The organism is Streptomyces sp. A 4/2 (genome assembly GCF_940670765.1).
Classification (GTDB): domain Bacteria; phylum Actinomycetota; class Actinomycetes; order Streptomycetales; family Streptomycetaceae; genus Streptomyces.
Map to the genome: position 1 here is coordinate 1 of NZ_CALNVW010000031.1, position 390,752 is coordinate 390,752.

Sequence of the window (390,752 nt, forward strand, 5' to 3'; positions counted from 1 at the left end):
GTTCCCAGGCCACGAACGGTCGTGCCGGCGGAACTTGTTTCACTTACTTAATTGAAGAGTGTGCTTGTTCGCTAGAGCCCAAATAGGGTTTCGGTGGTCATAGCGTTAGGGAAACGCCCGGTTACATTCCGAACCCGGAAGCTAAGCCTTTCAGCGCCGATGGTACTGCAGGGGGGACCCTGTGGGAGAGTAGGACGCCGCCGAACAATCTTTGAAGGACCTTTGGTCCCAGCGTTCACGCTGGGACCAAAGGTCCTTTTTTTTATTTCCCGAAGCGCGTCGGATCGCCGATTGCGTGAGAATGACTGCGGTACCCGAAGACAGGAGTCACACCGATGTCCACCAACTCCCCCGACGACCGTCCGGAGCGCGAGCCGCGTCGCCGGGACGGCGGTGACCAGGGCGGATTCCGCGGTGGTCGTGACGACCGTTCCAGTGGGCCCCGCAGGGACAACGACCGCGGCGGCTTCCGCCGCGACGACAGCCGCGGAGACAGCCGCGGCGGTACCGGGTTCCGTGGCGGTCGTGACGACCGCTCCTCCGGTGGCCCGCGCCGTGATGACCGCGGTGGCCGTCCGGTCGGCACAGGCGGAGGGTTCCGTGGCGGTCGCGATGACCGTCCCAGCGGCCCGCGTCGTGACGATGACCGTGGTGGCCGTCCGAGCAGCGGCGGTGGCTACCGCGGCGGGCAGCGCGACGACCGTGGTGGCCGTCCGGCGTCCAGCGGTGGTGGCTTCCGCGGTGGTCGTGACGACCGTTCCTCGAATTCCTCGGGTGGTTCGTACGGCCGTCGTGATGACGAGCGTGGTGGGCGTCCGAGCAGCGGTGGTGGGTTTGCCCGTCGCGATGACCGTCCGCCTTTCCGCCGTGACGACCGCCGTGACGACCGGCGCGATGACCGCCGTGACGACAACCGTGGTGGCCGTCCCAGTGGTGGTGGCTTCGAGCGGCGCGACGACCGTGGTGGCCGTCCCGCGTCCACCAGCGGTGGGTACCGCGGCGGTCGCGACGACCGCCCCTCCAGTTCCTCGGGCGGTTCGTACGGCCGACGTGACGACCGCGGTGGCGACCGTGGCGGCTTCCGCCGTGACGACAGCCGTGGCGACCGTGGCACCGGCGGTGGCTACCGCGGTGGACAGCGCGACGACCGGTCGAGCGGTCCGCGTCGTGATGACGAGCGTGGTGGGCGTCCGAGCAGCGGTGGTGGGTTTGCCCGTCGCGATGACCGTCCGCCTTTCCGCCGTGACGACCGACGCGATGACCGACGCGATGACCGGCGCGATGACCGCCGTGACGACAACCGTGGTGGCCGTCCCAGTGGTGGTGGCTTCGAGCGGCGCGACGACCGTGGTGGCCGTCCCGCGTCCACCAGCGGTGGGTACCGCGGCGGTCGCGACGACCGCCCCTCCAGCGGCCCGCGTCGTGACGACGAGCGGGGCGGCGGTTTCCGTCGCGACGACCGTCCCAGCGGGGGCAGCTACGGCCGACGTGACGACCGTGGAAGCGAGCGACGTGACGACCGCGGTGGCGACCGTGGCGGCTTCCGCCGTGACGACAGCCGCGGGGACAGCCGGGACCGTGGCACCGGCGGTGGCTACCACGGTGGACAGCGCGACGACCGGGACCGCGGTGGCTACCGTGGCGGGCAGCGCGACGACCGTGGCAGCGGTGGTGGCTTCCAGCGCGACGACCGGGACCGCGACCGCGAGCCCGTCAAGCGGCTGCCGATCCCCGAGGACGTCACCGGTCAGGAGATCGACAAGGACGTGCGGCAGGAGCTGATGAGCCTGCCGAAGACCCTCGCCGAGGATGTCGCGAAGAACCTGGTGATGGTCGCCCGGCTCATCGACGAGGACCCGGAGGAGGCCTACGCGTACGCGCGCATCGCGCTCCGCCTGGCCTCGCGGGTGGCCGCCGTGCGTGAGGCGGCCGGCTTCGCCGCGTACGCCACACAGAAGTACACGGAGGCCCTCGCCGAGTTCCGTGCCACCCGCCGGATGACCGGCACCGTCGACCTGTGGCCCGTCATGGCGGACTGCGAGCGTGGACTGGGGCGGCCCGAGCGTGCGATGGCGATGGCCGGCGAGCCCGAGGTGGCGAAGCTCGACAAGGCGGGCCAGGTCGAGATGCGACTGGTCGCCGCCGGCGCGCGCCGGGACATGGGGCAGATCGACGCGGCGATCGTGACGTTGCAGAGCCCCGAACTGGCGTCGAACTCGGTACAGCCGTGGACCGCTCGGCTGCGGTACGCGTACGCCGACGCGCTGCTCGCGGCCGGGCGCGAGGACGAGGCGCGCGAGTGGTTCGCCAAGACCATCGAGTCCGACAAGGACGGCGCCACGGATGCCTCGGACCGGCTTGCCGAGCTGGAGGGCGTGGAGTTCGTCGACGTCGAGCACGAGTCGGGCGACGACCCCGATGAGCTGCTGGACGACGCGCTGTCGGACGACGAGGAGTCCGGTGCGGAGGCCGACGACGACCGTCCCGGCCGCGCCAAGGGCGACGACCAGGACTGAGTCCGTCTGAGCAGAGCAGCAGAGCAAGTGAGAAGGGCCGCACCCCGGTCACCGGGGTGCGGCCCTTCGCTGTTTTCCCGATGAGTTCCCGGTGTCATCCCGGCCGATCAGCCGCTCAGTCGATGGTGAGGCTGCGCAGGACCAGGCCCGTCGCCGGTTTCGGGCCGAACGAAGTCGACTTGCGAGGCATCGTCACGCCCTGGCGGGCCAGATCCCGGACGACCTCCTCGCGTACCGGATGCATGAGGACAGCCGTCCCCCCGCGCCGTTCCGCCTGCTCGACCGCCGCGTCCGTGGCGTGGATGTACGCGATGTGCTCCGGCGTGTCAGGAATCCGCCAGACCTCGTCCAGCAGCGTGTGGTGCAGGACGGTCGCGTCCAGCGTGCGCCAGGCCGGCGGGTGGTCCGTGGGGACCGTACGGGCCAGCAGCTCCGCGGAAGGCCGGTCGACGAGGTGGAAGGCGCCGTCCCCCGCCAGCAGAAAGGCGTTGCCCTCGGCAGCCGCCGCGCCGAGAGCGTCCAGCGCCTGCGGGAGGCCCCCCACCGTGCGGACCCGGAAGGTGTCCGCCACCGCCGCCAGGGCCTCGGCGACCGGCAGCCGGTGCAGCAGCCGGTGGATGGCGCGGACCCGGAGCGGATAGCGGACGGTGTCGATGAGGAGCACCAGGCCGTAGTTCCAGGGGCCGGGCCCCGGATGCTCGTCGCGCAGCCGCAGATACGTCGCCCAACGGTGGTGTCCGTCGGCGATCAGGGCCTGGCGTCCCGCGAGATCGGACCGGGCCGCCGTGATCTCCGCCGGATCGGTCAGCGACCAGAGCCGGTGGCTGAATCCGTCCTCGGTGGTCGTCGCGAGCAGCGGCGGCCGGGCGATGGCGCGGTCGATGACAGCGGTGGCGCCGGTCGCGCTGCCGTCGCTGCGGTACGTCAGGAGCAGCGGTTCGAAATTGACGGCCGTCGTCCGCATCAGCGCCGCCCGGTCCTCGACGATGTCCGCCATCACGTCCTCGTGGGGGAGGACGATCCCCTCCTCGGGGGTGGACAGGGCCAGCGCGCCGATCAGGCCGCGCTGGAGCACATCGCCGTGGCGCTGCTCGTACACGTACAGCGCGGGCTCGGCGTCGGGGGCGAGGATGCCGTCCGCGAGCCAGTGGGCGAGCGTCGCGGCGGCCTTCTCGTTGCGGGCGGCGGGGGTGTCGGCCTGCGGCAGGATCAGCCGGACGATGTTGTGCGGGTCGGCGGACTCCAGGTGCAGCAGGCCGTCCGGCCTGACCACGACGTCGTACGGCGGCGAGGTGACGGCCGCGAGGCTGCCCACCCGCTCGGGGACGTAGCGCAGTCCGCGGAAGGGGAACAGGTGCAATCCGTTGTCCGCGTGCCGACCACTTGAAGTCATTGCTGCATGGTAAGTGCGGTTCCGTGATGCGGGATGATCGGGGGAGAAGCAGCGAACGAGGAGTGAGATGACCCGGCAGAGCAGGACCAGGCCCGACGGCAGCAGGACTGCGCTGAACGATGCGTACGACACCGCTCTGCTCGATCTGGACGGGGTGGTGTACGCGGGCGGCGAGGCCATCGGCCATGCCGTCGAGTCTCTCGGCGCCGCCCGGAACGGCGGTATGCACCTGGCGTACGTCACCAACAACGCGCTGCGCACGCCGACGGCCGTGGCACAGCACCTGACCGAGCTGGGCGTGCCCGCGGAGGCCGCCGATGTCATCACCTCGGCGCAGGCGGTGTCCCGGCTGATCGCCGATCAGGTCCCGGCGGGCGCGAAGGTGTTGGTGATCGGTGGCGAAGGGCTCCGGGTCGCGCTGCGCGAGCGCGGTCTGGAGCCGGTGGACTCGGCGGACGACTCGCCGCTCGCGGTGGCGCAGGGGTACGGCGGGCCCGACCTGGCATGGTCCCGGTTCGCGGAAGCGGCGTACGCGATCAACAGCGGTGTGCCGTGGTTCGCGTCCAACACGGACCTGACCATCCCCAGCGCGCGCGGGATCGCGCCGGGCAACGGGGCCGCGGTCGAGGTCGTACGGATCGCCACCGGCGCCGAGCCGCAGGTGGCGGGGAAGCCGCTGCCCCCGATGCACCGGGAGACGGTGCTGCGGACCGGCGCCGAACGGCCGCTGGTGGTCGGCGACCGGCTGGACACCGACATCGAGGGCGCGTTCAACGGCGGCGTGGACTCGCTGCTCGTCCTGACCGGGGTGACCGACGGGGCGCAACTGCTGGCCGCCCGTCCCGAGCACCGGCCGACCTACGTGGACGCCGACCTGCGGGGGCTGCTGACCGGTCAGCCCGAAGTGACCGGGGACGGCGGCCGGTTCAGCTGTGGGGGCTGGACCGCTTCGGTGCGCGACGACGCGCTGGCCGTCGACGGTGCGGGTGATGCGCTGGACGGGCTGCGGGCGCTGTGCGCCGCGGCCTGGACGTACGCGGGAGACGGCTCCTGCGCTCTCGACGGGGGCAAGGCGCTGTCCCGCGTCGGGCTCTGAGAGGTTCCCCCGGCGGACCCCCTCGAAGATTGAAGCGAGGGTAGGCTAACCTAACTGCGTGTTGGTCGACAGTCCCCCCAGTCAGCGCGCGGAGCCTGCCCCCGCGCCCCCTCGGCGCTCCGTGGCGCGCGCCGCCGGGCTGCTGCTGTCCCTGGCCGTGCTGCTCCTGGTCGCCGTCGCGAGCATCGCGATCGGAGCCAAGGCAGTGCCGATGGGCGATGTGTGGCACGGCCTGGTGCACGCCTCGGGGCAGGGCAACGACGTACTCGTCCGTGAGGTACGGGTCCCTCGCACCCTGCTGGGGCTGCTCGTCGGTTCCGCCCTCGGGGTCGCCGGAGCGGTCATGCAGGCCCTCACCCGCAACCCCCTCGCCGAGCCGGGCGTCCTCGGCGTCAACGCGGGGGCCTCGGCGGCGGTGGTCTCCGCGATGAGCTTCTTCGGCGTCAGCTCCTTCACCGGCTATGTGTGGTTCGCGTTCGCGGGCGCCGCCGTCGTCTCGGTGCTCGTGTACGTCCTGAGCGGGAGCCGCGGTGCCACCCCGGTACGGCTGGCGCTCGCCGGTACCGCTGTCACCGCCGCCCTCTACGGCTACGTCAACGCCGTACAGCTGCTGGACTCGGCCACGCTCGACAAACTGCGCTTCTGGACCGTCGGTTCGCTGGCGACGGCCACCACCGGCACCGTCTCCCAGGTGTGGCCGTTCGTGGTGGCCGGGCTGCTCGTCGCGCTGTCCATCGCCCGGCCCCTCAACGCCATGGCGCTGGGCGACGACACCGCGAGAGCGCTGGGCGCGCATCTCACCCGTACCAGGGTGCTCGCGATGATCGCCGTCACCCTGCTCTGCGGGGCCGCGACCGCCGCCTGCGGGCCGATCGTCTTCATCGGGCTGATGGTTCCGCACCTCGTCCGGGCCGTCACCGGACCCGACATGCGCTGGTCCCTGCCGTACGCGGCGGTGCTCTCCCCGGTGCTGCTGCTGGGCGCCGACGTGATCGGCAGGGTCGTCGCCCGCCCGGCCGAACTCCAGGTCGGCATCGTGACCGCGCTCATCGGCGGTCCCGTCTTCATCTTTCTCGTACGCCGCCGGAGGATGGCCCAGCTGTGAAAGCCGTACACGCGATACGCACCCGGGGAGGGCTCTCCGTCCGGGTCGATGTCAGGTCCGCCGTCGTCGTCCTGCTGCTGGCCGTCGTGGCGCTGGCGGCCGGCGTCGTCCTCATCGGCAGCGGCGACTACCCGATGGCGCCCGGCGACGTCGTCCGTACGCTGCTGGGCGGCGGCACCACCGCCCAGGAGTTCATCGTCGACGACCTCAGGCTCCCCAGGGTCCTCGTCGCCCTGCTGGTGGGGGCCGCGCTGGGCATCGCGGGCGCGGTGTTCCAGTCCATCTCCCGCAATCCGCTGGGCAGTCCGGACGTGATCGGCTTCGGGCAGGGCGCGAGCGTCGGGGCGCTCACCGTGATCGTGCTCTTCCACGGGGGAGCCGCCGCGGTGTCCGGCGGGGCGATCGTGGGCGGCCTGGTGACGGGCGTGGTCGTGTACCTGCTGGCGTGGAAGCGGGGCGTGCACGGCTACCGGCTGGTGCTCGTCGGCATCGGCGCCGCCGCCATGCTCACCGCCTGCAACAGCTATCTGCTCACCAAGGCCGATCTGGTCGACGCGACCCGCGCCGTCGTCTGGATGACCGGCTCGCTCGACGGGCGGGACTGGTCGCAGGTCTGGCCGCTCCTGGTGACCTGCGCGGTCCTGGTACCGCTGGTCCTCGGGTACGGGCGCAACCTCAGGATGCTGGAGATGGGCGACGACGCGGCATACGCGCTGGGGGTGCGGGTCGAGCGGACCCGGCTGGTGCTGATGCTGGCCGCGGTGCTGCTCACCGCGGTGGCCACCGCCGCCGCAGGACCGATCGTCTTCGTGGCGCTCAGCGCGCCCCAGCTCGCCCGGCGGCTGACCCGCGCGCCCGGCGCCAATCTCCTTCCCTCCGCCCTCATGGGCGCCGCCCTGCTGGTGGTGGCCGACTGGACCGCCCAACGGGCCTTCGGCGACCGCCAGTTGCCGGTAGGCGTGGTGACCGCGGTGCTCGGCGGGTGCTATCTGCTGTGGCTGCTGGTCTCCGAACGCAAGGCAGGACGGATCTGATGACTTCCAGGAGTACGCGCATGTCCAGGAGCAAGAGCGCGCCCAGGGGCAACGGCGTTGCCGGGAGCCCGAGTACGCAGCGGCTCACCGCCGAATCGGTCACCCTCGGCTACGAGCAGCGGACCATCGCCGAGAACCTCTCGGTCGAGATCCCCGACCACTCCTTCACCGTGATCGTCGGCCCCAACGCCTGCGGCAAGTCGACATTGCTGCGAGCCCTTTCGCGCATGTTGAAGCCGGTACGGGGTCAGGTGCTCCTCGACGGGCAGGCGATCGGCTCGCTGCCCGCCAAGCAGGTGGCCAGGACGCTCGGTCTGCTCCCGCAGTCCTCGATCGCGCCGGACGGCATCACGGTCGCCGACCTGGTGGCGCGCGGGCGCTATCCGCACCAGGGGCTGCTGCGGCAGTGGTCGCCCGACGACGAGCGGATTGTCGAGGAATCGATGGCGGCGACCCGCATCGGTGACCTCGCCGATCGCTATGTCGACGAACTCTCCGGCGGGCAGCGCCAGCGCGTGTGGATCGCGATGGCGCTGGCCCAGCAGACCCCGCTGCTGCTGCTCGACGAGCCGACCACCTATCTCGACATCCAGCACCAGATCGACGTGCTGGACCTCTGCGCCGAACTGCACGAGACACAGGGGCGCACGCTGGTGGCCGTACTGCACGACCTGAACCACGCGGCGCGCTACGCCAGCCACCTCATCGCCATGCGGGACGGCGAGATCGTCGCCGCCGGGCCGCCCTCCCAGGTGGTCACGGCCGAACTGGTGGAGAAGGTCTTCGGGCTGCCCTGCCAGATCATCGACGACCCGCAGACGGGGACCCCGCTGGTGGTGCCCGCCGGACGCGGGGCCCGCACCGGACGGACGGTTACAGCAGCGTCCTGAGGCGCAGCAGATCGCGGAAGCCCGCTTCGAGCCGGACCCGGCCCGAGCCCCACGCCTTCGCGAAGTTCAGCTCGCCGCCCACCAGCGCCACCAGGTCGTCGCCCTTCATGGCGAGCCGGATCTCCGCCCGGTCGGGGGGAGGGCCCTGGAGTGTGTCGAGCACCTGGATGCGGCCGTCCACCAGCCGTCCGGTGAAGCTGACATCGAGATCCGTGATGTGGCAGCTGAGCGAGCGGTCGAGCGCCGCCGCACTGCGTACCTGGCTGTTCGCCTGGGCCATGTTGTCCGAGAGCCTGTCGAGGGCGCTGCGGCACTCTTCTGTCGTCGCCATCGTGATCGACGGTACCTCAGGGCTTCGCGGTAGCGTCTGGGCATGAGTGACGCGATGCCGGAGCCCTCCGGGGCCGAGCCCGGGACCCGGCCCGGTGCGGAGTACGACCCGGCGGCCCCGGCCCCGCTGGGTGTGGTGCGTACGCCCACCGGGAACGAACGGGTGGACGGCGTACTCGACCGTCTGGCCGATGCCGACCACCTCGCCGCCGACGGACATGTCGGGGTGTACGAGGATGTACACCGGGGACTGCGCGCGGCGCTCGACGCGCTGGACGCACACCCGGGACCGCCGGTCCCGGCCCGTGGTCCCCTTCCTCACGACAGCAGGAGCTGAACCGAACGTGGCAGGAGTGGCACGCCGACGCCTGGACGCCGAGCTGGTCCGCCGGAGCCTCGCACGCTCGCGGGAGCACGCGAGCCAGCTGATCGCGGCAGGGCGGGTGACGGTCGGCGGCGCCACCGCGACGAAGGCCGCCACCCAGGTCGAGACGAGCGCGGCCGTGGTCGTACGCAAGGACGACAGCGACCCGGACTACGTCTCGCGAGGCGGTCACAAGCTCGCGGGTGCCTTCGCGGCGTTCGTACCGCTCGGCCTGCGGGTCGAGGGACGCCGGGCGCTCGACGCGGGGGCGTCGACCGGCGGATTCACCGACGTACTGCTGCGGTCCGGCGCCGCGCAGGTCGTCGCGGTGGATGTCGGGTACGGGCAGCTCGCCTGGTCGCTGCAGAGCGACGACCGGGTCACCGTCAAGGACCGCACGAACGTACGCGAGTTGACGCTGGAGGCGATCGGCGGGGAAGCCGTCGACCTCGTCGTCGGCGATCTCTCGTTCATCGCGCTGGGACTGGTGCTGCCCGCCCTGGTGCGGTGCGCGGGGCCCGACGCCGACCTGGTGCTGATGGTGAAACCGCAGTTCGAGATCGGCAAGGACCGGCTGGGCAGCGGCGGAGTCGTCCGCAGCCCGGAACTGCGGGCGGAGACCGTCAGGACCGTGGCACGACAGGCCGCGGAGCTCGGACTCGGAGTACGGGGGGTCACCGCGAGCCCGCTGCCCGGCCCTTCGGGAAATGTCGAGTACTTTCTGTGGCTGCGGGCGGATGCGCCCGCGCTCGATCCGGCGGATGTGGAGCGTGCAGTGGCGGAGGGGCCGCAGTGACGGATGCAGCATCACTTTCAGCACTACCAGAACCAGCAGATTCACGCACAGTCTTCCTGCTCGCCCACACCGGGAGGCCCGCGGCGATCCGCAGCGCCGAGCTGGTGGTGGAGGGCCTGCTGAAGTCCGGGCTGCGGGTCCGGGTCCTCGCGACGGAGGCAGCGGATCTGCCGCTGCCGCACTCGGTCGAACTCGTCACCGAGGCCACACCCGCGGCACTGGACGGCTGCGAGCTCCTGATCGTCCTCGGCGGTGACGGCACCCTGCTGCGTGGGGCCGAGTTCGCGCGCGCCTCGGGTGTGCCGATGCTCGGCGTCAACCTCGGCCGGGTCGGATTCCTCGCCGAGGCCGAGCGCGACGACCTCGACAAGGTCGTGGACCGGGTGGTCACCCGGTCGTACGAGGTCGAGGAGCGGATGACCGTCGACGTCGTCGTGCACAACAACGGTGACGTGGTGCACCGGGACTGGGCACTCAACGAGGCCGCCGTCCAGAAGACGGAACCCGAGCGGATGCTGGAGGTCGTCCTGGAGATCGACGGGCGGCCGGTGACCGGCTTCGGCTGCGACGGCATCGTCTGCGCCACCCCGACCGGTTCGACGGCGTACGCCTTCTCGGCGGGCGGGCCCGTCGTGTGGCCCGAGGTGGAGGCGCTGCTGATGGTGCCCATCGGGGCGCACGCGCTGTTCGCCAAGCCGCTGGTGACCTCCCCGGCCTCGGTCCTGGCGGTCGAGGTGCAGCCGCACACCCCGCACGGTGTCCTGTGGTGCGACGGACGCCGTTCGATCGGACTGCCGGCCGGTGCCCGGGTGGAGGTACGGCGGGGAGCGGTACCCGTACGGCTGGCACGGCTGCACCACGCCTCGTTCACGGACCGGCTGGTGGCCAAGTTCGCCCTGCCGGTGGCGGGCTGGCGCGGGGCGCCGAACTAGGTGTTCCCGCGCCGGACCGACCGGTGCACGGGAGGGTGACGGTACGGGGCCCGTCGCACACCGGGCCCCGGACCTCGTAAGGTCGTGTCCGTGTTGGAGGAGATGCGGATACGGTCGCTCGGAGTCATCGACGACGCCGTGGTGGAGCTTTCACCCGGCTTCACCGCGGTGACCGGTGAGACCGGCGCGGGCAAGACCATGGTCGTGACCAGCCTCGGGCTGCTGCTCGGCGGGCGCGCCGACGCCGCGCTGGTGCGGCTCGGTGCCAAGTCGGCGGTGGTCGAGGGGCGGATCACCATGGCCGCGGACGCGCCTGCCGCCGTACGCGCCGAGGAAGCGGGCGCCGAGCTGGACGACGGGGCGCTGCTGGTCAGCCGGACGATCTCGGCGGAAGGGCGCTCCCGGGCGCACATCGGCGGGCGCTCCGTACCCGTCGGGCTCCTCGCCGAGCTCGCCGACGAACTGGTCGCCGTGCACGGTCAGACCGACCAGCAGGGGCTGCTGCGCCCGGCCAGGCAGCGCCAGGCGCTGGACCGGTACGCGGGCGAGGCCGTCGCGAAGCCGCACCTCACGTACGCGGCCGCCTACCGGCGACTGCGCGAGGTGGTCGTGGAGTTGGACGAACTCACCACCCGGGCACGCGAGCGGGCCCAGGAGGCGGATCTGCTGCGCTTCGGGCTCGACGAGGTCGCCGCGGTGGAGCCGCTGCCGGGTGAGGACGCCGAACTCGCCGCCGAGGCCGAGCGCCTCGGTCACGCCGAAGCGCTCGCCTCGGCCGCGTCCACCGCGCACACCGCGCTCGTCGGCAACCCGGAGGACCCGGAGAGCCTCGACGCGACGACCCTGGTCGCCGGGTCCGGGCGGGCGCTCGACGCCGTACGCTCCCACGACCCGGCGCTGGCCGCGCTCGCCGAACGCATCGGGGAGATCGGCATCCTGCTCGCCGACGTCTCGGGCGAACTGGCGGGATACGCGGACAATCTGGACGCCGACCCGCTGCGGCTCGCCGCGGTGGAGGAGCGGCGGGCGGCGCTGACCCAGCTCACCCGCAAGTACGGCGCGGACATCGCCGCCGTGCTGGCCTGGGCCGAGGAGGGCGCCGCGCGCCTCACCGAACTGGAGGGCGACGACGACCGGATCGGTGAACTGACAGTGGAGCGCGACACGCTGCGCGCCGAACTGTCCGGCCTCGCCCAGGCGCTCACCGACGCCCGTACGGAGGCGGCGCACCGGTTCGCCGACGCCGTCACCGCCGAACTCGCCTCGCTCGCCATGCCGCACGCCCGGGTGTCGATCGACCTCCGCCAGACCGAGGACCCGCAGGGCATCGAGGTCGGCGGCCGGCTCGTCGCCTACGGACCGCTGGGCGTCGACGAGGTCGAGCTGCTGCTCGCCCCGCACCCCGGTGCGGCGGCACGGCCGATCTCCAAGGGGGCGTCGGGCGGTGAGCTCTCGCGGGTCATGCTGGCCGTCGAGGTCGTCTTCGCCGGTTCCGACCCCGTACCGACGTACCTCTTCGACGAGGTCGACGCCGGAGTGGGCGGCAAGGCAGCCGTGGAGGTCGGGCGGCGGCTGGCCCGGCTGGCGAAGTCCGCCCAGGTGGTGGTCGTCACGCATCTGCCGCAGGTCGCCGCCTTCGCCGACCGGCAGCTGCTGGTCGAGAAGACCAACGACGGCTCGGTGACCAGCAGTGGGGTCACGATCCTGGAGGGCGAGGACCGGGTGCGGGAGCTCTCACGGATGCTCGCGGGCCAGGAGGACTCGGAAACGGCACGGGCGCACGCGGAGGAACTGCTGGCGACGGCGCGCGCGGACGGCTGACGGGGCGCCCCCGGCGAGCCCGAGTTTCGGAGGGGTGAGGGGGAGTGATGGGGTGCGGCCCGCCGGGCGCCGGAGCGCGCCCCCTAGGCTGGGCCGCATGAGCAGACACGGCGCCCGAACAGCCGCACTCCTGGCCGCCTTCGGCGCCACCCGCGCCGTCGCCACCGGGCTGCGCCGCCGCACCCCGGGCGGCCCTGCCCGCTGGGAGCGCACGAACTACGCCGGGCGCACCGTTGACCTCTGCGCGGGCCCCGCCACCACCGTGGGCGCGACCCTCGGCGCGGCCGTCGGCACGTTCCCGCCCCGGGCCCGTGGCGCAGCCGCTCTCTCCGTCCTCGTGGCCGGGGCCTGCGGGGCCTACGACGATGTCGCCGGTGCCGGGGACCCGCGCCGCGGATTCCGCGCGCACCTCGGGGCGCTGCGGCAGGGCGAGATCACCAGCGGCGCCGTGAAGCTCTTCGGGATCGGCGCGGCCGGTCTCGCCGCGGGCGTGCTGTTGAAGGACCGGCCCGTCGACCGGCTGCTCGCCGGGGTCGTCGTCGCCGGTACCGCGCACTTCGTCAACCTGGTGGACGTGCACCCCGGCCGGGCCACCGTCGCCGTGCTCGGGCTCGCGGCCCCCGGACTGCTCCGCCGCGGCCCCGCCGGAGCGCTGGCCGCGGCCCCGCTGGGAGCGGCAGCCGCGGTCGTCGTCGACGACCTGGCCGAGCAGACCATGCTCGGGGACGCGGGCGCTCACGCGCTCGGAGCCGCCCTCGGGGTGGCGATCGTCGCGGGCAACGGACGGGCCGGACTCGCCGCGCACGCGGCAGCCGTGCTCGCCGCCGCCGCGTACGGTGACAAGGTGAGCCGCGCGGCCATGGGTTGAGCCGGCGCTCACCCGTGTGAGTGACAGCCCAGGCGCGTTGACGCGACCGCACAGGGGCTCGCCCGCCAGGAGGGTGCCGGAACGTTCGTACGGGCTGGCATCCTGGAGCGCACCCCCGCCCGACGCCGACTCAGGAGCTCCGGTCAGTGAGCAGCACCCAGGTCCCGCCGTACGGCCGTTCACCTCTGCGCGCCGTCCACGTGCTCGGTGGCGGCTCCGCTGGCAGCAGCGCACATGTCCGGTCCGTCGCCGGTGGACTGGTCGAGAGGGGCGTGCACGTCACCGTGTGCGCCCCCGCCGAGTTGGAGGAGGCGTACGGCTTCAGCGAGGTGGGCGCGCGCTTCGTGCCCGTACCCCGGCGCAGTGATCCGGCGGCGGTCGCCGCCCTGCGCGCCGCCTGTCTGCCCGCCGACGTGGTGCACGCGCACGGTCTGAACGCCGCCGTACGGGCCTCGTTGGCGCTCAGCGGGCTGCGGTTGCCGCTGGTCGTGACCCTGCACACCCGCTCCCACGCCGAGGGCGCGCGGCGACGGCTGGCGCGGCTGATGGAGCGAAGGGCCGTCAGGGCGGCGGCCGTTGTGCTCGGTACGTCGTCCGAACTGGTCGACAGGGCGCGCCGCCGGGGGGCGCGCGACGCGCGGCTCGCGCCGGTCACTGTCCCCGCACCCCGACCGGCCGCGGGCGGGACGGAGAGCAAGGCGCGCGCCGAACTCGGCGCGGTCGAGCGGCCGTTGCTGATGGCCGTGGGCAACCTGGCCGCGCACCGCGGCTACGGGGCCCTGCTGGACGCCGCCCGGCTCTGGCAGCACCTCGATCCCGTACCGCTGCTGGTGATCGCGGGCGAGGGCCCGGAGCGGGCCGAACTCCAGCGCCGCATCGAGACCGAGTCGCTGGCGGTCCAGCTCATCGGCAGCCGGGACGACGTCACGGAACTGCTCGCGGCGGCCGATGTCGCTGTTCTGCCCAGCCGTTGGGAGGCGCGGTCGCTGCTGGCGCAGGAGGCGCTGCGGCTGGGTGTGCCGCTGGTCGCCACCGCGGTCGGCGGGGTGCCCGAGCTGGTCGGTGACGCCGCCGAACTCGTGCCGTACGGCGACCCCGAGGCGCTGGCCGCGCGGGTGACCGGACTGCTCGCCGACCCGGCCCGCCGCCTGCTGCTCGCCGAAGCGGGGCGCGCCCAGGCGCGGAGCTGGCCGACCGAGGACGACACGGTGGCCCAAGTGCTCAGCATCTACGACGAGTTGACCGAGACGGTCCGTATCCGCTGAGGCCGTCGACAGGCACCCGGCCGCATCAGGGCGTGTGCCGGCGGGCCCGGAGCGCCAGGCCGAGGGCCAGCACCGCCTGCGGGTCGTCCAGATCGGTGCCCAGGAGTTCGGCGATCCGGGCGAGGCGGTTGTACAGCGTCTGGCGGTTGAGATGCAGCTCGCGCGCCGTCTCCGCCTTGCGCCCCGCGTGCGCCAGATAGGTTTCGAGGGTGGGCAGCAACGCCGGCCGCGAGGTGCGGTCGTGCGCGCGCAGCGGCCCGATCGCCCGGTCCACGAAGGCCGCGAGGTCCGGCTGGTCCCGCAGTCGCCACAGCAGCAGATCGATGTCGAGGCGCCGGGCGTCGTACCAGGGGCGGTCGGAGAGGCCCTGCGCGGCAGTGGCCGTCTCCGCCGCGTGCCGCAGCCCGGCCGAGGCGGCGGCCCAGCCGCCCGCCACGCCCACCACCACGATCGGCGGATGCGCACCGGCCCGCTCCAGCCCGGCGCGCGCCACACCCGCCCGCAGCGCCACGGCGACCCGGTCGGCCACCGCGGTGCGCTCCGACTCCGTCCGCAGCCCCAGCAGCAGCGGCACCCGGCCCTCGACGGGCCGGACGCCGAGCAGGACCGGAACGCCCACCGCGCTCAGCTCCTCCAGGACGGCGCGGGCCAGCACGGCCCAGTTGCCCGAGGGAGACAGCTCGGCGGCCAGCCGCATCACCACGGGCAGCAGAGGGCCGTCGCCGGGCTTGAAACCCAGCACCCGGGCCTGCGCGGGGGCGTCCTGGGCCGAGACGCGGCCCTCGGCGAGGTCGGTCAGGAAGTCGCCCCGCCCCCGTGCGGCCAGCTCCTCCTCCTGCCGGGCCTGCATCAGTACGACGGCCAGGATCCCGGCCGCCCGCTCGGCCGCCATCCGGTGCACCGGAGCCAGCGGGGCCGCCACCGGGAGGAGGGCCAGCCTGGCCCGGACCGAACCGGTGCCGGACCCGCCGCCCGGTACGTCCACCAGGACGGCGCCCGTGGGCCGGTGCCCGCGCAGCCCCTCCCACACCTGGAGCGGCTCACCGTCCCCCGCGGCGTACAGCAACTGCCCGTCGGAGGTCTCCAGGAACACCGGATTGGCGGTGAACTCGGCGAGGACGGAGAGCACTTGGGGCACTCCGCCGCCGCCGAGCAGCGCCTGGGTGCACCGCCGGTGCACCTCGTCGGCGCGCTGTATCAGCGCGTAGTGACCGTTGACGATCTCGGTGTGGATCTCTTCGGTCACCGACACGAAGGGCACCTCACGGTGCAGCTGGACCAGGGGCAGTCCGGCTGCCCGCGCGGTCTCCACCAGCGTCGTGGGAAGTGTGCCGAAGCGCGGGCCCAGCTCCACCACGAGCGCGGCGATCCCGCGGTCGGCCAGCCTGCGGACGAACGCCCGCTGCTCGGCGGGCCGGGTGCCGAGTCCCAGCCCGGTGGTGAGCAGTAGTTCGCCGCCCTTGAGCAGCGAGGCGATGTTCGGCACCTCACCGGCGTGCACCCAGCGCACCGTGCGGCCGAGGCGGTCGGCGCCCGCCACGACCTCGGGCAGCCCACTGCGCAGTCCCGGCAGCTCAAGCGCCCGCTGCACCGTGATCCCGCCCTGGTTCTCCATGGGCCGGACGCTACCCGAAGCCGCCCGGCCGCAGGTCAGCCCCCGTACGCACCCGAAGCGGTGAGCCGCAGCGCGGTGTCGATCAGCGGCACGTGGCTGAACGCCTGGGGGAAGTTCCCCACCTGGCGCTGGAGCCTGGGGTCCCACTCCTCGGCGAGCAGCCCCAGGTCGTTCCGGAGACCCAGCAACTTGTCGAAGAGCTGCCGGGCCTCGTCGACCCGGCCGATCATCGCCAGGTCGTCCGCGAGCCAGAAGGAACAGGCGAGGAAGGCGCCCTCGTCCCCTTCCAGCCCGTCGACGCCCGCCGAGCCGCCGGCCGTCGGATAGCGCAGGACGAACCCGTCAGGCGTGGACAGCTCGCGCTGGATGGCCTCGACGGTGCCGATGACCCGCTTGTCGTCCGGTGGCAGGAAGCCCATCTGCGGGATGAGCAGCAGGGAGGCGTCCAGCTCCTTCGACCCGTAGGACTGGGTGAAGGTGTTGCGCTCCTTGTCGTAGCCCTTCTCGCAGACATCACGGTGGATGTCGTCGCGCAGCTCGCGCCAGCGCTCGACCGGGCCGTCGACGTCGCCGGACTCGATCAGCTTGATGGTGCGGTCGACGGCGACCCAGGCCATCACCTTGGAGTGCACGAAGTGGCGGCGGGGGCCGCGCACCTCCCAGATGCCCTCGTCCGGCTGGTCCCAGTGGTCCTCCAGGTACTGGATCAGCTTGATCTGGAGCAGCGAGGCGTAGTCGCTGCGGGCCAGGCCCGTCATGTGCGCGAGGTGCAGGGCCTCGGTCACTTCGCCGTACACGTCCAGCTGGAGCTGACCGGCCGCGCCGTTGCCCACCCGGACCGGGCCCGAGTTCTCGTACCCGGGCAGCCAGTCGAGTTCGGCCTCGCCCAGCTCACGCTCACCGGCGATCCCGTACATGATCTGCAGGTTCTCCGGGTCACCGGCGACCGCGCGCAGCAGCCATTCACGCCAGGCGCGGGCTTCCTCGCGGTAGCCGGTGCGCAGCAGCGACGACAGGGTGATCGCGGCGTCACGCAGCCAGGTGTAGCGGTAGTCCCAGTTCCTGGACCCGCCGATGTCCTCGGGGAGCGAGGTGGTCGGCGCGGCGACGATGCCGCCGGTGGGCGCGTAGGTGAGGGCCTTGAGCGTGATCAGCGAGCGGACCACCGCTTCACGGTAAGGGCCGTGATAGGTGCACTGATCGACCCATTCGCGCCAGAAGTCCTCCGTCGCCACCAGCGAGTTCTCCGGCTCGGGAAGCGCGGGCGGGGCCTTGTGCGAGGGCTCCCAGCTGATGGTGAAGGCGATCCGGTCGCCGGGTCCCACGGTGAAGTCGGAGTACGTCGTGAGGTCCTCGCCGAAGGTCTCGGCGGTGGTGTCCAGCCAGACCGAATCGGGTCCGGCGACCGCGACCGTACGCCCGTCCACCTTGTGGACCCAGGGCGTCACCCGTCCGTAGCTGAACCGCATCCGGAGCGCGGAGCGCATCGGGACGCGCCCGGTGACCCCCTCCACGATGCGGATCAGCTGGGGTGCGCCGTCACGCGGTGGCATGAAATCCGTCACACGGACCGTGCCGCGTGGTGTGTCCCACTCCGATTCGAGGATCAGTGAATCCCCGCGGTAGCGGCGCCGGTCGGCGACCGGCGGGCATGCCGAAGGGGCATGTGCGGGTCCCAGTCGCCAGAAACCGTTCTCCTCGGTTCCCAGCAGTCCGGCAAAGACGGCGTGCGAGTCGAAGCGGGGAAGGCACAGCCAGTCGGCTGTACCGTCCCGGCAGACCAGGGCGGCGGTCTGCATGTCTCCGATGAGTGCGTAATCCTCGATGCGCCCGGCCACGTGCAATCTCCAGTCGAACGGCCACATCGCCCCTCGGGGCGCCTGTGTTGCAGTCAAGGGCTCTTTGGACAAGCGCCTGCGAGCGCTGACAAGCGCTGACGAGCGCTTGTGCCGGAGAACGGGCGGGGGTGGTGCCGTTCCGGCCGTCTCGGCAGCGAGTGTCCGAGCAGGATACGACGCACGTCGGTGATCCGCATGACGTGCCCGGCAACCTGGCTGAGCCGAACGAGTGAGCGTTGGGTGAGTGAAATGTGACCCCACGGTGAAGGTGCGCTGTACGTGGTGGAGACGCTGCTGTGCGTGGCCGGAAGCACCCTCCCGCTGGCGCTGATACCCTGGTAGCCCGTGGACCGGTGGTCACTGCGCCCCCGAACCCGCAGCGACGGCACCCCCGGAAATCTCCGGGGCCTCGTGCCGGTACGCATTCCAGATCGCGACCACGGGAGCCCCCTCTTGGCCATGCAGGCCCGCAACTCGACATCCGCGACGACCAAGCACATCTTCGTCACCGGGGGTGTCGCCTCTTCCCTCGGTAAGGGTCTGACGGCTTCCAGCCTCGGTGCGCTCCTCAAGGCCCGCGGCCTGCGGGTCACGATGCAGAAGCTCGACCCGTACCTGAACGTCGACCCCGGGACGATGAACCCGTTCCAGCACGGTGAGGTGTTCGTCACCAACGACGGCGCCGAGACCGACCTGGACATCGGCCACTACGAGCGCTTCCTCGACGTGGACCTCGACGGTTCGGCCAACGTCACCACCGGCCAGGTCTACTCCACGGTCATCGCCAAGGAGCGGCGCGGCGAGTACCTCGGTGACACCGTGCAGGTCATCCCGCACATCACCAACGAGATCAAGCACCGCATCCGCCGGATGGCCACCGACGACGTCGACGTCGTCATCACTGAGGTCGGCGGCACGGTCGGCGACATCGAGTCGCTGCCGTTCCTGGAGACCGTCCGCCAGGTCCGCCACGAGGTAGGCCGGGACAACGTCTTCGTCGTGCACATCTCGCTGCTGCCCTACATCGGCCCCTCCGGCGAGCTCAAGACCAAGCCCACCCAGCACTCCGTCGCCGCCCTGCGCAACATCGGCATCCAGCCGGACGCCATCGTGCTGCGCGCGGACCGCGACGTACCGACCGCCATCAAGCGCAAGATCTCGCTGATGTGCGATGTCGACGAGGACGCCGTGGTGGCCTGTGTCGACGCCAAGTCGATCTACGACATCCCCAAGGTCCTGCACACCGAGGGCCTCGACGCCTACGTCGTCCGCAAGCTGGACCTGCCGTTCCGCGATGTCGACTGGTCGACCTGGGACGACCTGCTGGACCGGGTCCACAACCCCGACCACGAGGTCACCGTCGCCCTGGTCGGCAAGTACATCGACCTGCCCGACGCCTACCTCTCGGTCACCGAGGCCATTCGCGCCGGCGGCTTCGCCAACAAGGCCCGCGTCAAGGTCAAGTGGGTCACGTCCGACGACTGCAGGACCCAGGCCGCGGCCAAGAAGCAGCTCGGCGACGTCGATGCCATCTGCATCCCCGGCGGCTTCGGCGAGCGCGGCGTGAACGGCAAGGTCGGCGCGATCCAGTACGCCCGTGAGAACCGGATCCCGCTGCTCGGTCTCTGCCTGGGGCTCCAGTGCATCGTCATCGAGGCCGCCCGGAACGTCGCGGGCATCGTCGACGCCAACTCCACCGAGTTCGACGCGACCACCGCCCACCCGGTGATCTCCACGATGGAGGAGCAGCTGGCGTACGTCGAGGGGGCGGGCGACCTGGGCGGCACCATGCGGCTCGGCCTCTACCCGGCGAAGCTCGCCGAGGGCTCGGTCGTCCGTGAGGCCTACGCGGACCAGCCGTACATCGAGGAGCGCCACCGCCACCGCTACGAGGTCAACAACGCCTACCGCGCGGAGCTGGAGCAGAAGGCCGGACTGGTCTTCTCCGGGACGTCCCCCGACAACAAGCTCGTCGAGTACGTCGAGTACCCGCGTGAGGTGCACCCCTACCTCGTCGCCACCCAGGCCCACCCGGAGCTGCGCTCCCGGCCCACCCGGCCGCACCCGCTCTTCGCCGGCCTGGTGAAGGCGGCCGTGGAGCGCAAGACGGGCAAGTAGTCCGCAGGAGCCGGGGCGATACGGTTGACCGGGGCAGGGGCCGCATGAGGCGCTTGCCCCGGTTTCTGTCTTTTCGAGAGGACGCTTCCATGGCCATCCAGGACACCGCCGAAGAGTGGCAGGTCACCGCGACCACGACCCCCTTCACCGGCAACAAGACCAGCGTCCGCACCGACGACGTGGTGATGCCGGACGGCACGGTCGTGCACCGTGACTACCAGGTCCACCCCGGATCGGTGGCGGTGCTCGCGCTGGACGGTGAGGGCCGGGTGATCGTGCTGCGGCAGTACCGGCACCCGGTACGCCAGAAGCTCTGGGAGATCCCGGCCGGTCTGCTCGACATCCCCGGCGAGAACCCGCTGCACGCGGCGCAGCGCGAGCTCTACGAGGAGGCGCACGTCAAGGCCGACGACTGGCGGGTGCTGACGGACGTCTACCCCACGCCCGGCGGCTGCGACGAGGCCGTACGGATCTTCCTCGCCCGGGAGGTCTCCGAGGCCGAGGGCGAGCGCTACGAGGTCTCCGAGGAGGAGGCCGACATGGAGCACGCCCGGGTGGCGCCCGCGGAGCTGGTACGGGGTGTACTCGCCGGTGAACTGCACAACACCTGCCTGGTCGTGGGCGTGCTGGCCCTCACCGCCGCGCTGCAGCAGGAGGGCGGCCTCGACGCGCTCCGCCCGGCCGACGCCCCCTGGCCCGCCCGCCCCTTCGAGGCGTAGGGAGCCGCGTACCCGACCGGATCCAGTCAATCGGATGATCTGCTGATCCAATCAGGGGATGTGCCCGCCCCGCTCCACCTGGTTCGTCTCGGTACGTGAACTACGCTCGGCACCGTCCCGTCCGGGCCCCCGGCGGGCTGGTGCGCAGGCGGACGGAGCGAGGCCCGTGACGGATCAGGCGGTGGATTCGGTCGACCGGGTCACGGTGGCGAAGGCCTCCCGGACGGCCGGTCAGTTCTTCGGGAGGCAGCGGGAGTTGAAGTCCCTGCGCGCCGACATCGGGCGGGCCGGACTCGACACCATGGCCGGCCGCAAGGGGACCCGCCCCCGGGTACTGCTGATCGCCGGAAGGCCCGGATCCGGGCGCAGCGCGCTCGCCGGTGAACTGGTCGGACAGCTCGCCGGCGACTACCCGGACGGCGTGCTGCGTGCCCGGCTGACGACTCCCGGCGGCGGGCGCGTCCCCGTCGAGCGGACCGCCCGCGAACTGCTCGGCGCTCTCGGCGTCCCGGCGCCCGCGGGCGCCGGGGAGGACGAACTCACCGAGCTGGTGCGCGAGGCACTCGCCGGACGCCGGACGCTGCTGTTCCTGGACGACGCGGTCGACGCCGAACAGGTCGATCCACTGCTGCCGGACATCTCCGAGTGCCTGGTCGTGGCCACTTCCACCGGCCCGCTGACCGGCATCCCCGACGTCCGGCCGTGCACCCTCGGCGGACTGGACACCGGTTCGGCCGTCGAGCTGCTGGGCCGCTTCGCGGGCGCCGTACGGATCACCGTCGACCCGCGGACTGCCGAGACGCTCGCCGAGGAGTGCGGCGGGCAGCCGGCCGCACTGGTCCTGCTGGGCGGCTGGCTCGCCGCCAGGCCCATGCTGTCGGTCGCCGACGTCACCCAGCAGTTGCGGAACCTGCCCGACGAAGCGGAAGAGACCGAGGCGGTCCGTCCGCTGGCCCGTGCCTTCCGGTTCGTCTACGGCACGCTTCCGCAGCCTGCCGCCCGGATACTGCGACTGCTGGCCCTCGCGCCTGCCGGTCTCGCCGACGCGCACACCGCGTCCGCGCTGGCCGGCTGTTCCGTCTCCGCGGCCCGGTCCACGCTGGAGGACTTCGTGGCGCTCGGGCTGCTGCGCACACGCGGTGAGCTGTTCGAGGTGCCCGGCTGCCTGGCGCCGCTGCTGCGGGCCCTGATGGAGTCCCAGGACCGGGCCGCCGAGGTGCAGCTGGCCCGCGCGCGGATGCTGGAGCGGACCGTACGGCTGCTCCAGTCGTGCCGGGCGATCACCGATCCGGAGGGCTCGGCGGCCCGCCGGAAGCTGGCCGGGCTGCCCCGTACCCTGCGGTTCCCGAACGCCCCGGCCGCCGCCGAGTGGCTGCGGCTGCGGGAGCCCGTGCTGCTGGCGTCCGCCCGGCTGGCCGTCGAGGACGGCGAGCTCGACACCCTCGCCAGGCGACTGGTCGCCGCACTCGTCAGGGCGCTCTCCACGCACCGCGGCGCCGAGGCCGCCGCTCCCGAGCTGTACGGGCTCCACCAGCTGGTCCTCGGTGTCGCCGAGCGCCGGGGACTGCACCGGGAGCGGGCGGCGGCGCTGCTGAACCTGGCCGATCTGGACGCACGGACCGGCCGCACCCGGGATGCGCTGACCCGGTACCGGGCCGCACTGGACGCGGGACGTGCCGCGAACGACCCGTACGCGACCGGGCGGGCGACGGAATCCGTCGGGGGTGCCTACCAGGAGCTGGGGGACTGGCAGCGGGCCTGCGACTGGTACGGGCGGGCGCTGTCCCAGCGGCAGGCCCGGGGCGAACTGGCGGACGAGTCCCGGCTGTACGGACGGCTCGGCTCCGTGCACACCTACGCGGGGCGCTACGGCGAAGCGCTGCGCAGCTGGCGGGCCGCGGTGGCCGGCTACCGGCGGCTCGGTGACCTGCCGGGCCAGGCCAGGGCGCTCAGCGAGGTGGCCAGGGTGCAGGAGTACGCGGGGCGGCCGGAGGAGTCGCTCCGTACCTGCACGGAGGCGGTGGAGTGGGCGCGGCGGGCCGGCGACGAGCGGCTCCAGGCGGCACTGCACCTGCGGCTGGCCGACACCCTGGAGCGGCTCGGGGACTCCGCGGCGGCCCGACTGCACCGGGGTTCGGCTGAGAGATTGTTGGCTGATTCGCGATCTGCCTACGAAATCCGTGGTGTCTCGGCGGAAGATTGATGCTTTGAAAGGCTAGACAGGGAGAAGCCCTTCATTAAACTGGTTTCGTCGCGTGTATCCGTGGTGCCTCCAGCTGTGCTGTGCATGTCCGGATATGTATGGCATCGCCAGAGATATCCCCCCTGATTCAAGGACCGTGATCGACGTGAAGGTCGGCATCCCCCGCGAGGTCAAGAACAACGAGTTCCGGGTGGCCATCACCCCCGCCGGTGTGCACGAGTTGGTGCGGCACGGTCATCAGGTGGTCATCGAGGAGAGCGCCGGAGTCGGCTCGGCCATCACGGACGAGGAGTACGTGGCGGCCGGGGCGCAGATCCTCCCCACCGCCGACGAGGTCTGGGCCACCGCTGATCTGCTGCTGAAGGTCAAGGAGCCGATCGCCGAGGAGTACCACCGCCTCCGCAAGGACCAGACGCTCTTCACGTACCTGCACCTCGCCGCCTCCCGTGAGTGCACGGACGCCCTGCTGGAGTCGGGCACCACGGCGATCGCGTACGAGACGGTCGAGACCGCCGGCCGTCAGCTGCCGCTGCTGGCCCCGATGTCCGAGGTCGCGGGCCGGCTCGCCCCGCAGGTCGGCGCCTACCACCTGATGCGTTCGGCGGGCGGTCGCGGTGTGCTGCCCGGCGGTGTTCCCGGTACGGCTGCGGGCGAGGCGGTCGTCATCGGCGGCGGCGTCTCCGGCTGGAACGCCACGCAGATCGCCATCGGCATGGGCTTCCACGTCACGCTGCTCGACAAGGACATCAACAAGCTCCGCGAGGCGGACAAGATCTTCGGCACCAAGGTGCAGACGATCGTCTCCAACGCCTTCGAGCTGGAGAAGGCGGTCGTCGCGGCGGACCTCGTCATCGGCGCGGTCCTGATCCCCGGCGCCAAGGCTCCGAAGCTCGTCACGAACGAGCTCGTCGCCAAGATGAAGCCCGGAAGTGTACTTGTCGACATTGCGATTGATCAGGGTGGCTGCTTCGAGGACTCGCATCCGACCACGCACGCCGACCCGACCTTCCAGGTCCACGATTCGGTGTTCTACTGTGTGGCGAATATGCCGGGTGCAGTGCCGCGTACGTCGACTTATGCCCTGACCAACGCCACGCTGCCGTACATCGTGGAGCTGGCGAACCGTGGCTGGGCCGACGCGCTGCGCCGGGACTCCGCGCTCGCGCTGGGGCTCAACACGCATGACGGGCAGGTCGTTTACGCCTCGGTGGCCGAGGCGCTCGGCCTTCCGCACACCGAACTGAGCACGCTGCTCGGCTGACGCGTCAACACGCGTCGTCAATCTCACGCAACCGGCCGGACCTTGCCCGCGAAGGTCCGGCCGGACGTGCGTCCGCCCCCTTTGTGTGCCTCGTTCAACTAGCCTTGAACGTAACCCTTTAGCCGTTTCGTACACCCTCGAAACTTCCCGAGTGATCCCTGTGCGCCCTTGACATCGGGGTGTTGGGTTGCCGACACATCGGGCCGGGTCCGGCGGATTGTGTTGCTGCGGAGCGGTGACACGCCATAGAGTCGCCAACCGTCGGCATGGTGCCACGCTGACCTATCGATAAAGTTTCCTGGTCACGTCCAAGGAGGTAAGACGACTTGTGAATGAGTCGACATTTACTCCCGGGGGTGGTCAGCCAGGAATGCCTGTTCGGGGCCATGGCCCAGCGGGGCGCGAGGCTGTCGGCTCCGTCGCTGTCCGCGCCTTCGCGAGCCACCAGACCCACCAGCACATGACGACAGCCCACCAGAGTATGGACGGCCAACACGTGAACGCCAGGGCCGGCGACCGGAGTGGCGATACGACCACCCATCTCGCCGTCTACAACGAGGTACCCGAGGGTCACTTCTACGACCCCGACGCCGAGTACGAGCCCGACCCGGAGTACGCGGCCACGCTCGCCCCCGACGCTGCCCGCCAGCGCCGCGAGCGGATCGGCCCGACCGGACGGCCGCTGCCGTACTTCCCGATCCCGGGACCGCTGACCGACCACGGTCCCGCCAAGATCATCGCGATGTGCAACCAGAAGGGCGGCGTGGGCAAGACCACGTCGACCATCAATCTGGGCGCCGCTCTCGCCGAGTACGGACGAAGGGTGCTGCTGGTCGACTTCGACCCGCAGGGCGCGCTGTCCGTCGGTCTCGGCGTGAACCCGATGGAGCTCGACCTCACCGTCTACAACCTGCTCATGGAGCGGGGCATGGCGGCGGACGAGGTCCTGCTCAAGACCGCAGTGCCCAACATGGACCTGCTGCCGAGCAACATCGACCTGTCGGCCGCCGAGGTGCAGCTCGTCAGCGAGGTGGCCCGTGAGTCCACGCTCCAGCGGGCGCTCAAGCCGCTGATGCAGGACTACGACTACATCGTGATCGACTGCCAGCCGTCACTCGGTCTGCTGACCGTGAACGCGCTGACGGCCGCTCACAAGGTGATCGTGCCGCTGGAGTGCGAGTTCTTCGCGCTGCGTGGCGTCGCGCTGCTGACCGAGACCATCGAGAAGGTCCAGGAACGGCTCAACCCGGAGCTGGAACTCGACGGGATCCTCGCCACGATGTACGACTCCCGAACGGTGCACAGCCGTGAGGTGCTCGCGCGCGTCGTCGAAGCCTTCGACAACCACGTGTACCACACAGTGATCGGACGGACGGTGCGCTTCCCGGAGACCACGGTCGCCGGTGAGCCCATCACGACGTACGCCTCCAACTCGGTCGGCGCCGCCGCTTACCGTCAGCTCGCCAGGGAGGTGCTCGCCCGGTGTCACGCCGAGTGAGTCTGCCGGGGGCCGACGAACTGTTCCGTACGACCGGAGGGATGGCGCTTCAGTCGTCGTCCCCCCGGCGGCCGGTCAACGGCGAGCCCCGGGTGCCGGGTCCGGCGGGCGAGAGCGATTCAGCCGCTTCCGCCGCCGAACGGACCGAGCCCGCGGCGGCGGAGCACGCCACCGCCGTGGCGGAACCGGCGGAGCCCCGCAGCCGTACGGCCGAAGCGGAGGCGGCGACCAGCCGCAGACCGCAGGAGGTGCGCCCGATGAGCGCGCCCGTCGCGCCGGCGGCCCAGCAGCGCCGCCGGGGCGGCGGCAGGGGAGCCAACCGGCGCCCCACCGGGCGGGAGCGGCACGACGAGAAGATCACGGTCTACGTCTCGGCCGAGGAACTGATGGATCTGGAACACGCACGGCTGGTGCTGCGCGGGGAACACGGCCTCGCCGTGGACCGCGGGCGCATCGTCCGGGAGGCGGTCGCCGTCGTGCTCGCGGACCTGGAGTCCCGCGGCGACGCGAGCATTCTCGTACGGCGGCTGCGCGGACGCTGAACGGCTGCGCGCCGGTAGCCTTCCCGCGCCCGCACTTCCGTACCCTGGACCGCGATGCCCACCGACGACTCCGCCCAGCCGCGCCGCCGCGCCCTGGGCCGCGGGCCGGGTACCGGGGCCGGGAGTGCGGGGGCGCCCGAGCCGGAGACACGGCCCGCGCCGCCACCTCACGGCAGCGCGAACGAACCGCCCCGAACCACGGAACCGGCCCCGGCTCCGCCCGTTCCGCCCGAACCGGCTCCGCCCGTACCTGCCTCGCACGAACCTGTGCCCGCCCCCGCCCCGGAGGGCCCCGCCGAGCCCGACGACGGCCGGTTCCGGGTCCGGCTGGCGAATTTCGAGGGGCCCTTCGACCTGCTGCTCCAGCTGATCTCCAAGCACAAGCTGGACGTCACCGAGATCGCCCTGTCCAAGGTCACCGACGAGTTCATGGCACACATCCGGGCCATGGGCGCCGCATGGGACCTGGACCAGACCACGGAGTTCCTGGTGGTCGCCGCCACCCTGCTCGACCTCAAGGCGGCGCGGCTGCTGCCCGCGGCCGAGATCGAGGACGAGGCCGACCTGGCGCTGCTGGAGGCGCGCGACCTGCTCTTCGCGCGGCTGCTCCAGTACCGCGCGTACAAGCAGATCGCGGACATCTTCAGTGAGCGGCTGGAAGCGGAGGGCAGGCGGTATCCGCGGACCGTGGGCCTGGAACCGCACCATGCCGAACTGCTGCCCGAGGTCGTCATCAGCATCGGTGCCGAGGGGTTCGCCCGGCTCGCGGCGAAGGCGATGCAGCCGCGGGCCGCACCACAGATCTACGTGGACCACATCCACGCGCCGCTGGTCTCCGTGCAGGAGCAGGCGGAGATCGTGATCGCCCGGCTGCGGGCCGGCGGAGACGTGAGTTTCCGCACGCTCACCGAGGACGCGGCGGACACCCTCACCGTGGTGGCCCGCTTCCTCGCCCTGCTGGAGCTCTACCGCGAGAAGGCGGTCGCGCTGGACCAGGAGGAGGCACTCGGCGAGCTGCTGGTGCGCTGGACCGGCGCTGACGGCGCGGAGCCCGTGGTCACCGACGAGTTCGACCAGTCCGACCCGTCCGAGCAAGTTGCCGAGGAGAAGGCGTGAGTGATCTCAAGCCCGCGCTCGAAGCGGTCCTGATGGTCGTCGACGAACCGGCCACCGAGGAACACCTGGCCAAGGTGCTCGACCGGCCCCGGCGTGAGATCGCCGACGCGCTGCGGGAACTGTCCGACGAGTACACGGTCCAGGGGCGGGGGTTCGACCTGCGGCTGGTCGCGGGCGGCTGGCGGTTCTACACCCGGCCCGAGTACGCCGAAGCAGTCGAGAGCTTCGTTCTGGACGGGCAGCAGGCCCGGCTCACCCAGGCCGCCCTGGAGACGCTCGCGGTGGTCGCCTACCGGCAGCCGGTGAGCCGTTCACGGGTCTCCGCGGTCCGCGGAGTGAACTGTGACGGGGTCATGCGGACCCTCCTCCAGCGCGGTCTGGTGGAGGAGGCGGGCGCGGAACCCGAAACAGGTGCGATCCTGTACAGGACGACGAACTACTTTCTGGAGCGGATGGGCCTGCGAGGCCTGGACGAGCTCCCGGAGCTCGCGCCCTTCCTTCCGGAGGCGGATGCGATCGAGGCCGAGACACAAGAAGGTGTGCCGTCGTTCGATCCGGATGCACCGTACGGTCCGGACACCGACGCAGACGACAAGACGGAACTTTGATGCGAAGCAACGGCAGGAACAGCGGAAGCGGCAACCGGGACAACCGGGGTGCGGGCGGAAAGCCGCCCCGTCCGAAGGCCGGGGGTGCCGGCGGAGCGCGCGGCGACAAGCAGGAGGAGCGTCCGCGCCGGCCCCGTCCCGAGGAGCGCCGTTACGACGTCGGCACGAGTTCCTCCGACGAGCAGGGCCGCAGGCCCAGCGGTGGCGGCGGCCGGGCCGGTGGCGGCGGCGGTCGCGGTCCGTCCGCGGCCGGTGGCAAGACGTCCGGCAGCCGGGGGGCCGCCGCGCGCGGTGGTGCCAAGGGCGGACCGAAGAAGAGCCCGACGAGCGGGGCGGCCCCGCGCCGCGGCCCGCACGGCCAGCGCGAGCCCTCCCGTCCGCGTGAGCTCGACGCCAAGATCGAGGAGCGCAACCGGGAACGGCACAACAAGCCGCAGGTGAAGACCCCCAAGACCTTCCCCGGCGCCGAGGAGGAGGGCGAGCGCCTGCAGAAGGTACTGGCCAGGGCCGGAATGGGCTCGCGGCGTGCCTGCGAGGAGCTGATCGACCAGGCCAGGGTCGAGATCAACGGCGAGATCGTGATGGAGCAGGGCCGGCGGGTCCTGCCGAAGGACGAGATCAAGGTGGACGGCCTGACGGTCGCCACCCAGTCGTACCTCTTCTTCGCGCTGAACAAGCCGGCCGGTGTCGTCTCCTCGATGGAGGACCCGGACGGCCGCCAGAACCTGGGTGACTACGTGAACAACCGCGAGACGCGGCTGTTCCACGTGGGCCGTCTCGACACGGAGACCGAGGGCATCATCCTGCTCACCAACCACGGCGAGCTGGCCCACCGGCTGACCCACCCCCGGTACGGCGTCAAGAAGACCTACCTCGCCGCGATCCAGGGCCCCCTGCCGCGCGACCTCGGCAAGCGCCTCAAGGACGGCATCGAGCTGGAGGACGGGTACGCCCGCGCCGACCACTTCCGGGTCGTCGAGAACACCGGCAAGAACTACCTGGTCGAGGTGACCCTCCACGAGGGCCGCAAGCACATCGTCCGCCGCATGCTGGCCGAGGCCGGGTTCCCGGTCGAGAAGCTCGTACGGGTCAGCTTCGGTCCGATCCCGCTGGGCGACCAGAAGTCCGGCTGGCTGCGCCGCCTCACCAACACGGAGGTCGGCATGCTGATGAAGGAAGTCGGCCTCTAGGCCCGTCAGGCACTGCTGCCGTAGTCGTATCCGGCAACGGAGAACCCGGTCCCCGCTCTTGCGGGGGCCGGGTTCTTGCTTGTCGTGCCGCACCTTCCCCCTTTATAGTCAGAGTGACGATTAAGGGAGGCCGGTCCGGAGGTGCGGGCATGGGTCCGTACGCCTGCCACCGCTCCGCACCCGCCGCCACCCACTGCTGCCGCGTCCGGAAGGACGGTCCGACATGAGCCGTACGAGCACTGCTACCGAACGGGCCGCGACCGGCTCCCTGACAGGTCTCGCGCTCGGGGACGCGCTCGGCTTCCCGACCGAGTTCAACGACGTACCCGCGATCCTCGCCAAGTGCGGGCCGTGGCGCGAGATGGAGCTGCCCCGGCCCGCGTTCGTCACCGACGACACCCAGATGACGCTCGCGCTCGGGCGCGGGCTGCGGAAGGCGATGGACGGTGGGCCGCTGACCGCGGCGCGGATGGCTCCGCCGGTACGCGAGGAGTTCGTGGCCTGGTACCACTCGCCGGAGAACAACCGGGCACCCGGCAACACGTGCCTGACGGCCTGCGAGTTGCTGGACAGCGACCTGCCCTGGCAGCAGGCGAGCCGGATCGGCTCCAAGGGATGCGGGGCCAACATGCGGGTCGCGCCGATCGGCCTCGTACCCGGGCTGAGCGCGGAAGAGCGCGCGGGCGCCGCCCAGTTGCAGTCCGCGCTCACCCACGGCCACCCGACGGCGCTGGCCGCGAGCGATCTGACGGCGCGTGCCGTGTTCCTGCTGGCCCGGGGCGCCGAGCCGACGGGCCTGGTGGGGCAGCTGCGTTCGTACGCCATCGAGAACCGCACCCGCTACCACGAGCAGTGGCTCGGTGACCTGTGGACCTACGCCACTGTGGACGCGACCCCCGAACGCTTCATGGCGCGCGGCTGGGACGACTGCCTGGCCGCCCTCGACCGGCTCGTCGACGCCCTCAGGACGCCCTCGCCGGAGACGGACCCCTGCCTGGCCACGGGCGAGGGCTGGATCGCGGAGGAAGCCCTCGCCACCGGGCTGCTCTGCTTCCTGCTCTTCCCCGACGAGCCGGTCCTCGCACTGCGGCGGGCCGCCTGCACCGCGGGCGACTCGGACTCGATCGCCTGTCTGGCGGGAGCCTTCGCCGGAGCCCACCTGGGTCCGGACGCGTGGCCCGCGGAATGGGCGGAGCGGATCGAGTACCGGAGCGAGCTGCTGGCGCTGGGCGCGCTCTGGGACGCCTGAACAGAGGCGCGGTGGCGGCGGGCCCCGTCAGGCGGGACCGGTACGCCCCGTACCCGCGAGGCCGTCGTACGGACCCGGCCGGAGCGCTGACCGCTGGCGGGCCCGGAACAGGAAGTCCTCGACCCGCGCCCGGTCCGGTTCCGGCGGCAGCGGGGTGTGCGCGGCGGCCTCGTCGCACTCGGCGGCGAGCCGGGTCATGCGCCGCTCGATCTCCGGCCACGCCACCTCGCCCCGCTTCACCGCGAGCAGCGGCTCCCGCGCGTCACCCACGTCGATCACCAGCTCGCCGGTGCGCAGCAGATCACGGCAGGACGCCATGAGGCGGAGCAGGTGCATGGCGTGCTTTCCGCGCGGGGCGCCGAGCTGCCGTACATCGGCGTCCAGCTTCCTGCGCTGTCCCAGCGCGTACCGGGTGAAGGTGGTGTGGGCGCCGCGGGAGAGGAACGCACCGCGCAGCGCCAGCAGTTCGCGGCCCGTGGCGTCGGCCTGCTCCACGAGCGGGGAGTGCAGACACTCCAGGGCATTGGGGTCGGCGCGCAGGGCCAGCTCGCAGAAGCGCTCCAGTTCCCAGGAGAACTGTTCGTCCGCGGGACCTTCCACATGCGTCGGAGGCTTGTCGAAGCCCCAGAACAGCGGGGTCGGCGCGAGGAAGACACCGCGCCGGTCCGTATCGCTGGCGTCGGTGGCCAGACCGAAGGCGCGCGAGCCCATCACACAGGCGTAGACGGTGTGGTCGCGCACCAGCGCCTCGGGGGTCAGCTGCATGCGCGAGAGAGTACGCCGGACGACCCGGCCGCCCAGGATCTTTTCGGCCGGGCGTCCCGCGTCTCGGTGGACGGGCGCGGAAGCCGGGTCCGGTACGGCTGACTACTCTGAACGGAGCGGGCGGAGCAGAGGCACGGAGCAAGGAGCACGACGTGGCAGTACGAGCGGTCCGGGGCGCGGTCCAGCTGGAGCGGGACGAGGCCGGGCATCTGGAGGAGCAGGTCGGCGCGCTGCTCACAGCAGTTCTGGAGCGCAACGGCCTCACCGCCGACGACCTGATCAGTATCTGGTTCACGGCCACTCCCGATCTGCACAGCGCCTTCCCGGCAGCGGCGGCGCGCGGACTCGGCATCGTCGACGTCCCGCTGATCTGTGCCCAGGAACTGGACATCGCCGGAGCCATGCCGCGCGTCGTACGGATACTCGCGCACATCGAGAGCGACCTGCCGAGGACCGGGATCAGCCACGTCTACCTCGGCGCCGCCGGGGCCCTGCGCAAGGACATCGCCCAGTGAGAACCGCCCTTGTCATCGGAACCGGCCTGGTCGGCACCTCCGCGGCGCTCGCCCTGGCCGGACGGGGTGTCACCGTCCACCTCGCCGACCACGACGCGGGCCAGGCCCGGACGGCGGCGGCGCTCGGCGCGGGCACGGACGACCCGCTCGAAGGACGGGCCGACCTCGCGATCATCGCCGTACCGCCCGCACATGTGGCGAGCACGCTGGCCGACGCGATGCGTGGCGGCGTCGCCCGCGCCTACCTCGACGTGGCCAGCGTCAAGGGCGGGCCGCGCCGCGAGCTGGAGGCCATGGGCTGCGACCTGGCCGCGTACATCGGTACGCACCCGATGGCCGGCAAGGAGCGTTCGGGCCCGCTGGCCGCGACGGGGGACCTCTTCGAGGGGCGCCCCTGGGTGCTGACCCCGACCCGGGACACCGAGACCGAGGTGCTCAACCTGGCGCTGGAGCTCGTGGCGCTCTGCCGGGCGGTGCCGGTGGTGATGGACGCCGACGCGCACGACCGGGCCGTGGCGCTCGTCTCGCACACCCCGCAGCTGATCTCGTCCATGGTCGCGGCCCGGTTGCGGGACGCCGACGAGACGGCCGTACGCCTGTGCGGCCAGGGCATCAGGGACGTCACCAGGATCGCCGCCTCCGACCCGCGGATGTGGATCGAGATCCTCTCGGCCAACCCCGGGCCGGTGGCGGACGTCCTGACCGGGATCGCCGACGACCTCGACGAGACGGTCCGGGCCCTGCGGGCGCTCCAGTCCGCCGACGAGGAGAAACGGCACACCGGCGCGGCGGGCATCGAGGACGTACTGAAGCGCGGCAATGCCGGACGGGTGCGGGTACCCGGAAAGCACGGGGCCGCACCGGCCTCGTACGAGATCGTGGCCGTCCTCATCAGCGACCAGCCGGGCGAACTGGCCCGGATCTTCGCGGACGCCGGCCGGGCGGGGGTCAACATCGAGGACGTACGGATCGAGCACGCGACGGGGCAGCAGGCCGGCCTGGTGCAGCTCATGGTGGAGCCGAGCGCGGCGCCCGCGCTGGCGGCGTCGCTGCGCGAGCGGGGCTGGTCGCTGCGCCAGTAGCGGACCGGGCGCGGGGCGGGCTCCGGGCGGACGGCGTAACAGGGTGGTCGGCCCAGCCAGTAACCTTGTCCGGGGCGCACCGGCGTCCCGTACATACGCCCCGTGAAGCAGGAAGGTGCCCGCCACCGTGGAAACCGCCGCCAGGACCGCACCGGCAGCAGTGATTGTCGCCATCGACGGCCCCTCCGGCACGGGCAAGTCCAGCACGTCGAAGGCGGTCGCGGCCAAGCTCGGCCTGAGCTACCTGGACACCGGCGCCCAGTACCGGGCGATCACCTGGTGGATGATCAGCAACGGTGTCGACGTCCAGGACGCCGTGGCCGTGGCGACCGCGTCGGCCAAGCCCGCGATCGTCTCGGGCACCGACCCGTCGGCCCCGACCATCACGGTCGACGGCGCGGACGCCTCGGGTCCGATCCGTACGCAGGAGGTCACCGCCAAGGTCAGCGCGGTCAGCGCGGTCCCCGAGGTGCGGACCCGGATCACCGAACTGCAGCGGGCCATCGCCGCCTCGGCCGGCCGGGGGATCGTGGTCGAGGGCCGTGACATAGGGACCACGGTCCTGCCGGACGCCGACCTGAAGGTCTTCCTGACCGCCTCTCCGGAGGCCCGTGCCGCCCGCCGCAGCGGGGAGCTCAAGGGCAAGGAGGCCACCGACCTGGCCGCCACCAAGGACGCCCTGATCAAGCGGGACACGGCCGACTCCAGCCGTAAGACCTCGCCGCTGGCCAAGGCGGACGACGCGGTCGAGGTGGACACCACCGAGCTGACCCTTCAGCAGGTCATCGAGTGCGTCGTCACCCTCATCGAGGAGAAGCAGGCCGCCAAGTGACGGCACCCGCGCCCCGAGGTGCCGCGGTCGGCAGGGGCATCGGCATCGGCCTGATGTACGGGCTGTGGAAGCCCCGCGTCCTCGGCGCCTGGCGGGTCCCCGCGAGCGGCCCGGTCGTCCTGGCCGTGAACCACTCGCACAACATCGACGGGCCCATGCTGATGGGGACCGCGCCCCGGCCGGTGCACTTCCTGATCAAGAAGGAGGCGTTCGTCGGCCCCCTCGATCCGTTCCTGCGCGGGATCGGGCAGCTGAAGGTCGACCGTTCGACCGCCGACAGGGCAGCCGTCACGGACGCCCTGGGGGTGCTCGCCGACGGGGGAGTCCTCGGGATATTCCCCGAGGGCACCAGGGGCGAGGGTGACTTCGCCTCGCTGCGCTCCGGGCTCGCGTACTTCGCGGTGCGCTCCGGGGCACCCATCGTGCCGGTCGCCGTGCTCGGGAGTACCGAGCGCCGCGGGCGGCTGGTGCCGGCCCTGCCGCCGCTGCGCAGCCGGGTCGATGTGGTGTTCGGCGACGCCTTCGAGGCAGGCGACGGGAGCGGACGGCGCACGCGCAAGGCGCTGGACGAGGCCACCGTGAGGATCCAGGAGCGGCTGACCGCCCACCTGGAAAGTGCCAGGCGTCTCACCGGGCGCTGAGCGAGACTTGAGTAGTGGACCGCGCAACCGCGGTCCATCGATGACGTAACACAGAGGAACGGACTTCATGAACGACCAGCACGACCACGGAGCACTCGGCGATGCCGAGTACGCGGAGTTCATGGAGCTCGCCGCGGAAGAGGGCTTCGATGTCGAAGACGTCGAGAACGCCCTTGATGAGGCCTCGCACGGCCCGCTGCCCGTCCTCGCCGTCGTCGGCCGACCGAATGTCGGCAAGTCGACCCTGGTGAACCGCATCATCGGACGCCGTGAGGCCGTCGTCCAGGACAAGCCGGGCGTCACCCGCGACCGCGTGAGTTACGAGGCGGAGTGGGCGGGCCGCCGGTTCAAGGTCGTCGACACCGGCGGCTGGGAGCAGGACGTCCTGGGCCTCGACGCCTCGGTCGCCGCGCAGGCCGAGTACGCGATCGAGACCGCCGACGCGGTCGTCTTCGTCGTCGACTCGACGGTCGGCGCGACCGACACCGACGAGGCCGTCGTCAAGCTGCTGCGCCGGGCGGGCAAGCCCGTCGTGCTCTGCGCCAACAAGGTCGACGGCCAGAGCGGCGAGGCGGACGCCAGCACGCTCTGGTCGCTCGGCCTCGGCCAGCCGCACCCCGTCTCCTCGCTGCACGGCCGCGGCACCGGCGACATGCTCGACGCCGTCCTCGAAGCGCTCCCCGAGGCCCCGGCCCAGACCTTCGGCACCAAGGTCGGCGGTCCGCGCCGGATCGCGCTCATCGGCCGTCCGAACGTCGGCAAGTCCTCGCTGCTCAACAAGGTCGCGAAAGAGGACCGTGTGGTCGTCAACGCGATGGCCGGCACCACCCGCGACCCGGTCGACGAGCTGATCGAGCTCGGCGGAGTCGTCTGGAAGTTCATCGACACGGCCGGTATCCGCCGCCGGGTGCACCTCCAGGAAGGCGCGGACTACTACGCCTCGCTGCGCACCGCCGCCGCCCTGGAGAAGGCCGAGGTCGCCGTCGTACTGATCGACTCGACCGAGTCCATCAGCGTCCAGGACCAGCGCATCGTGACGATGGCCGTGGAGGCCGGACGCGCGCTCGTGATCGCGTACAACAAGTGGGACAACCTCGACGAGGAGCGCCGCTACTACCTGGAGCGGGAGATCGAGACCGAGTTCGGCCAGATCGCCTGGGCGCCCCGGGTGAACGTGTCCGCGGTCACCGGCCGGCACATGGAGAAGCTCGTCCCGGCGATCGAGACGGCCATCGAGGGCTGGGAGACCAGGATCCCGACCGGGCGGCTCAACGCCTTCCTCGGTGAGATCGTGGCCGCCCACCCGCACCCGGTCCGCGGCGGCAAGCAGCCGCGGATCCTCTTCGGGACGCAGGCAGGGACCATGCCGCCGCGGTTCGTCCTCTTCGCGTCCGGCTTCCTGGAGGCGGGCTACCGGCGCTTCATCGAGCGCCGGCTGCGCGAGGAGTTCGGCTTCGAGGGCACGCCGATCCACATCTCGGTGCGCGTGCGCGAGAAGCGCGGCCGCAAGAAGTAGTCAGAAGTAGCTGGTGCCTTTCCCGGCAGTCTGCCGGGAAAGGCCCTAGATGCCCCTGCGGGGGCCGGGCGGCAGCGCTGCCGGGAGATGGCCCCCGGTGGGCTGCCGCTGCCAGAACCCGTTGCTCTCCTGCGGCCGGTGGGCGCCGCGGCCGTTGCTGTGCAGGCCGGTGCCGAACGCGGTGAACCCGGTGTTCTCCTCGTTGTTGCGGTCACCGGGCAGCGTTCGGAAGGATCTGCGGTACTCGGCGTACAGCGCGTCGTAGATCGGCGTGGCCGAACGGTTCCTCGACGGTTCCTGCGAGGGACGCATGGCGGGGATCGGGTACGGCTGGCGGCTCGGCTCGTATGGGTGCACGTAGGTGCCAACGACCGGGCGGCCTGTCGGATGCGGGCGGAACGTAAAGGTTTTTTCCGTACGAATATGTCCGTAACCCCCGAAACCGGAATCGGTCGGGGGTTACGGACATGCAGGGCCTGTCAGGTGCCGGCCAGCGGGAGCGCGGCGGCCACCAGCGCGCCCCGCATCGCCGCCCTCTCCAGAGCGTCGCGCAGCAGGTCCTCGCGCCCCTGGTGACCGATCGAGCCCACCGGTGCGGCGTACACCAGCACGGTGTGCGACTTGTTGGCCGCCGTACGCCAGCCTTCGGTGACATGGAGCGGCTGGTGGGCCTGCCACCAGGAGACAGGGCCACCGCCCCCGGCGCCCGGCTGCAGGATGGCGTGCAGCTGGCCCATGGCGAGCAGTACGGACCAGCCGGGCAGCGCGCCGGGCAGCCGGTTCAGATCGCCCACGGGCTGGAACCCCTGCTCGACGAGGAGCTGGAGGAAGCCGTCCTCGGTGCCGGTGGACCCGGGGCGGACGACCGGAGCGGTCGGCTCGACGACGAGCGCGGGCCTCAGATCGCCCTCGATCAGCACGAGACCGCTGGTGATGCCGAGCACGGCCTGCTCCGGGGCGGCCGCGACCGGCTGCTGTACCTGCGGCGCCGCGCCCTCGCCGGTGATGCTCCGCACGGCGCCCTGGAGCTGCGTCTCGGAGACCTTGACGACCTGCGAGGGGATGCAGGTGGCGTGCGCGAAGGCGAGTACGGCGGTCTCGTCGCCGACGAACAGCACGGTACTGGTGCGCTCCTGCTCGGAGTCCCCGGGGGTTCGGCAGGAGGTGCAGTCGTAGCTGCCCGGGGCGTTGTCCCCGGCGAGCAGGAGATCGGCTTCTTCGTCGCCGATCTCGGCACGTACGTCCTGGCTGACGTCGAGCATGCGCGGCACGGGTGGCTCCTCGAACTCGGTTCGTGCGCCGGGAAGTTCCCGGCCGACAAGAGAACAACGGGCGACCTGCGGCCGGGGTCACGCGTAAAAGCGAACGGAATCGAACCGGGTCCCGGACCGGCCCGGCCGGACGGCCCGTTGATCCGACCCCCGTGCTGCGCCCCCGCGATCAGCCGCCGTACAGTCCAGTCACAGAAGTGGCACAGGGGAGTACGGGGGACGACGACCGCGACATGCACATTTCATTCATGCTCCACAACGCCTACGGCATAGGCGGCACGATCCGGACCACGTTCACGCTGGCCGGGACGCTCGCCGAACAGCACGACGTCGAGATCGTCTCGGTCTTCCGCCATCTCGACCGGCCGACCCTGGGCGCGCCCGACGGTGTGCGGATGAGGCATCTCGTCGATCTGCGCAAGGACAGCGGGGGCCCGGCCGCCGACGATCCGGACCGAGCCGGACCAGCCACCGTGTTCCCCCGCGGGGATCACCGGTACCGGCAGTACAGCCGTCTCACCGACACCCGGATCGGTGACTTCCTGAAGTCGCTGGAGGCCGATGTCGTCGTCGGTACCCGGCCGGGGCTGAACGTGCAGATCGCCCGTCAGGCCCGGCCGGGGCCGGTCCGGATCGGCCAGGAACATCTGACGCTGGACAGCCACAACGAACTGCTGCGCCGCGAGATCCGCTACCGCTACGGCCTGCTGGACGCCGTCACCACGGTCTCCGAGGCGGACGCCCGCGCGTACCGCGAGCTGGGTCTGCCCGGTCTGCGGATCGAGGCCGTCCCCAACAGCGTTCCCGAGCCCCGGCTGCCGGTCGCCGACTCCACGGCCCGCTGGGTGGTGGCAGCCGGCCGGCTCACCGAGACCAAGCGGTTCGACCTGTTGGTCCGGGCCTTCGCCCAGGTGGTGGCGGTCCGCCCGGACTGGCGGCTGCGGATCTACGGCAGCGGTGACTCCAGCGGCAACGAGAAGGACGCCCTGCGCGCCCTCATCGGTGAACTCGGCCTGTACAACCATGTGTTCCTGATGGGCCCGGCCAACCCCATCGAGGCCGAATGGGTCAAGGGGTCGGTGGCCGCGGTCACTTCGCGTCTGGAGTCGTTCGGCATGTCCATCGTCGAGGCGATGCGCTCGGGGCTGCCGGTCGTCTCCACCGACTGCCCGCACGGCCCTCGTGAGATCATCGACGACGGCGTCGACGGACTGCTGGTCCCCGTCGGCGACACCGGCGCGATCGCCGCGGCGCTTCTCCGGCTGATCGAGAACGACGGTCTGCGGCGTGACATGGGCCGCGCGGCGCGGAACAGCTCGGCCCGTTTCGATCCCGCCGAGATCGCCGGACGGCACGAGGCGCTCTTCACCCAACTGGCCACCGGGCGCGGGGAAGACCGACCCCGTACCGCGCTGGGTGACGGACTGCTCCGTACCCGCGGCACAGTCAACAGCCGGGCGTACGCGCTGAGGCACCGGATCGCCGGTGCGGTGCGCAGGAGGAGGGCCGCATGACGGAGACCGGCACAGGAACGCCGCCGTGCGTCGACTGCACGGCCGACGCCGACGGAACGCTCACGTTCGACCTCGCGGCGGCCGGGGCGACCGCCCTCGTACTGAAGCGGCGCAAGGCGGACGACCGGGTCGCTCTGGCGCTCACGGCGGCGCCGGGGGACCGGCTGCGCGCCGTGCTGCGCGCGGACGCGGTGCTGGCCGAGGGCCGCTGGGACGCCTTCACCGACGGCGGCCCGGCGGGTGAACAGCGGGCCGAACCCGGGCTCAGGGACCTGCGGAAGCTCGTCGACCGTACGCCGGAGCCCGAGGCCACCGGGGTCGTCGCGCACCTTCCGTACCGGACGGCCGACGGGCGGCTCGCCATCCGCAGCTGGACCCGCTCACCGCATGCCGAAGCGGGCGACCTGACCGTGGGCGGGGGAGCGTTGACCCTCGAAGGACGGCTGTACGGGGCGGAGCTCGGCCCGGAATCCACCGTCGAGGCGCGGCTGCGCGGGACGCGAGGACAGGCGTACCGGGAGCCCGTGACGGACGGCGGGGACGGCCGGTTCCGCTGCACACTGCCGTACGGTCCGCTGGCCGCGGACGGTACCGAGGGGACGCGGGTGTGGGACCTGTGGCTGTTGCCCACGGGCGCACCGGACGCCACGCGCGCCGCGGGCACGGCGGTGCGCATCGGCCGGATCCTCGACGACATCGCCGACCGCAAGTCCGTCCACGTCTATCCGGCCGCGTCGCTCGGCGGCGACAGCGAGGAGCCCGATGCTCGCGCGACGCCGTACTACACGGTCGACAACGACCTGAGCGTGCGGCTGGAGCGGGCGAAGGGCTGAGGCCCTGGCCCTGGCGCCGTCCGGGGGCCTGCGCATACGGGAATCGCTGTGTGATGCGGCGTGCAAGCGTGCGGATTTCGTGGGGAACCCGTGAATTATCGACGCTCCGCAGATTTATGCGGATGTTACTCGCCGGGTAATTCGGAGCAGGCCCGGAGAGCTGGTCCGGATGAATTCGGGCAGCCGAATTGGCCCGCAGTTCATCGTTTGTGCAATTGCAGTTCTACCCGCGCGTAACACCCCGTTCGAGTGACGACGAAGGGGCCGAACGGCTGTGGTGATCCTGTGACACGAGCGGTACGCACGAGAGCCGGGACACTGCTCCGCACCGGCGGGCTCCTGGCCTTCCTTCGCCCAGCCCAGGGGCCTACGGTGGGTGTCATGGCACCCATTCCGACCCCTCCCGTACAGCCCGACGACGCCCCGGAAAGTTACCTGGGCCTCGATGCCGAGCGCGCCGGACAACTGGCCCGTGCGCGCGGCTGGTCCACGGTCAGAGCGCTTCCGACGGGCGCGGTCATCACCATGGAGTTCCAGTCGGGACGGCTCAACTTCGAGGTCGACGGCGGGAAGGTCGTCCGCTGCTGGCTGGGCTGACGCCGGCGTGCGGCGCACGCGCACGTGCCCGTGCAGGGCCGACAGCGCGGAGCCCCGGCCGGGAGAACTCCTGGCCGGGGCTCCGCGCTGTGCGGTGAGGTGTGCCGTCCCGCTGCCCCTAGCTGGAACCGCCCGGTACCGGCCGTGCCTGGCCGGTACCGCGAGGGGCGCGGTCGGCGTGCGGCGGACGACGGCTGCCTGCCGGGGCGGCCGGTGTGCGATCCGAGCGCGGACCGTGCGCCCGCTGGAGCGAGGTGGGGTGCGTGGCGACCCTGGTGGCCCCCGTGGCGCGTGCCGCGAAGCCCACCGGCTCCAGCTGGCTGTCCTCGCCGCCGCCGGACGGCCGGGAGTGCTCCGGGGGGAAGAGGGCAGGGGTGACGCCCACCGGGACGGGCGTGCGTGCGGCGTTCCTGCGGCGGGCGGCACGGAGCTTCTCGCGCACCGCGAACACCACGGCCTCGGTACGGCCGATCAGCGGCTCGAACCAGGGGAGCGCCAGCAGGACCAGCAGCCCGGCGGCCCAGCCGAGGAGAACGTCGCTCAGCCAGTGCGTACCGAGATAGACGGTGGTCGCGCCGACACCCAGGGCCAGCGCCGACGAGGCGACCGAGAGCCAGCGCCTGGCCAGTGGTGTGGTCGCCAGATAGGCGAGGATTCCCCAGGTCACGACGGCGTTGGCGGTGTGTCCGGAAGGAAATATATCGCCGCCGGCAAAGAGCTCGGCCGAGCCGATCTGGGTCGCGTAGTGCGGGCCGAGCCGGCCGAGGCCGAGCTTGACCGCACCCACTGTCATGTTCAGCAGCAGCAGCGCGACGCCCAGGGTCAGGAGCGGTCTCAGGGTGTGCTGACGCCAGGAACGCCAGCCCAGCCAGGCCGCGACCATCACCGCGGTGGGGCCGCGCTGGCCGAGCACCACGAAGTAGTCCAGGAACGCGTGCAGCTGAGGCCACTGCTGATAGGGCCGGAACAGCATGACCCGCCAGTCCAGCTCCACGAGCCAGGACGTGGACAGCACGGCGAAGACGATGACGAGATAGAACGCCAGCGTCGAGCCGAGCAGAGCCGCCCGGGTCCGGCTCATCCGAGGGATCTCTAGCCTCGGCGGTTCCGGCTCCCGGTCCAGGCGGGCGAAGATTCGGTCGGTACGCACTCAATCGACGTTACAGCGAGTGAACGACAAGGCTGGCCGATCTGGTCTCTTTGTGATGACGATGTGATGTGGACTATGTCTCAGGGAGTCGTTTATTCCAACGCAATGTCGAATAGCGTCTCGCGGATCGCGTTATATGCAAGAGGGTCCTTACGCTCGTGTTATTGGCTCTCTGGTAAAGAGATATGCGGGTACGCGATCGGTATATTCCGGTCGGCCGCCGGTCGCTGCGGCGCCTCCTCAAGATCATTGAGTCGGCGCGGAACGTGGCGCACGGCACAGGTCCGGCTGTCCCGGGTTGAGAGATGGGCCACGTGACACGGGCGAGGTCTCGCGTACGCTGACGGCTCACTCGCCCGTCGAAGCCGGACCCCGAGGACCACAGTCGTCCCCGCAGGCCCACCGAGCGCGAGGGACACACTGTGGGAGGTACGTGCATGACAGGGACGTCCACGGTCGGCAGGCGCCCGCGCACCGCCGTTCAGGGCGGTGCCAACCGCTGGGTCGTCCTTGTCGTTCTCTGCGTCAGTCTGCTGCTGGTCGCACTGGACGCGACCGTCCTGCACGTGGCGGTGCCTTCGCTCACCGAGGACATGCGCCCCGGCCCCGTCCAACTGCTCTGGATAGTCGACGCCTATCCGCTGGTCTGTGCCGCGCTGCTGATTCTCTTCGGCACGCTGGGCGACCGGGTGGGGCGCCGACGCATTCTGCTGATCGGATACGGCCTCTTCGGCGCGGCCTCGGCCGTCGCCGCGTTCTCGGCCACCCCGGAGATCCTCATCGGGGCCCGTGCGCTGCTCGGCATCGGCGGGGCGATGATCATGCCCGCGACGCTGTCGATACTCCGCGCGGTCTTCCCCGACCGCCGTGAGCGTGCTGTCGCGATCGGTGTCTGGACCGCGGTGGCCGCGGTGGGCGCCGCCATCGGTCCGGTGCTCGGCGGCTTCCTCGTCGAGCACTTCTGGTGGGGCTCCGTCTTCCTTATCAACCTCCCGCTGATGGCGGTCCTGCTGCCGCTCGCCCGGTGGATGCTGCCCGAGTCGAGAGGCAGCGCGGATGGCCCGTGGGACGTGCTCGGTGCGCTGATGGCCGCGGCCGGGGTCCTCGGAGTGGTCTTCGGGGTCAAGCGGATCGGCGCCGGGGAGGGCGTGTTCGGTGTCGGGACGCTCCTTCCGCTGGCTGTGGGAGCGGTGCTGCTGGTGCTGTTCGTACGGCGGCAGCAGAGTCGCAGGCATCCGCTCATCGACATCCGTATGTTCTCCAGGCCCACCTTCAGCACGGCTGTCGGCTGCATCGTGGTCGCCATGCTGGCCCTGGTCGGCCTGGAGCTGATAGCGGTCCAGTACCTCCAGCTGGTCCTCGGTCTCAGCCCCCTCGCGACCGGCCTGCGGCTGCTGCCGCTCACCTTCGCCGCGATAACCGCCGGCGCCGCCGGCTCCTGCGTCCTGCGCCGCTTCGGCCCGCGCCGGATGGTCAGCTGCGGCTTCGTGCTCACCGCGGTCGCGGTGCTCTGCCTGGTGAAGATGGGGACCCACGACGATCCCCTGCTGCTGACGGCCGCCTTCGTCATGCTCGGGTTCGGACTCCAGGCCACGCTCTTCGGGGCGTACGAGTCCATGCTCAGCGAAGCGCCGGCGGACCGGGCCGGCGGCGCGGCGGCGATCGGCGAGACCTCGTACCAGCTGGGTGCCGGCATGGGGATAGCGCTGCTCGGCAGTGTCATGAACGCGGCCTACGGGCCCGCGCTCTCCTCGGTGCCGGGCGTGCCCGCGTCGGCCAGCGACCAGGCCGCCAACTCGCTGGGCGAGGCGTACCAGGTGGCCCGGCAGTTGGGCGGCCCCGCCGGGGAGGCTCTGCGCAACGCCGCCCGTGATGCCTTCGTCCACGGGCTGCACGTCACCCTGCTGGTCAGCGCGGGGCTGTTGTTGCTCGGCGCGCTGGCCGCGCTGCGGCTGCCGCGCGTGATGGACTGCGAGGCCGTGTGCGAGACCGCCGAGGTCCCTCCTCTGCAGTCCGGGCTTCCGGGCCCCTCCGAGGAGCGGGTGAATTCCTCCGCGCCGGTTCCGGCGCGCCCCTCGCCGGTCGAGGTGGCCGGGTCTGGACGAGCCGGACGCTGAGCCGTAACGTCGACCGGACGCCGTAACTACCACTGCTAGTTTTGCCGCGCGAGCCGCCGGAGGCCTTCTCATGTCCACATCTTCGAAGCTGCCGCCCTTCGACCCCGCCGATCCCATCGGCCTGGACGACCTGCTCGGCGAAGAGGACCTCGCGATCCGCGGCACGGTCCGCGCCTGGGCCGCCGACCGGGTGCTCCCGCACATCGCCGAGTGGTACGAGAAGGGCGAACTGCCCGGCATCCGCGAGCTGGCCCGTGAGCTGGGTTCGCTCGGCGCGCTGGGCATGTCCCTGGAGGGGTACGGCTGCGCGGGTGCGACCGCGGTCCAGTACGGGCTCGCCTGCCTGGAACTGGAGGCCGCCGACTCCGGCATCCGCTCCCTGGTGTCCGTGCAGGGATCGCTCGCCATGTACGCGATCCACCGCTTCGGCTCCGAGGACCAGAAGCAGCGGTGGCTGCCCGGCATGGCGGCGGGCGAGATCATCGGCTGTTTCGGGCTCACCGAGCCCGATCACGGGTCCGATCCGGCCGGGATGCGGACGTACGCCAGGCGGAGCGGCGACGACTGGGTGCTCACCGGCCGCAAGATGTGGATCACCAACGGCTCGGTCTCGGGGGTGGCCGTCGTCTGGGCGCAGACCGACGAGGGCATCCGCGGCTTCGTCGTCCCCACGGACGCCGCGGGCTTCTCCGCCCCCGAGATCAAGCACAAGTGGTCGCTGCGCGCCTCGGTCACCAGTGAACTGGTCATGGACGAGGTCCGGCTCCCGGCCGACGCGGTACTTCCCGGGGTCACCGGCCTCAAGGGCCCGCTCAGCTGTCTGAGCCACGCCCGCTACGGCATCGTCTGGGGAGCGATGGGCGCCGCCCGCGCCAGCTTCGAGGCCGCCGTCGACTACGCGAAGACGCGGGAACAGTTCGGCAGGCCGATCGGCGGCTTCCAGCTCACCCAGGCCAAGCTCGCCGACATGGCGGTGGAACTGCACAAGGGCATCCTGCTCGCGCACCACCTGGGGCGGCGGCTGGACGCGGGGAAGCTCCGTCCGGAGCAGGTCAGCTTCGGGAAGCTCAACAACGTGCGGGAGGCGATCGAGATCTGCCGCACGTCGCGCACCGTCCTCGGAGCCAACGGGATCTCGCTGGAGTACCCCGTGATGCGGCACGCCACCAACCTGGAGTCGGTGCTCACCTACGAGGGCACCGTGGAGATGCACCAACTGGTGCTGGGCAAGGCGCTCACCGGTCTCGACGCGTTCCGGTAGGCCGGACACACCGGCGAGCGCCCCGCGGGGCCGCAGCTGCTCCGTCACCCGGAGGGCGGCTCCCGGCGCCCGGTGCCACCTCCGGCTCAGCTCTGGTTGAAGAAGCCGCCCTCGGTGGACCGGCCCGCGGCCTCCCCGCTGACGATCTTCGTATCGGCGGGCGTCAACAGGAAGACCCGGGTCGCCACCCGGTCGATCGAACCGCGCAGCCCGAAGATCAGTCCGGCGGCGAAGTCGACCACGCGCTTGGCGTCGGCGGGCTCCATGGACGTGAGGTTGACGATCACCGGGACACCGTCGCGGAACATCTCACCGATGCCGCGCGCGTCCCGGAAGCTGTCGGGGGTGATGGTGGCGATCCGGCGGCTCTTCTCCTGAGCCGCCTCGGAGGCCACCCGGACCCGCGGGTCGGTCACCCATGCCTCGGCGGGGGCCGGGGATCCGGCTCCCTCTGCGTACTCGTCGTCGTAGTAGCGGTCGTCGTCGTTGTCCTCGACGAGCCCCAGCCAGGCACTCGCCTTGCGTACCGATCCCATGGACGCCTCCTTTCGCCGCGGTTCTTCTGCGTTCCGCATCCCTATGGTCGTCCATGATGCGGATGGTGCGCCAAGTGGATAGTCGGCGTGTAGGGCATTCGTGACGGTACTGGTGCAGAAGATATGGTGATTCGTCAGGGTTCTTCCTACGTACGACTGCTGACAGAATGAAAATAGGACCCCTCGGGCCGTACGAGTGATGGAGGGGTCGTACGGGTGAACGGGCCCCTCGGTACGATGCCGGAGGCACCGGTGACCCCATCGAACCGGGCAGGCGGACGAGGCTCGGGGGAGCACGGTGTTCGGAATGGTCAGGCCCTGCACGCACCGTCTCTCCGACGGGCTCAGGGCCGAGTGGACGGCCCATCTCTGCGGCCTCTGTCTGGCGCTGCGGGGCGACCACGGGCAGTTCGCCCGGATCGCCACCAACTACGACGGCCTGATCGTCTCGGTCCTGACGGAGGCTCAGGCCGGCCGTTCCGCCGCGGGGCGCCGTACCGCGGGTCCCTGCCCGCTGCGTGGGATGCGTACCGCGCCCGTGGCCCGTGGTGAGGGAGCCCGGCTCGCGGCTGCCGTCTCCCTGGTGCTGGCCTCGGCGAAGGTACGGGACCACGTCGCCGACCGGGACGGGCTGTTGGCGCGCAGGCCGGTGGCCGCTGCGGCCCGCCGGGTCGCCGCGCGCTGGGACCGCGCCGGCGCACGCACCGGCGCCGAGCTGGGCTTCGACACCGCGCTCCTGGTCGACTCCGTGGACCGGCAGGCCGGGATCGAGGCGCTGGCCGGCCCCGGCACCCCGCTGCTCACCGTCACCGAGCCGACCGAGACGGCCACCGCGGCGGCCTTCGCGCACACCGCCGTACTCGCGGGCCGCCCGCAGAACATGGCGCCGCTCGCCGAGGCGGGCAGGCTCTTCGGGCGGCTGGCCCATCTCCTGGACGCCGTGGAGGACAAGGAAGCTGACGCGGTGTCGGGTGCCTGGAACCCGCTCGCCGCCACCGGTACCCCGCGGGCCGAGGCCCGCAGGCTGTGCGACGACGCGTTGCACGGGATACGCCTGGCGCTGCGGGACGCCGAGTTCACGGACGACAAGCTGGCGCACGTCCTGCTCGCCCATGAACTGAGGCGCTCGGTGGACCGGGCGTTCGGTGCCACGTGCGCGCATCAGGCGCCGGGGCCGTTCGGGCCGCCGCCGCCCGGATTCGACCCCCATCCCCCGGAGCCCGACGAGCGCGACGGGTACCGCGACAGCCATGACGGCCGTCGTCCACGCAGCTTCCTCGCGGGCTGCGCCCTGGCCGTCGGACTCTGCTGCACCTGTCGGGCCTGCTGTGCCTCCGAGTTCGAGGGCCCCTGGTCGGGCAAGAAGCGCGAGGGCTGGTGCAACAACTGCGACTGTGACTGCGGCGGATGTGACTGCAACTGCGACGGGTGCTGCTGCGACGGCTGCGACGGGTGCGACTGCTGTTGCCCCTGCGACGGCTGCTGACCGCCGCACCGATTCCCGGTCGGTGATCCGCGCTGATCCCGTGACGCGCTACGTGAGTTCCGGCGGGGAGATCCTCGACTCCTTGATCCCGGACGGAACCGTGCCCCACTTCTTCAGGATGCGTGCGTACGTGCCGTTCTTGATGAGCTGATTCACCGCGGCCCGGAACGCGGGCGCCAGCGCGGTGCCCTTCCTGAAGGCGAATCCCACGTCGAGACGGTGGAATTCATTGAGGAACTTCAGCCCCTGCTGCTGATTCACCGCGAAGCGCAGTCCGTTGATCGTCGACATCACCACATCGCTGCGGCCCTGCTGGAGCGAGATCCAGATCGCGGCCGGGTCCGCGTACGTCTGGACCTTGTAGTCCTTCTTTCCCGCGGCCCCGCAACGCTTTCTCTCCTTCTCCAGCGTCGCCTCGAACGTCGTGCCCGCACCTGTCGCCACATTCAGACCGCACAGCTGGGTCAGATCGGTTACCTTTCCCAGCTTGCTGTCCTTGCGCACGGCGAAACCCTGGCCGTCGTTGATGTAGGTGACGAAGTCGATGACCTTGCGCCGCTCGTCCGTGACGCCGAAATTCCCGACGCCCAGATCGTATTTTCCGCTGTCCAGCGCCGGGAGAATCGTCTCGAAACTCGCGGCCTCCCGTCTGACCTTCAGCCCGAGTGTCTTCGCCACCGCTCCGGCGAAGTCGATGTCCTGCCCGACGACGGTCCTTCCGTCCGGCAGATAGGTGGTGCCCGGTGGGGTGCCGCCGACGGCGGTGGCCATCGTGAGCGTGCCTTGCTTCCGCACGTCCGCGGGCAACAGGGCGGCAGCCGCCCGGTTCTCGCGGACGGCCGACACCACGTCCGTGGTGGGGATCCCGGCGGTCGCGGCAGCCGGTCCGGCGTCCTCGCCCGTGGCCGACGGGTCGCCCGAGCCGCAGGCCGTGAGAGTCAGGGCCGCTGCGGCGACCAGGGCGGAAGCAGCGCCGATTCGGGTCTTGCTCATGGCTTCGGGGTCTCCAGACGATTCGGACCGGCCGCCCTCCTATTGCCGTTCGGTCTTATGGCAGCACGGGGCAACGCAGGGGAGCGGGAACAACGAGGGGAGGAGAAAGCAGCGCCGTATACGTGAAGGCGTAGAAGATCGCCGCGAGAGCGCAGCGCAATGCGCGGAAGAGGAGAACGCGCGGAAGAGGCGCGGGGAAAACGCGCAGCGTGAACGTGCGGAGAGTCAGCTCAACAGGAAGAGGACCACACTCGACCGAAGTCGATGTGGGAGCGCGTGACCAGCCACTGCTGCGGATGCATGGGCTCAGTGGAACAGGCATCCGTTTCCCCGTCAACTGCCGTAAGACATCGCGCTCACAGTGTGGACAGGCATTGACAATGCGCGGAACGGGCGCCGTATTCTCAGGGCCGGACCGTGCTGAGGGGCTCGGTCCGCGCTGTCATTCCCGTGAAGGCACCACCGTGTTCGATCTCTGCATCCACGGAGCCTTCTCATGTCTGCGTCGTCAGATACCCTCCCCCAACTCTCCGCACCCCCGGCCGGGCGCGAAACCGCGGTGCCGCGCATCGTGCCGGTCCGCCGGACCGGCCAGTGGGTGGCGGCAGGCGTGGTCCTGCTGCTGCTGGCCGGCGCGGTCAGCTCCGTCGTGCGCAACGACGCCTTCCAATGGGGCGTCGTCGGCGACTACTTCGCCACCACCGCCGTCCTGCGCGGTCTCGGACTGACGCTCTGGCTCACCGCCGCCGTCATGGTCCTGGGCTTCGCGCTCGGTACCCTGCTCGCCGTGGCCCGGCTGTCGGCCAACCCCGTGCTGCGCGGAGTCAGTTGGGGCTACGTCTGGCTGTTCAGATCGACACCGATCCTGGTGCAGCTGCTCTTCTGGTTCAACATAGGCGCGCTGTACCCGCAGATCCTGGGGGTCCGGACGGTGAACCTGCTGGGACCGGTCACCGTCGCCATCATCGGCCTGACCCTGCACGAGGCCGCCTACGCCGCCGAAGTCGTACGCGGCGGCATCCTCTCCGTGGAGCGCGGGCAGATCGAGGCCGCCGAGTCGCTGGGGCTCGGCCGGTGGCGCAGGCTGCGACGGATCGTCCTTCCGCAGGCCATGCGCGCGATCGTGCCGCCCGCGGGCAACATGCTGATCGGTACGCTCAAGGGCACCTCGATCGTCTCCGTCATCGCCGTGCAGGACCTGCTCTACTCCGTACAGCTCGTCTACCACCGCACCTACCAGGTCATCCCGCTGCTGCTGGTCGCCACCCTCTGGTACACCGTGGTGACCTCGGTGCTCAGCGCCGGGCAGTACTACATCGAGCGGCACTACGCGCGCGGTGCCCGGTGACGCCGTCCGTGGTCGTCGTCGGAGCCGGCCCGCGGGGCACCGGATTCCTGGAACGGCTCGCCGCCAACGCCCCTTCCCTGTACGGGAACCAGCCGCTGGACGTCCATGTGGTCGACCCGTTCCCGCCGGGCGGCGGCCGGATCTGGCGTCAGGAGCAGTCCCCGCTGCTGTGGATGAACTCCATGGCCGCGGACGTCACCATGTTCACCGATGACTCCGTGCACCCCCTGGAGGGGCCGGTCCGCCCCGGACCGACCCTCGCCGAGTGGGCCGGGATCGACCCGCAGTCCTTCCCCAGCAGACGGGCCCAGGGGGAGTATCTGCGCTGGGTGTACCGGGAAGCCGTGGCCGCTCTGCCGCCGGGTACCACCGTGCACGAGCACCGGACCCGGGCCGTGCGGATCAGCGGCCCCGCACACGGACACCAGCGGGTACGGCTGGAAGGGCGGGGCGAGCCGCTCGTCGCCGATCTGGTGGTGCTGACCGTCGGGCATCTCGACGCCCGGCCGGACAAGGAACAGGCGGGGCTGTCGGACTTCGCCGCCCGGCACGGGCTCACGCATCTGCCGCCCGGCTTCACCGCTGACTCCGACCTGAGCGTGCTCAGGGCCGGTGAACCGGTCATCGTCCGCGGCTTCGGGCTGGCCTTCATCGACCTGATGGTGCTCCTGACCGAGGGACGCGGCGGCCGGTACGACGCGGCAGGGGAGTATCTGCCGTCCGGGCGGGAGCCGCTGCTGTACGTCGGTTCGCGGCGCGGTGTGCCGTACCACTCCAAGATCGGCTACCCCCTGACCGGTGAACGGCCGCCGCTGCCCCGCTTCTTCGGCCCCGGACAGGTCGACGCGCTGCTCGCCCGGCCGGGCCCGCTCGACTTCCGGCGCGATGTCCGGCCGCTCGTCGAGCGGGAGCTCGGCTTCGCCCACTACCACCGGCTGTTCACCGCACACCCCGAGCGCACCGCGGTCGACTGGGCGGACTTCGAGGCGACGTACGCGGCGGCCGGGGCCGGCAGCGCCGAGCTGGCCGCGCTGATCGAGACCTCGGTCCCCGACCCCGCCGACCGCCTCGACCTCGAAGCACTGGACCACCCACTGGACGGCGTACGCCATGCCTCCCACGACGCGCTCCAGAACGGCCTGCGGGCCTACATCACCGAGGATCTGGCCCGCCGCCACGACCCCTCGCACAGTGCGGATCTGGGATTCTTCCTCGGACTGCTCTCCGTCTACGGCCAGTTGGCCCGGCTCGGCGACACCGGGAAGGGCGGCGCGCGGTGGCACAGCTTCTTCAGCCATCTGGCGTCGGGACCACCGGGGCCGCGGCTGCGCAGCCTCCTCGCGCTCTCCCGCGCAGGTCTGGTGCGCTTCATCGGCGCGGGCATCACCGTCGAGACCGACGAGACGGACGGGGTGTTCCGCGCGGGCGGCGCCGGCGCGCCCGGGGAACGGATCGAGGCCCGCGCCCTCGTCGAGGCGCGGCTGCCGGAGCCCTCGCTGGAACGCACCCGCAGCCCGCTGCTGACCGCCCTGTACGAGGACGGGGCGCGGACCACCTCCGGGGGTCTGCTCGTCGTGGATCCGGTCGACGGCCGCATCGTCGAACGCGGTACGGGCCCGCACCCGCGCCGTTTCGCGCTGGGCCCGTACACCACCGCCCGCTCGGCGGGCGCCTTCGCCAGGCCGCACACGAACGCCCCGGCCTTCCGGCAGAACGACGTCACCGCGCGCACCGCGCTCACCCTGCTCAAGGAGTCCACGTCATGACCGCGCGCACCACAGCCGCCGCTTCCACAGCCGCCGGTCCCACCGGGGGCACGGCCTCCGCCATGGTGGAGATCCGTTCCGTGCACAAGAGCTTCGGCGCCCTGGAAGTACTGCGGGGCATCGACCTCACGGTCCGGGCGGGTGAGGTCACCGTCGTGCTCGGCCCGTCCGGTTCCGGGAAGTCCACCCTGCTGCGGACCATCAATCATCTGGAGAAGGTGGACAGCGGCTGGGTCAGCGTGGACGGCGTGCTGGTCGGCTACCGCCGCTCCGGCGACAGACTGTACGAACTGCGTGAGCGCGAGGTGCTCGAACAGCGCACCCGGATCGGCTTCGTCTTCCAGAACTTCCACCTCTTCCCCCATCTGACCGTGCTGGAGAACATCGTCGAAGCGCCGGTCGCGGCGCTCGGCAGGCCCAGGAGGGAGGCCGTCTCGGCGGGCGAGAAGCTGCTCGCCCGCGTCGGGCTCGCCGACAAGGCCACCGCGTACCCCGAGCAGCTCTCCGGCGGCCAGCAGCAGCGGGTCGCCATCGCCCGCGCGCTCGCCCTGGAGCCCCGGCTGCTCCTCTTCGACGAGCCCACCTCGGCTCTCGACCCCGAGCTGGTCGGTGAAGTCCTGGACGTCATCAAGGACTTGGCCGCGCGGGGCACCACGATGATCGTCGTGACGCATGAGATCGGCTTCGCCCGTGAGGTGGCCGACACGGTGGTGTTCATGGACGGGGGCCGGATCGTGGAGCAGGGCACACCGGCCGACGTGCTCGACCGTCCGGAGCACGAGCGCACCCGCGCGTTCCTCTCCAAGGTTCTGTGAAAGGGCTCCTGACCCACCGTTGATCCGTCCGGCTGTGCCGCCGGGGCGGGCCGGGCCGATATGGAAAGGTTGATCACATGACCACAAGAACGGGCAGTACGGGTGGCGCGGACAGTACGGGCGGCGCGGGCGATGACTGGGAGAACTGGCACGAAGGGCGTACCGAGACGGTCTCGGCGCCGTACGGTCCGCTCGCCCTCACCGGCACCCATTGGCTCGATGACGCACCGGAAGGACTAATTCCGGCCGTTGCGGGCCACTGGCGGGCGACCGACGAAGGGGTGGTGCTGACCGCCACGGCCGAGGACGGGCTGACCCTTGACGGGAAGCCGTTCACCGGCCGGGTCACGCTCCGGGCCGACCACACCCCGGCGGAGGACGCGCGCCTCGCGCAGGGGGAGCGGCGGCTGGTCGTGGTGCGACGGGAGGGGCTCTGGGCGGTGCGCGTCTGGGATCCGGGATCCGCGAACCGGCGGGCCTTCGCGGGCATCGAGGCCACCCCGTACGACGCGGACTGGGTGCTGCCCGGCCTCTACCGTCCGTACGGTGAGAGCCGCACCGTTCGGGTCCCCAACGCCGACGGCCGCGACCGGGGCCTCGGTCTCGCAGGTGAGCTCGCCTTCCACCTGGCGGGCGACGAGCACACCCTGCAGGTCGCCCAGGAGGAGGACGGCTCCCTGTGGGCCGTCTTCGCCGATGCGACGAGCGGAACGAGCAGCTACCGGTTCCGCTTCCTGCGGCCCTCCGCGCCCGCGGCCGACGGCGGGGTGACGGTCGACTTCAACCGTGCGCTGCTGCCGCCCTGCGCCTTCGCCGAACACTTCATCTGCCCCTTCCCGCCGCCCGGGAACACGCTTCCGATCGCGGTCGACGCGGGGGAGCGCGCGGCGCGCACCCGGTGATCCCCCACCACTCCGGGGTCCGTCGCGAGCCCGGCCGAAAGGCGCCCTTGCGCCGGATGGCCGGTTCGCGTTGTACTCCCGGCAGCGCTTGTCAGGAACACGACGGAAATCGAACCGTCGTGGCTCCTGCCTGTGTGTCATGGGCCCCCCACCCCGATGGGTCTGCGGATTCTCTTCTGGAGGAACTGACGTGACGATCAAGAACACCACCCCCCACAACGGCCCGGCGAGACGCGCCCGGCTGATCGCGGTCGCATCCGGCATGCTGGTCGCGGCAGCACTGACCATCCCCACCGCCCACGCCGACCAGGCCCCCACGTTCGACGCCCATCAGCTGACAGCGGCGGCCGACGCCGTGAACAGCGCGGATGTGGCGGGCACGGCCTGGTACGTCGACAAGTCGACCAACACCCTTGTCGTCACGGCGGACAGCACGGTGACCCAGGCCCAGATCTCCCGGATCAAGTCGCGGGCCGGAGCGAACGCGGGCGCGGTACGCGTCGAGCGCACCGCCGGCACGTTCAGCAAGCTCCTCAAGGGCGGTGACGCCATCTACACCTCGCAGTGGCGCTGCTCCGTCGGCTTCAACGTCCGCAGTGGCTCCACCTATTACTTCCTCACCGCAGGGCACTGCACCGAGGGTTCACCGGCCTGGTACACCAACTCCTCCGGCACCACGAGCATCGGCCCGACGGCCGGCACCAGTTTCCCCGGTAACGACTACGGCATCGTGAAGTACACCAACACGTCCGTCCCCCACGACGGCACGGTCGGCAGCCAGGACATCACCAGCGCGGGCAACGCGACGGTGGGCCAGACCGTGACCCGTACCGGCTCCACCAGTGGTACCCACAGCGGCAAGGTCACCGCGCTGAACGCCACCGTCAACTACGGCAACGGCGAGGTCGTGTCCGGGCTCATCCAGACGACGGTCTGCGCCGAGCCGGGTGACAGCGGCGGCCCGCTCTACTCGGGCTCCACGGCCCTGGGCCTCACCTCGGGCGGCAGCGGCGACTGCACCTCGGGCGGTACGACCTTCTTCCAGCCCGTCACCGAAGCGCTGAGCGCCTACGGAGTAAGCGTCTACTGACCCTCCGTCATCGCTACTGGTTCTGCTGGCAGTCGAGCCCCCGCCCGTGCGCACGGGCGGGGGCTCTTGCGTACTTTTGAGAGGATGTCGCAGGAGCGGGGGCTCACAGGAGGCGGGGGCTTATGAAGCGCATCGGAGTGACCGGACACCGCAACATCCCGCTGGAGGCCGCCGTCCATGTGCGGGACTCCCTGCACACCCTGTTCCGTGGTCAGACCGGCGCCCTGCGGGCCCTGTCCAGCCTGGCGGCCGGGGCCGATCAGCTCTTCGCGGGCATCGCTCTCGAACACGGCGCGGAGCTGACGGCGGTCATCCCCAGCGGCGACTACGAACTGGGCTTCGACGACACGGACGAACTCGCCCGCTACCACTGGCTCAGGGGCCGGGCGACCCAGGAGATCCGGATGGACTTCCCGCACTCCACGGACGACGCCTACTACGCGGCGGGCACCTACATCGCCGACAACTGCGACCAGCTGGTGGCCGTCTGGGACGGCAGGCCGGCCCGGGGCCTCGGCGGCACCGGCGACATCGTGAACTACGCCCTGAAAGTGGGCAAACCGGTGACGGTCATCTGGCGCGACGGCGTGGAGCGCGACTGAGCCGCGCCGCGCCGACGGGTCCGGATCGTCAACTCCTGCCGGGGTGGCGGTCCGGCTCGTCAGCTCCTGCCGGAGCGACGTTCCGGCTCGTCAACTCCCGTGCCGGGCAAGCCAGTCGGTGTACTGGGGTGAGACGACCCGCTCGGTCTCGTAGACCACGGACGACCACTGCTTCTCGGAGAGGCGGCTCTCCATCTCCAGGTGCAGCGCCTTGAGTTTCTCCTCCACCAGCGCATGGGCCGATATCAGCGGCTGGTGCCTGCGGAACTCGCTCCAGGCCACCCCCGAGGCCGCGGCGGCCGAGGCCACCGCGGCGACCTCGGTGTTCTCCGTGACCGACAGGGCGCGCAGTACGCAGAGGACCAGGGCGACCAGGGTGAGCAGCGCGAAGGCGCTGGACCAGAGCAGGGTGGCGAGCCGTGAGACCTCCTGCTTGCGCCGGTACCAGTTGCGCTGCTCGATCAGCCTGTCCCGTACGTAGGTCTCCTTGCGGACCTCGAACGACTTGGCCCGCAGCTCCCGCATCTGCCGGGTGATCAGGCTCGCGCCCGGTGGCTCCTGGTCCCAGCCCACGGTCCGCAGCTCCTGCAGCTGTTCCTCGACCCGTGTGGTGAACAGCGTGTCCACGTCGGGGGATTCGGCGTCGAAGGGTGCACCGTGGACGGCGTAGCGCCAGCACATCGACTTGATGAAGTCCGCTGCGGAGCGGTTGAGTTGCCACTGGGACTTGGCCTTGCGGCGGGAGGTGCTGAAAGTCAGCAGCAGTACTCCGGCGTACGCCAGCGCGCTCAGTACACCGACGGCCTGGAACCCGCCCCCGAGCTCCGCCCGCCAGGGGAGTGCGGCCACGGCGGCGCCCACCACCAGGAGGACGAGTTGAGCGCGGGTGGACCCGACGGCCTCTCCCTGTCTGGCGATGGCCTGGGCATCGGCGCTGTGGAACAACTCGGGCAGATCAGCATTCCGGAAGACCATGCTCCGTTCCGGACCGGGAAACCCCGTCACGTGAACCCCCGTCTGCGACTTCAGTCTTCACTCTTTAGATGGAATGGCGCATTCCATTTCACTGGAACACACTCTGTGCGACGTTCTTGTTGCGGCCGGTCGCGCTCAGTTGCCAGCAGTGTGCATGAGAGTAAAGTCGACCCGCCGACACTGCAACGGTGCAAGTCTCGGCATTCCTGTCCATGTCCAGAAAACATCCCTCAAGGGCGGCCTCATCATGTCCGTAACTTCAGCCTCCTCCGCCGCTGCCAAGAAGCCGCGTGTCCCTCTGGCCGAGATCGACGTTCGCGGTACCGAGGCTGTCAAGCAGCTCGGCCGGGTGCTCCCGACGTCAACCGGCCGTTCGATGCGGGCATCCACCTTCAATTCAGCGCTCTAGACTGGCGGAATGACAGGACCCCTGGTCCCATTCCGCGAGATCGTCCTCAAGGTTCACAGCAGATGCGATCTTGCCTGTGACCACTGTTATGTCTACGAACATGCTGATCAGAGCTGGCGTACTCGGCCGAAGGCGATCTCTGACCAGGCGATTCACTGGACGGCTCTGCGACTGGCGGAGCACGCCAGGACCCATGCCCTGCCCTCCGTGTCAGTGATCCTGCACGGAGGGGAGCCACTGCTGGCGGGTCCCGCACGACTGCGCCGTATCTGTGAGGAGCTCACCGGGGCCCTGGAAGGGACCGCCGAGCTCGACCTCCGGATCCACACCAACGGCCTTCAGCTCAGCCCCCGCTACCTGGATCTCTTCGATGAATTCCGGGTCCGGGTCGGCATCTCCCTCGACGGGGACCAGACGTCCAACGACCGGCACCGGCGCTTCGCCGACGGACGCAGCAGCCACCCCCTGGTGCTCCGGGCCGTGGAACTCCTGCGCCAGGAGCGGTACGCGCACCTCGACCTCGGCCTGCTCTGCACCATCGACGTGCTGAACGACCCCGTCGCCGTGTACGACGCGCTGACCGCCCTCGGTCCGCCACGCATCGACTTCCTGCTGCCGCACGCGACCTGGGACGCTCCTCCGCACCGGCCCGACGGTTCACCGACCGCCTACGCCGACTGGATCCTGGCGGCCTTCGACCGCTGGGACGGCCAGGGGCGGCAGATTCCGGTACGGCTCTTCGAGTCGGTCCTCTCCACGCTCAACGGCGGTCCGAGCCTCACCGAATCGCTCGGCCTCGCCCCCACCGACCTCGTCGTCGTGGAGACCGACGGCACCCTGGAACAGGTCGACTCGCTCAAGAGTGCCTACGAGGGCGCCGCGTTCACGGGATTCGACGTGTTCACCCACGCCTTCGACGAGGTCGCGGCGCACCCCGGGGTGCGCGCCAGACAGCTGGGCCTCGCGGGCGTCGGTGACAAGTGCCGCGCGTGCCCGGTCGTGCGCTCCTGCGGCGGCGGCCTCTACACCCACCGCTACCGCGCGGGCTCCTTCGACCAGGAGAGCGTCTACTGCGCCGACCTGGAGGCGCTGGTGCGCGGCATCGAGGCCCGTACCGCGGCCGCGACCACGTCCGCCGCGCTCACCGACCCGGAGGAGCTGACGGCCGGACAGCAGGAACTGACCCGCACCCTGCTGGCCACCCTGCACGCCGACCTGGACGGCCGGGGCGGCGAGGAGTGGGCGCGGGCCTGGGAGCTCGCCGGCGCCGTCGAGCAGCGCTCCGACGGGCTCGACACCGTGCTGGACCAGCCCTACGCCCGCAGTTGGCTCCTCGGCGCCCTGGACGCCGTGCAGGAGGGGCGTATCCGGCCCGCGGACATTGCCGGGCTGGCCGGATACGCCGCGGCCGGTGCGCTGCGCGGCGGCCTGGACCTGCCCGTCACCGTCGCCTACACCGACGGTTTGCTGCACCTGCCCACCTACGGCGCCCTGCGGCTGGCGGGCGCCGGGGAGAGCGGCCGTGCCGAGGTCCGCCGCGCCGAGAAGGGCTTCCTCGTACGGGGCGCGGGCGCCGAGCGGCGGATCGTCCGCCCGGAGGAGGAGACCGCCGACTGGCAGCCGCTGCGCAGGATCGACTGCGACGGCGCACCCGATCTGGTGCTGGACGACCTCGATCCGTACCGCGACTGCTTCGGTACGCCCGTCGGGCCGCGCCTCGGTCTGGCCGAGGCCGCCGACTGGAGCGCCCACTTCGCCCGTGCCTGGTCCGCGCTGCGGACGGCCGTCCCCGGGCGGGCCGCGGCAGCGGCGGACCGGCTCACCACGGTCACGCCGCTGATCGCCGGCGCGCCCAGGGCCGGACGGCACGGGTACGGGGCGCTGGGCGTCGCGGCGGCGGACCTCACCCCGCAGGCCCTGCTGCGCGCGGTGCGCCGGGCGGAACTGCGGGCGCTCCTCGAGGTCGCCGACCTCTACGCCGAGGACGGAGCCTGGCTCCACCGGGTGCCCTGGGCGCGGGATCCGCTGCCGGTCTCCGGGGTGCTGGCCGCGGCCCACGAAGGCGTCGCGCTCGCCGCGTACGGGAAAGACCGTGCGCGCACCCTGGCGCAGACCCGGCAGGCGCTGGAAGCTCTGGAGGGGGCGGCCGAACTGACCGTCAGCGGCAAGAGCCTGGTCGCCGCCCTGTGGGACGAGTGGGAAGAGGCGGCCCATGGCTGAAGGCGCCCGACTGGCCGGGGAGCTGAGCGTGCTCGGTGTGACGCGTGGGGCGACCCTGCTGGTGCACGCCTCGCTCGGCGGCACCGGGCTGCGGGCCCGGACGCTGCGGGACGCGTTGCTGGCCGTACTGGGCGAGGAGGGCACCCTGGTGGTCCCGGCCTTCACCCCGGAGAACTCCACGACGTCGACGGCCCACCTGCGCCAGGTGGAAGGGCTCGGCGCGAGCCGCAAGGCGGACTTCCTGGCCGCGATGCCGGCCTTCGATCCGACGCGCACACCGTGTCCCGGCATGGGCCGGCTGGCTGAATGTGTCCGGCTCTCCGAGGGCGCCGTTCGCAGCGATCATCCGCAGACCTCCTTCGCCGCGGTGGGCGCGCGCGCCCGGGAACTGGTAAAAGGCCATCCGGCCGATTGCCATCTGGGCGAGGAATCACCGCTGGGAAAGCTGTTCGAGGCCGATGCCCAGGAATTGATGATCAATGTGGGATTCGAGGTGTGCACCTCGTTCCACCTCGCCGAATACCGGATTCCGGATACCCCGCCGAAGACGTACCGCTGTGTGGTGAACGCCGGGGGGAAGCGTGCGTGGTTCACGTACGAGGACATCGCACTCGACGACAGTGATTTCGAACTGATCGGTGCGGACTTTCCCCGAACGGGGCTGCGGGAAGGGAAGCTGGGGAACGCGGCGGCAATGCTGTTCCCGATCAAGGACGCGGTGGGCCACGCGGTGAAGTGGATGACTGAAAAGCGGCGTTGATTGACCGAACGTCGACGGGGTGGAGCCTGTCCGCTCCGGAATGATGTCTTCATGGAGGACGGGGGGCGAGTTGGCAGCGTCGGAACAGCCGAGAGCGGCGAACCACAGGCCGTATTTTTTTCTCAGCTATGCGCATACGCCGAAGCACGGCGCGGTGGGTCCGGACCCGGACATGTGGGTCGAGCGTCTCTTCCGCGATCTCTGTGCCCATGTGATGGCCATGACGGACCTCCCGGCCGGAGCACCGGCGGGCTTCATCGACCGGGAGTTGCGGTCGGGTGAGGGCTGGTCGGAGCGGCTCGGTGAAGTCCTCGCCACCTGCCGGGTCTTCGTCCCGCTCTTCTCCCCGCGATATTTCGGCAGCGAGATGTGCGGGAAGGAGTGGTACGCCTTCGCGCAGCGCGCCATCCAGCACCAGGCCCGCAGCAACCGCACGGCGGAGGCGATAGTCCCCGCCCTCTGGGTTCCCGTCCCGCCCCATCAACTCCCGGGCCCCGCCGAGCGGTTGCAGTTCAATCACCGCGCCTTCGGGGACCGCTACGTGACGGACGGGCTCTACGGGCTGATCAAACTCCGGATATTCGCCGAGGAGTACGAGCGGGCCGTCTACGAACTGGCCAAACGGATCGTGAGCGTCGCCGACGCGTCGGCCGTCGGGCCCGGCCGCCCCGTCGACTACCGGGTCACCCCCAGCGCCTTCGGCCCGCCCAGCGGCGGACCGCGTCCCATGCAGCTGACCGTCGCCGCGCCCGCCCGCGACGACCTGCCCGATGGACGGCACCCCGAGTACTACGGGGACACCCCGCTGGACTGGAATCCTTACCACCCCGACTCCGCCCAGCCGCTGGCCAGACTGGCCGAGGACCTGGTGCGCTCGCTCAACTACCAGGCGACCGTGACCTCCTTCGACGAGGAGGTGCTCCATCTCGACGGGAAGCAGCCGCCGTCCCGTCCGGAGGTGCTGCTCGTCGACCGCTGGGCACTGCACGACGAGGAACGGCGCGAGCGGCTCGCCGCCTTCGACTCCGAGCACCGCCCCTGGGCGAGCGTGGTGGTCCCGTGGAACCGCGACGACCACCAGAGCAGAGCCTCCGAGGCGGAACTCACCGGACGGCTGGAGGACACCATGCCGTCCAAGATGCGCCAGGGGCGCGCGACCTCACGGGCCGCCGCCAAGGGCGTACCGAGCATGGAGGCCTTCGGGCAGATCCTGCCCCAGGTGGTGGAGGCCGCTGCCCAGCAGTACCTGAAACACGCCACGGTCTACCCGCCGGCCGGCGGCGGACACCACGAACGGCCCCGGCTCATCGGCCCGATGGCCACCGAGCAGGCCACCACCCGCTTCATACCCGGTACGCAGGACCACGCGCTCGATGCGGAGGACACGGATGACGGCAGGTCGTGACGGACGCATCGTCACCTTCTACTCGTACAAGGGAGGTACCGGCCGGACCATGGCCCTGGCCAACACGGCCTGGATCCTGGCCGCCAACGGCAAACGCGTCCTCGCGGTCGACTGGGACCTGGAAGCGCCCGGCCTCTACCGGTTCTTCCACCCCTTCCTCGACCCCTCCACACTCGGCGCCACCACCGGGATCATCGACCTGATCACCGAGTACGCCTGGGCCGCGACCAGTCCCGTACCGCGCCCCGACGACTGGCACCGCGGCTACGCGCGCATCCAGCAGCACGCGGTCTCGCTGACCCCGGAGACGCTCGGCTGGGAGTTCCCCGACGGCGGTACGCTCGACTTCGTCTCGGCCGGGCGGCAGAACCGCGAGTACTCCGCCACCGTCTCCACCTTCGACTGGGACAACTTCTACGACCGGCTCGGCGGCGGTCACTTCTTCGATGCCCTGCGCGACGACATGAAGGCCAACTACGACTACGTCCTCATCGACAGCCGCACCGGCCTGAGCGACATCGCCGACATCTGCACCGTCCATCTGCCGGACGCGCTCGTCGACTGCTTCACCCTCAGCGACCAGTCCATCGACGGAGCCGCCGCGGTGGCCCGCCAGATCGACAAGCACGACAGCGGCCGGGGCATCCAGATCCTGCCCGTCCCCATGCGGATCGATGAGGGCGAGAAGGAGAAGGCGGACGCCGGCCGGGCGCTGGCCAGGCTGCGGTTCGACGGGCTGCCGCGCGGACTCACCGGTGAGGAACTCACCGCCTACTGGGGCGCGGTCGAGATCCCGTACCGCCCCTACTACGCGTACGAGGAGACCCTGGCGACCTTCGGTGACGAGGCCGGGCTCAGCAACTCCCTGCTCTCCGCCTTCGAACGGCTCGCCGCTGTCGTCACCGACCAGCAGGTCACCTCGATGCCGCAGATCCCCGAGGAGACCAGGCTGCGCATCAGGGACGCCTTCACCCGCCGCCGCCCCGCGCTCCCCGCCGACCTGCTCCTCAGCTACGTGGCGGAGAACCGGATGTGGGCCGACTGGATCGAGTCGGTGCTCACCCGGGCCGGATTCCGGGTGGTGCCGCGCGATGTGTCGGCGGAGCCGGCACCCGGCAGTACGGGTGAGACCGCGACGGCCGAGGGCGCCGCCCGTACCGTCGTCGTGCTCTCCAGCGCCTACCTCAAGTCGGTCCGTGCCGTGGAGGTCTGGCGGCGTTCGGCGGCCGAGGACCCCTCGGGCACCCGGCGGCACCTGCTGCCGCTGCGGGTCGGTGACGTCCGGCTGACCACGCCGTACATCGACCGCAACCCGACCGACCTGTTCCGGCTCGACGAAGTGCACGCCACGGCCGCGCTGTTGCGGGCGGTGGACCGGCCCGTCCAGCTCACGGACGGGGTGGCACCGGGGCCGCGCTTCCCCGGGACCGTACCGAAGATCTGGAACGCACCGGCCCGCAACTCCGGCTTCACCGGCCGGTCCCTGGTGCTGGAGCGGATGCGTGACCAGCTCGGCGGCGGAATGGCCGTGGTGCTGCCACAGCCCCAGACGCTCTACGGACTCGGTGGCGTCGGCAAGACCCAGGTCGCTCTCGAATACGTGCACCGCTTCATGGCCGACTACGACCTGGTGTGGTGGATCTCCGCCGAACAGACCGACGACGTGGTGTCCGGTCTCGCCGAACTCGCCGTCCGGCTGGGCACCCAGGGCGCCGACGACATGGCGGCGGCCTCCCAGGAGGCCATCGATCTGCTGCGCCGCGGCGTGCCCACCGCACGCTGGCTGCTGGTCTTCGACAACGCCGACGATCCCGAGCAGCTCAAGCGGTTCTTCCCGCCGGGCGGCCCCGGCCACGTCCTGGTGACCTCGCGCAACCAGACGTGGTCGCAGTACGGGGACGCCCTGCCCGTCGACGTCTTCCTGCGGGAGGAGTCCGTCGAGCACCTCCAGCGCCGGGCGCCCGGACTCTCCGCCGTGGACGCCGCGAGGGTCGCGGAAGCGGTCGGCGACCTGCCGCTGGCGGTCGAGCAGGCAGCCGCCTGGATCGCGGAGACCGCCACCCCCGTCGACACCTACCTGGAGCAACTGGCGCAGGAGGCCGAGAGCGTCCTCGGGCTCAACCAGCCCGTCGGCTACCCCGAACCGGTGGCCGCCACCTGGAACGTGTCCATCGCCCGGCTCAAGGAACGCTCGCCCGCCGCGGTCCGGCTGCTCCAGCTCTGCGCCTTCTTCGCCCCCGAGCCGATCTCGGCGAAGCTGCTCTACAGCAAGGAGATGATCGACGCGCTCAAGCCGTACGACGCGACCCTCCAGGAGAAGCTGGTGCTCGGCCGGGTCATCCGGGAGATCGGCCGGTTCGCACTCGCCAAGGTGGACCAGGTGGGCGGCTCCATCCAGGTGCACCGGCTGGTGCAGGCCGTCATCAAGGCCCAGCTCACCCAGGAGGAGCAGAACGACGCACGGCACGCCGTCCACATGATCCTCGCGGGCGCCAGGCCCGACGGTGACGAGCCCATAGACAATCCGGACACCTGGCCCGACTTCGCCCCCATCTGGCCACACCTGGGGCCCTCGGAGGCCCGGCTCTGCAAGGACCCGGAGACCCGTCGGCTGATGATCGACCGGGTGCGCTACCTCTGGAAGCGCGGCGACTTCGCCACGGCACTGGCACTCGCGAACGACCTGCGCGAGGTCTGGCGCGAAGAGCTCGGCAGCAACGACCTCCAGTACCTCTACCTCCGCTTCCACCTCTCCAACATCCTTCGCTCGCGCGGCCGTTACGTGGAGGCCATGGAGCTGGACGAGGAGACCCTGCGACGCCAGCGCGAACAGCTCCCGGAGCTCGGCCCCTCGCATCCGCACACGTACATGACCACCAGCGCGCTGGCCATGGACCTCGGCGCGCTCGGCGAGTACAGCAGGGCCATGACGCTGGCCATCGAGGCGTACGAGGGGTTCAAGGAGATCTTCGACGAGTCCCACCCGAGGACCCTGGCGGCAGCCAACAACCTGGCGCTGAACCTGCGGATCGCGGGGCAGTACGCCCGCGCCCGGGAGATGGACCAGGACGTCTACGACCGGCGCACCGAGGTGCTCGGCCCCGAGCATCCGTACACCCTCTCCTCCGCCCAGAACCTGGCGCGCGACCTGCGCGAGGTCGGCAGGTACGAGGACTCCGTCGCGCTGCTCTCGCGTACCTACGAGATCTTCAAGGCGCAGCTGGGGAAGGCATTCCCCGGCACCCTCGCCGCGGCCAAGAGCCTCGCGGTCTCGCTGCGCAGGGCGGGCCGTCTGGAGGACGCGCGGCGGCTGACCACGGCCACCCGCGACCGGTACCGCCTCAAATACACCATGGCCAATCCCGACTGGCTGGCCTGCGACCTGAACTACGCGGCCGATCTGTTCGCGGCCGGGGACGCGGCGGGGGCGCGGGACGCCGCCCAGGCGGTGGTGGACCAGTACCTGCAGGGGCCGGGGGAGCGGCACCCGTACACCCTCACCGCCATGAACAACCTGGGCATCTACCAGTGGGCCAGCGGATCGCTGGACACCGCGGAGTCACTGCTCACCAGCACGATCACGACGATGGGCGAGGTGCTGAACGCCCGGCACCCGCACGTGCTGTTCGCGACGGTCAATCTCGCCAACGTCACGGCCGACCTGGGGGACGCGCACAAGGCGCTGGAGATCGAGCGCCGGGTCGTCACGGCGCTGCGCGAGGTCGTCGGCGCGCACCATCCGGAGACCCTGGCCTGTGCGTCCAACATGTCGGTGACGCTGGACGTGCTGGGCCGCAAGGAAGAGGCGCAGCTGTTGCGGACGGAGACCGTCTCCGAGCTGCAACGGCAGCTCGGGGACGACCACACCTATGTGGGGATCGCGAGCGACGCCCGGCGGTTCAACCGGGACCTGGAGCCGCTCGTCGTGTAGGGCCTCTCGGAGTACCTGGCAGTCCCTCAGGTGTCCAGCAGCCAGTTGAGGACGCGCGGGAGTGCGTGCAGGGCGTCGAAGTGCGCGGCGGCCGGTTCGAGTACGGCCGTCGCGCCCGGGATCTGCCCGGCCAGCCAGCGGGAGTGGCCCACCGGTGAGAAGACGTCCTTCACCCCGTGCCACAGCATGATCGGGCTGCGGATGCCGGCGGGGTCGAAGCCCCAGGGACGGGAGAAGGCAAGCGCGTCGTCGATCCAGCCGTACGGTGAAGTGCGCAGCGCCTCCTGGTAGTTGCGCAGCAGCATGGCCCGTACGCCCGCGTCGTTGACGACCCTGCGGTCCGAGTCGGTGAGATCGCTGAACAGCTGGTCGAGCAGGCGGACCGGGTTTCTTCTGATCTCCGCCGAGCGCGGGACGAGCCGGGCCACGAGAGCGTCCGGATCGTCCGAGGCGGACGTGTACTCCCGGACGTTGGACGCGGCCATGCCCTCGAACCAGTCGAGCCCCACCGCGTCCCGGGGCGCGAGCGTCACCAGGGCCGCGGCTCTGGTGACCCGGTCGGGCAGCAGGGCCGCGCAGGCGAGCGCGTGGGGCGCGCCGCCCGACCGTCCCACGACGGCGAACTTGTCGAGGCCCAGCGCGTCGGCTATCGCCCGGACGTCCTGGGCGACATCGGCGACACTGCGGCCCGGTAGCCGGTCGCTGCCTCCGTATCCGGGGCGGTCGAAGGCGATGAGCTGCATTCTGCGCTGGTAGAGCACCATGCCGCGGGGAGCGGGCCCGAGCCTGCTGCCCGGTGTGCCGTGCAGCAGGAACACCGGCCTGCCGCGCGGGTCGCCGAGGCGCTCCACTGTCAGATGTCGTCCGTCCGTCGCGCGTACCCGTCCACGCAGCGCCGATTCTTCTGTGCCGTATGCATGCATCGTGTGCACTGGCATCCCCCTTCGTTCCGATGATTACCCATCAGGGGGCCTCACCGGCACTCCCCAGGGGCAGGAAAGCCGGTCCGTGGGCGGAGTTTCGACCGGGCGGGCGCCGGAATTCGGTCCCGGTCGGATGCATAACGGACGATCTGGCGCTCATCTGCTGTGGATATACGGGAGTTCACGGCTTTTGTACCGATGAGGGACCGTGCGGGATCCCCGTTCGTGAAAGGAGTGCGGGTGCCGTGTCGTTGTCGTGTGCCCGTACGGAGACCGGCCACACAGGTGCACGGCGGTACGGTCACCGGGCTCGACGCCACCGTCAACTACGGCTGCCTTCGGGGCGTCGATCGGCTGACGTTCCGTACCCGCTCCACGGCCCGGCCCGTCCGCGTGACGGGCCGGGCCCGCGTGTCTCAGGCCCGCGGTGCTTCCCGGGCCTCGGGGACGGTGGGTGTCCTCCTGCGGAACACGGACAGGGCGAGCGTGATCACCGTGCCGGCCACCGCCCAGCCGGAGAGCACCAGCAGCGGTCCGGTGACGGAGTTGCCCTTGAAGTACGCCAGGGAGCGCGCCACCCAGGTACCGGCACCCGGTGGCAGCCAGGGGCCGATCGCGTGCCAGAAGGGCGGCAGCATCGGCAGCGGGAAGGCGCCACCCGCACTCGGGTTGCCCGCGATCACGATCAGCAGGACGGCCAGGCCGATCCCCACGATGCCGGTGAGCGCCTGCAGGGCGAGCGTGATCGCGCCCACCCCGAAGACGACCAGGGCGCCGAGGCCCCACAGACCCAGGACGCTGCCGGGCAGAGCGCCGAGCACCGGGCCGACGATGACCGCGCCGCCGAGCCCGCCCAGGACCGAGTAGAGCGCCATGCTCATCAGCCGGAGCGCCGCGCGCGTGCCGTTGGCGGCCCGGGAACCCGCGCTGATCGCCAGGATCGAGGCGCAGAGATAGCCGCCGACGCACCATCCGACGACCAGGTAGAAGGCGGAGAGGCCGTCGAAGTCCTGGGCGGAAGCGGGTGCCACGTCCACGGTCCGCACGGTGCGCCGCTGGGTCTTCTCCACCTCGGTGACCAGCCGGTCGAGGGCCGAGGACAGCACGGTCCCGCCGCCGGACGCGACCAGGAGAGTGTCCTTGGTGCCGGTGGGGCTGACGATCAGTACGCCGTCGAGATCGCGGTTCAGCATCTTCCGGCGGGCTTCGGCCGCGCTGCTGACCGTACGCGGGTCCAGCGGTCTGCCGGGGATCGCCCCGAGTCTGCTGACGAGCTGCGGGGCGACCTGTGCGGGAGCGACCACGCCGAACGGGACGTCCTTCGGCCTGGGGTTGTGCAGGGCCCCCACGTAGGACGCGATGAACAGCAGCTGCAGTACGAGCGTGCCGACGACCAGGAGGGCGGCCCGGGGAGTGACAGCGGTCTTCATCTCGTCGGCGAAAGTCATGGCCCCACGGTCCGGGAGGACCGGTGTTTACGCAGGTGGGGCGGGTCTGAATGGCTGACCCACGCGTAATCGTACGAACGTTCGAAATGGTCTATGGTGGTGAAGGGGAGGCGGTATCGGACTGGATCATCGGAGCAGGAGGTGTGGCGGATGCCCGGTTTCACGCACCTGCACACCGTCTCGGGTTTCTCCCTGCGGTACGGGGCCTCGCACCCGGAACGCCTCGCCGAGCGGGCTGTCGAACGGGGCATGGACGCCATCGCGCTGACCGACCGGGACACCCTCGCGGGCGCGGTCCGCTTCGCCAAGGCATGTGCCGGGGCCGGGGTGCGCCCGCTGTTCGGGGCGCGGCTCGCCATCGGTGAACGGGCCCGCGCGGAGGGCCCCACCCACCGGGCGCGCACCCCGGTGCGCGGCGGGGCGTTCGTCGACGAGTCGGTGCCCCGCGTGACCTTCCTCGCCCGTGACGGCGCGGCAGGCTGGGCCGCGCTGTGCCGGCTGATCACCGCCGCCCACGCGGGCGAAGGGCGGCCCCTGCTGCCCTGGGCCGGGAACCACGGCGAAGGGCTGGCCGTCCTGCTCGGCCCGGACTCGGACATCGGCCGGGCGCTCGCCGCGGGCCGCCCCGACCGGGCCGCCGTCCTGCTCGCGCCCTGGCGGGAGCTCTACGGCGACGCGCTCCGCCTCGAAGCCGTCCACCACGGACTGAGCGGTACCGGCCCCGGCTCGCTCAGGCTCGCCGCCCGCACCGTCGGCTTCGCCGCGGACCAGGGCGTACGGCCCGTGCTGAGCAACGCCGTCCGCTACGCCGACCCCGGCCAGGGCCCCGTCGCCGACGTCCTCGACGCCGCCCGCCGACTGGTGCCGGTCGATCCGCGCAAGGGGCTCGACAGCGGCGAGCGCTGGCTCAAGGGGACCGGCGAGATGCTGCGCGGCGCCGAACGGATCGTCGAGGCGGCGGGCTTCCGCAGGGACACCGCGCACCGGCTGCTGGACGAGACCCAGGCGCTGGCCGACTCGTGCGTCGTCGACCCCGAGGACGACCTCGGCATCCGCACCACCGTCCACTTCCCCGAACCGCACCTCGTCGGCGCCGCGCACCGCACCGCCCAGCGCGTCCTCGCCTCCCGCAGCGCCGCGGGCATGGTGCTGCGCGGTTACGACCGCAGACGCGCGTACTGGGAGCGGATGCACCACGAGCTGGACATCATCGCTTTCCACGGCCACGCCTCGTACTTCCTCACCGTCGCCCAGGTCGTGGACGACGTGAAGGCGATGGGCATCCGGGTCGCGGCCCGCGGCTCCGGCGCGGGCTCCCTCGTCAACCATCTGCTGGGCATCGCCAACGCGGACCCCGTCGAGCACGGACTGCTGATGGAGCGCTTCCTGTCCGAACGCCGGCTGGCGCTGCCCGACATCGACATCGACGTCGAGTCGGCCCGCAGGCTCGACGTCTACCGCGCGATCATCGACCGGTTCGGCGCCGAGCGGGTCGCCACCGTCGCCATGCCCGAGACCTACCGGGTGCGCCACGCGATACGGGACGTGGGCGCGGCCCTGTCCATGGACCCGGCGGAGACCGACCGGCTCGCCAAGGCCTTCCCGCACATCCGTGCCCGCGACGCCCGCGCCGCGCTGGCCGAACTGCCCGAACTGCGCGCCGTGGCGGCGGAGTCGCAACGGGAGGAGAAGAAGTACGGACGCCTGTGGGACCTGGTCGAGTCCCTGGACGCACTGCCGCGCGGGATTGCCATGCACCCGTGCGGGGTGCTGCTCTCCGACGCCTCGCTGCTACGGCGTACGCCGGTGATGCCGACCAGCGGCGAAGGGTTCCCCATGTCCCAGTTCGACAAGGAGGACGTGGAGGACCTCGGGCTGCTCAAGCTCGATGTGCTGGGGGTGCGGATGCAGTCCGCGATGGCGCACGCGGTCGGCGAGATCGGACGGGCCACGGGGGAGCGCCTCGACCTTGACGATCCCGCGCAGGTGCCCGCGGGCGACCCCGCGACGTACGAACTCATCCGCTCCACCGAGACGCTGGGCTGCTTCCAGATCGAATCGCCGGGCCAGCGCGATCTGGTGGGGCGGCTCCAGCCCGCCTCCTTCGACGATCTGGTCGTCGACATCTCGCTCTTCAGGCCGGGGCCCGTCGCCGCCGACATGGTGCGGCCCTTCATCGAGGCCCGGCACGGCCGCGCGCCCGTCCGCTACCCGCACCCCGATCTGGCCCCGGCGCTGAGCGGGACGTACGGGGTCGTCGTCTTCCACGAGCAGATCATCGAGATCCTGCGGATCATGACGGGCTGCGACCGCGGCGAGGCGGACCAGGCGCGCCGTCAGCTGTCCGACCCCGAGCGGCAGGGGCGGATCCGCGCCTGGTTCACGGAGACGACCGGACGGCGGGGCTACACGCCCGAAGTGACCGCGCGTACCTGGGAGATCGTCGAGGCCTTCGGCGCCTACGGCTTCTGCAAGGCCCACGCCGTCGCCTTCGCCGTGCCGACGTACCAGTCCGCCTGGCTGAAGGCGCACCACCCCGCGGCCTTCTACGCGGGACTGCTCACCCACGACCCCGGGATGTATCCGAAGCGGCTGCTGCTGGCGGACGCGCGGCGGCGCGGGGTTCCGGTGCTGCCGCTGGACGTGAACCGGTCCGCGGTCGCTCACCATATCGAACTGGTGTCCGGTAAATGGGGGGTGCGCCTCGCGCTCTCCGACGTCCACGGCATCAGCGAGGCCGAGACCGAACGGATCGCGGCCGGACAGCCCTACTCCTCGCTGCTGGACTTCTGGCAGCGCGCCCGACCGGGAAAACCGGTCGCGCAGCGGCTCGCCCAGGTCGGCGCGCTGGATGCGTTCGGCGCCAACCGCCGCGATCTGCTGCTGCACGTCTCCGAACTGCACGCGGGCCGGCGCGGCTCCGCGCACAGCGGTCAACTCGCCCTGGGCGAGGGGCGGAAGACGGCTCCGGCCGGTCTGCCCGACCTCAGCGACGCGGAACGCCTCAGCGCCGAACTGGGCGTCCTCGGCATGGACTCCTCCCGCCACCTGATGGAGGACCACTACGCCTTCCTGAAGGAGCTGGGCGTGCTCTCCGCCCAGCGGCTGCGCTCCGCCGGACACGGGCAGAGCGTCCTGGTCGCCGGAGCCAAGGCCGCCACCCAGACCCCGCCCGTACGCTCGGGGCGCCGGGTCATCTTCACCACCCTGGACGACGGCACGGGCCTGGTCGACCTGGCCTTCTTCGACGACAGCCATGACGCGTGCGCGCACACCGTCTTCCACTCCTGGCTGCTGCTGGTGCGCGGGGTGGTGCAGCGGCGTGGGCCGCGCAGCCTCAGCGTGGTCGGCTCGGCCGCCTGGAACCTGGCCGAGCTGGTGGAACTGCGGCGCACCGGCGGCCTCGAAGCGGTCGCCGGTGCGCTGGCCGCGCCCCCGCCGACGACCGGATCCGGGCAGTCCGCGGACGGTGACGGCCGCCGCATCCAGCTCTCCACCGGCTACGAGATGAACCCCTGGGCGGACCTCCGCCCCGCCGGTGACCAGACCGCCACCGGACGCAAGCTCTGGCACTCCAGCCCGGGGAGCGCGGGATGATCCTGTACGTACGGTTCGCACCCGAGGCCCTGCCGCTCGCCCTGACCGAGGACCTCACCCCGGTCGTCCAGGCGTTCCCGCCCGACGCCGTACTCCTCGATGTGCGCGGCGCGCAGCGGTACTTCGGGCGGAGCGCCACCGAACTCGCCGCGCTGCTGCGGGTACGGGCACTCGCGCACCACGGGCTCGGCTGCACGATCGGGATCGGCCCCAATCCGCTGCTGGCCACGATGGCCGCGCGTGAGGCGCGACCGGGGACGACCCTGGTGGCGGACGGCGCGCGGACGTTCCTCGCCGGCAAGCCGGTCGGCGCGCTTCCGGGCGTCGGGCCGAAGGCGGCCCGCACCCTCTGTTCGTACGGCCTCGACTCCATCGGCAGGGTCGCCGGCGCGCCCCTGGCCACCCTTCAGCGGATCGTCGGCGCGCGCGCCGGGCGTGAACTCCAGGAACGGGCACGCGGTATCGACCGCACCCGGGTCGTGCCGAACGCCGCGGCCCGCTCGGCCGCCGGGGAACGGACCTTCCCCCGCGACGAGCTGGACCGGGACCGGCAGCGCAGGGCCCTGCTCTCGCTCTCCGGGGAACTGGGCATCCGGATGCGCGGTGAGGGACAGGTGTGCCGCTCGCTGACCCTCACCGTGCGGTACGCCGACCGGTCCACCACCACCCGCAGCCGCACCCTGCGCGAGCCGACCGCACACTCGGCGGCGCTCACCGAGGCGGCGTACGCGATCCATGACGCGCTCGGTCTCCAGCGGGCCAGGGTGCGGGGGATCGGGCTGCGTGCCGAGGGGCTGACGCCGGTGGCGCACTCCGCCCATCAGCTGACGTTCGACCCTGCGGACGACAAGGCGCGCAGGATCGAGGCCGTCGCCGACCGGGCGCGGGCGAGGTTCGGTCCGGGCGCGATCGTGCCGGGGACACTCGCCGCCTGATCCGGTCCACCGGGCCGGACGGCGTATACCGTGGCCCGCGAAGATCAGCCCCTGATCCTCCATCAGTTCTTTACCGACGCGTAACTTCCCCCGCTACCTTACTCACGCGTAATTTGGCGTGAGCAGAACACTCTGGTGGTCCGGGCCGCAGGGCGAACAGCCGTCGCAACTCCCCTGAGTCTCAAGGAGAACACTCGATGCTGCCCTGGAAACGTGCGCTCGGACCCCTCTCCGCGCTGGCCCTGGCGGTCACGGCCGCCGTGGTTCCCGCCGCCACCACAGCGCAGGCCGCCTCCGCCCCCAGCAGCGGCTGGAACAACTACTCCTGCAAGCCGTCCGCGGCCCACCCCCGCCCCGTCGTCCTGGTCCCGGGAACCCTCGGCAACGCGACCGACAACTTCCTCGCGCTCGCCCCGTACCTGGTCGACCGCGGCTACTGCGTCTTCTCCCTCGACTACGGGCAACTCCCGGGCGAGACCCTCTTCGACGGGCTCGGCCCGATCGACAAGTCGGCCGAACAGCTCTCCGGCTTCGTCGACAAGGTGCTCGCGGCGACCGGTGCGCCGAAGGCCGACCTCGTCGGCCACTCGCAGGGCGGCATGATGCCGAACTACTACATCAAGTTCCTCGGCGGTGCGGCCGAGGTGAACTCCCTGACCGGCATCGCGCCCGACAACCACGGCACGACCCTGTCGGGTCTCACCAAACTCCTGCCGTACTTCCCGGGCGCAGCCGACATCCTCCAGAAGGGCGCACCGGGACTCGCCGACCAGGTCGCGGGCTCGCCCTTCATCAGCAAGCTGAACTCGGTGCCCGACACGGTTCCGGGGGTGCACTACACCGTCATCGCCACCAAGTACGACGAGGTGGTCACCCCGTACCGGACCCAGTTCCTGGACGGACCCGACGTCGACAACGTCCTGCTCCAGGACAAGTGCGCCGCCGACCTCTCCGAACACGTCGTCATCGGGCTCACCGACCGGATCGCCTACCACGAGGTCGCCAACGCCCTCGACCCCGCCCACGCCACCCCCACTACCTGCGCCTCCGCCATCGGCTGAGCGCGCCCGCACGACCGGCCCGACCGGCGCGGCGTTCCCAGGTCAGGAGGGGCGCCGCGCGTTCGCCGACGCGGGATCAGCCGGATTGTCAGTGGTACCTGAGAGCATCGGCGCATGACGATCAACTGGGATACCGTTGCCGACACTTTCGACGAGGGCGCCGACCACGGCCTGCGTGACCCCGGTGTGCGGGAGGCCTGGGCGGGGCGGATGAAGCGCTGGCTGCCGGGGGAGCGGGCCGAGATCCTCGACGTCGGCTGCGGTACGGGCAGCCTGGCCCTCCTTGCCACCGGACAGGGCCACCGGGTCACCGCGGTGGACCTCTCGCCCCGGATGGCCGACCAGGCGCGGGCCAAGCTGGCCGGCACCGATGCCGAGGTGCTGGTGGGGGACGCCGCCCTGCCGCCGGTCGGTGAGCGCAGCTTCGACGTGGTGCTGGCCCGCCACGTGGTCTGGCTGCTGCCCGACCACGAGGCCGCGCTCAAGCACTGGTGCTCCCTGCTGAACCCGGGCGGCCGGCTCGTACTCGTCGAAGGGGTGTGGGGCGGAGTGGGGCTCTCCGCGGGCCAGCTGATGGCCGCCCTCGACCCGCTCACCGAGTCCGTCCACCACGAACTGCTCTCGGCCGACCCGGCGTTGTGGGGGCACGAGGTCGACGACGAGCGGTACGTACTGGTGGCCAAGGCCTGAGACGGACCGGCGGGCCGGGACGACGCGCCGGGCCGGGCCGTCGCGGCTCCTGGACGGGGGCTTCCCGGGCCGTACCGCCTTCCTGGGGGCGTCGTGGGACATCACACCGAACGGGTGCTCAGCTACGGGCGATCCGGTCAGGAGTGCGGCAACTGCCCGCGTTCGGCGAGGAGTTCCAGCTCGTCCAGGGCCTGCACGGCACGGCTCGCCGCTTCCGGGTCGCGCGCGGCGAGACCGCTCGCCTCGAATTCGTCCTCGTCCAGCCGGAGGATGTCGGCCCCGTCCGCCGACACCCACAGGTCGAGGTCCAGATCCTCGACCACCAGCTCACCGTCACCGACCACGGCCGGGCGGGTCACGTCGCAGTACCAGCCCTTCAGTTCACCCGTCCCGGCGCGCACCTCCTTCACCGCGTACCACCGGTCGCGCCAGTAGTGCTCGGTGAAGACATCGCCGGGCTCGAAGCGGACGAACCCGAAGTCCCGTACGCCGTTCCCGGCCCACTCCGCCCGTACGGTCACCCGGGTGCCGTCGTCCGAGAGCACCGTCGCCGGATAGGCGATCTTCGTCCGTCCCGCCTTCGTCAGCACCACGCCGACCTCGGCCGAGTTCTCGGGCATGCCGTACCTCCGTCGCACAGATCTCGTACCGGACCGCTTGTCGTCAGGGGAGAGTAGGCGGGCGCCATGACCGGGCGCCTCCCCATTATTTCTCCGCCGCAGGGCGCGGAGCGGGGACCGGAATGGGGGAGAATCGGAGGGTGACTCTGAAGATCGCCATTGATACGGATTCCGCCACCGCCCCGTACGAGCAACTGCGGGCCCGGATCGCCGAACAGGCGCGCTCGGGCAGACTCCCGGTGGGGTACCGGCTGCCGACGGTTCGCGGCCTGGCCGGGGAGTTGGGGCTCGCCGCGAACACGGTCGCCAAGGCCTACCGGGCGCTGGAGACCGACGGCGTGATCGAGACGCGGGGGCGCAACGGCACCTTTGTCGCTGCCGCCGGGGACGCGGCGGAGCGGGAGGCGGCGGAGGCGGCGCGGGTCTTCGCCGAGCGGGCGGTACGGCTGGGGCTCGGGCAGCAGGCGGCGCGGGCCGCCGTCGATGACGCGCTGCGGGCCGCGTACGCGAAGTAACCGGCCGGGGAAGGGACTTGGCCCGGTCCCGGCCGCGTTCACCTCAAGGGTTCACGCGCGGCGATTCCGGCGCCGACCGGTCCGGGCCCGCTCCGGACCCGGGCCCGCGTCACAGGTACAGCCCCGCGTCGACGCCCCGCTCCTGCGCCGGTACGGACGCCGGTCCCGCCCCGCGCCGCAGCGCGTACAGCTCCGCCAGCGTCGTGCCCTCCCGCCCGAGCCCCACTTCCGTACCGAGCCAGGCCGCCGACTCCTTGCGGGTCAGCGGGCCGACCTCGATACGTGCGAGGCAGCGGCCCGGACGGACCACCGCGGGGTGCAGGCGCTCCAGATCCTCGTTGGTGGTGACGCCGACCAGGACGTTCCGGCCCTGCCCGAGGAGTCCGTCCGTGAGGTTCAGCAGACGGGACAGTGCCTGGCCCGCCGTGTGCTTGGCCTCGCCGCGGATGAGTTCGTCGCAGTCCTCCAGCAACAGCAGCCGCCAACGGCCCTTCGCCGAACCGTCGTCCTCGCCGATCGCGATGTCCATCAGATAGCCGACGTCGTTGAACAGCCGCTCCGGGTCGAGTACGCAGTCGACCTGGCACCAGTCGCGCCAGGAACGGGCCAGGGTCCGCAGCGCGGACGTCTTGCCGGTGCCGGGCGGGCCGTGCAGCAGAAGCAGCCGGCCCGAGATGTCGTCGGGTGTGACCTTCATGAGGCCGTCCAGCGCCTCGGCCACCGGCATCGTGTAGTTGACGCGCACGTCCTCCCAGGTGCCGGCCGCGATCTGCCGGGTCGTGCGGTGCGGGCCGCGGCGCGGGGAGACGTACCAGAAGCCCATGGTGACGTTCTCGGGCTGCGGTTCGGGCTCGTCCTGCGCGCCGTCCGTGGACTGGGCGAGGACCTTCGCCGCCAGTTCCTCGCTGACCGCGGTCACCGTGACATCGGCGCCCCGGTTCCAGCGGGAGACCAGCAGGGTCCAGCCCTCGCCCTCGGCGAGCGTCGCGCTGCGGTCGTCGTCACGCGCCGCGCGCAGCACGGTCGCTCCTGGCGGCACCAGGGTGAGCCCCTTCTTGACGCGGTCGATCGTCGAACTGTGCGAGTACGGCTGCTCGCCCGTGGCGAAGCGGCCGAGGAACAGCGCATCGACGACATCGGACGGCGAATCGCTGTCGTCGACGTTGAGCCGGATCGGCAGGGATGCCTCAGGGTTTGCGGACATGGCGCCCATGATCCGGCACACGGGCGACCGGCGCACGCCCTTTGTGGTAGGTGGCGCGGGCGGGCGCGTGCGGCGCGTGTGCTGACGAACTGTCATCGATCGGGTGGTTGAACGGAGTTTCCCCCCGAAGGGCCGAATGCCGGGCTTCAATGGCGATGAGATGACTCCGGGCCGTCGAAGCTTCGAATAATTGGCATGGACACTTCCAGTTCATGGGCGTGGCCTGGTACGACAGACGTGGCGGAAATCCTGCTAAGGGAGGTTCCATGAAACTGTCCAGATTTGCGACTCTCTCGTCCTCGGTCCTGCTCGCCGTCGGACTCGCCCTCACCGGGGCGGGGGCGGCACAGGGTGCTCAACAGGCCGCATCCACCAGCTATGTGGCCCTCGGTGACTCGTACTCGGCGGGCGTCGGATCGGGCAGCTACGACAGTGCCAGCGGGGACTGCAAGCGCAGCACCCTCGCGTATCCGAAGCTCTGGGCGGCTGCCCACGCGCCCTCGTCGTTCGCCTTCGTGGCATGTTCGGGCGCCCGTACGGGTGATGTCCTGTCCAGCCAGCTCTCGGCTCTCACCTCGTCGACCAGCCTGGTCTCCCTCACCATCGGCGGCAACGACGCCGGTTTCGCGAGCACCATGACCGACTGCGTACTGCACTCCGAGTCCACCTGCCTCGCGAGTCTCGCCACGGCCAACAGCTACATCGACTCGACCCTCCCGGGTCTGCTCGACAAGGTGTACTCGGCGATCAGCGCCAAGTCCCCTTCGGCGCACGTGGTCGTGCTCGGCTACCCGCGCTTCTACCAGCTGAACGGCAGCTGCATCGTCGGACTGAGCGAGACCGAGCGCGCCGCGATCAACGCGGCGTCCGACCACCTCAACTCCGTCACCGCCAAGCGGGCCGCCGACCACGGCTTCGCCTTCGGTGACATCGCCTCCGCCTTCACCGGGCACGAGATCTGCTCCTCGAACAGTTGGCTGCACAGCGTCAACCTGCTCGATCTGACCGAGTCGTACCACCCCACGGCAGCCGGTCAGTCCGGTGGCTATCTGCCGGTGCTCAACGCCCAGGACTGACACGCGTCGGCCAGGGAGGGGGCCCCGCCGGCCGGGGCCCCCGTACGCCAGGACCCCCGGAGCGGCCGGTCCGGCCGGCAGGACGCAACTCGCCCTGGAATCAGACGCATTCGGAGAGTCACGTCAACCTCCGTACGGGGCCGGTGAATCCGGCGCCCGGGATACACGGGTGTGGCCGAGGGGCGATAGGGTTACTGTGCGCCGGGCCGGATGCCCTTGTACGGGTGGGGAGTGACATGGAACAGATAACAGTGCGCAGCAGGCCACGAGTGCCTGCGATCACCTGCGGAAGCGGCGCGACCAGTTCGCGTCTCGACCGCCATCTCTCGGTGCTGGGCGGCCCTGTCGTCCCTCAGCGGGAGTCGGCAGAAGCGACGTCCCTGATGCGTGAGCTCACCTCGCGTGACGTCGCACACTCCAGCACGAGCAGGGGTGCACGCGTCAAGCTCTTCGCGCCCCTGCGGCGGCTGCGCCGCTCGCTCTTCGGCAGCCGCGGCTGAAGTCTCCGAACCGGAACGACCGATCCACGATCGAGCGACCACACCGTCCCGGTGCGGCGCTGCTCACGTCCCGCCCGTCATTCCCGGGGCGCGCAGTGGCGCTTCGGTGTGTTCGCCGGTCCGCGGGGCCTGACCTTCCGTGAGCCCGGTCCGGCAGGCTCTCTTCCGTTCGCGAGTCCGGTCCGTCCCGCGAGTCCTCCCCAGCTCGCAGGCCGACCGGTTGCGGACCTGGCCCCACCACCCCTCGGACGAGGGTATTTTCCGTCTACTTCCCGCCGTGGGCGTACCGGCGGACCGTGAGCGGAACGAACACCGCGAGCAGCACCAGCGACCACAGCAGCGAGCCCGCGACCGGATGGAGCAGCGGCCAGGCGGCATCCGCCGCGGGTCGCGCGTTGCCGCACAGCTCGCGCACCGCCGTGGCCACCGCGCTGATGGGATTCCACTCCGTCACCGTCCGCAGCCATCCCGGCATTCCGTCCGTCGGGATGTAGGCGCCGGAGAGCAGCGGAAGGATGAAGGTGGCGCTGCCCAGCTGGCCCGCGGCCTCTTCGTTGTGGATGAGCAGTCCGAGCCAGCAGCCGACCCAGCTGGTCGCGAGGCGGAAGAGCAGCAGGACACCGAAGGCCGCGAGCGCGTGCAACGGGCCGCCCTCGATGCGCCACCCCACCGCGAGCCCCACCAGGGCCAGCGGCACCATTCCGGCCGCTGTGAGGAGAGTGTCCGCCGCGGTCTGCCCCAGCGGTACCGCGGCGCGGCTGACCGGCATGGTGCGGAAGCGGTCCATCACGCCCCGGTGCGAGTCCTGGGCCGCCTGGAACATCCCGGTCATGATGCCGTTGGACGCGGTCGCCGCGAGCAGGCCCGGCAGCAGGTACGCGCGGTACTGCCCGCCGGGCATCGCGAGCGCGCTGCCGAAGACGTAGCCGAAGAAGAGCAGCATCGTGATCGGCATGGTCTGGGTCAGGACCGGCACGCCCGGGGCGCGGCGGATCCGCCGGAGATGGCGGCCGAGCATGGCCGTTCCGTCGTGGACGAGGGCGCTCATGCCATGGCCTCCGTCCGGTCGGTGAGCCGGATGAAGACCTCGTCGAGGGTCGGCGGCCGCAGACTCGCGTCGAGGACCGGTACACCGGCGGCGTCGAGTTCGCGGACGATGCGCGGCAGGGTGAGCGACGGGTCGACCACCGTCACCCCGACCGTGTGCCGTTCGTGGTCCAGCCGGGGCTCGGCGCCGGTCAGCTGGTCGAGTACACCGGCCGCGGCGGCCATCGCCGACTCGTGGGCGACCATCACCTCCGCGTAACTGCCGATGCGGGCCTTCAGCTCGGCCGGCGTGCCGGTGACCGTGACCCGGCCCCGGTCCACCAGCACGATGTCGTCGGCCAGTTGATCGGCCTCCTCCAGGTACTGCGTGGTCAGCAGTACGGTCGTGCCGCTCCCCGCCAGCTCGCGCACCGCGTCCTGGATCCGGCCGCGACTCTGCGGGTCGAGGCCCGTCGTCGGCTCGTCGAGGAAGAGGACGGCGGGCCGGGAGACCAGGCTGGAGGCCAGATCCAGCCGTCGGCGCATCCCGCCCGAGTAGGTGCGGGCGGGGCGGTCGGCGACCTCGGTGAGGCCGAACCGCGCCAGGAGCTCACCGGCGCGCGCCCGGCCCGCCGCACCCCTGATGCCGAGCAGCCCGGCGAAGAGCCGCAGGTTCTCCCGGCCCGTCAGTTCGCCGTCGACCGAGGCGTACTGGCCGGCCACCCCGATGGCGCCGCGGACGCCGCCCGGGTCGCGGCGGAGGTCGTGCCCGGCGACGGTGGCGCTGCCCGCGTCGGCGGTCGTCAGTGTGGTGAGGACGCGCAAGGCGGTCGTCTTGCCCGCCCCGTTGGGTCCGAGCATCCCGCAGACCGTGCCCTCGGCGACGGCCAGATCGAGCCCCCGCAGGGCACGCACCGTGCCGAACCGCTTCTCCAGACCCTCACTAAGTACAGCGTACGTAGTTGTCATGCGGGAACCATAGCGCACTACGTACGGTGTACGTAACTAAGATGGTGGGCGAGGTGATGATCCATGGCGGGGCGACCTGCTGAACCCGAAGTGATCTGGGCCCGTCCCGAGCGGGCCGGGCGCGGCCCCCGTCCCGCGTACAGCCGGGCCGACATCGCGGCCGAAGCCGTACGCATCGCCGACGCGGAAGGGATGGCGGCCGTCTCCATGCGCCGGGTGGCGGCCGGACTCGGCTGCGGAACGATGTCGCTGTACAACTACGTCCCCCACAAGGAGGACCTGTACGAGTTGATGTTCGACGCGGCGGCCGGTGAGCACGACCTGACCGGTGAACCGTCGGGCGACTGGCGGGCCGACACGCTGGACCTCGCGCGCCGGGCCCGCGCGATCATGCGCAGACACCCGTGGATGGCGCAGGTGATGGCGCCGAACCGCGGCTTCACGCCGAACGGGCTGCGCTTCATCGACCACAGCCTGGCCTGCCTGGAGCCGCTCGATGTGTCCTACGGCGAGAAGATGGAGCTGATCGCGATGGTCAGCGGGCTGGTCCTCACGTATGTCGCCAACGAGGTCCAGACCGCCGAGCGGACCCGGGCCCTGCCGTGGTCCGCCGAGCAGGAGCAGGCGGTCCGAACGGCCTATCTGGTGCGGGAGATCGGCTCGGGCCGCTATCCGCATCTGGCGGCGGCGTTCACGGATGCGGCGCCGCCGCCGGACATGGACGCCTACTTCGACCGGGCGGTGACCCGGGTGCTCGACTCGTTCGTGCCCACGGACGGGTGACGACCGGGTCACACCAGGGCGAACTGACCTTCAGGGCCCTCCTCGTGATGGTCGAGCACCGAAGCGGGGAGGCGCGCCGCCGCGGGTACCGGAAGGACGCCCGCCGCCTCCAGCTCGGCCCGCCCGATACGCGGGCCCGACGCCAGCTCCCGCCGTAACTCCCGCTGATCGCACCGGAGTCCGGCCAGCAGGGCCAGCACGGTGATCAGCTCCAGCAGTTCGGAGTTCCACTCGGGGAGCCAGCCGCCCGGCCGCAGTGCCTCCAGCGTGCCGGGCTCCGCGGGAGCGGTCCTGCGCGCGAACCACAGGTCGAGCACCCGGACCCCGCCCGCCGTGAAGTCCCAGGCCCCGGCGGGCACCGGCGAGATGCGCCCGGTGCCGAGCAGCAGAGCCTCCTCGCCGGGGTCGTACGTGAGCGCCTCGGGCCGGGGCGGGACGGCGGCCCGCACGTAGGGCCGGCGGCCCCCGGGCAGCCGGGGCCGGTCACCGCCGCGCGCCCCGCGCAGCTGGATCCGCAGCAACTGCTCTCCCAGTTCGGCCCCGGACGACCAGAGCCGCGGGTCCGCGGTCAGTGGTACACCGCACCCGCCGGGCACCGGCCCGGCCGCGGCCACCGCCCAGGCGAGTATCTGCTCGGCGGTGACCTCCTGCCGGTAGCGCGCGGTGAGCAGATCCGCCAGCCCCGGAGCGATATTGGGCTCGGCCCCGCCGGGCCTGCGGTGCAGCGGCCTGATCCGGCCGGACCGGCCCGCCGGGGAACGGCCGTCCGGGAGTACCGCCGAGACCAGCAGCGCCGGGCCCGGGTCTCCCGCCGCGCCGTCTCCCGCCGTGCCGGGCTGTTCGACGGCGAAGAGCTGGTGCTCGTCGGCGACCCGCCACAGCTCCGGGCGTGCGGCGTCCAGCAGCCGGTGATCGGGGATCAGCCACTGCTCGTCGAACGGGCCGAGGCCGAACCGTACCGGTGCGGGACACGGGCCCGACTCCCGGCTGAAGCGGCCCGTCCCGGTGGGCTGTCCCGGCAGCGCGGACACGGAACTCTCCGGCGTCCTGGCCCTGGTGGGGCGGAACAGCCGTTCCCGCTCGGGCCCTTCGGCCCGTACCAGCGTGTCCCAACGGGCCTTGAGCGAACGGGCGTCGGGCGCCACCACCCAGTCGCGCCCCAGCCGTGGGGACCTCACCGACCAGGGCATCAGATCGTCGAGCAGGGGAACGTCATCCGTCACGGTCCGCATGCTAGGGCCTCTCGTGCCGCAGCCCGCAAGGTTCGACGGGGCACCGTGCGTTCCCCGACACACGAAAGGGGGGCGCCGGCCAACCTGCCCAGCGCCCCCCTTCCCGAACCGGCTCTACTTTCTGACCACCAGGAGGACGATCACCGCGATGACGGCGAGGGCAGCCACCACCGTGGCGGCGATCTTGCCCTTGCTGTACGGGCGTTCGCCGATCACCTCGGCGGTGCGGGCGTTGACCATGACCTGCCAGCTCTTGCCCGCGTACAGGTAGGTCAGGAACCACACGGGCAGCAGCATCAGCTTGAAGGTGAGCCCCGAGTACCGGGTGTCCACCGAGTGCACCCGCTGCTCGTCACCGCCGATGTCCTTGCGGCAGTCGGACCTGATGACCTTGGCCATCCGCTCCTTGGCCGTCTCCAGCCCGTCCTCGGGCTCCACGTCGTACCGCACGGTCCGGAACCCCGCCAGGTACTCGGGCTGGAACGGCTTGGCCTCCTCCAGCGGCCACGGCGTCAGCTTGTCCAGCTGTTCGTGGGCGACATGGGTGGTCCCGGCGACCAGTACGTCGTCGAAGTCACGGTCGACCGTCCCGGAGGCCGGATACCAGCGGGTGCGGCGCACCTCGCGGGTCTTGGTGACGGTCTCGCCGTTCTCGGTGGTGGTGTACGTCTCGGTCACGTAGTAGTACACGCCACGCTGGCCGCGGTAGTCGGAGACCGTCTCCGCGTCGTACGTCCAGTGCGGCAGGTAGCTGCCCCTGAACGTCTCGGCCTCACTGACCTTCTTCAGGCTGGAGGGCGCGAACCAGCGGGACGACGTCCACTTGCGCAACGCCGTACGGGCCTCGTCGTGGCCCAGGCCGAACGGGACCACCGCCTCCGGTGCCACCCGCTCGGTGGCGTCCGGTTCGGCGACCAGCGCGGTGGCGCAGAACTGGCAGCGTGCGGAGAGGTCGTCGCTCTCGGTGTGGGCGCCGCAGCCCGGACAGACGTACGTCCGGACGCCCTCCGCCGTGGTGCCCAGCGGTTTGGCGGGCAGCGTGGCCAGTTCGTCGAAACTGTGCTCACGGACCTGGCGCGGGACCGCGGTGACCGCCTGCTCATGGCCGCAGTACGGGCAGCGCAGGGCGTCGGAGCCGGGCGCGAACTCCACGGTGGCGCCGCACGCCTGGCACGGGTAGGAACGCGAGACCGCGCCGGGCGCGGCCGAGTTCTGCTCGTCGGTGCTCATCGTCCTGCCGCTCTCAGGCCTGTGGCGGGAGCGGCGGCGGGACGGCGCCGAAGAGTCTGCCCACATCGGGCACCTGGTCGGCGGCCAGCCAGCCGGGCATCCCGTCCTTCCAGACGAGCGACGCCCGGGTCAGGGTGCCCGCGCTCACCAGACCGGCCAGCGCGGCGCTGTCGTACGGCCCCTGCTGGGCGCCGTTGACACCGACGAACCACTGGTCCTGGGCGGGCAGCGGCGGCGGGCCCGCCGCAGGGGCGGGGGCAGCGGCGGGCGCCGGAGCGGCAGCCCCGGGCTGGGGGGTGAGCCCGGCGGCCATCCGCTGTCCGGCGGCCATGCCGAGTCCCAGGCCCATGCCTTCGCCGACCCCGCTGCCGGGGGTGCGGGCACCGGCGGCGAGCGCGTCGGCGGCCTGGAACTGGCTGTACTGGTCGAGGTTGCCCGCGATCCCCATCCGGGAACGGGTGTCGATGGCCTCCTCGACCTCGGGCGGCAGCGAGATGTTCTCGATGATGAACTTGGGGACGGCGATACCGACCGGCTTCAGTTCCTCGGTGAGCACCCCCGCCAGCCTGGTGCCGATCTCGTCCTGCCGGGTCGCCAGATCCAGCATCGGTACGCCCGAGGTGGCGAGCGCGCTGCCCAGCTTGCCGACGATCAGCTGGCGCAGGTACTCCTGCACTTCCTCGGTGCGGAACTGCGGGTCGGTGCCCGCCAGTTCACGCAGCAGCGCGGCCGGGTCCACCACCCGCGCGGCGTAGGCGCCGAAGGCCCGCAGCCGTACCATCCCGAACTCGGGGTCACGGACGATGACGGGGTTCTGCGTGCCCCACTTCATGTCGGTGAACTGACGGGTGGTGACGAAGTACACCTCGGCCTTGAAAGGCGAGTTGAAGCCGTACTTCCAGCCCTTCAGGGTGGCGAGCACCGGAAGGTTCTGTGTCTCCAGGGTGTACGTACCCGGCTCGAAGACGTCGGCTATCCGGCCCTCGTTGACGAAGACCGCGGTCTGCGACTCGCGTACGACGAGCCGGGCGCCCATCTTGATCTCGTTGTCGTGCCGCGGGAACCGCCACACGATGGTGTCCCGGCTGTCGTCGGTCCATTCGACGATGTCAATGAATTCCCCGCGGATGCTGTCGAACAGCCCCATGGAACCTCCCCCGCTCGCTGTGGTGTCCCTCTCCGGAACCCGCCACGAAACGATAGCAACCTGCGGTGATACCGGAACGGGCCCGTCCGGCAGGGGGCCTCAGTGCGCTGCGGATCCGGTGTCCGGCCCGCCCTCGGTGTTCACGTGCGGCAGGATCCGGTCCAGCCGGCGCGGCGTCCACCAGGCCGCTCTGCCGAGCAGGGTCATCGCCGCCGGAACCAGCAGCAGCCGCACCACCGTCGCGTCGATCAGCACGCTCACGGCCAGGCCGAGACCCAGCATCTTCACCACGATGTTGTCGCTGATCACGAAGGCGGCGAACACGCTCACCATGATGAGCGCGGCGCAGGTGATGACCAGCGCGGTGATCTCCAGGGCGTGCGCGACGCTCGCCTTCGGGTCGCCGGTGCGCAGCCATGCCTCGTGGACCCGGGTGAGCAGGAAGATCTCGTAGTCCATGCTCAGGCCGAAGACGATCGCGAACATCATCATCGGGACGTAACTCTCGACGGGCACCTTGCCCGACACCCCCAGCGCCGGACCGCCCCACCCCCACTGGAAGACGGCCACCACGACCCCGTACGAGGCGGCGATGGACAGGACGTTCAGCACGGCGGCCTTGACCGCGACGAGCAGCCCGCGGAAGACGGCCAGCACGATGAGGAAGGCCAGGGCGACCACCACCGCGATGATCAGCGGCAGCCGGCTGGAGACGATGTCCAGGAAGTCCACCTGGGCGGCGGTCGTTCCCGTCACATAGCCGTGCGCCTTCGTGCCCGAGACGGCGGCGGGCAGCGTGTCGTGGACCAGCCGGTCGGTCAGCCGGGTGGTGGTCTCGTCCTGCGGGGCCTGCTCCGAGTAGGCGGTGCCGACCAGTACGTCCCCGTCCTGGGTGGGCGTCAGCGGGGTGACGGTCGCGGCTCCGGGGACGTCCGTCAGCGCCTTCTGCGCCTGTGAGGCGAGCGCGGAACGGTCCGACGACGGCACCGAGGTCTGGTCGATGACCAGGGTCAGCGGCCCGTTCGAGCCGGGGCCGAAGGCGTGCGTCATCAGGTCGTACGCCCGGCGGTCGGTGAACGACTTCGGGTCGGCGCCGTCCCCGATGTGACCGAGCTGGATGAAGAAGACCGGGACGGCGAGCACCGCGATCACGACCACCCCGCCGGCCAGGAACCACCACGGGCGGCGCTCCACCCGCTGCGCGTACCGGTGCCAGGTGCCGTGAGCCTCCTCGCCGGGCGCGGCGTCCGACTCGGCGACCGGCTTGCGGACCCGGTACTTGTCGATCCGCGGGCCGAGCAGCCCCAGCAGCGCGGGCACCAGGGTGAGCGCTCCGAGGACCGCGGTGACCACGGTGACAGCGGCGGCGACGCCGAGTTTGGAGATGAAGCTGATGCCGGAGACGGACAGCCCGGCCAGGGCGATGACGACCGTGCAGCCGGACACCAGGACCGCGCGCCCGCTGGTGGACACCGCCCGGCCCGCGGCCGTCACCGCTCCGGCGCCGTTCATCAGGCCCTGCCGGTGGCGGGTGATCAGGAACAGCGCGTAGTCGATGCCGACACCGAGGCCGATCATGGTGGCCAGGGTGGGGGCGACCGTGGCGAAGGCGAACGCGGAGGCGAGCAGCCCGAGACAGGCGAGCCCGCAGACGACACCGATCAGCGCGGTCAGCAGGGGCACACCCGCCGCGAGCACGCTGCCGAAGCCGATCACCAGGACCAGGATCGCCACCCCGAAGCCGATGAGTTCGCTGATCCTGTCGTTGGGCTGCGGGCGGGCCAGTTCGCCCAGCGGGCCGCCGTACTCGACGTCGACCCCGGCGGAGCGCAGCGGCTGGACGGCCCGGTCCACGCCGTCGAGGTAGGACGGATCCAGGGTGGAGGGCTGCACATCGAAGCGGACCGTGATGTAGCCGGTCGATCCGTCCGTGGACAGCGGCCCGACGTTCGGGCCCGACTGCGGAGGCGGAGTCGAGCCGTCGGACGGCAGCGGACTCTGCGCGGAGAGCACGTGCGGAAGCTTCTGAAGGCTGCCGATCACCGTGTTCATCTGCGAGCCGAAGTCCGTGAGCGGCTTCGACGTGTCGTGCAGCACGATCTGGCTGCCGTACCCGCCGAGGGCCGGATCGTGCTTCTTCAGGACGTTCTGGCCCTTCTGCGCCTGGGACCCGGGCAGGGAGAAATTGTCGGAGTAGTCACCGCCGTACGTGTGGCTCAGGCCCTGGAGCGCCGCGAGGGCGACCAGCCAGCCCACGATCACCGTCACCCAGTGGCGGGCACACCACTCACCGAGCCCGCGCAGCGCGTCCTTCTTCCCGGGCGCCGCCCGGTGGGACCCCGGGCCGTGCGGCGGCTGAGCCAGCGGCATGCGTCTCTCCCAACGGGAACCGGCGCACGCGGGCCGCCGAGATCTGGAGGAGCCTTCCCGCGCGCTGCTCCGGAACGGGGCACCGTGCGACATGAAGAATTAAAGGCTCAAAACGCTGCTGAGGCATGTGCGGACCGCCGCCGCGACGGGGCGCCTACGGGGGCCAGGGTCCGAAGGGTCCGACGGGCCCTACGGGGCCTCCACGGTGACCGAGAAGGAGAACCGGTCCCCCCGGTAGCGGATCCGGGCCACGTCGACGACCTGTCCCTCCTCGTCGTACGTCACCCCGGTGTAGTGCAGGATCGGCGAGAGCAGCGGGACCTGGAGCAGGTCGGCCGTCACCGGGTCCGCGAGCCGTGCCTCGACCGTGTCGGTGATCCGGCTGATCCGCACCCCCACCCCGTCCCGCAGCACCTTGGTCATCGGCCAGCGCTCCAGGTCGCCGACGTCGACCCGGGCGGCGATCTCCGGGCGGAGCGCGTTCTCCGCCCAGTTGGTGGGCTCCCCGCTGTCGCCGTCGCAGCGCAGCCGGGTGTAGTCGACGATCTCCTCCAGGCCGGGGAAGTACTCGGCGAGCTCACCGGGCACCGGAACCGCGCCGTGCCCCAGTACCGTCGTGCGTTCGCCCGACTGCTGGGCGACGATCGCGTCGATCGACCCCAGCAGCCGGCGCGGAGCGCTCGGGCGGGCGCCGGGGTCGATGAAGGTGCCGCGCCGCCGGTGCCTGGTGATCAGCCCCTCGGTCTCCAGCTCCTTGAGGGCCTGACGCATGGTGAGCACACTGACGCGGTAGTGCCCGGCGAGCTGTTCCTCGGTGGGCAGCCGCAGCGGGTCCTGCGGACGGCGGCCCAGTATCGAGGCGCGCAACGACTGCGAGACCTGGTACCAGAGCGGCAGTCTGCGGTTCAGGACCAGCGAGTCGGGCGCGAAGGCGGTCACCTGGGTCTCCGTACGTACATACGACCGGCTGTCGTTTCCGGTGGAGTATCCCTCAGGCCTTCCAGTGACGTTGCAGCCCCTGCCACACGTCGTCGTACCGGGGCTGGAGGTGTCCCGCGGTCGCCGCCTGCCCGGTCGCCGTCACCGGCCAGCGCGTCTCGAACATGAAGGCCAGCCCGTCGTCGACCTTCTGCGGCTTCAACTCGGCCGCGCTGGCGCGCTCGAAGGTCTCCCGGTCGGGCCCGTGCGCGGACATCATGTTGTGCAGGGAGCCGCCGCCGGGCACGAAGCCGCCCTTGCCCGCGGTCTTCGCGTCGTACGCGCCCTCGATCAGGCCCATGTACTCGCTCATCACATTGCGGTGGAAGTACGGCGGCCGGAAGGTGTCCTCGCCGACCAGCCAGCGCGGCGCGAAGACCACGAAGTCCACACCGGCGAGCCCCGCGGTGTCCGACGGGGAGGTCAGCACCGTGAAGATCGACGGGTCCGGGTGGTCGTAGCTGATGGACCCCAGCACGTTGAACCGGTGCAGGTCGTAGACGTACGGCACGTGGTTGCCGTGCCAGGCGACCACGTCCAGCGGCGAGTGGTCGTAGGTCGCCGACCAGAGGTTCCCGCAGAACTTGTTGATCACCTGCACCGGGCGCTCCGCGGCCTCCCCGTCCTCGTACGCGGCGACCGGGGCCAGGAAGTCCCGTGCGTGCGCGAGGCCGTTGGCGCCGATCGGGCCCAGGTCGGGGAGCTGGAAGGGGCGGCCGTAGTTCTCGCAGACGTACCCGCGGACCGTGTCGTCGAGCGGCTCGACGCGGAACCGCACCCCGCGCGGGATCAGCGCGATCTGTCCGGGCCCGGCGCTCAGAAGCCCCAGTTCGGTACGGATCAGGAGCCCGCCGCGCTCGGGAACGATCAGCAGCTCGCCGTCGGCGTCGCTGAACACCCGGTCGGTCATGGGGGAGTTGGCGTGGTAGAGGTGCACGGCCATCCCGGTGCGCTGCGCCGCGTCGCCGTTGCCGCCCAGGGTCCACAGGCCGGCGAGGAAGTCCGTGCCCGGCGCGGGCTCGGGCAGCGGGTCCCAGCGCAGCCGGTTGGGGTCGGGGACCGTCTCGGTGAACGGCGCCCCGCGCACCGTGCCGTTGTCGATCCGTACGAAGGGCGGGTGCGCGGCCGACGGCCTGATCCGGTAGAGCCAGGAGCGCCGGTTGTGGGCGCGGGGCTCGGTGAAGGCGGAGCCGCTGAGCTGTTCCGCGTACAGGCCGAGCGGTGCGCGCTGCGGGGAGTTCCGCCCGTGCGGCAGGGCGCCGGGCGCCGCCTCCGTGCTGTGTTCGTTGCCGAAGCCGGAGGCGTAGGTCAGTGCCCCGGCCGTCTTCCTGGCCTGCTCGATGCCGCTCATCGCCCGCTCCTGTGCCGAAGGAATCCTATGCTCAACAGTAGGATTGCGGTTACCGCCCGTCAACGGGAGACTTCCCGGGCGGCCGGAGCGCGGCAGGCATCATGGAGCCCATGCCCGATCCGAACGCGCTCCGTCGCGTCCCCGTCCAGCAGCGCAGTGCCGAGCGGCTGACCCGGATACTCGACGCCTGCGCGGAGATCCTCGACGAGGGCGGGTACGAGCAGCTGACCACCCGTGCCGTCGCCGCGCGGGCCGCCGTCCCCATCGGCTCCGTCTACCGTTTCTTCGGCAACAAGCGCGCCATGGCCGACGCCCTGGCCCAGCGCAATCTGGACGGCTACGCGGACCGGGTCGCCGACCGGCTGAGCGCCGTCCCGCCGGCGGACTGGCGTGGTGTGATCGACACCGTGCTGGACGAGTACCTCGGTATGCGGCGTACCGTCCCCGGCTTCGCGTTCGTCGACTTCGGCGGACCAGGGGCCGTGGACGAACCCAATCCGAAGGTCGCCGACCGCCTTTCGGAACTGCTCGCCGCCCACCTCGGCCGCGCGGCGGACGGCAGGCTGCGCCGCAAGGTTCTCGTGGGCGTCGAGGCCACCGACGCCCTGCTCCAACTCGCCTTCCGCGCCCAGCCGTCGGGGGACACCGAGCTGATCGGGGAGACCCGGGAACTGCTGTACGCATACCTCGCGCCGGTGCTGGACTGAGACCGGCCCCGCACCGGGGGCGGGCGCGCGTCCCCGGATCCGGCCCGATCCCTCCCGTACATGCCTACCGGTCGGTATGCTCGGGGCGCCCGTGTGCCACCGCTGTCGCCCCGGGAGGGCCCGTGCTCGCACCTGACGAGGTACCCGCCACCAGCGCGGTCCGTACCGCTCCGCGTATCTGCCCGCTCTGCGAAGCCACCTGCGGACTCACCCTCACCATCGAGGGGACCAGCGTCACCGGGGCCCGCGGTGACCGCGACGACGTCTTCAGCCGCGGCTTCATCTGCCCCAAGGGCGCCTCGTTCGGCGAGCTCGACGCCGACCCCGACCGGCTGCGCGCCCCGCTGATCCGTCAGGGCGGCGCCCTCCGGCAGGCGGGCTGGCAGGAGGCCTTCGACCTGATCGCCGAGCGGATGCGGCCGTTGATCCAGGAGCACGGTCCGCACGCCGTGGGCGTCGTCCTCGGCAACCCGAACGTCCACACCGTCGCCGGGGCCCTCTACCCGCCCGCCCTGCTCGCCGCGCTGGGCACCCACAGCCTCTTCACCGCGAGCACCCTCGACCAGATGCCGAAACACGTGTCCAGCGGACTGCTCTTCGGCGATCCGCTCGCCATCGCGGTGCCCGACCTGGACCGTACGGACCACCTGCTGCTCCTCGGCGCCAACCCCCTGGAGTCCAACGGCAGTCTGTGCACCGCCGGGGACTTCCCCGGCAGACTCAAGGCGCTCCGCCGCCGCGGCGGCACCCTCACCGTCGTCGACCCCCGCCGGACGCGCACGGCGAAAATGGCGGACCGGCATCTCGCCATCCGGCCCGGCGCCGACGCCCTGCTGCTCGCCGCCCTCGTCCACACCCTCTTCGACGAGAAGCTCACCGCCCTCGGAGCGCTCACCGACCACGTCCAGGACCTGGACGAAGTCGAGCAAGCCGTACGGGACTTCACCCCCGAAGCCGTCGCCGGGCCCTGCGACCTGGACGCCGTCACGATCCGTACCCTCGCCCGCGACCTCGCCGCCGCTCCCACGGCCGCCGTCTACGGCCGGGTCGGCAGCAGCACCGTCGAGTTCGGCACCCTGGCCAACTGGCTGGTCGACGTGCTCAACATCCTCACCGGCAACCTCGACCGGCCGGGCGGCGTCCTCTTCCCGCTCTCCGCCACCGGCCGGGCACCGCGCCCCGCGGCCCCCGGCAAGGGCTTCGAACTCGGCCGCTGGCGGAGCAGGGTGAGCGGACACCCCGAGGCCAAGGGCGAACTGCCCATGACCGCGCTGGCCGAGGAGATCGAGACACCCGGCGAGGGGCAGATCCGCGCCCTGATCTCCATCGCCGCGAATCCGGTGCTCTCCGCACCCGACGGGGAGCGCCTCGACCGGGCTCTGGCCGGGCTCGACTTCATGGTGAGCATCGACCCGTACCTCAACGAGACCTCGCGCCACGCGGATGTGGTGCTGCCCCCGCCGCCGCCCTCGCAGAGTGCCCACTTCGACTTCGTCTTCAACGCGCTGGCCGTGCGCAACCAGGTCCGCTACTCACGGCCCGCCGTGCCCCTCGACCCGGGGCTGCTCGACGAGAGCGAGATCCACGCCCGGCTGATCCTGGCCCTGGGGGAGATGCACGGCAGCGACCCCGCCCAGGTCGACGCCGCGATCATCGGCCGGACGCTCAGCAGGGCGGGCGCACCCGCGGAACTGGCCGGGCAGCTCACCGGGCGAACCGGGCCCGAACGGCGCCTCGATCTGATGCTGCGCCTGGGCCCGTACGGCCTCACCCTCGACCAGCTCGTGGACCAGCCGCACGGAATCGATCTGGGACCGCTGCGGCCACGCGTACCGGAGGTGCTCAGGACCCGCAGCGGGCGCATCGAACTCCTCCCGGCCCCCCTCGCGGCCGATCTGCCCCGGCTGCGCCGCTCGCTGACCGCGCGGCCCGCGCCGCTGGTCCTCGTCGGCCGCCGTCATCTGCGCTCCAACAACAGCTGGATGCACAACCTTCCGGCCCTCAACGGCGGCTCCAACGTCTGCACCCTCCAGATCGCTCCGCAGGACGCCGCCCGGCTCGGGCTCACCGACGGCGACCGGGCCAGGGTCCGTTCGGCGGGCGGCGAACTCGATGTACCGGTGGAGGTGACCGACGCGGTCAGGGCCGGAGTGGTGAGCCTGCCGCACGGCTGGGGGCACGACAGGAAGGGCACCCGGACGGCCGTCGCAGCCGCCCGCCCCGGGGTCAATGTGAACCAGTTGCTCGACGGTTCCCTGATCGATCCGCTTTCCGGGACCGCTGTGCTGAACGGATTCCCGGTCGAGGTGGAAAGGTCCGTTCAGGCCATTCCCAACCCCTCGGTATGCGGTTAGTTTGCGGACCGGTCGTCACATCAGTTCACAGCCGTCGCGCTGATCGCCCCGAGCGGAATTCCATGTCTCGCGCCATCTCTCTTCGCAGCGTCTCCAAGTCCTACGACCGTGGCGTCCGCGCCGTGGACCGTGTCTCCCTCGACGTGGAACCGGGCGAGTTCCTGGTGCTGCTGGGCCCCTCGGGATGCGGGAAGTCGACCGTCCTGCGCATGGTGGCCGGGCTGGAGGACATCACCGAGGGCGAGCTGCTGCTCGACGGCGCGTACGCCAACCACCTGCCGCCGGGAGAGCGCGGGATGGCCATGGTCTTCCAGAACTTCGCCCTCTACCCGAGCATGACCAGCCGCGACAACATCGGTTTCCCGCTCCGCTTCGAGGCACCCGGGGAGGACTCCGGCCCGCGGGTCGAGGCGACCGCCCGGATGCTCGGCATCGAGGACATCCTGGACCGCTACCCCGGCCAGCTCTCCGGCGGCGAACGGCAGCGCGTCGCCATGGGGCGGGCGATCTCGCGGCGCCCGTCGGTCTTCCTGATGGACGAGCCGCTGTCGAACCTCGACGCCAAGCTGCGCAACCATCTGCGGGCCGAGATCGCGCACCTCACCCGCGAGTTGGGTGTCACGACCGTGTACGTCACCCACGACCAGTCCGAGGCGATGTCACTCGGGGACCGGGTCGCGGTCATGCGCGGCGGGGTGCTCCAGCAGGTCAGTCGGCCACGTGAGGCGTACGGACTGCCGGAGAACGTCTTCGTCGCCGCGTTCATCGGCACCCCGCGCATCAATCTGCTGCAGGCCGTCGTGCACGCGCCGCTGGAGGGCGCGATGTCGATCGATCTCGGCCGGCAGCGGCTGCGGCTGCCCGAACCGCTCAGTACCGACCACCAGTTGCTCCGGATCCAGCAGGGCAGACAGCTCATCGTGGGCCTGCGCTCGGAGGCCGTACGGATCGCTCCGCCCAGCCAGGCCCGCCCCGGCGAGGTCCCGATCAGCGGTCTGGTCGAGCACCTGGAGTACCAGGGGCACGAGGCGCTGGTGCACCTCGACACCGGCTCGCGGCCCGCCGTCGTACCCGACCTGGAGTCGCCCCGCGCAGCCCCGCCGTCGCGGCGCCGCAGGAACCCCCCGCCGGGCGTACTGAACCGGATCAAGGCGCGTGCCGAGCGGCACGTCTCGGGACCCGTCGTGGTCCTCGACGAGCCCCAGGCCCCCCGCCCGGTGCACGCCCCGGACCGGCCCACGCTCGGGGGAAGCGACCTGGTGGTGCGCACCAGCCCCGATCTCCGGGTGCGGACCGGCGCGCAGGTGCCGCTCCTCGTCGACCTCGCCCACCTGTACGTCTTCGACCACTACGGGCGCAGGATCTGCCCGGCGCCGGCGGACCTGCCCGGACTCGACGTCTGATCCGTGGCGGGGCGTGTCCTGGCGCCGGAAAACTAACGGCGCTAGTTTGGGTGCTGGACGACTCACGCGGACGGCCTACGTGAACGGCTCATGGGGTCACGTCGCGTGTACGACGCGGCGGTACCTCGCCGGAGGCTCTGGAGGAGTGCGATGAAGGCCCACGACGGGATGTACATCGGCGGCGAGTGGCGGGCCGCCGCGGGCCAGGACACCATCGCGGTGGTGAATCCCGCGGACGAGCAGGTCATCGGCCGGGTCCCGGCCGGTACGCCGCAGGACGTGGACACCGCGGTGCGGGCCGCCCGCGCGGCTCTGCCAGGCTGGGCCGCGACCCCGCCCGCCGAGCGGGCCGCGCGGATCGCCGCCCTGCGGGACGCCCTCGTCGCCCGCAAGGACGAGATCGCCGAGACCGTCACCGCGGAACTCGGCTCACCGCTGCCGTTCTCGCAGACGGTGCACGCGGGCCTGCCGGCCCTGGTCGCGGGGTCGTACGCCGAACTGGCCGCCACCTACCCCTTCGAGGAGAAGGTCGGCAACTCCACCGTCCTCTCCGAACCGGTCGGCGTCGTCGGCGCGATCACCCCCTGGAACTACCCGCTGCACCAGATCGTGGCCAAGGTGGCCCCGGCGCTCGCCGCGGGCTGCACGGTCGTACTGAAACCGGCCGAGGACACCCCGCTGACGGCCCAGCTGTTCGCCGAGGCCACCGGCGAAGCGGGCCTGCCCGCCGGGGTGTTCAACCTCGTCACCGGGACCGGTCCCGTCGCGGGCCAGGCCCTGGCCGGTCACGACGGCGTCGACCTGGTCTCCTTCACCGGGTCCACCGCCGTGGGCCGGCAGATCGGCGCGGTCGCGGGCGCGGCCATCAAGCGGGTCGCCCTGGAACTCGGCGGCAAGTCCGCCAACGTGATCCTCCCGAGCGCCGACCTGGCCAAGGCCGTCCATGTCGGGATCGCCAACGTCATGGGCAACTCCGGCCAGACGTGCAGTGCCTGGACGCGGATGCTGGTCCACCGCGACCAGTACGAGGAGGCGGTGGCCCTCGCCGCCGCCGCGATCGGCAAGTACGTACCGGGCGAGCGGGTCGGGCCACTGGTCAACGCCAAGCAGCAGGCCCGCGTGCGCGGCTACATAGCGAAGGGCGTCGAGGAGGGCGCCCGGCTCGTGGCGGGCGGCCCCGAGGCGCCGCTGGACCGGGGCTACTACGTCAGCCCGACCCTCTTCGCCGATGTCACCCCGGAGATGACCATCGCGCAGGAGGAGATCTTCGGCCCGGTCGTCTCGATCCTCCGGTACGAGGACGAGGAGGACGCCCTGCGGATCGCGAACGCAACCGTCTACGGCCTCGCGGGCGCCGTCTGGGCCGCGGACGAGGCGGAGGCCGTCGCCTTCGCCCGGCGGATGGACACCGGCCAGGTCGACATCAACGGCGGCCGGTTCAACCCGCGTGCCCCCTTCGGCGGTTACAAGCAGTCCGGCGTCGGCCGTGAACTCGGCTCGCACGGCCTCGCCGAGTACCTCCAGACCAAGTCGCTCCAGTTCTGACCCGGCCTTCCGGTTCCGCCCCGGCTCTTCACCTCCGGCCCGGTTCTCCGGTTCCGGGCCGCAAGCCCTCCCGTCCGAGCAAGGAGTACGTGAACGTGGTCCGCGCCGCCGTCCTGCCCGCTGTCGGTTCTCCCCTGGAGATCACCGACATCGAACTCCCCGAGCCCGGCCCCGGCCAGGTGCGGGTCCGTCTCGCCGCCGCCGGGGTCTGCCACTCCGACCTCTCCCTCACCAACGGCACCATGCGGGTGCCCACCCCCGCCGTCCTCGGCCACGAGGGCGCGGGCACCGTCGTCTCTGTCGGTGAAGGCGTCACCCATGTCGCGCCCGGCACCGGCGTGGTGCTCAACTGGGCACCTTCCTGCGGAAGTTGCCCCCCGTGCAGGCTGGGCGAGGTGTGGCTCTGCGTCAACGCGCTCGCGGGCGCGGGCCGTGTCCACGCCCGCACGGCCGACGGTACGGAGCTGCACCCGGGCCTGAACGTCGCGGCGTTCGCCGAGGAGACGGTCGTCGCCGCCGACTGTGTCCTCCCGGTGCCGGACGGCATCCCGCTCACCGATGCGGCGCTCCTCGGCTGCGCGGTCCTCACCGGGTACGGCGCGATCCACCACTCCGCGCGGGTCCGTGCGGGCGAGACGGTCGCGGTCCTCGGTGCCGGCGGTGTCGGGCTCGCCACGCTCCAGTCCGCCCGGATCGCCGGGGCGTCGGTGATCGTCGCGGTCGATGTCTCGCCGGAGAAGGAGGAGTTGGCGCGGGCGGCCGGAGCCACCGAGTTCGTGGTCGCGTCCGGCACGACGGCCAAGGACATCCGGAAGCTCACCGGCGGGTCCGGGGTGGATGTCGCCGTCGAGTGCGTCGGCCGCGCGGTGACGATCCGTACGGCCTGGGAGTCGACGCGGCGCGGTGGCCGCACCACGGTGGTCGGCATCGGCGGCAAGGACCAGCAGGTCACGTTCAACGCACTGGAGATCTTCCACTGGGGGCGCACCCTCTCCGGCTGCGTCTACGGGAACTGCGACCCGGCGGTGGACCTACCGGTGCTGGCCGGGCATGTGCGGGCGGGGCGCCTCGACCTGGCCGCGCTGGTCACCGAACGCATCGCGCTCGACGGGATTCCGGCCGCCTTCGAGAACATGATCGCGGGCAGGGGAGGCCGGGCGCTGGTGGTGTTCTGAGGGTGGTCGAGCGCACCAGGGCCGAGCTCCGCAGGACCGCTCAGGGCCTCTCGTCCGGATCAGGGTCGGGCGGCGGCAGAGGGGGCACGTTCTCCGGTGGCCGTGCCTCCAGGGTGCGTCAGTGAACCTTAGGCGCGGGCCGAACGGTCTCGTACTGCAGCGCCAGGCCGTCCACCAGCGCCCTGAGCCCCGTCTCGAAGGCGCCCTCGTCGACCTTCTGCTGCCGGTCGGCGAGCAGATGGGCCTGCCCGAGGTGCGGGTAGTCCGCCGGGTCGTACGCCGTCTCGTCGTCGACGAAGCCGCGGGCGAACGAGCCGAGCGCCGAGCCGGTGACGAAGTACCGCATCAGCGCCCCGATGTAGGTCGCCTGAGCGGGCGGCCAGCCCGCCCGGACCATCGCGCCGAACACCGCGTCGGCCACCCGCAGCCCCGCGGGGCGGCGGCCGGGGCCCCGTGCCAGTACCGGCACCACGTTGGGGTGCTCGGTGAGGGCCGCCCGGTAGGAGACGGCCCAGTCGTGCAGCGCCGTCCGCCAGTCGCGGGTGTCGTCCTCGTCGAACATCGACAGGTCGATCTGCGCGGAGAGGGCGTCGGCGACCGCTTCGAGGATCTCGTCCTTGGTGCGGAAGTGGTTGTAGAGCGAGGGCCCGCTGACCCCCAGTTCGGCGGCGAGCCGACGGGTGGAGACGGCCCCGAGCCCCTCGGAGTCCACGAGGGCGCTCGCGGTCGCGACGATGCGCTCCCTGCTGAGGAGGGGCTTGCGTGGGCGGGCCATGGCGCACATAGTAGGGCCTGCCAGCTGAAAACTAGCAGTGCTAATTAAAACGAGGTGCCCCCATGAACCTGGAGCTCAGTGAGGAGCAGTCCGCCGTACAGCAGCTCGCCCAGGACTTCGTACGGCGCGAGATCAGCCCGTACGTCGTCGAGTGGGACCGCGCCGAGAGCGTCGACCGCTCCCTGGTGCGCAAGCTCGGCGAGGTGGGCTTCCTCGGGCTGACGGTCCCCGAGGAGTACGGGGGCTCCGGCGGCGACCACCTCTCGTACTGCCTCGTCACCGAGGAACTGGGCCGTGGCGACTCCTCGGTGCGCGGCATCGTCTCGGTCTCGCTGGGGCTGGTGGCCAAGACCGTCGCGCACTGGGGCAGCGAGGAGCAGAAGCGGCGCTGGCTGCCCGGCCTGACCTCCGGCGAACTGATCGGCTGCTTCGGCCTCACCGAGCCGGGCACCGGATCCGACGCCGGGAACCTCACCACACGGGCCGTCCGGGACGGCGGCGACTACGTCGTCAACGGCTCCAAGATGTTCATCACCAACGGCACCTGGGCCGATGTGGTGCTCCTCTTCGCACGCTCCACGGACGCCCCGGGCCACCGCGGGGTGTCCGCGTTCCTGGTCCCCACCGACACTCCGGGACTCACCCGCCGCACCGTCCACGGCAAGCTCGGGCTGCGCGGCCAGGCCACCGCCGAGCTGACCTTCGAGGACGTACGGATCCCGGCCGCCGCGATGCTGGCCCCCGAGGGCAAGGGCTTCTCGGTCGCGATGTCCGCGCTGGCGAAGGGGCGGATGTCGGTGGCCGCGGGCTGTGTGGGCATCGCGCAGGCGGCGCTCGACTGCGCGGTGGCGTACGCGACCGAACGCGAGCAGTTCGGCAGGACCATCGCCCACCACCAACTCGTCCAGGAGCTGATCACCGACATCGCGGTGGATGTGGACGCCGCCCGACTGCTGACCTGGCGGGTCGCCGATCTGATCGACCGGGGGGAGCCGTTCGCCACCGAGTCGTCCAAGGCGAAACTCTTCGCTTCGGAGGCCGCCGTACGGGCCGCGAACAACGCCCTCCAGGTCTTCGGCGGTTACGGCTACATCGACGAGTACCCGGTGGGCAAGCTGCTGCGCGACGCCCGGGTGATGACGCTGTACGAGGGCACCAGCCAGATCCAGAAGCTCGTCATCGGCCGTGCGCTGACCGGGGTTTCCGCGTTCTGACCACCAGGGCTGATCATCAGGGCTGACCGCCAGGCCTGACCGCCAGGCCTGAGTACGCGGCCTGAGTATCCGGGCGGATGTGGCACCGGGCGCGTCCGCCGATGCTGGCGGTATGAGTGACACACCGGTCAAGCCGCAGAACACCGCCGCGTACTTCGGGCAGGCCGTCGCCTCCTTCGGGATCGCGCTGGCCGCGATGGCCCTGGGGATCCTGAACCTGGACGTCGATGTCTGGGTGCGGGCCTTCCTCGGTCTCGGGCTGCTCTATCTCACGACGTCCGCCTTCACCCTCGCCAAGATCATCAGGGACCGGCAGGAGGCCGGGCAGATCGTGACCCGCGTCGACCAGGCCCGGCTGGAGAAGCTGCTGGCCGAGCACGACCCGTTCCAGAAGCTCTGACGCCTGTTTCTAAGCGCTTGCTCACCCTCGGGGTAGGGTGTGGATCCTGCACCGGAGCTGTACCAGCGGTGCGCCGGACTGCGTCACGGGTGGAGGAGCGAGCAATGAGCACGGCGGAGGAGACGGCCCGCGGCGACGATCAGCCGTGGGCCGAGGTCGGTCCCGAAGCTGCCAGGCGGCTGCTCGTCGCCGCCGTCGAGGCCTTCGCCGAACGCGGCTACCACGCGACGACCACACGTGACATCGCGGGCCGGGCCGGGATGAGCCCGGCCGCGCTCTACATCCACTACAAGACCAAGGAAGAGCTGCTCCACCGGATCAGCCGGATCGGCCACGAGAAGGCGCTGGAGATCCTGGAGACGGCGGCGGACGGCGACGGCACCCCCAGCGAGCGGCTAGCCGCGGCCGTCCGCTCCTTCGTCCGGTGGCACGCCGGGCACCACATGACGGCGCGCGTCGTGCAGTACGAGCTCGACGCGCTGGGTGACGAGCACCGCACGGAGATCGTCGGACTGCGCAGGCGCAGCGACGACGCGGTGCGCCGGATCATCGACGACGGGGTGCGGACAGGGGAGTTCGACGTGCCCTACGTCCCCGGCACCGCGCTGGCCGTGCTCTCGCTCTGCATCGATGTGGCGCGCTGGTTCAACGTCGAAGGACGCAGCACGCCCGACGAGGTCGGCGTGTTCTACGCCGACCTCGTCCTGCGCATGGTCACGGCCCCGGACCGGGCCCGGAAGTAGCCCTGGCCCAGTAGCAGTGCGGACACAGGAGCAGTCCCGGTTCAGAAGTAGTAGCGGGACACCGACTCCGCCACGCACACCGGCTTCTCGCTGCCCTCGCGCTCGACCGTGACGGCTGCGGTCACCTGCACGCCCCCGCCCGCCTCGGACACATCGGTGAGGACCGCGGTCGCCCGCAGCCGTGAACCGACCGGCACGGTGGCCGGGAAGCGCACCTTGTTGGTGCCGTAGTTGATGCCCATCTTCATGCCCTCGACCCGGAGGATCTGCGGAACGAAGGTGGGCAGCAGCGACAGCGTGAGGTACCCGTGCGCGATCGTCGTCCCGAACGGACCGTCCGCGGCCTTCACCGGATCCACGTGGATCCACTGGTGGTCCCCGGTGGCGTCGGCGAAGAGGTCGATCCGCTTCTGGTCGATCTGCAGCCACTCGCTCTGCCCCAACTGCTCGCCGACCCCGGCGCGCAGTTCCTCGGCGGATGTGAAGATCCTCGGCTCTGCCATGTTCGTGGTCCTGCCTTCCCGACGGAGTGTCCAAGCGCTTGCTCAGCATCGTCGGGTGCGCCGGTTCCTGTCAACGACCGGCCGTTTGGCCGCGGGCAGTAGGGTTCGATGAGTGCCGCAGATTCCAGAGAAGATCCATGAACTCACGGTCGGCCAGCTCTCCGCGCGCAGCGGGGCCGCCGTCTCCGCCCTGCACTTCTACGAGACCAAGGGCCTGATCAGCAGCCGCAGGACGAGCGGCAACCAGCGCCGCTACAGCCGTGACGCGCTGCGCCGGGTCGCCTTCGTACGCGCGGCACAGCGTGTCGGTATCCCGCTCGCCACGATCAGGAAGGCGCTCGCGGAACTGCCCGACGAGCGCACCCCCACCCGTGAGGACTGGGCGCGGCTCTCCGCCGCCTGGCGCTCCGAACTCGACCAGCGCATCGATCAGCTCGGCCGGCTCCGCGACCACCTCACGGACTGCATCGGCTGCGGCTGTCTGTCGCTGGAGAACTGTGTGCTGTCCAACCCGGACGACGTCGTCGGCGACCGGATCGTCGGATCGAGGCTGCTCCCCGGGGTGTCCGCGAAGCCCTGACCGCCCGTAGCCCCTGACCGCCGTAGCCCCTGACCACCCGTAGATCCGGACGCCCCGGAAGCCGCGGACCGCCCGGAAGTCCCTGGCCGCCCGGGTGTTCAGGCCGCCGAGGCGAGTTCCGTGTGCCGGTTCTTCCTGGCGCGGGCCAGTGCGACCGGGGTGAGGACCGGCTGGGGCACCAGGATCCCGCAGCGGGTGCAGACCGGGCCGGTCCACGGCTGCCTGGCGGACCCCGGGGTCCAGGTGATCGTTTTCTCGGCGCACACCGGGCAGGCCGTCGCGGGTTCCCCCCGGAGGGCGGAAATCAGCCGCCGCAATACCTCCGCCAGCGGCCGGGAAGGGTGCACCGCGGGGTCCCCGCACCAGGCGACACCGCACCCGCCCCAGGTCTGCCGGTGCCAGTCGTCGAAGGCGCCGGGACTGCGCAGGCCGTCGTGCTTCTCCCGCTTGCGGCGCTCCGCGAACTCCGCCTCGTAGGCGAGCCAGACGGCCCGTGCCTCCTCCAGTTCGTCGAGTGCGGCCATCAGCCGCGCCGGGTCGGGTGCCCGGTCCTCGGGCTCGATCCGGTGCCTGGCACACAGATGGTCCCAGGTCGCCCGGTGTCCGTAAGGGGCAAACCTCTCCAGGCACTTGCGCAGCGAATACCTCCGCAGGGCCAGATCGTGGTGCGGGTCGCGCACCTGTCTCGCGAGACTCCGGAAACCGGCCATCGCACTGCCACCTCCGTCGCTGATACATCGGCGTCATGTAGTGGACGTACGACTACCCGATTCGGCTCCATCGAATTTCCGATGACTGTCCTCGGTCGATGCGCCTTCCCTGGAACCCGTGTGGTGATTCGGAAAAGGTGACGCATGTTCACCTTACTGGCGGGTCACTTCGCCAGTAACGTCCGTCGAATCCGCTTCCCCTTCAGGAGCATGCATGCGACGTCGTACCGGAAAACTCAGAACTGCCATCGCTGTAGCGGTGTTCGCACTGGGCGCGGGCCTGATGACACCGCTGCCGCAGGCGACCGCCGCGGCCGCGGACCCCGTCACCGACTACTGCAACAACCAGTGCAACGACATCATGCCGCCCGGCGAGAACGGCAACGCCACCCTCGCCGACATCCTCGGCAACCGTGCGTTCGGCACCCGCCCGGACCACAGCGCCGACCAGCTCGGACCGTACGACGCGCTGCCCGCGGGCGCCCCGTCCCTCACGGACGCGACGCTCAGCAACTTCTTCAACGACGCCTCGTTCGGGGTGCCCGCCGATCAGGTCGCCTCGGTCACCGCACCGCGCAACGACGTCACCATCACCCGGGACAAGAAGACCGGGGTGCCCCACATCAAGGGCACCACGCGGTACGGAACCGAGTTCGGCGCCGGCTACGCGGCCGGGCAGGACCGGCTCTGGCTGATGGACCTCTTCCGGCACATCGGGCGCGGCGAACTCACCTCGTTCGCCGGTGGTGCGCCCGCCAACCAGGGCCTGGAGCAGGAGTTCTGGCCGCAGGCCCCGTACACCGAGCAGGACCTCCAGGACCAGGCCGACCGCATCGCCGCCGGGAGTGCGCGCGGCAAGCAGGCCATGGAGGACGCCCAGGCGTACGTGGACGGCATCAACGACTACCGGCAGAAGGCCAAGGACGGCCGCTACTTCCCCGGTGAGTACGTCCTCACCGGGAAGATCGACGCCATCACCAACGCCGGTGAGATCGAGCCGTTCAAGATCACCGACATGATCGCGCTCGCCTCGGTCGTCGGCGGACTCTTCGGCGGTGGCGGGGGCGGCGAGGTCCAGGCCGCGCTCTCGCTGCTCTCCGCGCAGCAGAAGTACGGCGTCACCGAGGGCAGCAAGGTCTGGGAGTCCTTCCGGGAGCGCAACGACCCGGAGGCGACCCTCACCGTCCACGACGGCACCAGCTTCCCCTACGCGGAGAAGCCGGCCGACCCGAAGGGCACGGCCATGCCGGACCCGGGCTCGGTCAAGTCCGAACCGCTGATCTACGACCAGGTGGGCGGCGCCAAGACCGACGCCAAGACCCCGGTGAACGCCCCGAAGAAGCTCAAGCCGGTCCAGGGCATGTACGACGACGGAGTGCTGCCCGCCCATCTGTTCAGCAGCAAGAAGGGCATGTCCAACGCCCTCGTGGTCTCCGGTCAGCACACCGCGAGCGGGAACCCCATCGCCGTGTTCGGCCCGCAGACCGGGTACTTCCTGCCGCAGCTGCTGATGCTCCAGGAGATCCAGGGTCCCGGGATCAGTGCCCGCGGTGCCTCGTTCGCCGGTGTCGGCATGTACGTCCAGCTGGGCCGCGGCCAGGACTACGCCTGGAGCGCCACCTCGGCGGGTCAGGACATCACCGACACCTTCGCCGTCGAGCTGTGCCAGGACGACACCCACTACCTCTACCACGGCGTCTGCACGCCGATGGAGAAGATGGAGCGGACCAACTCCTGGTCGCCCACGGTCGCCGACTCCACGGCGGCGGGCTCGTACCGGATGCAGGTCTACCGGACCAAGTACGGCATCGTGACGCACCGGGCCACCGTGGGCGGCAAACCCGTCGCCTACACCTCGCTGCGCAGCACGTACCAGCACGAGGCCGACTCGGTCGTCGGCTTCCAGATGATGAACGACCCGTCGTACGTGAAGGACGCGAAGACCTTCCAGGAGGCCGCCGACCACGTCGGCTACACCTTCAACTGGTTCTACGCGGACTCCCGTCAGGCCGCGTACTTCAACAGCGGCATGAACCCGGTGCGCGCCGCCGGTGTGGACGCCTCGCTGCCCGTGCTGGCCGAACCGGCCTACGAGTGGAAGGGTTTCGACCCCGACAAGCACACCACCGACGTGACCCCGGCCGCCGAGCACCCGCAGTCCGTCGGCCAGGACTACTACGTCTCCTGGAACAACAAGCAGGCCAAGGACTTCACGTCCGCCGGGTTCGGCAACGGCTCGGTGCACCGGGTCGACCTGCTCGGTGACCGGGTGGCGAAACTCGTCGCCAAGGGCGGCGTGACCCGTGCCGATCTGACCCGCGCCATGGGTACGGCGGCCGTCACCGATCTGCGCGGCGAGGACGTCCTGCCCGAACTGCTGGACGTCGTACGGAGCAAGCCGGTCACCGACCCGGCGCAGGCCAAGGCCGTCGAGCAGCTGGAAGCCTGGGTGTCCGACGGGAGCCAGCGCAAGGAGAACGCCCAGAGTTCGCACGTCTACACCCACCCGGACGCGGTGCGGATCATGGACGCCTGGTGGCCGCTGCTCGTCGAGGCCGAGTTCAAGCCGGGCCTCGGTGACGATCTCTACTCGGCGCTCACCGCCAACCTCAGCACCGACGAGTCCCCCTCGGCCGGACACGGGCCCACCGGGGCGCACGCCGGATCGGCCTTCCAGTACGGCTGGTGGAGCTATGTCGACAAGGACATCCGCACGGTGCTGGGCCGTCCGGTCAAGGGCGGACTGGCCAAGACGTACTGCGGGGGAGGCGACCTGAGCGGGTGCCGCGACATCCTGCTCGACACCCTCACCCAGGCCGCGGCCAAGACCCCGGCCCAGGTCTACCCCGGCGACGCCAGTTGCTCCGCCGGTGACCAGTGGTGCTCGGACGCGATCATCCAGCGTCCGCTGGGCGGGCTCCAGTTCTGGCCGATCACCTGGCAGAACCGGCCCACGTACCAGCAGGTCGTGGAGTTCCCCTCGCACCGCTAGGGGAGTCCGGGAACAGTAGTCCGCGGGCCGGGCCGGGAACTCCGGTCCGGCCCGCGGCAGTTCGCCGGTGTGGGGGGCCGGTCAGCGGTACGTCAGGTACCTCTTCCGTACGGCGCGGAAGGCGGCCAGCTCGCCCTGCCAGGCTCCCACCACCTCGTCGGTGGACGCGCCCGCGTCGATCATCGTGCGGACCGCGGTGGAGCCCGTGAGGGTGTCGATCCAGTTGTCGGGCCGCCAGGCGAACCCGTCCCAGACCTTCTTCGCCGTCACCAGCAGGCCGATCGCCGTACGCACCGGGTCGAACAACTCGCGGTCCTGCACGTGGAGTTGGACGCCACCGACGGTCTTGCCCGCGAACTTCGAGAACGTCGGCGCGAAGTACGCCTCACGGAAGGTGACCCCGGGCAGCTCCAGCGCCCGCGCCGCCTCCGCCCACCGGCGGTCGATGCCCTCGGCGCCCAGCAGTTCGAACGGCCGGGTGGTACCCCGCCCCTCGGAGAGGTTCGTGCCCTCGAAGAGACAGGTCCCCGAGTACACCAGGGCGGTGTCGGGTGTCGGCATGTTGGGGCTCGGCGGCACCCAGGGCAGTCCCGTCGCGTCGAAGAAGTCGCCGCGCCGCCAGCCCGACATGGACACGGTCTCCAGCCGCACCGGCTCGGCCAGGAACTCACCGTTGAACAGCCGGGCCAGCTCCGTCACCGTCATGCCGTGGGCCTGGGAGATGGGCTTGCGCCCGACGAACGTCGCGAACTCCTTGTGCAGCACGGGGCCGAGGGCCGCCCGGCCGGTGACCGGGTTCGGACGGTCGAGCACCACGAACCGCTTGCCCGCGAGCGCCGCCGCCTCCATGCAGTCGTACAGCGTCCAGATGTACGTGTAGAAGCGGGCGCCCGCGTCCTGGATGTCGAAGACGACCGTGTCCACGCCCGACGCGGTGAAGATGTCCGCGAGGGCGCTGCCGCTCCTGGTGTACGTGTCGTAGACCGGCAAGCCGGTCGCCGGGTCGTCGTAGCGCCCCTCGGAGCCGCCGGCCTGGGCCGTGCCGCGGAACCCGTGCTCCGGACCGAAGACGGCGGTCAGCTTCACCCGCTTGTCGGCGTGCATGACATCGACGATGTGCCGGACGTCGTGGGTGATCCCGGTCGGGTTGGTGACGATGCCGACCCGCTGCCCGTCGAGCAGGCCGTAGCCGTCGGCGGCCAGCCGGTCGAAACCGGTACGCACCCGGCCGCGCGCGGGGTCGGCCGAGGCCGCCCCCGGCGTGGCCGCCACCATCCCCACGGCGCCGCCCGCGGCCAGCAGTCCCCGCCTGGACAAGTTCATCGCGCTACCTCCATGATCTCGCCGACTGTCATGGGCACGCAGGCTAGCCCGCACCCCTTCCCCTGTGACATACCGACTGGTTAGTCTGCTGGTGCATTCAACGGAGAGGCAGGTCCCGATGGGTACGGTCGACGGCGCGGGTGTCGTGGTGACGGGAGCGGGCGGCGGTATCGGCGCCGCGCTGGCCCGCAGATTCACCGCGGAGGGAGCCAGGGTCGTGGTCAACGACCTGGATGCCGGGAAGGCCGCAGCGGTGGCCGCCGAACTCGGCGCCACGGCCGTTCCCGGCGATGCCTCGACGGTGGTGGAGGCCGCCCGTGCCGCACTCGGCGGCCGGGTCGACATCTACTGCGCCAACGCGGGCCTCGGCTCACCCGGCGACCCCTTCGCCGACGAGTCCGTGTGGGCCTCGGCCTGGGACGTCAATGTCATGGCCCATGTCCGGGCAGCCCGCGCGCTGTTGCCCGACTGGCTGGAGCGCGGTGAGGGCCGGTTCGTCTCCACGGTGTCCGCCGCCGGGCTGCTGACGATGATCGGGGCGGCCCCGTACAGCGTCACCAAGCACGGCGCGCTCGCCTTCGCCGAATGGCTCTCCCTCACCTACCGCCACCGCGGTCTGAAGGTCCACGCGATCTGCCCGCAGGGGGTGCGCACCGACATGCTGACCTCGGCCGGATCGGCGGGCGAACTGGTGCTGGCGCCGACGGCGATCGAGCCCGCCGAGGTCGCCGACGCGCTCTTCGACGCCATCGCCGAGGACCGCTTCCTGGTACTGCCGCACCCCGAGGTCGCCGAGTACTACCAGGCGCGGGCCGCCGACCCCGACCGGTGGATCGGCGGGATGAACCACCTCCAGCAGAAGTGGGAGGCCGGGCAGTGAACGCCTCCGGGTACGCGGCCCGACCCTGGCTCGCGCAGCTCAGCGAGGCCCAGCGGCGCCCCGTGCACCCGGCGGCCAGTGTGGTGCACGCCTTCCGCGCCAGTGCGGCCCGCGCGCCGGGCCACCCGGCCCTCGCCTACTTCGACGGACGGCTGACCTACCGCGAGACCGACCGGCTCTCCGACTCGGTCGCCGGGCATCTCGTGGCGAAGGGCCTGCGCCGCGGCGACCGGGTCGCGATCATGCTGCAGAACACCCCACACTTCGTGCTCGCGCTGCTCGGCGCCTGGAAGGCCGGCGCGGTCGTCGTCCCGCTCAACCCGATGTACAAGTCCGGCGAGGTCGCTCACGTCCTGCGGGACGCCGGGGTCACCGCGCTGATCTGCTCCGACCGCGCCTGGGAGGGGTACCTCAGGGAGACCGCGGCGGCCTCCGCGCTCCGGTTCGCGCTCACCGCCTGCGAGCGCGACCTGCAGACCCGCGACGACGAACGTGTCCTGGGCTTCGAGCGGCTGCCGCGGCCCGCGGACACCGACGACCTGGTGGCGGTCGCCCGCGCCGGCGCCGCGGCCCCCGCCGACCGCGATCCGCTCACCACCGACACCGCGCTGATCAGCTACACCTCGGGTACCAGCGGCGCCCCCAAGGGCGCCATGAACACCCACGCCAACATCATGGTCAACGCCGAGCGCCAGCGCACCGGCCACCCCGTCGCGGAGGGCTCGGCCTACTTCGCGCTCGCGCCGCTCTTCCACATCACCGGCATGGTCTGCGAACTCGCCGCGTGCCTCACCAACGCGGGCACCCTGGTCCTCGCCTACCGCTTCCACCCCGGCGTGGTGCTCGACGCCTTCGCCGAACACCGGCCCGCGTACACCGTCGGCCCGTCGACGGCCTTCATGGCGCTCGCCGCCGACCCGGCGGCCACCCCTGACCACTTCGCCTCCTTCGCCGTCATCTCGTCGGGCGGCGCCCCGCTGCCGCCCGCACTGGTGGAGAAGTTCCGCGAGCGCTTCGGCCCGTACCTCCGCAACGGCTACGGACTCACCGAGTGCACCGCCCCCTGCGCCTCGGTCCCGCCCGAGAAGGAGGCCCCGGTCGACCCGGTCTCCGGCACCCTGTCGGTGGGTGTCCCCGGACCGGACACGGTCGTACGGATCGTCGACGCGCAGGGCGGCGAGGTCCCCTTCGGCGAGCAGGGCGAGATCGTGGTGCGCGGCCCGCAGGTGGTCCCCGGCTACTGGGGTCGCCCCGAGGCCACCGCCGAGGCGTTCCCGGACGGGGAACTGCGCACCGGCGACATCGGTTTCATGGACGGCGACGGCTGGCTCTACGTCGTGGACCGCAAGAAGGACATGATCAACGCATCCGGCTTCAAGGTCTGGCCGCGCGAGGTCGAGGACGTGCTCTACACGCACCCGGCCGTGCGCGAGGCGGCCGTCGTGGGCGTCCCCGACGCCTACCGCGGGGAATCGGTCAAGGCCTACGTGAGCCTGCGGCCGGGCGCGACCGTGGCGCCCGAGGACCTCGGCGCGTACTGCGAGGAGCGGCTCGCCGCGTACAAGTACCCCCGGGAGGTCGAGATCCTGCCGGAGCTGCCGAAGACCACGAGTGGGAAGATCCTCAGGCGGGAACTGCGTTCCCGGCACTGACGAGGCTCACGGTCGCGCGGGGCTCACCGCACGACCAGCACCAGCACAGGCACGACAGCACAGGCACGACAGCACAGGCACAGAAGGAAGGTGGCGGCCATGGCAGCCAGGACGACCGACGGGAACGGCACCCCCGTCCCCCAGAGGCTGCTGGCCGCCGCCACCCGGCTCTTCGCCGAGCGCGGGTACGACCGGACGTCCGTCCAGGAGATCGTGGAGGCAGCCGGCGTCACCAAGGGCGCCCTCTACCACTACTTCGGCTCCAAGGAGGACCTGCTCCAGGAGGTCTACGCCCGGGTGCTGCGGCTCCAGCAGGAGCGGCTCGACGCCTTCGCCGACGCGGACGCCCCGGTCGAGCAGCGGCTGCGCGAAGCGGCGGCCGACGTCGTCGTGACGACCATCGACAACCTGGACGACGCGGCGATCTTCTTCCGCTCGATGCACCATCTGAGCCCGGAGAAGAACAAGCAGGTCCGGGTGGAACGGCGCCGCTACCACGAGCGGTTCCGCGCGCTGGTCGAGGAGGGCCAGCGCACCGGGGTCTTCTCGACCGGTATCTCCGCGGACCTGGTCGTGGACTACCACTTCGGGTCGGTCCACCACCTGTCGACGTGGTACCGGCCGGACGGGCCGCTCACGCCGCAGCAGCTGGCGGACCAGCTGGCCGATCTGCTGCTGCGGGCGCTGCGGCCGTGACGCGCGGGGGCACCCGGCCGTAGCGCCCCCGCCGCGCCGCTACAGGTACTTCTTGAGTTCCCGCCGGGCCAGCGAGCGCTGGTGCACCTCGTCGGGGCCGTCCGCCAGCCTCAACGTCCGTGCTCCCGCCCACAGTTCGGCCAGCGGGAAGTCCTGGCTCACGCCGCCCGCCCCGTACAGCTGTACCGCGTTGTCGATGATGTCGATGACCGCCCGCGGTGTGGCGATCTTGATGGACTGGATCTCGGTGTGCGCGCCGCGGTTGCCCACGGTGTCCATCAGCCAGGCCGTCTTCAGCACCAGGAGGCGCAGCTGCTCGACCGTGACGCGCGCGTCCGCGATCCAGTTCTGCACGACGCCCTGCTGGGCCAGCGGCTTGCCGAACGCCGTACGGGACACCGCGCGGCGGCACATCAGCTCGATGGCCCGCTCGGCCATGCCGATCAGCCGCATGCAGTGGTGGATCCGGCCGGGGCCCAGCCGGGCCTGGGCGATGGCGAAGCCGCCGCCCTCCTCGCCGATCAGATGCGACGCGGGGACCCGTACGTCGTGGAGGACCACCTCGGCATGGCCGCCGTGGGAGTGGTCCTCGTAGCCGTACACCTGCATGGCGCGGCGGACTTCGAGCCCCGGGGTGTCGCGCGGCACCAGGATCATCGACTGCTGACGGCGGACGTCCGCGCTGTCCGGGTCGGTCTTGCCCATCACGATGAAGATCTTGCAGTCCGGGTTCATCGCCCCGGAGATGTACCACTTGCGGCCGTTGATGACGTAGTCGTCGCCGTCCCGCACGATGCGCGTCTCGATGTTCGTCGCGTCCGACGAGGCCACCTCGGGCTCGGTCATCGCGAAGGCCGAACGGATCTCACCGGCCAGCAGCGGTTCCAGCCACTGCTTCTTCTGCTGCTCGGTGGCGAACTGGGCCAGCACCTCCATGTTGCCGGTGTCGGGGGCCGCGCAGTTCAGCGCGGTGGGCGCCAAGTGCGGGGAGCGGCCGGTGATTTCGGCGAGCGGGGCGTACTGGAGGTTGGTGAGCCCCGCGCCGTACCGCTCGTCCGGCAGGAAGAGGTTCCACAGGCCCTGCCTGCGCGCCTCCGCCTTCAACTCCTCCACCACGGCCGGGGTGTCCCAGGGCGACGTGAGGAGCTGCCGCTGCTCGTGGGCGACGGCCTCGGCGGGCAGGACGTGCTCGTCCATGAAGGCGAGGAGCCTGGCGCGCAGCTCTTCGGTGCGCGCGTCGAATGCGAAGTCCATGGGGTGTTCAGCCTTCCTGGAGGGTGATGAGGCCGTGCTGGATGAAGGCCGGGACCAGGTCGCCGATCCGGTCGAAGCCGGCGCCGACGGTCTGCCCGAGGGTGTACCGGTAGTGGATGCCCTCCAGGATCACGGCGAGCTTGAACCAGGCGAACGCCGTGTACCAGGCGATGGCGGAGGTGTCCCGGCCGGAGCGGGCCGCGTAGCGCTCGACGAGCTCGGCGGGGGAGGGGTGGCCGGGGGCGCCACTCGTGGTGGAGACGGGGGAATCCGGGATGCCCAGGTCGGAGCTGTACATCACCAGCAGGCCGAGGTCGGTGAGCGGATCGCCGAGCGTCGACATCTCCCAGTCAAGGATCGCGTTGATCCGGTCGTCGTCACCGAGCAGGACGTTGTCCAGCCGGTAGTCGCCGTGCACCACGGTGGGGGCGGGGGAGCGCGGCAGCTCGCGTCCGAGCGCGGCGTGCAGCTCGTCGATGCCCGCGAGTTCACGGTTGCGCGAGGCGTCGAGCTGCTTGCCCCAGCGGCGCAGCTGCCGGTCGAGGAAGCCGTCGGGGCGGCCGAAGTCGCCCAGGCCCACGGCCCGGGGATCGACGGCGTGCAGATCGACGAGCGTGTCGACCAGTCCGAGGACCGCCGCCCGGGTGCGCTCGGCGCCGAGGGGGGCGAGCTGGTCGGCGCTGCGGTACGGGGTTCCTTCGACGAACTCCATGACGTAGAAAGGCGATCCGATGACCGACTCGTCCTCGCACAGCAGCACCGGCTCCGGCACCGGCACACCGGTCGGGTGCAGCGCGCTGATCACCCGGTGCTCGCGCCGCATGTCGTGGGCGGTGGCCAGTACGTGCCCCAGCGGCGGCCTGCGCACGACCCAGCGGCCGGAGCCGTCCGTGACCGCATAGGTCAGATTGGACCGGCCGCCCTCGATCAGCCGGGCACTGAGCGGTCCGCGCACCAGTCCGGGCCGCTCGCGGTCGAGGTGACCGCGCAGCGCCTCGGGGTCGATTCCTGGTGGGTGGACTGTGCTCATGGTGCACCTCCGTGCGTAGGGGCGGAACGGCCCGCGCGACCGTTCGCCGAACCGTCCCGCCCCATCATGCCGACCAGTCGGTATGTCGTCCACCCCCGGGTCGGTCCTATGCGTGGCAGGCCACCGGCACACCGCCGTTCATCGCCGTCATGTCGCCGAAGACGAGCAGCGGGTCGAGCGGCGAACCCTCGGGCAGTCCGTCCAGCTCGGCGTAGGCGCGGTGCAGATTCGCGACCAGTCGCTCGCGCTCCCGCAGCCCCGCGAACTCCCCCAGATCCGTCTGCCGGGCGGTCTCCAGCGGGCTGATCCCCTTGGCGTGTCCCTCCTCGGCGATCCCGGAGACGAAACGCAGATAGCGCTCCGTCGCGTCGAAGGCGGACGGATCGGTGACCGGGCCGTGGCCGGGGACGACCGTCTCCGCGCCGAGACCGCGCAGCACGTCCAGGGCGCGCAGCGAACCGCTGACCGAGCCCATCGCGAGGAACGGCGTGCCGCCCTGGAAGATCAGGTCGCCGGTGAAGACGATCCGCTGCCCGGGAAGGTGCACGATCGTGTCCCCGATGGTGTGCGCCACCCCCGGATGGATCAGCCGGACCTCGACCCCGCCCACCTGGACGGTCAGCCGGTCGCCGTAGGTCAGCTCGGGCGGGGTGATCTCGACCTCGCCGAAATCGGTCCCCGGCCACACCACGTGCAACTGGCGCCCGGCGGCGAGCACTTCACTGCGGCAGGCGTCGTGCCCGATCAGCACGGCGTCCGGCCGGAAGACACTGTTGCCGTAGGTGTGGTCCCCGTGATGGTGGGTGTTGACGACGGTACGGGGGAGCGGCGCCCCGGCTGCGAGCACGGCCGCGCGCAGCGCGTGCGCCCGCGGCAGCGTCGCCGCCGTGTCGACGAGGAGGGTGGAGTCGCCGTCGGTGACGAACCCCGCGTTGTTCAGGCACCAGCCGCCGTCCGGCTGGACGTAGGCGTGGACGCCCGGCGCGAGCCGGACGGTGTACGGATCGGTGGCGGTCATGCAGGCCCCCAGGGTCTTTCGTCGTGGAGATCAGGCCGGGCTCGCGGAGTCTGGCACGACACTTCGCCGGTCGGAGGGACCCGGGGGGAAAACCGGTCCGTGGACGTCCCGGTTCCGACGGCCGCCGACCCGGTTGCGGTCCCGCTGCTGTCCCCGCTGCCGTCCCGGTTGCGCGAGGACAGGCCCGGCCAGAGGCTCGTAGGTATGAAGGCGATCAGCTACAGCCGTTACGGCGGCCCCGAGGTCCTGCAGTACGGCGACCGGCCCGACCCCAAGCTGGGGCCCGACTCCGTCCTGGTGAAGGTGCGGGCCGCGGCCGTCAACCCCGTCGATGTGCTCGCCCGCGAGGGCCACCTCGACAGCGCCCTGGACGTGGTCTTCCCGGTCGTGCCCGGCTGGGACGTCTCCGGGGTCGTCGTGCAGCCGGGTGCCGCGGTGACGGAGTTCGCGGTGGGCGACGAGGTGATGGGGTACGTACGCGAGGACTTCCTCTCGCGCGGCACCTTCGCCGAGTACGTGGCCGCGCCGGTCCGTACGCTCGCCCGCAAGCCGCTGCGGCTGAGCTTCGAGGAGGCCGCCGGACTGCCGCTGGCCGGACTCACCGCGTACCAGGTGCTCAGGGCGCTGGAGATCCGCTCCGACGACACGGTTCTCGTCCACGCGGCGGCGGGCGGGGTCGGCTCGATGGCCGTCCAGCTCGCCCTGCACTCCGGTGCGCGGGTCATCGGTACCGCGAGCGAACGCAACCACGCCCATCTGCGGGCGCTGGGTGCGGAGCCGGTGGCGTACGGGGACGGGCTCGCCGACCGCGTCAGGGCGCTGGCCCCCGAGGGCGTCGACGCGGTCTTCGACACCGTCGGCGGTGACACCCTGAAGATGTCGGCGAATCTCCTCGCCCCCGAGGGGCGGCTCGCGTCCATCGTCGACGGCGAGGTCATCGAGCTCGGTGGCCGCTATGTCTACGTACGGCCCGACGCGCTCGATCTGCACGTGCTCGGTGAGCTGGCCGACCAGGGGGTCGTCTCCGTCCATGTGGACCGGGTCCTGCCGCTGGAACAGGCCGCGGAGGCGCAGCGGCTGTGCGCGGAACGGCACACCCGGGGCAAGATCGTGGTCACCGTCGCCTGGGATCCCGTACCGCCGATCGACGCGCCGCTCTAGCAAGTCGATCACCGCCGGGCGGTAGCGTCCGGCGGTGACCGCCCGCCTCACCGACTACAGCGGCCGGCGCGCGGTCAGCCTGCGGTACGCGGCGAGCCCGTCCGGCACCCACTCCCACTCGGTGAGGCGGCGCTCCAGTTCGCCGGGGGTGAGGAAGTCGTGCCAGGCGACCTCCTCCACCTGCGGGTTCACCGGCAGTTCGCAGCGCACCTCGTACACCCTGGACCACCAGCCCTGCCCCGCGCCCTCGTACAGGAACGTGAACAGCGGTACGGGCGCGGGCAGTCCCGGGACACCCAGCTCCTCCTCGGCCTCCCGCAGCGCGGCGGCGTCGTAGGACTCGCCGGAGCCGACCACGCCGCCGACGAACATGTCGTACAGCGAGGGGAAGACCAGCTTCACCGGGGTGCGCCGGTGGACGAAGATCCGGTCCTCGGCGTCGCGGGCGAGCACGAAGACGCAGCGGTGCAGCAGCCCCTTCGCGTACACCTCGCCCCGGCGCGCCCGGCCGATCACCTGGTCGGACGCGTCGACGACATCGAGCATCTCGTCGGCCGGGGAAGCCGTAGAAGCCGCAGAATCCGGGGAATCCGCAGAATCCGGGACGTCGGGGGAGGCCGGGGAGCGTGGGGTGCCGGGGGTCGGAGCGGTCATGCGGCCATCTTCTCGCGGGTCGCTCGCGCCGTCCCCGGCGGCATCGCCGGATGTCGTCCCAGCAGTACGATCCCCAGCACGACCGCCGCCAGACCCGCCGCCTCCCAGGCCAGGGCCCCGGTGTCGGTGCGCAGTTGGTCCCCCAGGAAGCCGACGCCGCAGACGATGCCCGCGAGCGGCTGCGCGGCCGTCAGCGCCGGGAGGGACATCCGCAGCGGCGCCGTCTCGAAGGCGCTCTGCACGAGGACCAGACCGCTCACCCCGATCACCACCACGACGTACGGCTGCCACGTGGCGGCGAGCCCCGCCAAGCCGCTGTGCCCCAGCACCTGCCCGCTGACCCGGGTCAGGGCGTCCTGGAGTCCGTACAGCAGACCGGCCGCGAGCGCGAGGAGCGCGGGGCCGATGCTCAGCCTGGTGCGCTTGGCGCAGACCGTGACGAGCAGCGCCGTACCCGCGACCACGCCGATGATCAGCCAGTGCCGCAGCGGATTCACCGAGGCCGCGCCGGGATGCGGCTGGCCCGCCAGGATGAAGGTGGCGACGCCGCCCGCGAGCAGTGCGAGGCCGCCCCAGCCCTGTCGGCCCAGCGGCTGTCCGGTCTGGCGGCGCGACAGCGCCATGGCGAAGAGCAGGTTCGTCGCGAGCAGCGGCTCGACCAGCGAGATCTCGCCATGACCGAGCGCGAGCGCGCCCAGCACCATCCCGCACACCATCAGCGCGATGCCGCCGAGCCAGCGCGGCACCCGCACGAGGTCGAGCAGCAGTCGCAGGGAGAGGAAGTCGCCCAGCGGGGCGTGCTGGGCGGCGTTCTGCTGGAGCACGAAACCGAAGCCGAGACAGCAGGCCGCACTCACCGAGAGCGCGAGGACCAGTACCGACACGTGATCTACCTCAAGACCGGCCAGAAGGGGCGGGTTCCACGCGACGATAACGCCTGTGCGGGTACCCGCACCCGTCGAGTGAACCGAACGGGACGGTTGACGCGGCATCGGTACGAACTGAAGATGTGACCGACAAGTAACCTGGCAGGGGACGGAGCCCATGGCGGACGACGCTGACGTGATCGTGATCGGGGCCGGGCTCGCGGGCCTGGTGGCCACCGCCGAGCTGGTCGACGCGGGGAAGAAGGTGATCCTCGTCGACCAGGAGCCCGAGCAGTCGATCGGCGGTCAGGCGCACTGGTCCTTCGGCGGACTCTTCTTCGTCGACTCGCCGGAACAGCGGCGCTTCCGGATCAAGGACAGCCACGCGCTGGCGATGCAGGACTGGCTGGGTACGGCCGGTTTCGACCGCCCGGAGGACCACTGGCCGCGCCGGTGGGCCGAGGCGTACGTCGACTTCGCGTCGGGCGAGAAGCGGGCCTGGCTGCACGCGCAGGGGATGCGGTTCTTCCCGGTCGTCGGCTGGGCGGAGCGCGGCGGGTACGACGCCACCGGGCACGGCAACTCCGTACCCCGCTTCCACATCACCTGGGGCACCGGTCCGGGCGTCGTCGCGCCCTTCGAGCGGCGGGTGCGGGCGGGTGTCGCGCGCGGGCTGGTGCAGCTGCGGTTCCGCCACCGGGTCACGGGGCTCTCCCGCAGCGGTGGCGCCGTGGACACCGTGACGGGCGAGGTACTGGCGCCGAGCGGCGCCGAGCGGGGCACCGCCAGCAGCCGTGAGGTCGCCGGGGAGTTCTCCCTCAAGGCGCAGGCGGTGATCGTCACCTCCGGCGGCATCGGCGGCAACCACGATCTCGTCCGGGCCCAGTGGCCGGAGCGCCTGGGAACCCCGCCCGCCCATCTGCTCTCCGGCGTCCCCGCGCACGTGGACGGGCTGATGCTGGGCGTCGCGGAAGCGGCGGGCGCGCATCAGATCAACCGTGACCGGATGTGGCACTACACCGAAGGCATCCAGAACTGGAACCCGATCTGGGCGAAGCACGCCATCCGCATCCTGCCGGGCCCTTCGTCGCTCTGGTTCGACGCGCGCGGCAAACGGCTGCCCGTGCCGCTCTTCCCCGGCTTCGACACCCTCGGCACCCTCGACCACATCATGAAGTCCGGGTACGACTACACCTGGTTCGTCCTCGATCAGCGCATCATCGGCAAGGAGTTCGCGCTGTCGGGCTCGGAACAGAACCCGGACCTGACGGGAAAGTCGGTCCGGGGCGTGATCGGGCGGGCGCGCGCCGACGTTCCGGCGCCGGTGAAGGCGTTCATGGACAACGGCGCGGACTTCGTCGTCGAGAAGGATCTGGCCTCGCTGGTGCGCGGAATGAACGCGCTCACCGAGGAGCCGCTGATCGACGAGGCGGAACTGCGCCGCGAGATCGTCGCCCGCGACCGGGAGATCGACAACCCCTTCACCAAGGACCTCCAGGTGATGTCGATCCGCGGCGCCCGCAACTACCTCGGGGACAAGCTCATCCGGACGGCGGCCCCGCACCGGATCCTGGACCCGGCGGCGGGCCCGCTGATCGCGGTGAAACTGCACATCCTGACCCGCAAGTCGCTGGGCGGTCTGGAGACCGATCTCTCCGCGCGGGTCCTCGCCGAGGGCGGCGACCCGGCGCCGGACTCCGGTTCGCCCAGGGGGAACCCCGTCCCGGGGCTGTACGCGGCGGGCGAGGCGGCGGGCTTCGGGGGTGGCGGGGTGCACGGGTACCGGTCGCTGGAGGGGACGTTCCTCGGCGGGTGCATCTTCTCGGGGCGTACGGCGGGCCGGGCGGCGGCCGAAGCGGTGGATTAGGGTCTTTCGTTCCGGCCGGGCGGACCGGGTGGAAGGGGCCGGGGGTCGGACCGGGCGGGGCGGACCGGCGACCCGTCCGTCCGGGAGGCGTCCGCGCGTGCCGGGCGCCTCCCGGCGGGCGGCAGTTCGAGGACAGGCCCTACAGCCGCTCGACGACCCGGAACCTCTCGGCGACGATCATCGTCTCGTCGTCGACCGTGAAGTCCTCGTCGCCCAGCGCCTCCCGCATCTCCTCCCCGTTCCAGTACCGCTCGTGCCCCGCGCGCCATTCCGCGACCGATGTGTACCCCTCACCCTCGTCCAGCGCGTGCTGAAGGTCGACATCCCCCAGCCGCAGTACCCGAACCTCCGTCACCTCGATCACCGCGACCTCGCGCCCGTCCGAATCGATCAGGGCCGAACGCTCGCCGACGGGCGGGAGTTCCTCCTTCTCGGCTTCGAACTCGGCGAGAAGCCCGCTGGTCGAGACCTTTTCGCCGCTGAGAACGGCCTGCACCAGCTGGTCGCGCAGCGGGCCGGGAAACGCGAGCAGATACGGCTTCAGAGGTTCACGGTTCGTCATCCGGCCAGCCTACGCACCCGGTAAAACTAGGCGGTGCAAGGGGAGTTGAGGGCGCCGTGCGGACCGTCCGGCCTTGACGGGGAGCCGTCACTACCGCTTTGCTGTGCGTGATCATTGCCCCCGGCGCCCTTGAGGAACCCCGCGGATGCCCCCTCTCCTCGGCCGCTCCCGAAGACGGGGCGGCCCGCTCGCCGACCCGGCTCTCGACGACGTCGAACTCTCCGAAGTACGGACGCAGTTGGCGCAGGGGCGCTGGGTCAGAGTCAGCTCGCTGCTGGCCGCCACCGCCGACGACTGGGACCGCCGCGGTCACCGGCTCGTCGTGCTCGCAGAGGGCTCCGGATCGGCCGCGTGGGCGCGGGACTGGCTGCTCGCCGAGCCGGAGAGCGCGGACGCCGCGACCCTGCTGGCCTGTGCCACGGTCCTGCGCGCGCTGCGCGGCAAGGATCCGGAGGACCAGGCCCGTGAGGCGTGCCGCGCCGCTGCCCGGATGGCGCCCTCGGACCCGACTCCCTGGCTCGGCCTGCTGATCCTCGCCCGCTCCCGCGGCACCGAGGAGGAGGTCAGCCGGCTCTTCGACGAGGTCCGTTCGCGCCACCCCGAGCACCACCACGCCCACCATCTGATGGCGGCGCGGCTCGCGGAACGCCACCCGGACGCGGGCCAGGACCCGCTCCACGAGGTGTACGACTTCGCGGCCTGGGCCGCCGAACAGGCCCCCGCCGACTCGCCGCTCGCGGTACTGCCGGTGGTCGCCCACGCCGAGCGCTACCGGGTCCTCGCCACCGCCGGGAGCGAGCCGGACGATCCCGCGCTCTCCACGCACTGGACGGGCCGCCGCGCCCGCCAGGTGATGAAGGCCGCCTTCGACTGGTGGCTGGAGTGGGAGCGGGAGGACCATCCGCGCAACCGCATCGACCTCAACTTCCTGGCTCACGCGAAGTTCTGCGAGGGCCGTCCGGCCGAGGCCGCCGCGCTCTTCCACCGCATCGGTGAGCATGTCACCGCAGCTCCCTGGTCCTACCCGGACCGGGACCCGTACCGGGCATTCAAGGCCGCGCGCGGCGCCGCGCTCGGCACCGTGTAACTCCTCACCGAAAGGACCGACCCGCCATGCCGTCGGGCAGTTCGAGCACGAGCGAGATCAACGAGATCAGAACGTTCAAGGGCCAGGACCAGGCACTGCGGGCCGGCCGGCTGGGGACGGCGGGGCTGCTGCTCTCCGTACTCGCGGCGAGCGCCCCCCTGATGGTGGTCGCAGGTGTCATGCCCACGATCTTCGGGCTGATGGGGATCGTCGGCCAGCCGCTGATCTACGTCATCCTGGCCGTCGTGCTGGCGCTCTTCAGCGTCGGGTACGCGGAGATGAGCAGGCACGTCCACAACGCCGGAGCGTTCTACGCGTACATCGCCCGCGGCCTCGGCGCCACCGCGGGGGCCGGCGCCTCCTTCGTCGCCCTGGTCGCCTACAGCGCCATGCAGGTCGGCATCTACGGCATCTTCGGCTTCGAGGTGTCCGGCCTCTTCTCCACCTACCTGGACATCGAACTGGTCTGGTGGGTACCGGCGTTGGCGGCCGTCCTGATCGTCGGTGTGCTGTCCTGGCTGAAGATCGACCTCAATGCCAAGGTGCTCGGCGTCCTGCTGCTCATCGAGTGCGCACTCGTGGTGATCTTCGATGTGGCCGCCGTCGCGAACCCGGCGAAGGAAGGCCTCTCGCTGCACGCCTTCAACCCCGACACCCTCACCGGTGCGGGCTTCGGCACCGCGCTCTGCTTCTGCATCGCGGCGTTCGTCGGCTTCGAACAGGCGCCGGTGTACGCCGAGGAGACCAGCCGCCCGCAGGTCGTCGTGCGCCGGGTGATGTTCCTCGCCGTCGGGTTCGTCGCGCTCTTCTTCGCCGTCAGCTCCTGGGCGCTGACCGTCGCCGCGGGACCGTCGACGATCGCCTCCCAGGCCGGGAAGCTCGGCCCCGGGCTCCTCTTCGGCCTCAGCGAGGGAACACTGGGCAAGTCCTTCACCGACGTCCTGCACGTGCTCTTCGTCACCGGAATGTTCGCCGCGATGCTCAGCTTCCACAACGTGGTCGCCCGCTACGCGTTCGCGATGGGCCGCGAGGGCCTGCTGCCCGCCACCTTCGGCCGTACGAACAAGAGCAGCGGCGCACCCGGCATCGGTTCCCTGCTGCAGACCGTGATCTCCCTGGTCGTCGTCATCGCCTTCGCGGTGACCGACAGCAAGCCCACCGGTGACCCGACGGCTCCCGTCCTGCATCTCTTCACCTGGATGGGGAACATCGGCGCGCTCGGCATCATCCTGCTGATGGCCGCCGCCTCCGTCGCCGTCATCGCCTTCTTCGTGCAGCGCGGCGCGGCCGGAGCGCAGATCTGGCGGCTGGTGGCCGCCGGGCTGGCCTGCCTGGCCCTGCTGGCCATCGCGTTCATGACGGTCAAGGACTTCGACGTACTGGTCAGTGCCGGTCCCGGTTCCGTACTGAGCTGGCTGCTCCCCGCCATCATCGGCCTGGCGCTGGCCGGAGGTCTTGTCTACGGTCTGGTGCTCCGCTCGCGGAAGCCGGAGGTGCACGCCCGCATCGGGCTCGGCAACGAGGCGTTCCAGCTCGACAAGGTGGCGGAGGCGGAAGCCGCCCACGTATGACCGGCGGCTGACGCACGACGTACGCGCGACCGCCGGCTTCCGGCAGTCGCGCGTACGTCCTCGAACCCCGTTCTCGAACCCTTCGGGGCCTCCTCAGGCTCCGAAGTCCACCAGCACCTTGCACGACCGGCTGCGGTCCGCCGCGAGCGCGAACGCCTCCGCCGCCTGCTCCACCGGAACGACCGCACTCACCAGCGCGTCGAACGACGCCTCCCGCGCCAGCAGCGCGATCGCCTCGTCGAACTCCGTGTCGAAGCGGAACGCCCCGCGGAGCTCGATCTCCCGGCTCACCACCAGGTTCCCGGCGAACGGGCTCATCCCCGGCGGGAGCATCCCCAGCTGTACGACGGTGCCGCCCCGCCGCACCCGCCGCAGACAGGTGTCCAGACCGGCCGCCACCCCGGACGCCTCGATCGCCGTGTCCACCTCGTCGGGCCAGCCGGGATCGGCCGGATCGTCGGCCCGCACCAGGGTCGTCGCGCCCGCGGCGGCGGCGAACTCCAGGGCGCGCGGCAGGAGATCGGTGACCGTGACGGCCGCCGCACCGGCGGCCTTCAGCGCCGCGACCACCAGGCAGCCGATCGGCCCGGCGCCGGTGACCAGGACGTGCTTGCCCTCGACCGACCCCGCCCGGCGCACCGCGTGCAGCGCCACCGACAGCGGCTCGGCCAGTACGGCCCTGCGCAGTCCGAGACCGTCGGGCAGCGCCCGCAACTGGTCCGCGGGCACCACGACCAGGGCCGCGAACCCGCCCTGCACATGCGGCATGCGGGCCGCGCTGCCCAGGTAGCGGGTGTCCCGGCAGACATGGGCCCGGCCGTCCAGGCACTCGGGGCACGCCCCGCACGGGGTCGCCGGGTGCACGGCGACGGCCGTACCGACCGCGGGGCTCCCGACCGCCGGGACGCCCTCGCCGTACGCGACCACGGTGCCGACGACCTCGTGACCGAGCACCATCGGCTCGCGGAGCAGGAAGTCACCGACGCCGCCGTGGCGCCAGTAGTGCAGATCGGAGCCGCACACCCCGCCGTACCGCACCGCGACGACCGCCTGTCCGGGTCCGGCCACCGGCTCGGGCAGCTCGTCGACCCGGAGGTCACCGGCCCCGTGGATCACACATCCGCGCATCACAGCACACTCGTCATTCCGCCGTCGACGTACAGGATCTGGCCGCTGACGAAGTCCGCGGCCGGGGAGGCCAGGTAGAGCACCCCGCCCACCAGGTCCTCGGTCCGTCCCCAGCGCCCCGCCGGGGTCCGGCCGCGCACCCAGGAGCTGAACTCCTCGTCGTCGACCAGCGGCCGGGTCAGCTCGGTCTCGATGTAGCCGGGGCCGAGACCGTTGACCTGGATGCCGTACGGGCCCCAGTCGGCGCACATGCCCTTGGTGAGCATCTTCAGCGCGCCCTTGGTGGCGGCGTACGGCGCGATACCGGGGCGGACCACCTCGCTCTGCAGCGAGCAGACGTTGATGATCTTTCCGTAGCCGCGCTCCGTCATCCGCCGGGCCGCCTCGCGGCCCACCAGGAAGGCGCTGGTGAGGTTGGTGTCCACGATGCGGTGCCAGTCGGAGTCGGTGAACTCCAGCAGGGGTGCGCGCAGTTGCATGCCCGCGTTGTTGACCAGGATGTCGAGCGGTCCGGCCTGCTCCTCGATCCCGGCGATCCCGGCCGCGACCGAGGGGCCGTCGGTGACGTCGAAGGCGGCGGTGAGCACCGTGCCCCCGGTGTCCGAGAGCTCCTCTGCCGCGGCCTTCAGCCGGTCCTCGTCCCGGCCGTTGATCACCACGGTGCAGCCCGCTTCGAGCAGCCCACGGGCGAGTGCGTGGCCGATGCCCCGGCTCGACCCGGTGACCAGGGCGGTACGGCCGCTGATCTCGAACAGTGGATGTGCCATGACGTGTCTTTCCTCCGGAGTGCGGCAGGCGTACGGGGTGTCGCGCTCCGCGCTAGATGACGATCGAAAGCAGCAGGACGAAGATCAGCGAGACCACCGAGATGAGGGTCTCCATCACCGACCAGGTCTTGACCGTCTGGCCGACGTCCATGCCGAAGTACTCCTTCACCAGCCAGAAGCCCGCATCGTTGACATGGCTGAAGAAGAGCGATCCCGCACCGATCGCGAGCACCAGCAGCGACACGTGCGCGCTGGACATGTCGGCGGCGAGCGGGGCGATCAGCCCCGCGGCGGAGACGGTAGCGACCGTCGCGGAGCCGGTCGCCAGGCGGATCACCACGGCGATCAGCCAGGCCAGCAGCAGCGCCGGGATCGACCAGTCCTTGGAGATGTCCAGGACCATCTGCCCCACACCGGAGTCGATCAGGGTCTGCTTGAACCCACCGCCCGCGCCCACGATCAGCACCACACCGGCGATCGGGGCGAGCGACTTCTCGACGGTCGTCGAGAGCCGGTCCCGGGTGAATCCGGCCGCGCGGCCCAGCGTGAACATGGCCACGAGCACCGCGGCCAGCAGGGCGATCAGCGGCGAACCGGCGACGTCGAAGACGCGCTGGACGGTGTTCGCGGGGTCGTCGATCACGATGTCGACGAGCGCCTTGGCGAGCATCAGGACGACGGGCAGCAGCACGGTGCACACCGTGGCGCCGAAGCTCGGCAGCTTCTTGACGTCGGCCGAGGGGCGCTCGGGAACCATGCCGTCCGGCACCTGGATGTCGACCCAGCGGGCCGCGTAGCGGGAGAACACCGGACCCGCGATGATCACGGTCGGGATGGCGACGACCACCCCGAGTGCGAGCGTGAGACCCAGGTTGGCGTGCACGGCGTCCACGGCCACCAGCGGGCCGGGGTGCGGCGGAATGAGGCCGTGCATCACGGACAGACCGGCCAGCGCCGGGATGCCGATGCGCATCAGGGAGAAGTTGCCGCGCTTGGCGACCAGCAGCACCACCGGGATCAGCAGCACGATGCCGATCTCGAAGAAGAGCGGCAGACCGACTATGGCCGCGATGAGCACCATCGCCCAGGGCATGCTGCGCCTGCTCGCCTTCGCGAGGATGGTGTCGACGATCTGGTCGGCGCCGCCGGAGTCCGCGAGGAGCTTGCCGAGGATGGCACCGAGCGCGATCAGCACACCGACGCTCGCGGTCGTGGAGCCGAGCCCCCCGGTGAAGCTGAGGATGACCTTGTCGAGCGGGGCGCCCGCGACCGCTCCCAGCACGAGCGAGCCGATGGTCAGCGACAGGAACGCGTGGAGCTTGAACTTCGTGATGAGCAGAACGATGACGGCGATGCCCGCGAGGACGGCTATCCCCAACTGGGCGTGACCGGCCGAGGATATCGGCGCTACGTCCGCTGCCAGCATCTCGACGCTGAGACTGGACACGTGGATTCCTTCGAGTTCGTACGGTGGGTAGAGGGTGCTACTGACCGAGGCGGCGCAGCGCTGCCACGGCCCGCTCGGTGATGTCCTCAGGCGTGCCTGAGATGTCGACGGCGACGCCGGTCTCGTCCGGCTCCAGCGGCTGGAGCGCGGCGAACTGCGAGTCCAGGAGCGCGGTGGGCATGAAGTGGCCCTTGCGCTCCGCCATCCGCTCCTCGATCAGGGCGCGGTCGCCGGTCAGATGCAGGAAGACGATGCCCGGCGCCTCGGCGCGCAGGCGGTCCCGGTAGGAACGCTTGAGCGCCGAGCTGCTGACCACCCCGCCGAGCCCCGCCCGGCCGTGTGCCCACTGGCCTATCGCATCGAGCCAGGGCCACCGGTCCGCGTCCTGGAGGGGTGTGCCGGCGGCCATCTTGGCGATGTTCGCCGGCGGGTGGAAGTCGTCGCCCTCGGCGTACGGAACGCCCAGTGCGGCGGAGAGCAGCGGACCGATCGTGGTCTTGCCGGTCCCTGCCACGCCCATCAGGACGACGACTTTCGGGGTGCTCATCGGTGGTGCCTCGTCTTCTTCGACATGGGTCCGTCGCGATACTGAAACCCATTAGGTACGACTTATTCAAGAGGTTGTGACCTAAAAGTCATACGTAATGTGAACGCGATGCGCATCGTAGGGTGAGCCCATGACCAATCAGGGCCCGGGGCTGCACGCCCATGTGCTGGGCAATCTCGGTCCCTCGATCACCTCGGGGGAGTACCCGCCGGGCAGCGTGCTGCGGACCGACGAGCTCGCCCAGCGCTTCGAGGTCTCCCGCACGGTGATCCGCGAGGCGGTCCGCGTCCTGGAGTCGATGCGGCTCGTGGAGTCCCGGCGCCGGGTCGGGGTGACCGTCCGGCCCACCGAGGAGTGGAACGTCTACGACCCGCAGGTCATCCGGTGGCGGCTGGCCGGGGCCGACCGGCCGCGCCAGCTCCGCTCGCTGACCGTCCTGCGGTACTCCGTGGAACCGGTCGCGGCCGGGCTCGCCGCCCGGCACGCCACACCGGAGCAGTGCGCCGCCCTGACCGAGCAGGCGCTCGGCATGGTCGCCACCTCCCGCGGCCAGCAGCTGCCCGCGTACCTCGTCCACGACATCGCCTTCCACCGCCTGGTGCTGCACGGTTCGGGCAACGAGATGTTCGCGCGGCTCGGTGACGTGGTCGCCGAGGTCCTCGCCGGACGCACCGAGCACCAGGTGATGTTCGACGACCCCGACCCCGCCGCGGTGACCCTGCACGTACAGGTCGCGGAGGCGGTACGGGAGGGCGACGCGGACCGCGCCGAGGACCTCACGAGAGAGATCGCGGTCGGCGCCCTGAAGGAACTCGACGTCCTGGCGCCCTGACCGCGCGCGGTTTCAAACATTCTGTGAAAAAGACGGCAATCGGTTCCCGGGCCACGGACGGCCCTTCTACGCTGACGCCCTGATCAGCCGGTCCTCCCCCATCCCACCGGCAGTCCAGTCCCCCCACGTAAGGCGACGCACCACATGAGTGACCGCACCATCACTGCGGAAGCAGTCGTTCCCTCTCCGCACGTCGATGCCGGAGACGAGGGCTACAGCAAAGACCTGAAGTCCCGCCACATCAACATGATCGCCATCGGTGGCGCCATCGGCACCGGTCTCTTCCTCGGCGCGGGCGGCCGGATGGCAGGCGCGGGCCCCTCGCTGGCCATCGCCTACGCGATCTGCGGCGCGTTCGCCTTCTTCGTCGTACGGGCGCTCGGCGAGCTCGTGCTCTACCGCCCGTCCTCCGGCGCGTTCGTCAGCTACGCCCGTGAGTTCATGGGCGAGAAGGGTGCCTACACCGCGGGCTGGCTGTACTTCCTCAACTGGTCGACCACCGCGGTCGCCGACATCACGGCCGCCGCGACCTACGCCCACTTCTGGGCGATGTTCAGCTCGGTCCCGCAGTGGGTCTGCGCCCTGGTCGCGCTGGCCGTGGTGCTCACCGCCAACCTCATCTCGGTCCGCTACTTCGGCGAGATGGAGTTCTGGTTCGCGATTATCAAGGTCGCGGCGCTGGTCGCCTTCATGTGCATCGGCATCTACCTGGTGGTCACCCAGCACCAGGTCGACGGGCACACCCCCGGGATCGCCACCATCGGCGACAACGGGGGCATCTTCCCCAAGGGCATGATGCCGATGCTGCTGGTCATCCAGGGCGTCGTCTTCGCCTACGCCTCCGTCGAACTGTGCGGCGTGGCCGCGGGCGAGACGGAGAACCCCGCGAAGATCATCCCCAAGGCCATCAACTCGATCATGTGGCGGGTCGGCATCTTCTACGTCGGCTCCGTGGTGCTCCTGGCGCTGCTGCTCCCGTACACCGCGTACTCCGACGGCGAGAGCCCCTTCGTGACCGTGCTCGCCAAGATCGGCGTACCGGGGGCGGCCGGGGTGATGAACCTGGTCGTGCTGACCGCCGCGCTCTCCAGCCTCAACTCCGGCCTGTACTCCACCGGCCGCATCCTGCGCTCGATGGCGCTCGCCGGGTCCGCGCCCCGGTTCACCGGCCGGATGAACAAGGGGCAGGTGCCCTACGGCGGCATCCTGCTCACCGCGGGCTTCGGTGTGCTGGGTGTCGTGCTCAACTACCTCGTCCCCGGCAAGGCGTTCGAGATCGTCCTCAACTTCGCCTCGATCGGCATCCTGGGCACCTGGGGCATGGTCATGCTCTGCTCGCTGCTCTTCTGGCAGCGTTCGCGGGAGGGCCGGGTCAGCCGTCCGGCGTACCGGCTGCCGTGGGCCCCGTACACCCAGATCGTCACCCTCTGTTTCCTGGTCGTCGTGGCGTTCCTGATGTGGTGGGGCGGGGGAGTGGGCCGTACGACCGTGGAGTGCCTGCCGCTGATCGCCGCGGCGCTGGTCGGCGGCTGGTTCCTGGTGCGCGGCCGGGTCGCCGCCGTCGCCGCGGAGCGTCAGGGCCTGGGAGACTGAACCGACATACCGCTCGGTGACACGGAAGGCTGTTGACGGCATGACGCAGCAGGTCCAAGGGGTTGTGGCCCCAGGCAAGAACGAACCTCTCCGCGTGGAGACGATCCTGGTCCCGGACCCGGGCCCCGGCGAGGCCGTGGTCAAGGTCCAGGCCTGCGGCGTCTGCCACACGGACCTCCACTACCAGCAGGGCGGGATCAACGACGACTTCCCGTTCCTGCTCGGGCACGAGGCGGCGGGGATCGTCGAGTCGGTGGGCGCGGGCGTCACCGACGTGGCCCCCGGCGACTTCGTGATCCTCAACTGGCGTGCGGTGTGCGGCCAGTGCCGGGCCTGTCTGCGCGGCCGGCCGCAGTACTGCTTCGACACGCACAACGCGAAGCAGAAGATGACCCTCACCGACGGAACGGTGCTCACCCCGGCGCTGGGCATCGGCGCCTTCGCCGAGAAGACGCTCGTCGCGTCCGGCCAGTGCACCAAGGTCGACCCGGCCGTGTCCCCGGCCGTCGCCGGGCTCCTCGGCTGCGGGGTGATGGCCGGCATCGGCGCCGCCATCAACACCGGACAGGTCGGACGCGGCGACTCGGTGGCGGTCATCGGCTGCGGCGGCGTCGGTGACGCGGCCGTCGTCGGCGCCCGGCTCGCCGGAGCGGCCCGGATCATCGCCGTCGACATCGACGACAAGAAGCTCGCGACCGCCGTGAAGATGGGAGCCACGCACACCGTCAACTCCCGTACGACGGACCCGGTCGAGGCGATCCGCGAACTCACCGGCGGCTTCGGCGCGGACGTCGTGATCGAGGCGGTCGGCCGCCCCGAGACGTACCAGCAGGCCTTCTACGCCCGTGACCTGGCGGGGACGGTCGTCCTGGTGGGCGTCCCGACGCCGGAGATGCGGCTGGAACTCCCGCTCATCGACGTCTTCGGACGCGGCGGCGCGCTCAAGTCCTCCTGGTACGGGGACTGCCTGCCGTCCCGTGACTTCCCGATGCTCGTCGACCTGCACCAGCAGGGCCGGATCGACCTCGGCGCCTTCGTCACCGAGACCATCCGGCTCGACGAGGTGGAGAACGCCTTCGCGCGGATGCACGAGGGCGATGTGCTGCGCTCGGTGGTGGAGTTCTGATGGCGGCCCGCATCGACCGTCTCGTCACCTCCGGGACCTTCTCGCTCGACGGCGGCACCTGGGACGTCGACAACAACGTCTGGATCGTCGGCGACGACCGGGAGGCGGTCGTCATCGACGCCGCCCACGACGCCGCCGCCATCGAGGACGCGCTCGGCGGCCGTACGCTGCGCGCCATCATCTGCACGCACGCGCACAACGACCACATCGACGCGGCGCCCGCACTCGCCGCCGCGACCGGGGCACCGATCCTGCTGCACCCGGACGATCTGCCGCTGTGGAAGATGACGCACCCGGACCGGCTCCCCGACGGTGAACTCACCGACGGACAGACCCTCTCCGTCGCGGGCACCGGGCTGACGGTGCTGCACACACCGGGTCACGCACCGGGTGCGGTCTGTCTGTACGCCCCCGAGCTGGCCACCGTCTTCACCGGGGACACGCTCTTCCAGGGCGGGCCCGGCGCGACGGGACGTTCGTTCTCGGACTACCCGACGATCGTCGCGTCCATCCGCGACCGGCTGCTGGCACTGGACGGCGACACGGTGGTGTGCACCGGCCACGGTGACTCCACCACGATCGGCGCGGAGGCCCCGAGCCTGCCGGAATGGCTGGCGCGGGGCCACTGAGAAGGTGCCGGACGGCCTCTGAGGCTGCGGGAAGCCCGGCAGGTCAGCGCTTGCGGGCGACGCCCACCCAACCGGGGATCGGGTCGTCGCCCGCGACCGGCACGGGCTCACCGAGCTCCGGCCGCCACTCGGCGGCCAGCGAGACCCCCGGCTCGATCAGCTCGAAGTCCGCGAAGAACCGGGCCGTCTCCTCGCGCGAACGGGGCCGCAGGGTCAGGCCCCTGGCGCGGTACATCGCCGCGGCCTTCGCCGAACCCTCCGGGTCGAAGTCACCCGTGACGTGCGAGAGCACGAGACAACTGCCGGACGCCAGCGGCTCCATCAGCCGGTTCACCAGGTCGTACGCGTCCTCGTCGGCCACGAAGTGCAGCAGGGCCACCAGGGAGAGCGCGATCGGCCGGTCGAAGTCGAGGATCTTCCCGGCCGCTTCGATGATGGTGGCGGGTTCACGCGCGTCCGCCTGGATGTAGTCGGTCGCCCCCTCGGGGGAGGAGTGCAGCAGCGCCGCGGCGTGCGCCAGCACGATCGGGTCGTTGTCGCAGTAGACGATCCGGGCGTCCGGCGCGGACCGCTGGGCGATCTGGTGGAGATTGGGCTCGGTCGGTATGCCGGTGCCGACGTCCAGGAACTGACGCATGCCGCTCTCCGCGAGACAGCGGGTCGCGCGGTGCATGAACGCCCGGTTGACCCGCGCCATCTCCCTGCCCCGCGAATCCAGGGCGAGCAGTTGCTCGGCCATCTCCTGATCGACCGGGTAGTTGTCCTTGCCGCCCAGGAACCAGTCGTACATCCGCGCGGGATGGGGCTTGCTGGTGTCGATGTGGACGGATGCGGGCTCTGCTCCGGTCATGTGACGCTCCAGAAGTGGAAGGCGATACGGACAAAAGGTGCAGTAGTCAGGTGAGGAGGAAGTCGGCCTGGCCGGACTTGGCCCCCTGGATGAACGCGGCGATCTCGCCGGTGGAGTAGATGAGCGCGGGGCCTTCAGGGTCGGTCGACTGGCGTACGGCGACCCTGCCGTCGGCCAGTTTCATGGCCTCCACGCAGTTGCCGCCGTTGCCGCCGCTCCATGGCTTGTGCCAGCCCTCGGCACCGAGGTCCGCGGCGGGCATGCCGTTGTATATGCGATCCATTACAGCTCCTTGCGGAAATCCTTGAGGATCTCCTTCGTGCGTTGTGCAGTCGCGGCCTGAGCCGCCATGCGGTCCATGACCTCCAGGTGGGCCGCCACCTCCGGACGTGAGTCGAGGTAGACGGCGCCGGTCAGGTACTCGCTGTAGACCATGTCGGGCAGTTCGGGAACGGCGAACCGGAACAGCACGAAGGGGCCGTAGGTCCCCGGGTGGTGTCCGCTCGCGAATTCCGCGATCTGCAGGGTGACATGAGGCAGTTCGGCGACCTGCAGCAGCTTGTCGACCTGCCCCCGCATGACGTCGGGGCCGCCCGCGTGACGCCGGAGCACCGTTTCGTCCATCACGACCCACAGTGTCGGAGCATCCGGCCGCGTCAGCAGCGACTGCCGCTCCATGCGCAGCGCGACGTGCCGCTCGATGTCCTCCGGCCGGGTCTCGCCGACCGCGCCGCTCATCATGACGGCGCGCGCGTACCCCTCCGTCTGGAGCAGGCCGGGAACGAAGTGCGGCTCGTACTGCCTGATGAGCGCCGCGGCGCCCTCCAGGCTGACGTACATGCTGAACCAGTCGGGCAGGATCCCGTGGAACCGCTGCCACCAGCCGGGCTGGTTGGCCTCTTCGGCGAGCTCGACGAACGCGTCGGTCTCGGCCTCGTTGTTCCCGTACGCCTTCAGCAGTAACTGCACATAGGGGATCTTCAGCGCCACCTCGGCGGTCTCCATCCGACGGATGGTGGCCGGGGCGACCCGGAGTACCTTGGCAGCCTGTTCGCGACTCAAGTCGGCTTGCTCGCGCAGTACTTGCAGGCGCTTGCCGAGCACGACCTGGCCGACGGTCGGGGCGGACCGCGGCTCACTCAACTGAGACCTCCACATGGGCAGTTGTCCAGCAGTCTGCCATGCCCGTCCCGTCCATGAAACGCCACTCTGAACATTTCAAAGTGCCTCTTGCCAAGGTGTCCGATACGGAGGAGAGTAGACGGGCGAAGCAGTTCACGCGACTGGCGTGCGCCCATGGGGGATGGCGCGGCAGTCGCGGTACCCCCCACCGTGAGGATTTCGGCTGTGGCTCCAGGCACCGCGCTCATCCCCCAGCTCATCGACCGGTGCCCCGGGAGTGACGTACGGCGCTACGCATTCGAATTACCAGCACGTACCGACTCCGTCGCCCGCGCCCGTCGCCTGGCACGGAATCGGCTCGCCTGCTGGGACTTCTCCGAGGATGCCAGCGATACCGCGCTGTTGATCATCTCGGAACTGGTCACCAACGCGGTCGTGCACACGGCGGGTGATCACATCGCCTGTGAACTCCGTGACAACGGCGGCCAGTTGCGCATCGCGATACAGGACCAGGGGCACGCCTCCGCCGGTCCGCAGCTCTGCCGCACCCCCGAGGGGGAGCACGGCAGGGGTCTGCTGCTGGTCGACGCCGTGAGCAGCTCCTGGGGGGTGCGCGAGGCGGTGCACGGCCCCGGCAGGCTGGTCTGGGCGGAGCTGGAGCGCGACGCGGGGCGGCCGTGCTGAGGAACGCGCTCGCGCGCGTCCCGGCGCTCTCCACCCCGCTCGGCTGCGACGCGGTGGGCGTGCCCGACCACCACGGATTCCGGCTGCTGGCGCGGCTTCCCAACCCGGGCTGCGTGTTCGCCGACGACGACTGGTGGTGGTGGATCGTCCCCGCCGGGTCCGACCTCGAACTCGCCTGGCCTTCGCAGGTGCGCTACGCCCCCGGCGCCTACGCCCCGGCGTCACGTCCCCGCCTGCTCCACTGGCCGGAGGACTCCCTGCCCTACACGCCGCCGATCCCGCTCTACCTCATGGTGTGCCAGCTCGTGGGCGCGGTGCCCGACTGGGGCGGACCACTGACACCCGCCTGACCGGCCGGGTCCGGCGCGGGCGGGCGGACCGGCCCCGCCGGGTTGCCCTCGGGGCTGTCCGGCTCGCCATCCGCTGCCTTCCTTCCTGTTTCACCCGACCCCGTACACCCATGGATTCAAACATGGGATGTTAGGTTGATGGGAGTTATTCAATCTGGAGGTGGACATGCCGCTGCGCGCGACGGAGCGCTCCAGCCTGGTCGGACGGGTGATCGACCAGCTGCAGACCCTGATCGAATCCCGGGAGTGGCCGGTCGGTACGAAGATTCCCGCCGAGCCGGTCCTGGTGGAACTGCTCGGTGTCGGGCGCAACACCGTGCGCGAGGCCGTACGCGCACTCGTCCACAGCGGCATGCTGGAGCCGCGCCAGGGGGACGGGACCTATGTACGCGCCGCCGACGATCTCGGTGCCGCGCTGCTGCGGCGGCTGCGCCGGGCGAGCCATCTGGAGGCGCTGGAGGTCCGTGCCGGACTGGAGCGCGACGCCGCCCGGCTGGCGGCCGAACGCCGTACCCCCGAGGACGTGACCGCGCTGCGTGCCGCCCTGCGCCGGCGTGACGAGGCCCGGCAGGACCCCGATACCGGGACGTTCGTCGACGCGGACGTCACCTTCCACCAGGCGGTCGTCGCCGCCGCGCACAACGGCATGCTCGCCGATCTGTACGGCCATCTCACCGAGGGGCTGCGCGCCGCGGTCACCTCCGTCGCCCATGCCCCGCTGCCGGACGGGCCGCGCTTCCAACTGGACTCGCACGCCGCCCTCGTGGACGCGATCGAAGCGGGCGACGCCGACCGGGCCATCGGCTGTGTCGAGAACTACATCAACGAGACCATCGCCTCCGTACGGACCCTGCAGGACGCGGATCCGCTGCCCGGCGAGAACACCGGAGCCGGCTCATGAAGAATGCCCGCACGCAGCAGGCCGCGACGCACCGGCAGCAGGAGCGCATACCGTCCGCACCGGCCTCCGGCGTACGGCCCGGCGGGCTCCTCGCCTTCGGCGTGATCGTCCTGGCCCTGAATCTGCGCCCGGCCCTGGTCGCCGCCTCCCCGCTGCTCGACACCATCCGCACCGACACCGGCATGTCCGCCACCGCCGTCGGGCTGCTGACCACCCTGCCGCTGCTCTGCTTCGGACTGCTGGCCCCCTTCGCACCACGGCTGGGACGCAGGTTCGGCATGGAACCCGCCCTCCTCGGCACCATGGTGCTGATCTGCGCCGGAACCGCGCTGCGGCTGATCCCGTCGATGGCCGCGCTGCTCGGCGGCACCGTGATCGTCGGTGCGGGCATCGCCGTCGCCAACGTCCTGCTGCCCGGAGTCATCAAGCGCGACTTCCCCGACCGGGTCGGCCTGATGACGGGCCTCTACTCGATGTCGCTGTTCGGCGGAGCCGCACTGGCGGCCGGCATCACCGTTCCCGTCGAGCACGCCGCCCACCTGGACTGGCGCACCACGCTCGCCCTGTGGGGGCTGCTGGCGGTACTGGCGGTGCTCGTCTGGGCCCCGCAGCTCCGGCGCCACAGCCGCCCCACCGCGGCCGAGGCGAGCGGCGCCGCGCACCCGGTCCGGGGGCTCTGGCGCCACCCGGTCGCCTGGCTGGTCGCGGGCTACATGGGCCTGCAGTCCCTCTCGTACTACGCCGCCGCCGCATGGCTGCCGACCATTCTGAGCAGTGCGGGAATGGCGGAGGGCACCGCCGGGTGGATGCTCTCCTTCTCCAGCTTGCTGGGGATCGCCGGGGCGTTCTTCACCCCGGTCCTCGCCTCGCGCGGGGTGCGTCCCGGACTGCTGGCCACGGTCGGCGCCGTGCTGACCGTGGCCGGTTTCGCCGGGCTGATCGTCGCTCCGGTGGGCGCGGCGTACCTCTGGATGGTGCTGCTCGGGCTCGGCCAGGGCGCGGCCATCTCGCTGGCCATGCTGTTCATCGTGGAGCGGGCACCGGACGGCCGGCACGCCGCCCAGCTGTCGAGCATGGCGCAGTGCTGCGGCTATCTGCTGGCCGCGGCCGGGCCGCTCGCCCTGGGCGCCGTGCACCAGGTGAGCGACAGCTGGACGGTGCCGCTGGTGCTGCTCATCGTGCTGCTGGTGCCGCAGGCGGTCATCGGTGTCGGCGCCGCCCGCGACCGGCACGCGGCGCCGGACCAGGGACCGCGGACACAGGACTGACGAACCGGGTCCGGCGGGCGCGGGCCCGCCGGACCCGGGCTCACTGCTGTGACGCGGACTTCAGCAGGATGTCGTGGTGCATCTCGCCCGCCGCGAGCTCCACCGTGAGGAACTCGGCGCGCGGGGCGTGCGACGAACCGGCGGCGATGAGCGTGTAGGTGCCGGGCTCCAGACCGGTGATCCGGTAGCGCCCGGCGACCGCGCGTACCCCTGCCCGGCGCTTGCCGCGGGCGCCGACCACCGTGATCCACGCGTCGCAGTCGGCGGGGTGGTCCGGGCACCGCAGGGAACCGCTGACCGTGACCGGACCTCCTGCGCCGCGCGTCCGTTCCCGTCCGGCGTTCTCCGTACGCGCGATGGCCACCGCGCCCGGTCCGGCATCCGGCGAAGAGACCAATGTGTCCGTCGCCACCGGGGGCGCGGCGTCGGCCGCGCCCGGTCCGCGGGCTTCCGGCGCCCGGTCCGGCTTCCGCTCGTCGGCCCGCCGGGTGTGCACCGCCCAGGCCGCCAGGACCTCCTGGGTACGGCGTTCCTGCGGCGTGGCGGCCGGTACCCGGGGAACTTCGGCGGGTGCCGGCCGCCGGTCGGCGGACGCGGCGACGGCCCGCAGCCCGAGGCCCTCGGCGAATCCCGCCAGCACCTCGTCCAGCGCCGCCAGTTCCCTGAGCGCGGTGTGCAGCCGGTCGGCGCGCGGCCCGGCCGGGGCCCGCAGTTGCGCTTCGAGCTCCCGCACCAGCGGGCTCACCCGCACCCAGGTGCCGCCCGGTTCACCGGTCGAGAAGTGCCGGTCGAGCGCGTGCAGGGACTCCAGGAAGGTCCGGGTGATCCGTTCGGCGTGACCGGTGAGCCGGGGCCCGAGGTCGATGTCGACGTCGGCCGCCGCGGCGAGCGCCCGCGCGTGCGCGGTGGCCGTGGCGAGGAGCGCGAGCCGGTTCTCGGCACCACGCCCCCGTACGCCCAGCGGCATCCGGACCAGCGGCCGGGCCACACCGCGGACCTGGAACAGCGCCGCGTCGACCCCGCGGGCCGCGCCGCGCAGCCGGACCGGGGCCTCCGGGTCCGCCCACCGCTGCTGGATCTGGGACACCAGGTGCTCCAGCGCCGCGACATAGCCCCGGTCGGCCTCCTGGGCGATCTTCCGGGTGCTGAGCGGGAAGATCAGCGCCGCGCAGGCGGTGGCGACGAGGATGCCGAGCCCGTTGTCCAGCAGACGCTCGGCCAGCAGATGGTCCATGCCGCTGTACGGGGTGGACATGCCGTACAGCTGGACGAGAGCCGTGACGAGCCCCACGACCCAGTAGGCGTACTGGCGTTGCATGCCCCAGGCGCCGAGGGTCAGCCCCGCCACGATGACCAGCAGCGTCCAGTAGAGGTGTCCGGGGCCGATCAGCCGGAGCAGCCAGATGCCGATCACCGCGCCGGCCACCGTGCCGGCCATCCGGTGGGCGAGCTTGCGCAGGCGTTCGTGCGTGGTGTTGGTCCCGAACAGCGTGATCATGACGCCGACCAGGCCCCAGTAGAAGCGCCGGGGGTCGATGGCGTCGGTGATCGGGCAGACGATGGCGCAGGCCACCGCCGCGTGCAGCGGCACCCGTACGTACGGGACGACTCGTCGCCATCCCGTCAGTTCCTGGGCCGCCGCGATCCGCCGGGCGACGGCGCCGGTTCCGGCCGGGCGGTTCTGTTCCAGCGCGACCGTGGGCCGGAAGGGGACCTTCGCCCGCGCCCGCGGCGCGTTCCAGCCGAGGTCGAGCCAGTGCGCGAGGGCGTCGGCGAGTGAATCCAGCAGATGGCCGACGCGACGGGCCAGTACCGCGGCCTCGGCGTCCTCGGAGCCGCAGTCCGGGTCGGCGAGGACGTCACCGGCCTGCTGCTGGATGAGCCGGGCCGCCGGGTGCAGCGCGTCGGCCCGGCCGAGCGGGGTGTCGCGGGCGACGACCAGTGCCACGACCAGCGCCTCGCGCAGATGCGGGGGGACGGACAGCCGGGCCAGCCGCTGCACCGCCTGGCCGATGCCCTGCAGGGCGAGTTCGGCGTCGAAGAGGTACTGGTGGAGCAGTTCGGCGGTGTGCGGGTCGGCGGCGACCTCGGGCTGGGCGAGGCGGCCGTCGATGGTGACGGTGGTGATGTTGAGACGGCGCAGGCTCCGCCGCATCCGCTTGACCGCGGCGTCCGGGGCGGCGGGGCCGGCGTCGGGGTCCAGCGCGGCGATGGCCGCGTCGCCCACCCTGCGGGCCTCGACGACGAACGCGCGCTGGGTACGGAGCAGATCCTCCCGCGGCATCGGACAGCAGAGCAGCAGCCGGGCGGCGAGGACGGCCGCCGAGGTCACCAGGGCCACGACGAAGAGCTTCCCGCACAGGTTCAGCGGGATGTCCGCCATCACGCCGACCATGAAGGAGTTGAAGAGCATCATGCCGGTGAGCAGCGCCAGCGACCCGAACCGCGCGAGGAAGAAGGTCAGCGCGAGCGCCACCACCATCAGGGTGAGTTCCAGCGCACGGTCGTCGTGCAGCCACGCGGTGAGCGGCAGCACGGCGGAGTAGGGGAACGGCATCCACAGGATGGAGCGGGTCAGCCGGAGCGGGGTGTTCTCGGCTATGGCGAACGCGCTCATCAGCCCCATCATGCCGCCGACCATCATGCCGAGCATGGCCGGCAGGGTCAGCAGGACGGACATCCCGTACCCGACCGCGAGGCCGGTGGTGATCGAGACCAACGAGCGCCAGCCGGCCTGCAGTTGGCCCAGACCGGGGTCGGCTGCCAGTACCCCGTCCCACCAGCGTCTCGGCCCGCCGACCCGGCGGGGTGCGACGGCACCTCCCGTACGGGGTGGGCGGCCCGCCTCCTGTCCGGTGGCGGGGTCCAGGGCTTCGGTGGCTGAGGTGGTCAACTGACCTCCGGTTCGACGGCGTGCAGAAGGGTGGACACCGCATCCCGGGCCAGGCCCACGGACCGCTCCGGATCGTCGACGGCAGCGGATGACCGCAGCCCTTCGAGGAGGGCGGCGGCCATCCGCTGCCGCGCCCGCTCCAGCAGCTCTGCGCCCGCGGGCGTGAGCGACGCCTCCACGACGCGCCGGTCCCGGGAGCAGCGCTCCCGCTCGATGAGCCCGCGCTCCTCCAGCTCCTGGAGGACGACGGTCACCCGGGGCTGGGCGATGCCGGTGTAGGCGGCGATCCCGGTGACCCGGCGCGCCTCCGGCTCCAGGGCGTCGAGTACGGCGACATGGCTGCGCGGCAGCCCGAACTCCCCGGACCGGAAGAGCGCTTGGGAGAGCCGCCCGATGCCTCGCAGGAGCCCTCGGGCGGCGTCCTCGATCCGCTGCTCGTCGGGGACCGGAGATAGATGCATAGCGCAATTATATGTTGCCGCCGTACCGCCCGGTGCACCGCCTCCCTCAGGGCGGCGCACCGGGTCACCGCCGGTCCCGCACACGTCACGGCCGCAGCGTGACCTCCCGGCCCGCCTTCAGCTGGACCGTGCGGTGCCAGCTCCCGGCCCGCACCTCGGTGGTCGTGCTCACCGAACTGCGCAGGACGGCCTGGGTGACCTTCCCCGCGCTCCACTGCAGATCCACGGTGATCCCGCCACGGGCACCGACACCGGTGATCCGGCCCGCCGCGGCCCAGGCGTCGGGCAGCGCGGGAAGCAGCTCGACCACCCCGGGCCGGGAGTAGACCAGCATCTCGATCATCGCGGTCGGGGCGCCGAAGTTCGCGTCGATCTGGAGGGTGGCCCGGGAGCCGAGGTCGTACATGTCGAAGAGGTTCGGCGAGGTGCCGTTGCTGCCGCCGGTGGACGGCTTCATGACCGTACGCACCAGCTGGTACGCCTTGTCCGCGTCCTTGAGCCGCGCCCAGCTGGCCGCGCGCCAGGCGCAGCCCCAGCCGAAGCTCTCCATCCCGCGCGCCGTGAGCAGATTCCGTACGCCGGTGACCAGCGCCGCCGGGCTGTCCTGGGGGGTGATCCGGTCCCCGGGGAACAGCCCGATCAGCGGCGAGAGGTGGCGGTGCGCCGTCTCACCGAGGTTCGCCGGGGTCATCCACTCCTCCAGCCAGCCGGTCTCCGGGCTGACCTGCGGCATGTACAGCTGGGACTGGAGAGTGGCGATGGTCTTCGCGTAGGCGGCGTCCTTGGAGAGCAGCCCGGCCGCGGTGCGGTAGCTCGCGAAGAGGTCACGGACCAGTTCCTGGGCGTAGGTGATGCCCTTGGCGTCGGTCGGGCCCTGCTCCGGCGACCAGTCGCTGTCGTCGATGAGGACCTGGCGGGAGGCGCCGGTGTCCGGGTCGGTGACGGTCGTGGTGATCAGCCGCGCCTCCCAGAACTCGCAGGCGCCCTTGAGCAGGGGGTAGATCTTCTTGAGTTCCTCGCGGTCCTGGGTGTACTCGTAGTGCTGCCACAGCGAGTTGCACAGCCAGGCGTTCCCGGCCGGGTGCCACCACCAGCCCATGCCGCCGTAGACATTGGTGGAGATGGCGGTCGTCCAGCCGGCGATCTTCCCGCTGGAGTTGCGGAACCCGTTGCGCGGGTCGTTGAACGTCTTCTGCGTGGTCACCGTCCAGGACGGCACCTGGGTGACGCAGTAGTCGAGGAACGCGTCGAAACAGTCGGACAGGCCCGCGCGGTCGGCCAGCCAGTAGTTCATCTGGACATTGATGTCCGTGTGGTAGTCGCCCATCCAGTCCGGGTCCGTGCGGTCGATCCACAGCCCCTGGAGGTTGAGCGGCACGCTGTCGCGCGAGCCGCTGATCATCAGATAGCGGCCGAACTGCAGGTAGGCGGCCTCCAGTTCCGGGTCGGCGGGCGCGCCGGTGGCGCCCAGCGCGCTGAGCCGGGCCGCGGTGTCGAGGGAGCGCTGCGCATCGGTGGAGGTACCCAGGTCGACCGTCATCCGGTTGAACAGCGGCTGGTAGTCGGCGAGATGCGTGCGCAGCAGCGCGGGGCCACCGGCCTTCGCGGCGGCCCGCAGCCTGCTCGCGGCGATGGCTCCCGGGTCGGCCGCCGGGTCCTTGTGGCCGGTGGAGGCGTCGCGGGAGTAGTTCGTGCCGCCGGTGAGGAGGACGAGTACCTCGTCGCAGCCGGTGAAGGTGACCCGGGCGCCGTCCACGGCCACCGTGCCGGTCGCGCTCGTGGCGCTCGCCGTCGCCGCGTAGGCCAGGCCGTTGGCGAACTTGCCGGTGAACGACGCGGCCTTCCCGGCGGCGTCACCCGTGGTCGTCTCGCCGTGCCACCCGCCGAGGGTGAGCGACCCCGTGTACGTGCCCCCGCCGCTCTGCGTCAGGCGGACGACGACGACGTCGTCGGGGTGGCTCGCGTACACCTCGCGCCGGTAGTCGACACCGCCCAGCGTGTAGGTGACCGTACTGAGGCCGTTGCTGAGATCGAGGGTGCGGCGGTAGCCGGTGACCTTGGACAGGTCATGGCCGGGCAGCTGGAGCGTGGCCTTGGCCAGCAGCGTGAAACTGCCGAAGTTGTCGGCGTCGTACGGGAACTGGCCGTCGCCCTGGAGGCTGTCGTTCAGCCCGCCGGTCCACAGGGTGGCATCGGTCAGGTAGAGCACGTCGTTCGCGGGGTCGCCGGTCAGCAGCGCGCCGATCCGGCCGTTCCCGATCGGCAGCCCCTGCTGGATGATCACGTTCTCGGCCGCGGGCGCCGGGTAACGCAGCACGGTGGCGGCGGCTTCGGCCACCAGGTGTGTTCCGTGGCCGGCGTGCCCGGCGTGGTGGCGGGGCGTGGCGGCGGCAGCGGTGAACGGCCGGAGACCGCCGAGCGCGAAGCCCGCGGCGAGAGTGCCGCCCGCCACCCCCAGAACGCTGCGACGCGAGGGGGCTGGCCGGTCCGGGGTGTTGCTCATCTGTCGGTCCCTTCGATGGGGTGGGTGGATCCGGGGTGTCGAAAGCTGCGGGCGGTCAGGTCCGCGCGGCGCTGCCCCGCGCCGCGGGCTGCGTGGGGGCGGAAGCGGTGACGCTTCCGCCGCGGGTCACCACCGTCAGCCGCGACGGGGGGACACCGGCGGGTGCGGTGGCGACCAGGAAGCCGGGCGAGAGCACGGTGACCTTCGTGGCGGGGACGTCCCCGAAGCTCACGCGGGCGTGCGCGTCGAAGCCGGTGCCCGCCACGAGTACGTCGGTGGGGGCGGAAGCGGATCCGCCCGGCGTGCTCTGCAGGTATCCGACGGTCGGCGCTTCCGTGGCGGCCGGATGCTGGAGGCGGCCGGCCGGTCCGGCCGAGGCCAGGGTGTCGAGCGGCAGGTCGGCGGGGCCGGGACGGGCCGGGAGCGTGCGGTTGTCGGCGAACCGGGTGTCGACCGGCGCGGGCGGCGAGCAGGCGAACTGGCCGATCGGATCGGCGGAGGCGTTACCGGTGTAGTCGAGGTGCCCGGTGGTCTCGCAGCCGCCCTGGCCGAGGGCGCCGCCCCATTCGACATTGCCGGTCCAGGCCAGCCACTGGGCGCCCGCGTCGTCGTACCAGGTGAAGTTGGAGTTGCCCTGGTCGTAGGCGACGTTGTCGGCGACCGTGAGCCCGTGCGCGATGCTCGCGGCCCGGTCGACGGAGCCGTCGGCGGCGGTGAGCGTCTGCCCCTGGTGGCCTTCCACGTACACCGCGCCGCCGTCCTTGAGGACCTGCATGAAGCGGTGGATCAGGTTGTGGCTGATGGTGTTGTCGCTGTTGATGTTGGTGGAGTTCTCCGGGTGCGCGGCATTGTCGACATGGCCCTGGATCACTCCGGCGGTGATGGCGGTGTACGGCAGGTCCCGCAGTTCGTTGTGCACGACGCTCGTGTGCTGGGTGAAGAACAGGGTGATTCCCGCCGCACTGGGGTAGTCGGCGCCGACGTGGTGGATCAGATTGCCGACGACGGTGTTGTACGCGCTGATCTCCCGGTCGTCGGCGCCCACGTCGGACGGGTGCGGATCCGTGGTGTCGCCGAGAATGATCCCGTTCCCGGAGATGTCCGCGAAGGTATTGCCCTCGACGGTGTTGTCCCGGCTCCCGTACTCCAGGACCAGCCCCGCGGCGCCGAGATGGCTGAAGGTGTTGCCCGCGAAGGTGATGCCGTGCGCGGCGGTGAACCCGACATTGCCCGGCTCCCGGGTCAGCGCCCCGAACGGGCAGGTGCCGGGCGGGGTGCCGAAGGTACAGGTGGCCTGCGGGTGGGCCGGATCGTCACCGGTCAGGCGGAGGTTGTCCTGCACATCGGCGAATCCGGCGCGGCTGCTCGGGTCCAGCCAGGTGGCGTACGAGAACTGGAGGCCGGAGAAGGTGATGTTCCGCACCGGCCGGTCCGGGGTACCGGTGCCCGTCACCAGCGAGCTGAGGCGCGGGACCTCGACATCGGTGGCCGACAGGTCCTGGCCCGCGGCGGGAACGTAGTCGAGGACGGCGCGCTCGCGGTCCAGGAACCACTGCCCGGTGTGCAGGAACGGATAGGCGTTCTCGATCCGGGTGGGCGCGGTGCCCGCCGCCATCGACGGCAGGCCGCCCGACGCCTGGGTGAAGACCGGGCGTTTGATGACATTGCCCCAACAGGGCTGCTGCATGAGGACGTTCGGACCGTCGGTGGGGGCGATCCGGCAACGCGACTGGGTCCAGGGGCCGTTACCACCCTGGTAGACGAACTCCACCCCGGACAGCGCGGCCGTACCGATCCGGCTCCGCAGGTCCTGGCCCCAGGACGCCGGGGTGGTGGTGTAGCCGCCGTCGGCAGCGGCGAAGGTGAGCTTCTGCTCGGCGGGCGTCGTCTGCGCGATCGGCGCCCGCACCCCGTCGACGTACACCTGCCGGGTGTCCAGGCCCTTCGGCACCGGAGCCTCCCAGATGCCCCGGTCCGCGTCGTGCAGCTTCCAGCCGGTGACTCGTACGGCTCCGCTCAGCACGGGATGCGCCCCCGGAGCGGCCGTCCAGTTCACCCGGTGCCCGCCGCGGCCGGAGTCCTGGGGGCCGAACCGCAGCGGCTTCGAGAGCCGGTACGTGCCGTCGCTCAGCTCGACGGACAGGTCCGCCGACCTTCCCGCTCCGGCGCCGAGCAGCTGTGCGACCCGCTGTTGGGCACCGGGGAGGGAGCACGGCCGGTGCTCGGTGCACGCGCTGCCGGTGCCGTCCGGAGCGGCGTGGAGGACCTTCGCCGGAGGCCCGGCGTGCGCGACGGCGGCCGGCGCCGCCTCACGTGCGCTGCCGGCCGCCGCTGGGGGAGCGGCAACTGCCGTACCCGGTAACGAGGAACCACCGGCCGCCGTGGCGACGACGACCATGGAGACGACCCATCGTCCGACTGCGCGAAACACCCGCCCACCCCCGAAATTGCTGGTTTAGACCACTTCGGATGGCAGCGGACTCTACTGGCGCCCAGCGGTCGGCGCCAGAGTTCGCGCACGCTGAATCGCCTTATAGATCCGATCAATTGAGTCGAGCGGCCTGGAAGAACCGGTGGAGTGTCACGGTATCGACCGGTTCGGCGACTGGCGGTGCGGATACATGGGACGTTAGCCGGGTCGGAGAGGCGGAGCCCGAAACGAACGAAGCCCGCTCCTGGCCAAAGCCGGGAACGGGCATCGAAAGCTGCTGGCGAAAAGAGCCAACGTGTATGAAAAGTGTCCGAGGGGGGACTTGAACCCCCACGCCCGATAAAGGGCACTAGCACCTCAAGCTAGCGCGTCTGCCATTCCGCCACCCGGACAAGGTGTCTGTCTCGCGGCCCTGGGCCGTTCCGACGTGGAAAACCATAGCAAACATTGGGAGGTGCTCGATCACCCGCCGGCCGGCGTGAACCCCGTATGACAACGGGCGGCCGGGCTTGGGTACGAGAGGGCGGCGCGGGAGGATGGGACGGCGGACCACCAGCAGTGACAGTGGGAGGAAACAGCGTGAGCGAGTCGAACAGGATGGACAAGGCGCAGCCCGTCTCCGGCGAGGACGAGGTCGTGGACCTCTGTCGCGATCTGATCCGGATCGACACCAGCAACTACGGCGACCACTCGGGGCCGGGGGAACGTGCCGCCGCGGAGTACGTGGCGGAGAAGCTCGCCGAGGTCGGTCTCGAACCGCAGATCTTCGAGTCCCACCCCGGACGCGCCTCGACCGTGGCCCGGATCGAGGGTGAGGACCGGTCGAGGCCCGCGCTCCTCATCCACGGCCACACCGATGTCGTACCGGCCAACGCCCAGGACTGGCAGCACCACCCCTTCGCCGGGGAGGTCGCGGACGACTGCGTGTGGGGCCGGGGCGCGGTCGACATGAAGGACATGGACGCGATGACCCTCGCGGTCGTCCGCGACCGGATGCGCAGCGGCCGTAAGCCCCCGCGCGACATCGTCCTGGCCTTCCTCGCCGACGAGGAGGCGGGCGGTACGTACGGCGCGCGGTACCTCGTGGACAAGCACCCGGGTCTCTTCGAGGGCGTCACCGAGGCCATCGGTGAGGTCGGCGGCTTCTCCTTCACCGTGAACGAGAACCTCCGGCTGTACCTCGTGGAGACCGCGCAGAAGGGCATGCACTGGATGCGGCTCACCGTCGACGGCACCGCGGGCCACGGTTCGATGACCAACAACGACAACGCCATCACCGAACTGTGCGAGGCAGTGGGGCGGCTCGGCCGGCACGAGTGGCCGGTGCGGGTCACCAAGACCGTGCGGTCCTTCCTCGACGAGCTGTCCGACGCGCTCGGCACGCCGCTCGACCCCGAGGACATGCAGGCCACGCTCGCCAAGCTCGGCGGCATCGCGAAGATGGTGGGCGCCACCCTGCGCAACTCCGCGGCGCCCACCATGCTCGGCTCCGGCTACAAGGTGAACGTCATCCCCGGACAGGCGACCGCCCACGTCGACGGCCGGTTCCTGCCCGGCTACGAGGAGGAGTTCCTGGCCGACCTCGACAAGCTGCTCGGCCCGCGGGTGCGGCGCGAGGACGTCCACGGCGACAAGGCGCTGGAGACCACCTTCGACGGCGATCTGGTGGACGCCATGCAGGTGGCGCTCAAGGCCGAGGACCCGATCGCGCGGGCCGTGCCGTACATGCTCTCCGGTGGCACCGACGCCAAGTCCTTCGACGACCTGGGAATCCGTTGCTTCGGCTTCGCGCCGCTGAAGCTGCCCCCCGAGCTGGACTTCGCCGGGATGTTCCACGGTGTCGACGAGCGGGTGCCGGTCGACGGCCTGAAGTTCGGTGTGCGCGTGCTCGACCGGTTCCTGGACAAGTGCTGAACCGGTTCCTGGGCAAGTGCTGAACCCGTTTCTGGGCAAGCGCTGAACTTGTCGTCTTCGACCGGGGAGGGGCACCGAATAATCGGCTGTACGTGCGCAACAGACCGGAAAGAGTGAATGGTCCGACCGGGTCGTAGCCCCGCCGGATTCTCCTCGTTACAGGTGATGCGGTCCGCAGTCTGGGGCCGCATTGCCAACTAGGAGGAAAACCAATGATCAAGAAGGTCGTCGCCGTTGCGGCTGCCACCGGTGGTCTGGTGCTCGCAGGTGCGGGCATGGCCATCGCGGACTCGGGCGCTCAGGGTGCTGCCGTGCACTCCCCCGGCGTGATCTCGGGCAACGTCGTCCAGGTACCGATTCACATTCCGGTGAACCTGTGCGGCAACACGATCTCCGTGATCGGGCTGCTCAACCCCGCCTTCGGCAACACGTGTGTCAACGCCTGACGTTGTTCCTCCGACCCGCAAGGGTCTGAGCCTCACCGGCCTCGGAGCGCGCGCCATGCGCTCCGGGGCCGGAGAGGCATTCGGCCCCTGGGCAATGAAGTCCGCGGGCTTTTCCGGAAGGTAGAAGGCAGGAAACGAAACCTATGCGACAGGTCACGAAGAAAGGCCTGATCACGGTGGCGGCTGCAGGCGGGGTGCTCGCCATGACTGGCGGCTACGCGCACGCCGACTCCGCGGCTGACGGCAGTGTCTCGAATTCGCCCGGTGTGCTGTCGGGCAACTCGATCCAGGCCCCGGTGAACGTGCCGGTGAACGTCTGTGGCAACACCGTCGATGTCATCGGACTGCTCAACCCGGCGTTCGGCAACAAGTGCGTCAACGCGTCGTCGGCCACGCCCGGCCCTGGGAAGTCCCACACCGGGAACCAGAACGCCGGGGGTCAGAACGCCGGTGGCCAGAACCAGGGCAGCGGCCACCACCGCACCCCCGCCCACGGCACCAGCGGCCACGGCGGCGGAGCGACGGCCGTGGGTCACACCAGTGGCTCGCCCGGCGTTCTCTCCGGCAACAGCGTGCAGCTGCCGGTCGACGTCCCCGTGAACGCCTGCGGCAACAGCGTCTCCGTCGTCGGACTGCTCAACCCGGCGTTCGGCAACGACTGCGCCAACCACGAGAGCGTCGCGCCGCCGGTCGGTGTTCCGCATCACCCCACCGAGCCGGGCACCCCGCGCGGCCACGGGCCGCACACCCCGCCGAAGCCCGCGACGCCGCACGCGCCGGTCACTCAGACGGTCTCGGTGCCCGAGGGCCCCGCGCAGCTCGCGCACACCGGATCCGCCCCGCTCGGGCTGATCATCCCGGCGAGTGCCGGAATGATGCTCGGGGGGATCATCCTGTACCGGCGCTCCAGGGCAGCCGCGTAACAGATCGCTGAACCGCTCGCGTACGTACGGAAAGGAGCGGGTCCCGCAGCCGCGGGGCCCGCTCCTTCTTCACCATGTGGCGCGTATCTGGCGAATGATCCGCCGGCGCAACCGCACTCTGCGGCTGCCGTCCCGGTGCAGACTCAGTCGGTCCAACTCCCAGTGTCCGTACTCGGCATGGTCGGTGAGCAGACGCGTCGTATCCGTGCGGGAGACCCCGCGCGGTACGTACACGTCGACAAATTCGTATTCCGGCATCGCATCTATTGTGCGGGCAGAGGCTCTGTACGGATAGCGTCTGCTCTATGTCTGATGCTGCGCAGCCCACGGCTGCCGAGGTACGCGCCGCCGCCGAGGCGGTCAAAGCCGCGCTGGACCGTCACCTCGACGCGGTCGAAGCCCGTACGGGAGAGGACGACCCGGCCGTCTACAACGCGTTCAACGCGCTGGCCGCCGCCGCCGAGGCCTACGACGAGAAGCTCTACGACCGCTACGACGAGGTCACTCCCTTCGAGATTCCCGGTGCGGACGACTCGCTGCCGCCGTACGCGGGTCCCGACGAGCCCCATGCGCTGAGTGTGCTGATCCGCCGTGACTACGCGGTGGTCGAGCCGCAGCGGCTGCTCGCTCAGGCACAGCGCATCGTGGACCTCGACCCGGAGGCGGACTCCGGCAGTGGGGTCAACGCGGTCGTCGGCAGCAGTGTGCATGCTGCTCTGGGGGTGCTGTTCGGCGAGTACGAACCGGACGAGGTCGCCTCGCGGCACCAGGAGTTCGGTCTGGAGGAGGGGGACTCCACGCTCTGGGTCTCCGCTTCGGACGAACTGCCCGAGCCGGGGGAGTGGCTGGAAGCGCCCTTCGAAGGCGCCGACCCGCAGCAGATCGTGTGCCGCTTCGACGTCAGCTCCGTCTTCGACGACGAGGACCTGCTCGACGACGGGGACGACGAAGGCGACGAGGCGGACAGCGAGCTGGACGCCGAGCTGGAGGACGACCGGGCCTGACCTCGTTCGTCTACGTCGATGGCCGGGACCCCGGGTCCCGGCCATCGGCTGTGTCCGTGTCTACCCGGCCGCGGGCCGCAGCAGCGTACGCAGCCGGGTGGTGCGCTCCTGGGCGGGGACCTCCGCCACCGCCCGCGGCAACGCCTGGTCCACTCCGTGCACCACCGACAGATGACGCTCGCCGCGGCTGAAGGCGGTGTACACCCAGGGGCGGCTCAGCCCCTGGGCCGCGTCGCCCGGCAGCACGACCACCACGGCCGGCCAGCGCAGCCCGGCGGCCTGGTGCGCGGTGACCGCCCAGCCGTGCCGCACCGACCGGTCCACCTGGTCCTTCGGTACGACGACAGGCGCACCCGCACAGTCCAGACGCAGCCCGTCCCCGTCCGCCGAGACGACCGTGCCGGTCACTGTCCTGCCGGGTACCGGCGCATACGCGACCCGGTCGCCGGGGTCGAAGCCGCCGAAGCGCCCGGGGCCGGGGTTGAGGCGCTCCTTGAGCGCCGCGTTGAGCGCACGGGTGCCCGCCGAGCCGCCGTGGCCCGGCGTGATGACCTGGGTGTCGGCCGGCGGCACACCGATGGCCCTGGGCACCGAGTCGGCCACCAGCTGAACGGTCCGGTGCACCGCCTCCCCGGCGTCCCGCACGGGAACGATCACCACTTCCTTGCCGGGCGCCGCCACCTGGTTCAGCTCGCCCACCCCGATGCCCGACACCAGCTCGCCGATGGGCCCGGGGTCCGGGGTCCGGGAGACGACCTGGGGGCACGCGCGGGCGGCCAGTACATCGGCGAACACCTGCCCGGCGCCCGCCGAGCAGAGCACCCCCGGATCTCCGCCGAGGACCAGCCGAGTGCCGTCGGCGAGCGATTCGATCAGCGCCGCCGCGCTCTCGACGTCCAGCTGCGGCGCATCCGGCACGGCCAGCAGATCGAGCGCCAGAGCCCCCTCGGCATCCCTTCCCGGCCCTTCCGAACCGGTGAGCAGCCCGGAGACGGTGACGGCCGCCGACGGGTCGTCGAGCACTGCCGCCAGCCTGCGCCGGCCGTCGGGGGTGTGGGCCGCCGCGTAGGCCCGCAGCCCGAGCGCGCGAGCCGCCGTGACCAGCGCGGCCGGTTCGCCGCGGGCGGCCTCGCCGCCGGTGTGGGTCACCAGTCCGTGGGCCGCGGCTGCCCGGATCAGCTCGGCGGCCGACGGGGACGCCGCGTCCGTGGCGGCCGATTCCCAGTCGGGCTCCCCGTCGGCCGGGGCGAGGGCGCTCGCGTTCACCAGCCGGGCGAGGCCGTCGGCCAGGCTCTCCTCCGCGAGTGCGTACCGGTCCAGGCCCAACAGGACCCGTACGGGCTGCTCCTCGCCCTCGTCGTCCTCCCCGTCCGGGGCGGGTACGGGCGCAGTCGCGGGGCCGGTCTCCAGCGCGTCCTGGAAGACCAGCACCACGCCCTCCGCGATCGCGCTCTGCAGCGCCTCGTCCGGGTCGGGGACGGAACGCCGGGCGAGCTCGGCCCGGACGGTGTCGGACTCCAGCGCCGTGTGCCCCTGGAGCGCGGCCCGCTCCAGCAGCCAGCCGACCAGGGCGGCGGCCCGTCGCTCGTCGCCAGGCCCGCACTCCGCGCCGAGCAGGGCGCGGGCGAAGCCGTCGGCCTGCTCGGGCCGCACCCCGGGCACGGACAGCAGCTGCCAGGGGTCCGCACGCAGCGCGTCCGCCGCCTGCTCGCCCAGCGTCTCGGCGGCCCGGACCGCCAGCGCCTCCGGCGCACCGCCCTCGGTGAGGACGGCCCGCACCGCCGATACGGTCCCGGGCGCGGCCCCGGCAGCCGGTGGCGCCGCCCGGAGTGCCGCGGCCACCGGCGTGGTGACCGCGGCCGGTGCGGGACGGCGCGGCTCGGCGGGCGGCGGGAGGAAGGAGGCGGTGGACGGCTTCTCGCCGCTCTCCACCGCCCGTACCGCGGCGAGGAGATCGGCGGCCCGTCCGCTCAGCTTGGTGCCGGCCTCGACGGGGCCGTCCTTCTCGGCCTTGCGCTGCTCGATCCTGGCCCGCAGTTCGCGTTGCGCGGCCAGCTCGGCCTCGGCCTCCGACAGGGCGGGAGCCGCCTCGGGCGTCGCCGCGTCCCCGGCCGTCTCCGTCCGGCTCTCCGCCTCCGTCCCCGCTTCGTCCGCCGCGTCAGGTGCCGCGGCCGACTCCGTGCTCCCGCCGTCCTCGGGGATACCGGCGGCCACGGTGTCCCCACCGGCCCCGGCGGTCCCGGATGCGGTCCCGGGAACGGCTTCGGCGTCGGCCTCGGTGCTGGCCTCGGTGGCGAGGCGGTCCGTACTCACAGCTCGGTCCAGTCCTGATCGGGATATCGGTGAACGGGCGCCGACACATCGTCGAGCGCCCGGCAGATCTCGTCAGGAAGACTAAGCGTCTCCACTGACAATGCCGCCGTGAGCTGCTGCGCGTTGCGCGCCCCGATGATCGGGGCGACCACTCCGGGCCGGTCGCGGACCCAGGCGAGCGCCACCTCCAGGGGTGTGGTGGCCAGCCCGTCGGCGGCCGTGGCCACCGCGTCGACGATGCGGCTCGCCGCCTCGTCCAGATACGGCGCGACGAAGGGCGCCAGCTGCTCCGAGGCCCCGCGCGAACCCGCCGGTGTGGCTCGGCGGTACTTGGCGGTGAGTACCCCGCGGCCGAGCGGTGACGAGGGCAGCAGCCCGACACCCAGGTCCACGGCGGCCGGCAGCACCTCCCGCTCCACGCCGCGCTGGAGCAGCGAGTACTCCATCTGCGTGCTGGCGATCCGGGTGCGGACGCCGGGAGCGGCCAGCTGCCAGGTCGCCGCCTTGGCGAGCTGCCAGCCGGAGAAGTTGGACAGTCCCGCATAGCGGGCCCGGCCGCTGGCGACCGCGATGTCCAGGGCCTGCAGCGTCTCGTCCAGCGGCGTCTCCGGGTCGAAGGCGTGCACCTGCCACAGATCCACGTAGTCGGTCCCGAGCCGCTCCAGGGAGGCGTCCAGCGCGTCCAGCAGGTGCCCCCGGGAGCCGTCGAAGCGGCGGTAGGGGTCGGGCACGCTGCCCGCCTTGGTCGCGATGACCAGGTCACGGCGCGGCACGAGCCGTTCGCAGAGCTGCCCGAGCAGGTATTCGGCGTCCCCGTCACCGTAGACGTCCGCCGTGTCGACGAGTGTGCCGCCCGCCTCCCAGAAGCCCTTCAACAGATCCGCGGCGTCGTGCTCATCGGTGCTCCTTCCCCAGGTGAGCGTGCCGAGCCCGATCCGGGATACGCGCAGGCCCGTGCGGCCGAGATGCCTCTGCTCCATGGGCGCTGAGGGTACTGGGCACAGGGCCACCCGGTGTGAGCCTGTGGACAACACGGTCCTGACGGATCCCGCCGAGCGCGCTAGAGTCCCCCGGAACAGAGACGTTACTCATCGGTAAGGGAGCGGTCATGCGGCTCGGAATCAACCTCGGCTACTGGGGCGCGGGGATGGACGGCGACAACCTCGCCGTCGCGCAGGAGGCCGACCGGCTCGGCTACGACGTCTGCTGGGCGGCCGAGGCGTACGGCTCCGACGGACCCACCGTGCTCTCCTGGGTCGCCGCCCAGACCGAACGCATCGACGTCGGCTCCGCGATCTTCCAGATCCCGGCCCGTACGCCCGCGATGACGGCGATGACCGCGGCCACCCTCGACTCGCTCTCGGGCGGCCGGTTCCGGCTGGGTCTCGGGGTCTCGGGCCCGCAGGTCTCCGAAGGCTGGTACGGAGTCAAGTTCGACAAGCCGCTCTCCCGCACCCGCGAGTACGTCGACATCGTCCGCAAGGCGATGTCCCGTGAGCGGCTCTCCTACGAAGGGCAGCACTGGACGCTCCCGCTTCCCGGCGGTCCGGGCAAGCCGATCAAGCTCACCGTGCACCCGCAGCGCGAACACATCCCGCTCTACATCGCGGCGATCGGCCCCAAGAACCTGGAGCAGACCGGTGAGATCGCCGACGGGGCGCTGCTGATCTTCCCGTCCGCCGATCACCTGGAGGACACCGCGCTCCGTCACCTGCGCGCGGGCCGGGCGAAGGCGGGGCTGACGATGGACGGCTTCGACGTCTGCCCGACGGTGCCGCTCGCCCTCGGCGACGACGTGAACGCGCTGGCCGACATGTTCCGTCCGTACACCGCGCTGTACGTCGGCGGCATGGGCAGCCGCAAGCAGAACTTCTACAACCAGCTCGCCCAGCGCATGGGGTACGAGAAGGAAGCGGCCGAGATCCAGGACAAGTACCTGGCGGGCGACAAGGCCGGCGCGGCCGGTGCCGTACCGCACCAGCTGATCGACCAGACGACGCTGCTGGGGTCGGTGGACCGGATCGCCGAGGGGATGCAGCGGTACGCGTCGGCCGGGGTCACCACGCTGACGCTGGCTCCCGCGGGGTTCACGCTCGACGAGCGGGTGGCCGCGCTGCGGGCGGGCACGGAGGCGCTGGAGCGGGCCGGGCTGGCCTGACGGGCGGACGCGTCGGTGGCGGGGAGAGGTCCGCGGCCGTGGTGGGGGCTCGGGGGTCTTCCCCGCCACGGCCGTCGCGCTGAACAACGTCCCCGCCGCGATCCGGTTACGCGTCGGCGGCGGCCGGGCGCCCCGCTCCTTTCGGCGGAACTGCCCCGCGTACGTATTGCCGGTCACCTGATATCGCATTTGACTCAGTTGTGTCAGATGTCCGTATGGAGGTGGCAGTGGTGCTTTCGGCCCGAAGTATTTTCCAGGAGATCATCGAGAACGACGATGCCTTCCGGCTGTTCTGCTCCATCGCCGCTGCCGGGGAGAGCCAGGGCGGCTGGGAGAACGGACGCATCGCCGCGCTCGTCCCCGGGAGCATGAGCGACCTCGCCCCCAAGATCGCCCGGCACGGCGCCGACGAGGACAAACACGGCAGGATCTTCAACGCGCTGCTCAAGAAGCGCGGCCTCGAACCCGTCGGCGTACCGCCGGAGTGCGACTACACGATGCTGCTGGAACAGCGCGGTATCGGCCTGAGCCACGAGAAGCTGCGCGGCAGTGCGCCGCTGACCGAGCGGGACGTCGTCGTCTATCTCGCGCACAGCAGGGTCACCGAGCAGCGGGCCGCCGAGCAGATGAACACCCTGGTCCGGTACGTCGGGGAGCAGGCCGGGATCGGCCGGGCCGTGCGGATGATCTGCCACGACGAGGACAACCACCTGGCCTACTGCCACGAGGAACTGCTGCGGCTCGCCGCGCAGGGGCACGCCCGCACCATCCACGCCGTGCTGCGGGAGAGCGCGCTGGCGGAGATCCGGGTGTACCGGGAGGTGGGTCTCGCCGTGCTGGGCCACATGGGCCGCCTCCTGCACTGGCCGAAGGCGAAGACGTCCCTGCTGGCCGCCGGGGCCAACGGCCTCCACGGGTACGAACGGCTGGGCGGCTGGCACCGCATGGTGAGCCTGAGCATGCCCGAACGGCGCAACGCACTCGGCGGACCCGCGCCCGCCGCGGCCGAATACGCCTGAACCCGGCCGGCCGGGCCGCCCGGCGGCAGCAGCTCAGAGCCAGCCGCGCCGTTTGAACTGCCGGTAGAGGCCGAAGACGACCCCGGCCATCAGCGCGATCACCGCCGGGTAGGCCCAGACCCACTTCAGCTCCGGCATGTGCTCGAAGTTCATCCCGTAGATGCCCGCGACCATGGTCGGTACCGCGGCCATCGCCGCCCAGGCGGAGATCTTCCGCATGTCGTCGTTCTGCCGCACGCCCATCTGCGCCAGATGCGCGGCCAGGATGTCGGACAGCAGCCTGTCCAGCCCCTCCACCTGCTCGTTGGCGCGGGTGAGGTGGTCGCTGACGTCCCGGAAGAACGGCCGCGAATGTTCCCGCACGAACGGCACCGCCGCCCCCGAGAGCCGGTTCATGGGATCCTTCAACGGCCCGCCGGCCCGCCGGAATTCGAGGACCTGGCGCTTGAAGGTGTAGATCCGTGACGCGGTGTTCTTCGACGCGCTGCCGTCGGGCGCGAAGACCTCGGCCTCCAGCTCCTCCAGGTCGGTCTGGAGCTCGGCGGCCACGCTGATGTAGTGGTCGACGACCGCGTCACTGACCGCGTACAGAACAGCGGTGGGGCCGTGCTTGAGGACGTCGTGCTCCTCCTCCAGCCGCTTGCGCACGGCGGCGAGCGGGGCGCCCTGTCCGTGCCGCACCGTCACCACGAAGGAGTCACCGACGAAGATCATCAGCTCGTCCGTGGTCACGGAGTCGCTGTCCGTGTCGTACACCACCGGCTTCAGCACCATGAAGAGCGAGTCGTCGTACACCTCCAGCTTCGGTCGCTGATGGGCCCGCAGGGAGTCCTCCACCGCCAGCGAGTGCAACCCGAAGTCACTGCTGACCAGGTCGAACTCCTCCCGCGACGGCTCGTGCAGCCCGACCCAGAGGAAGGCGTCCCCGTCGGCCCGTGCCTCGGCGAGGGCCGCGGAGAAGTCCGAAGGTCCCTCGATGCGGCAGCCGTCCCGGTAAATGGCGCAATCGACAATCACGGCGCGCATTCTTCCCTGACCGGCTCCGGAGCGCATGCCTGGGGGTGGCGGGACACGTATTCGGCACGGCCTAGGCTGGCAGCCATGGCCACGCTGATTCTCGTACGGCACGGACGTTCCACCGCCAACACCTCCGGCGTGCTCGCGGGGCGGACGCCGGGTGTCTCCCTCGACGAGCGCGGTGCCGCCCAGGCCGCCGCGCTGCCCGACCGGCTGGCCGGGCTGCCGCTGGCCGCCGTCGTCACCAGTCCGCTGCAGCGCTGCCGGGAGACGCTCGAACCGCTGCTGGCGGCCCGGCCCGGACTGGTGCCGCAGGCCGAGGACCGGATCAGCGAGTGCGACTACGGCGACTGGTCGGGACGCAAGCTCGCCGAGCTCGGCGAAGAGCCGCTGATGAAGGTCGTGCAGCAGCACCCCTCGTCCGCCGCGTTCCCCGGCGGCGAGTCGATGCGCGCGATGCAGGCCCGCGCGGTGGACGCGGTGCGCGACTGGAACGCGCGCATCGACGCCGAGCACGGTGGTGACGCGGTCTACCTGATGTGTTCGCACGGCGACATCATCAAGTCCGTGATCGCCGACGCACTCGGGATGCACCTCGACCTCTTCCAGCGGATCCACGTCGACCCGTGTTCCCTCACGGCCATCCGTTACACCGAGGTGCGGCCGTTCGTCCTGCGGCTCGGCGACACCGGGGAGTTCGGCTCGCTGGCGCCGCACGGGAGCGGTTCCGGATCGGACGCCGCAGTCGGTGGTGGCGCGGGCGCACCGTGATCGCTCCGCGCAGTAGGGTGGGCGGGCCGTAATCCGGCCCACACCGCAGCCGAACCCCCATGGAGATCTGGACGTGTCCCGACAGGTGTACTTCTACGACCCGCCGGACCGCTTCGTTGCCGGTACGGTCGGGCTGCCTGGGCGCCGTACGTTCTTCCTCCAGGCCTCGTCCGGGCCCCGTGTCACCAGCGTGGCGCTGGAGAAGACCCAGGTGGCCGCGCTCGCCGAGCGCATCGACGAACTGCTCGACGAGGTGGTGCGCAGGACCGGGGGCAATTCCCCGGTCCCGGCCGTCGCTCCGACCGAGGCCGGTGACACCGCGCCGCTGGACGCCCCCGTCGAGGAGGAGTTCCGCGTCGGCACGATGGCCCTGGCGTGGGACGGCGACGAACAACGCATGATCATCGAGGCCCAGGCGCTGGTCGAGCTGGACGCGGACAACGACGAAGATCTCGCGGAGGCCGAGGAACGGCTCCTCCAGGACGACGAGAACGGCCCGCCGATGCTCCGCGTCCGGCTGACCGGGGCACAGGCCAGGGCCTTCGCCAAGCGCGCCCTCGACGTCGTCAACGCGGGCCGCCCGCCGTGCCCGCTGTGCAGTCTGCCGCTCGATCCGGAGGGACACGTATGCCCGCGCCAGAACGGATACCGCAGGGGAGCGTGACGGCCACCGAACTCCTCCTGAAGGGGGAGCTGACGGTACGCGGCCGGGTGCGTGAGGCGTCCAACGCGGTGCTGTACTGCTCGGTCTCGTACGAGGGGCGCGAAGCGGCCTGTGTGTACAAGCCCGTCGCCGGTGAGCGCCCGCTGTGGGACTTCCCCGACGGGACGCTCGCCCGGCGCGAGGTCGCCGCGTACGAGATCTCCGAGGCGACCGGCTGGGGATTCGTCCCGCCGACCGTGCTGCGCGAGGGTCCGTACGGCGAGGGCATGTGCCAGCTGTGGATCGAGTCCGCCGCCGAGCCGTCGCTGCTGGCCCTCGTCGAGGAGGAGGAACCGGGCGAGGGCTGGAAGGCCATCGCCTTCGCCGAGGTGGGCGAGGGGCGCACGGCGCTGCTGGTGCACGCCGACGACGAGCGGCTGCGGCGGCTGTCGGTGCTGGACGCGGTGATCAACAACGGCGACCGCAAGGGCGGCCACCTGCTGCCGACGGACGAGGGGCGGCTGTACGGCATCGACCACGGCGTCACCTTCAACGCCGAGGACAAGCTGCGGACCCTGCTGTGGGGGTGGGCCGGTGAGCCGCTGACGGCCGAGGCCGTGACGGTACTGGACCGGCTGGCCGGTGACCTGGCCGCGGGCACCGCACTGGCCGCCCGGCTGGGTGAACTGATCACCGGGGCCGAGGTGGAGGCGCTGCGCGGCCGGGTGGCGGCGCTGAGGGCCGGCGGGCGGCATCCGGAGCCGAGCGGGGACTGGCCGGCGATTCCCTGGCCGCCGGTGTAGCGGGAGCGGAGGCGGGCGGCTCCGCCGCGATCCGCGTACGCGGCCTCCGCACGCCGTCCGCACACAGGATCCGGACAAGCGCAAGAGTGCCGATTCGGCCATTGTCCCCACTCCGGTTCGTTCCTTGAACTGGCGTCCGGTTACGCTCAAGACATGCATGCCTGGCCCGCTTCTGAGGTTCCCGCCCTGCCCGGTGAGGGCGCCGACCTCCAGATCCACGACACAGCGACCGGCGGTCGGATCACTCTCGACCCCGGTCCCGTCGCCCGTATCTACGTCTGCGGCATCACGCCGTACGACGCGACCCACATCGGTCACGCGGCGACCTACAACGCGTTCGACCTCGTGCAGCGCGTGTGGCTCGACACCAAGCGGCAGGTTCACTATGTCCAGAACGTCACCGACGTGGACGATCCGCTGCTGGAGCGGGCCGTGCGCGACGGCGAGGACTGGACCGCGCTCGCGGAGCGCGAGACAGCACTCTTCCGCGAGGACATGACCGCGCTCCGGATGCTCCCGCCGAAGCACTACGTCGGTGCCGTCGAGGCCATACCCGGCATCGTGCCGCTCGTCGAGCGGCTCCGGGACTCGGGTGCGGCGTACGACCTCGACGGCGACGTGTACTTCTCCGTGGAGAGCGACGCGCACTTCGGCGAGGTGTCCCACCTGGACGCCGAGGCGATGCGGCTGCTCTCGGCCGAGCGCGGCGGTGACCCCGACCGCCCCGGCAAGAAGAACCCCCTGGACCCGATGCTCTGGATGGCCGCCCGTGAGGGCGAGCCGAGCTGGGACGGCGGCTCCCTGGGCCGTGGCCGGCCCGGCTGGCACATCGAGTGCGTGGCCATCGCCCTCGACCACCTCGGGATGGGCTTCGACGTCCAGGGCGGCGGGTCCGACCTCGCCTTCCCGCACCACGAGATGGGCGCCTCGCACGCCCAGGTGCTCACCGGTGAGCACCCCTTCGCCCAGGCGTACGTCCACGCCGGGATGGTCGCGCTGGACGGCGAGAAGATGTCCAAGTCCAAGGGCAATCTGGTCTTCGTGTCCAAGCTGCGCCACGACGGTGTGGACCCGGCCGCGATCCGGCTCGCCCTGCTCGCGCACCACTACCGCTCCGACTGGGAGTGGACGGACCAGGTCCTCCAGGACGCCGTCGAGCGGCTCGGCCGCTGGCGGGCGGCCGTCTCCCGGCCCGACGGACCGTCCGCGGACGCCCTCGTGACGGAGATCAGGCAGGCGCTCGCCGACGATCTCGACGCGCCCGCAGCGCTGCTCGCCGTCGACCGCTGGGCCGCGCTCCAGCAGTCCGGCGGCGGTACGGACGAGGGCGCGCCGGGCCTGGTCTCGCGCGCGGCCGACGCGCTGCTCGGCGTCGCCCTGTAGGGCCGGTCCGGGGCGGCCCGGCCGTCCCGCTCTCCCTTCTGCCCCTTCCGTCCCTTCCGCCCCCGGACTCGCATCAGAGTCCGGGGGCGGATTTCGTATTTCCCCTAGCCCCGTGCTCGTTTCTGCGCTAAATACGCTCTATGCAATCAACAATACGCATGAGAGCGGCGGCAGTTGGCGCACTGCTCGGCCTTGCCGCGGTCTTCGCGGGGTCGGGCAGCGCACAGGCCGGACCGCCGGGCGCCACCGCGGGCGACAGCGCGGCAGCCGACACGACCGTCGGCAACGTCACCGGCTTCTCCGCGGACGGGTCCGTCTACCACCTGAACGCGGGAGCGGCCGAGGCCCGCGTCAGTTTTGTTTCCACCGAGACCTTCCGCATCGAGCTGGCGCCGGACGGGAAGTTCACCGACCCGACGGGCAGCGACATCGTCCTGCCGCAGGGCAAGGCACCCAAGACCCACTGGAAGGAGAAGAGCGACCGCTACGAGCTGAGCACCGGCAAGGTCACCCTGCGCGCGTACAAGGCCCCGCTGCGCTTCGCGCTGTACGGCGCGGGCGGACACCGCATCTGGTCCGAGACCCGCGGGATCAGCTGGACCGGTGACACCACCACCCAGACCCTGGCCCGCGGCGCCGACGAGCAGTACTACGGCGCCGGTATGCAGAACGGCCGGGGCAACACCTCGCACCGCGGCCAGACCGTCGAGGTCGGCGTCGACGGCAACTGGGACGACGGCGGTCACCCCAACTCCGTCCCGTTCTACCTCTCTTCGGCCGGGTACGGCGTCTACCGCAACACCTACGCCCCCAACACCTACGCGTTCGACGACCCGGTGACGGCCAGCGCCAAGGAACAGCGCTTCGACGCCTACTACTTCGCGGGCAGCGGCGCCAAGGATGTCATCGGGCAGTACACCAAGCTCACCGGCAAGCCCTTCATGCCGCCGATCTACGGCCTGGAGAACGGCGACGCCGACTGTTATCTGCACAACGCCAACCGCGGCGAGCGGCACACTCTCGACGCCCTCAAGGTCGCCGACGGTTTCGTGGCGAACGACATGCCCAACGGCTGGATGCTCGTCAACGACGGCTACGGCTGCGGCTACGAGAACCTCGCGGAGACCGCCAAGGGCCTCCAGGCACACGACACCCAGCTGGGTCTGTGGACCCAGGACGGCATCGCCGACCTCGCCCAGCAGGTCAAGGACGGCCAGCGGGTCGCCAAGCTGGACGTGGCCTGGGTCGGCGCCGGGTACAAGTTCGCGCTCGACGGCTGCAAGGACGCCTACAAGGGCATCGAGGACAACAGCGACGCCCGCGGCCTGACCTGGGCGCCGGAGAGCTGGGCCGGTGCGCAGCGCTGCGGCGTGCAGTGGTCCGGCGACCAGACCGGCAGCTGGGACTTCATCCGCTGGCAGATCCCGACCTACGCCGGGGCCACCATGTCCGGACTCGCCTACACGACGAGCGACGTGGACGGCATCTTCGGCGGCAGCCCCCAGACGTACACCCGTGACCTGGAGTGGAAGTCCTTCCTGCCCGCGATGATCACGATGGACGGGTGGGCGGCGAGCGACAAGCAGCCCTTCCGCCAGGGCGAGCCGTACACCTCCATCAACCGTAAGTACCTCAAGCTCAAGGAGTCGCTGCTGCCGTACATGTACTCGTACGCGCACGAGGCGAACGAGACCGGTGTGGGCCCCGTCAGGCCGCTCGCGCTGGAGTACCCGGACGACCCGGAGGCGGCCACCGACGCCGCCAAGTACGAGTTCCTGACCGGCGAGGACTTCCTGGTCGCACCGGTCTACAAGGACACCGGCACCCGGGACGGGATCTACCTCCCGAAGGGCACCTGGACCGACTACTGGACCGGCCGCACCTACCAGGGCCCGACCACGGTCAACGGGTACAGCGCCCCGCTCGACACCCTGCCGCTGTTCGTCAAGGGCGGTGCCGCCGTGCCGATGTGGCCGGGCATCAGGTCGTACGCCGACCGGAAGTCCGACTCCCCGCTGGCCTGGGACATCTACCCGCAGGGCAAGTCGTCCTTCGACCTGTACGAGGACGACGGCGTCACCCGGCAGAACCGCGCCGGGAAGTACGCCACCCAGCGCGCCGAGGTCGACGCGCCGCGTGCGGGCGGCGGCGACGTGTCCGTGCACATCGGCGCGAGCAAGGGCGAGTTCAAGGGCAAGCAGACCTCGCGTCCGTACCAGTTCACCCTGCACACCGGTGACGCGCCGAGCGATGTCCAGCTGTCCGGTCACAAGCTGCCGCAGCTGACGTCGGCCGCCGCGTACGCCAAGGCCGCCCAGGGCTGGTGGTACGACCGCGACGACCGCGGCGGTGTGGTCAAGGTCAAGACGGCCTCGCTCCGCACCGACAAGGCGTTCTCGCTGAAGCTGAAGAACACCAGCGCGATCGGCGGCGCCCGGCCGGGCGCCACGGCCGTGGTCGCCGCGGCACCGGGCCAGGAGCTCGGCGCGGGCGCAGCGGGCAAGGTCACCGTCGACGTGACGGCGGGCAACCAGGACGCCACGGGCGTCACCGTCGGCGTGGACGCTCCGGCGGGCTGGAAGACCACCACGGCGACGACGGTCGCCAGGATCCCGGCGGGCACCACCAAGCACGTCGAGGTGGCCGTCACCCCGGCCGGGGACACCAAGGCGGGCGCCACCACGCTCACCGCCACCGCGCGTTACGGTTCGGCGGGCCAGGACCGTACAGCCGTGCAGCCGTTCGGGGTCTCGGTCATGCCGGCGCCACCGGGCGGTGACGTCTGGGCGAGCGACATGGAGTGGCTGACGTCCACCAACGGGTACGGACCGGCCGAACGCGACCGCAGCAACGGCGAGTCGGGCGCGGACGACGGGCACACCCTGACGCTGGACGGCAAGACGTACGAGAAGGGAATCGGTACCCACGCCGACTCCGACATCGAGGTCTACCTCGGCGGGCAGTGCTCGAAGCTCACCGCCGACGTGGGCATCGACGACGAGATCAACGGCTACGGCGAGGTGGCCTTCTCGGTCGAGGCGGACGGCAAGGTCCTCTGGACCTCGCCGAAGGTGACGGGGGCCTCGGCCACCGTGCCGGTGGACGTCGACCTCTCCGGTGCGCGCCATGTGCACCTGAAGGCGACCGCCACCAGCAACACCCACACCGGTGACCACGCGGACTGGGCCGCCGCGCACTTCACCTGTACCTGATCCCGCACGGCGGAGAGGGGCGGTGCGTGCTGCACCGCCCCTCTCCGCCGGACCGGGTGTCACTCCCCGGAGGACTCCTCCGGGCCGTTGTCCTCGTCGCTCGGCCCGCCGGAGTCCGGGTCGGGCCGCTGCGGCTTCGGCGGTCTGGTCCGGCCGCCGGAGGTGTCCCGCAGATAGCTGCTCGCGTCGCCGCCGTCCGTGGCATGGCCGCCGGGCTGCCCCGGCCCGCCGTCGCGCCGCCGCAGATACCGCTCGAACTCGCGGGCGATGGCTTCGCCGGACGCCTCGGGGAGCTCCGCGGTGTCGCGTGCCTCCTCCAGCGTCTGGACGTACTCGGCCACTTCGCTGTCCTCGGCGGCCAGTTGATCGACACCGACCTGCCAGGCCCGTGCGTCCTCGGGCAGTTCACCCAGCGGGATGCGCAGATCGATGAGGTCTTCCAGCCGGTTCAGCAGAGCCAGTGTCGCCTTCGGGTTGGGCGGCTGCGACACGTAGTGCGGCACCGCGGCCCACAGACTCACCGCGGGCACCCCCGCGTGCGTGCACGCCTCCTGGAGGATGCCGACGATGCCCGTGGGGCCCTCGTAGCGCGTCTCCTCCAGATCCATCGTGCGCGCCAGATCGGCGTCCGAGGTGACTCCGCTCACCGGGACCGGCCGGGTGTGCGGGGTGTCGCCGAGCAGCGCGCCCAGGATCACCACCATCTCGACGCCGAGTTCATGGGCGAAGCCGAGTATCTCGTTGCAGAACGAGCGCCAGCGCATGGAGGGTTCGATCCCGCGGACCAGCACCAGGTCGCGGGGTTTGTCACCGCCGATGCGGACCACCGAGAGCCGGGTCGTGGGCCAGGTGACCTTGCGCACCCCGTCGTCCAGCCACACCGTGGGCCGGTTGACCTGGAAGTCGTAGTAGTCCTCGGCGTCGAGCGCGGCGAAGACCTCACCCTTCCACTCCCGGTCCAGGTGGGCGACCGCGGTGGAGGCTGCGTCGCCGGCGTCGTTCCAGCCCTCGAACGCGGCCACCATGACCGGGTCGATCAGCTCGGGAACTCCCTCGAGCTCGATCACCCAGTGCCTCCTTCCGAAGTTCTTCCCGTACGGACCAACCTTACGGCTTCCCGGGGTGCCGGCCGCAGGCCTCGTACGGGCCAGGACAGGCCCGTACGGACTCGGCGGCACGGGGAAGCCGTTCAAGCAGCCTTCCCATATCGCACCGATTCATCCGAGCTGTACAGGCAAATTTCGTTCCACCCCTGGACGCGTAGGCATGTCCGGCGCTATACATCGGATGACCAATTAAAGGTCCGATGTTCTTACCGACGTCTTACCAGGGAGTGTGGATGAGTCCGACCGTCACGGGGTTCGAGGTCTACGACATCCGATTCCCCACCTCGGAACAGCTCGACGGCTCGGACGCCATGAACCCGGATCCCGACTACTCGGCGGCCTATGTGGTGCTCAGCACCGACATGCCGGGTGGGGTCGCGGGACATGGCTTCTGTTTCACCATCGGGCGCGGCAACGACGTCACCGCTGCCGCCATCGAAGCGCTGCGGCCCTACGTGGTGGGGCGGCCCGCTCCGCTCACCCCGGAGGGGCTCGCGGCGCTCCACCACGATCTCACCCACGACTCGCAGTTGCGCTGGCTCGGTCCGGAGAAGGGGGTGATGCACATGGCCGCGGGCGCGGTCGTCAACGCCGCCTGGGACCTGGCGGCGACCGTCGCGGGCAAACCCGTGTGGGAGTTCCTGGCGGACATGTCGCCCGAGGAGCTCGTCTCGCTCGTCGACTTCCGTTATCTCAGCGACGCCCTCACCCCGGACGAGGCCCTTGCCATCCTGCGGGCCGCGGAGCCCGGCCGCGCCGAACGCGCCGCCCGGCTGCGCGCCGAGGGATACCCCGCGTACACCACGTCGCCCGGCTGGCTCGGTTACTCCGACGAGAAGCTGGTCCGGCTGGCCCACGAGGCCGTCGACGCAGGTTTCGCCCAGATCAAGCTCAAGGTCGGCGCCGATCTCGACGACGACGTCCGCAGGATGAAGCTCGCGCGCGCGGCCGTCGGCCCCGGCATCCGGATCGCCGTGGACGCCAACCAGCGCTGGGACGTGGCGGACGCGGTGCGCTGGATGGAGGCGCTGGCCCCCTACGATCCGCACTGGATCGAGGAGCCGACCAGCCCGGACGACATCCTCGGCCACGCGGCCGTGCGCGCCGGGCAGCCCGTGAAGGTCGCCACCGGCGAGCACGTCGCCAACCGCGTCGTCTTCAAGCAGCTGCTCCAGGCGGGCGCCGTCGACTTCGTACAGATCGACGCCGCGCGGGTCGCGGGGGTCAACGAGAACCTCGCCATCCTGCTGCTCGCCGCCAAGTTCGGCGTGCCCGTCTGCCCGCACGCGGGCGGTGTGGGCCTGTGCGAACTCGTCCAGCATCTGGCCATGTTCGACTTCGTGGCCGTCTCGGGCAGCGTGGAGGACCGCGTCATCGAGTACGTGGACCACCTCCACGAGCACTTCACCGACCCCGTGGTGATCGAGCGGGGCCGCTACCTGGCACCTTCGGCGCCGGGCTTCTCCGCCCGTATGCTTCCCGCTTCGATCGCCGACCACCGTTATCCCGACGGCCCTGTCTGGCAGGCCCGCCGCACCACCGAGGAGATCAACTCGTGACCACTGCAAGCGATTTCGAAGGCCTCTCCGCCCTGGTCACCGGCGGTGCCTCCGGCATCGGGGCGGCCATCGCCACCGAACTGCTCGCCCGCGGCGCCCGCGTCGCCGTGCTCGACCGGGAGACCGCGGGGGCACCGGAGGGCAGCTTCGCGGTCAAGGCCGACGTCACCGACGACGCGGCGGTACGCGCGGCGGTCGACGCCGCTGCCGCCGAACTCGGCGGTCTGCACACGGTGGTGTCCAACGCGGGCATCGGCGCCGTCGGCACGGTCGCCGACAACCCGGACGACGAGTGGCACCGCGTCCTGGACATCAATGTCCTCGGCATGGTCCGCACCGCCCGTCACGCGCTGCCGCACCTGCGGCGCGCGGCGGAGGAGCGCCCCGGCTGCGTGTCGATCACCCACACCTGCTCGATCGCCGCGACCGCCGGTCTGCCGCAGCGCGCCCTCTACAGCGCGAGCAAGGGCGCGGTACTCTCCCTGACCCTCGCCATGGCGGCCGATCACGTCCGCGAGGGGATCCGGGTCAACTGCGTCAACCCCGGTACCGCGGACACCCCGTGGGTCGGGCGCCTCCTCGGCCAGGCCGACGACCCGTCGGCCGAGCGCGCCGCGCTCAACGCCCGCCAGCCCACCGGGCGGCTGGTCACCGCCGAAGAGGTGGCGGCAGCGGTCGTCTACCTCGCGAGCCCCGCCGCGGCTGCCGTGACAGGGACGGCACTCGCGGTCGACGGCGGTATGCAGGGCCTGCGCCTGCGCCCCGCCGCCGACTAGTCGCCGCGACCGACCCGTTGCCGCGACCGGCAACAGACGGACGTACATCCGGCCGCCCCGGCCGACAGAGCATCAAGCGCCACTCGAACAAGGACGGGACACCAATGAGAGTGCGTACAACGAGTGCTGCGGCCTGCGTCGTACTGCTGGCCGTGACCGCGCTCGCGGGCTGCAACCGTGACTCGGGCAGCAGCTCCGACGACAAGAAGGTCGGCATCGACCTGCCGCGCAGCGACAGCGACTTCTGGAACTCCTACCAGCAGTACATCAAGAAGGGCGTGGACGCCGGGGAGGTCAAGGCGCTGCCGCTGACCAACTCGCAGAACGACATCGGCAAGCTCGTCGCCAACGTCCAGACGTTCAGCGACCAGGGAGCCAAGGCCGTCGTCATGGCCCCCCAGGACACCGGCGCCATCGCCTCGACGCTGGCGAACCTGAACCAGAAGAAGATCCCGGTCATCAGCGTCGACACCCGGCCCGACAAGGGCGATGTCTACATGGTGGTGCGCGCCGACAACCGCGCGTACGGCGAGAACGCCTGCAAGTACCTCGGCCAGCAGCTCAAGGGCCAGGGCAAGGTCGTCGAGTTCCAGGGCGACCTCTCCTCGATCAACGGCCGGGACCGCTCCCAGGCGTTCAAGTCGTGCATGACGAAGGAGTTCCCGAAGATCAAGGTGTTCGAGCTGGCCACCGACTGGAAGGGCGACGTCGCGTCGGCCAAGCTCCAGTCCACGCTGGCCGCGAACCCCGACATCAACGGCATCTACATGCAGGCGGGCGGCGTCTTCCTGCAGCCCACGCTCGCGCTCCTGGAGCAGAAGAAGCTGCTGAAGCCGGCCGGTACCAAGGGCCACATCACGATCATCTCCAACGACGGCATACCGGAGGAGTTCGACGCGATCAAGGCCGGGAAGATCGACGCGACCATCTCCCAGCCCGCCGACCTCTACGCGAAGTACGCGCTGTACTACGCCAAGGCGGCCGTCGACGGCAAGACGTTCAAGGTGGGCCCGACCGACCACGACTCGCACATCATCAAGATCCCGAACGGCTACGAGGACCAGCTCCCCGCGCCGCTCGTGACCAAGGCCAATGTGAACGACCCGAAGCTGTGGGCCAATCAGCTGGGGAAGAAGAACTGACCATGCCCGATGCACCAGCGGTTCATGCGGAAGGCATCGTCAAGCGCTTCGGTCCCACCGTCGCGCTCGACGATGTCCGCCTGACAGTCCAGCCCGGTGAGTCGCACGCCCTCGTCGGGCGCAACGGCGCCGGAAAGTCCACGCTCGTCAGCGTCATCACCGGGCTCCACAAGCCGGACGCCGGCACGGTCGCCTTCAACGGCGAGCCCGCGCCGGCCTTCGGGGACACCATGGCCTGGCAGTCCAGGGTCGCCTGTGTCTACCAGAAGTCCATGGCCGTGCCCGATCTCACCGTGGCCGAGAACCTCTTCCTGAACAATTACGGACTCGACCGCGGGGAGAAGGGTGGCCGCTGGATCAGCTGGGGACGGCTGCGCAAGCGGGCCGAGGCGCTGCTCGCCGAGTACGGGGTCAATGTCGACCCCAACACCCGGGCGAAGGACCTCTCCGTCGAGCAGGTCCAGTTCGTGGAGATCGCACGGGCGCTGTCGTTCGGCGCCCGTCTGATCATCCTGGACGAGCCGACCGCCCAGCTCGACGCACGCGGTATCCAGAGCCTCTTCACCAAGCTGCGGGACCTGCAGAGCCAGGGGGTGGCGTTCCTCTTCATCTCGCACCACCTCCAGGAGGTGTACGAACTGTGCACTGCCGTCACGGTCTACCGGGACGCCCGGCACGTCCTCACGGCGCCCGTCGCCGAGCTGGACAAGGCGGATCTGGTCGCGGCGATGACCGGCGAGACCGCGACCGGGCCGGTGGCCTGGCACGCGGCTCCCGGTACACCGCGGGCCGGATCCGCGGGCACCGGCCGGGCCGAGCCCGTGCTGCGGACCGAAGGGCTCAGCCTGGAGGGCGAGTTCGAACCGCTGGACATCGAGGTCAGGCCCGGTGAGGTGCTCGGTATCGCGGGCGCCGCGGCCAGCGGCAACACGGCGCTGGGCGAAACCCTGGTCGGCATGCGCAAGGCCACCGCGGGGCGCGTCTCGGTCCGCGGCCGGGACGTCAAGCCCGGCAGTGTGCCGCACGCCCTGGACGCGGGTATCGGGTACATCCCGGAGGACCGCCACCGGCAGGGGCTGGTCCTGGAGCGCAGCATCGCGGAGAACGCCACGCTCACGGTCGCCGACCAGCTCGGGCCGTGGGGGACCGTACTGCCCTCCCGCACCCGGGAGTTCGCGCGGAACATGATCTCCTCGCTGGACATCAAGACGACCGGGCCCGAGCAGAAGGTCTCCGGGCTCTCCGGAGGCAATCAGCAGAAGGTCGTGGTCGCCCGCGCGCTCGCCCGTAAGCCGAGCACGCTGGTGGCGGTGCGGCCGACGGCGGGTGTGGACATCAAGTCCAAGGACTCGCTCCTGGGCGTGGTCAGGCGGGTTGCCGAGGAGGGCAACGCCGCTGTGATCATCTCCGACGAACTCGACGACCTGCGGGTGTGCGACCGGGTGGTCGCGCTCTTCCACGGACGGGTCGTCGCCGAATACGACAGTGGGTGGACGGACGGGGAACTGGTCGCCGCCATGGAAGGTGTGGGGGAGCGGTCATGACCGACACGATCGGGCCGGTGGCGGCCGAGGAGACGAAGGTACAGGTCAGCCCGTTGCGGGGCAGGCTGGCGCTGATCCGCTGGAGCGACTTCTCGCTCGTGCCGGTGATCCTGGTGCTGATGGTGATCGGGTTCATCGTCTCGCCGGTGTTCCTGACGTCCGAGAATCTGATCAACGTCATCCAGCAGTCGTCCGAACTCAGTCTGCTGGTGCTCGCCCAGGCCTTCATCCTGATCTGCGGACGGATGGACCTGTCGCTGGAGTCGACGATCGGCATCGCGCCGGTCCTCGCGCTCTGGCTGGTCCTGCCGTCGGAGGGCGACCGGTTCACCGGGCTCGGGCTGTTCCCGTCCTGGATGGCGATCCCGCTCTGCCTGCTGGCCGGGCTCGCGATCGGTGCGTTCAACGGCTTCCTGATGCTGAAGCTGAGGGTCAACGGCTTCATCGCGACCCTCGGCATGCTGATGATGCTCCGCGGGCTCCACATCGGGATCACCGAGGGCAAGTCGATCATCGAGGTGCCGGCTTCCTTCAGCTACCTGGGACGGGCCTCCTGGCTCGGCGCCCCGGCCGCCGTCTGGATCTGCCTGGCACTGTTCGCCGTCGGCGGGGCCGCGCTGGCCTGGACCCGGCACGGGCGCTCGCTGTACGCGATCGGCGGCAACCCGGAGGCGGCGCGGGCCGCAGGTATCCGCGTCGACCGGGTCACCTGGATCGTCCTGGCCATCGGCGGGCTGCTCGCGGCCTTCGCCGGAATCCTCTACACCGGCCACTACGGATCGGTCGGTGCCGCACAGGGCAAGGACATGATCTTCCAGGTCATGGCCGCCGCGGTGATCGGCGGGATCGGGCTGAAGGGCGGCCGGGGCACCATCTTCGGCGCGCTCACCGGTGTGCTCGCCCTTCAGCTGGTGGTGAATGTGATGACGCTCGCCGGGGTGCCCGGACAGTGGGAGACCTTCCTCAACGGCGCCATCATCATCATCGCCCTGATCGCCTCGCGCTTCGCCAGCGGTGAGGAGCAGGACTGACCGCTCCCCCCGCCGGCCGCACTCAGAGCGTCGAACGCAGCCACTGCTCGACGCTGGCGATGTGCACCGTCGCCCAGGACCGGGCCGCTTCGGCGTCCCGGTCCCTGAGCGCTGTCAGGATGGCGCGGTGCTCGTGGAGCGTACGGCTGACCGCGTCCTCCTGGGTCAGCCCGCGCCACACCCGCGCCCTGGTGGTCGGCCCGGAGAGGCTGTCCAGCAGTGAGCAGAGCACCGAGTTGCCCGAACTCTGCACGATGCCCCGGTGGAACTCCAGGTCGCCGGCGACGAGTTCCTCCACCGAGGGCTGCGGGCCCAGCGCGTCCAGCTGGGCGCTGAGCGCCTCCAACTCCTCCTGGCTGATCCGGTGCGCGGCCATCGCGGTCGCGGCCGGCTCCAGGATGCGCCGTACGGCCAGGAATTCCAGCACCGTGTCGTCCCGGTGGAAGTCCACGACGAAGCTCATCGCTTCGAGCAGCAACTGGGGATCGAGACTGGTGACGTAGGTGCCGTCGCCCTGGCGCACATCGAGGATGCGGATCAGCGACAGCGCGCGCACCGCCTCGCGCAGCGAGTTGCGGGACAGGCCGAGTTCGGCGGCGAGTTCACTCTCCTTGGGCAGCCGGTCACCTGGCCGCAGTGCACCCGAGACGATCATTTCCTTGATCTTCTCGATGGCCTCGTCGGTCACAGCCATGGGGAACCTCGCCTCAGCAGACATCCGATGTATCTCCCGATTATGGCTCCTGTTCGGGCGCTCGCGCACACAGTCCCCGGAACTGCACGGGATCGGCTGTCGGGACACCCCCGGAGGGGCGTCCGGAGACGGCGCTGCGGAGCCACCCCGAAGGGGTCCCGCCATGACACGCCACGAGCGACCGCGCCGTCCGGCCACGGGACACGGGTGAGGGGCGGCCCCGGCCGGGAGCCGCCCCTCACCCGAACTGTCCCTACTTCCGACCGCCGCTGCTTCTCACTGTCCCTGCTTCTTGCCGAGGACGTCCTCGACCTTCGCCACGACGTCGTCCGTCGCCAGGCCGCGGATCGTCAGCGTCGTACGGCGGCGCAGCACGTCGTCCGCGGTCTCGGCCCACTCGTGGTCGCGGGCGTACACGACCTGCGCCCAGATCTCCGGGGCGTCCGGGTGGACCCGCTCGGCCAGCGACGGGTCCTCGTTCGCCAGCCGGGCGATGTCGAAGGAGAGCGAGCCGTAGTGCGTGGCCAGATGGCGAGCGGTGTCCGCCGCCATCCGCGGACCGGGCGTACCGCCGTCCACCAGCAGCCGGTGCGCGACCGCGTTCGGGTTGGCCATCCCGGGCAGCGGCTGCTTCTTCGGCAGCCGCGAGACCGGCTCCATGTCCTCACCGAGGGGGTGCCCCGGCAGATCGGCCAGCTTGTTCATGACCGTCCGGCCGATGTGCCGGAAGGTCGTCCACTTCCCGCCGGCCACCGAGAGCATCCCGCCGCGTCCCTCGGTGACGACCGTCTCCCGCTTGGCCTTCGAGGTGTCGCCGGGGCCACCGGGCAGCACCCGCAGGCCCGCGAAGGAGTAGGTGATCAGATCACGCGACAGCTGCTGGTCACGGACCGAGAAGGCGGCCTCGTCCAGGATCTGCGCGATGTCCTTCTCGGTGACCCGTACATCGGCGGGGTCGCCCTCGTACTCCTCGTCGGTCGTACCGAGCAGCAGCTGGTCCTCCCACGGGAGGGCGAAGGTGATCCGGTACTTGTCGATCGGCGTCGCCAGCGCGGCGCGCCACGGTGAGGTGCGCTTGAGCACCAGGTGGGCGCCCTTGGACAGCCGGATGGACGGGGCCGCGTTCGGGTCCTCCAGCTTGCGCAGGTGGTCGACCCAGGGGCCGGTGGCGTTCAGTACGAGCCGGGCACCGACGCCGAACTCGCTGCCGTCGAGGCTGTCCCGCAGCTCCGCGCCCGTCACCCGGCCCCGGGTGAAGCGCAGCCCGGTGACCTCGGCGTGGTTGAGCACGGTGGCGCCGGCCTCGACCGCCGCGCGCACCGTCATCAGGGCCATGCGCGAGTCGTTCATCTGGTCGTCGCCGTAGACCGCGACGGCCTTGAGGTTGTCCGTACGCAGCTCCGGCACGTCCCGCTGGGCCCGCGCCGGGGAGATCACGTGCCCGACACCGTCGCCGAAGGCGGAGAGCGCCGAGTAGGCGAAGACCCCGGCCCCGAGCTTGGCGGCGCCGTGCGGGCCGCCCTTGTAGACGGGCAGGTAGAACGTCAGCGGGTTCGCCAGGTGGGGCGCGACGTCGCGGGAGACGGCCCGGCGCTCGAAGTGGTTCTCGGCGACCAGCTTCACGGCCCCGGTCTGGAGGTAACGGAGTCCGCCGTGGAGCAGTTTGGAGGAGGCGGACGATGTGGCGCCGGCGAAGTCACCGGCGTCCACCAGGGCCACCCGCAGCCCGGACTGCGCGGCGTGCCAGGCGGTGGAGATGCCCAGGATTCCGCCGCCGATCACCAGGAGGTCGTACGTTGCCTTGGAAAGCTGCTCCCGAGTCTCGGCGCGGCTCGGAAGGGAGCCGGAGGCCGGGTGCGTCCCGAGTGCGGGGACGCTCTGCAGGGTGGTCATATCTGGTTACTCCTCGTCTTCGAGCCAGCCCATGGTCCGCTGGACGGCCTTGAGCCAGTTCTTGTACTCGCGGTCACGGGTGGCCGCGTCCATGCGGGGTGTCCACTCGGCGGCCCTGCGCCAGTTGGCGCGCAGCGCGTCGGTGTCCGGCCAGAAGCCGACGGCGAGACCGGCGGCGTAGGCGGCGCCGAGGCAGGTCGTCTCGGCGACCATCGGGCGCACCACCGGTGCGTCCAGGAAGTCCGAGAGCGTCTGCATCAGCAGGTTGTTGGAGGTCATTCCGCCGTCGACCTTGAGCGCGGCCAGTTCGACGCCGGAGTCCTTGGTCATGGCGTCGCTGATCTCGCGGGTCTGCCAGGCGGTGGCTTCGAGCACGGCGCGCGCGATGTGCGCCTTGGTGACGTAGCGGGTCAGGCCGGTGATCACGCCGCGCGCGTCGGGGCGCCAGTACGGGGCGAACAGGCCGGAGAACGCGGGCACGATGTACGCGCCGCCGTTGTCGTCGACCGAGGAAGCCAGGGTCTCGACCTCGGCCGCGCTGTTGATCATCCCCATCTGGTCGCGCAGCCACTGCACGAGCGAACCGGTGACGGCGATCGAACCTTCGAGGGCGTACACCGCCTTCTGGTCGCCGATCCGGTATCCGACGGTCGTCAGCAGGCCGTTGTACGAATTGACGGGCGTCTCACCGGTGTTCATCAGCATGAAGGTGCCGGTGCCGTACGTCGACTTCGCCTCGCCCTCGGCGAAACAGGTCTGGCCGAACAGCGCCGCCTGCTGGTCGCCGAGCGCGGAGGCGACGGGGACACCGGCCAGGGCGCCGCCCTTGGCGGTTCCGTACACCTCGGCGGAGGAGCGGATCTCCGGCAGCACGGCCGCCGGGATGCCGATGGAGGCGAGGATCTTCGGGTCCCACTCCATCCGGTGCAGGTTCATGAGGAGCGTGCGGGACGCGTTGGTGACGTCGGTGACGTGGACGCCGCCGTTCACCCCGCCCGTCAGGTTCCAGATGACCCAGGAGTCCATGGTGCCGAAGAGGATGTCGCCGGCCTCGGCGCGCTCGCGCAGGCCGTCGACGTTGTCCAGCAGCCAGCGGATCTTCGGGCCGGCGAAGTACGAGGCGAGCGGCAGCCCGGTCTCGCGGCGGAAGCGGTCCTGGCCGACGTTGCGGCCGAGCTCCCGGCAGAGCGCGTCGGTGCGGGTGTCCTGCCAGACGATGGCGTTGTGGACGGGCTCACCGGTGTTCTTGTCCCAGAGCAGCGTGGTCTCGCGCTGGTTGGTGATGCCGATGGCCTTGACGTCGGCGGCGGTGATCCCGGCCTTGTGGACGGCGCTGGCCACGACTTCCTGGACGTTCGTCCAGATCTCGGCGGCGTCGTGCTCGACCCAGCCCGGCTTCGGGAAGATCTGCTCGTGTTCCTTCTGGTCGACGGCGACGATCCGGCCGTCCTTGTCGAAGACGATGCAGCGGCTGGAGGTGGTGCCCTGGTCGATGGCCGCGATGAACGGTCCGGTGGTGTGAGCGTCAGTGGTCACGGTGTGCTCCGAAAGTCCGAAGGGGGTGGTCGTCAGTACCGGGGGCTCACGCGAAGGCGAGGTTGTAGAGACCGCCTGCGAGAGCGCCGCCTATGAGCGGTCCGACGACGGGTATCCACGCGTACGTCCAGTCGGAGCTGCCCTTGTTGGGCAGCGGCAGCAGCGCGTGGACGATGCGCGGGCCGAGGTCGCGGACCGGGTTGATGGCATATCCGGTCGGGCCGCCGAGCGAGAGGCCGATGGAGACCACGACGAGTGCGGTGATGAGCGCGCCGAGGGTGCCCAGCCCGTTGCCGTTGTTGTTCAGCCCCTGGGTGAGGATCGCCAGGACCAGCACCACGGTGCCGATGATCTCGGTCGCCAGGTTCTGTACGACGTGACGGATCTCCGGTGCGGTGAAGAAGACACCGCCCACGGGGCCGGGGCCGGGCTCCGCCTTCGTGACGCGCTTCGCCTGCGCGGCGATCTCGGGGTCCCGCAGGTGCGCCTGGAAGTGTCCGTAGTACGCGACCCAGACGAGCACCGCGCCGATCATGGCGCCGAGCAGCTGCGAGCCGAGGTACAGCGGCACATCGCTCCACTTGGTGCCGCCCTCGATGGCGAGGCCGATGGTGACCGCCGGGTTGAGGTGGGCACCGGAGACGCCGCCGGCCAGGTAGGCGCCGGTCAGTACGGCGAAGCCCCAGCCGAACGTGATGGCGAGCCAGCCCGCGTCCTTGGCCTTCGAGCGCTTGAGCGTGACCGCGGCGCACACACCGGCGCCGAGCAGTATGAGTACGGCGGTACCGATGGTCTCGCCGATGAAGATGTCGGAGCTGGACACCCGCGACTCCTTTGTCCTTCGTCCAGGGGAAGCCGGACACCGGTTTCCTCCGGTCGTCCGCGCCCTCAGGTGAGGGCGTTGCCGGCCCTTGGCGCTGTCACACCTTAACGCGTATTTCCGGTAAGTGTTCGACAATGCCGACCGATGAACGGCAGTTTTCTCCTCCGAGTCGACAAAGGTCAAGAGGCTGTGACGGGAAACTCGAACACAGCTCCGGAAAGGTTCCTCCGGTACGCCGAGGGGGGAGCGCTCAGAAGCGGCTGGCGCCCAGATCGCGGGAGACGGAGCGGGCGCAGTCGCGCACCGCGGCGATGAGTTCGGGGCGCAGTTCCCCGTCGGTGCAGACCCGCTCGACGGCGCCGGTGACGGCTATGGCGCCGACCGGCATCCTGCGCCGGTCGTGGATGGGGGCGGCCACCGAGGCCACGCCCTCCCAGGTCTCCTCGATGTCGGATCCCCAGCCGCGTGCTCTCGTCAGGTCCAGTACGGACTCGAACTCCGTGAGGTCGCTGACGGTCCGTGGGGTGAAGCTCTTGCGTTCGGTCTCCAGGACCTCGCTGTGTGCCACCGGGTCGAACGCCGAGAGCACCTTGCCCAGCGCGCTGGAGTGCAGCGGCTGCATGGCCCCGACCTCCAGGACCTGGCGGCTGTCGTCGGGGCGGAAGACGTGGTGGACGACGAGGACGCCGTGCTGGTGCAGCACGCCCAGGTAGACGCTCTCGCCGCTGGAGCGGGCCAGGTCGTCGGTCCATACGAGCGCGCGGGCCCGCAGCTCGTGCACGTCCAGATAGCTGTTGCCCAGCCGCAGCAGCTCGGCCCCCAGCTGGTAGCGGCCGGACGCCGCGTCCTGCTCCACGAAGCCCTCGTGCTGGAGTGTGCGCAGGATGCCGTGGGCGGTGCCCTTGGCGAGGTCGAGCGAGGAGGCGATGTCGGACAGGCCGAGTCTCCGCTCGCCGCCGGCGAGCAGCCTCAGCATCGCAGCCGCCCGCTCCAGGGACTGAATGTTCTTCGCCATTGCTCGGCCACCCTCCACACTGTTCGGCAATGCTGAACACTATCGGTCGATGTCGACCCAGTGTCACCCGGAGCAGGGCCGGCCGGTAGCTGACCGGTTCCGCGCTACCCGGGCGGGGGAAGCCGTCCGCCCCGTGGGACACCGCACCGGCCGAGCGCGGTCCCCGTTACCCTGGCCAGGTGCGCCATCCTGCCGGAGGGCGCAAAGCCGACAGCCGTCGCATCCCAGGGAGTACATTCCATGGCCTCGTTGCCGACCCCTTCCGCTGACAGCCGGACCCGGGCAGACGCCCTCCGTGAGGCACTCGCCACCCGTGTGGTGGTGGCGGACGGTGCCATGGGCACCATGCTCCAGGCACAGGATCCCACCCTTGAGGATTTCCAGGATCTGGAAGGCTGCAACGAGATCCTCAACGTGACCAGGCCGGACATCGTCCGCTCGGTCCACGAGGAGTACTTCGCGGTCGGCGTGGACTGCGTGGAGACGAACACCTTCGGCGCGAACCACTCGGCGGCGAACGAGTACGAGATCGCCGACCGGATCGTCGAGCTGTCCGAGGCGGGCGCCCGCATCGCCCGCGAGGTCGCCGACGAGTTCGGTGCCAAGGACGGCCGGCAGCGCTGGGTCCTCGGCTCGGTCGGCCCCGGCACCAAGCTCCCGTCGCTCGGGCACATCACGTACGACGTGCTGCGGGACGGTTACCAGCAGAACGCCGAGGGCCTCCTCGCCGGTGGCGCGGACGCCCTGATCGTGGAGACCACACAGGACCTGCTGCAGACCAAGTCCAGCCTCATCGGCGCACGCCGGGCGATGGACGCCCTGGGCATCGACGTGCCGCTGATCTGCTCGCTCGCCTTCGAGACGACCGGCGTGATGCTGCTCGGCTCCGAGATCGGCGCCGCGCTGACCGCCCTGGAGCCGCTGGGCATCGACCTGATCGGCCTGAACTGCTCGACCGGACCGGCCGAGATGAGCGAGCACCTGCGCTATCTGGCCCGCCACTCGCGTACGCCGCTGATGTGCATGCCGAACGCCGGCCTGCCCGTGCTGACCAAGGACGGCGCACACTTCCCCCTCGGCCCCGAGGGCCTGGCGGACGCGCAGGAAGCGTTCGTGACCGACTACGGCCTGTCCCTGATCGGCGGCTGCTGCGGTACGACGCCCGAGCACCTGCGCCAGGTCGTCGAGCGGGCCCGCGCGCTGACCCCCACCCCCCGCGACCCGCGTCCCGAGCCGGGCGCCGCCTCCCTGTACCAGACCGTGCCGTTCCGTCAGGACACGGCGTACATGGCCATCGGTGAGCGCACCAACGCCAACGGCAGCAAGAAGTTCCGCGAGGCCATGCTGGAGGCCCGCTGGGACGACTGCGTGGAGATGGCCCGCGACCAGATCCGCGAGGGCGCGCACATGCTCGACCTCTGCGTCGACTACGTGGGCCGCGACGGCGTGGCCGACATGTCCGAGCTGGCCGGCCGCTTCGCCACCGCATCGACCCTGCCGATCGTGCTGGACTCCACCGAACTCCCCGTCCTGCGGGCCGGGCTGGAGAAGCTGGGCGGCCGGGCCGTCCTCAACTCGGTCAACTACGAGGACGGCGACGGCCCCGAGTCCCGCTTCGCCAAGGTCACCGAGCTGGCGGTCGAGCACGGCGCCGCGCTGATCGCGCTGACCATCGACGAGGAGGGCCAGGCCCGCACCGTCGAGCACAAGGTCGCCATCGCCGAGCGGCTGATCGAGGACCTGACCGGCAACTGGTCGGTACGCGAGTCGGACATCCTCATCGACACCCTGACCTTCACCATCTGCACCGGGCAGGAGGAGTCGAGGGGCGACGGCGTCGCCACCATCGAGGCCATCCGCGAACTCAAGCGCCGCCACCCGGACGTCCAGACCACGCTGGGCCTCTCCAACATCTCCTTCGGCCTCAACCCGGCCGCCCGCGTCGTCCTCAACTCCGTCTTCCTCGACGAGTGCGTGAAGGCGGGCCTGGACTCGGCGATCGTGCACGCGTCCAAGATCCTGCCGATCGCCCGCCTGGAGGAGGAGCAGGTCGAGGTCGCCCTCGACCTGATCTACGACCGCCGCGCCGAGGGCTACGACCCCCTGCAGAAGCTCATGGAGCTCTTCGAGGGCGTCAACATGAAGTCGATGAAGCAGGGCAGGGCCGAGGAGCTCATGGCGCTCCCGCTGGACGAGCGCCTCCAGCGCCGCATCATCGACGGCGAGAAGAACGGCTTGGAGGCCGACCTCGACGAAGCGCTCCAGGACCGTCCGGCCCTGGACATCGTCAACGACACCCTCCTGGAGGGCATGAAGGTCGTCGGCGAGCTCTTCGGCTCCGGCCAGATGCAGCTGCCGTTCGTGCTCCAGTCCGCCGAGGTCATGAAGACCGCGGTGGCCCATCTGGAGCCGCACATGGAGAAGACGGACGACGACGGCAAGGGCACCATCGTGCTGGCCACCGTCCGCGGCGACGTCCACGACATCGGCAAGAACCTCGTCGACATCATCTTGACCAACAACGGCTACAACGTCGTCAACCTCGGCATCAAGCAGCCCGTCTCCGCGATCCTGGAAGCCGCAGAGGAGCACAAGGCCGACGTCATCGGCATGTCCGGCCTCCTCGTCAAGTCCACGGTGATCATGAAGGAGAACCTGCAGGAGCTCAACCAGCGCAAGATGGCGGCCGACTTCCCCGTCATCCTCGGCGGCGCCGCACTGACCAGGGCGTACGTCGAGCAGGACCTGCACGAGATCTACGAGGGCGAAGTCCGTTACGCCCGCGACGCCTTCGAGGGCCTGCGCCTGATGGACGCCCTGATCGGCGTCAAGCGGGGTGTCCCCGGCGCCGTACTGCCCGAGCTCAAGCAGCGCCGGGTGCCCAAGCGCGACACCGCCGCCGTACTGGAGGTCCAGGAGCCCGAAGGCCCCGTCCGCTCGGACGTCTCCACCGACAACCCGGTCCCGGAACCGCCGTTCTGGGGTACCCGCGTCGTCAAGGGGATCCAGCTCAAGGAGTACGCCTCCTGGCTGGACGAGGGCGCGCTCTTCAAGGGGCAGTGGGGGCTCAAGGAGGCCCGCAAGGGCGAAGGCCCCACCTACGAGGAGCTGGTGGAGAGCGAGGGCCGCCCGCACCTGCGCGGCTGGCTGGACCAGCTGCACACCAAGAACATGCTGGAGGCCGCCGTCGTCTACGGCTACTTCCCCTGTGTGTCCAAGGGCGAGGACCTGATCCTCCTCAACGAGGACGGCAGTGAGCGCACCCGCTTCACCTTCCCGCGCCAGCGCCGCGGCCGTCGGCTCTGCCTGGCGGACTTCTTCCGCCCCGAGGAGTCCGGCGAGAGGGATGTGATCGGCCTTCAGGTGGTCACCGTCGGTTCGAGGATCGGCGAGGCCACGGCCGAGCTGTTCGAGGCCAACGCCTACCGCGACTACCTCGAACTGCACGGTCTCTCCGTGCAGTTGGCGGAGGCGCTCGCCGAGTACTGGCACGCCCGGGTGCGCTCCGAACTCGGCTACGCCGGTGAGGACCCCTCGGACGTCCAGGACATGTTCGCGCTGAAGTACCGCGGTGCGCGCTTCTCGCTCGGCTACGGCGCCTGCCCCGATCTGGAGGACCGGGCGAAGATCGCCGAACTGCTCCAGCCCGAGCGGATCGGCGTGCACCTCTCCGAGGAGTTCCAGCTGCACCCCGAACAGTCCACCGACGCGATCGTGATCCACCACCCCGAGGCGAAGTACTTCAACGCCCGGTAGGGATCCCGCCCGGATGGTGCCGGACCCGTACCGCGCGGTGCGGCCGGGCGCCGGTGTCGGGACCGATGGCGGGGCGCGCCCGGCCTTCCGGACGTACACTGGTCGGTCCAGTGCGGGCCGGTCCTCTCCCCGGCAGGGGGAGGGGGACCGGCCCTCATGTCCCTCCAGGAGGTGTGCCCGGATGACCAGTACGGTCCCTGCGCTCAGTACCCGTATGGCCGAGGACTCCGTCCTGCAGGCCGTCTTCCTCGACATGGACGGCACCCTGGTGGACACCGAGAGGTTCTGGTGGGAGGCCGAGGTCGAGGTCTTCGCCGGTCTCGGGCACCAGCTCGACGAGGGCTGGCAGCATGTCGTGGTGGGCGGGCCGATGACCCGCAGCGCGGGATACCTCATCGAGGCCACCGGCGCGGACATCACCCTTCCCGAGCTCACCGTGCTGCTCAACGACGGCTTCGAGGCGCGTATCTCGCGCGGCGTCCAGCTGATGCCGGGAGCCATGCGACTGCTCACCGAGCTGGCCGCCCACCGCGTGCCCACCGCCCTGGTCTCCGCCTCGCACCGGCGCATCATCGACCGGATCCTGATGTCGCTCGGCCCGGACAACTTCTCGCTGACGATCGCGGGTGACGAGGTCACGCGTACGAAGCCGCACCCGGAGCCCTACCTCGCCGCCGCAGCCGCTCTCGGGGCCGATCCCGCGCGCTGCGCCGTCATCGAGGACACCGCGACCGGGGTGGCGGCGGCCGAAGCCGCGGGCTGCCGGGTGGTGGCGGTGCCCTCGGTCGCACCGATCGCCGCCGCGGACGGCCGGATGGTCGTGGGATCGCTGGAAGAAGTCGATCTGGAATTCCTCAAGGCCCTGGTCAACGGAATGCACCGGGACGGATACTGACCGTGTTTCTTTCGCTTTGACGTGAATCGGTGCCCGTCGACCTTGTGTTTTTCATGTGCGCGCGAGAGCAGTTGGCGCTTTGCGAAAGACCGGGCGGGAGTGACGTTCGTCACCTGGCGAGGCGTCGACACGGACTCATGCGCGTGCTGTCGCGCCGGAGCTCCGCTCTGCACATGCCCATGTGTCCCGATTGGTGAAGCGGTGCGTGAATCATTTCGGTGGTCGAATATGGACGCTCCGCTATTCGTGAAGATGATGTGGATACGGCTCAAGTCGCCCCCGTTCCAGGTTTCCTGACGTTCCCCACTAATCTCGTGGCGAGAACTTCGCCGTACACTTCCGTGCCCCCTGCGCCCGCAAAGCTGACGGGAACACTGGACCGATCGCTCTGTACCCGGCCCGATCGCCCCGCCCCGAACGGGCGGCAGCGGCGGAGTGTCTGTACATCGCTGTATCCCAGTGCCGGATGAGGAGAACGTCCAGAATGAACCGCAAGACTCTGGTGCTGCCGGCCATAGCGGGCCTGCTCACTCCGGTACTCGCCGCGTGCGGCAGCACGGACAGCGGTGGCGGAGGCGGCAAGCCCATCGTCGTGGGCATCACGGACTCCTTCGTGGCCACCAAGAAGGCTCCGGCGCCGCTCGACCCCGCTTACACCTATGACACGGGCGCCTGGAACATCCTGCGCCCCACTCTCCAGTCACTGATGCAGATGCCGCGCGGCGGCGGCCTGCCCATCCCGGACGCCGCCTCCGGCTGCCGGTTCACGGACAGCGAGAACGAGAGCTACCGCTGCAAGCTGCGCAGCGGCCTGGAGTTCTCGAACGGCCACCGCCTCACGGCCGCCGACGTGAAGTACTCCCTGGACCGCGTCACCCACATCCACGACCCGAACGGGCCGGCCGGTCTCTTCGACAACATCGACACCATCGAGCCGGTGAGCGATCGGGAACTGGTCTTCCACCTGAAGACCCCGGACGCCACTTTCCCGTACAAGCTGGCGACCCCGGCCGCGGGCATCGTGGAGAAGGCCGCCTACGCGCCGAACAAGCTGCGCAACGGCTTCGAGATCGACGGCTCCGGCCCGTACACCTTCAAGGCGGAGGTCAGGAACAACCGCCTGGAGAAAGCGGTCTTCACCAAGAACCCCCGGTACAAGGGGGCGTTGAAGCTGCAGAACGACAAGGTCGAGATCCGGTCCTTCACCGGCGCCGCGGCCATGGGCGCGGCGCTGAAGTCGGGGAAGGTCGACATGATGACCCGCGCCATCTCCCCTGAGCAGATCAAGGAGTTCTCCGCCGGATCGTCGCCGGACATCAACTTCGTCGAGAGCCAGGGTCTGGAGATCCGCTACCTCGGCTTCAACACCAATGACCCGTCGGTGAAGAACAAGGCGGTCCGCCAGGCGATGGCCGCACTCGTCGACCGCGGCCAGATCGCCAGCCAGGTGTACGGCGCGACGGCCGAGCCGCTCTACTCGCTGATCCCCACCAGCGTCGGCGGGCACACGAATTCGTTCTTCAACAAGTACGGCGATCCGAGCAGGGCCGAAGCCACCCGGATCCTGCGCAACGCCGGGATCACCGACAAGGTGCGGCTGACGCTGCATTACACGAACGACCACTACGGCCCGAATACGGCGAAGGAGTTCGCGCTGCTCAAGAAGCAGCTGAACGCGTCCGGGCTCTTCGACATCACGATCCAGGGCACCCAGTGGGATCAGTTCCGTCCCGCGGAACTGCACGGTGACTACGCGGTCTACGGCATGGGCTGGTTCCCGGACTTCCCCGACGCGGACAACTTCATCTCGCCGTTCCTCAGCAAGGGCAACTTCCTCAACCTGCCCTACGCGAACAGCACCATCCGCGACAAGTACATCCTGGATTCCCGGCGGGCCTCCGACCGCACCACGGCCGTGATCCCCCTCCAGAAGATCCAGGACATCGTCGCGGACGACGTCCCTGTGCTGCCGCTCTGGCAGGGCAAGCAGTACGTCGCCGCCCGCGACGACCTGACCGGGGTGGAGTGGGCGCTCAGCAACTCGTCCGCCCTGCAGATCTGGGAACTCGGCCGGGGCATCAGCTGACCTGTCCGGCCCCGGACGCCGACGGGTGTCCGGGGCCCCTCACAGGCCGGAACTCACGGACCGGACCTCACGCCTGGGCGCCGCCGGGTGTCACTGCTGGGCGCCGGGGCGCACCAGCCCGCTCTCGTACGCGTACACCGCGGCCTGGACCCGGTCGCGCAGCCCCAGCTTCGTCAGCACATGCCCCACATGGGTCTTCACCGTGGTCTCGCTGACGAACAGGTCGGCGGCGATCTCCGCGTTCGACAGGCCGCGCGCGACCAGCTTCAGCACCTCGACCTCACGCTCGGTCAGCGTGTGCAGGGTGTTGGGCACGGGATCCTCGCCGGACGGCAGGTGGTCCGCGTACTTGTCGAGCAGCCGGCGGGTGATGCTCGGCGCCAGCATCGCCTCGCCCCCGGCGACCACCCGGATCGCCTGGACGAGTTCGTTGGCGGGGGCGTCCTTCAGGAGGAAGCCGCTCGCACCGGCGCGCAGCGCCTCCACGACGTACTCGTCGAGGTCGAAGGTGGTCAGTACGAGAACCTTCGCGGGGCCGTCCCGGCCGGGGCCGGTGATCTGACGGGTCGCCTCGACCCCGTCCATCCGGGGCATCCGGATGTCCATCAGTACGACATCGGGCTGAAGCGCCCGGACCTGGTCGAGGGCCTGCAGACCGTCCCCGGCCTCGCCGACCACCGCGAGGTCCTGCTCTGCCTCCAGGATCATCCGGAAGCCGGTGCGCAGCAGCGGCTGGTCGTCGACCAGTAGGACGCGGATCGCCACGGGATCTCCTTCGATAGACCAGCCCCATTCTGCCCTGAGCGGCCCGCCCGGACTCCTGCGGGGCGTATCGCCGGACGGCCGGGGAACGGCCCGGCTCAGGCGGGCTCGGCCGCCCGGACTACCGTCAGGGGGTACACCGGAGGCGTACCGCCGAATTCGGGACAGACCGCCTGGTGGTCGCACCAGCCGCACAGCTTGGTCGGCCGCGGCTGCCAGTCGCCCGTCTCGGTGGCCTTCTTGATCGCGTCCCACAGTGCGAGCAGCTTGCGCTCGACCCGCTCCAGATCGGCCTCGACCGGGTCGTACGTCACCACCTCGCCGTTCCCCAGGTACACCAGATGGAGCCGGCGCGGCACGATCCCCTTCAGCCGCCAGACGACCAGCGCGTAGAACTTCATCTGGAACAGCGCGCCCTCCGCGTACTGCGGACGCGGCGCCTTCCCCGTCTTGTAGTCGACGATCCGCACCTCGCCGGTCGGTGCCACATCCACCCGGTCGATGATGCCGCGCAGCCGCAGCCCCGACTCCAGCTCCGTCTCGACGAACAGCTCGCGCTCGGCCGGTTCGAGACGGGTCGGGTCCTCCAGCGTGAACCACCGCTCGACCAGCGACTCGGCCTCCGAGAGCCACTGGGCCAGCTGCTCGCCCCCGGCGTCCTGCGCGAACAGCTCGGCCAGCTCCGGCTTGGCGGCGAGAAGCCGGTCCCACTGGCCGGGAACCATCGCTCTGGCACGCGGAACCGTCCGGTCCGCAGCCGGGTCGTCGAACATCCGCTCAAGCACCGCGTGCACCAGGGTGCCGCGCGTCGCCGCCGGGCTGGGCTTCTCCGGCAGCTTGTCGATCACCCGGAACCTGTACAGCAGAGGGCACTGCATGAAGTCGCTCGCCCGCGACGGCGAGAGAGACGTGGGCTGCTGGGCGGTAGTCATGCTCCAGACCCTACGACCCGCCACTGACACAGAGCCGCATACCATCGACGGTAGGCCCCCTCGCACTGCATGATCAGGACATCGCGGTAAGCAGCGATGGAGAATGGTCCGAGGGACACGAAGGATACGAAGGGACATCGTGGACGAGAGCGGCGACAGCGGGCGCCCGCAGTCCGGCGCGGACGGGCCCGGCCCCGGCTCCGCGCCCGAGGGCGGCAAGCCGCAGCGCCGGGACGCGCCGGGCGGCGGGATCCTGATGGGCCGCCCCTTCGGGGTCCCGGTGTACGTCGCACCCAGCTGGTTCCTGGTGGCCGCGCTCATCACCTGGGTCTTCGGCGGCCAGCTCGACCGCGTCCTGCCCGAACTGGGCAATCTCCGGTACCTGGTCTCGCTCTTCTTCGCGGTCGCCTTCTACGCCTCCGTACTCGTCCATGAACTGGCACACACCGTGGCGGCCCTGCGCTTCAAGCTCCCGGTGCGCCGCATCCAGCTGCAGTTCTTCGGCGGCGTCTCGGAGATCGAGAAGGAGTCGGACACCCCGGGACGGGAGTTCGTCCTCGCGTTCGTCGGACCGCTGCTCTCCCTCGTGCTCTCCGGTGTCTTCTACCTCGGCATGAAGGCCGTGGAGCCCGGCACGGTGCCGGGTGTGCTGCTCGCGGGACTGATGATCTCCAACCTCATCGTGGCGATCTTCAACCTGCTGCCCGGCCTGCCGCTGGACGGTGGCCGGATGCTGCGCGCGGTCGTCTGGAAGATCACCGGCAACCCGATGAGCGGCACCGTCGCCGCCGCCTGGTTCGGCCGGGCGCTCGCCGTCTCCGTACTCATCGGCCTCCCGCTGCTCACCCACACCGGCTCCGACGCCGACGTGGGCGGTATGGAGACCGTGATGGACGCGCTGCTCGCCGCGATCCTCGCGGCCATCATCTGGACCGGTGCGGGCAACAGCCTGCGGATGGCCCGGCTGCGCGAACACCTCCCCGAGCTCCGCGCCCGCACGCTCACCAGGCGCGCCGTCCCCGTCGAGACCGGCACACCGCTCTCCGAGGCGCTGCGCCGGGCCAACGAGGCCGGAGCGCGCGCACTGGTCGTGGTGGACAGCCACGGCGATCCGACAGCCCTGGTCAGGGAAGCGGCCATCGTCGGCGTCCCCGAGCACCGGCGCCCCTGGGTCGCCGTGAGCGGGCTCGCCCAGGACCTCACCGAGGGCATGAAGGTCCCGGCCGAACTGGCCGGCGAGGCGCTCCTCGACAGGCTGCGGGCCAGCCCGGCCACCGAGTACCTGGTGGTCGAGGAGAGCGGCGCGATCTACGGAGTCCTCTCCACCGCCGATGTCGAACGTGCCTTCGTCCAGGCGATGGCGCGACCGGGTTCCTGAGGCCGGTAGGCTGCTCGTATGTCCGAACCGACCGGTGCCGCCCGCCGACGTGGGCCCTTCAAAGTCGGGGACCAGGTCCAGCTCACCGACCCCAAGGGACGCCACTACACCTTCACGCTCGAAGCAGGAAAGAATTTCCACACCCACAAGGGTTCTTTCCCGCACGACGAGCTGATCGGTGCCCCCGAGGGCAGTGTTGTCCGTACCACGGGGAACGTCGCCTATCTCGCGCTGCGCCCCCTGCTCCCCGACTTCGTCCTGTCCATGCCCCGCGGCGCTGCCGTGGTCTATCCCAAGGACGCGGGCCAGATCCTGGCCTTCGGCGACATCTTCCCCGGCGCACGGGTCGTCGAGGCGGGAGTGGGCTCCGGCGCACTCAGCAGCTTCCTGCTCCGCGCCATCGGCGAGCAGGGCATGCTGCACTCGTACGAGCGCCGTGAGGACTTCGCCGAGATCGCCACCCAGAACGTGGAGCGCTACTTCGGTGGCCCGCACCCGGCCTGGCAGCTGACCGTCGGCGACCTCCAGGACAATCTGTCCGACACGGACGTCGACCGTGTGGTGCTGGACATGCTGGCTCCCTGGGAATGCCTGGAGGTCGTCTCCAAGGCACTCGTCCCCGGCGGCATCCTCTGCTGCTACGTCGCCACCACCACCCAGCTCTCGCGCACCGTCGAGTCCATCAGGGAGATCGGCTGCTTCGCCGAGCCGCAGCCCTGGGAATCGATGGTCCGCAACTGGCACGTCGAAGGCCTGGCCGTCCGTCCCGACCACCGGATGATCGGCCACACCGGCTTCCTGGTCACCGCCCGGCGCCTCGCCGACGGTGTGGAGGCCCCGCTGCGCCGCCGCCGCCCGTCCAAGGGTTCGTACGGCGATGACTACTCCGGACCAGGAGCGACCGCCTCCCGGGCGAAGTCCGGTGCGGAATCCGGGGGAGAAGCCGACCCCGTGACCGAAGCCTGACCGGTACAACGCACGGACGCCGCCGCCGAGTTCCCTCCGCACGAAGGGGAACTCGGCGGCGGCTTCTTTATGTTGGCCGTACGGACCCCGCCGTTCCGAACTCCTGTGACGTGTGGCACCATTCTGGCCACCCCCTCCGGTACTGCCCCACAGGAGACCTCCCGCGTGCAGCCCTCCGCGCTCCCGGACCTTGCGCTCCCGGACCTCGCGCACACCCGGACCAGTCCGGTCCACTGGCTGGCCACGGCCACCGCGATGGCCGCCGTCGTCGCCGTGGCGGGCGTGCTCACGCCCGGCCCGGCCACCGCCTCCCAGCCCGATCCGAAACCGGCCACCGCGGCGGCGCCCGACGCGGCAGCCGCCACCTTCCCGCTGGACTGCGGAAGTGTGGGAACGGTCGTCACGAAGAAGGCGGTGGGCGACCTCGACCGCGACGGGAACCCCGAAACGGTGGCCGCCGTGCGCTGCGACGCGGGATCGGGGACGCCGCCGAGCGGGATCTACGTCCTCACCCGGTCGAAGGCCGGGAACGGCCCGCCACGGGTCGTCGCGACGCTGGTCGCCCCGTCCGAGCAGCAACAGGTCGGTGCTCTCGCCGTGGAGGGAGGCGCGGTGACCGCGACGCTTCTCGGCTACTCCTCGCCCGACGTGCCGCGCTGGAAGCCCGATGTGCGGCAGCAGGCCAAGTGGCGCTGGCAGGGCGGGAAGTTCGTACGCTCGGCGCCGTCCCAGGCGCGGAGCGTATGACGCGTCACCCGGCAGCGGGGCCGTAGACCTCGACGCTGTCCGAAACGCGGCGCACATGAATGCAGTCGCCCGGACACTCCTTGGCGGAGTCCACGACGTCCTGGAGGAGCGGCAGCGGCACGGGCGTTGTGGCTCCGGTCTCCTGCAGCAGCTCGTCGTCGGCGCTCTTCACGTACGCCAGGCCGTCGATGTCGAGCTCGAAGACCTCGGGCGCGTACTGGGCGCAGATACCGTCGCCGGTACAGAGGTCCTGGTCGATCCAGACCTCTAGCGCCTGTGCGGCGTCACCGGTGGGAGCCTCGTCCTGCACGGTCATTTCTCCTGCCGTTCCTGCGCGGTTGAACCAATTGAAGCCAGCCCTGACGGGTGTTGAACACTTCGACGATACAACCGGCCGCTTTCCGATGTTGATGGGTGGGTATTCCCAAGGCGTGAGGGAGTACGCAAGGGTGAAGATCAGACACACCCCGACGGTCTTTGTGATCTAGGGGTTTCAATCACCAGCCGCCCAGGTAGGGTCAGGAAGCGTCCAGCTCCCCTTGGAGGAGGTGAGGACCGTGGCAGCCCACGACGATGACATCAACCGCGGCATCCGGCCCGCGCGAGGGTCTGAGGACCCCGCCGGCCAGGTTGCCTATCTCGAGCAGGAAATCGCCGTCCTGCGCCGCAAGCTCGCCGACTCTCCGCGTCACACGAGGAATCTCGAAGAGCGGATCGTCGAGCTGCAGACCAACCTGGCAGGCGTGTCCGCGCAGAACGAGCGGCTCGCCAATACGCTCCGCGAGGCCCGCGACCAGATCGTGGCTCTCAAGGAGGAGGTCGACCGGCTCGCACAGCCGCCGGCCGGCTTCGGTGTCTTTCTGCAGTCCAACGAGGACGGGACGTGCGACATCTTCACCGGGGGCCGCAAGCTCCGGGTGAATGTCAGTCCCAGCGTCGAGCTCGAAGAGCTCAGGCGCGGCCAGGAAGTCATGCTCAACGAAGCGCTCAACGTGGTCGAGGCCATGGAATTCGAGCGCGCCGGGGACATCGTCACCCTCAAGGAAGTACTTGAGGACGGCGAGCGCGCCCTGGTGGTCGGGCACACCGACGAGGAACGGGTGGTGCGGCTCGCCGAGCCTCTGCTGGACATCACCATCCGCCCCGGCGACGCCCTGCTGCTCGACTCCAGGTCCGGTTACGTCTATGAAGTGGTGCCGAAGAGCGAGGTCGAGGAGCTCGTCCTCGAAGAGGTCCCGGACATCGACTACGACAAGATCGGCGGTCTGGGCGACCAGATCGAGTTGATCCGCGACGCGGTCGAGCTGCCCTACCTCCACCCCGATCTGTTCAAGGAACACGAGCTGCGGCCGCCGAAGGGCATCCTGCTCTACGGCCCGCCCGGCTGCGGCAAGACACTCATTGCCAAGGCCGTCGCCAACTCCCTTGCCAAGAAGGTGGCCGAGGTCACCGGCCAGCCCGCGGGGAAGAGCTACTTCCTCAACATCAAGGGCCCCGAGCTCCTCAACAAGTACGTCGGTGAGACCGAGCGGCACATCCGCCTGGTCTTCCAGCGCGCCCGGGAGAAGGCGAGTGAGGGTACCCCCGTCATCGTCTTCTTCGACGAGATGGAATCCCTCTTCCGCACCCGTGGGTCAGGCGTCAGCTCGGACGTGGAGAACACCATCGTCCCGCAGCTCCTCGCCGAGATCGACGGGGTGGAGGGCCTGGAGAACGTCATCGTCATCGGTGCCTCCAACCGTGAGGACATGATCGACCCCGCGATCCTGCGGCCGGGCCGGCTCGACGTCAAGATCAAGATCGAGCGTCCGGACGCGGAGGCCGCGAAGGACATCTTCGCCAAGTACCTGCGGTCCTCGCTGCCGCTGCACACGGACGATCTGGCCGAGCACCGGGAGAACCCGGAAGACACGGTGAGCGGCATGATCCAGTCCGTCGTGGAGCGGATGTACACGGAGTCCGAGGAGAACCGGTTCCTCGAGGTCACGTACGCCAACGGCGACAAGGAAGTTCTGTACTTCAAGGACTTCAACTCCGGCGCGATGATCCAGAACATCGTCGACCGGGCCAAGAAGATGGCCATCAAGGCCTTCCTGGACCAGGGACAGAAGGGTCTCCGGGTCTCCCATCTCCTCCAGGCGTGTGTGGACGAGTTCAAGGAGAACGAGGACCTGCCGAACACCACCAACCCGGACGACTGGGCCCGAATCTCCGGCAAGAAGGGCGAGCGGATCGTCTTCATCCGCACCCTCGTCACCGGAAAGCAGGGCGCGGACACCGGGCGTTCCATCGACACGGTGGCCAACACCGGTCAGTACCTGTAAATGGCAGGGCGGCTGCGGGGCTCCTCGACGGGTCCCGCAGCCGCCGTGTTTTCCGGCCTTCGGCCGCAGGAACAGCAATGCCTGTAATGATCTCCCCACCGGCGCAACGGCGTTCTAAGGTCTTCGGTACCACCGGGTCGCGCAGCGCGGGGAGGGGTGACCGCGCACGCACCGGAGAACCAGCGGTACTTGAGCGACGTCCCCGCAAGGGGCGCTGCCGGGCAAGGAGGGCCGCATGACCGTACGGCGAGTAATGGGCATCGAGACGGAGTACGGCATCTCCGTCCCGGGTCACCCGAACGCCAATGCCATGCTCACCTCGTCCCAGATCGTCAACGCCTACGCGGCGGCGATGCACCGGGCGCGCCGCGCCCGCTGGGACTTCGAGGAGGAGAATCCGCTGCGGGACGCGCGAGGGTTCGACCTCGCCCGGGAGACCGCGGACAGCAGCCAGCTGACGGACGAGGACATCGGCCTGGCCAATGTCATCCTCACCAACGGCGCCCGGCTCTACGTCGACCACGCGCACCCCGAGTACAGCTCGCCCGAGATCACCAACCCGCTCGACGCCGTGCTCTGGGACAAGGCCGGCGAGCGCGTCATGGCGGAGGCCGCGGAACGCGCGGGCGAGGTACCCGGTGCGCAGCCGATCCATCTGTACAAGAACAACACCGACAACAAGGGCGCCTCGTACGGGACGCACGAGAACTACCTGATGAAGAGGGAGACCCCCTTCTCGGACATCGTGCGCCATCTGACACCGTTCTTCGTCTCCCGCCAGGTGGTGACCGGCGCGGGACGGGTCGGAATCGGCCAGGACGGCCGTGAGCACGGCTTCCAGATCAGCCAGCGCGCGGACTACTTCGAGGTCGAGGTCGGCCTGGAGACCACGCTCAAGCGGCCCATCATCAACACCCGTGACGAGCCGCACTCGGACGCCGAGAAGTACCGCAGGCTCCATGTGATCATCGGTGACGCCAACCTCGCGGAGATCTCGACGTATCTCAAACTGGGGACGACGTCCCTGGTGCTCGCGATGATCGAGGACGGCTTCATCAATGTCGACCTCGCGGTCGACCAGCCGGTGCGCACCCTGCACCAGGTCTCGCACGATCCGACCCTGCGGCAGCTCATCACGCTGCGCAGCGGGCGCACCCTCACCGCGGTACAGCTCCAGATGGAGTATTTCGAGCTGGCGCGGAAGTACGTCGAGGAGCGCTACGGCGTGGACGCCGACGAGCAGACCAAGGACGTCCTCGGCCGGTGGGAGGACGTGCTGAACCGGCTGGAGAACAACCCCATGAGCCTCTCCGGGGAGCTCGACTGGATCACCAAGCGGGAGATCCTGGAGGGCTACCGCCGCCGGGACGGTGTCGACTGGGACGCGGCCAGGCTCCACCTGGTGGACCTCCAGTACGCGGACGTACGGCCCGAGAAGGGGCTGTACAACCGTCTGGTGGCCCGCGGGAAGATGAAACGGCTCCTGGACGAGCCGGCCGTCGCACGGGCCCGGACGAGCCCGCCCGAGGACACCAGGGCGTATTTCCGCGGTCGCTGTCTGGAGCAGTACGCCGACGACGTGGCCGCCGCCTCCTGGGACTCGGTCATCTTCGATCTGCCGGGTCATGACTCTCTGCAACGGGTGCCCACCCTGGAACCCCTGCGGGGGACCCGTAACCACGTCAAGGAGCTGCTGGACCGCTGTCGTACGGCAGAAGACCTGGTCCGGGTGCTCTCCGGAGGCTGAAAGGGCCCGCACTGGGGAATCATCGGGGTAGGCCCCGGACGTTGTGGAAAGTACGGGGCCGATGTCGGACCCCGCTTGTAGGGTCTGATCAAGAGGGCCTGAACCAGTACATCGAACCGAGCGGGGTGAGGTAGATGGCGACCAAGGACACCGGCGGCGGACAGCAGAAGGCGACGCGCTCGACCGAGGAGACCGAGGAGCAGGCGCCCGAGGCGCAGGGCTCGGAGGACCTCAAGGAGCGCCAGGAGAAGCTGTCCGACGACGTGGACGACGTTCTGGACGAGATCGACGACGTCCTGGAGGCCAACGCCGAGGACTTCGTGCGCTCGTTCGTTCAAAAGGGCGGCGAGTAACGGCTGTTGTCCGTGAGCCGGTGCGGTCGGCGGAAGCCGACCGCACCGGGGCGGATGACCCGTGCGGGCACGGGTAAGGTCCGTGCACAGTCGCAAGATCGGCCCGGCCCCAGAAGGGGGGCCGCCGCCTATCCGGAAGGAAACGCGTGGAAGCCAACCCTCGTAGCACCGGGCGTCTGCCGGCCGCCTTCCTGACGCCGGGATCCTCTTCGTTCATGGACTTCCTGTCCGACCACTCGCCGGAGATCCTGCCGGGCAGGCGTCCGCTGCCGCCCACCCAGGGGCCGATCGAGGCGCCGCACGGGACGACCATCGTCGCTGCGACCTTTCCCGGCGGGGTCGTCCTCGCCGGTGACCGGCGCGCGACCATGGGGAACATGATCGCGCAGCGCGACATCGAAAAGGTCTTCCCGGCCGATGAGTACTCGGCGGTCGGGATCGCGGGCACGGCCGGTCTCGCCGTCGAGATGGTCAAGCTCTTCCAGCTGGAACTGGAACACTTCGAGAAGGTCGAGGGCACCACCCTCTCGCTGGAGGGCAAGGCGAACCGGCTCTCCACGATGATCCGCGGCAATCTCTCCATGGCCATGCAGGGCCTCGCCGTGGTCCCGCTGTTCGCCGGTTACGACGTCGACCGCGAGAAGGGCCGGATCTTCTCGTACGACGTCACGGGCGGGCGCTCGGAGGAGCACGGCTACGCCTCCACCGGCTCCGGTTCGATCTTCGCGCGCGGCTCGATGAAGAAGCTCTACCGCGACGACCTGACGGAGCAGCAGGCCACCACCCTGGTCGTACAGGCCCTGTACGACGCGGCCGACGACGACTCGGCGACCGGGGGGCCCGACGTGGCCCGCCGTATCTACCCGATCGTCACGGTCATCACCGACGAAGGCTGTCGCAGGCTGACCGAGGCGGAGGGGTCCGAGCTCGCCCGCGCGATCCTGGAGCGGCGTCTCGAACAGCCCGACGGTCCGCGCGCCGAGCTGCTCTGAGGCCCTTCCGATGCACTCGTCACTGACAGAAAGGGACGGATAGCCGGTGTCGACGCCGTTCTATGTCTCACCCCAGCAGGCCATGGCCGACCGGGCGGAATACGCCCGGAAGGGCATCGCCCGTGGTCGCAGCCTGGTTGTGCTGCAGTACGCCGACGGCATCGTGTTCGTCGGCGAGAACCCGTCCCGTGCGCTGCACAAGTTCAGCGAGATCTACGACCGGATCGGCTTCGCCGCCGCCGGTAAGTACAACGAGTACGAGAACCTGCGGATCGGCGGGGTGCGCTACGCGGATCTGCGTGGATACACCTACGACCGCGACGATGTGACGGCCCGTGGCCTGGCGAACGTCTACGCGCAGACGCTGGGCACGATCTTCTCCAGCGCGGCCGAGAAGCCGTACGAGGTGGAGCTGGTCGTCGCCGAGGTCGGTGCCGAGCCGGACGGGGACCAGATCTACCGGCTGCCGCACGACGGATCGATCGTGGACGAGCACGGTTCGGTCGCGGTCGGCGGTAATGCCGAGACGATCAGTACCTTCCTCGATCAGCGGCACCGCGAGGGGATGACCCTCGCCGAGGCGCTGAAACTGGCGGTCCAGGCCCTTTCCAGGGACACCAACGGAAGCGAGCGGGAGATTCCCGCCGAGCGTCTCGAAGTGGCCGTCCTGGACCGCACACGGCCGCAGAAGCGGAAGTTCAAGCGCGTCGTCGGCCGTCAGCTCTCCAGGCTGCTCGCCGCGGACGACGCTGCGACGGCGAAGACGGACGCGCCGTCCGACGAGGACGAGGACGAGTAGCCCAGCAGACTCCGTCCGTGCCCGGACGAGTGCCCCGGACCGCAGTGGCGGTCCGGGGCACTCGCCGTTACGGGCCGGTGGCCGCGGACTCCGGTACCTGGCGGGACGCCGTCCTCATTCCGCCGCCCGCGCGGTCGATCCGCGGACGAGCAGCTTCACCGGCAGGTCGTCGCTCTCGTACCGGCGGCCGTCCAGCACGGCGAGGAGCGCCGTCATGCCGCGCCGGCCGATCTGTTCGGCGGGGAGCGCCACCGTGGTGAGTTCCGGCTCGACGGCGGTCGCCAGCGCCAGGTCGTCGAAGCCGGTCACGGACAGATCCTCGGGAATCCGCAGCCCCAGTCGCCGGGCCGCCTTGCAGGCACCCGCGGCCAGGATGTCGTCGTCGCAGATCACGGCGGTCGGCCGGGGGCCGGCGCAGGTGAGTGCCGCTTCGGTGGCCTGCCGTGCGGCATCCACGTTCAACGGGGCGGTGACGCCGCGGACCTCGGTACCGCGCAGCGCGGTCCGCAGCGCGTCCGCACGCACGTCGAAGGTCCAGGAGTCGATCGCCGGTGCGAGGTGGACGAACCTGCGGTGGCCGAGGGCGAGCAGATGGTCCGTCACCTGTCGCATGCCGTCGCCGATGGCCAGGTTCACATGCGCGGATGCGCCCTCCTGGGCCGGATCGCTGTCCAGCATCACCAGGGGCAGATCGGATCCCTGGATGGCGGCCAGTGCGCCGACGGCCATGGAGGAGGCGATGACCCCGTCCAGCGCGGTCCGCGCCGAGGCGAAGGGATCCCTTGCCGGCCCCACTCCGTCGGGTGACGGGTACAGCACCACACCGAAACCGTGTTCGGCGGCGGTGGCCTGCGCGCCCGTGTAGACGCGGGCGAAGAATTCGGTGGTCAGCGCGGGGACGACCAGCAGTGCGGTGCGGGTACTGCCCAGCCGGAGATTGCGGGCTGCGAGATTGGGGCGGTACCCCAGCTGTCCGGCCGCTTCGCGCACCACGCCCGCAGTGCGTTCGGAGACCCGGCCACGCCATTTGCCGCCGAGCACCAGCGAGACCGTGGCCTGCGAGACACCGGCCGCGCGAGCCACGTCACGACTGGTCGGGCGGGCCGGAACCACCGGTTCCCCGCCCGTCGCTCGGGCGTCCGCCGGGACTTCCGCCGGGACCTCCACTGGGACCTCCACTCGGGCCGGGGTGCGGCCGGTTCCTGCTGCGGCCGTCTGGACCCGCGGTCTGCGCACATGGTACGTATAACCCGGACGTTATACGTAACACTCCAGCGGTACCGGGAACCACCGGATGCCGGCCGGAAGACAAGGGGCGGATCATGGCCGCGGGCTACGCGGAACTCTTCGGCACCAGACACGTGACGCGCCTGCTCACCGGAACGCTCGTCGGGCGGCTGCCGAACGCGACAGCCGCCATCGCCGTGGTGCTCTTCGTCCGCGCGGAAGGCGGCAGCTACTCGCTCGCCGGCGCGCTCTCCGCCGTCTACGGGCTGGCCACCGCGGTCGGCCAGCCGCTGCTGGGCCGGGCCGTCGACCTGTACGGGCAGCCGCGCGTGCTGCTCCCGTCCGCGGTCGTCTCCGCGCTCGGGATGGTGCTCTTCGCCCTCGTCGGCACCGATCCCCTCCCGCCGGCCGTCGTCGCGATGCTGATCGCGGGCCTGTTCACGCCACCCCTGGAGGGCGGCCTGCGCGCCCTGTGGCCCAGCGTCCTGAAGGGTGAGGACCGGGTGCATGCCGCCTACGCGATGGACGCCGTGGCCCAGGAGGTGATGTTCACCGTCGGCCCGCTGCTGATCACCCTGGCGGTGTCGCTGTGGTCCGAGGCGACCGCTCTGATCGCGGTCAACGCCCTCGGCGCACTGGGGGCGCTCTCGGTCGTCGTGTCCGAGCCCTCCCGTACCTGGCGCTCCGCGCCCCGCGAGGCCCACTGGCTGGGCGCCCTCCGCTCACGCGGACTGCTCGCACTGCTCGGCGCCTTCTTCTTCGTCGGTCTGGCTCTGGGCTCGATCACGGTGGCCGCGGTCGCCTACGCCGACGCGCACGGCGGTGACGCGACGTACGGCGTGCTGATGGCCGCGATCGGTCTCGGCGCACTCGTCGGCGGGCTGCTGTACGGCGCGCGCCAGTGGCCCGGTACGGCGGAGAAACGGCTGCGGGTCATCGTGGGCTGCCTGGCGCTCGGGTATCTGCCGCTGATGCTGGTGCCCGGGGTGACCGCGATGGCCGTCCTGATGACGGTGGCCGGAGTCTCCCTGGCGCCCGCCATCGCCTGCGCGTTCATCGTCGTCGACCGGCACGCCCCGCGCGGCACCGTGACCGAGGCGTTCTCCTGGCTGGTGACCACGTTCGGCGTCGGCGCCGCGCTGGGAACGGCCGTTGCCGGACCGGCCGTGGAGAGCGGCGTGGCCGCAGGGTTCGCGGCGGCGGGCGCCGGAGGGATCGCCGCTCTGCTCGTCCTGCTCCTCACGCAGCGGGTCCTCGCAGTTCCCGGCGGTCCGGGCTCCGCCGTGGCTGCTTCCGAAAATGATCGAAACGGGGCCGTCGAACCCGGTTTCAGGACAGGCCATCAGGCGTAATGTTCAGTCATGGACCGCCGCATTTTCGGGCTGGAGAACGAGTACGGCGTCACGTGCACATTCAGGGGACAGCGCCGACTGTCACCTGACGAAGTGGCGCGCTACCTCTTCCGCCGTGTTGTGTCATGGGGCCGCAGCAGCAATGTCTTTCTGCGGAACGGCGCCCGCCTCTACCTCGACGTGGGATCGCATCCGGAATACGCAACTCCCGAGTGCGACAACGTGGCTGAGCTGGTCACCCACGACAAGGCAGGCGAGCGCATTCTCGAAGGCCTGCTCGTCGACGCCGAACGCCGCCTGCACGAGGAGGGAATCGCGGGCGACGTCTATCTCTTCAAGAACAACACCGACTCGGCAGGAAACTCCTACGGCTGCCACGAGAACTACCTCGTCGCCCGCCACGGAGAGTTCTCCCGGCTCGCGGACATTCTCATTCCCTTCCTCGTCACCCGCCAATTGATCTGCGGTGCGGGCAAGGTGCTCCAGACTCCGCGCGGAGCGGTCTTCTGCGTGAGCCAGCGGGCGGAGCACATCTGGGAGGGTGTCAGTTCGGCCACCACCCGCTCCCGTCCGATCATCAACACCCGCGACGAGCCGCACGCGGACGCCGAGCGCTACCGCAGGCTGCACGTCATCGTCGGCGACTCGAACATGTCCGAGACGACCATGCTGCTGAAGGTCGGCGCCACCGACCTCGTACTGCGCATGATCGAAGCGGGCACGGTGATGCGCGATCTGACCCTGGAGAACCCGATCAGGGCCATCCGCGAGGTCAGCCACGACATCACCGGCCAGCGCAAGGTGCGTCTGGCCAGTGGCCGTGAGGCCTCGGCGCTCGAAGTCCAGCGCGAGTACTACGAGAAGGCCGTGGACTTCGTGGACCGCCGCGGGATCCGTACCGGCCAGGTGGCGCAGGTCCTGGAGCTCTGGGGCCGCACCCTCGACGCGGTCGAGGCCGAGGACCTCGACCGGATCGGCACCGAGATCGACTGGGTGATGAAGTACAAACTCATCGAGCGGTACCGGGCGAAGCACAACATGACCATGTCGAACCCGCGGGTCGCCCAGATAGACCTCGCCTACCACGACATCCACCGGCGCCGCGGGCTCTACTACCTGCTGGAGAAGCGCGGACAGGCCGCCCGTATCTGCGACGACCTGAAGATCTTCGAGGGCAAGTCCGTGCCCCCGCAGACCACCAGGGCGCGGCTGCGCGGGGACTTCATCCGCCGGGCCCAGGAGCAGCGCCGGGACTTCACCGTCGACTGGGTGCATCTCAAGCTCAACGACCAGGCGCAGCGCACCGTGCTGTGCAAAGACCCCTTCCGGTCCGTCGACGACCGGGTGGAGAAGCTCATCGCCGGAATGTGACCGTCGCCCTTCGGCTGCGTGAGGGCCCCGCACAGATCGCTGTGCGGGGCCCTCACGCATGCCGCGAGCCCGGACCGGAGGCGCAGGGTCGTAGAGTGGCGGCCGATGATGACCATCCCAGCTACCCCGAGGACCACTGTGCGACGCCGTCTTGCAGCCTTGCTCATCGTGCCGGCCCTGGTGCTGACCGCCTGCGGAGGTGAGGACTCCAAGAAGAAGGACGACTCGGCTTCGTCCACCGCCCAGCCCTCTTCGACGGCCGTGCCCAAGCCTGTCGATTCGGCGTCCCCGCTTCCCACGGTCAGTGGTGACGCGGGCAAGAAGGCGACCATCACCATCCCCAAGAAGGATCCGAGCGGCAAGTTCGTCGTGCACGTCGTCAAGCAGGGCAGCGGCGCCGTGGTCAAGAAGGACGACCTGGTGCTGGCGAACTTCACCGGCAAGATCTGGAAGAGCGGGAAGGACCTCGGCAGCTCGTTCGACAAGGGCGGAGCGCCGCAGCTCATCACCGCTGGTTCCAAGACCATCATCCCGGCTTTCGCCGACGCCGTCACCGGTCAGAAGATCGGCAGCCGCGTGCTGGTCGTCGCTCCGCCGAGCGCCGCCTTCGGCAGTGCGGGCCAGCAGCAGCTCGGTGTCACGGGCACCGACACCCTGGTCTTCGCGCTCGACATCGACAAGGTGATCCCGAAGAAGGCGGAGGGCACCCAGTCCGCCGTTCCGTCGGACCTCCCGCAGATCAAGGCCGACCAGGAAGCGCCCGCCACCATTGCGGTGCCGAAGAGCGACCCGCCGAAGAAGCTGGTCGACAAGGTGCTGATCGAGGGCAAGGGCGCCACGGTCAAGAGCGGCCAGACCGTGTACATGCAGTACAGCGGCGCCGCGTGGAAGGCCAACGAGGGCAAGTCCTCCGCCACGCTGTTCGACTCCTCCTGGAAGTCCGGCCAGCCGTTCCAGACGGTGATCGGCAAGGGTGCGGTCATCAAGGGCTGGGACCAGGGCCTCGTGGGCAAGAAGGTCGGCAGCCGGGTCCTGCTGGTCATTCCGCCGGACCTGGCGTACGGCGACAAGGCGCAGAGCGCGGACCTGCCTGCCAAGTCGACGCTGGTCTTCGTCGTCGACATTCTGGCGGCAATGTAAGACTGTCCCGGTTGCCCAGTACCAAGAAGTAGGAGCAATTACGTGAGCATCGAGAAGCCCGAGATCGACTTCCCGGGCGGCGAACCGCCGGCCGACCTGGAGATCAAGGACATCTGGGAGGGCGACGGCGCCGTCGCCAAGGCCGGTGACAAGGTCAGCGTTCACTACGTGGGCGTGGCCTTCTCCTCCGGTGAGGAGTTCGACGCGAGCTGGAACCGCGGCACCCCGCTCCAGTTCCAGCTGGGCGTCGGCCAGGTCATCTCCGGCTGGGACCAGGGCGTGCAGGGCATGAAGGTCGGCGGCCGTCGCCAGCTGACCATCCCCGCGCACCTCGCGTACGGCGACAGCGGCGCCGGTGCCCGGATCAAGCCGGGCGAGACGCTGATCTTCGTCTGCGACCTGATCGCTGTCTGAGCGGAACTGATCGTTTCTGAGGGCCCGTGCCGGTCGGCACGGGCCCTCGGCTTTTGCCACGACACCACGGAGCGGTACGGTCGACGGTCGAAGCGTGCTGCATTCTTCCGGGTGAACCGCCCGGGAAGACACGCCCGGACCTCAGAGAGGGCGTCGATGGCGATTGCCAAGGCCGAGCGGCTGATGAACCTGGCGCTGTGCCTGCTCGGAACCCGGCGCCCGCTCAGCAAGCGCGAGCTGAGGGGCTCCATCGAGGCCTACCTCGAAGCGGGGTCCGACGACTCCTTCAACCGGATGTTCGAGCGCGACAAGGACGATCTGCGCGAACTCGGGCTGGTCATCGAGACGGTCGAGAGCCTGGACGGTGATGCGGGCTATCTGGCCCGCCGCGACAGCAACAGGCTCCCGCCGGTCGCCCTCGACGCAGAGGAAGCGGCGGCTCTCGGCCTGGCCGCGAAGGTGTGGCAGCAGGCCCGGCTGGCCGGCGCGGCCAGCGGCGCGCTGCAGAAGCTCCGTGCGGCCGGGATGCCCGAGGCCGAGGACCCGTACGCCGTGCAGCACGGCGCGCTGGAGCCGCGGATTCCGGTGCACGAGGCCGCTTTCGAGCCGCTGATGCTGGCCTGCCGGGACCGCCGCCCGGTCGCCTTCGACTACCGCAAGGCCAACGCCGCCCGCCCGGAGCCCCGTCAGGTCGAGCCCTGGACCCTGGAGTGCTGGCGCGGTCACTGGTATCTGGCGGGCTGGGACCGGGACCGGGGCGCGGAGCGGGTGTTCCGGCTCTCCCGGATCGCGGGCCGGGTCCGGTCCAGGGCGGGGGCCTTCACCGCCGAGGTGCCGGACGTGGTGACCGTGCGCGAGACCGTGGAGACCTGGGCGGGGGAGACCGCGACCCGCACCGCGCTGATCCGGCTGCGCGCGGGAGCCGGGTACCCCCTGCGCTCACGCGCCACGTCCAGCCGGGAACTCGGCGGCGGGTGGGACGAGTTGGAGATTCCGTACGGCCACGGGCTGGACGCCTGGCTCGTCGAGTTCGGTCCCGATGTGATCGTGCTGGAGCCCGCGGATCTGCGGGCCGATGTGGTCGACCGGCTGCGTGCCGTGGCCAAGGACTGAGGAGCACGTGGCTACGAACGCGATCGACCAGACCCGCCGGATGCTGTCGTTGGTGACCTATCTGCGCGAGCGCCCCGGCGCGCGCGTCGCGGACGTCGCGCGCGCCTTCGGTATCACCGAGGACGAACTGATCTCCGACCTCGACGTGCTTCCCATGTGCGGTACGAGCTTCCGGGGCGGGGACCTCCTCGACATCGACACCGACGGCGAGTCCATCTGGTGGCACAACGCCGACGACGTCGCCGAGCCGCTGCGGCTGGCCGCCGACGAGGCCACGGCCCTGCTGGTGGCCGCGCGCGCCGTGGCGACCCTTCCCGGGCTGCGTGAGGGCGACCGGCAGGCCCTGCTGCGGGCCACGGCCAAGCTGGAGGCCGCGGCGGGCGAGGTGGCGGGCGCCAGCTCCCGGCTGTCGGTGACCTTCGAGTCCGAGGGCGGTGTCTTCGCCGACGTCGACCGGGCCATCTCGGAGCGGCGCAGGCTCTGGCTGCGGTACTACTCGCCCGCCCGTGACGAGCTCACCGAGCGAGAGGTCGACCCGATCCGGCTCTTCGCCGTCGGTCATACGTACATGGAGGCCTGGTGCTATCTCTCCGAGGCCAGGCGCACCTTCCGGCTGGACCGGGTGGCGGAGATCAGGCTGCTCGACGAGGCTTCCGCGCCGCCCGAGCTGGAACTGCGTGATCTGTCCGAAGGGCTCGTCCAGCCCGCCGCCGAGGACCCCGAGGTCGTCGTGGAGGTGGGTCCCGGCGGGCGCTGGGTCGCCGAGTACTACCCGCACGACAGCGCGGAGGAGCTGGCCGACGGCGGCCTGCGGATCACGCTGCGTACCCCCGACCCCGCGTCGCTGCGCCGGCTCGCCCTGCGGCTGGGCCGGGAGGGGCGCATCGTCTCGCCGCAGGGCCTGGCGGCCAGTGCGCAGCTCGCGGCCCGCGAGGCGCTCGCCGCCTATGACGGGCAGGAATAAAGGGAGTTGCGGAATATGTCTGTAATGCCCGGTTTCTCGGCCCAGGTGGGTCCGGTCGTCTTCAAGGCGGCCTGCCCGGACTGCCGGGGCCGTTTCGAGCTGGCCGCGAGCGCCTTCAGGCTGGCGATCGGCGCCAGCCGCCGTACGACCTTCTACTCCTTCACCTGCCCCGAGTGCGGGTCGTCGGTGCGTAAGCCGGCCGGTGAGCGGATCGTTGAACTCCTCACCGGCGGGGGCGTGCGGACGCTGCGCCTCCACTCGACTGTCTAGGGTGGGTACATGTTCTGGCCGATGACCGCCATCGCTCTCGGGTTCCTCGGGATCGCCGTGCTCGGCGTGCTCGCCGTGCGGGTCTTCGTCGAGGCCCGGCGCCTCGGCGGCCAAGTGGCCCGCGCCACGGAGCAGATCAATACCGCGGCCGAAGGGCTGGAGCGCGCCGCCACGGGCCTGGCCCGGAGTGGCGAAAGTTTGGGATAGAACGGCTGCGGTCTGCTACAGGGCCGTTTCGAGCGGTACGCTGCTGGTCGCGGCCCCGGGAGCGAGGCGCGGGCCGCAATCGCGAGTCTGCACAGGCATTGCCCTGCGTTTACTCCCGCGGGTTACGATCGCTGCCAGTACGACGGCCGGACACCTGTCCGATCGGTCGGCAGCCCACCCCAGCCGCCTCGGTGAGAAGGTACAGCTTATGTTCGGAAGGCTCGGCGCCCCCGAGATCATCCTGATCCTCGTCGTCATCGTCCTGCTGTTCGGTGCGAAGAAGCTTCCGGACATGGCCCGTTCGCTGGGCAAGTCCGCCCGCATCCTCAAGAGCGAGGCCAAGGCGATGAAGTCGGACGGCCACCAGAGTGCCCCCGCCGACCCGCCCCAGGACACCAACGCGCAGACCGACGTCCCGCGTACGATCCAGGCTTCCCCGGGAGACGTCACCAGCGCTCGCCCCGTGACCGAGCCTTCGGACTCGACCAAGCGCTGACAACCGGGCCGGAGCGGGCGCCGCGGTCAGCGGCTGCCCGCCGCACAAGATGAGGACGTGGGTTGCTCGTGTCTGCCCGCAAAGAGGCCAAGGACTCCGAGGGGCGTATGCCCCTTGTGGAGCACCTGCGTGAGCTGCGTAACAGGCTGGCGAAGGGGCTGCTGGGGATCGTCGTCGTCACGATCGCCGCTGCCTTCTTCTACAGGGACATCATTGAATTCTTCACCAACCCGGTGTTGCACGCGGTCGGTTGCCATTCGACCTTCGCGGAGCTCTCGCAGAAGAAGGACGGCACCTGCGCCCGTATCGTCCTGAACGGTCTGCTGACTCCGTTCACCCTGGCGCTCAAGGTCTCCTTGATGTCCGGTGTGGTGCTCTCCTCGCCGATCTGGCTCTACCAGCTGTGGGCCTTCGTCGCGCCAGGTCTGCACAAGCACGAGCGCAAGTACACGATCGGCTTCGTGGCTGCGGGCTTCCCGCTCTTCCTCGCGGGTGGCTTCTTCGCGTACAAGACGCTCCCCACGATGGCGAAGGTCCTCCTCGACTTCTCGCCCGCCGGGCTCGACAACCAGCTGCCACTCGACGATCTGCTCGATCTGATCACCCGCATGGTGGTGGTCTTCGGGCTCTCCTTCGAGCTGCCGCTGCTGCTCGTCATGCTCAACTTCGTCGGCATCATCACGGGTAAGCGGATGGCCGGCTGGTGGCGCGGCATGATCATGGGCATCACGGTCTTCGCCGCGGTCGCGACTCCCAGTACCGACCCGCTGACCATGCTGGCGCTGGCCGGGCCGATCTGGGTGCTGTACGGCGTCGCCACGGTCATCTCGCTGATGAACGACCGGCGCAAGAAGCTCCGCGCCGCGGAGGGCCCCGACGACGACGAGGCCTCCGATCTCGACCTCACACCCGAGGACGTGGGCGAGGTGGAGACCGTTCCGGCCTCCCGGATGCCCGAGCAGGCCGGAGGCGAAGCGGATGCTTCCAGGCCGTCCGGTCTCAACGGTTACGACGACATCACCTGACCTTGTAAGGTCCGGCGGGTGACCAGCGAGATCACCCTTTTCGTCAATCCCACCGCAGGACGCGGCCGGGGCGCGCACGCCGCGCAGCCGGCCGCTTCCGCGTTGCGGGACGCAGGTTTTTCCGTACGCACCGTGCTCGGCGCCGACGCGGACGACGCGCTGCACCGGGCGCGCGAGGCGGTGGCGGGCGGGACCGGCGCGCTCATAGCCGTCGGCGGGGACGGCATGATCAACCTCGCCCTGCAGGCCGTCGCGGGCACCCGCACCCCCCTGGGAGTGGTGGCCGTAGGTACCGGCAACGACTTCGCCCGCGAGCTGGGGGTGCCCGTACGGAACCCGGCCGCCGCCGGACGTTCGGTGGCCACCGCGCTCAAGGCCGGGAACATCAGGGACATCGACCTGGGCCGGGTGGGGGAGCGGTGGTTCGGCACGGTGCTCGCCTCCGGATTCGACTCCCGGGTCAACGACCGCGGCAACCGGATGCGCTGGCCGGCCGGGCGCTTCAAGTACGACCTGGCGATGGTCGCCGAGCTCGCCGCCTTCCGCCCGGTCCCGTACCGCCTCGTCCTCGACGACGGTCCGGCCCTGGAGATCGAGGCGACGCTGGTCGCCGTCGGCAACGGTTCGTCGTACGGCGGCGGGATGCGGATCTGTGCCGGTGCCGAGCTGGACGACGGGCTGTTCGACGTCACCGTGGTCGGCGACTGCTCCCGTACGACGCTGGTCAAGGTCTTCCCGAAGGTCTACCGGGGCACCCACCTCGGCCACCCCGTGGTCACGTCGTACCGGGCGCGCAGCGTCCGGCTGGAGGCCGCCGGGATCACGGCGTACGCGGACGGGGAGCCGCTGGGAGCGCTGCCGCTGACCGTGGAGTGCGTGCCGGGAGCGGCCCGGGTCATCGGCTGTTGAAATGCTGAAATAAAGATCGGGCTGACTGTCGGAGGCGGCGGGTAGGCTCGATCACAAGATGACCGAGGACCTTTCGCCCGCTGAGCGATACGCAGCCGCCCGCGTCCGAGCTGCCGAGGAGGCCACTTCGCTGGCCCCCTTCCGTGGCATGTACGACTTCGAGCTCGACCCCTTCCAGATCGAGGCGTGCCAGGCCCTGGAGGCGGGCAAGGGCGTGCTCGTCGCGGCGCCCACCGGCTCCGGCAAGACGATCGTCGGCGAGTTCGCCGTGCACCTGGCCCTGGAGCAGGGCCGCAAGTGCTTCTACACCACGCCGATCAAGGCGCTCTCCAACCAGAAGTACGCGGATCTGGCCAAGCGTTACGGCGCGGACAAGGTCGGCCTGCTGACCGGCGACAACAGCGTGAACGCGGACGCCCCGGTGGTCGTCATGACCACCGAGGTCCTGCGGAACATGCTGTACGCGGGCTCGCAGGCGCTCCTCGGGCTCGGCCATGTGGTGATGGACGAGGTGCACTACCTCTCCGACCGCTTCCGCGGCGCGGTGTGGGAGGAAGTGATCATCCACCTCCCGGAGTCCGTGACCCTGGTCTCGCTCTCGGCGACCGTCTCCAACGCCGAGGAGTTCGGTGACTGGCTGGACACCGTCCGCGGCGACACCGAGGTGATCGTCTCCGAGCACCGGCCCGTGCCGCTCTGGCAGCACGTGCTGGCCGGGCGCCGGATGTACGACCTCTTCGAGGAGTCGACCGACCACGGCGGCCGGGGCGGCGCCAAGCGCGAGGTCAACCCGGATCTGCTGCGGATGGCCCGGCAGGAGAACCAGCGCACCTACAACCCGCGCGACCGCCGCCGCGGCAAGATGGTGCGCGAGGCGGACCGGGAGCGCGAGCGGCGCTCCCGCAGCCGGATCTGGACCCCGAGCAGGGCCGAGGTCATCGCACGGCTGGACGCCGAGGGGCTGCTGCCCGCGATCACCTTCATCTTCAGCCGGGCCGGCTGCGAGGCCGCCGTACAGCAGTGTCTGTACGCGGGACTGCGGCTCAACAGCGAGGAGGCGCGCACGACCGTGCGCGAGCTCGTCGAGGAGCGCACCGCCTCGATCCCCCGCGAGGACCTGCACGTCCTCGGCTACTACGAGTGGCTGGAGGGTCTGGAGCGGGGCATCGCCGCACACCACGCCGGGATGCTGCCGACCTTCAAGGAGGTCGTCGAGGAGCTCTTCGTACGCGGCCTGGTCAAGGCCGTGTTCGCGACGGAGACCCTGGCACTCGGCATCAACATGCCGGCCCGTTCGGTGGTGCTGGAGAAGCTGGTCAAATGGAACGGCGAGCAGCACGCCGACATCACCCCCGGTGAGTACACCCAGCTCACCGGCCGGGCCGGGCGGCGCGGCATCGATGTCGAGGGGCACGCGCTGGTGCTGTGGCAGCGCGGCATGGACCCGGGCGCGCTCGCGGGCCTGGCCGGTACCCGTACGTACCCGCTGCGCTCCAGCTTCCGGCCCTCCTACAACATGGCCGTGAACCTGGTGCAGCAGTTCGGACGGCACCGCTCGCGCGAACTGCTCGAAACCTCCTTCGCCCAGTTCCAGGCCGACAAGTCGGTCGTCGGCATCTCCAAGCAGGTGCAGAAGAACGAGGAGGGCATCGCGGGCTACCGCGAGGGCATGACCTGCCACCTCGGCGACTTCGAGGAGTACGCGCGGCTGCGCCGTGAGCTCAAGGACCGCGAGACCGAGCTGGCCAAGCAGGGCGCCGTGCAGCGCCGGGCCGCCGCCGCGGACTCGCTGGAGAAGCTGAAGCCCGGCGATGTGATCCATGTGCCGACCGGCAAGTTCGCGGGTCTCGCCCTCGTCCTCGACCCGGGACTGCCGGCCGGGCGGGCCAACGGGCACCGCGGCTTCGAGACGTTCGACGGGCCGAGGCCGCTGGTACTCACCGCCGAGCGGCAGGTCAAGCGGCTGGCCCCGATGGACTTCCCGGTTCCGGTCGAGTCGCTGGAGCGGATGCGCATCCCGAAGTCGTTCAACGCCAGGTCGCCCCAGTCCCGGCGGGATCTGGCGTCGGCGCTGCGTACCAAGGCCGGGCACATCGTGCCCGAGCGGCACCGCAAGCAGCGTGCCGCGGCGGCCGACGACCGGGAGATCGCCCGGCTGCGGTCCGAGCTGCGCGCGCACCCCTGCCACGGCTGCGACGAGCGCGAGGACCACGCCCGCTGGGCCGAGCGCTACCACCGGCTCCGGCGCGACACCCAGCAGCTGGAGCGCCGGATCGAGGGCCGGACGAACACCATCGCCCGTACCTTCGACCGGATCTACGCGTTGCTGACCGAGCTGGACTATCTGCGCGGCGACGAGGCGACGGTGCACGGCAAGCGGCTCGCCAGGCTCTACGGAGAGCTGGACCTGCTGGCCTCGGAGTGCCTGCGGGCCGGTGTCTGGGAGGGGCTCAGCCCCGCGGAACTGGCCGCGTGCGCCTCGGCGTTGGTCTTCGAGGCCCGCCAGTCCGACGACGCGGTCGCGCCCAAGGTGCCGTCGGGGGCGGCGAAGACCGCGCTGGGCGAGATGGTCCACATCTGGGGCAGGCTCGATGCCCTGGAGGAGGACTTCAAGATCAACCAGACGGAGGGCGTCGGCCAGCGCGAGCCCGACCTCGGCTTCGCCTGGGCCGCCTACCAGTGGGCGTCCGGCAAGGGACTCGACGAGGTGCTGCGCGACGCCGAGATGCCCGCAGGCGACTTCGTGCGCTGGTGCAAGCAGGTCATCGACGTCCTGGGGCAGATCGCGGCAGCGGCGCCGGGCGAGGGCAGCACGGTCTCGCGGAACGCCCGCAAGGCGGTCGACGCGGTGCGCCGGGGCGTGGTGGCGTACAGCTCGGTGGGCTGACCGCCCGGGTGAGCGGTGAGTGTGCGGCCCCCGCCGGGAATTCCCGGCGGGGGCCGCTCTCCTGTCAGGGGCGGCCCGCGGCCCACTCCTCGTACGACGTCCAGGCCAGCAGCGTGCGACCGCTCTCGAAGCGGTGCTCCTTCCCGGTCACCGGATCGGTGAACTCCAGTACCCGCGAGAGCAGTTGGAGGGGGCGGGTGAAGTCGTCCGGCGGGGGATCGGTGACCACCGGGTAGAACGGGTCTCCGAGCAGCGGAACACCCAGCGCGTTCATGTGGACCCGCAGCTGGTGTGTCCGGCCGGTGACCGGGGTGAGACGGTAGCGCCCGAGTCCCCCGGTGTGCGCCAGGAGTTCCACCCGGGTCTCGCTGTTGGGCTCGCCGGGTGTCTCGAAGGCGGCGACGATCCCCGGTACCTTCTCGATCCGGCTGCGCGAGGTGTGCGGCAGGACCAGCGCGGGCCGGTAGGGCGCGACCGCCTCGTACTCCTTGCGTACCTTCCGGTCCCGGAACAGCGTCTGGTACGCGCCGCGTTCCCCTGGCCGTACACAGAACAGCACCAGCCCCGCGGTCAGCCGGTCCAGCCGGTGGGCGGGGCTGAGCGCGGGCAGCCCGAGGTCGTGGCGGAGCCGGGCCAGCGCGGTCTGGGTGACATGGCTGCCCCGGGGGGTGGTGGCGAGGAAGTGCGGCTTGTCGGCGACGAGGATGTGGTCGTCCCGGTAGCGGACGTCGATGGGGTACGGGACGGGCACCTCGTCGGGGAAGTCCCGGTGGAACCAGACCGAGGTGCCGGGCGCGTACGGGGTGGCCGCGCCGACCGGCCCGTCGGCGCCGACGAACGCACCCTCGCGCAGCATCGCGTCGACCGCCGCGGCCCCGCCCGGCAGCCGCTCCACCAGATGGTCACGCACGGTCGCCCACGCGCCGTCGAGCGGGAGCCTCAGCCGGACCGGATCGATTCCCTCGCGCTGCGGCAGCGGCGCCGGGGGCCGGGATGTCTTGCGTCTCATCGTGCTCAAGGGTACGAGGGGGCGACCGCCGGCCGGACCGGTTCTCTGCCGTAACGCCTGATCGCCGTACCGGGTGCGCGCGGGCCGCCGCACGGGAAGCGCGGCGGCCCGGAGCGTTCGGTGCACGGCACCCGAAGGATCAGGTCGGATCAGGTGTTACTTCGGCATCAGCACCGTGTCGACGATGTAGACGGTGGCGTTGGACGTCGGGACGTTGCCGCAGACGACGCTCGAGGTGTCGTTGACCTTGTACGACACACCGGAGCCCGCCGTGGTGAGCGTGCCCTTCTCCAGGGTGGGGTACGAGCCGTTCTCCAGCTGCTTCGGCGCGAGCTTCTGACCCACCACGTGGTAGGTGAGGATCTTGGTCAGCATCGCCTTGTCAGCCAGCACCTTGTCCAGCTGGGCCTTCGGGATCTTGTTGAAGGCATCGTTGGTCGGCGCGAACACGGTGATGTTCTGGGCGTTGTTGAGCGTGTCGACCAGACCGGCCTTCTTGACGGCGGTCACCAGGGTGGACAGCGCCGGGTTGTGCGAAGCGGCGGTCGCGACCGGGTCCTGGGCCATGCCGTTGAAGCTGCCCGCACCGCTCTTCGGCACGGTGGCACAGCCCGGCCCGAAGGGCTTGCTGGTGTCCATGGCGTCGGACTTGGGCGCCGAAGCCGAACTGGCGGGCTTGCTGTCCGACTTGTCCTTGGAGCTGTCCTTCGAGCTGTCGCTGGAACAGGCGGACAGCGCCAGCGGCAGCACGACCGCACCCGCGACGACGAGGGCGACACGGGGGAAGCGGAAGGTGTTCATGAAGGTCTCCTTGAAGGGGTTTACGTACAGCGGCCGAAGGGATCGGGGCACCACGGCGTGAGCCGCCGCGACGCGGGGCGTCGCGCGACCGGTGATCTGTCCGCCCGGGGCGGCCTCAGCTCTCCGAAGTGCACTCACGACGGCTATTCGGGGCCGGTGTGCCCGCGGATTGGTCCGGACGGGCCCCTCATCCGATCGAGTGAGGGACCAATCCCCAGGGGCAGTGGCCCCGAATGCCTGGTGAGGGGCGGTGCCCGAAATGACTTCCGGAGGGAGCGGCATGGCGGACCAGAGGCGTCGGACGGCAGTGGTGGGAAGCGGAATCGCGGGGCTGACCGCCGCGCACGTCCTGCGGCGCGCACACGAGGTCTCGCTGTACGAGGCGGACGACCGGCTCGGCGGTCACGCCCACACCCACGACCTGGCATCGGCCGACGGCCGGATGTACCAGGTCGACTCCGGGTTCATCGTCCACAACGAGCGCACCTACCCGCTGCTGCTCCGGCTCTTCGCCGAACTCGGCGTCACCACCCAGGAGTCGGAGATGAGCATGTCCGTACGGTGCGAGGGGTGCGGACTCGAATACGCCGGTGCGCGCGGCCTGCCGGGCCTCCTCGCCCAGCCGCGCAACCTCTTCCGCGCCCGCTATCTGCGGATGCTCGCCGAGGTGCCCCGCTTCCACCGCAGGGCCCGGCAGGTGCTCGCCGCGCCCGGCAGCGCCGGGCGGCTGACACTGGGCGAGTTCCTCGCCCGCGGTGACTTCTCCCCGTACTTCGTCTCACACTTCATGACGCCGCTCGTCTCGGCCGTCTGGTCCTGCGACCCCACCACCGCGCTGGGCCACCCCGCGGTCCCGCTCTTCCGCTTCCTGGCGCACCACGGCATGCTCGCGGTGACCGGATCCCCCACCTGGCGCACGGTCACCGGCGGCTCGCGTACCTACGTCGAGCGGGTCGGCAAGGAACTCACCGCGCTGCACACCTCGACCCCGGTCCGCAGCGTGCGCCGTACCGAGGACGGTGTCGAACTCACCACGGACGGCGGGAGCACCGCGCGGTACGACTCGGTGGTCATAGCCGTGCACCCCGACCAGGCGCTCCGGATACTGGCCGACCCCACCGCGCGGGAGACCGAACTGCTCGGCGCCTTCCGCTACTCGCGCAACCCCACCCTGCTGCACACGGACACCTCGGTGCTGCCCCGCAGCCCCGGGGCCCGCGCCTCCTGGAACTACCTGATGCCGCAGTGCTCCAGCGGCGCCGACCGCGTGCAGGTCAGCTACGACATGAACCGCCTCCAGCGCCTCGACGCCCCCGAGACCTATCTGGTCACCCTGAACGGCTCCGACCTGATCGACGAGGCCCAGGTGCTCGACCGCATGGTGTACGAACACCCGGTCCAGACCGTCGAATCGGTGGCCGCGCAGCGCCTGTTGCCCGAGCTGAACGGCCCGGTCACCGCATACGCCGGGGCCTACCACGGCGCGGGGTTCCACGAGGACGGCTGCCGCTCGGGCGCCGAGGCGGCGGCAGCGCTGGGGGTGATGTGGTGAACGCCGTCTATCCGTCCACGATCACCCACGTGCGGACCGCGCCCGTGCGGCACACCCTGCACCACCACACCTACATGTGGCTGATCGACCCCGACCGGCCGCCCCCGCTGCCGTACCCGCTGCGTCCGCTCGCCCGGTTCGAGGGCCGCGACCACTTCGGCGGCGGTGACCGGACCATCAGGGCGGGTCTGGACAGGTTCCTGGCCGCCCGGGGCGTCGACCTCACCGGCGGCAGCGTGCTGATGCTCGCGAACGCCCGCGTGTTCGGGTACGTCTTCAACCCGCTCACCGTCTACTGGTGCCGCGACGCCGACGGCCGGCCGCTCTGCGTCGTCGCCGAGGTGCACAACACCTACGGGGAACGGCACTGCTATCTGCTCCGTCCCGACACCGCGGGGCGGGACGTGGTGGAGAAGGAGTTCTACGTCTCGCCGTTCTTCCCGGTGGACGGCGACTACCGGATGCGACTGCCCGAGCCCGACGACCGGTTGAACCTCACGGTCCAGCTGGAACGGAACGGCACCCGCCCCTTCACGGCGACCGTGCGCGGCGAGCGCAGGCCCGCCACCACCGCCGTCCTGCTGCTGGCGGCGCTCCGCCATCCGTGGTCCACCATGGCCGTCTCCCTCGCGATCCGGGTACACGGCATATGGCTCTATCTGCGGGGGCTGCCCGTCCGGCCCCGTCCCCGTCACCAGCCCCAGGAGGGCGTGAAGTGAGTGTGTCCGTCTCCCCGGCGTCTCCCGGATCACCCGGATCACCCGGGTCCGCCAGTACCCCGCCGACCTGCCCGCGTGCGGCGGTCGACGCCGTCCGCTGGCCCGATGTGGCGCGGCTGCCCCGCGCCTCGTGGCTCCGTACGGCCCTCGCTGAGCGGATCGTCCGGCGGGCACTGTCCGGGCTCGAACTCCGGGTGCGTCTCGGGACCACCGAAACATTGGGGCTCGGCGGTCCGGTACTCGACGTGCACGAGCCGAAGGCGTTCTTCCGGCGGATCGGCGCGGGCGGCCTGATCGGCTTCGGCGAGTCCTACATGGCGGGCGAGTGGTCGGCCACCGACCTGGTGGGTGTGCTGACCGTGCTGGCCGACCGGGCCGCGAGCCTGATCCCCGCGCCGCTGCAGAAGCTGCGCGCCCTCTGGGCCAGGAAACAGCCCGCCGCACAGCGCAACACCCCCGAGGGGTCACGGGAGAACATCCGTCACCACTACGACCTCTCGAACGACCTGTTCGCCCTCTTCCTCGACGAGACGCTCTCGTACTCCTCCGCGCTCTTCCGCGGTTTCCCCGCCGACCGGTCCCTGCTGGCCGCCGCCCAGCACCGCAAGATCGACCGGCTGCTCGACGAGGCACGGGTCGGCCCCGGCACCCGGCTCCTGGAGATCGGCACCGGATGGGGCGAGCTGGCCGTCCGGGCCGCCGGACGCGGCGCCCGGGTGCACACCGTGACGCTCTCCCAGGAGCAGCGGCAGCTGGCCGTGGAGCGGATCCGCGATGCGGGTTTCGAGGACCGGGTCACCGTCGAACTCCTCGACTACCGCCGGGTCGTCGGGGAGTACGACGCGGTCGTGAGCGTCGAGATGATCGAAGCCGTGGGCGCCGAGTTCTGGCCGGAGTACTTCATGATCCTGGACCGGCTCCTCGCGCCGGACGGCCGCATCGCCCTCCAGGCGATCACCATGCCGCACGAGCGGATGCTCGCCAGCAAGAACACCTTCACCTGGATCCAGAAGTACGTCTTCCCCGGCGGACTGCTGCCCTCGTCCGAGGCGATCGAGCAGATCACCACGGAACGCACGGCGCTGCGCGTCCGGGGGCGCGAGGGCTTCGGGCCGCACTACGCGGAAACCCTCAGGCTCTGGCGCGAACGCTTCGAGGAACAGGCCCCGGAGGTCGGCGCCCTCGGCTTCGACCAGACCTTCCGGCGGCTCTGGACCTTCTATCTCGCCTACTCCGAAGCGGGTTTCCGATCCGGCTATCTCGATGTGCAGCAACTGCTGCTGACCAAGGAGACCTCCCGATGACGCGCCTTCAGACGCGGACCGGCGCTGCTCAGCAGCTGTTCCCGCTCGCCGAACAACTACTCGGCGGGCGGCTCCCGCTGCGCCTGCGCGCCTGGGACGGCACCACCGCGGGTCCCGCGGGCGCGCCCCTGGTCGTCCTGCGCTCGCGCCGGGCACTGCGGCGGCTCGTCTGGCAGCCCGACGAACTCGGCCTGGCCCAGGCATACATCACCGGTGAGCTCGACATCGAGGGCGATCTCGCCGACGGGCTGCGTACGGTGTGGGGCGCGGTACGCACCCGTGGGCTGCGCCCGCCGCAGCTCACCGTCGGCGACCGGGCCCGCGCCGTACGCACCGCGCTCCGCCTCGGGGCGCTCGGCCCGCGCCCCGCCGCACCGGCCGCCGAGGCCCGGCTGCACGGTGCCCTGCACAGCAAGGCCCGGGACCGGGCGGCCATCAGCCACCACTACGACCTCTCCAACGACTTCTACGCGCTGCTGCTCGACGGGACGATGGCGTACTCCTGCGGGTACTGGACGAGCGACGACCCCGGATACGGTCCGGCCGACGCCCAGCGCGACAAGCTGGAACTCATCTGCCGCAAGCTTCAACTGGAGCCCGGATCACGGCTGCTGGACATCGGCTGCGGCTGGGGATCGCTCACCCTGTACGCCGCGCAGGAGTACAAGGCGAGGGTCACCGCCGTCACCCTCGCCCGGGAGCAGGCGGAGCACGTCAGGCGCCAGGTCGAGGAACGGGGACTGACCGAGCTGGTCGAGGTACGCCACTGCGACTACCGCGACATCCACGGAGGCGACTACGACGCGGTGTCCACGGTCGAGATGGGCGAACACGTCGGCGACGCCGAGTACCCCGGCTTCGCCGCCACGCTGTACGGGATGCTCCGTCCGGAGGGCCGGGTACTGGTCCAGCAGATGTCCCGGGGCGCTGTCGCACCCGGCGGCGGCGCGTTCATCGAGGCGTACATCGCGCCTGACATGCACATGCGCCCGCTCGGAGAGACGGTCTCGCTGCTGGAGGGCGCGGGGCTCGAAGTGCGGCACGTGGAGTCCCTTCGTGAGCACTACGTCCGGACGGTCGCCGCCTGGCAGGACACCCTGGAGAAGCGCTGGGAGGAATTCCGCGCGCTGGTCGGTGAGGAGACCGCCCGGGTCTGGCGGCTGTACCTGGCGGGCGGCCGACTGGCCTTCGAGGAACGCAGGATGGGCGTCGACCAACTCCTCGCGGTACGGCCCGGGGACGGCGGCCGCAGCGGGATGCCCGCCACCCCGGGGGAGTGGTACGAGAGGGCCCGGCGGTGAACGGCTACCCGTGGGGGGCGTTCGGCCAGGGCGTCGGCGCCGCCGCGGCCACCGCGCTCACCGTCATGCTCCTCACCTTCGCCCTCGCCGTCGCCAGGGGACTGCACCGGATCGTCGACATCGCCTGGGGCGCGGCCTTCGCGGCGGTGGCGCTCGTCGCGTACGCCGTGTCGGCGGGGGAGGGCGACGGCGTACGGCGGCTCCTGGTGACCGTGCTGACCGTCGTGTGGGGGCTGCGGCTCGCCGTGCACATCGCCCTCCGCGGGCGCGGCCACGGCGAGGACGCCCGGTACGAGGCGATGCTCGCCAGGGCGCCGGGCCACCGGAACCTCTACGCGCTGCGCATGGTCTATCTGCTCCAGGGCCTGCTGGTCCTGCTGGTCTCGCTGCCGGTGCAGGCCGCGATGTACCTGCCGGGGAAGCTGGGGCCCGCCGGCTACGCCGGGTGCGTGCTCTGGCTGACCGGTCTGCTCTTCGAAGCGGTGGGGGACCGGCAGCTGGCCCGGTTCAAGGCCGATCCCGCGAACTGTGGCCGGATCATGGACCGCGGCCTCTGGTCCTGGACCAGGCACCCCAACTACTTCGGTGACTTCTGTGTCTGGTGGGGGCTTTTCCTGATCGTCTGTGACGACCCGGTGGTGGCCGCCGTGACCGTGGTCAGCCCGCTGGTCATGAGTTTCCTGCTGATCGGCGGCAGCGGAAAACGGCTCCTGGAGCGGCACATGGCCGACCGGCCCGGCTTCGCCGCGTACACGGCGCGTACCAGCGGCTTCTTCCCACTCCCGCCGAAGCGGAGCTGAGATCACGGACCACGGGGGGCCTGCCCGGCCGACCGGGCAGGCCCCCCGTGCCGTACGTTCCCGGGCTCAGGCGGAGAACGTCATCAGCGCGAGGGGAGCGGTGGTCGGGGCCGCCGAACCGCCCGCCGGTTCGACCGTGAGGCCCATGCCCTGCGCGGAGTCCACCGGGCCGTCGAGGACCGTCCCGGCCGCGGCGGAAGCCGAATTCAGCAGACCGGCGGAGCGCATGGTGCCGTGGTCGTCGAACCAGAGCTGATACGTCTTGCCGCTCGGCGGTTTCGGCAGTCCGGATGCCAGGAACGCCGCCTTGTTCCTGCTGTGCGAGACCACGACCGTGCCGGTCGCGCCGCCCTTCAGCTTCCCCGTGGTGACCTTCGCGTCCGGGGCGGCGAGCACCGAGGCCAGCGCCTGGGCCTGCTGTTCGGACCGTGCCGCGCTGGTCCTCGCGTCGCCCGCCTCCTGGTGCTGCCACACCGCGATCCCGCCGAAGCCGACGGCGGCGGCCAGGCAGGCGGCCAGCGCGAAGCGCGACAGTGCGCGCCCGCCGCGGGCGCCACCGCCACGCGAGTGCCGCCGCAACAGTGGCGCCTCCTGCCGCTCGGTGGCGATCCGCCGCATGACCTGTACTTTGAGAGCGGGGGGCGGGGTGACCGTGACGGCGAGTCCCAACCTGCCCGCGGTGGCGATCAGTTCGTCCACCTCCTGGGTGCAGGCCGGGCACGCCCGGAGGTGTTCCTCGAACGCGGCGCGCTCGTCCGGCTCCAGTGCGTGGAGCGCGTACGCGCCGGTGAGCGTGTGCAGATCCGCCGTCATCATGCGCTGACCCCCAGGCAGTCGCGCATCCGGATGAGTCCGTCGCGCAGTCGAGTCTTGATGGTGCCGAGTGGTACGGAGAGCAGCTCGGCCACTTCCCGGTAGGCGAGCCCCCGGTAGTACGCGAGCGTCACCGACTCGCGCTGCACCTCGGTGAGAGAGCCCATGCAGCGCCGTACCTGTTCCCGTTCCAGCCGGGCCTCCACCTGCTCGGTGACCTCGTCGAAGGCAGGTGTCCGGTCCAGCAGGGCGGCTTTGTGCTCGCGGTCCGACGCGGCCTGGGCGGAGCGCACCCGGTCGACCGCCCTGCGGTGGGCGAGCATCAGCACCCAGTTCATCGCGGAACCGCGGTCGGTACGGAAACGGGCCGCGGTGCGCCACACCTCCAGGAGTACTTCCTGGGCCACTTCCTCCGACTGGGCGGGGTCACGAAGCACCGTGCGCACCAGCCCGAGAACGGGGCCGCACACGGCGTCGTACAGACGCGAGAAGGCGTCCTGGTCCCCACGCGCGACCTGGGCGAGCAACTGCTGCAGATCAGGGCCGGCCGAGGCGGCTCCGCTGATGTGCACGGCTTCTTTCACGCGACGTTCCTCCATGGTGCGGACAGGGGGCATGTGGGTTCCCGGTCACTATTCGGAGCCGTGGACGGCACGGATTGGTCAGTTGTCCGCACAACTGACCAACGGGGGGCGGACTTCTGGCCGGACGGCCTCTCCACGGCCACGTGGGCCGAGCGGACACCTACCCTCCTCGGGCCTGCCGCCGACGGTCCGCGCCGGGAATTCCCCCGAAACGGAGAACCCCCGGCCGTCGTTGACGGCCGGGGGTTCGCGGGGGTTCTCTTCTCGTGACGAGGTCAGGCAGTCTGCTCCTGCTCGGCCTCCACCTGCGCGTTCCACTCCCGCTTGGCCGCCCGCCAGGTCTCGTCGTCCTGGCCGAGCCGCCAGTAACCGGAGATCGACAGCCGCTCGCGGGGCACTCCGTGGTCCATCCGCAGATGGCGCCGGAGCTCCTTCACACAGCCCGCCTCACCGTGTACGAAGGCGCTGACGTCACCGGCCGGGAAGTCCAGGCCGCGCACCGCCTCGACGAGCGCCTCACCGACCGGGCGGTCACCGCGGTGCAGCCAGGTGACCTCGACGCCCTCGGGGGTGAGGAACTTCTGCTCCTCCTCGGCGCCCGACACCTCGACGAAGGCATGCACCACCGCGCCCGCGGGCATCCGCTCCAGCGCGGCGGCGATGGCGGGCAGCGCGCTCTCGTCGCCCGCCAGCAGGTGCCAGTCGGCGGCCGGGTCCGGGGCGTACCCGCCACCGGGGCCCAGGAAGCGCACCGTCTCGCCGGTCCGGGCCCTGGCCGCCCACGGACCCGCCAGACCCGCGTCGCCGTGGACCACGAAGTCGACGGTCAGCTCGCGCAGCGCCGGGTCCCAGGCCCGCACCGTGTACGTCCGGGTGACCGGCCACTGCTCGCGCGGGAACTCCTCACGGATCCGGGCCATGTCGAACGGCTCCGGATAGCTCACGCCCTCGGGCGCGAACAGCACCTTGATGTAGTGGTCGGTGAACTCCGTTGCGTCGAACGTCTCCAGCCCCTCACCGCCGAGGACGAGACGCACCATGTGCGGAGTGATCCGCTCGACGCGCACCACCTGTGCCTCGCGGGCCTGCGGTGTCTTACGGGCCGGTTGTTCTGCCACGGACAGCTCCCTGATCAAGGTTTCTTAGGTTCACCTAAGTTAGCACCTCAGGGATGCAGAGTGGAGAGCAGCCGCTGGAGCGATCCACCCAGACCCCACCGGGCGGCGAGTTCGTCCAGGGCCGCAGGATCGCGCGGCTCGACGGGCAGCTCCGGGTCGAACGGGGGGAGCGGTACGTCGGAGGCGACCCGCACCACCGTCGGCGCCACCGCCACGTAGGGGCGGGACTCGTCGAGCTTCCGGCGCTGCGACGGCGTCAGCCCGGACGCCGGATCGTCGACGGCGGCCATGATCCCGGCCAGATCACCGAACGCGTCGAGCAGCTTGGCGGCGGTCTTCTCGCCGATTCCCGGCACCCCGGGCAGCCCGTCGCTCGGATCGCCGCGCAGCAGCGCCAGATCCACGTACCCCCGGCCGTCCACCCCGTACTTCTCGCGCAGCAGCGCCTCATCGGTGAGCTGGAGGTTCCCGACGCCCTTCAGGGGATAGAGCACCCGCACACCGCGTGCGTCGTCCACCAGCTGGTAGAGGTCGCGGTCGCCGGTGACGATGTCCACCGGGCCCGTCGCCAGCCCGGCCAGGGTGCCGATGACGTCGTCCGCCTCGTACCCCTCCACGCCGACCCGGGCGATGCCCAGGGCGTCCAGCACCTGCTCGATCACCGGGACCTGCGGGGCCAGGGTGTCCGGGGTCTCCTCCTCGTCGGGCCCCTCCGCCGTCAGCTGCGCGACCCGGTGCGCCTTGTACGAAGGGATCAGGTCGACCCGCCACTGCGGGCGCCAGTCGGCGTCCATGCAGGCGACCAGATCGTCCGGCCGGTGGTCCTGCACCAGCCGGGCGATGAAGTCGAGCAGCCCGCGGACGGCATTGACCGGGGTGCCGTCCGGGGCCCGTACGGAGTCGGGGACCCCGAAGTAGGCCCGGTAGTAGAGGGAAGCGGAATCGAGGAGCATCAGGCGTCGCGTCACGCTCCGATGATGCCGTACCCCACCGACAGTCACCCGTGGTGAGCTGAGTCACTGATTTGTTTGGACCGCATAAGGGTGGGCAGGCGCCGCCACGGAGCGGAACCAGTAGCAGATTCAAGTATTGCGAGGGTGAAGCGGACAGATCCCGCGCCGCTCCACGACCTGTCGACACGGGGGTGACGGGTCGTTTTCGTTCCAACGCGTGAGGTATATGTGTCCAGGCTGCAAGCCGACCGCTTGTACAAAGTGTTCGGCAGACGACCCGATGAAGCCGTGCGGAAACTCGAGAACGGCACCGGCCGCGATGAGCTGCGCGGTGAAGGGACGACTGCTGCGGTGATCGACGCATCCTTCACCGTCGAACCGGGCCAGATCTTCGTCGTGATGGGGCTCTCCGGATCCGGCAAGTCCACGTTGCTGCGCATGCTCAACGGGCTGCTGGAGCCGACCTCCGGCCGGGTGCTCTTCGACGGTGAGGACCTGACCGCGCTGAGCGACCGCGAGCTGCGGGCGGTGCGTTCGAAGAAGATCAGCATGGTCTTCCAGCACTTCGCGCTCTTCCCGCACCGCAGTGTGCTGGAGAACGCGGGCTACGGCCTCGAAGTACAGGGAGTGCCTCGCGCGGAACGCGAGAAGCGGGCGGCCGAGGCCCTGGAACTGACGGGTCTCGCCGGCTGGGAGAACTCCTGGCCCGACGAGCTGTCCGGCGGTATGCAGCAGCGCGTGGGTCTGGCCCGTGCGCTCGCCACCGACGCGGACCTGCTGCTGATGGACGAGTCCTTCAGCGCGCTCGACCCGCTGATCCGCCGTGACATGCAGGACCAGCTGCTCGAACTCCAGAAGCGGCTGAAGAAGACCATCGTCTTCATCACCCACGACCTCAACGAGGCCATGCGTCTCGGCGACGGCATCGCGGTCATGCGGGACGGTGAGATCGTCCAGCTCGGCACCGCCGAGGACATCCTCATCACGCCCGCCAACGACTACGTCGCCTCGTTCACCAAGGACGTGGACCGCACCCGGGTCCTCACCGCCGCGGCGATGATGACCGACACCCACCGCCCCGACGCGGCGGAGTGCGGCTGCGAGACGGTCACCCCCGACACGACCTTCGCCGACCTGTGCGGCGTGAGCGCGCGCGTACCGCACCCGGTGGCCGTGAAGAACGCCCAGGGCAAGGTCGTCGGAGTCGTCCCCCAGTCCCGGCTCATAGGCTTCCTCGGCGAATACGCCGAGGCCCCCCTGGCTTGCGACGCAGCTCCCGAGAACAAGGCGGTCGCAAGTGCCTAGGTTCCATTTCGGCAACGGGGTCGAAAGCCTCGTCCACTGGTTCCAGAACCACGTGGGCTGGCTCTTCGACTTCATCAACAGTGTGCTCACGCACCTGTACGACGGTGTCAACACCGTACTGAGCGGCGGTGAACCCCTGCTGATGGCGGGCATCTTCACCGTCCTGGCCTTCTGGCTGCGCGGTCTGCTGCCCGCGGTGCTCACCTTCGTCGGCTTCGCCCTGATCGACTCACTCGCCCTGTGGGACGAGGCGATGGCCACGCTGTCACTGGTGATCGTCGCGGCGGTCATCACGATCGTGATCGCGGTACCGCTGGGCATCTGGGCGGCGCGCAACAAGAGGGTCGGGGCCACGGTCCGCCCGGTGCTCGACGTCATGCAGACGATGCCCGCCTTCGTCTACCTGATCCCGGGCGTCATGTTCTTCGGCGTCGGGGTCACCCCCGGCGTGATCGCCACGATCGTCTTCGCCATGCCCCCGGGCGTGCGGATGACCGAGCTCGGCATCCGGCAGGTGGACGGCGAACTGGTCGAGGCGGCCGAGGCGTTCGGCACCGCCCCGCGCGACATCCTGCGACGGGTGCAGCTTCCCCTCGCCCTGCCGACGATCATGGCCGGTGTCAACCAGGTCATCATGCTGGCGCTGTCGATGGTGGTCATCGGCGGTATGGCCGGTGCGGGCGGTCTCGGTGAGAAGGTCTACGGCGCCATCACCCAGCTCCAGGTCGGTCTCGCCGCCGAGAGCGGGGTGGCCGTGGTCATCCTGGCCATCTACCTGGACCGGATGACCGGAGCCCTCAACCAGCGGGTCTCCCCGCTCGGTCGTCGGGCCGCCGCCAAGGCGCAGGCCATGGCGCAGCGGTGGAGCTTCACGCACTACCGGCCCGGCACCACGGTCGCCGTGATCGGCGTCGTGATCCTCGGGCTCGTCGCGGGCGGCATGAACCTCGGTTCGTCCTCCGACAGCAAGAGCTCGTCACAGGCGAGCACGGACGTCGGCAAGGGCAAGAAGATCAACATGGGCTACATCCCCTGGGACGAGGGCATCGCCTCCACGTTCCTGTGGAAGGAGCTCCTGGAGGAGCGCGGCTACACGACCGACGTCAAGCAGCTCGACGCCGGCCCGCTCTACTCCGGGGTGGCCCGCGGTGACATCGACTTCCAGACCGACTCCTGGCTGCCGACGACCCACGCGGACTACTGGAACAAGTACAAGTCGCAGCTGGAGGACATGGGCCAGTGGTACGGGCCGACGTCGCTGGAGCTGACGGTGCCCTCGTACGTGAAGGGCATCAAGTCCCTCGCCGATCTCAAGGGCAAGGGCAAGGAGTTCAAGGGCAAGATCATCGGCATCGAGTCCAGCGCAGGAATGATGGGCACCCTCAACAAGAGTGTCCTGAAGGCGTACGGGCTGGAGGGCGAGTACAAGGTCGTCTCGTCGAGCACCTCGTCGATGCTGGCCCAGCTGGACCGCTCCATCAAGAAGAAGGAGCCGGTGGTCGTCACGCTGTGGTCGCCGCACTGGGCCTACGGCAAGTACGACCTGACGAAGCTCAAGGACCCGAAGGGCGCCTGGGGCAAGGGCGACCTGATCCACACCGTCGCGCACAAGGGCTTCGACAAGAAGGACCCGACGGTCGCCAAGTGGCTGAAGGACTTCAAGCTCACCGAGAAGCAGCTCACCGGCCTGGAGAACGCCATCCAGGGGGCCGGTGAAGGCCACGAGCAGGACGGCGTGCGCACCTGGCTGAAGCAGAACCCCGGTGTGGTCGACAAGCTCGCCCCCGTCCCGGGCGGCACGCACACCCAGCAGGGCAAGGACGCGGGCAAGTCCGTCAACCTCGGGTTCTTCCCGTGGGACGAGGCCATCGCGAGCACGTATCTCTGGGACAACATCCTGGAGGACCGCGGGTACAAGCCCAGCGTCAAGCAGCTCGACCCGGGCCCGCTGTACACCGCGCTCGCGCAGGGCCAGATGGATGTCCAGTTCGACTCCTGGCTGCCCACGACGCACCAGCAGTACTGGGACAGATACAAGGACAACCTCACCGACATCGGGTCCTGGTACGGGCCCACGTCGCTGGAGCTGTCCGTGCCCTCGTACGTGAAGGGCGTCACGTCCCTCGCGGATCTGAAGGGCAAGGGCAAGGAGTTCAACGGCAAGATCATCGGCATCGAGTCCAGCGCCGGTGAAATGGGCCTGCTGAACAAGAAGGTGCTCAAGGCCTACGGGCTGCAGGGCGAGTACAAGGTCGTCTCGTCGAGCACCTCGTCGATGCTGGCCCAGCTGGACCGCTCCATCAAGAAGAAGGAGCCGGTGGTCGTCGTGCTGTGGTCGCCGCACTGGGCGTACGGCAAGTACGACCTGACGAAGCTCAAGGACCCGAAGGGCGCCTGGGGCAAGAGCGACTCGATCCACACCGTCGCCCGCAAGGACTTCGGCAAGGATCTGCCCGAACTGAACGGCTGGCTGAAGAAGTTCAAGCTCAGCGAGGACCAGCTCAACTCCCTCGAAGTGGCGATCCAGGACGGCGGTCCGGGCAACGAGAAGAAGTCCGCCCGCACCTGGCTGACCGCACACCCCGAGATGGAGGACCAGCTGGCCCCCGTCGGCGGCTGATCCGTCAGCGCTCCGTGAGGGGGTGGTCAACGCCGGTGGCGTCGACCACCCCCTCGCTGCTGTCTGCCCGCGGTGCGCCGGGCCGGGCGGCCCGTACCCGCAGGTCGGTGCACCGGATCCGGCCCGGTGGCGGCGGGCCGGGGGTCTGCGCGCAGATGTGCGGATGAAAGGTTGTGCGACGCAGGTGTGACAGGAGTGCCCAGCGGTGGGCCGAAGCTGCGTAAGGTGCTTGCAGCAGACACCACTGGCGATACGGCAAGGGGAGGGTATCCGGGAGATGGACAAGGACGAGAAGGAAACACTCCGGGTGGGCGCCGCGGTTCGCAGGCGCCGCCGTGCTCTGGGGCTCACCCTCGCCAAGGTCTCGGCGCGCAGCGGACTCTCCGTGCCCTTCCTCAGCCAGATCGAGAACGAGCGGGCCCGGCCGAGCGTGCGCTCGCTCCAGCGGGTCGCCGAGGCACTGGAGTCCACGGCGAAGGAACTGCTCGCCGACTCCGACGCGGCCCGCACCGTCGACATCGTCCGCGCGGTGACCGCCCCCGGGGCCGTGCCGGATCCCGAGCCGCAGATCCGGCCGCTGGTGCGCGGACACCACCAGTTGCACGCCATGGAGTTCACCGGCGAGCAGGACACCGGGCGGGAGTTCCAGCACCGCAACGACGAGGTGCTGTACGTCGCCGAGGGCGCGGCCGACGTGGAGGCCGAAGGGCGGGCCTACCGCCTGGAGCGCGGCGACACCCTGTTCCTGTCGGGCGGCGTGCGTCACCGCTGGCGTGCCACCGCCCCCGAGACCCGGATCGTGGTCGTCGCCGTGGCCGAACACGTCGACGCGACCGCCGAACAGCGGTACTGAGCGGTCCCGATGCGCGTCGTCTCGCTCGTCCCCTCCCTGACCGAGACCGTCGCCGTCAGTGCTCCCGAGGTTCTGGCCGGCGCGACCGACTGGTGCAGCCACCCCGCGGACCTGGACGTCACGCGGATCGGGGGCACCAAGAATCCAGATGTGCGGGCGATCGTCCGGCTGCGGCCCGACCTGGTGCTCGCCAACGAGGAGGAGAACCGGGCCGTCGACCTCGACGCGCTGCGGGCGTCCGGCCTGCGGGTCCTGGTCACCGAAGTGCGGGGCCTGCCCCAGGCGTTCAGCGAACTGGAGCGGGTGCTCGCGGCCTGCGGTCTCGGCCGTCCCGGCTGGCTCGACGCGGCGCGGGCCTCCTGGGCCGGGGTCGTCCCGTACCGGCGCCGCACCGCGATCGTGCCGATCTGGCGCAGGCCCTGGATGGTCCTCGGCAGGGACACCTTCGCCGGGGATCTGCTGGCCAGGCTCGGGGTGCACCAGGTGTACGCGGAGCACCCCGAGCGGTATCCGAGGATCGCCCTCGGCGAGCTGACGGCCTCGGGCGCCGATCTCGTCGTCCTGCCCGACGAGCCCTACCGCTTCACCGCCGACGACGGCCCCGAAGCCTTCCCCGGTCTCCCCTCGGCGCTCGTCAGCGGGCGCCATCTCACCTGGTACGGGCCCTCGTTGGCCGAGGCCCCCGCGGTGCTGGGAGCGGCGCTCCGCTGACCGGCCCCGGCCTCGGGATCAGGCGTGCGCCCGGCCTCGGGATCAGGCGTGCGCCCGGCCTCGGGATCAGGCGTGCGCCTGGGCGTACGGCAGGAAGTCGTCCAGCATGACGACCCACCCCTCCGTACGGAAGAGCCGCGTTCCCTCGTCGGCCAGCTCCGGATCCTTCGACGCACGGTCCACCCAGGTCTGCGGATCGGGACCCAGCAGTTCGTGCAGCCGCGGGGACGCCGCCAGTAGTTCGGCGAGCAGCGCCGCCTGCTCCGGCGGCGCCGGGCGGGGCTGGCCGTCCGGCCCCGCCAGCACACCCATGGCACTCGCGTAGAGGTGGACGTCAGCCACCGGCAGACCGTTGGGAAGCTCTGCCGGGAAATCCCCCGACGGCAGCAAGACCCTTTGGTAGTAAGGGAGTTCGGTCTCGTCCACGGCAGCCATCTGATCGTCGTCCAGCCAGGTGACGACCAGCGAGAGGACCGAGTCCCGGTCGATGTACGGCGCGGTGGCGACGTAACCGGCGGGGTAGATGTGGGCGCAGCAACCGATGGCGATGCCCTCGATCCGCACCGGAACCATCGGGACGGTCCCCGAGATCCCACGGCTCAGCAGTTTGTTGCTGAGCTGCGCGGGAGAGGCGTTGGAGCCGACCGAGACGGCGGGGTGGCGCTCCCGCAGCAGGGGCAGGCCCTGGCCGGACAGGTACGTGTCCAGGGGGACCGGTCCGCTCCGCGCGGCGACGTTCCAGGTCTCCACCGGGCCTGGGCCCGGGGCGAGCCCGAGCAAGGTGCGCCCGTCGAGGAGCGAGGGCTCCGGAATGGGCAGTCCTGGATAGCTGAGCGGCTCCTTTGCCGGTACGACAGCGAGCCCGAGTGCTTCGAGTGAACGGTCCTGCACAGCGCTTCCCTTCGCCGACGACACCCTCCGCCTGCTGAGCTTGCCACAGGTGGGCCGTGCGCAGGTGAACGCCGGGCGAGACAGTGGGAGCCCGGCCGCCCGTCACTGGTTAGGATTCCGCTGCAACAGGTCAACTGGCCCAGGGGGAAAGCGGTTTGCTGATGCTGACACGTGCGATGGTGACCGGTCGGGGACATCCCCGGTTCCGTACTTCGCTGCGCTGGTGGATCGCCGAACGCACGGTCCTGGGACTCTTCGTCATCGCTTTCGGCTGTCTCGTCCTGCTCTCGGCGGCCATCGCGGTGGGCCTGACCCTCACGCTGGACTCGCCGCGCGGTCTGGGGGCGCGGATGGGCGATGTGCACCAGCTGGCGGACCTGACGCTGCACTCGCTGCGGGCCTGCGTCGGCACCGACAACATCGACCCGCAGGACGGCAACAGCGCCCACGAGGTGCTGTCCACCATCGCCTCGGTCGTCGGCGCCGTGGTGCCCGCGACACTGGTCGGCGTCGTCTTCATCAAGATGTTCTCCGTACGGCCCTTCGTCTGGCGGGACCGGGTGAGCGTCAGCTACGCGCACCAGGCGGACGCCCAGAACTTCGCCGAGCAGCATGTCGGCAGCGACCACCGGATACTCGCCGTACGGTTCTACAACCGGATGGAGAACCTCGCCATCATCGATCTCTCGGCCCGTGTCTACCTCTGGTACCTGCGCCCTTCGCCGCACGACGGCACCCCGGTCTTCTACAAGCAGCAGCTCCATGTGCTGGACCAGCACGGCCGGCAGGCCCAGGAACGCACCTGGTTCATCATGGACCGGGGGTCGCCGCTCACCGTGTGGATACCGGTGGAGGCGGCCGTGCCCGACCTGCCCATCAGGGAGATCCAGGGGAACCGGCTCGACGGCGCGCAGTCGGTACGGATGCTGGTGCGGCTCACGGCCAAGGCGGCGGGGCTGGGCACGGAGGTCTTCGGGGAGCGCTGGTTCGACCTGGACGGGGACGATTTCGAGCTGGGCCGGTTCGCCCCCATCAGACCGGACGTGCACGCGGACATAAAGACCTGGGAGGGTTGGCGGACCTTCGACTCCCTGCTGGGGGCGGGTGATCCGCTGGTCGGCGAGCGCGGCACGGATCTGCCGCCGCTGTTCGTGGAGAAGGTGACGAAGCCGCCGAAGGCCCTCTACCCGGGGCGCCGGTTCACCGGCCGCCGCCGAAGGACCGCTGCCCCGGCCCCGGGTTCCGGGCGCTGAACACAGGAGTGACCGGATGACCTCTTCGACCCCGCCCGGCTGGTACCCGGACGCCGGCCTGCCCGCCACCGAACGGTGGTGGGACGGCACCGCCTGGACCGCGCACACCCGCCCGCGGGACCTGGCGCCGCAGCAGTTCGGACCGCCGCCGGCGCCCACCCCGCCCGTATTCCCGCGGGGCGGCAGCGGTCCACGGACCGCCGTACTGGCCGCCGTCGGGGCCGTCCTGGTCGCCGCGGTCGTGGCCGGGGCGGTGGTCGTGGGCCGGGGCGGCGGGGACGACCGGCCGAGGACCGCGACCAGCGGTCCCGCCCGTACCCCCACGTCCGACGCGTCCGACGGGTCCGACGGCAAGGGCACCCCGACGAGCAGCGCGCCGCCGGCTGCCGACCCCTCGCTGCTCGTCGACGAACTCGACGGCATCACGCTGCCGGTCCCGGACGGCTGGGAGAAGCCGTCGAGCACGGTCGAGGACGTGACGACCATGCGGACCGAGCACTCCTACGACTGCCCCGGCGACTCGGCCTCGTTCTGCTATCACGCCACGGTGACCTCGCGTACCGCCACGCAGACCGAACTCACCTCCGCCGAGGCCGTCGCCAAGGCGGACATCAAGGACGCCGCCAACAGTTCGTACGACCGGGACCTCGTCGGAAACCGGAACTACGACGGCATCACCTCGCACACGCAGCTCGCGTCGAAGTCCCTGTCCGTCGCGGGCCGCACCGGCTATCTGGTGCGCTGGCGGGTCAGAACCAGTGCGGGGCCCGGCGGTTACGTCGAGACGGTCGCCTTCCCCTCGCCCCTCGGCACCGAATCGATGGTCGTCGTCCGCCTCGCCTTCGACGCCGGGGCGGCCGGACCGCCGCTCGGCACCATGGACACGATCACCCGCGGGATCCGTCCCATCGGGGACGCCACCAGCGGCGGTGTCGGCAGCAGCATCGGCCGGTGACCGCCGCGAGGTGACGCACCGCCGGACAGGTCCTACAGGAAGGTGTGGCCCTCGCCGCGGTACGTCGGCACCGTCGCACTCACCCGGTCGCCCTCGATCAGCTGAAGGGCGTCGAAGCGCTCGCACAGCTCCCCGGCCTTCGCGTGCCGGAACCACACCTTGTCGCCGATGAGCAGATCGTCGGCCGGGGAGCCGAGCAGCGGGGTCTGCACCTCACCGGGGCCCTCCTGCGCGTCGTAACGCAGCCCCTCGGGGAGATACGGAACGGGCAGCCGGTCCGCTCCCGCCGCCCCCGAAGCGGGATAGCCGCCGCCGAGTACCGTCACCACGCCGACGCCCGGCCGCCGTACGACAGGCAGTGCGAAGAGCGCCGCCGGACGGCCGGTGAACGACGTGTAGTTGTCGAAGAGGCGCGGCACGTACAGCCCGGAACCCGCGGCGATCTCGGTCACCGCGTCCTCCGCCGCCGTGTGCTGGACGCTTCCCGTGCCGCCGCCGTTGACGAACTCCAGGTCCGGCGCCACCGCCCGCACCGCGCGCACCACGGCCGCACGCCGGGCCGCCAGTTCCCTGCGGGCCGCCGACTGCATCAGCCGGATCGCCCGGGAGCGCAGCGGCCGTCCCGCGAGCGAGTCACCGACCCCGGCCACATGGCCCTCGTACGCCATCAGGCCCACCAGCCGGAACCCGGGACGGCGCGCCACCGACCGTGCCAGCTCGGCGAGTTGGGCGGGTTCGCGCAGCGGGGACCTGAGTGCCCCGACCCGCACCCGCCCGCCGAGCATGCGCAGCGAGGTGTCCAGTTCCAGACAGACCCGGATCTCCTCACGGCCGCCCGCCCGCGCCGCGTCGATCAGTGTCAGCTGCGCCGGGTCGTCGACCATCACCGTCACGGCGGCGGCGAGTTTCGGATCGGCGGCGAGCTCGGCGTATCCGGCACGGTCGGCCGACGGGTAGGCGAGCAGGACGTCGTCGAAGCCGGAGCGGGCCAGCCACAGCGACTCGGCCAGCGTGAAGGACATCAGCCCGGCGAAACCGTCCCGCTCCAACACCCGGTCGAGGAGGGCCCGGCAGCGTACGGACTTGCTGGCCACCCGGATCGGTTTGCCTGCGGCGCGGCGTACCAGATCGTCGGCATTCGCGTCGAAGGCCTCGACGTCGACGATCGCCAGCGGGGCGTCGAGATGTGCGGTTGCCCGGTCGTACCGGGTCCGGTCTGCAGCACGGGGCGTCATGGCCGAAGCCTGCCAGACATGATTACCGGAGGGTAAGGGCTGTCCCGCCGGAAATTGCGGGACAGCCCTTCAGCCGGACCTTTTGGGCAGATGCCTCGTGCGTACCTTCCGGTGCCCACCGGGGCGGTGCCAGCCCGTAGAGTGACGAACGGACCCGCCGGGAAGGCGCGTCGGCGGTGTCGCGCGCGAGGCACCCGCACCACGACCGGCAGACGCACTGGGGGGCGGATGAGCACCGAAGCGCGACGTGCGCCCTTCCCGTCCTTCCCTCCGCGCCCGCCCGAACCACCGTCCTCGTCCGGCCCGGTGGAGGCCCCGGTCGAGACGACCACCCGGCTGCGCCCCGTCGTCGATGCTCCGGCCGAGGAGCCCCCCGCTGCGGAATCGTCCGCCGGGAACCCGCCGGTCGCACCCGGGAGCCCCGTGGAGCCCGGGGCCGCCGAGGCTCAGGTCGCCGCCGCCCCGGCCGTACAACCCCCGGCCCGCCCGCCCGTCCCACCGCGGCCCACCGCCCCGCCGCCCACCCGCCGCAGGCCGGTCGGGGCGGTCGACCTCACACCGCGCCCCGGCGCGGGCCGCCCCACGGTGTACGCCCCGCCCCGTCCCGACGCCGCGGAGACCCCGTCGGAGACGACCACCCGGCTGCGGCCCGTGGCGGCGCGGCACCCGGCCAGGACCGCGGCCGTCGCGGCCTGCGCGGTGCTGGGACTCGGGCTGATCGGCGGAGCGGTCGCCGGGAGCGTGCTCAGCGGGAGCACCGCGGCGGCCGACTCCCGTACCGGATTCACCGAGTCGCGCGGCCTGTGGCACAGCACCCCGGTCGACACCCTCTTCCCGCGCACCATCGAGGGACACGGCGCGGGCCCCGGCGGCGCCGACCGTACCTGGACCCGGCTGGCCGTCGCACCGGACGCCGACTGCGCGGGCGGACTGGACCCGTTGCTGCTCAGGGCGCTCCAACCGGTCGGCTGCGTCCGGCTGTTGCGCGCCACCTACACCGACGCGACCAGCAGCAGCGTGACCACGGTCGGCATGCTCTTCACCGAGGCCGACCCCGCCGCCATGACGGCCCTGCACCAGCGATTCGTCACGGAACGGCTCGGCGGGCGCACCGATCTGATGCCCCGCACCTACCCCGTGAAGTCCACCGTCGCCGCGGACTTCGGCGACGCGCAGCGGGCGAGCTGGACGGTGAGCGTCCTCACCGACGCGCCGGTCGTCGTCTACGCGGTCTCGGGCTTCGCCGACGGACGTACCGTCACCGACCCGGAGCCCGCCGACGAGGCCGTGCAGGAATCCCGTACAACAGCCGCCGCCCAGGCCGGACTCGGCTACGAGGCCAAGGGCATCGAGGAGCGCGTCGAGCGCGCGCTGCGGAAGAACGCCACCGCCACCGGGAAACCCTGATGCGCCGCCGGGAAACCGTGACGCGCCGCCACCGGGAGGCCCCGGTGCGCCGCCGCCGAGAAGCCCTGACGAGTCGCCGCCACGGAGAATCCTGATGAGACGCCAAGGACCCACCGCAGTCACGGCCGCGCTGGCCGCCGCGGCCTTCGCCGTACTGCCCGCCGCACCCGCGCGCGCCGACTCCATCCGCGCCCAGCAGTGGGAACTGGACGCCATGCACACCCAGCAGGCCTGGCGGACGACCAAGGGCAAGGGCATCACGGTCGCCGTCCTGGACACCGGCGTCGACGCCACCAACCCCGACCTCGCGGGACAGGTACTGCCCGCCAAGGACCTGATCGGTTTCGGGGCGGGGCCCGGCGACCGGTCCTGGGCCCGGCACGGCACCGCCATGGCCGGGATCATCGCGGGCCACGGCCACGGCCCGGACGACAGCGAAGGCGTCCTGGGCATCGCCCCCGAGGCACGCATCCTGCCGGTCCGGGTCATCCTCGAAGGCAGCGACCCGGCCATCAAGAAGGCCCGTGAGTCCCGCGGCGGCGCCCTCGCCGACGGCATCCGCTGGGCGGCCGACCACCACGCCGACGTCATCAACCTCTCGCTCGGCGACGACAGCGCGTCCGCCCGCCCGGAAGCGGGCCAGGACGACGCCATCCAGTACGCCCTCTCCAAGGGCGCGGTCGTGGTCGCGTCGGCGGGCAACGGCGGGGAGAAGGGCGACCACATCTCCTACCCGGCCGCCTACCCGGGAGTGATCGCGGTGGCGGCCGTCGACCGGTACGGCACGCACGCCTCGTTCTCCACCCGCCGCTGGTACGCCACCGTGAGCGCCCCGGGGGTCGACGTGGTGATCGCCGACCCCGACCACAAGTACTACGAGGGCTGGGGCACCAGCGCCGCCTCGGCTTTCGTCTCCGGAGCGGTCGCGCTGGTACGCGCCGCGCACCCGGATCTGACCCCCGCCCAGATCAAGAAGCTGCTCACGGACACCGCCCGCAGCGCTCCCCGGGGCGGGCGGGACGACGCCCACGGCTACGGCATCGTCGACCCGGCGGCAGCGCTCAGGGCTGCGGCGCGGAAGGCGCCCGACAGCATCCGTACGGACTCCGCCGCCTACGGGAGGAAGTACTTCGGCCCCGGCCCGGAATCCGCGTCCGGCGACGACGGTCCGGCGGGCTGGCTCGTGCCGCTCGCGGGCAGCGTGGGCGTACTGCTGCTGGCGGCCGGCGTGGTGCTGTGGCGCGGCGGTCCCGGCGGAGCGGGAAGGGTGCGCGGCGCGGGCTTCAGCCGTTATCGCCGACGGCCGTGACGGCGGCCGTGCCGCACTCCCGACCACCGGGACACCGGCGGCCCGGGTGGCCTGCCCCGGCGATCAGACAGCCGCGGCCCCCTGAACGAACCGCAGCCCCGTGAAGCAGCCGCGGCCCCGGCGGCTAGGCTCGGGGCGTGGCGCTCAAGAACATTCCGGACCCCGGATTCTCCGAAGACGACGGCACCGCCGACCCCGGGCTGGCCGCGGCGCTCGCCGCCTGGTCGCAGGACAGGGCGGCGGAGCCCCAGGTGCTGGAGGCCCTGAAGGGCGCCCGGCTGCTGGTCCCGGTCGTGGCGATCCTGGGGGAGGCGGAGACCGGCGAGGACGGGCTGCGCCGCGAGAAGTCCAGCGACATGGCGGTCCCCACGCTCCAGGCCGGTGACCGCAGGGCGCTCCCCGCCTTCACCTCGACCGAGTCGCTGGCCCGCTGGGACCCGCAGGCCCGGCCGGTCGCCGTACCGCTGCACCAGGCGCTCCAGGCCGCCGCCCACGAGCGGGCCGACACCCTGCTGCTCGACCTGGCGGGGCCCGTCCCGTACGAGCTGACGGGTCCGGCGCTGCTGGCCCTGGCCGAGGGCCGCACCAGCGCGGACCCGCTCGACGACCCGGCCGTCGTGGAAGCGGTACGGGGTGTGGTCGCCGCACATCCCGGCGTACTCCGCGCCCACCTCGGCCCCGGCCGGGCCGACGGCACGCTGGCCCTGGTGCTGACGCCGGGCACGGAGCAGGCGGCGGCGGGCGCCGTCGCGACGGCGCTGGCGGCCGACGAGGTGCTGCGGGCACGGCTGGTGCGCGGGCTGGATCTGGCACTGCTGCCGGCCGACGCGCCCGCGCCCAACGCCCCGCTCTTCGCGCGCTGACCCGGGGCCCGCTCCGACCTTGACGGGTGGCGCCCGCTCCGGCCTTGACGGGCGGAGATACGGCCCCGACAGGCAGAGACGCCTCACTCGACGAATAATTGCGGAGAAATCCGACAATCTTCGTGAGGTGTGAGGTATGGAGACGGAGACGCGGAGGATAGGTGCGGAGTTCCTGGGAACTCTGCTGCTGGTGTTCGTCGCCGTGGGCGCCGCGGTTCTCGCCGCCGAGTACATCGGCGCCTTCGGTATCGCGCTCACCTTCGGATTCACCATGCTGGCGCTGTCCTACTCGCTGGGCGCGATCTCGGGCTGCCACATCAACCCGGCCGTGACGATGGGCATGCTGGTGGCCGGGCGGATGAAGGTGCGCACGGCGGTGGAGTACTGGGTGGCGCAGCTGGCCGGCGGCATCGTCGGCGCGGCGCTCCTCTTCCTGCTCGCCAAGCAGGTGCCGGGGCTCAAGACCCACGGGCTGTTCGGCAGCAACGGCTACGACAGCCGCTCGGCCGTGCACCTCAACCTGGGCGGCGCCTTCCTGGTGGAAGTGGCGCTCACCTTCGTGTTCGTCTTCGTCGTGCTGGCCGTCACGCACAAGGTGGCGGTCACGGGCTTCGACGGGCTCCCCATCGGCCTGGCGCTCGGCGCCGTCCACCTGGTCGGCATCCCGCTGACCGGCACCTCGGTGAACCCGGCGCGGAGTCTGGGTCCGGCCATCTTCGCCGGAAGTCCCGCGCTCTCCCAGGTGTGGCTGTTCATCGTCGCCCCGCTGATCGGCGGGGCGCTCGCGGCGCTCGTCCACCGGTTCACCCACCCCGCGGGATTCACCGGCCACGACGAGGAGTCCCCGTCCCCGGCGGGCGGGGCCCCGGCCGGGGAAGCCCTCGCCGGGGAAGCCCTCGCCGGGGAGGCTCCGGCCGGTCCGCGCGGGACCCTGTGGCCCCGGCGCGGCTCCCGGCCGCAGTCGTAAGAAGGAACCGGGTCGGTCCCTCAGCCGTAGACCGGCCCGGTGTACTTCTCGCCGGGGCCCTGGCCGGGCTCGTCGGGTACGACCGACGCCTCGCGGAACGCCAGCTGGAGCGACTTCAGGCCGTCGCGCAGCGGAGCCGCGTGGAAGGAGCTGATCTCCGTGGCGCTGGCCGTCACCAGTCCGGCCAGCGCCTGGATCAGCTTCCGCGCCTCGTCCAGGTCCTTGTGCTTCTCGCCGTCCTCGGCGAGGCCGAGGTTGACGGCTGCCGAGCTCATCAGATGCACTGCGACCGTCGTGATCACCTCGACCGCGGGGACGTCCGCGATGTCGCGGGTCATGGAGTCGAAGCCGGGGGCTTCTTCGGGGGTAGGGGTCGCGTCGCTCATGACGCACACGATATGCGGTGGCGCCCCGGCCCCCGCGCGGAGGCCGGGGGAGCGCGGGATTGGCCCGGATACGGGCGAGCTGCTAACCTTGTGTAACGACCGGCCGGACACCTATGTGCTCGGCCCACAAGTGGAGGCTCCGATCTCCCACCTGACTGTCCTCCGGGACGGCGGGTCACCGGTCAGGCGGCGCCCATCGTTCCGTACGGACGATGGAAGCCACCCGATGTGCGCCCCGCGGTTGACGCGGCGGTGCTCCGGTATGTGAGGAGCTCCCGCCTGTGTCCCGTCCGGGGCGTTTTTCATGTTCCAGTGCGGTTGGTCTGTCGATACAGACGTTACGCGGCTGTCTGCCAGAGAGCCGTGTGGTGCTACCGAGGAGGATCCATCAGCGCCGAGCCCCGCATCAACGACCGGATTCGCGTTCCCGAGGTGCGACTTGTCGGACCCAGTGGCGAGCAGGTCGGCATCGTGCCGCTTGCCAAGGCCCTGGAGCTGGCACAGGAGTACGACCTCGACCTGGTCGAGGTCGCGGCGACCGCCCGTCCGCCCGTGTGCAAGCTCATGGATTACGGGAAGTTCAAGTACGAGTCGGCCATGAAGGCCCGTGAGGCGCGCAAGAACCAGGCGCACACGGTCATCAAGGAGATGAAGCTCCGGCCGAAGATCGACCCGCACGACTACGACACCAAAAAGGGTCACGTCGTGCGCTTCCTCAAGCAGGGCGACAAGGTCAAGATCACGATCATGTTCCGTGGCCGTGAGCAGTCCCGTCCCGAACTGGGCTTCCGGCTGCTCCAGCGTCTCGCTTCGGACGTCGAGGACCTCGGGTTCATCGAGTCGAACCCGAAGCAGGACGGCCGAAACATGATCATGGTTCTTGGCCCGCACAAGAAGAAGACCGAGGCCATGGCCGAGGCGCGCGAGGCTCAGGCCGCCCGCAAGGCGGAGCGCCAGGGCTACGCGACCGAGGGGTCCGCGGACGAGGCCACCGAGGCTCCGGCCGAGGCGGAGGCCGAAGCACCGTCCGAGACCACCTCCGAAGCGTGACCAGGGGGGCCGCCACCCAGGCGGCCCCGGGGTTCCGCCCGGAACACATACCAACGATCTGACGCTCCTGGCTGCCGGTGCCCGCACCGGGGGAGCGTCACTGACGAGGAGAGAACGGCGCGATGCCGAAGAACAAGACGCACAGCGGTGCCAGCAAGCGCTTCAAGATCACCGGCTCCGGCAAGGTGCTCCGTGAGCGCGCCGGCAAGCGCCACCTGCTTGAGCACAAGTCGTCCAAGAAGACGCGTTCGCTGACCGGCACCGTCGTGGTGGCCCCGGCCGACGCCAAGAAGATCAAGAAGCTTCTCGGCAAGTGATGTCGCAGCCCCCGGTGACCGTCGGGGGCGCGATATCGGGACCGGGACCAATTCGTTTCCGGGCCGTGTGAGTTCACCCACGGCCCCGCTACAAGGAGTCAACTAGTGGCACGCGTCAAGCGGGCAGTCAACGCCCACAAGAAGCGCCGGGCAATTCTCGAAGCGGCCAAGGGCTACCGCGGTCAGCGTTCGCGCCTGTACCGCAAGGCCAAGGAGCAGGTCACCCACTCCCTGGTCTACAACTACAACGACCGCAAGAAGCGCAAGGGCGACTTCCGTCAGCTGTGGATCCAGCGCATCAACGCCGCTGCCCGCCAGAACGGCATGACGTACAACCGCCTCATCCAGGGTCTGAAGGCCGCCAACATCGAGGTGGACCGCAAGATCCTCGCCGAGCTGGCCGTCAACGACACCAACGCGTTCGCCGCGCTGGTCGAGGTCGCGCAGAAGGCGCTCCCGAGCGACGTCAACGCGCCGAAGACCGCTGCCTGATCCAGGCAAGCTCTTCAACGGAGGACCCGCAGGCGGACACCGCCTGCGGGTCCGCTGTGTTCCACACTCCGGACGCACCGCCGTCCGGACGCTCCGCAGTTCCGTACGTACGTAAGGTGAAACGCCGACCATGGGCACCCCCGCCGAGCTGATCTCCCCGCGTTCCCCGCGCGTCGCCGCCGCCAAGCGGCTCGCCCGGCGCAACTTCCGTACCAAGGAACGCCGGTTCATCGCCGAGGGGCCGCAGGCCGTGCGTGAGGCGGTCCGGCACCGGGTGGGCGGCGAGCCGACCCTGACCGAGCTGTTCACCACCGTCGAGGCCGCCGAACGGTACGAGTCCATCGTCGAGGCGGCCCGGTCCGGCGGCGCACGGATCCATCTCGCCGCCGACGAGGTGCTCGCCGAACTCTCCCAGACCGTCACCCCGCAGGGCCTGGTCGGCGTCTGCCGCTTCCTGGACTCGCCGTTCGAGGAGATCCTCGCCGCGCGCCCCAGGCTGGTGGCGGTCCTCGCGAACGTCCGCGACCCGGGGAACGCCGGGACGGTGCTGCGCTGCGCGGACGCCGCCGGGGCCGACGCCGTCGTCCTCACCGACGCCTCCGTCGACCTGTACAACCCCAAGTCCGTCCGGGCGTCGGTCGGTTCGCACTTCCATCTGCCGGTCGCGGTGGGCGTCCCCGTCGAGCAGGCCGTCGCCGGGCTGAAGGCCGCGGGCGTACGGATCCTCGCGGCCGACGGCGCGGGCGACGACGACCTGGACGCCGAACTCGACGCGGGCACCATGGGCGGGCCGAGCGCCTGGGTGTTCGGCAACGAGGCGTGGGGGCTGCCCGAGGAGACCAGGGCGCTCGCCGACGCCGTGGTCCGCGTCCCCATCCACGGCAGGGCGGAGAGCCTCAACCTCGCGACGGCCGCCGCCGTGTGCCTCTACGCGTCCGCCCGTGCGCAGCGTGCTGCGGGAGGGTGCCGCTCCGTCACCTCCAGCTAGTAGGGTGGCCAACTCGGGGGCCCACTGCGCTATTCGGAGAGGTGGGATACGGGGATGGCCGTCTCAGCGGACAGTACGTCGGCGCACGGACACGGATCGCCACCGGACGGGTACGGCGGACCGGGCGAGGTACAGGCGTACCAGGGCGTGGCCCCGGACGACCTGCCCGACGGCCTCGTCGTCGCCGACGAGAACGGCCGGGTCGTCTGCTTCAACACCGCCGCCGCACGGATCACCGCCGTACCGAAGGAAGCCGCACTCGGCTCCCCGCTGGAGCAGGCGCTGCCCCTGGAGGACCTCAAGGGCCGCCGCTGGTGGACGCTGACCGATCCGTACGGCGGACTCGCCATCCGGCACGGACAGCCCGAGCGCAATCTGCTCCTGCCCGGCGGCCGGGAGGTGCTGGTCTCCGCACGCTACATACGGGAGCACCCCACCGGGCCCGTGCGGCGGCTGGTGATCTCGCTCCGGGGCACCGAGGCCCGGCGGCGCACCGAGCGCAGCCACGCCGAGCTGATAGCCACCGTCGCGCACGAACTGCGCTCCCCGCTGACCTCGGTCAAAGGCTTCACCGCGACCCTGCTCGCCAAATGGGAGCGCTTCACCGACGCCCAGAAGCGGCTCATGCTGGAGACCGTCGACGCCGACGCCAACCGCGTGACCCGGCTGATCGCCGAGCTGCTCGACATCTCCCGCATCGACTCGGGCCGCCTGGAGCTGCGCCGCCAGCCGGTGGACATCGGCGCCGCAGTGGACCGGCACATCCAGGCACACACCGCGTCCGGACAGGACCCCGACCGGTTCGTGGTCCGCATCCAGCAGCCGCTGCCCGATCTGTGGGCGGACCCGGACAAGGTCGACCAGGTGCTGGGCAACCTGCTGGAAAACGCGGTGCGCCACGGCGAGGGAACCGTCACCATCGAGGTGGCGCCGGCCGCCGCGAAGGACGACGAGAAGGGAACGGGTGTCACCGTGACCGACGAAGGCCCCGGTATCCCCGAGGAGTCGATGAGCCGTGTCTTCACCCGGTTCTGGCGGGGCAGCAAACGCGGTGGGACCGGGCTCGGCCTGTACATCGTCAAGGGCATCATCGAGGCGCACGGCGGGACGATCACCGTGGGCCGCGGGCCCGGCGGCGGCGCCGAATTCCGATTTATCCTGCCCGTGGGTACTCCGGCCCACCTGAAATAGGGACCCGTCGCACGGCATCACGCCGGGGCGACGGGAGAGCCGGAACGGACCGCGGGCTTCTTCGCCCCCCTGAGACCTCTAGACTCGACCTTTGGCACGTTTGCGTCCTTGACGTCGCTGTCGGCGAGGTGGTCGCCTCAGCCAGCCAATCGGAAGTACGGGAAGAGATGTCGGCACCGAACAAGTCGTACGACCCAGTTGAGGTCGAGGCACTGAAACCGGAAGAGATCGAGCGCATGCGGAGCGAGGCGCTCGCCGCCTTCGCCGCCGCGGGCGACCTCGACGCGCTCGCACACGCGAAGACGGCGCACACCGGCGGCACCTCGCCGCTGGCGCTCGCCAACCGCGAGATCGGTGCGCTGCCGCCCCAGGCCAAGGCCGAGGCGGGCAAGCGCGTGGGCATGGCGCGCGGCGCGGTGAACAAGGCCCTCGCGGCCCGCCAGGCCGAGCTGGAGACCGAGCGCGACGAGCGCGTCCTGGTCGAGGAGGCAGTGGACGTCACACTGCCCCACGACCGCACGCCCGCCGGCGCCCGCCACCCGCTGACCACGTTCATGGAGCGGGTCGCGGACATCTTCGTCGCCATGGGGTACGAGGTCGCCGAGGGCCCGGAGGTCGAGGCGGAGTGGTTCAACTTCGACGCCCTGAACTTCACCCCGGACCACCCGGCCCGGCAGATGCAGGACACCTTCTTCGTCCAGGGCCCGGAGGGCACCGAGGGCGACGAGTCCGGTGTCGTGCTGCGCACCCACACCTCGCCCGTCCAGGCCCGTACGCTGCTCGACCGTGAGCCGCCCGTCTACGTCGTCTGCCCGGGGCGGGTCTACCGCACCGACGAGCTGGACGCCACGCACACCCCGGTCTTCCACCAGATCGAGCTGCTCGCCGTGGACGAGGGCCTGACCATGGCCGACCTCAAGGGCACCCTGGACCACATGGTGCAGTCGCTCTTCGGCCAGGACATGACCACCCGGCTGCGCCCGAACTACTTCCCGTTCACCGAGCCGTCCGCCGAGATGGACATGCAGTGCTACGTCTGCCGCGGCGCGTCGGTGGGCAACCCCGACCGCCCGTGCCGTACCTGCTCCAGCGAGGGCTGGATCGAGCTGGGCGGCTGCGGGATGGTCAACCCCAAGGTGCTGACCGCCTGTGGCGTCGACCCCGGGAAGTACAGCGGATTCGCCTTCGGGTTCGGCATCGAACGGATGCTGATGTTCCGCCACAACGTCGAAGACATGCGAGACATGGTCGAGGGTGACATCCGTTTCACCCGGCCGTTCGGGATGGAGATCTGATGCGGGTCCCGCTTTCCTGGCTGCGGGAGTACGTCGATCTCCCCGCCACCGAGACCGGCCGTGACGTACAGGCCAAGCTCATCGGCGTCGGTCTGGAGGTCGAGACGGTCGAGCAGATCGGCGCCGGCCTCAAGGGCCCGCTGGTCGTCGGCAAGGTCCTCACCATCGAGGAGCTGGAGGGCTTCAAGAAGCCGATCCGGTTCTGCACCGTCGACGTCGGCACGGCCAACGGCACCGGCGAGCCGCAGGAGATCGTCTGCGGCGCCCGGAACTTCGCCGTCGGCGACAAGGTCGTCGTGGTCCTGCCGGGCGCGGTCCTGCCCGGTGACTTCGCCATCGCCGCGCGCAAGACGTACGGCAAGACCTCGCACGGCATGATCTGCTCCGGCGACGAGCTGGGCATGGGCGACGACGGCTCGCACGGCATCATCGTGCTGCCGCCCGAGCACGAGGTCGGCACCGACGCCATCGCGCTGCTCGAACTGGTCGACGAGGTCCTGGACATCGCCGTCACCCCGGACCGCGGGTACGCCCTGTCGATCCGCGGCGTGGCCCGGGAGACCGCCACCGCCTACGGCCTGCCGCTGAGCGACCCGGCGCTGCTGGACGTGCCCGCGCCGAACGCGGACGGATACCCGGTGCGGATCGCCGCCCCCGACGGCTGCGACCGCTTCACCGCGCGTACGGTCGTCGGTCTCGACCCCGAGGCCCGTTCCCCGATCTGGCTGCAGCGCCGTCTGCAGAAGGCCGGGATGCGCCCGATCTCGCTCGCCGTCGACATCACCAACTACGTGATGCTGGAGCTCGGCCAGCCGCTGCACGCCTACGACCGGACCCGGATCGACGGGCCGATCGGGGTGCGCAGGGCGGAGCCCGGCGAGAAGTTCACCACGCTCGACGGCGTCGCGCGCGTCCTCGACGCGGGCGACCTCGTCATCACCGACAACCGCGGCCCCATCGGCCTGGCCGGGGTGATGGGCGGCGCCAACACCGAGATCGCCGACGCGCAGCCCGACCCCGCCACCGGACAGGTCCGGGGCACCACCGAGGTCGTCATCGAGGCCGCGCACTTCGACGCGCTCTCCATCTCGCGCACCGCCCGCCGTCAGAAGCTGGCCTCCGAGGCGTCCAAGCGCTTCGAGCGGGGCGTCGACCCGGAGGCCGCCTCGGCAGCCGCCCAGCGGACCGTCGACCTCCTCGTGCTGCTCGCGGGCGGCACCGCGGAGCCCGGCGTCACCGAGATCATCGCGCCGTCCGCGCCGCGCACCATCTCGATGCCCGCCGACCACCCCGACCGGGTGGCCGGCGTCGCCTACGGCCGCGAGACCGTCGTACGCCGCCTCCAGCAGGTCGGCTGTGACGTCTACGGGCAGGACGAACTGGTCGTCACCGTGCCGTCCTGGCGCCCCGACCTCGCCTACCCCAACGACCTGGCCGAAGAGGTCATCCGCCTGGAGGGGTACGAGAACCTCCCCTCGACGCTGCCCAGGCCCCCGGCGGGCCGCGGGCTGACCGCGCGGCAGCGGCTGCACCGCAGGGTCGGCCGCGCGCTGGCCGGTGTCGGCTTCGTCGAGGCACTGAGCTACCCGTTCCTCGGCGACGCGGCGTTCGACCAGCTCGGCCTGGCCGCCGACGACCCCCGCCGTGACACGGTCAAGCTGGTCAACCCGCTCTCCGACGAGGAGCCCGCGCTGCGCACCACGCTGCTGCCGGGTCTGCTCGGCGCGCTGCGGCGCAACACCGGACGCGGCTCGCACGACCTCGCGCTCTTCGAGACCGGCCTGGTCTTCGTCCCCCGGCCCGCGGAGAACGACGGCCAGGGCGTGCCCGCGCGGCTGCCCGTCGACCGCAGGCCCACGGACGAGGAGATCGCCGGGCTCGACGCCGCACTGCCGCACCAGCCGCGCCGCATCGCCGCCGTTCTGACCGGTGCGCGCGAGCAGTCCGGCTGGTGGGGCAAGGGCCGCCCGGCCGACTGGGCGGACGCCGTCGAGGCGGCCCGTACCGTCGCCCGCGAGGCCGGTGTCGAGCTGACCGTCCGCGGTGACCGCAACGAGCCGTGGCACCCCGGCCGTTGCGCCGCGCTGTACGTCACCGTGGACGGCGAGGACGTACTCGCCGGTCACGCGGGCGAACTGCACCCGCGCGTCATCAAGGCGTTCCATCTCCCGGAGCGCACCTGCGCGATGGAGATCGAGCTGGATGTGCTGGAGCGGGCGACCACCGTGCTCGTCGCGCCCCGGATCTCCGTCTTCCCGGTGGCGACCCAGGACGTCGCGCTGATCGTCCCGGCGGGTGTGCCTGCCGCCGACGTCGAGGCGGCGCTGCGCGAGGGCGCGGGTGAACTCCTCGAGTCGCTGCGGCTGTTCGACGTCTTCACCGGTGACCAGATCGGTGCGGGCAAGAAGTCCCTGGCGTACGCGCTGCGCTTCCGCGCGGCGGACCGCACGCTCACCGTGGACGAGGCGACGACCGCGCGGGACGCGGCTGTCGCACTCGCCACGGAGCGGACCGGGGCGGTGCTGCGCGGGGCGTAGGTCCTGCCGGGCCACCGTGCCGGTCGGCGGAGGTGGCGCAGAGCGATCTGCTGAGGGGCGTGTCCGGACCACCGGACACGCCCCTCACTCGTCCGGGTCAGGAGTACGGGTAGAAGCCCGACCCCGTCTTACGGCCGAGCCGTCCGGCGTCCACCATCCGCTGGAGCAGCGGGGGAGCGGCGTACAGCGGCTCCTTGTACTCGGCGTACATCGAGTCCGCGACCGAAGCGACCGTGTCCAGGCCGATCAGGTCGGAGAGCTTCAGCGGACCCATCGGATGGGCGCAGCCCATCTCCATGCCGTTGTCGATGTCCTCGCGGCTCGCGATGCCCGACTCGAACATCCGGATCGCGGAGAGCAGATACGGGATGAGGAGCGCGTTGACCACGAAACCGGAGCGGTCCTGGGCGCGGATCGCGTGCTTGCCGAGCACGTCCTGCACCAGCGCCTCGGAGCGCCGGACGGTCTCGTCGGAGGTGGTCAGCGCCGGGATCAGCTCGACGAGCTGCTGCACGGGGGCCGGGTTGAAGAAGTGGATGCCCATGACCTGGTCCGGCCTGGACGTCGCGACGGCCAGCTTCACCAGCGGGATGGAGGAGGTGTTGGAGGCCAGGATGGCGTCCTGGCTGGTCACGACCTGGTCGAGGACCTGGAAGATCTCGGTCTTGACCTGCTCGTTCTCCACGACGGCCTCGATGACGAGATCGCGGTCGGCGAACTCCCCGAGGTCGGTGGTGAAGCTCAGCCGGCCGAGCGTCGCGTCGCGCTCCTCCTCGGTGATCTTGCCGCGCTCCGCGGCCTTCGAGAGGGAGTTGTGGAGCCGGGTGCGGCCTATCTCCAGAGCCTCACCGGTGGTCTCGGCGACCTTCACCTCCAGGCCGCTACGGGCGCAGACCTCTGCAATACCCGCGCCCATCTGGCCGCAGCCCACCACTCCGACGCGTTCGATGTCGGTCACATCCAGCCTTTCGCAGATCGTCGCGGGCGAGTTCCCCGTATGCTCCCGGCGCCCGCCCGGCCCCCAGACGTTACCTCTGACCGGTGGGTGGTCTGGGGGCCGGGTTAACAGTCGCTCACTGGACAAATCGCAACATCAGGGTCTATCCGGTCTTTACTCGCTGGGTGACCGCGATGCACACGAGGACCGCGACGGCCGCCACCGGAGCGGCGACCGGCAGCTGTTCGCCGAGCAGGAGGACCGAGGAGACCAGGGTCAGCAGCGGCTGTGCGAGCTGGAGCTGGCTGGCCTTGGCGACCCCGATCTCCGCCATCGCCCGGTACCAGACGATCAGGCCCAGGAACTGCGATCCGGCCGCCAGCCAGAGCAGTCCGGCGATGCTGTGCCCGGTGAGACGGACCGGCTCGACGGCCAGCGTCACGGCCGCGACGGGCAGGGCCAGGGGCAGGCACAGCACCAGTGCCCAGCCGATCACCCGCCAGCCCGGCATCTCCCTGGCCAGCCGGCCGCCCTCGGAGTAGCCCGCGGCGCAGATCAGCAGGGCCCCGAAGAGATACATGTCACCGGTGGACAGTGCCCCGCCGGACTGCTGCACGGTGAAGGCGATCACCACGGCGGCCCCGGCGAGCGCGGCGATCCAGAAGGTGCGGGAGGGCCGGGCCCCGGTCCGTACGGCGGAGTACGTGGCTGTGGTGAGCGGCAGCAGCCCCACCACCACGGCGGCGTGGGAGGTCGTGGAGGTCTGCAGTGCCAGCGTGGTGAGCAGCGGGAAGCCCACGACCACCCCGCTGGCCACCACGGCGAGACCGGCCCACTGGCGGCGCTCGGGCAGCGGGGCGCGCAGTGCGAGCAGGCAACCGCCCGCGATCAGTGCGGCGAGCGCGCAGCGCACGGAGACGAGCGACCAGGGCCCGAAGCCTTCGAGCCCCCAGGCCGTCGCGGGGAACGTCAGTGAGAAGGAGGCGACGGCCAGCACGCCGAGCAGCGTTCCGCTTCTGCTGACTGCTATCGACGTCTCGGGAGTAGCGCTATCCTGTGCTGTCATGAATCAGCGTAGCAGTGTGGCCGAACTGGTGGCATCGTTGAAGGCGGAGCTGAACCGCTATCCGATTGGTGGAAAGCTGCCGTCCAGTCGGGCCATGGTCGAGACCCATCGGGTGAGTCCCGTGACGGTCTCCCGCGCGCTTGCCCAGCTGGCAGCCGAAGGGCTCGTCGTGACCCGTCCGGGCGCGGGGGTGTTCCGCGCGCAGCCGCGTAACGACACCCAGGCCCCCGGCGACACCTCCTGGCAGGAGGTCGCGCTCAGCGCGGACGGGGCCACGGACGCGGCCCCCCGCGCGGTCGACGCCTCCGGCGTGCTGGTCACACTCGCGGCTCCGCCCTCGGGCGTCATCGAGTTCAACAGCGGCTATCTGCACTCCTCGCTCCGGCCGGAACGGGCCATGGCCGCCGCCCTCGCACGCGCGGGCCGCAGGCCGGGAGCGTGGGGGCGACCACCCGTGGACGGCATCCCCGAACTGCGCGAGTGGTTCGCCCGTGGCATCGGCGGGCCGGTCACGGAGGCCGAGGTGCTCGTCACCGCGGGCGGCCAGAGCGCGCTCACCACCGCACTGCGCGCCCTCGCTCCGCCGGGCGCCCCCGTCCTCGTCGAGTCACCCACCTATCCCGGCATGCTGGCCATCGCCCGTGCGGCGGGGCTGCGTCCGGTCCCGGTGCCGGTGGACCCCGACGGCGTACGCCCGGAGCTGCTCGCCGCGGCCTTCCGGGCCACCGGGGCCCGCGTCTTCGTCTGCCAGCCGCTCTTCCAGAACCCGACCGGCGCGGTGCTCAGCGCCGAGCGCCGGCCCGAGGTACTGCGCATCGCCCGCGAGGCGGGGGCGTTCGTCGTCGAGGACGACTTCGTCCGCCGGCTGGTGCACGAGGACGCGGGGCCGCTGCCGAAACCGCTGGCCACCGACGACCAGGACGGCGTGGTCGTCCACGTCTGCTCACTCACCAAGGCCACGTCGCCCAGCCTGCGGGTGGGCGCACTCGCCGCTCGCGGTCCCGTACTGGAACGGCTGCGCTCCATCCAGATCGTCGAGAGCTTCTTCGTCCCCCGCCCCCTCCAGGAGGCCACCGTCGAGCTGGTCGGCTCGCCCGCCTGGAACCGTCATCTGCGCTCTGTGGCCATGGAGTTGAGGGACCGGAGGGACACGCTCACCGCGGCGCTCCGCGGCAGCCTCCCCGAACTGGAACTCCCGCACGTGCCCACCGGCGGCTACCACCTCTGGCTGCGGCTGCCCGACAGGTCGGACGAGGGCGCCGTCGTCTCCGCGGCTCTCCGCGCGGGCGTCGCCGTCGCACCGGGCCGCCCCTACTTCCCGGCCGAGCCGCCGGCCCCGCACCTGCGGCTGAGCTTCGCCGGGGTGGCGAGCCGGGGTGAGATCACCGAGGGGGTACGGCGGTTGCGCACGGCCTGCGACGAGGCGTTCGGCTGACGGCACACCGGGGCCGCGGTACGGGACGGGCGCCGTCCGCCCGCTCCCGGACTCCGGCCGGTCGTTCGGGTCAGGACTCTTGACCTGCCCGGGTTTCAGTCGCACGATCGCGGCCATGAGCGTTCGCGTCACGCTGGTCACCGCTGCGCGCAGTTCCTCCCGGCTCGCCGAGCGGTTCGACGACGACCGGCCACTCGATCAGACGGGCTGGCACGAGGTGCAGCTCTCCGCGAGTGCCCTGGTGCCGCTCGCGGCGGCCGAACTGCGGTACTGCTCGCCCACCGCCCGCAGTCGTGCCACCGGCGACGCGCTCGGGTTCGCGCCGCTGCTGCAACCCGCGCTGAGCGACTGCGACATGGGTCGCTGGCGGGGGTTCACCCTGGCGGAGGTGGCGGCGCGCGAACCGGCGGCGGTCGACGCCTGGCTCGCCGACCCCCGCTCGGCCCCGCACGGCGGCGAGTCGCTGCTGCGCTTCATCTCACGGATAGGGGGCTGGCTGGAGACCAGGCCCGCCTGCGACGGTTCGATCGTCGCGGTCGCGGAGCCGTCCGTCGTCCGGGCCGCCCTGGTCTACGCGCTCAAGGCCCCGCCGTCGACGTACTGGAACGTCGATGTCCGGCCGCTGTCCACCGTGACGTTGACCGGACTGCCGGGCCGCTGGAGTCTGCGGCTGGAGACCGGCGTTCGCTGAGAGCGCGAGGGGCCGGAACAGCTCGACGCGGCCGACGGAATTGTGCAGGATCAAGGGCGTGGGGGCCGTCACTCATCGGCGAGCGCCGGCCCATCGAGTCGGGTGTGCGGTACGGGGCTGCGAGGCGGGGGAGACCATGGGCGACCATTTCCAGACGGTCATCGATGTCGAGGCGACGCAGGAGGAAGCCGAACGGCTCGCCCCCCGGCTGGTCGACTGGCTCGTCGAACAGGGCATCGTCACCCGCGAACTCACCCGCGACGGCATGTACAGCATGGGCACCGATGTCGGCCATCTGCCGGGCCCGCACTGGGCGCGAGCGGTCTCCGACGCGTCGGACGAGCCGGACGCGCCGGGGCCGGTGGCGGTGATCGTCGGCCGGAACCAGTACTGCGGCGGTCAGGGCGCCTCCGAGGCGGTGTCGGCCGTCTGTCCACGCTGCGCGCGGGAGATCAGGTTCATCGACTACCAGAGCCTCGTCCACGCAGTGGACGAGGACGCCTGGCGGCCCTTCTGCCAGGGCATCGAGGCCTGGCGGGCGACCGGGCACGCCGGTGTCAGCTGCCCCTCCTGCGTGAAGCCGATCCCGATGACGGAGTGGCTCTGGGCCCCCGGCTTCGCGCTGGGCAGTCTGGCCGTCGACTTCTGGAACTGGCCCCGGCTCAGCCGGGAGTTCGTCGCGGAAGCCGAGCGGCAGACGGGGCACCGGATCGAGGAGCTGACAGGGAAGTTCTGAGCGGCGGTCAACTGCCCGGAACGGGCCGGTCCGAGGAACTGCGGGCGGAGCGCGGGTACGGTGCCACGGGCGTGTTCAGGACCGAGGGGCGGACGGCGGCCGGTCAGTCCGTCGTACCGGTGGTGGTGTCGTTCCCCGCGGAGCCGTTGATGTGGCGCTGCTGCGCCGCGGTGAGCGCGCGGACGACGAAGATGCCTGCCGCCGCCGCGCCGATGACAGCCGCGTCGGCGACCAGGAGCATGGGTACGTCCGTGTAGGTGCGGGCGATGACCTGGTCCGTGGAGCCCGTGTACATCAGGCCCACCCCGCTCAGCGTCCCGGCGAGCCACAGGCCCCACCACCAGTTCACGGCGCGCGGCAGCCGCTCTCCCGGGGCGCACCGGCGGTGGATGTCGGCGACGATCCCGCGGGGCACCCACAGGTTCGCGATGGGCACGATCCAGCCCGCGTACACCCACGGCAAGGCGTAGCGCGGCGGTTTCCCCGAGAGGGTACGGGCGTTGTCCCGGGCGTTGAGCAGCCAGGCCAGGAACGCGATCACGCAGAGCGCCGTGGCTGCGTCTCCCAGGCGGCTGACCAGGTGGTAACTGTCCTCCAGGGCGGTCAGCGGGCGGTGTCGGCCGTCGCCCTGGTCCGGCGGCCCGGCGGCAGGCACCCCGGACGCGGCGAGCCGAAGCTGCCACAGCGCTCGGACCAGCCAGGTGGCACCCGAGAGGGCGAAGGCGGCGACGGCACAGTGGGCGGCGCCCCGGACAGGGCGCAGGGCGGGCGGCGCTATGGGATCGTTCACCCCGCCATCCTTCCACGGACGACCACGTACACCGGCCGTGCCACCGAACGCTTCCACCGGTGCGAACTCCGTCTGTCGGCAAGGGAGATGCGCGAGGTCATGCTGAGGGAGCCTGACCCCCGCAACCGCTGTCTCTTCACACGCGCCCGCGTCGACCACGCCACCTCCGTACAACCGGCACCGGCTGTGACCGGACGTGGAGTAAACGCGCCGCTTCCCGTGTTGTGACGGCGACGACGGCGGGGTGGCCCGCGGTCCACCGCAGGGAGGGGACGGGAGCCGATGAGCCTTCGTCAGTACGAGTACGCCCTGGCCATTGCCGAGGAGGGCTCGGTGACCGCGGCGGCGGAGCGGCTGCACGTCGCCCAGCCGTCGGTGTCCCAGCAGATCCGCGGCCTGGAGCGGGAACTCGGCGTGAAGCTGTTCGCCCGCACACCGACCGGGCTGGTGCCCACGGTGGTCGGCCGCGCGTTCCTGCGGGAGGCTGAGATCGCGGTGAGCGCGTCGCGGCGGGCGAGGGCGACGGCGCGGGCCGGTGCCGATGACGTGGTGGGCGAGCTGGTGGTCGCGGTGCAGATGGGCTTCGGCACGCGGCAATTGCCGGGCGCGCTGAGCGCGTTGCGCCGCCGCTTCCCGCGGCTGGAGGTCACGGTCTTCGAGGAGCCGAGCTCCGCCGAGCTGGAGCGGCTGTGCCGCCGGGGCGTGCTGGACCTCGCCCTGATGGCGGCGTGCGAGCGGAGCCCCGCCGACGCCCACCACCTCGGTGACGAGGAATTCGTCGTGGTGCTGGGCGCCGGGCACCGGCTGCTCGCCGCGGACCGGGTCCAACTGCGCGAGCTGGAGGGGGAGCCGTGGGTGAGGTTCGACCGCGACAGCGCGCTCGACGGCGTACTGCTGAACGTGCTGCGGAACAACGATCCGACCCCGACCACGGCCGCCCGCGTCTCCCAGACGGCGACGGCCGTGCGCTGGGCCGCCCACGGGCTGGGGGTGACGCTCGTCCCGGCCTCCGCGGTGCCCCACGGCCACGAGCACCTCGCCCGCCCGGTGCTCCCGCTCGTGGCCCAGCCCGTCATCGCCGTGGTCCGGCAGGGCGCGGGCCCGGCGGAGACGGCCCTGCTCGAACTCCTTCGTCAGGAGAGCTGGTCCGAGTCCGTCTTCTCCTCACCGGTTTCCTGACGGCGCCGACGACGGACGACGGACGACAGACGGACGCGCGGGCGCCCGCGTCATTCTTTCTCCCGGCTGTGAGGAGAGCGGCATTCCGGTATTCCGGAATACCGTGCGTGTCAGCCCCTGGGGAATTCACCGCCGTCCACGACGAGATTGCTCGCCGTCAGCCAGCTCGCCCGGTCGGACAGGAGGAACAGCACCGCGTGCGCAATGTCCTCGGGCAGGCCGTCGCGGCCCAGCGGCGTGGTGTCGTCGGCGTTGGTCCGGGCGGGTGCCCCGCCCGTGCGCGCGGACACCTCCGCCCACTGCTCCCGCGTCGCTTCGCCTCCGGGGGTGGCGGTCCTGCCGGGAGACACGGTGTTGACCCGGATTCCGAACGGGGCCAGCTCCAGGGCCAGTCCCTGGCTGTAGGTCTCCAGTGCGGCCTTCGCCGCCACGTAGTGCAGGAACGGTCCCAGCGGGGTGAGGACGGCGGCCGAGGAGACGTGCACGATCCTCCCCGAACGCCGTTCCCGCATCCCCGGTGTCAGCAGCGAGTCCAACCGCACCGACGCCAGGAAGTTCAGGTCCAGCGCGTCCTGCCACTCCTCGTCGGGGATGGCCGAGGCGCCTTCGTGAGGTCGGGCCCCGCCCGCGTTGTGGACCAGGATGTCCACCCCGCCGAGCACCTCCTGCGCGGCTGCGGCGAGCGCCTCCACTCCGGCCCGTGTCCGTACGTCTGCCTCCACGAAGGCGGCCCCCTCCGGCGCCGAGCTCGTCGACGACCTGGCGGTCGTGAGTACCTCGGCACCCGCGTCCAGGAGCTGGCGCACGACTGCCGCTCCGATTCCGCGTGTACCACCTGTGACCAGGGCCCGCTTTCCCGCGAGTTCGCGCGTTCCCGATCCGTTCTCGATCGTGGTCATGCCACCGGTCCTCTCGATTGCGCCATTGCCCGCTCGACGGAAGAAGGATCGAAGTGCGCATCGCGCGAATCCTCGGAGAATTCGCGGTGAGCACCTCGTCGGGCGGTTTCACGGGATTCACGGTAGGTCCGGAAAAGAACGAGAGGCAAAGACGAAATGTCAGCAGGTCCTATAGGGAACCCCTATGGCGAAGGGTTCTGCCGCTCTGGTCAGCCGTGCTCGGGCTCCACCGGCAGCCACAGTTCGGCGTCGGCGTGGGTCTTTTCCGGCGACAGGCGGGTGCGCAGGATCTCAGGGCCGGTACGGGTGCGGTACGGGTTCGACGGGAACCACTCGGTGAACACGTCCCGCCACAGCTCCTGGATGGCCTGCGGCGCCGGCCCGGAGGTGGTGAAGACCGCCCAGGTGCCGGCCGGGACGGCCAACGCGGTCGTGCCCTCCGGGGCGCCCGCGGAGGTGATCACACCGTGGTGGTAGTCGAGTTCGGTGCCCTCGGCGCGGCTGGGGTCCAGGTCGTCGCAGACCGCGACGATGCCGTGCGGCTCCTGGTCCGACAGTTCCTCCAGGCGCTCCAGAGTCTGCGGCTCGATCCCTCGGACGAAGTCCGTGATCGCCTGGTTCGGCCCCGCATGCACCAGCGGTACCCGGGTCTTGAGCCCGACGACGGCGAAGTCCGCCTTGTCCACGACGCGGTACCGCAGGGTGCTGCTCCCTTCGATGGTGAGGCGGAAGGACATCCGGGACCGGGAGTTGAGCGCGGCGCCGGTACGCCGGGCCTCGCCCGGTCCGATGCCGTGCATGGCACGGAACGCCCGCGCGAACGCCTCGCCGGAGCTGTACCCGTAGCGCACCGCGATCTCCAGCAGCGTCTCGCGCCCCGCCAGCACTTCGGCGCCCGCGAGGGTGAGCCGACGGCGCCGGATGTACTCCGACAGCGGTATGCCCGCGAGCGCGGAGAACATCCGACGCAGGTGGTACTCCGAGGTGGCCGCGATGCGTGCCAGTTCCTTCACCTCGATGTCCTGGTCGAGATGGCTCTCGATGTGCTCCATGGCCTGGTTCAGCCGCTCCAGCATGCCCGGCCTCCTTCTTCCTGACGGCCACCTCGCTGGGCAGCGATGACGTAGGTCCACTGGCTACCCGGCGCTGCAGCCCGCGCCGTCCCCGTCCGGACCCGGGGTGTCCTGTCCCAGGCCCCGGCGGATCGCGATCTCCACGGGGGAGTACGCGCTGTCGGCCCGCTCCAGCTCGTACGGCGCGGCCGGCATCAGCGGCGGCTGAGCCATGAAACGGGGCCGCACCCCGTGGTGCGGTTGCGCCGCGTGCACCAGGAACGGATGACACAGGAAGACGTCGCCAGGAGACCCCGTGGCGAGGGTAAGCGGCCGGTGCTCGGACGCCGCCACCAGACCGGGCGCGAGGGTCAGCCCGCTCGCCCCGTCCTCCCCGTACTTCTCCAGCACCTTCGGCACGTCGAGGTGTGAGCCGACCCGGATCCGGGTCGGAGCGTCCTCCTCGCCGACTTCGCTGAACAGGAACAGCATCAGCAGCGACCGCCCCCGGGATCGCAGATTGGTGAAGTACCAGCTCTCGCCCTCCGGCAGATAGCTCCCCTCGATGTGCCAGCCCGCGTCGTCCGGCTCCTCCTCGTGCGGGAAGCGCAGCGGGAACGTGCCCAGTGAGTAGCGAGGTTCCCAGCGCCCCGCGCCGACGAGCAGGTCGTACGCGCGCTGCAGGAACGGGGAGTTGGGCGCGGCGGCGAACGGCCCCTGTGCCATGCCGGCCACCCAGTGCACGGGCTGCGTCCATGTCGCTGGATCGTCCGGGTCGCAGCCCGTCTCCCGCCACAGCAGCCGCGCGCAGTCAGCGGCCACGCGCGGTGCGACGGCGCCCTCCAACTTCACGAAGCCGTCGCGGAGGAAGCGGGTTACCAAGGTCGTGTCATCCATGCCCCCATCGTGCAGCGACATCGGTCCCGATCACCCGACTTTCCCCGCACCGCCTTTGTCGGGTGCTCGCCGAGCCCGTTGTCGGCCCTCCGGGACCCGGCTGACCATGACCGAAGCCGGTCAAGTCGGGGGCGCGCGAGGTACGTACGTGCCTTTTGGGGCAACGTGCCGTTAGGGGTGTCGCGGACGCACTCGGCGTCCCGGCCGGAAGGATGCTCGATGCCCACGAAGCGCGTTGCCCGCCGTCTGCTGGTGCTGACAGCCACGGCGGCTGCCGGTACAGGTGCCTTGAGCGTTCCGGCGGTCGCGAGCACGAACGTTCTGGCGGCCGGCAATGCCGCTCACGACACCACGATGATCAACAAGGATCGTGACATCACGGCGGTCGGCGTGACGGCTCACGGCAGCGGGGTGGGCAACGGCCTGGTCCAACTGCCGGTGAACAGCCCTGAGAACCGCGGTGGTGGGGGCAGCCTGCTCTTCTCGGATCGTGGGCTGAAGACCGAGGTCACCGCAGTGGTCTGGGAGCGATGAGCTACCGGCGGTTGAAAGAGCACGTGGCCAGGGCCTGGATGCCGGCCCTGGTCAGGATGCGCCCCCGGCAGGGTGCCTCTGCGGCCGGTCTGGCGTCCGATGCCGTGTCCGGTGCGGTGCACGGTAGCGATCCGGTCAACGGTTACCAGGTGCTGGAGCAGGTGGTGCGGCTGCCGGTCAGCACGTGGCGGTACCACTGGGACCCGCCACACGTACGCCATCTGGGCCCGATGGCGCAGGACTGGTGGAAAGCGTTCGGAGTCGGTGAGAACGACCGGACGATCTGCTGCACCGATGCCAACGGAGTGGCCGTCGTCGCGATCCAGGCACTGCACCGGGAACTGACCGAGCTGCGAAACGAGGTCGCGGCCCTACGAGCCCAGAGTCCACCGGCACACCACCCCAGCGGTCCCGGAGCCGCCGACCCGGGATGAAGGGCCGCCCCGGGGCAGGAGCTGACGTGCGTACCAGCGAAATCCGCCGAGCCCCGGTCCCGGGACCCACGTGATCCGTGGTCAGCTGGGAGATCCGGATCCGCACCCGTCCGTGGCGGCGGATGTGCCCGGTTTCCGTCCACGATGTCCGGGCGGGTGGGTCGCTGCGGTCAGCCGCGCACCGCAGTCAGGCACTCGTCGGGAAAGGATCGTCTCCTCGGCCCAGGACGTCCCGCTCCGACTCGGCCGCTCGGTCACCACGACGCCGCCTTCTCCGCCGCGACCTTTGCATAAAAGTGCATAGCTGCGTATAGTCATGCCATCGACGAGGAGGATTCCGATGGCGGTACGTGCAGCAGTGGCAGGGGCAAGCGGATACGCCGGCGGGGAACTGCTCCGTCTGCTGCTGGTCCACCCGGAGGTCGAGATCGGGGCCCTCACCGGCAACTCCAACGCGGGACAGCCGCTCGGCGCGCTGCAGCCGCATCTGCGTCCGCTCGCCGACCGGGTGCTCCAGCCGACCACCGCCGATGTGCTCGCCGGTCATGACGTCGTCTTCCTCGCGCTGCCGCACGGACAGTCCGCCGCCGTCGCCGAGCAGCTCGGCGACGAGGTCCTTGTCGTCGACATGGGCGCCGACTTCCGGCTGAAGGACGCGGGCGACTGGGAGAAGTTCTACGGCTCCCCGCACGCCGGGACCTGGCCGTACGGTCTGCCCGAGCTGCCCGGTGGCCGTGCCGCGCTCGCGGGGTCCCGGCGCATCGCCGTACCCGGGTGCTATCCGACGGCCGTGTCCCTCGCCCTCTTCCCGGCGTACGCGGCCGGTCTGGCCGAGCCCGAAGCGGTGATCGTGGCAGCTTCCGGCACCTCCGGTGCGGGCAAGGCCGCCAAGCCGCATCTGCTCGGCTCGGAGGTGATGGGCTCGATGTCCCCGTACGGCGTCGGCGGCGTCCACCGGCACACCCCGGAGATGATCCAGAACCTCAGCGCGGCGGCGGGCGAGCCGGTCACGGTCTCGTTCACGCCGACCCTCGCGCCCATGCCCCGCGGCATCCTCGCCACCTGCACCGCGAAGCTGAAGCCCGGCGTGGGCGCCGACGCGCTCCGCGCGGCGTACGTGAAGGCGTTCGCGGACGAGCCGTTCGTCGACCTGCTCCCCGAGGGGCAGTGGCCGTCGACGGCCGCCGTGTACGGCTCCAACGCCGTGCAGATCCAGCTCGCGTACGACGAGGCGGCCGGGCGCGCCGTCGTCATCAGCGCCCTCGACAATCTCGCCAAGGGCACCGCGGGCGGCGCCCTGCAGAGCATGAACATTGCCCTCGGACTTCCCGAGGACACAGGTCTTTCCACGATCGGAGTGGCACCGTGAGCGTCACGGCAGCGAAGGGATTCACGGCGGCGGGTATCGCCGCCGGAATCAAGGAGAGCGGCAATCCGGATCTGGCCCTCGTGGTCAACAACGGGCCCCGACTGGCCGCTGCGGGCGTCTTCACCTCCAACCGCGTCAAGGCCGCCCCGGTCCTCTGGTCCGAGCAGGTGCTCAAGGGCGGCGCCGTCGGCGCGGTCGTCCTCAACTCCGGTGGTGCCAACGCCTGTACGGGTCCCAAGGGGTTCCAGGACACCCACGCCACCGCGGAGAAGGCCGCCGAGGTCCTCGGCGGGAACGCGGGCGAGGTGGCCGTCGCGTCGACCGGCCTCATCGGGCTGCTGCTGCCCATGGACAAGCTCCTGCCGGGCATCGAGAAGGCTGCCACCGAACTCTCCGCGCACGGCGGCGAGAAGGCGGCCATCGCCATCAAGACCACCGACACCGTCCACAAGACGGCCGTCGCGGGCGGTGTGGGCTGGAGCGTCGGCGGAATGGCCAAGGGCGCGGGCATGCTCGCCCCCGGGCTCGCCACCATGCTGGTCGTCCTCACCACCGACGCCGACCTGGAGAGCGCGGTCCTGGACCGGGCGCTGCGCGACGCCACCCGGCAGACCTTCGACCGGATCGACTCCGACGGCTGCATGTCGACCAACGACACGGTGCTGCTGCTCGCCTCCGGCGCCTCCGAAGTGGTGCCCGGGTACGAGGAGTTCGCCCAGGCTGTCCGCACGGTCTGCGACGACCTCGCCCGTCAGCTGATCGGTGACGCGGAAGGGGCCAGCAAGGACATCCGCATCGAGGTCGTCAACGCCGCGACCGAGGACGACGCGGTCGAGGTGGGCCGCTCCATCGCCCGTAACAATCTGCTCAAGTGCGCCATCCACGGCGAGGACCCGAACTGGGGCCGGGTGCTGTCCGCGATCGGTACCACCGGGGCTGCCTTCGAGCCCGATGAGCTCAATGTCGCCATCAACGGCGTCTGGGTCTGCAAGAAGGGCTGTGTCGGCGAGGACCGTGATCTCGTCGACATGCGCTACCGCGAGGTGAAGATCACCGCCGATCTCGCCGCGGGCAGTGCGTCCGCCGTGATCTGGGCCAACGACCTCACCGCCGACTACGTCCACGAGAACAGCGCGTACAGCTCATGAGTACCCGTAAGCACACCGCGCTGCCCAAGGCCCAGACCCTCATCGAGGCGCTGCCCTGGCTGACCCGCCACCACGGCAAGACCGTCGTCATCAAGTTCGGCGGCAACGCCATGGTCGACGAGGAGCTGAAGTCCGCCTTCGCCCAGGACGTCGTCTTCCTGCGGCACGCCGGGCTCAAGCCGGTCGTCGTGCACGGTGGCGGTCCGCAGATCAGCGCGCAGCTCGACCGGCACGGCCTGGTCAGCGAGTTCAAGGCCGGACTGAGGGTGACCACCCCCGAGGCGATGGACGTCGTACGGATGGTCCTCGCCGGTCAGGTCCAGCGCGAACTCGTCGGGCTGCTCAACCAGCACGGCCCGCTCGCCGTCGGGATGACCGGCGAGGACGCGAACACGATCACCGCGGTCCAGCACTTCCCGCAGATCGACGGGGAGCCCGTGGACATCGGCCGGGTCGGTGAGATCACCGAGATCAACATCGGTGCGATCGAGGCCCTCCTCGACGACGGCCGGATCCCGGTCGTCTCCTCCATCGCGCGCAGCGCCGACGACAACCACGTCTTCAACGTGAACGCCGACACCGCCGCCGCCGCACTGGCCGCCGCGCTGAACGCGGAGACGCTGATGGTGCTCACCGATGTCGAGGGGCTGTACGAGGACTGGCCGAACAGCGACGAGGTGATCAGCAGGCTCACGGCGAAGGAGCTGGAGAAGCTGCTGCCCGAGCTGGCCAGCGGCATGGTCCCCAAGATGCAGGGCTGCCTGTTCGCCGTGCGCAACGGCGTCACCACCGCCCGGGTGATCGACGGACGGGTCCAGCACTCGATCCTGCTGGAGATCTTCACCGACGAGGGCATCGGCACGATGGTCGTGCCGGACGCAGAAGGCGCAGAAGCCGCAGAAGTCACCGAACGCACCGTCACCGAGGGGGAGTCATGAGCAACCAGGATCTCGCGCAGCGCTGGCAGGGCGCTCTGATGGACAACTACGGCACCCCGAAACTCTCCCTGGTGCGCGGCGCGGGTGCCAGGGTCTGGGATGCCGACGGCACGGCGTACACCGACTTCGTCGGCGGCATCGCGGTCAACGCGCTCGGCCACGCCCACCCCGCGGTCGTCGACGCGGTCTCCCGGCAGATCGCCTCGCTCGGCCATGTCTCCAACCTCTACATCGCCGAACCGCCGGTCGCCCTCGCGGAGCGGCTGCTCCAGCTCTTCGGCCGCCCCGGCCGCGTGTACTTCGCCAACTCGGGCGCCGAGGCCAACGAAGCCGCCTTCAAGATCGGCCGGCTCACCGGGCGTACCCACATGGTCGCCACCCAGGGCGCCTTCCACGGCCGCACCATGGGCGCGCTCTCGCTGACCGGCCAGCCCGGCAAGCAGAACGGCTTCGAGCCGCTGCCCGGCGTGGTCACCCATGTTCCGTACGGTGACGTGGAAGCGCTGCGCGCGGTCGTCACCGAGAACACCGCCTTCGTGATCATCGAGCCGGTCCAGGGGGAGAACGGCGTCGTCGTCCCGCCCAAGGGCTACCTCCAGGCCGCCCGCGCGATCACCCGCGCCACCGGCACCCTGCTGGTGCTCGACGAGGTCCAGACCGGGGTCGGGCGCACCGGCAGCTGGTTCGAGCACCAGGCGCACGACGGCGTCGACCCCGATGTCGTCACGCTCGCCAAGGGACTGGGCGGCGGGCTGCCGCTGGGCGCCGCTGTGGCGTTCGGCCCGGCGGCCGATCTGCTCCACCCCGGGCAGCACGGTTCGACGTTCGGCGGCAACCCCGTCGCCTGCGCCGCCGGACTCGCGGTGCTCGACACGATCGCCGCCGACGGAATCCTCGACAACGTGAAGCGGATGGGGGAGCGGCTGCGGAGCGGAATCGAGGCCCTGGGGCACCCGTTGGTCGGGCAGGTCCGTGGTGCCGGACTGCTGCTGGGTATCGTGCTCACCGAGTCCCGCGCGCACCAGGTGCAGAAGGCGGCTCAGGACGCCGGCTTCCTGGTGAACGTGACCGGTCCCGATGTCGTACGACTGATGCCCCCACTGATCATCGGCGACGACGAGGTGGACGCGTTCCTCCAGGCGCTGCCCGGCGTTCTCGACCAGGCCAACGGGGAAGAGCGATCCGCAGAATGAGGCAAGGATGACCGAGGCGCAGGAAACCGAGCACGGTGGGCCGTCAGTCCCGCAGACCCGCACGGCCCGCCACCGCCGGATCGTGGACATCCTCAACCGGCAGCCGGTCCGCTCGCAGAGCCAGCTCGCCAAGCTGCTCGCCGACGACGGGCTGAGCGTCACGCAGGCGACGCTCTCCCGGGACCTCGACGAGCTGGGCGCGGTGAAGATCCGCAACACCGGCGGCGAGCTGATCTACGCGGTGCCCAGCGAGGGCGGTTACCGCACGCCGCAGGCCCCGCTCGGCGAGTCCGCCAAGGAGGAGCGGATGCGCAGGCTCTCCTCCGAGCTGCTGATCTCGGCGGAGGCCTCGGCCAATCTGGTGGTGCTGCGGACGCCTCCGGGCGCGGCCCAGTTCCTCGCCTCGGCCATCGACCAGGCCGAACTGCACGACATCCTCGGCACGATCGCCGGTGACGACACGCTGATGCTGATCAGCCGCGACCCGGCGGGCGGGCAGGCGCTCGCGGACCATCTGCTGCGGCTGGCGCAGAACCCGCGGTAGCGACCCCCGGATCTTTCACGTGCGCACATCCGGGCCATACATCGGACCTGTACCGGCTGCCGGTGCGGCCCCGTTCGGTTCCGGTCCCCGTCCGATGGCTGCGGAACCTGCGCAGTCATCGGACTATTGACCCCTGCTCGACCGACGGGCTACCGTCCCGTCGAGTGCTGTCCGCATGTGCGAACGCCGTTCACAGGGGCGGCTGGGGAGTCGTGCGCGCCGCCGGACGGCACTGCTGTCGTCCCGGTCGTCGCCCGCTTCTCCCGGCGCTCCTTCGTACCCGACGAAATGGAGTCCCCACCCGTGAGCGCGCCCGTGGACACCACCTGGTTCACCCACGACCGGTTCGGCATGTTCGTCCACTGGGGGCTGTACGCACTCCCGGCCCGGCACGAGTGGGTCAAGAACCGGGAGAAGCTGACCGACGAGCAGTACCAGGTCTACTTCGACCACTTCGACCCCGACCGCTACGACCCGGCCGAGTGGGCCAGAACCGCCAGGGCCGCCGGTATGCGGTACGTCGTCCTCACCACCAAGCACCACGACGGTTTCTGCCTCTGGGACAGCGCGCTGACCGACTACCAGGTCACCAGGACCCCGTACGGCCGTGACCTGCTCGGCCCGTTCGTCGACGCCTGCCGTGCCGAGGGGCTGAAGGTCGGGTTCTACTACTCGCTGATCGACTGGCACCACCCCTCCTTCCCCGTCGACGGCACCCATCCGCGCCGTGACGACGCCGCCTACATCGAGGCCGCGGCCGACCGGGACATCCGGGTGTACCAGGAGTACCTGCACGGCCAGGTACGGGAGTTGCTCACCTCCTACGGAACCATCGACTACCTGTTCTTCGACTTCTCCTACGCCGACCGCGACGAATGGTGGGGCGGCAAGGGGCCCGACGACTGGGACTCGCGCGCGCTGCTCGACCTCGTACGGGAACTCCAGCCCGGCATCCTCGTCAACGACCGGACCGGACTCCCGGGGGACTTCGTCACTCCGGAGCAGTACCAGCCCGCGGGGCCGATGAGCGCGGGCGGCCGGCCGGTGGTCTGGGAGGCCTGCCAGACGCTGAACGGGAGTTGGGGCTACGACCGGGACAATCTGGACGACAAGAGCGCCGACCTGCTCGTACGGATGCTGGTCGACGGTGTGTCCAAGGACGGCAATCTGCTGCTCAACGTGGGCCCGACCGGGCGGGGCGACATCGATCCGGGGGCGCGGTCCGTACTCGCCGACATCGGGCGGTGGATGGACCTGCACGAACGGTCCGTCCGTGGGTGCGGGCCCGCTTCGTACACCCCGCCGCCCGACTGCCGGTACACCCGGCGCGGGGACCGGCTGTACCTGCACCTGTTCTCCTGGCCGCTGAGCCATGTGCATCTGCCCGGACTCGCCGGCCGGGTCCGGTACGCCCAACTGCTCAACGACGCGTCCGAGATCGTCCGGGTCCGGACGGACCCCGACCTGCCCGCCCACAACGCCCGGATGGGCGGCCAGCCCGCCGACACACTGACCCTGGAGCTGCCGGTACGGCGGCCCGACGCCCTGGTACCGGTCATCGAGCTCTTCCTCACGCCGTCCGCGTAACAGCACGGCGGCACAACTGCACAGCGACACACCGGCACAACTGCACAGCGACACACCGGCACAACTGCACAGCGACACACCGGCACAGCGACACACCCGCAGAGCGACTCGCAGACACAACGGCAGATCAGCGCAATCATCGGCACGTCCGTCCGCTCAGCACTCTGGAGGCGCCATGCACCGCCGCACGTTCCTCACGGGGACCGCACTCGGAGCAGCCCTGACCGCCCTGCCGTCGACCGCGCGGGCGGCGACGCCCGTCACGTCGCTGGCCGCCCTGCAGACCGCGATCGACGCTGCCGCACCCGGCGCGGTGATCACGCTGGCCGACGGCACCTACACGGTGCCGAGCGGTCAGCCGGTCACGTTCAAGGACAAGCACGGCACCGAGGCCGCGCCCATCACCGTCGTCGCGCAGTCCCGGGGCGGCGCGGTCCTCAAGGGGAAGCAGAGCTTCGCCTTCCAGAACTCCGACAACATCACCCTCAGCGGCTTCTCGTTCCGGCAGAGCGAGACGCTGGACGTGCCCCCGGACTGCACCCGGATCCGGCTGACCCGTAACGACTTCCAGCTCGCCGACATCGAGGGCGTGCACTGGGTCATGGTGCGGGCCGACTACAGCAAGGTCGACCGCAACCACTTCCACGGCAAGTCCACGCTGGGCATCTTCCTCGGCATCGAGGGGGCCGGCACGGACGGGATGGCCCAGCACGTCCAGGTCCTGAAGAACTACTTCTCCGACCACTCCTACGCCGGGGACAACGGCGGCGAGCCGATCCGCCTCGGCGTCAGCCCGCGCGCGCTCAGCAGCGCCCACGCGGTCATCGAGCAGAACCTGTTCGAGCGGACCAACGGCGACCCCGAGGCCATCTCGGTCAAGTCGTCGGACAACGTCGTACGGCACAACACCCTCCGCGACAGCCGGGGCGGCATCGTCCTGCGCCACGGCAACGGCACCCAGGTGGACAGCAACTGGCTCCTCGGCGGCCAGGAGGGCGTACGCATCTACGGCAACGACCACCTGATCGTGAACAACTACCTGTCCGGTCTCACCGGCCGGGCGCTGGTGATCGGCAGCGGCACGGAACGCGACCATCTGCCCGGTGAACCCGCCGACTCCCGGCGCGGGAACGACGCTCCCGACCGCGTGGTCATCGTGTACAACACGCTGCTGGACAACGCCGACGGGATCTCGGGCGAGAGCCAGCGTCCCGAGGAGCCCAGGGACGTCGTCGTGGCGGACAACCTGCTGGTGGGCGGGGCCGGGAAGCTGGTGGCGATGGCGAAGACCGTCCGGTTCACCTGGCAGAGCAACATCCTGTTCGGCGCCGCGGGCGACGGCAACATCCCTGCGACGGGCTTCACCCGTGTCGACCCGAAGCTGGTGGCCGGCTCGGACGGCATCTCCCGGCTGTCGGCGGGCAGCCCCGCGATCGACGCGGCCACCCTGCAGCAGACGGTCGTCACCTACGACATCGAGGGCAACACGCGCGGCAAGGCCCCGGACATCGGCTGTGACGAGTACACGACCGAGGCGCCGGTGTACCGGCCGCTGACCCCGGCCGATGTCGGCCCCGACGCGGCCTGAACCGCCGGTACGCCCGCGGTCAGTAGCGGACGAGCGCGGTCGGGCCCGAACGGGTCCCGATCGCGAGGTGCGGACGGCGTGCCGGGTCGGCCCAGGCCATGATCCGGTCCATCGCGGCTGCCGGCACGGACACACAGCCGGCGGTCGCGCCCTGCCCGTCGACGTGCAGGAAGATCCCGGCGCCCCGGCCCCGCACCGGCCGCGCGTAGTTGAAGCCGACGACGAAGGCGTGGGCGTACTGCGTGGGGTACGCGTCGAGCCGCTCCGCGTCCGCTGCCCGGCAGTCGGCGGGCAGCGGCTCCACCCAGCGGTTGTAGGCGCGGGCCGCGTTGTCCTCGCACCACCACGAACGGGAGTTGACCCGCCGGTAGGGGTAGCGGCTGCCCTCCGGGGCGGCCTTGATCCCGAAGGCGTACGGCAGGTCGTACAGGCCGGTGGGCGTGGTGTCGGTGCCCTGCTTGCGCCGTGCCCCCTCGACCAGTCCCCCCGCGCCGAACCGGGCGGGGGCGGAGCCGCTCGCCCGCCAGGTCCCGGACCGCAGGTCCCACCAGGTGAGGGTGCCCGTGGTGGAACTGGTACCCATGGCCTCGGCGGTGATCAGCTGGGTGCCGTCACCGGGATCCGCGAGGGCCGCCGCCGGGAGCGGCGGGGGTACGGGGGACGGCCGAGGGGCGAGCGAGCCCGTCAGGGCGAGCAGAACCGAACCGGTCACCAGTGATCCGCGCATATTTCGGACCGTACGCCGGGACAACGGGTGCCACCCGGGCCACTGCTCCGTACGGCCCCGTGACCGCCCGTCGTGCTCAGCGGAGCTTGATCGCCCCGCCGTCGGCCATCAGCGTCTGGCCGGTCATGTAGCGGGAGTCGTCGCTCGCCAGGAACGCGATCACCGGGGCGACGTCCTGCCGCGGGTCGCCGAAGCGGCCGAGCGGGACCTTGGCGGCGGAGGTCGCGTACTGCTCGGGGTTGGCCTCGGCCCACTGCTCGACCCCGGCCGTCAGCGCCATCGGCGCGACGACATTGACCCGGATCGCGTCGGCGGCCCACTCGTTGGCCACCACCCGGCTGAGGCCGCGGATGGCCTCCTTCGCCGCCGCGTACGACGCCTGGTTCGGCTGCCCGTCCAGTCCGGCTCCCGAGGCGAAGTTGACCACCGAGCCCTGTGCCTTCCTCAGCTCGGGGTACGCGGCGAGCATGAAGTTACGGGTGGCGAAGAGACCGGTGTCCAGTGCGAGCTTCCAGTCGTCGTCGGTCTGCTGGATGAAGGGCCGCACCCGTGAGGCGCTGGCGTTGTTGACCAGGACGTCGAGCTTCCCGAAGCGGCTCACGGCGGTCTCCACGGCCAGGTCGGCCACGGCCCGGTCCGAGACGTCGCCGCGGAGGAAGGCGACCGAGTCCCCCAGTTCGGCCACGAGGGCGTCGCCCGCCGCCTGCTGGAGGTCGACCATCACGACCCGCGCGCCGCGTTCGACGAAAACCCGGGTGACGGCCTCGCCGATGCCGGAGGCTCCGCCCGTGACGACCGCGACCTTGTTCTGAAGTGTCATTGCCCTGTTCCTTCGGCTCTGGATTCCGGCCCCGATATGTATCGTACATGCAATGTGTGCCGTACATATCGCGGAGCAGTCGGAGCAGTCGGAGGAGTCGGAGGATCCACGGGGGGGATCCGGGAGGGGATTCTCACCCCGCGTCCGCCAGGGGTGGCAACGGCAGCGGCAGCCCCGGGAGGCCGTCGATGCTCCGGGCGATGTGTTCCTTCTTCTCGAAGTACCGGCTCAGTGACGTGTCGTCCTCGCGCGCGAACCGTTTGGCGTGCAGGTCGCGGTCCTCGTCGTACGTCATGAACGGCACCGCGTAACCGCAGGTGTCCCGGATCAGCTCGGCCGTCACGACGACGATCGCGCGCAGGCCGTGCGGGGTGTGGTCGACGGGGAAGTGGCTCAGCAGCCCGGCGAACCGCGGGTCGTCACGGAAGACGGGCTCGCCCCGGCCGTGCACCCGCACGATGTTGGGCGGCCCCTGGAAGGCGCACCACATCAGGGTGATGCGGCCGTTCTCGCGGAGGTGGGCGACGGTCTCCGCGTTGCTGCCCGCGAAGTCCAGGTAGGCCACGGTGTGTTCGTCGACGACGGCGAACGAGCCGCTGACACCCTTGGGGGAGAGGTTGATCGTGCCGTCGCCGTCGAGGGGGGCGGTCGCCGTGAAGAAGATGTGCTGTTCCTCGATGAAGGTCCTGAGCCGTCCGTCTATGCGCTCGTACGTCTTTCCCATAGCGGCGATTATCGCCGCGCTCCGCTCCGTGCGGAACGTCATTTCGGCGGTGCTGCCCGCCTGCGCGCCCTTCATCGACGGCTTTGACAAAACATACGGACCACTGCATAGTTATGCCTAGCGATGAGTGCGCGACCGTACATGTCACCCACCCACTTGAGGAGCAGCCCAGTGAGCAGCAATACCGGTGACGTCCGGCTCTGGGGCGGCCGTTTCGCCGACGGTCCTGCCGAGGCGCTGGCCCAGCTGTCCGCGTCCGTCCACTTCGACTGGCGGCTCGCCCCGTACGACATCGCCGGATCCCGCGCCCACGCCCGCGCGCTGCACAAGGCGGGGCTGCTCACCGAGGACGAGCTGACCCGGATGCTCGACGGTCTCGACCGGCTCGAAGCGGACGTCGCCGACGGCTCGTTCACCGGCACCGTCGCCGACGAGGACGTTCACACCGCCCTGGAACGCGGACTCCTGGAGCGCCTCGGTCCCGACCTCGGCGGCAAACTGCGTGCGGGCCGGTCCCGCAACGACCAGATCGCGACCCTCTTCCGGATGTACCTCCGCGACCACGCCCGGATCATCGGCGGCCTGATCGCCGAACTCCAGGACGCGCTGGTCGGTCTTGCCGAAGCCCACCCGGACGTCGCGATGCCGGGACGTACCCACCTCCAGCACGCCCAGCCGGTCCTCTTCTCGCACCACGTGCTGGCCCATGCCCAGTCCCTGTCCCGGGACGCCGAGCGGCTGCGGCAGTGGGACGACCGTACGGCCGTGTCGCCCTACGGTTCGGGCGCGCTGGCCGGATCCTCGCTGGGGCTCGACCCGGAGGCGGTCGCCGCGGACCTCGGCTTCGAGCACGGCTCGGTGGGCAACTCCATGGACGGCACGGCCGCCCGTGACTTCGCGGCCGAGTTCGCCTTCATCACGGCGATGATCGGCGTCAACCTCTCGCGGATCGCGGAGGAGATCATCATCTGGAACACGAAGGAGTTCTCCTTCGTGACGCTGCACGACGCCTTCTCGACCGGGTCGTCGATCATGCCGCAGAAGAAGAACCCGGACATCGCGGAGCTGGCGCGCGGCAAGTCCGGGCGCCTGATCGGCAACCTGACCGGGCTGATGGCCACGCTCAAGGCCCTCCCGCTCGCGTACAACCGCGACCTCCAGGAGGACAAGGAGCCGGTCTTCGACTCCTGCGACCAGCTGGAGGTCCTGCTCCCGGCGTTCACCGGCATGATGGCGACGCTGACCGTGCACCGCGAGCGCCTGGAGGAGCTGGCCCCGGCCGGATTCTCGCTCGCCACCGACATCGCCGAGTGGCTGGTCAGGCAGGGCGTGCCGTTCCGGGTCGCGCACGAGGTGGCCGGTGAGTGCGTCAAGGAGTGCGAGCAGCACGGCATCGAGCTCGACCAGCTCACGGACGAGCAGTTCGCGAAGATCTCCGAGCACCTCACACCCGAGGTGCGTACGGTGCTGAACGTCCCGGGCGCCCTGGCGTCCCGCAACGGGCGCGGCGGCACGGCGCCGTCGGCCGTCGCCGTACAGCTCGTCGAGGTCAAGGCGAACCTGGTCGTCCAGCACGCCTGGGCCACGGCGAAGAAGTAGGGCTCTCGTCCGACCCCGGCTCCGCTCCCACCGGCGCCCGGCACCTTTCCACACAGGTGCCGGGCGCTGTCGTGCGTGATCGCGGGTACAGGTGTCAGGGACCGCACTCTCCGACCCGCGCAGGGAGACCCCGATGCCCTTCGCCCGCCTCACGGCAGCGACCACCCCCACGGCCCACATCGGACTCGGCCTCGCGGCCGTAGGCAGACCGGGGTACATCAACCTCGGTCGCGACCGCGATCTGCCGGCCGAACGCACCCCCGAGACCCTGCTCGCCCGTACGCATGAACTTCTGGACGCCGCCTACGCGCAGGGCGTCCGCTACTTCGATGTCGCGCGTTCCTACGGCCGCGCGGAAGCGTTCCTCGCCGAATGGCTGCGGGCCCGCCCCGCCGTCCAGGACGTGGTGATCGGCAGCAAGTGGGGCTACACCTACACCGCCGACTGGCGCACCGACGCCGACGTCCACGAGGTCAAGGACCACGGCCTCACCACCTTCGAACGGCAGCGCACCGAGACCGGCATGCTGCTGGGGGAGCGCCTCGACCTCTACCAGGTGCACTCGCTCACCGCGGACAGCCCGGCCCTCACCGACACGGGGCTGCACACCCGGCTGGCGGCGCTCGCCGCGGAGGGCGTGACGGTCGGCTTCTCCACGAGCGGCCCGGACCAGGCGGACACCGTCCGGGCCGCGCTCGCTGTCACCGTCGACGGGGAGCCCCTCTTCCGGGCGGTCCAGAGCACCTACAACCTGCTGGACACCGCGGTGGGCGAGGCCCTGGCGGAGGCTCATGAAGCGGGCCTGGGTGTGATCGTCAAGGAAGCGGTCGCCAACGGGCGCCTCGCGGGAGCAGCGGCGCCCGCCCTGCTGCGCGACATCGCGGAGGAGACCGGCGCGACCGCGGACGCCGTCGCCCTGGCCGCGATCCTGCGCCGTCCCTGGGTGGACGTGGTGCTCTCCGGCGCCGCGACCACGCTCCAGCTGTCGGCCAATCTGCACGCCGCGGTGGTCGACCTCGACGAGGAGCAGCTGGAGCGGCTGGCCGGGCTGCGGGAGGAGCCCTCCGCGTACTGGCAGCAGCGCGCGAAACTGCCCTGGAACTGAGCGGCCGGCCGCCCGTACGTGTGACGTGCGCGTACGGGCGGCCGGGCTCAGGACGGGTCGAACAGGGCGCTGACCGATTCCCCGTTGTGGATCCGCCGCATCGCCTCGGCCAGGGCCGGAGCGATGGAGAGGACCGTCAGCTTGTCGGTGTGCTCCGCGACCGGTATCGGCACGGTGTTCGTGCAGACGATCTCCAGTACGTCGGGCTGGTCCGAGAGCCGCTTGAGCGCCCCGGCGGCGAAGAGTCCGTGCGTACAGGCCACCCGGATCGAACGCGCCCCCAACTCGCGCAGCCGCTCCAGGAGTTCCAGTACCGTGCTGCCCTTGGCGATCTCGTCGTCCAGCACGATGACATCGCGCCCGGCGACCTCACCGATGACGGAACTGATGGCCACCCGGTCGTCCGCGAACCGCTGCTTGGCACCGGCGGCGACCTGGACCCCGAGCATCCGGGCGAACGCCGCGGCCTCCTTGGCGTTGCCGAGGTCGGGTGAGACGACGGTGGTGCGGGACAGGTCGTAGCCGCTGAAGTGCTCGGCCAGTTCCCGCAGGGCGTGCAGATGGTCCACGGGGACGGAGAAGAATCCGTGGACCTGGGGGGAGTGCAGGGTCAGGGCCAGGACCCGGCTCGCGCCGGAGTTCACCAGCAGATCGGCCACCAGGCGTCCGCCGATGGAGATCCGCGGCGCGTCCTTCTTGTCCGAACGGGCATAGGCGTAGTGCGGCATCACCACGGTGATCCGGCCCGCCGAGGCGCCGCGGGCCGCGTCGCACATCAGGAGAAGCTCGACGAGGTTCTCCTGCACCGGTGTGACCAGCGGCTGGATCAGGAAAACGTCCCGCTCGCGGCAGTTGGCCTGGAGCTGGACCTCCAGGCAGTCGTTGGCGAACCGGTTGATCCGCACCGGGCTCAGCGGGACCCCCAGATGTGTGGTGACCTCCGCTGCCAATTCGGGGTGGGCGCTACCGCTGAATACAGCGATGTCTCGCACGTACCGCTCCTCGTTCCGTCGAGTTCCGTCGAACCGGTATGTCGGTCACATCGTAGTGGCCGAGGACGAGGCGCGACGCGCCCAGTCGTATCGGATGAGACATTGATGTCTCATGTCGAGTATGGTCGTCTCATGACTGTCGACCGGGACCAGGTGCTGCGCACCGCCGCCGCCCTCCTCACCCGCAGGGCGACCGCCACGATGGATGAGGTGGCGCGCGCCGCCGGGATCGGCCGGGCCACCCTGCACCGGCACTTCGCCGGCCGGGACGCGCTGGTCAGAGCGCTGGAGGAGCTCGGTATCGCGGAGTTCGAGTCGGCGCTCGACGCGGCGAGGATAGACGAGGGACCGGCTGCCGCCGCGCTGCGCCGGTTCATCACGGAAGTCGAGTCGGCCGCCGGACTGCTCGCCTTCCTCGTCACCGAGAACGAGCTCTTCGAGGGCGAGGAGCTGAACGAGGGCTGGGCCAGGCTCGACGCCCGGGTCTCCGCCCTGTTCCGCCGGGGCCAGGAAGCCGGTGAGTTCCGGATCGACCTCACCCCCGCCTGGCTGACCGAGGCGCTGTACGGGCTCATCGGCAGCGGTGCCTGGGCCGTGCAGGACGGCCGGGTCGCGGCCAAGGACTTTTCGTACATGATCGCCGAGCTGCTGCTCGGCGGCGCACAGCGGAGTGTGGAGAAATGACCAGTACCGTCCGGCCCGCGAAGGACTCCGGGGCCGCCCCCAGCCGTAGCCGCTGGCTGGCCCTCGCCGTCCTCGTCCTCGCCGTGCTGCTGGTGGCCGTCGACGCCACCGTGCTCGGCCTCGCCACACCGTTCCTGAGCGAGGACCTCAAACCCTCGGGCACCCAACTGCTGTGGATCGGGGACATCTACTCGTTCGTCATCGCCGGCCTGCTGGTCTCGATGGGCAGCCTCGGCGACCGGATCGGCCGTAAGAAGCTGCTGCTCACCGGCGCTGTCGCCTTCGGCGGGGTCTCCGTGCTCAACGCCTATGCGAGCAGTCCGGAAATGATGATCGCCGCCAGGGCCCTGCTCGGCGTCGCCGGTGCGACGCTGATGCCCTCCACCCTCGCGCTGATCCGCAACATCTTCCACGACCCGAAGGAACGCAGCCTGGCCGTCGGGATCTGGGGCGCCGCCGCATCGGCGGGTACGGCCGTCGGCCCGGTGGTCGGCGGGTTCCTGCTGGAGAACTTCTGGTGGGGGTCGGTCTTCCTCATCAACCTGCCGGTGATGCTGGTGCTCGTCCTGGTCGGTATGAAGCTGCTGCCGGAGTCGCGCGACCCGGCCCCCGGCCCGTGGGACCTGGTCAGTGTGGCCCTCTCGCTGGTCGGCGTGATGGCGGTGGTGTACGCGGTGAAGGAGGCGGCTGCCAACGGATTCCGCTGGGACATCCTGGCGTCCGCGATCGTCGGAGTGCTCGCCCTGCTCTGGTTCGCGCGCCGCCAGCTGACCCTGAAGTCGCCGCTGCTCGACATGCGCCTGTTCCACCACCGCGGCTTCTCCGGCGCCGTGCTGGCCGACCTGCTGACCATTCTCGGACTGTCCGGTCTGGTCTTCTTCCTCTCGCAGTTCCTCCAATTGGTCCAGGGGCGTTCCCCGCTGGAGGCCGGGCTCATCGAACTCCCCGCCGCCGTAGGAGCGGTCGGCACGGGCCTGATGGCCGGACGCGTGGCGCGCAGGGCATCGGTACGGAGCGCGGTGGCCGGCGGTCTGGCGGCGGTGGCGGTGGCCCTCGCGGGCTGTGTGGCGGTCAGCGCGTCGACGGGGGTCGTGGCCCTGGGGCTGGCCCTGTTCTTCGGCGGCCTCGGAGCGGGTCTGGCCTTCACCGTGACCTCCGACGTCATCCTCTCCAGCGTCCCGAAGAACCAGGCGGGGGCGGCGTCCGCGGTGTCCGAGACCGCGTACGAACTGGGCGCGGCGCTCGGGATCGCCCTGCTCGGCTCGGTGGTCACCGGGATCTACCGGGGCTTCTCCATCCCGCACGGAGTCCCGTCCGGTGCCGCCACCGAGGCGCATGATTCGCTCGGCGGCGCCGTCGAGGCGGCGAAGACACTGCCGCACGACCAGGGCGCCGCCCTGCTCTCCTCCGCCCAGGAGGCCTTCACCCATGGCTTCCAGGCGGCGGCCGGAGTCGGCTCCGCCGTCCTGTTCGCCACAGCGGTGACGTCGTGGTTCCTGCTCAAGGGGCAGAAGCTCGACATCTGACGCGTACCGGCGCGCACATGACCGAGGGCCACCCGGAGCGTCCCGGGTGGCCCTCGGCCGAAAGTTCCTACGGTCAGGCGGCCTTGGCCTTCGTCGCGTACATGTCCACGTACTCCTGGCCCGACAGGCGCATGACCTCGGTCATCACCGAGTCCGTCACCGCGCGCAGTACATAGCGGTCGCGGTCCATGCCGTCGTAGCGGGAGAACTCCATCGGCTCACCGAAGCGGACCGTGACCTTCCCGGGCCGCGGCAGACCCGAGCCGCTCGGCTGGAGCTTGTCGGTGCCGATCATCGCGAACGGCACCACCGGCGCGCCCGTCATCAGCGTCAGACGCGCGATGCCCGTACGGCCGCGGTACAGCCGCCCGTCGGGGGAGCGGGTGCCCTCCGGGTAGATGGAGAACGCCTTGCCGTCCTCCAGCACCTGGCGGCCGGTCATCAGCGCGGCGACACCGCCGCGTCCACCGTCGCGGTCCACCGGGATCATCCCGACACCGGTGAAGAACCAGGCCATCAGACGGCCCTTCAGCCCCTTGCCCGTGACGTACTCGTCCTTGCCGATGAAGAACACCTGACGCTGCAGACAGATCGGCATGATCATCGAGTCGATGAACGTCAGATGGTTGCCGGCGAGGATGACCGGGCCCGTACCGGGGATGTTCTCGACGCCCTCCACCCGCGGGCGGAACATCAGACGCATGATCGGTCCGAGCACTGCCTTGATGAGCGCGAGTCGGGACAACGGTTCCTCCGGAGTCGTGGCTGGGCAGCCGCTATGAAGTATGTGCAGGTGAGTACGGTACTCGCGAGCTGTGTCCGCGCGCACATCGGGTTCATCGAACACATACGCAGTGTTGACGTATGTTCCCGCTGTGTTGCGCGGAGTTCCACCCCCGTGCGGGCCCCGGATGCCTACGATCAGGCACTTCAGAGTTGACAGGTGCGGGACATCACAGTCAGGAGTGCTCATGCGTCACAGCACGGAGACAGGACCCGGACGGCGGACGCTGCTCGGCGCGGCGGTGCTCGGTACGGCGGCTCTCGGTCTGTCCGGTACGGCGCGGGCCGACGCACGCGGCACCGGACACGGCACCTCGTACCAGGACCTGCCGGTGCCCACGGTCATCGGGCACCGCGGCACGGCCGGTTACCGCCCCGAGCACACCCTCGGCTCCTACCAGCACGCCCTCGACCTGGGCGCGCACATCGTCGAGCAGGATGTGGTGCCCACCAAGGACGGGCACCTCGTCTGCCGCCACGAGAACGACATCTCCGCGACCACGGACGTCTCCGCGCACCCCGAGTTCGCGGGACGCCGGACCACCAAGACCGTCGACGGCACGGCCATCACCGGCTGGTTCACCGAGGACTTCACGCTCGCCGAACTCAAGACGCTGCGCGCCAAGGAGCGCATCCCGGGCAACCGCCAGCACAACACCCTCTACGACGGCCGCTGGGACGTCCCCACCTTCGAGGAGGTGCTCCGGTGGGCGGCGGAGGAGGGCCGCAGGCGCGGAAAGCCGGTCTGGCTCTACACCGAGACCAAGCACCCCACCTACTTCCGCAAGCTCGGGCTCGGCCTGGAGGAGCGCCTCGTCGCACTCCTGCGCGCGTACGGCCGTGACCGCCGCGACTCCCCGCAGTTCCTCCAGTCGTTCGAACCGAGCTCCATCCAGCGCCTCTCCCGGCTCGTCACCACGCCGGGCATCGTGCTGCTCTCGGCCCCGGACAGCAGGCCCTGGGACTTCGTGGAGTCGGGCGACCGGCGGACCGTCGCCGACCTCCAGACCCCTGCGGGGCTGAAGTGGATCGCCTCCTACGCCCAGGGGATCGGCCCGACCCTCGACTCGGTCATCCCGAAGGACGCGGCAGGCAGGCTCACCGAGCCGACCACCCTGGTCCGGGACGCCCACGCGCGGGGCCTGCTGCTGCACCCGTACACGATGCGCAACGAGAACACCTTCCTGCCCGCGGACTTCCGGCGGGGCACCGACCCCAACGCCTACGGCGACGCCTTCGGCGCGTTCCGGACGTACTTCGCGACGGGCATCGACGGGGTCTTCACCGACAACGCGGACACCGCGCTGCTGGCCGCCGCCGACGTCCACCGGCGCTGAACTGATTTCCCGTACGGGTGAGATGCGGCCGCGAGGGCAACCGCGCCCTGTGACGGCCGCGTCCCGCCCGGCATGGATCTCGTCACCGAACTGAGCCCGCTGCTGGCGGCCGAGGCCGCGGCCGAAGCCGCCGCAGCCGGCGTGGACCCCGCCGATCTCGAACAGGCCGTCTGGGTACGCCTGCTGGAACAGTCCCCGGCCGAACCCAGGCGCTGGATGCGCTCGGCCGTACGGGCGGAGGCGCGCCGCGCCCGGCGCCGGGCCCGGCGGGAGACGCCGTACGGCATCGAGCCGACCGCGGACTCCGGGACGCACCCCGAACACCGGGCGCTGGCCGCCGAACGGCGCCGCGCCGTACGGGCCGCCGTCAGCCGGACACCGGGGCGCTGCCCCGAACTGCTGGGCGCGATGCTCTCGCCCGCCGACCCCACCTACCGGGAGATCGCAGGCGAGTTGGGTATGTCACAGGGCAGTCTGGGGCCGGTTCGTTCCCGTTGTCTGGGATGTCTGCGGAGAATGCTGACGGCGGAGATTGCGGCGCCCGTGCGGTGGGGAAAGGAGCGTTAGACATCGGGCGGACAAGTGAGCGGGAGGCATGCACACATGGGCATGAGCGTGACCATCTCGGGGGCAACTGCGCAGGACACCGAGCAGATCCTCAAGCTGCAGTATCTGTGCTACCAGGGCGAGGCCGAGCTCTACGGCGACTACTCCATCGAACCGCTCACCCAGACCCTGGACGCCCTGCGGGCCGAACTGGCCGACGGGTACGGGCTGGTGGCCCGCCTGGGAGACGAAGTGGTGGCGTCGGTACGCGGCGGGGTCGACGCCTCGGGCACGGTCCGGATCGCCAAACTGATCGTGCACCCGAGGATGCAGCGGCACGGCATCGGTGGCCGGCTGCTCACCGCCATCGAGAGGCAGTTCGCCTCCGAGGCCGCCGCCAAGCGCTTCCAGCTGTTCACCGGACAGCGCAGCGAGGGCAATCTGCGGCTGTACCGCAGCCATGGATACGTACCGGTGTCCACGGAGCGGGTCGGTCGCGCACTCACCGTGGTGACGCTGGAGAAGGAGGCCGGGGCGCGGGCGTACGTACAGAGCGCCTAGGACCTGCCGGGGAGATCCTGCCGGATCAGCGCCTGGCCCTGCGCAGCCACAGCATGCCCAGCACCGGCAGGATCACCGGGATGAAGAGGTAGCCCATCCCGTAGTCCGACCAGACCGTGGCGTCCGGGAACGCGTCCGGCGCGGCCAGTGTCCAGGTGCCGACGACGAGGACGAAGAGCAGCTCGGCGGCGCAGCAGACCAGCGCCGCCCGGCGTGCCTTCTCCCCGCCGCGGACCAGCGAGTAGGTGATGAAGCCGTACACCACGGCGGCGACGGCCGACAGCGAGTAGGCGAGCGGGGCCTTCCCGAAGTCCATGATCATCTGGACGATCGAGCGGGACGCCGCGGCGACCGTGAACACTCCGTAGAACCAGACGAGCACCCGGCCCGGCCCCGTGCCCAGCTCGTACCGGGGCTTCTCCTCGGCTGTGGTCATCGTCAGTTTCCCCAGATGTCGTAGAGCCGGACTTCCAGCACGGCCAGGACCACCGCGCCCGCGGCCACCGTCACCGACCCCCAGCGGGTCCGCTCGGTCAGCGAGAGGAACCCGGCCGCGGGCACGGCGGCGAACGCGCCGATCAGATACGCGATGAAGATCGCCTTGCCCTGCTCCGGCTGCTCACCCCGCCCCAGTTGCACGATTCCGACGACCAGCTGTGCCAGTGCGAGGACCGACACCACGGCCATGCCGATGAAGTGCCAGTCCTTGGTGGGCTGGTCCCGGTAGGCGGCGTAGCCGCACCAGGCGGCGAGTGCGAGCGCGGCCACTGTGACCACGACCGTCAGGGCGACAAGCATGGAGCCGAGGGTATTACGGGGCGAACGGTCCGCCGCGCGCGCCCCCGGCTCCGGGGCCGGGACCAAGATCGTGGCCTTGGCCACAGCGCACGGGTGCCGCCGGGTGCCGCCCGACGCCGTGACCGTCCCGGCCGACATGGCATCGACGCAGGTCACAAGCGGTTCGACGGCGGTTTCGGCAGGCTCGGGACGACCGATCCACCGGCGTCCGGTATTCGGACAGCCGGAAGGGGGCGCTCCTCACGTCTGCTTTACTTGCCGCATGACCACGACGAGCAGCCGCACCTTTGCGACCGAGGCGATCACGACGCCCGGTGCTCGTTGTATGTGTCGAATGCGCGCTTTCTGAGGGTCCTTGCCCGCGCCCCGAAGCGGGACCGAGAGCCGAACCGTTCGAGTCCGGCCGTTCGAGTCCGTACGTTCCACCGTGGACGGCAGCGGACTCGCCCCGCGCGCAGCGCCTTCCGGTCACCACCGTTACGGCCGTGCCGCGCATCCAGACGAATGCCCCGTGCCGGCGGACACCGCGCCGCGCACTCGACAGTGACGGAAATTCTGTGATCACCACCACCGGCCTGACGAAGGTCTACGCCTCGCGCAGCCGTGAGGTCACCGCCCTGGACGGGGTCGATCTGCACGTACGGGAGGGCGAGGTGTTCGGCGTCGTAGGGCAGAGCGGCGCCGGGAAGTCCTCGCTCATCCGCTGCGTCAACCTCCTCGAGCGGCCCACCTCGGGCACCGTGAGCGTGGACGGTGTCGACCTCACCGCCCTCGCCGGACGCGGCTCCCGCGCAGGCCGTGAACTGCGCGCCGCCCGCAGCCGCATCGGCATGGTCTTCCAGCACTTCAACCTGCTGTCCTCGCGCACCGTGCAGGACAACGTCGAACTGCCGCTGGAGATCCTCGGAGTCACCGGCAGGACCCGCTCGCGCAAGGCGCTCGAACTGCTGGAACTGGTCGGGCTCGCCGACCGGGCGAAGTCCTATCCCGGGCAGCTCTCCGGCGGGCAGAAGCAGCGCGTCGGCATCGCCCGAGCGCTGGCGGGTGACCCGAAGGTCCTGCTGTCCGACGAGGCGACGTCCGCCCTCGACCCGGAGACCACCCGCTCGATCCTTCAGCTGCTGCGCGACCTCAACCGGCAGCTGGGTCTGACCGTCCTGCTCATCACGCACGAGATGGACGTCGTCAAGACGGTCTGCGACTCGGCCGCGCTGATGAAGCGGGGTCGGATCGTGGAGTCGGGAACCGTCGGCGAACTCCTCGCGACCCCCGGCTCCGAACTCGCCCACGAGCTGTTCCCGGTGGGCGGCGAACCCTCGGAACCCGGCCGCACGGTCATCGACATCACCTTCCACGGGGACAGCACCGCCCGCCCGGTCATCTCCCAGCTCTCCCGTACCTACAACATCGACATATCGATCCTGGGCGCAGCGATGGACACCGTCGGCGGTCACCAGATCGGCCGGATGCGCATCGAACTGCCCGGCTCGTTCGAGGAGAACGTCGTGCCCATCGGGTTCCTGCGCGAACAGGGCCTCCAGGTCGAAGTGGCCGGTGCCGATATCCCCGTGCTCACCGAGGAGGGCGTCAAGTGAACTGGTCGGAAATGCAGCCGCTGCTCTCCCAGGGAACCACCGACACCCTCTACATGGTCCTGTGGGCCACGGTCGTCACGGTCCTCGTCGGGCTGCCGCTCGGGGTGCTCCTGGTCCTCACCGACAAGGGCGGGCTGCTCCAGAACCGCCCGGTCAACAAGATCGTCGGCGTGATCGTGAACATCGGGCGCTCCCTGCCGTTCATCATCCTGCTGATCGCGCTGATCCCGTTCACCACCTTCGTCGTCGGCACCTTCATCGGCCCGACGGCGATGATCGTGCCCCTCGCGATCGGCGCCATCCCCTTCTTCGCCCGGCTCGTCGAGACCGCCGTCCGCGAGGTCGACCACGGCCTCGTCGAAGCGGTCCAGTCGATGGGGGGCAGCGTGCCCACCATCGTCCGCAAGGTGCTGCTCCCGCAGTCGCTGCCGTCGCTGGTCTCCGGAGTCACCACCACCGTCATCGTCCTCATCGGGTACTCCGCGATGGCCGGAGCGGTCGGCGGCGAAGGGCTCGGCTCCAAGGCGATCACCTACGGCTACCAGCGCTTCGAGAACAACTTCATGATCGCGACAGTGATCGTGCTGGTCGTGCTCGTCACCCTGATCCAGCTGATCGGCGACGCGGCCGTACGTCTGCTGGCGCGCCGGGGGCGCACCTCCTCGTAGAACTTTCCTCCGCACAGAGCCCGCACTCCTTGTCCGGGCGACATCCCGCACCACCAGAAAGAGGCACTTTTCGTGCGTAACTCAGTCAAGATCTCCGTGTCCGCTGCCGCCGTCGCCGCCCTGGCCTTCGGTCTCACCGCCTGCGGCACCTCGTCCGACCCGTCCAGCAAGCCCGAGGGCGCCAAGGCGGACACCAGCAAGCCGCTGATCGTCGCGGCCTCCCCGGTCCCGCACGCCGACATCCTCGACTACGTCAAGACCCATCTGGCGGCCAAGGCCGGACTCAAGCTCCAGGTCAAGGAGTTCACCGACTACGTCCTGCCGAACAAGGCCACCGAGACCGGCCAGGTCGATGCGAACTTCTTCCAGCACAAGCCCTACCTCGACGACTTCAACAAGAAGAACGGCACCCACCTCGTGCCCGTCGTCGGCGTGCACCTGGAGCCGCTGGGGCTGTACTCGAAGAAGACCAAGGACCTGAAGTCCCTCACCTCGGGCAAGACGGTGGCCGTCCCCAACGACACGACCAACGAGGGCCGCGCGCTGAAGCTGCTCGCGGACAACGGGCTGATCACCCTCAAGCCCGGCGTGGGAAGTGACGCCGGGCTCTCGGACATCAAGGACAGCAAGGGCCTGAAGTTCAAGGAGCTGGAGGCGGCCACGCTGCCCCGCGCCCTGGACGACGTCGACGCCGCCGTGATCAACGGCAACTACGCGATCGACGCGAAGCTCACGCCCGCCAAGGACGCGCTCGCCCTGGAGAAGGCCGACGGCAACCCGTACGCCAACATCCTCGTGGTCAAGAAGGGGAGCGAGAAGGACCCGCGCGTGGTGAAGCTCGCCGAGCTCCTCAACTCCCCGCAGGTGAAGAAGTTCATCGACGACAAGTACCAGGGCGCGGTCATCCCCGCCTTCGGAGCCGTCAAGCCCTGACACCCGCACGGTTCTTGCGAGGCCCCGCGTACCCGTCCGGTACGCGGGGCCTCTCCGCGCGCACCCGGCCGTGCGGCGCCCGGCCGTCATGCTGCATGCTGTGGCTTTACGTCGGTCCCGGCCATGGAGCAGCGCATGACGACCACCTTCCCGGACATCTCCATCAGCACGGACCGGCTGGTGCTGCGCCCCTTCGAGGAGGCGGACATCCCGCCGCTGGCCGACATGATGAACGACGAGATGGTCACCGCGTGGACCTCGGCGCCCCACCCGTACCAGCACATCGACGGTGAACGGTGGGTCCGCAGGATCGCGCCCGCCGAGCGCACCACCGGGCGCGGCATCGTCCTCGCCGTCACCGAGTTCCTCACCCAGCGGCTCGTCGGGACGATCCATCTGCGCGCCACCAACTGGCGCACCCTCGCCACCGAGGTCCGCTATGTCACCGCCCCCTGGGCGCGCGGCGAGGGGTACGCCACCGAGGCGGTGCTCGCCGTCGCGCAGTGGCTCTTCCGGGACCAGAAGTTCGAACGCATCGAGCTGCGCACCCCCGCCGACAACACGGCGGCCCAGCAGGTCGCCCAGAAAGCCGGCTGCATCAGCGAGGGCGTCCTGCGCAACGCCTGGATAGCGCGGACCCGGACCGAGAACGGCACGGACGGCGGCTGGACCGACATCCGCACCGACCTCATCGTGTGGAGCCTGCTGCCCGAGGACCTGGACGGGATCGCCGACCAGCTGGCCGAGGCCAACGGGTACGGCACCTTCGACGACTGGAACTGACCCCCGCCTCTCGTCGGCCGCCGGCCGCAGCGGGTACTCTCGCGGTGCTCCCTCTCCCTACTCCACCTGCCCACCTGCCCACCTGCGCCGGTACGGGCAGCGCACCCGCACCGGTTCGAGCGACAACACCAGGAGACTGACGACGATGGCCGACCGGGTCACGGTGATCGGCTGGGACGGATCGCCCCTCACCGCAGCCGCCAGGTCCGCTCTCTCCGCGGCCACCCTGGTGGCCGGAGCCGCCCACCACCTCGCACTTCCGGAAGTGCCCGCCTCCGCCGAGCGGATCCGCCTGGGCAGCGTGAGTCTCGCCGCCCGCCGGATCGCCGGGCACCGTGGCAGCGCCGTTGTCCTCGCCGACGGAGACCCGGGCTTCCACGGCGTCGTACGCACCCTGCGTGCGCCCGAACACGGCCTGGAGGTCGAGGTCGTCCCTGCGGTCTCCTCCGTCGCCGCCGCTTTCGCCCGCGCCGGGATGCCGTGGGACGACGCGGAGGTCGTCGTCGCACACCCGCGTACGCTCCGGCGCGCGGTCAATGTCTGCCGGGCGCACGGCAAGGTCGCCGTGCTCACCTCGCCCGGCGCCGGACCCGCGGAGCTGGCCCTGCTCCTCGAAGGCGTCCACCGCACCTTCGTCATCTGCGAGGAACTCGGCACCGAGCGCGAGCAGGTCACCGTGCTGACCTCCGACAAGGCGGCGGACCACACCTGGCGCGACCCGAATGTCGTCATCGTCATCGGCGGCAACGGAGCGGCCGAGGCCCCCGCCGTACGGGGCTGGGCGCTGCCGCCCGCGGAGTACGGAGAGGGCCTGAACGAGGGCGAGCACGCCGGGCTGCGCGCCGCCCAACTGGCCCGTCTCGGCCCGCGCACCGGCGACCTGGTCTGGGACATCGGCTCCGGCAGCGGGGCGCTCTCCGTCGAGGCGGCCCGCTTCGGCGCCGCGGTCATCGCCGTCGACGCCGACCCCGCCGCCTGCGCGCGCACCGACGCCGCCGCCCGCCGCTTCGGCGTGCGGCTCCAGATCATCCACGGACGCGCACCCCATGTCCTGGAGCGGCTTCCCGAGCCCGATGTCGTACGGATCGGGGGCGGCGGGGCAGCAGTTGTCACCGCCTGCGCCGACCGCAGGCCCGAGCGCATCGTGACGCACGCCGGTACCCGGGACGAGGCCGAGGCGCTCGGAGCCGCTCTGGCCGAGGGCGGATACCTCGTCGAATGCGCGTTGCTGCAGTCCGTGGATCTGGACACCCGGTCCTGGGCGGAACGCACGCGGTCGGTGGTCTTCCTGGTGTCCGGCCGCCGTCCGGAAAGTGGCCCCTGACCCTGCTGCGGGACGGCGCGGGGTAGGCTGGCCGACTGTTGTACCGCAGCTGGGGGTTCGGCGCTTCGTTCGCCAATGTCCGGAAAAGGGAACCGTTTTGGGGCCTGGTGTGGTACGGCGGCACCGGGGACGCGCAACGTGGCGCAGCCCACAGCGGACCGTGGCAGGAATCCCTGCACGGCGTCGAACGGCCGTGACCATACTGAGTGTCCGCAGGCCTTTCGTACCGCGCGGCGTGCCCGCTCGTTGTTCTCAGTACGGGCGACCCGGTAAAGGGCTGAAGGAGCACTATGGATGGGCGAGGGGTACGCATGACCGACACCGGCCAGGTCCCGGGCGAGGGACAGCCGGGGAACGCAGGCTTGGTGGAGCAGCCGGGCCTCCCCGCCCCCGGTGCTTACACCTACCTCGACCCCTCCGAGAATCCCACCGAGGACGACGATCTGCTGCTGATGCCCGGCGCACAGGGCGCGTGGAGCGAGCCGCAGCAGCCCCAGCAGCAGGCGCAGTTCCCGCCCGACGGGCAGTTCCAGCCGCAGTTCCACCCGCAGGCGGACACCGCGCCGCTCGCCGAACCCGGCGCCCACGAGGCAGGCGGGCGCGACTCCGGCTCGGTGGATCTCGGTGCGGTGAGGGCCCAGGCCGCCGCGCACGCGGCGCCGTCCGCCACCGCGACCCCGCCGCCGCGCAGGCCGCTGCACATGGGTCCGCCCGTGCCCGACGCCACCGGTGGTGTGGTCCGCTCGCTGGCCGACCGCGGTCCCACCGCGACGCCGGCGAACCCCGTTCCGGTACGTGAGGCCGGACCGCAGACTCTCGGTCCCGAGTACCTGGACTTCCCGCGCGACGAGGCGGAGGCGCTGCCCGGACCGCAGCTCGGCGCTATCCCGCCGCAGGCCGGGGTGGCGTGGACCTCGCAGCCGCAGCCGGTGCAGTCCCCCACACCTTCCGTTCCCGCCGCCCCGGCCCAGCCCGAGGCACCGGCCTTCCCCGAGCCGGTGGCCGCCCAGCCGGAGACCCCGGCCGCCGCACCGGTCGACGTAGCTGCCGATGTACCGGTGGACGTACCGGTCGACGCCGCGCAGGCCGCTGCCGCGCCGTACGCGCCGGCGCCCGGTCCGGTCGACGCCGGACAGCCCGCACCTGGCCGGTTCGTCCCGGTCGAGGGTTCGTTGCCGTCCGCTCCCCATCTCGCTCCGACGCCGGTGGCAGTGGTGACGGCCCCGGCCGAGCAGCCCGCGGCAGCGCAGCCCGAGCAGGCCCCTGCGGAGCCGCGGACCACCGAGGCGGCGCAGGTCGCAGAGGTCCCGCAGCCCGCTGAGCCTGCTGAGCCCGCAGTGGACGCCGTCGTGGCAGCAGTGGAACCGGCGGCCACGCCCGCGCCGGAACCCGCAGCCGAACCGGTCGTGGAAGCCGTGGCCGAGCCCGTCACGGTGCCCGCACCCGAGGCACAGCCGGAGCCGGTCCTCGAAACCTGGCCCGCCCCGGCCGCAGTCGCAGCGGAAGCGGAGGTGGACGCGGAGCCCGCCGGTACACGGACGGTGGCACCCGAGAGCGTCCCCGCACCCGCACCCGAGAACGTTCCCGCACCCGAGAACGTCCCCGCACCCGAAGCCGTTCCGGCGCCCGAGGCCGCTCCCGTTCCTGACGCCGTTCCCATAGATGCCGGGGAGCAGCAGCCCGAGCCGGTCGCGGCGACGGTGCCCGCCCCCCGCCACGGTGGACCGGCCGGGCAGACGCCCGCCGAGGAGCTGACCGTGCCGGTCCCGGCCGAGGCCGAGGCACCGCAGGAGACCGCTTCCGTCCAGGAAGCCGCGCCCCCGACGGCCCCCGCCGCTGTCACCGAGCCGCCCACAGCGGCCGAGCCCCGGCCCGGGTCCGTGCCTCAGCCCGAGTCCGTGGCGACACCGGCCCCCGAGCCCCAGCAGGCGCCCGTCGAGGCCGAGTCCGCAGAGGCCGTCGCAGAGACCGGACCCACGGCGGAAACGGCGGAGGCACCGGAAGCCGCGGCAGACCCCGCCGAGCCGGTCACCCCCGCCGCCTCCGGGTACGACGACGCCGAACGCGAAGCCGTACTGCGCGTCATGCGTGAACGCCGCGACATCCGCAACGGCTTCCGCAGCGACCCCATCCCGCACGAGGTGCTGCTGCGCGTCCTCGAAGCCGCGCACACCGCGCCGAGCGTCGGCCACTCCCAGCCCTGGGACTTCGTGGTCATCCGTTCCGCGGAGACCCGGCGCTCCATGCACGAACTGGCGCAGCGCCAGCGCGACGCCTACGCCAAGTCCCTTCCCAAGGGCCGCGCCAAGCAGTTCAAGGAACTGAAGATCGAGGCCATCCTCGACACCCCGGTCAACATCGTCGTCACCGCCGACCCGACCCGCGGTGGCCGCCACACCCTCGGACGGCACACCCAGCCGCAGATGGCGCCGTACTCCTCGGCCCTCGCCGTCGAGAACCTCTGGCTCGCCGCCCGCGCCGAGGGCCTCGGCGTCGGCTGGGTCAGCTTCTTCGACGAGCGGGAGATGGTCCGCGCCCTGGGCCTGCCCGAGCACCTCGAAGTCGTCGCCTACCTCTGCGTGGGATACGTCGACGAGTTCCCCGAGGAGCCCGAACTGATGCAGGCGGGCTGGTCGAAGCGCCGCCCGCTGTCCTGGGTCGTCCACGAGGAGACGTACGGCCGCCGCGCCCTCCCCGGTGCGGAGCCGCACGACCTGCTCCAGGAGACGATCACCAATATCCGGCCGCTGGACGCCAAGGCGCTCGGCGAGGCCTGGGACCGCCAGAAGCGGATGACCAAGCCCGCCGGGGCACTCGGGATGCTGGAGATCATCTCCGCGCAGCTGAGCGGGCTGTCCCGGATGTGTCCGCCGCCGATCCCGGAGCCCGCGGCCGTCGCGGTCTTCGCCGGGGACCACGGGGTGTACGCCCAGGGCGTCACCGCCTGGCCGCAGGAAGTGACCTGCCAGATGGTCGCCAACTTCCTGGGCGGCGGAGCGGTCTGCAACGCCTTCGCCAATCAGGTCGGGGCCGAGGTCTGCGTCGTCGACGTGGGTGTCGCCGGGGAACTCCCGGCCACCCCGGGCCTGTTGCCCCGCAAGGTCCGAGCCGGCACCGCCGACTTCACCACCGGTCCCGCGATGACACGGGAAGAAGCGCTCGCCGCGATCGAGGTCGGCATCGAGACGGCCCGTGACCTGGTGGCCGCAGGCAACAAGGCGCTGCTCACCGGCGAGATGGGCATCGCCAACACCACCGTGTCGGCCGCCCTGATCTGCGTCTACACCGGCCAGGACCCGACCGAGGTCACCGGCCGCGGCACCGGCATCAACGACGAGATGCACGCCCGCAAGGTCGACGTCGTCCGCCGGGGTCTGGAACTCCACCAGCCCGACCCCGCCGACCCGATCGGCGTCCTCGCCGCGGTCGGCGGCCTCGAACACGCCGCGCTGGTCGGCTTCCTGCTCGGCGGCGCCTCGCTCCGCACCCCGGTGATCCTGGACGGAGTGAGCGCGGGGGCGGCTGCCCTGGTCGCCCGCGCGATCGCCCCCGAGGCGCTGGCGGCCTGCATCGCCGGCCACCGCAGCGCGGAGCCCGGCCATGTCGCCGCCCTCAACAAGCTGGGCCTGCGCCCGCTGGTCGACCTCGACCTGCGGCTCGGCGAGGGCACCGGCGCCCTGCTCGCCCTCCCCGTCGTCCAGAGCGCGGCCCGCGCGATGCACGAAGTGGCCACCTTCGACTCGGCGGGCGTCACGGAGAAGTAGCGCAGCACGCGCGGGAGGGGCCGGGGTCAGTGATCCCGGCCCCTCGCCTTCGCCCGAGGCCTCAGGAACGTAAGGTGTCCAAGGGGCCGAAACCCCGTTCCACCAGCCGCTTCACCGTCGTAGCGGCGTCGTCGCCCCACCTCCCCGCGCGAGGAGCCGCCACGCCATGGCCGAACACGCCGAGAACCCCGCCTACCCCGTAGGACTCCGTCTCTCCGGCAGGCGCGTCGTCGTCATCGGTGGCGGACAGGTCGCCCAACGGCGCCTCCCCGCGCTCATCGCGGCCGGAGCCGACATCCTTCTCGTCGCCCCGTCGGCGACCCCCTCCGTCGAGGCGATGGCCACCACCGGCGAGATCAGCTGGCAGCGGCGCCCGTACGAGGACGGTGACCTGGACGGCGCCTGGTACGCCCTGATCGCGACCGGTGACAAGGCGGCCAACGACCGCGCGTCCGCCGAGGCCGAGCGGAACAGGACCTGGTGCGTACGGAGCGACGACGCCGGAGCGGCCACCGCCTGGACCCCGGCCACCGGCCGCAGCGAGGGCGTCACCGTGGCCGTCCTCACCGGCCGCGACCCGCGCCGCTCGGCGGCCGTACGCGACGCCGTCGTGGAAGGCCTGCGTGACGGTACGCTCGCCGCCCCCCGCAACCGCGACCGCGCCGCGGGCGTCGCCCTGGTCGGCGGCGGCCCCGGCGACCCGGACCTGATCACGGTCCGCGGCCGGCGCCTCCTCGCCGAGGCCGACGTCGTCATCGCCGACCGGCTCGGACCGCGCGACCTCCTCGACGAACTGCCGCCGCACGTCGAGGTGATCGACGCCGCGAAGATCCCGTACGGCCGGTTCATGGCCCAGGAGGCCATCAACAACGCCCTCGTCGAACACGCCAGGGCGGGCAAGGCCGTCGTACGGCTCAAGGGCGGCGACCCCTTCGTCTTCGGCCGCGGCATGGAAGAGGCCCAGGCCCTCGCCGAGGCAGGCATCCCGTGCACCGTGGTGCCCGGCATCTCCAGCTCCATCAGCGTCCCCGGCGCCGCCGGAATCCCGGTCACCCACCGTGCCGTCGCCCATGAGTTCACCGTGGTCAGCGGCCATGTGGCGCCCGACGACGCGCGCTCCCTGGTCGACTGGCCGGCGCTCGCCAAGCTCCGCGGCACGCTGGTCGTCCTGATGGGCGTCGACAAGATCGGCGCCATCGCCGACACCCTGATCGCCCACGGAAAGGCCCCGGACACCCCGGTGGCACTGGTCCAGGAAGGGACCACGGCCACCCAGCGGCGGGTCGACGCGACACTCGCGACCGTGGGGGAGACGGCCAGGTCCGAAGGCGTACGGCCGCCCGCCGTCATCGTCATCGGCGCCGTTGTCGCCGTCGGACCGCACCACGACCGTCCGTGACCCGTTCCGTGCCCACCCGTTGGCACCCCACCCAGGACAAGGCAGTATCTCCCTGTGGCTGATCTCATCACCGTCGATGACCCCGAGGACCCGCGGCTGCGCGACTACACGGGCCTGACCGACGTCGAACTCCGGCGCAGGCGTGAGCCCGCCGAGGGCCTGTTCATCGCGGAAGGCGAAAAGGTCATCCGGCGGGCCAGGCTCGCCGGGTACGAAATGCGGTCCATGCTGCTGTCGGCGAAGTGGGTCGACGTCATGCGCGACGTCATCGACGAGGTCCCGGCCCCGGTGTACGCCGTCAGCCCCGACCTCGCCGAGCAGGTGACCGGCTACCACGTGCACCGCGGCGCACTGGCCTCCATGCAGCGCAAGCCGCTGCCGTCCTCGGACGAGCTGCTCGGGACGGCCCGCCGGATCGTGGTCATGGAGTCGGTCAACGACCACACCAACATCGGTGCGATCTTCCGCAGCGCGGCGGCCCTCGGCATGGACGCGGTGCTGCTCTCGCCGGACTGCGCGGACCCGCTGTACCGCCGCTCCGTCAAGGTCTCGATGGGCTCCGTCTTCGCCGTTCCCTACGCCCGGCTCGACACCTGGCCCCGAGGGCTGGAGTCGGTGCGGGAAGCGGGGTTCAAGCTGCTCGCGCTCACCCCGGACGAGAAGGCGTCGGTCATCGACGAGGCCGCCCCGCACCGCCTCGACCGGGTGGCACTGATGCTCGGCGCGGAGGGCGACGGTCTCTCCACCCAGGCGCTGGTCGCCGCCGACGAATGGGTGCGCATCCCCATGGCGCACGGCGTGGACTCGCTGAACGTCGGAGCCGCCGCCGCGGTGGCGTTCTACGCGGTGGCGACGGGCCGTCCGCAGAGCTGACCCGGCGGACCGCGGCGGCCCCGGTCAGAACTGCTGCGCGGCGGCGATCCCCAGCAGCACGATCAGCGTCACCACGACGAAGACGATCAGCCGCTGCCGCATCATCCGGGGGCTGGGCCCGGTCCGCCGCCCCGACGAGGTCGGACGGGCACCGGACTTGCCGGGACGGCTGCCCGCACCCGCCCCGGACCGGGTGGTGTTGCGCGACGGCGGTACGGGCCGGGCGCCGCCCCGGGCCGACGAGGGGCGCGAAGCCTGCGGCCGGGACGGCGGCGGGCCGTCCGCGCGCCGCTGGGGCTGCAGCTCGGTCTGCGGCGCGGCGAGCCGCCCCGTCGGCCGGTCGGCCTCCGACTCCCGCCGCTGTGCGGGCGTCCGCCCCTCCGAGAGACCCTGGGCCTCCCGGGCCGCGATCTCCTTGAGGCGCATGGAGAGTTGGAGGGTGGAGGGCCGGTCCTCGGGATCCTTGGCGAGGCATGCCCGGACCAGCGGGGCGAGGGCGTCGTGCACGTCGTACAGATGCGGCTCCTCGTGCACCACCCGGTACAGCATCACCTCGGAACTGCCGTGCCCGAAGGGCGAGTCGGCGGTCGCCGCGTACGCGAGCGTGGCCCCCAGCGCGAAGACGTCCGTCGCGGGGGTGACCGCCGCGCCGCGCACCTGCTCGGGAGCGAGGAAGCCGGGTGAGCCGACCGCCGTACCGACATGGGTGAGCGTGCTCGCCCCGGTCGCCCAGGCGATGCCGAAGTCGATGATCCTGGGGCCCTTGGGCGAGAGCAGGATGTTCGAGGGCTTCAGGTCACGGTGTACGACACCGGCCTCGTGCACCGCCACCAAGCCCTCGGAGAGAGCCGCGCCGATGGAGGCCACTTCGGCCGCCGACAGCGGACCTTCCTCGGCCACCTTGTCGTGCAGCGAAGGCCCCGGGACGTACTGCGTCGCGAACCACGGGCGGTCGGCCTCCAGATCGGCGGCCACCAGCCGGGCCGTGCACCCGCCCCTGATCCGCCGCGCCGCGGAGACCTCACGGGCGAACCTCGACCGGAACTCCTGATCCTCCGCCAGGTCCGGCCGGATCACCTTCAGCGCCACCCGCTGCCCGCGCCGGTCGGAGCCGAGGTAGACCACCCCCATACCGCCCGCGCCCAGCCGCCGGTGAAGCCTGAACGAGCCGACGACACGCGGATCCTCGCGCCGGAGCCGCATCATCGCCATGTCCATCCCCGCTGCCCGGTCCGTCTGACGAGGCACAGCTTACGTACCTGTGGGGCGGTGCGCTCATAGGCCGCGCCCTCACGATCCGGTCGATTGTCGCCACGGGGGCCGAAATCGTGAAGCGTGCTCAGGACGGCGCCGCTCGCGCCGCCTTGGCCGGGGCCGGATCTCAAAGCTCTCTCGGGGAAAGGGGATTGGGCGATCACAGGGTGTTCCGCACGCGAGAACCGGACCATCGGCGACCCCCACCCGCACCGCCGACGAGACCGCAGACCGGGCGGCCCGCCGGAGGGCCACGGCGGGCCGTTCGACGGGGGCGGAAGTGAGTGAAGTCACCCGCTCCCACCGCCCGGAGCCGACTCGGGCACCCCTGTTGCTGCCGGAACCCACCGCCGGGTCCCCTCCGGGATGACCCGCAGGCGTCGGCCCGGGTCTCCACCCAGGGGAGTAGGAGCACGCGGGGCGGCTCATCCTCCTGTAGGCCCGGGATTCGATACGCGGGCATGACGCCCGGCCCGCTTCCCACCCCTAGATTTGAGGTCAAGCGGCGGGTGCAGCACTCGTCCCCCGAGGTCGGTCACTCGCCGCTTGCCAAGTCGACGGGAGAGGGATCATGGCGGACACGGCAACGCGGACGGTTCTCCGCACGCAGGGGCGCAGGGCGTACGCCGCGTTCGGTGTCCGCCGGTCCGGCACCCGCCACCCGCTGGTGGCGACCGCCATGGTCCTTCCCCTCGCGGCCCTGCTCATGTTCGCCTTCGGCGGCTGGCAAGCAGTGGTCACACAGGCGTCGTCCGTGGGCGTGATGCTGGGGCGCTGAGCGGCGCCCCGGGCCCGGGAGAGCGGTCCGGGCCAGGGACATCCGGCCAACAACCCCGTGGGGACGGGGGTGCGGCGGACGGCAGCGTTTGTCCGGTCAGCTGGGGAGCTGACCGGACATCGCGCTGTCCGGCCCCACGCCCCGTCCGGACTCCCGGCCCCGTACCCGGCCGGGCGGCACGTAGGCTCCCCGGCGAGGGGCCCGTCCTGACCTGGGGGAGAACGTGACCGCACCCGCTCTCGTACGCGCGCTGGGCGCCGCCGCCGAGGGCGCCGCCCACCCCCGCCATCGGTCCTCGCCGCATGTCCCGTGCCCCGACTGCGGCCGGAACGCCACCGTTCTCGCGGACCGGCCGGACGGCACGGTCGTCCGGCACGGCAGGGCCGTGGCCAAGGCCCACGCCCCTGACACGGACACAGTCGCCCTCGCGGTACGGGTGGAGGCCGCCGCCCACCCCCTCCTCGCCGGCATCCTGCTGCCCCCGCTCGCGCCCCCCGCCGTCCACGCCGACGCCGGTCCCCTCACGGTCTGGCCCTACGGCGCCCCCGTCGACCCGACGGCCCCCGACGCAGCGCCCTGGGAGGAGGCCGCAGAGCTGCTCGCCCGGCTGCACACGGTGTCTCCCCACGCGCTTCCCGGCCCGCTGCCCCCGATGCGCGGCCCCGCGAAGGCGTCCCGCGCCCTGGCGAGGCTGCGGGCGGTCCCTCCCGGCCCGGCCGCCGAGCCCGTCCTGAAGGTGTGGCGCAACCTGCCGGCCTGGGCCCGCGGCGAAGCCCCCGCGCCCCGGAACACCCATCTCTGCCACGGCGATCTGCACCTGGGGCAGCTCGTCAGACATCCCGTGGCCCACGGGTCCTGGCAGCTGATCGACATCGACGACCTGGGGCTGGGTGACCCCGCCTGGGACCTGGCCCGTCCTGCGGCCTGGTACGCCGCGGGTCTGCTGGCGCCCGAGGCCTGGGGGCGGTTCCTGGCCGCCTACCGGTCGGCCGGTGGCCCCGCCGTACGCCCCGAGGGCGATCCCTGGACCGAACTCGACGTTCCCGCACGGGCGCTGACGGCGCAGACCGCCGCACTGGCACTGGCGAAGTCGGCCGCGGAATCCCGGTCCCTCGACGAGGCGGAGCGGCTGATGCTCGATTCCTGTGCCCGAATCGCCGCGCTCCCCCAGGAGTTGGCGGTGGGGGAGCCGTCGTAGGGTGAGGGCACTTGATCAAGACCGAGGAGTGGAGCCGAGCATGCAGTGTCCCAAGTGCCGTGCCCCGATGCACACGTACAACCGCAATGGCGTGCAGATAGAACAGTGCAGTGGCTGCCGGGGGATATTCCTCGACTACGGCGAACTGGAGTCGCTGACCCAGCTGGAGTCCCAGTGGGGCCAGCAGCCGCCCCCGCCCCCTGCCCCGCAGGCGTACCCCCCGCCGCAGGCGCCCGTCTGGGGAGCGCCGCAGCACGGCGGCGGCCACTACGAGGGACATCACGGCGGTCATCACGGCCACCGGAACAGGGGCTTCGGCCACATGCTCTTCTCTTCCTGACCAGCAGAAGAGCGAGAACGACAGAACCCCCGGCCGATGAACAGCCGGGGGTTCCGATCCGGTGCGCGATACTGGGATTGAACCAGTGACCTCTTCCGTGTCAGGGAAGCGCTCTCCCGCTGAGCTAATCGCGCGGGACAATCTGCGAGTACTGCGTGCTGCCGGTGCTTTCACACCTTACTGCGTGCGCGATACTGGGATTGAACCAGTGACCTCTTCCGTGTCAGGGAAGCGCTCTCCCGCTGAGCTAATCGCGCGGGTACGGACATCCCACCGTAGTGGGAGATCCAGTGGACGATACTGGGATTGAACCAGTGACCTCTTCCGTGTCAGGGAAGCGCTCTCCCGCTGAGCTAATCGTCCTTGGAGGTGGAGACGGGATTTGAACCCGTGTAGACGGCTTTGCAGGCCGTTGCCTCGCCTCTCGGCCACTCCACCAGGAGTGCGGGGGTTCGGGAAGATCCCCCGGTTCCTACGAGCGGACGACCAGGTTCGAACTGGCGACCTCAACCTTGGCAAGGTTGCGCTCTACCAACTGAGCTACGTCCGCTTGTCTGTTCCGGGGCGCTTGTGCGTCCCGGTGACGTGTTGAACTCTAGCGGATTCCCGGGCCAGCACAAAAACGCGTTTGCGCAGCGTGCTGCGGTGCGTTTGCTCCGGAGCGGCTCGCCGGTGGCCCGTCCTAGACTCGCTGGTGTGCACCGCCTCTTCCCGATGGCCCGCTTCGGCGGCCGTGTCGCCTGTGACCTGCGCGATGTCACCAGCGACCCCGCAGCGCTGGACTCCACAGGCTTCTGGGCGGTGGCCGCCGACTTCGAGGGGCGCCTGCGCTGTGCCCGCTTCGGGGACGTGCGTACGGAGCCGGTGCCCGCAGCGGTCCCCGGCCGGTGGCGCGGGCCGGCTGCCGGTGACTGGACGTCCTCGCTCGATCACGACGCATACACCTCAGGGGTCCGGCGCATCCGCGAGCACATCGCCGCCGGCGACGTCTACCAGGCCAATCTCTGCCGGGTACTGACCGCGCCGCTGCCCGACCCGGACACCGCGGACATCGACGCGCTGACCTCGCTGCTCGCCCGGGGCAACCCCGCGCCGTACGCCGGGACGATCCGGCTGCCCGCGCACGGGGTGGAGATAGCCACCGCGTCACCCGAGCTCTATCTGCGGCGCACCGGCCGGAGCGTCGAGTCCGGGCCGATCAAGGGCACGGGCCGCACCGCGGGGGACCTCCTGGAGAAGGACCACGCGGAGAACGTGATGATCGTCGACCTCGTGCGCAACGATCTCGGCCGCGTCTGCGCCACCGGCTCCGTCACCGTGCCGCAGCTCTGCGCCGTCGAGCCCCACCCCGGCCTCGTCCACCTGGTCTCCACGGTCCGCGGCGAACTCGCCGGCGGAACCGGCTGGGCGGAACTCCTCGCGGCCACCTTCCCGCCCGGATCGGTGACCGGAGCGCCCAAGTCGAGTGCCCTGGACATCATCGAGGCGCTGGAGACCGCACGCCGCGGACCGTACTGCGGGGGTATCGGCTGGGTCGACGCCGACCGCGGCACGGGCGAGCTGGCCGTCGGGATCCGTACGTTCTGGATCGACCGCACCGGTACCGGCAAGCCGGTCCTGCGCTTCGGTACGGGCGCCGGGATCACCTGGGGCTCGGACCCCGAGCGGGAGTGGGACGAGACCGAGCTGAAGGCCTCCCGGCTGCTCGCGATAGCGTCGGGGGCGAACGAGGCGATCGGAAGGACCACTCCATGAAGATCTGGGTCAACGGCGGGCTCCAGGACTCCGGCACCGCTCTGGTGTCCGTGCTCGACCACGGCCTGACCGTGGGTGACGGCATCTTCGAGACGGTCAAGGCGACGGGGGGAGGCACCTTCGCGCTCACCCGCCACCTCGACCGGCTGACCCGCTCCGCGCGCGGCCTGGGACTGCCCGACCCGGACCTCGACGAGGTGCGCCGCGCCTGTGCGGCCGTACTGGAGGCCAATCCGATGCCGCTCGGCAGGCTGCGGATCACCTACACGGGAGGTCTCTCCCCGCTCGGCTCCGACCGCGGTGACGCCGGACCCACCCTGGTCGTCGCCCTCGGCGAGACGAAACGCCGCCCCGACACCACCGCCGCCGTCACCGTCCCCTGGACGCGCAACGAGCGCAGCGCGCTGGCCGGGCTCAAGACCACCTCGTACGCGGAGAACGTCGTCGCGCTCGCCCGCGCGCACGAACACGGCGCGACCGAGGCGCTGTTCGCCAACACCGTCGGCGCGCTCTGCGAGGGCACCGGCTCCAACGTCTTCGTCGTCGTCGACGGCGAACTGCACACACCGCGCCTGGCCTCCGGCTGTCTGGCGGGGATCACCCGGGCCCTGGCGGTCGAGTGGACCGGGGCGCACGAGAGCGATCTGCCGTTCGACGTGCTGGAGCGGGCCGAGGAGATCTTCCTGACCTCGACCCTCCGTGACGTGCAGGCCGTCCACCGGATCGACGGGCGCGAACTGACCGAGGTGCCGGGCCCGGTGACCACGAAGGCCATGCGGATCTGGGACGAGCGCGCCGCGGACCAGCTGGATCCGTAGCGGCCCCGCTCGCCGGCTGGTCCATGCCGTCAAACCGGGTGACATGGCGACCCCGAGGCGGGTAGAAACCCCGTGATGACCACCACCCTGCGGCCGACCGGGCCGCTCCAGCAGGGCGCCGACGGCGCCAAGTCCCGCTCCTACCAGGTATGCGTGAACAGTCGCCCGGTGGGCGCCGTCGACCTCCGTACGGACGCGGACTTCGGCCCCACCTGCGCCGTCATCGGCGGACTGCGGATCGACGAGGCCGACCGCGGGCGGGGCCGGGCCACCGTGGCCGCGCTCGCCGCCGAGGAGGTACTGCGGGGCTGGGGCTGCACCCAGGTAGAGGCCTCGGCGCCGGCCGACGACACCGCGGCTGTCCGGATGGCCGCCTCGCTCGGATACACCGAACGCAACAGCAACATGATCAAGAAGCTGCCGGAACAGCCGCCCGCGCTCCCTTCGGATGTCGAGGTCCGCCGGATGAGCGAGGACGAGTTCCGGGGCTGGCTGGCCCAGGCCATCGAGGGCTACGCACGATCCTGGACAGACCGGGGCGTCTCCGTGGAGCAGGCCCGCGCCAAGTCCGAGGCCGACCACCGCAAGCTGTTGCCCGACGGCCTTGCCACCCCGGGAACGATCATCGACGTGCTGCTCCACGAGGCAGTGGTGGTCGGGTCCATCTGGATCGCGGAGAGGGAAGTGGACCCCGGCCGACGGGGGAGCTTCATCTTCGACGTCGAGGTCGAAGAGGCGTACCGGGGCCGCGGGCACGGCCGTTCACTCATGCTGCTCGCCGAGCGCGAGGCGATGGCGGCCGGGATGCCGCTGATCAAACTCAACGTCTTCGCGGGCAACACCCCGGCTGTCCGGCTCTACGAGTCACTGGGCTACGAGACGGTCCGGCGCCACTACTTCAAACAACTCGTCTAGCATCCAGCACCTGTGTGGAGCGGAACTACTCACCGCCCGCCGCGAGCAGCCGGTCCGCGATCTCCTCGATCCGCTCGCGCAGCCCCTGCTGGCTCTTGCCGCCGTCCAGGCGCTCGCCGCCGATGACATAGGTCGGGGTGCCCGTGACGCCGATGGCCTTGCCCTCCGCCTGGTCGGCGTCCACGGTCAGCATGTGCCGGCCGTCGATCAGTACGGTGTCGAACTCGTCGGCGTCCAGGCCCAGTTCACCGGCGATCTCCAGCAGGAGGGGCTCGCCCTGCGCTGCGAGCTCCTCGGTGCGGGCGAGCACGGCTTCCGTGTACGGCCAGCCCTGCCCCTGCTCGTACGCCTCCTCAGCGGCCTGGGCGGCGGCGTAGGCGTGCTGGTGCTTTTCGAGGGGGAAGTGGCGCAGCCGCACGTCCAGCCGGTCGCCGTAGCGGGCGCGCAGGGCGCGTACGTCTTCCAGGGCGCTGCGGCAGTCGGGGCACTGGAGCTCGCACCAGACGTCCAGGACGACGGGGCGGGCGGGGGAGGAGTCGCTCATGCGTACAGTCTCCCAGCCCCGTGGCGGCCCGCCGAACCGGGACCTGAGGAGGATGCGCCCCCGAGATGTCCCTGAGGTCGCCCCCGGGCGTGGCTTCTGCACCGCACTCCGGTGCAGGATGGAGGGGAGAGAGCACCCGCACGGCTGGAGGAGACCGGATGATTGCCGAGACCGTCTGTTCCGCGGTGTCCGCGGCAGGGCTGGGTATCGCTGCGATCACGGCGTACCGCAAGCGTTTCCTGTCGGCGACGCGTATCGCCGCGTACTCCCTGGTCCCGGTGGGGCTGGTCCTCACAGGTGTCGTCGGCTGGGTCTCCGACATGGTGTTCAAGCCGTCGGTCTGGCTGGGCTTCGGCCTGCTCGGGGTCGCCTGGCTGCTCTTCGCGACCACCAGGGCGGTCGAGCGGCGCTCCGGCGGTACGCGCAAGGAACGCAAGGCGGCCAGGGAGGCGCAGCGCGAGGCGGTCGCCCCGGCGGCTTCGGCGCCCTCGCTGCCGGGGCGCGAGGTGGCGGCGCCGTCCCGGTCCACGGCGCGGCCCGCGACGGAGCCGAGGCCGCAGCCCGCGGCTCAGCCCCGGTCGGCGGCCCCCAAGGAGGACTTCTCCGACATCGAGGCGATCCTCAAGAAGCACGGCATCTGACGCGGCGCCCGTCCTGCGGGGCGGGGGCCCGGACCGGGCCGTACGGGCGCGGCCGTCTCCTGACGCCGCGGGCCGTGGCCAGTTCCGGTGTCGACGGTGAGCGCCTTGGCCGTGGCCTCCTGGACGTTCACCACGGACCGGATGACGGCCGGGATCTCGGCCTCGATGGTGTGGCACTGGTCGAGCATGAAGCTGACCCGGGCCGCGGGCTCCAGGCCGCCGTTGCGCACCCTGACGCCCAACTTGAAACAGTGGGCGTACGCGGTGCCCCGGTCGGGGACGTCGGTGGAGTAGAAGGCGGGCTCGAACAGCTTGTACTCCAGCAGCATGCGCTGGTCGGCACCGAGCCGTTCGTACACCGTGCTCAGCGCCGGAACGGGTCGTACGGGCGTCCAGCATCCTGCCGTACTGATATCCGGTCGGCACACAATTGGCCGGGATGTCACGGGATCCGGCGAACTGCCCAGCAGGGTATGCGTGTTGGCCAGCGAAATGACCTTGGTTGCGCGATCATCGGCCCGAGATGCTGGATACCTCCCGGGACGATGTCACCGTCCCCACCCCTGCCCCTGAGCCGCGTGGCTGTCTTTTCGCGCTCTCTCAACCACCCCTGATGATCTTCCTCGGGGTGATCGGCTGTCTGCTGCTGATGGCGGCCGTGCACGATCTGTTCCTGCTGTGAGGGCGAACGTCAGCCCGCGGCGGCCTTGCGCCTCGCGCGGTAGGCGGCGACATGTAGCCGGTTGCCGCAGGTACGGCTGTCGCAGTAGCGGCGCGAGCGATTGCGTGAGAGGTCGACGAAGGCGTGCCCGCAGTCCGGCGCCTCGCAGCGCCGCAGCCGCTCCTGCTCGCCCGCGACGACGATGAAGGCCAGGGCCATACCGCCGTCGGCCGCCAGGTGGTCGGCGACGGACGCGCCGGGCGCGAAGTAGTGGACATGCCACTCGTAGCCGTCGTGATCGGTGAGCTGCGGGGTGGTGCCGGCGGCGGCGACGAGCTGGTTGACGAGTGCGGCAGCGATGTGCGGGCCGGGTGCGGCGAACACATCGGCGAACCGCTGCCGAACGCCGATCACGGCCTTCCGGTCCTCCTCGCAGAGGCTTCCCACGCCGCTCAGGTCGTACTGCTGCACGAATGCGTACAGTCCCTCGATGGCCGCGAGCGGGTCGGTCTCGGCGCCCTCCGGTGCGGTGTTCACCAGAGCGACCACCACGTCGAGGGCGATCCGGGTGTCGTGGGGGATCAGCACGATGCACTCCCTGGCCGGCGGCGGGCGGGCGCCCGCCGATGCTGGCCGACTCTAGCCGCTCGGGTCAGGAGCGCATCGAGCGCCGCCCCGCGGTGGATTCCGCGGGAGCGGCGCTCGGTGCCTGCCGTATGTGGTTGTCTGCGCGGTGCCGTCGCCCCGAGTCGGACAGCACCGGGCGTCTCGCAGCCTGGCTCAGCTTTCGGCCAGGATGTGCGAGAGCTCCGTGTCGAGATCGAAATGGCGGTGTTCCGTGCCGGGTGGCACGGCGGCGTCGGTCCGCTTCAGGAACGACTCCAGGGCCCTCGCTGGGGCTTCGAGCAGGGCTTCTCCTTCCGGAGAGCTCAGGGCGATGCAGACGACGCCCTGACCGTGGCTGCGCGACGGCCAGACTCGGACGTCGCCGGTGCCGGTGGGCCTGTGCAGACCCTCTGCGAGGAGATCGCGGGCGAAGACCCACTCCACGGTCTCTTCGGCTCCGGTGTGGAAGGTGGCATGCACGGCATAAGGATCGGCCGTGTCATACCGCAGGCCCGCGGGTACAGGCAGTGATGACTCGCTCGACACAACGAGGCGCAGGTGCAGCTCGCAGCTGACCGTGGTGTTCATAAGCGCCAGGGCCTTTCGCTCAGTGTGCGCTCGGGGATTCGCACGTCGGCGAAATCGACATGCCACCTACGGTGCCGTTGTAAACCCCTCTGACCGTTTTGTGGCTCTTGAGGTCGCCTGTATGGCGGAGTGCGGATTTATCCGGTTACTCCATTGCAGTGACGACGCGTGATCCGGTACCGGTCCGGACTGCTCCACGGGGTGGATTCGTATGACTGCGGAGAGTGGTGAGCGGTGGGAGTCGCGCGGCTCGCCGTTCGCCGCGTCCTCGCGGCGGGAGAATCCGGGGGTCTGTCACGGGGTGCGGCCGGCGCTGCGACCGACCGGGTGCGGTGAGCTGACCGGCGACGACCGGGTGGTCCGACGGGGTGTGGCCATGCGGTAATGTTTTCCTTGCACCCGGGCGATTAGCTCAGTGGGAGAGCGCTTCGTTCACACCGAAGAGGTCACTGGTTCGAACCCAGTATCGCCCACCACCCGGACCGCTGGCCCGGAGGTTTCCCACCTCCGGGCCGGCGGCGTTTCCCGTGACCTTCTCCGTCGTCCGGTGCGGGCCTTCTCTGAACGTTTCAACACCCGCCGGATGATGCGAGCCCGGCCCGTGGGCCGCCGCTCAGCGCATGCGCGCCAGCCGGTCCCGCAGCCGGCGCGCGTCGCGCAGCCGCTGTTCGTACGTCGCGCCCACCCCCAGCAGCAGAAGCCCCGCCAGGGCCGGTGCCAGCCAGCGGGGGAGTGCGCCGAGGACCTGGCCGATGTACGGCGCCAGCTCGTGCAGGGCGTCCAGCGCCAGCACCGCGCCGCCGAGCACGAGCAAGGCCTGCAGTCTCAGCCGCGCACCGGTCAGGGTGACGGCCAGCGCGGACACCCCCAGCAGGAGCGGACGCGGCCAGTACGGGTCGTCCTGGATGGCGAAGAGGCTGGGCGCGAACATCGCCACCAGGCCCGGCCCGTAGGCGGTCCAGGACGAAGCCTGCGGATCGCGGCGACGACGCAGCAGGCCGATCGCCAGCGCGGGCACGGCGACGGGCAGGGTGTACGCCTCCGGTACGGCGACCCCGGACGCCGAGAGCCGGATCCAGGTGGCCAGGACGAACAGGACGGGCGCCGCCGGGCCCACGGTGCGGCGCTCCGGGCGTACCGCGGTGCCCGCGACGATCACGGCGCACAGTGCCAGGACCGACGCGGCGGTCCCGGCGTCGCTCAGGGACAGCGCGATCGCCAGGAGGCCCGCGGCGGCCCCGGTGATCTCCACGGGCAGCGCGAGCGGGTGGTGGCGCAGCCGGGCGGCGAGCAGGGCAGCCGCGGCGGGAACCACCAGGACGAGCAACGACGTCCGGTGCAGGGGAAGTTCGAGGGCCGCGCCCGCCGCACCGGCCAGCCCGGTCGCGTACGCCACGGCCGCACAAGCAGCGACGGTCCTGACGAGCCGTCCGGTGGCCACCGCCGCAGCGACGGCGAAGAGGGCGAGAAGTATGCCGAGCACGGTGAACGTGGCGGGCCGGGCGGCCAGTGCCAGGAAGGTGACGGTGAGTGCCCCCGTCAGCGCGCAGGCGAGTGCCGAGGCGGTGAACGCGGCGCCCTCGGGCCCACCAGGTCCCGGACGGCCCGCGAGCGCGAGGCACGCCGCGGTCAGCGCCGTGTACAGCAGGACGGTCGCCGTATAGGGCAGCGCGAAGGCGACCGGCAGGACGAGGAGCGCCGCCCAGCCCAGGACGAGCGCGGAACAGGCGGCCCCGGTGCGCCATGTCCGCTCCGGTCCCGACCTGCGGCGGGCGAGGGCGAGGACCGCGGCGACGGTCAGCAGGGCCACCGGCGTCGCCGTCAGCCAGGGCCAGGCCCCGGACAGCTCCGCGGACCGGGGAGCCCCGGTCCAGGATCTGCCCGCCCAGGAGAGCGGTGTCACCACCGCGAGCAGGACCGGCGGCAGTGCCCAGACGGTCACCGCGGTCTGCACCCCGGCCGAAGCGCCGGTCAGCCCCCGCACCACGGGTCGCGGGAGCCGGGTGCGTACGGCCGCCAACAGGGCAACGGCGCACAGCAGATGGACGACCGGCTCCCAGGTATCCGGGCAGACGGTCCGCGCCACCCCGCCGACCGCCGCGACGGCGGCCAGCCCGGCGACCGCGGCGGGAAGGGGCGAGGACATCCGCCGGGCGGCGAACAGTGTGAGGACGGCAGCCGTCAGCAGCAGCGCCCCCGGAGCCGCCGCGTCGGCCGCCGTGTCCGCGTCGAAGGACAGCAGCCCGGCGGTCAGCAGGGCCCCGGCGCCCGTCAGTCCGGCGCCGGCGCAGCCGCAGAGGCGCACCGCGGCGCCCTTGCCCCACCAGGCGATCGCTCCGCCCACGACAGCTGTCAGCAGCAGCGCCCAGCTCGTCGTCAGCGCACCTGCGCCGACCGCGACCGACCACAGCGGCAGCGGCAACTGGGCGGCGACCGCCGCGGCGGGCAGCGGCAGCCCGAGGCGGCCGAGGACTGAGCCGTACCCGGCCCAGAGGAGGGCCAGTACGGCCGCGGCGCCCGCGGCGAAAGCGGCCCCGCCGGTGTCCGCGGCGGAGACCCGGTGCCACGCGTACGCGTCGAGGACCGTCAGCGCCAGACCGAGCCCGGCCAGCGCTTCGGCCGTCGAGGCGAGACCGCGGCGCAGCAGCGGGACCGGGGACACCAGGGCCAGGGAGGTCAGCACGCCCAGGACGCCGGCCCGGCCTCCGATGCCCAGATGGCCCCAACTGACCACGGTGAACGCGATCGCCGCGATCGTGAGCAGCAGCCCGCCGAGCGCCAGCAGCAGATTCTGCACGCCCGGCGGCGAGGTCTCGGGGCGCGGCGCCGCCCAGGCGGACCGGGGGACCGCGGGGCTCGGCGGGGCCTGCGGCCGGGGGACCCGCGACTGCAGGACGCTGATCAACCACGCCCTGCGGGCCAGCAACTGGGCTCTGCGTGCGTCGAGTTGCGCCAGCTCGTGGTCGAGGAACGCCAACTCCTCGGCCGGTGGCGGAACGTTCTCCATGGTCCAGGAGTGTGGTCCGGGAACACCCGGCACGTATGCGCCCGAATACTCAGGCCGCGCTGAGTAGGTACGTACTCCCGCGACGGGCGGGGACGCTGCCGCCCGGCGGTCCTCAGGAGTTTGAAGGAAGCCCGGCGGGCCCTGTATGGTTCAGTCCGTTCCCGGGCGATTAGCTCAGTGGGAGAGCGCTTCGTTCACACCGAAGAGGTCACTGGTTCGAACCCAGTATCGCCCACCGGGAAAGGCCGGTCCGTCATCGACGGACCGGCCTTTTGTATGCCACGGCGGCCGGACGTGGTGGAGCGGGCTGTACCCCGGTCCGGGTGCGCGCACCATGGTCCGGCCGGATCCGGCTGCCTAGCGTGAGGGGTATTCCGACCCTCACGAAGGAGTCCTCCTATGACCTCCGTGTCCAAGTCCCTGCTGTGGCTGCTCCTGATCGCCGGCCTCGCGGGCAACGTCTTCCTGAACTTCGCCGTGGAGGACGGCCCGCTGCAGATCGTGCTGGGCGCGCTCTGCGGGGTGTGCGCCCTGGGGGCGATCGCCGGGCTCGTCGTCCGGCACAGGGCCCGCTGACGCCACCCCGGGTCGCACGGGGTCAGGCCACCGCGGACAGTTCGGTCCGCAGCGGCCACGCGGGATCCACGGCCTCCGGGGTTCCCTGGCGGGTGAACCAGGCCTGGAGACCACGGGCCTGGGCCGCGTGCCAGCTCGTCTGGAGCGCGTGCAGTTCACCCGGCGTCAGCCGCTCCAGACCGGCGGCGAACCGGCGCCCTATCGCCCGTACCAGCTCCAGCGAGGCCGTCGCGTCCGCCGCCGCGTCGTGGGCGCCGTCCAGCGGGATCTCGTACTGCTCGCACAGATCGGTCAGGGCGCGGTGGCCCTTGCGGTAGCGGTCCAGGTGCGTGTCGAGGACGCTCGGGTCCAGGACGCGCAGCGGTGACTCACCCAGGTACCGGTCCAGCGACGAGGCGCGGTGGCGCCTCAACTCCCGGTCCAGCAGGGTGAGATCGAAGGGGGCATCCATGACGACCAGGGGGCGTCCCGCGGCGCACTGCTCAGCTATCCCCTTGGCTATCTCCGCGACCACGGGCGACGGCCAGCGGCCGTTGCGCTGCAGATGGAGATCGGTCAGCCCGTGTATCCCGGTGGCGCCCGCGGGCACCGGGACCCCCGGGTTCACCAGCCAGCGGGTGATGCGGGGCCGCCCTCCCGGGGCGTCCTGGAGGATCAGCGCGGCAGAGACGATGCGGTCCCTCTCGACGTCCACGCCCGTCGTCTCGGTGTCAAAAGCGGCCAGAGGTCCTTCGAACCAGCACGGCATGTCCCAACTCCTCGCGCTCACTCGGCAGATGGCGTGCGACAGCTGCACGATTCGGTGATACCCGGCTGTTTGCCGCATACGCCCGCCCGGGACGACCCGGGTGGGCCGCGCCCGCCCCGGGATCGCGCGGACGGCGAAGCCGCGATCGTGGCGCAGCTCACATCCGGCTGCGGATCGCACCGGCTCGCGCGGGTGGGGACGCACAACCGTTTCGCAAACCGCGCCCCGGGCTCGGTACGATTCAGACGCGCAGCGTTCCGCTGGCGCACCCCCTGAGTCAGGAGAGACCGGTGTCAGACGTCCGTGTGGTCATCCATCGCGATTCCGAGCGGGAAGAGCGCGTGGTGACGACGGGCACTACGGCAGCCGAGCTCTTCACCGGCGAGCGCAGCATCGTGGCGGCCCGGGTGGCCGGTGAGCTGAAGGACCTGTCGTACGCCGTGGTCGACGGCGACGAGGTCGAGCCCGTCGAGATCTCCTCCGAGGACGGCCTGGCCATCCTGCGCCACTCCACCGCGCACGTCATGGCCCAGGCCGTGCAGGAGCTCTTCCCCGACGCGAAGCTCGGCATCGGCCCGCCGATCAAGGACGGCTTCTACTACGACTTCGACGTCGAGCGGCCGTTCACCCCCGAGGACCTCAAGGTCATCGAGAAGAAGATGCAGGAGATCCAGAAGCGCGGCCAGCGCTTCTCGCGCCGGGTCACCACGGACGAGGCCGCCCGCGAGGAGCTGGCCTCCGAGCCGTACAAGCTGGAACTCATCGGCCTCAAGGGCTCCGGCGCGGTCGAGAACGCCGACGACGGCGCGAATGTCGAGGTGGGCGGCGGCGAGCTGACCATCTACGACAACCTCGACCCGAAGACCGGCGAACTGTGCTGGAAGGACCTCTGCCGGGGGCCGCACCTGCCGACCACCCGGAACATCCCGGCGTTCAAGCTGATGCGCAACGCCGCCGCCTACTGGCGCGGCAGCGAGAAGAACCCGATGCTCCAGCGCATCTACGGCACCGCGTGGCCGACCAAGGACGAGCTGAAGGCGCACCTGGAGTTCCTGGAGGAGGCCGCCAAGCGCGACCACCGCAAGCTCGGCAACGAGCTGGACCTCTTCTCCTTCCCCGACGAGATCGGCCCCGGTCTCGCGGTCTTCCACCCCAAGGGCGGCATCATCCGCCGGGCCATGGAGGACTACTCGCGGCGGCGCCACGAGGAGGAGGGCTACGAGTTCGTCTACAGCCCGCACGCGACCAAGGGCAAGCTCTTCGAGAAGTCCGGCCACCTGGACTGGTACGCCGACGGCATGTACCCGCCCATGCAGCTCGACGACGGGGTGGACTACTACCTCAAGCCGATGAACTGCCCGATGCACAACCTGATCTTCGACGCGCGCGGACGTTCCTACCGTGAACTGCCGCTGCGCCTCTTCGAGTTCGGCACGGTGTACCGGTACGAGAAGTCGGGTGTCGTCCACGGCCTGACCCGCTCGCGCGGCTTCACCCAGGACGACGCGCACATCTACTGCACCAGGGAGCAGATGGCGGAGGAGCTGGACAGGACGCTCACCTTCGTCCTGAACCTGCTGCGCGACTACGGCCTGACCGACTTCTACCTGGAGCTCTCCACCAAGGACCCGGAGAAGTTCGTCGGCTCGGACGAGGCGTGGGACGAGGCCACCGAGACGCTGCGCCAGGTCGCCGAGAAGCAGGGCCTGCCGCTGGTCCCGGACCCGGGCGGCGCCGCGTTCTACGGCCCGAAGATCTCGGTGCAGTGCAAGGACGCCATCGGCCGCACCTGGCAGATGTCGACCGTGCAGCTCGACTTCAACCTGCCGGAGCGCTTCGACCTGGAGTACACCGGCCCGGACGGCACCAAGCAGCGCCCGGTCATGATCCACCGTGCCCTGTTCGGTTCCATCGAGCGCTTCTTCGCGGTGCTCCTGGAGCACTACGCGGGCGCCTTCCCGGTCTGGCTGGCCCCGGTCCAGGCGGTCGGTATCCCGATCGGCGACGCGCACATCCCGTACCTCCAGGAGTTCGCCGCCAAGGCGAAGGCCAAGGGGCTGCGGGTCGACGTGGACGCCTCGTCGGACCGGATGCAGAAGAAGATCCGCAACCAGCAGCGGGCCAAGGTGCCCTTCATGATCATCGCGGGTGATGAGGACATGGCCAACGGCGCCGTGTCGTTCCGCTACCGCGACGGATCGCAGGAGAACGGCATCCCGGTCGAGGACGCCATCGCCAAGATCCAGAAGGCCGTGGAGGACCGCGTCCAGGTCTGATCCGCGCCGTGCGGGAGGCCTCCGGAGAGCTACTGGCTCTCCGGAGGCCTCTTCTCGTCCTCCCGTGCGAACACCTGCAGCAGCCACGAGGAGAACGAACCGGTCACCGCTCCCAGCAGCGCGATACCGCACCCCATCATGGCCACGGCGATCACGCGTCCCCATGGCGTCACCGGGGTCACGTCGCCGTATCCGACCGTCGAGAGAGTGGCGGCGGCCCACCACACGGAGTCCCCGAAGGTACGGATGGTGGCGCCGGGTGCGGAGTGCTCGCAGTTGTAGACGGCGAGGGCGCCGGCGAAACCGAGCAGCAGGGCCGACAGGCCCGCATAGGAGATCACCCGGCCCTGGAGGCTCAGCCGCGGCTCCTCCCGCCTCTGCTGTACGGCGGTGTAGATCTTCACCAGACGCAGGGGCCGCAGCAAGGGCAGGATCAGCACCACCGTGTCCAGCCAGTGCGACCGCACGAAGCGCACGCCCTGGCGGCTCAGTACCAGCCGCACCGCGTAGTCCGCCGCGAAGACCAGCCAGGTCGCCAGGGTCAGGGCGAGGGCGAGGTCCCGCCAGACCGGGTCGGCTCCCCGCGCCAGTACGCGGACCGCGTAGCAGGCGAGAAAGAGCAGCGAGGCCGCGAACAGCGGCCCTTCCGTGCGCTGTTCCCAGCGGGGCAGCCGCCTGTCGGGCTCCGGGAGGTCCATCGGCACAGCATCGCCGCAGTGTCTGCCCCCGGTGCCCCGGCGACACGTTCCGAACGGGGGAAGCCATATGCTGCACTGCATGACGAGTGAGCCGGAGCAGCAGATCGGAGTGGGGACGCAGGACGCGTTCCAGCGCCTGTGGACGCCCCACCGGATGGCGTACATCCAGGGGGAGAACAAGCCGAGCGGGTCGGACTCGGGCGACTGTCCGTTCTGCTCGATCCCGTCGAAGTCGGACGAGGACGGGCTCGTCGTCGCGCGCGGGCAGCATGTGTACGCGGTGCTCAACCTCTACCCGTACAACGGCGGGCACCTCATGGTCGTGCCGTTCCGCCACGTCGCCGACTACACGGACCTGGACGCCGCGGAGACCGCCGAGCTGGCCGAGCTGACCAAGCGGGCGATGACCGCGCTGCGCACGGCTTCCGGTGCGCACGGGTTCAACATCGGTATGAACCAGGGGGAGTCCGCAGGGGCGGGCATCGCCGCGCACTTGCATCAGCACGTCGTGCCCCGCTGGGGTGGCGACACCAACTTCATGCCGGTCGTCGGGCACACCAAGGTGCTGCCGCAGCTGCTGGCCGACACCCGGGCGATGCTCGCCGCCGCCTGGCCGGAGTGAGCGGGCCCCGGGGCCGCTGAGGAAGCCCCGGGGTGCCGCAGCGCTCCGGCGGCGCGGTGTCAGGCGTCGTAGACGTCGGCCTTGCGCGGTGTCGGGTCCTGGACCAGTCCGCTGAGGACCATCGACCGGTTGGTGAAGGCGTCGGTGTTCACGCCGTGCTCGTCCAGGACGCGCATCGCCGCCGTGTGCACCGCGCGCAGTACGGGCGTGGCCGCGCGCATCGCGTCGTCGGCCATGAAGCGGTGCCGCCAGGGCTTGTCGGCCCAGGCGTGCCGCATACCGAACGGCTCGGGCAGGGTGATCTTCCCGCCGCAGAAGTCGAGGACGGGCGGGAACCAGGTCAGCGGGGCGCGGGCGGCGAGGCGGACCACCTCACGGGTCTCGACCAGCGGCAGGTTCACCTCCCGCGTCTCCCAGAACTTGACCGCCTTGTTGACCTGCTTGGTCTTGGCCGCGGGCTTGGTGGTGAACAGCGAGTGCACCGGGCCGAGCGCGTGGCCGGTGACCTCGATGCGCAGGGTCTCGTGGAGCACCGTGACGGTGATCATCATCGTGATCACCAACTGGCCGTCCCAGAGCGTGAACTGCACGCCCAGATAGTGGCGGTCACCGCTGCCGAACTGCTGCTCGTTGCAGATCCGCTGTATCTCGTGGCCCTTGATCTGGAAGGCCTCGACGTCCTCGCCGTCGGGCCTGCTCACCTCACCGGCGTTCTCCCCGACGGGGGCCACGATCCAGTGCTTGACGGAGGGGGCCGGGAAGCCGCCGGTGTGCAGCGGGCCGCGCTCCAGCATCCGCAGCCGGTCGTGGATCGCCCGGATGACGTCCCAGCTGCGGAATCCGTGGATCTCGGTGCCGGCCTCGCGGGGCACGAGCTCCTCGGCGAGCTGCCAACTGCCCCAGCGGGTGCCCATGCCGAGTATCCCCTTGGGCCCCGCGTAGAAGACCGAGTTGGACTGCTGCTCGGCGGTCAGCTTGGCCAGCGACTGGCGCAGCTGCTCGGCCGCCGTCTCGGTGGGGTTGCGCGGTACGGCCTCGGGGATCTTCGCGCCGACGCCGCCGCCGGAGAGCAGATTGTCCCAGCGCGCCCGCAGGTCCTTGGCCGTCGTCTCACAGATCCGCCGGGCACAAACCCAGCCGATGACCGGAGCGACGAACATCGCCCTGAGGTACAGCGCCCCGATGCCGCCGAACGGCAGTTTCACCAGGAAGATGACCACGACCCCGCCGACAGCCACCAGCAGGGTGGTGCCCAGCGCGCCCGCGCGGCGGTTCTGGGCCCCGGCAAGGGTCCGCCGCAGCTGGAAGACGCCCAGCCAGAGCAGCAGCCCCGGCAGGAAGACCAGGCCGAACACGGCCATCACCACAGTGAGTTTGGTGTCGCGTTCCTTACGGATCCGGGTGGCCGCCAGGCAGTGCTCCACCACCGTCTGGGGCTCGGTCCCGAAGGACTGGATGAGCGCCTTGCGGGTGCCGCCGAGCATCCGTACCTGCACGGCGCGGGAGAAGGACTCGCCCAGATTCGGCTCGAAGAGCGAGAACTTGCCCTTCTTCACATCCGTCTTGTGCCACTCGCTGTTGGCTTTGAGTATGTCCTCGACCGGGCTGTCACGGTACGCAGCCGAGGCGAGGGCATGGGTCGCAGCGGTCTGACCCGCTGACCCCTGGAGCGGGACCTGTGCTCCCGGAATGAAATCGAATCCGTCGTTCGCCACCGCTGCCCCCATCGCCGCACGCAACCGCTGCTGCGGCTGTTCCCCACTGCCGGGCCCCGCACACCTCCCGGACCCTGTCCACCTGGTGGGCCCGGTACACCTGCTGAGCTGGGACCACAGCGTATCGGGGACGCTCCTCGTCCGTCATGGGACAACGGAATACCCACCACCGCAAGGTGATTGAGTGCCTGTCACCGTCAACTACAAGCCGTTCTGCGACTGTTCGCGCATCCGGTCGGCGACCCGCTGCGGCATCGGTTCGTGCCGGGCGTACGACCGGCTGAACTGCCCGGCGCCGTGCGAGAGGGACCGCAGGTCGACCGCGTACCGCCCGATCTCGATCTCGGGCACCTCGGCCCGTACCAGCGTGCGTCCGGGGGCCGCCTGCTCGGTGCCCACGACCCGGCCGCGCCGTCCGGACAGATCGCTCATCACCGGGCCCACGAATTCGTCAGGGACCAGCACCCGCACCGTGACCACCGGCTCCAGCAGATGGATCACGGCCTCCCGCGCCGCCTCCCGCAGGGCCAGTGCGCCCGCTGTCTGAAAAGCCGCGTCCGAGGAGTCCACGGAGTGGGCCTTGCCGTCCCGCAGGGTGATACGGATGTCCACGAGCGGATGGCCCGCCACGACACCCCGCGCGGCCTGGGCGCGCACCCCCTTCTCCACGGAGGGGATGAACGGGCGCGGAACCGAGCCGCCCACCACCTCGTCGACGAACTCGATCCCCGCCCCGGGCGGCAGCGGGTCGACCTCGATCTCGCAGATCGCGAACTGGCCGTGGCCCCCGGACTGCTTGACGTGCCTGCCGCGCCCGACGGCCCGCTCGCCGAAGGTCTCCCGCAGGGACACCCGGTACGGCACGGCGTCCACCCGGACCCCGTACCGGCTCTGCAGCCGCTCCAGCGCCACCTCCCGCTGGGCCTCTCCCAGACACCACAGCACCAGCTGACGGGTGTCCGGATTCTGTTCCAGGCGCATGGTCGGGTCCTCGGCGACCAGCCGGGCCAGCCCCTGCGAGAGCTTGTCCTCGTCCGCCTTGCCGTGCGCGGCGACGGCAAGCGGAAGCAGCGGGTCCGGCATGACCCAGGGCTCCATCACGAGCGGGTCGTCCTTCGCCGACAGGGTGTCACCGGTCTCGGCGCGGGTCAGCCTGGCCACACAGACGAGATCCCCCGCGATGCACTCACGCACCGGGTGCTGGTGCCTGCCGAACGGGACGGAGAGGGCGCCCACCCGCTCGTCGACGTCGTGGTCCTCGTGGTCCCCCTGGTCACGGCCGGGCGCACCGTGGCCCGAGACGTGCACCGTCTCGTCGGGGCGGAGCGTGCCGGAGAAGACCCGCACCAGGCTGACCCGGCCCACGTACGGATCGGACGCCGTCCTGATCACCTCGGCGACCAGCGGCCCCCGGGGATCGCAGCCGACCGCGGGACGCGGGGCGCCGTCCGGGGTGGTCACCGCGGGGGCCTCGCGTTCCGGCGGGGTGGGAAATCCGCGGGTGACGAGGTCGAGCAGTTCGACCGTGCCGAGCCCCTGCCCGGCCCCGTCCGCAGCCGGCGCCGCAGCGAGCACCGGGTGGAAGACACCGCGGGCGACCGCCCGCTCCAGGTCGCCGATGAGCGTCTTGACGTCGATCTCCTCGCCGCCGAGATAGCGGTCCATGAGGGTTTCGTCCTCGCTCTCCGCGATGATCCCCTCGATCAGCCGGTTGCGGGCCGTCTCGATCAACGGCAGCCGGTCGTCGCCGGGCCGGGACTCCGTACGCGCTCCCGACGCGTAGTCGAACAGGCGCCGGGTGAGCAGCCCGGCCAGCCCGGTCACCGGGGCGTGCCCGTCGGGCCCCTGCGGCCCGTACAGCGGCAGATACAGGGGGAGTACGGCGTCGGGGTCGTCGTCGCCGAGCACCCGGCCGCACACCCGCGTCAGCTCGGCGTAGTCGGTGCGGGCCGTGTCCAGATGCGTGACGACGATGGCCCGCGGCATCCCGACGGCCGCGCACTCCTCCCACACCGCCCGGGTCGCACCGGCGATGTTCCCGGCGTCCTGGGCGGCCGACACGACGAAGAGGGCCGCGTCCGCCGCCCGCAGCCCGGCCCGCAGCTCACCCACGAAGTCGGCGTACCCGGGGGTGTCGAGCAGATTGATCTTGACGCCGTCCCATTCGACGGGAACCAGCGAGAGCTGCACCGACCGCTGCTGGCGGTGCTCGATCTCGTCGTGGTCGGAGACCGTCTGGCCGTCCTCGACGCGTCCGGCCCGGTTGACCGCCCCCGCGGTCAGTGCCAGGGCTTCGACCAGGGTGGTCTTGCCCGATCCGCTGTGGCCGACAAGCACCACGTTCCGTACGGACGTGGGGTGGCCGGCCGTGGTCGCCCGGCCGGCGGCCCCGGGATGTGCGCTCGCCTTGTCGCCCATGATGTGTGCCTCCCGGTCCGGAACGAGGGACGTTGCACGGTTGCACGGTGGGTCGGGACGCGGGCAGGACGAGCCGCAGTGCGCGGCGGCAACGGTGACGCCCGCGGTCATTCGAGCTTTCCACTCCGCTCACCGTGCGTCCATACGTGCGCCTCCCGCGGTGTCCCGGGGGCCCGCGCGGAAGAGGGCCCGGCGGTGGAGGTCCGCGGTCCTGGCTACGATGGGCCAGCCGGTGGCCAACGGGGCCGCACGGCCCACCGACCCCTCGGGAAGGCCATGCTGAACAAGTACGCGCGTGCATTCTTCACGCGTGTCCTCACGCCGTTCGCCTCGTTCCTGCTCCGCATCGGGATCAGCCCCGACGCGGTGACTCTGATCGGCACGGCCGGAGTGATGGCGGGTGCACTGGTCTTTTTCCCCCGGGGAGAATTCTTCTGGGGCACGATCGTCATCACCCTCTTCGTCTTCTCCGACCTCGTCGACGGAAACATGGCGCGCCAGGCCGGGATTTCGAGCCGCTGGGGCGCATTCCTCGACTCGACCCTCGACCGGGTCGCGGACGGAGCGATCTTCTCCGGGTTCGCGCTCTGGTACGCGGGCACCGGCGACAACAACATGCTCTGCGCCGTCGCCCTCTTCTGCCTGGCCAGCGGCCAGGTGGTCTCGTACACCAAGGCCCGCGGCGAGTCCATCGGGCTCCCGGTCGCGGTGAACGGCCTGATCGAACGGGCCGAGCGGCTGGTCATCTCCCTCGTCGCAGCCGGTCTCGCCGGGCTGCACAAGTTCGGGGTGCCCGGCATCCAGATCCTGCTGCCGATCGCCCTGTGGATCGTGGCCGCGGGCAGCCTGATCACCCTGGTGCAGCGGGTCGTGACCGTACGCAGGGAGTCCGCCGAGGCCGATGCCGCGGCGGCCGAAGCCGCTGCCCGGGGCAGCGAGTCGGTATGAGGGAACGGCTGACGGACGCCCTGTACGGACTCGGCTGGGGCGCGGTCAAGAAGCTGCCCGAACCGGTAGCCACCCGCCTCGGCCGCCGGATCGCCGACTTCGCCTGGCGGCGGCGCGGCAAGAGCGTGCTGCGACTGGAGTCGAACCTGGCGCGCGTGGTGCCCGACGCGGGGCCCGAGCGGCTCGCCGAACTGTCCCGGGCCGGGATGCGCTCGTACATGCGGTACTGGATGGAGTCGTTCCGGCTGCCCGCGTGGAGCGAGCAGCGGGTGCGGACCGGTTTCGACGTCCAGGACGTCCACCACCTGACCGACGGGCTCGCGGCGGGGAAGGGCGTCGTCCTGGCGCTGCCCCACATGGGGAACTACGACCTCGCGGGCGCCTGGGTCACCACCGAGCTGGCGGTGCCGTTCACCACGGTCGCCGAACGGCTCAAGCCCGAGACGCTCTACGACCGGTTCGTCGCCTACCGCGAGGGACTCGGCATGGAGGTCCTGCCGCACACCGGCGGCTCGGCCTTCGGCACCCTGGCACGGCGGCTGCGGGACGGCGGGCTGGTCTGTCTGGTCGCCGACCGCGATCTGTCCGCGTCGGGCGTCGAGGTGACGTTCTTCGGCGAGGCGACCCGGATTCCGGCCGGTCCGGCGCTGCTCGCCCAGCAGACCGGCGCGCTGCTGCTGCCGGTGACGCTCTGGTACGACGATTCGCCGGTGATGCGGGGCCGGGTCCATCCGCCCGTCGAGGTGCCGGAGACAGGTACCCGCCCCGAAAAGACGTCCGTGATGGCACAGGCGCTGGCTGATGCCTTCGCCACCGGAATCGCCGAGCACCCGGAGGACTGGCACATGCTGCAGCGCCTCTGGCTCGCCGACCTAGAGCGCCGTCAGGAGCCCTCGTGAAGATCGGCATCGTCTGCCCGTACTCCTGGGACGTGCCCGGCGGGGTCCAGTTCCACATCAGGGACCTCGCGGAGCACCTGATCGGCCTCGGCCACCAGGTGTCCGTTCTGGCCCCGGCGGACGACGAGACCCCGCTGCCGCCGTACGTGGTGTCCGCGGGGCGGGCCGTGCCCGTGCCGTACAACGGTTCGGTCGCCCGGCTCAACTTCGGCTTCCTCTCCGCCGCGCGGGTCAGGCGCTGGCTGCACGACGGCACCTTCGACGTGATCCACATCCACGAACCCACCTCGCCGTCGCTGGGCCTGCTCACCTGCTGGGCCGCACAGGGGCCGATCGTCGCCACCTTCCACACGTCCAACCCGCGCTCGCGGGCGATGATCGCCGCGTACCCGATCCTGCAGCCCGCGCTGGAGAAGATCAGCGCGCGGATCGCGGTGAGCGAGTACGCGCGCAGGACCCTGGTCGAGCACCTGGGCGGCGACGCGGTCGTCATCCCCAACGGGGTCGACGTCGGATTCTTCGACCGTGCCGAACCCAGGCCCGAATGGCAGGGCGGCACCATCGGCTTCATCGGCCGGATCGACGAGCCGCGCAAGGGGCTGCCGGTGCTCATGCGGGCGCTGCCCGGGATCCTCGCCGAGCGTCCGGACACCCGGCTGCTCGTCGCGGGGCGCGGCGACGAGAAGGAAGCGGTGGCCACCCTGCCGGAGGAGATGCGCGAGCGCGTCGAATTCCTCGGCATGATCAGCGACGAGGACAAGGCACGGCTGCTGCGGAGCGTCGACGTCTATGTCGCGCCGAACACCGGCGGGGAGAGTTTCGGGATCATCCTCGTCGAGGCGATGTCGGCCGGAGCGCCCGTGCTGGCGAGCGACCTCGACGCCTTCGCCCAGGTCCTCGACCAGGGCGCGGCGGGCGAGCTGTTCGCCAACGAGGACGCGGACGCGCTGGCCGCGGCCGCCGTACGGCTGCTGGGCGACGAATCACGCCGGGAAGAGCTGCGCAGGCGGGGCAGTGCGCACGTCCGCCGCTTCGACTGGTCCACGGTCGGCGCGGACATCCTGGCGGTGTACGAGACGGTGACGGACGGCGCGGCCTCGGTCGACACCGATGAACGGGTCAGCCTGCGGGCGCGGTTCGGCCTCGCCCGCGACTGACGGGGCGCACGACGGCGTGGGACGTGGTGCCTGACAGCGCCGCGTACGCCGTCGGCCGGGAGCCGGGAGCCGGGGCCCGGGAGCCTGCGGTCGTCTCGCCCGGCGTCCGGGCCACCGCGGCCCGGTAGCCTTTCCGCCCGTGACCGTAACCCTCATCATCTGGATCGTCATCGCGTTCATCGCGGTCGGCATGTACCTGAGCTGGACCGCCGGACGGCTCGACCGGCTGCACGCGCGCATCGACGCCGCGCGGGCCGCCCTCGACGCCCAGCTGCTGCGCCGCGCCTCGGTCACCCAGGAGCTGGCCACCTCCGGTGTTCTCGACCCGGCGGCCTCGATCGTGCTCTACCAGGCCGCGCACGCCGCCCGGCAGTCCGAGGAGGAGCACCGCGAGGTGGCCGAGAGCGACCTCAGCCAGGCGCTGCGGGCCGTGTTCGGCGAGACGGCCCAGGTCGAGGCCGTACGGTCGGCGCCGGGCGGCGAGGAGGCGGCCGACGAACTGGCCGCGGCCGTACGGCGGGTGCCGATGGCCAGGCGCTTCCACAACGACGCGGTCCGGGCGGCGCGCGCCCTGCGTACCCATCGCAAGGTCCGCTGGTTCCGGCTGGCCGGACACGCGCCGTTCCCGCTGGCGTTCGAGATGGACGACGCTCCGCCGGTGGCGCTGGCCGACCGGCCCGGGACGTAGGCCGGTCGGGGCGGTCCTCGCCGGCCCGGGGTGTCCGGCAAGGAACGCCCGAGCGGAGCGGTACCGACAGGCCGCACCGCGGCGAGAACGATCCACCGGCTACTCATTGGCCCTTGCAGTGGACTGGTCCGCAGGAGTTTTCTCAGAGGTGCAAGAACCCTCTTCCCCCTGAGCGAGGTCACCCGTGTCCAGCACGCTTCCCACCACTTCCCAGACCGCCGCAGCCCCGGCGACCGGTACCGCCCGCGTCAAGCGAGGCATGGCCGAGCAGCTCAAGGGCGGCGTGATCATGGACGTGGTCGACGCCGAGCAGGCGAAGATCGCCGAGGACGCGGGCGCCGTCGCCGTCATGGCGCTGGAGCGGGTGCCCGCGGACATCCGCAAGGACGGCGGCGTGGCCCGGATGTCCGACCCCAACATGATCGAGGAGATCATCGGGGCCGTCTCCATCCCCGTCATGGCCAAGTCGCGGATCGGCCACTTCGTCGAGGCCCAGGTGCTCCAGTCGCTGGGTGTGGACTACATCGACGAGTCCGAGGTCCTCACCCCGGCCGACGAGGTCAACCACAGCGACAAGTTCGCCTTCACCACCCCGTTCGTCTGCGGTGCCACCAACCTCGGTGAGGCGCTGCGCCGGATCGCCGAGGGCGCGGCCATGATCCGCTCCAAGGGCGAGGCCGGCACCGGAAACGTCGTCGAGGCCGTCCGCCACCTCCGCCAGATCAAGAACGAGATCGCCCGGCTGCGCGGCTACGACAACAACGAGCTGTACGCCGCGGCGAAGGACCTGCGCGCCCCCTACGAGCTGGTCAAGGAGGTCGCCGAGCTCGGCAAGCTGCCCGTGGTCCTCTTCTCCGCCGGTGGTGTGGCCACCCCGGCCGACGCCGCGCTGATGCGCCAGCTCGGCGCCGAGGGCGTCTTCGTCGGCTCCGGCATCTTCAAGTCCGGCGACCCGGCCAAGCGTGCCGCCGCCATCGTGAAGGCCACCACCTTCTACGACGACCCGAAGGTCATCGCGGACGCGTCCCGCAACCTCGGTGAGGCCATGGTCGGCATCAACTGCGACACCCTCCCCGAGACCGAGCGCTACGCGAACCGGGGCTGGTGATGACGACCCCGCTCATCGGTGTCCTCGCCCTCCAGGGCGACGTACGGGAACACCTGACCGCCCTGGCCGTGGCAGACGCCCAGGCCAGGCCGGTCCGGCGCCCCGAGGAGCTCGCGGACCTCGACGGCCTGGTCATCCCGGGTGGTGAGTCCACCACCATGTCCAAACTGGCCGGTCTCTTCGGCATGCTGGAGCCGCTGCGCGAGCGCATCGGGTCAGGGCTGCCGGTGTACGGCACCTGTGCGGGCCTGATCATGCTCGCCGACAAGATCCTCGACCCCCGCTCGGGCCAGGAGACCTTCGGCGGGATCGACATGATCGTCAGGCGCAACGCGTTCGGGCGTCAGAACGAGTCCTTCGAGGCCGCCGTCGCAATACCCGAGATCGACGGCGGTCCCGTCGAGGGCGTCTTCATCCGGGCACCCTGGGTGGAGTCGGTCGGCGCCGGGGTCCAGGTGCTCGCGGAGCACGGCGGGCACATCGTCGCGGTGCGCCAGGGCCGTGCGCTGGCGACGTCGTTCCACCCGGAACTGACCGGGGACCACCGGCTGCACCAGTACTTCACGGACATGGTGCGCGACGCCCGGTGACCGGCGCCCGGTAGGATCTCTCGCGTTCGTCCAGGAAACGGTTACGCGAAGGAGACAGGCAGATGTCCGGCCACTCTAAATGGGCTACGACGAAGCACAAGAAGGCCGTGGTTGATGCCAAGCGCGGCAAGCTCTTCGCGAAGCTGATCAAGAACATCGAGGTTGCCGCCCGGACCGGTGGCGTCGATCCGGAAGGCAACCCGACGCTCGTCGATGCCATCCAGAAGGCGAAGAAGAGTTCCGTCCCCAACAAGAACATCGACTCCGCGGTCAAGCGCGGCGGTGGTCTTGAGGCGGGCGGCGTCGACTACCAGACGATCATGTACGAGGGGTACGGCCCCAACGGTGTCGCGGTGCTCATCGAGTGCCTCACCGACAACCGCAACCGTGCCGCGTCCGACGTCCGGGTCGCGATGACCCGCAACGGCGGCTCGATGGCCGACCCGGGTTCCGTCTCGTACCTCTTCAACCGCAAGGGGGTCGTCATGGTCCCCAAGGGCGTCCTCGCCGAGGACGACGTCCTCGGCGCGGTCCTGGAGGCGGGCGCCGAGGAGGTCAACGACCTGGGTGAGTCGTACGAGGTCGTCAGTGAGGCCACCGACATGGTCGCGGTCCGCACCGCGCTCCAGGAGGCCGGTATCGACTACGACTCGGCCGAGGCCAACTTCATGCCGACCATGCAGGTCGAGCTGGATGAAGAGGGCGCGCGCAAGATCTTCAAGCTGATCGACGCGCTGGAGGACAGCGACGACGTGCAGAACGTCTTCGCCAACTTCGATGTCTCGGACGAGGTCATGGAGAGCCTTGACGCCTGACCGCCTTTGACGGTTTCTGCGGAATGCAGTACACGCTGGAGGGGTTCGTCCGGAGTAGCCCGGACGAACCCCTCCAGGTTTTTATCCCTCGATGCTCTTGACGGAGCCGGCGTGCCCTATGCGGCCCTTGCCGCCTGACTCGACGGTGGCCGAACGCATGGAGTCCACCGTGCCTTCGTGCCACCAGATGCCAATGGCCGCCGAGTGATTGCAGACGTTGTGGCAGTAAACGGTGGTCGTCGAGACGCCGTCGCCCCACGACCAGTTGAAGCATCCGCTCCTACCGGTGTGCTTTCCCATCGGTTGTATGGCCGTTGTCCGGGTAGGTGCTGCGGGTCCTGTCCCGGCGACGGTGACGGAGGCCGCTACGGCCGCCTCGGCAATGGTGCGCATTACTCCCCGATCACATTGCTGTGATTGTTACGCGTTCGGTGCCCGGTGAAATTATTGAATTTCCAGCGGTCGAGTTTTCCGGGCTGACTTTCGGTGTCTCTTTCTTGTTCGCGGGCCGCAGGTGACGGGAATCTGCGGCCCCGTGGTTTCCGGTACGGGGTCGCAGGGCGGGCGATGTCGGAGGCAGCCGCTAACCTGCGACAACAGGCTGACGACGACGGTGGGGTGGAGCGCGGTGCGGGTGCTTGGCGTGGATCCGGGGCTGACCAGATGTGGCGTCGGCGTGGTCGACGGCGTCGCTGGCCGCCCCCTGAAGATGCTGGGTGTGGGCGTTGTCCGGACACCCGCCGACGCCGATCTCGGCGCCCGGCTGGTGGAGATCGAGCGCGGCGTGGAACGGTGGCTGGACGAGTACCGTCCCGAGGTCGTAGCGGTGGAGAGAGTGTTCAGCCAGCACAACGTCCGTACGGTCATGGGCACCGCACAGGCCAGCGCGGTCGCGATGCTCTGCGCGTCCCGCCGCGGCATCCCCGTCGCCCTGCACACGCCCAGCGAGGTCAAGGCGGCCGTCTCCGGCAGTGGACGGGCCGACAAGGCCCAGGTCGGGGCGATGGTGACCCGGCTGCTGCGGCTCGACGCACCACCGAAACCCGCCGACGCCGCGGACGCCCTCGCCCTCGCCATCTGTCACATCTGGCGGGCCCCCGCCCAGAACCGGCTCCAGCAGGCCGTAGCCGCTCACCGCACGCTGAAAGGCCGTACCGCATGATCGCTTTCGTTTCCGGCCCGGTGGCCGCTCTGGCCCCGACCACCGCCGTCCTGGAGGTCGGCGGTGTCGGCATGGCCGTCCAGTGCACACCGAACACGCTCTCCGCCCTGCGTATCGGCCAGCAGGCGAAGCTCGCCACCTCCCTCGTCGTCCGGGAGGACTCGCTCACGCTCTACGGCTTCGCCGACGACGACGAACGCCAGGTCTTCGAGCTCCTCCAGACCGCGAGCGGCGTCGGCCCCCGGCTCGCGCAGGCCATGCTCGCCGTGCACTCGCCCGACGCCCTGCGGCTCGCGGTCTCCACCGGCGACGAGAAGTCCCTGACCGCCGTGCCCGGCATCGGCAAGAAGGGCGCGCAGAAGCTGCTCCTGGAGCTCAAGGACCGTCTCGGCGCCGGCGCGCACCTCGCCGCGCAGCGCTCGGCCCCCGGCCCCGCGCCCTGGAGCGAGCAACTGCACGCGGCGCTGGTCGGCCTCGGTTACGCGCCCCGCGATGCCGAGGACGCCGTCGCCGCCGTCACACCGCAGGCCGAGGCCACCGCCGAGCCCCAGGTCGGCGTGCTCCTCAAGGCCGCCCTGCAGACCCTCAACCGCGCCCGCTGATCGAGAGACCCGCCATGCTGCCGCCTCAGAACGAGTGGGACGAGTCCGCTCCCGATGCCGAAGACCGTCTGGTGGGTGCCTCCGCCGACGGCGAGGATCAGGCGGTCGAAGCCGCGCTCCGTCCCAAGGATCTCGAAGAGTTCGTGGGCCAGGAAAAGGTCAGACAGCAGCTCGACCTCGTCCTCCGGGCGGCCAGGCAGCGTGGTGCGACCGCCGACCACGTCCTGCTCTCCGGCGCTCCCGGCCTCGGGAAGACCACTCTTTCGATGATCATCGCAGCCGAGATGGGCGCCCCGATCCGCATCACATCGGGCCCCGCGATCCAGCACGCGGGAGATCTCGCCGCGATCCTCTCGTCCCTCCAGGAGGGCGAGGTGCTCTTCCTCGACGAGATCCACCGGATGTCCAGGCCCGCCGAGGAAATGCTCTACATGGCGATGGAGGACTTTCGGGTCGACGTCATCGTCGGCAAGGGCCCGGGAGCAACCGCCATCCCGCTGGAGCTGCCGCCCTTCACCCTCGTCGGCGCCACCACCAGGGCCGGACTGCTGCCGCCCCCGCTGCGCGACCGCTTCGGCTTCACCGGACACATGGAGTTCTACGAACCCGCCGAGCTGGAACGGGTCATCCACCGCTCCGCGCGTCTGCTGGACGTCGAGATCGACGAGAAGGGCGCGGCGGAGATCGCCGGACGCTCCCGGGGCACCCCGCGTATCGCCAACCGGCTGCTGCGCCGCGTCCGCGACTACGCCCAGGTCAAGACTGACGGAGTGATCACCCGGGAGGTGGCAGGCGCGGCCCTCGCGGTGTACGAGGTTGACGCCAGGGGGCTGGACCGTCTCGACCGGGCGGTACTCCAGGCCCTGCTCAAACTGTTCGGGGGCGGGCCTGTGGGACTTTCCACACTCGCCGTCGCCGTCGGGGAGGAGCGCGAGACGGTCGAGGAGGTCGCTGAACCCTTCCTCGTACGCGAAGGACTGCTCGCCCGCACCCCTCGGGGCCGTGTTGCCACGCCTGCGGCCTGGGCGCACCTCGGGCTGGTGCCACCACAGGGTACTGCGGGCAATTCCGTAGGAAAGGGACAAGCGGGCCTGTTCGGGGCGTGACTGTGTGCGGGGGTGCCCGCAGCGGAACCCCGGTGCCATGCTGGGCGTTGTTCCAATGATGCGGACTCGCCTAGACTCCGCCGATGCCGCCCTTCCAGGTCGGCATGCCCCGCCCCCGAAGATCAGGCCGCGATCCAGCGCGGTCGTGCGAAGGAAGTTCCCTCCCGTGAGTCTCGTGACCCTCCTCCCCTTCATCGTGCTCATCGGGGCCATGTTCCTGATGACCCGGTCTGCCAAGCGCAAGCAGCAGGCGGCCGCATCGATGCGTAATGAGATGCAGCCCGGCACCGGCGTCCGGACGATCGGGGGCATGTACGCCACCGTCAAGGAGATCCACGACGACTCGGTCCTCCTGGAGATCGCGCCCGGCGTCCACGCCGTCTACGGCAAGAACGCGATCGGAGCCGTCCTCGAGGACGAGGAGTACAACCGCATCGTCCACGGTGACACCCCCGTCGTTCCCGACGACGCCTCCTCGCTGACCGGGCTCGACGAGTCCGCGGACGAGAAGGTCGACCTCGGCAAGCACGAGGCGTCGGACGATGCCGCCGAGGACGACGCGGCCGACGTCAAGCCCGACGTCAAGTCCGACGACAAGGCTGATGGCGAGGGCGAAACGAAGTAGCACGTCCGGGGACCGCCGGTGCTGCCTCCAAGGCGCACCGGCGGTCCCCGGGACCGTGCACTGGTTCAGCGGAGCAGGTCCCCACATCACTTCGTGGCCGCCCACAGCGCATACCCGGCGCGGGCGGTAGGACAGGGAGAATCGACAAGGTGGCAGCACCCAACAAGGGCCGAAGGCAGACGGGAGCTCAGGGCAAGCCCGGGCGTTCCCTGGCCCTGATCCTGATCGCCATGGTTGCGCTCGTCGGCGGGATGTTCTGGTCGAAGCAGGTCACGCCGCGTCTCGGTATCGACCTCGCCGGCGGTACGAGCATCACGCTCAAGGCCCAGAGCCAGCCCGGCAAGCCCAACGCGATCAACCAGAAGAACATGGACACGGCGGTCAGCATCATCGAGCGCCGGGTCAACGGACTCGGTGTCTCGGAGGCCGAGGTCCAGACCCAGGGCAAAGACCACATCATCGTCAACATCCCCAAGGGGACGAACGAGAAGCAGGCCAGGCAGCAGGTCGGTACCACCGCCCAGCTGTACTTCCGGCCGGTGGTGACGGTCGCCGCGGGGACACCGACGTCGACCAAGCCCTCTGCCACTCCCTCGCCGAAGGCGTCATCGACCGCCAAGGACAAGACGGGCTCGAAGGCCACTCCGTCCTCGACGGCGACTCCCCAGGGCCGTGCGGTCACCGACGCGCTCAAGGCCGGGCCCACCCCGTCCGCCTCCACCCCGGCCGCTCCGCAGGCCACGCCCACCCCGTCGGCCGCCGACACCGCAGCCGCCGCCAAGCTGGAGAAGCAGTTCGCGGCGCTCGACTGCACCACCAAGGCGGGCCGCGCGAAGGCCGGCGGCGACAACGTCAAGCCCACCGACCCGACCGTGGCCTGCAGCGACCAGGGTGACGCGAAGTACATCCTCGGCCCGGCCGCCGTGGACGGCACCGACGTCGACGGCGCGAAGGCCGTCATCGACCAGCAGCGCGGCCAGTGGATCGTCCAGATGGACTTCACGGGCAAGGGCTCGAAGAAGTTCCAGACGATCACCAGCAAGCTCTCGCAGCAGCAGTCCCCGCAGAACCAGTTCGCGATCGCCCTGGACGGGCAGGTCGTGTCGGCCCCCAGCGTCAGCTCTACGCTCAGCGGCAGCGCCGAGATCTCCGGCAGCTTCACCCAGCAGTCCGCCCAGGACCTCGCCAACGTGCTCTCCTACGGCGCGCTTCCGCTCTCCTTCAAGGAGGAGACGGTCACGACCGTGACGGCGGCGCTCGGTGGCGAGCAGCTCCAGGCGGGCCTCATCGCCGGTGCCATCGGCCTGGCGCTGGTCATCGTCTACCTGATCGCGTACTACCGCGGTCTCGCGTTCATCGCGATCCTCAGCCTGCTGGTCTCCGCGATCCTGACCTACACACTCATGGCACTGCTCGGCAAGGGCATCGGCTTCGCCCTCAACCTGCCCGCGGTGTGTGGTGCGATCGTTGCGATCGGTATCACCGCGGACTCGTTCATCGTCTACTTCGAACGGATCCGCGACGAGATCCGGGAGGGCCGCACACTCCGGCCGGCCGTCGAGCGCGCCTGGCCGCGTGCCCGGCGCACCATCCTGGTCTCCGACTTCGTGTCGTTCCTGGCCGCCGCCGTGCTGTACATCGTGACGGTCGGCAAGGTCCAGGGCTTCGCCTTCACCCTCGGCCTGACCACGCTGCTCGACGTCGCCGTGGTGTTCCTGTTCACCAAGCCGGTGATGACGCTGCTGGCCCGCAAGAAGTTCTTCGCGAGCGGCCACCCCTGGTCCGGCCTCGATCCGAAGCGACTGGGGGCCAAACCTCCGCTACGCCGCTCCCGCAGTACCGTGTCCGCTTCTGTTTCCTCCTCCGCTTCCACCGACTCGAAGGAGGCGTGAGATGTCGCGACTCGGCAGCATGGGCGCCCGGCTCTACCGCGGCGAGGTCGGCTACGACTTCGTGGCCAAGCGGAAGATCTGGTACGGGATCTCGATCCTGATCACCATCACGGCCATCGTCGGCCTGGCGGTGCGCGGTCTGAACCTGGGCATCGAGTTCCAGGGCGGTGCGGTCTTCACCACCACCCAGAGCACCAGCGTCTCCGTGACGCACGCCCAGGACGCGGCGGAGAAGATCTCCGGTCACGACGCGACCGTCCAGAAGCTCGGCAACGGCGGTCTGCGGATCCAGGTCTCCGGTATCGACACGGGCACGGCCGACAAGATCCACGGCTCGCTCGCCAAGGAACTGAAGCTCCCGGTCGACAAGATCGCCGCCGATGTGGTCGGTCCCAGCTGGGGTGAGACGATCGCCGCGAAGGCCTGGCAAGGCCTGGCGATCTTCATGGTCCTGGTGGTGATCTATCTGGCCATCGCCTTCGAATGGCGGATGGCCATCGCCGCCCTGGTCGCCCTGATCCACGACCTCACCATCACGGTCGGTGTGTACGCGCTCGTCGGGTTCGAGGTCACCCAGGGCACCGTGATCGGTCTGCTGACCATCCTCGGATACTCGCTCTACGACACCGTCGTCGTCTTCGACGGTCTCAAGGAAGCGTCCAAGGACCTCAAGAAGCAGACCCGCTTCACCTACAGCGAGATCGCCAACCGCAGCCTCAACGGCACCCTGGTGCGGTCCATCAACACCACGGTCGTCGCACTGCTCCCGGTCGCCGGACTGCTCTTCATCGGCGGTGGCTTCCTGGGCGCGGGGATGCTCAACGACATCTCGCTGGCCCTGTTCGTCGGCCTCGCAGCCGGTGCGTACTCCTCGATCTTCATCGCCACTCCGCTCGTCGCCGACCTCAAGGAACGCGACCCGGCGATGAAGGCCCTCAAGAAGCGGGTGCTCGCCAAGCGGGCCTCCGCCGCCGCGAGGGGCGAGTCCGACGACGACATGTCCGACGGCGGCGACCCGCAGGAGGCGCTCGCCGGTGACGGTGCGGCCTCCCTCGTGGGCCCGCGCCCGTCCGGCACCCGCGGCCGCGGCCGTACCCCGGGGAAGCACTGATGACCGACGTACGGGAGCTGCTGCTCAGCCGGATCCGGGACGTCCAGGACTATCCGAAGCCGGGTGTGGTGTTCAAGGACATCACACCGCTGCTCGCCGACCCGGAAGCCTTCACCGCCCTGACCGACGCCCTCGCGGAACTGTGCCTGCGGCACGGCGCCACCAAGATCGTCGGCCTGGAGGCGCGCGGGTTCATCCTGGCCGCCCCGGTCGCGATCCGGGCCGGTCTGGGCTTCATCCCGGTCCGCAAGGCGGGCAAACTTCCGGGAGCGACGCTCTCGCAGCGCTACGACCTGGAGTACGGGAGCGCCGAGATCGAGCTGCACGCCGAGGACCTCGGCGCCGACGACCGGGTCATGGTCATCGACGACGTCCTCGCCACCGGCGGCACGGCCGAAGCCTCGCTGGAGCTGATCCGCCGGGCGGGCGCCCAGGTCACGGGCGTCGCCGTACTGATGGAGCTCGGCTTCCTCGCCGGGCGGGCCCGGCTGGAGCCCGCGCTGCGCGGAGCCCCGCTGGACGCACTGATCACCGTCTGATCCGTACACCGCTCCACGGAGGCGGGCACCCTGGAACCACCGGGTGCCCGCCTTTCGCGTACGGTCCCGGCACCGGCCCAGGGCGAGCGGATCGCCGGGGATCGATACCATGGCCTTTCCGGACCTGACCGGGGGACCCGGACCCGCACAAGGAGTGCCCTTGCCAGACGAGGCCCAGTCCGCAGCCGCCGCGCAGCCAGAAAAGCAGGACAAGAAGGCCGTGGCGGACCCAGTGACGCCCGAGAAGCTTCCTGCGGAGCAGCCGAAGTCCGACGCTCCCGTGGTGCGCCCCGGCGGCGCGGCGCCGCTGACGACGCCCAAACCCGCCCCGCAGGGGGCCACGGCCCGGCCGGCCGGCCAGGGGCCCACGACGCGGTCCGGCGGTTCCTCGAACCGGGTCAGGGCCAGGCTCGCCCGGCTGGGCGTGCAGCGCTCCTCGCCGTACAACCCGGTTCTCGAACCGCTGCTGCGGGCCGTCCGGGGCAACGACCCCAAGATCGAGTCCTCGACACTGCGGCAGATCGAGCGCGCCTACCAGGTCGCCGAGCGCTGGCACCGCGGGCAGAAGCGCAAGAGCGGCGACCCGTACATCACGCACCCGCTCGCCGTCACCACGATCCTCGCCGAGCTGGGCATGGACCCGGCCACTCTGATGGCGGGTCTGCTGCACGACACCGTCGAGGACACCGAGTACGGCCTGGACACCCTGCGCCGGGACTTCGGCGACCAGGTCGCGCTGCTCGTCGACGGCGTCACCAAACTCGACAAGGTCAAGTTCGGTGAGGCCGCGCAGGCCGAGACCGTACGCAAGATGGTCGTCGCCATGGCCAAGGACCCGCGCGTCCTGGTCATCAAGCTCGCCGACCGGCTGCACAACATGCGCACCATGCGGTACCTCAAGCGGGAGAAGCAGGAGAAGAAGGCCCGCGAGACCCTGGAGATCTACGCGCCGCTGGCCCACCGGCTGGGCATGAACACCATCAAGTGGGAGCTGGAGGACCTCGCCTTCGCGATCCTCTACCCCAAGATGTACGACGAGATCGTGCGGCTGGTCGCCGAACGCGCGCCCAAGCGCGACGAGTACCTCGCCATAGTGACCGACGAGGTCCAGTCCGACCTGCGCGCCGCCCGCATCAAGGCCACCGTCACCGGCCGGCCGAAGCACTACTACAGCGTCTACCAGAAGATGATCGTGCGGGGCCGGGACTTCGCCGAGATCTACGACCTGGTGGGCATCCGCATCCTCGTCGACACCGTCCGCGACTGCTACGCGGCGCTCGGCACCGTCCACGCCCGGTGGAATCCGGTACCCGGACGGTTCAAGGACTACATCGCGATGCCCAAGTTCAACATGTACCAGTCGCTGCACACCACGGTGATCGGTCCCAGCGGGAAGCCCGTCGAGCTCCAGATCCGCACGTTCGACATGCACCGCCGCGCCGAGTACGGCATCGCCGCGCACTGGAAGTACAAGCAGGAGGCCGTCGCCGGCGCCTCCAAGGTGCGCACCGACGCTCCCCGGAGTCCCGGCAAGGGCTCGCGGCAGGACACCGTCAACGACATGGCCTGGCTGCGGCAGCTGCTGGACTGGCAGAAGGAGACCGAGGACCCCAGCGAGTTCCTGGAGTCGCTGCGCTTCGACCTCTCGCGCAACGAGGTCTTCGTCTTCACCCCCAAGGGCGATGTCATCGCGCTCCCCGCGGGCGCGACCCCGGTCGACTTCGCCTACGCGGTCCACACGGAGGTCGGCCACCGCACGATAGGCGCACGGGTCAACGGGCGGCTCGTCCCGCTCGAATCGACCCTCGACAACGGCGACCTGGTCGAGGTCTTCACCTCCAAGGCCGCCGGGGCCGGACCCTCGCGCGACTGGCTGGGCTTCGTCAAGTCACCGCGGGCGCGCAACAAGATCCGCGCCTGGTTCTCCAAGGAGCGCCGCGACGAGGCGATCGAGCAGGGCAAGGACGCCATCGCGCGGGCCATGCGCAAGCAGAACCTGCCCATCCAGCGCATCCTCACCGGCGACTCCCTGGTCACGCTGGCGCACGAGATGCGCTACCCGGACATCTCCTCGCTGTACGCGGCGATCGGCGAGGGGCATGTGGCGGCGCAGGGCGTCGTGCAGAAGCTGGTGCAGGCACTCGGCGGCGAGGAGGCGGCCAACGAGGACATCGCCGAGAGCGCACCGCCGTCCCACGGCCGCAGCAAGCGCCGTGCGAACGCCGACCCCGGTGTGGTGGTCAAGGGGGTCGACGACGTCTGGGTGAAGCTCGCCCGGTGCTGCACGCCCGTCCCGGGCGACCCCATCATCGGGTTCGTCACCCGGGGCAGCGGTGTCTCGGTGCACCGTGCGGACTGCGTCAACGTGGACTCGCTGTCCCAGCAGCCGGAACGGATCCTGGAGGTCGAGTGGGCACCCACCCAGTCCTCGGTCTTCCTGGTCGCCATCCAGGTGGAGGCGCTGGACCGCTCCCGGCTGCTCTCGGACGTCACCCGCGTCCTGTCCGACCAGCACGTCAACATCCTCTCGGCCGCCGTCCAGACGTCCCGCGACCGGGTGGCCACCTCACGGTTCACCTTCGAGATGGGCGATCCGAAGCACCTCGGTCACGTCCTGAAGGCGGTACGGGGCGTGGAGGGTGTCTACGACGTCTACCGGGTGACCTCGGCCCGCAGGCCCTGACCGGCCGCCCGCAGAGCCTGACCGGCCGCTCCAGGCCCGCAGAGCCCGGCGGCAGCAGCCCTTCGCGCACTCACGCGGAGGGCTGCTCCCCGTTTCCGGCCAGGATGCCGATCCCGCTACCGCCCGGGACGTCGTCCGGTTCCGAGGCCAGCCGCGCGGCCGAATCGGCGACCAGCGCCTCGATGATCCGCGCGGCGCTGCGGATCTCGTCGTCGCGCACCTCGGCGAGCACCTCGCGGAAGATGCGCCGTACGCCCTCGTTCAGCCGGAGCACCACGGTTCGCCCGAGATCGGAAAGCTCCAGCAGCTGTGCTCGTTGATCACTGGGGTCCGGAGCGCGCCGGATCAGACCGTCCTGCTCCAGCCCGGCCGCCTGCCGGGTGACGTGCGGGGTCCGTACGAGCAGCCGCTCCGCGACATCGGTCACCCGCAGCGGTCCGGGGGCGTCGCACAGCACGCGCAGCAGCGCGATCTCCGGGCGTTCGATCTTGACCCCCACGGCCGCCGTGAGCCGGTCATGGACCCTGCTGCGGCCCATCGCGTACGAGAGCGAGGTGACCGCCCGCACCAGGTCGTCCAGGGGATCGCCCACGGGGGCGTCCGGGGCGTCGTGCGACTGCTGAGCCATGGCGATCATCCTGCCTCATCCCGCACTTCCGGCGCAGACGGCTTCGTCAGCCCGATCACGCGCTCGTGGTGGCCCGCAGCAACTTCGCGGTGTCCTACGGCAAAGGGAAGGGCCCACCGTCGAACGGTGGGCCCTCCCTTCCGATCTGCCGGTCCCGGGACCGCGCGGGTGTCAGCCGCCGAACTCCTCCAGGCCCTTCAGCGCCTGGTCGAGCAGCGCCTGCCGGCCTTCCAGCTCACGGGCGAGCTTGTCGGCCTTGGCGTTGTTGCCCGCTGCACGCGCCGTGTCGATCTGCTTGCGCAGCTTGTCGACAGCGCCCTGGAGCTGGCCCGTCAGACCCGCGGCACGCGCACGCGCCTCCGGGTTGGTGCGGCGCCACTCGGACTCCTCGGCCTCCTGCAGCGCCCGCTCCACCGTCTGCATCCGGCCCTCGACCTTCGGGCGGGCGTCACGCGGTACGTGCCCGATCGCTTCCCAGCGCTCGTTCAGACCACGGAACGCAGCCCTGGCCGCCTTGAGGTCCCGCACCGGGAGCAGCTTCTCGGCCTCGACCGCGAGATCCTCCTTCAGCTTGAGGTTCTCGGTCTGCTCCGCGTCCCGCTCGGCGAAGACCTCCGCACGCGCGGCGAAGAAGACGTCCTGGGCACCGCGGAAGCGATTCCACAGGTCGTCCTCGGACTCCCGCTGGGCACGCCCGGCGGACTTCCACTCGGTCATCAGGTCGCGGTACCGGGCGGCGGTCGTCCCCCAGTCCGTCGAGCCGGAGAGGGACTCGGCCTCGGCGACCAGCTTCTCCTTGGTCTTACGGGCGTCCTCACGCTGCGCGTCCAGCGACGCGAAGTGCGCCTTGCGCCGCTTGGAGAAAGCCGACCGGGCGTGCGAGAAGCGGTGCCACAGCTCGTCGTCGGACTTCCGGTCGAGCCGGGGCAGGCCCTTCCAGATGTCCACCAGTGCCCGCAGCCGCTCACCGGCGGACCGCCACTGGTCGCTCTGTGCCAGTTCCTCGGCCTCGACGACCAGAGCCTCCTTGGCGTGCTTCGCCTCGTCGGTCTGCTTGGCCTTCTTGACCTTGCGCTCCTCACGGCGCGCGTCGACCGTCGAGACCAGCCCGTCCAGGCGCACCCGCAGGGCGTCGAGATCGCCGACGGCGTGATGCTCGTCCACCTGCCCGCGCAGGTGATCGATGGCGGTCTGGGCGTCCTTGGCCGACAAGTCGGTGGTCTTCACCCGGCGTTCGAGGAGGCCGATCTCGACGACCAGGCCCTCGTACTTGCGCTCGAAGTAAGCCAGGGCCTCCTCGGGCGAGCCTGCCTGCCAGGAACCGGCGACCTTCTCACCATCGGCAGTACGCACGTATACGGTGCCCGTCTCGTCGACACGGCCCCACGGGTCGCTGCTCACAGCGCCTCCATCCACATGATGCCTGCGGGGACTTGTGGGCCCCCGGGCATCGTCCACAGTTTCTTCGGCCGGGCTTCAAGCGCCCCGCACTCCGCCAACATAGGCGAACGGCAGGGTGGCTGTCCGCATCCGGCCCATCCGAATATCGCAGGCTCAGGACTTGGTGACGGTGGCCTTCGAGAGAGTGACCGCCTTCTTGGGCGCTCCGTCCTGCCCCCCGCCGGTAACTCCGGCCTTGGCGACGTCCTTGACCGTCTTCAGCCCTGCGGCGTCCATCGTCCCGAACGGGGTGTACGTCGGAGGCAGTTTGCTGTCCTTGTAGACGAGGAAGAACTGGCTGCCGCCGGTGTGTGCCTGACCGGTGTTGGCCATTGCCACCGAACCCGCCGGGTAGGTCACCGTGCCGTCGCTGCCCGCCTTGCCGAGACCTGTCAGGTTCTCGTCCGGGATGGTGTACCCGGGACCGCCCGAACCGTCGCCCTTGGGGTCACCGCACTGCAGGACGTAGATGCCCTTCGTGGTGAGCCGGTGGCACTTCGTTCCGTCGAAGAAGCCCTTGTCGGCCAGCGCCTTGAAGGAGTTGACCGTGTGCGGGGTCTTCGCCGCGTCCATGACCAGAGAGATCGGGCCCTGGTTCGTCTTGAGCGAGAAGGTGTACTTGGCCTTCTTGTCGATCGTCATCGCGGGCTCGGGCGGAGCACTGCTGCTCGCCGAGGGGGATGCCGCCGCCTTGTCGGCGCTGGGCTTGCTGTCGTCGCTCTTGAAGGCTCCCGCCCCGTAGGCGACTGCGCCGGCCACGACCACCACGGCAACGGCCGAGGCGATCACCGTGTTGCGGCGGCGGGCCTTGCGCCGGGCCGAGATGCGGCGCTCCTGCTGACGCTCGAACTTTTCTCTGGCGAGCTGCCGCCGCCGCTGATCGCTGCTGACCACCGGGTGTTCTCCCTCGTACGTGTCGTATACCTGTCCGGGTTAGGCCGTACCGTATATGGGTTCGCTGTGTGATGAGTGGCGCCGGTAGGCTCTGATCTGCTGGAATCCCCCGCTCCACCGACATTAAGGACGATCGTGCTCATTGCCGGGTTCCCCGCCGGGGCCTGGGGCACCAACTGTTATCTGGTCGCCCCCGCAGCAGGCGAGGAGTGCGTGATCATCGACCCGGGCCACCGAGCGGCCCAGGGCGTCGAGGACGCGCTCAGGAAACATCGGCTCAAGCCCGTGGCGGTCGTTCTCACCCATGGCCATATCGACCATGTGGCATCGGTGGTCCCGGTCTGCGGAGCACACGACGTACCCGCGTGGATCCACCCCGCCGACCGCTTCATGATGAGCGACCCCGAGAAGGGCATCGGCCGGACCATCGGCATGCCGGTGATGGGGGAGCTGACCGTGGGGGAGCCGGACGACGTCAAGGAACTGGCCGACGGCGCCGAGCTGAACCTCGCCGGTCTGGAGTTCTCCGTCGCTCATGCGCCCGGCCATACCAAGGGGTCGGTGACGTTCAGGCTGCCCGAGGCGGAAGACATTCCGCAGATCCTCTTCTCGGGCGACCTGCTCTTCGCCGGCTCCATCGGACGCACCGACATGCCCGGCGGCGACCACGCCGAGATACTCGAGTCGCTGGCCCGTGTGTGCCTGCCGCTCGACGACTCGACCGTGGTGCTGCCCGGCCACAACGAGCAGACGACCATCGGCCGTGAGCGCGCCACCAACCCGTACCTGCGGGGACCGGCCGCTCCCCGACGAGGAATGTGACGACTTTTCCGTGAGTACTTTCCAGGCCCCCAAGGGCACGTACGACCTTCTTCCCCCCTCCTCCGCGACCTTCCTCGCGGTACGTGAGGCGCTTGCGGCGCCGCTGAAGAACTCGGGCTACGGCTACGTCGAGACCCCCGGGTTCGAGGACGTCGCCCTCTTCTCACGCGGTGTCGGCGAGTCCACCGACATCGTGTCCAAGGAGATGTACGCCTTCGAGACGCGCGGCGGCGACAAGCTCGCGCTGCGCCCCGAAGGCACCGCGTCCGTACTGCGCGCGGCGCTGGAGGCCAACCTCCACAAGGCCGGGAACCTGCCGGTGAAGCTCTGGTACTCCGGCTCGTACTACCGCTACGAGCGCCCGCAGAAGGGTCGCTACCGGCACTTCTCCCAGGTCGGCGCCGAGGCGATCGGTGCGGAGGACCCGGTGCTGGACGCCGAGATGATCATCCTGGCCGACCAGGCGTACCGCTCGCTGGGGCTGCGGGAGTTCCGGATCCTGCTCAACTCCCTGGGCGACAAGGAGTGCCGCCCGGTCTACCGCGAGGCGCTCCAGGGATTCCTGCGCGGGCTCGACCTGGACGAGGACACGCAGCGGCGGGCCGAGATCAACCCGCTGCGGGTGCTCGACGACAAGCGGGCCGACGTCCAGAAGCAGCTCGTCGGCGCACCGGTCCTCCGGGACTTCCTGTGCGACGCCTGCAAGGCGTACCACGAGGAGGTGCGCGCGCTGCTCGGCGCGGCGGGAGTGGCGTTCGAGGACGACGAGAAACTGGTCCGAGGTCTCGACTACTACACCCGCACGACCTTCGAGTTCGTCCACGACGGGCTCGGTTCGCAGTCCGCGGTGGGCGGCGGCGGTCGCTACGACGGGCTGTCCGAGATGATCGGCGGCCCCGCGCTGCCGTCGGTGGGCTGGGCGCTCGGCGTGGACCGTACGGTCCTGGCCCTGGAGGCCGAGGGCATCGAGCTCCAACTGCCCGTCACGACCAGCGTGTTCGCCGTGCCGCTCGGCGAGGAGGCCCGACGGGTGCTCTTCGGCGTGGTCACCGAGCTGCGCAGGGCCGGCGTCGCGGCGGACTTCGCGTTCGGCGGTCGCGGCCTCAAGGGGGCGATGAAGTCGGCCAACCGCAGCGGAGCCCGCTTCACCGTCGTCGCCGGGGAGCGGGACCTGTCCGACGGCAACGTCCAGCTCAAGGACATGGAATCCGGTGAGCAGCAGGCGGTGCCGCTGGACGGCATCGTCGAGGCGGTCCGGTCCCGGCTCGGCTGAGACCGGCCGGCGAACGAAGCCGACGCGGCCCGGACGGAAGCCTTCCGTCCGGGCCGCAACTTCGGGTACTAACCGGAGAAATCGGGCATTCGACCCGGGGTCGTCAACCCGACAGGTGCGGATTCGCCCTGCCTGACGAATTCCGACGCGTGATCGCCGGGTACGGTCCCCGGCGGCCGGATCGGCGGCCGGTACGGAGACTTCGTGCGCCTCACCGGGTCGGCGGCCCGGGAGCATTCCCGCCGCTGGATGCCTGCCCGCCCTGCAGGGGACGGCCGGAGGCGCATCCTTATGTGCACCGAACGGTGCACACCCCGCGCGGTACGGCACAATGATGCTGCCCAGCAGGCCACCGGAGCGATGGATCGGCACTATGACGACGACAGTGGTTGACGACGTGTCCGTGCAGCAGGACAGCAAGATCGGCGCGAGCCGTGCCTTCGGCTGGTTGCTGGTGATCGCCGGCGCCGCCGGACTACTCGCGGCATGGGTCATCACCCTCGACGAGTTCAAGCTGCTCAAGAACCCGAACTTCACACCCGGGTGCAGTCTCAACCCCGTGGTGTCCTGCGGGAACGTGATGAAGAGCGCACAGGCTTCGGTGTTCGGGTTCCCCAACCCGATGCTCGGCCTGGCCACGTACGCCGTGGTGATCGGCGTCGGGATGAGCCTGATCGCCGGTGGGCGCTACAGCCGCTGGTACTGGCTGACGTTCAACGCGGGCTGCCTCTTCGGTGTCGGCTTCGTCACCTGGCTCCAGTACCAGTCGCTGTACGACATCAACTCGCTCTGCCTCTGGTGCTGCCTGGCCTGGGTGGGCACGATCACCGCGTTCTGGTACGTCACGTCCCACAACATCCGGCACGGCCTGCTCCCCGCCCCGGGCTGGCTGCGGAGCTTCTTCGGCGAGTTCACCTGGGTGCTCCCCGTCCTGCACATCGGCATCATCGGCATGCTGATCCTGACGCGCTGGTGGGACTTCTGGACCGGGGCGCACTGAGCCGCCGGGCCGGGGGCGCAGCCGCCCTGGAGGCGTTGTCAGTGGGGTGACATAGGGTTTTCCGTGTGGAACCCGATCTGTTCACCGCCGCGGCCGAAGAGCGCCAGGAGAAGGACCCGTCCAGCAGCCCCCTCGCCGTACGGATGCGCCCGCGCACGCTCGACGAGGTCGTCGGTCAGCAGCACCTGCTGAAGCGGGGATCGCCGCTGAGGCGGCTGGTCGGTGAGTCCGGCGGTGGCCCCGCCGGACCGTCCTCGGTACTGCTCTGGGGGCCGCCGGGGATCGGCAAGACGACGCTCGCCTACGTCGTCAGCCAGGCCACGCAGAAGCGCTTCGTGGAGCTCTCCGCGATCACCGCCGGTGTCAAGGAAGTGCGCACGGTCATCGACGGCGCGCGCCGCGCCTCCGGTGGGTACGGCAAGGAGACCGTCCTCTTCCTCGACGAGATCCACCGCTTCAGCAAGGCCCAGCAGGACTCGCTGCTCCCCGCGGTGGAGAACCGCTGGGTCACCCTGATCGCCGCGACCACCGAGAATCCGTACTTCTCGATCATCTCGCCGCTCCTCTCGCGGTCCCTGCTCCTCACCCTGGAGTCGCTCACCGACGAGGACCTGCGCTCGCTGCTGCACCGGGCGCTGACGGAGGAGCGCGGACTCGGTGCGGCGGTCACGCTGCAGAAGGAGGCCGAGGCGCACCTGCTGCGGATCTCGGGCGGGGACGCGCGCCGTGCGCTCACCGCGCTGGAAGCGGCGGCGGGCGCGGCCATGGCCAAGTCCGAGACCGAGATCAGCCTCGAAACCGTGGAGGAGACGGTCGACCGCGCCGCGGTGAAGTACGACCGCGACGGCGATCAGCACTACGACGTGGCGAGCGCCCTCATCAAGTCGATCCGCGGCTCGGACGTGGACGCCGCACTGCACTATCTGGCCCGCATGATCGAGGCGGGGGAGGACCCGCGGTTCATCGCCCGACGGCTGATGATCTCCGCCAGTGAGGACATCGGCCTGGCCGATCCCACCGCGCTGCCGACCGCGGTCGCCGCCGCCCAGGCCGTCGCGATGATCGGATTCCCCGAGGCCGCGCTCACCCTCAGCCACGCCACCATCGCCCTGGCGCTCGCGCCCAAGTCGAACGCCGCCACGACGGCGATCACCGCCGCCCGTGCGGATGTCCGCGCCGGTCTGGTCGGTCCGGTCCCGCCACACATACGCGACGGGCACTACCAGGGCGCGGCCAAGCTCGGCCACGCCCAGGGCTATGTCTACCCGCACGATGTGCCGGGCGCCATCGCCGCCCAGCAGTACGCTCCGGACGCCGTCCACGGGAAGCACTACTACGAGCCCACCCGCTACGGCGCGGAGGCGCGCTACGCGGACGTGGTCGAGAAGGTGCGCGGGCGACTGGCCGGGGAAGGCGCCGAAGGCCGTCAGTGACCCGGCGGTCGCACCGTACCGGACAGGTCTTGGTGTCCTTCCGCCCCGGTGGCAGCCCTGGTGACGAGCAGTGTCGCGGAGCAGGTACTCTGTAGATGAGTTCGTGTGCGCTCGGCTGCTGACGGCATCCGCGCGATTTTCAAGTCCGCTGGGACGCGGCTGACCACGATCTGATCGGACCTCCGTCGTGTCGACGCCCAGAGCGTCGGCCTTCTTTGTGTTGTCCGTGAGGTGATTGGTGTTCCCCGGACGAGACGTACGATCTCCTTGAGTAAGGTGAGCCTAACCTAGCCCAACCATGGAGGTTTGGAGAACGTGCCTAACCAGTCGCGTCCCAAGGTCAAGAAGTCACGCGCGCTCGGTATCGCGCTGACGCCGAAGGCTGTCAAGTACTTCGAGGCCCGTCCGTACCCGCCGGGCGAGCACGGCCGTGGCCGCAAGCAGAACTCGGACTACAAGGTCCGTCTGCTGGAGAAGCAGCGCCTGCGCGCCCAGTACGACATCAGCGAGCGCCAGATGGCGCGCGCCTACGACCGCGCCAAGAAGGCCGGCGGCAAGACGGGCGAGGCGCTGGTCGTCGAGCTCGAGCGTCGCCTCGACGCCCTGGTCCTGCGTTCGGGCATCGCCCGCACCATCTACCAGTCGCGTCAGATGGTCGTCCACGGCCACATCGAGGTCAACGGCCGCAAGGTCGACAAGCCTTCGTTCCGCGTCCGCCCCGACGACGTCGTGACGGTCCGCGAGCGCAGCCGCGAGAAGGTCCCCTTCCAGGTGGCCCGTGAGGGTGGCTACGACACCGACGGTGAGACCCCGCGCTACCTCCAGGTGAACCTGAAGGCCCTGGCCTTCCGCCTGGACCGCGACCCGAACCGCAAGGAAATCCCGGTCATCTGCGACGAGCAGCTGGTCGTCGAGTACTACGCCCGCTGATCCGGACGTACCTCGCGCTTCAGCGTTCCGGCCCGTCGTCCCCTCGCTCCTCGCGGAGCAGGGGGCGGCGGGTCTTCGCATGGGACGGGGCCGTGCAGCGCCCGGTCGACCGCCACGTCCGTCCCCAGCCGCGCTCCCTCGGCGAGCAGCTTCTCGTACGCTCCGGAGCCCAGCTCCTCCCGGGCCCGCCGCGCGCAGCGCAGATGCGGTGCGTTGTAGTAGGCCGAGCCGAAGAGCGGCAGCCCGACGGATGTCCAGAGCTGCCCGGCGGCGCCTTGCAACAGGGCCGCCTCCGCGGCGTCGCCGTCCTCCAGCGTGAGCAGCGCCATCAGCTCCAGCGCCAGTACCGTGCCGAGCAGGTCATGGAAGGTGTGGCTGGCGGAGAGGCACGCGGCCAGCAGTTCGCGGGCCTGGTCGGGACGGCCGGCGGACCAGGCCTCGAAGGCCAGGACGTACCGCGCGTACGCCTGTGCCCAGCGCTCCCCGTGGTCCTCGCAGACCGCCACGACGTCCTGACAGATCGCGGCTGCCTCGTCGAGCCGGCCGCGGAAGCACACCGCCATCGCCAGCTCCACCTGCCCCATCAGGACATTGCTGTTGAGTTCGCCGATCTCCCGGTACCGGGTGACCGCCGTGCGCAGCAACTCCTCCGCGCGCGGCATGTCGTCGGAGACCAGTGCGAGGCAGCCCGTCCGGTGCAGCGCGTAGGCGGCGGCCGTGGCGTCGCCGCACTGTTCGGCCGCCTCGTGGCACTCCTGCAGGGCGGCGACCGCGGCGACCGCGTCGCCCTGGAGCACCGACACGTAACCCAGCACCCACAGGACCTTGAGCCGCGCCGCGCCGTATCCGCTCTCCGCCTCCAGCACCTGGCTCAGCCAGTGCCGGCCCTCGGCCAGCCGCCCGCAGCCCGCCCAGTAGAACCAGAGCGCCCCGGCCAGATGCTGCGCCAGGTGAACGTCCTCCGGTTGCTCCAGCGAGAACTCCATCGCGCCCCGCAGATTGGGCAGTTCGCTCTCGACGCGGGCCGCGATCCCGGCCTGCCGTGCGCTGAACCAGTCCAGCTCGCACCAGGTGGCGAGCCCCAGGAACCAGTCCCGGTGGCGGCGCCGCAGCCGGTCCGTGTCACCCGTCGACCCCAGCCAGTCCGCGCCGTACTCGCTGACCGTGTCCAGCATCCGGTAGCGGATCCCGGCCGCGGCGTCCTCCCGTACCACCACGGACTGCGCCAGCAGCTCGCCGAGTACGTCGAGGATCTGCTCGGACGGCAGATCGGGGCCGCCGCAGATGTACTCGGCCGCCTCCAGGTCGAAGGTGCCCACGAACACGGACAGCCTTGCCCACAGCAGCCGTTGCTCGGGTGTGCACAGCTCGTGGCTCCACCCGATCGCGGTACGGAGGGTCCGATGGCGGGGCAGCACGCCTCTGCCGCCCCCGGTGAGCAGGCGGAAGCGGTCGTCGAGTCTGGCCAGCAGCTGCTCGACCGAGAGCGCCCGCATCCGTGCCGCGGCGAGCTCCAGCGCCAGCGGAATCCCGTCCAGCCTGCCGCACAACTCCCGTACCCGGGCGCTGTTCTGCTCGGTGAGACGGAAGGCGGGGCGCCGGGCCGCGGCGCGGTCGGCGAAGAACTGTTCGGCGTCCGGGGCCCGCATCGGCGGCAGCGTGAGCGTCCGCTCGCCCTCGATGTCCAGGGGGCGCCTGCCGACGGCGAGCACCTTCAGCCGCGGTGCGCCGCGCAGCAGTTCCAGCAGCAGTGCGGCGCAGGCGTCGACGAGGTGCTCGAAGCCGTCGACGACGAGCAGGAGCTGGCGCCCGGCGAGATGGGCGGTCAGTACTTCGCGCGGCGGCCTGCTGGTGTGGTCGGTCAGCCCCAGCGACTCGACGAGTGCGTGCTCCAGCAGTTCGGGGTCGCGCAGAGCCGACAGCCCGGCCAGCCACACCCCGTCGCAGAACCGTTCCTGCAACCTTTCGGCGACGTGCGTGGCAATCCGGGTCTTGCCCACGCCGCCGACACCGGTCACGGTCACCAGGCGGGACGCCGCCAGGAGCCCCTCCAGCTCGGCCAGTTCGGCCGTGCGCCCGATGAACCGGTCGAGCTCTGCCGGAAGGTTTCCCTGGATGGCGCTTGCGCGGCCGGACGAGTCGCTTCGCATAGGGCACGGAGAGTATCCGCAGGTGTGCAGTGCGTACAATCCGATCCCGGAAGTCCGGGCGGGGGCGGCGGTAATGCGGTACGGGGGCCGAGCCCCGGCGCGATAGGCTCGGGGAACCGAAAATCGACGCGACTTCCGATGACCCGAAGGCGGTGCAACGTGTCCGGTGGAGAGGTGGCCGGCATCCTGGTGGCCGTCTTCTGGGCGATCCTGGTCTCCTTCCTCGCCGTGGTGCTGGTGAGGCTGGCCCAGACGCTCAGGGCGACCACCAAGCTCGTGGCGGACGTGACGGATCAGGCCGTTCCGCTGCTCGCCGACGCTTCGACGGCCGTGCGCACCGCGCAGACCCAGCTGGAGCGGGTGGACGCCATCGCGACGGACGTCCAGGAGGTCACCTCCAACGCATCGGCCCTCTCCACCACCGTCGCGTCGACGTTCGGCGGCCCGCTGGTGAAGGTCGCGGCCTTCGGCTACGGCGTACGCCAGGCACTGGGCCGCAAGACCGGAGCGGAGCCGGAGCGGTCCCGTCCGCCGGTGATCGTCGGCCGTACGGTGGAGACCGCACGGCGCAGGAAGCGGAAGGGCTGACGCTGCAATGTTCCGCCGTACGTTCTGGTTCGCCACGGGCGCCGCAGCCGGTGTCTGGGCGACCACCAAGGTCAATCGCAAGATCAAGCAGCTGAGCCCCGAGAGCCTCGCGGCGCAGGCCGCGAACAAGGCCGTCGACGCGGGCCACCGGCTCAAGGACTTCGCCATCGACGTACGGGCCGGGATGGCCCAGCGCGAGGCGGAGCTGGGAGAGGCACTCGGCATCGAGGCGCCGCCCGCCCCCGGACTTCCCGTGCAGCGTCACCTCGCTGCCATCGAATACACCAAGCATTCGCACAACCGGAATGAGGACCACTGATGGAGTCGGCCGAAATTCGCCGCCGCTGGCTGAGCTTCTTCGAGGAGCGCGGGCACACCGTCGTCCCTTCGGCGTCGCTCATCGCGGACGACCCGACTCTGCTGCTGGTCCCCGCGGGCATGGTCCCGTTCAAGCCGTACTTCCTCGGCGAGGCCAAGCCCCCCGCCCCGCGCGCCACCAGCGTGCAGAAGTGTGTCCGTACCCCGGACATCGAAGAGGTCGGCAAGACCACCCGGCACGGCACGTTCTTCCAGATGTGCGGCAACTTCTCGTTCGGTGACTACTTCAAGGAAGGCGCCATCGCCTACGCCTGGGAGCTGCTCACCAACTCCGTGGCCGACGGCGGGTACGGCCTGGACCCCGAGCGGCTGTGGATCACGGTCTACCTCGACGACGACGAGGCCGAGCAGATCTGGCGCGAGAAGATCGGCGTACCGGCCGAGCGCATCCAGCGGCTGGGCAAGAAGGACAACTTCTGGTCCATGGGCGTCCCCGGACCCTGTGGACCGTGTTCCGAGATCAACTACGACCGCGGTCCGGAGTTCGGCGTCGAGGGCGGCCCCGCCGTCAACGACGAGCGCTACGTGGAGATCTGGAACCTGGTCTTCATGCAGTTCGAGCGTGGTGCCGGGGACGGCAAGGAGGACTTCCCGATCCTCGGTGACCTGCCGTCCAGGAACATCGACACCGGCCTCGGCCTCGAACGCCTCGCCATGATCCTCCAGGGCGTGCGGAACCTGTACGAGATCGACACCTCGCAGGTCGTCATCGACAAGGCCACCGAGCTGACCGGCGTCCGGTACGGCACCGGCGAGGGTTCCGACGTCGCGCTGCGGGTCGTCACCGACCACATGCGTACGTCGGTGATGCTCATCGGTGACGGCGTCACCCCCGGCAACGAGGGCCGTGGCTACGTCCTGCGCCGCATCATGCGCCGCGCCATCCGCAACATGCGCCTGCTGGGCGCCTCGGGCCCGGTCGTCGCCGAGCTGGTCGACGTCGTGATCAACGCCATGGGGCAGCAGTACCCGGAGCTGATCACCGACCGCAAGCGGATCGAGACCGTCGCCCTCGCCGAGGAGGCCGCCTTCGTCAAGACGCTGAAGGCCGGTACCAACATCCTCGACACCGCCGTCACCGAGACCAAGGCCGCGGGCGGTCAGGTGCTCGCCGGTGAGAAGGCCTTCCTGCTCCACGACACCTGGGGCTTCCCGATCGACCTCACCCTGGAGATGGCCGCCGAACAGGGCGTCTCCGTGGACGAGGCCGGGTTCCGCCGGCTGATGAAGGAACAGCGCGAGCGCGCCAAGGCCGACGCCAGGGCCAAGAAGACCGGTCACGCCGATCTCTCCGCCTACCGTGAGGTCGCCGACCGCGCCGGTTCCACCGAGTTCACCGGATACACCGCCACCGAGGGCGAGTCGACCGTCGTCGGTCTGCTCGTCGACGGTGTGCCCTCGCCCGCTGCCACCGAGGGCGACGAGGTCGAGATCGTTCTCGACCGGACCCCCTTCTACGCCGAGGGCGGCGGCCAGCTCGCCGACACCGGCCGGATCAGGCTCGACTCGGGCGCCGTGGTCGAGGTCCGTGACGTCCAGCAGCCGGTCCCCGGCGTCTCCGTGCACAAGGGCTCGGTCCAGGTCGGCGAGGTGACGCTCGGCGCCGCCGCCCACGTCGCCATCGACCTGCGCCGCCGCCGGGCCATCGCCCGCGCCCACAGCGCCACCCACCTCACGCACCAGGCGCTGCGTGACGCCCTCGGCCCGACGGCCGCCCAGGCCGGTTCGGAGAACTCGCCGGGCCGCTTCCGCTTCGACTTCGGTTCGCCCAACGCCGTTCCCGGCACGGTGCTCACCGACGTCGAGCACAAGATCAACGACGTTCTCGCCCGTGAACTGGACGTCCAGGCCGAGGTCATGTCCATCGACGAGGCCAAGAAGCAGGGTGCCATCGCCGAGTTCGGTGAGAAGTACGGCGAGCGGGTGCGAGTCGTCACCATCGGCGACTTCTCCAAGGAGCTGTGCGGCGGTACGCACGTCCACAACACCGCCCAGCTGGGTCTGGTGAAGCTGCTCGGCGAGTCGTCGATCGGCTCCGGGGTACGCCGTATCGAGGCCCTGGTCGGGGTCGACGCGTACCAGTTCCTGGCCAGGGAGCACATGGTCGTCGCTCAGCTCCAGGAGCTGGTCAAGGGCCGTTCCGAGGAGCTCCCGGAGAGGATCTCGGGCATGCTCGCCAAGCTCAAGGACGCCGAGAAGGAGATCGAGAAGTTCCGCGCGGAGAAGGTCCTCCAGGCCGCCGCCGGGCTCGCCGCGGGTGCCAAGGACGTACGCGGCGTGGCCGTCGTGACCGGTCAGGTTCCTGACGGCACGGGCGCCGACGACCTGCGCAGGCTCGTCCTGGACGTCCGGGGCCGCATCCCGGGCGACCGTCCGGCCGTGGTCGCCCTCTTCACCACGGCAAACGGCCGACCGCTGACGGTCATCGCCACCAACGAGGCCGCCCGCGAACGCGGTCTCAAGGCCGGTGAGCTGGTCCGTACGGCTGCCAAGACCCTCGGCGGCGGCGGTGGCGGCAAGCCGGACGTCGCGCAGGGCGGCGGCCAGGACCCGGACGCCATCGGTGACGCCGTGGCCGCCGTCGAGCGCCTCGTCGGCGAAACGGCCTGACCGCCGTGCGCAGAGGCCGCCGACTGGCGATCGACGTGGGGGACGCCCGGATCGGGGTCGCCTCGTGCGACCCCGACGGGGTGCTGGCCACGCCGGTGGAGACCGTGCCGGGACGTGATGTCCCGGCCGCCCACCGGCGGTTGAAGCAGCTGACCGGCGAGTACGAGCCGATCGAGGTGGTCGTCGGCCTCCCTCGCTCCCTCAACGGGGGCGAGGGCCCGGCAGCGGCCAAGGTCCGGGTGTTCGCCCAGGAACTCGCCCGTGGTATCGCTCCCGTTCCGGTGCGGTTGATCGACGAGAGAATGACCACGGTGACGGCCGGCCAGAGTTTGCGCGCATCCGGCGTAAAGTCCAAAAAGGGTCGTTCTGTTATCGACCAGGCTGCGGCTGTCGTCATCCTCCAGAATGCACTTGAGTCCGAACGGGCGTCGGGGGCAGCTCCGGGCGAGGGCGTCGAAGTGGTTGTCTGATCGCGATACGGTAACGTCCGCGCCATGCGGCGGGTTTCGAACAGCTGCCGCACAGTAAAAGAGGCGGACCGTCCGGAGGCCTCGCGGCTCTAGGGGACCGATGACTGAGTATGGCCGGGGCGCAGGCTCCGAACCGTGGCATCCCGAGGACCCGTTGTACGGGGACCAGGGATGGGGAGGTCAGCAGGACGTCTCAGGTCAGCCGGCTTACGACGGGCAGCAGCAGTACCACCAGGGACAGCAGCAGTACGACCAGTACGGCAACCCGGTGTACAGCCAGCCGCAGGACCCCTACCAGCAGCAGTACCAGCAGGGTCAGTACCCGCAGGGGCAGCCGCAGCAGGTGCAGCCGCAGCACGGGCAGTACCAGCAGGGCCCGGATCAGTTCGGTCAGCAGCAGAACCAGTACGGACAGAACCAGTACGGGCAGAACCAGCAGCAGTACCCGCAGGACCCGTACCAGCAGCAGGCCCAGCCGCCGTACGACGGCGGCTGGGACAGCGGTCAGCAGTCCGGCCTGCCGTACGGTGTGGATCCCTCGGCCCCGTACGGCGGCCAGCCCACGCACTACGGTGGCGAGAACCCCGACTACTACCCGACGCCCGACGCCTACCCGCCGCCGCAGCCTCCCGGGCAGCGCGAGGAGTGGCAGCAGCCCCCGGCGCCCGTGGAACCCGAGCCGGAGGCCGAGGCCGAGCCCGAGCCGGAGACGCATCCTTTCTTCACCGGTGAGGAAAGCTCCCTCGGGCCGGACGACCAGGACGAGTACGACGACGATCCGGCCGAGACCCGTCAGGACACCCGCGACCGCCGGGGAAAGTCCAAGAAACCGAAGCGCCGCAGCGGCTGTGCCTGCTTCGTGGTGTCCGCGGTCCTGGTCGGCGGCCTCGGCGGCGTGGGCTACTTTGCCTACAGCTTCTACCAGTCCCGGTACGCGCCGCTGCCCGACTACGAAGGCACCGGCACCTCACCGATCCAGGTCGAGGTTCCCCGGGGCACCGGCACCGGTGGGATCGGCCGTCTCCTGAAGGAGAAGGGCGTCGTCAAGAGCGTCGACGCGTTCGTCGACGCGACGCACAAGAACCCGAAGGCCAAAGTCCTCCAGGCCGGCGTCTACTCCCTGAACCAGCACATGTCCGCGGCGAACGCGGTCATGGCGATGGTGGACAGCAAGAACCTCAACGTGCTCATCGTCCCGCCCGGTACCCGGGACAAGCAGGTCTACTCGGCGATCGACGCGAAGCTCAAACTGAAGGCGGGAACCACCGAGGGGATCGCCAAGGACAAGGCCGACCAGCTGGGCCTGCCGAGCTGGGCCAAGGGACACAAGGAGCTCAAGGACCCGCTGGAAGGATTCCTCTACCCGGCGAGCTATCCGGTCGGTGACGGGATGAAGCCGGAAGACATCTTGAAGAAGATGGTCGCCCAGGCGGACGAGGCGTACAGCAAACAGGACCTCGCGGGGGCGGCTCACAAGCTGGGCCTGGAGAACGAGTTCCAGGTCATCACCGTGGCCAGCCTCGTCCAGGCCGAAGGCAAGTACAAGAACGACTTCGACAAGGTGGCACGCGTCGTCTACAACCGGTTGAAGTCGAACAACACGGAGACGGCCGGGCGGCTCGAATTCGACTCCACGATCAATTACATGCGTAAACAGAGCACACTCGACGTCGGGAGTGTGGACGCGCTCAGGAAGATCAAGGACCCGTACAACACCTACGACATAAAGGGTCTGCCGCCCGGCCCCATCGGCAATCCGGGCACCGACGCCCTGCACTCGGCGATGAATCCCGCTTCCGGTCCCTGGTACTACTTCGTTTCGGTGACGGAGGACAAGACGGTGTTCGCGGCGACCAACGCGGAGCAGAACCGCAACCGCGAAAAGTATCAGAAGCAACAGGAGCAGTCGGGCCAGTGACCTCAGGAAAGCGGGCGGCCGTCCTCGGCTCGCCCATCGCGCACTCGCTGTCCCCGGTGCTGCACCGCGCCGCATACCGTGAACTCGGCCTGGACGACTGGTCGTACGACCGTTTCGAGGTGGACGAGGTGGCGCTCCCCGGGTTCGTCGCGGACCTCGACGCGTCCTGGGCCGGACTCTCGCTGACGATGCCGCTCAAGCGCGCGATCATCCCGCTGCTCGACGAGGTGAGCGCGGCGGCGGCCTCGGTCGAGGCGGTCAACACGGTCGTGCTCACCGATGACGGCCGCAGGCGCGGCGACAACACCGACATCCCCGGAATGGTCGCCGCGCTGCGCGAGCGCGGGGTGGAGAAGACCGGATCGGCGGCTGTCCTCGGCGCCGGCGCCACCGCCTCCTCCGCGCTGGCCGCCCTGTCCACCATCTGTACGGGACGGGTCACCGCCTATGTGCGCAGCGCCGCCCGCGCCGCCGAGATGCGCGGCTGGGGCGAGCGGCTGGGTGTCGACGTGCACACCGCGGACTGGAGCGAAGCATCCCGCGCCTTCGAGGAGCCGCTGATCGTCGCGACCACCCCGGCCGGTGCCACCGACGCGCTGGCGGAGGCGGTCCCGGACGCGCCGGGGACCCTCTTCGACGTGCTGTACGAGCCGTGGCCGACGGCCCTCGCCGCTGCCTGGGCGACCCGTGGTGGCGCCGTGGTCGGCGGTCTCGACCTCCTGGTGCACCAGGCGGTGCTCCAGGTCGAGCAGATGACGGGCCGGGCTCCCGCCCCGCTGTCCGCGATGCGGAAGGCAGGGGAACAGGCGCTCGGCGCACGCTGAGCGGGCCCCCGCGCGGGCGAGGTCAGACGCTCCGGCGGAGACCGATCACGGTGTCCGCCGCGTAGTCCTGGGTCCAGCTGCGGCCGGTGTCCGACTTCCAGGTGACCTGCACACTGTCGCCCAGGACCCGGACCCGGTCCACCGTCATGGAGCGGTCACTGTCCCGGACGTCACCGCGCTGCAGCTCCCGTGCCTCTACGGTGACGTGTTCGGCGGGCCGCACGCGCTCCGCCTCGTCGGCGGCGCGGACCAGGGCGGCGGCCAACTCCCTTGCCCGGCCCGGGGAACAGAGCACCGCGGCCCCCTGGTCGGCCGCCGGCCGCACGGCCAGCCGTACCCCGGCCGGGCCGGTCTCCAGCGCCACGCGGGCGCCGCCGTCGAGCTCCAGTTCCATTGCTCTCTCCCAGAGTCTTCCGTCCGGATCGGGCGAAGGGCTCTCGGCCGGTCCGGTGGGACCGCCGTCGGGTCCGCCCGTCAGAATTGCAGCACACGGCACCGCCCGGTGGCGCCCGCAGGAGTCCGTCAGCTGGGACCCCTGACCGGACGGCCGCCCTTCCGTGGGAGGATCGGGGGAGGCGGGCCAGGGCCGCGCACCCGGCCGCGCCGTCGTAGATCGAGGCGCGAGCATGAGGAGCACCGTTGAGCAGGTTGCGTTGGCTGACCGCGGGGGAGTCGCACGGCCCCGCACTGGTGGCGACGCTGGAGGGCCTTCCCGCCGGTGTCCCGATCACGACGGACATGGTGGCTGACGCGCTCGCCCGGCGGCGGCTCGGCTACGGCCGCGGCGCCCGGATGAAGTTCGAGAGGGACGAAGTCACCTTCCTCGGCGGGGTTCGGCACGGCCTCACCATGGGCGGCCCGGTGGCCGTCATGGTCGGCAACACCGAGTGGCCCAAGTGGGAGCAGGTCATGTCGGCCGACCCGGTCGACCCCGAGGAACTGGCCAAGCTGGCCCGTAACGCCCCGCTGACCCGCCCGCGCCCCGGCCACGCCGACCTCGCGGGCATGCAGAAGTACGCACTGGACGAGGCCCGGCCGATCCTGGAGCGCGCCAGCGCCCGGGAGACCGCGGCCCGCGTCGCGCTGGGCGCGGTGGCCCGCTCGTACCTCAAGGAGACCACCGGGATCGAGATCGTCTCGCACGTCGTGGAGCTGGCCTCGGCGAAGGCGCCGTACGGTGTCGTCCCGGTCCCCGCCGACGAGGCGAAGCTGGACGAGGACCCGGTGCGCTGCCTGGACGCGGACGCGTCGAAGGCGATGGTCGCCGAGATCGACCAGGCCCACAAGGACGGCGACACCCTCGGCGGTGTGGTCGAGGTACTGGCCTACCACGTGCCGGTCGGACTCGGTTCGCACGTGCACTGGGACCGCAGGCTCGACGCCAGGCTGGCCGCCGCGCTGATGGGAATCCAGGCCATCAAGGGCGTCGAGGTCGGCGACGGCTTCGACCTCGCCCGGGTGCCGGGATCGAAGGCGCACGACGAGATCGTGCCGACCGAGAACGGCGTCCGCCGTACCTCGGGCCGCTCCGGTGGCACCGAGGGCGGTATGTCCACCGGTGAACTGCTGCGCGTCCGGGCCGCGATGAAGCCGATCGCGACCGTTCCGCGCGCGCTCGCCACCATCGACGTGGCCACCGGAGAGGTCGCCGCCGCCCACCACCAGCGCTCCGACGTCTGTGCCGTTCCGGCCGCGGGCATCGTGGCCGAGGCCATGGTCGCGCTGACCCTGGCGGACGCGGTCGCGGAGAAGTTCGGCGGCGACAGCGTGGGCGAGACCCGCCGCAACGTCCAGTCGTTCCTCGACAACCTCCAGATCCGATGAGCGGCCCGCTGGTCGTCCTGGTCGGCCCGATGGGCGTCGGCAAGTCCACCGTCGGCGAGCTGCTCGCCGAGCGGCTCGGCGTGGTCTACCGCGACACCGACGCCGACATCGTGGCGGCCGAGGACCGCACCATCGCGGACATCTTCGTCGACGAGGGCGAGGACCACTTCCGCGCCCTGGAGCGGGCGGCGGTCGCCGACGCGGTCGCCGGACACACCGGCGTCCTGTCACTCGGCGGCGGCGCGATCCTCGACGCCGCCACCCGCGAACTGCTCGCCGGGCAGCCCGTCGTCTACCTCTCCATGGACGTGGACGAGGCGGTCAAACGCGTCGGACTGAACACCGCGCGCCCGCTGCTCGCCGTCAACCCGCGCCGTCAGTGGCGTGAGCTGATGGAAGCGCGCCGCCCGCTGTACACCGAGGTCGCCCGCGCATCCGTCGCCACGGACGACCGCAGCCCCGAAGAGGTCGTGCAGGCGGTCCTCGACGCCCTGGAACTGCCGGAACCCCCGGCGGACAGCCGCAGGAATCCCGGCCAGGAGAAGACACGTATGACGCAGGACGCCCCCATCCGCATCCAGGTCGGCGGTACGGACGGCCATGCCCCGTACGAGGTGCTGGTCGGCCACCGTCTGCTGGGCGAACTGCCGTCCCTGATCGGCGAACAGACCCGGCGCGTCGCCGTACTGCACCCCGAGGCGCTCGCCGAGACCGGTGAGGCGGTCCGGCAGGACCTCGCCGACCAGGGGTACGAGGCCATCGCGATCCAGCTGCCCAACGCCGAGGAGGCCAAGACCGTCGAGGTCGCCGCCTACTGCTGGAAGGCGCTGGGCCAGACCGGCTTCACCCGCAGCGACGTCATCGTCGGAGTGGGCGGTGGCGCCACCACCGATGTCGCCGGGTTCGTCGCCGCGACCTGGCTGCGCGGGGTGCGCTGGATCGCCGTACCCACCACCGTGCTCGGCATGGTGGACGCCGCGGTCGGCGGCAAGACGGGCATCAACACCGCCGAGGGCAAGAACCTGGTGGGCGCCTTCCACCCGCCCGCCGGGGTGCTGTGCGACCTGGCCGCACTGGACTCGCTGCCGGTCAACGACTACGTGTCCGGGCTGGCCGAGATCATCAAGGCCGGTTTCATCGCCGACCCGGCCATCCTCGACCTCGTGGAGTCCGACCCCGAGGCGGCCCGTACGCCCGCGGGACCGCACACGGCCGAGCTGATCGAGCGCTCCATCCGGGTCAAGGCCGAGGTCGTCTCCAACGACCTCCGGGAGTCCGGCCTGCGGGAGATCCTCAACTACGGGCACACCCTCGCCCACGCCATCGAGAAGAACGAGCGCTACAAGTGGCGGCACGGCGCCGCCGTCTCGGTCGGCATGGTCTTCGCCGCCGAACTCGGGCGTCTGGCCGGACGCCTCGACGACGCGACCGCGGACCGGCACAGCGCCGTACTGGCCTCGGTCGGGCTGCCGCTCACCTACCGCGGCGACCAGTGGCCCAAGCTGCTGGAGACCATGAAGGTCGACAAGAAGTCCCGCGGCAACGTGCTGCGCTTCGTCGTCCTTGACGGGCTCGCCAAGCCGACCGTCCTGGAGGGCCCCGACCCGTCGGTCCTGCTCGCCGCGTTCGGGGAGGTCTCCGCATGACCCGCCGCGTCCTCGTGCTCAACGGCCCCAACCTGGGCCGTCTGGGCTCCCGGGAGCCCGACGTGTACGGAGCGACGTCCTACGCGGGGCTCGTCGACGCCTGCACGGCGCTCGGCAAGCAGCTCGGCTTCGACGTCGAGGTCCGCGAGACCAACGACGAGGGCGAGCTGATCCGCTGGCTGCACGAGGCGGCGGACGGTTCGATCCCGGTCGTCATCAACCCCGGTGCCTTCACGCACTACTCGTACGGAATGCGCGACGCGGCGGCCCAGCGCACCGCTCCGCTGATCGAGGTGCACATCTCGAACCCGTACGCGCGTGAGGAGTTCCGTCACAACTCGGTCATCGCTGCCGTCGCCAGCGGCACGGTCGCGGGCTTCGGTATCGGCTCGTACCGCCTCGCGCTGCGGGCCGTCGCCGAGGAACTGACCGGCTGACGCGGCACGTTGCCCCTCCCCGGACGTTCACATGGCGGTGGCCGGGGAGGGTACCGTTCGGGGGCGAGGACCAGTCGGCCGAACGAGACGGAGTGGCACCGGATGCAGCACGCTGTGGGGGCTCCGTTCCCGCCGCCCCACGGAAGCGCCGCCGGATGGGCACAGAGCGCCCAGCACCCGGGACAGCCCCCCGGCTGGGTGGCACAGGCGCCGCCCCAGCCGCCGCCGCCCCCGGCGCACCGGCCGACCGCACAACCCTCCGCCGAATCCACCGGCCACGTCCAGCTCCCGCCCGGCGGCCCGGTGCCGCTCCCGGCGCCGCCGTCCGCCACCACCCAGGCGGACACCGGCAACACCACGCTCGCCGTGCTGCTCATAGGCCCCGCGGGTGCGGGCAAGACCACGGTCGCCCGGCACTGGGCGAAGAGCCGCCGGGTGCCCACGTCGCACATCAGCCTCGACGACGTACGGGAATGGGTCTGCTCCGGCTTCGCCGACCCCCGGTCCGGCTGGAACGACCACTCCGAGGCCCAGTACCGCCTCGCCCGCCGCACCTGTGGCTTCGCCGCCCGGAATTTCCTCGCCAACGGCATCTCCTGCATCCTCGACGACGCGGTCTTCCCCGACCGTCCGGTGGTCGGCCTCGGCGGCTGGAAGCGGCACGTGGGCCCCGGTCTGCTGCCGGTCGTCCTGCTGCCGGGCCTGGAGGTCGTACTGGAGCGCAACGCCGCCCGCAGCGGCAACCGCCGCCTCGGCGACGAGGAAGTCGCCCGGATCCACGGCCGGATGGCCGGCTGGTACGGCTCGGGGCTGCCGATCATCGACAACTCGACCTACGACGTGGCCACCACGGCGCAGGTGCTCGACGACGTGCTGGCCCGCTCCATCGCCTCCCCTCCCACCTGGTGAAGCCCCCGGTCGGACGCGCTGAAACGGCCGACACCCGCCCCCGCTCCTACGCTCGGGAGCATGTCCGAGGTGTTCGCGGTCCGCAGGGCCAGGTTGCGTGACCGCTGCCTGGCCGCAGGCAGCGGTGCCGCGCTGGTCTCCCGCCCCGCCAACGTCCGCTACCTCGCTGGAGCCGCCCCGGCGGGCGCGGTGCTGCTGCTGGGCCCCTCCGACGACGTACTGCTCTGCCCCGCCGAACCGACGGACGATCCCGCGGACGGCCGCCCCGACGTGAACCTGCGGCTGACGGTCCTGCCCTCGCCGGGCGGTGACCCGGCGGTGGCCGCGGCGGATCTGCTGGCCGGCGGGAGCGCCGAGTCGCTGGCCGTGGAGGAGCGCCATCTGACCGTGGCCAGGCACCGGGCGCTGGGCTCGGTGGCGCCCCGGCTGCGCCTCGCCGATCTGGCCGGCGCCGTCGAACAGCAGCGGATCATCAAGGACGAGGACGAGATCAGCGCCCTGCGGACCGCTGCGGAGATCACCGACCAGGCCCTGGGCGAACTCCTCGAATCGATTCTCGTCGGGCGTACGGAACGCCATCTCGCCCTGGAACTGGAGCGCAGGCTCATCGACCACGGCGCCGAGGGGCCGTCCTTCCCGACATCGGTGGCCACCGGGCCCAACGCCGGTCTGGGGAGCCACCGCCCGTCCGACCGCCGGGTCGAGGAGGGGCATTTCCTCACCGTGCGGCTCGGGGCCGTGTACCGCGGATACCGATGTGAGATCGGCCGGACGTTCGTCATCGGGACCTCACCGGCCGACTGGCAGATCGAGCTGTACGACCTGGTGTTCGCCGCACAACGGGCTGGTCGCGAGGCCCTTGTGCCCGGCGCCGCCTGTCGCGACGTGGACCGCGCGGCCCGCCAGATCCTGGACGCCGCGGGCCACGGTGAGGGCCTCGCGGCGGCGACCGGGCACGGTGTGGGACTCGAAATCGACGAGGACCCGCAGCTGGCACCTGCGGCCATGGGTAAACTGGACGCTTGCGTGCCGGTCACCGTCGAACCGGGGGTCCACCTCCCGGGCCGGGGCGGAGTCCGGATCGATGACACGCTCGTCGTACGCCCTGAGGCGGACGGCGGACCCGAGCTACTCACCATTACGACCAAGGAACTGCTCGCGCTCTAGCGAGTACCCGCGGTCCCACACACGCTGCAGTCCAGGAGAACCTCAACCGTGGCTTCCACGAACGACCTCAAGAACGGCCTGGTGCTCAAGCTCGACGGGGGCCAGCTCTGGTCCGTCGTCGAGTTCCAGCACGTCAAGCCCGGCAAGGGCCCGGCTTTCGTGCGCACCAAGCTCAAGAACGTGCTTTCCGGCAAGGTCGTCGACAAGACCTTCAACGCCGGCGTGAAGGTCGAGACAGCCACCATCGACCGCCGCGACATGCAGTTCTCGTACATGGACGGCGAGTACTTCGTCTTCATGGACATGGACACCTACGACCAGCTGATGGTCGACCGCAAGTCGGTCGGCGGCGCGGCCAACTTCCTCATCGAGGGCTTCACCGCCTCCGTCGCCCAGTACGAGGGCGAGGTGCTCTACGTCGAGCTCCCGGCCGCCGTCGAGCTGACCATCCAGCACACCGACCCCGGTGTCCAGGGCGACCGCTCCACCGGTGGCACCAAGCCCGCCACCCTGGAGACCGGTTACGAGATCGGTGTCCCGCTGTTCATTACGACCGGCGAGAAGATCAAGGTCGACACCCGCTCCGGTGATTATCTCGGCCGGGTGAACAGCTAACCGTGGCTGCCCGGAACACGGCGCGCAAGCGCGCCTTCCAGATCCTCTTCGAGGCCGACCAGCGCGCGGCGTCCGTGCAGACGGTCCTCGCGGACTGGATCCGTCACGCCAGGACCGACCCCCGGCAGCCGCCGGTCGGTGAGTACACGATGGAGCTCGTCGAGGGGTACGCGGAACACGCGGACCGCATCGACGACCTCATCGCCACCTACGCGGTGGGCTGGACCCTCGACCGGATGCCGGTCGTGGACCGCAACATCGTCAGGCTCAGCACCTTTGAGCTGGTGTGGGTCGACGGGACCCCGGACGCGGTCGTGATCGACGAGGCGGTGCAGCTCGCCAAGGAGTTCTCCACCGACGAGTCGCCGTCCTTCATCAACGGCCTGCTGGGCCGTTTCAAGGACCTCAAGCCGAGTCTGCGCCGCGACACGGACCCGTCCTAGCGGTCGTTCCTACGGGCCCGAAGCAGAAGATGAACAATCTTCTGCTTCGGGCCTGGTGCGTTTCCCGGCAGATGCCCTAGGTTTCGGCGCATGGCCGACCCTCGTGAAGATTCCTGCACGGACCAGCGGATCCTCGACCGGCTCGGCGCGCTGCGCGCCGCCGATCTGCCGGTCAGAGGCGGGCGCACCATGGCGTACGTCTACGACTCGGGCCTGGCGGGCATCGAGGAACTGGCGTCGGCGGCAGCCGCCCGGTTCGCGGGCGTCAACGGCCTCGACATGACGGCGTTCCCCAGTGTGGTGGCGCTGGAGAACGACCTCGTGACGCGTGCGGCCGGGCTGCTGGGCGGCGACGCACACACCGCGTCCACCTTCACCAGCGGAGGCACCGAGAGCTGTCTGCTCGCCGTCTCCACGGCCCGTGAGCACGCCCTGCGCACCCGCGGAGTCACCGAGCCCGAACTGGTGCTGCCCGACACCGCGCACGCCGCTTTCCACAAGGCGGCCGGGCTCTTCGGCCTCCGGACCGTGGTGGTGCCGGTCGACCCGGACACCTACCAGGTGCGCGCCGAGGACATGGCGGCTGCGCTCACCGGGCGCACCGCCCTGGTGGTCGTCTCGGCGCCCTCGTACGCGCACGGAGTGATCGACCCGGTGGCGGAGGTCGCCGGAGCGGCGGCCGGGCGCGGTGTGCTCTGCCACGTCGACGCCTGCATCGGCGGCTGGTACCTGGGCCACCTGCGGCTCGCAGCCGAGGCTCCGGAACTGCCGCCGTTCGACCTCTCGGTGCCGGGCGTGACCTCGCTCTCGGTTGACCTCCACAAGTACGCGTACACGCCCAAGGGTGCGTCGGTGCTGCTCTTCAAGGACGCCGAGCTGCGCCGGCACGGGTGGTTCGCCCACGCTTCCTGGCCGGGCTACCCGGTCGTCAACGCCACCCTCCAGGGCACGAAGTCAGCAGGCCCGCTGGCCGCCGCCTGGGCGGTGACGGAGCGGATCGGCACCGCCGGCTACACCGCACTCGCGCTGCGCGTCCACCGGGCGACGGCGGCGCTGCGGGCCGGAATCGAGGAGATCGACGGCCTGCGGGTGCTGGGCCGTCCCGAGTCCTCGCTGATCGCCGTCGCCGCGGACGGGCCGGACATCGATCCGTTCGTGGTCGCGGACGAGATGCGTGGCCACGGCTGGTACGTGCAGCCGCAGCCGGCGTTCGGGAGTTCGCCCGCCAACCTGCATCTCACGGTGACGGCGGCGGTGGCGGACGAGGAGACGGTACGACAGCTGCTCGACGCCCTGGCGAAGGCGGTGACCGCCGCCCGGGAGCTGGGTCCGGCCGAGGTCGACCCCGAACTGGCCGCGGCGGCCGGGCTGCTGGACGCGGACACCCTCACACCCGAGGAGGCGGCGCTCGCGCTCACCCTCGCCGGGGTGGGGGCGGACGGCGAGCTTCCCGCGCGGATGGCTCCCGTCCTGGCGGTCCTCCAGGCGCTGCCGCCTGTTCTGGCCGAACGCCTGCTGCCCGAGCTCGTCGGACGGCTCTACCGGACCGCCCCTGCCGGACAGTGACGCGGGCACGTGACCGGGGCACATGCCGTGGAACGCCTGAGGGCGGGCCCGCACCGTGCGGGCCCGCCCTCAGGATGAGACGTTTCTGCTGTTGAGCGGTCCGGAACGGACTCAGCCCTCGTCGTGCGCGACCGCACGGCGGGCGTCCGCGTCGAGCACGCCCCAGCTGATCAGCTGCTCGGTGAGGACCGAGGGGGACTGGTCGTAGATCACGGCGAGCGTGCGCAGGTCGTCCTGGCGGATCGACAGCACCTTGCCGTTGTAGTCGCCGCGCTGGCTCTGGATGGTGGCGGCGTAACGCTGGAGCGGCCCGGCCTTCTCCGGCGGGACGTGGGCGAGACGCTCCAGGTCCAGGACGAGCTTCGGCGGCGGCTCGGCGGCACCGCCCGGCGTGGTGCCCGGCAGCAGCTCCTGCACGGGGACGCCGTAGAAGTCGGCCAGTTCGGCGAGGCGCTGCACGGTCACGGCGCGGTCGCCGCGCTCGTACGAACCCACCACCACGGCCTTCCAGCGGCCCTGGGACTTCTCCTCGACACCGTGGAGGGAAAGGCCCTGCTGGGTGCGGATGGCACGGAGCTTGGCCCCGAGCTGTTTTGCGTATTCGCTGGACATATGGCTCCCCGGACGCTGTGGCGACGTGCGGCTCCGCCGCGCGGCTGGTAACTCACTGTGAGGTTACGCAGCGTTACTTGGATGCGTCAAGCCGAATGGTCGCGGCCCTGCTCCGGACCGGGTCGCGAGCCCCGTGCGCACCCCTGATACCGTGGGGTTTGTTATTTCGACGTCCTTTAAGGTCCGTCCCGTGAGGCGGAGAAGGAGGTCCGTTTTCATGGACGGCACTGACTCAGGCACTGAAACAGGCATCGACACGGGGGCCGGCACGGCTTCCGGCGCGGATGCCCGCGATTCCGACGCACGCCCCGTACTGGAGGGCCCGGACATCGCGCGGGTACTGACCCGCATCGCCCACGAGATCGTCGAGCGCGCCAAGGGCGCCGAAGACGTCGTACTTCTCGGCATTCCGACCCGCGGCGTCTTCCTCGCCCGCCGGCTGACCGCCAAGCTCGAAGAGATCACCGGCCGTACGATCCCGGTCGGCTCCCTCGACATCACCATGTACCGCGACGACCTGCGGATGCGCCCGGCCCGCGCGCTGGCCCGTACGGACATCCCCGCGGACGGCATCGACGGACGCCTCGTCGTCCTCGTCGACGACGTGCTCTTCTCGGGACGTACGATCCGCGCCGCGCTCGACGCACTGGGCGATATCGGCCGCCCGCGCGCCGTACAGCTCGCGGTCCTCGTCGACCGCGGTCACCGCGAACTCCCGATCCGTGCCGACTACGTCGGCAAGAACCTCCCCACGTCGCTGCGGGAGACGGTCAGGGTCCAGCTCGCCGAGGAGGACGGTCGCGACACCGTTCTGCTCGGTACCCGGACCGCCCCGGCCGGCGGCCGGTAGCTCTCTCTTCGCTGCCCCGCGCCCGGGGCCGCAGAGCTGTGCCCGGCTGTCTGCCCGCCATGCCTGAATCCTCCGCAAACATGGAGAACACCCAGATGAAGCGCCACCTCATCTCGGCCGCCGACCTCACCCGCGACGACGCCGTCCTGATCCTCGACACCGCCGAGGAGATGGCCCGGGTCGCGGACCGGCCGATCAAGAAACTTCCCACCCTGCGCGGCCGTACCGTCGTCAACCTCTTCTTCGAGGACTCCACCCGGACGCGTATCTCCTTCGAGGCCGCCGCCAAGCGTCTCTCCGCCGACGTCATCAACTTCTCCGCGAAGGGCTCGTCGGTCTCCAAGGGCGAGTCGCTCAAGGACACCGCGCTGACCCTGGAGGCGATGGGCGCGGACGCCGTCGTCATCCGCCACGGAGCCTCCGGCGCCCCGTACCGCCTCGCGACCTCGGGCTGGATCGACGGTGCCGTCGTCAATGCGGGCGACGGTACGCACGAGCACCCCACCCAGGCGTTGCTCGACGCCTTCACCATGCGCCGCAGGCTGGTCGGCGCGGAAGCCGGGACCGGGCGCGATCTCGAGGGCCGCCGCATCACGATCGTCGGCGACGTACTGCACAGCAGGGTCGCCCGCTCCAACGTCCACCTGCTGCACACGCTCGGCGCGCAGGTGACGCTGGTCGCCCCGCCCACCCTGGTGCCCATCGGCGTGGAGAACTGGCCCTGCGAGGTCTCCTACGACCTCGACCGGGTGCTGCCCGGGTCCGACGCCGTGATGATGCTGCGCGTCCAGACCGAGCGGATGAACGCGGCCTTCTTCCCCACCGAACGCGAGTACGCGCGCCGCTACGGCCTCAACGGCGACCGCATGGCGCGGATGCCCGACGACGCGATCGTCATGCATCCGGGACCGATGAACCGGGGGATGGAGATCACCGCCGAGGTCGCCGACTCCGACCGCTGCACGGCCGTCGAGCAGGTCACCAACGGCGTATCCATCCGGATGGCCGTCCTCTACCTGCTGCTGGGCGGTTCCGAACCGGCCGCCACCGCCCACCCGTCGCCCGCCACCGCCCCGGCGCCTTCCACCGCCCGTACCGAGGAGAACAAGTAATCATGAGCAAGACCCTGATCCGTGGTGCGAAGGTGCTCGGCGGCGAGCCGCAGGACGTCCTGATCGACGGCGAGACGATCGCGGCGGTGGGCCACGGCCTGTCCGCCGACGACGCCGAGGTCATCGAGGCCGAAGGCCGGATCCTGCTGCCCGGCCTGGTGGATCTCCACACCCACCTGCGGGAGCCCGGCCGTGAGGACTCCGAGACGGTGCTCACCGGTACCAGGGCCGCCGCGGTCGGCGGATTCACCGCCGTCCACGCCATGGCCAACACCTTCCCCGTCGCCGACACCGCCGGGGTCGTCGAGCAGGTGTGGCGCCTCGGCAAGGAGTCCGGTTACTGCGACGTGCAGCCGATCGGCGCCGTCACCGTCGGGCTCGCGGGCAAGCAGCTCGCCGAACTCGGTGCGATGCACGACTCCGCCGCCGCCGTGCGGGTCTTCTCCGACGACGGCAAGTGCGTCGACGACGCGGTGATCATGCGCCGTGCCCTGGAGTACGTGAAGGCGTTCGACGGTGTCGTCGCCCAGCACGCCCAGGAGCCGCGGCTCACCGAGGGCGCCCAGATGAACGAGGGCATCGTCTCCTCCGAGCTGGGCCTCGGCGGCTGGCCCGCCGTCGCGGAGGAGTCGATCATCGCCCGCGACGTCCTCCTCGCCGCCCACGTCGACTCCCGCGTGCACATCTGCCACCTGTCGACCGCAGGCTCGGTGGAGATCGTCCGCTGGGCCAAGTCCAAGGGCTGGAAGGTCACCGCCGAGGTCACCCCGCACCACCTCCTGCTCACCGACGAGCTGGTACGCACGTACAACCCCGTCTACAAGGTGAACCCGCCGCTGCGCACCGAGGCCGACGTCATGGCCCTGCGCGAGGCCCTCGCCGACGGCACGATCGACTGCGTGGCCACCGACCACGCCCCGCACCCGCACGAGGACAAGGACTGCGAGTGGGCCGCCGCCGCCATGGGCATGGTGGGCCTGGAGACCGCGCTCTCCGTCGTCCAGCAGACGATGGTCGACACCGGCCTCGTCGACTGGGAGACCGTCGCCGACCGGATGTCCTTCCGCCCCGCGGCCATCGGGCGCCTGACGGGCCACGGCCGCCCCGTGGCGGTGGGCGAGCCCGCGAACCTCACGCTGGTCGACGCGGCTTACCGTGGTGAGGTGGACCCCGCAGGCTTCGCCTCCCGCAGTCGCAACACCCCCTACGAGGGTCGTGAGCTGCCGGGACGTGTCACCCATACCTTCCTGCGGGGCCGGGCAACGGTCGTGGACGGGACACTGGCGTGACACCTCTCATCAATCTCCAACTCGCAGCCGAACAGAAGTCGGCGACAGTCACCGACTGGTCGGACCGCATCGGCTGGATCGTCGGCCTGCTGCTCTTCGTCGCGCTCGTCTACTGGCTGATGCGCGAGGGCTGGAAGTGGCGCGGGACGCTCCAGAGCGACCTGCCCGAGCTGCCCACCGCGCCGGACGACCCCGGTACCGCCAGACTGAGTATGAGCGGTCGCTACCACGGCTCGACGACGGCCGGGCAGTGGCTCGACCGGATCGTCGCGCACGGCCTGGGCACCCGCAGCAGGGCGGACGTGACGCTCACCGACGCCGGTGTGGACGTCGTACGTCCCGGGGCGAGCGACTTCTTCATCCCGGTGGCGCAGCTGCGCGAGGCCAGGCTCGACAAGGGCATCGCGGGCAAGGTCCTCACCGAGGGCGGCATGCTGATCATCACCTGGCAGCACGGCGACGAACTGCTCGACTCGGGCTTCCGCTCCGACCACTCGGCCGGACAGGCCGACTGGGTCGATGCGGTCAACGCCATGACCCGGCCCGTCACCCACTCCACTCACACCAGCACTACGGAAGGCACCGCACGATGACCCTCTCCAGTCCGGGGAACGCCGAGAAGAGGAAAGTGGCGTCTCCCGCCGTACTCGTCCTGGAGGACGGCCGCAGCTTCCGCGGCCGTGCCTACGGGGCCGTGGGGGAGACCTTCGGCGAAGCGGTGTTCAACACCGGCATGACCGGCTACCAGGAAACCCTCACCGACCCGTCGTACCACCGCCAGGTCGTCGTGATGACCGCCCCGCACGTGGGCAACACCGGCGTCAACGACGAGGACGACGAGTCCGCGAAGATCTGGGTGGCGGGCTACGTCGTACGCGACCCCGCACGCATCCCGTCGAACTGGCGTGCGCGGCGCTCCCTCGACGAGGAACTGGTGAAGCAGGGCGTCGTCGGCATCAGCGGCATCGACACCCGCGCACTCACCCGCCACCTGCGCGAGCGCGGTGCGATGCGCGTCGGCATCTTCTCCGGCAACGCCCTCGCCGACGAAGGCGTACTGCTCGCCAAGGTGCGGCAGGCGCCCGAGATGGACGGCGCCGACCTCTCCGCCCAGGTCGCCACCTCCGAGACGTACGTGGTCCCGGCGATCGGCGAGAAGAAGTTCACCGTCGCCGCCATCGACCTCGGCATCAAGGGCATGACCCCGCACCGGATGGCCGAGCGCGGCATCGAGGTGCACGTCCTGCCCGCGACCGCCACCGCCGAGGACGTGTACGCGATCGCCCCCGACGGAGTGTTCCTCTCCAACGGCCCCGGCGACCCCGCCACCGCCGACCTGACCGTCATCAAGACCGTCCTGGAGCGGAAGACGCCGCTCTTCGGCATCTGCTTCGGCAACCAGCTGCTGGGCCGCTCCCTCGGCTTCGGTACGTACAAGCTCAAGTACGGCCACCGCGGGATCAACCAGCCCGTGCAGGACCGTACGACCGGCAAGGTCGAGGTCACCGCGCACAACCACGGCTTCGCCGTCGACGCGCCGCTCGACGAGGTCACCCAGACCCCGTACGGCCGCGCCGAGGTCTCCCACGTCTGCCTCAACGACAACGTGGTCGAAGGCCTCCAGCTGCTCGACCAGCCCGCGTTCAGCGTCCAGTACCACCCCGAAGCGGCCGCGGGCCCGCACGACGCCGCGTACCTCTTCGACCGGTTCGTCGAGCTCATGCGGGACAACAACCAGCACAGCACAGAGCTCATGGAGGGCCAGCGTGCCTAAGCGCACCGATATCCAGTCCGTCCTGGTCATCGGTTCCGGACCGATCGTCATCGGCCAGGCCGCGGAGTTCGACTACTCGGGTACCCAGGCCTGCCGGGTCCTCAAGGCCGAGGGCCTGCGGGTCATCCTGGTCAACTCCAACCCGGCCACGATCATGACCGACCCGGAGATCGCCGACGCCACGTACGTCGAGCCGATCACCCCGGAGTTCGTCGAGAAGATCATCGCCAAGGAGCGCCCCGACACGCTGCTGCCGACCCTCGGCGGCCAGACCGCGCTCAACACCGCCATCTCGATGCACGAGAACGGTGTCCTGGAGAAGTACGGCGTCGAACTGATCGGCGCCAACGTCGAGGCGATCAACAAGGGCGAGGACCGCGACCTCTTCAAGGGCGTCGTCGAGGCCGTGCGCACGAAGATCGGCCACGGCGAGTCCGCCCGCTCGGTCATCTGCCACACGATGGACGACGTCGTCAACGGCGTCGACGTGCTCGGCGGATACCCCGTCGTCGTACGCCCCTCCTTCACCATGGGCGGCGCCGGTTCCGGCTTCGCGCACGACGAGGAGGAGCTGCGCCGGATCGCCGGACAGGGCCTCATGCTCTCGCCGACCACCGAGGTGCTCCTGGAGGAGTCCATCCTCGGCTGGAAGGAGTACGAGCTGGAGCTGATGCGCGACAAGCACGACAACGTCGTGGTGGTCTGCTCCATCGAGAACTTCGACCCGATGGGCGTGCACACCGGCGACTCGATCACCGTCGCCCCCGCGATGACGCTGACCGACCGCGAGTACCAGCGGCTGCGTGACATCGGCATCGCCATCATCCGCGAGGTCGGCGTCGACACCGGTGGCTGCAACATCCAGTTCGCCGTCAACCCCGAAGACGGCCGGATCATCGTGATCGAGATGAACCCGCGGGTCTCGCGTTCGTCGGCGCTCGCCTCCAAGGCGACCGGCTTCCCGATCGCGAAGATCGCCGCCCGTCTCGCCGTCGGCTACACGCTGGACGAGATCCCCAACGACATCACCGAGAAGACCCCGGCCTCCTTCGAGCCCACGCTCGACTACGTCGTCGTCAAGGTGCCGCGGTTCGCGTTCGAGAAGTTCCCGGCCGCCGATGCCACCCTCACCACCACCATGAAGTCGGTGGGCGAGGCCATGGCGATCGGCCGGAACTTCTCCGAAGCGCTCAACAAGGCGCTGCGCTCGCTGGAGAAGAAGGGCTCGCAGTTCACCTTCACCGGGGACCCCGGCGACAAGGACACGCTCCTCGAGATCGCCAAGGTGCCCACCGACGGCCGGATCAACACCGTCATGCAGGCCATGCGGGCCGGTGCCACCCCCGAGGAGGTCTTCGACGCCACGAAGATCGACCCCTGGTTCGTCGACCAGCTGTTCCTGATCAAGGAGCACGCCGACGAACTGGCCGCCGCCGAGAAGCTCGACCCCGAACTGCTCGCCGACGCCAAGCGTCACGGCTTCTCCGACGCCCAGATCGCCGGGATCCGCGGTCTGCGCGAGGACGTCGTGCGCGAGGTCCGGCACGCGCTCGGGGTGCGCCCGGTCTACAAGACGGTCGACACCTGCGCCGCCGAGTTCGCCGCGAAGACCCCGTACTTCTACTCCTCGTACGACGAGGAGAGCGAGGTCGCGCCGCGCGAGAAGCCCGCCGTGATCATCCTGGGCTCGGGCCCGAACCGGATCGGCCAGGGCATCGAGTTCGACTACTCCTGCGTCCACGCCTCGTTCGCGCTCAGCGACGCCGGCTACGAGACCGTGATGGTCAACTGCAACCCCGAGACCGTCTCCACCGACTACGACACCTCCGACCGGCTCTACTTCGAGCCGCTCACCCTGGAGGACGTCCTGGAGATCGTCCACGCCGAGACCCTCGCCGGTCCGGTCGCGGGCGTCGTCGTCCAGCTCGGCGGCCAGACCCCGCTCGGCCTGGCGCAGGCGCTCAAGGACAACGGCGTACCGGTCGTCGGCACCCCGCCGGAGGCGATCCACGCCGCCGAGGACCGCGGCGCCTTCGGCCGGGTGCTCGCCGAGGCCGGACTGCCCGCGCCCAAGCACGGCACGGCCACCACCTTCGACGAGGCCAAGGCCATCGCCGACGAGATCGGCTACCCGGTCCTGGTCCGTCCCTCGTACGTGCTCGGCGGACGTGGCATGGAGATCGTGTACGACGAGACCCGCCTCTCCTCGTACATCGCCGAGTCCACCGAGATCAGCCCCACCCGCCCGGTCCTGGTCGACCGCTTCCTCGACGACGCCATCGAGATCGACGTCGACGCCCTCTACGACGGCACCGAGCTGTACCTCGGCGGCGTCATGGAGCACATCGAGGAGGCCGGTATCCACTCCGGTGACTCCGCCTGCGCGCTGCCCCCGATCACCCTCGGCGGCCACGACATCAAGAGGCTGCGCACCTCGACCGAGGCCATCGCCAAGGGCGTCGGTGTGCGCGGGCTGATCAACATCCAGTTCGCGCTCTCCGGCGACATCCTCTACGTCCTGGAGGCCAACCCGCGCGCCTCGCGGACCGTTCCCTTCACCTCGAAGGCGACCGCGGTCCCGCTGGCCAAGGCCGCCGCCCGCATCTCGCTGGGCGCCACCGTCGCCGAACTCCGCGCCGAGGGCATGCTCCCGGCGGCCGGCGACGGCGGCACCCTGCCGCAGGACGCGCCGATCTCCGTCAAGGAGGCCGTGATGCCGTGGTCGCGCTTCCGCGACATGCACGGCCGCGGGGTCGACACCGTGCTGGGCCCGGAGATGCGCTCCACCGGCGAAGTCATGGGCATCGACTCGGTCTTCGGCACCGCGTACGCCAAGTCGCAGGCCGGCGCCTACGGCCCGCTGCCCACCAAGGGCCGGGCGTTCATCTCGGTCGCCAACCGCGACAAGCGCTCGATGATCTTCCCCGCGCGTGAACTCGTCGCGCACGGCTTCGAGCTGCTCGCCACCTCCGGGACCGCCGAGGTGCTGCGCCGCAACGGCATCAACGCCACGGTGGTCCGCAAGCTCAGCGAGGGCGAGGGCCCGTCCGGCGAGCGGACCATCGTCCAGCTCATCCACGACGGCGAGGTCGACCTCATCGTCAACACCCCCTACGGGACCGGCGGCCGGCTCGACGGCTACGAGATCCGTACGGCGGCCGTGGCCCGCGCCGTCCCGTGCCTCACGACGGTGCAGGCCCTCGCCGCGGCCGTCCAGGGCATCGACGCGCTGAACGGCGGAGACGTCGGCGTCCGTTCCCTCCAGGAACACGCCCGGCATCTGACGGCGGCACGCGAGAGCTAGCAGCCCAAGAGGGGGACACCGGAAACGGTGTCCCCCTCTTCATGAACTCTCCGATTCTTCATGAACTCTCCGACGGAGCTCGCCGTCCCGTCCCGAGGAAAGCCTGAAAGCCTGATGTACAAACTCTTCTTCGACCTGGTCTTCAAGCGGATGGACCCGGAGCGCGCCCACCACCTGGCCTTCCGCTGGATCCGCCTCGCAGCGCGCGTCCCGGTCCTGCGTACGTTCACCGCCGCGGCCCTCGCGCCCCGGTACAAGGAGCTGCGCACCGAGGCCTTCGGCCTGCGGATGCACGGACCGTTCGGTCTCGCCGCGGGCTTCGACAAGAACGCCGTCGCCATCGACGGCATGACCATGCTCGGTTTCGACCACGTCGAGATCGGCACGGTCACCGCGCAGCCGCAGCCGGGCAACCCCAGGAAGCGCCTCTTCCGCCTGGTGGACGACCGGGCGCTCATCAACCGCATGGGGTTCAACAACGAGGGCTCCGCGGCCGTGGCGGCCCGGCTGGCCGTCCGTGTCCCGGTCTTCAGGACCACCGTCGGCGTCAACATCGGCAAGACGAAGGTCGTCCCCGAGGCGGAGGCCGTCGGCGACTACGTCGCGTCGACCGAGCGGCTGGCCCGGCACGCCGACTACCTGGTGGTGAACGTCTCCTCCCCGAACACCCCCGGACTGCGGAACCTCCAGGCCACCGAGGCGCTGCGGCCCTTGCTGACGGCCGTTCGCGAAGCGGCCGACCGTACGGTCACGTCGCGCCGCGTCCCGCTCCTGGTCAAGATCGCCCCCGACCTCGCCGACGAGGACGTGGACGCCGTGGCCGACCTGGCCGTGGAGCTCGGCCTGGACGGCATCATCGCCACCAACACCACGATCGCCCGCGACGGCCTCGGCCTGACATCGTCCCCGGCGCTGACCGCGGAGACGGGCGGCCTCTCCGGCGCGCCGCTCAAGGAGCGCTCCCTGGAGGTCCTGCGCCGTCTGCACGCCCGCGTGGGCGACGACCTCACCCTGATCGGGGTCGGCGGCATCGAGACCGCCGAGGACGCCTGGCAGCGGATCCTGGCGGGTGCCACGCTCGTCCAGGGGTACAGCGCCTTCATCTACCAGGGCCCCTGCTGGGCCCGCGCGATCCACAAGGGCCTGGCCGCCCGGCTGCGCGCCAGTCCGTACGCCACCCTCGCCGAGGCCGTCGGCGCCGAGAACCGGAAGGTCACCCGATGAACGCCCCCGAACCGTTCGGCGCCCGGCTGCGCCGCTCGATGGACACCCGCGGTCCGCTCTGCGTCGGCATCGACCCGCACGCGTCCCTGCTGGCCGACTGGGGCCTCGGCGACGACGTCGCGGGCCTGGAGCGCTTCACCCGTACGGTCGTCGAGGCGCTGGCCGACCGGGTCGCCGTCCTCAAGCCGCAGTCGGCGTTCTTCGAGCGCTTCGGCTCGCGGGGCATCGCGGTACTGGAGAAGGCGGTCGCCGAGGCGCGGTCGGCGGGCGCCCTGGTCCTGATGGACGCCAAGCGCGGCGACATCGGCTCGACGATGGGCGCGTACGCGGCGACCTACCTGGACAAGGACTCGCCGCTCTTCTCGGACGCGGTGACCCTCTCGCCGTACCTCGGCTTCGGTTCGCTGCGGCCCGCCCTGGACGCGGCGGTGCTCAGCGGCGCGGGCGTCTTCGTCCTCGCACTGACCTCCAACCCGGAGGGCGCCGAGGTCCAGCGGGCCACGGCGGCCGACGGGCAGTCGCTCGCCCAGCTGATGCTCGACCACATGGCGGCCGAGAACGAGGGCGCGCAGCCGCTCGGCTCGGTGGGCGCCGTCGTCGGCGCCACGCTCGGCGACGCGGGGGTGCGCCTCGACATCAACGGTCCGCTGCTGGCCCCCGGCATCGGCGCCCAGGGCGCGACGCCCGCGGATCTACCGGGTGTGTTCGGCCGGGCCGTCGGGAACGTCGTGCCGAGCGTCAGCCGGGGTGTTCTCCGTCACGGTCCGGATCGCACGGCGCTGCGCGATTCGGCCGCCCGTTTCACCGACGAGGTGCGTGCGGCGGTCGCGCCCTAGCGGGACCCGCGAGGTAGGGGGCCGGAGGGTCCGAAAAAGTGAGGGTGTGGTGAGCAGTTTCAGCCAGTTGACGTCCGCGGGGCTGAAAACCGGGGTGTTATGCCCTAAATATCCGCTCCGGCCAAGGCTGACCAGGACTTTTCGTCTGTTCTCGCTGACTGGAGCGGCCGTGGCCGCTAGTCTCCGTCGAGAGCCGACGCGCAACTTCGTTGCACGTCGCTCCGCAGGTGTGGGGCGATCAGTTCCTCACCGGTCCGTATCCGACAGTTCGACATCCGAGGTGACGTAGGCGTGGCTCTTCCGCCCCTTACCCCTGAACAGCGCGCAGCCGCGCTCGAAAAGGCCGCCGCGGCTCGCCGGGAGCGGGCCGAGGTCAAGAATCGACTCAAGCACTCCGGCGCGTCTCTGCACGAGGTCATCAAGCAGGGCCAGGAGAACGGCGTCATCGGGAAGATGAAGGTCTCCGCTCTCCTTGAGTCCCTGCCTGGCGTCGGCAAGGTCCGCGCCAAGCAGATCATGGAGCGGCTCGGCATCTCCGAGAGCCGCCGTGTGCGCGGTCTCGGCTCCAATCAGATCGCCTCTTTGGAGCGCGAGTTCGGTGGCGGCTCTGCCTGACGTCCCAGGCACCCCTGGGAAGCTGGAATAATCGCCGCATGGCTGTAACACCCCGGGGGACGACCCCCGTATCCCCGGACCCCCATCCGCGGTTGACCGTGCTCTCCGGCCCCTCCGGGGTCGGCAAGAGCACGGTCGTCGCCCATATGCGCAAGGTGCACCCCGAGGTCTGGCTCTCGGTGTCGGCGACGACCCGTAAGCCGCGCCCCGGCGAGCGCGACGGCGTCCAGTACTTCTTCGTGGACGACGAGGAGTTCGACAAGCTCGTCGCCAACGGTGAGCTGCTCGAGTGGGCCGAGTTCGCGGGCAACAGGTACGGCACCCCGCGCCGTGCCGTACTCGACCGTCTCGAAGCCGGGGAGCCGGTGCTCCTGGAGATCGATCTCCAGGGCGCCCGGCTGGTGCGCGAGTCGATGCCCGAGGCCCAGTTGGTCTTCCTCGCCCCGCCGAGCTGGGACGAACTGGTCCGCAGGCTCACCGGTCGCGGGACCGAGGCGCCCGATGTCATCGAGCGACGGCTGGCCGTCGCCAAGATCGAACTGGCCGCCGAGTCGGAGTTCGATACGACCCTTGTCAACACCTCCGTCGAAGACGTGGCCCGTGAGCTGCTAGCCTTGGTCAAGGTTCTTTGATATTCACTCCATCGGAAGGCAGAGAGTGTCCTCTTCCATCACCACGCCCGAGGGCATCATCAACCCGCCGATTGATGAGCTGCTTGAGGCAACCGACTCGAAGTACAGCCTCGTGATCTACGCCGCCAAGCGCGCGCGTCAGATCAATGCGTACTACTCGCAGCTCGGCGAAGGCCTGCTGGAGTATGTCGGTCCGCTGGTGGACACTCACGTCCACGAGAAGCCCCTCTCGATCGCGCTCCGCGAGATCAACGCGGGTCTGCTGACCTCCGAGGCCATCGAAGGCCCCGCGCAGTAGCAGCAGACAGTTATTTCTTTTCACCACAGGCCCGGCAGCGCGACTGCCGGGCCTGTGGTGTGTCATGGGTGTACGAATCCGAATGCGGGAGCCGGGGAGACATGGACGTGGCGCAGAAGCCGAAGGTCGTTCTGGGGGTCAGCGGAGGCATCGCCGCGTACAAGGCCTGCGAGGTGCTGCGCCGGCTGACCGAGTCCGGACACGACGTACGGGTCGTGCCCACCGAATCCGCGCTCCACTTCGTCGGCGCCGCCACCTGGTCGGCACTCTCCGGCAGCCCGGTGTCGACCGAGGTCTGGTCCGATGTCCACGAGGTCCCGCACGTACGGATCGGACAGGCCGCCGATCTCGTGCTGGTCGCTCCCGCCACCGCCGACATCCTGGCCAGGGCGGCCCACGGCCTCGCCGACGACCTGCTGACCAACACCCTGCTCACGGCCAGGTGTCCGGTCGTCTTCGCGCCCGCGATGCACACCGAGATGTGGGAGCACCCGGCCACCCGGGAGAACGTCGCGACACTCCGCAGGCGCGGAGCCGTGGTGATCGAGCCCGGCGTCGGCAGGCTCACCGGCGTCGACACCGGCAAGGGCAGGCTGCCCGACCCGGGGGAGATCTTCGAGACCTGCCGACGGGTGCTCGCCCGCGGAGTGACGGAACCCGACCTCGCCGGACGCCATGTCGTGATCAGTGCGGGCGGCACCCGTGAGCCGCTCGACCCGGTGCGCTTCCTGGGGAACCGCTCGTCGGGCAAGCAGGGGTACGCCCTCGCCCGTACGGCTGTCGCGCGCGGCGCCAGGGTGACGCTGATCGAGGCCAACACCGGTATGCCGGATCCGGCGGGGGCCGACGTCGTCCATGTGGGAACCGCGGTGCAGCTGCGCGAAGCCGTCCTGGAGGCCGCGGCCGACGCCGACGCCGTGGTCATGGCCGCGGCGGTGGCCGACTTCCGCCCGGCCGCCTACGCCGCGGGCAAGATCAAGAAGCGGGACGGCCAGGAGCCCGCCCCGATCACTCTGGTCCGCAATCCGGACATCCTCGCCGAGATCTCGGCGGAACGCGCCACGCCCGGACAGGTGGTGGTCGGGTTCGCCGCGGAGACCGACGACGTCCTCTCCAACGGCCGTCACAAACTGCGGCGCAAGGGCTGTGACCTGCTCGTCGTCAATGAGGTGGGGGAACACAAGACCTTCGGGTCCGAGGAGAACGAAGCAGTGGTCCTGGCGGCGGGGGGCAGTGAGACCCCGGTGCCGTACGGGACTAAGGAAGCCCTTGCAGATACGGTCTGGGACCTGGTCATACCCGGGCTCGGATGAAAATCTGGTGTCGGCCCACCGGCGGGGCAAGGCCGCAGAACGCGGACTCCCGCCTGTTCGGCGGGCCGATGACCGTACCGCAGTAAGGAGTGCCTCGGGTCACACGGCTCCCACGGAGCGAGACACGTGCCCCGTTGACCGGAGGCGACCGATAAACTGGTCACGGAATGAGCCGGGCGCAGCTCCCGGCCACTCCACCCATGATCAGCCAGCAGCCGCTGCAACCCCAGGGAGCGTTGTGTCCCGTCGTCTGTTCACCTCGGAATCTGTCACCGAGGGCCACCCTGACAAGATCGCTGACCAGATCAGCGACACGATTCTCGATGCGCTTCTGCGCGAGGACCCGACCTCCCGTGTCGCCGTGGAGACTCTGATCACCACAGGCCAGGTACATGTGGCCGGTGAGGTCACGACCAAGGCGTACGCGCCGATCGCGCAGCTCGTGCGCGACAAGATCCTGGAGATCGGCTACGACTCCTCGAAGAAGGGCTTCGACGGCGCTTCCTGCGGCGTGTCGGTGTCCATCGGCGCGCAGTCCCCGGACATCGCGCAGGGTGTCGACACCGCGTACGAGAAGCGGGTCGCGGGTTCCGCCGCCGGCGCGGAGGACGACGAGCTGGACAAGCAGGGTGCGGGCGACCAGGGCCTGATGTTCGGGTACGCGTGCGACGAGACGCCCGAGCTCATGCCGCTGCCGATCTATCTGGCCCACCGGCTCTCGCGTCGTCTCTCGGAGGTCCGTAAGAACGGGACCATCCCTTACCTGCGCCCCGACGGCAAGACGCAGGTCACCATCGAGTACGACGGCGACAAGGCCGTCCGCCTCGACACGGTCGTGGTCTCCTCGCAGCACGCGTCGGACATCGACCTGGAGTCGCTGCTCGCGCCGGACATCCGTGAGTTCGTCGTCGAGCACGTGCTGAACCAGCTCATCGACGACGGGATCAAGCTGGACACCGAGGGGTACCGGCTGCTGGTCAACCCGACCGGGCGGTTCGAGATCGGTGGCCCGATGGGCGATGCCGGCCTGACCGGCCGCAAGATCATCATTGACACCTACGGCGGTATGGCCCGCCACGGCGGCGGTGCCTTCTCGGGCAAGGACCCGTCGAAGGTGGACCGTTCGGCGGCGTACGCGATGCGCTGGGTGGCGAAGAACGTGGTGGCCGCCGGGCTGGCCACGCGCTGCGAGGTCCAGGTCGCGTACGCGATCGGCAAGGCCGAGCCGGTCGGTCTGTTCGTCGAGACCTTCGGCACGGCCGCGACCGACGTCGAGAAGATCGAGCAAGCGATCGCGGAGGTCTTCGACCTCCGTCCGGCCGCGATCATCCGTGACCTCGACCTGCTCCGCCCGATCTACGCGCAGACCGCCGCGTACGGGCACTTCGGCCGCGAACTCCCGGACTTCACCTGGGAGCGCACCGACCGCGTGGACGCCCTGCGCCGGGCCGCCGGTCTGTAAGGCCGACCGCCGCTTCGCGTGCCGCTGCCCGGCACCCCTCGCCAGGGGTGCCGGGCAGCGGCATGTGCAGGGTCGGAAGGGAGTGGATTCCGGGCGGCGGCAGGGGCCGGGCCGCGCGTGCGGCTCACCGCACCGGCACGAACCGCACTGCCGTGCCCGGAGTCGCCTGGGCGGCGGCTGCGAGGGACGCGTGGGGTACGACCCCGATCACCGGGTACCCGCCGGTGGTCGGGTGGTCGTTGAGGAAGACCACGGGGCGGCCGTCGGGGGGCACCTGGACCGCTCCCAGAACGACGCCCTCGCTCGGCAGTTCGCCCTGTCGGGCCCGTTCGAGGGCGGGGCCGTCGGTGCGCAGGCCGATGCGGTTGCTGTGCGGTGAGACCCGGTACCCGGCCGTGGCCAGGGTGCGCAGGGCGGCGGGGGTGAACCAGTCGTGGCGGGGGCCCAGCCGTACCGGCAGAACCAGGGACGCGGGCATGCCCGGCCACGGCACGGCGTCCGCCCGGCCCGGGGCCCCGTGGGGCGTGCCGAGCGGCAGTTCGTCTCCGTCGCGCAGCGGTGCGGGGCCGAGCCCGGAGAGGAGGTCGGCCGATCGGCTGCCGAGCACGGGTTCCGGGAGCAGACCGCCACCGAACGCCAGATAGCTGCGCACGCCCCGCGCGGCCGGATGCGCTTCGAGGACCGCACCGGCCGGGACGTGCACCGGTGCGCCCCAGGCGACGGGACGGCCGTCGACCGTGACGCGGCAGGGCGCACCCCCGACGACGGCGGTGGACGCCCGGTCCGGGCGGACCGCGCAGCCGGTGAGCGTGGTCTCCAGTACGGCGGCATCGGCCCGGTTGCCCGCCAGCCGGTTCGCCAACTGCCGGGCCGGGGCGTCCAGGGCGCCCGCGTGACCCACACCGAGGTGCGCGTATCCGGGGCGGCCGTCGTCCTGCACGGTGGTCAGGGCGCCGGCCCGGACCACCTGGAGCCGTGCCGTCATCCGCAGGTCTCCCTCGTACTCGCTTCGACGAACCGGACGCGGGTGCCCGGGGTGAGCAGCGCGGCGGGCTCGCGGGCCGGGTCCCACAGGCGGCCGGGGTCCGGCATCCGGCCGATGAGCTGCCAGCCGCCCGGTGAGGCGCGCGGGTACACGCCGGTGTGCGGCCCCGCCAGGGCCAGGGCTCCGGCCGGGACCTGGGTACGGGGGGTGGTGCGGCGAGGCACGTGGAAGCGTTCGGGGAGCCCCGTCAGATAGCCGAAGCCCGGCGCGAAACCGCTGAAGGCGACGCGGAATTCGGCGCCGCTGTGGATCCGGGACACTTCGTCGACGCCCACGCCCCACCGGGCGGCGACATCGGCGAGGTCGGGGCCGTCGTACAGCACCGGGATCTCCACCGCGTCGCCCGCGTCGCGCGGCAGCGGCGGTATCCGCCAGGAGACGAGGTCGGACGCGAGCCGCCCGGCGGCACCCGGGGGTATGTCCGGGATGCCGTCGAGCAGGACGGTCCTGGCGCCGGGAACGATCTCGCGTACGGCGGGGAGCTCACCGCGGGCGCGGCGGCGCAGCAGTTCGGCGTGGAAGGCCTCGGCGTGTGCGCCGGTGGCCAGTTCGACGAGCAGTGCGTGCCGGCCCGCGGGCAGGACCCGGACGTCGTCCCGGCCGCTCATGCGAACGCCCGGACGGTGACGCCGGCTGCTTCCAGGGCTGCTCTGACCCGGCGGGCCAGCTCCGCGGCGCCGGGGGAGTCGCCGTGCACGCACAGGGACCGGGCCCCGACCGGGATCCGGCTGCCGTCGGCGGCGGTGACGGCGCGGTCGACCGCCATGCCGACCGCACGGCGGACGACGGCAGGGGCGTCATGGACGACCGCGTCGGGCTCGCCGCGCGGTACGAGGGTGCCCTGCCGGGTGTACGCACGGTCGGCGAAGGCTTCCTCGACGGCGTCGAGCCCCGCGGCCGACGCGTGCGCGAGCAGCTGCGAACCGGGCAGCCCGAGCACGGCGGGAGAGCCACCGGCCAGCAGCACGCCTTCGACCACCGCCGCGGCCTGGGTCTCGTCCCGGACGGTGCGGTTGTAGAGGGCGCCGTGCGGCTTCACGTACGAGACGACCGACCCGGCGGCCTCGGCGAAGACGCGCAGCGCGCCGATCTGGTAGGCGACCTCGGCGGCCAGCTCGGCGGGCGGTACCTCCATGGAACGCCGTCCGAAACCGGCGAGATCCCGGTACCCGACATGGGCGCCGATCCGAACACCGCGGGCGGCGGCCGTCTCGCACACCCGGCGCATCACCGAGGCGTCGCCCGCGTGGAAACCGCAGGCGACGTTGGCGCTCGTCACGCAGGAAAGCAGGGCGTCGTCATCGGTGAGCTTCCACCGTCCGAAGCCTTCACCGAGATCCGCATTGAGGTCCATCACATGCGCACGCTAACGAATTGTTCAACAATCTGACAAGGGGTTGGCTTGGGAGCGGTCGCGTTCCTGCGATTGACTTGGCCCCGCCGCCCCGAGCGCGGCGCGCGGCGAGCGGCGGAGGAACAGGGGTCGGGCATGGCGGAGACATCGGGCCGGGTTGTTCCGGACCTCACCGAACTGGCGGCGGACGGCGCCGCCCTGGCCGGAGCGGGCACGGCGGAGCGGGTCGCCTCCGTCCTCCGGGAACGGATCACCGAGGGGTACTTCCCGCCCGGGAGCAGGCTCTCCGAGGAGAGCCTCAGCGGTGCGCTCGCCGTTTCCCGGAACACGCTGCGGGAGGCGTTCCGACTGCTCACCCATGAGCGGCTGCTCGAACACCGGCTCAACAAAGGGGTTTTCGTCCGGGTGCTCGCGGTGGCGGACCTGGTGGACATCTACCAGGTCAGGCTGCTGGTCGAGTGCGCGGCGCTACGGGCGCTGGGGGAGCCGCCGTACGCGCTGGAAGCGGCCGAAGCCGCGGTGGCCACCGGTGAGCGGGCCGCCGCGGTGGACGACTGGGCGGCCTGCTCGACCGCCAACATCCGCTTCCACCAGGCGCTGGCGGGGCTGGCCGGCAGTCCCCGGGTGAACGAGCTGATGGGTAATGTGCTGGCCGAGCTGCGGCTGGCCTTCCACGTGATGGCGGACCCGCGCCGTTTCCACGAGCCGTATCTCACCCGGAACCGCGAGCTCGTGGACCGGCTGGCCGCGGGGGACGCGGCAGGCGCCGAACGCATGCTGGGTTTCTATCTGGAGGACTCCCGCCGTCAGCTCGCCGAGGCGTACGCGCAGCGGCTCGCGGCCGAGTGAGGGCGGTGCGCACGGGGTCGGCGGTGTGAGACTTCGGGCGCCGGACGCCCCGTACGGCTCCTGCCGTCCGTTCTGTGATCGACGTCTCTTGTGCGTTTGTTGAACAATCACTTAGGGTCTCGCGCAGCATCCCCCCGTCTGACCGGGACCGCAAGGTCCATGCGCGGAAGAAGGCCGACGCGTGATCGTTCTCCTCGGCGTGCTCGTGGTGATCCTCGGATTCGCCACGCGCCGCAACCCCCTCCTCGTGGTGGGAGCAGCCGGCATCGTGACCGGACTGCTCGGCAAACTGTCCCCGCAGGAAGTGCTGGCCGCGTTCGGCAACAACTTCGCCTCGGCCCGTTCGGTGACGGTATTCGTCATCACGCTGCCGGTCATCGGGCTGCTGGAGCGCTACGGCCTCCAGGAGCAGGCACGCAGCCTCATCGGGAAGCTCGGCAAGCTGACGACCGGCCGCTTTCTCGCGCTCTATCTGCTCATCCGCCAGCTCACCGCTTCCGTGGGGCTGACCAGCATCGGCGGCCCGGCGCAGAGCGTGCGTCCGTTGATCGCCCCGATGGCCGAGGCGGCCGCCGAGGCCAAGGCGGGGGGACCGCTGCCGCAGCGGCTGCGGGAGAAGATCCGCTCGCACGCCTCCGGCGCCGACACCATCGGCGTCTTCTTCGGCGAGGACTGTTTCATAGCCATCGGCTCGATCCTGCTGATCACCGGGTTCGTGAACTCGACCTACAACCAGCACCTGGAACCGCTGAGTCTGGCGCTGTGGGCCATTCCCTCCGCGGTCTGCGCCTTCGTCATCCATGGCGCCCGGCTGCTGAACCTGGACCGCCAACTGGAGCGTGAACTCGCGGTCGTCGCCGCCGAGAACGAGCTCGCCGCCCACACCGCACGCAGCCCCGAGGACTCCAAGTGATCAAGTCCGAGTACTTCTTCTGGCTGGTGGGCGCCGTCTTCCTGGTGATGGCCGCGCAGATGGCCAACGACCGGACCAACCCCAAACGCCTCGGTTCGGCCTCCTTCTGGGGTCTGCTGGGCGCGTCGTTCTTCTACTCGACCGGTGTGGTCGACACATCGCTTCCTGCCGAGCCGCTCGGCCTCGCCGTCCTCGTGCTGATCGTCCTCGGCGGATTCGGCTTCACCGGCAAGGGCGCCTCGCACACCCCGCCCCGCGAGGAGCGCGCCGCCTCGGCCGCCCGCTTCGGCAACAAGCTCTTCCTGCCGGCCCTCACCATCCCCGTCGTCGCGATGATCTGCGCGACGCTGCTGAAGAAGTGGAAGATCGGCGGCGAGCCGGTCCTGGAGCCGGGGTACGAGACCATCCTGGGGCTGGGCATCGGCGCGATCGCCGCGCTGGCCGTCGGCATGGTGGTGCTGCGGGAACGCCGCGTCGCGGTTCCGCTGCACGCGGGCCGCAACATGCTCGAATCCATGGGCTGGGCGCTGATCCTGCCCCAGCTGCTGGCCGTGCTCGGATCGATCTTCCAACTGGCGGGCGTCGGCGACCAGGTGGGCCGGATCACCGAGGCGATCCTCCCCGAGGGCCAGCGCTTCATCGCCGTGGTCGTCTACTGCTGCGGCATGGTCCTCTTCACCATCGTCATGGGCAACGCCTTCGCGGCCTTCCCCGTCATGACGGCCGCGATCGGCTGGCCCGTGCTCATCCAGCAGATGCACGGCAGCACCCCGGCGATCCTCGCCATCGGCATGCTGTGCGGCTTCTGCGGCACACTCGTCACCCCGATGGCCGCCAACTTCAACCTGGTCCCGGCCGCGCTGCTGGAACTCAAGGACCAGTACGGGCCCATCAAGGCCCAACTGCCCACCGCCGCAGCGCTGCTGGTCTGCAACATCGCCATCCTGGCCCTGTTCGCCTTCTGATCCCCGAGCGCCCCACCGCTGTCCCACCTCCCCCAAGGAGCGACCCCTCCATGCCCCTCGCACCGTCCGTGCTTCCTTCCGAGTACGCGCTGCCGTTCGCCGAGCTGGCGCTCCACAACGTGGTCCGCGAGTACCCCAACGCCCCCGCCCACCTCTACGCGGGCCCCGAGGAGATCGTCGCGCCGCGCACCCTGCACCCGGCCTTCTACGGGTCGTACGACTGGCACTCCACCGTGCACATGCACTGGTTGCTCGTACGGCTGCTGCGCCGCTTCGGGTCCCAGGCCCTGAGCTCCCGGACCTCGGGCGACCAGGCCTCGGGTGACCAGGCCTCGGGCGACCGGATCCCGGACGCCCTGCCCGCGGCCGTCACGGCCCGGATCACCGAGGTGCTCGACACCCATCTGACCCCCGAGAACCTCGCCGTGGAGGCCGCGTACCTGCGCCGTCGCCCGTCGTTCGAGCGACCGTACGGCTGGGCCTGGTCGGTGGCGCTCGCCGCCGAGTGCCGTGCGCTCGGCGGTCCCGCCGGTGACCGCTGGGCCGACGCCCTGGCCCCGCTGGTGGACGCCGTCGGTGAACTGCTGACGGGCTGGCTGGCCAAGGCGACGTACCCGGTCAGGCACGGGGTCCACAACAACAGCGCCTTCGGTCTCGGACTCGTCCTGGACGCGGGCGCGGAGGCCGGACTGGCCGGTCCGGTGCTGGACGCGGTGACCGACCGGCTGCACGGCTGGTTCGCCGACGATCACGACGCCCCGCTCCACTGGGAGCCGTCGGGCCAGGACTTCCTCTCGCCCGCGCTCACCGAGGCGCACGCCATGCTCCGGGTCCTGCCGCCCGCGGACTTCCCCGGATGGCTCGCCCGGTTCGTACCGTCGCTCACCGACGACACCCCGTGTTCCCTGCTCACCCCGCCGGTGATCTCGGACCGCTCCGATCCGCAGATCGGACATCTGCTGGGGCTCGCCCTGAGCCGCGCCGCCGGTCTGCGGGCCCTGGCCGGAGCACTGCCCGAGGGCCCGGCCCGCGATGCCCTGGAGCGTTCCGTCGCCGCCCATCTGGCGACGGGCCTCCCGGCCGTCTCCTCCGGCGACTTCACCTCGGACCACTGGCTGGCCTCCTTCGCCACCCTGGCCCTGGACACCGCGCCGGGCCGCTGAGCCCGTTCCCCACGGCGTCCGGCCGCTCGTCCGCCGGGCCGGATGTCAGTGGGGTCTGGTAGGAATTTGGCTGTGAGCAGCGACAACAAGCAGCCAGAGCCTCCTGACCGCGAGGCTCCCGAGCAGCTTGCGCTCATCCGGGAATCGGTGCGTACGGCCAAGGTGCCCCGCGCCAAACCACGCACCTGGCGGGGGGCCGCGCTCGCCAAGGAGCTTCCGGTGGCGCGGGTCGTGGTGAACAAGGGCGTGCTCCACCTCGACCAGTTCTTCGACTACGCGGTACCGGAAGAACTGGACGAGGCGGCTCAGCCGGGTGTCCGGGTGCGGGTGCGGTTCGGCGCGGGGAGCCGCAATGTGCGAGACGGCCGCCGTGAGGGCGGCGGGCTCATCGACGGGTTCGTGGTCGAGCGCCGTGCCGAATCCGACTACGTGGGCCCGCTGGCCGCGCTCGCCGCCGTGGTGTCGCCCGAACCGGTGCTCGGCGCCGACCTGCTGGGGCTCGCCAGGGCAGTGGCCGACCGGTATGCGGGCAGCCTCGCCGATGTTCTGCAACTGGCCGTACCGCCCCGCAACGCACGGGCCGAGGGAAAGCCGTCCCCCGAACCACTGGAGCCACCGCGGCCTCCGGACCCGGAGACCTGGGAGCGGTACGGACAGGGACCGGGATTTCTGCGGGCACTCGCCTCCGGCGCCGCACCGCGCGCCGTATGGAGCGCGCTGCCCGGACCGCACTGGCCGCAGGAACTGGCGCGCGCCGTCGCCGCGGTGCTGTCCTCGGGACGCGGCGCCCTCGTCGTGGTACCCGACGGACGGTCCGCCGCGCGGGTGGACTCCGCGCTCACCGCCGTTCTCGGCGCGGGGCGGCACGCGCTGCTCACCGCGGACGCCGGGCCGGAGAAGCGGTACCGGCAGTGGCTCGCCGTGCGGCGGGGGGCGGTGCGGGCCGTGGTGGGCACCCGCGCCGCGATGTTCGCACCCGTTCAGGACCTCGGCCTGGTCGCCATCTGGGAGGACGGCGACTCCAGCCACAGCGAACCGCACGCACCGCTGCCGCACGCCCGCGAAGTGCTGCTGCTCCGGGCCGCGCACGACAAGTGCGGCTTCCTGCTGGGCAGTACGAGCTGCACGGTGGAGGCCGCCCAGCTCGTCGAGAGCGGCTGGGCCGCGCCCCTGGTGGCCGACCGGGAACAGGTCAGGGCCGCGGCGCCGCTGGTCCGCACCGTCGGCGACCTGGATCTGGCGCGGGACGAAGGGGCGAGGGCGGCCCGCCTGCCGAGCCTCGCCTGGCAGGCGGTGCGGGACGGGCTGAAGAGCGGCCCGGTACTGGTGCAGGTGCCGAGACGGGGGTACGTGCCCCGGCTGTCCTGCGAACGCTGCCGCACCCCCGCCCGGTGCGCGCGCTGCGCGGGCCCGCTGGAGGCCCCGGACGAACGGGCCCTGCGCTGCGGCTGGTGCGGGCAGGACGCGACCGGCTGGCACTGCCTCGAATGCGGTCACACGAGGCTGCGCGCGCAGGTCGTCGGCGCCCGGCGTACCGCGGAGGAGCTGGGACGGGCGTTTCCGGCGGTGCCGGTGCGGACATCCGGCCGTGACCAGGTGCTGGACACCGTGGACGGGCGGCCCGCGCTGATCGTCAGCACCCCGGGCGCCGAGCCGGTCGCCGAGGGCGGATACGCGGCGGCGCTGCTGCTCGACGGCTGGGCGATGCTCGGGCGGCCCGATCTGCGTGCGGGCGAGGAGGCGCTGCGGCGCTGGATCGACGCCGCCTCCCTCGTACGGGGCCAGGGAGAGGGGGGCACCGTGGTCGTCGTCGCCGAGCCGACGCTGCGGCCCGTGCAGGCGCTGGTCCGCTGGGACCCGGTCGGGCACGCCGTGCGGGAACTGGCCGAGCGCGCCGAGCTGGGCTTCCCGCCCGTGTCCAGGATGGCCGCGGTGTCCGGGCGGCCGGAGACGCTGAGCGCGTTCCTCGACGCGGTCGACCTGCCGGGCGACGCGGAGGTGCTGGGACCGGTACCGGTACTGTCCCCCGATCCGAACCGGCCGCGCAGACCGGGCGACGCACCGCCCGGCGAAAGCGTGGAACGGGCGTTGATCCGGGTGCCGCCGGGGAGCGGGGCGGCGCTCGCGGCCGCACTCAAGACGGCGCAGGCGGCGCGGCTGACACGGGGCGGCGACCCCGTACGGATCAGGGTCGACCCGCCGGACATCGGCTGAGCTGAGGCCTCCGGAGCTCAACCGAGCCGCAGTTCTCCGGGAGTTCGGCCGGGCCGGGGTCCCCGGGACACCGGCCGGGGCGAAGTGCGCGAGAAGCACCGGCCGAGGCATGCCGCACCGTCCACCACCCCGCGGCGGGCGGCCGAACGCACGGCTGCCCCCGGCGCGGTCGACGCAGGGGGCAGCGGAGGTGGGGTGACGGGTCAGCCGTTGCGCGGCCCCGGGAGGGCACCCGGGCGGGCTTCCTCCCGCAGGACATGGCTGTTCGCCGTCGGCTGGGGAGGCATGGACCGGGCAGCGGGAACGGTGGGCAGGCCGGGTGCGACGGGCAGGGTACGGGTCGGGGGGCCGCTCTCCACGGCAGCGGCCGGTACGGGTTGTTCCGGCTCGGCCGCCGCCGCCGCAGCAGCCGCCGCTCGCCGGGTGCCGTAACGGCGGTGCACCGCCTGTTTGGTGACCCCGAGCGCCGAGCCCACCGCGTCCCACGAGAATCCCAGCGAACGGTCGAAGTCCACCGCGGCCGTCACCAGGGTTTCGACGCTGTCCCGCAGCTCCTGGGCCAACCGGACGGTCGGTGCGGGCGCCCTGCCGTAGACGACGAAGCCCGTGGAAGGGCCCGAACGGCGCGGACGGTAGACGTTGCCCAACTGGGCGGTGAGGGTGCGAAGCGCGTCCACCTGTCGGCGGACCCGCTCGATGTCCCGAACCAACAGATGCAGGCTGGCCCGCGCTTGGGCGTCGTGGGTTGCGTGGTCGGCCATGAACAAGCCTCTCGAACCGGCGTTGAAAGGGATCGGACCGCGCTGCGGCCCATGGTGTCGTGTCGGTCAATCTCTGTTTCGGTCAATCTCTCTTGACCAACGCGCCACCTGCTGTTGTGGTCACGCTGCGGGGGCGTAGGGGCATATGCGAGGGGCGCGCGACTGTGCGTACGCCCCCTGCGTCCACGGCCCATAGACTGGTGCGCTGCTCGTTGTCGTACGTAGTCGGTCCGAGAGGCATCCAGTGAAACTCGTCTTCGCAGGCACCCCCGAGGTCGCCGTACCCGCCCTGGACGCGCTGATCGCATCCGACCGGCACGAGGTGGCCGCCGTCGTCACCCGGCCCGACGCACCGGCCGGTCGCGGTCGCCGGCTGGTCGCGAGCCCGGTCGCGCAGCGCGCGGAGGAGGCCGGTATCGAGGTGCTGAAGCCGGCCAGACCGCGCGACGAGACCTTCCTCGCCAGGCTCCGTGAGATCGGCCCGGACTGCTGCCCGGTCGTCGCCTACGGCGCGCTGCTGCCCAGGACCGCGCTCGACGTCCCGGCCCGCGGCTGGGTCAATCTGCACTTCTCGCTGCTGCCCGCCTGGCGCGGAGCGGCCCCGGTACAGCATTCGATCATCGCGGGCGACGAGGTGACCGGTGCGTCGACGTTCCTGATCGAGGAGGGGCTCGACTCGGGCCCGGTGTACGGGGTGCTCACCGAGGAAGTACGCCCCACCGACACCAGCGGCGATCTGCTCACCAGGCTCGCCTTCGCCGGGTCCGGGCTGCTCGTGGCGACCATGGACGGCATCGAGGACGGCACCCTGCACGCCGTGCCGCAGCCCGCCGAGGGCATCTCGTCGGCGCCGAAGCTCACTGTCGAGGACGCCCAGGTGGACTGGACCGCCCCCGCCATGCGGGTGGACCGCCTGGTGCGCGGCTGCACCCCCGCGCCCGGCGCCTGGACGCTCTTCCGCGGCGAGCGGCTCAAACTGGTCGCGCTGACACCGGTCACCGACCGCACCGACCTGGCCCCCGGCGAACTGTCGGTCTCCAAGAACAGCGTGCACGTCGGCACCGGCTCGCACGCCGTCGAACTGCTCTGGGTCCAGCCCCAGGGCAAGAAGCCGATGCGCGCCGCCGACTGGGCACGCGGGGTACGGATCGCCGCGGGCGAACTGCTCGGCGACTGACGCGCGGTCCGCGGCGGCCGGACAGCCCCGGCCGCCGACCGCGACCGCCGGTGAGCGGTGCGGCGCCGCGGACGTACGCTGAGAGGGTTCGCCCCCTCTCACCACCAGCGGAGCACCTTTCACGTGAACGACCAGCCTCGCCGCCGTCCCGCCCAGCAGTCGAAGCCGTACCGCCGCCCGCAGAAGGACCCGGTGCGGATCCTCGCCTTCGAGGCGCTGCGGGCGGTCGACGACAGGGACGCGTACGCCAACCTCGTGCTGCCGCCGCTGCTGAAGAAGGCGCGCGAGAACCCGCAGTTCGACGGGCGGGACGCGGCGCTGGCCACCGAGCTGGTGTACGGGACCCTGCGCCGTCAGGGCACCTACGACGCGATCATCTCGGCGTGCATCGACCGGCCGCTGCGCCAGGTCGATCCGCCGGTCCTCGACGTGCTGGCGCTCGGCGTGCACCAGCTGCTCGGCACCCGTATCCCCACCCACGCGGCGGTCTCCGCGAGCGTGGAGCTGGCCAGGGTGGTGCTCGGCGACGGGCGGGCCAAGTTCGTCAACGCGGTGCTGCGCAAGGTCGCGGCCGACGACCTGGACGGCTGGCTGGAGCGGGTCGCCCCGCCCTACGACAAGGACGCGGAGGAGCACCTGGCGGTGGTCCACTCGCACCCCCGCTGGATCGTCTCCGCGCTGTGGGACTCGCTGGGCGGTGGCCGCGCCGGTATCGAGGATCTCCTGGAGGCCGACAACGAGCGCCCCGAGGTGACGCTGGTCGCCAGGCCCGGCCGGTCCACCACCGACGAACTGATCGAAACGGTCGGCGCCGACTCCGCGCTGCCCGGACGCTGGTCGCCGTATGCCGTACGGCTCGCCGAGGGCGGCGAGCCCGGCGCGATCGAAGCCGTCCGCGACGGCCGGGCCGGGGTCCAGGACGAGGGCAGCCAGCTCGTTGCCACGGCGCTGGCCAACGCGCCGATCGAGGGCCGCGACGAGCGCTGGCTCGACGGGTGCGCCGGCCCCGGCGGGAAGGCCGCGCTGCTGGCCGCGCTCGCCGCCGGGCGGGGGGCGGCGCTGCTGGCCTCCGAGAAGCAGCCGCACCGGGCCCGTCTCGTCGAGCGGACACTGGCGGGCAACCCGGGCCCGTATCAGGTCATCGCGGCCGACGGCACCCGGCCGCCGTGGCTGCCGGGCTCCTTCGACCGGGTGCTGATGGACGTGCCGTGCACCGGACTGGGCGCGCTGCGGCGCAGGCCGGAGGCGCGGTGGCGGCGGCGCCCCGCGGACCTGGAGGGGTTCGCACCCCTGCAGCGCGGACTGCTCAGGGAGGCACTGAGCGCGGTCCGGGTCGGCGGCGTCGTCGGGTACGCGACCTGTTCCCCGCACCTGGCCGAGACCCGCGTGGTCGTCGAGGACGTGCTGAAGGGGCGGGGCGGCCAGCCGGTCGAGGCCGAGTGGATCGACGTCAGGCCGCTGATGCCGGGCGTGGCCGCGGTCGGTGACGGCCCCGACGTCCAGCTGTGGCCGCATCTGCACGGCACCGACGCGATGTACCTCGCCCTGCTGCGGCGCACGGCCTGACGCTCCGCACGGTCGCGGGGCGCGCCCCGCGACCTCCGTCGCATGCGAGGATTGCGCGGAGTGTACGGATACCCGTACCCCTTCGGTCCGTACCGTGGCAGGCAACTGCGCCGGGGCATGGCAGGCTTGGGGCATGGCCGTGCAGATCAACCCCAGCATCCTGTCCGCCGACTTCTCCCGCCTCGCGGAGGAGGCGAAGGCCGTCGAAGGTGCCGACTGGCTCCACGTCGACGTGATGGACAACCACTTCGTACCCAATCTGACGCTCGGCGTCCCGGTGGTGGAAGCGCTCAGCAGGGCGACGGACACCCCGCTGGACTGTCATCTGATGATCGAGGACGCGGACCGCTGGGCCCCGCAGTACGTCGAGGCGGGCGCGGGCTCCGTCACCTTCCACGCGGAGGCGGCGGCGGCCCCCGTACGGCTGGCACGGGAGATCAGGGCCAAGGGGGCCCGCGCGTCGATGGCGCTGAAGCCCGCGACGCCGATCGAGCCGTACGAGGACCTGCTCCCCGAGCTGGACATGCTGCTGATCATGACCGTGGAGCCGGGCTTCGGCGGCCAGTCCTTCCTGGACATCATGCTGCCGAAGATCCGCCGCACCCGTGAGCTGATCTCCAAGCACGGCCTCGAACTCTGGCTCCAGGTCGACGGCGGGGTCTCGGCGTCGACGATCGAGCGGTGCGCGGAGGCCGGCGCGGACGTCTTCGTCGCGGGCTCCGCCGTGTACGGCGCGGACGACCCGGCGGCGGCCGTCCGCATGCTCCGGCACCAGGCGCAGGAGACGACCGCCGCGGCGGCCTGGTCCTGCGGCCATTGAGCCACCAGGAGATGAACGCGGCCCTTCGGGGCCGATCAAGATGTGCCCGGTCTGACAGGATGGCGGATTCGGGGAGTGAACAGCAGTGAGGAGATCGCGGTGTCTGCTATGTCGGCGGGTCGATCAGCCCTGCGGATGGGACCCGCGGAGCTGGTGCAAGCGGCGGCCATGGCCCGTCGTTTCTACCTGGAGGGAAAGTCCAAGATCCAGATCGCGGAGGAGTTCGGCGTCAGCCGCTTCAAGGTCGCGCGGGTCCTGGAAACGGCGCTGGAGCGTGATCTCGTACGGATCGAGATCCGGGTCCCCGCCGAGCTCGACGCGGAGCGCTCGGACGCCTTGCGGGCGCGGTACGGACTGCGGCACGCCGTGGTCGTCGAGTCCCCCGCGGACGCGGCGGACGACGCACCCGACCCCGAGAACCTCGGCGAGGTGGCGGCCGACCTGCTCGGCGAACTGGTGACCGAGGGCGATGTGCTGGGCCTGGCCTGGGGCCGGTCCACGATTCACATGGCGGCGGCGCTGGACGCCCTCCCGCCGTGCACGGTCGTCCAGCTCACCGGTGTGTACGACGCGGGGACCGCCGAGCGCGGCTCGGTCGAGGCCGTACGGCGTGCCGCCCAGGTGTCCGGCGGCGAGGCCCATCCCATCTACGCCCCGATGCTGCTGCCCGACCCGGCCACCGCCGCCGCGCTGCGCAACCAGACCGGGATCGCCCGTGCCTTCGAGTACTTCGACAAGGTGACGGTGGCCGCGGTGTCCATCGGCTCCTGGGAGCCGGGCATCTCCACCGTCCACGACATGCTCAGCGACGCGGAGCGGGCGCACTACGCCTCGCTCGGTGTGGCCGCCGAGATGTCCGCGCACCTCTTCGACGCCCAGGGGCGGCGGGTCGGCCGCGATCTGGGCGAGCGGTGCATCACCGTCGAGGCCGACCGGCTGCGCCGTATCCCCGAGGTCGTGGCCATCGCGGGCGGCCAGCGCAAGGCGGCGGCGATCGGAGCGGTCCTGAAGTCCGGTCTGGTCACCAGCCTGGTCACCGACACCGCGGCGGCCGACTTCCTGCTCACCGAGACCGGGCCGGGGCCGCGCCCCGCGCTGGAGCGTGCCGACCCCGACGGGGTCTGACGCCGGGTCCCGAGCCGGCAACCGGCCCCGGAATGCGCCGGGGCCGGCCTCAGCCCAGGTCACGGGCCCGCTTGAAGCGGGCCAGGCCCTCGGAGAGTTCGAGCAGCGGCGGGGGATAGGCGCCGGCGGCGCCGCGGTGCTTCCACGGTTCGTGTACGGAGGCGCCTTCGAGCCCGTCGAGTTCGGGCACCCAGCGGCGGACGTAACCGCCGTCCGGGTCGTACCGCTTGCCCTGGGCGACCGGGTTGAACACCCGGTTCGGCCGGCTGTCCGTGCCCGTCCCCGCCACCCACTGCCAGTTGAGCTGGTTGTCGGCGATGTCCCCGTCCACCAGCAGCTCCAGGAAGTGCCGGGCGCCGACCCGCCAGTCCACGTACAGCGTCTTGGTGAGGAAGCTCGCCGTCAGCAGCCGCCCCCGGTTGTGCATCCAGCCCTGGTGGCGCAGCTGGCGCATGGCGGCATCGACCACCGGATATCCGGTACGGCCCTCCCGCCAGGCCGTGATCTCCTCCTCGACCGGGCCCCCGGACCGCCAGCGGTCGTGCCGGGTCCGGTAGTCGGCGTCGGCCGACTCCGGCCGGGCGGCCAGCACCTGGTGGTGGAAGTCCCGCCAGCACAGCTGCCTGACGAACGCCTCCGGGCCGGCCCCGCCCTGCCGGGCAGCCGACCGCACCAGCTCGACGGGGGAGAGGGTGCCGAAGTGCAGATGCGGCGAGAGCCTGGACGTCGCATCGCCGGACAGGTCGTCGTGACCGGCCGCGTAACCGGCGAGCCCACCGCGCCGCCAGGCCGACCACTGTGTGCGGGCCGCCGTTTCGCCGCCCCTTGCGAGCCCCGCGGAAATCCCGGTCAGGTCCTTACGGGACGGCAGCCGCTCCGAGCCGACGCCGTCCGGAACCCGCACCACCCGGGGCGCGCCCCGGACACTGCGCAGCCGCTCCTGAGACCAGCGCCTGAAGTACGGGGTGAACACCGCGAAGTGGTCCGACGCGGCCGGGGTGACCGCGCCGGGCGGCACGGCGGTGATCACCGCGTCGTGCACCCGCAGGCGGCGTCCGTCGGCCTCCAGCGCCGCCCGCAGCCGGTCCTCACGGCGCCAGGCGTACGCACTGACCCCCGCCGCCAGGTGCACCTCGGCGGCGCCGCTCTCCGCGGCGGCCCGGCACACCTGGTCGACCACGCCACCCGACCGTACGACGAGACGGCCGCCGCGCTCCCGCAGCCCCGCGTCGAGATCCGCGAGGCAGTCAGCGAGGAACGCCCGCCGGTTGGGGGCGGCGAACCCGGCGGACTCGATGCCCGCGTCGAGGACGAACAGCGGCACCACCTCGTCCGCCGACGCGAGGGCGGCGAGCAGCGACGGATTGTCGTGCAGCCGCAGGTCGGACGTGAACAGGACGACCGACACGGTCATGGCACCACTCCTGGTAGGGGGACGGGCGGGCTGGGACTCACGTCAACGGGCCCCGGCGGCCGACTGCTTGAGGGCGGACCGGCTCTCGGCCGCCCTCGCGATATTGCGCGCCATCCCGCCGAACACGACGGCGTGGAACGGCGAGACACTCCACCAGTACGCGTGTCCGAGCAGCCCGCGCGGGTGGAAGAGGGCGCGCTGCCGGTAGCGGGTGCGCCCCCGGTCGTCCTGCTCGGCGTACATCTCCAGCCACGCCAGGCCCGGCAGCCGCATCTCGGCCCGCAGCCGCAGCAGCCGCCCCGGCTCGATCTCCTCGACCCGCCAGAAGTCCAGCGAATCCCCGACCCTGAGCCGTTCCGCGTCCCGTCTGCCACGGCGCAGGCCGACCCCGCCGACCAGCCGGTCCAGCCAGCCGCGCACGGCCCAGGCGAGGGGGAAGGAGTACCAGCCGTGGTCCCCGCCCACCCCTTCGACGACCCGCCACAGGGCGTCCGGCGAGGCGTTCACGGTGATGTCACGGCGGTCGGTGTAGAGGCTGCCGCCCGCCCAGTCGGGGTCCGTGGGGAGCGGGTCGCTGGGCGCACCCGGCAGCGAGGCCGACGACCAGCGGGTGGTGACCTCGGCCTGCTTGATCCGCTGGAGAGCGAGCACGAGCGCCTCACGGAGGGTGAACGGCTGCCCGGGGCCGTCCGGCACGTACCGCGCGATGTCGTGTTCGCGGCACACGACCTCGTAGCGCAGTGATTCCGCGAGCGGCCGGGCGATCGCGGCCGGGACCGGGGTGACCAGGCCGATCCAGTGGCTGGAGAGGCGCGGCGAAAGCATCGGCACGGGCAGGATGAGCCGGTGCGGCAGTCCCGCGACCGCCGCGAACTGCCGCATCATGCCCTCGTAGGTGATGACGTCGGGGCCGCCGACGTCGAAGCAGCGGTGCACCTCCTCGGGCATCCGCGCGCTGCCGACGAGGTACCGCAGCACGTCCCGGACGGCGATCGGCTGGATCCTCGTCCGCACCCAGCTCGGGGTGACCATCACCGGCAGCCGCTCGGTGAGATAGCGCAGCATCTCGAAGGACGCGGACCCGGAACCGATGATGACCGCGGCGCGGAGCACAGTGGTCGGCACCCCGGAACCGAGCAGGATACGGGCGACCTCGGCGCGCGAGCGCAGGTGCGGGGACAGCTCCCGCTCTGGGACGTCGGCCGGTGCGAGGCCTCCCAGGTAGACGATGCGCCGGACGCCCGCCGCCCTGGCCTGCTCGGCGAAGATCCGGGCCGCCCTGCGGTCCGTCTCCTCGAAGCCGGAACCGGTACCCAGCGCGTGCACCAGGTAGTACGCCACATCGATGTCCCGCATCGCCGCGGCCACCGATTCCGGATCCGTGACGTCGCCCCGTACGACCTCCGCCCGGCCGGCCCAGGGATGGTCGCGCAGCTTCACCGGCGACCGGACCAGACAGCGCACCCGGTGCCCGGCATCGAGCAGGGCGGGAGCCAGCCGCCCCCCGATGTAACCGGTCGCGCCGGTCACCAGACAGTGCGGTGCGGGCGTCGCTTCACTGTCACTCATGGAATCCTCCGGATGACGGGGGTTCGTACCGATCGCTGTCCGCGCCATCCTTCCCGCCGTCGGGCCGTGAACCGGGGACGCGGCGCCGGACGGATCCGCGGCCCGGCGCCTTGGACGATGACACCAAGCGGGCCGTGCCGACTCTGGCGGAAGGCACAGAACAGCAGGCCGGAGTTCGCCAGGAAGGTGGGCATCGGCGATGATGGCCTAGGAGCCGCAGCCTGGTCCGAGTGCCGGACGGCGCTGACTTCCCGCCCGCCCATTCTGTATAACCGCAGGTGAGAGAGTTAGTATGCGTTTCCTCAATGACCTGAAGCCGCCGTACGACTTGACGTACGACGATGTGTTCATGGTGCCGAGCCGATCCGCGGTCGGTTCCCGTCAGGGCGTCGATCTGTCCTCCCCCGACGGCACCGGCACCACCATCCCCCTGGTCGTCGCGAACATGACCGCCATCGCGGGCCGCAGAATGGCCGAGACCGTCGCGCGCCGCGGTGGCCTGGTCGTCATTCCCCAGGACATCCCGATCGAGGTCGTCACCGACGTCATCTCCTGGGTGAAGACCCGCCACCACGTGCTGGACACGCCGATCGTGCTGGCCCCCACCCAGACGGTCGCCGACGCGCTGTCCCTGCTGCCCAAGCGGGCGCACAACGCGGGCGTCGTCGTCGACGAGGACGGCAAGCCGGTCGGTGTGGTGACCGACGAGGACCTCGCCGGTGTCGACCGCTTCACCCAGCTGTCCGAGGTCATGTCCAAGGACCTGGTGCTGCTCGACGCGGACATAGACCCGCGCGAGGCGTTCAACAGGCTCGACGGGGCCAACCGCCGCTACGCCCCCGCGGTCGACACGGACGGCAAGCTGGTGGGCATCCTGACCCGGCGGGCCGCGCTGCGCGCCACCCTCTACACCCCTGCCGTGGACGCCTGGGGCAAGCTGCGCGTCGCCGCCGCGGTCGGTATCAACGGCGATGTCGCGGGCAAGGCCGAGCAACTGCTCGACGCGGGCGCCGACACCATCGTCGTGGACACCGCGCACGGCCACCAGGAGTCGATGATCGCCGCGGTCAGGGCGGTACGCGCACTCGACCCGGCGGTGCCGATCGTCGCGGGCAACATCGTCGCCGCCGAGGGGGTCCGCGATCTCATCGAGGCGGGCGCCGACATCATCAAGGTCGGCGTGGGTCCCGGCGCCATGTGCACCACCCGGATGATGACCGGTGTGGGCCGCCCGCAGTTCTCCGCGGTGCTCGAATGCGCCACGGAGGCAAGGAAGTTCGGCAAGCACGTCTGGGCCGACGGCGGCGTGCGGCACCCGCGCGACGTCGCCATGGCGCTCGCCGCCGGTGCCTCCAACGTCATGATCGGCTCGTGGTTCGCCGGTACGTACGAGTCGCCGGGCGACCTCCAGCAGTCCGCCGACGGCCGCTGGTACAAGGAGTCGTTCGGCATGGCCTCGGCCCGCGCCGTCCGCAACCGTACGAGCGAGGAGTCCGCCTACGACCGCGCCCGCAAGGGCCTGTTCGAGGAGGGCATCTCCACCTCACGGATGTTCCTCGACCCGGCCCGCCCGGGTGTCGAGGACCTGATCGACTCGATCATCGCGGGCGTCCGGTCCTCCTGCACCTACGCCGGTGCGAACACCCTGGACGAGTTCGCCGAGAAGGCGATCGTCGGTGTGCAGAGCGCCGCCGGATACGCCGAGGGCAAGCCCCTGCACGCCAGTTGGGGCTGATCCGACCCGCTCGCCGCACCACCGGAGCCGGTTCCCGCACCTCGCGGGGGCCGGCTCCGGCGTGTGTCCGCGCTTGCCGAATCCGGCCATGACGCGGGGAACTGGCGGTGTGACGGCCGGATTTGTGCGAATGGAGTGGCCCGTAACGGGTAGTCGGGACCTGCGCGACGCACCCGGAGTGCGCACACCGGGAACGAGAAGGGGAGGACACCGTGTCCATGGCGACCACAGTCCCGACTGGATTCGCACCGCACCTTCCCCGGCCGTCCGGCCGGACCGACGAGCAACTGCCGTACGTGGCGGACCCCGGGAAAGTGGCCCCCCGGGACGCGCGTGACCTTTCCAGGCTCTTCTTCACCGCACTGGCCACCCGGGAGGAGGGCACCCACGCGTACCAGTACGCGCGCAACACCCTCATCGAGCTGAACCTCTCCCTGGTCCGCTTCGCAGCCACCCGCTTCCGCAGCCGATCCGAACAGATGGAGGACATCGTCCAGGTCGGCACGGTCGGGCTGATCAAGGCGATCGACCGGTTCGAACTCTCCCGCGAGGTGGAGTTCGCCACCTTCGCGATGCCCTGCATCGTGGGCGAGATCAAGCGCTTCTTCCGCGACACCAGCTGGTCCGTCCATGTGCCGCGCCGCCTCCAGGAACTGCGGATCGCGCTGGCGAAGGCATCCGACGAGCTGTTCCAGACCCTCGACCGTTCGCCCACCACCGCGGAGCTCGCGAAGCACCTGGGGATGGACGAGGAGGAGATAGTGGAAGGGCTGGTGGCCGCCAACGGCTACACGGCCGGCTCGATCGACACGCCCTACGACGACGGCACGACCGGCAGTGTCCAGACGCTGGCGGATCGGCTCGGCGAAACCGACAGCGACATGGACCTCGTGGAGAACCTCACGGCGCTGAAGCCCCTCATCGCGCGCCTCGACCACCGGGACCGGAGGATCCTGCGGATGCGGTACGGCGAGGAGCTGACCCAGTCGCAGATCGGGGCCGAACTGGGCGTGTCCCAGATGCAGGTGTCGCGGCTGCTGGCCAGGATCACCGCGCAGCTCAGGGCCGGGCTGCTCGCGCAGGGGTGAGGGCCCGGAACCACGCCCGGCCGCGTCCCGGTTCGCCCGGGGCGCGGCCGGGGGCTCAGCCGGTCGCGGGCCGGGACCAGATCGCCCGTACCGTCTTGCCCGAAGGGCGCGGGCTGATCTCGACCCGGCCCGCCAGCTTCTGCACCATGTGCCAGCCGAAGCCCCCGCCGCCCGCGAAGTCGGGCTCCCGCGCCACGGGCGGGACGGGGCTGTCGTCGTCCATCTCCACCACCAGCAGCTCCGCCTCGGCGCTCAGCCGCAGCCGCCACCAGCCCGTGGTGTGGCGTGCCGCGTTGGCCGCCAGCTCGCTGATCACGAGCAGCACGGCATCGACATCCGCCCAGGGGCAGTTCTGGGACAGAAAACGGGTCGCGGCTTCGCGTGCCGTGGCACTGTCTGCAAGGGGCGAATCCATGACAACCACAGGCGGCTCCTCAGTCATCCGCTGCTCGCCTACCCCGACTGCGCCGGTCCATCTCTCAAGAGTTGACGGTTCACCCGCAGCAGAATGACGGCGCGCCGCCTCCGCCGGTCCGGTCGCCGTACCAGGGCCGGGTCCGTCCCGGCCAGGAACCGCACCGGCCTCGTGATCTACTGCCGGTGCGGGACGCGCCGCTCCCGCACCGGCACCGCACAGAAGTGAACCCCCGGCCTTGCTGAACGAGCTCGACGCACGCATCGTGCACGCCCTCGCCGAAGACGCCCGCCGTACCTTCGCCGACATCGGCTCACTGGTCGGCCTCTCGGCCCCCGCGGTGAAGCGCCGGGTCGACCGGCTGCGCGCCGACGGTGCCATCACCGGCTTCACGGTCCGGGTCGACCCGGCTGCCCTGGGCTGGGAGACCGAGGGTTTCATCGAGATCTACTGCCGCCACAACACCTCGCCCGAGGCCATCAGGCGTGGGCTGGAACGCAACCCCGAGGTGGCGTCCGCCTCCACGGTCACCGGTGAGGCGGACGCGATCGTCCAGGTCTTCGCGTCCGACATGCGCCACTTCGAGCGCGTCCTCGAACGCATCGCGGGGGAGCCCTTCGTCGAGCGCACCAAGTCGGTCCTGGTGCTCTCCCCCCTGCTCAGGCGGTACGGATCGGGATCGCCCGCCTAGAACCGTCCGGGTGACGCAACGAATCACCGGACCGTGACGGTCGCACGCAACGAATCGCGCGGTGATGCGCAACAGGCGCGTCTTGTCGGTGCCGGGCTGCTGAACGTACCGTCGATCTGTCCCCAGAACACCCTTCTGCACCGTCCGAGGTCTGCCATGACACCGCTGCGTACCGCCCTGCTCCAGAGCTCCGGGCAGCCGGGCGACACCGCCGGGAACCTCCGGGTGCTGGACGAGGCCGCGGGCCGGGCGGCGGGCACCGGCGCCCGGCTGCTCGTCTGCCCGGAGATGTTCCTGACCGGGTACGCGATCGGCGACGACGTACCCCGGCTGGCCGAGCCCGCCGACGGGCCGGGCGCACGGGCCGTCGCCGACATCGCCGTACGGCACGGCCTCGCGGTGCTCTACGGGTACCCGGAGCGCAGCGGCGACCTGGTCCACAACGCGGCCCAGCTGATCGGCGCCGACGGCGCCCGTCTCGCGAACTACCGCAAGACCCATCTCTTCGGCTGCTTCGAGCAGAAGTGGTTCACACCGGGAGACCGGCCCGTCGTCCAGGCCGAGCTGGACGGGCTCCGGATCGGGATCATGATCTGCTACGACGTGGAGTTCCCGGAGAACGTCCGCGCGCACGCCCTGGCGGGCACGGACCTGCTGCTGGTCCCCACCGCGCAGATGCACCCCTTCCAGTTCGTCCCCGAATCCCTGGTGCCGGTGCGGGCCTTCGAGAACCAGCTGTACATCGCCTACGTCAACCGCACGGGCCAGGAGGGCGAGTTCGAGTTCGTCGGACTCAGCTGTCTGGCGGGACCCGACGGAGTGGCCCGTGCCCGCGCCGGACGTGGCGAGGAACTGGTCGTCGCCGACGCCGACCCCGCGTTCCTGCGGGATTCACGGGAGAACAACCCGTATCTGCGTGACCGCCGCCCCGGTCTGTACAGCTCGCTGACCTGAACGCCGCAGCTGCCTCGGCCCACCCCGCCGCCCTCCCCTCCCTCTCCCCTCGCGACCCGCTTCCCGGCTCTCGCGACCCTCGTGCAAGGAGTCCGTACCCCATGACGTCCACGGTGCCCACCACTGCCGTTCAGCACGCCGACGGGCAGCCGCCGATCACCATGTCCGGGCCGGACTTCCCCTACGCGTACGACGACTTCCTGTCCCACCCGGCAGGGCTGGGGCAGATACCCGCGACCCGGCACGGCACGGAGGTCGCCGTCATCGGCGGCGGGCTCTCGGGCATCGTCACCGCGTACGAACTGATGAAGATGGGCCTCAAGCCGGTCGTCTACGAGGCCGACCGGATCGGTGGCCGGCTCCGTACCGTGGGCTTCGACGGCTGCGACCCCGGACTGACCGCCGAGATGGGCGCCATGCGCTTCCCGCCCTCCTCCACGGCGCTCCAGCACTACATCGACCTGGTGGGGCTGGAGACCAGGCCGTTCCCCAACCCGCTGGCCCCCGGGACCCCTTCCACCGTCGTCGACCTCAAGGGCGAGTCGCACTACGCCACGTCCGTCGACGACCTCCCGCAGGTCTACCGCGAGGTGATGCACGCCTGGAACACCTGCCTGGAGGAGGGCGCGGACTTCGCCGAGATGAACCGCGCCCTGCGGCAGCGCGACGTCCCGAGGATCCGCGAACTGTGGGCGCGGCTGGTGGAGAAGCTCGACGACCAGACGTTCTACGGCTTCCTCTGCAGCTCAGAGGCCTTCGCCTCCTTCCGGCACCGGGAGATCTTCGGCCAGGTCGGCTTCGGCACGGGCGGCTGGGACACCGACTTCCCCAATTCCATCCTGGAGATCCTGCGCGTCGTCTACACCGAGGCAGACGACCATCACCGGGGCATCGTCGGCGGTAGCCAGCAGCTCCCGCTGCGGCTGTGGGCGCGCGAGCCGCAGAAGATCAACCACTGGCCGTCCGGTACCTCGCTCGCCTCGCTGCACGGCGGCGAGCCCCGTCCCGCGGTGACCCGGCTGCACCGCACCGCGGGCAACCGGATCACCGTCACCGACACGTCCGGAGACATTCGCACCTACCCGGCGGCCGTCTTCACCGCCCAGTCCTGGATGCTGCTCTCCAAGATCGAATGCGACGACGCGCTGTTCCCCATCGACCACTGGACGGCGATGGAGCGCACCCACTACATGGCGTCGTCCAAGTTGTTCGTGCCGGTCGACCGGCCGTTCTGGCTGGACCCGGCCGTCGACGCCAAGGGAGTGCCGACCGGGCGGGACGTCATGTCGATGACGCTCACCGACCGGATGACCCGCGGCACCTACCTCCTGGACGACGGCCCGGACCGGCCCGCGACGATCTGCCTCTCGTACACCTGGTCCGACGACAGCCTCAAGTGGCTGCCCCTGTCGGCACACGAGCGGATGGAGGTGATGCTCACGTCGCTCGGCGAGATCTACCCGGACGTCGACATCCGCGGGCACATCATCGGCAATCCGGTGACCGTCTCCTGGGAGGACGAGCCCTATTTCATGGGCGCGTTCAAGGCCAATCTCCCCGGCCACTACCGCTACCAGCGGCGCCTGTTCACGCACTTCATGCAGGACCGCCTCCCCGAGGACCGGCGCGGTCTCTTCCTCGCGGGCGACGACATCTCCTGGACGGCGGGCTGGGCCGAAGGCGCCGTCCAGACCGCGCTCAACGCCGTCTGGGGTGTCATGCACCACCTCGGCGGGACGACCGACGCGACCAACCCCGGACCCGGGGACCTGTACGAGGAGATCGCGCCGGTCGAACTGCCGGAGGACTGAACGCCCTTGCTGCGGCTGCCTGTTGCGTGGGACGGCCTGCTACGCGGGGCGGCAGACGCTGCGCTGGCCGCCCAGGCCGGAGATCTCCAGCTCCATCACGTCACCGTCGCCGAGGTAGGGGAAGCGCCCGGACAGTGCCACGCCCTGCGGCGTACCGGTGTTGATGATGTCGCCGGGCTCCAGCACCAGGTACTGCGACAGATGGTGCACCAGATGCGCCACGCCGAAGATCATGTCCGCGGTGCCCGAATCCTGCCGCGGCTCGCCGTTGACGTACGAACGCAGCCGCATCCCCTGCGGGTCACCGGCCTCGTCGGCGGTCACCAGCACCGGGCCGAGCGGGTTGAAGGTCGCGCAGCTCTTGCCCTTCGACCACTGGCCGCCGGACTCCTCCAGCTGGAAGGCGCGTTCCGACACGTCGTTGCTGACGGCGTAGCCCGCGATGTGGGCGGCGGCATCGGCGGGCGAGTCGAGGTAGGAGGCGCGGCGGCCGATGACGACGGCCAGCTCGACCTCCCAGTCGGTCTTCTTCGCGCCGCGTGGGATGAGTACGTCGTCGTACGGGCCCACGATCGTGTTCGGCGACTTGTAGAAGAGGATCGGCTGCTCGGGCGGGGCCGCGCCCGACTCCGCCGCGTGGGCCGCGTAGTTCTGGCCGATGCAGAGCAGCGCGGACGGGCGGGCCACGGGCGGGCCGATCCGGTGACCGGTGATGTCGGTCTCCGGCAGCCGCTCCGGCTCCGGTACGAGACCGGGGTCGTCGGCGAGCGCGGCGAGGAAGGCGCCATCGATGTCGGCGGTGACCGACGACAGGTCGTGGTGACGGCCTTCGGGGGAGGCGAGAACGGGGCGTTCGTGGCCCGGCTCGCCGATGCGCATCAGACGCATGAGGGGGAACTCTCCTGAAGGGTGAGGGGGTTGGGGCGCCGGTCAGTGCAGCCGGCTGAGCGCATCGGCGCCCACCGCGTGGACCAGCGGCTGACCGGCCAGCAGACGCAGCACCTCGCCGACCGCACTGGCGCCGAGCCGCAGCCGGCACTCCACACTGCCCGCCGCCTGGTGCGGGGTCAGCAGGACGTTCGGCAGCGCGCGGAAGGGATGGTCCACCGGTAGCGGCTCGGCGTCGAACACATCGATCGCCGCGTCCAGCCGCCCCGACGCCAGCTCGGCGAGCAGCGCGTCCTCGTCGACCAGCCAGGACCTGGCGGTGTTCACCAGACCCGCACCGTCGGGCATCAGCGCCAGCTGCTCCGGGCCGAGCATCCGGTGGGTCTCGTCGGTCACCGGGGCGTGGACGGCGACGACCCTGCTCCGTGACAGCAGGGTCTCCAGCGGTACGGACTCCACCCCGAGCGCCGCAGCGTCGGCGTCGGTCAGGAAGGGGTCGGTGACGCTCACCCGTGCCCCCATGGCCCGGACGAGCGCGATGTACGCCCGGCCCGTCCGGGACGCGCCGATCACTCCGATGTCACTGCCGTGGATCTCGTGGCGCGGCGGGGCCTGGCTCGCCTCCTGCCACGGGGCGCCGGTGCGCAGTGCCCGGTCGAAGCGCTGGATGCGGTACAGCAGCGACAGCGTGAAGGCCAGCGCCACCTCGGCGACCGGCCGCGCCATCTCGTCACCGGCCTGGCTGACCCGGATGCCGCGCCGGAACACCTCGGCGGTGACATAGGGCGCGACGGCGGATCCGGTGTGCGAGACGAGCGCCAACCGGTCGGCCGCATCGAGGAGTTCGCTGTCGATCCGCGGCGTTCCCCAGGCGGTGACCAGCGCACGGGCGCCGGGCAGCGCGGCGGCGAGCGCCGCCCGGTCGCGGTGCGCGTCGAGCACCGTCAGCTCCGCGGCCCGCTCCAGGTCCTGCCACACCTCGGCCGAGAAGAACTGCGCGCGCAGCCCGGGAGGTACGGCGACCACCACCCGGGGGCGGTCAGGAGAGCCAGTCATCGAGGTGCTCCGCAACGAAGGCGTCATCGGTCAGCCAGGGGTAGGCGGCGGCCACCCGGGTGATCTCGTCCGCCTGCCCCGGAGAGAGGGTCTCGGCCGGGTCCAGACACCAGGTCCCCTCCAACAGGCCCTGACGGCGGAGTACTTCGTGGACTCCGGCGATGCAGCCGCGGAACGCGCCGCGCACATCGAAGACCGCGCTGTTGGCGTCGGTCAGCTCCGGGCCGCGGGCCAGGCAGCGCAGCATCGCCTCGTGGTCCCCGGCGCGGGCCGCCCGTACGTCGTCGAGGAGGGACACCGCCGAGCCGGTCCACACCGCCCACTGGCCGAGCAGCCCGCCCGCGAACCAGCGGCGCTCGCCGCCCGCCGTCTCGTAGGGGGTCAGCAGATCGCCGATGATGCCGTCGTCGTTGCCGGTGTACAGGGCCACCTCGCCCGCGCGGTCGGCGCCCGCGACGGCCCGTACCGCGTCGGCGGTGCGGTAGCGGTCGAAGGGGGCGATCTTCACGGCCACGGTGGACGGCAGATCGGTGAAGGCCGCCCAGAAGCGCGGCGACAGATAGCGCCCGCCGACCGCCTCCTGGAGGTAGAAGCCGATCACCGGCAGCACCTCGCCGACCGCGCGGGCCCGCTCCAGCAGCCCCTTCTCGTCGGCGCCCGGCACCGCGGGGCTCAACAGCACCGCGTCATAGCCGAGTTCGGCGGCCGTCTCGGCCTCGGAGACCGCCTGGGCGGTGTAGCCGCAGGCGCCCGCGATCTTGATGAAGGGACGCCCGGCCTCGGCCCGGATCGTCTCGGCGGCGAGTTCCAGTACCGGCCGGAAGAGACCGACCTGGGGCTCCCGGATCTCGAACTGGGTGGTGTGCACGGCAACAGCGGCGCCGCCCGCGCCCGAGGCCAGGTAGTAGCGGGTCAGGGCGCGCTGCCGCCGCTCGTCGAGCTTGCGGCTCGCGTCCAGTGCGAGTGGATGGGCGGGGATCACCGCACCGTGGGCGAGGGCGTCCAAGGAGGGAGTGGACATGGAGTGGATCAGAACCTTCCGTCACGGACCTGGAACTTGGTGGGCTTGCCGGACAGCGGCAGCCCGCGGCGCAGCCAGTCGGCCTGCCACTCGACGAGAGTGCGCAGTGCGACCTCCGGATAACCGAAGAGCGCATGGCAGCGGCTCGCGTCGGAGAGCAGCGCGGTCGGCGACTCCGCCCCGATGTACACCGGCTCCCGGTCGAACTCCTCGCCGAACCACTGGGCGAGGCGGCGCACCGAAGCGGTCTCGGGGCCGGTGAGGTTGAGGGTGAAGGCCTCGCCGTCCGTGGCGTGCAGCAGCGAACGGAGGGCGACCTCGTTGGCGTACCCCTGCCACACCACGTTGGCGTGACCGGTCGTCAGGTCGACGGGCTCGCCCGACTGTACGCGGGATGCGATGTCCGCGAGCACGCCGTAGCGGAGGTCGACCGCGTAATTGAGCCTGATGTTGGTGACCTTGGTGCCACGGGTCAGTGCGGCGTGGTCGAAGATCCGCTCGCGGCCGAGGCAGGACATCGCGTACTCACCGACCGGGCCGACCGGATCGGACTCGGTGCAGCCGCCGGACGACAGGGGCACCAGCGGGTACACGTTGCCGGTGGAGAACGCGGCGATCCGCGAGGTGGACCAGCGGCGCGCCACCCGGTCCGGCATGGCGGCGTTGACCGCCCAGGCGTGCGAAGGCGCCCCGGCCGAACCGAACTTGGCGCCGACCATGAAGATCACGTTCCCGGCGTCGGGGAGTGCGCCGAGATCGGCGGCCGGATCCATCAGGTCGAAGGCGACCGTACGGACCCCGTCGGCCTCCAGCTCCGCGGCGGCGGCCTTGTCCGACCAGCGGGAAACGGCGTACACCGTGACGTCGGAGCGGCCCCCGGCGTCCAGCGCCCGGCGGGCCAGCCGGCACAGGCTGGGGCCCATCTTGCCGCCGGCGCCGAGCACCAGCAGGTCGCCTTCGAGGCGGGCGAGGTCGGCGACGAGCGCGGGGGAGGGGGTGGCGAGCCGCTCTTCCAGAGCGGCCTCATCGGTGAACATGCGTGGCTATCCCTTGATTCCGGACGCGGTGACGCCCTCGGTGAAGTAGCGCTGACCCACCATGTACGCGGCGAAGATGGGCACGAACGCGATGACGGAGCCGGAGAGCACCACGTTCAGCGGCACGTTCTGCTGCTGGAGCGAGGCGATCCCGACGGTGAGCGTGCGCATGTCGGTGGACTGGCCGATGACCAGCGGCCACAGGAAGTCGTTCCAGTGCCAGAGGAAGACGAAGACACCGAGGGTGGCGAGGATCGGCTTCAGCAGCGGCAGCACGATCCGGTAGAAGATCTGCCACTCGCTGCACCCGTCCAGCCGGGCCGCCTCGAAGAGTTCGTCGGGCAGTCCCATGATGAACTGCCGCATCAGGAAGACCGCTTGGGCGTTGGCGAGGGTCGGGATGATCAGACCCCAGTAGGTGTCCACGCCGCCCAGCTTCGCGATCATCGCGAACGTCGGGATCATCGTGACGTGGTAGGGGACCATCACCATCGAGAGGAACGACCAGAACATCGCCTCACGGCCCGGGAAGCGCTTCTTGGCGAAGGCGTATCCGGCGAGCGCGGCGAGCAGCAGCACGCCGACGACCGAGACCACCGAGTAGATCAGGGTGTTGAGCAGCCAGCGCGGCACGTCCTGGGCGCTCATGACGGCGTGGTACGCCTCGCCGGTCAGCGGCCAGGGCAGCAGACTGCCCGGGAAGTCGACCGCCGCGGACGGCTTCAGCGACAGCACGACCATCGCGTAGAACGGGAAGATCGTGACGAGCGCCGCCACCGTCAGCAGCAGGGTGCGCGCGACACGGCCCACGGGGGTGGCACGCATGCCGTGCGGCACGGTGTCGCGGTCCGCCGCCTTGCGCAGCCGCCGCTCGGCCCGCCGGGCGGCCCGGAGGTCCACCTTCTGCGGGGCGCCGGACGTACCGCCGGCGGACACGTCGGCCGGGGTCTCCACAGGTGCTGCGGTCATGGTCACTGGTCCTTCCCGATCACGAGCCGCTGGAGTACGGCGACCACCACGGTCAGCACGAAGAGCGCGACCCCGATGGCGGAGGCGTAGCCCAGGTCGAAGTACTTGAAGCCCGCGTCGTAGAGCTGGAAGACGAGCGTGTAGCTGCCGTTGGCGGGTCCGCCCCCGGTCATCGTGTAGACCGCGTCGAACACCTGGAACGAGGCGGTCGTCTCGATGACGGCGAGGAAGAACAGCGCGGGCTTGAGCTGCGGCAGCACGATGTACCGGAACCGCTGCCAGGGACCCGCGCCGTCGGTGAGCGCCGCCTCCTCCAGCTCACGCGGAATGTCCTGCATCCGGGCGAGGAGGATCAGCATCCCGTAGCCGAAGCGGGACCAGATGCCGACGATCGCGAGCGCGGGAAGCACCAGGACGTCGTCGGAGAGCCAGGAACTCTGCGACATCCCGAGCCAGCCCACCATCGTGGACCACGGGCCGCCGGTGGAGAAGATCCACACGAACACGGTGGCGGCCAGCACCAGCGAGGTGACGACCGGCAGGAAGAACACCGAGCGGAAGAACTTGGCGCCGCGGAAGGCCCGCCGGGTGATCAGCGCCAGCGCGACCGAGGCGATCAGGGTGCCGGGCACCGCGATCACCGTGTAGAGCACCGTCACCTTCAGTGCCTGCCAGAACAGCGGGTCGGCCCAGAGGCGGGTGAAGTTGTCGACGCCGACGAAGTGGCCGCCGCCGGTGAGCGAGTAGTCGGTGAGGCTCATCAGCACACCGGCGACCCCGGGGCCGAACCGGAAGGCGAGGAAGAGCAGGAAGCACGGGAGGACGAAGAGCAGGCCGATCCGGGCCTCGCGGCGCGCCTGCGGCCCGCTGCGACGGCCCCGGCGGGTGGGTTCCGCGACGACTGCCACGGGGATCTCCTTGCGGTACGGGGGAATTGCGGTGGATACGTGAGCCGGGACCCCGGCCGGGCCGGGCGCGGGTCACGCGGGTGGTGCGGACCGGGCGGGTGCCCGGCGGTGGTGCGGGCCCTCGGGCGGGGGAGAGGTTCGGTCCCCGCCCGAGGCCGGTCCCGAGTCAGCGACCGAGCATCGCCTGGGCGGCCTTGGCCGCCGTGTCGAGCGCCGCCTGCGGGCTCTTCTTGCCCAGCAGCGCTGCCTGGATCTCCGGGGCGAGCACCCCCTGGACCTCACGGGACTTGTCCTGCAGCGGTCCCACGTCCATGCTCGGCAGGGTGGCGCCGACCGCCTTCTGCAGAGCGTCGCCGGGGTACAGGTCGCCGCCGGACTTCCGGGCCGGGAAGTACCCCGCGCCCTTCTCCAGGCCCGCCGCGTTCTTCGACTCGGCGACGAAGTTGAGCCAGTCGCCGGTGGCCTTCTTGTTGGCGCTCTTCAGCATGGAGAGGGCGCCCACGGTGCCGTAACCGACGGACCGGACGTCCTTCAGCGGCGGCTGGACGACGATGTTCTCCTTGCCCCAGAACGGCTCGACGTCCGCCGGGGTGTTCTGCCAGGTGCAGGCCACCTTGCCCTTGGCGACCGGCGTCTGTTCCAGCTTGGGCGTGGTGGTGACCAGGTCCCGGTCGGTGTAGCCGCCGTCGACGAGCGTCTTGAGGTACGACAGCGCCTTGACCCCGGCGGCGTCGTTGAACGTGATCTGCTTGCCGTCCTTCGAGAAGACGTCACCGCCCGCCTGCCAGAGCAGCGGGTAGAAGGTCATGTTCAGCGTCTGCTGGGTGTCACCGCTGTAACTGGTGGCGTAGTAGCCCTTCTTCTTCAGCTTCGGCGCCAGCGCGGCCAGATCGGCCCAGCTCGTCGGGTAGGTCTTCTCGCCGATGGCGGAGAACACCCGCTTGTCGCAGATCAGCGGGTTGGCACTGGTCAGCACCGGGGTGCCGAGCGCCTTGCCGTCCACCGTCACCGACTTCATCGCGAAGTCCGTGTAGTCCGCCCTGTCGGAGGCCGGGGTGTACTCGTCGGCCGGGACGATGTTCCTCGCGTACTTCGGCAGCTGGTCGGGGATGAGATACACCGCGTCCGGGCCCTTGCCGGAGGCGATCGCGGTGGCCAGCGCGGTGTCACGGTTGGCCCACGGGAAGGTCTCGACCTTCACCTTGATCCCCGTGTGCTTCTTCTCGAACTCCTTGACCAGGCCGTCCCAGTAGGACTTGTTCTTGGCCTCGTCGAAGATGACCGGGTAGGTCCACATGGTGACGGTGTTGCCGTCGCCGCCACTGCCGCACCCGGCCAGCACTCCGGCGGCGAGCGCGGTGGCGAGGACGGGAGCGGCGACGGCACGCAGCCGGGAACGGCGCTTCAGGGCACGGGACATGAGGGAACACTCCGAGGACGTGAGGGCGGGCGGAAGAGGGGTCATGCGACCGGGACCGTCTGGACGGTCCCGGTGTGCCGGGCACGTTCGGCGGCGAACGCCGCGAGGTGACTGCCGAGCGAGGTCGCGGTGCCGGAGCGCACGGCCCCCGCGTCACCGGTCGCGACGGCCCGTACGAACGCCTCGATCAGCGCGTCGTCACCGCCGCCGTGCCCGTCGGCCGCGTTCGAACCGGACGTGCCGAGTTCGTGGACGGTGGACTCGCCGGTACGGAAGTCCTGGACGGTCACCCGCTCGCCGTCACCGGTCAGCCAGCCGTGCGAGCCGAAGATCCGGGTCTGCCGGTGGGTCTGCTCGGTGAACGCCACCATCTGGAAGGTCGCGGTCACCCCGCCCTCCAACTGCATGGCCAGCACCTGGTGGTCGACCACGTCGTTGTCGCTGCGGTACGCGCACACCCCGTACGGCCCCTCCCGCAGTGCCCGCACGAGCCCGGCCTCGTCGGTCGCCTCGGTGACATGGGTGACCGGCCAGACCGCGCCCTTCTCGCGCAGCGTCGGCATGTACAGCTTCAGCGCGCTGTACGGGCAGCCGGCCTCGACCGCGCAGTCCAGGCAGCGGTCGGCGGAGCCGGCCGGCGCGTTCTCCGGCCGGAAGTGCTTGAGTCCGCCGAAGCCGGTGACCTGTTCGATGCGCCCGCCCATGACGTACGAGATCCAGTCCAGGTCGTGGCAGGACTTGGCGAGCAGCATGGGGGACGAGTCGCTCTCGCGGCTCCACGGGCCGCGTACGTAACTGTGCGCGTAGTGCCACCAGCCGACCGGCTCCAGGTGGTCGATGGAGACCAGCTGCCCCAGCACCCCCGAGTCCACGACCTGCTTCACCAGATCGGTGTAGGGCGTGTACCGCATCACGTGACAGACCGCGAAGAGCACCCCGGCCCGTTCCACGCCCTCGACGATGGCCCGGGTCTCGTCCTCGGTCGGGGCGAGGGGCTTCTCGACGAGGATCGCGTACCCGGCCGCGGCGAGGGCCAGTACCGGCTCGACGTGATCGCGGTCCTGGGTGGTGACGATCACGGCGTCAGCGATGCGGTTCTCCGCGAGCGGGCGCCAGTCGTCGAACTGCACGGGCGCGCCCGCGGCGGCCCGCGCCACGGGGCGCGGATCCGCGACCGCGACGAGTTCGGCGGCCTCGGGATGGTTCTTGATCCACTCGGTGTACGTCAGGCCGCGGTTGCCGGCGCCGACGAGCGCGACCCGTACGGGCCGGCTGGTGATCGGAGTATGCGTGGACACGGGGGTTCCCTCGGTGCGGGTGGGGGTGGCTGGCGGAGGAGGAGCGTCAGAAGCGGAGCGTGGCCGCGGTGTGCGACACCCGGGCGCCCTCGTCCGGCAGGGCGGTGCGCTCGGTACCGTCCTCGACGCAGCCGGTGTGCAGCAGATGGCTGTCCGCGCCGGTGAAGGCCGCGGGGCGCAGTTCGAGCCGGCCGCCGGTGAAGGTGGAGCCGGTCGCCCGGTAGCGGTTGGCCCCCTCGGTCACCAGCAGATGGGCGGTGCCCTTGGGCGCGGTGGAGGTGACACCGTTCAGCTGCCAGTCGACGGTCCGCGCCGAGCCGGTACGGGAGAGCAGGGCGCCGTCCTTGTTGGTGCCGCCGACGCGGGCGCCGTCGACCCGCAGCCGCTGGTCCTTCGAGGACGTCAACTTCAGCCCGGTGTCGCGCAGTTCACCGCCGTCGACCGTGATGTCGGGGTGCGCGAGCGAGACGGGCGCCGCGTCCTCGGCGCCGGTGAGGGTGCACTGGTCCAGGACGAGCGGCCCGGTGCCGTTGAACACCGCGGCGCCGACCCCGTCGAGGACGGTCCGCTGGAGCGTGAGCGGTGCGCTCACGTTTCCCTGGGTGATCTCGGCGCCCGCGGCGAAGGAGAAGTTCGAGTCGGCGATCACATTGGGCCGCCCCGACAGCTTGGACGCCTGGGAGACGATCAGCGGTCCGCTGGCGGTGCATCCGCGTATCTGCACACCGTCGGCGTTCACCCAGAGCATCCCGGAGCCGTCCAGCGACTTCTTGCCGATGACCAGCATGTCCTCAAGGGTCAGATCGGTGACGTTGACCCGGGCCACGAACCAGGAGCAGGCGTGCCGCCGTACGGTGATCCGCTTGGCCGCGCCGCCCCAGGCCGCCCCGGAGTTGGCGAACGTCATCAGTCCGGAGTTGCCGGTGTAGACGAGGTCGTGCTCGAACTGCCCGTGGGTGACGAAGGGGCCCTGGTCGTCACCGTCGCCGTGGCAGTTGGTGACGTAGCAGTAGGCCGACGCCGTGAAGTCGTTGAGATGGCGGGCGTTGGAGGTGTGACAGTCCTCGACGTGCCCGTACAGGCAGTAGATCTGCTGGGTCAGATAGCCCGCGCCGCCGTACGTGACGTCCTTGGGGTTGGTCAGCGAGCACTGCTCGGTGCGGTAGTAGGTGCACCAGCGGCGCATGATCACCGGCCAGAAGGTGCCGGTGGCCTCGATCCCGGAGACGTCGCAGCGCACCGCGTACTCGTAGCTCACCGGGTGCGAGCCGGTCATCTCGTCGTCGCCCCAGCCCTCGAACACCAGGTTGCGGACGTGGGCGCGGTCGACGGGCTCGATGCGGGTCCAGGTGAGGGTGCGGCCCGCGGCCAGGTCCCAGCCGATCTGGTAGTTGACCCGGATGTGCGTGGCGTCGACGACGTCGGTGACCTGGACGAGCCGCTGGATCTCCTTCTCGTACGTCCCCGACAGGGCGTTGACCTCCACGGCCCACCACTGGCCGACGGCGAACTTCCCGGAGTCGCCGACCTCGAAGAGATCCGAGAGGTCCGGCATGTCCGCACCCAGCTTGTGGG

Annotated in this window: 348 protein-coding genes, 8 tRNA genes, 1 rRNA gene and 3 pseudogenes; 242 read left to right on the forward strand and 118 right to left on the reverse strand. The window is 70.9% G+C overall.

What is annotated here, in order from left to right; genetic code table 11:
- Positions 1 to 89 precede the first annotated feature (89 nt).
- The 3 genes from rrf (at position 90) to NBY69_RS22770 (ending at position 2,516) form a co-directional block, all read left to right on the forward strand.
- A 5S ribosomal RNA gene (rrf, locus tag NBY69_RS22760) occupies positions 90 to 206 on the forward strand.
- Between the two features lie 394 nt (positions 207 to 600).
- Positions 601 to 1,782 (forward strand): hypothetical protein, encoded by a 1,182-nt coding sequence (locus NBY69_RS37540; RefSeq protein ID WP_308409498.1) that lies wholly within the window; start codon positions 601 to 603, stop codon positions 1,780 to 1,782.
- Positions 1,767 to 2,516, forward strand: coding sequence for a tetratricopeptide repeat protein (locus NBY69_RS22770; protein WP_250303618.1), 750 nt, complete (start codon positions 1,767 to 1,769; stop codon positions 2,514 to 2,516). Before NBY69_RS37540 ends, NBY69_RS22770 begins: the two co-directional genes overlap by 16 nt.
- A gap of 115 nt (positions 2,517 to 2,631) precedes the next feature.
- Here the strand turns inward: NBY69_RS22770 and NBY69_RS22775 are convergent, their stop codons facing one another.
- On the reverse strand, positions 2,632 to 3,909 hold the full coding sequence (locus tag NBY69_RS22775; protein ID WP_250303154.1) for a DUF1015 domain-containing protein: 1,278 nt from the start codon (positions 3,907 to 3,909) through the stop codon (positions 2,632 to 2,634).
- Between the two features lie 67 nt (positions 3,910 to 3,976).
- On the opposite strand from NBY69_RS22775, the gene NBY69_RS22780 reads away from it, so the two are divergent.
- The 4 genes from NBY69_RS22780 to NBY69_RS22795 all read left to right on the forward strand — a co-directional run bounded on the left by NBY69_RS22780 (position 3,977) and on the right by NBY69_RS22795 (position 8,034).
- Positions 3,977 to 5,005, forward strand: coding sequence for an HAD-IIA family hydrolase (locus tag NBY69_RS22780; protein WP_250303155.1), 1,029 nt, complete (start codon positions 3,977 to 3,979; stop codon positions 5,003 to 5,005).
- A 145-nt stretch (positions 5,006 to 5,150) separates the two neighbouring features.
- Positions 5,151 to 6,110 carry an iron ABC transporter permease gene (locus tag NBY69_RS22785; protein WP_250303619.1) on the forward strand — a complete coding sequence of 320 codons (960 nt, stop codon included), beginning with the start codon at positions 5,151 to 5,153 and terminating at the stop codon, positions 6,108 to 6,110.
- Positions 6,107 to 7,144 (forward strand): iron chelate uptake ABC transporter family permease subunit, encoded by a 1,038-nt coding sequence (locus NBY69_RS22790; protein ID WP_250303156.1) that lies wholly within the window; start codon positions 6,107 to 6,109, stop codon positions 7,142 to 7,144. The genes NBY69_RS22785 and NBY69_RS22790 overlap by 4 nt, the downstream gene beginning before the upstream one ends.
- Positions 7,145 to 7,164: 20 nt before the next feature.
- A complete protein-coding gene (locus tag NBY69_RS22795; protein WP_250303157.1) occupies positions 7,165 to 8,034 on the forward strand; it encodes an ABC transporter ATP-binding protein in 870 nt (289 codons plus the stop codon).
- Here the strand turns inward: NBY69_RS22795 and NBY69_RS22800 are convergent.
- Complete coding sequence (locus tag NBY69_RS22800; protein ID WP_250303158.1) at positions 8,018 to 8,365, reverse strand: SCP2 sterol-binding domain-containing protein; 348 nt, start codon at positions 8,363 to 8,365, stop codon at positions 8,018 to 8,020. The genes NBY69_RS22795 and NBY69_RS22800 overlap by 17 nt on opposite strands.
- A 42-nt stretch (positions 8,366 to 8,407) precedes the next feature.
- On the opposite strand from NBY69_RS22800, the gene NBY69_RS22805 reads away from it, so the two are divergent.
- The 6 genes from NBY69_RS22805 to NBY69_RS22830 all read left to right on the forward strand — a co-directional run bounded on the left by NBY69_RS22805 (position 8,408) and on the right by NBY69_RS22830 (position 14,410).
- The gene (locus NBY69_RS22805) at positions 8,408 to 8,701 is read left to right on the forward strand and encodes a hypothetical protein (protein ID WP_250303159.1); all 294 of its coding nucleotides are present in this window, start codon (positions 8,408 to 8,410) and stop codon (positions 8,699 to 8,701) included.
- 7 nt (positions 8,702 to 8,708) lie between these two features.
- Positions 8,709 to 9,524, forward strand: coding sequence for a TlyA family RNA methyltransferase (locus tag NBY69_RS22810; protein WP_250303160.1), 816 nt, complete (start codon positions 8,709 to 8,711; stop codon positions 9,522 to 9,524).
- A complete protein-coding gene (locus NBY69_RS22815; RefSeq protein ID WP_250303161.1) occupies positions 9,521 to 10,456 on the forward strand; it encodes an NAD kinase in 936 nt (311 codons plus the stop codon). The genes NBY69_RS22810 and NBY69_RS22815 overlap by 4 nt, the downstream gene beginning before the upstream one ends.
- 84 nt (positions 10,457 to 10,540) lie before the next feature.
- A complete protein-coding gene (gene recN, locus NBY69_RS22820; RefSeq protein WP_250303162.1) occupies positions 10,541 to 12,277 on the forward strand; it encodes a DNA repair protein RecN in 1,737 nt (578 codons plus the stop codon).
- 97 nt (positions 12,278 to 12,374) lie between these two features.
- Positions 12,375 to 13,145, forward strand: coding sequence for a hypothetical protein (locus tag NBY69_RS22825; protein ID WP_250303163.1), 771 nt, complete (start codon positions 12,375 to 12,377; stop codon positions 13,143 to 13,145).
- A gap of 146 nt (positions 13,146 to 13,291) precedes the next feature.
- Complete coding sequence (locus NBY69_RS22830) at positions 13,292 to 14,410, forward strand: glycosyltransferase family 4 protein (protein ID WP_250303164.1); 1,119 nt, start codon at positions 13,292 to 13,294, stop codon at positions 14,408 to 14,410.
- A 25-nt stretch (positions 14,411 to 14,435) separates the two neighbouring features.
- Here NBY69_RS22830 and NBY69_RS22835 read toward each other — a convergent pair whose 3' ends face one another.
- Entirely contained in the window at positions 14,436 to 16,025 is a 1,590-nt protein-coding gene (locus NBY69_RS22835) for a PucR family transcriptional regulator (protein WP_250303165.1), read from the reverse strand.
- 35 nt (positions 16,026 to 16,060) lie between these two features.
- Positions 16,061 to 17,863, reverse strand: a complete 1,803-nt coding sequence (locus tag NBY69_RS22840; RefSeq protein WP_250303620.1) for a glycoside hydrolase family 15 protein — start codon at positions 17,861 to 17,863, stop codon at positions 16,061 to 16,063.
- A gap of 459 nt (positions 17,864 to 18,322) precedes the next feature.
- Here NBY69_RS22840 and NBY69_RS22845 point away from each other — a divergent pair, with 459 nt between their 5' ends.
- The 10 genes from NBY69_RS22845 (at position 18,323) to NBY69_RS22890 (ending at position 30,367) form a co-directional block, all read left to right on the forward strand.
- Positions 18,323 to 19,981 carry a CTP synthase gene (locus NBY69_RS22845; RefSeq protein WP_250303621.1) on the forward strand — a complete coding sequence of 553 codons (1,659 nt, stop codon included), beginning with the start codon at positions 18,323 to 18,325 and terminating at the stop codon, positions 19,979 to 19,981.
- Positions 19,982 to 20,070: 89 nt separating this feature from the next.
- On the forward strand, positions 20,071 to 20,700 hold the full coding sequence (locus NBY69_RS22850; RefSeq protein ID WP_250303166.1) for an NUDIX domain-containing protein: 630 nt from the start codon (positions 20,071 to 20,073) through the stop codon (positions 20,698 to 20,700).
- 166 nt (positions 20,701 to 20,866) lie between these two features.
- A complete protein-coding gene (locus tag NBY69_RS22855) occupies positions 20,867 to 22,903 on the forward strand; it encodes a tetratricopeptide repeat protein (protein ID WP_374211323.1) in 2,037 nt (678 codons plus the stop codon).
- Between the two features lie 145 nt (positions 22,904 to 23,048).
- A complete protein-coding gene (ald, locus tag NBY69_RS22860; protein ID WP_250303623.1) occupies positions 23,049 to 24,164 on the forward strand; it encodes an alanine dehydrogenase in 1,116 nt (371 codons plus the stop codon).
- Between the two features lie 370 nt (positions 24,165 to 24,534).
- Positions 24,535 to 25,662, forward strand: a complete 1,128-nt coding sequence (locus tag NBY69_RS22865) for a ParA family protein (RefSeq protein ID WP_250303167.1) — start codon at positions 24,535 to 24,537, stop codon at positions 25,660 to 25,662.
- Complete coding sequence (locus NBY69_RS22870) at positions 25,659 to 26,204, forward strand: hypothetical protein (RefSeq protein ID WP_250303624.1); 546 nt, start codon at positions 25,659 to 25,661, stop codon at positions 26,202 to 26,204. Before NBY69_RS22865 ends, NBY69_RS22870 begins: the two co-directional genes overlap by 4 nt.
- Positions 26,205 to 26,258: 54 nt before the next feature.
- Positions 26,259 to 27,320: a ScpA family protein gene (locus tag NBY69_RS22875; RefSeq protein WP_250303168.1), complete on the forward strand. Its 1,062-nt coding sequence runs from the start codon at positions 26,259 to 26,261 to the stop codon at positions 27,318 to 27,320.
- A 32-nt stretch (positions 27,321 to 27,352) separates the two neighbouring features.
- Positions 27,353 to 27,928 (forward strand): SMC-Scp complex subunit ScpB, encoded by a 576-nt coding sequence (gene scpB, locus NBY69_RS22880; protein WP_250303625.1) that lies wholly within the window; start codon positions 27,353 to 27,355, stop codon positions 27,926 to 27,928.
- Positions 27,928 to 29,118 carry a pseudouridine synthase gene (locus NBY69_RS22885; RefSeq protein ID WP_250303169.1) on the forward strand — a complete coding sequence of 397 codons (1,191 nt, stop codon included), beginning with the start codon at positions 27,928 to 27,930 and terminating at the stop codon, positions 29,116 to 29,118. The genes scpB and NBY69_RS22885 overlap by 1 nt, the downstream gene beginning before the upstream one ends.
- Positions 29,119 to 29,341: 223 nt before the next feature.
- Complete coding sequence (locus NBY69_RS22890) at positions 29,342 to 30,367, forward strand: ADP-ribosylglycohydrolase family protein (RefSeq protein ID WP_250303170.1); 1,026 nt, start codon at positions 29,342 to 29,344, stop codon at positions 30,365 to 30,367.
- 27 nt (positions 30,368 to 30,394) lie between these two features.
- Here NBY69_RS22890 and NBY69_RS22895 read toward each other — a convergent pair whose 3' ends face one another.
- Positions 30,395 to 31,132, reverse strand: a complete 738-nt coding sequence (locus NBY69_RS22895) for a DNA polymerase beta superfamily protein (protein ID WP_250303171.1) — start codon at positions 31,130 to 31,132, stop codon at positions 30,395 to 30,397.
- Positions 31,133 to 31,284: 152 nt separating this feature from the next.
- Here NBY69_RS22895 and aroH point away from each other — a divergent pair, with 152 nt between their 5' ends.
- The 5 genes from aroH to der all read left to right on the forward strand — a co-directional run bounded on the left by aroH (position 31,285) and on the right by der (position 35,718).
- Positions 31,285 to 31,647, forward strand: coding sequence for a chorismate mutase (gene aroH, locus NBY69_RS22900; RefSeq protein WP_250303172.1), 363 nt, complete (start codon positions 31,285 to 31,287; stop codon positions 31,645 to 31,647).
- Positions 31,644 to 32,729 (forward strand): prephenate dehydrogenase, encoded by a 1,086-nt coding sequence (locus tag NBY69_RS22905; RefSeq protein ID WP_250303173.1) that lies wholly within the window; start codon positions 31,644 to 31,646, stop codon positions 32,727 to 32,729. The genes aroH and NBY69_RS22905 overlap by 4 nt, the downstream gene beginning before the upstream one ends.
- A 115-nt stretch (positions 32,730 to 32,844) precedes the next feature.
- A complete protein-coding gene (gene cmk, locus NBY69_RS22910) occupies positions 32,845 to 33,561 on the forward strand; it encodes a (d)CMP kinase (RefSeq protein ID WP_250303174.1) in 717 nt (238 codons plus the stop codon).
- Positions 33,562 to 33,614: 53 nt separating this feature from the next.
- A complete protein-coding gene (locus tag NBY69_RS22915; RefSeq protein WP_250303626.1) occupies positions 33,615 to 34,202 on the forward strand; it encodes a 1-acyl-sn-glycerol-3-phosphate acyltransferase in 588 nt (195 codons plus the stop codon).
- A gap of 67 nt (positions 34,203 to 34,269) precedes the next feature.
- On the forward strand, positions 34,270 to 35,718 hold the full coding sequence (gene der, locus NBY69_RS22920) for a ribosome biogenesis GTPase Der (protein WP_250303175.1): 1,449 nt from the start codon (positions 34,270 to 34,272) through the stop codon (positions 35,716 to 35,718).
- Between the two features lie 45 nt (positions 35,719 to 35,763).
- On the opposite strand, the gene NBY69_RS22925 is transcribed toward der, so the two are convergent.
- Together NBY69_RS22925 and NBY69_RS22930 are read right to left on the reverse strand one after the other, a co-directional pair.
- Positions 35,764 to 36,030 (reverse strand): hypothetical protein, encoded by a 267-nt coding sequence (locus tag NBY69_RS22925; protein WP_308409499.1) that lies wholly within the window; start codon positions 36,028 to 36,030, stop codon positions 35,764 to 35,766.
- A gap of 167 nt (positions 36,031 to 36,197) precedes the next feature.
- A complete protein-coding gene (locus tag NBY69_RS22930) occupies positions 36,198 to 36,989 on the reverse strand; it encodes a hypothetical protein (RefSeq protein ID WP_250303177.1) in 792 nt (263 codons plus the stop codon).
- A 233-nt stretch (positions 36,990 to 37,222) separates the two neighbouring features.
- Between NBY69_RS22930 and NBY69_RS22935 the strand changes: the two genes are divergently transcribed.
- The 3 genes from NBY69_RS22935 to NBY69_RS22945 all read left to right on the forward strand — a co-directional run bounded on the left by NBY69_RS22935 (position 37,223) and on the right by NBY69_RS22945 (position 39,933).
- Positions 37,223 to 38,503: a glycosyltransferase family 4 protein gene (locus tag NBY69_RS22935; RefSeq protein ID WP_250303178.1), complete on the forward strand. Its 1,281-nt coding sequence runs from the start codon at positions 37,223 to 37,225 to the stop codon at positions 38,501 to 38,503.
- Positions 38,500 to 39,336 (forward strand): transferase, encoded by an 837-nt coding sequence (locus tag NBY69_RS22940; protein WP_250303179.1) that lies wholly within the window; start codon positions 38,500 to 38,502, stop codon positions 39,334 to 39,336. The genes NBY69_RS22935 and NBY69_RS22940 overlap by 4 nt, the downstream gene beginning before the upstream one ends.
- A 381-nt stretch (positions 39,337 to 39,717) precedes the next feature.
- Complete coding sequence (locus NBY69_RS22945) at positions 39,718 to 39,933, forward strand: I78 family peptidase inhibitor (protein WP_250303180.1); 216 nt, start codon at positions 39,718 to 39,720, stop codon at positions 39,931 to 39,933.
- Between the two features lie 118 nt (positions 39,934 to 40,051).
- Here NBY69_RS22945 and NBY69_RS22950 read toward each other — a convergent pair whose 3' ends face one another.
- A complete protein-coding gene (locus tag NBY69_RS22950) occupies positions 40,052 to 41,083 on the reverse strand; it encodes a phosphatase PAP2 family protein (RefSeq protein ID WP_250303181.1) in 1,032 nt (343 codons plus the stop codon).
- Between the two features lie 437 nt (positions 41,084 to 41,520).
- Between NBY69_RS22950 and NBY69_RS22955 the strand changes: the two genes are divergently transcribed.
- Together NBY69_RS22955 and NBY69_RS22960 are read left to right on the forward strand one after the other, a co-directional pair.
- The gene (locus tag NBY69_RS22955) at positions 41,521 to 43,200 is read left to right on the forward strand and encodes an MFS transporter (protein WP_250303182.1); all 1,680 of its coding nucleotides are present in this window, start codon (positions 41,521 to 41,523) and stop codon (positions 43,198 to 43,200) included.
- Between the two features lie 70 nt (positions 43,201 to 43,270).
- Complete coding sequence (locus NBY69_RS22960; RefSeq protein WP_250303183.1) at positions 43,271 to 44,461, forward strand: acyl-CoA dehydrogenase family protein; 1,191 nt, start codon at positions 43,271 to 43,273, stop codon at positions 44,459 to 44,461.
- 86 nt (positions 44,462 to 44,547) lie between these two features.
- Here NBY69_RS22960 and NBY69_RS22965 read toward each other — a convergent pair whose 3' ends face one another.
- Positions 44,548 to 44,997, reverse strand: coding sequence for a cell division protein SepF (locus NBY69_RS22965; RefSeq protein ID WP_250303184.1), 450 nt, complete (start codon positions 44,995 to 44,997; stop codon positions 44,548 to 44,550).
- Positions 44,998 to 45,295: 298 nt separating this feature from the next.
- On the opposite strand from NBY69_RS22965, the gene NBY69_RS22970 reads away from it, so the two are divergent.
- Positions 45,296 to 46,483 carry a DUF5685 family protein gene (locus NBY69_RS22970; RefSeq protein ID WP_250303185.1) on the forward strand — a complete coding sequence of 396 codons (1,188 nt, stop codon included), beginning with the start codon at positions 45,296 to 45,298 and terminating at the stop codon, positions 46,481 to 46,483.
- A gap of 48 nt (positions 46,484 to 46,531) precedes the next feature.
- Here the strand turns inward: NBY69_RS22970 and NBY69_RS22975 are convergent, their stop codons facing one another.
- A complete protein-coding gene (locus tag NBY69_RS22975) occupies positions 46,532 to 47,476 on the reverse strand; it encodes an ABC transporter substrate-binding protein (RefSeq protein ID WP_250303186.1) in 945 nt (314 codons plus the stop codon).
- A 496-nt stretch (positions 47,477 to 47,972) separates the two neighbouring features.
- Between NBY69_RS22975 and NBY69_RS22980 the strand changes: the two genes are divergently transcribed.
- The 6 genes from NBY69_RS22980 to NBY69_RS23005 all read left to right on the forward strand — a co-directional run bounded on the left by NBY69_RS22980 (position 47,973) and on the right by NBY69_RS23005 (position 53,999).
- A complete protein-coding gene (locus tag NBY69_RS22980; protein WP_250303187.1) occupies positions 47,973 to 48,824 on the forward strand; it encodes an amino acid ABC transporter permease in 852 nt (283 codons plus the stop codon).
- Positions 48,821 to 50,590: an FAD/NAD(P)-binding domain-containing protein gene (locus tag NBY69_RS22985; protein WP_250303188.1), complete on the forward strand. Its 1,770-nt coding sequence runs from the start codon at positions 48,821 to 48,823 to the stop codon at positions 50,588 to 50,590. Before NBY69_RS22980 ends, NBY69_RS22985 begins: the two co-directional genes overlap by 4 nt.
- A gap of 62 nt (positions 50,591 to 50,652) precedes the next feature.
- A complete protein-coding gene (locus NBY69_RS22990) occupies positions 50,653 to 51,405 on the forward strand; it encodes an amino acid ABC transporter ATP-binding protein (protein ID WP_250303627.1) in 753 nt (250 codons plus the stop codon).
- Positions 51,406 to 51,482: 77 nt separating this feature from the next.
- Complete coding sequence (locus NBY69_RS22995) at positions 51,483 to 52,307, forward strand: DUF1684 domain-containing protein (protein ID WP_250303189.1); 825 nt, start codon at positions 51,483 to 51,485, stop codon at positions 52,305 to 52,307.
- A gap of 190 nt (positions 52,308 to 52,497) precedes the next feature.
- Entirely contained in the window at positions 52,498 to 53,397 is a 900-nt protein-coding gene (locus tag NBY69_RS23000) for a S1 family peptidase (RefSeq protein ID WP_250303190.1), read from the forward strand.
- Positions 53,398 to 53,519: 122 nt separating this feature from the next.
- On the forward strand, positions 53,520 to 53,999 hold the full coding sequence (locus tag NBY69_RS23005; protein ID WP_250303191.1) for a hypothetical protein: 480 nt from the start codon (positions 53,520 to 53,522) through the stop codon (positions 53,997 to 53,999).
- 90 nt (positions 54,000 to 54,089) lie between these two features.
- Here the strand turns inward: NBY69_RS23005 and NBY69_RS23010 are convergent, their stop codons facing one another.
- Positions 54,090 to 54,974: a DUF4231 domain-containing protein gene (locus NBY69_RS23010; RefSeq protein WP_250303192.1), complete on the reverse strand. Its 885-nt coding sequence runs from the start codon at positions 54,972 to 54,974 to the stop codon at positions 54,090 to 54,092.
- Positions 54,975 to 55,392: 418 nt separating this feature from the next.
- On the opposite strand from NBY69_RS23010, the gene fxsB reads away from it, so the two are divergent.
- From fxsB to fxsT, 4 genes are read left to right on the forward strand one after another with little or no spacing between them, the layout of a single operon-like run.
- Positions 55,393 to 57,603, forward strand: a complete 2,211-nt coding sequence (gene fxsB / locus NBY69_RS23015; RefSeq protein WP_250303193.1) for a radical SAM/SPASM protein FxsBH, inactivated beta-hydroxylase extension form — start codon at positions 55,393 to 55,395, stop codon at positions 57,601 to 57,603.
- A complete protein-coding gene (locus NBY69_RS23020) occupies positions 57,596 to 58,363 on the forward strand; it encodes an aminoglycoside N(3)-acetyltransferase (RefSeq protein WP_250303194.1) in 768 nt (255 codons plus the stop codon). The genes fxsB and NBY69_RS23020 overlap by 8 nt, the downstream gene beginning before the upstream one ends.
- Before the next feature lie 43 nt (positions 58,364 to 58,406).
- Complete coding sequence (fsxC, locus tag NBY69_RS23025; protein WP_308409500.1) at positions 58,407 to 59,768, forward strand: FxsC protein; 1,362 nt, start codon at positions 58,407 to 58,409, stop codon at positions 59,766 to 59,768.
- A complete protein-coding gene (fxsT, locus tag NBY69_RS23030) occupies positions 59,752 to 63,699 on the forward strand; it encodes an FxSxx-COOH system tetratricopeptide repeat protein (protein WP_250303196.1) in 3,948 nt (1,315 codons plus the stop codon). The genes fsxC and fxsT overlap by 17 nt, the downstream gene beginning before the upstream one ends.
- Before the next feature lie 26 nt (positions 63,700 to 63,725).
- Here the strand turns inward: fxsT and NBY69_RS23035 are convergent, their stop codons facing one another.
- Together NBY69_RS23035 and NBY69_RS23040 are read right to left on the reverse strand one after the other, a co-directional pair.
- A complete protein-coding gene (locus NBY69_RS23035; RefSeq protein WP_250303628.1) occupies positions 63,726 to 64,622 on the reverse strand; it encodes an alpha/beta fold hydrolase in 897 nt (298 codons plus the stop codon).
- 416 nt (positions 64,623 to 65,038) lie between these two features.
- The gene (locus NBY69_RS23040) at positions 65,039 to 66,070 is read right to left on the reverse strand and encodes an ABC transporter permease (protein WP_250303197.1); all 1,032 of its coding nucleotides are present in this window, start codon (positions 66,068 to 66,070) and stop codon (positions 65,039 to 65,041) included.
- Positions 66,071 to 66,220: 150 nt separating this feature from the next.
- Between NBY69_RS23040 and NBY69_RS23045 the strand changes: the two genes are divergently transcribed.
- From NBY69_RS23045 to NBY69_RS23060, 4 genes and pseudogenes are all read left to right on the forward strand, one after another.
- Positions 66,221 to 69,667: a DNA polymerase III subunit alpha gene (locus NBY69_RS23045; RefSeq protein ID WP_250303198.1), complete on the forward strand. Its 3,447-nt coding sequence runs from the start codon at positions 66,221 to 66,223 to the stop codon at positions 69,665 to 69,667.
- Positions 69,664 to 70,602: a DNA polymerase thumb domain-containing protein gene (locus tag NBY69_RS23050; protein ID WP_250303199.1), complete on the forward strand. Its 939-nt coding sequence runs from the start codon at positions 69,664 to 69,666 to the stop codon at positions 70,600 to 70,602. The genes NBY69_RS23045 and NBY69_RS23050 overlap by 4 nt, the downstream gene beginning before the upstream one ends.
- Positions 70,603 to 70,799: 197 nt before the next feature.
- Positions 70,800 to 71,663, forward strand: a complete 864-nt coding sequence (locus tag NBY69_RS23055; protein WP_250303200.1) for a triacylglycerol lipase — start codon at positions 70,800 to 70,802, stop codon at positions 71,661 to 71,663.
- 114 nt (positions 71,664 to 71,777) lie between these two features.
- Positions 71,778 to 72,350, forward strand: a pseudogene (locus tag NBY69_RS23060) (class I SAM-dependent methyltransferase); the annotation flags it as partial.
- Positions 72,351 to 72,490: 140 nt separating this feature from the next.
- On the opposite strand, the gene NBY69_RS23065 reads toward NBY69_RS23060, so the two are convergent.
- The gene (locus tag NBY69_RS23065; protein ID WP_250303201.1) at positions 72,491 to 72,973 is read right to left on the reverse strand and encodes a DUF402 domain-containing protein; all 483 of its coding nucleotides are present in this window, start codon (positions 72,971 to 72,973) and stop codon (positions 72,491 to 72,493) included.
- Positions 72,974 to 73,113: 140 nt separating this feature from the next.
- Here NBY69_RS23065 and NBY69_RS23070 point away from each other — a divergent pair, with 140 nt between their 5' ends.
- Positions 73,114 to 73,488: a GntR family transcriptional regulator gene (locus tag NBY69_RS23070; RefSeq protein ID WP_250303202.1), complete on the forward strand. Its 375-nt coding sequence runs from the start codon at positions 73,114 to 73,116 to the stop codon at positions 73,486 to 73,488.
- A gap of 109 nt (positions 73,489 to 73,597) precedes the next feature.
- Here NBY69_RS23070 and NBY69_RS23075 read toward each other — a convergent pair whose 3' ends face one another.
- The gene (locus NBY69_RS23075) at positions 73,598 to 74,692 is read right to left on the reverse strand and encodes a DUF5925 domain-containing protein (RefSeq protein ID WP_250303203.1); all 1,095 of its coding nucleotides are present in this window, start codon (positions 74,690 to 74,692) and stop codon (positions 73,598 to 73,600) included.
- 266 nt (positions 74,693 to 74,958) lie between these two features.
- On the opposite strand from NBY69_RS23075, the gene NBY69_RS23080 reads away from it, so the two are divergent.
- Both NBY69_RS23080 and NBY69_RS23085 read left to right on the forward strand, forming a co-directional pair.
- Complete coding sequence (locus tag NBY69_RS23080) at positions 74,959 to 75,768, forward strand: SGNH/GDSL hydrolase family protein (protein ID WP_250303204.1); 810 nt, start codon at positions 74,959 to 74,961, stop codon at positions 75,766 to 75,768.
- A gap of 236 nt (positions 75,769 to 76,004) precedes the next feature.
- Complete coding sequence (locus NBY69_RS23085) at positions 76,005 to 76,268, forward strand: hypothetical protein (protein WP_250303205.1); 264 nt, start codon at positions 76,005 to 76,007, stop codon at positions 76,266 to 76,268.
- A 265-nt stretch (positions 76,269 to 76,533) separates the two neighbouring features.
- Here NBY69_RS23085 and NBY69_RS23090 read toward each other — a convergent pair whose 3' ends face one another.
- Both NBY69_RS23090 and NBY69_RS23095 read right to left on the reverse strand, forming a co-directional pair.
- Positions 76,534 to 77,316 carry an ABC transporter permease gene (locus NBY69_RS23090; protein WP_250303206.1) on the reverse strand — a complete coding sequence of 261 codons (783 nt, stop codon included), beginning with the start codon at positions 77,314 to 77,316 and terminating at the stop codon, positions 76,534 to 76,536.
- Positions 77,313 to 78,263 (reverse strand): ATP-binding cassette domain-containing protein, encoded by a 951-nt coding sequence (locus NBY69_RS23095; RefSeq protein ID WP_250303207.1) that lies wholly within the window; start codon positions 78,261 to 78,263, stop codon positions 77,313 to 77,315. The genes NBY69_RS23090 and NBY69_RS23095 overlap by 4 nt, the downstream gene beginning before the upstream one ends.
- Positions 78,264 to 78,326: 63 nt before the next feature.
- Between NBY69_RS23095 and NBY69_RS23100 the strand changes: the two genes are divergently transcribed.
- On the forward strand, positions 78,327 to 79,046 hold the full coding sequence (locus tag NBY69_RS23100) for a TetR/AcrR family transcriptional regulator (RefSeq protein WP_250303208.1): 720 nt from the start codon (positions 78,327 to 78,329) through the stop codon (positions 79,044 to 79,046).
- Positions 79,047 to 79,054: 8 nt separating this feature from the next.
- Here NBY69_RS23100 and NBY69_RS23105 read toward each other — a convergent pair whose 3' ends face one another.
- The 6 genes from NBY69_RS23105 to hmgA all read right to left on the reverse strand — a co-directional run bounded on the left by NBY69_RS23105 (position 79,055) and on the right by hmgA (position 87,354).
- Positions 79,055 to 80,278 carry a type ISP restriction/modification enzyme gene (locus NBY69_RS23105; RefSeq protein WP_250303209.1) on the reverse strand — a complete coding sequence of 408 codons (1,224 nt, stop codon included), beginning with the start codon at positions 80,276 to 80,278 and terminating at the stop codon, positions 79,055 to 79,057.
- 114 nt (positions 80,279 to 80,392) lie between these two features.
- A complete protein-coding gene (locus tag NBY69_RS23110; protein ID WP_250303210.1) occupies positions 80,393 to 81,508 on the reverse strand; it encodes a hypothetical protein in 1,116 nt (371 codons plus the stop codon).
- Between the two features lie 13 nt (positions 81,509 to 81,521).
- Entirely contained in the window at positions 81,522 to 82,655 is a 1,134-nt protein-coding gene (locus tag NBY69_RS23115; protein WP_250303211.1) for an SPFH domain-containing protein, read from the reverse strand.
- 99 nt (positions 82,656 to 82,754) lie between these two features.
- Positions 82,755 to 85,025, reverse strand: coding sequence for an MMPL family transporter (locus NBY69_RS23120; RefSeq protein WP_250303212.1), 2,271 nt, complete (start codon positions 85,023 to 85,025; stop codon positions 82,755 to 82,757).
- Between the two features lie 189 nt (positions 85,026 to 85,214).
- Entirely contained in the window at positions 85,215 to 85,964 is a 750-nt protein-coding gene (locus NBY69_RS23125; protein WP_250303213.1) for a GntR family transcriptional regulator, read from the reverse strand.
- A 52-nt stretch (positions 85,965 to 86,016) separates the two neighbouring features.
- Positions 86,017 to 87,354, reverse strand: a complete 1,338-nt coding sequence (gene hmgA, locus NBY69_RS23130) for a homogentisate 1,2-dioxygenase (RefSeq protein ID WP_250303214.1) — start codon at positions 87,352 to 87,354, stop codon at positions 86,017 to 86,019.
- A gap of 101 nt (positions 87,355 to 87,455) precedes the next feature.
- Here hmgA and NBY69_RS23135 point away from each other — a divergent pair, with 101 nt between their 5' ends.
- The 5 genes from NBY69_RS23135 to NBY69_RS23155 all read left to right on the forward strand — a co-directional run bounded on the left by NBY69_RS23135 (position 87,456) and on the right by NBY69_RS23155 (position 94,538).
- Positions 87,456 to 88,061 (forward strand): TetR family transcriptional regulator, encoded by a 606-nt coding sequence (locus NBY69_RS23135; RefSeq protein ID WP_250303215.1) that lies wholly within the window; start codon positions 87,456 to 87,458, stop codon positions 88,059 to 88,061.
- Positions 88,062 to 88,183: 122 nt separating this feature from the next.
- A complete protein-coding gene (locus NBY69_RS23140) occupies positions 88,184 to 90,415 on the forward strand; it encodes a molybdopterin oxidoreductase family protein (RefSeq protein ID WP_250303216.1) in 2,232 nt (743 codons plus the stop codon).
- A gap of 62 nt (positions 90,416 to 90,477) precedes the next feature.
- Positions 90,478 to 91,818: an ABC transporter ATP-binding protein gene (locus tag NBY69_RS23145; RefSeq protein ID WP_250303217.1), complete on the forward strand. Its 1,341-nt coding sequence runs from the start codon at positions 90,478 to 90,480 to the stop codon at positions 91,816 to 91,818.
- Positions 91,819 to 91,968: 150 nt separating this feature from the next.
- Positions 91,969 to 93,363, forward strand: a complete 1,395-nt coding sequence (locus tag NBY69_RS23150; RefSeq protein WP_250303218.1) for an aldehyde dehydrogenase family protein — start codon at positions 91,969 to 91,971, stop codon at positions 93,361 to 93,363.
- A 95-nt stretch (positions 93,364 to 93,458) separates the two neighbouring features.
- Entirely contained in the window at positions 93,459 to 94,538 is a 1,080-nt protein-coding gene (locus NBY69_RS23155) for a Zn-dependent alcohol dehydrogenase (protein ID WP_250303629.1), read from the forward strand.
- 118 nt (positions 94,539 to 94,656) lie between these two features.
- Here the strand turns inward: NBY69_RS23155 and NBY69_RS23160 are convergent, their stop codons facing one another.
- Positions 94,657 to 95,313: a TetR/AcrR family transcriptional regulator gene (locus NBY69_RS23160; RefSeq protein WP_250303219.1), complete on the reverse strand. Its 657-nt coding sequence runs from the start codon at positions 95,311 to 95,313 to the stop codon at positions 94,657 to 94,659.
- A 62-nt stretch (positions 95,314 to 95,375) separates the two neighbouring features.
- Between NBY69_RS23160 and NBY69_RS23165 the strand changes: the two genes are divergently transcribed.
- The 3 genes from NBY69_RS23165 (at position 95,376) to NBY69_RS23175 (ending at position 97,670) form a co-directional block, all read left to right on the forward strand.
- Positions 95,376 to 96,527 (forward strand): acyl-CoA dehydrogenase family protein, encoded by a 1,152-nt coding sequence (locus tag NBY69_RS23165; protein WP_250303220.1) that lies wholly within the window; start codon positions 95,376 to 95,378, stop codon positions 96,525 to 96,527.
- A gap of 112 nt (positions 96,528 to 96,639) precedes the next feature.
- Positions 96,640 to 96,927: a YiaA/YiaB family inner membrane protein gene (locus tag NBY69_RS23170; RefSeq protein ID WP_250303221.1), complete on the forward strand. Its 288-nt coding sequence runs from the start codon at positions 96,640 to 96,642 to the stop codon at positions 96,925 to 96,927.
- Between the two features lie 104 nt (positions 96,928 to 97,031).
- Positions 97,032 to 97,670 carry a TetR/AcrR family transcriptional regulator gene (locus tag NBY69_RS23175; RefSeq protein ID WP_250303222.1) on the forward strand — a complete coding sequence of 213 codons (639 nt, stop codon included), beginning with the start codon at positions 97,032 to 97,034 and terminating at the stop codon, positions 97,668 to 97,670.
- Positions 97,671 to 97,711: 41 nt separating this feature from the next.
- Here NBY69_RS23175 and NBY69_RS23180 read toward each other — a convergent pair whose 3' ends face one another.
- Entirely contained in the window at positions 97,712 to 98,173 is a 462-nt protein-coding gene (locus NBY69_RS23180) for a MaoC family dehydratase (protein WP_250303223.1), read from the reverse strand.
- Between the two features lie 112 nt (positions 98,174 to 98,285).
- On the opposite strand from NBY69_RS23180, the gene soxR reads away from it, so the two are divergent.
- Positions 98,286 to 98,753, forward strand: coding sequence for a redox-sensitive transcriptional activator SoxR (gene soxR, locus NBY69_RS23185; RefSeq protein ID WP_250303224.1), 468 nt, complete (start codon positions 98,286 to 98,288; stop codon positions 98,751 to 98,753).
- Between the two features lie 98 nt (positions 98,754 to 98,851).
- On the opposite strand, the gene NBY69_RS23190 is transcribed toward soxR, so the two are convergent.
- Complete coding sequence (locus NBY69_RS23190) at positions 98,852 to 99,463, reverse strand: hypothetical protein (protein ID WP_250303225.1); 612 nt, start codon at positions 99,461 to 99,463, stop codon at positions 98,852 to 98,854.
- A gap of 214 nt (positions 99,464 to 99,677) precedes the next feature.
- Here NBY69_RS23190 and NBY69_RS23195 point away from each other — a divergent pair, with 214 nt between their 5' ends.
- Positions 99,678 to 102,455, forward strand: coding sequence for a penicillin acylase family protein (locus NBY69_RS23195; RefSeq protein WP_250303226.1), 2,778 nt, complete (start codon positions 99,678 to 99,680; stop codon positions 102,453 to 102,455).
- An 81-nt stretch (positions 102,456 to 102,536) separates the two neighbouring features.
- Here the strand turns inward: NBY69_RS23195 and NBY69_RS23200 are convergent, their stop codons facing one another.
- The gene (locus tag NBY69_RS23200; RefSeq protein WP_250303227.1) at positions 102,537 to 103,778 is read right to left on the reverse strand and encodes an exo-beta-N-acetylmuramidase NamZ domain-containing protein; all 1,242 of its coding nucleotides are present in this window, start codon (positions 103,776 to 103,778) and stop codon (positions 102,537 to 102,539) included.
- Between the two features lie 118 nt (positions 103,779 to 103,896).
- On the opposite strand from NBY69_RS23200, the gene NBY69_RS23205 reads away from it, so the two are divergent.
- The 3 genes from NBY69_RS23205 (at position 103,897) to NBY69_RS23215 (ending at position 107,006) form a co-directional block, all read left to right on the forward strand.
- Positions 103,897 to 104,658, forward strand: a complete 762-nt coding sequence (locus NBY69_RS23205; RefSeq protein ID WP_250303228.1) for an SDR family oxidoreductase — start codon at positions 103,897 to 103,899, stop codon at positions 104,656 to 104,658.
- Entirely contained in the window at positions 104,655 to 106,310 is a 1,656-nt protein-coding gene (locus NBY69_RS23210) for a class I adenylate-forming enzyme family protein (RefSeq protein WP_250303229.1), read from the forward strand. The genes NBY69_RS23205 and NBY69_RS23210 overlap by 4 nt, the downstream gene beginning before the upstream one ends.
- A gap of 99 nt (positions 106,311 to 106,409) precedes the next feature.
- Entirely contained in the window at positions 106,410 to 107,006 is a 597-nt protein-coding gene (locus tag NBY69_RS23215) for a TetR/AcrR family transcriptional regulator (protein WP_250303230.1), read from the forward strand.
- A gap of 39 nt (positions 107,007 to 107,045) precedes the next feature.
- Here NBY69_RS23215 and NBY69_RS23220 read toward each other — a convergent pair whose 3' ends face one another.
- The 3 genes from NBY69_RS23220 to NBY69_RS23230 form a co-directional block, all read right to left on the reverse strand.
- Positions 107,046 to 108,260: an acyl-CoA dehydrogenase family protein gene (locus tag NBY69_RS23220; protein ID WP_250303231.1), complete on the reverse strand. Its 1,215-nt coding sequence runs from the start codon at positions 108,258 to 108,260 to the stop codon at positions 107,046 to 107,048.
- 7 nt (positions 108,261 to 108,267) lie between these two features.
- Positions 108,268 to 109,290, reverse strand: a complete 1,023-nt coding sequence (locus tag NBY69_RS23225) for a phosphotransferase family protein (RefSeq protein WP_250303232.1) — start codon at positions 109,288 to 109,290, stop codon at positions 108,268 to 108,270.
- 106 nt (positions 109,291 to 109,396) lie between these two features.
- On the reverse strand, positions 109,397 to 110,308 hold the full coding sequence (locus NBY69_RS23230) for an MBL fold metallo-hydrolase (protein ID WP_250303233.1): 912 nt from the start codon (positions 110,306 to 110,308) through the stop codon (positions 109,397 to 109,399).
- 204 nt (positions 110,309 to 110,512) lie between these two features.
- Here NBY69_RS23230 and NBY69_RS23235 point away from each other — a divergent pair, with 204 nt between their 5' ends.
- Complete coding sequence (locus tag NBY69_RS23235) at positions 110,513 to 111,469, forward strand: NADP-dependent oxidoreductase (protein ID WP_250303630.1); 957 nt, start codon at positions 110,513 to 110,515, stop codon at positions 111,467 to 111,469.
- A 54-nt stretch (positions 111,470 to 111,523) separates the two neighbouring features.
- On the opposite strand, the gene NBY69_RS23240 is transcribed toward NBY69_RS23235, so the two are convergent.
- Positions 111,524 to 112,015, reverse strand: a complete 492-nt coding sequence (locus NBY69_RS23240) for an NUDIX domain-containing protein (protein WP_250303631.1) — start codon at positions 112,013 to 112,015, stop codon at positions 111,524 to 111,526.
- A gap of 104 nt (positions 112,016 to 112,119) precedes the next feature.
- Positions 112,120 to 113,007 (reverse strand): DMT family transporter, encoded by an 888-nt coding sequence (locus NBY69_RS23245; RefSeq protein WP_250303234.1) that lies wholly within the window; start codon positions 113,005 to 113,007, stop codon positions 112,120 to 112,122.
- A gap of 160 nt (positions 113,008 to 113,167) precedes the next feature.
- Here NBY69_RS23245 and NBY69_RS23250 point away from each other — a divergent pair, with 160 nt between their 5' ends.
- A complete protein-coding gene (locus tag NBY69_RS23250) occupies positions 113,168 to 114,856 on the forward strand; it encodes an FAD-binding dehydrogenase (RefSeq protein ID WP_250303235.1) in 1,689 nt (562 codons plus the stop codon).
- 139 nt (positions 114,857 to 114,995) lie between these two features.
- Here NBY69_RS23250 and NBY69_RS23255 read toward each other — a convergent pair whose 3' ends face one another.
- Positions 114,996 to 115,418: an ASCH domain-containing protein gene (locus tag NBY69_RS23255; protein ID WP_250303236.1), complete on the reverse strand. Its 423-nt coding sequence runs from the start codon at positions 115,416 to 115,418 to the stop codon at positions 114,996 to 114,998.
- Between the two features lie 145 nt (positions 115,419 to 115,563).
- On the opposite strand from NBY69_RS23255, the gene NBY69_RS23260 reads away from it, so the two are divergent.
- Both NBY69_RS23260 and NBY69_RS23265 read left to right on the forward strand, forming a co-directional pair.
- The gene (locus tag NBY69_RS23260) at positions 115,564 to 116,505 is read left to right on the forward strand and encodes a hypothetical protein (protein ID WP_250303237.1); all 942 of its coding nucleotides are present in this window, start codon (positions 115,564 to 115,566) and stop codon (positions 116,503 to 116,505) included.
- Positions 116,506 to 116,531: 26 nt separating this feature from the next.
- Positions 116,532 to 118,076: an APC family permease gene (locus NBY69_RS23265; RefSeq protein ID WP_250303238.1), complete on the forward strand. Its 1,545-nt coding sequence runs from the start codon at positions 116,532 to 116,534 to the stop codon at positions 118,074 to 118,076.
- Positions 118,077 to 118,169: 93 nt separating this feature from the next.
- On the opposite strand, the gene NBY69_RS23270 is transcribed toward NBY69_RS23265, so the two are convergent.
- From NBY69_RS23270 to NBY69_RS23285, 4 genes are read right to left on the reverse strand one after another with little or no spacing between them, the layout of a single operon-like run.
- Positions 118,170 to 119,204, reverse strand: a complete 1,035-nt coding sequence (locus NBY69_RS23270) for an L-idonate 5-dehydrogenase (protein WP_250303239.1) — start codon at positions 119,202 to 119,204, stop codon at positions 118,170 to 118,172.
- The gene (locus NBY69_RS23275) at positions 119,204 to 119,971 is read right to left on the reverse strand and encodes an SDR family oxidoreductase (RefSeq protein ID WP_250303240.1); all 768 of its coding nucleotides are present in this window, start codon (positions 119,969 to 119,971) and stop codon (positions 119,204 to 119,206) included. Before NBY69_RS23275 ends, NBY69_RS23270 begins: the two co-directional genes overlap by 1 nt.
- Positions 119,972 to 120,023: 52 nt before the next feature.
- Positions 120,024 to 121,418 (reverse strand): gluconate:H+ symporter, encoded by a 1,395-nt coding sequence (locus NBY69_RS23280; protein ID WP_250303241.1) that lies wholly within the window; start codon positions 121,416 to 121,418, stop codon positions 120,024 to 120,026.
- A 37-nt stretch (positions 121,419 to 121,455) separates the two neighbouring features.
- A complete protein-coding gene (locus NBY69_RS23285) occupies positions 121,456 to 121,965 on the reverse strand; it encodes a gluconokinase (protein WP_250303242.1) in 510 nt (169 codons plus the stop codon).
- A gap of 130 nt (positions 121,966 to 122,095) precedes the next feature.
- Between NBY69_RS23285 and NBY69_RS23290 the strand changes: the two genes are divergently transcribed.
- The 4 genes from NBY69_RS23290 (at position 122,096) to NBY69_RS23305 (ending at position 126,145) form a co-directional block, all read left to right on the forward strand.
- The gene (locus NBY69_RS23290) at positions 122,096 to 122,797 is read left to right on the forward strand and encodes a FadR/GntR family transcriptional regulator (RefSeq protein ID WP_250303243.1); all 702 of its coding nucleotides are present in this window, start codon (positions 122,096 to 122,098) and stop codon (positions 122,795 to 122,797) included.
- 144 nt (positions 122,798 to 122,941) lie between these two features.
- Positions 122,942 to 124,390, forward strand: a complete 1,449-nt coding sequence (locus tag NBY69_RS23295) for an amino acid permease (RefSeq protein ID WP_250303244.1) — start codon at positions 122,942 to 122,944, stop codon at positions 124,388 to 124,390.
- Positions 124,391 to 124,430: 40 nt separating this feature from the next.
- Positions 124,431 to 125,516, forward strand: coding sequence for an S-(hydroxymethyl)mycothiol dehydrogenase (locus NBY69_RS23300; RefSeq protein WP_250303245.1), 1,086 nt, complete (start codon positions 124,431 to 124,433; stop codon positions 125,514 to 125,516).
- Entirely contained in the window at positions 125,516 to 126,145 is a 630-nt protein-coding gene (locus NBY69_RS23305; protein ID WP_250303246.1) for an MBL fold metallo-hydrolase, read from the forward strand. Before NBY69_RS23300 ends, NBY69_RS23305 begins: the two co-directional genes overlap by 1 nt.
- A 43-nt stretch (positions 126,146 to 126,188) precedes the next feature.
- Here the strand turns inward: NBY69_RS23305 and NBY69_RS23310 are convergent, their stop codons facing one another.
- From NBY69_RS23310 to NBY69_RS23320, 3 genes are read right to left on the reverse strand one after another with little or no spacing between them, the layout of a single operon-like run.
- Positions 126,189 to 126,995 (reverse strand): SAM-dependent methyltransferase, encoded by an 807-nt coding sequence (locus NBY69_RS23310; RefSeq protein ID WP_250303247.1) that lies wholly within the window; start codon positions 126,993 to 126,995, stop codon positions 126,189 to 126,191.
- Positions 126,996 to 127,041: 46 nt separating this feature from the next.
- Complete coding sequence (locus tag NBY69_RS23315) at positions 127,042 to 127,278, reverse strand: DUF397 domain-containing protein (RefSeq protein ID WP_250303248.1); 237 nt, start codon at positions 127,276 to 127,278, stop codon at positions 127,042 to 127,044.
- Entirely contained in the window at positions 127,278 to 128,138 is an 861-nt protein-coding gene (locus tag NBY69_RS23320; RefSeq protein WP_250303249.1) for a helix-turn-helix transcriptional regulator, read from the reverse strand. Before NBY69_RS23320 ends, NBY69_RS23315 begins: the two co-directional genes overlap by 1 nt.
- Positions 128,139 to 128,342: 204 nt before the next feature.
- Here NBY69_RS23320 and NBY69_RS23325 point away from each other — a divergent pair, with 204 nt between their 5' ends.
- From NBY69_RS23325 to NBY69_RS23340, 4 genes are all read left to right on the forward strand, one after another.
- Positions 128,343 to 128,801 carry an ATP-binding protein gene (locus NBY69_RS23325; protein ID WP_250303250.1) on the forward strand — a complete coding sequence of 153 codons (459 nt, stop codon included), beginning with the start codon at positions 128,343 to 128,345 and terminating at the stop codon, positions 128,799 to 128,801.
- Positions 128,795 to 129,151, forward strand: a complete 357-nt coding sequence (locus NBY69_RS23330; RefSeq protein WP_250303251.1) for a hypothetical protein — start codon at positions 128,795 to 128,797, stop codon at positions 129,149 to 129,151. Before NBY69_RS23325 ends, NBY69_RS23330 begins: the two co-directional genes overlap by 7 nt.
- Before the next feature lie 166 nt (positions 129,152 to 129,317).
- Positions 129,318 to 130,052 (forward strand): FadR/GntR family transcriptional regulator, encoded by a 735-nt coding sequence (locus NBY69_RS23335; RefSeq protein WP_250303252.1) that lies wholly within the window; start codon positions 129,318 to 129,320, stop codon positions 130,050 to 130,052.
- Positions 130,049 to 131,320, forward strand: a complete 1,272-nt coding sequence (locus tag NBY69_RS23340; RefSeq protein WP_250303253.1) for an MFS transporter — start codon at positions 130,049 to 130,051, stop codon at positions 131,318 to 131,320. Before NBY69_RS23335 ends, NBY69_RS23340 begins: the two co-directional genes overlap by 4 nt.
- A gap of 40 nt (positions 131,321 to 131,360) precedes the next feature.
- Here NBY69_RS23340 and NBY69_RS37405 read toward each other — a convergent pair whose 3' ends face one another.
- The 5 genes from NBY69_RS37405 to NBY69_RS23365 all read right to left on the reverse strand — a co-directional run bounded on the left by NBY69_RS37405 (position 131,361) and on the right by NBY69_RS23365 (position 140,000).
- Complete coding sequence (locus tag NBY69_RS37405; RefSeq protein ID WP_284348980.1) at positions 131,361 to 134,213, reverse strand: FUSC family protein; 2,853 nt, start codon at positions 134,211 to 134,213, stop codon at positions 131,361 to 131,363.
- Complete coding sequence (locus NBY69_RS23350; protein ID WP_250303254.1) at positions 134,210 to 134,674, reverse strand: MarR family winged helix-turn-helix transcriptional regulator; 465 nt, start codon at positions 134,672 to 134,674, stop codon at positions 134,210 to 134,212. The genes NBY69_RS37405 and NBY69_RS23350 overlap by 4 nt, the downstream gene beginning before the upstream one ends.
- 85 nt (positions 134,675 to 134,759) lie before the next feature.
- Positions 134,760 to 137,177 carry a glycosyl hydrolase family 95 catalytic domain-containing protein gene (locus tag NBY69_RS23355; protein WP_250303255.1) on the reverse strand — a complete coding sequence of 806 codons (2,418 nt, stop codon included), beginning with the start codon at positions 137,175 to 137,177 and terminating at the stop codon, positions 134,760 to 134,762.
- A gap of 55 nt (positions 137,178 to 137,232) precedes the next feature.
- Entirely contained in the window at positions 137,233 to 139,608 is a 2,376-nt protein-coding gene (locus NBY69_RS23360; protein ID WP_250303256.1) for a right-handed parallel beta-helix repeat-containing protein, read from the reverse strand.
- A 307-nt stretch (positions 139,609 to 139,915) separates the two neighbouring features.
- Positions 139,916 to 140,000, reverse strand: a tRNA-Leu gene (locus tag NBY69_RS23365).
- A 205-nt stretch (positions 140,001 to 140,205) separates the two neighbouring features.
- Between NBY69_RS23365 and NBY69_RS23370 the strand changes: the two genes are divergently transcribed.
- The 3 genes from NBY69_RS23370 (at position 140,206) to NBY69_RS23380 (ending at position 142,891) form a co-directional block, all read left to right on the forward strand.
- Entirely contained in the window at positions 140,206 to 141,522 is a 1,317-nt protein-coding gene (locus tag NBY69_RS23370) for a M20/M25/M40 family metallo-hydrolase (RefSeq protein WP_250303632.1), read from the forward strand.
- Between the two features lie 212 nt (positions 141,523 to 141,734).
- Complete coding sequence (gene chpH / locus NBY69_RS23375; protein WP_250303257.1) at positions 141,735 to 141,968, forward strand: chaplin ChpH; 234 nt, start codon at positions 141,735 to 141,737, stop codon at positions 141,966 to 141,968.
- 143 nt (positions 141,969 to 142,111) lie between these two features.
- Positions 142,112 to 142,891, forward strand: a complete 780-nt coding sequence (locus NBY69_RS23380; RefSeq protein WP_250303258.1) for a chaplin — start codon at positions 142,112 to 142,114, stop codon at positions 142,889 to 142,891.
- A 69-nt stretch (positions 142,892 to 142,960) separates the two neighbouring features.
- On the opposite strand, the gene NBY69_RS23385 is transcribed toward NBY69_RS23380, so the two are convergent.
- A complete protein-coding gene (locus NBY69_RS23385) occupies positions 142,961 to 143,149 on the reverse strand; it encodes a DUF5703 family protein (protein WP_250303259.1) in 189 nt (62 codons plus the stop codon).
- Between the two features lie 47 nt (positions 143,150 to 143,196).
- Between NBY69_RS23385 and NBY69_RS23390 the strand changes: the two genes are divergently transcribed.
- Positions 143,197 to 143,895, forward strand: coding sequence for a hypothetical protein (locus NBY69_RS23390; protein WP_250303260.1), 699 nt, complete (start codon positions 143,197 to 143,199; stop codon positions 143,893 to 143,895).
- A 60-nt stretch (positions 143,896 to 143,955) separates the two neighbouring features.
- On the opposite strand, the gene NBY69_RS23395 is transcribed toward NBY69_RS23390, so the two are convergent.
- Positions 143,956 to 146,208 (reverse strand): helix-hairpin-helix domain-containing protein, encoded by a 2,253-nt coding sequence (locus NBY69_RS23395; RefSeq protein ID WP_374211324.1) that lies wholly within the window; start codon positions 146,206 to 146,208, stop codon positions 143,956 to 143,958.
- A complete protein-coding gene (locus NBY69_RS23400) occupies positions 146,205 to 147,188 on the reverse strand; it encodes an aldo/keto reductase (RefSeq protein ID WP_250303261.1) in 984 nt (327 codons plus the stop codon). The genes NBY69_RS23395 and NBY69_RS23400 overlap by 4 nt, the downstream gene beginning before the upstream one ends.
- Before the next feature lie 128 nt (positions 147,189 to 147,316).
- Between NBY69_RS23400 and NBY69_RS23405 the strand changes: the two genes are divergently transcribed.
- Both NBY69_RS23405 and NBY69_RS23410 read left to right on the forward strand, forming a co-directional pair.
- A complete protein-coding gene (locus tag NBY69_RS23405) occupies positions 147,317 to 148,366 on the forward strand; it encodes an LLM class F420-dependent oxidoreductase (protein WP_250303262.1) in 1,050 nt (349 codons plus the stop codon).
- Positions 148,367 to 148,596: 230 nt separating this feature from the next.
- Positions 148,597 to 149,385, forward strand: a complete 789-nt coding sequence (locus tag NBY69_RS23410; RefSeq protein WP_250303634.1) for a ferritin-like domain-containing protein — start codon at positions 148,597 to 148,599, stop codon at positions 149,383 to 149,385.
- Positions 149,386 to 149,418: 33 nt separating this feature from the next.
- Here the strand turns inward: NBY69_RS23410 and corA are convergent, their stop codons facing one another.
- Positions 149,419 to 150,411: a magnesium/cobalt transporter CorA gene (corA, locus tag NBY69_RS23415; protein ID WP_250303263.1), complete on the reverse strand. Its 993-nt coding sequence runs from the start codon at positions 150,409 to 150,411 to the stop codon at positions 149,419 to 149,421.
- 75 nt (positions 150,412 to 150,486) lie between these two features.
- Here corA and NBY69_RS23420 point away from each other — a divergent pair, with 75 nt between their 5' ends.
- From NBY69_RS23420 to NBY69_RS23440, 5 genes are all read left to right on the forward strand, one after another.
- Positions 150,487 to 151,173 (forward strand): histidine phosphatase family protein, encoded by a 687-nt coding sequence (locus tag NBY69_RS23420; protein WP_250303264.1) that lies wholly within the window; start codon positions 150,487 to 150,489, stop codon positions 151,171 to 151,173.
- 73 nt (positions 151,174 to 151,246) lie between these two features.
- Entirely contained in the window at positions 151,247 to 151,837 is a 591-nt protein-coding gene (locus NBY69_RS23425) for a DUF3090 domain-containing protein (RefSeq protein ID WP_250303265.1), read from the forward strand.
- Complete coding sequence (locus NBY69_RS23430) at positions 151,801 to 152,619, forward strand: SCO1664 family protein (protein ID WP_250303266.1); 819 nt, start codon at positions 151,801 to 151,803, stop codon at positions 152,617 to 152,619. Before NBY69_RS23425 ends, NBY69_RS23430 begins: the two co-directional genes overlap by 37 nt.
- Before the next feature lie 153 nt (positions 152,620 to 152,772).
- A complete protein-coding gene (gene mshC / locus NBY69_RS23435) occupies positions 152,773 to 154,002 on the forward strand; it encodes a cysteine--1-D-myo-inosityl 2-amino-2-deoxy-alpha-D-glucopyranoside ligase (protein ID WP_250303267.1) in 1,230 nt (409 codons plus the stop codon).
- Between the two features lie 140 nt (positions 154,003 to 154,142).
- The gene (locus NBY69_RS23440) at positions 154,143 to 157,214 is read left to right on the forward strand and encodes an NPCBM/NEW2 domain-containing protein (RefSeq protein WP_250303268.1); all 3,072 of its coding nucleotides are present in this window, start codon (positions 154,143 to 154,145) and stop codon (positions 157,212 to 157,214) included.
- A gap of 59 nt (positions 157,215 to 157,273) precedes the next feature.
- Here NBY69_RS23440 and NBY69_RS23445 read toward each other — a convergent pair whose 3' ends face one another.
- Positions 157,274 to 158,281, reverse strand: coding sequence for a PAC2 family protein (locus NBY69_RS23445; RefSeq protein WP_250303269.1), 1,008 nt, complete (start codon positions 158,279 to 158,281; stop codon positions 157,274 to 157,276).
- Between the two features lie 272 nt (positions 158,282 to 158,553).
- Here NBY69_RS23445 and NBY69_RS23450 point away from each other — a divergent pair, with 272 nt between their 5' ends.
- From NBY69_RS23450 to NBY69_RS23470, 5 genes are all read left to right on the forward strand, one after another.
- A complete protein-coding gene (locus tag NBY69_RS23450) occupies positions 158,554 to 159,879 on the forward strand; it encodes an enolase C-terminal domain-like protein (RefSeq protein WP_250303270.1) in 1,326 nt (441 codons plus the stop codon).
- A complete protein-coding gene (locus NBY69_RS23455; RefSeq protein ID WP_250303271.1) occupies positions 159,876 to 160,655 on the forward strand; it encodes an SDR family NAD(P)-dependent oxidoreductase in 780 nt (259 codons plus the stop codon). Before NBY69_RS23450 ends, NBY69_RS23455 begins: the two co-directional genes overlap by 4 nt.
- A 104-nt stretch (positions 160,656 to 160,759) precedes the next feature.
- Entirely contained in the window at positions 160,760 to 161,797 is a 1,038-nt protein-coding gene (locus NBY69_RS23460) for a sugar ABC transporter substrate-binding protein (protein ID WP_250303272.1), read from the forward strand.
- A 2-nt stretch (positions 161,798 to 161,799) separates the two neighbouring features.
- Positions 161,800 to 163,341 carry a sugar ABC transporter ATP-binding protein gene (locus NBY69_RS23465; RefSeq protein ID WP_250303273.1) on the forward strand — a complete coding sequence of 514 codons (1,542 nt, stop codon included), beginning with the start codon at positions 161,800 to 161,802 and terminating at the stop codon, positions 163,339 to 163,341.
- Positions 163,338 to 164,372, forward strand: a complete 1,035-nt coding sequence (locus tag NBY69_RS23470) for an ABC transporter permease (protein WP_250303274.1) — start codon at positions 163,338 to 163,340, stop codon at positions 164,370 to 164,372. The genes NBY69_RS23465 and NBY69_RS23470 overlap by 4 nt, the downstream gene beginning before the upstream one ends.
- Before the next feature lie 22 nt (positions 164,373 to 164,394).
- Here the strand turns inward: NBY69_RS23470 and NBY69_RS23475 are convergent, their stop codons facing one another.
- From NBY69_RS23475 to NBY69_RS23495, 5 genes are all read right to left on the reverse strand, one after another.
- Positions 164,395 to 165,066 (reverse strand): FadR/GntR family transcriptional regulator, encoded by a 672-nt coding sequence (locus NBY69_RS23475; protein ID WP_250303275.1) that lies wholly within the window; start codon positions 165,064 to 165,066, stop codon positions 164,395 to 164,397.
- Between the two features lie 276 nt (positions 165,067 to 165,342).
- Positions 165,343 to 166,959: a glycerol-3-phosphate dehydrogenase/oxidase gene (locus NBY69_RS23480; protein ID WP_250303276.1), complete on the reverse strand. Its 1,617-nt coding sequence runs from the start codon at positions 166,957 to 166,959 to the stop codon at positions 165,343 to 165,345.
- Positions 166,960 to 166,965: 6 nt separating this feature from the next.
- Positions 166,966 to 168,495, reverse strand: coding sequence for a glycerol kinase GlpK (gene glpK / locus NBY69_RS23485; RefSeq protein WP_250303277.1), 1,530 nt, complete (start codon positions 168,493 to 168,495; stop codon positions 166,966 to 166,968).
- Positions 168,496 to 168,541: 46 nt separating this feature from the next.
- The gene (locus NBY69_RS23490) at positions 168,542 to 169,318 is read right to left on the reverse strand and encodes an MIP/aquaporin family protein (protein ID WP_250303278.1); all 777 of its coding nucleotides are present in this window, start codon (positions 169,316 to 169,318) and stop codon (positions 168,542 to 168,544) included.
- A gap of 250 nt (positions 169,319 to 169,568) precedes the next feature.
- A complete protein-coding gene (locus tag NBY69_RS23495) occupies positions 169,569 to 170,333 on the reverse strand; it encodes an IclR family transcriptional regulator (RefSeq protein WP_250303279.1) in 765 nt (254 codons plus the stop codon).
- Between the two features lie 240 nt (positions 170,334 to 170,573).
- Here NBY69_RS23495 and metH point away from each other — a divergent pair, with 240 nt between their 5' ends.
- The 3 genes from metH (at position 170,574) to NBY69_RS23510 (ending at position 177,070) form a co-directional block, all read left to right on the forward strand.
- Positions 170,574 to 174,089 (forward strand): methionine synthase, encoded by a 3,516-nt coding sequence (metH, locus tag NBY69_RS23500; protein WP_250303280.1) that lies wholly within the window; start codon positions 170,574 to 170,576, stop codon positions 174,087 to 174,089.
- A 181-nt stretch (positions 174,090 to 174,270) separates the two neighbouring features.
- Positions 174,271 to 174,984, forward strand: coding sequence for an HAD family phosphatase (locus NBY69_RS23505; RefSeq protein ID WP_250303281.1), 714 nt, complete (start codon positions 174,271 to 174,273; stop codon positions 174,982 to 174,984).
- Positions 174,985 to 175,468: 484 nt separating this feature from the next.
- Positions 175,469 to 177,070 carry an ABC transporter substrate-binding protein gene (locus NBY69_RS23510; protein ID WP_250303282.1) on the forward strand — a complete coding sequence of 534 codons (1,602 nt, stop codon included), beginning with the start codon at positions 175,469 to 175,471 and terminating at the stop codon, positions 177,068 to 177,070.
- 90 nt (positions 177,071 to 177,160) lie between these two features.
- Here NBY69_RS23510 and NBY69_RS23515 read toward each other — a convergent pair whose 3' ends face one another.
- Together NBY69_RS23515 and NBY69_RS23520 are read right to left on the reverse strand one after the other, a co-directional pair.
- Complete coding sequence (locus NBY69_RS23515; RefSeq protein ID WP_250303283.1) at positions 177,161 to 177,835, reverse strand: response regulator transcription factor; 675 nt, start codon at positions 177,833 to 177,835, stop codon at positions 177,161 to 177,163.
- 95 nt (positions 177,836 to 177,930) lie between these two features.
- Positions 177,931 to 178,809: a RecB family exonuclease gene (locus NBY69_RS23520; protein WP_374211325.1), complete on the reverse strand. Its 879-nt coding sequence runs from the start codon at positions 178,807 to 178,809 to the stop codon at positions 177,931 to 177,933.
- A gap of 94 nt (positions 178,810 to 178,903) precedes the next feature.
- Here NBY69_RS23520 and NBY69_RS23525 point away from each other — a divergent pair, with 94 nt between their 5' ends.
- The 3 genes from NBY69_RS23525 (at position 178,904) to NBY69_RS23535 (ending at position 181,855) form a co-directional block, all read left to right on the forward strand.
- Complete coding sequence (locus NBY69_RS23525; RefSeq protein WP_250303285.1) at positions 178,904 to 180,142, forward strand: site-2 protease family protein; 1,239 nt, start codon at positions 178,904 to 178,906, stop codon at positions 180,140 to 180,142.
- 18 nt (positions 180,143 to 180,160) lie between these two features.
- Complete coding sequence (locus NBY69_RS23530) at positions 180,161 to 181,108, forward strand: tRNA (adenine-N1)-methyltransferase (protein WP_250303286.1); 948 nt, start codon at positions 180,161 to 180,163, stop codon at positions 181,106 to 181,108.
- A gap of 165 nt (positions 181,109 to 181,273) precedes the next feature.
- On the forward strand, positions 181,274 to 181,855 hold the full coding sequence (locus NBY69_RS23535; RefSeq protein ID WP_250303287.1) for a hypothetical protein: 582 nt from the start codon (positions 181,274 to 181,276) through the stop codon (positions 181,853 to 181,855).
- Positions 181,856 to 181,859: 4 nt separating this feature from the next.
- On the opposite strand, the gene NBY69_RS23540 is transcribed toward NBY69_RS23535, so the two are convergent.
- The gene (locus NBY69_RS23540) at positions 181,860 to 182,171 is read right to left on the reverse strand and encodes a ferredoxin (protein WP_250303288.1); all 312 of its coding nucleotides are present in this window, start codon (positions 182,169 to 182,171) and stop codon (positions 181,860 to 181,862) included.
- Positions 182,172 to 182,412: 241 nt separating this feature from the next.
- On the opposite strand from NBY69_RS23540, the gene arc reads away from it, so the two are divergent.
- The 6 genes and pseudogenes from arc to prcA all read left to right on the forward strand — a co-directional run bounded on the left by arc (position 182,413) and on the right by prcA (position 188,070).
- Complete coding sequence (gene arc, locus NBY69_RS23545; protein ID WP_250303289.1) at positions 182,413 to 184,179, forward strand: proteasome ATPase; 1,767 nt, start codon at positions 182,413 to 182,415, stop codon at positions 184,177 to 184,179.
- 235 nt (positions 184,180 to 184,414) lie between these two features.
- The gene (gene dop, locus NBY69_RS23550; protein WP_250303290.1) at positions 184,415 to 185,926 is read left to right on the forward strand and encodes a depupylase/deamidase Dop; all 1,512 of its coding nucleotides are present in this window, start codon (positions 184,415 to 184,417) and stop codon (positions 185,924 to 185,926) included.
- Between the two features lie 134 nt (positions 185,927 to 186,060).
- Entirely contained in the window at positions 186,061 to 186,279 is a 219-nt protein-coding gene (locus tag NBY69_RS23555; protein ID WP_250303291.1) for a ubiquitin-like protein Pup, read from the forward strand.
- 96 nt (positions 186,280 to 186,375) lie between these two features.
- Positions 186,376 to 186,474, forward strand: a pseudogene (locus tag NBY69_RS23560) (recombination endonuclease VII); the annotation flags it as partial.
- A complete protein-coding gene (gene prcB / locus NBY69_RS23565) occupies positions 186,456 to 187,271 on the forward strand; it encodes a proteasome subunit beta (protein WP_250303635.1) in 816 nt (271 codons plus the stop codon). The pseudogene NBY69_RS23560 and the gene prcB, both read left to right, overlap by 19 nt.
- A 46-nt stretch (positions 187,272 to 187,317) precedes the next feature.
- Complete coding sequence (gene prcA, locus NBY69_RS23570; protein WP_250303292.1) at positions 187,318 to 188,070, forward strand: proteasome subunit alpha; 753 nt, start codon at positions 187,318 to 187,320, stop codon at positions 188,068 to 188,070.
- Positions 188,071 to 188,184: 114 nt separating this feature from the next.
- Here prcA and NBY69_RS23575 read toward each other — a convergent pair whose 3' ends face one another.
- Complete coding sequence (locus NBY69_RS23575; RefSeq protein WP_250303293.1) at positions 188,185 to 189,153, reverse strand: LacI family DNA-binding transcriptional regulator; 969 nt, start codon at positions 189,151 to 189,153, stop codon at positions 188,185 to 188,187.
- 239 nt (positions 189,154 to 189,392) lie between these two features.
- Between NBY69_RS23575 and NBY69_RS23580 the strand changes: the two genes are divergently transcribed.
- The 12 genes from NBY69_RS23580 (at position 189,393) to NBY69_RS23635 (ending at position 201,445) form a co-directional block, all read left to right on the forward strand.
- Positions 189,393 to 190,649: an MFS transporter gene (locus NBY69_RS23580; protein WP_250303294.1), complete on the forward strand. Its 1,257-nt coding sequence runs from the start codon at positions 189,393 to 189,395 to the stop codon at positions 190,647 to 190,649.
- A 9-nt stretch (positions 190,650 to 190,658) separates the two neighbouring features.
- On the forward strand, positions 190,659 to 192,020 hold the full coding sequence (gene pafA, locus NBY69_RS23585; protein ID WP_250303295.1) for a Pup--protein ligase: 1,362 nt from the start codon (positions 190,659 to 190,661) through the stop codon (positions 192,018 to 192,020).
- 138 nt (positions 192,021 to 192,158) lie between these two features.
- Entirely contained in the window at positions 192,159 to 193,160 is a 1,002-nt protein-coding gene (locus NBY69_RS23590) for an FKBP-type peptidyl-prolyl cis-trans isomerase (protein ID WP_250303296.1), read from the forward strand.
- A gap of 42 nt (positions 193,161 to 193,202) precedes the next feature.
- Complete coding sequence (locus NBY69_RS23595) at positions 193,203 to 193,574, forward strand: FKBP-type peptidyl-prolyl cis-trans isomerase (protein WP_250303297.1); 372 nt, start codon at positions 193,203 to 193,205, stop codon at positions 193,572 to 193,574.
- A gap of 156 nt (positions 193,575 to 193,730) precedes the next feature.
- Positions 193,731 to 194,687, forward strand: coding sequence for a YafY family protein (locus tag NBY69_RS23600; RefSeq protein ID WP_250303298.1), 957 nt, complete (start codon positions 193,731 to 193,733; stop codon positions 194,685 to 194,687).
- A gap of 7 nt (positions 194,688 to 194,694) precedes the next feature.
- On the forward strand, positions 194,695 to 195,651 hold the full coding sequence (locus tag NBY69_RS23605; protein WP_250303299.1) for a YafY family protein: 957 nt from the start codon (positions 194,695 to 194,697) through the stop codon (positions 195,649 to 195,651).
- Between the two features lie 24 nt (positions 195,652 to 195,675).
- A complete protein-coding gene (locus tag NBY69_RS23610) occupies positions 195,676 to 195,921 on the forward strand; it encodes a hypothetical protein (RefSeq protein WP_250303636.1) in 246 nt (81 codons plus the stop codon).
- A gap of 9 nt (positions 195,922 to 195,930) precedes the next feature.
- Positions 195,931 to 196,128 carry a hypothetical protein gene (locus tag NBY69_RS23615; protein WP_250303300.1) on the forward strand — a complete coding sequence of 66 codons (198 nt, stop codon included), beginning with the start codon at positions 195,931 to 195,933 and terminating at the stop codon, positions 196,126 to 196,128.
- A 208-nt stretch (positions 196,129 to 196,336) separates the two neighbouring features.
- Complete coding sequence (gene tatA, locus NBY69_RS23620) at positions 196,337 to 196,624, forward strand: Sec-independent protein translocase subunit TatA (protein ID WP_250303301.1); 288 nt, start codon at positions 196,337 to 196,339, stop codon at positions 196,622 to 196,624.
- A gap of 62 nt (positions 196,625 to 196,686) precedes the next feature.
- Positions 196,687 to 197,649, forward strand: a complete 963-nt coding sequence (tatC, locus tag NBY69_RS23625) for a twin-arginine translocase subunit TatC (protein ID WP_250303302.1) — start codon at positions 196,687 to 196,689, stop codon at positions 197,647 to 197,649.
- Between the two features lie 18 nt (positions 197,650 to 197,667).
- The gene (locus NBY69_RS23630; RefSeq protein ID WP_250303303.1) at positions 197,668 to 198,558 is read left to right on the forward strand and encodes a diacylglycerol kinase; all 891 of its coding nucleotides are present in this window, start codon (positions 197,668 to 197,670) and stop codon (positions 198,556 to 198,558) included.
- A 58-nt stretch (positions 198,559 to 198,616) separates the two neighbouring features.
- Positions 198,617 to 201,445, forward strand: a complete 2,829-nt coding sequence (locus NBY69_RS23635; RefSeq protein WP_250303304.1) for an RNA helicase — start codon at positions 198,617 to 198,619, stop codon at positions 201,443 to 201,445.
- Positions 201,446 to 201,509: 64 nt separating this feature from the next.
- On the opposite strand, the gene NBY69_RS23640 is transcribed toward NBY69_RS23635, so the two are convergent.
- Positions 201,510 to 202,454, reverse strand: coding sequence for an RluA family pseudouridine synthase (locus tag NBY69_RS23640; protein WP_250303305.1), 945 nt, complete (start codon positions 202,452 to 202,454; stop codon positions 201,510 to 201,512).
- Between the two features lie 156 nt (positions 202,455 to 202,610).
- On the reverse strand, positions 202,611 to 203,255 hold the full coding sequence (locus NBY69_RS23645) for a fasciclin domain-containing protein (RefSeq protein WP_250303306.1): 645 nt from the start codon (positions 203,253 to 203,255) through the stop codon (positions 202,611 to 202,613).
- A 280-nt stretch (positions 203,256 to 203,535) separates the two neighbouring features.
- Here NBY69_RS23645 and NBY69_RS23650 point away from each other — a divergent pair, with 280 nt between their 5' ends.
- From NBY69_RS23650 to NBY69_RS23670, 5 genes are read left to right on the forward strand one after another with little or no spacing between them, the layout of a single operon-like run.
- On the forward strand, positions 203,536 to 204,807 hold the full coding sequence (locus NBY69_RS23650) for an NAD(P)/FAD-dependent oxidoreductase (RefSeq protein ID WP_250303307.1): 1,272 nt from the start codon (positions 203,536 to 203,538) through the stop codon (positions 204,805 to 204,807).
- Complete coding sequence (locus NBY69_RS23655) at positions 204,804 to 205,526, forward strand: DUF1365 domain-containing protein (protein WP_374211326.1); 723 nt, start codon at positions 204,804 to 204,806, stop codon at positions 205,524 to 205,526. The genes NBY69_RS23650 and NBY69_RS23655 overlap by 4 nt, the downstream gene beginning before the upstream one ends.
- Positions 205,523 to 206,830: a class I SAM-dependent methyltransferase gene (locus NBY69_RS23660; protein WP_374211327.1), complete on the forward strand. Its 1,308-nt coding sequence runs from the start codon at positions 205,523 to 205,525 to the stop codon at positions 206,828 to 206,830. The genes NBY69_RS23655 and NBY69_RS23660 overlap by 4 nt, the downstream gene beginning before the upstream one ends.
- On the forward strand, positions 206,827 to 208,131 hold the full coding sequence (locus tag NBY69_RS23665) for a cyclopropane-fatty-acyl-phospholipid synthase family protein (protein ID WP_250303309.1): 1,305 nt from the start codon (positions 206,827 to 206,829) through the stop codon (positions 208,129 to 208,131). Before NBY69_RS23660 ends, NBY69_RS23665 begins: the two co-directional genes overlap by 4 nt.
- Entirely contained in the window at positions 208,128 to 208,931 is an 804-nt protein-coding gene (locus tag NBY69_RS23670; protein WP_250303310.1) for a DUF1295 domain-containing protein, read from the forward strand. The genes NBY69_RS23665 and NBY69_RS23670 overlap by 4 nt, the downstream gene beginning before the upstream one ends.
- Before the next feature lie 66 nt (positions 208,932 to 208,997).
- On the opposite strand, the gene NBY69_RS23675 is transcribed toward NBY69_RS23670, so the two are convergent.
- The 4 genes from NBY69_RS23675 to NBY69_RS23690 all read right to left on the reverse strand — a co-directional run bounded on the left by NBY69_RS23675 (position 208,998) and on the right by NBY69_RS23690 (position 212,399).
- Positions 208,998 to 209,747 carry an anti-sigma factor domain-containing protein gene (locus NBY69_RS23675; protein ID WP_250303311.1) on the reverse strand — a complete coding sequence of 250 codons (750 nt, stop codon included), beginning with the start codon at positions 209,745 to 209,747 and terminating at the stop codon, positions 208,998 to 209,000.
- The gene (locus NBY69_RS23680; RefSeq protein ID WP_250303312.1) at positions 209,744 to 210,328 is read right to left on the reverse strand and encodes a sigma-70 family RNA polymerase sigma factor; all 585 of its coding nucleotides are present in this window, start codon (positions 210,326 to 210,328) and stop codon (positions 209,744 to 209,746) included. Before NBY69_RS23680 ends, NBY69_RS23675 begins: the two co-directional genes overlap by 4 nt.
- 275 nt (positions 210,329 to 210,603) lie before the next feature.
- Positions 210,604 to 211,446, reverse strand: a complete 843-nt coding sequence (locus tag NBY69_RS23685) for a siderophore-interacting protein (RefSeq protein WP_250303313.1) — start codon at positions 211,444 to 211,446, stop codon at positions 210,604 to 210,606.
- 47 nt (positions 211,447 to 211,493) lie between these two features.
- Positions 211,494 to 212,399: a 5'-3' exonuclease gene (locus tag NBY69_RS23690; RefSeq protein ID WP_250303638.1), complete on the reverse strand. Its 906-nt coding sequence runs from the start codon at positions 212,397 to 212,399 to the stop codon at positions 211,494 to 211,496.
- Between the two features lie 228 nt (positions 212,400 to 212,627).
- Here NBY69_RS23690 and NBY69_RS23695 point away from each other — a divergent pair, with 228 nt between their 5' ends.
- The 4 genes from NBY69_RS23695 to NBY69_RS23710 all read left to right on the forward strand — a co-directional run bounded on the left by NBY69_RS23695 (position 212,628) and on the right by NBY69_RS23710 (position 217,888).
- A complete protein-coding gene (locus NBY69_RS23695; RefSeq protein WP_250303314.1) occupies positions 212,628 to 213,704 on the forward strand; it encodes a glycine betaine/L-proline ABC transporter ATP-binding protein in 1,077 nt (358 codons plus the stop codon).
- A complete protein-coding gene (locus NBY69_RS23700; RefSeq protein WP_250303315.1) occupies positions 213,697 to 216,324 on the forward strand; it encodes an ABC transporter permease/substrate binding protein in 2,628 nt (875 codons plus the stop codon). Before NBY69_RS23695 ends, NBY69_RS23700 begins: the two co-directional genes overlap by 8 nt.
- Positions 216,325 to 216,601: 277 nt before the next feature.
- The gene (locus tag NBY69_RS23705; protein ID WP_250303316.1) at positions 216,602 to 217,177 is read left to right on the forward strand and encodes a helix-turn-helix domain-containing protein; all 576 of its coding nucleotides are present in this window, start codon (positions 216,602 to 216,604) and stop codon (positions 217,175 to 217,177) included.
- A 9-nt stretch (positions 217,178 to 217,186) separates the two neighbouring features.
- Complete coding sequence (locus tag NBY69_RS23710; RefSeq protein WP_250303317.1) at positions 217,187 to 217,888, forward strand: helical backbone metal receptor; 702 nt, start codon at positions 217,187 to 217,189, stop codon at positions 217,886 to 217,888.
- 66 nt (positions 217,889 to 217,954) lie between these two features.
- On the opposite strand, the gene NBY69_RS23715 is transcribed toward NBY69_RS23710, so the two are convergent.
- A complete protein-coding gene (locus tag NBY69_RS23715; RefSeq protein WP_250303318.1) occupies positions 217,955 to 218,779 on the reverse strand; it encodes a hypothetical protein in 825 nt (274 codons plus the stop codon).
- Between the two features lie 161 nt (positions 218,780 to 218,940).
- On the opposite strand from NBY69_RS23715, the gene NBY69_RS23720 reads away from it, so the two are divergent.
- Positions 218,941 to 220,032, forward strand: a complete 1,092-nt coding sequence (locus NBY69_RS23720; protein WP_250303319.1) for a hypothetical protein — start codon at positions 218,941 to 218,943, stop codon at positions 220,030 to 220,032.
- Between the two features lie 16 nt (positions 220,033 to 220,048).
- On the forward strand, positions 220,049 to 220,987 hold the full coding sequence (locus tag NBY69_RS23725; RefSeq protein ID WP_250303320.1) for a DUF2510 domain-containing protein: 939 nt from the start codon (positions 220,049 to 220,051) through the stop codon (positions 220,985 to 220,987).
- A gap of 32 nt (positions 220,988 to 221,019) precedes the next feature.
- Here NBY69_RS23725 and NBY69_RS23730 read toward each other — a convergent pair whose 3' ends face one another.
- Positions 221,020 to 222,222, reverse strand: coding sequence for an amino acid deaminase/aldolase (locus NBY69_RS23730; protein ID WP_250303321.1), 1,203 nt, complete (start codon positions 222,220 to 222,222; stop codon positions 221,020 to 221,022).
- 228 nt (positions 222,223 to 222,450) lie between these two features.
- On the opposite strand from NBY69_RS23730, the gene NBY69_RS23735 reads away from it, so the two are divergent.
- The 4 genes from NBY69_RS23735 to NBY69_RS23750 all read left to right on the forward strand — a co-directional run bounded on the left by NBY69_RS23735 (position 222,451) and on the right by NBY69_RS23750 (position 226,768).
- On the forward strand, positions 222,451 to 223,629 hold the full coding sequence (locus tag NBY69_RS23735; RefSeq protein WP_250303322.1) for a hypothetical protein: 1,179 nt from the start codon (positions 222,451 to 222,453) through the stop codon (positions 223,627 to 223,629).
- A 94-nt stretch (positions 223,630 to 223,723) separates the two neighbouring features.
- Positions 223,724 to 224,938 (forward strand): type VII secretion-associated serine protease mycosin, encoded by a 1,215-nt coding sequence (mycP, locus tag NBY69_RS23740; protein WP_250303323.1) that lies wholly within the window; start codon positions 223,724 to 223,726, stop codon positions 224,936 to 224,938.
- Positions 224,939 to 225,075: 137 nt separating this feature from the next.
- Positions 225,076 to 225,801, forward strand: a complete 726-nt coding sequence (locus NBY69_RS23745; protein WP_250303324.1) for an SseB family protein — start codon at positions 225,076 to 225,078, stop codon at positions 225,799 to 225,801.
- Positions 225,802 to 225,937: 136 nt separating this feature from the next.
- Entirely contained in the window at positions 225,938 to 226,768 is an 831-nt protein-coding gene (locus tag NBY69_RS23750) for an MIP family channel protein (RefSeq protein WP_250303325.1), read from the forward strand.
- Between the two features lie 20 nt (positions 226,769 to 226,788).
- On the opposite strand, the gene NBY69_RS23755 is transcribed toward NBY69_RS23750, so the two are convergent.
- Positions 226,789 to 227,154, reverse strand: coding sequence for a DUF1844 domain-containing protein (locus tag NBY69_RS23755; RefSeq protein WP_250303326.1), 366 nt, complete (start codon positions 227,152 to 227,154; stop codon positions 226,789 to 226,791).
- Between the two features lie 363 nt (positions 227,155 to 227,517).
- On the opposite strand from NBY69_RS23755, the gene infC reads away from it, so the two are divergent.
- The 7 genes from infC to pheT all read left to right on the forward strand — a co-directional run bounded on the left by infC (position 227,518) and on the right by pheT (position 235,024).
- Positions 227,518 to 228,204 (forward strand): translation initiation factor IF-3, encoded by a 687-nt coding sequence (gene infC / locus NBY69_RS23760; protein WP_250303327.1) that lies wholly within the window; start codon positions 227,518 to 227,520, stop codon positions 228,202 to 228,204.
- A 122-nt stretch (positions 228,205 to 228,326) separates the two neighbouring features.
- Positions 228,327 to 228,521 (forward strand): 50S ribosomal protein L35, encoded by a 195-nt coding sequence (gene rpmI / locus NBY69_RS23765; protein ID WP_003970213.1) that lies wholly within the window; start codon positions 228,327 to 228,329, stop codon positions 228,519 to 228,521.
- Between the two features lie 105 nt (positions 228,522 to 228,626).
- Positions 228,627 to 229,013, forward strand: coding sequence for a 50S ribosomal protein L20 (rplT, locus tag NBY69_RS23770; protein WP_250303328.1), 387 nt, complete (start codon positions 228,627 to 228,629; stop codon positions 229,011 to 229,013).
- A gap of 130 nt (positions 229,014 to 229,143) precedes the next feature.
- Positions 229,144 to 230,001, forward strand: coding sequence for an RNA methyltransferase (locus tag NBY69_RS23775; protein ID WP_250303329.1), 858 nt, complete (start codon positions 229,144 to 229,146; stop codon positions 229,999 to 230,001).
- Positions 230,002 to 230,055: 54 nt separating this feature from the next.
- The gene (locus NBY69_RS23780; protein ID WP_250303330.1) at positions 230,056 to 231,192 is read left to right on the forward strand and encodes an ATP-binding protein; all 1,137 of its coding nucleotides are present in this window, start codon (positions 230,056 to 230,058) and stop codon (positions 231,190 to 231,192) included.
- Positions 231,193 to 231,359: 167 nt separating this feature from the next.
- The gene (gene pheS, locus NBY69_RS23785) at positions 231,360 to 232,487 is read left to right on the forward strand and encodes a phenylalanine--tRNA ligase subunit alpha (protein ID WP_250303331.1); all 1,128 of its coding nucleotides are present in this window, start codon (positions 231,360 to 231,362) and stop codon (positions 232,485 to 232,487) included.
- Positions 232,487 to 235,024 carry a phenylalanine--tRNA ligase subunit beta gene (gene pheT, locus NBY69_RS23790; protein WP_250303332.1) on the forward strand — a complete coding sequence of 846 codons (2,538 nt, stop codon included), beginning with the start codon at positions 232,487 to 232,489 and terminating at the stop codon, positions 235,022 to 235,024. Before pheS ends, pheT begins: the two co-directional genes overlap by 1 nt.
- Positions 235,025 to 235,121: 97 nt before the next feature.
- Here pheT and NBY69_RS23795 read toward each other — a convergent pair whose 3' ends face one another.
- Together NBY69_RS23795 and NBY69_RS23800 are read right to left on the reverse strand one after the other, a co-directional pair.
- A complete protein-coding gene (locus NBY69_RS23795; protein WP_250303333.1) occupies positions 235,122 to 235,982 on the reverse strand; it encodes a 3-hydroxybutyryl-CoA dehydrogenase in 861 nt (286 codons plus the stop codon).
- 142 nt (positions 235,983 to 236,124) lie between these two features.
- Positions 236,125 to 237,027, reverse strand: a complete 903-nt coding sequence (locus tag NBY69_RS23800; RefSeq protein ID WP_250303334.1) for a DMT family transporter — start codon at positions 237,025 to 237,027, stop codon at positions 236,125 to 236,127.
- On the opposite strand from NBY69_RS23800, the gene NBY69_RS23805 reads away from it, so the two are divergent.
- The 3 genes from NBY69_RS23805 to NBY69_RS23815 all read left to right on the forward strand — a co-directional run bounded on the left by NBY69_RS23805 (position 237,026) and on the right by NBY69_RS23815 (position 239,889).
- A complete protein-coding gene (locus NBY69_RS23805) occupies positions 237,026 to 238,462 on the forward strand; it encodes a PLP-dependent aminotransferase family protein (protein ID WP_250303335.1) in 1,437 nt (478 codons plus the stop codon). The genes NBY69_RS23800 and NBY69_RS23805 overlap by 2 nt on opposite strands.
- 115 nt (positions 238,463 to 238,577) lie before the next feature.
- The gene (locus NBY69_RS23810) at positions 238,578 to 239,153 is read left to right on the forward strand and encodes a histidine phosphatase family protein (RefSeq protein ID WP_250303336.1); all 576 of its coding nucleotides are present in this window, start codon (positions 238,578 to 238,580) and stop codon (positions 239,151 to 239,153) included.
- Positions 239,154 to 239,289: 136 nt separating this feature from the next.
- Positions 239,290 to 239,889, forward strand: coding sequence for a hypothetical protein (locus NBY69_RS23815; RefSeq protein WP_250303337.1), 600 nt, complete (start codon positions 239,290 to 239,292; stop codon positions 239,887 to 239,889).
- A gap of 103 nt (positions 239,890 to 239,992) precedes the next feature.
- Here NBY69_RS23815 and NBY69_RS23820 read toward each other — a convergent pair whose 3' ends face one another.
- Positions 239,993 to 240,679 (reverse strand): DUF4328 domain-containing protein, encoded by a 687-nt coding sequence (locus NBY69_RS23820; RefSeq protein ID WP_250303338.1) that lies wholly within the window; start codon positions 240,677 to 240,679, stop codon positions 239,993 to 239,995.
- A gap of 282 nt (positions 240,680 to 240,961) precedes the next feature.
- Here NBY69_RS23820 and NBY69_RS23825 point away from each other — a divergent pair, with 282 nt between their 5' ends.
- Entirely contained in the window at positions 240,962 to 241,858 is an 897-nt protein-coding gene (locus NBY69_RS23825; RefSeq protein ID WP_250303339.1) for a LysR family transcriptional regulator, read from the forward strand.
- A 110-nt stretch (positions 241,859 to 241,968) separates the two neighbouring features.
- On the opposite strand, the gene NBY69_RS23830 is transcribed toward NBY69_RS23825, so the two are convergent.
- From NBY69_RS23830 to NBY69_RS23840, 3 genes are all read right to left on the reverse strand, one after another.
- Complete coding sequence (locus tag NBY69_RS23830; RefSeq protein WP_250303340.1) at positions 241,969 to 242,757, reverse strand: SDR family oxidoreductase; 789 nt, start codon at positions 242,755 to 242,757, stop codon at positions 241,969 to 241,971.
- 209 nt (positions 242,758 to 242,966) lie between these two features.
- Positions 242,967 to 243,833, reverse strand: coding sequence for an AraC family transcriptional regulator (locus tag NBY69_RS23835; RefSeq protein WP_250303341.1), 867 nt, complete (start codon positions 243,831 to 243,833; stop codon positions 242,967 to 242,969).
- A gap of 60 nt (positions 243,834 to 243,893) precedes the next feature.
- Positions 243,894 to 244,706 (reverse strand): phytanoyl-CoA dioxygenase family protein, encoded by an 813-nt coding sequence (locus tag NBY69_RS23840; RefSeq protein WP_250303342.1) that lies wholly within the window; start codon positions 244,704 to 244,706, stop codon positions 243,894 to 243,896.
- 219 nt (positions 244,707 to 244,925) lie between these two features.
- Between NBY69_RS23840 and NBY69_RS23845 the strand changes: the two genes are divergently transcribed.
- From NBY69_RS23845 to NBY69_RS23885, 9 genes are all read left to right on the forward strand, one after another.
- Complete coding sequence (locus NBY69_RS23845; protein ID WP_250303343.1) at positions 244,926 to 245,240, forward strand: hypothetical protein; 315 nt, start codon at positions 244,926 to 244,928, stop codon at positions 245,238 to 245,240.
- An 11-nt stretch (positions 245,241 to 245,251) separates the two neighbouring features.
- Positions 245,252 to 245,674 carry a tail fiber domain-containing protein gene (locus NBY69_RS23850; protein ID WP_250303344.1) on the forward strand — a complete coding sequence of 141 codons (423 nt, stop codon included), beginning with the start codon at positions 245,252 to 245,254 and terminating at the stop codon, positions 245,672 to 245,674.
- Positions 245,675 to 246,014: 340 nt separating this feature from the next.
- Positions 246,015 to 247,043, forward strand: a complete 1,029-nt coding sequence (gene argC, locus NBY69_RS23855) for an N-acetyl-gamma-glutamyl-phosphate reductase (protein WP_250303345.1) — start codon at positions 246,015 to 246,017, stop codon at positions 247,041 to 247,043.
- Positions 247,040 to 248,191, forward strand: coding sequence for a bifunctional glutamate N-acetyltransferase/amino-acid acetyltransferase ArgJ (gene argJ, locus NBY69_RS23860; RefSeq protein ID WP_250303346.1), 1,152 nt, complete (start codon positions 247,040 to 247,042; stop codon positions 248,189 to 248,191). Before argC ends, argJ begins: the two co-directional genes overlap by 4 nt.
- On the forward strand, positions 248,188 to 249,129 hold the full coding sequence (gene argB / locus NBY69_RS23865; protein ID WP_250303347.1) for an acetylglutamate kinase: 942 nt from the start codon (positions 248,188 to 248,190) through the stop codon (positions 249,127 to 249,129). The genes argJ and argB overlap by 4 nt, the downstream gene beginning before the upstream one ends.
- The gene (locus tag NBY69_RS23870; protein WP_250303348.1) at positions 249,126 to 250,322 is read left to right on the forward strand and encodes an acetylornithine transaminase; all 1,197 of its coding nucleotides are present in this window, start codon (positions 249,126 to 249,128) and stop codon (positions 250,320 to 250,322) included. The genes argB and NBY69_RS23870 overlap by 4 nt, the downstream gene beginning before the upstream one ends.
- A gap of 7 nt (positions 250,323 to 250,329) precedes the next feature.
- Positions 250,330 to 250,866 (forward strand): arginine repressor, encoded by a 537-nt coding sequence (locus tag NBY69_RS23875; protein WP_250303349.1) that lies wholly within the window; start codon positions 250,330 to 250,332, stop codon positions 250,864 to 250,866.
- Between the two features lie 288 nt (positions 250,867 to 251,154).
- Complete coding sequence (locus NBY69_RS23880) at positions 251,155 to 252,453, forward strand: alpha-L-fucosidase (protein ID WP_250303639.1); 1,299 nt, start codon at positions 251,155 to 251,157, stop codon at positions 252,451 to 252,453.
- A gap of 175 nt (positions 252,454 to 252,628) precedes the next feature.
- A complete protein-coding gene (locus tag NBY69_RS23885; RefSeq protein ID WP_250303352.1) occupies positions 252,629 to 254,041 on the forward strand; it encodes a polysaccharide lyase 6 family protein in 1,413 nt (470 codons plus the stop codon).
- Between the two features lie 19 nt (positions 254,042 to 254,060).
- Here NBY69_RS23885 and NBY69_RS23890 read toward each other — a convergent pair whose 3' ends face one another.
- From NBY69_RS23890 to NBY69_RS23900, 3 genes are all read right to left on the reverse strand, one after another.
- Entirely contained in the window at positions 254,061 to 254,768 is a 708-nt protein-coding gene (locus NBY69_RS23890; protein ID WP_250303353.1) for a L,D-transpeptidase family protein, read from the reverse strand.
- Between the two features lie 76 nt (positions 254,769 to 254,844).
- A complete protein-coding gene (locus tag NBY69_RS23895) occupies positions 254,845 to 255,588 on the reverse strand; it encodes an SDR family NAD(P)-dependent oxidoreductase (RefSeq protein ID WP_250303355.1) in 744 nt (247 codons plus the stop codon).
- A 133-nt stretch (positions 255,589 to 255,721) separates the two neighbouring features.
- Entirely contained in the window at positions 255,722 to 256,312 is a 591-nt protein-coding gene (locus NBY69_RS23900) for a pyridoxamine 5'-phosphate oxidase family protein (RefSeq protein WP_250303357.1), read from the reverse strand.
- Positions 256,313 to 256,483: 171 nt separating this feature from the next.
- Here NBY69_RS23900 and argH point away from each other — a divergent pair, with 171 nt between their 5' ends.
- A complete protein-coding gene (argH, locus tag NBY69_RS23905; protein ID WP_250303359.1) occupies positions 256,484 to 257,911 on the forward strand; it encodes an argininosuccinate lyase in 1,428 nt (475 codons plus the stop codon).
- A gap of 133 nt (positions 257,912 to 258,044) precedes the next feature.
- A complete protein-coding gene (locus NBY69_RS23910) occupies positions 258,045 to 259,016 on the forward strand; it encodes an aldo/keto reductase (RefSeq protein ID WP_250303360.1) in 972 nt (323 codons plus the stop codon).
- 47 nt (positions 259,017 to 259,063) lie between these two features.
- On the opposite strand, the gene NBY69_RS23915 is transcribed toward NBY69_RS23910, so the two are convergent.
- On the reverse strand, positions 259,064 to 260,008 hold the full coding sequence (locus tag NBY69_RS23915) for a ribose-phosphate pyrophosphokinase (protein ID WP_250303362.1): 945 nt from the start codon (positions 260,006 to 260,008) through the stop codon (positions 259,064 to 259,066).
- A gap of 132 nt (positions 260,009 to 260,140) precedes the next feature.
- On the opposite strand from NBY69_RS23915, the gene NBY69_RS23920 reads away from it, so the two are divergent.
- Positions 260,141 to 260,692: a TetR/AcrR family transcriptional regulator gene (locus NBY69_RS23920; protein ID WP_250303363.1), complete on the forward strand. Its 552-nt coding sequence runs from the start codon at positions 260,141 to 260,143 to the stop codon at positions 260,690 to 260,692.
- Positions 260,689 to 262,218 (forward strand): MFS transporter, encoded by a 1,530-nt coding sequence (locus NBY69_RS23925; protein ID WP_250303364.1) that lies wholly within the window; start codon positions 260,689 to 260,691, stop codon positions 262,216 to 262,218. Before NBY69_RS23920 ends, NBY69_RS23925 begins: the two co-directional genes overlap by 4 nt.
- Before the next feature lie 73 nt (positions 262,219 to 262,291).
- Here the strand turns inward: NBY69_RS23925 and NBY69_RS23930 are convergent, their stop codons facing one another.
- Complete coding sequence (locus NBY69_RS23930; protein ID WP_250303365.1) at positions 262,292 to 262,963, reverse strand: 1-acyl-sn-glycerol-3-phosphate acyltransferase; 672 nt, start codon at positions 262,961 to 262,963, stop codon at positions 262,292 to 262,294.
- A 226-nt stretch (positions 262,964 to 263,189) separates the two neighbouring features.
- Here NBY69_RS23930 and NBY69_RS23935 point away from each other — a divergent pair, with 226 nt between their 5' ends.
- From NBY69_RS23935 to NBY69_RS23945, 3 genes are all read left to right on the forward strand, one after another.
- Positions 263,190 to 264,338: a glycerophosphodiester phosphodiesterase gene (locus NBY69_RS23935; RefSeq protein WP_250303366.1), complete on the forward strand. Its 1,149-nt coding sequence runs from the start codon at positions 263,190 to 263,192 to the stop codon at positions 264,336 to 264,338.
- A 72-nt stretch (positions 264,339 to 264,410) separates the two neighbouring features.
- Positions 264,411 to 264,905, forward strand: a complete 495-nt coding sequence (locus NBY69_RS23940) for a sigma-70 family RNA polymerase sigma factor (protein ID WP_250303367.1) — start codon at positions 264,411 to 264,413, stop codon at positions 264,903 to 264,905.
- A 36-nt stretch (positions 264,906 to 264,941) separates the two neighbouring features.
- Entirely contained in the window at positions 264,942 to 265,445 is a 504-nt protein-coding gene (locus NBY69_RS23945) for a GNAT family N-acetyltransferase (RefSeq protein ID WP_250303369.1), read from the forward strand.
- 25 nt (positions 265,446 to 265,470) lie between these two features.
- On the opposite strand, the gene NBY69_RS23950 is transcribed toward NBY69_RS23945, so the two are convergent.
- Together NBY69_RS23950 and NBY69_RS23955 are read right to left on the reverse strand one after the other, a co-directional pair.
- On the reverse strand, positions 265,471 to 265,881 hold the full coding sequence (locus tag NBY69_RS23950; protein ID WP_250303371.1) for a hypothetical protein: 411 nt from the start codon (positions 265,879 to 265,881) through the stop codon (positions 265,471 to 265,473).
- Between the two features lie 2 nt (positions 265,882 to 265,883).
- Complete coding sequence (locus tag NBY69_RS23955; RefSeq protein ID WP_250303372.1) at positions 265,884 to 266,243, reverse strand: hypothetical protein; 360 nt, start codon at positions 266,241 to 266,243, stop codon at positions 265,884 to 265,886.
- A 557-nt stretch (positions 266,244 to 266,800) separates the two neighbouring features.
- On the opposite strand from NBY69_RS23955, the gene NBY69_RS23960 reads away from it, so the two are divergent.
- The 8 genes from NBY69_RS23960 to NBY69_RS23995 all read left to right on the forward strand — a co-directional run bounded on the left by NBY69_RS23960 (position 266,801) and on the right by NBY69_RS23995 (position 277,582).
- Complete coding sequence (locus tag NBY69_RS23960) at positions 266,801 to 267,838, forward strand: methionine ABC transporter ATP-binding protein (protein ID WP_250303374.1); 1,038 nt, start codon at positions 266,801 to 266,803, stop codon at positions 267,836 to 267,838.
- A complete protein-coding gene (locus tag NBY69_RS23965; protein WP_250303375.1) occupies positions 267,835 to 268,506 on the forward strand; it encodes a methionine ABC transporter permease in 672 nt (223 codons plus the stop codon). Before NBY69_RS23960 ends, NBY69_RS23965 begins: the two co-directional genes overlap by 4 nt.
- A 72-nt stretch (positions 268,507 to 268,578) precedes the next feature.
- Entirely contained in the window at positions 268,579 to 269,439 is an 861-nt protein-coding gene (locus tag NBY69_RS23970; RefSeq protein WP_250303377.1) for a MetQ/NlpA family ABC transporter substrate-binding protein, read from the forward strand.
- A 135-nt stretch (positions 269,440 to 269,574) separates the two neighbouring features.
- Entirely contained in the window at positions 269,575 to 270,222 is a 648-nt protein-coding gene (locus NBY69_RS23975) for a GNAT family N-acetyltransferase (protein ID WP_250303379.1), read from the forward strand.
- Between the two features lie 145 nt (positions 270,223 to 270,367).
- Positions 270,368 to 271,546, forward strand: a complete 1,179-nt coding sequence (gene cbiE, locus NBY69_RS23980) for a precorrin-6y C5,15-methyltransferase (decarboxylating) subunit CbiE (RefSeq protein WP_250303380.1) — start codon at positions 270,368 to 270,370, stop codon at positions 271,544 to 271,546.
- 311 nt (positions 271,547 to 271,857) lie between these two features.
- Positions 271,858 to 275,310 (forward strand): nicotinate-nucleotide--dimethylbenzimidazole phosphoribosyltransferase, encoded by a 3,453-nt coding sequence (cobT, locus tag NBY69_RS23985; RefSeq protein ID WP_250303382.1) that lies wholly within the window; start codon positions 271,858 to 271,860, stop codon positions 275,308 to 275,310.
- 166 nt (positions 275,311 to 275,476) lie between these two features.
- Positions 275,477 to 276,709, forward strand: a complete 1,233-nt coding sequence (gene cobA, locus NBY69_RS23990) for a uroporphyrinogen-III C-methyltransferase (RefSeq protein WP_250303383.1) — start codon at positions 275,477 to 275,479, stop codon at positions 276,707 to 276,709.
- Between the two features lie 54 nt (positions 276,710 to 276,763).
- Positions 276,764 to 277,582, forward strand: a complete 819-nt coding sequence (locus NBY69_RS23995; RefSeq protein WP_250303385.1) for an RNA methyltransferase — start codon at positions 276,764 to 276,766, stop codon at positions 277,580 to 277,582.
- 24 nt (positions 277,583 to 277,606) lie between these two features.
- Here the strand turns inward: NBY69_RS23995 and NBY69_RS24000 are convergent, their stop codons facing one another.
- Positions 277,607 to 278,794, reverse strand: coding sequence for a serine/threonine-protein kinase (locus NBY69_RS24000; protein WP_250303640.1), 1,188 nt, complete (start codon positions 278,792 to 278,794; stop codon positions 277,607 to 277,609).
- 613 nt (positions 278,795 to 279,407) lie between these two features.
- On the opposite strand from NBY69_RS24000, the gene NBY69_RS24005 reads away from it, so the two are divergent.
- The 3 genes from NBY69_RS24005 (at position 279,408) to NBY69_RS24015 (ending at position 281,152) form a co-directional block, all read left to right on the forward strand.
- The gene (locus NBY69_RS24005; protein ID WP_250303389.1) at positions 279,408 to 279,614 is read left to right on the forward strand and encodes a hypothetical protein; all 207 of its coding nucleotides are present in this window, start codon (positions 279,408 to 279,410) and stop codon (positions 279,612 to 279,614) included.
- Positions 279,615 to 279,837: 223 nt separating this feature from the next.
- Positions 279,838 to 280,812: a phosphotransferase family protein gene (locus tag NBY69_RS24010; protein ID WP_250303391.1), complete on the forward strand. Its 975-nt coding sequence runs from the start codon at positions 279,838 to 279,840 to the stop codon at positions 280,810 to 280,812.
- A gap of 40 nt (positions 280,813 to 280,852) precedes the next feature.
- Positions 280,853 to 281,152 carry a zf-TFIIB domain-containing protein gene (locus NBY69_RS24015; protein ID WP_250303392.1) on the forward strand — a complete coding sequence of 100 codons (300 nt, stop codon included), beginning with the start codon at positions 280,853 to 280,855 and terminating at the stop codon, positions 281,150 to 281,152.
- Positions 281,153 to 281,214: 62 nt separating this feature from the next.
- On the opposite strand, the gene NBY69_RS24020 is transcribed toward NBY69_RS24015, so the two are convergent.
- The 5 genes from NBY69_RS24020 to NBY69_RS24040 all read right to left on the reverse strand — a co-directional run bounded on the left by NBY69_RS24020 (position 281,215) and on the right by NBY69_RS24040 (position 281,702).
- Positions 281,215 to 281,286 (reverse strand) — tRNA-Val (locus NBY69_RS24020).
- 51 nt (positions 281,287 to 281,337) lie between these two features.
- Positions 281,338 to 281,409 (reverse strand) — tRNA-Val (locus NBY69_RS24025).
- A 34-nt stretch (positions 281,410 to 281,443) separates the two neighbouring features.
- Positions 281,444 to 281,515: transfer RNA gene (locus tag NBY69_RS24030), tRNA-Val, on the reverse strand.
- Between the two features lies 1 nt (position 281,516).
- Positions 281,517 to 281,590, reverse strand: a tRNA-Cys gene (locus NBY69_RS24035).
- Between the two features lie 39 nt (positions 281,591 to 281,629).
- Positions 281,630 to 281,702: transfer RNA gene (locus NBY69_RS24040), tRNA-Gly, on the reverse strand.
- A 146-nt stretch (positions 281,703 to 281,848) separates the two neighbouring features.
- Between NBY69_RS24040 and NBY69_RS24045 the strand changes: the two genes are divergently transcribed.
- From NBY69_RS24045 to NBY69_RS24055, 3 genes are all read left to right on the forward strand, one after another.
- Positions 281,849 to 282,907: a chorismate-binding protein gene (locus NBY69_RS24045; protein ID WP_250303395.1), complete on the forward strand. Its 1,059-nt coding sequence runs from the start codon at positions 281,849 to 281,851 to the stop codon at positions 282,905 to 282,907.
- Positions 282,904 to 283,725 (forward strand): aminotransferase class IV, encoded by an 822-nt coding sequence (locus tag NBY69_RS24050; RefSeq protein WP_250303396.1) that lies wholly within the window; start codon positions 282,904 to 282,906, stop codon positions 283,723 to 283,725. The genes NBY69_RS24045 and NBY69_RS24050 overlap by 4 nt, the downstream gene beginning before the upstream one ends.
- Before the next feature lie 75 nt (positions 283,726 to 283,800).
- Positions 283,801 to 284,640, forward strand: coding sequence for a GNAT family N-acetyltransferase (locus NBY69_RS24055; protein WP_250303398.1), 840 nt, complete (start codon positions 283,801 to 283,803; stop codon positions 284,638 to 284,640).
- Positions 284,641 to 284,665: 25 nt separating this feature from the next.
- Here NBY69_RS24055 and NBY69_RS24060 read toward each other — a convergent pair whose 3' ends face one another.
- The gene (locus tag NBY69_RS24060; protein ID WP_250303399.1) at positions 284,666 to 285,184 is read right to left on the reverse strand and encodes a DsbA family protein; all 519 of its coding nucleotides are present in this window, start codon (positions 285,182 to 285,184) and stop codon (positions 284,666 to 284,668) included.
- Between the two features lie 158 nt (positions 285,185 to 285,342).
- On the opposite strand from NBY69_RS24060, the gene NBY69_RS24065 reads away from it, so the two are divergent.
- On the forward strand, positions 285,343 to 285,825 hold the full coding sequence (locus NBY69_RS24065) for a hypothetical protein (protein ID WP_250303401.1): 483 nt from the start codon (positions 285,343 to 285,345) through the stop codon (positions 285,823 to 285,825).
- An 89-nt stretch (positions 285,826 to 285,914) separates the two neighbouring features.
- Here NBY69_RS24065 and NBY69_RS24070 read toward each other — a convergent pair.
- Positions 285,915 to 286,208 (reverse strand): annotated as a pseudogene (locus tag NBY69_RS24070) (hypothetical protein); the annotation flags it as partial.
- Between the two features lie 140 nt (positions 286,209 to 286,348).
- Between NBY69_RS24070 and NBY69_RS24075 the strand changes: the two are divergent.
- A complete protein-coding gene (locus tag NBY69_RS24075; protein WP_250303403.1) occupies positions 286,349 to 286,507 on the forward strand; it encodes a hypothetical protein in 159 nt (52 codons plus the stop codon).
- 9 nt (positions 286,508 to 286,516) lie between these two features.
- Here the strand turns inward: NBY69_RS24075 and NBY69_RS24080 are convergent, their stop codons facing one another.
- Positions 286,517 to 287,074 carry a CGNR zinc finger domain-containing protein gene (locus NBY69_RS24080; protein ID WP_250303406.1) on the reverse strand — a complete coding sequence of 186 codons (558 nt, stop codon included), beginning with the start codon at positions 287,072 to 287,074 and terminating at the stop codon, positions 286,517 to 286,519.
- Between the two features lie 192 nt (positions 287,075 to 287,266).
- The gene (locus NBY69_RS24085) at positions 287,267 to 287,680 is read right to left on the reverse strand and encodes an SsgA family sporulation/cell division regulator (protein ID WP_003959770.1); all 414 of its coding nucleotides are present in this window, start codon (positions 287,678 to 287,680) and stop codon (positions 287,267 to 287,269) included.
- A gap of 211 nt (positions 287,681 to 287,891) precedes the next feature.
- Between NBY69_RS24085 and NBY69_RS24090 the strand changes: the two genes are divergently transcribed.
- Positions 287,892 to 288,065: a hypothetical protein gene (locus tag NBY69_RS24090; protein ID WP_250303407.1), complete on the forward strand. Its 174-nt coding sequence runs from the start codon at positions 287,892 to 287,894 to the stop codon at positions 288,063 to 288,065.
- A gap of 16 nt (positions 288,066 to 288,081) precedes the next feature.
- Positions 288,082 to 288,156 (forward strand) — tRNA-Val (locus NBY69_RS24095).
- A gap of 137 nt (positions 288,157 to 288,293) precedes the next feature.
- On the opposite strand, the gene NBY69_RS24100 is transcribed toward NBY69_RS24095, so the two are convergent.
- Positions 288,294 to 290,687, reverse strand: a complete 2,394-nt coding sequence (locus NBY69_RS24100; protein WP_250303411.1) for an SCO7613 C-terminal domain-containing membrane protein — start codon at positions 290,685 to 290,687, stop codon at positions 288,294 to 288,296.
- Between the two features lie 163 nt (positions 290,688 to 290,850).
- Between NBY69_RS24100 and NBY69_RS24105 the strand changes: the two genes are divergently transcribed.
- Together NBY69_RS24105 and NBY69_RS24110 are read left to right on the forward strand one after the other, a co-directional pair.
- Positions 290,851 to 290,922, forward strand: a tRNA-Val gene (locus NBY69_RS24105).
- A gap of 164 nt (positions 290,923 to 291,086) precedes the next feature.
- Positions 291,087 to 291,263: a hypothetical protein gene (locus NBY69_RS24110; protein WP_250303412.1), complete on the forward strand. Its 177-nt coding sequence runs from the start codon at positions 291,087 to 291,089 to the stop codon at positions 291,261 to 291,263.
- A 22-nt stretch (positions 291,264 to 291,285) separates the two neighbouring features.
- Here NBY69_RS24110 and NBY69_RS24115 read toward each other — a convergent pair whose 3' ends face one another.
- Positions 291,286 to 292,011: an exonuclease domain-containing protein gene (locus NBY69_RS24115; protein WP_250303413.1), complete on the reverse strand. Its 726-nt coding sequence runs from the start codon at positions 292,009 to 292,011 to the stop codon at positions 291,286 to 291,288.
- 290 nt (positions 292,012 to 292,301) lie between these two features.
- On the opposite strand from NBY69_RS24115, the gene thrS reads away from it, so the two are divergent.
- Positions 292,302 to 294,287, forward strand: a complete 1,986-nt coding sequence (thrS, locus tag NBY69_RS24120) for a threonine--tRNA ligase (protein ID WP_250303420.1) — start codon at positions 292,302 to 292,304, stop codon at positions 294,285 to 294,287.
- Positions 294,288 to 294,316: 29 nt separating this feature from the next.
- Here the strand turns inward: thrS and NBY69_RS24125 are convergent, their stop codons facing one another.
- The gene (locus NBY69_RS24125; RefSeq protein WP_250303421.1) at positions 294,317 to 294,985 is read right to left on the reverse strand and encodes a potassium channel family protein; all 669 of its coding nucleotides are present in this window, start codon (positions 294,983 to 294,985) and stop codon (positions 294,317 to 294,319) included.
- 67 nt (positions 294,986 to 295,052) lie between these two features.
- Between NBY69_RS24125 and NBY69_RS24130 the strand changes: the two genes are divergently transcribed.
- Positions 295,053 to 295,607: an HIT domain-containing protein gene (locus tag NBY69_RS24130; RefSeq protein WP_250303423.1), complete on the forward strand. Its 555-nt coding sequence runs from the start codon at positions 295,053 to 295,055 to the stop codon at positions 295,605 to 295,607.
- Positions 295,608 to 295,666: 59 nt separating this feature from the next.
- Here the strand turns inward: NBY69_RS24130 and NBY69_RS24135 are convergent, their stop codons facing one another.
- Both NBY69_RS24135 and NBY69_RS24140 read right to left on the reverse strand, forming a co-directional pair.
- A complete protein-coding gene (locus NBY69_RS24135; protein WP_250303427.1) occupies positions 295,667 to 297,322 on the reverse strand; it encodes a hypothetical protein in 1,656 nt (551 codons plus the stop codon).
- Between the two features lie 201 nt (positions 297,323 to 297,523).
- Positions 297,524 to 299,740 carry an elongation factor G-like protein EF-G2 gene (locus NBY69_RS24140; protein ID WP_250303429.1) on the reverse strand — a complete coding sequence of 739 codons (2,217 nt, stop codon included), beginning with the start codon at positions 299,738 to 299,740 and terminating at the stop codon, positions 297,524 to 297,526.
- Between the two features lie 276 nt (positions 299,741 to 300,016).
- Between NBY69_RS24140 and pgsA the strand changes: the two genes are divergently transcribed.
- The 15 genes from pgsA (at position 300,017) to NBY69_RS24215 (ending at position 315,665) form a co-directional block, all read left to right on the forward strand.
- Positions 300,017 to 300,688, forward strand: a complete 672-nt coding sequence (gene pgsA / locus NBY69_RS24145) for a phosphatidylinositol phosphate synthase (protein ID WP_250303430.1) — start codon at positions 300,017 to 300,019, stop codon at positions 300,686 to 300,688.
- On the forward strand, positions 300,685 to 301,587 hold the full coding sequence (locus tag NBY69_RS24150) for a phosphatidylinositol mannoside acyltransferase (protein WP_250303431.1): 903 nt from the start codon (positions 300,685 to 300,687) through the stop codon (positions 301,585 to 301,587). The genes pgsA and NBY69_RS24150 overlap by 4 nt, the downstream gene beginning before the upstream one ends.
- Positions 301,584 to 302,744, forward strand: a complete 1,161-nt coding sequence (locus NBY69_RS24155) for a glycosyltransferase family 4 protein (protein ID WP_250303432.1) — start codon at positions 301,584 to 301,586, stop codon at positions 302,742 to 302,744. Before NBY69_RS24150 ends, NBY69_RS24155 begins: the two co-directional genes overlap by 4 nt.
- Before the next feature lie 139 nt (positions 302,745 to 302,883).
- A complete protein-coding gene (locus tag NBY69_RS24160; protein WP_250303437.1) occupies positions 302,884 to 303,432 on the forward strand; it encodes a hypothetical protein in 549 nt (182 codons plus the stop codon).
- Between the two features lie 184 nt (positions 303,433 to 303,616).
- A complete protein-coding gene (pdxS, locus tag NBY69_RS24165) occupies positions 303,617 to 304,540 on the forward strand; it encodes a pyridoxal 5'-phosphate synthase lyase subunit PdxS (protein WP_284349063.1) in 924 nt (307 codons plus the stop codon).
- Positions 304,540 to 305,130: a pyridoxal 5'-phosphate synthase glutaminase subunit PdxT gene (pdxT, locus tag NBY69_RS24170; protein ID WP_250303439.1), complete on the forward strand. Its 591-nt coding sequence runs from the start codon at positions 304,540 to 304,542 to the stop codon at positions 305,128 to 305,130. Before pdxS ends, pdxT begins: the two co-directional genes overlap by 1 nt.
- A gap of 62 nt (positions 305,131 to 305,192) precedes the next feature.
- Positions 305,193 to 305,945 carry a YebC/PmpR family DNA-binding transcriptional regulator gene (locus NBY69_RS24175; protein WP_250303441.1) on the forward strand — a complete coding sequence of 251 codons (753 nt, stop codon included), beginning with the start codon at positions 305,193 to 305,195 and terminating at the stop codon, positions 305,943 to 305,945.
- Between the two features lie 628 nt (positions 305,946 to 306,573).
- Entirely contained in the window at positions 306,574 to 307,107 is a 534-nt protein-coding gene (gene ruvC / locus NBY69_RS24180; RefSeq protein ID WP_250303443.1) for a crossover junction endodeoxyribonuclease RuvC, read from the forward strand.
- Positions 307,104 to 307,709 carry a Holliday junction branch migration protein RuvA gene (gene ruvA / locus NBY69_RS24185; RefSeq protein ID WP_250303446.1) on the forward strand — a complete coding sequence of 202 codons (606 nt, stop codon included), beginning with the start codon at positions 307,104 to 307,106 and terminating at the stop codon, positions 307,707 to 307,709. Before ruvC ends, ruvA begins: the two co-directional genes overlap by 4 nt.
- A 14-nt stretch (positions 307,710 to 307,723) precedes the next feature.
- A complete protein-coding gene (gene ruvB / locus NBY69_RS24190) occupies positions 307,724 to 308,815 on the forward strand; it encodes a Holliday junction branch migration DNA helicase RuvB (RefSeq protein ID WP_250303456.1) in 1,092 nt (363 codons plus the stop codon).
- A 166-nt stretch (positions 308,816 to 308,981) separates the two neighbouring features.
- Positions 308,982 to 309,440 (forward strand): preprotein translocase subunit YajC, encoded by a 459-nt coding sequence (gene yajC, locus NBY69_RS24195; RefSeq protein ID WP_250303464.1) that lies wholly within the window; start codon positions 308,982 to 308,984, stop codon positions 309,438 to 309,440.
- A gap of 149 nt (positions 309,441 to 309,589) precedes the next feature.
- Positions 309,590 to 311,332, forward strand: coding sequence for a protein translocase subunit SecD (secD, locus tag NBY69_RS24200; RefSeq protein WP_250303469.1), 1,743 nt, complete (start codon positions 309,590 to 309,592; stop codon positions 311,330 to 311,332).
- A gap of 1 nt (position 311,333) precedes the next feature.
- On the forward strand, positions 311,334 to 312,443 hold the full coding sequence (secF, locus tag NBY69_RS24205) for a protein translocase subunit SecF (RefSeq protein ID WP_250303470.1): 1,110 nt from the start codon (positions 311,334 to 311,336) through the stop codon (positions 312,441 to 312,443).
- The gene (locus NBY69_RS24210; protein WP_250303472.1) at positions 312,443 to 312,982 is read left to right on the forward strand and encodes an adenine phosphoribosyltransferase; all 540 of its coding nucleotides are present in this window, start codon (positions 312,443 to 312,445) and stop codon (positions 312,980 to 312,982) included. The genes secF and NBY69_RS24210 overlap by 1 nt, the downstream gene beginning before the upstream one ends.
- Before the next feature lie 160 nt (positions 312,983 to 313,142).
- Positions 313,143 to 315,665, forward strand: coding sequence for a bifunctional (p)ppGpp synthetase/guanosine-3',5'-bis(diphosphate) 3'-pyrophosphohydrolase (locus NBY69_RS24215; protein ID WP_250303474.1), 2,523 nt, complete (start codon positions 313,143 to 313,145; stop codon positions 315,663 to 315,665).
- Positions 315,666 to 315,735: 70 nt separating this feature from the next.
- On the opposite strand, the gene NBY69_RS24220 is transcribed toward NBY69_RS24215, so the two are convergent.
- From NBY69_RS24220 to NBY69_RS24230, 3 genes are all read right to left on the reverse strand, one after another.
- Positions 315,736 to 316,293, reverse strand: coding sequence for a MarR family winged helix-turn-helix transcriptional regulator (locus tag NBY69_RS24220; protein ID WP_250303481.1), 558 nt, complete (start codon positions 316,291 to 316,293; stop codon positions 315,736 to 315,738).
- Between the two features lie 171 nt (positions 316,294 to 316,464).
- Entirely contained in the window at positions 316,465 to 317,694 is a 1,230-nt protein-coding gene (locus NBY69_RS24225; protein ID WP_250303490.1) for a DUF349 domain-containing protein, read from the reverse strand.
- A 153-nt stretch (positions 317,695 to 317,847) separates the two neighbouring features.
- The gene (locus NBY69_RS24230; RefSeq protein ID WP_250303492.1) at positions 317,848 to 318,627 is read right to left on the reverse strand and encodes a peptidylprolyl isomerase; all 780 of its coding nucleotides are present in this window, start codon (positions 318,625 to 318,627) and stop codon (positions 317,848 to 317,850) included.
- 135 nt (positions 318,628 to 318,762) lie between these two features.
- Here NBY69_RS24230 and NBY69_RS24235 point away from each other — a divergent pair, with 135 nt between their 5' ends.
- The 5 genes from NBY69_RS24235 (at position 318,763) to rpsD (ending at position 324,085) form a co-directional block, all read left to right on the forward strand.
- Positions 318,763 to 319,449, forward strand: a complete 687-nt coding sequence (locus NBY69_RS24235; protein WP_250303502.1) for an MBL fold metallo-hydrolase — start codon at positions 318,763 to 318,765, stop codon at positions 319,447 to 319,449.
- Positions 319,450 to 319,459: 10 nt separating this feature from the next.
- The gene (hisS, locus tag NBY69_RS24240) at positions 319,460 to 320,722 is read left to right on the forward strand and encodes a histidine--tRNA ligase (protein WP_250303504.1); all 1,263 of its coding nucleotides are present in this window, start codon (positions 319,460 to 319,462) and stop codon (positions 320,720 to 320,722) included.
- Between the two features lie 373 nt (positions 320,723 to 321,095).
- Positions 321,096 to 321,722 (forward strand): vitamin K epoxide reductase family protein, encoded by a 627-nt coding sequence (locus tag NBY69_RS24245; protein ID WP_250303506.1) that lies wholly within the window; start codon positions 321,096 to 321,098, stop codon positions 321,720 to 321,722.
- A gap of 65 nt (positions 321,723 to 321,787) precedes the next feature.
- Positions 321,788 to 323,155: a replication-associated recombination protein A gene (locus tag NBY69_RS24250; RefSeq protein WP_250303508.1), complete on the forward strand. Its 1,368-nt coding sequence runs from the start codon at positions 321,788 to 321,790 to the stop codon at positions 323,153 to 323,155.
- A gap of 315 nt (positions 323,156 to 323,470) precedes the next feature.
- A complete protein-coding gene (gene rpsD, locus NBY69_RS24255) occupies positions 323,471 to 324,085 on the forward strand; it encodes a 30S ribosomal protein S4 (protein WP_250303514.1) in 615 nt (204 codons plus the stop codon).
- On the opposite strand, the gene NBY69_RS24260 is transcribed toward rpsD, so the two are convergent.
- Positions 324,073 to 326,235, reverse strand: coding sequence for an AAA family ATPase (locus NBY69_RS24260; protein ID WP_250303516.1), 2,163 nt, complete (start codon positions 326,233 to 326,235; stop codon positions 324,073 to 324,075). The two genes, rpsD and NBY69_RS24260, sit on opposite strands and share 13 nt — an antisense overlap.
- A gap of 159 nt (positions 326,236 to 326,394) precedes the next feature.
- Between NBY69_RS24260 and NBY69_RS24265 the strand changes: the two genes are divergently transcribed.
- The 6 genes from NBY69_RS24265 (at position 326,395) to NBY69_RS24290 (ending at position 333,023) form a co-directional block, all read left to right on the forward strand.
- Complete coding sequence (locus NBY69_RS24265; RefSeq protein ID WP_250303518.1) at positions 326,395 to 326,823, forward strand: DUF948 domain-containing protein; 429 nt, start codon at positions 326,395 to 326,397, stop codon at positions 326,821 to 326,823.
- A 7-nt stretch (positions 326,824 to 326,830) separates the two neighbouring features.
- A complete protein-coding gene (locus NBY69_RS24270) occupies positions 326,831 to 327,142 on the forward strand; it encodes a DUF6167 family protein (RefSeq protein ID WP_250303520.1) in 312 nt (103 codons plus the stop codon).
- The gene (gene alaS, locus NBY69_RS24275) at positions 327,142 to 329,811 is read left to right on the forward strand and encodes an alanine--tRNA ligase (protein ID WP_250303521.1); all 2,670 of its coding nucleotides are present in this window, start codon (positions 327,142 to 327,144) and stop codon (positions 329,809 to 329,811) included. Before NBY69_RS24270 ends, alaS begins: the two co-directional genes overlap by 1 nt.
- The gene (gene ruvX, locus NBY69_RS24280; protein WP_250303642.1) at positions 329,808 to 330,281 is read left to right on the forward strand and encodes a Holliday junction resolvase RuvX; all 474 of its coding nucleotides are present in this window, start codon (positions 329,808 to 329,810) and stop codon (positions 330,279 to 330,281) included. Before alaS ends, ruvX begins: the two co-directional genes overlap by 4 nt.
- A 100-nt stretch (positions 330,282 to 330,381) precedes the next feature.
- Positions 330,382 to 332,199 carry an endolytic transglycosylase MltG gene (gene mltG / locus NBY69_RS24285; protein WP_250303527.1) on the forward strand — a complete coding sequence of 606 codons (1,818 nt, stop codon included), beginning with the start codon at positions 330,382 to 330,384 and terminating at the stop codon, positions 332,197 to 332,199.
- The gene (locus tag NBY69_RS24290) at positions 332,196 to 333,023 is read left to right on the forward strand and encodes a shikimate dehydrogenase (RefSeq protein ID WP_250303529.1); all 828 of its coding nucleotides are present in this window, start codon (positions 332,196 to 332,198) and stop codon (positions 333,021 to 333,023) included. Before mltG ends, NBY69_RS24290 begins: the two co-directional genes overlap by 4 nt.
- A 22-nt stretch (positions 333,024 to 333,045) precedes the next feature.
- Here the strand turns inward: NBY69_RS24290 and NBY69_RS24295 are convergent, their stop codons facing one another.
- Complete coding sequence (locus NBY69_RS24295; RefSeq protein WP_250303531.1) at positions 333,046 to 333,417, reverse strand: hypothetical protein; 372 nt, start codon at positions 333,415 to 333,417, stop codon at positions 333,046 to 333,048.
- A gap of 245 nt (positions 333,418 to 333,662) precedes the next feature.
- Between NBY69_RS24295 and aroC the strand changes: the two genes are divergently transcribed.
- The 8 genes from aroC to NBY69_RS24335 all read left to right on the forward strand — a co-directional run bounded on the left by aroC (position 333,663) and on the right by NBY69_RS24335 (position 341,630).
- Positions 333,663 to 334,847, forward strand: a complete 1,185-nt coding sequence (gene aroC / locus NBY69_RS24300) for a chorismate synthase (protein ID WP_250303533.1) — start codon at positions 333,663 to 333,665, stop codon at positions 334,845 to 334,847.
- Positions 334,844 to 336,493, forward strand: a complete 1,650-nt coding sequence (aroB, locus tag NBY69_RS24305) for a 3-dehydroquinate synthase (protein ID WP_250303535.1) — start codon at positions 334,844 to 334,846, stop codon at positions 336,491 to 336,493. Before aroC ends, aroB begins: the two co-directional genes overlap by 4 nt.
- Positions 336,490 to 336,930 carry a type II 3-dehydroquinate dehydratase gene (aroQ, locus tag NBY69_RS24310; protein ID WP_250303537.1) on the forward strand — a complete coding sequence of 147 codons (441 nt, stop codon included), beginning with the start codon at positions 336,490 to 336,492 and terminating at the stop codon, positions 336,928 to 336,930. The genes aroB and aroQ overlap by 4 nt, the downstream gene beginning before the upstream one ends.
- Before the next feature lie 102 nt (positions 336,931 to 337,032).
- A complete protein-coding gene (locus NBY69_RS24315) occupies positions 337,033 to 337,839 on the forward strand; it encodes a Pro-rich N-terminal domain-containing protein (RefSeq protein ID WP_250303539.1) in 807 nt (268 codons plus the stop codon).
- Positions 337,840 to 337,899: 60 nt separating this feature from the next.
- Positions 337,900 to 339,006: an aminopeptidase P family protein gene (locus NBY69_RS24320; protein ID WP_250303540.1), complete on the forward strand. Its 1,107-nt coding sequence runs from the start codon at positions 337,900 to 337,902 to the stop codon at positions 339,004 to 339,006.
- 48 nt (positions 339,007 to 339,054) lie between these two features.
- On the forward strand, positions 339,055 to 339,621 hold the full coding sequence (efp, locus tag NBY69_RS24325) for an elongation factor P (protein WP_250303542.1): 567 nt from the start codon (positions 339,055 to 339,057) through the stop codon (positions 339,619 to 339,621).
- A gap of 2 nt (positions 339,622 to 339,623) precedes the next feature.
- A complete protein-coding gene (gene nusB, locus NBY69_RS24330) occupies positions 339,624 to 340,064 on the forward strand; it encodes a transcription antitermination factor NusB (protein ID WP_250303544.1) in 441 nt (146 codons plus the stop codon).
- Between the two features lie 90 nt (positions 340,065 to 340,154).
- On the forward strand, positions 340,155 to 341,630 hold the full coding sequence (locus NBY69_RS24335) for an aminotransferase class V-fold PLP-dependent enzyme (protein ID WP_250303546.1): 1,476 nt from the start codon (positions 340,155 to 340,157) through the stop codon (positions 341,628 to 341,630).
- A 111-nt stretch (positions 341,631 to 341,741) separates the two neighbouring features.
- Here NBY69_RS24335 and bldD read toward each other — a convergent pair whose 3' ends face one another.
- Entirely contained in the window at positions 341,742 to 342,242 is a 501-nt protein-coding gene (gene bldD, locus NBY69_RS24340) for a transcriptional regulator BldD (protein WP_014157378.1), read from the reverse strand.
- Between the two features lie 217 nt (positions 342,243 to 342,459).
- Here bldD and pyrR point away from each other — a divergent pair, with 217 nt between their 5' ends.
- The 13 genes from pyrR to metK all read left to right on the forward strand — a co-directional run bounded on the left by pyrR (position 342,460) and on the right by metK (position 356,951).
- A complete protein-coding gene (gene pyrR, locus NBY69_RS24345; RefSeq protein ID WP_250303548.1) occupies positions 342,460 to 343,092 on the forward strand; it encodes a bifunctional pyr operon transcriptional regulator/uracil phosphoribosyltransferase PyrR in 633 nt (210 codons plus the stop codon).
- Between the two features lie 95 nt (positions 343,093 to 343,187).
- On the forward strand, positions 343,188 to 344,204 hold the full coding sequence (locus tag NBY69_RS24350; RefSeq protein WP_250303643.1) for an aspartate carbamoyltransferase catalytic subunit: 1,017 nt from the start codon (positions 343,188 to 343,190) through the stop codon (positions 344,202 to 344,204).
- A 2-nt stretch (positions 344,205 to 344,206) separates the two neighbouring features.
- Positions 344,207 to 345,493 (forward strand): dihydroorotase, encoded by a 1,287-nt coding sequence (locus tag NBY69_RS24355; RefSeq protein WP_250303549.1) that lies wholly within the window; start codon positions 344,207 to 344,209, stop codon positions 345,491 to 345,493.
- Complete coding sequence (locus NBY69_RS24360; protein WP_250303551.1) at positions 345,490 to 346,086, forward strand: hypothetical protein; 597 nt, start codon at positions 345,490 to 345,492, stop codon at positions 346,084 to 346,086. Before NBY69_RS24355 ends, NBY69_RS24360 begins: the two co-directional genes overlap by 4 nt.
- Entirely contained in the window at positions 346,083 to 347,267 is a 1,185-nt protein-coding gene (gene carA, locus NBY69_RS24365; protein WP_250303554.1) for a glutamine-hydrolyzing carbamoyl-phosphate synthase small subunit, read from the forward strand. Before NBY69_RS24360 ends, carA begins: the two co-directional genes overlap by 4 nt.
- A complete protein-coding gene (gene carB / locus NBY69_RS24370) occupies positions 347,260 to 350,571 on the forward strand; it encodes a carbamoyl-phosphate synthase large subunit (RefSeq protein WP_250303556.1) in 3,312 nt (1,103 codons plus the stop codon). Before carA ends, carB begins: the two co-directional genes overlap by 8 nt.
- A gap of 114 nt (positions 350,572 to 350,685) precedes the next feature.
- Positions 350,686 to 351,795, forward strand: a complete 1,110-nt coding sequence (locus NBY69_RS24375) for a quinone-dependent dihydroorotate dehydrogenase (RefSeq protein ID WP_250303644.1) — start codon at positions 350,686 to 350,688, stop codon at positions 351,793 to 351,795.
- A complete protein-coding gene (gene pyrF / locus NBY69_RS24380; RefSeq protein WP_250303558.1) occupies positions 351,792 to 352,631 on the forward strand; it encodes an orotidine-5'-phosphate decarboxylase in 840 nt (279 codons plus the stop codon). Before NBY69_RS24375 ends, pyrF begins: the two co-directional genes overlap by 4 nt.
- A 291-nt stretch (positions 352,632 to 352,922) precedes the next feature.
- Positions 352,923 to 353,246 carry an integration host factor gene (locus tag NBY69_RS24385; protein ID WP_164264567.1) on the forward strand — a complete coding sequence of 108 codons (324 nt, stop codon included), beginning with the start codon at positions 352,923 to 352,925 and terminating at the stop codon, positions 353,244 to 353,246.
- 38 nt (positions 353,247 to 353,284) lie between these two features.
- A complete protein-coding gene (gene gmk / locus NBY69_RS24390) occupies positions 353,285 to 353,878 on the forward strand; it encodes a guanylate kinase (protein WP_250303560.1) in 594 nt (197 codons plus the stop codon).
- A gap of 25 nt (positions 353,879 to 353,903) precedes the next feature.
- On the forward strand, positions 353,904 to 354,176 hold the full coding sequence (rpoZ, locus tag NBY69_RS24395) for a DNA-directed RNA polymerase subunit omega (RefSeq protein ID WP_003970369.1): 273 nt from the start codon (positions 353,904 to 353,906) through the stop codon (positions 354,174 to 354,176).
- A 101-nt stretch (positions 354,177 to 354,277) separates the two neighbouring features.
- On the forward strand, positions 354,278 to 355,489 hold the full coding sequence (gene coaBC / locus NBY69_RS24400) for a bifunctional phosphopantothenoylcysteine decarboxylase/phosphopantothenate--cysteine ligase CoaBC (RefSeq protein ID WP_250303562.1): 1,212 nt from the start codon (positions 354,278 to 354,280) through the stop codon (positions 355,487 to 355,489).
- Positions 355,490 to 355,727: 238 nt separating this feature from the next.
- Positions 355,728 to 356,951, forward strand: a complete 1,224-nt coding sequence (metK, locus tag NBY69_RS24405) for a methionine adenosyltransferase (RefSeq protein ID WP_250303564.1) — start codon at positions 355,728 to 355,730, stop codon at positions 356,949 to 356,951.
- A gap of 124 nt (positions 356,952 to 357,075) precedes the next feature.
- Here metK and NBY69_RS24410 read toward each other — a convergent pair whose 3' ends face one another.
- The 3 genes from NBY69_RS24410 to NBY69_RS24420 are packed head-to-tail and all read right to left on the reverse strand — an operon-like array spanning position 357,076 to position 359,350.
- On the reverse strand, positions 357,076 to 357,936 hold the full coding sequence (locus NBY69_RS24410) for a biotin-dependent carboxyltransferase family protein (protein WP_250303567.1): 861 nt from the start codon (positions 357,934 to 357,936) through the stop codon (positions 357,076 to 357,078).
- On the reverse strand, positions 357,933 to 358,604 hold the full coding sequence (locus NBY69_RS24415; protein WP_250303569.1) for an allophanate hydrolase subunit 1: 672 nt from the start codon (positions 358,602 to 358,604) through the stop codon (positions 357,933 to 357,935). Before NBY69_RS24415 ends, NBY69_RS24410 begins: the two co-directional genes overlap by 4 nt.
- Positions 358,601 to 359,350: a LamB/YcsF family protein gene (locus tag NBY69_RS24420; protein WP_250303571.1), complete on the reverse strand. Its 750-nt coding sequence runs from the start codon at positions 359,348 to 359,350 to the stop codon at positions 358,601 to 358,603. The genes NBY69_RS24415 and NBY69_RS24420 overlap by 4 nt, the downstream gene beginning before the upstream one ends.
- Positions 359,351 to 359,485: 135 nt before the next feature.
- Between NBY69_RS24420 and NBY69_RS24425 the strand changes: the two genes are divergently transcribed.
- The 5 genes from NBY69_RS24425 to NBY69_RS24445 all read left to right on the forward strand — a co-directional run bounded on the left by NBY69_RS24425 (position 359,486) and on the right by NBY69_RS24445 (position 365,454).
- The gene (locus NBY69_RS24425) at positions 359,486 to 360,199 is read left to right on the forward strand and encodes a GntR family transcriptional regulator (protein ID WP_250303573.1); all 714 of its coding nucleotides are present in this window, start codon (positions 359,486 to 359,488) and stop codon (positions 360,197 to 360,199) included.
- A 181-nt stretch (positions 360,200 to 360,380) separates the two neighbouring features.
- Positions 360,381 to 361,112 (forward strand): DUF969 domain-containing protein, encoded by a 732-nt coding sequence (locus NBY69_RS24430; RefSeq protein WP_250303575.1) that lies wholly within the window; start codon positions 360,381 to 360,383, stop codon positions 361,110 to 361,112.
- The gene (locus NBY69_RS24435) at positions 361,109 to 362,077 is read left to right on the forward strand and encodes a DUF979 domain-containing protein (RefSeq protein ID WP_250303577.1); all 969 of its coding nucleotides are present in this window, start codon (positions 361,109 to 361,111) and stop codon (positions 362,075 to 362,077) included. Before NBY69_RS24430 ends, NBY69_RS24435 begins: the two co-directional genes overlap by 4 nt.
- A 50-nt stretch (positions 362,078 to 362,127) precedes the next feature.
- Positions 362,128 to 363,240 (forward strand): DUF2891 domain-containing protein, encoded by a 1,113-nt coding sequence (locus tag NBY69_RS24440; RefSeq protein ID WP_250303579.1) that lies wholly within the window; start codon positions 362,128 to 362,130, stop codon positions 363,238 to 363,240.
- Positions 363,241 to 363,312: 72 nt separating this feature from the next.
- On the forward strand, positions 363,313 to 365,454 hold the full coding sequence (locus NBY69_RS24445; protein WP_250303580.1) for a primosomal protein N': 2,142 nt from the start codon (positions 363,313 to 363,315) through the stop codon (positions 365,452 to 365,454).
- A 203-nt stretch (positions 365,455 to 365,657) separates the two neighbouring features.
- Here the strand turns inward: NBY69_RS24445 and NBY69_RS24450 are convergent, their stop codons facing one another.
- Positions 365,658 to 366,215: a hypothetical protein gene (locus tag NBY69_RS24450; RefSeq protein WP_250303582.1), complete on the reverse strand. Its 558-nt coding sequence runs from the start codon at positions 366,213 to 366,215 to the stop codon at positions 365,658 to 365,660.
- A 244-nt stretch (positions 366,216 to 366,459) separates the two neighbouring features.
- On the opposite strand from NBY69_RS24450, the gene fmt reads away from it, so the two are divergent.
- The 4 genes from fmt to NBY69_RS24470 all read left to right on the forward strand — a co-directional run bounded on the left by fmt (position 366,460) and on the right by NBY69_RS24470 (position 370,903).
- The gene (gene fmt / locus NBY69_RS24455) at positions 366,460 to 367,392 is read left to right on the forward strand and encodes a methionyl-tRNA formyltransferase (protein ID WP_250303584.1); all 933 of its coding nucleotides are present in this window, start codon (positions 366,460 to 366,462) and stop codon (positions 367,390 to 367,392) included.
- Between the two features lie 123 nt (positions 367,393 to 367,515).
- Complete coding sequence (locus tag NBY69_RS24460) at positions 367,516 to 368,958, forward strand: RsmB/NOP family class I SAM-dependent RNA methyltransferase (protein ID WP_250303586.1); 1,443 nt, start codon at positions 367,516 to 367,518, stop codon at positions 368,956 to 368,958.
- Positions 368,959 to 369,091: 133 nt separating this feature from the next.
- Entirely contained in the window at positions 369,092 to 369,778 is a 687-nt protein-coding gene (rpe, locus tag NBY69_RS24465; protein WP_250303588.1) for a ribulose-phosphate 3-epimerase, read from the forward strand.
- Positions 369,779 to 369,853: 75 nt separating this feature from the next.
- Positions 369,854 to 370,903, forward strand: a complete 1,050-nt coding sequence (locus tag NBY69_RS24470; RefSeq protein ID WP_250303589.1) for a sugar-binding transcriptional regulator — start codon at positions 369,854 to 369,856, stop codon at positions 370,901 to 370,903.
- Between the two features lie 49 nt (positions 370,904 to 370,952).
- Here NBY69_RS24470 and NBY69_RS24475 read toward each other — a convergent pair whose 3' ends face one another.
- Both NBY69_RS24475 and NBY69_RS24480 read right to left on the reverse strand, forming a co-directional pair.
- Positions 370,953 to 372,317, reverse strand: coding sequence for a deoxyribodipyrimidine photo-lyase (locus NBY69_RS24475; protein WP_250303599.1), 1,365 nt, complete (start codon positions 372,315 to 372,317; stop codon positions 370,953 to 370,955).
- A gap of 42 nt (positions 372,318 to 372,359) precedes the next feature.
- Positions 372,360 to 373,886 carry an SDR family oxidoreductase gene (locus NBY69_RS24480; RefSeq protein WP_250303601.1) on the reverse strand — a complete coding sequence of 509 codons (1,527 nt, stop codon included), beginning with the start codon at positions 373,884 to 373,886 and terminating at the stop codon, positions 372,360 to 372,362.
- Between the two features lie 292 nt (positions 373,887 to 374,178).
- Between NBY69_RS24480 and NBY69_RS24485 the strand changes: the two genes are divergently transcribed.
- Positions 374,179 to 375,621, forward strand: a complete 1,443-nt coding sequence (locus NBY69_RS24485; RefSeq protein WP_250303604.1) for a GuaB1 family IMP dehydrogenase-related protein — start codon at positions 374,179 to 374,181, stop codon at positions 375,619 to 375,621.
- Positions 375,622 to 375,839: 218 nt separating this feature from the next.
- Positions 375,840 to 376,709 (forward strand): RNA polymerase sigma factor SigF, encoded by an 870-nt coding sequence (locus tag NBY69_RS24490; RefSeq protein ID WP_250303605.1) that lies wholly within the window; start codon positions 375,840 to 375,842, stop codon positions 376,707 to 376,709.
- Positions 376,710 to 376,764: 55 nt separating this feature from the next.
- Here the strand turns inward: NBY69_RS24490 and NBY69_RS24495 are convergent, their stop codons facing one another.
- Positions 376,765 to 377,124, reverse strand: a complete 360-nt coding sequence (locus NBY69_RS24495) for an ATP-binding protein (protein WP_250303645.1) — start codon at positions 377,122 to 377,124, stop codon at positions 376,765 to 376,767.
- 238 nt (positions 377,125 to 377,362) lie between these two features.
- Between NBY69_RS24495 and NBY69_RS24500 the strand changes: the two genes are divergently transcribed.
- From NBY69_RS24500 to NBY69_RS24510, 3 genes are all read left to right on the forward strand, one after another.
- Positions 377,363 to 377,815: an Lrp/AsnC family transcriptional regulator gene (locus NBY69_RS24500; RefSeq protein ID WP_250303606.1), complete on the forward strand. Its 453-nt coding sequence runs from the start codon at positions 377,363 to 377,365 to the stop codon at positions 377,813 to 377,815.
- Between the two features lie 156 nt (positions 377,816 to 377,971).
- Positions 377,972 to 378,769: a carbon-nitrogen hydrolase family protein gene (locus NBY69_RS24505; protein ID WP_250303607.1), complete on the forward strand. Its 798-nt coding sequence runs from the start codon at positions 377,972 to 377,974 to the stop codon at positions 378,767 to 378,769.
- Between the two features lie 101 nt (positions 378,770 to 378,870).
- Positions 378,871 to 380,580: an NAD(P)/FAD-dependent oxidoreductase gene (locus NBY69_RS24510; protein WP_250303608.1), complete on the forward strand. Its 1,710-nt coding sequence runs from the start codon at positions 378,871 to 378,873 to the stop codon at positions 380,578 to 380,580.
- 39 nt (positions 380,581 to 380,619) lie between these two features.
- Here the strand turns inward: NBY69_RS24510 and NBY69_RS24515 are convergent, their stop codons facing one another.
- The 9 genes from NBY69_RS24515 to NBY69_RS24555 all read right to left on the reverse strand — a co-directional run.
- The gene (locus NBY69_RS24515) at positions 380,620 to 381,468 is read right to left on the reverse strand and encodes a fumarylacetoacetate hydrolase family protein (RefSeq protein WP_250303609.1); all 849 of its coding nucleotides are present in this window, start codon (positions 381,466 to 381,468) and stop codon (positions 380,620 to 380,622) included.
- Between the two features lie 42 nt (positions 381,469 to 381,510).
- Entirely contained in the window at positions 381,511 to 382,524 is a 1,014-nt protein-coding gene (locus NBY69_RS24520) for a hydroxyacid dehydrogenase (RefSeq protein ID WP_250303610.1), read from the reverse strand.
- Positions 382,508 to 383,545, reverse strand: coding sequence for a dihydrodipicolinate synthase family protein (locus NBY69_RS24525; RefSeq protein ID WP_250303611.1), 1,038 nt, complete (start codon positions 383,543 to 383,545; stop codon positions 382,508 to 382,510). The genes NBY69_RS24520 and NBY69_RS24525 overlap by 17 nt, the downstream gene beginning before the upstream one ends.
- 8 nt (positions 383,546 to 383,553) lie before the next feature.
- Positions 383,554 to 384,582: an NAD(P)-dependent oxidoreductase gene (locus NBY69_RS24530; RefSeq protein ID WP_250303612.1), complete on the reverse strand. Its 1,029-nt coding sequence runs from the start codon at positions 384,580 to 384,582 to the stop codon at positions 383,554 to 383,556.
- A gap of 6 nt (positions 384,583 to 384,588) precedes the next feature.
- Positions 384,589 to 385,551, reverse strand: coding sequence for a carbohydrate ABC transporter permease (locus NBY69_RS24535; protein ID WP_250303613.1), 963 nt, complete (start codon positions 385,549 to 385,551; stop codon positions 384,589 to 384,591).
- A gap of 2 nt (positions 385,552 to 385,553) precedes the next feature.
- The gene (locus NBY69_RS24540) at positions 385,554 to 386,459 is read right to left on the reverse strand and encodes a carbohydrate ABC transporter permease (RefSeq protein ID WP_250303614.1); all 906 of its coding nucleotides are present in this window, start codon (positions 386,457 to 386,459) and stop codon (positions 385,554 to 385,556) included.
- A gap of 166 nt (positions 386,460 to 386,625) precedes the next feature.
- Positions 386,626 to 387,879 carry an ABC transporter substrate-binding protein gene (locus tag NBY69_RS24545; protein ID WP_250303615.1) on the reverse strand — a complete coding sequence of 418 codons (1,254 nt, stop codon included), beginning with the start codon at positions 387,877 to 387,879 and terminating at the stop codon, positions 386,626 to 386,628.
- Between the two features lie 41 nt (positions 387,880 to 387,920).
- Positions 387,921 to 389,177 (reverse strand): Gfo/Idh/MocA family protein, encoded by a 1,257-nt coding sequence (locus tag NBY69_RS24550; protein ID WP_250303616.1) that lies wholly within the window; start codon positions 389,175 to 389,177, stop codon positions 387,921 to 387,923.
- Between the two features lie 46 nt (positions 389,178 to 389,223).
- The coding region (locus NBY69_RS24555) for a peptidase C14 (RefSeq protein ID WP_250303617.1) at positions 389,224 to 390,752 on the reverse strand (1,529 nt) is incomplete at its 5' end.

Coding starts and splice junctions, on each gene's coding strand:
- NBY69_RS22775 (WP_250303154.1), bottom strand. CDS start 3,909: ATGACTTCAAGTGGTCGGCACGCGGACAACGGATTGCACCTGTTCCCC.
- NBY69_RS22780 (WP_250303155.1), top strand. CDS start 3,977: ATGACCCGGCAGAGCAGGACCAGGCCCGACGGCAGCAGGACTGCGCTG.
- NBY69_RS22795 (WP_250303157.1), top strand. CDS start 7,165: ATGTCCAGGAGCAAGAGCGCGCCCAGGGGCAACGGCGTTGCCGGGAGC.
- NBY69_RS22800 (WP_250303158.1), bottom strand. CDS start 8,365: ATGGCGACGACAGAAGAGTGCCGCAGCGCCCTCGACAGGCTCTCGGAC.
- NBY69_RS22805 (WP_250303159.1), top strand. CDS start 8,408: ATGAGTGACGCGATGCCGGAGCCCTCCGGGGCCGAGCCCGGGACCCGG.
- NBY69_RS22825 (WP_250303163.1), top strand. CDS start 12,375: ATGAGCAGACACGGCGCCCGAACAGCCGCACTCCTGGCCGCCTTCGGC.
- NBY69_RS22835 (WP_250303165.1), bottom strand. CDS start 16,025: ATGGAGAACCAGGGCGGGATCACGGTGCAGCGGGCGCTTGAGCTGCCG.
- NBY69_RS22845 (WP_250303621.1), top strand. CDS start 18,323: ATGCAGGCCCGCAACTCGACATCCGCGACGACCAAGCACATCTTCGTC.
- NBY69_RS22850 (WP_250303166.1), top strand. CDS start 20,071: ATGGCCATCCAGGACACCGCCGAAGAGTGGCAGGTCACCGCGACCACG.
- NBY69_RS22865 (WP_250303167.1), top strand. CDS start 24,535: ATGCCTGTTCGGGGCCATGGCCCAGCGGGGCGCGAGGCTGTCGGCTCC.
- NBY69_RS22875 (WP_250303168.1), top strand. CDS start 26,259: ATGCCCACCGACGACTCCGCCCAGCCGCGCCGCCGCGCCCTGGGCCGC.
- scpB (WP_250303625.1), top strand. CDS start 27,353: ATGGTCGTCGACGAACCGGCCACCGAGGAACACCTGGCCAAGGTGCTC.
- NBY69_RS22885 (WP_250303169.1), top strand. CDS start 27,928: ATGCGAAGCAACGGCAGGAACAGCGGAAGCGGCAACCGGGACAACCGG.
- NBY69_RS22890 (WP_250303170.1), top strand. CDS start 29,342: ATGAGCCGTACGAGCACTGCTACCGAACGGGCCGCGACCGGCTCCCTG.
- NBY69_RS22895 (WP_250303171.1), bottom strand. CDS start 31,132: ATGCAGCTGACCCCCGAGGCGCTGGTGCGCGACCACACCGTCTACGCC.
- NBY69_RS22915 (WP_250303626.1), top strand. CDS start 33,615: ATGTACGGGCTGTGGAAGCCCCGCGTCCTCGGCGCCTGGCGGGTCCCC.
- der (WP_250303175.1), top strand. CDS start 34,270: ATGAACGACCAGCACGACCACGGAGCACTCGGCGATGCCGAGTACGCG.
- NBY69_RS22925 (WP_308409499.1), bottom strand. CDS start 36,030: ATGCGTCCCTCGCAGGAACCGTCGAGGAACCGTTCGGCCACGCCGATC.
- NBY69_RS22935 (WP_250303178.1), top strand. CDS start 37,223: ATGCACATTTCATTCATGCTCCACAACGCCTACGGCATAGGCGGCACG.
- NBY69_RS22940 (WP_250303179.1), top strand. CDS start 38,500: ATGACGGAGACCGGCACAGGAACGCCGCCGTGCGTCGACTGCACGGCC.
- NBY69_RS22945 (WP_250303180.1), top strand. CDS start 39,718: ATGGCACCCATTCCGACCCCTCCCGTACAGCCCGACGACGCCCCGGAA.
- NBY69_RS22955 (WP_250303182.1), top strand. CDS start 41,521: ATGACAGGGACGTCCACGGTCGGCAGGCGCCCGCGCACCGCCGTTCAG.
- NBY69_RS22960 (WP_250303183.1), top strand. CDS start 43,271: ATGTCCACATCTTCGAAGCTGCCGCCCTTCGACCCCGCCGATCCCATC.
- NBY69_RS22965 (WP_250303184.1), bottom strand. CDS start 44,997: ATGGGATCGGTACGCAAGGCGAGTGCCTGGCTGGGGCTCGTCGAGGAC.
- NBY69_RS22975 (WP_250303186.1), bottom strand. CDS start 47,476: ATGAGCAAGACCCGAATCGGCGCTGCTTCCGCCCTGGTCGCCGCAGCG.
- NBY69_RS22980 (WP_250303187.1), top strand. CDS start 47,973: ATGTCTGCGTCGTCAGATACCCTCCCCCAACTCTCCGCACCCCCGGCC.
- NBY69_RS22990 (WP_250303627.1), top strand. CDS start 50,653: ATGGTGGAGATCCGTTCCGTGCACAAGAGCTTCGGCGCCCTGGAAGTA.
- NBY69_RS22995 (WP_250303189.1), top strand. CDS start 51,483: ATGACCACAAGAACGGGCAGTACGGGTGGCGCGGACAGTACGGGCGGC.
- NBY69_RS23005 (WP_250303191.1), top strand. CDS start 53,520: ATGAAGCGCATCGGAGTGACCGGACACCGCAACATCCCGCTGGAGGCC.
- NBY69_RS23010 (WP_250303192.1), bottom strand. CDS start 54,974: ATGGTCTTCCGGAATGCTGATCTGCCCGAGTTGTTCCACAGCGCCGAT.
- fxsB (WP_250303193.1), top strand. CDS start 55,393: ATGACAGGACCCCTGGTCCCATTCCGCGAGATCGTCCTCAAGGTTCAC.
- NBY69_RS23020 (WP_250303194.1), top strand. CDS start 57,596: ATGGCTGAAGGCGCCCGACTGGCCGGGGAGCTGAGCGTGCTCGGTGTG.
- fsxC (WP_308409500.1), top strand. CDS start 58,407: ATGTCTTCATGGAGGACGGGGGGCGAGTTGGCAGCGTCGGAACAGCCG.
- fxsT (WP_250303196.1), top strand. CDS start 59,752: ATGACGGCAGGTCGTGACGGACGCATCGTCACCTTCTACTCGTACAAG.
- NBY69_RS23035 (WP_250303628.1), bottom strand. CDS start 64,622: ATGCATGCATACGGCACAGAAGAATCGGCGCTGCGTGGACGGGTACGC.
- NBY69_RS23040 (WP_250303197.1), bottom strand. CDS start 66,070: ATGACTTTCGCCGACGAGATGAAGACCGCTGTCACTCCCCGGGCCGCC.
- NBY69_RS23045 (WP_250303198.1), top strand. CDS start 66,221: ATGCCCGGTTTCACGCACCTGCACACCGTCTCGGGTTTCTCCCTGCGG.
- NBY69_RS23050 (WP_250303199.1), top strand. CDS start 69,664: ATGATCCTGTACGTACGGTTCGCACCCGAGGCCCTGCCGCTCGCCCTG.
- NBY69_RS23055 (WP_250303200.1), top strand. CDS start 70,800: ATGCTGCCCTGGAAACGTGCGCTCGGACCCCTCTCCGCGCTGGCCCTG.
- NBY69_RS23065 (WP_250303201.1), bottom strand. CDS start 72,973: ATGCCCGAGAACTCGGCCGAGGTCGGCGTGGTGCTGACGAAGGCGGGA.
- NBY69_RS23075 (WP_250303203.1), bottom strand. CDS start 74,692: ATGTCCGCAAACCCTGAGGCATCCCTGCCGATCCGGCTCAACGTCGAC.
- NBY69_RS23080 (WP_250303204.1), top strand. CDS start 74,959: ATGAAACTGTCCAGATTTGCGACTCTCTCGTCCTCGGTCCTGCTCGCC.
- NBY69_RS23085 (WP_250303205.1), top strand. CDS start 76,005: ATGGAACAGATAACAGTGCGCAGCAGGCCACGAGTGCCTGCGATCACC.
- NBY69_RS23090 (WP_250303206.1), bottom strand. CDS start 77,316: ATGAGCGCCCTCGTCCACGACGGAACGGCCATGCTCGGCCGCCATCTC.
- NBY69_RS23095 (WP_250303207.1), bottom strand. CDS start 78,263: ATGACAACTACGTACGCTGTACTTAGTGAGGGTCTGGAGAAGCGGTTC.
- NBY69_RS23100 (WP_250303208.1), top strand. CDS start 78,327: ATGGCGGGGCGACCTGCTGAACCCGAAGTGATCTGGGCCCGTCCCGAG.
- NBY69_RS23105 (WP_250303209.1), bottom strand. CDS start 80,278: ATGCGGACCGTGACGGATGACGTTCCCCTGCTCGACGATCTGATGCCC.
- NBY69_RS23110 (WP_250303210.1), bottom strand. CDS start 81,508: ATGAGCACCGACGAGCAGAACTCGGCCGCGCCCGGCGCGGTCTCGCGT.
- NBY69_RS23115 (WP_250303211.1), bottom strand. CDS start 82,655: ATGGGGCTGTTCGACAGCATCCGCGGGGAATTCATTGACATCGTCGAA.
- NBY69_RS23120 (WP_250303212.1), bottom strand. CDS start 85,025: ATGCCGCTGGCTCAGCCGCCGCACGGCCCGGGGTCCCACCGGGCGGCG.
- hmgA (WP_250303214.1), bottom strand. CDS start 87,354: ATGAGCGGCATCGAGCAGGCCAGGAAGACGGCCGGGGCACTGACCTAC.
- NBY69_RS23135 (WP_250303215.1), top strand. CDS start 87,456: ATGGAGCCCATGCCCGATCCGAACGCGCTCCGTCGCGTCCCCGTCCAG.
- NBY69_RS23145 (WP_250303217.1), top strand. CDS start 90,478: ATGTCTCGCGCCATCTCTCTTCGCAGCGTCTCCAAGTCCTACGACCGT.
- NBY69_RS23150 (WP_250303218.1), top strand. CDS start 91,969: ATGAAGGCCCACGACGGGATGTACATCGGCGGCGAGTGGCGGGCCGCC.
- NBY69_RS23160 (WP_250303219.1), bottom strand. CDS start 95,313: ATGGCCCGCCCACGCAAGCCCCTCCTCAGCAGGGAGCGCATCGTCGCG.
- NBY69_RS23165 (WP_250303220.1), top strand. CDS start 95,376: ATGAACCTGGAGCTCAGTGAGGAGCAGTCCGCCGTACAGCAGCTCGCC.
- NBY69_RS23170 (WP_250303221.1), top strand. CDS start 96,640: ATGAGTGACACACCGGTCAAGCCGCAGAACACCGCCGCGTACTTCGGG.
- NBY69_RS23175 (WP_250303222.1), top strand. CDS start 97,032: ATGAGCACGGCGGAGGAGACGGCCCGCGGCGACGATCAGCCGTGGGCC.
- NBY69_RS23180 (WP_250303223.1), bottom strand. CDS start 98,173: ATGGCAGAGCCGAGGATCTTCACATCCGCCGAGGAACTGCGCGCCGGG.
- NBY69_RS23190 (WP_250303225.1), bottom strand. CDS start 99,463: ATGGCCGGTTTCCGGAGTCTCGCGAGACAGGTGCGCGACCCGCACCAC.
- NBY69_RS23195 (WP_250303226.1), top strand. CDS start 99,678: ATGCGACGTCGTACCGGAAAACTCAGAACTGCCATCGCTGTAGCGGTG.
- NBY69_RS23200 (WP_250303227.1), bottom strand. CDS start 103,778: ATGAACTTGTCCAGGCGGGGACTGCTGGCCGCGGGCGGCGCCGTGGGG.
- NBY69_RS23205 (WP_250303228.1), top strand. CDS start 103,897: ATGGGTACGGTCGACGGCGCGGGTGTCGTGGTGACGGGAGCGGGCGGC.
- NBY69_RS23215 (WP_250303230.1), top strand. CDS start 106,410: ATGGCAGCCAGGACGACCGACGGGAACGGCACCCCCGTCCCCCAGAGG.
- NBY69_RS23220 (WP_250303231.1), bottom strand. CDS start 108,260: ATGGACTTCGCATTCGACGCGCGCACCGAAGAGCTGCGCGCCAGGCTC.
- NBY69_RS23225 (WP_250303232.1), bottom strand. CDS start 109,290: ATGAGCACAGTCCACCCACCAGGAATCGACCCCGAGGCGCTGCGCGGT.
- NBY69_RS23230 (WP_250303233.1), bottom strand. CDS start 110,308: ATGACCGCCACCGATCCGTACACCGTCCGGCTCGCGCCGGGCGTCCAC.
- NBY69_RS23235 (WP_250303630.1), top strand. CDS start 110,513: ATGAAGGCGATCAGCTACAGCCGTTACGGCGGCCCCGAGGTCCTGCAG.
- NBY69_RS23240 (WP_250303631.1), bottom strand. CDS start 112,015: ATGCTCGATGTCGTCGACGCGTCCGACCAGGTGATCGGCCGGGCGCGC.
- NBY69_RS23250 (WP_250303235.1), top strand. CDS start 113,168: ATGGCGGACGACGCTGACGTGATCGTGATCGGGGCCGGGCTCGCGGGC.
- NBY69_RS23255 (WP_250303236.1), bottom strand. CDS start 115,418: ATGACGAACCGTGAACCTCTGAAGCCGTATCTGCTCGCGTTTCCCGGC.
- NBY69_RS23260 (WP_250303237.1), top strand. CDS start 115,564: ATGCCCCCTCTCCTCGGCCGCTCCCGAAGACGGGGCGGCCCGCTCGCC.
- NBY69_RS23265 (WP_250303238.1), top strand. CDS start 116,532: ATGCCGTCGGGCAGTTCGAGCACGAGCGAGATCAACGAGATCAGAACG.
- NBY69_RS23270 (WP_250303239.1), bottom strand. CDS start 119,204: ATGCGCGGATGTGTGATCCACGGGGCCGGTGACCTCCGGGTCGACGAG.
- NBY69_RS23275 (WP_250303240.1), bottom strand. CDS start 119,971: ATGGCACATCCACTGTTCGAGATCAGCGGCCGTACCGCCCTGGTCACC.
- NBY69_RS23285 (WP_250303242.1), bottom strand. CDS start 121,965: ATGAGCACCCCGAAAGTCGTCGTCCTGATGGGCGTGGCAGGGACCGGC.
- NBY69_RS23290 (WP_250303243.1), top strand. CDS start 122,096: ATGACCAATCAGGGCCCGGGGCTGCACGCCCATGTGCTGGGCAATCTC.
- NBY69_RS23295 (WP_250303244.1), top strand. CDS start 122,942: ATGAGTGACCGCACCATCACTGCGGAAGCAGTCGTTCCCTCTCCGCAC.
- NBY69_RS23300 (WP_250303245.1), top strand. CDS start 124,431: ATGACGCAGCAGGTCCAAGGGGTTGTGGCCCCAGGCAAGAACGAACCT.
- NBY69_RS23305 (WP_250303246.1), top strand. CDS start 125,516: ATGGCGGCCCGCATCGACCGTCTCGTCACCTCCGGGACCTTCTCGCTC.
- NBY69_RS23310 (WP_250303247.1), bottom strand. CDS start 126,995: ATGACCGGAGCAGAGCCCGCATCCGTCCACATCGACACCAGCAAGCCC.
- NBY69_RS23315 (WP_250303248.1), bottom strand. CDS start 127,278: ATGGATCGCATATACAACGGCATGCCCGCCGCGGACCTCGGTGCCGAG.
- NBY69_RS23335 (WP_250303252.1), top strand. CDS start 129,318: ATGCCGCTGCGCGCGACGGAGCGCTCCAGCCTGGTCGGACGGGTGATC.
- NBY69_RS23340 (WP_250303253.1), top strand. CDS start 130,049: ATGAAGAATGCCCGCACGCAGCAGGCCGCGACGCACCGGCAGCAGGAG.
- NBY69_RS23350 (WP_250303254.1), bottom strand. CDS start 134,674: ATGCATCTATCTCCGGTCCCCGACGAGCAGCGGATCGAGGACGCCGCC.
- NBY69_RS23355 (WP_250303255.1), bottom strand. CDS start 137,177: ATGAGCAACACCCCGGACCGGCCAGCCCCCTCGCGTCGCAGCGTTCTG.
- NBY69_RS23370 (WP_250303632.1), top strand. CDS start 140,206: ATGGACAAGGCGCAGCCCGTCTCCGGCGAGGACGAGGTCGTGGACCTC.
- chpH (WP_250303257.1), top strand. CDS start 141,735: ATGATCAAGAAGGTCGTCGCCGTTGCGGCTGCCACCGGTGGTCTGGTG.
- NBY69_RS23380 (WP_250303258.1), top strand. CDS start 142,112: ATGCGACAGGTCACGAAGAAAGGCCTGATCACGGTGGCGGCTGCAGGC.
- NBY69_RS23385 (WP_250303259.1), bottom strand. CDS start 143,149: ATGCCGGAATACGAATTTGTCGACGTGTACGTACCGCGCGGGGTCTCC.
- NBY69_RS23390 (WP_250303260.1), top strand. CDS start 143,197: ATGTCTGATGCTGCGCAGCCCACGGCTGCCGAGGTACGCGCCGCCGCC.
- NBY69_RS23400 (WP_250303261.1), bottom strand. CDS start 147,188: ATGGAGCAGAGGCATCTCGGCCGCACGGGCCTGCGCGTATCCCGGATC.
- NBY69_RS23405 (WP_250303262.1), top strand. CDS start 147,317: ATGCGGCTCGGAATCAACCTCGGCTACTGGGGCGCGGGGATGGACGGC.
- corA (WP_250303263.1), bottom strand. CDS start 150,411: ATGCGCGCCGTGATTGTCGATTGCGCCATTTACCGGGACGGCTGCCGC.
- NBY69_RS23420 (WP_250303264.1), top strand. CDS start 150,487: ATGGCCACGCTGATTCTCGTACGGCACGGACGTTCCACCGCCAACACC.
- NBY69_RS23430 (WP_250303266.1), top strand. CDS start 151,801: ATGCCCGCGCCAGAACGGATACCGCAGGGGAGCGTGACGGCCACCGAA.
- mshC (WP_250303267.1), top strand. CDS start 152,773: ATGCATGCCTGGCCCGCTTCTGAGGTTCCCGCCCTGCCCGGTGAGGGC.
- NBY69_RS23440 (WP_250303268.1), top strand. CDS start 154,143: ATGCAATCAACAATACGCATGAGAGCGGCGGCAGTTGGCGCACTGCTC.
- NBY69_RS23450 (WP_250303270.1), top strand. CDS start 158,554: ATGAGTCCGACCGTCACGGGGTTCGAGGTCTACGACATCCGATTCCCC.
- NBY69_RS23460 (WP_250303272.1), top strand. CDS start 160,760: ATGAGAGTGCGTACAACGAGTGCTGCGGCCTGCGTCGTACTGCTGGCC.
- NBY69_RS23465 (WP_250303273.1), top strand. CDS start 161,800: ATGCCCGATGCACCAGCGGTTCATGCGGAAGGCATCGTCAAGCGCTTC.
- NBY69_RS23470 (WP_250303274.1), top strand. CDS start 163,338: ATGACCGACACGATCGGGCCGGTGGCGGCCGAGGAGACGAAGGTACAG.
- NBY69_RS23475 (WP_250303275.1), bottom strand. CDS start 165,066: ATGGCTGTGACCGACGAGGCCATCGAGAAGATCAAGGAAATGATCGTC.
- NBY69_RS23480 (WP_250303276.1), bottom strand. CDS start 166,959: ATGACCACCCTGCAGAGCGTCCCCGCACTCGGGACGCACCCGGCCTCC.
- NBY69_RS23495 (WP_250303279.1), bottom strand. CDS start 170,333: ATGGCGAAGAACATTCAGTCCCTGGAGCGGGCGGCTGCGATGCTGAGG.
- metH (WP_250303280.1), top strand. CDS start 170,574: ATGGCCTCGTTGCCGACCCCTTCCGCTGACAGCCGGACCCGGGCAGAC.
- NBY69_RS23505 (WP_250303281.1), top strand. CDS start 174,271: ATGACCAGTACGGTCCCTGCGCTCAGTACCCGTATGGCCGAGGACTCC.
- NBY69_RS23510 (WP_250303282.1), top strand. CDS start 175,469: ATGAACCGCAAGACTCTGGTGCTGCCGGCCATAGCGGGCCTGCTCACT.
- NBY69_RS23520 (WP_374211325.1), bottom strand. CDS start 178,809: ATGGTATGCGGCTCTGTGTCAGTGGCGGGTCGTAGGGTCTGGAGCATG.
- NBY69_RS23530 (WP_250303286.1), top strand. CDS start 180,161: ATGTCCGAACCGACCGGTGCCGCCCGCCGACGTGGGCCCTTCAAAGTC.
- NBY69_RS23540 (WP_250303288.1), bottom strand. CDS start 182,171: ATGACCGTGCAGGACGAGGCTCCCACCGGTGACGCCGCACAGGCGCTA.
- dop (WP_250303290.1), top strand. CDS start 184,415: ATGACCGTACGGCGAGTAATGGGCATCGAGACGGAGTACGGCATCTCC.
- NBY69_RS23555 (WP_250303291.1), top strand. CDS start 186,061: ATGGCGACCAAGGACACCGGCGGCGGACAGCAGAAGGCGACGCGCTCG.
- NBY69_RS23580 (WP_250303294.1), top strand. CDS start 189,393: ATGGCCGCGGGCTACGCGGAACTCTTCGGCACCAGACACGTGACGCGC.
- pafA (WP_250303295.1), top strand. CDS start 190,659: ATGGACCGCCGCATTTTCGGGCTGGAGAACGAGTACGGCGTCACGTGC.
- NBY69_RS23600 (WP_250303298.1), top strand. CDS start 193,731: ATGGCGATTGCCAAGGCCGAGCGGCTGATGAACCTGGCGCTGTGCCTG.
- NBY69_RS23610 (WP_250303636.1), top strand. CDS start 195,676: ATGCCCGGTTTCTCGGCCCAGGTGGGTCCGGTCGTCTTCAAGGCGGCC.
- NBY69_RS23615 (WP_250303300.1), top strand. CDS start 195,931: ATGTTCTGGCCGATGACCGCCATCGCTCTCGGGTTCCTCGGGATCGCC.
- tatA (WP_250303301.1), top strand. CDS start 196,337: ATGTTCGGAAGGCTCGGCGCCCCCGAGATCATCCTGATCCTCGTCGTC.
- NBY69_RS23635 (WP_250303304.1), top strand. CDS start 198,617: ATGACCGAGGACCTTTCGCCCGCTGAGCGATACGCAGCCGCCCGCGTC.
- NBY69_RS23640 (WP_250303305.1), bottom strand. CDS start 202,454: ATGAGACGCAAGACATCCCGGCCCCCGGCGCCGCTGCCGCAGCGCGAG.
- NBY69_RS23645 (WP_250303306.1), bottom strand. CDS start 203,255: ATGAACACCTTCCGCTTCCCCCGTGTCGCCCTCGTCGTCGCGGGTGCG.
- NBY69_RS23650 (WP_250303307.1), top strand. CDS start 203,536: ATGGCGGACCAGAGGCGTCGGACGGCAGTGGTGGGAAGCGGAATCGCG.
- NBY69_RS23665 (WP_250303309.1), top strand. CDS start 206,827: ATGACGCGCCTTCAGACGCGGACCGGCGCTGCTCAGCAGCTGTTCCCG.
- NBY69_RS23675 (WP_250303311.1), bottom strand. CDS start 209,747: ATGATGACGGCGGATCTGCACACGCTCACCGGCGCGTACGCGCTCCAC.
- NBY69_RS23690 (WP_250303638.1), bottom strand. CDS start 212,399: ATGCTCCTCGATTCCGCTTCCCTCTACTACCGGGCCTACTTCGGGGTC.
- NBY69_RS23705 (WP_250303316.1), top strand. CDS start 216,602: ATGGACAAGGACGAGAAGGAAACACTCCGGGTGGGCGCCGCGGTTCGC.
- NBY69_RS23710 (WP_250303317.1), top strand. CDS start 217,187: ATGCGCGTCGTCTCGCTCGTCCCCTCCCTGACCGAGACCGTCGCCGTC.
- NBY69_RS23720 (WP_250303319.1), top strand. CDS start 218,941: ATGCTGACACGTGCGATGGTGACCGGTCGGGGACATCCCCGGTTCCGT.
- NBY69_RS23725 (WP_250303320.1), top strand. CDS start 220,049: ATGACCTCTTCGACCCCGCCCGGCTGGTACCCGGACGCCGGCCTGCCC.
- NBY69_RS23730 (WP_250303321.1), bottom strand. CDS start 222,222: ATGACGCCCCGTGCTGCAGACCGGACCCGGTACGACCGGGCAACCGCA.
- NBY69_RS23735 (WP_250303322.1), top strand. CDS start 222,451: ATGAGCACCGAAGCGCGACGTGCGCCCTTCCCGTCCTTCCCTCCGCGC.
- mycP (WP_250303323.1), top strand. CDS start 223,724: ATGAGACGCCAAGGACCCACCGCAGTCACGGCCGCGCTGGCCGCCGCG.
- NBY69_RS23750 (WP_250303325.1), top strand. CDS start 225,938: ATGGAGACGGAGACGCGGAGGATAGGTGCGGAGTTCCTGGGAACTCTG.
- NBY69_RS23755 (WP_250303326.1), bottom strand. CDS start 227,154: ATGAGCGACGCGACCCCTACCCCCGAAGAAGCCCCCGGCTTCGACTCC.
- rpmI (WP_003970213.1), top strand. CDS start 228,327: ATGCCGAAGAACAAGACGCACAGCGGTGCCAGCAAGCGCTTCAAGATC.
- NBY69_RS23775 (WP_250303329.1), top strand. CDS start 229,144: ATGGGCACCCCCGCCGAGCTGATCTCCCCGCGTTCCCCGCGCGTCGCC.
- NBY69_RS23780 (WP_250303330.1), top strand. CDS start 230,056: ATGGCCGTCTCAGCGGACAGTACGTCGGCGCACGGACACGGATCGCCA.
- pheS (WP_250303331.1), top strand. CDS start 231,360: ATGTCGGCACCGAACAAGTCGTACGACCCAGTTGAGGTCGAGGCACTG.
- pheT (WP_250303332.1), top strand. CDS start 232,487: ATGCGGGTCCCGCTTTCCTGGCTGCGGGAGTACGTCGATCTCCCCGCC.
- NBY69_RS23805 (WP_250303335.1), top strand. CDS start 237,026: ATGAATCAGCGTAGCAGTGTGGCCGAACTGGTGGCATCGTTGAAGGCG.
- NBY69_RS23800 (WP_250303334.1), bottom strand. CDS start 237,027: ATGACAGCACAGGATAGCGCTACTCCCGAGACGTCGATAGCAGTCAGC.
- NBY69_RS23810 (WP_250303336.1), top strand. CDS start 238,578: ATGAGCGTTCGCGTCACGCTGGTCACCGCTGCGCGCAGTTCCTCCCGG.
- NBY69_RS23815 (WP_250303337.1), top strand. CDS start 239,290: ATGGGCGACCATTTCCAGACGGTCATCGATGTCGAGGCGACGCAGGAG.
- NBY69_RS23825 (WP_250303339.1), top strand. CDS start 240,962: ATGAGCCTTCGTCAGTACGAGTACGCCCTGGCCATTGCCGAGGAGGGC.
- NBY69_RS23830 (WP_250303340.1), bottom strand. CDS start 242,757: ATGACCACGATCGAGAACGGATCGGGAACGCGCGAACTCGCGGGAAAG.
- NBY69_RS23835 (WP_250303341.1), bottom strand. CDS start 243,833: ATGCTGGAGCGGCTGAACCAGGCCATGGAGCACATCGAGAGCCATCTC.
- NBY69_RS23840 (WP_250303342.1), bottom strand. CDS start 244,706: ATGGATGACACGACCTTGGTAACCCGCTTCCTCCGCGACGGCTTCGTG.
- NBY69_RS23845 (WP_250303343.1), top strand. CDS start 244,926: ATGCCCACGAAGCGCGTTGCCCGCCGTCTGCTGGTGCTGACAGCCACG.
- argC (WP_250303345.1), top strand. CDS start 246,015: ATGGCGGTACGTGCAGCAGTGGCAGGGGCAAGCGGATACGCCGGCGGG.
- argB (WP_250303347.1), top strand. CDS start 248,188: ATGAGTACCCGTAAGCACACCGCGCTGCCCAAGGCCCAGACCCTCATC.
- NBY69_RS23870 (WP_250303348.1), top strand. CDS start 249,126: ATGAGCAACCAGGATCTCGCGCAGCGCTGGCAGGGCGCTCTGATGGAC.
- NBY69_RS23875 (WP_250303349.1), top strand. CDS start 250,330: ATGACCGAGGCGCAGGAAACCGAGCACGGTGGGCCGTCAGTCCCGCAG.
- NBY69_RS23880 (WP_250303639.1), top strand. CDS start 251,155: ATGGAGTCCCCACCCGTGAGCGCGCCCGTGGACACCACCTGGTTCACC.
- NBY69_RS23885 (WP_250303352.1), top strand. CDS start 252,629: ATGCACCGCCGCACGTTCCTCACGGGGACCGCACTCGGAGCAGCCCTG.
- NBY69_RS23890 (WP_250303353.1), bottom strand. CDS start 254,768: ATGCGCGGATCACTGGTGACCGGTTCGGTTCTGCTCGCCCTGACGGGC.
- NBY69_RS23895 (WP_250303355.1), bottom strand. CDS start 255,588: ATGACACTTCAGAACAAGGTCGCGGTCGTCACGGGCGGAGCCTCCGGC.
- NBY69_RS23900 (WP_250303357.1), bottom strand. CDS start 256,312: ATGGGAAAGACGTACGAGCGCATAGACGGACGGCTCAGGACCTTCATC.
- NBY69_RS23910 (WP_250303360.1), top strand. CDS start 258,045: ATGCCCTTCGCCCGCCTCACGGCAGCGACCACCCCCACGGCCCACATC.
- NBY69_RS23920 (WP_250303363.1), top strand. CDS start 260,141: ATGACTGTCGACCGGGACCAGGTGCTGCGCACCGCCGCCGCCCTCCTC.
- NBY69_RS23925 (WP_250303364.1), top strand. CDS start 260,689: ATGACCAGTACCGTCCGGCCCGCGAAGGACTCCGGGGCCGCCCCCAGC.
- NBY69_RS23935 (WP_250303366.1), top strand. CDS start 263,190: ATGCGTCACAGCACGGAGACAGGACCCGGACGGCGGACGCTGCTCGGC.
- NBY69_RS23940 (WP_250303367.1), top strand. CDS start 264,411: ATGGATCTCGTCACCGAACTGAGCCCGCTGCTGGCGGCCGAGGCCGCG.
- NBY69_RS23945 (WP_250303369.1), top strand. CDS start 264,942: ATGGGCATGAGCGTGACCATCTCGGGGGCAACTGCGCAGGACACCGAG.
- NBY69_RS23950 (WP_250303371.1), bottom strand. CDS start 265,881: ATGACCACAGCCGAGGAGAAGCCCCGGTACGAGCTGGGCACGGGGCCG.
- NBY69_RS23955 (WP_250303372.1), bottom strand. CDS start 266,243: ATGCTTGTCGCCCTGACGGTCGTGGTCACAGTGGCCGCGCTCGCACTC.
- NBY69_RS23975 (WP_250303379.1), top strand. CDS start 269,575: ATGACGACCACCTTCCCGGACATCTCCATCAGCACGGACCGGCTGGTG.
- cbiE (WP_250303380.1), top strand. CDS start 270,368: ATGGCCGACCGGGTCACGGTGATCGGCTGGGACGGATCGCCCCTCACC.
- cobT (WP_250303382.1), top strand. CDS start 271,858: ATGACCGACACCGGCCAGGTCCCGGGCGAGGGACAGCCGGGGAACGCA.
- cobA (WP_250303383.1), top strand. CDS start 275,477: ATGGCCGAACACGCCGAGAACCCCGCCTACCCCGTAGGACTCCGTCTC.
- NBY69_RS24000 (WP_250303640.1), bottom strand. CDS start 278,794: ATGGCGATGATGCGGCTCCGGCGCGAGGATCCGCGTGTCGTCGGCTCG.
- NBY69_RS24005 (WP_250303389.1), top strand. CDS start 279,408: ATGGCGGACACGGCAACGCGGACGGTTCTCCGCACGCAGGGGCGCAGG.
- NBY69_RS24015 (WP_250303392.1), top strand. CDS start 280,853: ATGCAGTGTCCCAAGTGCCGTGCCCCGATGCACACGTACAACCGCAAT.
- NBY69_RS24050 (WP_250303396.1), top strand. CDS start 282,904: ATGAAGATCTGGGTCAACGGCGGGCTCCAGGACTCCGGCACCGCTCTG.
- NBY69_RS24055 (WP_250303398.1), top strand. CDS start 283,801: ATGACCACCACCCTGCGGCCGACCGGGCCGCTCCAGCAGGGCGCCGAC.
- NBY69_RS24060 (WP_250303399.1), bottom strand. CDS start 285,184: ATGAGCGACTCCTCCCCCGCCCGCCCCGTCGTCCTGGACGTCTGGTGC.
- NBY69_RS24065 (WP_250303401.1), top strand. CDS start 285,343: ATGATTGCCGAGACCGTCTGTTCCGCGGTGTCCGCGGCAGGGCTGGGT.
- NBY69_RS24075 (WP_250303403.1), top strand. CDS start 286,349: ATGCTGGATACCTCCCGGGACGATGTCACCGTCCCCACCCCTGCCCCT.
- NBY69_RS24085 (WP_003959770.1), bottom strand. CDS start 287,680: ATGAACACCACGGTCAGCTGCGAGCTGCACCTGCGCCTCGTTGTGTCG.
- NBY69_RS24090 (WP_250303407.1), top strand. CDS start 287,892: ATGACTGCGGAGAGTGGTGAGCGGTGGGAGTCGCGCGGCTCGCCGTTC.
- NBY69_RS24100 (WP_250303411.1), bottom strand. CDS start 290,687: ATGGAGAACGTTCCGCCACCGGCCGAGGAGTTGGCGTTCCTCGACCAC.
- NBY69_RS24110 (WP_250303412.1), top strand. CDS start 291,087: ATGACCTCCGTGTCCAAGTCCCTGCTGTGGCTGCTCCTGATCGCCGGC.
- NBY69_RS24115 (WP_250303413.1), bottom strand. CDS start 292,011: ATGCCGTGCTGGTTCGAAGGACCTCTGGCCGCTTTTGACACCGAGACG.
- NBY69_RS24125 (WP_250303421.1), bottom strand. CDS start 294,985: ATGGACCTCCCGGAGCCCGACAGGCGGCTGCCCCGCTGGGAACAGCGC.
- NBY69_RS24130 (WP_250303423.1), top strand. CDS start 295,053: ATGCTGCACTGCATGACGAGTGAGCCGGAGCAGCAGATCGGAGTGGGG.
- NBY69_RS24140 (WP_250303429.1), bottom strand. CDS start 299,740: ATGGGCGACAAGGCGAGCGCACATCCCGGGGCCGCCGGCCGGGCGACC.
- pgsA (WP_250303430.1), top strand. CDS start 300,017: ATGCTGAACAAGTACGCGCGTGCATTCTTCACGCGTGTCCTCACGCCG.
- NBY69_RS24150 (WP_250303431.1), top strand. CDS start 300,685: ATGAGGGAACGGCTGACGGACGCCCTGTACGGACTCGGCTGGGGCGCG.
- pdxT (WP_250303439.1), top strand. CDS start 304,540: ATGACGACCCCGCTCATCGGTGTCCTCGCCCTCCAGGGCGACGTACGG.
- NBY69_RS24175 (WP_250303441.1), top strand. CDS start 305,193: ATGTCCGGCCACTCTAAATGGGCTACGACGAAGCACAAGAAGGCCGTG.
- ruvA (WP_250303446.1), top strand. CDS start 307,104: ATGATCGCTTTCGTTTCCGGCCCGGTGGCCGCTCTGGCCCCGACCACC.
- ruvB (WP_250303456.1), top strand. CDS start 307,724: ATGCTGCCGCCTCAGAACGAGTGGGACGAGTCCGCTCCCGATGCCGAA.
- secF (WP_250303470.1), top strand. CDS start 311,334: ATGTCGCGACTCGGCAGCATGGGCGCCCGGCTCTACCGCGGCGAGGTC.
- NBY69_RS24210 (WP_250303472.1), top strand. CDS start 312,443: ATGACCGACGTACGGGAGCTGCTGCTCAGCCGGATCCGGGACGTCCAG.
- NBY69_RS24220 (WP_250303481.1), bottom strand. CDS start 316,293: ATGGCTCAGCAGTCGCACGACGCCCCGGACGCCCCCGTGGGCGATCCC.
- NBY69_RS24245 (WP_250303506.1), top strand. CDS start 321,096: ATGACGACGACAGTGGTTGACGACGTGTCCGTGCAGCAGGACAGCAAG.
- NBY69_RS24260 (WP_250303516.1), bottom strand. CDS start 326,235: ATGCGAAGCGACTCGTCCGGCCGCGCAAGCGCCATCCAGGGAAACCTT.
- NBY69_RS24270 (WP_250303520.1), top strand. CDS start 326,831: ATGTTCCGCCGTACGTTCTGGTTCGCCACGGGCGCCGCAGCCGGTGTC.
- alaS (WP_250303521.1), top strand. CDS start 327,142: ATGGAGTCGGCCGAAATTCGCCGCCGCTGGCTGAGCTTCTTCGAGGAG.
- mltG (WP_250303527.1), top strand. CDS start 330,382: ATGACTGAGTATGGCCGGGGCGCAGGCTCCGAACCGTGGCATCCCGAG.
- NBY69_RS24295 (WP_250303531.1), bottom strand. CDS start 333,417: ATGGAACTGGAGCTCGACGGCGGCGCCCGCGTGGCGCTGGAGACCGGC.
- aroB (WP_250303535.1), top strand. CDS start 334,844: ATGAGCGGCCCGCTGGTCGTCCTGGTCGGCCCGATGGGCGTCGGCAAG.
- aroQ (WP_250303537.1), top strand. CDS start 336,490: ATGACCCGCCGCGTCCTCGTGCTCAACGGCCCCAACCTGGGCCGTCTG.
- NBY69_RS24315 (WP_250303539.1), top strand. CDS start 337,033: ATGCAGCACGCTGTGGGGGCTCCGTTCCCGCCGCCCCACGGAAGCGCC.
- NBY69_RS24320 (WP_250303540.1), top strand. CDS start 337,900: ATGTCCGAGGTGTTCGCGGTCCGCAGGGCCAGGTTGCGTGACCGCTGC.
- NBY69_RS24335 (WP_250303546.1), top strand. CDS start 340,155: ATGGCCGACCCTCGTGAAGATTCCTGCACGGACCAGCGGATCCTCGAC.
- bldD (WP_014157378.1), bottom strand. CDS start 342,242: ATGTCCAGCGAATACGCAAAACAGCTCGGGGCCAAGCTCCGTGCCATC.
- pyrR (WP_250303548.1), top strand. CDS start 342,460: ATGGACGGCACTGACTCAGGCACTGAAACAGGCATCGACACGGGGGCC.
- NBY69_RS24350 (WP_250303643.1), top strand. CDS start 343,188: ATGAAGCGCCACCTCATCTCGGCCGCCGACCTCACCCGCGACGACGCC.
- NBY69_RS24355 (WP_250303549.1), top strand. CDS start 344,207: ATGAGCAAGACCCTGATCCGTGGTGCGAAGGTGCTCGGCGGCGAGCCG.
- carA (WP_250303554.1), top strand. CDS start 346,083: ATGACCCTCTCCAGTCCGGGGAACGCCGAGAAGAGGAAAGTGGCGTCT.
- NBY69_RS24375 (WP_250303644.1), top strand. CDS start 350,686: ATGTACAAACTCTTCTTCGACCTGGTCTTCAAGCGGATGGACCCGGAG.
- pyrF (WP_250303558.1), top strand. CDS start 351,792: ATGAACGCCCCCGAACCGTTCGGCGCCCGGCTGCGCCGCTCGATGGAC.
- gmk (WP_250303560.1), top strand. CDS start 353,285: ATGGCTGTAACACCCCGGGGGACGACCCCCGTATCCCCGGACCCCCAT.
- coaBC (WP_250303562.1), top strand. CDS start 354,278: ATGGACGTGGCGCAGAAGCCGAAGGTCGTTCTGGGGGTCAGCGGAGGC.
- NBY69_RS24410 (WP_250303567.1), bottom strand. CDS start 357,936: ATGACGGCACGGCTCCAGGTGGTCCGGGCCGGCGCCCTGACCACCGTG.
- NBY69_RS24415 (WP_250303569.1), bottom strand. CDS start 358,604: ATGAGCGGCCGGGACGACGTCCGGGTCCTGCCCGCGGGCCGGCACGCA.
- NBY69_RS24420 (WP_250303571.1), bottom strand. CDS start 359,350: ATGGACCTCAATGCGGATCTCGGTGAAGGCTTCGGACGGTGGAAGCTC.
- NBY69_RS24425 (WP_250303573.1), top strand. CDS start 359,486: ATGGCGGAGACATCGGGCCGGGTTGTTCCGGACCTCACCGAACTGGCG.
- NBY69_RS24440 (WP_250303579.1), top strand. CDS start 362,128: ATGCCCCTCGCACCGTCCGTGCTTCCTTCCGAGTACGCGCTGCCGTTC.
- NBY69_RS24450 (WP_250303582.1), bottom strand. CDS start 366,215: ATGGCCGACCACGCAACCCACGACGCCCAAGCGCGGGCCAGCCTGCAT.
- rpe (WP_250303588.1), top strand. CDS start 369,092: ATGGCCGTGCAGATCAACCCCAGCATCCTGTCCGCCGACTTCTCCCGC.
- NBY69_RS24475 (WP_250303599.1), bottom strand. CDS start 372,317: ATGACCGTGTCGGTCGTCCTGTTCACGTCCGACCTGCGGCTGCACGAC.
- NBY69_RS24480 (WP_250303601.1), bottom strand. CDS start 373,886: ATGAGTGACAGTGAAGCGACGCCCGCACCGCACTGTCTGGTGACCGGC.
- NBY69_RS24485 (WP_250303604.1), top strand. CDS start 374,179: ATGCGTTTCCTCAATGACCTGAAGCCGCCGTACGACTTGACGTACGAC.
- NBY69_RS24490 (WP_250303605.1), top strand. CDS start 375,840: ATGGCGACCACAGTCCCGACTGGATTCGCACCGCACCTTCCCCGGCCG.
- NBY69_RS24495 (WP_250303645.1), bottom strand. CDS start 377,124: ATGGATTCGCCCCTTGCAGACAGTGCCACGGCACGCGAAGCCGCGACC.
- NBY69_RS24505 (WP_250303607.1), top strand. CDS start 377,972: ATGACACCGCTGCGTACCGCCCTGCTCCAGAGCTCCGGGCAGCCGGGC.
- NBY69_RS24510 (WP_250303608.1), top strand. CDS start 378,871: ATGACGTCCACGGTGCCCACCACTGCCGTTCAGCACGCCGACGGGCAG.
- NBY69_RS24515 (WP_250303609.1), bottom strand. CDS start 381,468: ATGCGTCTGATGCGCATCGGCGAGCCGGGCCACGAACGCCCCGTTCTC.
- NBY69_RS24520 (WP_250303610.1), bottom strand. CDS start 382,524: ATGACTGGCTCTCCTGACCGCCCCCGGGTGGTGGTCGCCGTACCTCCC.
- NBY69_RS24525 (WP_250303611.1), bottom strand. CDS start 383,545: ATGTCCACTCCCTCCTTGGACGCCCTCGCCCACGGTGCGGTGATCCCC.
- NBY69_RS24530 (WP_250303612.1), bottom strand. CDS start 384,582: ATGTTCACCGATGAGGCCGCTCTGGAAGAGCGGCTCGCCACCCCCTCC.
- NBY69_RS24535 (WP_250303613.1), bottom strand. CDS start 385,551: ATGACCGCAGCACCTGTGGAGACCCCGGCCGACGTGTCCGCCGGCGGT.
- NBY69_RS24545 (WP_250303615.1), bottom strand. CDS start 387,879: ATGTCCCGTGCCCTGAAGCGCCGTTCCCGGCTGCGTGCCGTCGCCGCT.